Annotated in this window: 394 protein-coding genes, 12 pseudogenes and 2 riboswitches (1 of these 408 only partly in view); of the genes and pseudogenes, 196 read left to right on the top strand and 210 right to left on the bottom strand. The window is 64.2% G+C overall.

The annotated features are described in order from the left end of the window. Nucleotides 1-394 carry the 5' portion of a MerR family transcriptional regulator gene (locus ACXHGZ_RS12595; RefSeq protein ID WP_084858882.1) on the bottom strand. The gene continues 11 nt to the left of window position 1, outside the view, so only the first 394 of its 405 coding nucleotides appear in the window; it begins with the start codon at nucleotides 392-394; the stop codon falls past the left edge of the window. A gap of 73 nt (nucleotides 395-467) precedes the next feature. Between ACXHGZ_RS12595 and ACXHGZ_RS12590 the strand changes: the two genes are divergently transcribed. From ACXHGZ_RS12590 to tcuB, 4 genes are all read left to right on the top strand, one after another. Beyond that, nucleotides 468-1523, top strand: a complete 1056-nt coding sequence (locus tag ACXHGZ_RS12590) for an SDR family oxidoreductase (protein WP_480460131.1) — start codon at nucleotides 468-470, stop codon at nucleotides 1521-1523. Between the two features lie 258 nt (nucleotides 1524-1781). Beyond that, nucleotides 1782-2702, top strand: coding sequence for a LysR substrate-binding domain-containing protein (locus ACXHGZ_RS12585; RefSeq protein ID WP_480460130.1), 921 nt, complete (start codon nucleotides 1782-1784; stop codon nucleotides 2700-2702). A 148-nt stretch (nucleotides 2703-2850) separates the two neighbouring features. Further along, on the top strand, nucleotides 2851-4305 hold the full coding sequence (tcuA, locus tag ACXHGZ_RS12580) for an FAD-dependent tricarballylate dehydrogenase TcuA (protein WP_480460129.1): 1455 nt from the start codon (nucleotides 2851-2853) through the stop codon (nucleotides 4303-4305). Further along, entirely contained in the window at nucleotides 4286-5467 is a 1182-nt protein-coding gene (gene tcuB, locus ACXHGZ_RS12575; RefSeq protein WP_480460128.1) for a tricarballylate utilization 4Fe-4S protein TcuB, read from the top strand. The genes tcuA and tcuB overlap by 20 nt, the downstream gene beginning before the upstream one ends. A gap of 48 nt (nucleotides 5468-5515) precedes the next feature. On the opposite strand, the gene ACXHGZ_RS12570 is transcribed toward tcuB, so the two are convergent. After that, nucleotides 5516-6409, bottom strand: coding sequence for a LysR family transcriptional regulator (locus ACXHGZ_RS12570; RefSeq protein ID WP_084858877.1), 894 nt, complete (start codon nucleotides 6407-6409; stop codon nucleotides 5516-5518). Nucleotides 6410-6556: 147 nt separating this feature from the next. Here ACXHGZ_RS12570 and ACXHGZ_RS12565 point away from each other — a divergent pair, with 147 nt between their 5' ends. The 5 genes from ACXHGZ_RS12565 to ACXHGZ_RS12545 all read left to right on the top strand — a co-directional run bounded on the left by ACXHGZ_RS12565 (nucleotide 6557) and on the right by ACXHGZ_RS12545 (nucleotide 12522). Next, on the top strand, nucleotides 6557-7636 hold the full coding sequence (locus ACXHGZ_RS12565) for a 4-oxalomesaconate tautomerase (RefSeq protein ID WP_480460127.1): 1080 nt from the start codon (nucleotides 6557-6559) through the stop codon (nucleotides 7634-7636). A 63-nt stretch (nucleotides 7637-7699) separates the two neighbouring features. Next, nucleotides 7700-9013 (top strand): dicarboxylate/amino acid:cation symporter, encoded by a 1314-nt coding sequence (locus ACXHGZ_RS12560; RefSeq protein ID WP_480460126.1) that lies wholly within the window; start codon nucleotides 7700-7702, stop codon nucleotides 9011-9013. 122 nt (nucleotides 9014-9135) lie between these two features. Next, the gene (locus tag ACXHGZ_RS12555) at nucleotides 9136-10440 is read left to right on the top strand and encodes a CitMHS family transporter (protein WP_084858874.1); all 1305 of its coding nucleotides are present in this window, start codon (nucleotides 9136-9138) and stop codon (nucleotides 10438-10440) included. A 59-nt stretch (nucleotides 10441-10499) separates the two neighbouring features. Further along, nucleotides 10500-11753, top strand: coding sequence for an OprD family porin (locus ACXHGZ_RS12550; protein ID WP_480460125.1), 1254 nt, complete (start codon nucleotides 10500-10502; stop codon nucleotides 11751-11753). A 133-nt stretch (nucleotides 11754-11886) separates the two neighbouring features. Beyond that, nucleotides 11887-12522 carry a LysE family translocator gene (locus ACXHGZ_RS12545; protein ID WP_480460124.1) on the top strand — a complete coding sequence of 212 codons (636 nt, stop codon included), beginning with the start codon at nucleotides 11887-11889 and terminating at the stop codon, nucleotides 12520-12522. 60 nt (nucleotides 12523-12582) lie between these two features. On the opposite strand, the gene gstA is transcribed toward ACXHGZ_RS12545, so the two are convergent. The 5 genes from gstA to ACXHGZ_RS12520 form a co-directional block, all read right to left on the bottom strand. After that, entirely contained in the window at nucleotides 12583-13188 is a 606-nt protein-coding gene (gene gstA, locus ACXHGZ_RS12540; protein WP_480460123.1) for a glutathione transferase GstA, read from the bottom strand. A gap of 284 nt (nucleotides 13189-13472) precedes the next feature. After that, complete coding sequence (locus tag ACXHGZ_RS12535; protein ID WP_480460122.1) at nucleotides 13473-13931, bottom strand: GNAT family N-acetyltransferase; 459 nt, start codon at nucleotides 13929-13931, stop codon at nucleotides 13473-13475. A 231-nt stretch (nucleotides 13932-14162) separates the two neighbouring features. Further along, nucleotides 14163-14723: a dihydrofolate reductase family protein gene (locus tag ACXHGZ_RS12530; RefSeq protein ID WP_480460121.1), complete on the bottom strand. Its 561-nt coding sequence runs from the start codon at nucleotides 14721-14723 to the stop codon at nucleotides 14163-14165. Nucleotides 14724-14775: 52 nt separating this feature from the next. After that, on the bottom strand, nucleotides 14776-15282 hold the full coding sequence (locus ACXHGZ_RS12525; protein WP_480460120.1) for a GNAT family N-acetyltransferase: 507 nt from the start codon (nucleotides 15280-15282) through the stop codon (nucleotides 14776-14778). Between the two features lie 20 nt (nucleotides 15283-15302). Then, nucleotides 15303-15779: an Lrp/AsnC family transcriptional regulator gene (locus tag ACXHGZ_RS12520; RefSeq protein WP_480460119.1), complete on the bottom strand. Its 477-nt coding sequence runs from the start codon at nucleotides 15777-15779 to the stop codon at nucleotides 15303-15305. Nucleotides 15780-15886: 107 nt separating this feature from the next. On the opposite strand from ACXHGZ_RS12520, the gene ACXHGZ_RS12515 reads away from it, so the two are divergent. Then, nucleotides 15887-16732: an EamA family transporter gene (locus ACXHGZ_RS12515; protein WP_480460118.1), complete on the top strand. Its 846-nt coding sequence runs from the start codon at nucleotides 15887-15889 to the stop codon at nucleotides 16730-16732. A gap of 41 nt (nucleotides 16733-16773) precedes the next feature. On the opposite strand, the gene ACXHGZ_RS12510 is transcribed toward ACXHGZ_RS12515, so the two are convergent. Next, nucleotides 16774-17475, bottom strand: coding sequence for an EthD domain-containing protein (locus ACXHGZ_RS12510; protein WP_480460117.1), 702 nt, complete (start codon nucleotides 17473-17475; stop codon nucleotides 16774-16776). 267 nt (nucleotides 17476-17742) lie between these two features. Between ACXHGZ_RS12510 and ACXHGZ_RS12505 the strand changes: the two genes are divergently transcribed. Continuing rightward, entirely contained in the window at nucleotides 17743-19122 is a 1380-nt protein-coding gene (locus tag ACXHGZ_RS12505) for a purine-cytosine permease family protein (RefSeq protein WP_480460116.1), read from the top strand. Between the two features lie 202 nt (nucleotides 19123-19324). Here the strand turns inward: ACXHGZ_RS12505 and ACXHGZ_RS12500 are convergent, their stop codons facing one another. Further along, the gene (locus ACXHGZ_RS12500; protein ID WP_480460115.1) at nucleotides 19325-20155 is read right to left on the bottom strand and encodes an alpha/beta fold hydrolase; all 831 of its coding nucleotides are present in this window, start codon (nucleotides 20153-20155) and stop codon (nucleotides 19325-19327) included. A gap of 118 nt (nucleotides 20156-20273) precedes the next feature. Here ACXHGZ_RS12500 and ACXHGZ_RS12495 point away from each other — a divergent pair, with 118 nt between their 5' ends. From ACXHGZ_RS12495 to ACXHGZ_RS12445, 11 genes are all read left to right on the top strand, one after another. Then, entirely contained in the window at nucleotides 20274-20741 is a 468-nt protein-coding gene (locus tag ACXHGZ_RS12495) for a MerR family transcriptional regulator (RefSeq protein ID WP_480460114.1), read from the top strand. 137 nt (nucleotides 20742-20878) lie between these two features. Further along, nucleotides 20879-22105, top strand: coding sequence for an NADH:flavin oxidoreductase/NADH oxidase family protein (locus tag ACXHGZ_RS12490; protein WP_480460113.1), 1227 nt, complete (start codon nucleotides 20879-20881; stop codon nucleotides 22103-22105). Nucleotides 22106-22255: 150 nt separating this feature from the next. Beyond that, a complete protein-coding gene (locus tag ACXHGZ_RS12485) occupies nucleotides 22256-24010 on the top strand; it encodes a monovalent cation:proton antiporter-2 (CPA2) family protein (protein WP_480460112.1) in 1755 nt (584 codons plus the stop codon). 26 nt (nucleotides 24011-24036) lie between these two features. Then, nucleotides 24037-25134 (top strand): AI-2E family transporter, encoded by a 1098-nt coding sequence (locus ACXHGZ_RS12480; RefSeq protein WP_480460111.1) that lies wholly within the window; start codon nucleotides 24037-24039, stop codon nucleotides 25132-25134. Between the two features lie 13 nt (nucleotides 25135-25147). Beyond that, on the top strand, nucleotides 25148-26665 hold the full coding sequence (locus ACXHGZ_RS12475) for an efflux transporter outer membrane subunit (RefSeq protein ID WP_480460110.1): 1518 nt from the start codon (nucleotides 25148-25150) through the stop codon (nucleotides 26663-26665). Beyond that, entirely contained in the window at nucleotides 26662-27762 is a 1101-nt protein-coding gene (locus ACXHGZ_RS12470) for an HlyD family secretion protein (protein ID WP_480460109.1), read from the top strand. The genes ACXHGZ_RS12475 and ACXHGZ_RS12470 overlap by 4 nt, the downstream gene beginning before the upstream one ends. Next, nucleotides 27752-28768: a DUF2955 domain-containing protein gene (locus ACXHGZ_RS12465; RefSeq protein WP_480460108.1), complete on the top strand. Its 1017-nt coding sequence runs from the start codon at nucleotides 27752-27754 to the stop codon at nucleotides 28766-28768. Before ACXHGZ_RS12470 ends, ACXHGZ_RS12465 begins: the two co-directional genes overlap by 11 nt. A 54-nt stretch (nucleotides 28769-28822) precedes the next feature. Then, nucleotides 28823-29290, top strand: a complete 468-nt coding sequence (locus tag ACXHGZ_RS12460) for a hypothetical protein (protein ID WP_480460107.1) — start codon at nucleotides 28823-28825, stop codon at nucleotides 29288-29290. Nucleotides 29291-29444: 154 nt separating this feature from the next. Beyond that, the gene (locus tag ACXHGZ_RS12455; RefSeq protein WP_480460106.1) at nucleotides 29445-30164 is read left to right on the top strand and encodes a TorF family putative porin; all 720 of its coding nucleotides are present in this window, start codon (nucleotides 29445-29447) and stop codon (nucleotides 30162-30164) included. 348 nt (nucleotides 30165-30512) lie between these two features. Next, nucleotides 30513-31862: a hypothetical protein gene (locus tag ACXHGZ_RS12450; RefSeq protein ID WP_480460105.1), complete on the top strand. Its 1350-nt coding sequence runs from the start codon at nucleotides 30513-30515 to the stop codon at nucleotides 31860-31862. 114 nt (nucleotides 31863-31976) lie between these two features. Next, the gene (locus ACXHGZ_RS12445) at nucleotides 31977-34181 is read left to right on the top strand and encodes an OsmC domain/YcaO domain-containing protein (RefSeq protein WP_480460104.1); all 2205 of its coding nucleotides are present in this window, start codon (nucleotides 31977-31979) and stop codon (nucleotides 34179-34181) included. Between the two features lie 269 nt (nucleotides 34182-34450). Here ACXHGZ_RS12445 and ACXHGZ_RS12440 read toward each other — a convergent pair whose 3' ends face one another. After that, nucleotides 34451-35572 carry a sensor histidine kinase gene (locus ACXHGZ_RS12440; RefSeq protein WP_480460103.1) on the bottom strand — a complete coding sequence of 374 codons (1122 nt, stop codon included), beginning with the start codon at nucleotides 35570-35572 and terminating at the stop codon, nucleotides 34451-34453. Between the two features lie 365 nt (nucleotides 35573-35937). On the opposite strand from ACXHGZ_RS12440, the gene ACXHGZ_RS12435 reads away from it, so the two are divergent. Both ACXHGZ_RS12435 and ACXHGZ_RS12430 read left to right on the top strand, forming a co-directional pair. Beyond that, nucleotides 35938-36801, top strand: a complete 864-nt coding sequence (locus ACXHGZ_RS12435) for a diguanylate cyclase domain-containing protein (RefSeq protein ID WP_480460102.1) — start codon at nucleotides 35938-35940, stop codon at nucleotides 36799-36801. An 89-nt stretch (nucleotides 36802-36890) separates the two neighbouring features. After that, nucleotides 36891-38792, top strand: coding sequence for a potassium transporter Kup (locus ACXHGZ_RS12430; protein ID WP_480460101.1), 1902 nt, complete (start codon nucleotides 36891-36893; stop codon nucleotides 38790-38792). An 88-nt stretch (nucleotides 38793-38880) separates the two neighbouring features. On the opposite strand, the gene ACXHGZ_RS12425 is transcribed toward ACXHGZ_RS12430, so the two are convergent. Both ACXHGZ_RS12425 and ACXHGZ_RS12420 read right to left on the bottom strand, forming a co-directional pair. After that, on the bottom strand, nucleotides 38881-39417 hold the full coding sequence (locus ACXHGZ_RS12425; protein ID WP_480460100.1) for an AAA family ATPase: 537 nt from the start codon (nucleotides 39415-39417) through the stop codon (nucleotides 38881-38883). A gap of 125 nt (nucleotides 39418-39542) precedes the next feature. Beyond that, entirely contained in the window at nucleotides 39543-41516 is a 1974-nt protein-coding gene (locus tag ACXHGZ_RS12420; protein WP_480460099.1) for a BCCT family transporter, read from the bottom strand. A gap of 321 nt (nucleotides 41517-41837) precedes the next feature. Between ACXHGZ_RS12420 and ACXHGZ_RS12415 the strand changes: the two genes are divergently transcribed. The 7 genes and pseudogenes from ACXHGZ_RS12415 to ACXHGZ_RS12385 all read left to right on the top strand — a co-directional run. Continuing rightward, complete coding sequence (locus ACXHGZ_RS12415) at nucleotides 41838-42137, top strand: hypothetical protein (protein ID WP_480460098.1); 300 nt, start codon at nucleotides 41838-41840, stop codon at nucleotides 42135-42137. 218 nt (nucleotides 42138-42355) lie between these two features. Continuing rightward, a complete protein-coding gene (locus ACXHGZ_RS12410) occupies nucleotides 42356-45187 on the top strand; it encodes a xanthine dehydrogenase family protein molybdopterin-binding subunit (protein WP_224456159.1) in 2832 nt (943 codons plus the stop codon). Beyond that, on the top strand, nucleotides 45180-45719 hold the full coding sequence (locus ACXHGZ_RS12405; protein ID WP_084858839.1) for a (2Fe-2S)-binding protein: 540 nt from the start codon (nucleotides 45180-45182) through the stop codon (nucleotides 45717-45719). Before ACXHGZ_RS12410 ends, ACXHGZ_RS12405 begins: the two co-directional genes overlap by 8 nt. A gap of 2 nt (nucleotides 45720-45721) precedes the next feature. Next, a complete protein-coding gene (locus tag ACXHGZ_RS12400; RefSeq protein WP_324816634.1) occupies nucleotides 45722-46933 on the top strand; it encodes a cytochrome c in 1212 nt (403 codons plus the stop codon). A gap of 3 nt (nucleotides 46934-46936) precedes the next feature. Beyond that, the gene (locus ACXHGZ_RS12395) at nucleotides 46937-47908 is read left to right on the top strand and encodes an XdhC family protein (protein ID WP_480460096.1); all 972 of its coding nucleotides are present in this window, start codon (nucleotides 46937-46939) and stop codon (nucleotides 47906-47908) included. Beyond that, nucleotides 47905-48471, top strand: coding sequence for a nucleotidyltransferase family protein (locus ACXHGZ_RS12390; RefSeq protein ID WP_480460095.1), 567 nt, complete (start codon nucleotides 47905-47907; stop codon nucleotides 48469-48471). The genes ACXHGZ_RS12395 and ACXHGZ_RS12390 overlap by 4 nt, the downstream gene beginning before the upstream one ends. An 18-nt stretch (nucleotides 48472-48489) precedes the next feature. Then, nucleotides 48490-48675: pseudogene (locus ACXHGZ_RS12385) on the top strand (LysE family translocator); the annotation flags it as partial. Nucleotides 48676-48687: 12 nt separating this feature from the next. Here ACXHGZ_RS12385 and ACXHGZ_RS12380 read toward each other — a convergent pair. Both ACXHGZ_RS12380 and ACXHGZ_RS12375 read right to left on the bottom strand, forming a co-directional pair. Further along, complete coding sequence (locus ACXHGZ_RS12380) at nucleotides 48688-50022, bottom strand: ATP-binding protein (protein WP_480460094.1); 1335 nt, start codon at nucleotides 50020-50022, stop codon at nucleotides 48688-48690. Beyond that, nucleotides 50019-50771: a response regulator gene (locus ACXHGZ_RS12375; protein ID WP_480460093.1), complete on the bottom strand. Its 753-nt coding sequence runs from the start codon at nucleotides 50769-50771 to the stop codon at nucleotides 50019-50021. Before ACXHGZ_RS12375 ends, ACXHGZ_RS12380 begins: the two co-directional genes overlap by 4 nt. A gap of 120 nt (nucleotides 50772-50891) precedes the next feature. On the opposite strand from ACXHGZ_RS12375, the gene ACXHGZ_RS12370 reads away from it, so the two are divergent. After that, nucleotides 50892-51239, top strand: a complete 348-nt coding sequence (locus tag ACXHGZ_RS12370) for a hypothetical protein (protein ID WP_480460091.1) — start codon at nucleotides 50892-50894, stop codon at nucleotides 51237-51239. Next, nucleotides 51239-51907 carry a DUF3313 domain-containing protein gene (locus ACXHGZ_RS12365; RefSeq protein ID WP_480460090.1) on the top strand — a complete coding sequence of 223 codons (669 nt, stop codon included), beginning with the start codon at nucleotides 51239-51241 and terminating at the stop codon, nucleotides 51905-51907. The genes ACXHGZ_RS12370 and ACXHGZ_RS12365 overlap by 1 nt, the downstream gene beginning before the upstream one ends. 23 nt (nucleotides 51908-51930) lie before the next feature. On the opposite strand, the gene ACXHGZ_RS12360 is transcribed toward ACXHGZ_RS12365, so the two are convergent. From ACXHGZ_RS12360 to ACXHGZ_RS12335, 6 genes are all read right to left on the bottom strand, one after another. Further along, nucleotides 51931-53793: a type VI secretion system Vgr family protein gene (locus ACXHGZ_RS12360; protein ID WP_480460089.1), complete on the bottom strand. Its 1863-nt coding sequence runs from the start codon at nucleotides 53791-53793 to the stop codon at nucleotides 51931-51933. 45 nt (nucleotides 53794-53838) lie between these two features. Then, the gene (locus ACXHGZ_RS12355; protein WP_480460088.1) at nucleotides 53839-54543 is read right to left on the bottom strand and encodes a hypothetical protein; all 705 of its coding nucleotides are present in this window, start codon (nucleotides 54541-54543) and stop codon (nucleotides 53839-53841) included. A 1-nt stretch (nucleotide 54544) separates the two neighbouring features. Next, the gene (locus tag ACXHGZ_RS12350; protein ID WP_480460087.1) at nucleotides 54545-55567 is read right to left on the bottom strand and encodes a hypothetical protein; all 1023 of its coding nucleotides are present in this window, start codon (nucleotides 55565-55567) and stop codon (nucleotides 54545-54547) included. Nucleotides 55568-55917: 350 nt separating this feature from the next. After that, a complete protein-coding gene (dkgB, locus tag ACXHGZ_RS12345) occupies nucleotides 55918-56721 on the bottom strand; it encodes a 2,5-didehydrogluconate reductase DkgB (protein ID WP_480460086.1) in 804 nt (267 codons plus the stop codon). A gap of 337 nt (nucleotides 56722-57058) precedes the next feature. Further along, entirely contained in the window at nucleotides 57059-57553 is a 495-nt protein-coding gene (locus ACXHGZ_RS12340; RefSeq protein WP_480460085.1) for a DUF934 domain-containing protein, read from the bottom strand. Continuing rightward, nucleotides 57537-59189, bottom strand: coding sequence for a nitrite/sulfite reductase (locus ACXHGZ_RS12335; RefSeq protein ID WP_480460084.1), 1653 nt, complete (start codon nucleotides 59187-59189; stop codon nucleotides 57537-57539). Before ACXHGZ_RS12335 ends, ACXHGZ_RS12340 begins: the two co-directional genes overlap by 17 nt. 216 nt (nucleotides 59190-59405) lie before the next feature. Between ACXHGZ_RS12335 and ACXHGZ_RS12330 the strand changes: the two genes are divergently transcribed. After that, complete coding sequence (locus ACXHGZ_RS12330; protein ID WP_480460083.1) at nucleotides 59406-60485, top strand: ABC transporter substrate-binding protein; 1080 nt, start codon at nucleotides 59406-59408, stop codon at nucleotides 60483-60485. Nucleotides 60486-60750: 265 nt separating this feature from the next. Here ACXHGZ_RS12330 and ACXHGZ_RS12325 read toward each other — a convergent pair whose 3' ends face one another. Together ACXHGZ_RS12325 and metH are read right to left on the bottom strand one after the other, a co-directional pair. Beyond that, nucleotides 60751-60969 carry a DUF2970 domain-containing protein gene (locus tag ACXHGZ_RS12325; RefSeq protein WP_224456143.1) on the bottom strand — a complete coding sequence of 73 codons (219 nt, stop codon included), beginning with the start codon at nucleotides 60967-60969 and terminating at the stop codon, nucleotides 60751-60753. A 165-nt stretch (nucleotides 60970-61134) separates the two neighbouring features. After that, complete coding sequence (gene metH / locus ACXHGZ_RS12320) at nucleotides 61135-64842, bottom strand: methionine synthase (RefSeq protein ID WP_480460082.1); 3708 nt, start codon at nucleotides 64840-64842, stop codon at nucleotides 61135-61137. A gap of 175 nt (nucleotides 64843-65017) precedes the next feature. Here metH and ACXHGZ_RS12315 point away from each other — a divergent pair, with 175 nt between their 5' ends. From ACXHGZ_RS12315 to nfuA, 3 genes are all read left to right on the top strand, one after another. Continuing rightward, on the top strand, nucleotides 65018-67318 hold the full coding sequence (locus tag ACXHGZ_RS12315) for a fatty acid cis/trans isomerase (protein WP_480464048.1): 2301 nt from the start codon (nucleotides 65018-65020) through the stop codon (nucleotides 67316-67318). A 222-nt stretch (nucleotides 67319-67540) separates the two neighbouring features. Next, nucleotides 67541-68575 (top strand): acyltransferase family protein, encoded by a 1035-nt coding sequence (locus ACXHGZ_RS12310; RefSeq protein ID WP_324817711.1) that lies wholly within the window; start codon nucleotides 67541-67543, stop codon nucleotides 68573-68575. A 58-nt stretch (nucleotides 68576-68633) separates the two neighbouring features. Beyond that, nucleotides 68634-69218, top strand: a complete 585-nt coding sequence (gene nfuA, locus ACXHGZ_RS12305) for a Fe-S biogenesis protein NfuA (protein ID WP_043206916.1) — start codon at nucleotides 68634-68636, stop codon at nucleotides 69216-69218. A 151-nt stretch (nucleotides 69219-69369) separates the two neighbouring features. Here the strand turns inward: nfuA and nudE are convergent, their stop codons facing one another. The 3 genes from nudE to ACXHGZ_RS12290 all read right to left on the bottom strand — a co-directional run bounded on the left by nudE (nucleotide 69370) and on the right by ACXHGZ_RS12290 (nucleotide 72326). Further along, a complete protein-coding gene (nudE, locus tag ACXHGZ_RS12300; protein ID WP_480460081.1) occupies nucleotides 69370-69921 on the bottom strand; it encodes an ADP compounds hydrolase NudE in 552 nt (183 codons plus the stop codon). Between the two features lie 94 nt (nucleotides 69922-70015). Next, entirely contained in the window at nucleotides 70016-71143 is a 1128-nt protein-coding gene (locus tag ACXHGZ_RS12295; protein WP_480460080.1) for a helix-turn-helix transcriptional regulator, read from the bottom strand. A 139-nt stretch (nucleotides 71144-71282) separates the two neighbouring features. Then, nucleotides 71283-72326: a 3-ketosteroid-9-alpha-monooxygenase, oxygenase component gene (locus ACXHGZ_RS12290; RefSeq protein WP_480460079.1), complete on the bottom strand. Its 1044-nt coding sequence runs from the start codon at nucleotides 72324-72326 to the stop codon at nucleotides 71283-71285. A gap of 187 nt (nucleotides 72327-72513) precedes the next feature. On the opposite strand from ACXHGZ_RS12290, the gene ACXHGZ_RS12285 reads away from it, so the two are divergent. From ACXHGZ_RS12285 to ACXHGZ_RS12275, 3 genes are all read left to right on the top strand, one after another. Further along, on the top strand, nucleotides 72514-73344 hold the full coding sequence (locus tag ACXHGZ_RS12285) for an SDR family NAD(P)-dependent oxidoreductase (protein WP_480460078.1): 831 nt from the start codon (nucleotides 72514-72516) through the stop codon (nucleotides 73342-73344). Then, on the top strand, nucleotides 73331-74257 hold the full coding sequence (lipP1, locus tag ACXHGZ_RS12280; protein ID WP_480460077.1) for a LipP1 family hormone-sensitive lipase: 927 nt from the start codon (nucleotides 73331-73333) through the stop codon (nucleotides 74255-74257). Before ACXHGZ_RS12285 ends, lipP1 begins: the two co-directional genes overlap by 14 nt. Nucleotides 74258-74349: 92 nt before the next feature. Next, nucleotides 74350-74523, top strand: coding sequence for a hypothetical protein (locus tag ACXHGZ_RS12275; protein ID WP_172403065.1), 174 nt, complete (start codon nucleotides 74350-74352; stop codon nucleotides 74521-74523). Between the two features lie 5 nt (nucleotides 74524-74528). On the opposite strand, the gene ACXHGZ_RS12270 is transcribed toward ACXHGZ_RS12275, so the two are convergent. Next, complete coding sequence (locus tag ACXHGZ_RS12270) at nucleotides 74529-75119, bottom strand: TetR/AcrR family transcriptional regulator (protein WP_480460076.1); 591 nt, start codon at nucleotides 75117-75119, stop codon at nucleotides 74529-74531. 165 nt (nucleotides 75120-75284) lie between these two features. Here ACXHGZ_RS12270 and ACXHGZ_RS12265 point away from each other — a divergent pair, with 165 nt between their 5' ends. Continuing rightward, on the top strand, nucleotides 75285-77042 hold the full coding sequence (locus tag ACXHGZ_RS12265) for an FAD-dependent oxidoreductase (RefSeq protein WP_480460075.1): 1758 nt from the start codon (nucleotides 75285-75287) through the stop codon (nucleotides 77040-77042). Between the two features lie 122 nt (nucleotides 77043-77164). Here the strand turns inward: ACXHGZ_RS12265 and ACXHGZ_RS12260 are convergent, their stop codons facing one another. The 3 genes from ACXHGZ_RS12260 to ACXHGZ_RS12250 form a co-directional block, all read right to left on the bottom strand. Next, the gene (locus ACXHGZ_RS12260) at nucleotides 77165-77923 is read right to left on the bottom strand and encodes a glucose 1-dehydrogenase (RefSeq protein WP_480460074.1); all 759 of its coding nucleotides are present in this window, start codon (nucleotides 77921-77923) and stop codon (nucleotides 77165-77167) included. Nucleotides 77924-77983: 60 nt separating this feature from the next. Beyond that, nucleotides 77984-78490, bottom strand: coding sequence for a VOC family protein (locus ACXHGZ_RS12255; RefSeq protein WP_480460073.1), 507 nt, complete (start codon nucleotides 78488-78490; stop codon nucleotides 77984-77986). A 120-nt stretch (nucleotides 78491-78610) separates the two neighbouring features. Continuing rightward, nucleotides 78611-79537, bottom strand: a complete 927-nt coding sequence (locus ACXHGZ_RS12250; protein WP_480460072.1) for a LysR substrate-binding domain-containing protein — start codon at nucleotides 79535-79537, stop codon at nucleotides 78611-78613. A gap of 153 nt (nucleotides 79538-79690) precedes the next feature. On the opposite strand from ACXHGZ_RS12250, the gene ACXHGZ_RS12245 reads away from it, so the two are divergent. The 8 genes from ACXHGZ_RS12245 to ACXHGZ_RS12210 all read left to right on the top strand — a co-directional run bounded on the left by ACXHGZ_RS12245 (nucleotide 79691) and on the right by ACXHGZ_RS12210 (nucleotide 87745). Beyond that, on the top strand, nucleotides 79691-80755 hold the full coding sequence (locus ACXHGZ_RS12245) for an aromatic ring-hydroxylating dioxygenase subunit alpha (protein ID WP_480460071.1): 1065 nt from the start codon (nucleotides 79691-79693) through the stop codon (nucleotides 80753-80755). Then, complete coding sequence (locus tag ACXHGZ_RS12240; RefSeq protein WP_480460070.1) at nucleotides 80748-81860, top strand: 2Fe-2S iron-sulfur cluster-binding protein; 1113 nt, start codon at nucleotides 80748-80750, stop codon at nucleotides 81858-81860. The genes ACXHGZ_RS12245 and ACXHGZ_RS12240 overlap by 8 nt, the downstream gene beginning before the upstream one ends. Nucleotides 81861-81965: 105 nt before the next feature. Continuing rightward, complete coding sequence (locus tag ACXHGZ_RS12235; protein ID WP_480460069.1) at nucleotides 81966-82808, top strand: transporter substrate-binding domain-containing protein; 843 nt, start codon at nucleotides 81966-81968, stop codon at nucleotides 82806-82808. 36 nt (nucleotides 82809-82844) lie between these two features. After that, the gene (locus ACXHGZ_RS12230; protein ID WP_480460068.1) at nucleotides 82845-83612 is read left to right on the top strand and encodes an ABC transporter permease; all 768 of its coding nucleotides are present in this window, start codon (nucleotides 82845-82847) and stop codon (nucleotides 83610-83612) included. Nucleotides 83613-83625: 13 nt separating this feature from the next. Beyond that, nucleotides 83626-84366, top strand: coding sequence for an ABC transporter permease (locus ACXHGZ_RS12225; RefSeq protein WP_480460067.1), 741 nt, complete (start codon nucleotides 83626-83628; stop codon nucleotides 84364-84366). A 1-nt stretch (nucleotide 84367) separates the two neighbouring features. Continuing rightward, complete coding sequence (locus tag ACXHGZ_RS12220) at nucleotides 84368-85144, top strand: ABC transporter ATP-binding protein (RefSeq protein ID WP_480460066.1); 777 nt, start codon at nucleotides 84368-84370, stop codon at nucleotides 85142-85144. A 91-nt stretch (nucleotides 85145-85235) separates the two neighbouring features. Next, complete coding sequence (locus ACXHGZ_RS12215) at nucleotides 85236-86783, top strand: HAL/PAL/TAL family ammonia-lyase (RefSeq protein WP_480460065.1); 1548 nt, start codon at nucleotides 85236-85238, stop codon at nucleotides 86781-86783. A gap of 215 nt (nucleotides 86784-86998) precedes the next feature. Further along, entirely contained in the window at nucleotides 86999-87745 is a 747-nt protein-coding gene (locus ACXHGZ_RS12210) for a hypothetical protein (protein ID WP_480460064.1), read from the top strand. 36 nt (nucleotides 87746-87781) lie between these two features. On the opposite strand, the gene ACXHGZ_RS12205 is transcribed toward ACXHGZ_RS12210, so the two are convergent. Continuing rightward, entirely contained in the window at nucleotides 87782-88690 is a 909-nt protein-coding gene (locus ACXHGZ_RS12205) for a LysR family transcriptional regulator (RefSeq protein ID WP_084858816.1), read from the bottom strand. Between the two features lie 53 nt (nucleotides 88691-88743). Next, a complete protein-coding gene (locus tag ACXHGZ_RS12200; RefSeq protein ID WP_084858815.1) occupies nucleotides 88744-90195 on the bottom strand; it encodes an aminotransferase-like domain-containing protein in 1452 nt (483 codons plus the stop codon). Between the two features lie 485 nt (nucleotides 90196-90680). On the opposite strand from ACXHGZ_RS12200, the gene ACXHGZ_RS12195 reads away from it, so the two are divergent. Further along, entirely contained in the window at nucleotides 90681-92090 is a 1410-nt protein-coding gene (locus ACXHGZ_RS12195; protein ID WP_196143125.1) for an amino acid permease, read from the top strand. Between the two features lie 49 nt (nucleotides 92091-92139). Here the strand turns inward: ACXHGZ_RS12195 and ACXHGZ_RS12190 are convergent, their stop codons facing one another. Together ACXHGZ_RS12190 and ACXHGZ_RS12185 are read right to left on the bottom strand one after the other, a co-directional pair. After that, entirely contained in the window at nucleotides 92140-92880 is a 741-nt protein-coding gene (locus tag ACXHGZ_RS12190; protein WP_480460063.1) for a FecR family protein, read from the bottom strand. A gap of 85 nt (nucleotides 92881-92965) precedes the next feature. Beyond that, a complete protein-coding gene (locus ACXHGZ_RS12185) occupies nucleotides 92966-93652 on the bottom strand; it encodes a GNAT family N-acetyltransferase (RefSeq protein ID WP_480460062.1) in 687 nt (228 codons plus the stop codon). A gap of 191 nt (nucleotides 93653-93843) precedes the next feature. Here ACXHGZ_RS12185 and ACXHGZ_RS12180 point away from each other — a divergent pair, with 191 nt between their 5' ends. Then, the gene (locus ACXHGZ_RS12180) at nucleotides 93844-94113 is read left to right on the top strand and encodes a PA2433 domain-containing protein (RefSeq protein ID WP_084858811.1); all 270 of its coding nucleotides are present in this window, start codon (nucleotides 93844-93846) and stop codon (nucleotides 94111-94113) included. Nucleotides 94114-94335: 222 nt separating this feature from the next. Then, entirely contained in the window at nucleotides 94336-95271 is a 936-nt protein-coding gene (locus tag ACXHGZ_RS12175) for a 5'-nucleotidase (RefSeq protein WP_480460061.1), read from the top strand. Nucleotides 95272-95397: 126 nt separating this feature from the next. On the opposite strand, the gene ACXHGZ_RS12170 is transcribed toward ACXHGZ_RS12175, so the two are convergent. The 3 genes from ACXHGZ_RS12170 to ACXHGZ_RS12160 all read right to left on the bottom strand — a co-directional run bounded on the left by ACXHGZ_RS12170 (nucleotide 95398) and on the right by ACXHGZ_RS12160 (nucleotide 98864). Beyond that, nucleotides 95398-96039 (bottom strand): TIGR04211 family SH3 domain-containing protein, encoded by a 642-nt coding sequence (locus tag ACXHGZ_RS12170; protein ID WP_480460059.1) that lies wholly within the window; start codon nucleotides 96037-96039, stop codon nucleotides 95398-95400. 301 nt (nucleotides 96040-96340) lie between these two features. Beyond that, entirely contained in the window at nucleotides 96341-97714 is a 1374-nt protein-coding gene (ppnN, locus tag ACXHGZ_RS12165) for a nucleotide 5'-monophosphate nucleosidase PpnN (RefSeq protein ID WP_480460058.1), read from the bottom strand. An 88-nt stretch (nucleotides 97715-97802) separates the two neighbouring features. Beyond that, complete coding sequence (locus tag ACXHGZ_RS12160) at nucleotides 97803-98864, bottom strand: YeiH family protein (protein WP_480460057.1); 1062 nt, start codon at nucleotides 98862-98864, stop codon at nucleotides 97803-97805. Between the two features lie 111 nt (nucleotides 98865-98975). Between ACXHGZ_RS12160 and ACXHGZ_RS12155 the strand changes: the two genes are divergently transcribed. Together ACXHGZ_RS12155 and ACXHGZ_RS12150 are read left to right on the top strand one after the other, a co-directional pair. Next, a complete protein-coding gene (locus ACXHGZ_RS12155; protein ID WP_480460056.1) occupies nucleotides 98976-99854 on the top strand; it encodes a LysR family transcriptional regulator in 879 nt (292 codons plus the stop codon). A gap of 201 nt (nucleotides 99855-100055) precedes the next feature. Continuing rightward, nucleotides 100056-102830 carry an RHS repeat protein gene (locus ACXHGZ_RS12150; protein WP_480460055.1) on the top strand — a complete coding sequence of 925 codons (2775 nt, stop codon included), beginning with the start codon at nucleotides 100056-100058 and terminating at the stop codon, nucleotides 102828-102830. A 21-nt stretch (nucleotides 102831-102851) separates the two neighbouring features. Here ACXHGZ_RS12150 and ACXHGZ_RS12145 read toward each other — a convergent pair whose 3' ends face one another. The 5 genes from ACXHGZ_RS12145 to ACXHGZ_RS12125 all read right to left on the bottom strand — a co-directional run bounded on the left by ACXHGZ_RS12145 (nucleotide 102852) and on the right by ACXHGZ_RS12125 (nucleotide 107291). After that, on the bottom strand, nucleotides 102852-103445 hold the full coding sequence (locus ACXHGZ_RS12145; protein ID WP_480460054.1) for an eCIS core domain-containing protein: 594 nt from the start codon (nucleotides 103443-103445) through the stop codon (nucleotides 102852-102854). A gap of 381 nt (nucleotides 103446-103826) precedes the next feature. Beyond that, a complete protein-coding gene (locus ACXHGZ_RS12140) occupies nucleotides 103827-104372 on the bottom strand; it encodes a cupin domain-containing protein (RefSeq protein WP_196143115.1) in 546 nt (181 codons plus the stop codon). Nucleotides 104373-104454: 82 nt separating this feature from the next. Beyond that, nucleotides 104455-105660 carry an MFS transporter gene (locus tag ACXHGZ_RS12135; RefSeq protein ID WP_480460053.1) on the bottom strand — a complete coding sequence of 402 codons (1206 nt, stop codon included), beginning with the start codon at nucleotides 105658-105660 and terminating at the stop codon, nucleotides 104455-104457. A gap of 48 nt (nucleotides 105661-105708) precedes the next feature. Next, nucleotides 105709-106242: a cytochrome b gene (locus ACXHGZ_RS12130; RefSeq protein ID WP_480460052.1), complete on the bottom strand. Its 534-nt coding sequence runs from the start codon at nucleotides 106240-106242 to the stop codon at nucleotides 105709-105711. Then, nucleotides 106239-107291 (bottom strand): catalase family peroxidase, encoded by a 1053-nt coding sequence (locus ACXHGZ_RS12125; protein WP_480464047.1) that lies wholly within the window; start codon nucleotides 107289-107291, stop codon nucleotides 106239-106241. Before ACXHGZ_RS12125 ends, ACXHGZ_RS12130 begins: the two co-directional genes overlap by 4 nt. Before the next feature lie 123 nt (nucleotides 107292-107414). Between ACXHGZ_RS12125 and ACXHGZ_RS12120 the strand changes: the two genes are divergently transcribed. From ACXHGZ_RS12120 to ACXHGZ_RS12110, 3 genes are all read left to right on the top strand, one after another. Next, complete coding sequence (locus ACXHGZ_RS12120) at nucleotides 107415-107930, top strand: sigma-70 family RNA polymerase sigma factor (RefSeq protein WP_480460051.1); 516 nt, start codon at nucleotides 107415-107417, stop codon at nucleotides 107928-107930. After that, nucleotides 107927-108679, top strand: a complete 753-nt coding sequence (locus tag ACXHGZ_RS12115) for an anti-sigma factor family protein (RefSeq protein ID WP_480460050.1) — start codon at nucleotides 107927-107929, stop codon at nucleotides 108677-108679. The genes ACXHGZ_RS12120 and ACXHGZ_RS12115 overlap by 4 nt, the downstream gene beginning before the upstream one ends. Nucleotides 108680-108770: 91 nt before the next feature. After that, complete coding sequence (locus tag ACXHGZ_RS12110; RefSeq protein WP_480460049.1) at nucleotides 108771-113417, top strand: NEL-type E3 ubiquitin ligase domain-containing protein; 4647 nt, start codon at nucleotides 108771-108773, stop codon at nucleotides 113415-113417. A gap of 15 nt (nucleotides 113418-113432) precedes the next feature. On the opposite strand, the gene ACXHGZ_RS12105 is transcribed toward ACXHGZ_RS12110, so the two are convergent. From ACXHGZ_RS12105 to ACXHGZ_RS12095, 3 genes are read right to left on the bottom strand one after another with little or no spacing between them, the layout of a single operon-like run. Further along, complete coding sequence (locus tag ACXHGZ_RS12105; RefSeq protein ID WP_480460048.1) at nucleotides 113433-114017, bottom strand: TetR/AcrR family transcriptional regulator; 585 nt, start codon at nucleotides 114015-114017, stop codon at nucleotides 113433-113435. Between the two features lie 15 nt (nucleotides 114018-114032). After that, nucleotides 114033-114881 carry a 3-hydroxybutyryl-CoA dehydrogenase gene (locus ACXHGZ_RS12100; protein ID WP_480460047.1) on the bottom strand — a complete coding sequence of 283 codons (849 nt, stop codon included), beginning with the start codon at nucleotides 114879-114881 and terminating at the stop codon, nucleotides 114033-114035. Nucleotides 114882-114892: 11 nt separating this feature from the next. Then, on the bottom strand, nucleotides 114893-116077 hold the full coding sequence (locus ACXHGZ_RS12095; protein ID WP_480460046.1) for an acetyl-CoA C-acyltransferase family protein: 1185 nt from the start codon (nucleotides 116075-116077) through the stop codon (nucleotides 114893-114895). 169 nt (nucleotides 116078-116246) lie between these two features. On the opposite strand from ACXHGZ_RS12095, the gene ACXHGZ_RS12090 reads away from it, so the two are divergent. Then, nucleotides 116247-117257 carry an AraC family transcriptional regulator gene (locus ACXHGZ_RS12090; RefSeq protein ID WP_480460045.1) on the top strand — a complete coding sequence of 337 codons (1011 nt, stop codon included), beginning with the start codon at nucleotides 116247-116249 and terminating at the stop codon, nucleotides 117255-117257. Between the two features lie 106 nt (nucleotides 117258-117363). Here the strand turns inward: ACXHGZ_RS12090 and ACXHGZ_RS12085 are convergent, their stop codons facing one another. Next, nucleotides 117364-117801 (bottom strand): carboxymuconolactone decarboxylase family protein, encoded by a 438-nt coding sequence (locus tag ACXHGZ_RS12085; protein WP_480460044.1) that lies wholly within the window; start codon nucleotides 117799-117801, stop codon nucleotides 117364-117366. Nucleotides 117802-118047: 246 nt separating this feature from the next. Between ACXHGZ_RS12085 and ACXHGZ_RS12080 the strand changes: the two genes are divergently transcribed. Further along, entirely contained in the window at nucleotides 118048-118506 is a 459-nt protein-coding gene (locus tag ACXHGZ_RS12080; protein ID WP_480460043.1) for a nucleoside deaminase, read from the top strand. After that, nucleotides 118503-119699 (top strand): CynX/NimT family MFS transporter, encoded by a 1197-nt coding sequence (locus ACXHGZ_RS12075; protein WP_480460042.1) that lies wholly within the window; start codon nucleotides 118503-118505, stop codon nucleotides 119697-119699. Before ACXHGZ_RS12080 ends, ACXHGZ_RS12075 begins: the two co-directional genes overlap by 4 nt. Here the strand turns inward: ACXHGZ_RS12075 and pdxR are convergent. The 10 genes from pdxR to ACXHGZ_RS12025 form a co-directional block, all read right to left on the bottom strand. Then, nucleotides 119692-121125 (bottom strand): MocR-like pyridoxine biosynthesis transcription factor PdxR, encoded by a 1434-nt coding sequence (gene pdxR, locus ACXHGZ_RS12070; RefSeq protein ID WP_480460041.1) that lies wholly within the window; start codon nucleotides 121123-121125, stop codon nucleotides 119692-119694. The two genes, ACXHGZ_RS12075 and pdxR, sit on opposite strands and share 8 nt — an antisense overlap. Before the next feature lie 126 nt (nucleotides 121126-121251). Next, the gene (gene glcF / locus ACXHGZ_RS12065) at nucleotides 121252-122466 is read right to left on the bottom strand and encodes a glycolate oxidase subunit GlcF (RefSeq protein ID WP_480460040.1); all 1215 of its coding nucleotides are present in this window, start codon (nucleotides 122464-122466) and stop codon (nucleotides 121252-121254) included. A 9-nt stretch (nucleotides 122467-122475) separates the two neighbouring features. Next, nucleotides 122476-123528 (bottom strand): glycolate oxidase subunit GlcE, encoded by a 1053-nt coding sequence (glcE, locus tag ACXHGZ_RS12060; RefSeq protein ID WP_480460039.1) that lies wholly within the window; start codon nucleotides 123526-123528, stop codon nucleotides 122476-122478. Next, nucleotides 123528-125027: a glycolate oxidase subunit GlcD gene (gene glcD, locus ACXHGZ_RS12055; protein WP_480460038.1), complete on the bottom strand. Its 1500-nt coding sequence runs from the start codon at nucleotides 125025-125027 to the stop codon at nucleotides 123528-123530. The genes glcE and glcD overlap by 1 nt, the downstream gene beginning before the upstream one ends. 143 nt (nucleotides 125028-125170) lie before the next feature. Then, a complete protein-coding gene (locus ACXHGZ_RS12050; protein ID WP_480460037.1) occupies nucleotides 125171-126403 on the bottom strand; it encodes a M20/M25/M40 family metallo-hydrolase in 1233 nt (410 codons plus the stop codon). A 92-nt stretch (nucleotides 126404-126495) separates the two neighbouring features. After that, entirely contained in the window at nucleotides 126496-127470 is a 975-nt protein-coding gene (locus ACXHGZ_RS12045) for a PDR/VanB family oxidoreductase (protein ID WP_480460036.1), read from the bottom strand. A gap of 62 nt (nucleotides 127471-127532) precedes the next feature. Beyond that, entirely contained in the window at nucleotides 127533-128981 is a 1449-nt protein-coding gene (locus ACXHGZ_RS12040; protein WP_480460035.1) for an NAD-dependent succinate-semialdehyde dehydrogenase, read from the bottom strand. Between the two features lie 48 nt (nucleotides 128982-129029). Next, nucleotides 129030-130148: an aromatic ring-hydroxylating oxygenase subunit alpha gene (locus tag ACXHGZ_RS12035; protein ID WP_480460034.1), complete on the bottom strand. Its 1119-nt coding sequence runs from the start codon at nucleotides 130146-130148 to the stop codon at nucleotides 129030-129032. 224 nt (nucleotides 130149-130372) lie between these two features. Further along, nucleotides 130373-131971, bottom strand: coding sequence for a BCCT family transporter (locus ACXHGZ_RS12030; protein ID WP_480460033.1), 1599 nt, complete (start codon nucleotides 131969-131971; stop codon nucleotides 130373-130375). Between the two features lie 183 nt (nucleotides 131972-132154). Beyond that, entirely contained in the window at nucleotides 132155-133246 is a 1092-nt protein-coding gene (locus ACXHGZ_RS12025) for a tartrate dehydrogenase (RefSeq protein WP_480460032.1), read from the bottom strand. Between the two features lie 98 nt (nucleotides 133247-133344). Here ACXHGZ_RS12025 and ACXHGZ_RS12020 point away from each other — a divergent pair, with 98 nt between their 5' ends. Then, nucleotides 133345-134256: a LysR family transcriptional regulator gene (locus ACXHGZ_RS12020; RefSeq protein WP_480460031.1), complete on the top strand. Its 912-nt coding sequence runs from the start codon at nucleotides 133345-133347 to the stop codon at nucleotides 134254-134256. A 128-nt stretch (nucleotides 134257-134384) separates the two neighbouring features. Here the strand turns inward: ACXHGZ_RS12020 and ACXHGZ_RS12015 are convergent, their stop codons facing one another. From ACXHGZ_RS12015 to ribBA, 5 genes are all read right to left on the bottom strand, one after another. Beyond that, nucleotides 134385-135533 (bottom strand): ABC transporter ATP-binding protein, encoded by a 1149-nt coding sequence (locus ACXHGZ_RS12015; RefSeq protein ID WP_480460030.1) that lies wholly within the window; start codon nucleotides 135531-135533, stop codon nucleotides 134385-134387. A gap of 19 nt (nucleotides 135534-135552) precedes the next feature. Next, complete coding sequence (locus ACXHGZ_RS12010) at nucleotides 135553-136362, bottom strand: ABC transporter permease (RefSeq protein WP_196154367.1); 810 nt, start codon at nucleotides 136360-136362, stop codon at nucleotides 135553-135555. 5 nt (nucleotides 136363-136367) lie between these two features. Continuing rightward, complete coding sequence (locus tag ACXHGZ_RS12005; RefSeq protein ID WP_480460028.1) at nucleotides 136368-137285, bottom strand: ABC transporter permease; 918 nt, start codon at nucleotides 137283-137285, stop codon at nucleotides 136368-136370. Further along, nucleotides 137282-138307 (bottom strand): polyamine ABC transporter substrate-binding protein, encoded by a 1026-nt coding sequence (locus ACXHGZ_RS12000; protein ID WP_084853550.1) that lies wholly within the window; start codon nucleotides 138305-138307, stop codon nucleotides 137282-137284. Before ACXHGZ_RS12000 ends, ACXHGZ_RS12005 begins: the two co-directional genes overlap by 4 nt. A gap of 258 nt (nucleotides 138308-138565) precedes the next feature. Beyond that, nucleotides 138566-139687, bottom strand: coding sequence for a bifunctional 3,4-dihydroxy-2-butanone-4-phosphate synthase/GTP cyclohydrolase II (gene ribBA / locus ACXHGZ_RS11995; protein ID WP_480460026.1), 1122 nt, complete (start codon nucleotides 139685-139687; stop codon nucleotides 138566-138568). 76 nt (nucleotides 139688-139763) lie between these two features. On the opposite strand from ribBA, the gene ACXHGZ_RS11990 reads away from it, so the two are divergent. The 3 genes from ACXHGZ_RS11990 to ACXHGZ_RS11980 all read left to right on the top strand — a co-directional run bounded on the left by ACXHGZ_RS11990 (nucleotide 139764) and on the right by ACXHGZ_RS11980 (nucleotide 141163). Then, complete coding sequence (locus tag ACXHGZ_RS11990; RefSeq protein WP_084853547.1) at nucleotides 139764-140057, top strand: DUF1330 domain-containing protein; 294 nt, start codon at nucleotides 139764-139766, stop codon at nucleotides 140055-140057. Nucleotides 140058-140186: 129 nt separating this feature from the next. After that, nucleotides 140187-140693: an Xre family toxin-antitoxin system antitoxin gene (locus ACXHGZ_RS11985; protein WP_480460025.1), complete on the top strand. Its 507-nt coding sequence runs from the start codon at nucleotides 140187-140189 to the stop codon at nucleotides 140691-140693. After that, nucleotides 140675-141163, top strand: coding sequence for an RES family NAD+ phosphorylase (locus tag ACXHGZ_RS11980; RefSeq protein WP_480460024.1), 489 nt, complete (start codon nucleotides 140675-140677; stop codon nucleotides 141161-141163). Before ACXHGZ_RS11985 ends, ACXHGZ_RS11980 begins: the two co-directional genes overlap by 19 nt. 123 nt (nucleotides 141164-141286) lie before the next feature. On the opposite strand, the gene ACXHGZ_RS11975 is transcribed toward ACXHGZ_RS11980, so the two are convergent. From ACXHGZ_RS11975 to ACXHGZ_RS11935, 9 genes are all read right to left on the bottom strand, one after another. After that, nucleotides 141287-141850: an NUDIX hydrolase gene (locus tag ACXHGZ_RS11975; protein WP_480460023.1), complete on the bottom strand. Its 564-nt coding sequence runs from the start codon at nucleotides 141848-141850 to the stop codon at nucleotides 141287-141289. 2 nt (nucleotides 141851-141852) lie between these two features. Beyond that, nucleotides 141853-142605 (bottom strand): GntR family transcriptional regulator, encoded by a 753-nt coding sequence (locus ACXHGZ_RS11970; protein ID WP_084853540.1) that lies wholly within the window; start codon nucleotides 142603-142605, stop codon nucleotides 141853-141855. Nucleotides 142606-142696: 91 nt separating this feature from the next. Further along, complete coding sequence (locus tag ACXHGZ_RS11965; protein ID WP_012314144.1) at nucleotides 142697-143086, bottom strand: carboxymuconolactone decarboxylase family protein; 390 nt, start codon at nucleotides 143084-143086, stop codon at nucleotides 142697-142699. Between the two features lie 97 nt (nucleotides 143087-143183). After that, nucleotides 143184-143669 (bottom strand): flavin reductase family protein, encoded by a 486-nt coding sequence (locus ACXHGZ_RS11960; protein WP_480460021.1) that lies wholly within the window; start codon nucleotides 143667-143669, stop codon nucleotides 143184-143186. A gap of 14 nt (nucleotides 143670-143683) precedes the next feature. Then, nucleotides 143684-145165 (bottom strand): aldehyde dehydrogenase, encoded by a 1482-nt coding sequence (locus ACXHGZ_RS11955; RefSeq protein WP_480460020.1) that lies wholly within the window; start codon nucleotides 145163-145165, stop codon nucleotides 143684-143686. Then, a complete protein-coding gene (locus ACXHGZ_RS11950) occupies nucleotides 145162-145995 on the bottom strand; it encodes an alpha/beta fold hydrolase (RefSeq protein ID WP_480460019.1) in 834 nt (277 codons plus the stop codon). The genes ACXHGZ_RS11955 and ACXHGZ_RS11950 overlap by 4 nt, the downstream gene beginning before the upstream one ends. Before the next feature lie 71 nt (nucleotides 145996-146066). Beyond that, nucleotides 146067-146663: an amino acid synthesis family protein gene (locus ACXHGZ_RS11945; protein ID WP_084853534.1), complete on the bottom strand. Its 597-nt coding sequence runs from the start codon at nucleotides 146661-146663 to the stop codon at nucleotides 146067-146069. 187 nt (nucleotides 146664-146850) lie between these two features. Beyond that, the gene (locus tag ACXHGZ_RS11940) at nucleotides 146851-147894 is read right to left on the bottom strand and encodes an LLM class flavin-dependent oxidoreductase (protein WP_480460018.1); all 1044 of its coding nucleotides are present in this window, start codon (nucleotides 147892-147894) and stop codon (nucleotides 146851-146853) included. An 88-nt stretch (nucleotides 147895-147982) separates the two neighbouring features. Continuing rightward, nucleotides 147983-148468 carry a flavin reductase family protein gene (locus ACXHGZ_RS11935; RefSeq protein ID WP_196143078.1) on the bottom strand — a complete coding sequence of 162 codons (486 nt, stop codon included), beginning with the start codon at nucleotides 148466-148468 and terminating at the stop codon, nucleotides 147983-147985. A 315-nt stretch (nucleotides 148469-148783) separates the two neighbouring features. Between ACXHGZ_RS11935 and ACXHGZ_RS11930 the strand changes: the two genes are divergently transcribed. After that, nucleotides 148784-150190: a purine-cytosine permease family protein gene (locus ACXHGZ_RS11930; RefSeq protein WP_368830286.1), complete on the top strand. Its 1407-nt coding sequence runs from the start codon at nucleotides 148784-148786 to the stop codon at nucleotides 150188-150190. Nucleotides 150191-150307: 117 nt separating this feature from the next. Here ACXHGZ_RS11930 and ACXHGZ_RS11925 read toward each other — a convergent pair whose 3' ends face one another. Next, on the bottom strand, nucleotides 150308-151933 hold the full coding sequence (locus ACXHGZ_RS11925; RefSeq protein WP_480460017.1) for a methyl-accepting chemotaxis protein: 1626 nt from the start codon (nucleotides 151931-151933) through the stop codon (nucleotides 150308-150310). Nucleotides 151934-152231: 298 nt separating this feature from the next. Between ACXHGZ_RS11925 and tam the strand changes: the two genes are divergently transcribed. Further along, nucleotides 152232-153008 (top strand): trans-aconitate 2-methyltransferase, encoded by a 777-nt coding sequence (tam, locus tag ACXHGZ_RS11920; protein WP_480460016.1) that lies wholly within the window; start codon nucleotides 152232-152234, stop codon nucleotides 153006-153008. On the opposite strand, the gene ACXHGZ_RS11915 is transcribed toward tam, so the two are convergent. Then, nucleotides 152998-153369 (bottom strand): DUF2784 domain-containing protein, encoded by a 372-nt coding sequence (locus ACXHGZ_RS11915; RefSeq protein ID WP_480460015.1) that lies wholly within the window; start codon nucleotides 153367-153369, stop codon nucleotides 152998-153000. The two genes, tam and ACXHGZ_RS11915, sit on opposite strands and share 11 nt — an antisense overlap. Nucleotides 153370-153528: 159 nt before the next feature. Continuing rightward, nucleotides 153529-154398, bottom strand: a complete 870-nt coding sequence (locus ACXHGZ_RS11910) for a LysR substrate-binding domain-containing protein (RefSeq protein ID WP_368830285.1) — start codon at nucleotides 154396-154398, stop codon at nucleotides 153529-153531. 262 nt (nucleotides 154399-154660) lie between these two features. On the opposite strand from ACXHGZ_RS11910, the gene ACXHGZ_RS11905 reads away from it, so the two are divergent. The 5 genes from ACXHGZ_RS11905 (at nucleotide 154661) to ACXHGZ_RS11885 (ending at nucleotide 160886) form a co-directional block, all read left to right on the top strand. Next, complete coding sequence (locus ACXHGZ_RS11905; protein WP_480460014.1) at nucleotides 154661-155977, top strand: MFS transporter; 1317 nt, start codon at nucleotides 154661-154663, stop codon at nucleotides 155975-155977. A gap of 12 nt (nucleotides 155978-155989) precedes the next feature. Continuing rightward, nucleotides 155990-157381, top strand: coding sequence for an FAD-dependent oxidoreductase (locus ACXHGZ_RS11900; protein WP_480460013.1), 1392 nt, complete (start codon nucleotides 155990-155992; stop codon nucleotides 157379-157381). Nucleotides 157382-157508: 127 nt separating this feature from the next. After that, complete coding sequence (locus ACXHGZ_RS11895; protein ID WP_224456075.1) at nucleotides 157509-158219, top strand: YebC/PmpR family DNA-binding transcriptional regulator; 711 nt, start codon at nucleotides 157509-157511, stop codon at nucleotides 158217-158219. Nucleotides 158220-158330: 111 nt separating this feature from the next. Next, nucleotides 158331-159275: a LysR family transcriptional regulator gene (locus ACXHGZ_RS11890; protein ID WP_480460012.1), complete on the top strand. Its 945-nt coding sequence runs from the start codon at nucleotides 158331-158333 to the stop codon at nucleotides 159273-159275. A 198-nt stretch (nucleotides 159276-159473) separates the two neighbouring features. Then, the gene (locus ACXHGZ_RS11885) at nucleotides 159474-160886 is read left to right on the top strand and encodes a DOPA decarboxylase (RefSeq protein WP_480460011.1); all 1413 of its coding nucleotides are present in this window, start codon (nucleotides 159474-159476) and stop codon (nucleotides 160884-160886) included. Nucleotides 160887-161063: 177 nt separating this feature from the next. On the opposite strand, the gene ACXHGZ_RS11880 is transcribed toward ACXHGZ_RS11885, so the two are convergent. Then, the gene (locus ACXHGZ_RS11880; RefSeq protein WP_480460010.1) at nucleotides 161064-161558 is read right to left on the bottom strand and encodes a hypothetical protein; all 495 of its coding nucleotides are present in this window, start codon (nucleotides 161556-161558) and stop codon (nucleotides 161064-161066) included. A 39-nt stretch (nucleotides 161559-161597) separates the two neighbouring features. Between ACXHGZ_RS11880 and ACXHGZ_RS11875 the strand changes: the two genes are divergently transcribed. Continuing rightward, nucleotides 161598-168830 (top strand): Tc toxin subunit A-related protein, encoded by a 7233-nt coding sequence (locus ACXHGZ_RS11875; protein WP_480460009.1) that lies wholly within the window; start codon nucleotides 161598-161600, stop codon nucleotides 168828-168830. Between the two features lie 97 nt (nucleotides 168831-168927). After that, entirely contained in the window at nucleotides 168928-169599 is a 672-nt protein-coding gene (locus tag ACXHGZ_RS11870) for a TetR/AcrR family transcriptional regulator (protein ID WP_084859053.1), read from the top strand. A 17-nt stretch (nucleotides 169600-169616) separates the two neighbouring features. Here the strand turns inward: ACXHGZ_RS11870 and ACXHGZ_RS11865 are convergent, their stop codons facing one another. Beyond that, on the bottom strand, nucleotides 169617-170624 hold the full coding sequence (locus tag ACXHGZ_RS11865) for a GlxA family transcriptional regulator (RefSeq protein WP_480460008.1): 1008 nt from the start codon (nucleotides 170622-170624) through the stop codon (nucleotides 169617-169619). 145 nt (nucleotides 170625-170769) lie between these two features. Between ACXHGZ_RS11865 and ACXHGZ_RS11860 the strand changes: the two genes are divergently transcribed. From ACXHGZ_RS11860 to katG, 3 genes are all read left to right on the top strand, one after another. Further along, nucleotides 170770-170982: a PLD nuclease N-terminal domain-containing protein gene (locus ACXHGZ_RS11860; RefSeq protein ID WP_084859055.1), complete on the top strand. Its 213-nt coding sequence runs from the start codon at nucleotides 170770-170772 to the stop codon at nucleotides 170980-170982. A gap of 326 nt (nucleotides 170983-171308) precedes the next feature. Beyond that, a complete protein-coding gene (locus ACXHGZ_RS11855) occupies nucleotides 171309-172187 on the top strand; it encodes a DMT family transporter (protein WP_480460007.1) in 879 nt (292 codons plus the stop codon). A gap of 162 nt (nucleotides 172188-172349) precedes the next feature. Continuing rightward, nucleotides 172350-174602: a catalase/peroxidase HPI gene (katG, locus tag ACXHGZ_RS11850; RefSeq protein WP_480460005.1), complete on the top strand. Its 2253-nt coding sequence runs from the start codon at nucleotides 172350-172352 to the stop codon at nucleotides 174600-174602. Between the two features lie 72 nt (nucleotides 174603-174674). On the opposite strand, the gene ACXHGZ_RS11845 is transcribed toward katG, so the two are convergent. The 3 genes from ACXHGZ_RS11845 to ACXHGZ_RS11835 all read right to left on the bottom strand — a co-directional run bounded on the left by ACXHGZ_RS11845 (nucleotide 174675) and on the right by ACXHGZ_RS11835 (nucleotide 177343). Further along, on the bottom strand, nucleotides 174675-175202 hold the full coding sequence (locus tag ACXHGZ_RS11845; protein ID WP_368829565.1) for an HvfX family Cu-binding RiPP maturation protein: 528 nt from the start codon (nucleotides 175200-175202) through the stop codon (nucleotides 174675-174677). 117 nt (nucleotides 175203-175319) lie between these two features. Then, nucleotides 175320-176606, bottom strand: coding sequence for an ATP-binding protein (locus ACXHGZ_RS11840; RefSeq protein WP_480460004.1), 1287 nt, complete (start codon nucleotides 176604-176606; stop codon nucleotides 175320-175322). Continuing rightward, nucleotides 176603-177343 (bottom strand): response regulator, encoded by a 741-nt coding sequence (locus ACXHGZ_RS11835; protein WP_480460003.1) that lies wholly within the window; start codon nucleotides 177341-177343, stop codon nucleotides 176603-176605. Before ACXHGZ_RS11835 ends, ACXHGZ_RS11840 begins: the two co-directional genes overlap by 4 nt. Before the next feature lie 210 nt (nucleotides 177344-177553). On the opposite strand from ACXHGZ_RS11835, the gene ACXHGZ_RS11830 reads away from it, so the two are divergent. From ACXHGZ_RS11830 to ACXHGZ_RS11810, 5 genes are all read left to right on the top strand, one after another. Then, nucleotides 177554-177826, top strand: a complete 273-nt coding sequence (locus tag ACXHGZ_RS11830; protein ID WP_084859061.1) for a DUF2790 domain-containing protein — start codon at nucleotides 177554-177556, stop codon at nucleotides 177824-177826. Continuing rightward, nucleotides 177816-178346 carry a thioredoxin family protein gene (locus ACXHGZ_RS11825; RefSeq protein ID WP_480460002.1) on the top strand — a complete coding sequence of 177 codons (531 nt, stop codon included), beginning with the start codon at nucleotides 177816-177818 and terminating at the stop codon, nucleotides 178344-178346. The genes ACXHGZ_RS11830 and ACXHGZ_RS11825 overlap by 11 nt, the downstream gene beginning before the upstream one ends. Nucleotides 178347-178578: 232 nt before the next feature. Then, the gene (locus tag ACXHGZ_RS11820) at nucleotides 178579-179754 is read left to right on the top strand and encodes a TolC family protein (protein WP_480464046.1); all 1176 of its coding nucleotides are present in this window, start codon (nucleotides 178579-178581) and stop codon (nucleotides 179752-179754) included. Between the two features lie 57 nt (nucleotides 179755-179811). Beyond that, complete coding sequence (locus ACXHGZ_RS11815) at nucleotides 179812-181014, top strand: efflux RND transporter periplasmic adaptor subunit (protein WP_480460000.1); 1203 nt, start codon at nucleotides 179812-179814, stop codon at nucleotides 181012-181014. A gap of 15 nt (nucleotides 181015-181029) precedes the next feature. Continuing rightward, entirely contained in the window at nucleotides 181030-184176 is a 3147-nt protein-coding gene (locus tag ACXHGZ_RS11810; RefSeq protein WP_480459999.1) for an efflux RND transporter permease subunit, read from the top strand. A gap of 118 nt (nucleotides 184177-184294) precedes the next feature. Here the strand turns inward: ACXHGZ_RS11810 and ACXHGZ_RS11805 are convergent, their stop codons facing one another. The 10 genes from ACXHGZ_RS11805 to ACXHGZ_RS11760 form a co-directional block, all read right to left on the bottom strand. Continuing rightward, the gene (locus ACXHGZ_RS11805; RefSeq protein WP_480459998.1) at nucleotides 184295-185617 is read right to left on the bottom strand and encodes an MFS transporter; all 1323 of its coding nucleotides are present in this window, start codon (nucleotides 185615-185617) and stop codon (nucleotides 184295-184297) included. A gap of 271 nt (nucleotides 185618-185888) precedes the next feature. Then, nucleotides 185889-188039, bottom strand: a complete 2151-nt coding sequence (locus ACXHGZ_RS11800; RefSeq protein WP_480459997.1) for a TonB-dependent receptor — start codon at nucleotides 188037-188039, stop codon at nucleotides 185889-185891. Between the two features lie 56 nt (nucleotides 188040-188095). Further along, nucleotides 188096-188503, bottom strand: coding sequence for a DUF2946 family protein (locus ACXHGZ_RS11795; protein WP_480459996.1), 408 nt, complete (start codon nucleotides 188501-188503; stop codon nucleotides 188096-188098). A gap of 222 nt (nucleotides 188504-188725) precedes the next feature. Beyond that, complete coding sequence (locus ACXHGZ_RS11790; protein ID WP_480459995.1) at nucleotides 188726-189688, bottom strand: IS110 family transposase; 963 nt, start codon at nucleotides 189686-189688, stop codon at nucleotides 188726-188728. A 268-nt stretch (nucleotides 189689-189956) separates the two neighbouring features. Next, entirely contained in the window at nucleotides 189957-190295 is a 339-nt protein-coding gene (locus ACXHGZ_RS11785) for a hypothetical protein (protein WP_480459994.1), read from the bottom strand. Between the two features lie 90 nt (nucleotides 190296-190385). Beyond that, nucleotides 190386-190613, bottom strand: coding sequence for a diguanylate cyclase (locus ACXHGZ_RS11780; RefSeq protein ID WP_480459993.1), 228 nt, complete (start codon nucleotides 190611-190613; stop codon nucleotides 190386-190388). A 22-nt stretch (nucleotides 190614-190635) separates the two neighbouring features. After that, nucleotides 190636-191115, bottom strand: coding sequence for a hypothetical protein (locus ACXHGZ_RS11775; RefSeq protein ID WP_480459992.1), 480 nt, complete (start codon nucleotides 191113-191115; stop codon nucleotides 190636-190638). Nucleotides 191116-191159: 44 nt separating this feature from the next. Then, nucleotides 191160-192530 carry an OprD family porin gene (locus ACXHGZ_RS11770; RefSeq protein ID WP_480459991.1) on the bottom strand — a complete coding sequence of 457 codons (1371 nt, stop codon included), beginning with the start codon at nucleotides 192528-192530 and terminating at the stop codon, nucleotides 191160-191162. Nucleotides 192531-192550: 20 nt separating this feature from the next. Beyond that, complete coding sequence (locus ACXHGZ_RS11765; protein ID WP_480459989.1) at nucleotides 192551-193717, bottom strand: acetyltransferase domain-containing protein; 1167 nt, start codon at nucleotides 193715-193717, stop codon at nucleotides 192551-192553. A 132-nt stretch (nucleotides 193718-193849) separates the two neighbouring features. Continuing rightward, nucleotides 193850-194200, bottom strand: a complete 351-nt coding sequence (locus ACXHGZ_RS11760) for a response regulator (protein ID WP_480459987.1) — start codon at nucleotides 194198-194200, stop codon at nucleotides 193850-193852. A gap of 224 nt (nucleotides 194201-194424) precedes the next feature. Between ACXHGZ_RS11760 and ACXHGZ_RS11755 the strand changes: the two genes are divergently transcribed. From ACXHGZ_RS11755 to ACXHGZ_RS11735, 5 genes are read left to right on the top strand one after another with little or no spacing between them, the layout of a single operon-like run. Further along, nucleotides 194425-197874 carry a response regulator gene (locus ACXHGZ_RS11755; RefSeq protein WP_480459986.1) on the top strand — a complete coding sequence of 1150 codons (3450 nt, stop codon included), beginning with the start codon at nucleotides 194425-194427 and terminating at the stop codon, nucleotides 197872-197874. Continuing rightward, entirely contained in the window at nucleotides 197871-198692 is an 822-nt protein-coding gene (locus ACXHGZ_RS11750) for a CheR family methyltransferase (protein ID WP_480459985.1), read from the top strand. Before ACXHGZ_RS11755 ends, ACXHGZ_RS11750 begins: the two co-directional genes overlap by 4 nt. Beyond that, nucleotides 198689-199264 carry a chemotaxis protein CheB gene (locus ACXHGZ_RS11745; RefSeq protein ID WP_224456049.1) on the top strand — a complete coding sequence of 192 codons (576 nt, stop codon included), beginning with the start codon at nucleotides 198689-198691 and terminating at the stop codon, nucleotides 199262-199264. The genes ACXHGZ_RS11750 and ACXHGZ_RS11745 overlap by 4 nt, the downstream gene beginning before the upstream one ends. Then, a complete protein-coding gene (locus tag ACXHGZ_RS11740; protein WP_480459984.1) occupies nucleotides 199258-200484 on the top strand; it encodes a hybrid sensor histidine kinase/response regulator in 1227 nt (408 codons plus the stop codon). The genes ACXHGZ_RS11745 and ACXHGZ_RS11740 overlap by 7 nt, the downstream gene beginning before the upstream one ends. A 44-nt stretch (nucleotides 200485-200528) precedes the next feature. After that, nucleotides 200529-200906: a response regulator gene (locus tag ACXHGZ_RS11735; protein WP_084856871.1), complete on the top strand. Its 378-nt coding sequence runs from the start codon at nucleotides 200529-200531 to the stop codon at nucleotides 200904-200906. 47 nt (nucleotides 200907-200953) lie between these two features. Here ACXHGZ_RS11735 and xthA read toward each other — a convergent pair whose 3' ends face one another. Then, on the bottom strand, nucleotides 200954-201766 hold the full coding sequence (xthA, locus tag ACXHGZ_RS11730) for an exodeoxyribonuclease III (protein ID WP_084856873.1): 813 nt from the start codon (nucleotides 201764-201766) through the stop codon (nucleotides 200954-200956). Between the two features lie 156 nt (nucleotides 201767-201922). On the opposite strand from xthA, the gene ACXHGZ_RS11725 reads away from it, so the two are divergent. Genes ACXHGZ_RS11725 through ACXHGZ_RS11715 form a run of 3 tightly spaced genes read left to right on the top strand, consistent with a single transcriptional unit; the run spans nucleotide 201923 to nucleotide 208039 of the window. Continuing rightward, the gene (locus tag ACXHGZ_RS11725) at nucleotides 201923-202573 is read left to right on the top strand and encodes a GNAT family N-acetyltransferase (RefSeq protein WP_480459983.1); all 651 of its coding nucleotides are present in this window, start codon (nucleotides 201923-201925) and stop codon (nucleotides 202571-202573) included. Nucleotides 202574-202625: 52 nt separating this feature from the next. Further along, nucleotides 202626-204368, top strand: coding sequence for an autotransporter assembly complex protein TamA (locus ACXHGZ_RS11720; RefSeq protein ID WP_480459982.1), 1743 nt, complete (start codon nucleotides 202626-202628; stop codon nucleotides 204366-204368). Next, entirely contained in the window at nucleotides 204365-208039 is a 3675-nt protein-coding gene (locus ACXHGZ_RS11715; RefSeq protein ID WP_480459981.1) for a translocation/assembly module TamB domain-containing protein, read from the top strand. Before ACXHGZ_RS11720 ends, ACXHGZ_RS11715 begins: the two co-directional genes overlap by 4 nt. 3 nt (nucleotides 208040-208042) lie before the next feature. Here the strand turns inward: ACXHGZ_RS11715 and ACXHGZ_RS11710 are convergent, their stop codons facing one another. The 4 genes from ACXHGZ_RS11710 to ACXHGZ_RS11695 all read right to left on the bottom strand — a co-directional run bounded on the left by ACXHGZ_RS11710 (nucleotide 208043) and on the right by ACXHGZ_RS11695 (nucleotide 210571). After that, entirely contained in the window at nucleotides 208043-208579 is a 537-nt protein-coding gene (locus ACXHGZ_RS11710; protein ID WP_084856995.1) for a DUF2589 domain-containing protein, read from the bottom strand. Nucleotides 208580-208687: 108 nt separating this feature from the next. Then, on the bottom strand, nucleotides 208688-209419 hold the full coding sequence (locus ACXHGZ_RS11705; RefSeq protein WP_480459980.1) for a DUF2589 domain-containing protein: 732 nt from the start codon (nucleotides 209417-209419) through the stop codon (nucleotides 208688-208690). Nucleotides 209420-209446: 27 nt separating this feature from the next. After that, entirely contained in the window at nucleotides 209447-209827 is a 381-nt protein-coding gene (locus ACXHGZ_RS11700) for a transcriptional regulator (protein ID WP_480459979.1), read from the bottom strand. Between the two features lie 282 nt (nucleotides 209828-210109). Further along, a complete protein-coding gene (locus tag ACXHGZ_RS11695; RefSeq protein WP_480459978.1) occupies nucleotides 210110-210571 on the bottom strand; it encodes a hypothetical protein in 462 nt (153 codons plus the stop codon). A gap of 146 nt (nucleotides 210572-210717) precedes the next feature. On the opposite strand from ACXHGZ_RS11695, the gene ACXHGZ_RS11690 reads away from it, so the two are divergent. Next, on the top strand, nucleotides 210718-210912 hold the full coding sequence (locus tag ACXHGZ_RS11690; RefSeq protein WP_084856884.1) for a hypothetical protein: 195 nt from the start codon (nucleotides 210718-210720) through the stop codon (nucleotides 210910-210912). 36 nt (nucleotides 210913-210948) lie between these two features. Here ACXHGZ_RS11690 and ACXHGZ_RS11685 read toward each other — a convergent pair whose 3' ends face one another. Then, nucleotides 210949-211323: a fe2+ zn2+ uptake regulation protein gene (locus ACXHGZ_RS11685; RefSeq protein WP_480459977.1), complete on the bottom strand. Its 375-nt coding sequence runs from the start codon at nucleotides 211321-211323 to the stop codon at nucleotides 210949-210951. Nucleotides 211324-211793: 470 nt separating this feature from the next. Here ACXHGZ_RS11685 and pvdQ point away from each other — a divergent pair, with 470 nt between their 5' ends. Next, on the top strand, nucleotides 211794-214088 hold the full coding sequence (gene pvdQ, locus ACXHGZ_RS11680) for a bifunctional acylase PvdQ (protein WP_480464044.1): 2295 nt from the start codon (nucleotides 211794-211796) through the stop codon (nucleotides 214086-214088). A gap of 135 nt (nucleotides 214089-214223) precedes the next feature. On the opposite strand, the gene ACXHGZ_RS11675 is transcribed toward pvdQ, so the two are convergent. Both ACXHGZ_RS11675 and ACXHGZ_RS11670 read right to left on the bottom strand, forming a co-directional pair. Beyond that, nucleotides 214224-214946, bottom strand: a complete 723-nt coding sequence (locus ACXHGZ_RS11675; protein ID WP_480459976.1) for a UDP-2,3-diacylglucosamine diphosphatase — start codon at nucleotides 214944-214946, stop codon at nucleotides 214224-214226. Then, nucleotides 214943-215443 carry a peptidylprolyl isomerase gene (locus tag ACXHGZ_RS11670; protein WP_084856891.1) on the bottom strand — a complete coding sequence of 167 codons (501 nt, stop codon included), beginning with the start codon at nucleotides 215441-215443 and terminating at the stop codon, nucleotides 214943-214945. The genes ACXHGZ_RS11675 and ACXHGZ_RS11670 overlap by 4 nt, the downstream gene beginning before the upstream one ends. Nucleotides 215444-215691: 248 nt before the next feature. On the opposite strand from ACXHGZ_RS11670, the gene ACXHGZ_RS11665 reads away from it, so the two are divergent. Together ACXHGZ_RS11665 and cysS are read left to right on the top strand one after the other, a co-directional pair. Further along, nucleotides 215692-217395, top strand: a complete 1704-nt coding sequence (locus ACXHGZ_RS11665) for a glutamine--tRNA ligase/YqeY domain fusion protein (protein ID WP_480459975.1) — start codon at nucleotides 215692-215694, stop codon at nucleotides 217393-217395. A 9-nt stretch (nucleotides 217396-217404) separates the two neighbouring features. Then, nucleotides 217405-218787, top strand: coding sequence for a cysteine--tRNA ligase (cysS, locus tag ACXHGZ_RS11660; RefSeq protein WP_480459974.1), 1383 nt, complete (start codon nucleotides 217405-217407; stop codon nucleotides 218785-218787). 137 nt (nucleotides 218788-218924) lie between these two features. Here cysS and ACXHGZ_RS11655 read toward each other — a convergent pair whose 3' ends face one another. The 3 genes from ACXHGZ_RS11655 to ACXHGZ_RS11645 all read right to left on the bottom strand — a co-directional run bounded on the left by ACXHGZ_RS11655 (nucleotide 218925) and on the right by ACXHGZ_RS11645 (nucleotide 222150). After that, nucleotides 218925-220316, bottom strand: coding sequence for a sensor histidine kinase (locus ACXHGZ_RS11655; protein WP_084856896.1), 1392 nt, complete (start codon nucleotides 220314-220316; stop codon nucleotides 218925-218927). Further along, entirely contained in the window at nucleotides 220294-220974 is a 681-nt protein-coding gene (locus ACXHGZ_RS11650) for a response regulator transcription factor (RefSeq protein ID WP_084856898.1), read from the bottom strand. Before ACXHGZ_RS11650 ends, ACXHGZ_RS11655 begins: the two co-directional genes overlap by 23 nt. 156 nt (nucleotides 220975-221130) lie before the next feature. Next, nucleotides 221131-222150 carry a branched-chain amino acid aminotransferase gene (locus tag ACXHGZ_RS11645; RefSeq protein ID WP_084856899.1) on the bottom strand — a complete coding sequence of 340 codons (1020 nt, stop codon included), beginning with the start codon at nucleotides 222148-222150 and terminating at the stop codon, nucleotides 221131-221133. A gap of 312 nt (nucleotides 222151-222462) precedes the next feature. On the opposite strand from ACXHGZ_RS11645, the gene ACXHGZ_RS11640 reads away from it, so the two are divergent. Genes ACXHGZ_RS11640 through ureG form a run of 8 tightly spaced genes read left to right on the top strand, consistent with a single transcriptional unit; the run spans nucleotide 222463 to nucleotide 227992 of the window. Continuing rightward, entirely contained in the window at nucleotides 222463-223296 is an 834-nt protein-coding gene (locus tag ACXHGZ_RS11640; protein WP_480463976.1) for an urease accessory protein UreD, read from the top strand. Nucleotides 223297-223306: 10 nt separating this feature from the next. Then, the gene (locus ACXHGZ_RS11635; protein ID WP_084856901.1) at nucleotides 223307-223609 is read left to right on the top strand and encodes an urease subunit gamma; all 303 of its coding nucleotides are present in this window, start codon (nucleotides 223307-223309) and stop codon (nucleotides 223607-223609) included. 10 nt (nucleotides 223610-223619) lie between these two features. Further along, nucleotides 223620-223937 (top strand): urease subunit beta, encoded by a 318-nt coding sequence (locus ACXHGZ_RS11630; protein WP_480463974.1) that lies wholly within the window; start codon nucleotides 223620-223622, stop codon nucleotides 223935-223937. Further along, nucleotides 223934-225637 carry an urease subunit alpha gene (gene ureC / locus ACXHGZ_RS11625; protein ID WP_480463972.1) on the top strand — a complete coding sequence of 568 codons (1704 nt, stop codon included), beginning with the start codon at nucleotides 223934-223936 and terminating at the stop codon, nucleotides 225635-225637. The genes ACXHGZ_RS11630 and ureC overlap by 4 nt, the downstream gene beginning before the upstream one ends. A gap of 10 nt (nucleotides 225638-225647) precedes the next feature. Beyond that, nucleotides 225648-226121: an urease accessory protein UreE gene (gene ureE, locus ACXHGZ_RS11620; RefSeq protein ID WP_480463970.1), complete on the top strand. Its 474-nt coding sequence runs from the start codon at nucleotides 225648-225650 to the stop codon at nucleotides 226119-226121. Between the two features lie 16 nt (nucleotides 226122-226137). Then, the gene (locus ACXHGZ_RS11615; protein ID WP_368829575.1) at nucleotides 226138-226683 is read left to right on the top strand and encodes a HupE/UreJ family protein; all 546 of its coding nucleotides are present in this window, start codon (nucleotides 226138-226140) and stop codon (nucleotides 226681-226683) included. After that, complete coding sequence (locus tag ACXHGZ_RS11610) at nucleotides 226683-227357, top strand: urease accessory protein UreF (protein WP_480463968.1); 675 nt, start codon at nucleotides 226683-226685, stop codon at nucleotides 227355-227357. The genes ACXHGZ_RS11615 and ACXHGZ_RS11610 overlap by 1 nt, the downstream gene beginning before the upstream one ends. A gap of 11 nt (nucleotides 227358-227368) precedes the next feature. Further along, nucleotides 227369-227992: an urease accessory protein UreG gene (gene ureG, locus ACXHGZ_RS11605; RefSeq protein WP_368829577.1), complete on the top strand. Its 624-nt coding sequence runs from the start codon at nucleotides 227369-227371 to the stop codon at nucleotides 227990-227992. Between the two features lie 65 nt (nucleotides 227993-228057). Here the strand turns inward: ureG and ACXHGZ_RS11600 are convergent. Further along, nucleotides 228058-228321: pseudogene (locus ACXHGZ_RS11600) on the bottom strand (short chain dehydrogenase); the annotation flags it as partial. A 178-nt stretch (nucleotides 228322-228499) separates the two neighbouring features. On the opposite strand from ACXHGZ_RS11600, the gene sodC reads away from it, so the two are divergent. Then, nucleotides 228500-229015: a superoxide dismutase [Cu-Zn] SodC gene (gene sodC / locus ACXHGZ_RS11595; protein WP_480463966.1), complete on the top strand. Its 516-nt coding sequence runs from the start codon at nucleotides 228500-228502 to the stop codon at nucleotides 229013-229015. Between the two features lie 237 nt (nucleotides 229016-229252). Then, complete coding sequence (locus ACXHGZ_RS11590) at nucleotides 229253-230158, top strand: LysR family transcriptional regulator (protein WP_084856998.1); 906 nt, start codon at nucleotides 229253-229255, stop codon at nucleotides 230156-230158. A gap of 81 nt (nucleotides 230159-230239) precedes the next feature. Here ACXHGZ_RS11590 and ACXHGZ_RS11585 read toward each other — a convergent pair whose 3' ends face one another. Together ACXHGZ_RS11585 and ACXHGZ_RS11580 are read right to left on the bottom strand one after the other, a co-directional pair. After that, complete coding sequence (locus ACXHGZ_RS11585) at nucleotides 230240-230656, bottom strand: RidA family protein (RefSeq protein WP_480463964.1); 417 nt, start codon at nucleotides 230654-230656, stop codon at nucleotides 230240-230242. After that, nucleotides 230656-232012: pseudogene (locus ACXHGZ_RS11580) on the bottom strand (flavin-containing monooxygenase). Before ACXHGZ_RS11580 ends, ACXHGZ_RS11585 begins: the two are co-directional and overlap by 1 nt. A gap of 299 nt (nucleotides 232013-232311) precedes the next feature. Here ACXHGZ_RS11580 and ACXHGZ_RS11575 point away from each other — a divergent pair. Further along, nucleotides 232312-232986 (top strand): DUF1028 domain-containing protein, encoded by a 675-nt coding sequence (locus ACXHGZ_RS11575; RefSeq protein WP_480463962.1) that lies wholly within the window; start codon nucleotides 232312-232314, stop codon nucleotides 232984-232986. Further along, the gene (gene argE, locus ACXHGZ_RS11570) at nucleotides 232979-234139 is read left to right on the top strand and encodes an acetylornithine deacetylase (RefSeq protein ID WP_480463960.1); all 1161 of its coding nucleotides are present in this window, start codon (nucleotides 232979-232981) and stop codon (nucleotides 234137-234139) included. The genes ACXHGZ_RS11575 and argE overlap by 8 nt, the downstream gene beginning before the upstream one ends. A gap of 70 nt (nucleotides 234140-234209) precedes the next feature. Here argE and ACXHGZ_RS11565 read toward each other — a convergent pair whose 3' ends face one another. From ACXHGZ_RS11565 to ACXHGZ_RS11550, 4 genes are all read right to left on the bottom strand, one after another. After that, nucleotides 234210-235583: an APC family permease gene (locus tag ACXHGZ_RS11565; protein WP_480463959.1), complete on the bottom strand. Its 1374-nt coding sequence runs from the start codon at nucleotides 235581-235583 to the stop codon at nucleotides 234210-234212. 190 nt (nucleotides 235584-235773) lie between these two features. Further along, on the bottom strand, nucleotides 235774-237045 hold the full coding sequence (locus ACXHGZ_RS11560; protein WP_480463957.1) for a carbohydrate porin: 1272 nt from the start codon (nucleotides 237043-237045) through the stop codon (nucleotides 235774-235776). A gap of 122 nt (nucleotides 237046-237167) precedes the next feature. Beyond that, nucleotides 237168-239585 carry a glucose/quinate/shikimate family membrane-bound PQQ-dependent dehydrogenase gene (locus ACXHGZ_RS11555; protein ID WP_480463955.1) on the bottom strand — a complete coding sequence of 806 codons (2418 nt, stop codon included), beginning with the start codon at nucleotides 239583-239585 and terminating at the stop codon, nucleotides 237168-237170. A gap of 201 nt (nucleotides 239586-239786) precedes the next feature. Next, nucleotides 239787-240380 carry a TetR/AcrR family transcriptional regulator gene (locus ACXHGZ_RS11550; protein WP_480463954.1) on the bottom strand — a complete coding sequence of 198 codons (594 nt, stop codon included), beginning with the start codon at nucleotides 240378-240380 and terminating at the stop codon, nucleotides 239787-239789. A 102-nt stretch (nucleotides 240381-240482) separates the two neighbouring features. On the opposite strand from ACXHGZ_RS11550, the gene ACXHGZ_RS11545 reads away from it, so the two are divergent. Continuing rightward, nucleotides 240483-241886, top strand: coding sequence for an MATE family efflux transporter (locus ACXHGZ_RS11545; protein WP_480463952.1), 1404 nt, complete (start codon nucleotides 240483-240485; stop codon nucleotides 241884-241886). Here ACXHGZ_RS11545 and ACXHGZ_RS11540 read toward each other — a convergent pair. Beyond that, nucleotides 241825-242436, bottom strand: coding sequence for a LysE family translocator (locus ACXHGZ_RS11540; protein WP_084856932.1), 612 nt, complete (start codon nucleotides 242434-242436; stop codon nucleotides 241825-241827). The two genes, ACXHGZ_RS11545 and ACXHGZ_RS11540, sit on opposite strands and share 62 nt — an antisense overlap. 103 nt (nucleotides 242437-242539) lie before the next feature. On the opposite strand from ACXHGZ_RS11540, the gene ACXHGZ_RS11535 reads away from it, so the two are divergent. After that, nucleotides 242540-243529: a GlxA family transcriptional regulator gene (locus tag ACXHGZ_RS11535; RefSeq protein WP_480463950.1), complete on the top strand. Its 990-nt coding sequence runs from the start codon at nucleotides 242540-242542 to the stop codon at nucleotides 243527-243529. A 69-nt stretch (nucleotides 243530-243598) separates the two neighbouring features. Here the strand turns inward: ACXHGZ_RS11535 and ACXHGZ_RS11530 are convergent, their stop codons facing one another. Next, entirely contained in the window at nucleotides 243599-244459 is an 861-nt protein-coding gene (locus ACXHGZ_RS11530; RefSeq protein WP_480463948.1) for a CAP domain-containing protein, read from the bottom strand. Between the two features lie 231 nt (nucleotides 244460-244690). Here ACXHGZ_RS11530 and ACXHGZ_RS11525 point away from each other — a divergent pair, with 231 nt between their 5' ends. Further along, nucleotides 244691-245095, top strand: coding sequence for a hypothetical protein (locus ACXHGZ_RS11525; protein WP_084856938.1), 405 nt, complete (start codon nucleotides 244691-244693; stop codon nucleotides 245093-245095). A gap of 3 nt (nucleotides 245096-245098) precedes the next feature. Here the strand turns inward: ACXHGZ_RS11525 and ACXHGZ_RS11520 are convergent, their stop codons facing one another. After that, entirely contained in the window at nucleotides 245099-245716 is a 618-nt protein-coding gene (locus tag ACXHGZ_RS11520; RefSeq protein ID WP_084856940.1) for a LysE family transporter, read from the bottom strand. Between the two features lie 151 nt (nucleotides 245717-245867). On the opposite strand from ACXHGZ_RS11520, the gene ACXHGZ_RS11515 reads away from it, so the two are divergent. The 4 genes from ACXHGZ_RS11515 (at nucleotide 245868) to ACXHGZ_RS11500 (ending at nucleotide 248543) form a co-directional block, all read left to right on the top strand. Next, nucleotides 245868-246089 carry an MbtH family protein gene (locus ACXHGZ_RS11515; protein ID WP_084856942.1) on the top strand — a complete coding sequence of 74 codons (222 nt, stop codon included), beginning with the start codon at nucleotides 245868-245870 and terminating at the stop codon, nucleotides 246087-246089. 10 nt (nucleotides 246090-246099) lie between these two features. Next, on the top strand, nucleotides 246100-246819 hold the full coding sequence (locus tag ACXHGZ_RS11510; RefSeq protein WP_324812057.1) for a thioesterase II family protein: 720 nt from the start codon (nucleotides 246100-246102) through the stop codon (nucleotides 246817-246819). A gap of 84 nt (nucleotides 246820-246903) precedes the next feature. Further along, nucleotides 246904-247455, top strand: a complete 552-nt coding sequence (locus tag ACXHGZ_RS11505; RefSeq protein ID WP_480463945.1) for a hydrolase — start codon at nucleotides 246904-246906, stop codon at nucleotides 247453-247455. Nucleotides 247456-247460: 5 nt separating this feature from the next. After that, complete coding sequence (locus tag ACXHGZ_RS11500; protein ID WP_480464042.1) at nucleotides 247461-248543, top strand: DUF1615 domain-containing protein; 1083 nt, start codon at nucleotides 247461-247463, stop codon at nucleotides 248541-248543. 109 nt (nucleotides 248544-248652) lie between these two features. On the opposite strand, the gene ACXHGZ_RS11495 is transcribed toward ACXHGZ_RS11500, so the two are convergent. From ACXHGZ_RS11495 to ACXHGZ_RS11480, 4 genes and pseudogenes are all read right to left on the bottom strand, one after another. Then, nucleotides 248653-249504 (bottom strand): ABC transporter permease, encoded by an 852-nt coding sequence (locus tag ACXHGZ_RS11495; RefSeq protein ID WP_480463944.1) that lies wholly within the window; start codon nucleotides 249502-249504, stop codon nucleotides 248653-248655. Further along, a complete protein-coding gene (locus ACXHGZ_RS11490) occupies nucleotides 249501-250514 on the bottom strand; it encodes an ABC transporter substrate-binding protein (protein ID WP_480463943.1) in 1014 nt (337 codons plus the stop codon). Before ACXHGZ_RS11490 ends, ACXHGZ_RS11495 begins: the two co-directional genes overlap by 4 nt. 255 nt (nucleotides 250515-250769) lie before the next feature. Then, nucleotides 250770-251282, bottom strand: a pseudogene (locus ACXHGZ_RS11485) (methyl-accepting chemotaxis protein); the annotation flags it as partial. A gap of 393 nt (nucleotides 251283-251675) precedes the next feature. Further along, nucleotides 251676-252593: pseudogene (locus ACXHGZ_RS11480) on the bottom strand (methyl-accepting chemotaxis protein); the annotation flags it as partial. A 629-nt stretch (nucleotides 252594-253222) separates the two neighbouring features. Here ACXHGZ_RS11480 and ACXHGZ_RS11475 point away from each other — a divergent pair. Further along, a complete protein-coding gene (locus tag ACXHGZ_RS11475; protein WP_480463941.1) occupies nucleotides 253223-254542 on the top strand; it encodes a Na+/H+ antiporter family protein in 1320 nt (439 codons plus the stop codon). 103 nt (nucleotides 254543-254645) lie between these two features. Here the strand turns inward: ACXHGZ_RS11475 and ACXHGZ_RS11470 are convergent, their stop codons facing one another. Continuing rightward, the gene (locus tag ACXHGZ_RS11470) at nucleotides 254646-255653 is read right to left on the bottom strand and encodes a FecR family protein (RefSeq protein ID WP_480463939.1); all 1008 of its coding nucleotides are present in this window, start codon (nucleotides 255651-255653) and stop codon (nucleotides 254646-254648) included. 222 nt (nucleotides 255654-255875) lie between these two features. Here ACXHGZ_RS11470 and ACXHGZ_RS11465 point away from each other — a divergent pair, with 222 nt between their 5' ends. The 4 genes from ACXHGZ_RS11465 (at nucleotide 255876) to ACXHGZ_RS11450 (ending at nucleotide 259966) form a co-directional block, all read left to right on the top strand. Beyond that, entirely contained in the window at nucleotides 255876-256349 is a 474-nt protein-coding gene (locus tag ACXHGZ_RS11465) for a MarR family winged helix-turn-helix transcriptional regulator (protein ID WP_480463937.1), read from the top strand. 30 nt (nucleotides 256350-256379) lie between these two features. Then, on the top strand, nucleotides 256380-257573 hold the full coding sequence (locus ACXHGZ_RS11460; RefSeq protein WP_480463936.1) for an HlyD family secretion protein: 1194 nt from the start codon (nucleotides 256380-256382) through the stop codon (nucleotides 257571-257573). After that, complete coding sequence (locus tag ACXHGZ_RS11455) at nucleotides 257570-259105, top strand: DHA2 family efflux MFS transporter permease subunit (RefSeq protein ID WP_480463934.1); 1536 nt, start codon at nucleotides 257570-257572, stop codon at nucleotides 259103-259105. Before ACXHGZ_RS11460 ends, ACXHGZ_RS11455 begins: the two co-directional genes overlap by 4 nt. Before the next feature lie 114 nt (nucleotides 259106-259219). Continuing rightward, complete coding sequence (locus ACXHGZ_RS11450; protein WP_480463933.1) at nucleotides 259220-259966, top strand: SDR family oxidoreductase; 747 nt, start codon at nucleotides 259220-259222, stop codon at nucleotides 259964-259966. A gap of 30 nt (nucleotides 259967-259996) precedes the next feature. On the opposite strand, the gene mapR is transcribed toward ACXHGZ_RS11450, so the two are convergent. The 3 genes from mapR to ACXHGZ_RS11435 all read right to left on the bottom strand — a co-directional run bounded on the left by mapR (nucleotide 259997) and on the right by ACXHGZ_RS11435 (nucleotide 261974). Then, complete coding sequence (gene mapR, locus ACXHGZ_RS11445) at nucleotides 259997-261406, bottom strand: GntR family transcriptional regulator MpaR (RefSeq protein ID WP_480463931.1); 1410 nt, start codon at nucleotides 261404-261406, stop codon at nucleotides 259997-259999. A 38-nt stretch (nucleotides 261407-261444) separates the two neighbouring features. Then, the gene (locus tag ACXHGZ_RS11440) at nucleotides 261445-261651 is read right to left on the bottom strand and encodes a hypothetical protein (RefSeq protein ID WP_480463929.1); all 207 of its coding nucleotides are present in this window, start codon (nucleotides 261649-261651) and stop codon (nucleotides 261445-261447) included. Between the two features lie 83 nt (nucleotides 261652-261734). Then, on the bottom strand, nucleotides 261735-261974 hold the full coding sequence (locus ACXHGZ_RS11435) for a DUF3203 family protein (RefSeq protein ID WP_480463927.1): 240 nt from the start codon (nucleotides 261972-261974) through the stop codon (nucleotides 261735-261737). 161 nt (nucleotides 261975-262135) lie between these two features. On the opposite strand from ACXHGZ_RS11435, the gene ACXHGZ_RS11430 reads away from it, so the two are divergent. Beyond that, complete coding sequence (locus ACXHGZ_RS11430; RefSeq protein WP_480463925.1) at nucleotides 262136-262660, top strand: MgtC/SapB family protein; 525 nt, start codon at nucleotides 262136-262138, stop codon at nucleotides 262658-262660. Nucleotides 262661-263198: 538 nt separating this feature from the next. On the opposite strand, the gene ACXHGZ_RS11425 is transcribed toward ACXHGZ_RS11430, so the two are convergent. The 3 genes from ACXHGZ_RS11425 to ACXHGZ_RS11415 all read right to left on the bottom strand — a co-directional run bounded on the left by ACXHGZ_RS11425 (nucleotide 263199) and on the right by ACXHGZ_RS11415 (nucleotide 265326). Beyond that, nucleotides 263199-264098, bottom strand: coding sequence for a hydroxymethylglutaryl-CoA lyase (locus ACXHGZ_RS11425; RefSeq protein WP_480463923.1), 900 nt, complete (start codon nucleotides 264096-264098; stop codon nucleotides 263199-263201). Nucleotides 264099-264118: 20 nt separating this feature from the next. Next, entirely contained in the window at nucleotides 264119-264526 is a 408-nt protein-coding gene (locus ACXHGZ_RS11420; protein ID WP_224456003.1) for a MerR family transcriptional regulator, read from the bottom strand. A 149-nt stretch (nucleotides 264527-264675) separates the two neighbouring features. Beyond that, nucleotides 264676-265326, bottom strand: a complete 651-nt coding sequence (locus ACXHGZ_RS11415) for an ankyrin repeat domain-containing protein (protein WP_480463921.1) — start codon at nucleotides 265324-265326, stop codon at nucleotides 264676-264678. Between the two features lie 181 nt (nucleotides 265327-265507). Here ACXHGZ_RS11415 and ggt point away from each other — a divergent pair, with 181 nt between their 5' ends. From ggt to ACXHGZ_RS11365, 10 genes are all read left to right on the top strand, one after another. Then, nucleotides 265508-267316, top strand: a complete 1809-nt coding sequence (ggt, locus tag ACXHGZ_RS11410; RefSeq protein WP_480463919.1) for a gamma-glutamyltransferase — start codon at nucleotides 265508-265510, stop codon at nucleotides 267314-267316. Between the two features lie 75 nt (nucleotides 267317-267391). Continuing rightward, on the top strand, nucleotides 267392-268273 hold the full coding sequence (locus tag ACXHGZ_RS11405; RefSeq protein WP_480463917.1) for a LysR family transcriptional regulator: 882 nt from the start codon (nucleotides 267392-267394) through the stop codon (nucleotides 268271-268273). 204 nt (nucleotides 268274-268477) lie between these two features. After that, on the top strand, nucleotides 268478-269767 hold the full coding sequence (locus ACXHGZ_RS11400) for a serine/threonine transporter (protein ID WP_480463915.1): 1290 nt from the start codon (nucleotides 268478-268480) through the stop codon (nucleotides 269765-269767). A gap of 161 nt (nucleotides 269768-269928) precedes the next feature. Beyond that, the gene (gene tpx / locus ACXHGZ_RS11395; RefSeq protein WP_480463914.1) at nucleotides 269929-270429 is read left to right on the top strand and encodes a thiol peroxidase; all 501 of its coding nucleotides are present in this window, start codon (nucleotides 269929-269931) and stop codon (nucleotides 270427-270429) included. Between the two features lie 264 nt (nucleotides 270430-270693). Beyond that, complete coding sequence (locus ACXHGZ_RS11390; protein ID WP_480463912.1) at nucleotides 270694-271983, top strand: MdtA/MuxA family multidrug efflux RND transporter periplasmic adaptor subunit; 1290 nt, start codon at nucleotides 270694-270696, stop codon at nucleotides 271981-271983. Further along, nucleotides 271980-275078, top strand: a complete 3099-nt coding sequence (locus ACXHGZ_RS11385; protein ID WP_480463911.1) for an MdtB/MuxB family multidrug efflux RND transporter permease subunit — start codon at nucleotides 271980-271982, stop codon at nucleotides 275076-275078. Before ACXHGZ_RS11390 ends, ACXHGZ_RS11385 begins: the two co-directional genes overlap by 4 nt. Then, nucleotides 275075-278182, top strand: a complete 3108-nt coding sequence (locus tag ACXHGZ_RS11380) for an efflux RND transporter permease subunit (protein ID WP_480463909.1) — start codon at nucleotides 275075-275077, stop codon at nucleotides 278180-278182. The genes ACXHGZ_RS11385 and ACXHGZ_RS11380 overlap by 4 nt, the downstream gene beginning before the upstream one ends. After that, nucleotides 278179-279675: an efflux transporter outer membrane subunit gene (locus ACXHGZ_RS11375; protein WP_480463907.1), complete on the top strand. Its 1497-nt coding sequence runs from the start codon at nucleotides 278179-278181 to the stop codon at nucleotides 279673-279675. Before ACXHGZ_RS11380 ends, ACXHGZ_RS11375 begins: the two co-directional genes overlap by 4 nt. 410 nt (nucleotides 279676-280085) lie before the next feature. Beyond that, nucleotides 280086-287357, top strand: coding sequence for a Tc toxin subunit A-related protein (locus ACXHGZ_RS11370; protein ID WP_480463906.1), 7272 nt, complete (start codon nucleotides 280086-280088; stop codon nucleotides 287355-287357). A 198-nt stretch (nucleotides 287358-287555) separates the two neighbouring features. Beyond that, nucleotides 287556-289649, top strand: a complete 2094-nt coding sequence (locus tag ACXHGZ_RS11365; RefSeq protein ID WP_480463904.1) for a putative bifunctional diguanylate cyclase/phosphodiesterase — start codon at nucleotides 287556-287558, stop codon at nucleotides 289647-289649. Here ACXHGZ_RS11365 and ACXHGZ_RS11360 read toward each other — a convergent pair. Then, a complete protein-coding gene (locus tag ACXHGZ_RS11360; protein WP_084858090.1) occupies nucleotides 289646-289906 on the bottom strand; it encodes a DUF1652 domain-containing protein in 261 nt (86 codons plus the stop codon). The genes ACXHGZ_RS11365 and ACXHGZ_RS11360 overlap by 4 nt on opposite strands. A 517-nt stretch (nucleotides 289907-290423) precedes the next feature. Here ACXHGZ_RS11360 and ACXHGZ_RS11355 point away from each other — a divergent pair. After that, nucleotides 290424-291338 (top strand): site-specific integrase, encoded by a 915-nt coding sequence (locus ACXHGZ_RS11355; RefSeq protein ID WP_480463902.1) that lies wholly within the window; start codon nucleotides 290424-290426, stop codon nucleotides 291336-291338. Between the two features lie 87 nt (nucleotides 291339-291425). Here ACXHGZ_RS11355 and ACXHGZ_RS11350 read toward each other — a convergent pair whose 3' ends face one another. Both ACXHGZ_RS11350 and gspG read right to left on the bottom strand, forming a co-directional pair. Further along, nucleotides 291426-292616, bottom strand: coding sequence for a type II secretion system F family protein (locus ACXHGZ_RS11350; protein ID WP_480463901.1), 1191 nt, complete (start codon nucleotides 292614-292616; stop codon nucleotides 291426-291428). Between the two features lie 11 nt (nucleotides 292617-292627). Next, nucleotides 292628-293053, bottom strand: coding sequence for a type II secretion system major pseudopilin GspG (gspG, locus tag ACXHGZ_RS11345; RefSeq protein WP_084858087.1), 426 nt, complete (start codon nucleotides 293051-293053; stop codon nucleotides 292628-292630). A gap of 183 nt (nucleotides 293054-293236) precedes the next feature. On the opposite strand from gspG, the gene ACXHGZ_RS11340 reads away from it, so the two are divergent. The 4 genes from ACXHGZ_RS11340 (at nucleotide 293237) to ACXHGZ_RS11325 (ending at nucleotide 298584) form a co-directional block, all read left to right on the top strand. Then, nucleotides 293237-293845, top strand: a complete 609-nt coding sequence (locus ACXHGZ_RS11340) for a lytic transglycosylase domain-containing protein (protein WP_324815473.1) — start codon at nucleotides 293237-293239, stop codon at nucleotides 293843-293845. Between the two features lie 107 nt (nucleotides 293846-293952). After that, a complete protein-coding gene (locus ACXHGZ_RS11335; RefSeq protein ID WP_480463898.1) occupies nucleotides 293953-295407 on the top strand; it encodes a sensor histidine kinase in 1455 nt (484 codons plus the stop codon). A gap of 290 nt (nucleotides 295408-295697) precedes the next feature. Further along, nucleotides 295698-297191: a sensor histidine kinase gene (locus tag ACXHGZ_RS11330; protein WP_480463896.1), complete on the top strand. Its 1494-nt coding sequence runs from the start codon at nucleotides 295698-295700 to the stop codon at nucleotides 297189-297191. Continuing rightward, the gene (locus tag ACXHGZ_RS11325) at nucleotides 297160-298584 is read left to right on the top strand and encodes a sigma-54-dependent transcriptional regulator (protein ID WP_480463895.1); all 1425 of its coding nucleotides are present in this window, start codon (nucleotides 297160-297162) and stop codon (nucleotides 298582-298584) included. The genes ACXHGZ_RS11330 and ACXHGZ_RS11325 overlap by 32 nt, the downstream gene beginning before the upstream one ends. Nucleotides 298585-298646: 62 nt before the next feature. Here ACXHGZ_RS11325 and ACXHGZ_RS11320 read toward each other — a convergent pair whose 3' ends face one another. From ACXHGZ_RS11320 to ACXHGZ_RS11310, 3 genes are all read right to left on the bottom strand, one after another. After that, the gene (locus tag ACXHGZ_RS11320) at nucleotides 298647-298964 is read right to left on the bottom strand and encodes a hypothetical protein (RefSeq protein ID WP_480463894.1); all 318 of its coding nucleotides are present in this window, start codon (nucleotides 298962-298964) and stop codon (nucleotides 298647-298649) included. 76 nt (nucleotides 298965-299040) lie between these two features. After that, complete coding sequence (locus ACXHGZ_RS11315; protein ID WP_480463893.1) at nucleotides 299041-300393, bottom strand: GntP family permease; 1353 nt, start codon at nucleotides 300391-300393, stop codon at nucleotides 299041-299043. A gap of 100 nt (nucleotides 300394-300493) precedes the next feature. Next, the gene (locus ACXHGZ_RS11310) at nucleotides 300494-301033 is read right to left on the bottom strand and encodes a gluconokinase (RefSeq protein ID WP_480463892.1); all 540 of its coding nucleotides are present in this window, start codon (nucleotides 301031-301033) and stop codon (nucleotides 300494-300496) included. 208 nt (nucleotides 301034-301241) lie between these two features. Here ACXHGZ_RS11310 and gnuR point away from each other — a divergent pair, with 208 nt between their 5' ends. Beyond that, entirely contained in the window at nucleotides 301242-302261 is a 1020-nt protein-coding gene (gene gnuR / locus ACXHGZ_RS11305) for a transcriptional regulator GnuR (protein ID WP_480463890.1), read from the top strand. Nucleotides 302262-302280: 19 nt separating this feature from the next. Here the strand turns inward: gnuR and ACXHGZ_RS11300 are convergent, their stop codons facing one another. From ACXHGZ_RS11300 to ACXHGZ_RS11270, 7 genes are all read right to left on the bottom strand, one after another. Next, a complete protein-coding gene (locus ACXHGZ_RS11300; RefSeq protein ID WP_480464040.1) occupies nucleotides 302281-305595 on the bottom strand; it encodes a transporter substrate-binding domain-containing protein in 3315 nt (1104 codons plus the stop codon). Nucleotides 305596-305606: 11 nt separating this feature from the next. Then, a complete protein-coding gene (locus ACXHGZ_RS11295) occupies nucleotides 305607-306221 on the bottom strand; it encodes a response regulator (RefSeq protein WP_480463888.1) in 615 nt (204 codons plus the stop codon). Nucleotides 306222-306431: 210 nt separating this feature from the next. Next, nucleotides 306432-306686: a DUF1272 domain-containing protein gene (locus ACXHGZ_RS11290; RefSeq protein WP_480463887.1), complete on the bottom strand. Its 255-nt coding sequence runs from the start codon at nucleotides 306684-306686 to the stop codon at nucleotides 306432-306434. Nucleotides 306687-306729: 43 nt separating this feature from the next. Further along, nucleotides 306730-307482, bottom strand: coding sequence for a precorrin-4 C(11)-methyltransferase (gene cobM / locus ACXHGZ_RS11285; protein ID WP_480463885.1), 753 nt, complete (start codon nucleotides 307480-307482; stop codon nucleotides 306730-306732). A gap of 36 nt (nucleotides 307483-307518) precedes the next feature. Continuing rightward, nucleotides 307519-307911, bottom strand: a complete 393-nt coding sequence (locus ACXHGZ_RS11280) for a cobalamin biosynthesis protein (RefSeq protein ID WP_480464039.1) — start codon at nucleotides 307909-307911, stop codon at nucleotides 307519-307521. 17 nt (nucleotides 307912-307928) lie between these two features. Continuing rightward, complete coding sequence (locus tag ACXHGZ_RS11275) at nucleotides 307929-308618, bottom strand: CbtA family protein (protein ID WP_480463884.1); 690 nt, start codon at nucleotides 308616-308618, stop codon at nucleotides 307929-307931. A gap of 10 nt (nucleotides 308619-308628) precedes the next feature. Further along, entirely contained in the window at nucleotides 308629-308814 is a 186-nt protein-coding gene (locus ACXHGZ_RS11270) for a CbtB domain-containing protein (protein WP_084858074.1), read from the bottom strand. Between the two features lie 95 nt (nucleotides 308815-308909). Further along, nucleotides 308910-309130: riboswitch (cobalamin riboswitch) on the bottom strand. 141 nt (nucleotides 309131-309271) lie between these two features. Continuing rightward, nucleotides 309272-309469, top strand: a riboswitch (cobalamin riboswitch). Nucleotides 309470-309568: 99 nt separating this feature from the next. Between ACXHGZ_RS11270 and cobW the strand changes: the two genes are divergently transcribed. The 4 genes from cobW (at nucleotide 309569) to ACXHGZ_RS11250 (ending at nucleotide 316084) form a co-directional block, all read left to right on the top strand. Beyond that, nucleotides 309569-310636, top strand: coding sequence for a cobalamin biosynthesis protein CobW (gene cobW / locus ACXHGZ_RS11265; protein WP_480463883.1), 1068 nt, complete (start codon nucleotides 309569-309571; stop codon nucleotides 310634-310636). 3 nt (nucleotides 310637-310639) lie between these two features. Continuing rightward, nucleotides 310640-314401: a cobaltochelatase subunit CobN gene (gene cobN, locus ACXHGZ_RS11260; protein ID WP_480463881.1), complete on the top strand. Its 3762-nt coding sequence runs from the start codon at nucleotides 310640-310642 to the stop codon at nucleotides 314399-314401. A 1-nt stretch (nucleotide 314402) separates the two neighbouring features. After that, nucleotides 314403-315416 (top strand): magnesium chelatase ATPase subunit I, encoded by a 1014-nt coding sequence (locus ACXHGZ_RS11255; protein WP_084858071.1) that lies wholly within the window; start codon nucleotides 314403-314405, stop codon nucleotides 315414-315416. Between the two features lie 62 nt (nucleotides 315417-315478). Then, on the top strand, nucleotides 315479-316084 hold the full coding sequence (locus tag ACXHGZ_RS11250) for a vWA domain-containing protein (protein WP_084858070.1): 606 nt from the start codon (nucleotides 315479-315481) through the stop codon (nucleotides 316082-316084). Nucleotides 316085-316201: 117 nt separating this feature from the next. Here ACXHGZ_RS11250 and ACXHGZ_RS11245 read toward each other — a convergent pair whose 3' ends face one another. Then, on the bottom strand, nucleotides 316202-316468 hold the full coding sequence (locus ACXHGZ_RS11245; RefSeq protein ID WP_084858069.1) for a hypothetical protein: 267 nt from the start codon (nucleotides 316466-316468) through the stop codon (nucleotides 316202-316204). A 333-nt stretch (nucleotides 316469-316801) separates the two neighbouring features. Between ACXHGZ_RS11245 and ACXHGZ_RS11240 the strand changes: the two genes are divergently transcribed. Beyond that, entirely contained in the window at nucleotides 316802-318127 is a 1326-nt protein-coding gene (locus tag ACXHGZ_RS11240) for a sigma-54 dependent transcriptional regulator (RefSeq protein WP_084858068.1), read from the top strand. Between the two features lie 48 nt (nucleotides 318128-318175). On the opposite strand, the gene ACXHGZ_RS11235 is transcribed toward ACXHGZ_RS11240, so the two are convergent. From ACXHGZ_RS11235 to ACXHGZ_RS11215, 5 genes are read right to left on the bottom strand one after another with little or no spacing between them, the layout of a single operon-like run. After that, nucleotides 318176-319123, bottom strand: a complete 948-nt coding sequence (locus ACXHGZ_RS11235; protein WP_480463879.1) for an NAD-dependent epimerase/dehydratase family protein — start codon at nucleotides 319121-319123, stop codon at nucleotides 318176-318178. A 36-nt stretch (nucleotides 319124-319159) separates the two neighbouring features. Then, a complete protein-coding gene (locus tag ACXHGZ_RS11230) occupies nucleotides 319160-320200 on the bottom strand; it encodes an HlyD family secretion protein (protein WP_480463878.1) in 1041 nt (346 codons plus the stop codon). 7 nt (nucleotides 320201-320207) lie between these two features. Then, complete coding sequence (locus ACXHGZ_RS11225) at nucleotides 320208-322343, bottom strand: TolC family protein (protein ID WP_480463877.1); 2136 nt, start codon at nucleotides 322341-322343, stop codon at nucleotides 320208-320210. Further along, a complete protein-coding gene (locus tag ACXHGZ_RS11220) occupies nucleotides 322344-323672 on the bottom strand; it encodes a glycosyltransferase family 2 protein (RefSeq protein ID WP_480463875.1) in 1329 nt (442 codons plus the stop codon). A 10-nt stretch (nucleotides 323673-323682) separates the two neighbouring features. Next, a complete protein-coding gene (locus ACXHGZ_RS11215; RefSeq protein ID WP_480463873.1) occupies nucleotides 323683-325077 on the bottom strand; it encodes a TackOD1 domain-containing metal-binding protein in 1395 nt (464 codons plus the stop codon). A 437-nt stretch (nucleotides 325078-325514) separates the two neighbouring features. Between ACXHGZ_RS11215 and ACXHGZ_RS11210 the strand changes: the two genes are divergently transcribed. Beyond that, complete coding sequence (locus ACXHGZ_RS11210; protein WP_084858063.1) at nucleotides 325515-326102, top strand: GNAT family N-acetyltransferase; 588 nt, start codon at nucleotides 325515-325517, stop codon at nucleotides 326100-326102. A gap of 63 nt (nucleotides 326103-326165) precedes the next feature. Here the strand turns inward: ACXHGZ_RS11210 and ACXHGZ_RS11205 are convergent, their stop codons facing one another. The 3 genes from ACXHGZ_RS11205 to ACXHGZ_RS11195 form a co-directional block, all read right to left on the bottom strand. After that, on the bottom strand, nucleotides 326166-328541 hold the full coding sequence (locus ACXHGZ_RS11205; RefSeq protein ID WP_480464037.1) for a TonB-dependent receptor: 2376 nt from the start codon (nucleotides 328539-328541) through the stop codon (nucleotides 326166-326168). A 143-nt stretch (nucleotides 328542-328684) separates the two neighbouring features. Further along, nucleotides 328685-329533 carry a FecR family protein gene (locus tag ACXHGZ_RS11200; protein ID WP_480463870.1) on the bottom strand — a complete coding sequence of 283 codons (849 nt, stop codon included), beginning with the start codon at nucleotides 329531-329533 and terminating at the stop codon, nucleotides 328685-328687. After that, complete coding sequence (locus ACXHGZ_RS11195; RefSeq protein ID WP_480463868.1) at nucleotides 329530-330054, bottom strand: RNA polymerase sigma factor; 525 nt, start codon at nucleotides 330052-330054, stop codon at nucleotides 329530-329532. The genes ACXHGZ_RS11200 and ACXHGZ_RS11195 overlap by 4 nt, the downstream gene beginning before the upstream one ends. Nucleotides 330055-330796: 742 nt before the next feature. Here ACXHGZ_RS11195 and pgaA point away from each other — a divergent pair. The 5 genes from pgaA (at nucleotide 330797) to ACXHGZ_RS11170 (ending at nucleotide 337460) form a co-directional block, all read left to right on the top strand. Then, nucleotides 330797-333184 (top strand): poly-beta-1,6 N-acetyl-D-glucosamine export porin PgaA, encoded by a 2388-nt coding sequence (pgaA, locus tag ACXHGZ_RS11190; RefSeq protein ID WP_480463866.1) that lies wholly within the window; start codon nucleotides 330797-330799, stop codon nucleotides 333182-333184. 12 nt (nucleotides 333185-333196) lie between these two features. Continuing rightward, nucleotides 333197-335194, top strand: a complete 1998-nt coding sequence (gene pgaB / locus ACXHGZ_RS11185; RefSeq protein ID WP_480463864.1) for a poly-beta-1,6-N-acetyl-D-glucosamine N-deacetylase PgaB — start codon at nucleotides 333197-333199, stop codon at nucleotides 335192-335194. Further along, nucleotides 335191-336522 carry a poly-beta-1,6-N-acetyl-D-glucosamine synthase gene (gene pgaC, locus ACXHGZ_RS11180; protein ID WP_480463862.1) on the top strand — a complete coding sequence of 444 codons (1332 nt, stop codon included), beginning with the start codon at nucleotides 335191-335193 and terminating at the stop codon, nucleotides 336520-336522. Before pgaB ends, pgaC begins: the two co-directional genes overlap by 4 nt. Next, a complete protein-coding gene (gene pgaD, locus ACXHGZ_RS11175; RefSeq protein ID WP_480463860.1) occupies nucleotides 336519-336971 on the top strand; it encodes a poly-beta-1,6-N-acetyl-D-glucosamine biosynthesis protein PgaD in 453 nt (150 codons plus the stop codon). Before pgaC ends, pgaD begins: the two co-directional genes overlap by 4 nt. A 216-nt stretch (nucleotides 336972-337187) precedes the next feature. After that, entirely contained in the window at nucleotides 337188-337460 is a 273-nt protein-coding gene (locus ACXHGZ_RS11170; protein WP_480463858.1) for a PA2433 domain-containing protein, read from the top strand. Between the two features lie 104 nt (nucleotides 337461-337564). Here the strand turns inward: ACXHGZ_RS11170 and ACXHGZ_RS11165 are convergent, their stop codons facing one another. The 3 genes from ACXHGZ_RS11165 to ACXHGZ_RS11155 form a co-directional block, all read right to left on the bottom strand. Continuing rightward, a complete protein-coding gene (locus ACXHGZ_RS11165; RefSeq protein WP_480463856.1) occupies nucleotides 337565-338860 on the bottom strand; it encodes an OprD family outer membrane porin in 1296 nt (431 codons plus the stop codon). A 124-nt stretch (nucleotides 338861-338984) separates the two neighbouring features. Next, entirely contained in the window at nucleotides 338985-339551 is a 567-nt protein-coding gene (locus ACXHGZ_RS11160; protein ID WP_480463855.1) for an antibiotic biosynthesis monooxygenase, read from the bottom strand. A gap of 72 nt (nucleotides 339552-339623) precedes the next feature. Further along, the gene (locus ACXHGZ_RS11155) at nucleotides 339624-340535 is read right to left on the bottom strand and encodes a helix-turn-helix domain-containing protein (protein WP_480463853.1); all 912 of its coding nucleotides are present in this window, start codon (nucleotides 340533-340535) and stop codon (nucleotides 339624-339626) included. Nucleotides 340536-340667: 132 nt separating this feature from the next. On the opposite strand from ACXHGZ_RS11155, the gene ACXHGZ_RS11150 reads away from it, so the two are divergent. The 4 genes from ACXHGZ_RS11150 to ACXHGZ_RS11135 all read left to right on the top strand — a co-directional run bounded on the left by ACXHGZ_RS11150 (nucleotide 340668) and on the right by ACXHGZ_RS11135 (nucleotide 346196). Then, complete coding sequence (locus ACXHGZ_RS11150; RefSeq protein ID WP_480463852.1) at nucleotides 340668-341621, top strand: LysR family transcriptional regulator; 954 nt, start codon at nucleotides 340668-340670, stop codon at nucleotides 341619-341621. A 116-nt stretch (nucleotides 341622-341737) separates the two neighbouring features. Further along, a complete protein-coding gene (locus ACXHGZ_RS11145) occupies nucleotides 341738-342391 on the top strand; it encodes a hydrolase (RefSeq protein ID WP_480463850.1) in 654 nt (217 codons plus the stop codon). 166 nt (nucleotides 342392-342557) lie between these two features. Next, entirely contained in the window at nucleotides 342558-344537 is a 1980-nt protein-coding gene (locus ACXHGZ_RS11140) for an amidohydrolase (RefSeq protein WP_480463849.1), read from the top strand. 75 nt (nucleotides 344538-344612) lie between these two features. Continuing rightward, nucleotides 344613-346196 carry an MFS transporter gene (locus tag ACXHGZ_RS11135; protein WP_480463848.1) on the top strand — a complete coding sequence of 528 codons (1584 nt, stop codon included), beginning with the start codon at nucleotides 344613-344615 and terminating at the stop codon, nucleotides 346194-346196. Here ACXHGZ_RS11135 and ACXHGZ_RS11130 read toward each other — a convergent pair. The 4 genes from ACXHGZ_RS11130 to ACXHGZ_RS11115 all read right to left on the bottom strand — a co-directional run bounded on the left by ACXHGZ_RS11130 (nucleotide 346180) and on the right by ACXHGZ_RS11115 (nucleotide 351003). After that, nucleotides 346180-348510 (bottom strand): CHASE2 domain-containing protein, encoded by a 2331-nt coding sequence (locus ACXHGZ_RS11130; RefSeq protein ID WP_480463847.1) that lies wholly within the window; start codon nucleotides 348508-348510, stop codon nucleotides 346180-346182. The genes ACXHGZ_RS11135 and ACXHGZ_RS11130 overlap by 17 nt on opposite strands. An 18-nt stretch (nucleotides 348511-348528) precedes the next feature. Then, entirely contained in the window at nucleotides 348529-349548 is a 1020-nt protein-coding gene (locus ACXHGZ_RS11125) for a FecR family protein (protein ID WP_480463845.1), read from the bottom strand. A 162-nt stretch (nucleotides 349549-349710) separates the two neighbouring features. Then, entirely contained in the window at nucleotides 349711-350400 is a 690-nt protein-coding gene (aqpZ, locus tag ACXHGZ_RS11120; protein ID WP_480463843.1) for an aquaporin Z, read from the bottom strand. A gap of 339 nt (nucleotides 350401-350739) precedes the next feature. Further along, complete coding sequence (locus ACXHGZ_RS11115; protein ID WP_084858053.1) at nucleotides 350740-351003, bottom strand: hypothetical protein; 264 nt, start codon at nucleotides 351001-351003, stop codon at nucleotides 350740-350742. A gap of 178 nt (nucleotides 351004-351181) precedes the next feature. Between ACXHGZ_RS11115 and ACXHGZ_RS11110 the strand changes: the two genes are divergently transcribed. Then, nucleotides 351182-351898, top strand: a complete 717-nt coding sequence (locus tag ACXHGZ_RS11110; protein ID WP_084858052.1) for a response regulator transcription factor — start codon at nucleotides 351182-351184, stop codon at nucleotides 351896-351898. Nucleotides 351899-351901: 3 nt separating this feature from the next. Here the strand turns inward: ACXHGZ_RS11110 and ACXHGZ_RS11105 are convergent, their stop codons facing one another. The 3 genes and pseudogenes from ACXHGZ_RS11105 to ACXHGZ_RS11095 all read right to left on the bottom strand — a co-directional run. Beyond that, a complete protein-coding gene (locus ACXHGZ_RS11105) occupies nucleotides 351902-352132 on the bottom strand; it encodes a hypothetical protein (RefSeq protein WP_084858051.1) in 231 nt (76 codons plus the stop codon). Nucleotides 352133-352435: 303 nt separating this feature from the next. Then, the gene (locus tag ACXHGZ_RS11100; RefSeq protein WP_480463842.1) at nucleotides 352436-352810 is read right to left on the bottom strand and encodes a hypothetical protein; all 375 of its coding nucleotides are present in this window, start codon (nucleotides 352808-352810) and stop codon (nucleotides 352436-352438) included. A 393-nt stretch (nucleotides 352811-353203) separates the two neighbouring features. Then, nucleotides 353204-353572, bottom strand: a pseudogene (locus ACXHGZ_RS11095) (IS66 family transposase); the annotation flags it as partial. Nucleotides 353573-353869: 297 nt separating this feature from the next. Between ACXHGZ_RS11095 and ACXHGZ_RS11090 the strand changes: the two are divergent. Beyond that, a pseudogene (locus ACXHGZ_RS11090) lies at nucleotides 353870-354268 on the top strand (ADP-ribosylglycohydrolase family protein); the annotation flags it as partial. 46 nt (nucleotides 354269-354314) lie between these two features. Here the strand turns inward: ACXHGZ_RS11090 and ACXHGZ_RS11085 are convergent. The 5 genes and pseudogenes from ACXHGZ_RS11085 to ACXHGZ_RS11065 all read right to left on the bottom strand — a co-directional run bounded on the left by ACXHGZ_RS11085 (nucleotide 354315) and on the right by ACXHGZ_RS11065 (nucleotide 357298). Next, nucleotides 354315-354632 (bottom strand): hypothetical protein, encoded by a 318-nt coding sequence (locus ACXHGZ_RS11085; protein ID WP_480464035.1) that lies wholly within the window; start codon nucleotides 354630-354632, stop codon nucleotides 354315-354317. Between the two features lie 96 nt (nucleotides 354633-354728). Next, nucleotides 354729-355401, bottom strand: a pseudogene (locus tag ACXHGZ_RS11080) (DUF6861 domain-containing protein); the annotation flags it as partial. Nucleotides 355402-355451: 50 nt separating this feature from the next. Beyond that, nucleotides 355452-355913, bottom strand: a complete 462-nt coding sequence (locus ACXHGZ_RS11075; RefSeq protein ID WP_480463841.1) for a type II toxin-antitoxin system YhaV family toxin — start codon at nucleotides 355911-355913, stop codon at nucleotides 355452-355454. Further along, a complete protein-coding gene (locus ACXHGZ_RS11070; protein ID WP_480463839.1) occupies nucleotides 355913-356230 on the bottom strand; it encodes a type II toxin-antitoxin system PrlF family antitoxin in 318 nt (105 codons plus the stop codon). Before ACXHGZ_RS11070 ends, ACXHGZ_RS11075 begins: the two co-directional genes overlap by 1 nt. Nucleotides 356231-356383: 153 nt before the next feature. Beyond that, on the bottom strand, nucleotides 356384-357298 hold the full coding sequence (locus tag ACXHGZ_RS11065) for a LysR family transcriptional regulator (protein ID WP_368828888.1): 915 nt from the start codon (nucleotides 357296-357298) through the stop codon (nucleotides 356384-356386). 206 nt (nucleotides 357299-357504) lie between these two features. On the opposite strand from ACXHGZ_RS11065, the gene ACXHGZ_RS11060 reads away from it, so the two are divergent. The 6 genes from ACXHGZ_RS11060 (at nucleotide 357505) to pgm (ending at nucleotide 367535) form a co-directional block, all read left to right on the top strand. Next, nucleotides 357505-358521 (top strand): zinc-dependent alcohol dehydrogenase family protein, encoded by a 1017-nt coding sequence (locus ACXHGZ_RS11060; protein WP_196146494.1) that lies wholly within the window; start codon nucleotides 357505-357507, stop codon nucleotides 358519-358521. A 563-nt stretch (nucleotides 358522-359084) separates the two neighbouring features. After that, on the top strand, nucleotides 359085-360464 hold the full coding sequence (locus ACXHGZ_RS11055) for a hypothetical protein (RefSeq protein ID WP_480463837.1): 1380 nt from the start codon (nucleotides 359085-359087) through the stop codon (nucleotides 360462-360464). Further along, nucleotides 360464-361825 carry an aminotransferase class I/II-fold pyridoxal phosphate-dependent enzyme gene (locus ACXHGZ_RS11050; RefSeq protein WP_480463836.1) on the top strand — a complete coding sequence of 454 codons (1362 nt, stop codon included), beginning with the start codon at nucleotides 360464-360466 and terminating at the stop codon, nucleotides 361823-361825. The genes ACXHGZ_RS11055 and ACXHGZ_RS11050 overlap by 1 nt, the downstream gene beginning before the upstream one ends. Nucleotides 361826-361903: 78 nt before the next feature. After that, nucleotides 361904-363553, top strand: coding sequence for a VRR-NUC domain-containing protein (locus ACXHGZ_RS11045; RefSeq protein ID WP_480463834.1), 1650 nt, complete (start codon nucleotides 361904-361906; stop codon nucleotides 363551-363553). After that, a complete protein-coding gene (locus ACXHGZ_RS11040) occupies nucleotides 363550-365811 on the top strand; it encodes an ATP-dependent DNA helicase (protein ID WP_480463833.1) in 2262 nt (753 codons plus the stop codon). The genes ACXHGZ_RS11045 and ACXHGZ_RS11040 overlap by 4 nt, the downstream gene beginning before the upstream one ends. 86 nt (nucleotides 365812-365897) lie before the next feature. Continuing rightward, nucleotides 365898-367535 carry a phosphoglucomutase (alpha-D-glucose-1,6-bisphosphate-dependent) gene (gene pgm, locus ACXHGZ_RS11035; protein ID WP_480463831.1) on the top strand — a complete coding sequence of 546 codons (1638 nt, stop codon included), beginning with the start codon at nucleotides 365898-365900 and terminating at the stop codon, nucleotides 367533-367535. A gap of 130 nt (nucleotides 367536-367665) precedes the next feature. Here the strand turns inward: pgm and ACXHGZ_RS11030 are convergent, their stop codons facing one another. From ACXHGZ_RS11030 to ACXHGZ_RS10985, 10 genes are all read right to left on the bottom strand, one after another. After that, complete coding sequence (locus ACXHGZ_RS11030) at nucleotides 367666-369822, bottom strand: LTA synthase family protein (protein ID WP_480463830.1); 2157 nt, start codon at nucleotides 369820-369822, stop codon at nucleotides 367666-367668. Between the two features lie 187 nt (nucleotides 369823-370009). Next, nucleotides 370010-371302, bottom strand: a complete 1293-nt coding sequence (gene fapF, locus ACXHGZ_RS11025; RefSeq protein WP_480463828.1) for a fibril amyloid transporter FapF — start codon at nucleotides 371300-371302, stop codon at nucleotides 370010-370012. Nucleotides 371303-371349: 47 nt separating this feature from the next. Beyond that, entirely contained in the window at nucleotides 371350-372090 is a 741-nt protein-coding gene (gene fapE, locus ACXHGZ_RS11020; RefSeq protein ID WP_324811932.1) for a fibril amyloid subunit FapE, read from the bottom strand. A gap of 36 nt (nucleotides 372091-372126) precedes the next feature. Further along, a complete protein-coding gene (fapD, locus tag ACXHGZ_RS11015) occupies nucleotides 372127-372807 on the bottom strand; it encodes a fibril amyloid maturation endopeptidase FapD (RefSeq protein WP_084858028.1) in 681 nt (226 codons plus the stop codon). Between the two features lie 58 nt (nucleotides 372808-372865). Then, nucleotides 372866-373831 (bottom strand): amyloid-like fimbrin subunit FapC, encoded by a 966-nt coding sequence (gene fapC / locus ACXHGZ_RS11010; protein ID WP_480463825.1) that lies wholly within the window; start codon nucleotides 373829-373831, stop codon nucleotides 372866-372868. Between the two features lie 54 nt (nucleotides 373832-373885). Beyond that, nucleotides 373886-374464, bottom strand: coding sequence for a fibril amyloid subunit FapB (gene fapB, locus ACXHGZ_RS11005; protein WP_084858026.1), 579 nt, complete (start codon nucleotides 374462-374464; stop codon nucleotides 373886-373888). Between the two features lies 1 nt (nucleotide 374465). Further along, nucleotides 374466-374915, bottom strand: coding sequence for a functional amyloid chaperone FapA (gene fapA / locus ACXHGZ_RS11000; RefSeq protein ID WP_480463824.1), 450 nt, complete (start codon nucleotides 374913-374915; stop codon nucleotides 374466-374468). Nucleotides 374916-375209: 294 nt separating this feature from the next. Beyond that, nucleotides 375210-375761 carry an AAA family ATPase gene (locus ACXHGZ_RS10995; RefSeq protein ID WP_480464034.1) on the bottom strand — a complete coding sequence of 184 codons (552 nt, stop codon included), beginning with the start codon at nucleotides 375759-375761 and terminating at the stop codon, nucleotides 375210-375212. Beyond that, a complete protein-coding gene (gene pnuC / locus ACXHGZ_RS10990; protein ID WP_480463823.1) occupies nucleotides 375758-376324 on the bottom strand; it encodes a nicotinamide riboside transporter PnuC in 567 nt (188 codons plus the stop codon). Before pnuC ends, ACXHGZ_RS10995 begins: the two co-directional genes overlap by 4 nt. Before the next feature lie 168 nt (nucleotides 376325-376492). Continuing rightward, nucleotides 376493-378127 carry a methyl-accepting chemotaxis protein gene (locus ACXHGZ_RS10985; RefSeq protein WP_480463822.1) on the bottom strand — a complete coding sequence of 545 codons (1635 nt, stop codon included), beginning with the start codon at nucleotides 378125-378127 and terminating at the stop codon, nucleotides 376493-376495. 288 nt (nucleotides 378128-378415) lie between these two features. Here ACXHGZ_RS10985 and ACXHGZ_RS10980 point away from each other — a divergent pair, with 288 nt between their 5' ends. The 4 genes from ACXHGZ_RS10980 to ACXHGZ_RS10965 all read left to right on the top strand — a co-directional run bounded on the left by ACXHGZ_RS10980 (nucleotide 378416) and on the right by ACXHGZ_RS10965 (nucleotide 380817). Then, on the top strand, nucleotides 378416-379246 hold the full coding sequence (locus tag ACXHGZ_RS10980; RefSeq protein ID WP_084858021.1) for an undecaprenyl-diphosphate phosphatase: 831 nt from the start codon (nucleotides 378416-378418) through the stop codon (nucleotides 379244-379246). A 1-nt stretch (nucleotide 379247) separates the two neighbouring features. Then, nucleotides 379248-379691: a DUF1294 domain-containing protein gene (locus tag ACXHGZ_RS10975; RefSeq protein WP_480463821.1), complete on the top strand. Its 444-nt coding sequence runs from the start codon at nucleotides 379248-379250 to the stop codon at nucleotides 379689-379691. A 140-nt stretch (nucleotides 379692-379831) separates the two neighbouring features. Further along, complete coding sequence (locus tag ACXHGZ_RS10970) at nucleotides 379832-380014, top strand: hypothetical protein (RefSeq protein WP_480463819.1); 183 nt, start codon at nucleotides 379832-379834, stop codon at nucleotides 380012-380014. Beyond that, a complete protein-coding gene (locus ACXHGZ_RS10965) occupies nucleotides 380014-380817 on the top strand; it encodes a hypothetical protein (RefSeq protein ID WP_480463817.1) in 804 nt (267 codons plus the stop codon). Before ACXHGZ_RS10970 ends, ACXHGZ_RS10965 begins: the two co-directional genes overlap by 1 nt. Before the next feature lie 170 nt (nucleotides 380818-380987). Here ACXHGZ_RS10965 and ACXHGZ_RS10960 read toward each other — a convergent pair whose 3' ends face one another. After that, complete coding sequence (locus tag ACXHGZ_RS10960; protein ID WP_084858019.1) at nucleotides 380988-381890, bottom strand: LysR substrate-binding domain-containing protein; 903 nt, start codon at nucleotides 381888-381890, stop codon at nucleotides 380988-380990. 133 nt (nucleotides 381891-382023) lie between these two features. Here ACXHGZ_RS10960 and ACXHGZ_RS10955 point away from each other — a divergent pair, with 133 nt between their 5' ends. Beyond that, nucleotides 382024-382635, top strand: coding sequence for an FMN-dependent NADH-azoreductase (locus ACXHGZ_RS10955; RefSeq protein WP_084858018.1), 612 nt, complete (start codon nucleotides 382024-382026; stop codon nucleotides 382633-382635). A gap of 55 nt (nucleotides 382636-382690) precedes the next feature. Here ACXHGZ_RS10955 and ACXHGZ_RS10950 read toward each other — a convergent pair whose 3' ends face one another. The 4 genes and pseudogenes from ACXHGZ_RS10950 to ACXHGZ_RS10935 form a co-directional block, all read right to left on the bottom strand. Next, nucleotides 382691-383869 (bottom strand): MFS transporter, encoded by a 1179-nt coding sequence (locus tag ACXHGZ_RS10950; RefSeq protein ID WP_480463815.1) that lies wholly within the window; start codon nucleotides 383867-383869, stop codon nucleotides 382691-382693. Nucleotides 383870-384069: 200 nt separating this feature from the next. After that, on the bottom strand, nucleotides 384070-385656 hold the full coding sequence (locus ACXHGZ_RS10945; protein WP_084858016.1) for an ABC-F family ATPase: 1587 nt from the start codon (nucleotides 385654-385656) through the stop codon (nucleotides 384070-384072). A gap of 20 nt (nucleotides 385657-385676) precedes the next feature. Continuing rightward, nucleotides 385677-385866, bottom strand: a pseudogene (locus ACXHGZ_RS10940) (site-specific integrase); the annotation flags it as partial. Between the two features lie 91 nt (nucleotides 385867-385957). Then, the gene (locus ACXHGZ_RS10935; RefSeq protein WP_084857913.1) at nucleotides 385958-386215 is read right to left on the bottom strand and encodes a hypothetical protein; all 258 of its coding nucleotides are present in this window, start codon (nucleotides 386213-386215) and stop codon (nucleotides 385958-385960) included. A 231-nt stretch (nucleotides 386216-386446) separates the two neighbouring features. On the opposite strand from ACXHGZ_RS10935, the gene ACXHGZ_RS10930 reads away from it, so the two are divergent. The 6 genes from ACXHGZ_RS10930 to ACXHGZ_RS10905 all read left to right on the top strand — a co-directional run bounded on the left by ACXHGZ_RS10930 (nucleotide 386447) and on the right by ACXHGZ_RS10905 (nucleotide 389396). After that, nucleotides 386447-386941 (top strand): hypothetical protein, encoded by a 495-nt coding sequence (locus tag ACXHGZ_RS10930; protein ID WP_480463813.1) that lies wholly within the window; start codon nucleotides 386447-386449, stop codon nucleotides 386939-386941. A 115-nt stretch (nucleotides 386942-387056) separates the two neighbouring features. Next, a complete protein-coding gene (locus ACXHGZ_RS10925) occupies nucleotides 387057-387353 on the top strand; it encodes a hypothetical protein (RefSeq protein ID WP_480464032.1) in 297 nt (98 codons plus the stop codon). Between the two features lie 137 nt (nucleotides 387354-387490). Further along, a complete protein-coding gene (locus tag ACXHGZ_RS10920; protein WP_480463812.1) occupies nucleotides 387491-388006 on the top strand; it encodes an anti-virulence regulator CigR family protein in 516 nt (171 codons plus the stop codon). Between the two features lie 128 nt (nucleotides 388007-388134). Then, entirely contained in the window at nucleotides 388135-388347 is a 213-nt protein-coding gene (locus tag ACXHGZ_RS10915) for a hypothetical protein (RefSeq protein WP_084857719.1), read from the top strand. Between the two features lie 129 nt (nucleotides 388348-388476). Beyond that, entirely contained in the window at nucleotides 388477-388803 is a 327-nt protein-coding gene (locus ACXHGZ_RS10910) for a hypothetical protein (protein ID WP_084857721.1), read from the top strand. A gap of 92 nt (nucleotides 388804-388895) precedes the next feature. Beyond that, entirely contained in the window at nucleotides 388896-389396 is a 501-nt protein-coding gene (locus ACXHGZ_RS10905; RefSeq protein WP_480463810.1) for a methylated-DNA--[protein]-cysteine S-methyltransferase, read from the top strand. 11 nt (nucleotides 389397-389407) lie between these two features. Here ACXHGZ_RS10905 and ACXHGZ_RS10900 read toward each other — a convergent pair whose 3' ends face one another. Further along, nucleotides 389408-389650, bottom strand: a complete 243-nt coding sequence (locus tag ACXHGZ_RS10900) for a hypothetical protein (protein WP_480463809.1) — start codon at nucleotides 389648-389650, stop codon at nucleotides 389408-389410. 251 nt (nucleotides 389651-389901) lie between these two features. Between ACXHGZ_RS10900 and ACXHGZ_RS10895 the strand changes: the two genes are divergently transcribed. Continuing rightward, on the top strand, nucleotides 389902-390597 hold the full coding sequence (locus ACXHGZ_RS10895; protein ID WP_084857726.1) for a metallophosphoesterase: 696 nt from the start codon (nucleotides 389902-389904) through the stop codon (nucleotides 390595-390597). Here the strand turns inward: ACXHGZ_RS10895 and ACXHGZ_RS10890 are convergent. Both ACXHGZ_RS10890 and ACXHGZ_RS10885 read right to left on the bottom strand, forming a co-directional pair. Beyond that, nucleotides 390575-391195 (bottom strand): LysE family translocator, encoded by a 621-nt coding sequence (locus ACXHGZ_RS10890; RefSeq protein ID WP_480463808.1) that lies wholly within the window; start codon nucleotides 391193-391195, stop codon nucleotides 390575-390577. The two genes, ACXHGZ_RS10895 and ACXHGZ_RS10890, sit on opposite strands and share 23 nt — an antisense overlap. 212 nt (nucleotides 391196-391407) lie before the next feature. Beyond that, nucleotides 391408-392229 carry a helix-turn-helix domain-containing protein gene (locus ACXHGZ_RS10885; RefSeq protein WP_480463806.1) on the bottom strand — a complete coding sequence of 274 codons (822 nt, stop codon included), beginning with the start codon at nucleotides 392227-392229 and terminating at the stop codon, nucleotides 391408-391410. 134 nt (nucleotides 392230-392363) lie between these two features. Here ACXHGZ_RS10885 and ACXHGZ_RS10880 point away from each other — a divergent pair, with 134 nt between their 5' ends. Then, nucleotides 392364-392987 carry a LysE family translocator gene (locus ACXHGZ_RS10880; RefSeq protein WP_084857733.1) on the top strand — a complete coding sequence of 208 codons (624 nt, stop codon included), beginning with the start codon at nucleotides 392364-392366 and terminating at the stop codon, nucleotides 392985-392987. A gap of 3 nt (nucleotides 392988-392990) precedes the next feature. Here the strand turns inward: ACXHGZ_RS10880 and ACXHGZ_RS10875 are convergent, their stop codons facing one another. From ACXHGZ_RS10875 to ACXHGZ_RS10810, 14 genes are all read right to left on the bottom strand, one after another. Then, nucleotides 392991-393266, bottom strand: a complete 276-nt coding sequence (locus tag ACXHGZ_RS10875) for a peptidylprolyl isomerase (RefSeq protein ID WP_084857735.1) — start codon at nucleotides 393264-393266, stop codon at nucleotides 392991-392993. Between the two features lie 35 nt (nucleotides 393267-393301). Continuing rightward, nucleotides 393302-395260, bottom strand: a complete 1959-nt coding sequence (locus tag ACXHGZ_RS10870; protein ID WP_480463804.1) for an acetoacetate--CoA ligase — start codon at nucleotides 395258-395260, stop codon at nucleotides 393302-393304. Between the two features lie 145 nt (nucleotides 395261-395405). Next, nucleotides 395406-395885, bottom strand: a complete 480-nt coding sequence (gene eco / locus ACXHGZ_RS10865) for a serine protease inhibitor ecotin (protein WP_480463802.1) — start codon at nucleotides 395883-395885, stop codon at nucleotides 395406-395408. Between the two features lie 57 nt (nucleotides 395886-395942). Further along, a complete protein-coding gene (hbdH, locus tag ACXHGZ_RS10860; protein ID WP_480463800.1) occupies nucleotides 395943-396713 on the bottom strand; it encodes a 3-hydroxybutyrate dehydrogenase in 771 nt (256 codons plus the stop codon). A gap of 10 nt (nucleotides 396714-396723) precedes the next feature. Next, complete coding sequence (locus tag ACXHGZ_RS10855) at nucleotides 396724-398115, bottom strand: GntP family permease (protein WP_480463798.1); 1392 nt, start codon at nucleotides 398113-398115, stop codon at nucleotides 396724-396726. Between the two features lie 211 nt (nucleotides 398116-398326). After that, nucleotides 398327-399721 carry a sigma-54 interaction domain-containing protein gene (locus tag ACXHGZ_RS10850; RefSeq protein WP_480463797.1) on the bottom strand — a complete coding sequence of 465 codons (1395 nt, stop codon included), beginning with the start codon at nucleotides 399719-399721 and terminating at the stop codon, nucleotides 398327-398329. Nucleotides 399722-399888: 167 nt separating this feature from the next. Next, the gene (locus tag ACXHGZ_RS10845) at nucleotides 399889-400905 is read right to left on the bottom strand and encodes an ABC transporter permease (protein ID WP_480463795.1); all 1017 of its coding nucleotides are present in this window, start codon (nucleotides 400903-400905) and stop codon (nucleotides 399889-399891) included. Continuing rightward, a complete protein-coding gene (locus ACXHGZ_RS10840) occupies nucleotides 400905-401963 on the bottom strand; it encodes a microcin C ABC transporter permease YejB (protein WP_084857748.1) in 1059 nt (352 codons plus the stop codon). Before ACXHGZ_RS10840 ends, ACXHGZ_RS10845 begins: the two co-directional genes overlap by 1 nt. Beyond that, nucleotides 401960-403801 (bottom strand): extracellular solute-binding protein, encoded by a 1842-nt coding sequence (locus ACXHGZ_RS10835; protein WP_480463794.1) that lies wholly within the window; start codon nucleotides 403799-403801, stop codon nucleotides 401960-401962. The genes ACXHGZ_RS10840 and ACXHGZ_RS10835 overlap by 4 nt, the downstream gene beginning before the upstream one ends. 127 nt (nucleotides 403802-403928) lie before the next feature. Beyond that, on the bottom strand, nucleotides 403929-404210 hold the full coding sequence (locus ACXHGZ_RS10830; protein WP_084857752.1) for a peptidylprolyl isomerase: 282 nt from the start codon (nucleotides 404208-404210) through the stop codon (nucleotides 403929-403931). A 77-nt stretch (nucleotides 404211-404287) separates the two neighbouring features. Next, nucleotides 404288-405349 carry a 3-deoxy-7-phosphoheptulonate synthase gene (locus tag ACXHGZ_RS10825; protein ID WP_084857754.1) on the bottom strand — a complete coding sequence of 354 codons (1062 nt, stop codon included), beginning with the start codon at nucleotides 405347-405349 and terminating at the stop codon, nucleotides 404288-404290. Nucleotides 405350-405941: 592 nt separating this feature from the next. Beyond that, nucleotides 405942-407093 (bottom strand): acyl-CoA dehydrogenase family protein, encoded by a 1152-nt coding sequence (locus tag ACXHGZ_RS10820; protein ID WP_480463793.1) that lies wholly within the window; start codon nucleotides 407091-407093, stop codon nucleotides 405942-405944. Nucleotides 407094-407109: 16 nt separating this feature from the next. After that, nucleotides 407110-408174 carry an enoyl-CoA hydratase/isomerase family protein gene (locus ACXHGZ_RS10815; protein ID WP_480463792.1) on the bottom strand — a complete coding sequence of 355 codons (1065 nt, stop codon included), beginning with the start codon at nucleotides 408172-408174 and terminating at the stop codon, nucleotides 407110-407112. A gap of 187 nt (nucleotides 408175-408361) precedes the next feature. Further along, entirely contained in the window at nucleotides 408362-409264 is a 903-nt protein-coding gene (locus tag ACXHGZ_RS10810; RefSeq protein ID WP_480463791.1) for a bile acid:sodium symporter family protein, read from the bottom strand. 187 nt (nucleotides 409265-409451) lie between these two features. Here ACXHGZ_RS10810 and ACXHGZ_RS10805 point away from each other — a divergent pair, with 187 nt between their 5' ends. The 8 genes and pseudogenes from ACXHGZ_RS10805 (at nucleotide 409452) to ACXHGZ_RS10770 (ending at nucleotide 415185) form a co-directional block, all read left to right on the top strand. Beyond that, nucleotides 409452-410333 (top strand): Dyp-type peroxidase, encoded by an 882-nt coding sequence (locus ACXHGZ_RS10805; protein WP_480463789.1) that lies wholly within the window; start codon nucleotides 409452-409454, stop codon nucleotides 410331-410333. A 148-nt stretch (nucleotides 410334-410481) separates the two neighbouring features. Further along, nucleotides 410482-410895 (top strand): CBS domain-containing protein, encoded by a 414-nt coding sequence (locus ACXHGZ_RS10800; protein ID WP_480463787.1) that lies wholly within the window; start codon nucleotides 410482-410484, stop codon nucleotides 410893-410895. Nucleotides 410896-411094: 199 nt separating this feature from the next. Continuing rightward, nucleotides 411095-411214 (top strand): annotated as a pseudogene (locus tag ACXHGZ_RS10795) (KGG domain-containing protein); the annotation flags it as partial. 62 nt (nucleotides 411215-411276) lie between these two features. Then, complete coding sequence (locus ACXHGZ_RS10790) at nucleotides 411277-411465, top strand: hypothetical protein (RefSeq protein ID WP_084857767.1); 189 nt, start codon at nucleotides 411277-411279, stop codon at nucleotides 411463-411465. A gap of 18 nt (nucleotides 411466-411483) precedes the next feature. After that, complete coding sequence (locus ACXHGZ_RS10785) at nucleotides 411484-412812, top strand: iron-containing redox enzyme family protein (protein ID WP_324811870.1); 1329 nt, start codon at nucleotides 411484-411486, stop codon at nucleotides 412810-412812. Further along, nucleotides 412812-413765, top strand: a complete 954-nt coding sequence (locus ACXHGZ_RS10780) for a methyltransferase (RefSeq protein ID WP_084857770.1) — start codon at nucleotides 412812-412814, stop codon at nucleotides 413763-413765. The genes ACXHGZ_RS10785 and ACXHGZ_RS10780 overlap by 1 nt, the downstream gene beginning before the upstream one ends. A gap of 5 nt (nucleotides 413766-413770) precedes the next feature. After that, nucleotides 413771-414922 carry a carboxylate-amine ligase gene (locus tag ACXHGZ_RS10775; protein WP_480463786.1) on the top strand — a complete coding sequence of 384 codons (1152 nt, stop codon included), beginning with the start codon at nucleotides 413771-413773 and terminating at the stop codon, nucleotides 414920-414922. 29 nt (nucleotides 414923-414951) lie between these two features. Then, entirely contained in the window at nucleotides 414952-415185 is a 234-nt protein-coding gene (locus ACXHGZ_RS10770) for a PLD nuclease N-terminal domain-containing protein (protein ID WP_480463784.1), read from the top strand. A gap of 19 nt (nucleotides 415186-415204) precedes the next feature. Here ACXHGZ_RS10770 and ACXHGZ_RS10765 read toward each other — a convergent pair whose 3' ends face one another. From ACXHGZ_RS10765 to ACXHGZ_RS10755, 3 genes are read right to left on the bottom strand one after another with little or no spacing between them, the layout of a single operon-like run. After that, a complete protein-coding gene (locus tag ACXHGZ_RS10765; protein ID WP_480463782.1) occupies nucleotides 415205-415648 on the bottom strand; it encodes a DUF421 domain-containing protein in 444 nt (147 codons plus the stop codon). Between the two features lie 8 nt (nucleotides 415649-415656). Further along, the gene (locus ACXHGZ_RS10760) at nucleotides 415657-416163 is read right to left on the bottom strand and encodes a hypothetical protein (protein ID WP_480463780.1); all 507 of its coding nucleotides are present in this window, start codon (nucleotides 416161-416163) and stop codon (nucleotides 415657-415659) included. A 13-nt stretch (nucleotides 416164-416176) separates the two neighbouring features. After that, nucleotides 416177-416680, bottom strand: coding sequence for a CinA family protein (locus tag ACXHGZ_RS10755; RefSeq protein WP_480463779.1), 504 nt, complete (start codon nucleotides 416678-416680; stop codon nucleotides 416177-416179). A gap of 191 nt (nucleotides 416681-416871) precedes the next feature. Between ACXHGZ_RS10755 and ACXHGZ_RS10750 the strand changes: the two genes are divergently transcribed. Both ACXHGZ_RS10750 and ku read left to right on the top strand, forming a co-directional pair. Continuing rightward, complete coding sequence (locus ACXHGZ_RS10750; protein WP_480463777.1) at nucleotides 416872-417777, top strand: SDR family oxidoreductase; 906 nt, start codon at nucleotides 416872-416874, stop codon at nucleotides 417775-417777. 39 nt (nucleotides 417778-417816) lie between these two features. Continuing rightward, nucleotides 417817-418659, top strand: coding sequence for a non-homologous end joining protein Ku (ku, locus tag ACXHGZ_RS10745; RefSeq protein ID WP_480463775.1), 843 nt, complete (start codon nucleotides 417817-417819; stop codon nucleotides 418657-418659). A gap of 148 nt (nucleotides 418660-418807) precedes the next feature. On the opposite strand, the pseudogene ACXHGZ_RS10740 reads toward ku, so the two are convergent. Together ACXHGZ_RS10740 and ligD are read right to left on the bottom strand one after the other, a co-directional pair. After that, nucleotides 418808-419057, bottom strand: a pseudogene (locus ACXHGZ_RS10740) (hypothetical protein). Next, on the bottom strand, nucleotides 419057-421558 hold the full coding sequence (gene ligD / locus ACXHGZ_RS10735; RefSeq protein ID WP_480463773.1) for a DNA ligase D: 2502 nt from the start codon (nucleotides 421556-421558) through the stop codon (nucleotides 419057-419059). Before ligD ends, ACXHGZ_RS10740 begins: the two are co-directional and overlap by 1 nt. Nucleotides 421559-421716: 158 nt before the next feature. Between ligD and ACXHGZ_RS10730 the strand changes: the two genes are divergently transcribed. Further along, a complete protein-coding gene (locus tag ACXHGZ_RS10730) occupies nucleotides 421717-422193 on the top strand; it encodes a phosphotransferase system, HPr-related protein (protein WP_224455822.1) in 477 nt (158 codons plus the stop codon). Between the two features lie 2 nt (nucleotides 422194-422195). Next, nucleotides 422196-422426 carry a metallothionein gene (locus tag ACXHGZ_RS10725; protein WP_084857788.1) on the top strand — a complete coding sequence of 77 codons (231 nt, stop codon included), beginning with the start codon at nucleotides 422196-422198 and terminating at the stop codon, nucleotides 422424-422426. 325 nt (nucleotides 422427-422751) lie between these two features. Here ACXHGZ_RS10725 and ACXHGZ_RS10720 read toward each other — a convergent pair whose 3' ends face one another. The 6 genes from ACXHGZ_RS10720 to ACXHGZ_RS10695 form a co-directional block, all read right to left on the bottom strand. Then, the gene (locus ACXHGZ_RS10720; RefSeq protein WP_084857789.1) at nucleotides 422752-423129 is read right to left on the bottom strand and encodes a Rho termination factor N-terminal domain-containing protein; all 378 of its coding nucleotides are present in this window, start codon (nucleotides 423127-423129) and stop codon (nucleotides 422752-422754) included. Nucleotides 423130-423217: 88 nt separating this feature from the next. Next, complete coding sequence (locus tag ACXHGZ_RS10715; RefSeq protein WP_084857790.1) at nucleotides 423218-423646, bottom strand: hypothetical protein; 429 nt, start codon at nucleotides 423644-423646, stop codon at nucleotides 423218-423220. 29 nt (nucleotides 423647-423675) lie between these two features. Next, entirely contained in the window at nucleotides 423676-424635 is a 960-nt protein-coding gene (locus tag ACXHGZ_RS10710) for a lysylphosphatidylglycerol synthase domain-containing protein (protein ID WP_480463771.1), read from the bottom strand. Further along, entirely contained in the window at nucleotides 424635-425837 is a 1203-nt protein-coding gene (clsB, locus tag ACXHGZ_RS10705; RefSeq protein WP_480463769.1) for a cardiolipin synthase ClsB, read from the bottom strand. Before clsB ends, ACXHGZ_RS10710 begins: the two co-directional genes overlap by 1 nt. Then, on the bottom strand, nucleotides 425834-426619 hold the full coding sequence (locus ACXHGZ_RS10700) for an endonuclease/exonuclease/phosphatase family protein (RefSeq protein WP_084857793.1): 786 nt from the start codon (nucleotides 426617-426619) through the stop codon (nucleotides 425834-425836). Before ACXHGZ_RS10700 ends, clsB begins: the two co-directional genes overlap by 4 nt. Beyond that, nucleotides 426616-427533: a DUF72 domain-containing protein gene (locus tag ACXHGZ_RS10695; protein ID WP_480463767.1), complete on the bottom strand. Its 918-nt coding sequence runs from the start codon at nucleotides 427531-427533 to the stop codon at nucleotides 426616-426618. The genes ACXHGZ_RS10700 and ACXHGZ_RS10695 overlap by 4 nt, the downstream gene beginning before the upstream one ends. Before the next feature lie 187 nt (nucleotides 427534-427720). On the opposite strand from ACXHGZ_RS10695, the gene ACXHGZ_RS10690 reads away from it, so the two are divergent. The 4 genes from ACXHGZ_RS10690 to ACXHGZ_RS10675 all read left to right on the top strand — a co-directional run bounded on the left by ACXHGZ_RS10690 (nucleotide 427721) and on the right by ACXHGZ_RS10675 (nucleotide 429383). Next, complete coding sequence (locus tag ACXHGZ_RS10690; RefSeq protein ID WP_263498512.1) at nucleotides 427721-427855, top strand: hypothetical protein; 135 nt, start codon at nucleotides 427721-427723, stop codon at nucleotides 427853-427855. A 28-nt stretch (nucleotides 427856-427883) separates the two neighbouring features. Next, nucleotides 427884-428279 carry a low affinity iron permease family protein gene (locus ACXHGZ_RS10685; protein ID WP_368828917.1) on the top strand — a complete coding sequence of 132 codons (396 nt, stop codon included), beginning with the start codon at nucleotides 427884-427886 and terminating at the stop codon, nucleotides 428277-428279. Between the two features lie 40 nt (nucleotides 428280-428319). Next, on the top strand, nucleotides 428320-428871 hold the full coding sequence (locus ACXHGZ_RS10680; RefSeq protein WP_196146678.1) for an ATP-dependent Clp protease proteolytic subunit: 552 nt from the start codon (nucleotides 428320-428322) through the stop codon (nucleotides 428869-428871). Nucleotides 428872-429014: 143 nt separating this feature from the next. After that, nucleotides 429015-429383, top strand: coding sequence for a hypothetical protein (locus tag ACXHGZ_RS10675; RefSeq protein ID WP_480463765.1), 369 nt, complete (start codon nucleotides 429015-429017; stop codon nucleotides 429381-429383). 339 nt (nucleotides 429384-429722) lie between these two features. On the opposite strand, the gene ACXHGZ_RS10670 is transcribed toward ACXHGZ_RS10675, so the two are convergent. Next, nucleotides 429723-430121, bottom strand: coding sequence for an NUDIX hydrolase (locus ACXHGZ_RS10670; protein WP_084857797.1), 399 nt, complete (start codon nucleotides 430119-430121; stop codon nucleotides 429723-429725). Nucleotides 430122-430214: 93 nt separating this feature from the next. Further along, nucleotides 430215-434357: a CheR family methyltransferase gene (locus ACXHGZ_RS10665; protein WP_480463763.1), complete on the bottom strand. Its 4143-nt coding sequence runs from the start codon at nucleotides 434355-434357 to the stop codon at nucleotides 430215-430217. A gap of 383 nt (nucleotides 434358-434740) precedes the next feature. Here ACXHGZ_RS10665 and ACXHGZ_RS10660 point away from each other — a divergent pair. Together ACXHGZ_RS10660 and ACXHGZ_RS10655 are read left to right on the top strand one after the other, a co-directional pair. After that, nucleotides 434741-434896 (top strand): annotated as a pseudogene (locus tag ACXHGZ_RS10660) (con-10 family general stress protein); the annotation flags it as partial. A 293-nt stretch (nucleotides 434897-435189) separates the two neighbouring features. Then, nucleotides 435190-435507 (top strand): DUF6555 family protein, encoded by a 318-nt coding sequence (locus tag ACXHGZ_RS10655; protein ID WP_480463762.1) that lies wholly within the window; start codon nucleotides 435190-435192, stop codon nucleotides 435505-435507. 65 nt (nucleotides 435508-435572) lie between these two features. Here the strand turns inward: ACXHGZ_RS10655 and ACXHGZ_RS10650 are convergent, their stop codons facing one another. Together ACXHGZ_RS10650 and ACXHGZ_RS10645 are read right to left on the bottom strand one after the other, a co-directional pair. Further along, a complete protein-coding gene (locus ACXHGZ_RS10650) occupies nucleotides 435573-435752 on the bottom strand; it encodes a hypothetical protein (RefSeq protein WP_084857801.1) in 180 nt (59 codons plus the stop codon). Nucleotides 435753-435905: 153 nt separating this feature from the next. Beyond that, complete coding sequence (locus tag ACXHGZ_RS10645; protein ID WP_172403026.1) at nucleotides 435906-436061, bottom strand: hypothetical protein; 156 nt, start codon at nucleotides 436059-436061, stop codon at nucleotides 435906-435908. A 173-nt stretch (nucleotides 436062-436234) separates the two neighbouring features. On the opposite strand from ACXHGZ_RS10645, the gene ACXHGZ_RS10640 reads away from it, so the two are divergent. The 3 genes from ACXHGZ_RS10640 (at nucleotide 436235) to ACXHGZ_RS10630 (ending at nucleotide 440050) form a co-directional block, all read left to right on the top strand. After that, nucleotides 436235-437083, top strand: a complete 849-nt coding sequence (locus ACXHGZ_RS10640; RefSeq protein ID WP_480463760.1) for a helix-turn-helix transcriptional regulator — start codon at nucleotides 436235-436237, stop codon at nucleotides 437081-437083. 71 nt (nucleotides 437084-437154) lie between these two features. Further along, complete coding sequence (locus ACXHGZ_RS10635; protein ID WP_480463759.1) at nucleotides 437155-438645, top strand: aldehyde dehydrogenase; 1491 nt, start codon at nucleotides 437155-437157, stop codon at nucleotides 438643-438645. A gap of 22 nt (nucleotides 438646-438667) precedes the next feature. Then, complete coding sequence (locus ACXHGZ_RS10630) at nucleotides 438668-440050, top strand: aspartate aminotransferase family protein (RefSeq protein ID WP_084857804.1); 1383 nt, start codon at nucleotides 438668-438670, stop codon at nucleotides 440048-440050. 91 nt (nucleotides 440051-440141) lie between these two features. On the opposite strand, the gene ACXHGZ_RS10625 is transcribed toward ACXHGZ_RS10630, so the two are convergent. The 3 genes from ACXHGZ_RS10625 to ACXHGZ_RS10615 all read right to left on the bottom strand — a co-directional run bounded on the left by ACXHGZ_RS10625 (nucleotide 440142) and on the right by ACXHGZ_RS10615 (nucleotide 445010). Further along, complete coding sequence (locus ACXHGZ_RS10625; RefSeq protein WP_480463757.1) at nucleotides 440142-442262, bottom strand: TonB-dependent siderophore receptor; 2121 nt, start codon at nucleotides 442260-442262, stop codon at nucleotides 440142-440144. 191 nt (nucleotides 442263-442453) lie between these two features. Then, nucleotides 442454-444454, bottom strand: coding sequence for a peptidase U32 family protein (locus ACXHGZ_RS10620; protein WP_480463756.1), 2001 nt, complete (start codon nucleotides 444452-444454; stop codon nucleotides 442454-442456). 181 nt (nucleotides 444455-444635) lie between these two features. After that, nucleotides 444636-445010 (bottom strand): RidA family protein, encoded by a 375-nt coding sequence (locus ACXHGZ_RS10615; RefSeq protein WP_480463754.1) that lies wholly within the window; start codon nucleotides 445008-445010, stop codon nucleotides 444636-444638. 169 nt (nucleotides 445011-445179) lie between these two features. Here ACXHGZ_RS10615 and ACXHGZ_RS10610 point away from each other — a divergent pair, with 169 nt between their 5' ends. Then, nucleotides 445180-445875: a tRNA (adenine(22)-N(1))-methyltransferase gene (locus tag ACXHGZ_RS10610; protein WP_224455801.1), complete on the top strand. Its 696-nt coding sequence runs from the start codon at nucleotides 445180-445182 to the stop codon at nucleotides 445873-445875. Nucleotides 445876-445882: 7 nt separating this feature from the next. On the opposite strand, the gene ACXHGZ_RS10605 is transcribed toward ACXHGZ_RS10610, so the two are convergent. Continuing rightward, nucleotides 445883-446152 carry a DUF2790 domain-containing protein gene (locus tag ACXHGZ_RS10605; RefSeq protein WP_480463753.1) on the bottom strand — a complete coding sequence of 90 codons (270 nt, stop codon included), beginning with the start codon at nucleotides 446150-446152 and terminating at the stop codon, nucleotides 445883-445885. Nucleotides 446153-446273: 121 nt separating this feature from the next. Between ACXHGZ_RS10605 and ACXHGZ_RS10600 the strand changes: the two genes are divergently transcribed. Then, entirely contained in the window at nucleotides 446274-447203 is a 930-nt protein-coding gene (locus ACXHGZ_RS10600; RefSeq protein WP_084857810.1) for a LysR family transcriptional regulator, read from the top strand. A 71-nt stretch (nucleotides 447204-447274) separates the two neighbouring features. On the opposite strand, the gene ACXHGZ_RS10595 is transcribed toward ACXHGZ_RS10600, so the two are convergent. Both ACXHGZ_RS10595 and ACXHGZ_RS10590 read right to left on the bottom strand, forming a co-directional pair. Continuing rightward, nucleotides 447275-447595, bottom strand: a complete 321-nt coding sequence (locus ACXHGZ_RS10595) for a hypothetical protein (RefSeq protein WP_480463752.1) — start codon at nucleotides 447593-447595, stop codon at nucleotides 447275-447277. 105 nt (nucleotides 447596-447700) lie between these two features. Beyond that, nucleotides 447701-449002 carry an MFS transporter gene (locus ACXHGZ_RS10590; RefSeq protein WP_480463750.1) on the bottom strand — a complete coding sequence of 434 codons (1302 nt, stop codon included), beginning with the start codon at nucleotides 449000-449002 and terminating at the stop codon, nucleotides 447701-447703. A 520-nt stretch (nucleotides 449003-449522) separates the two neighbouring features. On the opposite strand from ACXHGZ_RS10590, the gene ACXHGZ_RS10585 reads away from it, so the two are divergent. From ACXHGZ_RS10585 to ACXHGZ_RS10575, 3 genes are all read left to right on the top strand, one after another. After that, nucleotides 449523-450398, top strand: a complete 876-nt coding sequence (locus ACXHGZ_RS10585) for an AEC family transporter (protein WP_324816766.1) — start codon at nucleotides 449523-449525, stop codon at nucleotides 450396-450398. A 118-nt stretch (nucleotides 450399-450516) separates the two neighbouring features. Next, nucleotides 450517-451332, top strand: a complete 816-nt coding sequence (ppk2, locus tag ACXHGZ_RS10580) for a polyphosphate kinase 2 (RefSeq protein WP_480463749.1) — start codon at nucleotides 450517-450519, stop codon at nucleotides 451330-451332. A gap of 12 nt (nucleotides 451333-451344) precedes the next feature. After that, the gene (locus tag ACXHGZ_RS10575; RefSeq protein WP_480463747.1) at nucleotides 451345-453111 is read left to right on the top strand and encodes a SulP family inorganic anion transporter; all 1767 of its coding nucleotides are present in this window, start codon (nucleotides 451345-451347) and stop codon (nucleotides 453109-453111) included. Nucleotides 453112-453260: 149 nt separating this feature from the next. Here ACXHGZ_RS10575 and ACXHGZ_RS10570 read toward each other — a convergent pair whose 3' ends face one another. Beyond that, a complete protein-coding gene (locus ACXHGZ_RS10570; protein WP_480464020.1) occupies nucleotides 453261-454202 on the bottom strand; it encodes an IS110 family transposase in 942 nt (313 codons plus the stop codon). Nucleotides 454203-454312 lie beyond the last annotated feature (110 nt).

Below are 454312 nucleotides of genomic sequence, written 5' to 3'. Positions count from 1 at the left end.
AAGCATGCCCAGGGACGGAAGGCTGGGGAATCGTCTGCCCATTGGCAATGGCACTGGCCTCGAGCTTCGCACGCTCCGCTTCAAGAAAAACATACGTGGCTTGCAGGGTGGCTATCTTCGTTTGAATGTCGGCCATCTTGCTGGCGACCAGGGCCGCGCCTTGCGCGCAATTGATCGTGTTACCCCGTTTGGCCGTGAGGATCTCGCCAATTTCGGCGAGTGAAAACCCAGCGCCCTGGGCACGCTGGATGAACACCAGGTCGACAACGGTCTGCTCGCTGTAGTTGCGGTAGTTGTTGGCCTGCCGATGGGCCACGATCAGCCCGAGCTGCTCGTAGTAGCGCAATGCGTGGCGACCGAGACCACTGCGGCGCTCCAGCTCTCCAATGTTCACGGAAAAAACGCCTTGACTGTAGAGTGAGCTCTATACCTTAGCCTGCGCCCATCATCCAGACAAGGAACCGAGCATGAGCGTGGAATGCTTCGTCACAGGCGGCAGTGGGTTCGTGGGGCAACATCTGCTGGCCCGTCTTACTGCGACAGGGCACAAGGCCTGGGTGCTGATGCGCAACCCTGGGAATATCGAGCGCCTCAGAGAGCAGGTAGGCCGCTTGGGCGGCAACCCTGCGCGTCTCCAGGCCGTTGAGGGCGATATCGGCAGGGAAGGGTTGGGGCTCAGCGAGGCGGACCATCAGCGCGTGTCTTCAGCCTCTGTGGCCTTCCATCTCGCCGCGGAGTTCTCCTGGGGCCTGACCATGGAGCGCGCCCGCGCAATCAATGTGCAAGGGGCGTTGAGGGTCGCCAGGCTTGCGGCGAGCCAGCGCATGCGATTGCTGATGGTCGGCGGCTTCATGCTGCAGAATCTGCCTTACCTTGCCCGCATCGGAATCGATAGCGAGCACCCTGAAAACACCGATTGGCCTGCAGTCTACGGCCGTGTGGGTGGCTACGAAGGCAGCAAGTTCGAGTCCCATTTCGAGGTTATCCGTTATATGCAGGCCGCGGGTGCGGATTACACGATCGTGCACCCCGCCACGGTATGCGGCCACAGCGAGAGTGGGCACATCGTGGAAGGGCAACCGCTGGCCGAACTCATCCGGAACCTGGCACAAGGCCGGTTCAAGGCGGTTCCCGGTTCCGCCAGGCACTGGTTGCCATTGGTCAGCGTCGATTACCTGGTGGCGATGATCACCTGCGTGGCGTTCGACCCTTCGATGGCCAACCGGCAGGTCCTGGCGCTCCATGAGCACACGCCGAACCTGAAGGAGATGCTCGAGCAGATGGCAGGCACGCTCGGGGTCAAGGCGCCTCGGCGCCATGTGCCGACGGGGGTACTCAGGTGGCTGTTGGCGATTCCCGGGCTGGCGGCGCGGCTGGCAGTCAGCGCCGAGTCGTTGAACTTCATCCAGACGCAGCGCTTCGACATGCGTCATAGCGAGCAACTGGAACGACAATATCGATTGGCACACCCCGATATGGCCCGAGCGTTGGAAAAGACGGTGCGCTACGTCATGGGCACTTGATCCATCGAGGCAACCCAGGCGATCTTCGATGATTCCCTGAGGGCAGATCGGCTAATGTCAGTCAGTTAAGCTTATCGGCTGCACTTGGGGCTGCTACGCAGCCCATCGCCGGCAAGCCGGCTCCCACAAGTAGCGCGTGAGCTTCGAGGACAGCACTGTCCCTGTGGGAGCCGGCTTGCCGGCGATGGGCGTGCAGTGCCCTGGGTCCTTAACTGACAGGCATTAGCAGATCGGCCCCTATCGCTGAAAGAGACTTGTATGGAGCTACGTCAACTTCGCTATTTCCTGAGTGTATTGGAGCACGGCAGCCTTGGCAGGGCTGCGCTCGAGCTTGGGGTCGGCGCCTCTGCATTGAGCCAGCAACTGTCGAAGCTGGAGAGCGAAGTGAGCACTCGGCTGCTGACCCGTTCCAGTACCGGCGTATCGCCGACGGCGGCGGGCCTGGCTTTCGAGTACCACGCGCGCCTGGCTCTTCGCCAGGCGGAGCATGCGGTCCTGGCGGCGCAAAGCGGTCGCATGAGCGGGTATGCCAGCGTTGGGCTGGCGCCTACCACCGCATCGATCCTTGGCCTGGCGTTGATCGACAGGATGCGTGAACGCTACCCGGACATCCGTCTGCACCTGGTGGAAATGCTGTCGGGTTACCTGATGAACCAACTCAACACCAGGCACCTTGACCTGGCGGTGCTGTTCCAGGCGGAGACGGGGCCGCGGCTGGATGTTCGTCCGCTTCTTAACGAGCGGCTGTTCGTGCTGGTCCCGGCCCCGCTGGTCCAGGGCGATTGGGGTGAGGCCCTTACCCTGGGGCAGATCGCGACGTTGCCGCTGGTGATGCCCAGCACGCAGCACGGTTTGCGCTCGACATTGCGCTCGATCTTCGAGCGGGCGGGGCTGGAGGCCCGCATCGTGATGGAGGTCGATGGCTTGTCGCTGTTGATGGATTGCGTCTGTGCAGGCCATGCCGCCACCATCCAGCCCGGTGCGACGGTGGCCAGGGCGCACCAGGCGGGCTTGCGCGTGTTTGCCATCGATCAGGCCCAGGCGCAGCGTCGCAATGTGATCGTCAGCCTGACCGAGGACGAACTTTCGCCGGCGGCGTTGGCGACCCGGATCGTGCTGCAGGATGTCGCTCGCGACCTGGTGGAGCAAGGCCGATGGCCGGGAGCCCGGTTGCTTTGAAGCTGGCCTGTGGTATCTCCAGGGTCGCGCTTTAGAAAAACTGAATGCCTCCCCCCGGCAATCGCGTTTCGCCCCCTTTGCCCGCTCATTAGAGTCCGTGGTCACGAGGAGCACCCGAACATTCGACTCCTCATGACCTGGAGGCGAAATGATCGATGTGCTAGTCATCGGAGGGGGCAATGCCGCTCTCTGTGCCGCGCTGATGGCGCGGGAGGCTGGGGCCAGCGTGATGCTGCTCGAAGCAGCCCCTCGCGCTTGGCGAGGCGGAAACTCCCAACACACCCGCAACCTGCGCTGCATGCATGACGCGCCGCAGGACGTGCTGGTCGGGTCCTACCCGGAAGAAGAGTTCTGGCAGGACCTGCTCAAGGTCACCGGTGGCCAGACCGACGAAACGCTCGCACGCCTGGTGATACGGGCGTCCTCGACCTGTCGCGGGTGGATGCGCCGCCATGGCGTGCACTTCCAGCCATCGTTGTCCGGCGCGCTGCACACTGCACGGACCAATGCCTTCTTCATGGGCGGTGGCAAGGCACTGGTCAATGCCTACTTTCGCAGCGCCGAGAACCTGGGTGTACAGGTACGCTACGACACCCCGGTTGCCGATATCGAACTGCAGGACGGACGCTTCGTTGCAGCACAGGTGCCGGCGCGGGAGGTTCGTGGGCAGCCATTGCCCGCCGAACGTATCGAGGCGCGCAGCTGCGTGCTCGCCGCCGGTGGTTTCGAGTCCAACCGCCAGTGGCTGCGCGAGGCCTGGGGGCAGAACGCGCGAGGGGAGTGGCCTTCGGACAATTTCCTGATCCGCGGTACGCGATTCAATGACGGGGTTCTGTTGCGCCGCATGATCGAACAGGGCGCCGACACGATCGGCGACCCGACCCAGGCGCACATGGTGGCGATCGACGCCCGTGCGCCGTTGTACGACGGCGGCATCTGCACGCGCATCGATTGTGTGTCGCTGGGCGTGGTGGTCAACCGCGACGGGCAGCGCTTCTATGACGAAGGCGAGGATTTCTGGCCCAAGCGCTACGCCATCTGGGGGCGTCTTGTGGCCCATCAGCCCGGGCAGGTGGGGTTCTCGATCATCGACCAGAAAGCCCTCGGTCGCTTCATGCCCCCGGTCTTCCCTGGCGCCACCGCCGACTCCCTGGAAGCGCTGGCCGGCCTGCTCGGCCTGCCCGTGCAGGCCTTCGTCGAGACCGTACGTGCCTACAACCGGGCCTGCCAGGTCGGCACCTTCGACCACACCCGGCTGGACGATTGCCATACCGTGGGCCTGGAGCCTGTGAAAAGCCATTGGGCGCAGCCGATCGATACGCCGCCTTACTACGGCTACCCACTGCGCCCTGGCGTGACCTTCACCTACCTGGGGCTGCGTACCGATGAAACCGCCGCTGTGCATTTCGGTGGCCGGCCCAGCCCGAACCTGTTCGTCGCTGGCGAGATGATGGCGGGCAATGTACTGGGCAAGGGCTACACCGCAGGTGTCGGCATGTCCATCGGCACCGCCTTCGGCCGCATCGCCGGCACCCGCGCTGCAGCGGTTGCAGGGCACGCATATCCAAAAGAAGAGAATCGCCATGACCGCGCAACTGCCTGACCCTCGCCAGCCTGCTCCCGCCCAGCCGGCCCTCGATCTGATTCCGGTGCTGAACCTGGAGGAGCAGGAAGTGGACCGGCAAATGCGCATCTGCAATGCCTGCCGTTATTGCGAGGGCTTCTGCGCCGTGTTCCCGGCGATGACCCGCAGGCTGCAGTTCGGCAAAGCCGATATCCATTACCTGGCCAACCTGTGCCACAACTGCGGCGCCTGCCTGCATGCCTGCCAGTATGCCCAACCTCACGCGTTCGCCGTCAACGTGCCCCAGGCGATGGCCAAGGTGCGCGGGCAGACCTATGCCGAGTATGCCTGGCCGAGCCCGTTCGGGCGCTTGTATCGGCGCAACGGCGTCTATGTCGCCAGTGCGCTGGCAGTGGCCTTGTCGCTGTTCCTGCTGCTGGCCTTGTTGGTCAACGGCACGCTGCTGCCTGGGCGGTTGGCAGGGAATTTCTATGCGGTCTTCCCGCACAACACCCTGGCGCTGATGTTCGGCAGCGTCTTCGCCGTAGCAACGTTGGCGCTGAGCGTGGCGGTGCGTCGTTTCTGGCGCTCGGTGTCGCCCGCCAACATGCAGGCGCAACCGGCCAAGGGGGCGGTGTTCGAGGCGTCACATGCCGCTCTGACGCTCAAGTACCTGGACGGCGGGCATGGCCAGGGCTGCAACAACGCCGACGATCGCTACACCCTCTGGCGTCGACGCTTCCATCACTTCACCTTCTATGGCTTTCTGTTGTGCTTCGCCGCGACGGTGGTCGCCACCGGGTATCACTACCTGCTGGGCTACCCGGCACCGTACCCGTTGCTGAGCGCACCGGTGCTGCTCGGAACCTTGGGCGGTGTTGGCCTGATCGTCGGGCCGGCCGGGCTGTTGCTGCTGAACCTGCGCAGGGCGCCGGAGCAGGGCGATGGTGCCCAGCGGCCCATGGACCGCGCGTTCATCCTGTTTCTGCTGTTGGTCAGTGCCACGGGCCTTGCGCTGCTGGGCCTGCGCGATACCGCCGCGATGGCGATCCTGCTGGCGATACACCTGGGCACGGTCATGGCGCTGTTCATCACGCTGCCCTACGGCAAGTTCGCCCATGGCCTGTTCCGCAGCGCGGCACTGCTCAAGTTCGCGATCGAGAAGCGCCGGCCCAATGACTTGGGTCTGGGAGGGAAGTGAGCTATGAATGCAGCTGGTTTCTCCCCTGTACCGTCCTGCGCGTTTCGTTCACCGGTTGGGCCATTTGTCCAACAGGATCGACACGAACTTCTCTGCCGCCGGCGACAGCGATGCCCCGCGTCGGTAGACCAGCCCCAGGGTGCGGGTGACCTGGGGTTCGATCAGCGGCACGCTGACCAGCGTCGGGTGGTCGGCGCTGGGCATGGCCAGGCTGGGCATTGCCGATACGCCCAGCCCAGCCTCGACCATGCCCAGTGAGGTGGACAGGTGCTGGACCTCATAGAACCACTTGGGCCGCAGGTTGAGCCCGGCCAGGGCATGGTCCAGCAGCATCCGGTTACCGCTCAGGCGACCCACGCCGATCAGGCGGTAGTCGGCCAGCTCGGTCCAAGTGACGGCCTCGCGGTTCGCCAGCTTGTGGTCACGACGGCAGGCCAGGACGAAATGCTCCTGCACCAGCGAGACGAACTCGATGTCAGGGTGCTGGCCGCTCATCATGTTGATGCCGAAATCGGCCTCGCCCCGCAGCACGGCCTCGAGCCCGTCGTTGGCACTGAGATCCAGAAGGCGGATGCGGATCTTGGGGTATTGCTCGTTGTAGTCGCGGATCACCGACGGCAGGAAATAGAACGCTGCAGTCGGGATGCAGGCCAGGGTGACCTGGCCGGTCTGTCGTTCGGCGAGCTCGCGAATGCTCAGGATCGAGTCTTCGAAGTCATCCAGCAGGCGCCTGGCCTTGGGCAGAAAGTCACGGCCGACGCTGGTCAGGCTGACGCGACGGGTCGTGCGCTCGAGCAGCGACGTACCCAACCCTTCTTCTAGCTTCTTGATCCGCCGGCTCAAGGCTGGCTGGGATAGGTGCAGCGCTTCTGCGGCCTCATGAAAGCTGCCGAGTTCGGCGATTTTCACGAAAGATCGTATGTCTTGTAGCTCATATTCCATCTCGAATCACTCTTTGACCCTGGTCGTCGATTGATTAACCAATCGCAATAATACCTACGATATTTGCATTGGATTGATTTATTCATCCCTGTCAGTCTTGTGTCTACAACATCAATGATCGTTATTGATCAACAAGAGTGCGAAATCATGCAACGAATTCCTTGCGTACTCATGCGCGGTGGCACCTCAAAAGGGCCTTTTTTCCACGCCTGGGATCTTCCTTCCAATGTGGTCGAACGCGACGAATTGCTGATCAACCTGATGGGGTCCGGGCATGAACTGGAAATCGACGGCATCGGCGGCGGTAGCCCGCAGACCAGCAAGGTGGCGATCATCAGCCCCTCGCTGCATGCCGACGCCGACGTCGACTACCTGTTCGTGCAGGTCATGGTCGCCCAACGCCGTGTCGATACCGCGCCCAACTGCGGCAACATGCTCTGCGCCGTAGGCCCCTTCGCTATCGAGCAAGGGTTGGTCAAGGCCCAGGATGGCAAGACCTTGGTACGCATCCGCAACCTCAACACCAACACCTTCGTCAATTCGCTGGTGGAAACACCCGGCGGCATCGTGCGCTACGAAGGCCGTACTGCAATCGACGGTGTTCCAGGCACCGCCGCCCCGGTGCACCTGACCTTCCTCGACGCGGTGGGCAGCAAGACCGGCAAGCTGTTCCCCACGGGCCGGGCCCAGGATGTGATCGACGGTGTGCCGGTGACCTGCATCGACATGGCCATGCCGATGATGATCGTCGAGGCCAGCCAGCTGGGCGTGACCGGTTCCGAGACCCCGGCACAGCTGGATGCCGACACGCGCTTGCTGAAGCGCCTGGAGGCCTTGCGCCTGAAGGCCGGCAAAGCCATGGGGCTGGGTGATGTCAGCGGCATGGTGATTCCCAAGCCGGTGCTGGTTTCTCCAGCTCGTCATGACGGCACGCTGCAGGTGCGCTACTTCATGCCTCACAATTGCCACCGCGCCTTGGCCATCACCGGTGCGATCGGCCTGGCAACGGCCTGCGTCAGCCCAGGCACGGTGATCATGGACATGCTGGGAGAACACGCGCAGCACCTGGAGGAAGTCCGCCTGGAGCACCCGAGTGGTGGCATCGACGTGGCGCTTTCGCGCAGCGGTGCCGATGGCAAGACGCTCCAGGCCTCTGTGGTACGAACCGCCCGCCGGCTGTTTTCAGGCTTCGTCTACGCCCCGACCATGCGCAGGCGGGCGGGGTAGGCAGGGCCTGCAGCACACCGGCACCTCGCACATCCGCACAATTTCAACAATGGGTGATGCCTCATGAAACTCGCGAAGTCACTGTATTTCCAGATCCTCTGCGCCGTCCTGCTGGGCGTGGTGGTCGGTCACTTCTGGGCGCAACAGGCCGTTGCGCTCAAGCCGCTGGGTGACGCGTTCATCAAGCTGATCAAGATGATGATCGCCCCGGTCGTCTTCTGCACCATCGTGACCGGCATCGCCGGCATGACCGACAAGCGCACGCTGGGTCGGTTGATGAGCAAGACCTTGCTGTTGTTCCTGGGGTTGACGATCGTCAGCCTGGTCATCGGCCTGGCAGCGGTGTACCTGTTCCGTCCGGGCGTTGGCATGAACATCGACCCGGCCACCCTCAGCACCGAGGGGCTCGGCCAGTACGCTGCCTCCGCGGCCAAGCTCAGCGTGGTCGACTTCTTCATGCACATCATCCCCGACACGTTCATCGGTGCGTTCAACAAGGGGGAAGTGTTGCCGGTACTGTTCATTGCAGTGCTCAGCGGTTTTGCCCTGTCGTCGATGGGCGAGAAAGGCAAGCCGGTACTCGACGTACTCGAGTCTACCTCGACCATGGTGTTCCGCATCTTCGGCTACCTGATGCGCTTTGCCCCGGTCGGTGCCTTTGGTGCGCTGGCCTTTACCGTCGGGCAGTACGGTGTGACCTCCCTCGGGGCATTGGCCAAGCTGGTGGGGACGCTGTACATCGCCTGCGCGTTCTTCGTACTGGTGGTGCTCGGCGGCATCTGCCGTGCCCATGGCTTCAGCCTGTGGAAGCTGCTGCGCTATTTCCGCGAGGAGTTTCTGGTGGTGCTCGGCACCTCGTCCACCGAGCCCGTGCTGCCGCGCATGCTGGAAAAACTGGAAAAGCTTGGCTGCAAGAAAGGTGTGGTCGGGCTGGTGCTGCCAACCGGCTATTCGTTCAACCTCGACGGTACCGCCATCTACCTGTCGTTGGCGGCGGTGTTCATCGCTCAGGCCTGCAACATCGACCTGAGCCTCGGCCAGACGGTGACGATGCTGGCGATCATGCTGCTGTCGTCCAAAGGCGCTGCGGGCGTGACCGGCAGTGGTTTCGTGGCGTTGGCCTCGACCTTGACGGTCATCCATGACATCCCGTTGGCGGGGCTTGCCTTGTTGATCGGCATCGATCGCTTCATGTCCGAGGCACGTGCCCTGACCAGCCTGGCCAGCAACGCCGTGGCCACCGTAGTCATTTCACTGTCGGAGAACGCCTGTGAACGGGAAACCTTGCTACGCCGCCTGAACCGCACCCCGGCTGCACCGGCTGAGGCGGGCACTGTGCAGGCCGATTGGTCTGCCGAGCCTCGGCATCACAGCTGAGAGCCTCTTCCACCTCCCATCGTTGACTTAGAATCCCGCCCGACATCCCGGCGATGTCGAGTGGGGTAGGGGGCCGTCTGCCTTGCCGATGGCCGCAAAGAATAAAAACAAGAGAGAAGACCATGCTTGCACTCCTGGGCCTGATGATGGTGGTGACCTTCACCTACCTGATCATGAGTAAACGCCTGTCGCCGATCGTTGCGCTCACCGTGGTACCCATCGTCTTCGCGGTGATCGGTGGTTTTGCCCCCGAGTTGGGCAAGATGATGCTCGATGGCTTGAAGATGGTGGCGCCTTCGGCGGCCCTGTTGCTGTTCGCCATTCTGTTCTTCGGCCTGATGATCGATGCCGGGCTGTTCGACCCGCTGATCCGCAAGATCCTCAAGCGCGTCAATGGTGACCCGATCAAGATCGCCATCGGCACAGCGCTGCTGTCGCTGCTGGTGGCGCTCGACGGTGACGGTACCACCACCTACATGATCACCTGCGCCGCGATGCTGCCGCTGTACAAGCGCATTGGCATGAACCCGATGATCCTGGCCACGGTGTCGATGCTGTCGCTGAGCATCATGAGCGGTATGAGTCCCTGGGGCGGGCCGGCCACCCGGGCCATTGCCGCGCTCGGGCTGGACGCGACCGAGTACTTCATCCCGATGCTGCCCACCGTGATCGGCGGTGCGGCGTGGGTGGTGTTCACCGCCTACCTGCTGGGCCGCGCCGAGCGTCGGCGCATCGGCAACATCGCCCTGGAGTCCGGTGGCGGCAATTGCTACATCAAGGAAATCCTCGGCGACAACCCGCACAAGCGCCCACGGCTGGCGTACGTGAACCTGGTGCTGGTGATCGCCGTCATGACGGCCTTGGTGATGGGCGTGATGCATTCCGCGCTGCTGTTCATGATCGGTTTCGTCGCGGCACTGATGATCAACTACCCGCAGCTGGACCTGCAGAAGGAGCGCATCCTCGCCCACTCGGGCAACGCCATGACCGTGGTGCTGCTGGTGTTCGCCGCAGGCATCTTCGCCGGGATCTTCTCCGGCACCAAGATGGTCGATGCCCTGGCGCAGACCCTGGTCGACTGGATCCCCGAGGCATGGAGCCACTGGTTCCCGCTGGTGGTGGCGCTGACCAGCATGCCGCTGACCTTCGTGCTGTCCAACGATGCCTACTACTTCGGCGTGGTGCCGATCCTTGCCAACGCCGCCGCGGCCTATGGCATCGACCCGGTGGAAATCGCCCGCGCGTCGGTGCTGGGGCAGCCGGTGCACCTGATGAGCCCATTGGTGGCCTCGACCTTGTTGCTGGTCGGTATGGTCGATCGCGATATCGGCGACTTCCAGAAGGCCACCGTCAAATGGGCGGTACTCACCTCGCTGGTGATCACGGCACTGGCGTTGCTCACGGGGGCGCTGTCCTTCTTCGTCTGAGTCGCATCGGGCGCAGCCGGCGCCCACTTCCACCCAATAACAACAACAGAGTACCGAACATGTCCCGAGCTGTTTTCCGTGGGGCCACTTGTGGCCTGCTCTGCGGCTGGCTGCCTGTGGCCGGCGCTGTCGGATTCATCGACGACAGCAAGCTCAAGCTGCAGCTGCGCAATGTCTATTTCAACGAAAACTTTCGCGACGAGCAGGGTATGAGCGCCCGCGCTGCCGCGACTGCCAAGAGCGAGCGGGTGGAGTGGGCGCAGGGTTTTCTGCTCGACTACCAGTCAGGCTTCACCCAGGGGCCGCTGGGCCTGGGGCTCGATGCCCTGGGGCTGGTGGGGGTCCGGCTCGATTCGGGCCGAAGCCGCAGCGGTACCGGCCTGCTGCCGGTTCACGACGATGGCCGCGCCGCGGATGAGTTCGCCAGTGCCGGCGTGACGGCCAAGGCGCGCCTGGGGCAGACCATGGTCAAGCATGGCACCTTGCTGCCCAAGACACCGGTGCTGGTCTACAACGATGCGCGGCTGCTGCCACAGACCTATCAAGGCACACAACTGACCAGCACCGATATCGAGGGCCTGACCCTGACCGCCGGCCACCTGGAGCGCTTCAAGCAGCGCGACTCCTCCGATAGCACCGGCCTCTACCTGGATGGCTATGGCGGCAGCGAGTCTGGCGATTTCAGCTTTGCCGGTGCCGACTACGCCGTCAGCAAGCAGCTGCGCCTGAGCTATTTCCATGGCCAGCTCGAACACTTCTACCGCCAGGACTATGCGGGCCTGGTACACGAACTGCCGTTGGCCGGCGGGGTGTTCACCACCGACCTGCGCTACTTCAAGAGCCGCGACAGCGGAGCCGCCTATGGCGGCCGGATCGACAACGACATGATCAGTGGCCAGGTGGCGTACAGCCACTCGGGGCACACCGTCGGAGCCGGTTACCAGGTGCTCGACGGCGAGGCGGGGCTGCCGTACATCAGTGGGGCGACGGTCTATTCGTTCAGTAACGTCGGCATCGGCAAGTTCATCGAGGAAGAAGAGAAGACCTGGATGGCGAGCTACGCCTACAACTTCGCCGCGGCCGGGATCCCTGGGCTCACCTTCATGACCCGCTACCTTAGCGGCGACAACGGCCGCTCTGCTGACGCCGGGCTCAGCGAATGGGAGCGTGACATGGAGCTTGCCTACGTTGTGCAATCCGGGCCGATGAAGGGCTTGGGCGTGAAACTGCGTAACTACGTCTACCGTTCTGATTTCTCCCGAGGGCGTGACAGCAACCGGATCTACCTGACCTACGACATTGCTTTGTGGTAGATGCGCCGGCATGAGCAGGCGCACCTCGGTATGCCTGCTCGTGTCGGGTGTATGGCGTTTTACCAGCCAATCTGTATCTAACGCCCCGCCCTGAAGCTGCGTACCATCGTCCGCTCCCTCCAGGAGTGACGCCATGCCCGAACTGTCCAATGTGCTTGCCTATGGCCTGGTCTCACTTGGCATGGTGCTGACCCCCGGCCCGAACATGGTCTATCTCATTTCGCGGTCGATCTGCCAGGGGCGCATGGCCGGGCTGGTTTCCCTGGGCGGGGTGGCGTTGGGTTTCGTTGTCTATATGGTGTGCGCCGCATTGGGTATCACCGCCTTGGTCCTGGCGGTCCCCTATGCGTACGACGCCCTGCGCCTCGGTGGCGCGCTGTACCTTCTCTACCTTGCCTGGCAGGCGGTAAAACCCGGAGGCCGCTCGGTGTTCCAGGTGCGTGAGCTGCCCAAGGACAGCCCGCGCAAGCTGTTCATGATGGGCTTTATCACCAACGTGCTGAACCCCAAGATCGCGGTCATGTACTTGTCGCTGCTGCCCCAGTTCATCACGCCTGCCGACAACGGCAGCGTGCTTGCGCAATCCATCGTGCTTGGCGTGACGCAGATCGTCATCAGCGTGAGCGTGAACGCGCTGATCGTCATCATGGCGGGTTCCATCGCGATATTTCTCGCCGGCAGGCCCGTATGGCAGATCGTGCAGCGTTGGCTGATGGGAGCGGTCCTCGCCGGCTTGGCCATGCGCATGGCCGTCGAAGGGCGACGCTGAATCGGGCGAGGGAGGTGGGGCTCAAGCCCGCAAGGGCTGACGGCTTGAGCCCGACGCAGGTCAGACCAGGCCTTCGGCCTGCAATGTCTTATGCACGGCGGGGCGGTTGGCGACCCGTTGCTGGAACTGCGCCACCGTTGGCCAGGGTGAGAGGTCAATCTTCAGCATCGGCGCCCAGTTCACGATGGTGAACAGGTAGGCATCGGCCACGCTGAAGATGTTGCCGGTCAGGTAGTCCTTACCTTGCAAGGCCTGCTCCACGAAGTCCAGGCGTTTACCGAAGGTATCGATGGTTTTGCTCCTGGCCTCCGGGGTAATGCTCGGGTTGAACAAGGCGGCGAGGGTCTTGTGCACCTCGGTGCCGATGAAGTGCAACCATTCCTGTACCCGCGCGCGCTCCAGCGAGCCTGCAGGGGGTAGCAGGTTGGCCTGGGGTTTCTGGTCGGCCAGGTATTGGACGATGGCCGGGCCCTCGGTGAGGACTTCACCGTTGTCCAGTTGCAAGGCTGGAACATAGCCCTTGGGATTGATCGTGTAGTAGTCCGCGCCGTCGGCGGTCGTGTGGCGCTTGAGGTCGACTTTTTCGACGGAGTAGGGCAGGCCCAGTTCGTTGAGTACGATGTGCGGCGAGAGTGAACAGGCACCTGGCGAGTAAAAGAGCTTCATTTCCTTCTCCCATTGTGTGGGTCAGCCGTGGGACGGCTGGCGAGGTGAGGCACTGTGCAGCTCGCTGGTTATGACACCAAAGCGGGATTTCATGCAAGTTGGCTTTTGATTGGGAACGGCAGCTATTGGTCGTTGGGCAGGGCAGGGTGCAGAGTCCGTTTTGGGACGACAAATAACGGTCATGGATGACCGCTTTCGACCCAAAGCGGCCGCTCATGAAAGTTTGGTGGCAATTCGAAGCCTAGGCTCCGCATTCCGTTAAATCTTAGAAGTACCAATATCGTTCATTTACTTAATTTTAGTTCGAGAATGTCATCTCCAGAGTCATCTCTTTCCCCTGTTGGGCTCCACCCCAGATGCCGATAGAATCCATAAGACCTAACATCCGGATCGCTGGAACAAGCCAAGAACACGCGAGGAAGCCCTTGGTTTTTGAGTTGATCCACCATCATCGCAAGCAGCGTTTTGCCGATTCCCAGGCCCTCGTACGATGGAAGAAGGGCTAGAACAACAATCTCGCCGGTATCCCGATCTCCAAAGCAGTAGCCAATCATCCGGCCATCTTCACACGCTACGAAGCCAGGGCAACTGCCGTCTCGGATGCCAGTGCTCCAAGATTCGGTGGTAATGCCTAGCGCATGCAGTTCCTCTGATGAGAATGCATTTTCTCGCGTCAACCCTCGGATTTTGATACACAGGGAGGCGTCATCCGGGTGGGCAGGCCGATAGGTTATATTAGTCATGAATTTATCACTGTATTGACGAATTTATAGTTCAACGGATATGAAATGCCTGCAATAGCTGATATCCAATTCAATCCCAACATTCGTCTAACCGTTTCGTAATGTCAAACGACTCGATGTTTTAAAATGTAATTCCGCTCAGACACTCCCAATGTCCGCTTTGGGTCGACAGCTGACGGACGTGAAATGACAGCTTTCAACCGAAGCTGGCTTTAGGGAACGCGAAACAAGTCAGTGGCGATCCTTCAGTACCCGGTAGGTCAACTCCGCGAACCCACTACCAACCATCGTTGCCGAAAGCAGGGTAAGGCCGGGGCTCAGGAGCCGTCGCGGAAACAGCGGTTTCCCGGCGCCAAGCGTTACGGAGCCGATTTGCACGATGATCTCGTCCAACAATCCGGCGTCATGGAACTGCGCGGCAAGGTCGCCGCCGCCCATGATCCATACATTCCTGCCATTGGCAGCCGCGATCATTTGAGCGTGAGCCGCACGCACGTCGCCGTTGGCAAACGTCACATTGGCACCTTCCATCGTGGGCAACCTGCGGCTGGTAAAGACCCAGGTCGGTTGGGTGTATGGCCACGCCGTGCCTGTTTGTTCGGAGACGGTACCTGCATTGCGCAGGATCCATTCGTAGGTCGACGACCCCATCGCGATCGCGCCTACAGCCTCGATGAAGGATGGGTAGCTGGTCTGGTTGATGTCGCCAAGCGGAAACAGCCATTCCAGTGAATCATCTTCAGTGGCAAGAAAGCCATCGAGGCTGGCTGAGGTGTAGTACTGCGTCTTCAACGTAGCATCCTCCTTGAGAGCAGATCTGGAAACCGACCTGAAACCACCTGTCCTACTCGGTTGCACCAAAGGCCTCGTGATACGCCACGACCCCTTCAGGCACCACGCCCGAAAAAGCCAGCGCCTGGAAGTATTCAGGCGCAACGTTGGGCAAGGTCAGCCCGGTGTTGGCCTGGAAGCCGAAACGCCCATAGTAGCCAGGGTCGCCCAAGACCACGCAGCCCGCGCCGCCCAGGTGCTGGAGCTGGGTGAGTGCAGCTTTCGTCAACGCCGCGCCGATACCTTGGCCTTGGCGGTCCGGCCGCACGGACACCGGGCCGATGCCATACCACCCGGTTGCGCCGGACGAAACCGTGACGGGGGAGGCGGCGATATGACCGACGATGGCGTCGTTCTCGACCGCGACCAGGGAAACGGTCAGCTGACCTGCCCGGCGCAGGGCATCGACAATGAACTGTTCGGTATGGCTGGTGTGGGGCGCCTGCTCGAACGCCGCTTGGGTCAGCCGGGCGATGGCATCGATGTCCTGGATGCGCTCGCTACGGATCGTCATGGTCATGCTGATGTTCTCCCTGGTGTTCATATCGGAACGGACAACCCCACTTTCACCTTGTCGAGCACGATGAGTGTCCGGTAGGTCAGGATATCTTCGTTGTCTGCGAAGTGCTTCCTGACCAGCTTTTCGAAGTGCGCCACGTCGCGGGCGACCATGACGATGATGAACGACACGCCGCCGTTGACGAAATAGCATTGCTGCACCTCGTCCACCCCTGCGAAGTAACGCTTGGCACGGTCCATCACGATCGAGCGGTCTTCGCGCAGGCGTGACTCGACGATGGCGGTCAGGTGCTGGCCCACCGCTTCCGGCGCGAGCACGGCAGTGTTGGCGAGGATGACCCCGCTGGCCTCCATCTGGGCGACGCGGCGTTGAACGGCCGGGGTGGACAGGCCGATGGCCTCTGCGATGACCCGTTGCGAGGTCTTGTTGTCCTGCTGGAGCATCTTGAGTATTGCGTGGTCGAAAGCGTCCAGCGGACGCTTGGTGAGGTCGCTCATGTGTCCTGCCCAAAAAAAGCAATTGGCTCGTCAAGCGGCTATTTTCACAGCAATTCGATCAAAGGCCGAGCACTAAAATGGCCCATCGAAACATGCTGGAGATTTGCGTGGACTCACCTGACGCTCGCGCTTTCGCGCCCATCGGCGCCGCCCTGGCGGCGCTCGTGTCCGTACAGACAGGCGCTGCCGTGGCCAAGACCCTGTTCCCCATGGTAGGCCCCGATGGTGTGGCGGCACTCCGGCTGGGGTTGTCGGCCGTCATCCTGCTGGCGGTGCTGCGGCCATGGCGCATCTGGCGGCAGGCGAGCATGCCGCGGCTTGTGGCCTATGGGCTGATGATGGGCCTGATGAACATCCTGATCTACCGGGCCTTCCTCTACATTCCGGTCGGGATCGCGGTGTCGATCGAAGTCATCGGTCCGCTGGGGGCTGCCTTGTTGTCTTCCCGGCGCAAGATCGATTTGCTCTGGATCGGCCTGTCGGCACTGGGCCTGACGTTGCTGCCGTGGGGGCTGGACAGCCACGGCCTGGACCTGCGCGGCGTGCTGTATGCGCTGGCGGCAGCCTTGGCGTGGGGGTTGTATGTGGTACTGGGCAGCAAGGTCGCTGTCCATGGCCGCCAGGCCGTTGCCTCCGGCATGCTGTTCGGGGCGTTGCTGGGGGTGCCGCTTGGCGTGAGCCAGGCCGGCAGCCAGTTGTTCGAGCCGTGGGTGTTGTTGATCGGCCTGTGCGTTGCCTTGCTGTCGAGCGCCGTGCCGTTCTTGCTCGACATGTACGCGATGCGGTATTTGCCGGCGAGCATCTTCGGCGTGTTGCTCAGCGCCTCGCCCGCGGCGGGGGCCATCGCGGGTTGGCTGATCCTCGATGAGGTCCTCACCTTGGTGCAATGGTCGGGTATCGTCGCCATTGCCCTGGCATGCGCCGGTGCGGCCCTGATTGGGCATAAACGGTAGCGCACCGAAGCGGCTGCGCAGGGCAATGCCCTGGCCTCCTTTTACAGTGGGTACTGGCTGGTAGGCAGCACGCCCAACTGATCGAAGTCGATGAACCGTTGGCAGCTGTCCATCATCACCGCGAGGTTGTGCTGGAACTTCGCCGCATCGCCCGGTGCATCGAAGAACGCCTGCGGGTCGCTCATGGCGGCGGGTGGGAAGCACTCCTCGACGATGGCCGCCAGCGGCGCGGCGGTGGGGGTGAGCACCTGCACCACCAGGTTCTGCACGTACTCGAAGTTATCCTGGGTATCGATGGCCACCCGGGTGTGGTGGTTCTGCCACACCTCGAGCCAGGCCTCGTGAGTCAGGCGTGCCGGCCGCTGAAGGAAGGCCAGTTGCGAGAACCCATGGGTGCGCTGGCCGGCGTGGGCGGGGAAGCGGGTGTTGCGGATAGGCACCGATTCGCAGACCAGGTACCCGGCGATGCGTGCACAATGGGCTTGCAGGAGGTCGTCAAACGGGCGACGGAATTCGGCGACGGCGGTGTCGAGCCAGAAGCTCAGCACGGCCTGGGGCAGGGGGCCAGCCTGTTCCTGGCGCAGGCCCTGGGCGGGGCTGACGTCGGCATCGGCGAGGTTCAGTTGTAGGTGTCGGGCGCCGAGGGTCTGCAGGCGGTCGGCGAGGGGGCCGGCCAGGGCGGCGGCGAACGACTCGAAGGTGTCTTGCTCAGGTTGCCAAAGCAGGTAGATGACTTTCTGCACGACGTTCTCCTTACACACGCGTGGTCGGGAATGACCTTGAGCGGGCCATGGTCGGCCTTCGATGTGGCGTGGGAATCCTCTGAACGGACTAGACGGTGAAGCTGCGTTCGGATCAGTAGCGGGGCCGGCACGATCCGCCGCATGGCGGTGAAGCCGACGAACTGCTCCGGTAAGTCGTTGATAGCTATGAAGTGTTCGTCGTCAGACTGAATGTCGTTCGGTTGCCCGGCTGATAATCCGCCGAATAACAACAATTAGGAAACGCCCGTGAAGCTGGAAACGCGAAGTATCGAGTTCGTCCCCCACGCCGAACGCTATGGTTCACCCAAACGGCTGTTCACGATCTGGTTCAGCTCCAATTTCCAGGTGACGGCGCTGATGGTCGGCACCTTGGGCATCGCCTCTGGCTTGAGCTTTGCCTGGACGTTGCTCGGCCTGCTGGTCGGCAACCTGGTGGGCACCATCTTCATGGCCGCGCACTCCGCCCAGGGGCCTCACCTGGGTGTGCCGCAGATGATCCAGAGCCGGGCGCAGTTCGGCGTGCATGGCGCGGCGATTCCATTATTGGTGATGGTCACTGCAGCGGTGCTGTTCCTGGCCGCCAGCGGCGTGCTCATGCGCGACGCCCTGAAGGCGCTGCTGCCGATCAGCGACGACCAGGCGATCATCCTGGTCGGTGTGCTGACCTTCGTCATCGGCTTCATCGGCTACGAGCTGATCCACCGCCTGGGCGCATGGATGAGCCTGCTGTCCACCCTGGTGTTTGGCGGTGCCCTGGTGCTGATCCTGCTGCACCCCGGCGAGGCCGCGGTGAATACCTCGCTCAGCAGCGGTTTCTCCTGGACGGCCTTCAACCTGGTGGTGGCGCAGGCGGCCTCCTGGACGCTCGGGTATGGCCCCTACGTAGCCGACTACTCGCGCTACCTGCCGGCCAACGTGAACACCCGCACCACGTTCTGGACAACCTATTGCGGCTGCGCGCTGGGCTCGTTCGCCATGATGGCCCTGGGCGCCTTGCTGGCCGTCGCCATCCCATCCGCGCTCGGCCACGACCCTGCCACCGCCATCGCCACCTTGTTCGGGCCCTGGGCACCGCTGGCGCTGGGCGTGATTGCGCTGGGCGTCATCCAGTACAACGTGCTCTGCCTGTACAGCGCCTACATGTCGACGGTGACGATCTTCGGTGCCTTCGGTGAGCTGCGCCGTGTCACGTCGTCGGCAAAGGCGCTGATCATGGCCGTGCTGACCGTCGCGGCGACGTTGATCGCCATCGCCACCCAGTACCGGTTCGACACCTTCTTCGCCGACATCCTGATCGGCCAGCTCTACCTGCTGATTCCATGGAGTGCGATCAACCTGGCCGACTACTACTGGGTTTGCCGCGGCCAGTATGAAGTCGGTGAGCTGTACAACGCCAAGGGGCGCTACGGGCGCTTCAATCGCCGCACGCTGGCGGTGTACGCCGTGTCGATCATCGGCACCATCCCGTTCATGAAACTGTCGTTCTACACCGGCTTCGTCGCCAACTGGCTGGGGGCGGACATCAGCTGGGCGGTGGGCCTGGTCCTGACGGGGGCGCTGTATTGCATGGTCAACAGCCAGCCTGCGGCCAAGTCTGCAGCGCTGCGGGCGTCCGTTCCGGACTGAGGGCCAACCTGGCGCCGCTGCCCCTCTGTGTGGCGGAGCCTGCGATGGGCCGCAAAGCGGCCCCTTGAGTTTAAGGCTCTACCGTTTGAGGGCTTGGGGCTGCTTTGCAGCCCATCGCAGGCTGCCGCCAGCTCCCACCGAGATTGCGCCGCTCTCAAGGCTTGCGAAAATCACTGTGGGCTTGGCCGATGGCTGCGAGCGCTTAGCTACGGATGAACGCCAGCAGGTCGGCGTTTATCACCTCGGCATGGGTTGTCGGCATGCCGTGGGGGAACCCTGCGTAGGTTTTCAATGTGCCATTGCGCAGCAGCTTGGCCGATAGCGGCCCCGAGTTCTCATAAGGCACGATCTGGTCGTCGTCACCGTGCATCACCAGCACCTGGGCGGTCACGCTTTTCAGGGCTTCGGTGAAGTCGGTCTGGGAGAAGGCGACAATGCCGTCGTAATGCGCCTTGGCGCTGCCCATCATGCCCTGGCGCCACCAGTTCAGGATCACGCCCTGGGACGGTTTCCCGCCCGGACGGTTGTAGCCGTAGAACGGGCCTGACGGAATGTCATGGTAGAACTGCGCCCGGTTGGCCTGAACCTGAGCCTGGAAGTCATCGAACACCGACTTGGGCAGCCCGCCGGGGTTGCTGGCAGTCTTCACCATCAAGGGTGGGACGGCTGCGATGATGACTGCCTTGGCCACCGGGTCCTCGGTATGCCGGGCCAGGTAATGGATGACTTCTCCACCTCCCGTGGAGTGCCCCACATGCACCGCGCCCCGCACGCCCAGGTGCTGGACCACCGCCGCCACGTCGTCGGCGTAATGGTCCATGTCGTGCCCGTCCCAGACCTGGCTGGAGCGCCCGTGGCCGCGCCGGTCATGGGCGACCACCCGGTAGCCGTGGGCGAGAAAGAACAGCATCTGGGCGTCCCAGTCATCGGCACTCAGTGGCCAGCCGTGATGGAAATGGATGACCTGGGCATCGCGCGGGCCCCAGTCCTTGTAGAAGATCTCTACACCGTCTTGCGTTGTGACGTATCCCATTTCGCGTCTCCTGTGATGAGGTGTGCAGGCTGCCGCCACGCCGGTCAAGAGGCTTGGCCGCCGAGTGACTGTAGGATTAAAGTGCACTTCAAGGTCAACCCACTTCCTAAGGTGCCTCATGAGAATAGGAGAGCTTGCCAAGATTACCGGTCTTGCACCTTCTCGCATCCGCTTCTATGAAGCCAGTGGCCTGATTCAGTCGGTCGCACGCAAGGCCAATGGTTATCGTGATTACGCGGCAGACGCCGTCTGGGTGCTGGAAATGATCACCTGCGCCCAGGCGGCGGGGTTCTCGCTGGAGGAAATTCGCCATCTGCTGCCTGACGATGGCAACGGTTGGCCGCACGACGAACTGCTCGCCGGTCTCAAGCGCAAGGTCGAGGAGATCGAGGTACTGCAACAGCGCCTGGCCCGTAACAAAGCGCAGCTGTTGCTGGTGATCGACGGTATAGAAAGCAAGCCTGACGGCATGGCCTGCGCAGACAACTCGCAACGGGTGCTGGGCCGGTTGCGTCAGGACATCGCGGCGGGCAAGACAGCCGACACCTGCGCCGACCATCGTAGGCGCGGTCCTGTGTTGCGTTAATGGCAGTCTCGTTACCCCTGCAATCGCAGTCAGGCTCGTGCTCACAGGGGCTTGGGCTGGGTTCGAAAAGCACCTGTTGACCTTGAAGTTGACTTTAAGGATATGGTCCGCAGCACCATCCCTTCGAGGTGCTTGCCATGAACCTGTTCGCCCCCCTGACGCTCCCCAACGGCTCCATCCTCGCCAACCGCATCGCCAAGGCGGCCATGGAAGAAAACATGGCCGATGCAGCCCATGCTCCATCCCCCCAGTTGATCCGCCTGTACCAGGCTTGGGCTGAGGGCGGGGCGGGTTTGCTGATTTCCGGCAATGTGATGGTGGACAACCACGCCATGACCGGGCCGGGTGGCGTGGTTCTGGAAGATGACCAGCACATCGAAGCATTCCGACAATGGGCCCAAGCCGGGCAGTCCCGGGGGGCGCAGTTCTGGTTGCAGATCAACCACCCGGGCCGGCAGATGCAGGCCAACCTCGGGCAACCGACTTGGGCGCCTTCGGCCGTACCGTTGACGCTGGGCTCGATGTCCAGGCTTTTCAATACCCCCCAGGCCATGACCCCGCAGGTCATCGAAGCCGTCATCGGCCGTTTCGCCAACACGGCGCGGCTGGCGGAACTGGCCGGGTTCGATGGCGTGCAGATCCATGCCGCCCACGGCTACCTGCTCAGCCAGTTTCTCTCGCCCCTGACCAACCGGCGCAACGACCAGTGGGGCGGGCCCCTGGAAAACCGTGCCCGGCTGCTGCTGGATATCGTCAAGGCCGTGCGTGCCGTGGTATCCCCCGGCTTTGCCGTAGCGGTCAAGCTCAACTCGGCCGACTTCCAGCGTGGCGGATTCACCGGTGACGACGCCCGGCAGGTGGTGCGCATGCTCAACGGGCTCGCGGTGGACCTGGTGGAGTTGTCCGGCGGCAGCTACGAAGCGCCTGCCATGCAGGGGCAAGCCCGGGACGGTCGTACGCTGGCCCGCGAGGCGTATTTCCTGGAGTTCGCCCGCGACATTCGTGCGGTGGCGACCCTGCCGGTGATGGTGACCGGTGGCATTCGGCGGCGGCCGGTGGCCGAGCAGGTGATCGCCAGCGGGGTGGACATGGTGGGCATCGGTACGGCATTGGCGATCGACCCCGCATTGCCCCGTGACTGGCTGGCAGGCAAGCCCAGCGCGCCCGAGCTTGCGCCGATCACCTGGAAGAACAAGACCCTGGCCTCCCTCGCCAACATGGCGGTCGTCAAGTTCCAGCTGAGCCGGCTGAGCCGAGGCAAGGCAAGCCATCCCCGGGTTTGGCCCTGGTGGGCGTTGTTGGTGCAGCAATGGGGCAACGCCCTGCGCACCCGCCAATACCGGCGGCGGATGACCGCCCGTTGAGCGAGCAGGTAGGCGAGGCATCGGCAGGAAAGGGGAAGCAGATTGCCATGAATCGCCCATACTCAATTTCACATTTTCCGGCGTGGTGCTGAGCGTGCCTGGTCCGGTGGTGCCCAGACGATATCTGACAGGGTCGCAGAGGGGGTGTGAATGCCTCATGACGGTAGCCTGTTGCAGGCGACGGTTGTGTTCTTGCTGGCCATTGTCATGCTCGTGCCGTTGCTGCAGCGGCTGAAGCTGGGCGCGGTGCCGGGTTACCTGCTTGCCGGCATGGTGATCGGGCCGGCGTTGCTCGGGCTGATCGACAACCCGCAGAACGTGGCGCGGCTCTCGGAGATGGGCGTGGTGATGCTGTTGTTCGTCATTGGCCTGGAGCTTTCGCCGCGCCGGCTATGGCGAATGCGCCGCTCCTTGTTCGGCGTGGGCTCGCTGCAGGTGGGGCTCACGGCGCTGGTGCTCGGCTTTCTAGCGTACCTGGTGTTCGGCCAGTCGCCGGGTGCAGCCCTGGTGCTGGGCGTGGGCCTGGCGCTATCGTCCACCGCCTTTGGCCTGCAGGTGCTGGCCGAGCGCAAGGAACTGGGTAAGCCGCACGGACGGGTAGCGGTGGGTATTCTGTTGTTTCAGGACATTGCGGCCATTCCGCTGATCGCCATGGTGCCGCTGCTGGCCGGAGGCGGCAGCGCACCGGCTGAGGGCGCGCGGCCATTGTTGGCGGTCGCGGTGGGCATCGGCATCGTGATCGTCGGGGGGCGTTACCTGCTGCAACCGGTATTTCTCTGGGTAACCCGCTCGGGGTTGCACGAGCTGTCCACCGCCACTGCACTGCTGGCCGTGCTGGGCACGGCCTGGGTGATGGAGCATGTGGGCGTGTCCATGGCGCTGGGGGCTTTTCTGGCGGGCGTGCTGATGGCCGAGTCTCCGTTCCGGCACGAACTCGAAGCGCAGATCGAACCGCTCAAAGGCCTGCTGCTCGGGCTGTTCTTCGTCGGCGTGGGCATGACCGCCGACTTGCGCCTGCTGCTCGGCATGCCATTGCAGGTGCTGGGGCTGACGGTGCTGCTGGTGGCGATCAAGTTGCCGCTGCTGTTCGGGGTGGGCCGCGCTGTCGGTGGCCTGGGCCGGGCCCAGGCATTGTGCCTGGCAGTGGTGCTGGCATCCGGCGGCGAATTCGCCTTCGTGGTGTTCAAGCTGGCGCTGGAGTACAGGTTGCTGGCACAGCAGGTACATGACGTGTTGGTGCTCGCCATCACCTTGTCGATGGCGGTGGTGCCCTTGGTGATGCTGCTGCTGGCGCGCCGGCTGCGTGACGAGCGCCCGGTGGCCGAAGCGCCCGGCACCCTGCCGGTGGTGGACGAGGCGCCACAGGTGGTGGTGGCAGGCCTTGGCCGCATGGGGGGCGCTATTGCTCGCATGTTGCATGCCGAAGGCGTGCGTCTGGTGGCCTTGGACACTTCCCTCGAAGCCCTTGGGCGCAACGCCGGAAAGCAAGGGCCGGCGGCGTTCTATGGCGACCCGTCGCGCGCGGAGATCCTGCGCGCGGCCAAGGTGGGCGAGGCGGGGTTGGTGATCGTGGCCACCGACGATGCCCAGGTCAACTTCAAGGCAGTCGAACTGCTGGCCCAGCACTATCCGCAGGTCCCCGTCATTGCCGCAGCACGCAACCATGAAGACGTGCTGCGCCTGCTCGACCTAGGTGCCAACCCGGTCCGCGAAACCTTCCACTCCAGCCTGGAGATGGCCCGCCGTGCCTTCATTGCCCTGGGCCAGGACGAGGACCAGGCCGCCGCCTGGGTACGGCGCTACCAGCGGCAGGAGGCGCAGTGGCTGCTCGCGTTGCATCGGCAGGCGCAGGCTGAAGGGAAGGATGACGACTTGCCGGCCAGCGACAGCCGACCCCAGGCCTAGCGATACGGCTCAACCGGAGGTGGACCATGCAGCCAAGTTTCAAGCTGGACAGCGCCCTGTCGCGGGGCCTGCTCGATGTGCTCATCAAGGCAGGGCTGGTGGCAGGCCTGGTGATGTTCGCCTTCCAAGTGTTCCAGCCGTTCATGGAGCTGATGCTCTGGGCGGTCATTCTCGCGGTCACTCTTTACCCACTGCATTGCCGGATCAAGCGGCGCATGGGGCTCAGGGACGGCCATGCCGCCACCTTGGTGGTGCTGCTGGTGCTGGTGGTATTGCTGGTGCCGATCTACCTGGTGGTGGTGTCCATCGGCGAGTCGGTGGACAGCCTGGTGACACTGCTCAAGAGTGGCGCCTGGAGCGTGCCGCCGCCGCCCGACTCGGTGGCTACCTGGCCCTTGGTCGGCGCCCGCGTCCATGGGCTGTGGCTGGCCGCCTCGGAAAGCCTGAGTGGGGTGTTGAACACCCTGATGCCCCATCTCAAGGAGGCTGGGCGCACGGTGCTGGGCGCGGTTGCCAGTGCCGGTGGTGCATTCTTGCTGTTCATCGCCGCCATCATCATCTCCGGCGTGATCATGGCCTTCGGCGAGCGTGGCGAGCGGGCGGCCCAGCGTATTGCCATTCGGGTCTCGGGCGAGGAGCGGGGCAGGCCGATCGTCAGGCTGTGTACCGCGACCATCCGCGCCGTCGCACAGGGCGTCATCGGCATCGCCTTCATCCAGATGCTGCTGATCGGTGTCGGTTTCGTGATCAAGGGCGTCCCCGGCGCCGGGATGCTGGCCATCGCCATCCTGATGCTGGGAATCGCCCAGGCGCCGGCGACGCTCATCACCCTGCCGGTCATCGTGTATATCTTCAGCACCGAAGGCTTCACCGTCGGGACCATCGTGTTCGCCATCTATACCTTCATCGCCGGGCTTGCCGACAACGTGCTCAAACCTTTGCTGCTGGGCAGGGGCGTGGATGTGCCAATGCCCGTGGTGCTGATCGGTGCCCTGGGTGGCATGGTGGTCAAGGGCATCATCGGCCTGTTCATTGGCCCGGTGATCCTGGCCGTGGCCTACAACCTGTTCTGGCAGTGGGTGGCGCAGCAGGTGCCGGAAGAACCCACCGGCTCGGCGACCTGAGCCTGGGCCGCCCATGCTGAGGCGCCTTCGCTGTCGTGCCCTGGGCCTGGCAGCCCTGCTGGGTGGCTGTACCCAGGTGGGCCCGGACTTCCAGCTCGTCCCGGCCCCCTGGCTGGAGCACTGGAGCACGCCCCAGCTGGAGCAGGCCAGCCGCTTGGCCGGCACCGATTCGCGCCAGTGGTGGGTGGTATTCGCCGACCCGACGCTCGATGCGCTGATCGCCGAGGCCGACGCCCATAATACCGACCTGCGCGTGGCCGGCCTGCGCGTCGCCGAAGCGCGCGCGCAATTGGCGATCGCCCAGACCGGGCGCTACCCCCAGGTGCAGCAGTTTCGGGGCGAGCATCTCTACCTCAAACAGGACCAGTTTGGCAGCGCCAATGCCCGTGACTCGGTGTTCTGGCAGTCGAGCCTGGGCTTCGACATTGCCTGGGAAATCGATTTCTGGGGGCGCTTCAGCCGCGCCGTCGAGGCAGCCGATGCGCTGTACTTCGCCTCCCAGGCCAACTACGCCGATGCCATGGTGTTGTTACGCGCCCAGGTGGCCGATACCTATTTCAGCCTACGCACCGTCGAGGCGCGCCTGGATATCGCCCACGAAAACGCCCAGCGCCAGGCACGTAGCCTGCAGATCACCGAGCGCTTGTTCCGTCATGGTGAGCATGACGAGCTCGACTGGCAGCAGGCACGCACCCAGTACCTGGCCACCCAGGCGACCATCCCTGAGCTGGAAAACCAGTTGAATGCCCTGCGTAATGTGCTGTGCGCGCTGTTGGGGCGGCCACCGGGGCCTATGCCGGAACTAGCAGCCCGCCATGCTCAGCTGCCCGTGCCGGACAAGGCCGTGCTCCGGGATGTGCCCGCCAGCCTGCTGCAGCGTCGCCCCGACATCCGCGCCGCCGAGCAGGCGGTGGTGGCGCAATCGGCCCTGGTGGGCGTGACCGAGGCCGACCTGTACCCGTCGTTGAGCCTGCTGGGCAGCATCGGCTGGACGTTCGTCTCGGCCAGCCAGTTGCCCGACAGCTTGCAGCTGGCCACTGGCCCCAGCCTGGTCTGGAACCCGTTCGACTATGGCCGGCGCAGGAACGCCGTGCGCGTGGAAGACGCCCGCCTGCAGCAACTGATCGAGCAGTACCAGCGCGGTGTACGTGAAGCGGCGCGTGAGGCCGATGACGCCGCTAGTGGCTTGGTGCGCTCGCTGCAGAGCGCCGAGATTCGCCAGCAGGCCGCGCAGGCTGCGCAGCGTTCGTTGGCGCTGGCCAGTTCGCAGTACCGCGAGGGCTTCGCCGATTTCCAGCGGGTGCTCGATGCCCAGCAATTGCTGTTACAGCAGCAGGACGGATATCTGGTCAGCCGTGGCAATGCGGTCGGCAGCCTGGTGGCCCTGTACAAGGCGCTCGGGGGGGGCTGGGACCCGCAACGTCCTGTCATCGCCCCCGATACCCGCCAACAGATGCAACAACGTACCGACTGGGGGGACCTGCTCGACAGCCGGGCCCCGGCAGGCCATGACACCGGTGAGACGAAATGAGCGAAGCCCCAGCCCCTGCGCCGACACCCGCCAAGCCCGACCAGAGCATGCGCTGGGTGCTGCTGGCGATCGCCGTGAGCTTGCTCTGGTACCTGCTCGCCGACCGCTTCACGCCCTATACCCAGCAAGCCCGCTTGCAAGCCTACGTGGTGCCGGTGAGCGCCGAGGTGGCCGGGCAAGTCAAGCGGGTGGCGGTGGGCAACAACCAGGAGGTGCGCAAGGGTCAGGTGTTGTTCGAACTGGACCAGGCCCAGTACCGCATTGCCCTGGCGCGGGTCGAGGCCGAGCTCGACACCGTGCGCCGGCAGATCGGCGCCCACACCGCCGGTATCGACGTGGCCCAGGCCTCGCTGGCTGCCGCCCAGGCGAACGCGCGCAAGGCGCACCAGGATGCCGAGCGCCTGCAGCGGTTGTATCAGGAAGACCCGGGTACGGTTTCTGTAAGGCGCCTGGAAGCCGCGCAGGCGACACGGGAACAGGCCGCCAGCCAGGTGGTCGCCGCCCGTGCCGAGGTCGAGCGGGCCCGTGAGCAGCAGGGCGGCGGCGAGGCGGACAACGCCCAGGTGCGCAGCGCCGTGGCCAATGTGGAAAAAGCCCGGTTGGATCTGGCCCGTACGGTCGTACGCGCCGACGTAGATGGCTTGATCACCGACTTGCGCACCGATGTCGGCCATTATGTCGGCGCCGGCAGCCCGGTGATGACCCTGATCACGATCCATGACGTGTGGATCAGCGCCGACATGACCGAGAACAACCTGGGCCACCTGCGCCCTGGCACGCCGGTGCTGGTGGTGCTCGATGCCTTGCCGGGCGAGTTGCTGCGTGGGCGGGTGCGCAGCATCGGCTATGGCGTGAGCACCGGCCAGAGCCCGCCGCCGGGCTCGCTGCCCCAGGTGCAGAACAGCCGCGAGTGGTTGCGTTCGGCGCAGCGCTTCCCAGTGATCGTCGAGCTCGACCGTGACCCGCGGGTGAACGTGGCCAGCCTGCGTGTCGGTGGGCAGGCCGAGGTCATGGCCCTGCCGCGCGAGGGCAACCCGTTGAACCTGCTGGGCCGGGCTTTCATGTGGCTGATGAGCTGGTTGTCCTATGCCTACTGACCTGCGTCGCCTGCGTGCCCTGCGCCTGGCCTGGGGGAGCGCGCTGGCGCTCGCCGCAAGCTTCGGCCTGGGCCTGCCGGTGCCGATCCTGGCACCGGTGTTCGCGGTGTTGCTGCTGGCCATGCGCAGCCAGCCGCTGCCCTTGCGTGCCGCGCCCTTGTTGGGCCTGTTGGTGCTGCTTGCCTGTGGCAGTGGTCTGCTGTTGATCCCACTGCTGCGCCACGCCCCGGTCAGTGGCGTACTGCTGGTCGGCGTCGGGCTGTTCCTGGTGTTCCGCTATGCCTTGCGTGGCGGCAACGGGCTGGTGGCGAACCTGCTGGTGATCGGCCTGACCATGATCGCCGCTGCCGGCACCCACGATTTCACTTTGGCGTTGTCGGTGGTCGAAGCCCTGGCCAAGGGCATGTTGCTGGCGGCCCTTGGCTGCGCGCTCGCCCATGCCTTGTTTCCGGAACCACCCAGCCAGGGCAGCGCTGCACGGGCCGCACAGCTGGACACCGAGGAGGTCGATTGGGTCGCTTTCCGCGCCACGCTCATCGTCATGCCGGCGTTCCTACTGGCGCTGGTGGCGCCGGACCGTTTCATGCCGCTGATCATGAAGGCGGTGAGCCTGGGCCAGCAGGCCGAGGAAACCGATGCCCGGCATGCCGCCCGGGAGCTGGTCGGCTCCACGCTGCTGGCTGGGGTGCTCGCGGTGTTGCTGTGGGGAGCGCTCAGCGTTTTCGTTCATGTGTGGATGTTCTTTCTCTGGGTGTTGCTGTTCGCCCTCTGGCAGGCGCGCCGCTTGTACGGGCAGGTGAAGAGCGGTCAACGGCCGGCGTTTTGGGTCGGCTGCCTGACCACCATGCTGATTCTGCTGGGGCAGTCGGTACAGGACAGCGCGGCCGGCCAGGATGTGTACCGTGCATTTGCCATACGGTTCGCGCTGTTCCTGGCGGTGTCGGTGTATGCAAGCGCCATGCTGGTGTGGTTCGACAGCCGCCGTGCCCGCCGGCGCACAGCGTAGGGGCAGGGGAGGCGCTACGCTGTGTGTTGGGACTTCCTTGCGCGGAGATACGCCATGGGTACGTTCACATGGGGTTACCTGGGCTTGCTGCTGTTCGCGCTGCCCGTTCAGGCACAGACCGTCGTGCCGTTGAACGGCCAGAGCAGCCAGCAGACCCAGCAGGATATGGATTATTGCAATAGCGTCGCCAGCAATTCGGCGAGCGCCAGCACGACCTCCACCCCGCATGTCGGTGGCCGCCTGCGTGGTGCGGCTGCCGGGGCCGCGGCCGGCGCGGTGGGGGCCGAGGTGCGCGGTCGGCAGCATGAAGAGCTCTACGACAGGGTGGGTGACGACGCCAAGCAGCAGTATCGGCAGAACCGCGCCGGCGAAGTAGCAGCGGCTGGCGCGGCAGTGGGCGGGATGCGCCAACGCCAGGAGCGCCGCCAGGACCGGCGCAGCCAGGGCCAGGCCCAGGATTCGGCCCAGGCCAGTGCCTACAGCAGTTGCCTGCAGGGGCGCGGGTACCAGGTCAATCCGTGACGTGATGATGTAATCGCGGGGGCGGCCTACCGCCGCTCCCGCGAGCCTTGCCGGGCCGCGGGACACAGGGCATGACCAAATGGCCACGGTTCCCCCAGGCAACCAACCCCGTTATCCTCTTGCACTTCAAAGCAGGCACTCCAGGACGGTGACCATGACCAGGCACTGGCTGGTGCCGAGCATGGCGCTGCTTTTCTGCCCCATGCTGTTGGCCCAGCAGATCCAGCGCGAACTGGGCGATTTCGACTTCAAACTGGGCACGACCGCTTCACGCAGCATGGCCCAGGGGCTGATTTCCCCCAGTGCCATTGGCGCCTTCCACGGTGGCCTGGACCTCAGTCACCCCAGCGGCTGGTACTTCGGCCAGTTCGCCCCCAGCATGGGCCTGACTCCCACCTCGACCCTGCGCCTGGACAGCTACCTGGGCTACAAGCGGCGCTTCGACGACAGCCTGGGCCTGGAGGCCGGGTTGATCCACTACAGCCAGCCGAACCTCGCCGACAGCGACAGCTATGCGCTGTACGGCGGCATTTCGGTATTGGGCAGCCGTTTCGGCGGCGCCCTGCGCGACAACCCCGGCAACCGCACCGGCACGTTGTTCGCCGATTTCGGCCGGTTGCCGCTGTTCGATGTCGACGTCTCCGTCAAGCTTGCCCATCACCGCCTCGGCACGCCTTTCACCATCGGCGATGGCAGCCATGTCGACACGTTCAACGATTGGTCCTTGGAACTCTCGCGCCCCTGGCTGGGCATTGACCTCAACCTGATCTACAGCAGCTCCGACCTGCGCGGTGGCGGCTGCGACGCCTATGCGGGCATCAACAGCTATTGCGAAGGTAGGGTGACACTCAAGGCGCAGCGCAGCTTCTTCTGAGGTAGCCACGGTCGGTTGCGGTCCTGCTCACAGTTTGATGTGAAAAGGATGGCACTTTTCCCAGGATGGCCTACACCTGTTAGCAAGGAAGACGGTCAATGCTCGACAGGAGTCGACATGCGCCATTTCTCGTCTCTTCATGTCCTTTCCCTTCTGGTCGCCCCCGTTCTCGTCGCGGGGGGCGGCCGCGTTCGTCCCGGCGGCACCGCCAAGGAGGCCCACGACCCAGCCCAGCCGTGAAGCCGGCCTTGGCCTACGCCAGGGCCCACCAACAACAATGATGGAAGCCCCGCATTGGTGGGCAAGGGCCCGAGCGATGCCCGGCTTGTGCGATCAAGGAGATCCGTGATGAACCCGTTCCAAGGAAAGCCAGCAGCCTTGGCCATGACGGCCGCCCTGTTCAGCCTCGCGGCCCAGGCCGGCACCTACCCGGATTATGGCTATGCACCGCCCGAGAGCTACAAGGGCCCCACCTTCACCCTCAGCCAGAGCTACCCCAGCACGCCACCCCAGGGCACCTTGCCAGCGTTCTTCAAGCTGCTGCCGGGCAAACCGGACAACAACTTCGAGACCTGGCGCGCCTACATGGACGCGGCGAAGGCCTATTGCCTGGAAGGCAACGTCGAGGCCGACTGGTACGTGCAGAACAACAAGGTGCGCAACTGGTACCACATGCCCTGGCAGCACTACGGGCCGCTGGGGCGCGAAGGAATCCACGGCCTGACCAAGGAAGCGCAGATCCAGGCCAGGCAACTGGCGGCGGGGCAGACCGCGACCGGGCAGACCTACGCGGTGGGTATCTACAACGACATCGGCGCCTACACCCTCGGCCAGGTCTGGAAGGACCCGCAGAATCCCGACCCAAGCTTCACCTCCAAGCCCAACAGCTTCGCCAACGGCACCGTGGTGTGCAAGGCGCTGTTCGCCGATATCGACCGCAGCACGGTGCCGTTCCTGGCCAACCCGGTGCTGTGGCAGGGCTATATCACCGAGACCTTTCAGTCCGCCAACCGCCAGGTGAAGGAGGTGGCGCTGATCCAGATGGACATCGCCGTGCGTGATACCCGCATGAGCGACACCGGCTGGCTGTTCGGCACCTTCCAGTACAACGGCGCCAAGACCGGCAAGGCCGGTTGGGACAACCTGGTGCCGGTGGGCATCATGTGGGGCAATGACCCGCAGGTCACCAGCAACGACTACACCAACCCGGAGCCGACCGTCACCAAGATCAACCCCGCGCTGCAGCAGACCGCGATCAACGCCGACACCCAAGAGTTGCCGCCGACCCACCTGGGCTGGAACGGCCGGCTCAACGGGCCGGTGGACAACCCCAACAGCTCCTGCCTGAGCTGCCACATGACCGCCGAGGCGCCCCAGGTGGCGATCATGAACCCGCTGTTCCAGGCGAACCCGCCAGCGGTAGGGTCGGATGAGTGGATGAAATGGTTCCAGAACATCCCGGCGGGGGTACCGTTCACGGCAGGCACCCAGAGCACCGACTACAGCCTGCAGATGTCGGGCGGCCTGGTGAACTTCTACCAATGGAAATGTGACATGAGCGGCATCTACGCCGACGGCGGCAACGCCTGTGCCAAGGTCGCGAGCATGAAGCTGAAGATGGCCAAGCCCGGCCATGCCGCGCCACAGCCGATGCAGCGGGTGATCCGCGACCCGAGCCTGGAACAGTTGCTGGAATGACCCAGGCATGCCTCCGGGCACGGGTTGCCCGGAGGCATGAAAAGTTAGCCGTTTCGCCGCAAAACCCGGATAATGGCAGCCATTTTGTTCTGCTTTTTATCACGGTATTCCCGCATGGAAATCAAGGTCAACTTTCTCGACAACCTTCGTCTTGAAGCCAAGTTCGATGACTTCACGGTCGTGGCCGACCAGCCCATCCGCTACAAGGGTGATGGTTCGGCCCCTGGCCCGTTCGACTACTTCCTGGCGTCGTCGGCCTTGTGTGCGGCGTACTTCGTGAAGGTGTACTGCAACGCGCGCAACATTCCCACCGATAACATCCGCCTGTCGCAGAACAACATCGTCGACCCGGAGAACCGCTACAACCAGATCTTCAAGATCCAGGTCGAGCTGCCGGCCGACATCAGCGAGAAAGACCGTCAGGGCATCCTGCGCTCCATCGACCGTTGCACGGTCAAGAAAGTGGTGCAGACCGGGCCGCAGTTCATCATCGAGGAAGTCGAGAACCTGGACGCCGACGCCCAGGCGCTGCTGATGGTGAACCCTGGCGACGACACCCGCACCTTCATCGCGGGCAAGGACCTGCCGCTGGAGCAGACCATCGCCAACATGTCGCAGATCCTTGCCGACCTGGGGATGAAGATCGAGATCGCCTCCTGGCGCAACATCGTGCCCAATGTGTGGTCGCTGCACATCCGTGACGCACAGTCGCCGCTGTGCTTCACCAACGGCAAGGGCGCCACCAAGGAAAGCGCCCTGGCGTCGGCCCTGGGTGAATTCATCGAGCGCCTGAATTGCAACTTCTTCTACAACGACCAGTTCTGGGGCGAGGAAATCGCCAACGCTGATTTCGTCCACTACCCGGACGAGCGCTGGTTCAAGCCGGGCCGCAAGGATGCGTTGCCGGCAGAGATCCTCGACCCGTACTGCCGGGAAATCTACGACCCGGAGGGCGAGCTGCGGGGTTCTCACCTGTATGACACCAACTCGGGCAACGTCGAGCGCGGTATCTGCTCGCTGCCGTACGTGCGCCAGTCCGATGGCGAGGTGGTGTACTTCCCCTCGAACCTGATCGAAAACCTGTTCCTGAGCAACGGCATGAGCGCCGGTAACACGCTGGCCGAGGCGCAGGTGCAGTGCCTGTCGGAGATCTTCGAGCGGGCGGTCAAGCGTGAGATCCTCGAGGGCGAGTTGGCCCTGCCGGATGTGCCGCAGGAGGTCCTGGCCAAGTATCCCGGCATCCTGGCCGGTATCCAGGGCCTGGAAGAGCAGGGCTTCCCGGTGCTGGTCAAGGATGCCTCGCTGGGCGGCGAATTCCCGGTGATGTGCGTCACCCTGATGAACCCGCGCACCGGTGGCGTGTTCGCCTCGTTCGGCGCCCACCCAAGCTTCGAGGTGGCGCTCGAGCGCAGCCTGACCGAGCTGCTGCAGGGGCGTAGTTTCGAAGGCCTGAACGACCTGCCGCAGCCTACCTTCGAAAGCCATGCGTTGACCGAGCCGAACAACTTCGTCGAACACTTCATCGATTCCAGCGGCGTGGTGTCGTGGCGCTTCTTCAGTGCCAAGGCCGACTTCGAGTTCGTCGAGTGGGACTTCTCCGGCCAGGGCGAGGACTCCAACGCCGAGGAAGCCGCGACCCTGTTCGGCATTCTCGAGTCGATGGGCAAGGAGGTGTACATGGCGGTATACGAACACCTCGGGGCAACCGCCTGTCGCATCCTGGTACCGGGCTATTCGGAAATCTACCCGGTGGAAGACCTGATCTGGGACAACACCAACAAGGCCCTGGCGTTCCGTGCCGACATCCTCAACCTGCACCGCCTCGACGACGAGGCCCTGCAAGCCCTGGTCGAGCGGCTGGAGGACAGCGAGCTGGACGACTACACCGATATCAAGACCCTGATCGGCGTCGAGTTCGATGACAACACCGCCTGGGGCCAGCTGACCATCCTCGAGCTCAAGCTGCTGATCTACCTGGCCTTGCAGGAGTTCGAAGCGGCCAAGGAGCTGGTCGAGGCGTTCTTGCAGTTCAACGACAACACCGTCGAGCGCGGGCTGTTCTACCAGGCCTTGAACGTGGTGCTGGAAGTGACCCTGGACGATGAGCTGGAGCTGGCCGATTACGAGGTCAACTTCCGCCGGATGTTCGGCGATGCGCGGATGGATGCGGTGCTGGGTTCGGTGCAGGGCAGTGTGCGCTTCCATGGGCTGACGCCGACCAGCCTGAAGCTCGAAGGGCTCGACCGGCATCTGCGTCTGGTCGAAAGCTACAAGAAGCTGCACCGTGCCCGGGCCAATGCGGTGGCGCAGGCTCGCTGACGGTGCACTGAGGCGCTTGCAGTCCAATCGCCGGCAAGCCGGCTCCCACAGGACTTCGCAAGTCTTGAGAGCGGTGCAATCTCGGTGGGAGCAGGCGACAGCCTGCGATGGGCTGCAAAGCAGCCCCAAGCCCTCAATTGCTGTTAAGAGGCCGCTTTGCGTCCAATCGCCGGCAAGCCGGCTCCCACAGGGATTTCGCAGGTCTTGAGAGCGGCGCAACCTCGGTGGGAGCCGGCTTGCCGGCGATTGGGCACAGGAAAGCGTCTGGCTCAGCCTGCCGGCAGGATCACCCGGAAGCAGGTGCCGTGGGCATGGCTGGACTCCACCTCGATACGCCCACCGTGGCCCTCGACGATCTCCGAGACGATGAACAGGCCCAAGCCCAGCCCGGTGGGCTTTTTCTGTTTGTCCGTGTACTGGGTGTAACGCGCCTTGGGGCTGAACAGTGAGGGCAGGGCGCTGGCGGGAATCGGTTCGCCGAAGTTGTGCACCTCGAGGATCACCCGGTCGACGTCGCCGCCAAGCAGGACCCTGATCGGCTTGCGCGCTTCGCCATGACGGACCGCATTACCGATCAGGTTCGAGAACACCTGGGACATCCGCGCGCCGTCGAATGCGCCGACGATGCTCCGCTCATCGACCTGCACGATGTCGAGCCCGGGGTTGCCGGCCTTGATTTCCTCGATGACAGCCTTGCAGACCCGGTTCAGCTCCGTGGGCGCGCGAACGATCGGGATGCCGGTACCCAGGTTGCAGTGCGCAAGGTCCAGCAGGTCCTTGACCATCTGGTTCGCCCGTTGTGCGCTAGCGGCGATCTGGGCCGCGATGTCTTTCTCGCGGCTACTCAATTGTGGGCTCTTGGTCAGCAGGGCCGAGCCCATGAGTACGGCGGTCAAGGGGGAGCGCAGGTCATGGCCGAGCACGCCAAGCACGGTTTTGCGTGTCGACTCGACTTCCTGCCCATAAGCACCGATCGATTCGACCAGCGCCTGGTCGATCGCCTCGTTGAAGCGGATCATGTCGTCGACCTGGTAGCTGTGCTGCGCCGGGTCTTGTGCCAACCACAGGCGCAAGACGCTCGATCTCAGGGCGCGGTACTCCGACACCATCTGGTCGAGGGTGAAGCCGTCGATGAGGCGAAGCACCGCATGGGTCTGGGCGGGGGTCTCATGGCGCGAAGATGGCCCCAGGCCATGGGACTTGGCGATCTGCTGCTGCTCTGTCTGCGGCGTGCGCATGTCCTGGGCCACCGTGCGCAGGATGTACTCGGCATGGTTGCGCAGGCCATTGGCGCTCAAGCTCCGGTTCGGTGTCTCTACGGACCGGGCGAACGCTTCCCACGTTTGCAGGATGCTTTCCATGTTGTCCAGGATGAACGTTGAAAGTCGCATGGCAGACCTTATGCATCAATGCGTCTGGTGATCGTGTGTCTTGCTCGGTGCATGAACAGTGCGCGATACCGCTCATGGGCACAGGCATGCTGGAGACAGGTTGTTAATGCTAGAACGGGTTTGGGCGCCGAGCCATATTATCAAAGTGATATCACGCTAGCCGTCCGCGCCCTCCTTCAGGCTGGCAACCATTGACCTATAGGGCCTCAAGAGGCACCGCCACGCCATCATCACCGAAATGCTCAAGGCGCCCGATTGCAGGCGTCAGCGCCGGCTTGACGCGGCCTTGGCACATGCACTAGAAACACACACACCCTCGCCGTCGGGCTATGCTCAAGCCCGTATGAACCGGACCCCGCCGACCTATGCCCGTTGACCTGCAAGCGCTGTACCCACGGCTTATCCACCTGATGCTGGATACGGTCTTCGTGGTCGATCGGGACAACCAGATCGTGTTCGTCAGCGATGCCTGCCAGGCGCTGCTGGGCTACCGGCCCGAGGAGCTGGTCGGCACGCCCATCACCCAATACATGCACCCGGACGACCTGGCGGCGACCCGCGCGTCGATCATTCGCATCATGAACGGCCACCCCCACATCGATTTTCGTAACCGTTACATTCGCAAGGATGGCGCTATCGTGCACATCCTGTGGGCGGCTTCCTGGTCGGAGGAGGTGGGTGCGCGGATCGGCGTTGCGCGCAACGTGACGGCCCTGACCCAGGCCGAGGAGGAGCTGCGGTTCCTGGCCCACCACGACCCGCTGACGAAGCTGACCAACCGCTCGGTGTTCAATGTGCGCCTGGACGCAGCCCTGCGCGCGGCGCGCCGCCACGGCAGCACCCTGGCGTTGCTGTTCCTCGATATCGATGACTTCAAGGGCATCAACGATGTTCACGGCCATGCCACCGGCGACCGGGTGCTGTGCGAGGTCGCCCGGCGCCTGGAGGGCTGCGTGCGCGAGACCGATACCGTGGCGCGGATGGGCGGCGACGAGTTCACCGTGTTGTTGACGGACCTTGATGCCCCAGGCGCCGTCTACGAGAAGGTCGAGCAGATCCTCGCCGCCATGGCCGAGCCGCCGGGCGGCGAGCTTGGCGGGTTGAAGATGCCGTCTTGCAGCATCGGTGTGGCCTGCTACCCGGGCGATGGCGAGGACGCCGATACCTTGCTCAGCCGTGCCGATGGCGAGATGTACCGGGTGAAGCGGTACCGTTCAGCAACGGGATGAACACGCGTTTTTTACGCTCTTTTTACGCCTAGGCTCATGGCGGGAAGCGATACTGGGCGCGGTTTACCGTCTGCCCAGAGAAGTCATCCGTGAGCGAAGCCGCGACTGCTGCGAATCATTCCCCTTCTTCGAAAACCACAGGCCTTGGCCTGCTCGTCGCCGCTGCTGGTGTGGTCTATGGCGACATCGGCACCAGCCCGTTGTACACGCTCAAGGAAGTGTTCGCCGGGCATTACGGCGTGCAGCCCACCCCGGAAGGCGTGCTCGGGGTCTTGTCGCTGGTGTTCTGGTCGCTGATCTGGGTCGTGTCGATCAAGTACGTCCTGTTCATCCTGCGCGCCAGCAACCAGGGCGAGGGCGGCATCATGGCCCTCACCGCGCTGGCGCGGCGGGCCGCGGCGCCCTATCCGCAGCTGAGCCGAGTGCTGGTGCTGCTGGGCCTGTTCGGTGCGGCGCTGTTCTATGGCGACAGCATGATCACCCCGGCCATTTCCGTGCTTTCGGCCGTGGAGGGGCTGGAGCTTGCCTTCGACGGGATCGGGCATTGGGTCGTGCCGCTTTCGTTGATCGTGTTGGTGGGGTTGTTCCTGATCCAGAAGCACGGGACCGCGCGCATCGGCATCCTGTTCGGGCCGGTGATGGTGCTGTGGTTCGTCGTGCTAGGGGCGTTGGGGGTGCATGGGATCGTGCAACGCCCCGAGGTGCTGCAGGCGCTCAACCCCGCCTGGGCGGTGCGTTTCTTCGTCCTGCACCCAGGCGTGGGCGTGGCCATCCTGGGGGCGGTGGTGCTGGCCCTGACCGGCGCCGAGGCACTGTATGCAGACATGGGACATTTCGGCCGCAAGCCCATCGCCCGAGCGTGGTTCATGCTGGTGCTGCCGGGGCTGGTGCTGAACTATTTCGGGCAGGGCGCGCTGATTCTCGGCAACCCCGAGGCGGTGCGCAACCCGTTCTACCTGCTGGCCCCCGGCTGGGCGTTGCTGCCGATGGTCGCTCTGGCCACGCTGGCCACCATCATTGCCTCCCAGGCGGTGATTTCCGGCGCCTTTTCGCTGACGCGCCAGGCCATTCAGCTGGGCTATGTGCCGCGTATGTTCATCCAGCACACCTCCAGCGAGGAGCAGGGGCAGATCTACATCGGAACGGTGAACTGGGCGTTGATGGTCGGCGTGGTACTGCTGGTGATCGGCTTCGAGTCCTCGGGCGCACTGGCGGCGGCCTACGGTGTGGCCGTAACGGGCACCATGCTGATCACCACGCTGCTGTCGTCCGCGGTGGTGCTGCTGGCCTGGAAAACCCCGCGCTGGCTGGCCATCCCTATGCTGCTGGGCTTCCTGCTGGTCGACAGCCTGTATTTCGCCGCCAATGCGCCGAAGATCCTGCAGGGCGGTGCATTTCCGGTGGTCGCCGGGGTGGCGCTGTTCATCCTGATGACCACCTGGAAGCGCGGGCGCAAGATCATCGTCGAGCGCCTGGACGAAGCGGCGTTGCCGCTGGATTTGTTCATCGCCAGCTTGCAGGCCCAGCCGCCCCATCGTGTGCAGGGCACGGCCGTGTTCCTGTGTGCCCGTACCGATGCCGTGCCGCATGCGTTGCTGCACAATCTGTTGCACAACCAGGTACTGCACGAGCAGGTGGTGGTGCTGACCGTGGTGTCGGAAGACGAGCCACGGGTCAGTGCCGACAAACGCTGTGAGGTCGAAGCCTTCGGCGAAGGGTTCTTCCGTGTCACCTTGCATTTCGGCTTCATCGAGGAGCCCGATGTACCACTGGCCTTGAGCCTGTGCCAGCGTGAAGGATTGGACTTCAGCCCAATGCGCACCACCTATTTCCTCAGCCGCGAGACGGTGATCGCCACCCGGCGCATGGGCATGGCGCGGTGGCGCGAGCAATTGTTCGCGTTCTTGTTGAAGAATGCCAACAGCAACCTGAAGTACTTCCAGTTGCCGCTCAACCGGGTGATCGAATTGGGTACCCAGGTCGAGATGTGACGTGAGTACCGCTTAGGTTGGTGCGCATGAAGGCGATGGCCCGTTGTACCCGGCCATGCTGGTGCAGGCTGTCGTTCGAGGCTGTGTTTCAGTGGCCAGCCAACGTGCGCAACAGGAAGTCGGCGCGTTCGGCGACAGGGGTTTTGGGCAGCAGCGATACCTGGTAGCCGAGGGCAGGATAGACGCCCTGCAACTGCTCGTACTCCTCCAGTGCAGCCTGCATGCCGTGGCGCCGCTCTGCATCCTGCACATAGATCTCCGGCCAAGGCGGCGTCAGGAATACCTGCCGGTGATAACGGCAGGACTCGGCCACGGCCGCCAGCACGGGCTCGCCCGTAAGGCGCTCCAGGGCCGCGGCGGCATCGATCACGCCACGGTCGAAGAACACCCACGGCGTAGTGTTCTGCGCAGCCGACCTGTAGTCGGCCAGGGCCATGTCCATGACCCTGCGCAGGAAGCCGACCAGGTCGAGCCAGGGCAGCGCCTGGCCCTGGTCGCGAACTTGCTGCTGCACCACGCGCCGTCCGGGTTCTTCGATCACAGCATGGCCGCGTCGCTTGAGCTGCGTCAGCAGCGTGGACTTGCCGCCACCTGAACAGCCGGAAATGATCACGAAATTGTCCATGGATCCTTTTCCTTCACTTCCTCGCCATGTCCAAGCGCGAGTTCGGGTTGCCGCCGCGGACCTTCCAGCAACCGCATCGGTAGGCCTGGGCCTGTGGCAACGCCGCAGGCTCGGCAGGGTAGGTATCACCTGACCACGTGCAGGTAATGCAGGTGACGCTCGTACTGGTCGAGAATATCGCCGATCACGTCGTCACGGCCCCAACCCATGATGTCGTAGTCCTGGCCGCCTTCGCGCAGGTGCACTTCGGCGCGGAAGTACTTGCGCGCATCGGTTGCGTCCTCGGTATCACGCATGACGAAGCTGGGTGTGTTGAAGGCACGCGGGCGTACTTCATACAAGAATCGCCCTTCGCCGGCGTGGGACAGTTCGAGGGTCACACGCCCGTCGTCGCGCTCGTTCACCGTTACCTCATAGCCTTGCTTGCGCAGCTCGACGGCCACCTCTTCGCAGGCGGGCTTGACCACCTCGGCGATGAAGCGGGTGACATGGGCCCGGCGCGGCATCATGGCGATATTGCGCAGGCGCCGCTGCCAGCCTCCGTGAGGCTGACGGGTGTGCCGAGGTGCGGGCAACGCTTGGTTGCGCAGGCCGCGGCGTGTCGCGTCCAGGTTCAAGGCCTTGAACAAGCCCCAGATCGCGGTCAGCAGGATGACTGCGAAGGGCAGCGCACTGGCGATGGTCGCTGTCTGCAGCGCCTTGAGCCCATTGGCCAACAGCAGCGCGATGGCGACCGCACCGATGCTTACCGACCAGAAGATGCGTTGCCACAGCGGCGAATGGCCTTGCCCGGAGGAGGCCAGCATGTCCACCACCAGCGCCCCGGAGTCGGCCGATGTGACGAAGAACACCACGACCATCAGTACGGCGATCAGTGAAACGATGCTGGAAAACGGGAACCGCTCGAGAAACACGAACAGTGCCAGGGAGCTGTCCTGGCCGACCACCGTCGCCAGCTCCTTCACGCCGTCGTTGAGGATCATGTGGATCGCCGAGTCGCCGAATACGGTCATCCATAGCAGAGTGAAACCTGCCGGCACGAACAACACGCCGCAGACGAACTCACGGATGGTCCGGCCGCGGGAAATGCGCGCGATGAACAGGCCGACGAAGGGCGACCAGGACAACCACCAGCCCCAATACAGCAAGGTCCAGCCGCCGATCCAGTCGGTGGGCTCGTAGGCGTAGAGGTTGAATGTCTTGTTGACGATATCCGAGAGGTAGGCCCCCGTGTTCTGGACATAGGTCTGCAGCAGGAACACGGTCGGCCCGAGCAGCAGCACGAACAGCATCAGCACCACGGCCAGGCCCAGGTTGAGCTCGGAGAGGATGCGGATGCCCTTGTCCAGCCCGCTGGCCACCGACAGCGTGGCCAGGGCGCAGGTGGCGGTGATCAGGATCACCTGGACCGTCGGGTTCACTGGCAGGCCGAACACATGGTGAAAACCGCTGTTGATCTGCAGCACACCATAGCCCAACGAGGTCGCCACGCCGAATACGGTGCCGAGGATGGCGAAGACATCCACGGCATGGCCGATCGGCCCGTGAATCCGCTCGCCGATCAATGGGTAGAGTGCCGAGCGCAAGGTCAGGGGCAGGCCGTTGCGAAAGCTGAAGTAGGCCAGGATCAGGGCGACGATGGCATAGATCGCCCAGGCGTGAAGCCCCCAGTGGAAGAAGGTGATCTTCATGGCTTCGCGCGCGGCGGCCACGGTACCGGGGTCACCTACCGGGGGGCTGGTGAAATGCATGACCGGTTCGGCCACGCCGAAGAACATGAGGCCGATGCCCATGCCGGCGGAAAAGAGCATGGCGAACCAGGTGCTCTTGCGGTAGTCCGGTTCGCTGTGGTCGGGGCCCAGCTTGATATCGCCATAGCGGCTGACGGCGAGGAACACCACGCTGATCAATACCAGCGCCACGGTGAGGATGTAGAACCAGCTGGCATTGGTGACGATCCAGGCCTGGACGTGTTCGAACAGTGTTTGGGCATGTTCCTGAAATGCGGTGGCATACAGGACGAGCAGAAAGATGAGTATGGCGCTGCTGTAGAAGACGGGAGGGTTGAGGGTGCTCCTGGGTTTGGCGGCTGCAGTCATTGCGGCAGTTTTCTCCTTTTAAAACAGTGAGCATCGCGCACCTGGGCACGTAGGCATTTTCCAAGGCTAGCACCTTGAATGAACGCCGTTGCCCAGACTGGCGAGCTCGAAGGAAGCAGAAACCGTACCTTCCATGGCGAAATTTCTCAAATGCCTTTCCCCTTCGGGGGACGAAAGACGCCCTGCCCTGGGGCCATTTTGGCGTTGCAGGGATGGCTATGCCTGCTTTACTTCAAACGGGCTTCGCTTGTAATCGAGGCTGCCGGAAGCCTTGTCCGGGGGCCCCGGCCTCGCCCTGTTTCTGAACGCTGGAGTAGCAGCATGTGGGCCAAGACACCTTCTGAAGTCGCCTCGTGGGGCCTGTGTGCCTTGCTCATCATCAGCCTGGCCAGCACCGCCGGCTGTACTCGAAAAGCGAGCACTACGCGTTATGTCGCCGCCACCCAAGGTTCGAACTGCTTCGCCAAGGCATTGCCGACGGCAGGCGAGGGCGGCCTGGCCTGGGGCGCGAGCCTTGGCATCGCCCGGCAGAAATCCCTCAACAATTGCATCCGCTACGCCGGCCGTTCCGGCGGTACGCCCAACACCTGCCAAGTGGTATTGGCGCGGTGCAAGCGCTAGCCGCTAGCCCCGCCGCGCCTCGGCGCGACAGCAAAGGCGCGACAAGTTGCCCGCTTGACTTTGCCAGGCGAGCGGTGAGTGCGTTAAACTTGACGCCGAGGTCAGTTTTTGTGGTCCCCACTCCGACCTTGCTTTCGGAACGTCAATGATTCCGCCCTCCGAGCTATCAAGTACCAGAATACGTCATGGGCAGGCGCGCTCTGCCCAGAGGATGAAGCATGACCAACCGTGATATTTCCCGGCGCGCCTTCCTGCAAGGCGGCGTGATCGCTGGCGTGGGGGTGACCCTCGCGCCGCTCGGCAGCCAGGCGTTCGCCGCCCTGATGGAAAACAGTGTCACCACTTCGCCGCAGAAGTGGATGAGCCATGATGGCAAGGCACGCTTTCGCAACGATGCGCTGTCTAAGGTGTGCGGCAACAAGGTGTTCGCCCGCGACATCCGCGCCAAGGACATGCCCGGCTGGCCCCAGCAGCAGGGCCACGCCTTGTTGCTCAAGACCACCAAGGCCGACCGCATCTATGCAGGCCATGACCTGGCGTGGCTGGGCGCCGACCTGCAGCCGGACCGTGTCGTCACCGCGGCCGACCTGGAAAAGGACGGCATCGCCTGGCCTGAGGCCCATTCGCCGGATCCTCTGTTGCCACCTGGCAAGGTGCCGATGTTCATCGGTCACCCCGTGGCGATCCTGATCTGGCACGACTTCGAGCGTTTCCGCCAGGCCAAGCTCAAGCTGCAGTTCAACGACAAGGCGATCCGCTATGGCGCCCAGGCGCCGCTGTACCAGCGTGACCCTTATGGCAGCTTCCGTTTCGTGCGGGTCGGCGGCCAGACGCCGTTCGACGAGGACACGTTCTCCAGCCTGAAGAACTCCATGCTGTTCCCCACCATCCTTGCGCGCAAGCCGGTGTGGACCGCCGAGCCCAAGCAGCACGGCACCCTGACCGAGCAAGGGATGTTCTATGCCCAGCGCATGGATGAGCAGCTCAAGCAGCCGCCGCAGGACTGGTTGCTGTTCGACGAGCGCTACAAGACTCCATCGATCGAGCCTGCAGCGCTGGAGCCGGACAACGGCAACGGCTGGTACGACCCGGCCACCGGCACCCTGCATTTCGTTGTGGCCACCCAATGCCCGTTCGAAGTGGCGCAGGAATGCGTGCACATGATCAAGCCGTCGCGCTTCGCGCTGAACAACTTGAACATGCACCCCGGCTACACCGTCGGCTACGGCTCCAAGGACAACAACATCTTCGTGTTCTACGCCGCCGTCGCCGCCTTGTATGGGGCCGGTGTGCCTATCCGCCTGGCCAACGATCGCTACGAGCAGTTCCAGAGCGGCATCAAGCGCCACCCGTTCGACATCCGCTACCAGCTGGCCGTGGACAAGAACGACATGAGCTTCAAGATCTTCCGCGCCGACATGAGTGTCGACGGAGGCGGGCGCATCAACTACAGCCCGTCGGTGGCTGCAGTGGGGGCCACTGCCGCGCAGTCGATCTACTACATGCCGCAGAGCGACCTGGCGGTGACCGTCTACCATTCCCGAGGTGTCGAAGCCGGCTCCATGCGTGGCTACGGGACGCTGCAGAGCATGGCGGCCACCGAGATGATGGTCGATGAGGTCGCCAACCGCCTCGGCGTCGACGCCATTGAGCTGCGCCGCAAGAATGCGCTCAAGTCGGGTATGAAGAACACCCAGGGCGCCGTGCCCGCCGGTGCCCTGCGCCTGCACGAGATCCTCGACAAGGCCAGCGCACACGAGGTGTGGAAAAACCGCGACGCGCACAAGAAAGCGATGGAAGCCAAGGACCCGCACAATTGGTACGGCGTCGGCTTCGCCATTTGCCAGAAAGACTTCGGCACCGGTGCCGAAGCGCCCATGGCCAGTATCGAGTTCACCGCCGATGGCCGTATCAGCCTGCGCCACATCGGCACTGAGCTGGGCACCGGCATGTCGACCTCCCAGGCTTTCGTGGTCAGCGACTTCCTGGGACGCCCGGCCGATGAGGTGACCACTGCCGAAACCGAATGGCCGGAGCTGAAACTGGCCACCAGCGGCAACCCTTACCTGATGAGCCAGGCCGAGCAGGATGCCGCGCTGCGCGATCCGCGCTGGGTCGGCAAGCTGGCCTCGCCATCCTCGGCGACCAACTCGGCCTTCTATTTCAGCCACGCCACCCGCGAAGCGGCGCGTGTGCTGTTCAACCATGGTCTGTGGCCAGCGGCGCTTTCGCTGTGGCGTCAGGGCCCGTATGGCGGCCAGGCCAACCCGCTGGTGGTGCGCCGCGAGAACGCGGTGTGGGTCAACGGCGAGCTCACCGGCAACGGCCTGTCGCCCATTCCGTTCGCGGAGCTGGCGAAAAAGGCCCATGAGATGGGCCTGGTCACTGGCGTCAGTGTGCACGCATTCAACCGCTGGAGCTGGGCTGAAGCCGACTTCGTCATCGACGGCGTGCGCGAGCGCCTGCCGCTCGATGCGCTGGCGGTCAAGTACGGCGACGGTGCCCCGAACGCGAAGAAGGCGCAGATGAACAGCGCCAACTACCACCTGTTGGACCGGCAGAACGCGGCCTACCCGGCCACCCAGCTGAACAACGCCATGGTGACCTACTACAGCCCGGTGGCGACGTTGGTGGAAGTGAAGGTGAACAAAGGCAGCGGCGAAGTCCAGGTGCTCAACCACCACAGTTGGGTGGAGTGCGGCCGGGTGCTGGTGCCGGAACTGGTCAAGGGCCAGCTCGAAGGCGGTATCGCCATGGGCATCGGCCATGCCTTGACCGAAGAGATGCCGCTGTACGAGGGCGGCCCGGGCGAGGGGAACTGGAACTTCAACCGCTATCGCCTGCCGATGGCCAAGGACGTGGCGGTGTGGAAGCAGACCAGCGAAATCCTGCCGCCGTTGTCACCCACCGACCCTTCCAAGGGCATCGCCGAAGTGGTGATGATCCCGGTGGTCGGTGCCATCGGCAATGCCGTGGCCCATGCCATCGGCAAGCGTGTTCGCGACCTGCCCATCACTCCAGCCCGCGTCAAGGAGGCCCTCAATGGCTAACCGTCCGCTCCAGATGACCCTCAACGGTCAACCCGTCGGTCCGGCCGAGGTCCCCGAGGACCTGGCGATGATCGACTACCTGCACGAATACCAGAACCTCACCGGCTCGCGCCTGGGCTGCGGCCAGGGCATCTGCCACGCTTGCGTGGTGATCGTCGACAACCCCGACGGCACCAGCGAGGAAGTGCGCACCTGCATCACCGGCGCGCACTACTTCGAAGGCAAGAAAGTGCGCACCATCGAAGGCCATGCCAAGCATGACGAGGCCGGCAACCTCAGCGAACTGAACCCGATCCAGCAGAAGTTCGTCGACCGCTTCGCCTTCCAGTGCAGCTATTGCGCGCCGGGCTTCGTCAACGCCGCCACCGTGCTGGTGGAGAAGGCCCAGCGTCAACCGCTGAAGAAAAGCGAGCTGGAGGGGGCCATCGAAGCCAGCCTCGGCCATCACATCTGCCGCTGCACCGGGTACGTGCGTTACTACGACGCCACCCGCGAGGTGCTCAGCGACCTCGGCCTGGTCAAGGAGGGTTGAGCATGCTGCGAGTTCTTTCCGGCCTCGCCCTGGCCGTGGGCGCGGTGTTGTCGCTCGGGGCCCAGGCGGCCGACCAGGCCCAGGTCAAGCGTGGCGAATACCTGGCCCGCGCCGCCGACTGCATGGCCTGCCACACTGCCGAAGGTGGGGCGCCGTTCGCCGGTGGCCTGCCGATCCATTCGCCGTTCGGCACCATCTACGGCACCAACATCACCTCGGACAAGCAGTACGGCATCGGTGACTACAGCAGCGACGAATTCTTCGCCGCCCTCACCGAGGGCAAGCGCAAGGACGGCGCCAACCTGTACCCGGCCATGCCCTATACCTCCTACCACTTGCTCAAGCGTGAAGACGCCGATGCCATCCATGCCTACTTGATGACGGTGCCGCCGATCAACCGGCCGGCGCCCGAAACCAGCCTGAGCTTCCCGTTCAACGTGCGCATGGGCCTTGCCGGGTGGAACATGCTGTATGGCAAGAGCGTCCAGCTGCAGCCTACCGAAGGCAAGAGCGAGGCCTGGCAGCGCGGGCAATACATGGTGGAAGTGCTTGGCCATTGCGGTGAGTGCCATACCCCACGCAACAGTATCGGGGCCCTGGAGCAGGACAAGCGCCTGACCGGTGGCCTGCTCGGTGGCTACCTGGCGCCCAGCCTGCTGGCCCAGGACCTGGCCGAGCGTGGCTGGACCCAGCCGGACCTGACCACCTTCCTCAAGCACGGCATCAGCGCCCAGGGCAGCATGTTCAACGAGATGTTCCCGGTGGTGCACCACAGCACCCAGCACCTGGAGGATGCCGACCTGGCCGCGATGGCCACCTACTTGCTGGGTGACCAGCCGCCCGCGGCCAAGGTGGTGCAGGCCGTGCCAGTGGACAAGCTCGGCGAAAGCGCCCTGCGCGGCCGCCAGCAGTACCTCAACGTCTGCGCCGGTTGTCATGGTGTCGAAGGCGAGGGCAAGCCGCACATCGCGGTGGCCATGCAGGGCAATACCGTGCTGCGCCAGGCCGACTCGCGCAACCTGGCCAAGGTGATTCTCGAAGGCATCCGTGAGCAGCAGTTCACCGGGTTCGAGCGCATGCAGCCGATGCCGGGCTTTGCCGACAAGCTCGACGACCAGCAGGTCGCCGACCTGGTCAACTACCTGCGCGAGGCCTGGGGTGGTTTGCCGGGCGACTTCAGTGCGCAGCAGCTTGCGCACCTGAACGCGGAGTGAGCCGTGCAGCATCTTGACCTGCAAGTGGTGCGCCAGGCCTTGCAATGGTCTGGCGCCGGCCAACGTGTATGGCTGTGCAGCGTGCTCTTCACCTACGGCTCGGCGCCTCGTGCGCCGGGCTCGCTGCTGGCGGTCAACGACCAAGGGCACTGGGTGGGATCGTTGTCCGGTGGTTGTGTCGAGGAGGATTTCCTCGCCCGGGTCGCCGAAGGCGAGTTCGCAGAGCCTGCCACCGTGGTGCGCTATGGCGATGGCAGTGACACACGTTCCAATATCCGCCTGCCCTGCGGTGGCGTGTTGGATGTACTGGTGGAGAACCTGCCAGCCGATTGCCAGGTACAGGCGCATTTACGTGAGTTGGAGTCGGCGCTGCTTGGACAGCGCCGGCTGCTTCGCGAAGTGGACCTGCACGATGGCCAGCGTCGGCTGAGCGACGACCACAGCCAGGGCCCAAGGGTGGCCTACGACACCGATACCGTTCGCCTGCGGGTAGGTGCGGCCCAGCGCCTGCTGCTGGCGGGGTATTCCAGCGTTGCGCATTTCTGCGCTGAGTTCGGCAAGGGGTTGGGGTTCGAGGTCATCCTCTGCGACCCCCGCGACGAGGTGCTCGAAGGCGTGGTGCTCGAGGGCATCGAGGTCCGCCGCGAGCTGCCTTCGGTGTTCATCGCCAATGGCGGTTGCCATGGCGACACGGCGGTGGTGGCGCTGACCCATGACCCGAAGATCGATGACCTGGCGATGCTCGAGGCCGTGCGCACCGAGGCGTTCTATATCGGCGTGATGGGCTCGCGCACCACCTCGGACAAACGCCGTGAGCGCCTGCAGCGCATCGGAGGCCTGGACGAGGGGCAGTTGGCCCGCATCCATGCGCCCATTGGGTTGAACCTGGGCAGCAAGACACCTGCGGAAATCGCCTTGGCGGTGCTCGCCGACATTCTGCGGACCCGTAGCGGCATCGCCCGCGAGGCGCTGTGACGGTCGTTGCGTTGGTCCTGGCGGCCGGGCGCAGCGCGCGCTTTGGCGGTGACAAGCGTCGTGCTGTCCTGGCGCAGGGTACCCGCGTGCTGGGGCAGAGTGTCGAACATGCTTTGGCGGTGTTCGGGGAGGTCAGGGTGGTGCTGCGGCCAGGTGAGGTGGCGCAAGACCTGGGGCTGCCAGCTGCCTGCCAGGTGGTGCACAGCCCTGATGCCGCCCTTGGCATGGGGCATAGCCTGGCGGCTGGGGTTGCCTCGCTCGGCGACAGCCCGGCAGAGGCGGTTGCCATCCTGCTGGGCGATATGCCTTGGATCGCTCCTTCGACGTTGCGCCAGTTGGCCGATGCCGCCTCGGCGGACAGCATCCTGTTGCCCCGTTACCAGGGCCAGCCAGGGCACCCGGTATTGTTTGGCCGTGCCTTCTGGCCACAGCTGATGCAGCTGACGGGCGACGAAGGCGCACGGTCGGTAGTCCGGGCGCATCGGGCGCATTGCGCTTGGGTGGATGTGGAGGATGCGGGCGTGCTGCGCGACGTGGACACGCCGCTAGGGCTGCTGGACTGACCTCGAGGGCACGGACCCTCCTGGACCTTCGGCCTGGTCGGCATCCATGTCCTGCTCGGCCTGCTCTGGGCGGTCGTCCTGATCGCCGCGACCCAGCCGCTGGCTGCTGCACTGCGTCGTGGGCCGGTGATCAAGTGGACGGACCGTGCCACCGGCCTGGTGTTCGTGGTATTTGCCGCCCACCTGGCCCTGAGTCGGCGTTAACCGGCTCCCACTTCAGCTGCGCAGGGGCAGCTCGACACGCGCCAATAACCCACCGCCGTCGCGATTGCTCAACGTCAGCTCGCCACCCTGTTCACGCACGATCGCCCTCGCCGCCGACAGCCCCAACCCGACGCCACCGGTATCGCGGTTGCGCGAGGCCTCGAGGCGGAAGAACGGGTCGAATACCCGCTGCAGGGCCTCCTGCGGGATGCCCGGCCCCTGGTCGCTGACGTCGATACGTACCCCGTGTCCGTTTTGCCTGAGCGAGATGCTGGGATGCTGCCCATACTTGACTGCATTTTCCAGAAGGTTCACCAGCACACGCTTGATGCCCAGCGGGCGACCATCGTAGACCAGGTGCGCAGGCCCATCGAAGCCGATGGCGATGTCCTGGTCGCGGTAATCGTCGACGATGGTCTGCAGCAACTCGGAAAGGTCGAACGCGGTGGGTTGCTCCCGGTGCGTGTCCTCGCGGAAGAAAGCGAGGGCGGCGTTGATCATCGATTGCATTTCATCCACGTCGCGAACTAGCTTGCGCTGATGGTCTTCGTCCTCCATGAACTCGCTGCGCAACCGCATGCGTGTCAACGGGGCGCGCAGGTCGTGGGAAATCGCCGCGAGCATGTGCGTGCGTTCGCCGACGAAATGCTGGATCTGCGCCTGCATGGTGTTGAAGGCAATAATGGCCTGGCGGATCTCCTCGGGGCCTTCGACATCGATGGGCGGCGCCTGCAGGTCGTCGCCGAAGCGCCGCGCGGCAGTGGTGAAGCGCTGCAGTGGGTTGGCCAGCTGGCGGGTGGCGAGCCAGGCGACCAGCAAGGTGGCGACCAGCCCCAAGGCGATGATCACGGCGATACGCGCGCCTGCGTCCAAGCCCCAGCTGCGCTCAGGGGGCGTGAAGGACAACCAGCTGCCATCGACGAGCTGCACCAGCGCCATGTAGTGCCCCTGGGCACTTGCGCGCGACCAGTCGTCGGGATTGAACGCATACATGATCCTGTCCGGTCCCAGCAGTCGGCGCAGCACCGGAACCTTGCCGGTATCGATATGCATGCCCAGGGTAGGCAGGTTGAACTGGCTGCGCTCGGCTTGCCAGGCCACCCCCAGGGTCGGGTTGCTCGCCGCGCTCGCCAACCGTGGGCGCAGATCGGCAGGCGCGGCTTCGATCACCCGCGCAGTCGCGGCGATCTGCTCAAGCAGGCCGGTACGTTCGATGGGCGGGCGTGCCCAGGTGCCGGCCACCTGGATGAACAAGGCATTGAGGGCCAGCGAGGCGAGCATCGCCGCAAGGATGGTCAGGGCAATCCGGCGCCTGAGGGTGTCGCGGCGCAAGAGTCGATGGATCATGCGCGCGTGACCTTGGCGGTGAACATGTAGCCGCCGTTGCGCACGGTACGGATCAGGTCCGGGCGCTTGCTGTCCGGTTCGATCTTGCGTCGCAGGCGGCTGACCTGGACATCGATGCTGCGGTCATACGCGTCATGGCCCTGGCCGTGGGCGAGGTCGATCAACTGCTCGCGGGTGAGGATGCGCTGGGGGTGCTCGAGAAACACCACCAGCAGGTCGAATTCGCCGCCGGACAGCGGAATCATCACGCCTTCGGGCGAACGCAGTTCGCGGCAAGTGATATCCAGGTGCCAGCCGGCGAACGCGATGATCGGGCGGGAGGGTTCCCTGGCCGGGCTGCCTTGTTCGCCGGCGCGGCGCTGCAGGGCGCGCACGCGAGCGAGCAGTTCCCGGGGCGCGAAAGGCTTGGTCAGGTAATCATCGGCCCCCAGTTCCAGGCCGACGATGCGATCGCTCAGCTCGGCCATGGCGGTGAGCATGATGATCGGGATCGCGCCCTGGGCCCGCACCTTCTGGCACAGGCTCAAGCCGCCTTCGCCGGGTAGCATCAGGTCGAGAATGATGGTGTCCGGCCGATTTCTCGCGATGGCCGCCCACATGGCTTCGCCATCGGGCGCCACGTCCACTTCGTAGGCGTGCTGAACGAAGAACTTCTTCAACAGCGCGAGGATTTCCACGTCATCGTCGACGATCAGCAGTCTGCTCACGTGCACAGGGTCCGGGTATAGAAAAGCGCTATCTAAAACCATTCCGGCGCCCAGGTCATATATTTCAGCCGAGCAACATTTCATCTGGCGTGACATGTGCCGGACATCCTCTGGCAAAGAACCTGCGGCACCCTGCGCGCATTCATTTCCGTAGGGGGTTGCATGAGCATTCTGGACAGCCGGTATAGCGACGAGACACGCGACGGCGAGCGCCCGTTGATCCTGGCCCAGCGCACCAGCGCGCAAGGGCCCGACACACCGATTCTTTTCCAGCAATCCTGCCTGGGCCTGGCCCAGGACCAGGAGCGGGTGGTCCTTCGGCGATACTTCGAACGCTATAGCCCAGACGGTGGGCATTGGGTCGAGTATGTGCATTCGGTTCCGACGGCCGATTTCATCCAGTGGATCATGACCCACGGGCAGCTGCAGGTGGCCTGTTCGGACGGTACGCCGGACATCGCGGCCAGGGTGGAAGCCATGGACGGTTGGCAGAAGAAGGAAGCCCATTGATGCGTCGTCATCGTTCATGGGCCTGGCTGCTGATGGCCGGCCTGGGCCTGTTTGGTTGCAGCAGCAAGCAGGTCTCGCCGCAGATGTACACCGGGTTCCTGCAGGACTACAGCATCTTGACCGAGCGCAAGACCCCGTCCGGGCAGACAGTGTTGGGCTGGGTCAGCCCTGGGTTGAAAGCGGGCGGCTACAAGCAGGTGTACCTGGAGCCCAGCCAGGTCTACCCGCGACCTGAGCCGAGCGAGCGTATTCCGCCCAGCACCTTGATCAACATGACCGGCTACTACGACGCTGCCCTGCGGCTGGAGTTGGGCAAGGTCGTGCCCCTGGCGGCCAAGCCTGGCCCGGGCACGCTGGTGGTGCGGCCTGCCATCACCCGGGTGGCCACCCGTACCCAGGGGCTGCGTTTCTATGAATGGCTGCCCGTCACCCTGGTCGCTGCGGGCGTGAGCACGGCGACGGGAATCCGCGACCAAGACAGCGAGATCGCCACCGAGGTGTCGTTCGAGGACGGCGAGACGGGCGCGGTGGTCGCCGAACTGGTGCGCATGGGCACCGGCGTGCCGCTGGAGGACGATAAGCAGGTAATGACCGCCTACAACGTCAAAGCCGTGCTCGATGGCTGGGCCGGTGATTTGCGTACGGCCTACATGGCGTATCGTCGATAGCGTACGCAAGGCGGTTCTGCGCGTCATTGGTTCAGCTTGATGGGTTCCCCTTCGATGCGGGTTTCCCCTGTGCTTTGGCTATGGATGGCGTCGGCCTTGAGCGTGATGGCCTGGGGTGTAAGGGTCAGGCTGCTGTTGCCGACGCGCAGGGTGATATGGGTGTTGGCCTGGATCTCGACATGCTTTTGCGTGACCGCCAGGGAATAAGCGCCTTGCGTGATGGTCACCTGCGCATCCTGCTGGACGGTCTGGTACTGGTTACCACCGACGACGATGCTGCGGTCGTTGCCGACGCTATGGGTCTCGTCCAGTTCCACCTCGGTGTCCAGGCAGCGTTCGGCGTGCACGAGCAGTTGCTCGGCGCCTTGTTTGTCGTCGAAACGGATGAAGTTGGCCGCGTCGGAGCCGCTCTTGGTGGAGCGGGTGAGGAACCCGCTTTGGGTCTTGTTCTGTGGCAATGACCATGGGGGCATGTTCTGGCTGTTGTAGAGGCTGCCGGTGACCAGGGGGCGGTCGGGATTGCCCTCGAGAAAGGAGACCACCACTTCGTCACCGACCCTGGGGATCTGGATGCTGCCGAAGCCGCCACTGGCCCAGGCCTGGGCGACACGCACCCAGCAGGAGCTGTTGTCGTCGTGCTGGCCGTAGCGGTCCCAGTGGAACTGCAGCTTCACCCGGCCGAGGCTGTCGGTGAAGATTTCCTCGCCGGGAGGGCCGACCACGATGGCGGTCTGTGGGCCATGCAGCAGTGGGCGCTCGGTAGTGGGCTGGGGGCGGTAGGGGATCTTGCTGCGGATGCAGGTGAAATGGTTGCGGTAGTAGGCCCCGGCACTCTTGGCATGGCGGTAGTTGTTGGCGCCTTCGTGGCGCAGCGCCAGGAGCAGGAAGCGCCGGTCATCGGGGCTGTCCTGGTCGTGGTCGTAATGGTGTTGCAGTTCGAAGGTATGGCCTGTGCGCATGGCGCGGCAGTTGCTGCTGCCTGCGAAGACCTTGGCCTGCACCTCGAGGGCTTCCAGGCGGTTGCGCACCAGGCGTTCGCCCGCGTCATAGTCGCCATGGGTGTACTGGCCAGGGAAGTCGAAGATCTCGAAAGGCGCCACATCGCCTTGCTGGTTGATGCTGTCCATGACTACCGGCAGCGCGTTACGCGGTTGCTTGTAGTCGAAGGTTTGTACGGCCATGCGACTGGGCAGCAATTGGCGTGACCCGCTCCAGTGGGTGATGGCGTCGGCGGTCTCGGTGACCGATGTGCTGTGGAAACGAATCCTGGGCTGTTCGGGCAGGGCGGTGAGCAAGGTGGAGTTGTCACCTATCACCAGCGTGTGCTGTTCATGGCTGTGTTCGAAATAGTAGAACAGGCCTTCCTGGTCCAGCAGACGCTGGACGAAGTTGAAGTCGCTCTCGCGGTACTGGGTGATGTAGCTGTGGGGCTTGAGCGGCCGGGTGAGGTTGAACTGGACGCTGGGCAGGGAGCCGTAGCCGGCGAACACCTGGGTAAGCACCTGCTCGACGGTCTGGTCCTGGAAGATACGTGAGTCGAAGCGCCGGCTGAGCATCCAGAGCCAGGGCACCAAGGTCGCCGAATAATAGGCCAGGCCCCCGTCGCTGCCGCCGCTGGCGAAATCGTTGACATAGCCATGGATCAACCGCGCGCCGCCCTCGGCCAGCTCGATCTCCAGCAGGGCCGGCTTGCCGATCAGTGACTTGAGTTCGATACGCGCGTCCTGGCTGATCAGCGACAGGTCGTAGTGGAACAGTGTGGAAAGGCCTTCATTGCCGACGAAGGTATCGACCAGCAGTTCCTGGTCGGCAGAGAGTGGCGTGGTCAGTTTGATCAGTCTTCGGTTCTGCGGAGCGAAGAGCGCAGCAATGTCTTCCATTAGCATGTGATTTCTCCTGAGTAGCGGCGCGGGCCGATTGAAGGCACTGACCTATCGTTGCCTGCTGACGAGGTTGTTGAAGGCGATGAACAGGCGTGCGGCCCAAGAACGGGCGCGTATGGCTTGGATTTCTTCGAGGTTGGAGAAGGTGTAGCGCACGCCCTTGCGGCGTTCTTCTGCGCGTAGGTGGGCTAGGCCGGCTACTGTGCGCCAGATGCTTATGATCACAATCGAAGGTAGGATTATGCACATCACAAGCGTCGCGGTGGGATATTCAGTCAACAATGGGCCAACAGCGCCACTGCTAAGAGTAGAAAGACCAGCCCAAACTGGAGAAACATAGTGGCTTCGGCGAGAAGTGACATGAACTCTTCCATCGCGTATCTCGTAAGGCAAAGTTTTCAATTTTAAACGGGAAGCTAGGACGTAAGTCATCCCGGTCAGAAGCTGTGCAGCGAAAAACAACAAAAAGCCTAGAAGCCATCCCCACCTTGCGGAGGCGAGAGTGTAGGTATACGTGCCAAATATGAAGACGAACATAGAGAACAAATAGATTATGAGCTGCACGCAAAAATAACTATAACTATCACTTACATAAGCACACTGGCTTCTCGTCCAAAGTATGAAAGCAGAAGCAATTAGAGCAGGTGCAAGCAGCCACTCGGACTCCATGCAGGCAAGGAGCAGACAAGCGACTGTAAACATCATGCCGTAGCGAGTAGCCTTGAAAACTTCATAGGCCTCCGAAAATGGCATTTCACATCCTGCCTCTTGTTAGCCAATCACCATATTTTTTGTCTAACCCGCGCTCGAGGAATATCTTTTGAGCTATTGTGCTAGCTATGAAAGACATGCCGATTACAATTACTAATGGGGCCCCAATTGAGCTAAGCGCTACCGTAGCCAACACGCCCCCAGCAAAGGCCGCTGCATTAGCGGATTGGCTATACGCAGACCGCTCCCAGAACTCACCTAATGACTGGGAAGCCCTGGCATCGATAACGGCTTGTGGGCCGAACGACAATAGAGCACCCACTGCATTGCTTGAAATAATCTTCGCGAATCCCTGCGAGCCATAGGTTCGTGGATCAAGCCCTACGCGACTGTTCAGTAATCGTTGAGCCTGGTGAACCGGCATATGGATATTGTTCCCCACCCGCAACGACCTGATGTTGTAATAGGCCGCCCCCTTCATCACCGGCACCTGGAACTTGAGTGCACCGCCCACGTGCACCAACGTGATCCGGCGCTGAAACGACTTGCGCGCTGAGCGGCTGCCTGCACGGCCGCGCTCCGCGGCCCAGGCCTTGAGGTCTTTCTTCAGAGGTTCGGGCAGGTCCAGCAGGTCGATCAAGCGCTTGGTGTTCGACGCCGCATACACCAGATGGATGACAGTGCCCAGCGTGCTGGGGAGGCTGGCGGGAGAGAACCAGAGCGGCCCTAGGGTCGGGATTGACTCGGCGCGTTCGCGCAGGGCTTCCAGCTCCTGGACAGTATTCTGGCCGGCGTTTTCCAGCCTGGCGAACAGGCTGAGCAGGAGTGTAAGCGACTCCTGGGCCTCGTCTGCCGACATCTCAGCGTCGGGCATCGCTAGCTCATTGGCCAGGAACATCGCTGCACTGTAGTCGTCGGTGTTATACCAGCCTTCGATATCGATCAATGACGGGAAGGCCCGAGCGGCGAGCAGTTCAGGCCAGGGCAATTCGCCTTTGCCGAGTAGGCCGCGGGGGTTTTCGCCCCAGGGGTTGGTGCGTGTGCAAAGCGGGGGGATGTAGTACATGGTCTGCATTCCTTACTGTGCATGTTGATTCATGCCCTGCGTCCTGCAGGAATGGGTAAGTGGTGTGCAGAGAAGTAGAAAATAGCAAGGAACTTCAGTCAATGAACTACACGTTGTTTTTGACTGGGTAAATTTTAATTGCGTATTTCGAAATGTAGGACGTTAATTGATTTGTTGTGGGAATGGTCTTTGTTGTAGGTTTTATTGCGCGTGGTGCTTGCCGTTTTTAAAAGGGTAGTGTTGGGGGATGGGGGTATAAGGGGCTGCTTTGCAGCCCATCGCGGCACAAGGCCGCTCCTACAGACCCATCGCGGCCTTGTGCCGCGATGGGGTGCCAAGCTGTGGGGTGGTCAGTCCCAGGTCGGCGCCAGGCCGTCGGGGCTGACTTCACGGCCATTGCGCTCGAGCGTGGCTATACGTGCCATGTCTTCGTCGTCCAGGCGCAGGTCGCGGGCGAGCAGGTTGCTGGCCAGGTTTTCCGGCTTGGTGGAGGATGGGATGACCGCGTAACCCAGTTGCAGGGCCCAGGCCAGAGCAACTTGTGCCACGGTGGCCTTGTGCTTGGCGGCGATCTCGGCGAGCAGCGGGTCCTTGAGCACCTTGCCGTAGGCCAGGGTCATGTAGGAGGTCACTGCAATGCCTTGCGCCTTCAGGAAGGCGGTCAGCTTGGTATTCTGCAGGTACGGGCTGAGCTCGATCTGGTTGGTCGCGATCTCGCCTTCGCCAACCACTTCGATGGCCTGACGGGTCAGCTCGATATTGAAGTTGGAGACGCCGATCTGGCGGGTCAGGCCTTGTTTCTTGGCTTCGGCCAGGGCAGTCATGTATTCGACCAGTTCGACGCCATTACCCGGCGCCGGCCAGTGGATCAGCAGCAGGTCGACATAGTCGGTGCGAAGCTTGGCCAGGCTTTCGCGCAGGCTGGGGATCAGCTTGTCGGCCGCGTAGTTGTCGACCCAGATCTTGGTGGTAATGAACAGCTCGCTACGGGGCACGCCGCTTTCGGCGATGGCCTGGCCGACGTCGGCTTCGTTGCCGTAGATCTGCGCGGTGTCGATGACGCGGTAGCCCAGCTCCAGTGCGGACTTGACCGAGTCGATGACGGCCTGGCCGGTAAGGCGGAAGGTGCCGAGGCCGAAGGATGGAATGCTCATGGATCTGCTCCTGGTGAGTGAGGGGGAACCGAACCGAGCTTGGTCGCTGGGGTTCGATCTCGCTTCGTGTGGGATGCAGTGTGCGGGTTTCGGGGGGATAGATTAAGGCAGGGCAGGGCCAAGGTCATTTGATTCACGATCAAGAATCAACAATCAAGTCGTGATTTTGTTGCGGGGAAATCGATTTATCCAGCGATGGCCTATTCGCGGGTAAACCCGCTCCCACACAGTAGCTGTTACCGCAAAAGGACCGACGACGCTGTACCCGCGTAAGAGCCGACACAGAAAACGAAACGGCCCGCCATAGAGGCGGGCCGTCTGGCATCGCAGGCGACGATCAGCGGCGACGGAACAGCGGCAGCGGCTCGTCGGTGGCGCCCTGGTAGGTCACCGAGAAGTCCTTCAGACCTTGCAGCGCGTCTTCCGGGTCCTTATCGGCGCGGATGGCGAAGGCGTCGAAGCCGCAGCGGGCCATGTAGAACAGTTGGTCGCGCAGCACGTCGCCGATGGCGCGCAGCTCACCCTTGAACTTGTAGCGGTCACGCAGCAGGCGCGCATTGGAATAGTTGCGCCCGTCTGTGAACGCCGGGAAGTTCAGGGCAATGACCTGGAAGTGCTGCACGTCGTCACCGATTTCCTCGGCTTCCTCGTCGCTGTCCAGCCACACACCCAGGCCGCCGTCGCGGGCCTTGAGGGCATGGGCATGGTCGCGCCACATCTGCAGGGGGACGATGTAGTCGTCGCAGTTGGTCAGCTCGTCGAACGAAGTGTCCTTGGGCAACAGGTGCCAGGTTTCGTCGACCAGTTGGTTGTTCTTAATGATTCGCTGCATAGACGCGTTCCTTGAAAGGGTCGATACCGATGCGCTGGTAGGTGTCGATGAAGCGTTCTTCCTCGGTACGTTGTTCCACGTACACGTCGATCAGCTTCTCGATCACGTCGGCCATTTCGTCCTGGGCGAAGGATGGGCCGAGGATCTTGCCCAGGCTGGCATCGCGCGCGGCATTGCCGCCCAGGGAAACCTGGTAGAACTCCTCGCCCTTCTTGTCCACGCCGAGGATGCCGATGTGGCCGACGTGGTGGTGACCGCAGGCGTTCATGCAACCAGAGATGTTCAGGTCGATCTCGCCGATATCGAACAGGTAGTCCAGGTCGTCGAAGCGGCGCTGGATGGACTCGGCGATCGGGATCGACTTGGCGTTGGCCAGGGAGCAGTAGTCGCCGCCCGGGCAGCAGATGATGTCGGTCAACAGGCCGACGTTCGGCGTGGCGAAGCCCAGCTCGCGCAGTTCCAGCCACAGGGCGTGCAGCTGGCGCTGCTCGACATCGGCGAGGATGATGTTCTGCTCGTGGGACGTACGCAGGAAGCCGAAGCTATAGCGCTCGGCGAGGTCGGCCACGGCGTCGAGCTGTTTGTCGCTGATGTCGCCCGGGGCGACGCCGGTGGGCTTGAGCGACAGGGTGACGGCCACATAGCCAGGTTTCTTGTGGGCGCGGGTGTTGCGCGCACGCCAGCGGGCGAAGCCTGGGTAGTCCTGGTCGAGCGAGGTGTAATCAACGTTGTCCAGGGCCAGGTAGGCCGGGTCGACGAAGTGGCGCGAGACGCGCTGCAGTTCCGCTTCGGTCAGGGTGGTCGGGCCGCCGCGCAGGTGGACCATCTCGGCCTCGACCTTCTCGGCGAACACTTCAGGCGTCAGGGCCTTGACCAGGATCTTGATCCGCGCCTTGTACTTGTTGTCACGGCGACCGTAACGGTTGTACACGCGCAGGATGGCATCCAGGTAGCTGATCAGGTCCTGCCAGGGCAGGAACTCATTGATGAACGAGCCCACCACTGGAGTACGGCCCAGGCCGCCGCCGACCAGGACGCGGAAGCCCAGCTCGCCGGCCTCGTTGTACACAGGCTCCAGGCCGATGTCGTGCACTTCGATGGCCGCGCGATCTTCCTTCGAGCCGTTGATGGCAATCTTGAACTTGCGCGGCAGGTAGGCGAATTCCGGGTGGAAGGTGGTCCACTGGCGGACGATCTCGCACCACGGGCGAGGGTCGATCACCTCGTCGGCGGCGACACCGGCGAACTGGTCGGTGGTGGTGTTGCGCAGGCAGTTGCCGCTGGTCTGGATCGCATGCATCTGCACGGTGGCCAGCTCGGCCAGGATATCCGGGATGTCTTCCAGCGCCGGCCAGTTGAACTGCACGTTCTGGCGGGTACTGATGTGGGCGTAGCCCTTGTCGTAGTCGCGGGCGATCTTGGCCAGCACGCGAACCTGACGGGCGTTGAGCTGGCCATACGGCACGGCGACCCGCAGCATCGGGGCGAAACGCTGGATATAAAGGCCGTTCTGCAGGCGCAGAGGGCGGAATTCTTCTTCGCTCAGCTCACCGGCCAGGTAGCGGCGGGTCTGATCCCGGAACTGCTTGACGCGGTCCTCGATGATCCGCTGGTCGTACTCGTCGTATACGTACATATAAGTCCTGTCTCAGGCTGCAGGCAGCAATTCGCGCGCACGGCCGCGCACTCCGCATCGGAGCCGAGGCACGATATCAGGTTGTGTTTATGCGCTAAAGTGATGTTTTTGCATATGAAAAGAACCAATTGGACTAAGTGAGACTGACTGCCATTTGCTCGCGCAAGCACAGGGTCTGTTTATAATCCCGGGTTTGCTTCGCAGGGATGTATTCGCATGCTCAAGGCCTTGTGCCGGGGCCTGTGCCTGAGCCTGCCCTTGGCAGCGGCGAGCGCACAGGCCGCCTCCGTGGTGTTCCTCAACCCGGGCTATTCCAACGAAACGTTCTGGGTGGGTTATTCACGCTTCATGCAGGCGGCGGCCGATGAGTTGGGCATGGACCTGCAGATCGAATACAGCGAGCGGCGTACGGACCTCGCCCTGACCCAGGCCAAGGCCGTGCTGGCAGGCCCCCGGCGGCCCGATTATCTGGTGCTGGTCAACGAACAGTATTTGGCCCCTGAAATCATTCGTCTGTCTCGAGGCCTTGGGGTCAAGTTGTTCCTGGTCAATAACGGCTTGACCCAGGCCCAGGCGCAGAGCGTCCAGGCCCAGCCGGACAAGTATGCGCCCTTGCTCGGTACCCTGACCGGCAACGATGAGCAGGCCGGGTACCAAATGTTGCGGGAGATGGTCGCGCTGTTACCGCCAGGTGCCGGCCCGGTGGACCTGGTGGCGTTCGCCGGGGTCAAGACCACGCCGGCGTCGCAGTTGCGCGAGCAGGGTATGCGCCGCGCCCTGGCCGACCTTCCCCAGGTGCGCCTGCGCCAGGTGGTCTACGGCGGCTGGAGCCGCCAGCGTGCCTACGAGCAGGCCCAGGTGCTGCAGGCGCGTTACCCGCGCACGCAACTGGTGTGGTCGGCCAACGACGAGATGGCCTTCGGGGCCATGCAGGCCTTCGAGGAGGCGGGGCGCAAGCCTGGCCGGGACGTGATCTTCAGTGCTATCAACAGCTCGCCCGAGGCCCTGCGCGCCCGTATCGAAGGGCGCCTGGGGGTGCTGATGGGCGGGCATTTCACCTTGGGCGGCTGGGCCATGGTGATGCTTCACGATGACGCCCAGGGGCTGGCGATCAACCGTGATGGGCTGGCCGAGCACCACATTCCGGTGCTGCAATTGATCGACCAGGCCAAGGCGCGGCGTTGGCTTGACCTGCTGCAGCAGGACGACCTGGGCGTCGATTTTCGCCGTTACAGCGCCCAGGGCCGCCCGGTCGACTTTCACTACCCTTTCCTGACGTCGCCCGTCGAGTATTGAAAACCCTGCTTGAGGGAAGGGCATTGCTGGTCTTAACTGCTGGTTGAAGTGCATTCCCATAACCACTACAAGAGGCAATGCAATGGGAAATTCGACCAAGTTGCGCAAAGCTGACAGCAGTGTCGACGCCTGGGCGATCCTCTGCCTGATCATCCTCGTCGTCGTGGCCGCCGTGTATTGGGTCAGCCACCAGTAACGCCGAACCTAAGACCATGAGCAAAACCAGAACCGCCCGCGGAAGGGATATCCGCGGGCGGCATGCGTTCTAGCGAGCGGTCAGGTGCAGGGCCAGTTGCACCAGGCCCACCAGCACGAGGATGAAAACCAGGGTGAACAAGGTGCCCAGCACGATGAAGTGGCTGGCCTTGCCGTGGGTGAAGTCGCGGGCGCGGTTCTTGCCGCTTTGCACGCCGAAGGCGGCGGCGAGGATGCTTTGCAGCATCTGCCAGAAAGTGGGGGCTTTGCCTGGGTCGTTGTCGTCCATGAAGGGCTCCTTGAAACAGAGGCAATCAGGGACAGTGTAGACAGGTGTATGGGGGGCTGCCTTGCAGCCCTTTCGCGGCACAAGGCCGCTCCTACAAGGCTGGCGCATCATCCTGTAGGAGCGGCCTTGTGCCGTGAAAGGGCCGCAAAGCGGCCCCATGCACGATCAGCTGTCGTAACCCAGGTTAGGCGCCAGCCAGCGCTCGCTCACGCTGACGTCCTGCCCCTTGCGCGCGCTGTAGCGCTCGATCTGGTCCTTGTCGACCTTGCCCACGGCGAAATACTGGGCCTGAGGATGGGCAAAGTACCAGCCGCTCACCGCTGCCGCCGGGAACATGGCGAAGTGCTCGGTCAGGTATACGCCGCTGGGGCCGGCCTCGCCGATGGCGGTGCCATCGAGCAGGCGGAACAGCGTGGCCTTCTCGGTATGGTCCGGGCAGGCCGGATACCCCGGGGCAGGGCGGATGCCGCTGTACTGCTCCTTGATCAGCGCCTCGTTGTCCAGCTGCTCGTCCTTGGCATAGCCCCAGTACTGCTTGCGCACTTGCTCGTGCAGCCATTCGGCGCAGGCCTCTGCGAGGCGGTCGGCCAGGGCCTTGACCATGATCGAGTTGTAGTCGTCGCCCTTGTCCTGGTAGGCCTTGGCCACCTCCTCGGCGCCGATGCCGGCGGTGGTGATGAAGCCGCCGACATAGTCGGTCAGGCCGCTGTCCTTGGGCGCGACGAAGTCGGCCAGGGAGAAGTTGGGCTTGCCATCCGGCTTGATGGTCTGCTGGCGCAGGTGGTGCAGGGTGGCCAGTTTCTCGCCGTTGTCGCCGTACACCTCGATGTCATCATGGGCGACTTGGTTGGCCGGCCAGAAGCCGAACACTGCCCGGGCACTGATCAGCTTCTCGTCGATCAGCTTGTCGAGCATCTCGCGGGCGTCCTTGTACAGCGCCGTGGCGGCCTCGCCGACCACCTCGTCGGTGAGGATGCGCGGGAACTTGCCGGCCAGGTCCCAGGAGATGAAGAACGGCGTCCAGTCGATGTATTCGGCCAGCACGCGCAGGTCGATGTCTTCCAGCACCTTGACGCCGGTGAAGGAGGGCACCGCCGGGGTGTAGCCAGCCCAGTCGTATTGCGGCTTGGCGGCGATGGCCTGGTCGTAGCCCAGGCGTTCGGTCCGGGCGCTGCGGTTGGCGGTGCGCTCGCGCACCTCCACGTATTCCTGGCGGGTCTTCTCGACGAAGGCCGGCTTGAGTTCCTTGGACAACAGCTGGGTAGCCACGCCCACCGCGCGCGAGGCGTCAGTGACGTAGACCACGGCGTCATTGCTGTACTTGGGCTCGATCTTGACGGCAGTGTGTGCCTTGGATGTGGTGGCGCCGCCGATCATCAGCGGCAGGTCGAAGCCTTGGCGCTGCATCTCGCGGGCGACATGGACCATCTCGTCCAGCGATGGGGTGATCAGGCCGGAGAGGCCGATGATGTCGCAGTTCTGCTCGCGGGCGGTCTGCAGGATCTTCTCGGCGGGCACCATCACGCCCAGGTCGACGATGTCGTAGCCGTTGCAACCGAGCACCACGCCGACGATGTTCTTGCCGATGTCGTGCACATCGCCCTTGACCGTGGCCATGAGGATCTTGCCCTTGGCCTCGGGGGTGTCGCCTTTCTCGGCCTCGATGAAGGGGATCAGGTGGGCCACGGCCTGCTTCATCACCCGGGCGGACTTGACCACCTGGGGCAGGAACATCTTGCCGGCGCCGAACAGGTCGCCGACCACGTTCATGCCGCTCATCAGCGGGCCCTCGATGACCTCGATGGGGCGCGCGCACTGCAGGCGGCACTCCTCGGTGTCCTCGACGATGAAGGCGGTGATGCCCTTGACCAACGCGTGCTCAAGACGCTTTTCCACCGGCAGCGTGCGCCATTCTTCGTTTTCCACTTCCTTGGCCGCGCCGCCGCCCTTGTAGTCGTCGGCAATGGCCAACAGGGCGTCGGTGCCGTGCGGGGTGCGGTTGAGCACCACGTCCTCGACCTTCTCGCGCAGCGCGGCGGGGATCTCGTCGTAGATCTCCAGCTGGCCGGCGTTGACGATGCCCATGGTCAGGCCGTTCTTGATAGCGTGGTAGAGGAATACCGAGTGGATCGCCTCGCGCACCGGGTTGTTGCCGCGGAAGGAGAACGACACGTTGGACACGCCGCCGCTCGACAAGGCGAATGGCAGATGGTCGCGGATGTAGGCGCAGGCCTCGATGAAGTCCACGGCATAGTTGTTGTGTTCCTCGATCCCGGTGGCCACGGCGAAGATGTTCGGATCGAAGATGATGTCTTCCGGTGGGAAGCCCACTTCATTGACCAGGATGTCGTAGCTGCGCTGGCAGATCTCCTTCTTGCGCGCGGCGGTGTCGGCCTGGCCGACTTCGTCGAACGCCATCACCACCACCGCGGCGCCATAGCGCTTGCACAGGCGGGCGTGATGCTTGAACTGCTCGACGCCTTCCTTCATCGAAATCGAGTTGACGATGCCCTTGCCCTGGATGCACTTGAGACCAGCCTCGATCACCTCCCACTTGGAGGAGTCGATCATGATCGGCACCCGGGAGATGTCCGGCTCGCCGGCGATCAGGTTGAGGAAACGGACCATGGCAGCCTTCGAATCGAGCATGCCTTCGTCCATGTTGATGTCGATCACCTGGGCACCGGCCTCGACCTGCTGCAGGGCCACTTCCAGGGCTTCGGTGTAGTTCTCCTCGCGGATCAGCCGGGCGAACTTGGCGGAGCCGGTGATGTTGGTGCGCTCGCCGACGTTGACGAACAGCGACTGGCGATCGATGGTGAACGGCTCCAGGCCCGACAAGCGGCAGGCCTTGGGGATGTCCGGGATATGACGGGGCTTGTACTTGGCCACGGCCTCGGCGATGGCCTGGATGTGCGGTGGGGTGGTGCCGCAGCAGCCGCCGATGATATTGAGGAAGCCGCTGGCGGCGAACTCCTCGACCACCGCGGCCATTTCCGCCGGGGTTTCGTCGTATTCGCCGAAGGCGTTGGGCAGGCCGGCGTTGGGGTGGGCCGAGACGTGGGTGTCGGCCTTGGTGGCCAGCTCTTCCAGGTACGGGCGCAGGTCCTTCGCGCCCAGGGCGCAGTTCAGGCCCACCGAGATCGGCTTGGCGTGGCGCACCGAGTTCCAGAACGCCTCGGTGGTCTGCCCGGACAGGGTGCGACCGGAGGCGTCGGTGATGGTGCCGGAGATCATGATCGGCAGCTCGACGCCGTCTTCCTCGAATACCTGCTGCACGGCGAAGATCGCCGCCTTGGCGTTGAGGGTATCGAAGATGGTCTCGATCAGCAGCAGGTCGGCGCCGCCCTCGATCAGGCCTCGGGTGGCCTCGGTGTAGTTCTTCACCAGCTCGTCGAAGGTGACGTTGCGGTAGCCTGGGTCATTGACGTCCGGCGAGATCGAGCAGGTGCGGCTGGTCGGGCCGAGCACGCCGGCGACGAAGCGGGGCTTGTCCGGGGTTTCCAGGGTCTTGGCGTCGGCGACCTGGCGGGCGATGCGCGCACCTTCGACGTTCAGTTCGTACACCAGCGCTTCCATGCCGTAGTCGGCCTGGGAAATTTGCGTGGCGTTGAAGGTGTTGGTCTCGAGGATATCGGCGCCGGCGTCGAGGTAGGCCTTCTCGATCGAGGCGATGACATCGGGCCGGGTGAGCAACAGCAAATCGTTGTTGCCCTTGACGTCGCTTGGCCAATCGGCGAAGCGCGTGCCACGATAGTCGTGTTCCTCCAGACGGTAGCTTTGGATCATAGTACCCATGCCGCCGTCGAGGATCAGTATGCGCTCCTTGAGTGCGTGCTGGAGTGCTTGGAAACGAGCGCTGCGGTCGGACATAGGAACTACCTGGTCGGGCAAATTTCGGAAGGTGCTGAATAATAACAAAGCTGCACGGATTTTAGACGTGTTGGCCATTTGCATGAATTTGCTTCATGTTGACGGGCACGTAGCAAGCACCCAGGGACCGGACAGGCAAATCGTGATGGCTTTCAAGAACCAGGACATTCGGCACATGGTGCATCGTTTACTTGCTGGCGCCTTCGCCCTGCTCATCAGCGGCGTGGCGGTCGGGCAAGCCCCCCAATCGAGCTCGGCGATTTCATACACCCGGGACATCCAACCCATCTTCACCGAGAAATGCGTGGCCTGCCATGCGTGCAACGACGCGGCCTGCCAGCTCAAGCTGGAAAGCCCCGAAGGCGCGGTGCGCGGCGCGTCCAAGACGCCGGTGTACCAGGGCGAGCGCAGCAAGGCCGTGCCGACCACGCGCCTGTTCTACGATGCCCACAGTGAAGAGGCCTGGCGCAAGAAGGGCTTCTATTCGGTGCTCGACAACCAGGGCAGCCAGGCGGCCTTGATGGCGCGCATGCTCGAGTTGGGCCACCGTACACCGCTCACGCCCAATGCCAAGCTGCCCGAGGAAATCGTCCTGGGGTTGAACCGCAACAACATGTGCCCCTTGCCCCACGAGTTCGATGCCTACGCCGGCGCCCATCCGAAAGAGGGCATGCCGTTGGCGGTCACCGGCCTGACCGATACCGAGTACCAGACGATGCAACGCTGGCTGGCTGCCGGTGCGCCGGTCGAATACCAGCCGATCCAGCCAAGCCCGGCCGAGGCCAGGCAGATCGCCGAATGGGAAGAGCTGTTCAACCGCCCCGGCTCCACCGAGGCGCTGGTCGGCCGTTGGCTGTACGAGCACCTGTTCCTGGCGCACATCCATTTCGTTGGCGGTGAGCCAGGCCACTTCTTCCAGTGGGTGCGTTCGCGCACGCCCAGCGGCCAGCCGGTCGACCTGATCGCCACGCGCCGCCCCAACGACCCGCCGGGCACCGATTTCTACTATCGCCTGGTTCCGGTGCAGGGCGTGATCGTGCACAAGACCCACATCACCTACCCGATGGGCCCGCAGAAGCTAAAGCGGGTCAAGCAGCTGTTCTACAGCGGCGATTGGCACGCCACCGCCTTGCCCGGCTACGGCCCGCGCCACCGCTCCAACCCGTTCGAGACCTTCGAAGCGATCCCGGCGGTGGCGCGCTACCAGTTCATGCTGGATAACGCCGAGTATTTCGTGCGCACCTTCATTCGCGGCCCGGTGTGCCGTGGTCAGATTGCCACCGATGTGATCCGCGACAACTTCTGGGCGCTGTTCCAGGAGCCGGCGCATGATCGCTATGTCACCGATGCCCAATACCGCGGCGAGGCCACGCCATTGCTGGCGATGCCCGGGCAGATCGACGACGTGGGCAGCGTGCTGAGCCTCTGGCACGCCTACCGCGACAAGCGCAACGAGTACGAGAAGCTGCGCCGCAAGGCCTATGCCGACATGCCGGCTCCAGGCTGGTCTACCTTGTGGGCCGGCAACGACAACGCGTTGCTGACCATCTTCCGCCACTTCGACAGCGCTGCAGTGAGCAAGGGCCTGATCGGTGACGTGCCGCTGACCATCTGGCTGTTCGACTACCCGTTGTTCGAGCGTACCTATTACCAGCTGGCGGTGAACTTCGACGTATTCGGCAACGTTTCGCACCAGTTGCAGACGCGCTTGTACTTCGACCTGATCCGCAACGGCGCCGAGGTCAACTTCCTGCGCCTGATGCCAGCCGACCAACGTGGCGCGATCCTCGGCGACTGGTACCAGAACAGTGGCAAGGTGAAGATGTGGCTGGACTACGAGGACATCGACACCAGCACCCCGAGCGGCCTGGTGCTCGATACCAAGAACCCCAAGCGTGACTTTGGCCTGAAGCTGCTGCAGCGTACCGGCAGCCTCAATGCCGCCCCTGACCCGATCAACCGCTGCCAGGGCGCCCACTGCTCGCGCGCGCAGATGAGCGCCGAGTTCCAGGACGCCGAGCAGAGCCTCAGCCGCCTGGTATCGCGCCCGGCCGCTGGCCTCAAGGTGATCGGCCAGTTGCCGGAGGCGACCATGCTGCGCATCGAAGGGCAGGGCGGCCAGCGTCAGGTCTACAGCCTGCTGCGCAACCGCGCCCACAGCAACGTGGCCTTCCTGCTGGGTGAGGCCTACCGCTACCAGCCAGGGCTGGACACCCTGACGTTGTACCCTGGCGTGCTCAGCAGCTACCCGAACTTCATCTTCAACATCCCTACCCGGGATGTGCCGGAGTTCGTCGAAGACATGGAGGCGGCGCGCGACGATACCGCCAAGTTCGAACGGATCGTCCAGCGCTGGGGCGTGCGCCGCAGCCACCCGCAGTTCTGGCGCTACTTCCACGACCTGAACGCCTTCATCAAGGAGACCGAGCCGGTGGAGGCGGGGGTGCTGGACATGAACCGCTACGAGAACCTTTGATCGATTGCCGGGGAGGGCGCCTGACCTTTCCCGGCTTTTTGCAGTCGGACCCCTGGGTGGTTCCGGATGCAAATGGGGCTGCGTTGCAGCCCATCGTGGGACAAGCCCGCTCCTACAGGGATCGCCACAAACCTTGTGGGAGCGGGCTTGTCCCGCGATCGAGCGCGAAGCGTTCGCCTACCTGCACTGGGCCTCAATGCACCGAAAACCGCAGGAACCGACATGCTGTATTCGCTTCAGGCTCTCCGGGCGTTCGCCGCCTGGGTGGTTGTGTGCCACCACTTCATGCAAATCTTCTTCGACTTCCACGCCACCGGCCCCATCGGCCAACTGCTTGCCGACCGGGGCGCTGTTGGCGTGGACATCTTCTTCGTCATCAGTGGCCTGGTGATCTATCTCTCGACCCGCGACAAACCCATGGCGCCCGGGCAGTTTCTGCTCAACCGGGTATTGCGCATCGTGCCAGCCTACTGGTTCTACACGCTGCTCATGGGCGCGCTGATGCTGGTGGCCAGCCGCTGGATGCCGCACCAGGTGTTCGATTGGCAGCACCTGCTGCTGTCATTGCTGTTCATACCGGCCGAGAACCCCGGCGGCTACGGCTTGTACCCGACCCTCAACGTCGGTTGGACACTGAATTTCGAGATGTTCTTCTACCTGCTGTTCGGCCTGGCTTTCCTGGTGCGGCGGCGCCACCACCTGTTGCTGGTCACTGGCGCACTGTTGTTGGTCAGCGAGGTGCTGGGGCGGGTCGGGGTGCTCAGTCGTTTCTACAATAACGGCATCATTTATGAATTCCTGCTGGGTATCGGCATCGGCGTGCTGTATCGCCGGGGCCTGGTGCGCGAAGGGCTGTGGCTGCCACTGCTGGTGCTTGGCCTGGCCGGCCTGGCCCTCTATCACCTGGATGCCTCGGTACGCTTGCTGCACTGGGGCCTGCCCAGCGCGCTGGTGGTGCTGGCCTTCGTCGCGCTCGAGCCGTACTTCCACGGCAACCGTGCACTCAAGGCCCTGGGCGACTGCTCCTATTCGGTGTACCTGATGCATGTGCTGGTGCTGTATGGTGGCTGGTTCGCCAGCCAACGCCTGGGCCTGGACCCCTACGGCGTGTTCGTCGCCTGTGTGCTGTCCATTGGACTAATGTCGTGGCTCAGCTACCAGTGGCTCGAACGTGGCCTGCACCGGCGCCTGCAGGCCTGGTTGCAGGCGCGCGGGGAGCAACGGCAGGCGTTCGCGCTTTCCCGAGTCAAATACTAGGACTTTGTTCGAAGGCCAGGTTGGCGTACACTTGGCCGCAAGTCTGTGAGGAACTTCCATGAGCGCTATAACCATTACCGACGCCGCCCATGATTACCTGGCCGATCTGCTCTCCAAGCAGAACACTCCGGGTATCGGCATTCGTATTTTCATCACCCAGCCGGGTACCCAGTACGCCGAAACCTGCATCGCCTACTGCAAGCCGGGCGAAGAGAAGCCCGATGATACCGCCGTCGGCCTGAAGAGCTTCACCGCCTACATCGACGCGGTCAGCGAACCATTCCTCGAGGACGCACTGGTCGACTACGCCACCGACCGCATGGGCGGCCAGCTGACCATCAAGGCGCCGAACGCCAAGGTGCCGATGGTCAACGAGGACAGCCCGCTCAACGAGCGCATCAACTACTACCTGCAGACCGAGATCAACCCGGGCCTGGCCAGCCACGGCGGTGCCGTGAGCCTGGTGGACGTGGTCGACGACGGCATCGCCGTGTTGCAGTTCGGTGGCGGGTGCCAGGGCTGCGGCCAGGCCGACGTCACCCTCAAGGACGGTATCGAGCGCACCCTGCTCGAGCGCATCCCGGAGCTCAAGGGCGTGCGCGACGTGACCGACCACAGCAACAAGGAAAACGCGTACTACTGATCCTGTTCGCAGGTCAACAGTCTGGGGCTGCTGTGCAGCCCTTTCGCGGCGCAAGGCCGCTCCTACAGAAGCTGCGCCGCGCCAGGGCTGGACAGGTTTTTTTTGATCTTGTGGGAGCGGGCTTGTCCCGCGATGGGGACTGGCGCCGATATCAGGTACGCTGCGCAAGCGCGCCCATGGCCATGAACAGCGCGGCGATGGCCCGGGCTTCATGCAGTTCGCCACGCGCCACCAAGGCAGGGACCTCGGCCCACGGCACCATCACGCATTCCAAGGGCTCAGGCTCGTCACCCCCATCATGGCTGCAGGGGCTGAGTTGTTCGGCCAGTACCACCCGGCAGCGGTGGCACAGATGCCCAGGCGCCAGGGTCAGCTCGCCCAGCTCGGTGAGGCGGCTGGCACGCAGGCCTACTTCTTCCCCCAGTTCCCGCTGCGCCGCCTCCAGGTAGCTTTCCCCCGTGTCGGCTCCGCCCTTGGGCAGGCCGAGGATGGTTCCTTCCACACCCACGGCGTATTCACGAACCATCAGCACATGCGCAGGATCAGGCATGACCACCAGCAGCACCGAGCGGTAGCCGGTGCCGCGCAAGCGCTCGTACACCCGGCGCTGCCCATTGCTGAACTGCAGGTGCAGGGCTTCGATCTGGAAATGGCTGCTTTCGGCCAGCAGTTCGGTCTTGAGAATGGTAGGGCTCTGGCGCATGGCGGGGCCTCTGCAAACGGTAGGCGTCAGCGCTACTGTGCGCCGCCTGCCGGCGCCTGCCATCGTCCGAGCGGACGATGGCAGCCACACGGCGTCAGCCGAGGGTGGCGACGCTGCGCAGGATCAAGCGCACGAGCATGGTCTGGCGGGTGACGCCGGTCTTGGAGAAGGTCGAGCGCAGGTGCGCCCGCGAGGTGTTGCGGCTGATGCCCAGCTCCTCGGAGGCTTCGTCCAGGGTCAGGCCGTTGGCCAACAGCATGGCCAGCTGGGTTTCGGCAGGGGTGAAGTCGAACAGCGCGCGGACGATTTCCTGGGGCGCCGAAGATTGCTGCTCCGGGTCGCTGATGAAGATCACCACCGTCGGGCACTGCTTGCCTTCGCTCCATGCGGCCAGGGGCACCGAACGCACGATGATGCCGAGGTCTGCGCGCCCGGATGGGCGCTTGACGCGCATGGCCTCGACCACCGAGGCCTGGTTGCCTTTCTGGGAGAGCATGGCTTGGCGCACCAGGCGGCGAAACTCCTGGGTGTCGCGAGCGCTGCCGACCTGTAGGCCGTCATTGACCTGTTTGATCCCGTCCTTCTCCTGCAGCAGCCGTTCGGCCACCTGGTTGGTCTGCAGGACCTTGCCGGTCTCGTCGAGGATGATGGTGCCCACGGCCATCTGGTCGACGGCACCGGCATACAGGTTGCGTTCGGTCTCGATGCGGTTGAGCTGCATGTGCACCTTGACCGAACGTTCCAGGTGCGGGATGAAACGCGCCAGCAAATGCTTCTCGGAGTCGACGAAGGCTGGGTCGTCGCGCCCGCGGCTGATGCGCAGGCGGCATTGGGCGCCGTCGCTGGTATTGATGTCCACGCCCAGGATATGGAACACGTCCACCGGCTCCAGGAAGTTGCGGAAGAACTCCGACTGCTTGAGCTCGGCATCCGGCAGGTAGTCGGCCAGGGCGACCACCTCGCGGTTGGGCAGGCCGACGAATGGGTCCAGAGCGTAGAAATGCTTGTTGTAGGAGGTGGTGGCTTCCGTGGACGTGCCGTTGGTGCTGACCATCAGGCCATCGACCTGGCTGCTGGGCGGGCGCAGGATGAACGTCACGTGCTTGCTGTGCAGAAGGCTGTTGAGCTGCGTAAGGAAGGTCACCCAGGGGATGTTCTCCAAGGGGCCCTGGTAGAGCTGGCCGACCAGCTCGCTGAAGTCTTCGAGCGTGAGACTCTGCATGGGTGGGTACCGATTTTCTTGTTATTAGCATTGGCGTCGGCGAGCATAAACGGCGTCCTTGTCCGCGCGCAATGTCATGTTGCAAGGCCCGGCCAACGGTCGGAACCGACCGTGCCGGGTTGTGCCAGGGGTGTCGCTGTCAGGCGCGCTCGCCGCTGCGTACGACGAACTGCTTGCTGTCACGGGTGTCATCGGCCAGCAGTTCGACATCGGTATAGAACTGCTCGTACCAGCGGCGCAGCTGGTACACCGGGCCGTCGCCGTCGCACAGCAGTGGGTTGTCGACGCGGGTCTTGGTGTGCCAGATGGCCACATCCTCATAGAACGCCGCCTGGGCCTGTTGCACATAAGCCTTGGCGATGGCCTGGTTCTCTTCCTCGCTCAGCCCCGGGATCTTCTTCACCAGCACGCCATAACGCAGGGTGAAGCTGTTCAGGTCGATCGGCACATGGCAGTTGAGGAGGATCGAATGGATCGGCTGGCCGCCCATGGCACCGGTCATCTCGGTGATCTGGTAGGCCGGGCCATAGTAGGTGGCCACGGTGTTCAGCTCGCTGTCGCCAGACAGGCGCTCGCTGCGTGCACGCATGATCTGGGACGCGGTGTGGCCCTCGAAGACGTTGCTGAATTCATCGACCGGCGCGCCATGCACAGTGCCGAAGTGCGCCATGTCGGCCACGTTGTCGATCAGCTCGCGGCAGTTGGTATCGATCTTCAGCTCGGCGATTTCCCAGTGCGCCCAGGCTTCGTCGTAGCAGGCATCGATGCGCGGGATGGCCTGTTCGGCGATCGGCGGGTTGCCTTGCGGGTCGTTCCAGACGAACAACAGGTGGTTCTGCTCCATGATCGGCCAGCGCTTGATCTTGGCCCGTGGCGGGATGCGCTTGGCGTAGGGAATGTCGTCGCACACGCCTTCGGCGTTCCAGCGCCAGCTGTGGAAGGGACAGCGGATGGCGTTGCCTTCGATGCAGCCGGTGCTCAGGTCGGCGCCCATGTGCGGGCAGTAGCCGTCGAGGATGTTCAGCTGGCCGTCTTCGCCCTGGAAGGCCACCAGGCGGGTGCCGAACACGTCCAGGCGATGGGCCTTGCCATCGCGGTACTGGGCGGCCAGGCCCAGGCAGTGCCAACCGCGCGCGTAGCGGTCCTCCAGCAGTTTGGCTTCGATACGGTGCAGCGTGCTCATGTTGTTGTTCTCCATGCTGTGTAGGGGCCGCCGACTGTTTCGCGCCATTGCGGTCACTGGCGACATGTCTGGCTGTACCAAGTCGATTCTGCCGCCCATGGCGTAGCGGTCATCGTCTGAACGGACGATGGCTGGCGTCGGCCGGGCCGATCTACTGGCAGCCATCAGCCACGGGCAGGAGAACAAGATGGCGGGACAGGTAGCAGTGATCACCGGTGCGGCCAGCGGTATCGGCCGGGGCCTGGCCGAGCATGCGGCGCAGCTGGGCCTGCGCCTGGTGCTGGCGGATGTCGATGAGCGCAGCCTCGTGGCCTTGGCCGCATCGCTGCAGGGGCAAGGGGCTGACGTGCTGGCCTGCGTCACTGACGTGGGCGATGCCGAACAGGTCGCGCGGTTGCGCGACGCGGCGGTGGCGCGCTTCGGCGGCGTCGACCTGTTGTTCAACAACGCCGGCGTGATGCAGACCGGCTACAGCTGGGAAATCGACGCTGCGCAGTGGCAGCGCATGCTCGACATCAACCTGCGCGGGGTGATCAACGGCGTGCGCTGTTTCGTGCCGCTGCTGCTGGCCCAGGGGCGCCCGGCCCATGTGATCAACACCGCCTCGCTGGCCGGCCTGATCAGCAGCCCGATGCTCGGCCCCTACAACGTGACCAAGCAAGCGGTGGTGGCGTTGTCCGAGACCCTGCACTACGAGCTGCTGCAACTGGGGGCGCCGGTGTCGGTCTCGGTGCTGTGTCCGGGGCCGGTGGCCAGCGCCATCATGGCCTCGGATTCGGCAGGCGAGGGCCCTGCGGCGTCGCTGAACGCCATGCTCGATTCCAGCATCCGCGCCGGCATGGCGCCGCGTGAGCTGGCCGCTCTGGTGTTCGAGGCGATCGCCCAGCAGCGTTTCTGGATTCTCCCACACAAGGATTTCAAGCCCGCCCTGGAACTGCGCCTGCGCAGCATCCTCGAGGAAACCAACCCACGTTTTGCCATGGTCGACGTACAAGGAGAGACCCATGCCGCTCGATAGCCAGCTTGCCGCCGTGCTCCAGGGCTTCACCGCCCAAGGCGAGCCCGACTACGCCAGCCTCGACGCCCGTCAGTATCGCCTGCATGCCGACAACCTGATGCCGCCGTTGCCGGGGGCCGACATGGCGGAGGTTCGCGAACTGCAGGTCGCAGGTGCCGCAGGCATGCTGGCGGCGCGCCTGTATCGGCCGGTGGCGCGGGACGACTTGCCGCTGCTGGTGTTTTTCCATGGCGGGGGCTTTGTCATCGGCAACCTGGACACCCATGACAATCTGTGTCGTACCCTGGCCCTGGAAACCAGCGCTGTGGTGGTGTCGGTGGCCTATCGCCTGGCGCCGGAGGCCCGTTTTCCGGCAGCTCCGGAGGACTGCTACGCCGCGACGTGCTGGCTGGTGGAACGTGCTCAGGACCTTGGCGTGGATGGCAGCCGCGTGGCGCTCGCCGGTGACAGCGCCGGGGGCAACCTGGCCATCGCGGTCAGCCGCCTTGCCCGTGAGCGACAAGGGCCGGCCATCCGTCATCAGTGCCTGTTCTACCCGGTCACGGACGCTGCCTGCGACAGCGCTTCCTATGCCGACTTCGCCGAAGGCTACCTGCTTTCCCGAGCCATGATGGGCTGGTTCTGGGCGCAGTACCTGGAGCATGCCGGGCAGGGCGATGACCCCCTGGCTTCGCCCCTGCGCGATGAGTACCTGCAAGGGCTGCCGCCCACCACCTTGCTGACCGCCGAGTACGACCCCTTGCGCGATGAAGGCGAGGCCTTCGCCGAGCGCCTGCAGGCCGCAGGTGTGGCGGTGCGCCTGGCGCGTTGCGAGGGCATGGTGCATGGGTTCGTCAGCATGGCGCCGTTCGTCGAGGCGGCGGCCCGTGCCTTGCAGGGCGCCTGCGCCGATATCCGCCGGGCATTGTACTGAGCGTTGCCGCCTCGTCCGTTTGGACGAGGCGGGCGGCGCGCGGCAATTCTAGTCTGGCTTCACACGTCCCCCTCCTGCGTAGAGGAATGGCCATGAAAACAACAACAAGATGCTGCCTGACCCTGATCGTGTGTGCCTTCGCTGCCATCTATGTGGCTGCGTTGACACGCCCCCTGCCCATGCCATTGAGTGTGGCCTATTACTGCCAGCCCAACTTCCAGCCCTGCTACATGCCGGTGCCCAGCGCCATGCGCCTGCTGCCGTGAACGTTTTACGCGGCGAGGTGGAGCAACAGGCGCACCTGGTTGCGGATCTGCGCTTCTTCGGCGGGTACCAGGCAATAGGCCAGGCATAGCCGGCTGACCAGGGCAACGCAGTCGGTCAAGTTGGCAGCACCGCCGTGGCGTGCGGCACAGGCCTCGAACGGGCCGGCCAGCACTTGCTGCCACAGCGGCGCGATGTCCTCGAGGATATAGGCGAATACCTCGGGGCTGGCCGCCTTGGCCAGGTAGCCCTGGTGAAAACCACCCCGATGCTGGTCGCGGTAGCGCACGGCGAAGCACAGGCATTCCTCCAGGTAGCGCTCGAAGTTGTCTTCGAAGGCGCTCAATTGCTGCTGCATGGCGCTGAAAAACGCGGCGTTCTCGCTGCTGATCACGGCCTGGACCAGCTCGTGCTTGGTTGCGAAGTAACGGTACAGCGTGCGCCGGGAAATATTCGCGCGGCGGGCCACGTCATCGATGGCGAAGCCGTCTGGGCCCAGTTCGATCATCGCAGCCAGTGCGCATTCCAGGATCTGCTGACGCCCTTGCTCGGCACTGTCCATGCGGCTGGCGTCACCCCAGCGCAGTTGTCGGGTCATGGCGACACACCTTCATCTGTTCTCGATCGACCGCGATTGTCGCAGCAAATGGCACGGCTGCAAATTTTTGTGACATGCAATGACTCAAATTGTAAATGATGTGACATAGTGGTTTTCCATGGAATGCCATGCGGCCCTGTGGCCGCCAACGGGGGAGGTGCATCGATGAACAATGACAACACCCATGCCGTGCACTGGGATGCCGTGTACGACGTGGTCGTGGTCGGCTCTGGGGCCGGAGCCATGACCGCAGCGCTACGGGCCCATGATCAGGGCCTGTCGGTACTGATGGTGGAAAAGGCGGCTGAGTACGGGGGCACCACGGCGATTTCCGGCGGGGGTATCTGGATCCCGTGCAACGACCAGATCGAAGGGCTCGGCGGCAGCGACTCACGGGAAGAAGCCCAAGCCTACTTGCGTGCGACTGTAGGTGAGGACTATGACCCTGCGCGCATGGAGGCCTACCTGGAACAGGGGCCGAGGATGGTCGGTTACCTGGCCGCCCAGGCCCAGACCTACTTCCGAGCAGTGCCGCGCTACCCTGATTACTACCCCGAGCTCGAGGGCGGTAAGCCTGGCTATCGCACCATGGAGCCGGCCAGCTTCGATGCGGCGCGCCTGGGCGAGGAATTCCAACGCCTGCGTGCGCCGTCGCCCGCGACCTTGATCGCCGGGCGCATTGCCATGACCCAGGTGGAGGCCCATACCATCCTGGCCAAGGAACCCGGCTGGCTCTGGCTCACCGCGCGCCTGGGCCTTGGCTACATGGCTGACCTGCGTTGGCGCCGACGCACGCCCCGGGATCGACGGCTGACCCTGGGCAACGCCTTGGTCGCCAGCCTGCGTGCGGCGATGCTGGCGCGGGGTATCGAGTTGTGGTTGCAGACGCCGATGCGCGCCTTGCACAGCCATGGCGGCAAGGTCAGCGGCGTGCTGGTCGAACGCCAGGGCAGGCCGCTGAATGTGCGGGCCGCATTCGGCGTCATCCTGGGGTGCGGTGGTTTCGAGGCCAACCAGTTGATGCGTGAGCAATACCTCCCCAGCCCGACCCGTGCCGAATGGACTGCGGCACCGCCGATCAACAATGGCGACGGGATCCGCGCGGGCTTGGAGCAGGGCGCCGGGCTGGCGTTGATGAGCCATACCTGGGGCGCGCCCACCGTGCATGTGCCGGGCGAGGAGAAGCAGCGCGCGTTGTTCGTCGAACGGGCATTCCCCCGCTGCATCATGGTCAACGTCAACGGCCGGCGGTTCGTCAACGAGGCCGCGCCCTATCCGGACATCATCTACGCGATGTACACCGACCAGCAGCTCAGCGGGGCCAACGTGCCGGCGTGGCTGATCTTCGATGCCGAATACCGCAAGCGCTACCCCTGCGGCGTGCTATTGCCTGGCTCGGTACAGCCGGACAGCAAGATCCCCGAGGGCTGGCTGGACAAAGTGATCTACCGCGCCGACAGCCTGGCGGCATTGGCGGGGAAGATCGGGGTGGATGCCGCGGGGTTGGAGCAGAGTGTACGCCGCCTCAACCAGCAGGCCGCCCAGGGTGTCGACGAGGACTTCGGCAAGGGCGCCAGCCTGTTCGACCGTTACTACGGCGACAGCAACTGCCGGCCTAATCCGTGCCTGGGGCCGCTGGAGCGGGCGCCTTACTATGCGCTGCGTATCGATGCCGGTGAACTGGGCACCAAGGGGGGGCTGTGCACCGATGCCGATGCTCGCGTGCTGCGCCCTGACGGCTCGGTGATCGAGGGCCTGTACGCTATCGGCAACACCAGTGCGGCACTGATGGGCAAGACCTACCCGGGCCCAGGCTCGACCATCGGCCCGGCCATGACCTTCGGCTACATCGCGGCGAACCACCTGGCGCGCCAGGTACCCATCGAACAGCCGGACATGCTGACCGAGGGCGCCGTGCGTTGACTCAATCGCGGGACAAGCCCGCTCCCACCGAGATTGCGCCGCTTTCAAGACTTGCGGAGTCCCTGTGGGAGCGGGCTTGTCCCGCGATCAAGGGCGCCGCCCTTGCCAGGCGACCCCGCAGGTCAACCGAACGTGGTCCCCGCCAGCATGCCGCCGTCGATGATGAACTCCGAACCCGTGCAATAGCTGGACTCGTCGCTGGCCAGGAACAGCACCAGGTTGGCGACTTCTTCCGGCTGGCCGATGCGCGGGATCGGCAAGCCCTTGTAGACCTGCGCCGGGTCGAAGTCGGCCATTTCCGGCGGTCGCGCCATCACGGTGTCGATCCCTCCCGGGTGCACCGAATTGACACGAATGCCGCTGGCACCGAGCTCCAGCGCTGCCGACTTGGTCATGCCGCGCACGGCGAACTTGCTCGCCGAATAGGCCGTGCCATAGGCCACACCCTCCATGCCGGCAGTCGACGACACATTGATGATCGAACCGCCGCCCGCCTGGCGCATGGCGGCCAGCACCGACTTCATGCCCAGCCAGCAGCCGACCTGGTTGACCTCGATGACCTGCCGATAGTCCGCCAGCGAACAATGGTCCAGCGGCGCCATGCGCAGGATCGCGGCATTGTTGACCAGCACATCGAGCTTGCCGAAGTGCGCAACCGTGACCTCCACGGCAGCCTGCCACTGCTCGGCACTCGTCACGTCCAATGGCTGGAAGCGCGCCGCGTCGCCCAGTTCGGCGGCCAGGGCCCGGCCTTCCTGCTCGAGCACATCGGCGATCACCACCTGCGCACCTTCGGCGACGAAGCGCCGGGCCTCCGCCGCGCCCTGGCCGCGTGCTGCGCCCGTGATCAGGGCAACTTTGCCTGCCAATCGACTCATCATGAAAGCTCCTTTCTTGTGGGGAAATGGCCCAGGCGCCCTGCACCTGGGCAGGGGGAACACTCAGGCGCCGATGACACGGATCGGCTGTTCGCCATCCCAGTCACGTGCCTGAGCGATGCCGTGGTCGATCATCTGGCGCAGGCCTGCGCCCTCGATGACTTCGAACAGCACGCCAGGCTCGGCGGGGTTTTCCAAATAGCACACGCGGGTGGCGGCATTGCCGGCTTCGAACACCGGCTGCAGTCCGCGCTCGCGCAGGCCGGTGATGGCGCTGTCAAGGTCGTCGACCAGCCAGGCCATGTGGTGCATGCCCTGGACGCCACGGTAAGGCGAAGGGCCCTGGCTGGTGGTCTGGATCAGTTCGATTTGCAGGTCACCGCGGTACGCGAGGCCTACGTTCATGCTCACCTGCACCGGTTGGCCGTAATAGGTGCCCTGCAGCTGGATGTCGCGGAACACTGTCCAGGGTCCGACGCCCAGATGTTGCAGCCAGTGGTGGATGCTCTGGTCGAGGTTGTCGACCACGAAGCCGATCTGGTCGAAGGCCTGTGTGGCGCAGTAGTGCATCGGGGCATCCTTTATGTGGCACATATTTATATTTGTGTGACTTGTATTGGCACAAAATATATAAAATGTGTCATTGTGGGTCGACCGAAGCGGTTACCGGGCACGCCGAAACGGCTTGACTCACCCGCCGAGCAACCGCAGGGTGACCTCCTGTTGGTCTCGCCCGCGCTCGATCAACCACCGCTGGAACGCACGGCAGTGGCTGCGGTGGATGCTTTCCTGGTTCCACGTCAAGTAATAGGAGGCTGGCATCGGCAATGCCCGCCGGCACGGCAACACCAGCCGGCCGCTGTCCACGTCCCGGCTGATCATCGAGTACTGCGCCAGGACGATGCCTTGCCCTTCGATGGCTGCCTGGATGGCCATCGAGGACAACGAGTAGATCCGGTAATTGGTGATCTGCACCCCATCGACGCCCGCGTCGGCGAACCATTGCTCCCAGGCGGGCGGTGAATCGAACTTCGGTCGCCAGTCGATGGTGAGCAGGGGCTGCCCGAGCAGGCGCCCGGCATCCACTGGTGTGGTCATCAGGGCCGGGCTGCAGGCTGGCACCACGCAATCGCGAAACAGTTCGATGGTGTGCTGCTCGTCATGCATGCCTTCGCCGTAGCTCAGGCGAAAGTCCACCCCATTGGCCTGGGCCTCGGACGGCTCGGTATGGGTACCGTCCAGGTAGACACTCAACTGCGGGAACGCCGCCTGCCACTCGGCCACCAGCGGTGCCAGCCATTTCGACAGCAGCGAGGGCAGGGCGCTGATATAGAGGCTGCTGGCGGTCTTGGAGCGTTCCAGCTCCGCATAGGCCGCACGCAAGCGCTCGAACGCCTGGCCGCAGCCTTCGTGAAAACGCTGGCCGGCCGCGTTCAGGCGCAGGCGCTGGCCCTCCTTGACCATCAGGCTCTGGCCGACGGCCTCCTCGAGGATCTTCATCTGTTGACTCACAGCGCCGGCGGAGATGCCCAGGCGCTTGGCCGCCTGGGTGATGCCCCCGCACAGGCCGACGGCTTCGAAGACTTCCAGTGCACGCAATGGGGGGAGTTGGCTCATGACGTTTCTCTCGGAGGGCGAGCAGTATTTTTAGTTTAGGAAAACTTAACAAATCAACAGAAAACGCCATCTATTCTTTTGTTCGACCCAGGCCTAGGCTGTGTTCCAGGAACTTGATGCAGCCCAAGAGAACAACAACAGGAGCCTCATGCCATGTTCTTGAAAAATGCCTGGTACGCCGCCGCCTGGGACACCGAGGTGAAGCAGGCCCTGCATGCCACCACCCTGCTCGGCGAACCCGTCGTGCTTTACCGCAAGGCCGACGGCGCGGTGGTTGCGCTGGAAGATGCCTGCCCGCACCGCAAGCTGCCGCTGTCGATGGGGCGCTTGCAAGGCGACGTGGTCGAATGTGGCTACCATGGGCTGACGTTCGATGGAGCCGGCACCTGCGTGAAGGCTTCGTGCGTATCACGCATCCCGCAGGCCGCGAAGGTTCGCAGCTACCCGGTGGAGGAGCGATACGGCCTGGTCTGGTTGTGGATGGGCGAGCCGGCCCTGGCCGACCGCGGCAAGCTGCTGGACATCCCCGAGTGGAACGACCCGGCCTGGGGCGTCAACCGTGGCGACTCGATGACCATCGACTGCCACTACCTGTACATGACCGACAACCTGCTCGACCCCTCTCACGTGGCCTGGGTGCACCAGAGCACGTTCGGTATCGCGGCTTGCGAGTCGGAGCCATTGCAGACCCAGGTGAACGATGACGGCGTGGTGGTTTCGCGCTGGCTGCGCGACATCGACGTGGCGCCGTTCTATCGTCAGTACCTGAAATTCGAAGGCCGTTGCGACCGCTTGCAGTACTACGAGGTGCGTTACCCGGCCCACGCAATTATCAAGGGCGTGCACACCCCGGCCGGCACTGGCGGTGACGGTGCTGCGCTGCCTGAGCAGGCGTTCTTGATGGATTCGTACAACTTCATGACGCCCGTCGACGAGAACCGCACCCGCTACTACTGGTTCCAACTGCGCAACTTCGATGCCGACGACCAGGATGTGTCTCGCCAGTTCGCCGCCGACGTGCGCCGGGCCTTCGAAGAGGACCGCGTGGTGCTGGCCGCCGTGCATGCTGGCATGAAACACCGCCAGACGCCCAACATCGACCTGGCCATCGACTCGGGCCCGCTGCGTTTTCGCCGTGGCATGGAACGCTTGATCCGCGAGGAGCGCCAGGCTGCCGAGGGCTTGATCGACGCCATCGAGGTGACCGCCCATGCTTGATGCCATTCCCGCCGCGAAGGGCTTCGCGCGCTTCCAGGTGACAGGGAAGGTGCGCGAGAGTGCAACCATCACCTCGCTGCTGCTCGAGCCGGCCGCGCGTCACGGCCGTGTGGCGTTTCGCCCGGGGCAGTTCATCGTGGTGCGTATCCCCCAGGCCAGCGGCAGCCAGTTACTGCGCGCCTACAGCCTGTCCAGCGACCCGGATGCGCCAGAGCAACTGCGTATCTCGGTGAAGCACGAATTGGCGCCGGCGCATCTGCCCGACGTGCCGGCCGGGGTGGGGTCGAGCTTTCTCCATGAGGCGTTGGAGGTGGGCGGGCAGTTGGACATCGCCGGCCCATCCGGCACCTTCGTGCTCGACGAGGACAGCTCCCGCCCGGTGCTGTTGTTCAGCGGCGGGGTCGGCCTGACGCCCATGGTGAGCATGCTGCATCGCCTGGCGACGCGCTCGACTCGGCCGGTGTACTTCCTCCATGCCTGCGAGAACGGCAGCGTGCATGCCCTGCGTGAGGAAGTGCTGGCGCTGGCGGCCAAGCGTGCCGGGATCCAGGTGCATTTCTGCTACCGGGCGCCCTCCGAGCAGGACCTCGAACACGGCCATCATCACAGCAGTGGCCTGGTCAGCCGTCACACCCTGCAGGCGCTGTTGCCACTGGACGACTACGACGTCTACTTGTGCGGGCCCAGGCCGTTCATGCAAGCCAACTGGCGGCTGCTGCGCGGCCTGGGTATCGCTCGGGAGCGGATCCGCTACGAGTTCTTCGGCCCGGCGACCATCCTCGACGAGGACGAAGCCCCTGTGCAGGCCCCCGTGGCCACGCCGCAGGCTCCGGCGGCAGGTGCGCTGATGGTGCGTTTCGAGCCGTCGGGCCCGGCCATCGCCTGGGACGCATCTTGCCCATCGTTGCTCGACTGTGCCGAACAGGCTGGTCTGTCGCCGCCTTTCAGCTGTCGTGCCGGCTTGTGCAGCGCCTGCATGACGCCCCTGCTCAGCGGCACTGTGGAATACCCCGAAGCCCCCTTGGCCGAACCTGAATCGGGCCAGGTACTGCTGTGCTGTGCTCGACCGACCTCGCCCGTGGTACTGGCCCTGAGCGGGCGCTAGGCCAATCGAAGGAGGCAACACCCCCGGCGAAACTCGCTTCGCTCTACACCCGCCTTGCCCTGTGTGCTCATTACGACCTTCGTGGTCTCGCATCGGAGAATAAGAATGAACAACAAGAAAATCGGATTCGCCGCCTGCTCGCTGATGATGGTACTGGCCAGCTTCAATGCCCCGGCCAAGGATTGGGACAGCATCCAGATCGCCACCGAAGGCGTCTACGAACCCTGGAACAGTACACGCCCGGACGGCACCTTCGACGGCTTCGAACCGGAGATGGCCAAGGTACTGTGCGAGCGCATGCAGGTACGCTGTACGCTCGTCGCCCAGGATTGGGACGGTTTGATCCCAGGTCTGAAGGCCGGCAAGTTCGACGTGGTCATGGATGCCTTGGCGATCAGCCCGCAGCGGCGCCAGGTGATCGACTTCTCCCGCCCCTACACCAAGGCCCCGGCCACCTTCATTGCCCTGCGCTCCAGTGGCATCGACCTCGGCAGTGGCGCCTTGCAGCTCAAGGGCGACCCCGCGCAGGACAAGCCAGTGGTCGATGCCTTGCGCAAACGGCTCGACGGCAAGCTGATCGGTATCGTCTCTGGCACTGTGTACAGCAAGTTCATCCATGACCAGTTCGGCCAGGTGGCGACCATCCGCGAATACAAGACCCCGCCGGAGCCGCTGATGGACCTGAAGAACGGCCGGGTGGACGTGGTCTTCGAGGACTTGGGTTTTCTCGCCGGGGAGATGCAGCGCGTCGACAGCCAGGTGGTGCTGGTAGGCCCGGCGATCAATGGGCCGATCTGGGGCGAGGGCGAGGCCTTTGGCATCCGCCAGGGCGAGCCGGAGCTCAAGGCCAAGCTGGATGCGGCAATCGCCTCGTTGATCGCCGACGGGACCATCAGCCAGCTGAGCCGCAAGTGGTTCAAGCACGACTTCACACCGCCCACGCACTGACCTGCGGGCCGTTCCGGGCGTCACCCTCGATGCCCGGTGACACTGCACGCGGCGGCCCAGGCCGACCGTTCCCTGACATGGCTATGGGTGGGTATGCACGTGATCGACTTGATCGGATTCGGCGCAAAGGGCTGGGGTGGCGTGCTGCTGCTGGCCGCGCTCATGACGCTGTTGGTGACCTTGGCGGCCTTGCTGGTGGGAGCGCTGCTCGGCGCACTGGTGGCGGCGGCAAAGCTCCAGGACAACGGCCTGCTGCGGGTGATGGGCGATGCCTACACCACGGTGTTCCGCGGTGTGCCTGAGCTGTTGGTGATCTACCTGTTCTTCTATGGCGGTTCGGCCCTGGTCAGCCAGGTCGGCCAGTTGTTCGGCGCTGACGGATTCATCGGCATGCCTGCCTTCCTGGTGGGGGCGCTGGCGGTGGGTGTGGTGTCAGGTGCCTACCAGGCGGAGGTCTACCGTGGCGCCTTCCAGGCCGTGTCGCGCAGCGAACTGGAGGCAGCCAAGGCGATCGGTATGCCACTGTTGATGCGCTTTCGCCGGATCATCGCGCCGCAGGTACTGCGATTTGCCCTGCCGGGGCTGGGCGGGGTGTGGCAGATCAGCCTGAAGGACTCGGCGCTGATCTCGGTAACCGGGCTGGTCGAGCTGATGCGCGCCAGCCGCGTGGCGGGGGCTTCCACGGGGCAGTTCGTGCTGTTTTTCATCACCGGGTGTGCGCTCTATCTGCTACTCACGGGGTGTTCCAACCTGGTGTTCTCGCGTGCCGAGCTGCGGCTTGGCAGAACCTTGCGACGCGGTTGAAAGGGAGCCGGACATGTCGATCGACTTTGCGTTTCTCTGCGACACCCTGCTGCAATTGCTGCGGGCACTGCCCACCACCCTGGTGTTGTTCGCCGCGTCGGTGGCCGTCGGCACGCTGCTGGCGTTGCTGGTGGTATGGGCGCGGGTGTGCCCGGTAGCGGTGCTGCGCCACCTGGCGCGTGGCTACATCTTCCTGTTCCGTGGCTCGCCGCTGCTGATCCAGCTGTTCCTGTTGTACTACGGCCTGAGCCAGTTCCCCGAGGTGCGCCAGAGCCCGCTGTGGCCGGTGCTGCGCGACCCGATGGCCTGTGCGGTCATCGCCTTGGCGCTGTGCACGGCCGGCTACATGGCGGAGATCTTCCGCGGCGGCCTGCTGGCGGTGCCGGCACAACAGGTGGAGGCGGGGCGTGCGGCAGGTATGTCGGGATGGCTGCTGGCACGACGGATCATCATCCCGATCGCCCTGCGCAGCTGCCTGCCGGCCTACTCGACGGAAATCATCCTGATGATGAAGGCCACGTCGCTGGCCAGCCTGGTGACCGTCTACGAGGTGTCCGGCGTGGCCCAGCGGATCATCTCGGAAACCTACCGCACGCTCGAGGTGTTCCTCTGCGCGGCGCTGATCTACCTGGTCCTGAACTTTTTGATCGTCCGCGTCTTGGCGTGGGTCGAGCGCAGGTTGTCTCCCCGACAGCCTGCAGCCAGGCGAACAACAACGAGAAAGTACGCATTGAGCGTGCGAGGGGGCAATTGAGATGACGACTGGCAATGACCCGGTGCTGCAGGTCAAGCACATCCGTAAATCGTTCGGCAACCTGGAGGTGCTCAAGGGCATCTCGCTGGAGGCGCATCAGGGCGACGTGGTATCCATCCTCGGTGCCAGCGGTTCGGGCAAGAGTACCTTCCTGCGTTGCATCAATTTGCTGGAGACGCCGGATGCCGGCGAGATTCACGTCGCGGGTGAGCAGATCGCCTTCAAGCGAGGCCGCCATCGGTTGCCGGTGCCCGCCGACCGACGCCAGGTGGACCGCCTGCGGCCGGAGCTGGGCATGGTGTTCCAGAGCTTTGGCCTGTGGTCGCACATGACCGTGTTGCAGAACGTCATCGAAGGGCCGCTGCATGTGCAGAAGCGCCCGCGCGCCGAGTGCATCGAACAGGCCGAGGCGCTGCTGGAGAAGGTCGGCATGGCGGACAAGCGCGACCACTACCCGGCGTTTCTCTCGGGCGGTCAGCAGCAGCGCGTGGCCATCGCCCGTACCTTGGCAATGCGGCCACGGGTCATCCTGTTCGACGAGCCCACCTCGGCGCTGGATCCGGAGCTGGTTGGCGAGGTGCTCAAGGTGATGCGTGCGCTCGCCGAGGAGGGCCGCACCATGCTGGTGGTGACCCATGAAATGGGCTTTGCCCGCAATGTCTCCAACCGAGTGGTGTTCATGCACCAGGGCCTGATCGAGGCCCAGGGCACGCCGGAGGAGATGTTCAAGGACCTGCGCTCGGAGCGCTTCGGCAGGTTCATTCTCAGCCAGGCGTGATGCGCCTTTGACCCGATATTTTTTCGCCTGTCCCGCACAGGACGGGCTCCCTGCGCCCTGAAAAAGGCCACTGAGTAGAGAGAGCAGAGCAATGCGTATTCACCCTAAAGATATTTCCACCGTCGTCCTGGATGATGCCAAGCCTTCCCTCGATGAGTTCATCGCGGTGGCCCGTTACTCGGCCAAGGTGCAGTTCTCCGCGGCCTATCGTGCCCGTGTCGACCGCTCTCGTGCCCTGGTCGAGCGGTTCCTGGCGGAGAACCGCCTGGTCTATGGCGTGACCACCGGCTTTGGCGACAACGTGCGCCATGTCATCTCACCGGAAGATGCCCAGACCCTGCAGGTGAACATCGTCCGCTCTCACGCAGTGTCGGTGGGCGAGCCGCTCGAGCGCGAGCAGGTGCGGGCGATCCAGCTGATGATCCTGGTCAGCCTGGGCAAAGGGTTCTCCGGTGTGCGCATGGCCTTGCTCGAGCAGATCGCCGGCCTGCTCAACCACGACGTCATGCCGTTCGCGCCCGGCGAGGGCTCGGTGGGTTACCTCGGCCCTGAAGGCCACCTGGCCCTGGTATTGATCGGCGAGGGCCAGGCCCGGGTCGCGGGCGGGGCGTGGGTCGATGGCGCGACGGCACTGCGCCAGGTGGGCCTGCAACCGATCGAGTTGCAGTGCAAGGAAGGCCTGGCGATGCTCAACGGCACCACCTCGGTCACCGCCATTGCCACCTTGGCCCAGTACAACGCCAACCAGGCCGCCCAGGCGGCAGACGTGGCTGCGGCGATTTCACTGCAGGTGCTCAAGGGCACCATCCGTGCCTTCGATCCACGCTACCACTCGGTCAAGGCCTACGCCGAGCAAGCCCAGACCGCCAACTACATCAAGCGGCTGCTGGGTGATAGCCGATTGATCGAGGAGAACATCGACTACCGCCTGCAGGACACCTACAGCCTGCGCGCGATCCCTCAAGTTCACGGTGCCTCCAAGCGTTTCATCGCCTATGCCCAGGCGTGCATCGACAACGAAATCGCCTCGTCCGGCGACAACCCGGTGATCTACCCGACGGTCGAGGGCAATGGCATCGCCATTTCCGGGGCGAACTTCGACGGCTCGTTCGTGGGCATGGCCGCCGACACGCTGTGCAACGCGATGACCAACCTGGCGAAGATCTCCGAGCGGCGCACCGACCGCATGGTCAATTCGCACTTCAGCGAAATGCCGGCGTTCCTGGTGCGCAACCCGGGCCTGAACAATGGCTACATGATCATTCAGTACACCGCGGCAGGGTTGCTGGGCGAGATGAAGGTGCTGTCGCACCCGGCGACGATCGACAGTGTTTCCACCTGCGGTAACCAGGAAGACCCGGTGAGCTTCGCTTTCAACGCGGCGATCAAGGCCTACCAGGTATCGCGCAAGCTGGAGTCGGTGTTGGCGATCGAATTGCTGGTCGGCTGCCAGGCGCTGGACTTCCATGAACCGGCCAAAGCCTCCAGCGCCACCCGTGCCCTGTACGAGCTGGTGCGCAGCCGGGTGCCAGTGGCGGACGAGGACCGGGCGTTCTACGCGGATATCGTGGCAGTGACCGAGCAGTTGCGTTCCGGGGAGGTGAGGGCTGTGGTCGAGAACGTGCTGGACAACCTGTAAGGAGTACCGGGTTCAGGGGGCTGCCTTGCAGCCCTCTTACAGGTACCGCATTGATTTCAGGGGCTGTGCGTACGTGTGGGAGTGGGCTGTCCGCGATTGCGCCGCACAGCAGCCTCCGGCATTCTCGGCCTCGACGCTTGCCCCCGCCCCGGAACCTTGGCACCCTTTGCCGGCCAATTCATGTCGCCAACACAGCGAAAGAAGGAACCGCCAAGGTGAGCTGGGAAAAAGTCGGGAAGGCCCTCGTGGGCGTGCTGGTCGTCGCGACCTCGGTCGCGGCGCTTTATGCGCTGCTCAAGGACGACGCCGGTCTGGAGGCGCGCCTGACCTACGCCTACCTGACCTACCCCAGCCAGTTCAGCGAACGCATCAGTACCACCAATGACCTGCTCAAGTACGAACGCCTGCACGAGCAGGTGAGTGCCATCGGCAAGGGGGCGCTCAGCCACCAACAGGTCGACAAGCTTGTCGAGCTGGCCCAGGCGCCTTACCTGCAGTTGTTCGCCAAGCCTTTCGAAGCAGGCTTGGTGGACCATCGCACCGGGCTGCTCATCGAATTGCGCAACAAGGGCCAGACCCCATTGAAGAAGGTGCAGATCCGCCTGCCGGCCAAGGGGCTGGTGCAGATTCGCGACGATGCCGGCAACGATACCATCGTCCAGGCACCGACCAGCATGATCGAGATCGACGCCATCAGGCGCGAGGGGGCGAGCAAGGTGTGGGTCTATTTCGACTCGGACTATTCACTGATCCGTCAGGGCGGGATCAGCATCCGCCATGACGGCGGCGCGGCCGATGTGCAGGTCTACCGGGAGTTCGTCGGCTTTCCGGCCTGGGCCGGGCGCTATGGCCGGGAACTGGTAGCAGCACTGGCCGTGCTGGTCGTGGCCGTGCTCGGGCTGGGGGCGGTGTGCTTCCGGCAGCGGCGCAGGGCCTGCGGCGATGGGCTTGCCCGCCGGTAGGCCGACGGTTCTCCTGCTGGCCTCGCAAGGCGGGCGTTACTGCAGGCTTGCCTGCAGCGCCTCGATGAAGGTTTCTTCTGCGCGGCTCATGCGCTGCTCACGGTTCCACAGCAGGTGGATGTCCACATCGGCGATGCCCTCCAGCGGCGGCAGCTTCCACAGCAGCCCCGCCTCCACATCCGGGGCTACCACATGCTCGGGCAGGCAGCCGATACCAAACCCTGCGATCACCAGGCGGCGCACTTCTTCGAGGCTTGGCGAGGAGGCGATGACGCGCCCGGCGAAGCCCTGTTGGTCACGGAAGATGGTCAGCGGCGAGAGCATGCCGCCGATCTGGTCGCTGCTGAAGCTGACGAAGCTTTCTTGCTGCAGATCGCCCTCCAGCTGGCCGAACAGCCGGTGGTGCTTGCCGCAGAAGAAGGCGTAGCGCTGGCGATGGAACAGCCGCTGCTCCAGGCGGGGCTGCGGGCGCCGGTTCAGGCTCAGGCCGGCGGTGGCGGTCTTCTCCTGCAGGGCCGCGACGATGTCGGCGCTGCGCATCACCTCGATCTCGAGCTCGACCCGGGGATATTGGTGGTGGAACCGAGCCAGGCATTCGTCGAAGCGGGCATCGACCACGCGGCTGACCATCAGCAGGCGCACCTTGCCCACCAGCTCGGTGGCCGGTTGTTCCAGCAGGCTGCCGATCTGCGCCATCTGGCCATATATCTCGCCGGCCAGCTGGAACAGTTGCTCGCCTACCTCAGTGAGCACGAAGCGCGGCCCGCGGCGGGCGATGAGCTGGCGCCCGAGCTGCTCCTCAAGGCGCTTGAGCGCCTGGCTCACGGCAGGTTGGGTCAGGTGCAGGCGCGCGGCGGCGCGGCTGATGGACAGCTCTTGCCCGATCACGCGGAAAGTGCGCAGCAGGTTCCAGTCGAGGCGGTCGGTGAGCAGGCGGTCGGGCATGGCGAAGGATAAGTAGGGCTAATGGTAGAAAGGGTAACCAGAAAGCGGGTCGATCATGGTTCAGGGCCGACAGTCGGCGCCTGGGCCCCGCCTCGGCGTACATGCTTGACCAACACCTTCTCCAGCAGCGCCCACATCGCAGGGTCGGTACTGAATGCCACATTGAAGCGCATCCAGCCCGTGGCCTGGGTATCGACCATGAACAACTGCCCGGGGCCCAGCATGATGCCTTGCTCCAGGGCATCGTCCAGCAGCGCGGCACTGTCAGGCAGGGCCGGGTGGCGGGTCCAGATGTACATGCCTTCGTCCGACTCGATGAACAACTCGAAGCCCAACCGGTGCAGATGGCGGCCCACGTCCTGGTGCGCCTGCGCCAGGCGCTGGCGCAGGCGCTTGAGGTGCTTGCGCCAGCGGCCATCGATGATGGCCGCATACACCACGCGCTCCATCACCTGCGAGGTGGTGAGCCCCGAACGCATCTTCAGGTGCAGCAATTGCTGCATCAGGTCGGCGTTGGCCAACAGGTAGCCGACCCGTACGTTGGGTGAAATGCTCTTGGAATAACTGCCGACGTAAACGACCTGTTGCAGTGGGTCGAGGCTGGCCAGGCACGGCTGTGGCTCGGCGATCATATCGGCGTAGAGGTTGTTTTCCACCAAGCGGAAGTTGTGCCGCGTGGCCAGTTGCAACAGGCGATGCAGTTGCGCCAGCGGTGTGCGCGAGCACGTCGGGCTGTGCAGGTGGGGCTGGGTGAAGAAGACCGTGGGCCGGTGATGGGCCAGCAGGCGCTCCAGCAGGTCCAGGTCGTACCCACTCGGGGTTCGTGGCACACCCATCAAGGTAGCGCCCTGGGTGCGCAGGATGCTCATCAGGTTGGGATAGCCGGGGTCATCCACCAGCACCACATCCCCGGGGCGTACCAGGGTGCGCACGGCCAGGTCCAAGGCCTGGCTGGCGCCATGGGTCAGCATCAACTGCGCCGGATTGGCGACGATCGACAGTTCCTGTTGCAGGTTCTGTGCGGTCAGGGCGCGCAGCTCCGGCAGGCCCATCGGGTCGCCGTAGCCGGAAAGCTCCAGCGGGCTGCCGGCCACCTGGCGCAGGCCGCGGCGCAGCCCGTCCTCGTACATCCAGTCGTTGGGCAGCCAGCCGCAGCCTGGCTTGAACGGCAGTTGGCGGGTTTCGAAGATTTGTTGCAGGTACCACTCGGAATTGAACGTCGGCCGGGTGGTGCCAAGCGCTTGGCCCTGGGTGTCCAGCAGCTCGCCCGCCGCACGATTGACGAAGAACCCCGCATTGCCGCGGCTGACCAGCAGGCCTTGGGCGACCAGGCGATCATAGGCCTCGACCACGGTGAAGGTGCTCACCGAATAGGTCGCGGCAAAGGCGCGGATCGATGGGACCTTGGCGCCGGGCTTGAGGGTCTGGTTGTCGATCAGCTCGCGCAACCCGTCGATGATCTGGTTGACCAGCGGGGTGGAGGAGTCCGGATGTAGCTGGAGCATTGGGGTGCCTTCAGGTGTGCGTATCGCAAGGTGGCGCGTGCGGTCGATTCGCGTGGCGAACCAACCGTTCAGCTCCCCGGCGTCGGCAAGGTGTCGCAGGTGTATTGCATTGGCGGCCTGTACAGTGCAGTGCGTTTTTCATGCCACTGTGCATGGCTCTGTGTGCCAGACATTTTTACATTACGTGTCAGATATCGCCACAGCATACCTGTCAGCGTCATGCACAATCATAAATTCGCTGCTTTACCGTCGAGGTCCGCCTCGCACCTTCATTGCGCCGCGCCGAGCCGCCGAAGCCCGGCCGGCATACCGTTCAGTTCGTCCGCAGGTTTGCCTCCGGACGCGTAAGCAGGCCGCCACGGAAGGCCTGCGTGTGCCTGGCGCACACCTCCTGCCCGCTTGAGTACTGATGTCAGGTGAGACCGATAGCCATCGGGGTTTCACAGTTTTTCCTTGGATAAAAAGAAGCACGGGGTACATAACTGATGGACGCAACATCCACATCCACCACTGCGAAAGGTGAGCACGAGAGCAAGCTCAGCGCCTCGCTCAAGTCGCGTCACCTGACGATGATGTCGATCGCCGGGGTCATCGGCGGCGCCTTGTTCGTCGGCTCCGGCAGCGTGATCCACAGCGCAGGCCCGGCCGCGGTCCTGGCGTACCTGGCCGGTGGCATCCTGGTGGTGCTGATCATGCGCATGCTGGGCGAGATGGCGACTTCCTCGCCGGATACCGGCTCGTTCTCCACCTACGCCGACCGCGCCATTGGGCGCTGGGCCGGTTTCACCATCGGCTGGCTGTACTGGTGGTACTGGGTCATCCTCATGGCCTGGGAAGCGTACGTGGCGGGCAAGATCCTGCATGGCTGGTTCCCGGGTGTCAGCGTCAACGTGTTCGTGCTGGCCACGACCCTGCTGCTGATCACGGTCAACTTCTTCAACGTCAAGCACTATGGCGAGTTCGAGTTCTGGTTCGCCTTGATCAAGGTGGTGGCCATCGTCTGCTTCCTGATCGTGTGCACCGCGGCGGTGTTCAATGTCTGGCAATTCGGTGAGGTGCGTGGCATCAGCCACCTGACGGCCGAAGGCTTCATGCCCAATGGCATCACCACGGTGGTCGGCGCGCTGCTGGGGGTGATGTTCGCCTTCCTCGGTGCCGAGATCGTCACCATCGCTGCCTCCGAATCCAAGGACCCGTCCACCCAGATCGTCAAGGCCACCAACTCGGTGGTGTGGCGTGTATGCCTGTTCTACGTAGGCTCGATCTTCCTGATCGTCTGCCTGGTGCCATGGAACGACCCGCACCTGGGCGAGTCCGGCTATGGCGCCTACCGTCGTACCCTGGAGCTGCTGGGCGTGCCATACGCCGAGCTGCTGATGAACTTCGTGGTGCTGACCTCGGTAAGCAGTTGCCTGATCTCCGGCCACTACACCGCGTCGCGCATGTTGTTCTCCCTGGGCCAGCGTGGCGACGCACCTTCGTTCTTCAAGATCACCCGGGCCGGCACCGGTGTGCCTGTGTACGCGATCATGGGGTCGTGCGCGGTAGCGATCTTCTGCGCCCTGATCAATTTCAGCGAAACCCTGCGCCCGAAGGATGTGCTGGAAACGCTGATGAACACCACCGGCATGATCGCCCTGTTGGTGTACCTGGTGATCGCCTTCTCGCAGTTGCGCATGCGTCGCAAGCTGCAGGCCGAAGGCAAGGAGATCCGCCTGCAGATGTGGCTGTTCCCTTGGCTGACCTACCTGGTGATCGCCTTCATCGTGGTCTGCCTGGTGGTGATGGCGTTCATGCCTGACTACCAGATCCTGGTGATCTCCACGGGTATCGCGGCTGCTATCGTGGTGGCCATGGGCGTGGTCCACCAGATCCGGACCAGCAAGCGCCACTGAGGCGTCCTGTAGCACAGCGCGGCCGGCTCCCTGGGGACCCGGCCGCGTTTCATTTCTGCCTGTCGACCTTGCTGACCACGGTGAGCCAGCGGGTAAAGCGATGCACGCTGATTGGCAGGTCGGCTTGCAGGTCGGCCAGGGCCTGGTCGCTGTCGTCCTGGGGGAGGTCGTAGGAAACGCGTAGGCCTTGCAGGGCCTCCCGGTCGAACAGCAGCACGCCCTGGCGATGGCGGGCCAGGCGTTCGAGGGTGGTGACCAGGGGCTGGCCAGCCGCAGGCAGGCGCTGCAGGTGCCAGGCCGCCTGCAGCATGCCGGTGTCCACCGCCTCCAGCGTGCCGGGCTCGCCCGCGCTGAAGCGCAGTTGCTGGCCCCGGGTCAGCGACAGGTGCCGCCCAGCTCCCAGCAGTTCGACCCTGCCATGCAGCACGCTGACCTGGGTGGCGTTGCCCAGATGCTCGATGATCAGACGGGCATCCAGCGGGCGCAAGGTACCTTCGGGTGTACCGACCCGGAAGGGGCGCTGGTCGCCTGGGGCCACCTCCAGCAGCACCTGGCCAGCGAGCAGTTGCAGGTGGCGCTGCCGGGCATCGAAGTCCACATCCACCGAGGAGCTGGCGTCCAGGGTCAACAGGCTGCCGTCTTCCAGCTGGCGGGTGAGGCGGTGCTGGCTGTCGGTGGACAGGTCAGCCAACTCGAAGCCTTGGCCCATCCAGGGCGAGGCAAGCAATGCACAGGCCGCGACCAGGGCGAGAATGGCCAGGGGCAGGGCGAGGCGGGGGAGCAGGTTCATAGGCGGTGGGGCGTATCTTCCTTGGAGGGTTACCTAAGGATAGACGCTGAGACCCATTTACCGGGGCTGTATGGCAAGTCGCGATTCAATGCACCGTTTGGCGTTGCTTCACACAGGCCTGTGCCTGCAAGGCCAGAGCATCCAGGCGTTCATCGCGCTGTTTTTCCGCGTCGAGCATGGCCTCGTCGCCGTGCTGCTTGACCAGGTAGGCGTGGATCTGCCGTACCTCGGTGGTGCGGTAGATCGGTGCGATGTCCAGGCGGCCGACCAAGGCACCGCTGGCCTGCCCGGTACTGCTCATCAATACCTGGGGGCCCGCGGCGGCGACGACCTGCAGGCCCATCGCCTCGAACCAGGGCACCTGGCCTGCGAAGGCATTGAGTTCGACACAGGCGTGGCGTGCCTGGATGTCGGCTACCAACGCACGGGCGATGCCTTGGCGGCGATGGCTGGGCTGCACGGCGAGGAAGGCCAGGACACACGCCTGGTCATTGTCCTGGGCGGGCAGGGCCAGGGCGAAACCGAGCAGCTGATCCGGCGCTTCGGCATCCAGGGCGAGGGTCAGCTCCACCGCCAGGCCGCGTGTGCCGTCGAGCGCTTGCAGGTATTGGTGCACTTCCAGGCCGACGCCGTACTGGTACAGCGGATACAACGGGTTGTCCGCGGTGATGGCCACGCTGCTCAACTCGCCGACATGATCGATCACCAGTTGACGGATCTGGTTCTGGAAGGATTCGGGGGGCACGCCGTCGAGACGGCTGAGGATGAACATCGGGCAAGCTCCAGCTAGGGTCGAATCGTGCCGCGCCGCACAGCGCGAGGTGCACAGTCTAACCCAGGCCGGCGTGCATCCGCGCGCGATCCTGGCGTCTGGCCGAATCCTCGTGGACGGCTATGCTTTTCGCTGCGTCGAGCCGTCCAGGCGCTTGCCAGAAGTCCGGTTTTTCCAAAGGAGAAGGCTCCATGAAATCCATGACACTGCTGATGATCGCGACCGTCTTGAGCGTTGCCGCCCACGCCGAATCCGGCCCCGAAACCAACTGCGCCGCGAAGATCAAGGAACTCGAGGACATCCACAGGACCGATGGCCAGGCCTTGCATGGCGGCATGGCCCAGGACTACCAGAAACTGCTCACCCAGGCCAAGGATGCCCAGGCCGCCGGCGACATGATCAAATGCCAGGCTTCGGCCGACCGCGCCAAGACCATCTACAACAAGGCGCGAGGCAGATAGCGCATCCCTCTGGTTTCGCCGCCCCTCATTCGTGCTGTGCACGTGCGGGGTGGGCGAAGCCGGGCGCCAGGGCGTTCCGGTATGGCCATGGTCTCGGGTAAGCTTTGCGCTACAGCGATAGCGCCAAGAGATTGCGCATGCCCCAGACTACCCTTGCCCTTGACTGCCTGCTCGAGCAACGCCAGGTCGAAGACTGGGCCCCACGCCTGGAAGGAGCCGCCCGTGGCCTATGATGTGGATGATCGGCTGGTGGTCGGCGTGGCGTCCAGCGCGGTTTTCGACCTCAGCGAGTCCGATGCCGTGTTCCGCCGTGAGGGCGAGGCGCAGTACCGCAAATACCAGGAACAGCACCTGCACACGCCCTTGGGCAAGGGCATCGCCTATCCCTTCATCAAGCGTCTGTTGGCGCTCAATGACTTGCGCGAAGACCCCAACGACCCGTTGGTCGAGGTGGTATTGCTGTCGCAGAACGACCCGGACACCGGCCTGCGGGTGATGAAGACCATCGAGCATTACGGTCTGAACATGACCCGGGCGATCTTCATGCAGGGGCGGTCGCCGTATGAATATATCCCGGCGCTGAATATCGCCCTGTTCCTCTCTGCCGACAAGAAACATGTGGATGCCGCGATCCAGGCTGGCTACCCGGCCGGCCAGGTGCTCGATTCGCAGTTCGACGATGACGAAAGCGACGACAGCCTGCGCATCGCCTTCGACTTCGATGGCGTGCTGGCCGGTGACGAGTCGGAAGCCGTGATGCAGCGCGATGGCCTGCTGGGCTTTCATGCCCACGAGGTGACCAATGTCACCCAGCCCCACAACCCAGGGCCGCTCAAGGAGTTCTTCGTGCGGATCGCGAGGATCCAGGCGATCGAAGAGCAGTACAAGCTCAAGCACGAAAGCTACGAGAACCGCCTGCGGGTCTCCATTGTCACCGCCCGCAACGCGCCATCCCACGAGCGCGCCCTCAATACGCTCAAGAGCTGGGGGGTGATGGCCAACGATGCGTTCTTCCTGGGCGGCATTGAAAAGCGCCGGGTGTTGCAGGTGCTCAAGCCGCACATCTTCTTCGACGACCAGTCCGGGCACCTGAAGGGTACCCGCACCGTGGTGCCCTCTGTGCACATCCCGTTCGGTGTCACCAACCAGACCGGGTAGGCGGCGGGCTGCACGCTGTGGGCGCAGGCTTGCCTTGCGAACACCGGCCGAGCCGGTGCTCCAGCGAGTCGAATGGTTCGCGGGTAAACCCGCTCCCACAGATGCGGGATGGCCCGCAAGAGGACCTTAGAACCAGCGGTCGTTGCGCTTGCGCCCGCGGGTCAGGGCCGGCAGGATCAGGCCGGCGAGCAGGCCGGCACCGGCGATGCTGCCGCCGTACACCATGTAGCGCATCATCACCTGCTTGTTCTCGTCACCCAGGCGTGCCTGGGTATCGCGCAGGGACGACTGGGCCTGGTCGAGCTGTTCGTTGAGCGACTTGTTGCGCGCTTCCAGCTCGTCGATCAGCGCCTTGCGCGAGTCGAGGGTTTCCTGCATGCCTTGCACGCGGTTCTTCCAGCTGTCGTCGATGGTCTTGAGCTGGTCGGACAGCTGCGCCACCTTGGCATCCAGTGCCGGCAGGCGCTCGGCCTGGCCGGGTACCGACTGCAGGTCGCTGGTGAGGATCCACACCAGGTCGCCGTTCTGGCCGCGCACCTGGCTGTAGTTGCCCTGGGTGTCGACCAGAGTGACCTTCTGCCCGGCCTTGACCGAGCCGACGATGCGGTGGCCGTTGGTCGGGCCGCTGCGCACATAGGTGCTCAGGCTGTCGCTGACCCAGCGCGCGTCGCTGGCCGGTTCTTCGGCATGTACGGGGCCGGCGAGGGCAACCAGGGCGGCGGCGAACAGGGTGGCAAGGGCAGGGGAGACTGGGCGGAAGTCGGGCATGGTGGTCTTCGCTGAAACAGGACAAAAGGAGGCCCGGTGACTGGGCCGATGAACCGGTCGGTGGTTTGACCGTCAGCGAAAGACCGTTTTTATCGAAGCAGGTTCACTGCTTTGTGTAGGAAATGTCTGCAGGATGTTGCGGCGGGGGACCGAAGGGTTGCCGGTTTCGCCCTATCGCCGGCAAGCCGGCTCCCACCTGTCCTGCGCTGCCTTCTCAAGCCGCGCTTGCCTGTGGGAGCCGGCTTGCCGGCGATGCAAGAGGGCAGTCAGGCCAGGCTGCCCCTATGAATGGCATAAGGCCTCAGGTCACGACCTGATAGCACGGCACATACGCCGCCCCACCCGGCAACTTCATCCGGTGCTGGTCGACGAACGCTTGCAGCAATCGGCCCAGCGGATCCAGCACGGCGCTGTCACCGCGGATCTGGTACGGCCCGTGTTCCTCGATCAGGCGAATGCCCTTGTCCTTGACGTTGCCCGCCACCACCCCGGAAAACGCCCGGCGCAGGTTGGCCGCCAGCTCATGGGGTGGCAGCTCCCGGCGCAGGTCCAGGTTGGCCATGTTTTCGTGGGTCGGGTCGAACGGGCGCTGGAAGCCTTCCTCGATCTTGAGCAGCCAGTTGAAGTGGAAGGCGTCATTGCGTTCGCGCCGGAACTGCTTGACCGCCGTGAGCCCCTCGACCATGTGCCGGGCGACCTCGGCCGGGTCGTCGATGATGATCGTGTAGTGGCGCTGGGCTGTTTCGCCCAAGGTGGCGCCGACGAAGGCGTGCAGCTGTTGCAGGTAGGCCTCGGCGCTGCGTGGGCCGGTGAGGATGACCGGGAAGGGCAGGTCCTGGTTGTCTGGGTGCATGAGGATACCCAGCAGGTACAGGAATTCCTCGGCGGTACCCGCGCCGCCGGGGAAGATGATGATGCCGTGGCCGACCCGCACGAAGGCCTCCAGGCGCTTCTCGATGTCCGGCAGGATCACCAGTTCGTTGACGATCGGGTTGGGCGCCTCGGCGGCGATGATGCCCGGCTCGGTCAGGCCCAGGTAGCGGCTACCATGCATGCGCTGCTTGGCGTGGGCGATGGTCGCACCCTTCATCGGGCCTTTCATCACGCCCGGGCCGCAACCGGTGCAGACGTCCAGCTTGCGCAGGCCCAGCTCGTGGCCGACCTTCTTGGTGTACTGGTATTCCTCGCTGCTGATCGAGTGGCCACCCCAGCACACCACCATCTTCGGCTCGACGCCTGGGCGCAGGGTGCGGGCGTTGCGCAGCAGGTGGAAGACATAGTCGGTGATGCCCTGGGAACTCTCCAGGTCGATACGCTGGCTGGCCAGCTCGCTTTCTGTGTAGACGATGTCGCGCAGGGCGCTGAAGAGCATCTCGCGGGTGCTGGCGATCATCTCGCCATCGACGAAGGCGTCGGCGGGGGCGTTGAGCAGCTCCAGGCGCACGCCACGGTCTTGCTGGTGGATGCGTACCTCGAAGTCCTGGTAGGCCTCGAGGATGGTCTTGGCATTGTCGACATGGGCGCCGGTGTTGAGAATGGCCAGGGCGCACTGGCGGAACAGGGTGTACAGACTGCCGGTACCGACTTCGCTCAGTTGCTGGACTTCACGTTGCGACAGCGTCTCCAGGCTGCCTTTGGGGCTGACGGATGCGTTGATGACATTGCGTTGGGGCATCTAAGTCTTTCCTGTGCGTGTAAAACTCCTACTTGGACACCACCATACCGACAAATGTGCGCGGCAACGAGGGGGGCACCGAAAAAGCCTAGCCAAGCAGACGTTGCACACCCAGGGTGATCGCCAGGCCGCCGCCGACCAGCCAGAGGTTCAGCAGCGCCCCGGTGAGCAAGGCGCGCGGGCCTGCCTGGCGGATCTGGCTGAAGCGGGTTTCCATGCCCAGGGCGGTCATGGCCATGGTCAGGGCGAAGGTGTCCAGGCTGTTGATCGAGGTGACCAGCGGCGCAGGCAGTACCTGCAACGAGTTGACCAGCACCAGCAGCAGGAAACCGAAGGCGAACCAGGGCACTGCGATACGACCGCCACCCTGGGCCTGGCCTGGTTTGCGCGAGCGGCTGATCCACACGCCGACCACCAGCAGCACCGGTACCAGCAGCAGGACCCGGGTCATCTTGACGATGGTGGCGATATGGGTAGCTTGCGGGCTCACGTTGCTAGCTGCACCTACGACCTGGGCCACCTCATGCAGGGTGCCGCCGAAGAACAGGCCCACGCCCAGGGTGTCGAGCGGTACCCAGCCGGCGCTCACCATCAGCGGATAGAGGAACATCGACAGCGTACCGAACAGCACCACGCTGCCCACGGCCATGGCGGCCTTGTGCGGTTGCGAGCGCAGCGCCGACTCGAACGCCAGCACTGCCGCCGCGCCGCAGATCGCGCTGCCGGCGGCTGTGAGCAGGGCGGTGTCGCGGTCCAGCTTCATCACCCCCATGCCGACCCACAGGCCGACCAGCAGCGTGCTGACGACCACCAACAACGAGACGGTGAGCCCCGACCAGCCCACCTGGACGATTTCCTGCAGGCTGACGCGCAGGCCGAAGAAGGCCACCGCCAGGCGCAGCAGGTTGCGCGCGGAAAAGTTCACGCCGGCCGCCCAGCTCGCCGGCAGGCCGTGGCGCAAGGCATTGCCATACACGGCACCCGTGACGATACCGACAATGAGTGGGCTGATGCCCAGCCCGGCGATGGCGGGCAAGGCTGCCAGCTGGGTGACCGCGAAGGCGAACAGCGCAACGAACAGGATGCCATTGAGCCGCCCACGGGTGGAGTGGGTGGGCTCAAGGGCCGGGGTGGCAGGGGCCGTGGTCATGGTAGGACCTCCGAACGGTGACGAGATAAGGTCTACGTTAATTCAGTTATAAGCTTATAAAAAATCGTACTTTGAGATGCAAAGTATCCGTTTAGCTGATATTTTTGCGAAATGACCCCTGAACAACTGATAACATTCGCCACGGTTGCCGAACACGGCAACATCAGCCATGCCGCGAACGCACTGCATTTGTCCCAGCCGGCCGTCTCGGGCCAGCTCAAGCTGTTGCAGGAAGCCTTCGGCGAGCCGTTGTACCAACGCGCGGGCCGTGGCGTACGCCTGACCGCAGCTGGTGAACAGTTGCTTGGGCATGCCGAGCGCCTGCGCGACACCTTCCGCCAGGCCCAGGCCCTGCGTGATGCCATGCGCGGCCTTGAGCGCGGCACGTTGCGCATTGGTGCGAGCACCACGCCGGCCAGCTACCTGCTGCCATACCTGCTCGCGGACTTCCATGGGCGCTACCCGGATGTGGTGGTCACCACCACCAATGGCAACACCTCGGAAATCGTTGCGGCGCTGGAAACCCTCGACATTGCCCTGATCGAAGGCCCCCCTGGCCAGGAGCTGGCGTTGGGCACCGAAGTCACGGCCTGGCGCGAAGATGAGATCGTCGCCATCGTCCCGAGCAACCACCCCTTGGCGAGCGCTGGCCAGACGCAACCGCTCGACGTGCTGGGGGCTTACCCAGTGGTGCTGCGCGAAATCGGTTCGGGTGTGCGGCAATTGGTGGAGCGCGCCTTCGCCCGCGAGGGCGTGGCGATGCGCGTGGCGCTGGAGATCGCCGGGGTGGAGGGGGTGAAGGAGGCGGTCAGGGCAGGGATGGGTATCGGCTTTGTGTCTGCAATGTCGATCCGTCATGAAGACAATGCCCTGCACCGCCTGGGCATTGCGCCGCAGCCCCTGACACGCCATTTCTCGATCCTGATGCCCCATGCCGCGACACCTTCGCGGGCGGCGGCGCGGTTCATGGCGCTGTGCCTGGGCCAATAGCTTCTCATCGCCGGCATGCGTGGGTCCTGCAGTGCGGGCTGGTTCTGGAACACAACGCTGCCTCAGGTGTCTTCTCTCTTTGCGGTGTCTATAGCCAAGCCTTGCACAATGCTTGGGTGGCCTCCTATCAGGAGTGCCTGTACGTGTGCAGTACGGGTGTGGGCGATGATCGAGGATTGGCATTCAGTCCTGGAGAACCTCATGGATACATCGCTTTTCAGTTGCACGCCTACGGTCAAGGTCTTCGATAACCGCGGCTTGACCGTTCGAGATATCGAGTTTCACCGCCATCCCGACTCACCGAGAACGACGGACAGGCGCCTCACCCATCATCAACACGATGCGCGCAGTTTCTTTGTTCAGAGCGCTGACCCACGACTGCATGCCCGTGGATTGGCGAATTTCACTTACTGGACGGATCTTGCCGGTACCGCATTGCGCACGCGCAGTGTCGATGCGGGTATTTCGCTGTTTCTGGCCGATGCCGCTGGCCGTCCTGTCATGGCTGTGAAGGAGGTCGGTATCGATGAGGCCGGCGGAGCGGATAAAAGCAGGGCGATCACGCGGACCTGGCAGTACGAAGCCCGAGCGCTGGCCGGCCGACCGCTGAGCGTGACGGAGCAGGTGGCCGACAGCGAGGTGCGGATTGCCGAGCGGTTCGTCTGGGCACAGGTTACGCAACAGGCACGGGACCATAATCTGCTCGGGCAGGTGACCCACCATTACGACCCGGCGGGTCTGGTGCAGGCGAACAGCGTTGCCCTGACGGGTGTGCCGATCTCAACGACCCGGCAACTGCTCAAGGATGCCGACCATCCGGATATCGTCGCCGACTGGCAGGGCGAAGAGGCGGCGGAATGGGACACCCGACTGGCCCCCGAGGCCTATACGGCCCAGACCACGGCAGACGCCACGGGCGCGATGCTGACGACCCTGGATGCCGCAGGCAACCTGCAACGGGTGGCCTACGACGTGGCCGGCCAGCTCAGTGGCAGCTGGCTGACGATCGCGGGCAAGGCCGAGCAGGTCATCGTCCAGTCCCTGAGCTACTCCGCCGCCGGGCAGAAACTGCGCGAGGTGCATGGCAACGGTGTGGTGACCACCTACACCTACGAGCCCGACACCCAGCGCCTGTCATCCATCAAGACCGAGCGCCAGGGCACTGGCGCGAAGGTGCTGCAGGACCTGCGCTATGCCTACGACCCGGTGGGTAACGTGCTGAAGATCCGCAACGACGCCGAGGCCACCCGGTTCTGGCGCAACCAGAAAGTGGTGCCGGAAAACACCTACCGCTACGACAGCCTCTACCAACTGGCCAGTGCCACGGGTCGCGAAATGGCCAACGCCGGCCAACCACGCCGCCACCTCCCGCACGTCACTCCCATCGACAGCGCCACTTACACCCCGTACACCCGCACGTACCGCTACGACACCGCAGGCAACCTGCTGCAGATCCGCCACAGCGCCCCTGCCAGCAACAACAGCTACACCACCGACCTCACCGTCAGCGACCGCAGCAACCGGGCTGTGCTGAGCACGCTGGCCCAGGAGCCGTCGGCGGTCGAGGCGCTGTTCACCCCAGGCGGCCAGCAGGCCGTGCTGTTGCCGGGGCAACCCTTGGCCTGGACTTCGAGAGCCGAACTCGAGCAGGTCGTGTCGGTGAAGCGCGAAGGTGCTACGGACGACCGTGAAAGCTACCGCTATGACAGCCATAGCCAGCGCGTGCTGAAAGCCAGCACCCAGCAAACGGCTAAAAGCACCCAGGCCCAGCGGGTGATCTACCTGCCGGGGCTGGAGCTGCGTACCCACACCAACGGCGACACACTCACGCAAAAGCTGCAGGTGATGACGGTCGGGCAGGCCGGTCGTGCGCAAGTGCGGGTACTGCACTGGGCGGCAGGAAAGCCCGACGACCTACCGAACGACCAACTGCGCTACAGCTACGACAATTTGCTGGGCAGCAGTGCGCTGGAAGTCGATGGTGCCGGCAACCTGATCAGCCAGGAAGAGTACTACCCCTTTGGCGGCACGGCGGTATGGGTGGCGCGTAATGAAATCGAAGCGAGCTACAAGACCGTGCGTTATTCAGGCAAAGAGCGTGATGCCACAGGGCTGTATTACTACGGCTATCGCTATTACCAGCCTTGGGCGGGGCGCTGGTTGAGCGCGGATCCGGCCGGTACGGTGGACGGGCTGAATCTGTTCAGAATGATAAGCAACAATCCTACGACATTGGTGGATAAACAGGGCTTGGTAGAAGAGCATGCCAACCCGTCGACAAAAACTTGGACGCCCGCCACCGGCTATCTGGCCCGGAGAGCTGACCCGGCCGAGCAAGCGGAACCTGTTTCGGTGCCCGCTTTCACCGAAGAGGGGTTAAAGGCCATTTTTGTGCAATTGAACCTACAGGAAGGAGCGGCCGCATCCCCACCGACGCGGGCAGGCAGGATCGACAACAATGCCATCACCCTCTGGGAGCAGGAAAAAGGTAGTCATGACGTGGTGTTCTACGCAGATTTTCTGGGGACGGGGCTCGCGGCGTTCGCGACGCATGGTGGCGACGATGGAAGCTTGATGAATGCCCAGGGGGAGTATCGGCCGGCACGTGAAGTTGCAGAAAAGGATATCAAGCCCTGGCTGGAGGGTATTGGTTATGAAGAGGGCAAGGAGTTCATTCTGTTGGCATGCCGTGCGGGACGTACCGGTGCCGCTCTTGAAGTTGCAAAAACATTGGGGAAATACCAGGTCCGAGGCTACCTGAAGACCATTTTCGTCAATGCACCTGAATACATGAAAAAGGAGAATATCAGCCCTCTTCATTCCAGCACTACATTGCCGACGGAAAAGAAATCTATTTATTCGAGATTCTTTGGTAAGAAGGGACCGTTCATGGACAAGCCGAAGAGACAGTTAGCGAGTTACAAAGTCTTCGATGGCACAGGACGTACGATCAAACCGCGCAACCAGAGTCATTGAGTTACGCTGCTCGTGATTCCACTATCGGGCTCGCCCGGCGCTGTTCTGCCGCAACGCCTTGGCCACCTGCGCTTCGATCTTGTAGGCCGGCGCCTCGAGGTCATCGTAGTTGCGCGTATACCGTCGGGCGAATTCCTCGACACCCAGTTCCTGGTACTGCTGTACGTGCTTGAGTTCATGGGCCCAGAGCGCGACATTGTCCTCGGCATCCCGCGCATGGCGGAAGATGATCGTGTCGATCAAGGTCACCGCGTTCACGTCCGGGTTTTGCAACACCGCATTGGCCGCGCTCATCTGCTGTTCGTTGCCCACGCGATAACGCGCCGCATCGAGCACGGCGAAGTCGTACCAGGGCTCGAGCTGGGCGCGGATGTGCAGGGGGATCGGCTGGGTGCCGGCTGCGGTCGCCTCGTCGCGGGCCTGGCGCAAGGCAAAGGCCAGGCTGCCGGAGGCCATGGTTTCCATGTCCTTGAGGATCTGGCCCGCCTGGCCGGGGTCGATCGGCGCGCAAAAGCAGCCCATCAGGCACACCTCGTATTGGCCGGGCGGGCAGGTGGTTTGCGCGAATACAGGAAGAGCGAGCAGGAGGCCGAACAGGAGACTAGCGTGCTTCATGCAAGGCCCTAACGATAAAAACCGCCACCATAACATAGCGTTCGTTTATTCATGATCGTCTCAACCCGAGGCCGCCATGACAGCACGACAGGACGTGTTCGTCGAGGTGACGTTGGGCTGAGGCGGCTTCGTGGAACCTGGAGGGCTGCCTGTCAGTTAAGGACGCGGGGCGCTGCACGCCTATCGCCGGCAAGCCGGCTCCCACCTGTCCTGCGCTGTTTTCAGAGACACCGCCCTACCTGTGGGGGATTCTATGGTGCTGGACAAGCTCAAATTGCCTTCGGTTGGTTTTCCCAGCCGTGCCAATACGGCCCAGGCTCCGCTTGCTTGGTGGGAGCTGGCGGAGCCTGCGATGGGCTGCGCAGCAGCCCCAGGCACCGATCAGAAGTTGGCCGGGGTGTTGGCGCTGATGATCTCGGCTTCGTCGGGGCCGATGTTCTTGAAACTGTGCGGCAAGGTGGTGGGGATGTAGTACCCGTCGCCGGAATTGAGAATGCTCACATGCCCATCGACCCATAATTCCACGGTACCGCGGGTGACCAGGCCGCATTCTTCACCTTCGGAGTGCACGATCGGCTCGCCGGAGTCGGCGCCCGGGGCATAGAGCTCGCGCAGCATGCGCATCTGACGACCTTCGACGCTGGCACCGACCAGCAGCATGCGCAGGCCGTTGCGGCCGAGGTCCGGTTGTTCGCCGGCACGGAACACGTAGCGCTCTTCGCGCACGGGCTCGTCGAAACTGAAGAACTCGGCCAGGGACATGGGGATCCCTTCGAGCAGCTTTTTCAGGGAACTGACCGAAGGACTGACACGGTTCTGTTCGATCTGCGAAATCGTCGAGTTGGTCAGGCCACTGCGGCGGGCCAGTTCCCGTTGGGAGAGGTTGTTGCGTTCACGCACCAGTTTGAGTCGTGTCCCCGTGTCCATAGCCGCCTTGTTAGATAGAGAGGTGTCAAAAATAATGGGCGACGCATTAAAGCACACTCTGGGCGGCAACGCGCTGTGCTTGTCAGTGGCGTTGGTCGGTGGGCGTTGGCCACACGCCGATCACCAGTAACAGCATGCCCACCGCCAGGAAGGGCAGACGTGGGTCCAGGGCATAGACCAAGGTGCCGGCCAGCGGCCCGATCACCGCGCCCATGCCCTGGGCGGCGCCAACGGAACCGGCGGTCGCGCCTTGTTCCGAGGCATGCATGGCATTGGCCGCCAAGGCCGAGAAGGCGGGGAAGACAAAGCCCATGCCACCAGCCGCGACGAAGAACGAAGCCCACAGCCAGGGTGCGCTGGCGGCCAGTGCGGCACAGGCGAAGCCCAGGGCCGAGACGCTGGCACCGATGCGGATCATCTTCAGCGGCGGCCACTCCAAACGCCGCAGCAGCACTTGCACCAGTATCAGCGCCACGCCGACCATGGTCAGGGCGATGCCGGCAGCCTGGGCGGCATCGGCCGGGCCCAGTTGCAGGCGATCGAGTGCGAAGAAGCCGACGGTGATCTGCGACACCGTCACGCTGAGCATGGCGCTGAAGGCGACCAACAAGGGGCGGCGCAGGCGTCGGTCACCCAGCCGTACCGGGCTAGGCCCATGGCTGTGCGCCAAGGGTGGCGGCTTGAGCTTGAACAGCAGCACGAGGAAGGCGCCCGCTGGCAGCAGCGACATCACATAGAAGGGCATGCTCAAACTGTGGCGCGCCAGCAGCGCCGCCAGTGCCGGGCCCAGCACCAGCCCCACGGCATTGGCAGCACCCAGCGAAGCCATGGCGCGCACCCGGCGTTGCGGCTCGACATGGTCGGCGATCAGGGCATTGGCGCTGACCGGCAAGGCAGCATAGAAGGCGCCGATCAGGCCGCGGGTGAGCATCAGGCCGACGAATGCCAGGGTCGCCCCCGGCATCCAGCGCAGCGCGCCGTCGATGAAAAGGCACAGCGACCAATAGGAAAGCGTGAACCCCGCGCTGCCCAGCAGCAGGATGCGCCTGCGCCCGTAGCGGTCGGCGGCGCGCCCCCAGGGCTGGGCCAACATTACCCAGACCACGCCCGCAACGGTGACCGCAGCGCCGGCCTGCCAGGTGGCCATGCCCAGCTGGCGGGCGATCGGGCCGATCAACGACACGAAGGCCATCATCGACAGGGTGCACGCACCGCTGATCAGCAGCAGTGGGCGCAGGTCCAGGGTCGCAGGAGGCGTTGGAGCAGCAGGGTCCTTTGCAACGGTCATGGGCAGTCCAGTCGGTTGGAGGTCGATGCCCAGTTTGCCCCGCAACGCTCATTCGCCGCGGCGCACAGGGCCAGGCCACATGCTACGCAATACGCCGTCCCGGCGCACCCAGGCATGCATCAAGGCCGCTCCCAGGTGCACGAGGATGGTGGCGAACAGCAGGTAGCCGGCCCAGCCGTGGGCCTGACGCAGCGCTGCGTACAGTTGCAGGTTATGCGGGGCGATGGCCGGCAGTTGCAGCGGGCGCGGGTAGTCACCGGCCGACAGCATGGCCCAGCCCAGCAGCGGCATGGCCAGCATCAGGGCATACAGCAGCAGGTGCGAGGCACCGGCGGCCAGGCGCTGGATCGCTGGCAGGTCACGTGGCAAGGGGGGATGGGGCAGCACCAGGCGCAGGGCGATGCGCAACACCACCAGCATCAGCAAGGCCAGGCCCGTGGCCTTGTGCAGCTCGACCATCAGTGGATGGCGGGGCGACAGGTCGCCGACCATGCTCACGCCGATGAACAGCATTGCCAGGATCAGCACGGCCATCAGCCAGTGCACCAGCCGGGCGAGGGGATGGAAGACAGTGACGGTCATGGACGGGCTCCGGTATCGAGGGACTCGCGGCTGCGGCGATTGAAGGACTCCGAATACGCGGCCGAGCGGGCCGCCAGGATCGGGTCGGCGGAAGGCGTGATGCCCGGGGGCAGGATCAGCGGGTCGAAGTTGATGTCGCGGCAGGCGCCTTGCTCGGGCGCGTCGACCTGTTCGATGACCAGGGTGCCAGCATCGACGCGGCGTCGTTCGGCGGGCCAGGGGCGCGAGGCGTCGTCCTGCGGGTCGCCCGGCTCGGCGAGTACCAGGATCAGGCTCCAGCGCAGCGGGCCCTGGCTCAGGCGCTGTTGCAGATCGTGTTGCAGGAACTGCTTGTCGTCGATCTGCGCTGGCAGCGGGGCGAAGGGGGTCTGGGGCTCCAGCTGCCAGCGCACCGGATGGGCTTTGTCGCCGCCGTCCCTGAGCACGAAGGCATTGATGCTGTGATACTGGGTGCTGGCGAAGCTGTCGCTGGGTTTGTAGCTGGCGGCCCACTGACGAAAGGCCGCACTCTCCGGATGCGCAGCGAAGAAGGCTTGCAACTTTGCCGGATTCGGTTTGCCAGTGGCCGGATCCGGCGCCATGGCCAGGACCTGTTCGTAGAACGCTTGCGGCGTGCCGATCGCGAGCACTGGCGGGTTGTTCATGCCGGTCCGCCAGATGTGTCCGTCATCGGTGCTGAACTGCAGGGCCAGGCTGCGTACCGGGATGCTGGTGTCCGGGGCGAACGGGTTGGCGCCACCGATGGCAAAGCGGCCAATGACCGGCACCCGGGACTGGCTGAACACCCTCGCGCTGGACAGCGGCTCGGCCAGCCCACTGCTCTGGAAATAGCCGCTCACGCACAGGCCTTTGGCGTGGTTCTTGCGATAGCCCGGGTAATGGCCGGCCTGGGCTTCGAAGGTATCGATGATGCGCTGAGGCGTCAGCGCCGGGGCGCCGATCCAGCCGGCGGCGTAGGCGAAGCCGGCGCCCAGGGCCAGCAGGGCCGCGCCGATGGCCGTCAGGCGCAAGGCCTTGGCCGGGCCGTGCAGAGGAGTGGTCATGGTCAGGTTCCACGCAGTGAATGAGCCGGTACGACGGGCTGGCCGGAGATTTATTCCCGCCGTGGGAATAAATGTCGTGCGGGCGCGTCTGCCCCTTTAGACTGACCCCCAAAGGCCCGGGACCTGACCATGCATGACCTGGATGAACAACAGTGGCGCGAACTGCTGCAACGGCTGCGCCGCTTCGCGTTGTGGCTGTGCCGTGAGTCGGGCAGCGCCGACGATCTGGTCCAGGCCACCGTCGAGCGCGCCCTGCGCCGCAGCGGGCAGCAGCGTGACGCCGACAGCCTGCGCGCCTGGCTGTTCACCATCCTTTATCGCCTGTTTCTCGACGGCAAGCGCCGCGAGCGCCTGCATGCCCGCTGGCTGGCCTGGTTCGGGCGTGGCCAGGAGGACGCGGTGGGTGGCGAAACCGAGCGCATCGTCCTGGCCCATGCCGATCTCGCGGCCTTCGCCCGACTGTCCACCGAACAGCGTGCGCTGCTGTTGCTGGTGAGTGTCGAAGGGTTGAGCTACAAGGAGGCCGCCCAAGCCTTGGGCATCCCCATCGGTACGGTCATGTCGCGTCTGTCGCGTGCCCGTGCCGCCCTGCGCGATCTGACCGAGGGTCAGCCCACGCCCCCGGCTTTGCGGAGACTGAAATGACCCTGTTGATTCCCACCGAACATGAGCTGCATGCCTACGTCGATGACCGGCTCGACCCGGTGCGCAGAGCCCAGGTTCAGGCCTGGCTGGCAGCCAATCCACAAGAGTCGGCGCGGGTGGACGCGTGGCGCAACGACGCCCGGCGCCTGCGCGCGGCCCTGGCCGGCTTCGAGCAGAACAGCACTGCTACCGACTTGGACCTGGGCCAGTTGAGACGGCGTTTGCGTCGGCGTCGCCAGCGGCAGTGGGCATCGGCTACGCTGCTGCTTCTGGCGCTGGGCGTGGGTGGGTTCGGTGGCTGGCAAGCCCGTGAAGCGATGCTGGTGGCCGATACCCTGCCGATGGCGGACGCCGTGCAGGCCCATCGTCTGTTTGCAGGGGCGGCCACACTGGATGTCCAGGCCGGTGACCCGCAGCACCTGCAGGCTTGGCTCGAACACCATTTCGACCACGTGGGGCAGTTGCCGGATCTTGCCGCATATGGGTTCCGGCCGGTCGGGGCACGGCTGCTGAGCAACGAACAGGGCCCGGCGGCCTTGTTGGTATTCCAGGACGATAAGGGGGAGCGGGTCAGCCTGTTCCTGCGCTCGCCCAGCGAACGGTTTGCACGCATGCCCAGCGGGCAGCGGACGGAGGGGCAGCTCGAAGCGCGCTATTGGTCCCATGGCGCTTACAACTTTGCCTTGGTCGGCGCCGCCGACGATGGACGTGCCGATCAATTGCGTCAGGCGTTGGGTGTGAGCCTGTAGTCGCTGGCTCGCCAGGCGTAACTATTTAACGCGTGTGCCTGGACCGTCCTCTCTAGCCTCACCGCTTCATTTATCGGTGGGGGTTCGCGGTATGGGTAACGTCAGTGTCAACGCGCAATCGACGGCCATGGACATGATGGCCATTGCGCAGCAGTTCCAGGATCAAATGATCGCCAAGCGCCTGCCCGGCTGGATGGGCAAGGTCCGGACTTCTGATTTCACGCTATTGAGGGATGCGCTGGCCGAAGGGCTGCAAAGCCGTCAGCGATTGGCCAAGTGCTGGAGCAAGATCGAAAGCCTCGACAGCTTCTGCATCACGCGCTTGAACACTGCGCTGCAAGAGAAGTTCGACACTGGTCTGGATGCAAAACAGCACTTCCTGCGCCAGTGGTATACCTACACGAGCCCTGAGCACAGTTACTACACCAGCCACTACCCGACGCCTGCGAGCGATTATTTCGACGTGTCACTGCTCAGCGCGGCAATGTCCAACTTCAGCAAGGCCCAGGCTGCCGAAGGCGGGCAGCATGCGCGTAACACGCTGGTCAATGGACCTGGTGTCACTGTCGAGACCCCCTCGGTATTGGAGTTTGCAGGGTTTTGCCGGGAACTGGACCTGGGAGGGCAGTACCAGAGCCACCTTGAAGCGGTACTCGAGGCCAAAGAGCAGCAGGAGGCCCAGGACTGCAAAGCTTTGCTGAAGATGCAATATCGCTCGAACCTGTTGGTGGATGCCTTCAAGGCTCACGCCGAAGGTGTGCTCAGGGACGCCGAGCTCGAACTGATCATCGGTCTGTATACCGACGGCAAGCTGGGGCGGCTCGAAGGCGCATCGGTGGTCGCCAAGCAGCTCAAGGCATTCAACTGTCACCTAGAGCAGATCGTGGTGTTGGACGTGATCGACGAAAGCCTGCTGCTCAACAGCAGCAAGCGGGTGCTGGTTTATATCCCAGGGGATCGACAAGGTGCCTGGTGCGTCGCCCAGGACCTGGAAAGCTTCGCCAGGAAGGTCTTGGGCAAGCGCCTGCGTGATGAGAACTACCGGCAGTTCTTCGAGCGTTTCGTCCCCCAGCGCGACCGCCCTACATTCTTTGCCAGTGTCAAACAGCGGGTGGGCGATGTGACCGACTGGGCCACGCGAGAGCTGGACCAGCACATGAAGGTCTACCCGACGCCCTTGTTCGAGCACCTGGCGACGATGCGCATCCAGCAAATCAAGGACGATGCGACAGTATTCGCCACACCCGTCGCGAGGATCGACGGTGATACTGCATTGGCCAAGAGCGAGCGCCGGCATGCGCAGGGGATGGCACTGTTGGCGCTTGCAGGGCTGTTCATCCCGGCCGTCGGTGCGGCCTTGCTGGCGGTGATGGCCTGGGAACTGCTCAGCGAGGTGTTCCAGTCGGTCAAGGACTGGCGGGAGGGGGACACCAACGCGGCCCTGGACCATCTGGTGAACGTAGGTAAGGACATAGCCCTGCTGGCTGCTACGACTGCCGGGATCGCGGCGGCGCGGACGCTGTGGACGCGCAGCATCATCGTGGATGGTCTAGTACCGGCGATGCTCGAAGATGGCAGCGAGAAACTCTGGAACCAGGACTTGGCGCCGTACGTCAGCGAACCGCCACCTGCGCAGGCGATTGCCGATCAACGCGGGGTCTACCGCCTGGGCGAGCAATCCTGGGTCGAAATGGAGGGGTATTACTATCCGGTGTACCAAACGGAAGAAAGCGAAGATTGGTACCTGGTACCTTACGAAAATCATGCTCCACTGCTCGAACACAATGGGGCCGGCGCCTGGCGGCTGTGGAGCGAACGGCCCGCGGAGTGGCGAGGTACCGAGCGCATGTTTCGCAGGCTTGGCGTCGTGTATGGAAGCCTGAGCGATAAACAGATTGAGCAGGCCCTGCTGGCCCACGGCCTCGAGGAAGACCACCTGCGGGCTGTGCATGTCTTTGCCAATGCGCCCGAGGCAGAGCTGACCGATACGGTGAACCGCTTCGTGCTGGCCAATCGCATCGTAGAACTCAGGGAACGCTTGCAGACAGGCGGGACTGTGACGGACGAGGCGCTGCTTCAGGAAGCATGGGCCCTGCGAGGGGCTACAGGGCTGAAAGACGAGGCCCTGGCCGAGTTGGTCTGGGACCAGCGACGGTTTTTGCTACAGAGCCTCTACGACAAGAGCAACGCAACCGAGGATGCTTCGGTGCAGGCGTTGCGCCGAGATTTTCCCAGCCTGCATCGGCTCGCTGCCGAGCAATTGTTGAGCGAGGCAAGCGATGGTGACCGCCAATTGCTCGCCGAAACCGGGCGCGTGCCCTTGTCCCTGGCCCAGGCCGCTCGACAACGGGCATTGCGTATCCGAGTGGCACGGGTTTTCGAAGGCCTGTTCATCGATACTCCGCAAACACTCGACTTTGCCCGTGGCGTCGTCAAACTTATCGATACACTACCGGGCGCGCCTCAGGGCCGGCATTGGATGCTGTTCGATGAAAACAACCTGCTGCTATCTCGCCCTGCAGACCCGGCAAGTGAGACGATCTACCTCAGTCACCAAGACGGCATATTCTTACTACGTGATGAGCGTGACAATGGGCTTGATCAGCCCGGCGAGTTGTTCGAGGTGTTGGCTGACGCGTTCACCGAGGCGCAGCGAAGGGCGATGAACATTGGTGAGCCGTTCGCCCAACAGCTTCGCCGGGCGTTGGCCGAACATGTGGCTTCCCGTCGTAAGGAGCTGGCCGGACTGATGGGGCGAGAACAGCCCACTCCGTCGTTTCTGGTCCCGCTGCGGCTGGACGATGGCCGGATCGGCTACCCCTTGAGCGGAGGCCGGCGGCTGTTTGGCTTTGGCAGCTCAAGGTCTGTAGTGGCCAAGCTTCGATACTTGTATCCCAGTTACAGCGACACCGAAATCGCCCAATGGCTAGACTCCATGGACCAGACGGCTCTGGGCGTGGAGCATGAGCTCAATGAATTGGAAATACAGTACGAGTTACTCCGATCCACCCTCACGACCTGGCAGCGAAAAGGCATCCTTCAATTGGAAGGGCGCTCACGGTATCACACACGCAAGGAACTGATTCGCTGCTGGCGGCTGCTGATACCCGAGCGGGCTAAATCCGTGGAGGAAAAAACACGATATCGGTTTTCCCTCAGGGGGCAGGATGTGACCCGATTGCCGGAGTTGCCCGACCCGATCGAGTTCTCGCATGTCACGGCAATCGATTTACGCGCCATGAAACTGACGACAATCCCCGATGGGTTCGTGCGGGCTTTCCCGAACCTGGTCACACTGGAAATCACTCACTGCAAGCTCAAGCGGTTCCCGTTGTTGACTGACGTTCGCGAACGTATGCGGATTATCGACCTGTCGGATAACGACATCCGCCTGGATGCCGAGCAGGTCGGATTAATCGATACGTGCAAAGCATTGGTGTATCTCAATCTTTCGCGTAACCCGCTAGACCTCCCGTTTTCGCTCACGCACCTGCCAAGATTGACGACGTTGGTGTTGCGTAACGCTCATCTGCATAGAATGCCTCTTGGCGTGGAGACGCACCCGCAGCTGAATGAGTTGGACATGCTCGGCAACAATCTGAGGACCCTGCCTGAGCACTTTACCGAGTCGAGGCTCTGGCGCCTGGGGCGGGTGCGTTTCGACAGCGAATCTCTGGGCCTGTCGACGATGGAAGTTTCACCTTGGTACAAACCAGAGGATGGCACCCTTCCGGCTCGGTTGCAGTGGCTGGACCGGATCGATGCTGACGATCGGGATGAGATGACACGGCTCTGGCAAATGATCGCTAGCTATCCAGAGTCGTCGGACTTCATCGATTTGCTTGGGCGTTTGACCCTGTCTAGAGAGTTTGCAAGCGACATCGCCGCTCGTAATCTGGCCTATCGCATCTTCTATCTGCTCGAAACCATGGAAGAAAACGAAGTGCTGCGGACGAATCTATTCCTGGCTTCGGAGATACGCACCTGCGGTGACAATGCCATCCTGCGCTTCAGCGATCTTGAAACCTGGGTACTGGCCTGGGCGGCGGAAAACGGCGAGTACGAGACGGACCCCGAAGCAGGGTTGCTGCGTCTAGGCGCTCAACTATGGCGACAAAGTGCGGTGGATGGCCATGCGAGGCAATTTATCAGAGCGCTGAATGAGAAAATGAAGGCCACTCGGGAAGAGGCTCGGTTGGCTGCAGCAGCGGGGCGGGAGGGGGCTGAGTCGGTCGCAGGAGAGGGGCCAGGGGAGGGCGCTGTCCGGAATGAGCCGAATCCGCAGGAGGCGCGGGAGGAGGACCTTTTCAAGGAGGAGGTTGAGGTCGTACTGCTCTTCCGTGGGCGATTGTTCACAGACTTGGACTTGCCTGGTGAACAGAGTCAGATGCGTTTCGAAAATACCATCGAGGAGCTGGAGGGAATAGACAAGGCGATAAATGATGCCCGTACGAGGATCCTGGCCGATCAGAGCGAAGATACCCTCGCATTGTGGATGGTCGAACAACCGTTTTGGACGAAGTACCTTCAGCATGCTTATGGCTCCAAGCTGAAATTACCGACCGGATTTCGCAAGGAGGAACAGGCGTTGAGCAAGAACAACGCACCTGCTGAGCAGTTCGAAGCGTTGCAGAACAGGGTCGATCAATGGCGGCTCAACCGTCAGCTTTCGTTGACCACGGCCGCGATGGCGCGGGTGACGCCTGGGTGGCGTCTGCCAGTACACCATGGAATGTAAGAGGGGCGTTCCGAGTTATCCCAAGGCCCGTCCCAGGCCCCCTACCAATAAGCTTTCCATCAAGCCCTGGGCCTGAGCGTCGTCTAGCCCGCGCTCACGCAAAAGCCCTGGCAGTTGTTTCAGCAAGGTGGCCACCACATGCCCGGTGGCGGCCAAGGCCTGGCCTTGCAGCCGGGCCTGTGGCGCGATCAGGTGCAGCAGGCCTTTCTCGTAGCGCGCCCGTACATTGGCCAGACGGGCCTGCTGGTCTTCGCTCAGGCAGCAGAAATCCCGTTCGGCCAGGCGGAACTGCAGGGGGCGCTCCTGATGCAGTTGCCAATGTGCGGCAACCAGGCAAGGCAGCACTGCCTGGCCGCGCGCGAGCGCCCTCCGGCCTTGATCGAGGGTTGCCTGCAGCTCTTCATAGAGCTCCTCGATCAAGTCGTACAACAGGTCCTGCTTGCTGGGGAAGTGGTGATACAGCGAACCTGGGGTCAGGCCGACATGCGCCGCCAGCTCGCGCATGCTGACCTGCCCAAAGCCCTTCTCCGCGAAGAGGGCCATGGCTTTGTCGCGGCGTTCTTCGAAATTCGCACAGTGCAGGGCGGCATTGACTGGCATGGCGCTCGCTCCCGATCAGTAGGTGAAGAAACCGCGACCGCTTTTACGCCCCAGGTAGCCGGCGGCGACCATCTCCTTGAGCAGCGGGGCAGGACGGTACTTGCTGTCGTTGAAACCCTCGTGGAAGGCCTCCATGATCGCCAGCAAGGTATCCAGGCCGATCAGGTCGGCCAGGGCCAGCGGGCCGATCGGCTGGTTGCAGCCCAGGCGCATGCCGGTGTCGATGTCCTCGGCGCTGGCCAGGCCTTCCTGGCGCACGAAGATCGCCTCGTTGATCATCGGCACCAGGATGCGGTTGACCACGAAGCCTGGGCGGTTGCCGGCGGTGATGGGTGTCTTGCCCAGTTTTTCGGTCACCACCAGCGCCTGGGCATAGGTGCCGTCGCTGGTCTGCAAGCCGCGGATGATCTCCACCAGGGCCATCATTGGCACCGGGTTGAAGAAGTGTACGCCGATGAAGCGCTCCGGGTGCTCGATGCTGGCGGCAAGGGCAGTGACCGACAGCGACGAGGTATTGGTGGCGATCAGGCAATCATCGGCCACATGGGCGGCGACCTGCTTGAGGATGCGTTGCTTGAGCTCGAGGTTCTCGGTGGCGGCCTCGATCACCAACTGCGCGCTGACCAGCTCGGCGTAGTCGGTGCTGGTGCGGATGCGCGTCCTGGCCGCCTGGGCCTTGTCGGCGTCCAGGGTACCTTTGTTGACCTGGCGTTCCAGGTTCTTGCCCAGGGTCGCCACGCCGCGCTCCAGCGCCGCCTCGGACACATCGATCAGCAGCACCTGGTAGCCCGCCACGGCACAGACCTGGGCGATGCCGTTACCCATGGTGCCAGCGCCGATCACGGCAATCTGTTGAATGCTCACGTCCAGACTCCTCAAACGCGCTCGAAGACCACGGCGATGCCTTGGCCGCCGCCGATGCACATGGTGGCCAGGGCATAGCGGCCCTGGGTGCGGTGCAGTTCATGGATGGCCTTGGTGGCGATGATCGCACCGGTGGCACCGACCGGGTGGCCGAGGGAGATGCCCGAGCCGTTCGGGTTGACCTTCTCCGGGTCGAAATCCAGCGCGCGGGCCACGGCACAGGCCTGGGCGGCGAAGGCTTCGTTGGACTCGATCACGTCCAGGTCATGAATGGCCAGGCCGGCCTTTTCCAGCACCTTACGCGTGGCCGGGATCGGGCCCAGGCCCATCAGCTCCGGCTCGACGCCAGCGTGGGCGTAGGCCACCAGCCGCGCCAGGGGCTTGAGGCCCAGGCGACGCACGGCGTCACCGCTGGCCAGGACCAGGCCGGCTGCACCGTCGTTGATACCGCTGGCATTACCGGCGGTGACGCTGCCGTCCTTCTTGAACACCGGCTTCATGCCGGCCAGTTGCTCGGCGGTCACCTCGGCGCGCACGTGCTCGTCGGTGCTGAACTGCACGCTGCCTTTGCGGGTTTTCAGCTCGATAGGGACGATCTGGCTGGTGAAACGGCCTTCGGCAATGGCGCGGGCGGCGCGGCGCTGGCTGGTCAGGGCCAGCTCATCCTGCATCTCCCGGGTGATGCCGTGCTTGGCCGCGACGTTCTCGGCGGTGATGCCCATATGGAAGTGCTCGAAGGGGTCCTGCAACACGCCCACGGTATAGTCGATGCCTTGCAGGTCGCCCATGCGTGCGCCCCAGCGGGCTTGCGGCAGCAGGTAGGGGCCACGGCTCATGGACTCGGCGCCAGCGGCCAGGGCCACGTCGGTATCCCCCAGCAGCAGGGTCTGCGCCGCCGAGACGATGGCCTGCAGGCCCGAGCCGCACAGGCGGTTGACGTTGAAGGCCGGGGTTTCCTTGGGCACGCCGGCATTCATCGAGGCGACACGGCTGAGGTAGGCATCGCGGGGCTCGGTGGGGATGACGGTCCCCATCACCACATGGCCAATGTCGGTGGCGGCCACCCCCGAACGCTCGATGGCGGCGCGGCTGATGGCGCTGGCCAAGTCTGCCAGCGGCAGGTCCTTGAGTGACCCACCGAAACCACCGATGGCCGAACGGACTGCGCTTACGACGTAGATCTCTGCGTTGCTCATGGAAGGCTCCGATTGCAAAGGCATGGCGGGACCGGCACAGGCTCTGCGAGAATGGCCGGCGTTCCCGGAATGGGTCGAGTCTAGGCAAACGCCTGGGCCCGGCCTATGCCGGATCTGTTCAGTAAACCTGGCATTTTTTGCCACCCAGCATAGACAGTGAAAACCAGCCATGCGCGATAGCGATTCGGTCGCGGTGTACTTTCTCAACGCCATGCTGCACAGCCTGCGCGAGCGCCCCGACGAGCGCGATGCCTACCTGCGCGCGGTGGGCATCGACCCGGCAGTGCTCGCCCAGCCCCAGGCACGGGTGCCGGCCAAGGCCTTCGCTCAGCTGTGGCTGGAGCTGATCCATGTGCTGGACGACGAGTTCTTCCACCTGGACAGCCATGGCATGCCCATCGGCAGCTTCGCGCTGATCTGCCGTGGCCTGATCCAGGAGCCCACCCTGGAAAAGGCCCTGCGCCAGTGTCTGGGCAATTTCGCCTTGTTCATGCGTGACCTGCGCGGCGGGTTCTCGGTGCGAGGTGGCCGGGTGGTGATCAGCGTGCAGTCGACCATCGCCGACCCGCTGACCCGGGTGTACGCCGAGGAGACCTTCCTGGTGCTGGTGGTCGGCTTGCTTTGCTGGCTCGCCGGGCGGCGCATCGCCATCGACCGTACCGAACTCGCGGTGGCCCGCCCGGCCCAGGAGGACGACAGCCTGCTATGGGGGCCTGACCTGCGTCTGGGCAGCGGGCGTACCGAGGTGGAGTTCGACAGCGCCTACTTGCGCCTGCCGGTGGTGCAAGACCTGGCCGCCCTGAAAACCTTCCTGCGCAGCGCCCCCCAAGGGCTGGTGATCCGCTTTCGCAACCAGAACGGCCTGGCGGCGGTGGTCTATCGCCACCTGCGTGCCCGGCGCTACGGCCAGTGGCCGACCCTGCAGGCCATGGCCGAGCAGCAAGGCATCAGTGCCAGCACGTTCCGCCGCCAGCTGGAGCGGGAAGGGCGCTCATACCAGCAGATCAAGGACGAGGTGCGCCGGGCCATGGCCTTCGAGCGCTTGCGCGAAGGGGTACTGAGCATCGCCGAGATCGCCGAGCAGGCCGGCTTCCAGGAGCCCAGCGCCTTTCATCGAGCCTTCAAGAAGTGGACCGGGTACAGCCCGGGCAGCTATCGGGCGCGATTGGCCGGGCGCTAGTGGGTTGGGGCCGCTAGGCGGCCCTTCGCGGCGCAAGGCCGCTCCGGGTAGCGCTGCATTCAATGGTAGGAGCGGGCTTGTCCCGCGATTGAGCCCGCTCGGTCCGTCAGGCCGGCACCATGGCAAAGCCCACGCCGAAACGGTTCCAGGCATTGATGGTGGCGATGGCCAGGGTCAGGTTGGCTACCTCTGCCGGTTCGAAGTGCGCCTGCAGGGCTTCGTACTCCGCCTGTGGCGCGCCCCGCTCGGGGAGGCGGGTGAGGCTTTCCACCCAGGCCAGGGCGGCGCGTTCGCGTGGGGTGAAGTACTGGGTCTCGCGCCAGGCGCAAAGGGTCTGCAGGCGGGCTTCGGTTTCCCCGGCCTTGCGCGCATCGTTGGCATGCATGTTGATGCAATAGGCGCAGCCGTTGATCTGCGAGGCGCGCAGACGGATCAGTTCGAGCAGCGAGTTTTCCAGGCCGCTGTTGGCCAGGGCCTGCTCCAGGCCGATCATGGCTTTGTAGGCTTGCGGGGCGTGCTTGGCCCATTCGATACGGTCGTGCATGGTGGACTCCGGTGTGAGGATGGATAGTGTTCTCGGCCGCGGTGCAACCGATCGCGGGACGCGCCCGCTCCCACTGGGACATACCTTAGCGCCGTGGCGATGGATCGCCCGATAGCCAATCTTCGGTTTTGCCAGGGGACCAATCGATCCATTCAGGTGGCCACTGACCTGCATCCAATCTCTTCATTTTGGCGCGCCTGGCCAAGGCGGGATAATGACCGGGTCTTGCACCCGGAGAGTCCAACGATGTCCGATGAACGTTTCATGCGCGAAGCCCTCGACCTGGCCCGCGCCAACATCCAGGCCGGCGGGCGCCCGTTCGGTGCCGTGCTGGTGTACCAAGGCAAGGTGCTGGCCCGTGCCGTCAATGAGATCCACAGCACCCAGGACCCGACCACCCACGCCGAAATGCAGGCGATCCGCAAGGCTGCCCAGGCCTTGGGGCAACCCCGCCTGGAGGGCGCCGAGATCTATGCCAGCGGCCATCCGTGCCCGATGTGCCTGGCCGCCATGCACCTATGCGGCATCGAACGGGCCTGGTTCGCCTATGACAACGACGAAGGCGAGCCCTATGGCCTGTCCACGGCGGCCGTATACGCACAGATGGCGCGCCCGCCTCAGCAGCAGAGCCTGCCCCTGAAGCCGCTCAAGCCTGCCGGCGAGACCGACCTGTACCTTCAATGGAAGCAGGCGCACCAGGCATGAGAGGCGCACTGAACCTGTTGTTGGTGCTGCTGTTGGCACTGAACCTGCGGCCGATCCTCACCAGTATCGGCCCGCTGCTGGAACCCATGCGCGCCAGTACCGGCCTTGGCTACCAGCAAGCTGCCCTGCTGACAGCGCTGCCGGTGCTGTGCATGGGCCTGATCCCCTTGCTGCAACCCTGGTTGCGCCGCTGGCTGAGCGAGCATGGCGGCATGCTCATGGGGCTGGCGGCGATCGCCCTGGCGTGCCTGTGGCGCCTGCAGCTCGACAGCGCCTGGGCGCTGATCGCCAGTGCGGTGTTGGCCGGGCTGGGGGTGGCTGTCGTCCAGGGCATGATGCCGGGCCTGGTCAACCGTTGGTTCCCCACGCGCTTGGCGACCACCATGGGCTTGTATTCGGCGGCCTTGATGAGCGGAGGCGGCCTGGCCGCGGTGCTCGGGCCTTCGATCAGCGAGGCCAGCGGCCGCTGGCAGGCCGGCCTGGGCGTCTGGGCACTGCCCGCTGTGCTGGCGGTGCTGGCCTGGCTGGTGCTCAGGCCACGGCACAACACGCCGAAGCTGGCCGGCGGCGGCGGTGGGCATTGGTTTGGCAACCGTCGGGCCTGGCTACTGGCCAGCTACTTCGGCCTGATCAACGGTGGCTACACCAGCATGGTGGCCTGGTTGCCGGCCTACCATATCGAGCATGGCGGCACCGCCCAAGGCGGTGGTGAGCTGGTGGGCCTGATGACCATCTTTCAGGTCACCGGCGCCTTGGGCCTGCCGCTGTTGCTGCGCAGCCTGGCGGACCGTCGGCCAGGCCTGTGGCTGGCGTTGTCGATCCAGTTGCTGGGCTTCCTTGGCCTGCTGCTGGCACCGACCCTGGCCATGGGCGTCTGGGTGGCGATGATCGGCCTTGGCCTGGGAGCGTGCTTCAGCCTGAGCCTGACCTTGACCCTCGAGCACCTGAAGAAGGACCCCGCGCAAGCGGGCAGCCTGGCTGCGTTCGTCCAGGGCATCGGTTTCATCATCACCGGTGTCGTGCCGTACATCACCGGTTGGCTGCGTGATGTGACCGGGGACTTCCAGGCCTCCTGGACATTACTGGCCATCACTGTGGTAGCGATGCTGCTGGTGACTGTGCGCTTCGTCCCACGGGGCTATGCCAGCGCCATTGCCCGCCCTGGGCAAACGGTGCAGGCGACGGTCAGCTGAGGCCCTGCAAGGTATCGCGGACCCGGTCCAGCGCCGGGTCGATGTCCAGCAGTTCGATGGCCCCGAAGCCGAACAGCAGCCCCGGGCGCACCGGGGCTTCGCTGAAGAACGGGGCCAGTGAATAGAGACCCACTTCGACCTTGCGCGCCAGGGTTACCAGCAGTTCCACATCTATCCCGGGCCTTGCCAGCGCACTGAGGTGAAAGCCTGCGTTGGCCGGCACCGCGGTCAGCCAGGGCGCGAGGTCGCTGCCCAGGCGTGCCAGGATCCGTTCGCGACGGGCGCTGTACACCTCATGGCAGCGGCGGATGTGTTTATTCAGGTGCCCCTCGCTGATGAAACGCGCCAATGCCCATTGCTGCAGCGGCGGGCTGTGCCAGTCGGTCAGGTGCTTGGCTGCACAGGCCGCTCGCAACACGCTTGGCGGCAGCACGGCATAGCCCAGGCGCAGCTCCGGTAGCAAGGTCTTGGAGAAGGTTCCGACATAGGCCACCAGGCCGTGTCGGTCGAGCCGCTGCAAGGCATCGCTGGCAGGCCCCTGGTAGCGGAATTCACAGTCGTAGTCGTCTTCGATGATCAGGGCCCCAAGCCCGGCCGCGCGGGCCAGCAAGGCGGTGCGGCGCCGCTCGCTCATGGGCATGCCCAAAGGGAACTGGTGCGAGGGCGTCACGTAGATCAGCCGCGTGCCATCGGCGATCTGTTCCACGCACATGCCTTCATCGTCCACCGGCACCGCTTGCACGTGCGCGCCCAAGGCCAGGAACAGCTGGCGCGCCGGGGGGTAGCCGGGGTCTTCCATGGCCACCTGGCAGCCCGGTTCGATCAGCACCCGGGCGATCAGGTCCAGGGCCTGTTGGGCGCCGTTGCACACCAGTACATCCGCTGCACTGCAGTGCACACCGCGGGCGAAGGCGATGTGGTGGGCGATGGCTTCGCGCAGTTCCGGCAGACCCTGGGCGGGGAAGTGCCGCTGGGGGTGACGTTGGCTGCGCCGCAGGGCGTATTGCAGGCAACTGCGCCATTGGTCGAAGGGAAACTGCGCCTTGCTCGAAGCGCCGCCGACGAAGTCATGGCGCGAGGGCGCCTCCTGGGCCTGCCCGGCCAGCACCGTGGCGCGCTGCTGCCAGCGTTGCAGCGTATCGGCGGCAGCCAGGGGGATGGGCTGGGCGTCGCTGGCCTGCAACGGCTTGCGCGGGGTGATGAAGGTACCGCGGCCGACCACGCCGCTGAGCAGGTTGTCGTAGGTCAGGCGCGAATAGGCTTCGGCCACGGTCTTGCGTGACACGCCCAGTTGTTCGGCGAGCAGGCGGGTGGGCGGCAACTGGGTGCCGGCGGCCAGGTGGCCGCTGTCGATGCCGGCCCGTAACTGTTGGTAGAGCTGGTCGGCCAGGCCTTTGCGGCCTTGCAGGCGGATGTGCAGTTCCATAGGGATGTCCGGAGTACAGGATGATCGAAGCTTCGGGTTTTGCGGGCCTGGGTGCAAGAGGCCGGTCTGCTCCGTTCTGTCCCCAAAGGACTGCCTCACGCTGACATGGCGGGACTGGGCGGTCGCTCAAAGGGCAGCCTCGACGATTTCGATCCAATGGCGCACCGGTGTGCGCCCGGCGCTGCCCAGGTGTGCCTGGCAGCCGATGTTGGCGGTGGCGATGACCTCGGGGTGGCCGCTTTCCAGGGCTGTGAGGCGCTCGTCCCGCAGCTGGCGCGCGAGGGTGGGTTGGGTCAGCGAATAGGTTCCTGCCGAGCCGCAACACAGGTGGCCGTCGGGAACCGGCGTCACGGTGAAGCCCAGGCGGGTTAGCAACTGCTCCACCGCGCCGCCAAGTTTCAGGGCATGCTGGAGCGTGCAGGGGCAATGGAAGGCCAGACGCTGTTCGGCGCACACGCCCAGGCGCTCGACCGGCTCGGCCTGTATCACTTCCACCAGGTCCCGGGCCAGGGCACTGACCCGGGCAGCCTTGGCGGCGTAGCGTGGGTCGTTTTCCAGCAAGTGGCCGTAATCGCGGACGAACGCCCCGCAGCCGCTGGCCGTCTGCACGATCGCCTCGACACCGGCTTCGATCGCCGGCCACCAGGCGTCGATGTTGCGGCGGGCACGTGCCAGCCCTTGTGCCTGGGCATTGAGGTGATAATCCACGGCGCCGCAGCAACCGGCGTCCCGGGCCGGCTCGACACTGATGCCCAGGCGGTCCAGCAGGCGTGCCGCGGCGGCATTGGTGTTGGGTGACAAGGTCGGCTGCACGCAGCCTTCGAGCAGCAATACGCGGCGGGCATGGCGCGGTGCCGGTCGTTCACCGGGGTGGGGCACCTGGCTCGGCAACTTTGCCTCGACCGTTGCCGGTAGCAGTGGGCGCAGAGCCTGCCCAGCGCGAACGAGCGCCGCGAACAGTGCAGGACGCGGTACCACGGCACGCAAGCCCTGGCGCAGCAGACGTTCGCCCAAGGGGCGCGGGGTCTGTTGCTCGACCACGGGGCGGCCGATGTCCAGCAGGTCGTGGTACCTCACGCCCGAAGGGCAGGTGGTTTCGCAGTTGCGACAGCTCAGGCAGCGGTCCAGGTGCAACCGTGTGCTGGCGCTGGCCGGCATGCCTTCGAGCACTTGCTTGATCAGGTAGATGCGCCCGCGTGGCCCGTCCAGCTCGTCGCCCAGCACCTGGTAGGTGGGGCAGGTCGCGGTGCAGAAGCCACAGTGCACGCAACTGCGCAGGATGCGCTCGGCTTCGTCGGCACGGGCCAGGCGCTTGGCGGCATCGCTCAGGTTGGTTTGCATGGTTTCGCCTCACAGGTCCGGGTACAGGCGCCCTGGGTTGAAGATCCCCTGGGGGTCGAGTTGGTGCTTGAGGGCGCGGTGGTAGCGCATCAATGCCTGGGGCAAGGGCGACATGCTGTCGTCGCCGGGGGCGTAGGCAGTGGCATGGCCGCCCACCTTGGCGACCTGCTCGCGGATCAATGTCGCAGGGGCTGAAGATTTCAACCAGCGCTGCGCGCCGCCCCAATCGATCAACTGCCGGCCAGGCAGGTCGAGTTCGCCGGTAATGGTCGGCAGCGATAACCGCCACAACGGCGCGGGGTCGTCGAAAAACGGCAGCCGCTGCTCGCGCAGGTCTGTCCAGAACTGGCTCGCAACCGTCTCGCCCCCCAAGCGCTGGCTTGCCGACAGCACCGACCCTTCACCGCCCTCCAGGCGCAGGTAGAGTGCCTGGCCGTCGTGGCAGGCGGCACTGATCGGCAGCGGCTGCTGGCCCCATTCGGCCAACTCGGCCAGGGCCTGGCGTACCGTCATCTGCAGGCGCAGGCTCAGGCACTGACGGGGGCGCGGCAGCACCTTCAACGACACCTCGGTCAGCAGGCCCAGGCAACCGAAGCTTCCCGCCAACAGCCGGGACACATCATAGCCAGCGACGTTCTTCATCACCTCGCCACCAAAGCGCAGCAGCTTGCCATGGCCGGTGATCACCCGGGTGCCCAGCACATAGTCCCGTACCGAACCGGCCCAGGGCCGACGTGGGCCCGACAAGCCTGCCGCGACCATCCCACCCAGGGTGGCGTTGGGGCCCAGGTGAGGGGGTTCGCACGGCAGCATCTGCCCAGCTTCGTGCAGCGCTGCTTCGATCTGACGCAATGGCGTGCCGGCGCGGGCGCTGATCACCAGTTCGGTGGGGTCGTAATGGACGATGCCGCGATGTCCGCGGGTGTCGAGTATCTCTCCGGCGACCGGGCGGCCGAGCATGGCCTTGCTGTTGCTTCCCTGGATGCGCAACGGAGTGTCCATCGCCAGGGCCTGGTTGACCTGTTCCAGCAGGCTTTCGCTGAGGTCACGATCCTGGTCCATCAGAAGCGCTCCAGGTCGGGGAAGGGCAGTTGCCCGTGATGCACGTGCATCGCACCGAATTCGGCGCAGCGCTGCAGGGTGGGGATGTTCTTGCCTGGGTTGAGCAAGCCGTTGGGGTCGAATGCCGCCTTCACCGCATGGAACAGGGTGATTTCGTCGTCATTGAATTGCACGCACATCTGGTTGATCTTCTCGCGTCCGACACCGTGCTCGCCGGTGATGCTGCCGCCCACCGCCACGCACAGCTCGAGGATCTTGCCACCGAGCGCTTCGGCGCGCTCCAGCTCGCCGGGCAGGTTGGCATCGAACAGGATCAACGGGTGCATGTTGCCGTCGCCGGCATGGAACACGTTGGCCACCCGCAGGCCATAGGCCTCGGACAACGCGGCGATGCCCTCGAGCACCCTGGGCAGTTCACGGCGGGGGATGGTGCCGTCCATGCAGTAATAGTCGGGCGAGATACGCCCTACCGCAGGGAAGGCGTTCTTGCGCCCGGCCCAGAAGCGTGCACGTTCGGCTTCGTCGCAGGCCAGGCGCACGTCACGGGCACCGGCCTGGCGCAGCACAGCATCGACCCGTTGGCAATCGTCCTGCACGTCGGCTTCGACGCCGTCCAGTTCGCATAACAGAATGGCCGCAGCTTCCACCGGGTAGCCTGCGTGGATGAAGTCCTCGGCGGCGCGGATCGCCAGGTTGTCCATCATTTCCAGGCCTGCGGGGACGATACCGGCGTCGAGGATGCCGGCCACTGCACGGCCGGCGTCCTCGACCTTGTCGAAGCTGGCCAGCAGCACCCGCGCCACCTGGGGCTTGGGCAACAGCTTGACGGTGACTTCGATGACGATGCCGAGCATGCCTTCTGAGCCGGTGAACAGGGCCAGCAGGTCGAAGCCGGGGCTGTCCAGCGCGTCGCTGCCCAGGGTCAGGTGTTCGCCTTCGAGGGTGAGGATATCGACCTTGAGCAGGTTATGGACGGTCAGGCCGTATTTCAGGCAATGCACGCCACCGGCATTTTCCGCGACGTTGCCGCCGATCGAGCAGGCGATCTGCGACGAGGGGTCTGGTGCGTAGTACAGGCCATGTGGGGCGGCGGCCTGGGAAATGGCCAGGTTGCGCACACCGGGCTGGATCCTGGCGTAGCGGCCTTGCGGGTTGACCTCGAGGATGCGATTGAAGCGCGCCATCACCAGCAGGATGCCTTGCGCCAAAGGTAGGGCGCCGCCGGACAGGCCGGTGCCGGCGCCGCGTGCCACCACGGGGACGCCGCGCCGGTGGCACAGGCGCAGCAGGGCCTGGACCTGCTCGATGCGTTCGGGCAGTACCACCAGCAACGGGACGGTGCGGTAGGCCGAGAGACCGTCGCACTCGTAGGGCTTGAGGTCTTCGGTGCGGTGGAGGACCTGAAGGTCCGGCAGGGTGCTGTGCAGTTCGGCCAGCAATTGGGCCTTGTCGACCGTGGGCAACGGGCCATCAAGGCGGTCATCGTAGAGGATGTTCATGTGTCGTTCGCCGAATGGTTCTTGTCATGGCTGTACCGGCCCAATCGCTGGCAAGCCAGCTTCCACAGGTGGCGGTGTCTCTGAAGCAGTGCTGGCCCGGTGGGAGCCGGCTTGCCGGCGATTGGGCGGCTAGGCAACGCCCCTCACTGCGCCAGGCGCCGGATCATCGCCACCGTCAGGTACAGCCGTGGGGCGATGCTGGCGAGCTCGATGTATTCGTCCTCGGCATGCAATCCGGCACCGACCACGCCCATGGTCTCCAGCACCGCCGGCTTGGCGCTGCCGGGCACATAGGCATAGCCAGCGTCGGTGCCGAAGCGCATGGCGATGGGTTCGAGGGTGTGGTCGATCTGGCTATACAGCTCCCGGGCCGTTTCGGCCAACTGGCGGGAGCCTTCGTTGCGGGCCAGGGGTGGGCGGCCTTTTTCCAGGGTCACGGTGGCCTGGGTGTCCTCGACCAGGTGTTTTTGTGCGATACGCTTGGCATCGGCCGCCACCCGCTCGGTTTCGCTGAGGTCCGAATAGCGCATGTCCGCTTCCGCGCTCGCCAGGGCCGGGATGATGTTGGCTTTCTCGCCAGCCTTGGCCAGGGTCCAGTTCACTGTGGTGCCTTTGCTGGCATCGCCCAGGTCCTTGAGTTGGAGGAGCTGGTGAGCCAGTTCGGTCAAGGCGTTGCGACCTTGCTCGGGGGCGGAGCCGGCATGCGAGGAGCGCCCTTTCACTTCGAGCTTGAGGCGGTTGATGCCGTTGGTGGCGACGGTCACCGCGTCTTTGTCTGGCGGCTCGTAGGAAAAGACATAGTCATGCTCGCGGGCGAGCTGTGCGATGAGCTGTTTCGAGCCTGCCGAGCCCATTTCCTCGTCCGGGTTGAACAGCACGGTGAGGGTGCGATAGCCCTTGAACTGCTGGTCCTGCAGCAGCTTGAGCGCATGCAGGATCATCGCCACGCCGCCCTTGGCATCGGCGACGCCCGGGCCATAGGCGCGCTCGCCTTCCACCCGGAACGGCCGCTTGGCCACGGTGCCTGGGCCGAACACCGTGTCGTAGTGCACCATCAGCAGAAAATCCTTGCTGCCGTTGCCTTTGAATGTCCCGACGATGTTGTCGCCCACCGACGGCTTGGCCGGGCTGGTGTGCACCTCGGCACCCAGGGCCTTCAGGCGCTTGGCCAGTTCGGCGCCGACCTGGGCCAGGCCGGCTTGCGTACCGGTACCGGTATCGACCGACACCAGGGTCTTGAGGGTGGCGAGGTAGGCCGGTTGCTCGGCCTGGGCCTGCGTGAGCAGGTCCTGGGGGGAGGATTCGGCGGCGAGCGCCGGGGAGCAGGCGATGCACAGCGCCAGGGCCATGGCATGGGGCGGGCGTGACAAAAGCATGGGCTTGGGCCTCTTTTCCTTGTGGTCAAGAGGTACAGCCTAGACCACTGCGCGCGGTGCCGGCCCGCAGGCGGGCACCGGCGCAGTCGGTGTTACAGGTCGAGCACCAGGCGGGCGCTGCGGGCGCGGGACACGCACAGCATCATGGTTTGCTGCGAGGCTTTTTCCTCATCGCTCAGATACTGGTCGAAATGCTCGGCCTCGCCTTCGAGAATGGCCGTCTCGCAGGTGCCGCACACGCCTTCACGGCACAGGCATTCGACCTTGGCAGCCTTGGACTTCTCGATGGCCTGGAGGATGGTCATGCCTTCCTCGACCTGGAGTTCCGTGCCGGACTTGGCCAGTACCACGGTGAACGCGGCACCGGCGGCAGGTGCTGCAGCGGCGAACTGTTCCCAGTGTACGCGCGATTCGTGGATGCCTGCGGCGGCGGCAGTGGCGATCACCGCATCGATCAGCGGCTTGGGCCCGCACACGTACAGGTGCGCATCATCGGCCAGGCCCGCACATAGGCCGGCCAGGTCCAGCTTGCGGTCCAGGCTGTCGATGTAGAAACGGGTGCTTGGCGCATGGGGGCCGTTTTCCAGGTCAGCCTGGAAGGCGCCATGTTCCGGCGCGCGGAAGGCGTAGTGCAGTTCGTAGGGAGTATCGCTGCCTTCGAGTTCATGCAGCTGCGCCAGGAACGGGGTGATGCCGATGCCGCCGGCGATCAGCACATGGCGGCCAGCCGACGGGTCGAGGGCGAACAGGTTGTTGGGGGTGGAGATGGTCAGTTCGCTGCCCACCTCGACCTGGTTGTGCATGAACGCCGAGCCGCCCTTGGACTGCTCTTCCAGGCGCACGCCGATCTGGTAGCGGGAGAGGTCGCGCGGGTCGCTCATCAGCGAATAGGCGTTGCTGAACTGGTTGCCGCAGGCCGACTGCATCTGCACGATCACGTGGCTGCCGCCGGTGAAGGCGGGCAGGGCGGCGCCGTCTTCGCGGGCCAGGGTGAAGCGCTTGATCAGCGGCGTGGCCTGTTCCACGTCGGTGACTCGCACCTTGAACATTTCGTATTGCTTGGCCATGGTTCACCTCGACTTGCAGCACACGCGGCAGGCCCTGCCGCGTGGCACGGATACTGGCCCGCTCAGACGGCGAGGCACAGGTACTTGATTTCCAGATAGTCCTCGATGCCGTACTTGGAGCCTTCGCGGCCCAGGCCCGATTGCTTGACGCCACCGAAGGGCGCGACCTCGTTGGAGATCAGCCCGGTGTTGATGCCGACCATGCCGTACTCCAGGCGCTCGGCCACGCGGAACACGCGGGCCAGGTCGCGGCTGTAGAAGTACGCCGCCAGGCCATATTGGGTGGCGTTGGCCAGCGCGATCACTTCGTCGTCGGTGGTGAAGCGCACCAGCGCGGCCACCGGGCCGAAGATCTCTTCCTGCAGCAGCTCCATGCCGGGGGCGATGTCGGCCAGCACGGTCGGCTCGAAGAACTGCCCGCCCAGCCCGTGGGCCTTGCCACCGAGCAGCACGCTGGCTCCTTTGCCAACGGCGTCGTCGATCAGGCTGCGCACCTTGGCCACGGCCTTGTCGCTGATCAGCGGGCCGATCTGCGTGCCTTCGGCATTGCCGTGGCCGACCGCCAGGGCGCGTACGCGCTCGACGAAGCGCTGGGCGAAACGCTCGTAGACGCTGTCGTGTACATAGAAACGGTTGACGCACACGCAGGTCTGCCCGGCGTTGCGGTACTTGGCGATCAGCGCGCCGTCGACCGCAGCGTCGATGTCGGCGTCATCGAAGACGATGAACGGCGCGTTGCCGCCCAGCTCCAGGCTGACCTTCTTGATGGTTTCTGCGCATTGGCCCATGAGCAGGCGGCCCACCGGCGTGGAGCCGGTGAAGCTGAGCTTGCGCACGCTCGGGTGGCCGGTGAACTGCGCGCCGATGGCCGGGGCATCGCCGGTGACCACGCTGAACACGCCGGCCGGGATGCCGGCGCGCTCGGCCAGCTCGACCAGGGCCAGGGCACTGAACGGGGTTTCGTTGGCCGGCTTGACCACGATGGTGCATCCGGCGGCCAGGGCCGGGGCGACCTTGCGGGTGATCATCGCCGCCGGGAAGTTCCATGGGGTGATCGCGGTGCACACGCCGATGCCTTGCTTGATCACCAGCAGGCGTTTGTCATTGGCAGGGCTTGGGATCACGTCGCCGTAGATGCGCTTGCCTTCTTCGGCGAACCACTCGACGAAGGAGGCGGCGTAGCGGATCTCGCCCAGGGCCTCATGCAACGGCTTGCCCTGTTCGCGGGTCATCAGCAGGGCGAGGTCCTGCTCGTGCTCGAGCAGCAATTCGAACCAGCGGCGCAGGATGTTCGCCCGTTCCTTGGCCGTACGGCCACGCCAGTCGGCCAGGGCCGCCTCGGCCGCTTCGATGGCGCGCACGGCTTCGGCGGCGCCCATCAGCGGTACATGGCCGAGCAGCTCGCCACTGGCCGGGTCGTTGACCGCTAGGGTCTGCTGGCCGTCGGCATCGCACCAGCGCCCGGCGATATAGGCCTGCTGGCGGAACAGCTTGTTGTCTTGAAGTTTCACGCAAGGCTCTCCGAAGGCCGCCGACCGTCGGGCCGGCGGCCGGGTGCATCAGTCCAGGTGGGCGACGGCGATCAGGTTGTGGAAGTGGGCTATACCGTGTTCGCTCACACCGCTGCGCTGCTGGTCGACCATGATCCGGCCCTGGCCGCGGTAGCCGCGGGACTTGAGGCCTTTCTGAACGCTTTCCACCAGGCGCAGGTCTTCCGGGCGGAAGACTTCGCGGTACCAGTCGATCAGCTTGAGCTGCTCTTCGGTGAGGTCCTTGTTCAGGAAGTAGATGTCATAGTGTTGCAGGGTGGTTTCGGCATCGACCGGGAATTCATAGATCACGGTCATGAAATTCGCCCCTGGCGGCACGTTGAACATGGTGCACGGCCAGGCCCAGAAGCCGGCGAAGGACGGGTCCTTGACCGATTCGTCGAACTTGAACGACTGCTCCGAAGGCTTGGCCAGGCCGTACTGCAGGGTCCAGTTGCCATGCAGGCTGTGGTTGTACTGGCCGACGTCCACCGAGTCGGAGAAGCCTGGGTGGGCCGGGGCGCAGTGGTAGCACTCCAGGTAGTTGTCGACGATCGACTTCCAGTTGGCCGGGGTGTCGCTGACGAAGCGCGCGGCCAGGTGCAGGTCGTCGATCACGGCGCAGGCTTCGCGCATGCGCTTCTGCAGGCCTGGCAGCTGGTCTTCGACGCTGCCGGCATCCATGTCCATGTTGATGAAGATGAAGCCTGCGTATTCTTCGACGCGCAGCTGCACCAGGGTGGAGTTCTCCTTGTCGAAGCTGGCGACGTTCTCGCAGTTGCGGGCGTGCGCCAGCTCGCCGTCGAGCTTGAAGGTCCAGGCGTGGTAGGGGCAGGTGATCACGTTCTTGGCCTTGCCGCTGCCTTCGAGCAGCTGGTGGCCACGGTGCGGGCAGACGTTGTAGAAGGCTCGCAGCACGTCATCGCGACCACGCACGACGATGATGCTTTCACCGATCACCTCGCGGGTGATGTAGGCGTTCTTTTCGGCGACTTCGCTGCGGTGACCGACGCAGATCCAGCTCTTGGCGAAGATCGCTTCCTTCTCGTGCTCGAACACCGCGGCCTGGGTGTAGAAATTGGCCGGAAGGGTGAAGGCTACTTCAGGGTTGGCGCAGAAATCGGCGGGCAGGCGTTTGAAATCGTTCATGGCTCTATCTCGGTTTTACTTATTGGTTAACGCGTATCTGTTGGTTAACAGTTCGGGCAAAAAAATTTGGAACTTGCAGGCTGCTTTATGGGCAACGACGTCTTGCCTGCACTGGCCCTACCGCTGGCGAGCCAGCTCCCACACGACGCCTGCTTCCCACAGGAGTGGCGGGTTGCCGAGGCCCTGTGGGAGCCGGCTTGCCGGCGATAGAGGCGTTACTTTCCTTAATGCACGGCAGCAGTGCTGCGTGGTGCTTGCTCGGCCGGCTCCTCACCAGCCAGGCGCGCGGCCTCTTCCTCGATCCGGTAGGCCGGAACCTGGCCGTAGTCGGCGGCCAGCCACTTGAAGAAGCCGTAGATCTTCACCAGCAGGATCAGCATGAAGGGGATGGCGGTGAGCACCACGGCGGTCTTCATGGTCGACAACGATGCCTTGGCGAACAGCATGGCCAGCGGCACCAGGGTCAGCACGATGCACCAGAACAGGCGCAGGGTCGGGCTCGGGTCCTCGCCTTCGCGCAGGTTGCGGGTGCTGGTGGCCGCTACGGCATAGGCCGCCGCGTCCATGTGCGAGGCGCAGAATACCGCCATGATGAACAGGTACACCGCCAGGAACAGCGTGCCCCATGGCAAGGCCAGCAACAGGTCGGTCACCGCCGCTTCGCCACCGACGCTGCTGAGCAACTTCGGTACATCGATCTGGCCGTTGATGAATTGGTGCATGCTGTAGCTTTCCAGGGCGCCGAAGAAGAACCAGCACCCGAAGCTGCCACCCATCAGCAGGGCGAACACCACTTCCTTGATCTGCCGGCCGCGCGACACCCGGGCGACGAACATGGCCACGCCCGGTGCATAGGACACCCACCACAGCCAGTAGAACACGGTCCAGTTACGGGTGAAGGCACCATCGCCGGCAGGGTCGGTGAACAGGCTCATGTGCACGTACTGCTGGATCATCAGGCCAATGGCATTGGCGGTGTTGTTGACCGTGAACTGGGTCGGGCCGACCAGCAGCACCACCACGGCGAACAGCAGGGCGCCCACGCAGACCATCTTCGACAGGCGTTGCAGGCCGCCGTCGATGCCGATGTAGGAGCTGAGCGAGAACAGCAGCGCCACCGCACCGATCACCATCAGTTGCACGGTGAAGGTGTTGGGGGTGCCGGCAAGGTCCGACAGGCCGCGGGTCAGGGTGGAGGCGGTCAGGGCCAGGGAAACGGTCAGCGCGCCCATCATGGTCAGCAGGAAGATCAGGTCCACGGTGCGGCCGATGGGGCCGGTGGCCTTGAAGCCGGTGACTGCCTCGATGATCGAGGCCAGGTTCAGGCCGCTCTTCTTGCGTACATGGAAGTGGTAGGCCATGGCCAGGGACGCCAGGGCATAGATCGACCAGGCGCTGATGCCCCAATGGAAGAAGGAGTAGCTGACGCTGTATTCCAGCGCCTGGGCCGACATCGGCGCGATGTTCAGGCCGGGCGTCTGGTAGTAGTAGGCCCATTCCATGACGCCCCAGTACAGGGTCGAGGAACCCATGCCGGCGCAGATGAACATGAACACCCAGGTCGCGGTGGAGTATTCGGGCTTGCCGGCGCCCAGGCGAATATTGCCGTACTTGCTGAACGCCAGGTACAGCACGGCCAGGGAGCTGCCGAAGACCAGCACCTGGACGCTGGTGCCGAAGGTACGGGTGGACAGTTCGAACAGCTGGTTGGCCATGCGTTCCGATTGCTCGGGGAAGGCAGCAAGGCCGATGACGGTGAGCAGTACGGCGATCAGGCTCACAGTGATCAGGAATACATCAATCTTTTTATTCTTGTGGGACATCAATTGTCTCCTGGAGCGTTTGGAATGCTAAGCGCTTGGGAAATCCTTGTCAGGTATAGCTTTTTCCTCGTTTTGTTAACCTAAAGTTTACGCATATCTTTTGGTTAACGAAGTGTGCATTGAATTGTCACGTACTGCAAGCCGACTGTCTGACAATCCTGACAGTCGGCCCAGGTTTATCGATTAAGCGCCCAGCAGTTCGGCGATGGCCTGACCTACTTCCTGCGTCGAACGGCTGCCGCCCATGTCGCGGGTGGTATCGCCGTTGGCGATGACCGTCTCGATGGCCTTGAGAATGTCGTCATGGGCGGCCTGGTAACGGGCATCGTCGCCGTCCTTGCCGAGGAACTCGAGCATCAGTGCGCCGGACCAGATCATGGCGATCGGGTTGGCGATGTTCTTGCCGTAGATGTCCGGTGCCGAACCGTGGACCGGTTCGAACAGCGACGGGAACTTGCGCTCGGGGTTGAGGTTGGCCGACGGCGCGATGCCGATGGTGCCGGCGCAGGCCGGGCCCAGGTCGGAGAGGATGTCGCCGAACAGGTTGGAAGCCACCACCACGTCGAAGCGCTCCGGTTGCAGCACGAAGCGGGCGCAGAGGATGTCGATGTGCTGCTTGTCCCAGCTGATCCCTGGGTAGTGTGCGGCCATCGCGGCGGTGCGTTCGTCCCAGTAAGGCATGCTCACGGCCATGCCGTTGGATTTGGTCGCCGAGGTCACGTGCTTGCGTTCGCGGGTCTGGGCCACGTCGAAAGCGTACTTGAGGATGCGGTCGACACCGCGGCGGGTGAACACCGACTCCTGCAGCACGAACTCGTTCTCGGTGTTCTCGAACATGCGACCGCCCAGGGACGAATACTCGCCCTCGGTGTTTTCGCGGATCACCACGAAGTCGATGTCGCCAGGGGCCTTGTTTGCCAGCGGGCAGGGTACGCCAGGGAACAGGCGCACCGGGCGGATGTTCACGTACTGGTCGAAGTCGCGGCGGAACTTGAGCAGCGAGCCCCACAGGGAGATATGGTCAGGTACCTTGTCCGGCCAGCCGACAGCGCCGAAGTACAGGGCGTCGAAGCCCTTGAGCTGCTCGAACCAGTCGTCGGGCATCATCTTGCCGTGGGCCAGGTAGTAGTCGCAGCTGGCCCACTCGAAGTATTCGATCTCAAGGCTCAAGCCGTGCTTGCGCGCGGCCGCTTCGACCACGCGGATGCCTTCGGGGAGGACTTCGTTGCCGATGCCGTCTCCGGGGATGGCGGCGATTTTGAAGGTCTTGCTCATGGGGCGCACTCGCTGTTCTGGGTAACGGATGCAGGCCATGCTATAAGGACGTGTTCCGGAGATAATCCGGTGATTCATCAATTCTTGGTGCACGAATCGTGAATAATCTGCCGAACCTGGACGACCTCGATATCTTCCTGCAGGTGGCGCGCCGCGCCAGCTTCGCCGCGGTGGCGGATGAGCGGGGAATGTCTGCGGCCTTCGTCAGCAAGCGCATCCGCCTGCTCGAGGAGAACCTCGGCGTGCGCCTGCTGCACCGCACCACTCGACGGGTGACCGTGAGCGAGGAGGGCGAGCGGGTGTACCAGTGGGCGCAGCAGATCTTCGAAGCCCTGCAGCGTATGGACGACGACCTCAATGCCGGCCAGCGCGAGCCTGCTGGGCAACTGCGTATCGCCAGTAGCCTGGGCCTGGGCCGGCGCTTCGTGGCGCCGGCGCTGTCGGAGCTGGCGGCGCGCTACCCGAAGCTGGACATCCGCCTGGATGTGCACGACCGCCTGGTGGACCTGATCGCCGAAGGGGTGGACCTGGACATCCGGGTCGGCAACGTCATCGCCCCGAACCTGATCGCCAAGCCGCTGGCACGCAACCGACGGGTGCTGTGCGCGGCCCCCCAGTACTTGGCACGGCGCGGTACGCCGAAAAGCCTGGCGGACCTGGCCAGCCATGATTGCCTGGTGATCAAGGAACGTGACCACCCCTTCGGTGTGTGGCACCTGGAGGGCCCCGATGGCGAAGAGAGCGTACGGGTGACCGGTGCGTTGTCGAGCAACCATGGCGAGGTGGCGCACCAATGGTGCCTGGATGGGCGGGGCATCCTGTTGCGTTCATGGTGGGACGTGCACGACAACATCGCCGACGGGCGCCTGGTGCAGGTGTTGGAGGATTACCAGCAGGCCGCGGATATCTGGGCGGTGTACACCACGCCCCTGGCTGGCTCCGCCAAGGTGCGGGTGGCGGTGGAATTCTTCCGGCAATACTTTGCCGAGCGGTATCGGTTGCCTGCGTAGGCAGTTGGTTTTTCCGTTGCTTTCACCGCTCCATCGCGGGACAAGCCGCTCCCACAAAATGCAGCACAAGCTTCAAGAAATGCGCTGCCCCTGTGGGAACGAGCTTGTCCCGCGATGGGGCGATGTGATCAATGGGCGCCCGCGGCCTTGTTCAAGTCGCTTTCGGCCCACTCGGTGTAGGTGCAGGCATCGGCCACTGCCCAACGCACCTTCACGCTGTCGCCAGGCTGCATCGCCATTCCTGCCGCCGACAGGGCCTTTACGGTCATTTCCGTGCCTCCTGCGGTCAGCACATGGCAGGTCTGGCTTTCGCCGAGGAACAGGACCTCCAGCACCTTGGCCGAAACCTCGTTCCAGCCTGCCGGCAATACCTCGCGCGTCGCCTGGTCGGCCGTCAGGGCCAGGGCCTTCTCCGGACGTACCATGATCAGCGCATCCTGGCCGACCGTCAGCCCGGCGGTCAGGCGGATCGCCAACGACTGCCCCTCGAAGCTGGCCGCGCCGTTGGCGGTGGCCTTGACCCGAAGGAAGTTGGAATTGCCCAGGAACGAGGCGACGAAGGCATTCGGTGGGTTCTGGTACAGATCGAAGCCGCTGCCCAGGCCGACGATCTTGCCATGGCTGAAGATCGCGATGCGCTGGGACAGGCGCATGGCTTCTTCCTGGTCGTGGGTCACGTAGACGATGGTGATGCCCAGGCGTCGGTGCAGCTGGCGCAGCTCGTCCTGCAGGTCTTCGCGCAGTTTCTTGTCCAAGGCGCCGAGGGGTTCGTCCATCAGCAGGATGCGTGGCTCGTACACCAGCGCCCGGGCAATGGCCACACGCTGCTGCTGGCCACCGGAAAGCTGCGCGGGGCGGCGATGGGCGAACTGCTCGAGCTGCACCAGCTTGAGCATGGCGTCGACCCGCTTGGCGGTCTCGGCGGCACTGTGCTTGCGGATCGCCAGGGGAAAGGCAATGTTGTCGCGCACCGACAGGTGCGGGAACAGCGAGTAGCGCTGGAACACCATGCCGATGTCGCGTTTGTGCGGCGGCACCTTCACCAGCGACTGGCCGTCGACCAGGATCTCGCCGCTGCTGGGTGTCTCGAAGCCGGCCAGCATCGACAAGGTGGTGGACTTGCCCGAACCGCTGGAGCCGAGGAAGGTCAGGAATTCGCCGTCCTGGATGTCCAGGCTGATGTTGTCCACGGCGGCGAAGTCACCGTAGTGCTTGTTCAGGTTGCGCAGGCTGACCAGGGTCTTGGCGGGCGCGGCATCTTTGATCACTGCACTCATTGTTATTGTCTCCGAGCGCTCAGGCGCTGACTTCGTTGCGCCGGCGCAAGGCGGCGGCGATGACCATGACCAGGACCGACAGGCCGATCAACAACGTCGAGGCGACGGCGATCACCGGGGTCAGGTCCTGGCGCAAGGTGGTCCACATCTTCACGGGCAGGGTCTGCAGGGTGGGGCTGGCCATCATCACGCTGAGCACCACCTCGTCCCAGGAGACCAGGAAGGCGAACAGACCACCGGCGATCATCCCCGGGCGGATCGCCGGGAAGGTCACCTTGAAGATCGCCTGCAAGCGCGAGGCGCCGCAGATCACCGCGGCGTCCTCGATCGATTGGTCGAACAGCTTCAGCGAGTTGATGATCGAGATGATGGTGAACGGCAGGGCGACGATCACGTGGCTGACCACGAAGGAAAACAGCGTGCCGGTGTAGCCGAGCTTGAGGAACAGGGCATACACCGCCACGGCGATGATCACCAGCGGCACGATCATCGGCAGGGTGAACAGGCCATAGAGCAACTCGCGGCCCGGGAAACGCCCGCGCACCAGGGCGAAAGCCGTAGGCAGGCCCAGCAGCACGGCGCACACGGTGGTGAGCACGGCGACCTTGAGGCTGGCCAGGGCGGCGTCCATCCACTCGGGGTTGGAGAAGAACTGTTCGTACCATTTGAAGGTCCAGCCCGGGGGCGGGAATACCAGCCACTGGGACGAGCCGAACGACAGCAGCACGATGAACAGGATCGGCAGCAACAGGAAGGCCGCGATCACCCCGGTGGTCAGGTACAGGCCCGTGCGCAGCGGCCGGCCCATGGCATTGGGAGTCAGGAGCATGGCGTTTACCTCGCGTTGCCGACCGGGGATTCCGGCTGCAGCTTCAGGTAGAAGTAGAAGAGCACCAGGGTGATCAGCACCAGCAACGCAGCGGCGGCGCTGGCCAGGCCCCAGTTGAGGAACGACTGCACCTGCTGGACGATGAATTCAGGCAACATCATGTTCTGCGCGCCGCCGAGCAGGGCGGGTGTCACGTAGTAACCGAGCGACATGACGAACACCATCAGCGCACCGGAGAACAGCCCCGAGCGGCACAGCGGGATGAACACCTTCCAGAAGTTGGTCCAGGGGCTGGCACCGCAGATGGAGCCGGCTTGCAGCACCATCGGGTCGATGGCCTGCATGGTCGCCTGCAGCGGCAGCACGATGAACGGGATCATGATGTAGCTCATGCCGATCACCACGCCGGTGAGGTTGTGCACCATCTCCAGCGGCGCATCGATGATGCCGAGGGCCATCAACACCTTGTTGATCACCCCCGAGGCCTGCAGCAGCACCAGCCAGGAGTAGGTGCGGGCCAGCAGGCTGGTCCACATCGACAACAGCACGATGTTCAGCAACCAGCGGCCCCAGCCTCGCGGCACCAGGGTGATCGCCCAGGCCAGTGGAAAGCCCAGTAGGACGCTGATCACGGTCACCAGGCCGGCCACGGAAAAGGTGTTGAGCAATACCCGCGTATAGGCTGAGTTGGCGAACAGCTGCTCGTAGTTGCCCAGCCCCGGTACCGGTTCCAGCACGCCGCGCAGCAACAGGCCGATCAACGGCGCGAAAAAGAACAGGCCAAGGAACGCCAGGGCCGGCAGCAGGTTGCGGCTGCCGCGCCAGCGTTGGCTCAAGGTCGGGCGGCGCACGGCCGCCCCCGGCGAGCCGGTGCCGCTGGGGGCACCTTGCGCGTTGTGCAGGGCATTGATGGCGACTTTCATTTGACCAACCACTCATTCCAGCGGGCCGCGATGGCCTGGCCGTTCTTCGCCCAGTAGGCGAAGTCGAGGGTCACCTGGTCCTGGGCATAGGCAGTCGGCAGGTTCGGGGCGAGCTCGGGCTTGAGCTGGGCGATGCTGTCAAGGTTGACCGGGGCGTAGGCGGTCAGGTTGGCGAAGTCGGCCTGGCCCTTGGCGCTGCTGGCGTTGGCCAGGAACTTCATGGCCGCGTCCTTGTTCTTGGCGCCCTTGGGGATGACCAGGAAATCGGCCATGACCAGGTTCTGCTTCCAGCTCACACCCACGGGTGCGCCATCCTGCTGCAGGGCGTAGACCCGGCCGTTCCAGAACTGGCCGAGGGAGGCTTCGCCGGAGGCCAGCAACTGTTGGGACTGGGCACCACCACCCCACCAGACGATGTCCTTCTTGATGGTGTCGAGCTTCTTGAAGGCGCGGTCCAGGTCCAGCGGGTAAAGCTTGTCGGCCGGGACACCATCGGCCAGCAAGGCCAGTTCGAGCACGCCTGGGCTTGGCCACTTGTACAGGGCGCGTTTGCCTGGGTAGGTCTTGGTGTCGAACAGTGCCGTCCAGTCGACCGGCTTGTTGGCGCCGAGCTTGCCCTCGTTGTAGCCGAGCACGAAGGAGAAGAAGAACGAGCCCACGCCATGGTCGGAGACGAAGCGCGGGTCGATGCGATCACGCTGGATGGCGGTGAAGTCCAAGGGCTCGAGCAGGCCTTCGCTGGCGGCGCGCAGGGCGAAATCGGCCTCGACGTCGACCACGTCCCATTGCACGTTGCCGCTCTCGACCATGGCCTTGAGCTTGCCGTAGTCGGTGGGGCCGTCCTGCACGACCTTGATCTTGGTGCTGTCGCTGAAGGGTTCGGCCCATGCCTGTTTCTGGGCGTCCTGGGTGGTGCCGCCCCAGCTGACGAAATTCAGGCTGTCGGCGGCCAGGGTGGCTTGGCAGGCCAGGGACAGCAGGCTGGCGGACAGCACAGCGGTGACTCGTTTGCTTAACAGCATGGTTGACGCCCTCATGATCTTGTTATTCGAGCGGGCTTCCTGTCGCCCGCCATGTAGTGGGGGAGCAGCTATCCAACGATGTCGCTTGGCCAGTTGTTGTCAGTGTAGGTGGCCAAGAATTCAAGGTCTACGGGATATCATATTATGGTATTCCAAACTTTTCGCAAGAGGTTGAGGGCGACCGGCCATCACCAAAACACCGTATGTCCAGACAGCAGAACGCCACGCTTCCCCTGTAGGAGCGTGGCGTCTTTGGGTTCAGATGGCCTCGGCAGGTTCGAACGGAATGCTTTGCACCACCTCCAGCTCATACCCGGCAAGCCCCGCGTACTTCAACGGCGGGCCGAGGTGGCGCAGCTTGCCCACGCCCAGGTCCTGGAGAATCTGCGCGCCGGTGCCGACTTCCGAATACACCTTCGACTGGCCACGTTGGAACGGCTTGGCCGGCTGGGTCAGGTGCGGCACGCGTTCGAGCAACGCCTGGGAGGATTCGTGGTTGGCCAGGATCACCACCACGCCCGCGCCTTCGGCGGCGATCTTCTGCAGTGCCGCCCACAACGTCCAGTTGGCGGGGCCCGCATATTCGGCGCCAACCAGGTCGCGCAGCGGGTCGATCACGTGCACCCGCACCAACGTCGGCTGGTCGCGGCGGATATCGCCCATCACCATGGCCATGTGTACGCCGCCCTCGATGCGGTCTTCGTAGGTCACCAGGCGGAAGGTGCCATGCACGGTGGGCAGTTCGCGCTCGCCGATGCGCTTGATGGTCTGCTCGGTGCTTAGGCGGTAGTGGATCAGGTCGGCGATGGTGCCGATCTTGATGCCGTGGTGTTCGGCGAACCGCTCCAGGTCCGGGCGCCGGGCCATGGTGCCGTCGTCGTTGAGCACCTCGACGATCACTGAGGCAGGGGCGAAGCCGGCCAGGCGGGCCAGGTCGCAACCGGCCTCGGTGTGCCCGGCACGGGTCAACACACCGCCTTCGCGGGCGCGCAGCGGGAAGATATGGCCAGGTTGCACCAGGTCTTCGGGGCGGGCGTCGGGGGCCATGGCTGCCGCCACGGTCCGGGCTCGGTCGGCGGCGGAGATGCCAGTGGTGACGCCTGTGGCGGCCTCGATGGACACGGTGAAGGCGGTGCTGAACACGCTGCCGTTGGCCGGCACCATCTGTTCCAGGCCCAGGCGCTGGCAATGCTCGTCAGTCAGGGTCAGGCAGATCAACCCGCGCGCGTGGCGGGCCATGAAGTTGATGGCCTGGGCGTCACAGCGTTCGGCGGCGATCAGCAGGTCGCCCTCGTTTTCACGGTCCTCATCGTCCACCAGCAAGACCATCTTGCCGTGCCGGTATTCCTCGAGGAGTTCTTCGATGCTGTTGAAAGCCATGTTGCACACTCGCTGTGGTAGGGTGATTTTTATGGTATACCATCATACACAAATATCCTTTTCAGGAGAGTGATGGATGAAGGCTTACTGGATCGCCCACGTAGATGTCACCGACCCCGAGCAGTACCAGCAGTACACCCAACGCGCCCCGGCGGCCTTCGCTGCGTTTGGCGGCCGCCTGCTGGCCCGTGGCGGGCGCAGCGAGGCGATGGAGGGAAGGCCTACCCCACAGCGTAGCGTGGTGATCGAGTTCGACTCGTACGAGCAGGCGTTGGCATGCTACCGGTCCGAGGCGTACCAGGAGGCGTGCGGGTATCGGCAAGGTGTGGCGAGGGCCGAGGTGATCATTGTCGAGGGCGTCGCGCCTTGAGAACGCCATGGGGCCAGGTTCGGTCCTTCCGCGACGCAAGGTCGCTCGCCGCACAGAAAGACCCGTGCAACGGCCTTTCAGTCGATGTATCCTTCATTTGATGTTTTTTTATCACCAAATGAGGTGAATATGATCGAGACGACCAAGAAGGCACCTGCTCGTCGTGCGCGTTACGCCACGATCGAGGGCGGGCGCAAGGCAGCGCTCGAGGTCCGCGAGGCGGGCGGTGTGTTCTGGGGCTATTCCAAGGCCCACGATCAGTTGACCGAGGCCCAGCGTCTGGTACAGATCCGCGACGGTTTGCCGGCCAAGCTTTATCAGGAGGTCAAGCGCCTGTTCAGCCTGCCGGAAAAACAGTTGGCGGCGCTGTTCAATGCATCGATCTCGACCCTCGAGCGTCGTGTGCGCGACAACCAGCCGCTCGATGCCGTGGCCTCCGAGCGCCTGGACCGCATCGCCGAAATCACCCATCAGGCGGTGGCGGTCTTCGAAGGCGAAGCGCCGGCCGTGGCGTGGATGTCCCGGCCCAACGATGCGCTTGGCGGTATGGCCCCGGTGATGCTGTGCGAGACCGAGCTCGGTGCCAAGCAGGTACGCCGGGCGCTGGTGGCCCTGGAATGGGGTGGCGTCGTCTGATGCTGGCCTGGCGCGTCGCCAAGGCTTCCCGGGCGGATGATCTCAGCGGTAGGGGCGCGGCGATCGTGGGCGGGCGCTGGAACCAGATCGACGTGCCGGCGCTGTACATGGGCTTGTCGCCGGCGATCTGTACGTTGGAGACCTTCGTCCATGCGGCCGGTCGCCCGCAGTTTCCCCTCAAGATCACCTGTTTCGAGCTGCCCGACGATCCGGCGCTGTACCTGGAACCTGCCGCCGATGAACTGCCTGCCGGCTGGGATGCGCTACCGGCCGACAACCCCAGCATGCTGTTCGGCACGCGCTGGCTCGAAGCGCGCAGCCACCTGGGGCTCATCGTGCCTTCGGTGGTGCTGCAACTGGAGCGCAACCTGGTGATCAACCCACTGCACCCGGCGGTACGCGAGGTCCGTGTGCGCGAGGTGTTCGATTTCGCCTATGACGAGCGGATGTTCAAGGTTCGCACGGGTTGACCCGGCCCAATCGCCGGCAAGCCGGCTCCCACAGGTACGACGGTGCCTCTGGAAATAGCGCAGGCAGGTGGGAGCCGGCTTGCCGGCGATCAGGCCGCAGCGCAGCCTACAATTGCCAACCTATCAGCGGATGAAGTGCACCTTGCCGGTATCGTCGTTGCCCATGTAGATGCCATACACCCCGGCCTGACGCTCGAGGATGTAGCGCTCGAGGATCTGGCGGATGGCAGGGTAGTAGATCTCGTCCCAGGGAATCTCGTCGGGCGCGAAGAAGCGGTAGGCGAGGGTCTCGGGACCGTACTGGCCGGTCTCTTCCGTGGCGATGGCGCGGAAGATGATGTACACCTCGCTGATCTTGGGCACGCTGAAGATCGAATAGGGCGAGACGATCTCGCCGCGCACGCCGCTTTCCTCCCAGACCTCGCGCAAGGCGGCCTGTTCGGTGGTTTCGCCGGCCTCCATGAAGCCGGCCGGCAAGGTCCAGGTGCCCGGGCGAGGAGGGATGGCGCGTTGGCACAACAGATACTTGCCATCGCGCTCTATGATGCAGCCAGCGATGATCTTGGGGTTGATGTAGTGGACATAGCCACACCCAGCGCAATGCAGACGCTCATGGGTGTCGCCGCTGGGAACGCCCCGGGCGAGCTCCGTTGTGCAGTGCGGGCAATAGCGCGGGGCGGGGGGCATGGTCAGCGGCCTATGCGGGGGTCTTTGAGGGGCAGGGGTTCGACGATGTCGCGGACCTTGGTGTTGTCTTCCTGCTTCTGGCGCAGGTAGTCCAGGGCCACCTTGGCGGCGGCGCGTACATGGTCGACCGAGGCTTGATGTGCGCGCTGCGGGTCGCCGCTCTTGATCGCCTCGACGATCTTTTCCATTTCCTGGTTGCTGGCGCCGCGACGGTTTTCCTGGGATACCGACGTGGCACGCAGGTAGCTGATGCGGGCCTGCAACTGGCGCAGCTGCTGGGCGGCGACCTGGTTGCCGGAGCCTTCCAGAAGGACGTCGTAGAACCCTTGCACCGACTCCAGCACCTGTTGCAGTTCGCCTTCCTCCAAGGCTTGGCGGTTGACCTCCAGGGCACGCTCCAGCGCGCGGATGTCCTTGGCCTTGGCATTGAGCGTGAACAGCTGGACGATCAGCCCTTCGAGCACGCAGCGCAGCTCATAGATGTCGCGGGCATCTTCCAGGGTGATGATCGCCACCCGTGGGCCCTTGGCGTCGGCGAACTCCACCAGGCCCTCGGATTCGAGGTGGCGCAGTGCTTCGCGGACCGAGGTGCGGCTGACCCCGAGGCGGTCGCAGAGGTCGCGTTCGACCAGGCGATCACCGGGCAGCAGGTGGAAGTTCATGATCGCCCCGCGCAGTTTGTCGAGCACGATTTCGCGCAGGGTAACGGGGTTGCGGTTGACCTTGAAGCTGTCGTCGAGGGGCTGGCGTTTCATCGAGTGCGCTCTGAATGAGGCTGCCCGGCCGCGATCAGGGGAGCACCACGAACCTGGGGCGCTCTCCTTGCGTGGTTCGAACAGCCCGCTGTTAACGGGTTGACTCCGCATCGGCTTCGGCGAACGCCTCGCGGGCCAGGCGGAAGCTGTCCACCGCCGCGGGTACGCCGCAATAAATGCCGACCTGGAGCAGGATCTCGCGAATTTGTTCACGGCTCAGGCCATTTCGCAAGGCGCCGCGGATGTGCAGCTTGAGCTCGTGGGGCCGGTTGAGCGCGGAAATCATGGCCAAGTTTATCATGCTGCGCTCTTTGAGCGACAAGCCATCGCGGCCCCAGACATGGCCCCAGCAATATTCGGTGACCAGCTCCTGCAGCGGCTTGGTGAAGTCGTCGGCGTTCTGGATCGAACGATTGACATAGTCCTCACCCAGCACCTGGGTGCGGATCTGCAGGCCTTTCTCGTATTTCTCGTTGCTCATGTGCCGTGCTCCTGCGTGAAAAAAGGGGGCCGCAACCGAAGGTGAGGGGGTATGCGCGGCCCCCGGAAACAGTGGGGCCGCGTCGCGGCCCCGTGATTCAGCCTAGCGTTGGCAGCGCGCCGAGCTTGCCCTTGTGATACACCATCGGGGTCACCGGCTCGGTGGGCAGGATCAGGTTCTTCACCTGGCCGACGATGATCGCATGGTCGCCACCGTCGTACTCGCGCCACAGTTCGCACTCGATGATCGCCGTGGCCTTGGCCAGCAGGGGGTTGCCCAGCTCGCTCAGGTGCCACTGCACACCTTTGGCCTTGTCCTTGCCCTTGCCGGCGAAGGCATAAGCCTCGGCGGTCTGGTCGGCAGACAACAGGTGGATGGCGAACTGCTTGCTGTCACGCAGGACGGGGTAGGTGTCGGAGGCGTAGTTGGGGCAGAACAGCACCAGCGCCGGGTCGATCGACAGCGCGCTGAAGGCACTGGCGGTGATGCCGACGATGGCGCCGTCGGCGTCCAGGGTGGTGACCACCGTGACGCCGGACGGGAAGGAGCCCATCACGTCTTTGTAGATGCCTGGTTCGATCATCTTCGTGCCCTCGGTCAACGCATCACGAACGGGTCGGGCATGGGCGCGGTGGAGAGGTTGATCCACACCGTCTTGAGCTCCGTATAGGCGAGCACCGAATCGATGCCGCTTTCGCGGCCGTAGCCGCTGTTCTTGAAGCCACCGATCGGAGCCATGGCCGAGACCGCGCGGTAGGTATTGACCCAGATGATGCCTGAGCGCACGTCGCGGGCCAGGCGGTGGGCACGGCCCAGGTCGCGGGTCCAGATACCGGCGGCGAGGCCGAACTGCGAGTCGTTGGCGATGGCCAGGGCCTCTTGTTCGGTCTTGAAGCGGATTACCGCCGCCACCGGGCCGAATACTTCCTCCTGCATGATCTTCATCGAATTGCTGTCGCACTCGAACAGGGTGGGCTCATAGAACCAGCCATCACCCTCGACCTCGGCGCGCTTGCCGCCCAGGTGCAGCTTGGCGCCCTCGGCCTTGGCCGCGGCGACCAAGCCTTCGACCACGGCCAGCTGTTGGGCGGTGGCCATCGGGCCCATCTCGCTGGCGTCATCCTGAGGGTTGCCGATGCGGATGCGCTTGGCACGCTCCAACAGGCGTGCGACGAACTCATCGAAGATCTCGTCCTGCACCAGCAGGCGCGAACCTGCCACGCAGCTTTGCCCGGAAGCGGCATAGATGCCGGCGACGGCGCCGTTGATGGCGCTGTCCAGGTCGGCGTCGGCGAAGATGATGTTCGGCGACTTGCCACCCAGTTCCAGCGACAGCTTGGCGAAGTTCTCGGCGCTGCTGCGCACCACGTGGCGGGCGGTTGCAGCGCCGCCGGTGAAGGCGATCTTGCGCACCAGTGGGTGGCGGGTCAACGCCGCACCAGTACTGGGGCCGAAGCCTGTGACCACGTTGACCACACCTGCCGGGAAGCCGGCTTCATGGGCCAGCCGCGCCAGCTCCAGGATGGTCGCAGAAGCATGCTCGGACGGCTTGAGGACGATGGTGTTACCGGCGGCGAGGGCCGGGGCAAGCTTGATCGCGGTCAGGTACAGCGGGCTGTTCCAAGGGATGATCCCGGCCACCACACCGATAGGTTCGTGCACGGTGTAGGCGAACAGGTCCGGCTTGTCCAGGGGCAGGGTGCCGCCTTCGAGCTTGTCGGCAAGGCCTGCGGTGTAATGGAAGAACTCGGGCAGGTAGCCGACTTGGCCGCGGGTTTCGCGGATCAGCTTGCCGTTGTCACGGCTCTCCAGCTGGGCCAGGTGCTCCTTGTTCTCGGCGATCAGGTCGCCCAGGCGGCGCAGCAGCTTGCCTCGCGCAGTGGCGGTCAGGCCACGCCAGGCCGGGTGTTCGAAGGCACGCTGGGCGGCCTGCACGGCCAGCTCGACATCGGCTTCATCGGCATCGGGCAGCTGCGCCCAAGGGCGCGCGGTCGCCGGGTCGAGGCTGTCGAAGGTCTTGGCGCTTTGCGCATCGCACCATTGGCCGTCGATGCACATCTGGAAACGTACGAGGGTCATGCCACTATCCCCTTGGCGGATTCGGTGAACGTGCGGGCTTGCTTGAGGAAGTCCAGCAGCATCTTGTTGACTTCGCGCGGCGCCTCCACCGGCATCATGTGCCGCTGCTCGGCCAGCACCACGCTGCGTGCCCCTGGGATACGCGCCGCCAGCTGGCGGGCCATGTCCGGGGTCGAGCCCAGGTCGTGCTCGCCGGTGGCGATCAGTGCCGGTACCTGGATGCTGCCCAGGTCCTCGGCGCGGTACATGTCCTGGGTGGCAAACAATTTATAGGTGGTCAGGTAGCCCTGCGGGTCGTTGCCGGCCAGGGTCTGACGAATGGCCGCGACCTGAGCTGGATTGGCGGCCTGGTATTCGCGGCTGAACCAACGCGCCAGCGCCGCTTCGGCATTGGCGTCGGGGCCGTGCTCGGCGGCCTGGGCGGCACGGGCGATGACACCGGCGCTCTGCTCGGGGCTGCGGTTGAACACGCTGTTGAGCACCACCAGCGCCGACAGGCGTGCAGGGTAGTGCAGGGCGAAGGCGCGGGCGACCAGGCCACCCATGGAGAAGCCGATGACCGTGGCCTGTGCAATCTGCAGGTGGTCGAGCAGTTCGGCCAGTTGCGCGGCGTAACCGGCAAGGTCGGTATCGGCGGCAGGGCGTGGGCTCTGGCCGTGGCCGAGCATGTCGTAGGCAATGACGCGATAGTCGCTGGACAGGCCGACGAACTGCCCGCCCCACATTTCCTTGTTAAGGCCCACGCCGTGGATCAGCACCACGGGCTGGCCCTGGCCGAGGTTCAGGTAACTGGTCCCGGCGGGTGTACGTTCAGCAACAGGCTGAATCATGGAGGGCGCTCCTCGAAGGTCGGGCGTGGCGCCAGTGCTTGCGCGCAACGCCCCGGCCCGTCTGGTTGTTGTTATTGAGCGTTGGCCTTCTCGGCGGCCAGTTCTTCCAGGTCGATGTAACGGTTGCCGATGCGTGGGTGCAGGCGGCCACCATCGGCCGCGCCCAGGACCACGACGATCTCGTCGGCGCGCGGGGCGTCTTCGATCTGCATCTCCAGGGTGATGTAGTGCGAACGCAGGCCTTCGTCGTCCTTCTGCATCATCGGGATCTGGATCGAGGTGCCCGGGCCGCCGCGCTTGTTGGTGAAGCTCAGGTAGCTCTTGGCCTGGACAGCTTCGCGGTAGTGGTTGCCGAAGCGCAGGGTGTGGATGACGGCCGACGCGTGCTCGATCTCACCGTCGGCACCGACCACGGCCGCCTTGCCATAGGCCTCGATCTTGTCGGCACCACCGATGGCCGCGCACAGGCGCTCGACCATCAGCGCACCGAGGTCGGAGCAGTTGGCGCGGATTTCCGGCTTGAGGTCCTCGACGAAACCGCGACCGGCCCATGGGTTCTTGATCACCACGGCCAGGCCGACCATGGTCACCGGCTTGTCGGTGGCCTTGCCGCCTTCGATACGGGTTTCTTCGGAGTAGGTGACGATCTTGCGGATTTCGAAACTCATGGAGGGCTCCAGGTGAGGGTTATCAGCTCTTGTTGTCTGATGGTATACCATAATATTGGTAGTGCAAGAGGTTGCCTGAAATTTATGTGGCGGGGCGGATGAAAGGCGGGTTGGGGGGATTTGCTGCGCCTGGAAAATCGAGCGCAGCCCGCGCGGCGCATCGCGAGCTGCGCACAACTGACAGAACTCAGGCGAACGCCGGCACCACTTCCTTGATGAACAGGTCCAGCGACTTCTTCTTCTCGGCATGGGGCAGGCTGTTGTCACACCAGAAGCTGAATTCGTCGACGCCCAGTTCCTGGTAGTACTTGATGCGCGCGATGATCTGCTCGGGCGTACCGATCATGGTGTTCTTGCGGATGTTCTCCAGCTCGAACGCTGGTACCTCGGCGAACTTCGACTCCGGGCTGGGCTCCAGGAAGCCGTTGACCGGGGTGGTCTTGTTGCCGAACCAGGCATCGAAGGTACGGTAGAAGCGCGAGATGGCCTGGGCGCCGACTTTCCAGCCCTCGGGTTCGTCCGGGCTGTGCACATGGGTGTGGCGCAGCACCATCAGTTGCGGGCGAGGCACCTCGGGGTTGTTGTCCAGGGCTGCCTGGAACTTGTTCTTCAGGTCCAGGACCTCCTCGTCACCCTTCATCAGCGGGGTGACCATGACGTTGCAGCCGTGCTTGACCGCGAAGTTGTGCGAGTCCGGGTCGCGGGCGGCGATCCACATCGGCGGCATGCCTGCCTGTACCGGCTTGGGCACGCTGGTGGAGGTCGGGAACTTGTATACCTCGCCTTCGTGGGCATAGTCGCCCTGCCACAGCTGGCGTACCGCCGGAACCATTTCGCGCAGGGCCTTGCCGCCGTCTGTGGCGGGCATGCCGTTGGCCATGCGGTCGAACTCGAACTGGTAGGCACCCCGGGCCAGGCCCACTTCCATGCGCCCGTTGCTGATCACATCGAGCAGGGCGCATTCGCCGGCCACGCGGATCGGGTTCCAGAACGGCGCGATGATGGTGCCGGCGCCCAGGCGGATGGTCTCGGTGCGCGCGGCCAGATAGGCCAGCAGCGGCATGGGGCTGGGCGAAATGGTGTATTCCATGGCGTGGTGTTCGCCGATCCATACGGTGCTGAAACCGCCGCGCTCGGCCATCAGGGTCAGTTCGGTCAGGTCTTCGAACAGCTGGCGGTGGCTGACCTGCTCATCCCAACGTTCCATGTGCACGAACAACGAAAATTTCATGGGGGGTTTCCTCGAAGCTTGTTGTTATCGCCTGCCGGGGCAGGCGGTCAGATCAGATGCACGACCAGCGGGCAATCCCGCGGGTGGTTCAGGCGAAGGCGGGCAGGCTGGCCATCTTGCCGCGGCAATACACCATTGGCCGTGGTGCTTCCTCGGGCACGATCAGGTTATGCACCTTGCCGACCATGATGGCGTGGTCGCCGCCTTCGTATTCACGCCACAGCTCGCACTCGATGATCGCGGTCGCGTTGGCCAGCAGCGGGTTGCCCAGCTCGCTCAGCGACCACTCGATGCCGGCGGCCTTGTCCTTGCCTTTCTTGGCGAAAGCGTAGGCTTCGGCCTGCTGTTCGCCGGAAAGCAGGTGGATGGCGAAGCGCTTCTGCTTGATCAGCACGGGGTAGGAGTCGGAGCTGTAGTTGGGGCAGAACAGCACCAGCGGCGGGTCCATGGACAGGGACGAGAAGGCACTGGCAGTGAGGCCGACGATCGAGCCGTCGTCGTCCAGGGTGGTGATGACCGTGACGCCGGACGGGAAGGAGCCCAGGACGTTCTTGTACACGGTTGCGTCGATCATGGCGTGTTCCTCGGGTAGGGCAGCGGTGGTCCGCATTTTTATCGTTGATGTGTCTGATGGTATACCGTAATACCTCGATTGCAAGCAGAATTTTTTCTGCAGGCTCAGAGGCGATAAACGGTCAAAGCCCCGAGTTCAGTGGGTTTGTCAGCCAGGCGGACACTTCGAGGCGGGGCGTGAAGCGGATCAGATGCGCTGAAAAAGCGCGGCGCAGTGTTGTCAAAAGCTTGGAATACCATAATATGGTGTGCAGCTGAGAGGCCGCCTCGAGCGGTTTCCTACAAAGATAAAAAACGACCTTTCGAGCTGAAAACCATGTCCCAACCGTCGTCGCAACACCAGTTTGTCGAAAATCACACGGTCGATTACGTTCCACCTGCCGAGCGCCACGGGAAGGCGCGTGACCTGTTCACCCTCTGGTTCAGCACCAACATCGCGCCGCTGCCTATCGTCACCGGTGCCATGGTGGTCCAAGTGTTCCACCTGAACCTGGTGTGGGGATTGGTGGCCATCGTGCTGGGGCATCTGCTGGGCGGCGTGGTCATCGCCCTGGCCTCTGCGCAGGGGCCGCAGTTGGGCATCCCGCAGATGGTGCAGAGCCGCGGGCAGTTCGGGCGTTACGGCGCCTTGCTGATCGTATTCTTCACCGCGTTGATCTATGTCGGGTTCTTCATTTCCAACATCGTGCTGGCGGGCAAGTCGATTCATGGCATCGCCCCCAGCGTGCCGATGCCCACGGCGATCGTCATCGGCGCTCTGAGTGCCACGGCCATCGGCGTGATCGGCTACCGCTTCATCCATACCCTCAACCGCATCGGTACCTGGGTGATGGGGTCGGCGCTGTTGGCAGGCTTCATCATGATGTTCAGCCAGGCGCTGCCGACGGACTTCTTCAGCCGCGGTGCGTTCAACCTGTCCGGCTTCGTCGCCACCGTGTCGTTGGGGGTGATCTGGCAGATCAGCTTCTCGCCCTATACCTCCGACTATTCGCGCTACTTGCCGCGTGAAGTGGGCATCGCCAAGCCGTTCTGGGCCACCTATTTCGGCGCCACCCTGGGGACCATCCTGTGCTTCACCTTCGGGGCAGTGGCGGTGCTGTGCGTGCCGGAGGGCACTGACGCCATGGCGGCGGTGGAGCAGGCGACGGGGTGGTTGGGGCCGGTGTTGATGGTGCTGTTCCTGTGCAACATCATCAGCCACAACGCGCTCAACCTGTACGGTGCGGTGCTGTCGATCGTCACCGCCATCCAGACCTTCGCGGCCCAGTGGACGCCAAGCGTCAAGGTGCGGGTGATGCTGGCCACGGTGATCCTGGCGGCGTGCGGGCTGGTGGCGCTCAACGCCTCGGCCGACTTCATCGGCCAGTTCATCGGGCTGATCCTGGCGCTGCTGCTGGTGCTGGTGCCCTGGGCGTCGATCAACCTGATCGACTTCTACTTGATCAAGAAGGGCGTGTACGACATTGCCTCGATCTTTCGCGCCGATGGCGGCATCTATGGGCGCTTCAACCACCACGCGATCATTGCCTATGCCTGCGGCATCCTGGTGCAGTTGCCGTTCGCCAACACGTCGTTGTATGTCGGGCCGTATTCGAACCTGGTGGAAGGGGCGGACCTGTCGTGGCTGTTCGGATTGCTGGTGACGTGCCCGCTGTATTACTGCCTGGCGACCCGGAGCAAGAAACCAAGCGGTGTGGTGCGGGCCGTGCGTGTGAATGACTGATACCAGGGGCTGCCATGCAGCCCAATCGCCGGCAAGCCGGCTCCCACAATGGGCTGGACTTCGCCTCTGTGGGAGTGGGCTTGCTCCGCGAGAGGGCCGCAGCGCGGCCCCACTGGCTCACAGCTTGAACTGAGCCACCATCGCGTTCAACTCCACCGCCAACCGCGACAGGTCCTGGGCTGCGGCGCTGGTCTGGTTGGCCCCCGCCGATGTCTGCATGGCCAGGTCGCGAATATTGACCAGGTTGCGGTCCACCTCTCGGGCCACCTGGGCCTGCTCTTCCGAGGCGCTGGCGATCACCAAGTTGCGTTGGTTGATCGAGGCGATGGCCTCGGCGATCACTTCCAATGCCTGGCCAGCCGACTGGGCCACCTCCAGCGTACCGTTGGCGCGGCCCTGGCTGGTGTGCATGGCGCTCACTGCGCGCTCCGTACCGGATTGGATGCCGCTGATCATCTGCTCGATTTCCGCCGTGGACTGCTGGGTACGGTGGGCAAGGGCGCGCACTTCATCGGCCACGACGGCGAACCCGCGGCCGGCCTCGCCGGCACGGGCCGCTTCGATGGCCGCGTTGAGCGCCAGCAGGTTGGTCTGCCCGGCGATGGCGCCGATCACATCCAGCACCCGGCTGATCTCGTTGGCATTGCTGGCCAGTTGTTCGATTTCCTCGGAGGTCCCGGTTACGTCGTTGACCAGATGTTGGATAGACGCCAGCGCCTGGTTGACCTGGTCACGGCCGTCGCGGGTGGTCTGGTCGGCGCCCTTGGACGCATCGGCGGTGCTCACCGCGTTGTTGGCCACTTCCTCGACGGCGGCGGTCATCTGGTTGACTGCCGTGGCGGCCTGGTCGATTTCGGCGCTTTGCTGGTGCAGCCCGCGGCTGGTGTCCTCGGTGACCGTGTGCAGTTCCTCGGAGGCAGAAGCCAGCTGGTCGGAGGAGGCGGCGATCTTGCGCAGGGTCTCGCGCAGGCTCTGTTGCATGCGGCCCAGGGCGCGCAGCAGTTGTGCCGGCTCGTCGCGGCCGACCACTTGGATATCGCGGGTCAGGTCGCCGGTGGCCACCCGTTCGGCGACCTGCACGGCGTCGGCCAGGGGCAGGACGATGCTGCGGGTGAGCAGCAGGGCGATGGCGACCAGGGCGAGCAGAATCACCACCAGGGTGCCCACGATCAGCGCGAAGGCTTCATCGGACGTCGTACTGCTGCGCAGCGATGACTGTTCGGCGTGATGGGCGTTGTACTGGATGACTGCACCCAGCGCCTTCATCATGCTGTCGGCGTATTCGGCCAGGGAACCGTTGATCAGCCGGCGCGCTTCATCGACCTGCCCGGCGGCGACGGCGTCGCGGATGGAACGCTGCAGGCCGTGGTAGCGTTCGCTCAATTGCATGAAGCTGTTGAACAGCGCACGATCGTCATCGGCGACGATGGTGCCCTCGTATACCTTGAGGTCTTTTTCAAGCTTCTGGTTGATCTCGGTGATTTTGTCCAGGGCAGCCTTGCGCGCGGCGGGTTGTTCTTCCAGGACGCTGCGCAAGGTCAAGGCCCGTGCTCGGCCCAGGCTGTTGCTGATGTCGCCCAGCGATATGATCGCGGGCATCCAGTTCACGCGGATCTCGTCCGTGGCGCTGTCCATCTTGCGGGTTTCGTACAGCGCGATCAGGCCCATGGTCAGGACCAGAAGACCCAACAAGGCGAACACGCCGGCTGCCCGTATGCCGATTTTCAGATTCCGTAGTTGCATGTGAGATTTCCTTGGCGGTAGCGGCATCACGAGCACGGACAAGACGGCACGGGTCGGGTGTTTGCGCTCATGATGCGCTGAGAATTGAAATTAAGTCCTTACCATCCTTATTGTTTTTAGCAGAATGATGACATATAGCCATCATTTATGGGTAGGCGCTTAACGACGCTTTGGCGCCCTCAAACGACCTCGACGAAAGTCCTTGGGCCATTGACCAGGCCCTGCACCAGGCGGGCAGGGCGACGCCTGGTCGATGCATGGCTTATGCTGACTATTCAGTTCGCCGAAGGAGCCTGTCATGACGTGGTCCGCTACCCAATATTCCCTGTTCGAGGACGAGCGTACCCGCGCCGTGCGCGACCTGCTGGCCGCAGTGCCGCCACGCCCGGTGCGTCATGCCACCGACCTTGGGTGCGGCCCGGGCAACTCCACCGAAGTGCTGCGTGGCCAACACCCCGATGCCATGGTGGTGGCCCTGGATAGCGATCCGGACATGATCGACAAAGCGCGTCAGCGGCGGCGTCTGTGCGTACCCCAGGTGCGCTGCGAAATCGGTGACATCGCCAGCTGGACGGCCAGCGAGCCGCAGGACCTGATCCTGGCCAACGCTTCGCTGCAATGGGTACCCGACCATGGCACCTTGTACCCACATCTGGTGCGGCAATTGACCGAAGGCGGCAGCCTGGCTGTGCAAACACCGGACAACATCGATGAACCGGCCCATCGGCAATTGCGCGAGATCGCCAGCCAAGGGCCATGGGCGGGCAAATTCGCCGACTTTTCGCTGCCGCCACGGCACAATGCGGCGTTCTACTACGACCTGCTCAGCCCTCTGTGTTCCCGGGTGGATGTGTGGCGCACGACCTACCATCACCCGATGGCCGGTGGTGCCGAAGCGGTCGTGGAGTGGTTCAAGGGCTCGGCCCTGCGCCCATACCTGGCACGGCTGGATGAACGGGAGCAGGCGGATTTCCTGCAGCTCTACCTGCAGGCGATGCAGCAGGACTACCCGCCTGCCAGCGATGGCAAGGTGCTGTTGCCGTTCCCTCGGCTGTTCGTGGTCGCTACCCGCTAGCGCGGCGCCAGCGCCAGGCCACGTAGCCATACACGGCCAGGTTCAGCAGCAGTACGAACATGCCCAGCAGGAGCTGGATTTGCGGCGTCAGCCCGGCGGGGTAGATCAACGGCCAGATGTAGTGCTCGATGAAGCCGCCCGGGTAGCCGGCCTGGCCTGCGGCGGCACGCAGGCGGTTTTCCCAGACGGTCAACGGGCAGCCCAGGTGCAGGCATTCCACAGCCAGGCCCCAGGCCATGGCCGGCAGGTGGATGAACAGGGCAGGGCGCCACTTGAGCACCAGCAGGCCGCCGAACAACACCAGCAGGATGAAGGCCAGGTGCAGGAGGACCAGGGCGTCGGCGGCGAGGCGGGGGAGCATGCTGGGAGTCCGCGAAGAAGCGTTACCTGAGCATAGGTCTCTTGCCAGTACGATGGAAATTGTCTCTGGCCCATCGCCGGCAAGCCGGCTCCCACCTGTCCTGCGCTGTTTCAGAGATTCCGCCAGACCTGTGGGAGCCGGCTTGCCGGCGATGAGGGCTCAGGGGTGTTCACGGACCATTTCCAGGAAGGTCGCCACCACCCGCCGGGTGCGCTGTTCGCTCAGGCATACCAGGGTCTCGGTCAGGTGCCGTTGGCAGTCGAGGATCGGCAGTGCGCATACCCGGGCATCGGCACCGAACTCGGCGGCCGACACCACGCCCACGCCAATGCCTACCACCACCGCTTCCCGTGCGGCCTCGCGGCCTTCGACCTGGATCGCCGGGCGGATGCGCAGGCCGGCACGCTGCATTTCTTCCTCGAGCGTCTGGCGGGTCACCGAACCCGGTTCGCGCAGCACCAGCGGAGTATCGTCCAGGTCGGCGAGGGTGATCGAGCTGCGGCTGGCCCAGGGGTGGTTGCGCGAGACGAACGCTACCATCGGGTCGCGGCGCATGGGTACGCAGAACAGCCGCTCGTCATCGACATCGCGCCCGAGCAAGGCCAGGTCGGCCTGGTAACTGAACAGGCGGGCCAGGGATTCGTCGGTGTTGCCCGTTTCGATCTTCACTTGGATACCTGGGTAGCGCTGGCAGAACCGGGCGATCTGCGGCAGTACATGGACCGGGGCATCCACGGCCAGCACCAGGCTGCCGGTGTGCAGGGCGCGGGAGTCCTGCAGCAGCTCCACCGCCTCGGTTTCGCAGGCGAACAGCCGCTGAGTGACGCCCAGCAGGCGCTCGCCCAGGTCGGTCAGTTGCACCGAACGTTTGTTGCGATGGAACAGCAGCACACCGAAACGTTCCTCGAGCTTGCGCACCTGGTCGGAGACTGCCGGCTGGGTGAGGAACAGTTTTTCCGCGGCACGGGTGAAGCTGCCTTGCTCGGCAACTGCGTGAAAGGCCTTGAGTTGAGCGTGGGAGACCGACATGACCACTCCGTAACAAGCTGAGCTTATGTGTGAAATACGATAAATCGATTTTATTTATCAGTCACCAACTGGTTCCATGTTCGACAGCCCAGCGGCGTTGCCAAAAGCAACCACCGGGGCCATGGCACTTCCCCGGTCACGCCCGACCGCCGGTGCCATCTGACCAATGACGGTCCTACTCGTCATGCAGTGCGCAACACAACAACAAAACAGGCGTTTTTTCACATTCTGCCGGCACACTCGAGCAAGAGGTCAGAGTCACATGAATCAATCCCTAGCGGCCATGAAGCGCTGGCGCGTCCAGATCTTCGCAATCACTTGGCTGGCATACGCCGCCTTCTATTTCACTCGCAAGGCCTTCTCGGTCGCCAAGCTCGGCATCGGCGAAGATCCCTCGTTCATGCTCGACAAGGCCGCCATGGCCAACCTCGATGCGATCTACCTGGCGGCCTACGCCGTGGGCCAATTCACCTGGGGCATGCTTGCCGACCGCTTCGGCCCGCGCGTGGTGGTGCTCGGCGGCCTGCTGATCTCTGCCGCCGCGGCAGTGGTGATGGGCAGCTACGCGACCTTCCCGATCTTCGCCACCTGCATGCTGGTCCAGGGCTTGGCCCAGTCCACCGGGTGGGCGGGGCTGTGCAAGAACATCGGCAGCTTCTTCCCGGCGGTGCAACGCGGGCGGGTGCTGGGCCTGTGGAGTTCGTGCTACGCCTTCGGTGGCCTGGTGGCTTCGCCGTTCGCCGGCTGGTGGGCCTATACCCTGGTCGGCACCTGGCACGCGGCGTTCTTCTCCAGCGCCGCAGTGGTGGCGGGCGTGGCGGTCTTGTTCTTCATCTTCCAGCGCAACAAGCCCGAAGACGTCGGCCTGCAGCCGGTGGAACCCGAGCCACAAAGCATGGCGCTGGGCTCGAACCTGTGCAGCGTCTGGGCGCCGTTGAAGGAGATCCTGCGCAACCGCACGGTGCTGACCTTGGGGCTTGCCTACTTCATGCTCAAGCCTGCGCGCTACGCCATTCTGCTGTGGGGCCCGGTGATCGTCTTCGAACACATGCCGTCGGTGGGCAAGGTGGGGGCGGCCATCATTCCGACTGCCTTCGAGCTGGCCGGCCTGCTCGGGCCGATCATCATCGGCGTTGCCTCCGACAAACTGTTCGGGGCACGGCGTGTGCCCGCCTGCGTGATCAGCCTGGTGCTGCTGACCCTGGTGCTGGCGGGCTTCATGGGCGCCATGCAAACCGGCAGCGTGGTCCTGGTCGTGGCCTTGCTGTTCGTGATGGGCCTGACCCTGTACGGGCCTGACTCGATGATCAGCGGCGCGGCCGCGATCGATTTCGGCACGGCCAAGGCAGGTGCTACCGCGGCAGGCTTCGTCAACGGTTGCGGCTCGGTGGGCGCGGTACTCGGCGGCCTGCTGCCTGGCTACTTCGACAGCGTCACGGTGTTCATCATCTTTGCCTGCACCGCGCTGTTCTCCGCCCTTGTGCTCCTGCCGCACTGGAACAGCCGCCCGGCCAGCCTGGTGGCGGCCAATGACGTGGCCCCGAACACTGCGATGGCGATCAAGCCCGCACGCACCTGAGGAATGCAATAGATGAGACCCTTCTGGCTGCAACAGGCCCTGGACATCGAAGACGAGGCACCATGCCCGCCGCTCGCCGGTGACGCACGCTGCGACGTGTGCATCGTCGGGGGCGGCTACACCGGCCTATGGACCGCCTTGATGATCAAGGAACAGGCACCCTCGCTGGATGTACTGCTGATCGAGGCGGATATCTGCGGTGCCGGGGCCAGCGGCCGGAACGGGGGGTGTGCATTGTCGTGGTCGGCCAAGTACTTCACCCTCGAGCGACTGTTCGGGGCGGCCGAGGCGGTGCGCCTGGTGCGCGAGTCGGAGCGCAGCATCACTGCCATCGGTGCGTTCTGCGCGGCCAATGGCATCCAGTGCGACTACCGCCTGGACGGCACCTTGTATACCGCGACCAACCAGGCCCAGGTCGGCAGCACCGATGCGGTGATCGCCGCCCTGGAGAACAAAGGGATCAATTCGTTCCAACGTCTGCCGCTGGAACAGGTGCAACGCCTCGCCGGGTCCACCCGGCATCTGGAAGGCTGGTATTCGCCCGCCGCTGCCACGGTGCAACCGGGCCGACTGGTGCGCGGCCTGCGGCGAGTGGCCTTGGCACGCGGGGTGCGCATCCATGAAGGCACGGCGATGACGGGCCTGGAGCATGGCGCACCGGTACAGGTGCGCACCCGCCAGGGGACCATTCGCGCCGACCGTGTGGTGCTGGGCCTCAACGCCTGGATGGCAAGGGCCTTCCCGCAGTTCGAGCGCAGCGTGGCGATCGTCTCCAGCGATATGGTGATCACCGAGCCGTGCCCGGAACTGCTGCGTGAAATTGGCCTGGTCAGCGGCGTGAGCGTTCTCGATTCACGGATTTTCGTGCACTACTACCACAACACCAGCGACGGGCGGCTGATGCTCGGCAAAGGGGGCAACACCTTCGCTTATGGCGGGCGTATGTTGCCGGTGTTCGACCAACCATCGCCTTACCGACCACTGCTGCGCGAAAGCCTTGGTGCGTTTTTCCCGGCGCTGGCCGACGTGCCGCTGGCGGCCAGTTGGAACGGCCCGTCTGACCGCTCGGTGACCGGCCTGCCATTCTTCGGCCGGCTGGATGGGCAGGGCAATGTGTTCTATGGCTTTGGCTATTCCGGCAGCGGCGTGGGGCCATGCCATATGGGTGGGCAGATCCTGTCGTCGCTGGCCCTGGGGCAGGACAACCCCTGGACCCGTTCACCGCTGGTCAAGGGGCCGCTGGGCCAGTTCCCGCCGGAGCCTATCCGCTATCTGGGATCATTGATGGTGCGCAATGCCATCCGTCGCAAGGAGCGCGCCGAGGACCGCGGTGTACGGCCACGGCACCTGGACGTGCGCCTGTCGCGGTTCGCGGCGGCGGCGGGCAAGGCCGACAAAGCCTGATTTTCTGCCCTGATCGCGGGGCCTGTGTCGAGATTTCTTGTCGATCCAACCGGCGAGGGCGTATAAACTGCTCCCACTTTTTGGCCGGTCGCTTCCTGAACCGGCCGCTGAAACAAAGAGAGTCGACATGGGCGCACAGTGGAAAGCCAAGCATAAAGAAGCCGCAGCCAACGCCAAGGGCAAGATCATGGGCAAGCTGGCCAAGGAAATTCAGATCGCTGCCAAGTCCGGCGCCGACCCGGACATGAACCCGCGCCTGCGCCTGGCCGTGGAACAGGCCAAGAAGGCCTCGATGACCCGTGAAACCCTCGAGCGCGCCATCCGCAAGGGCGCAGGCCTGGACGGCGACTCGGTGCAGTATCACGCAGTGACCTATGAAGGGTTCGCCCCGCACCAGGTGCCGCTGATCGTCGAATGCCTGACCGACAACATCAACCGTACCGTCGCCGAGATCCGCGTGGCCTTCCGCAAGGGCCAGCTCGGTGCCAGCGGCTCGGTCGCCTGGGACTTCAACCATGTCGGCTTGATCGAGGCGACACCCAACGGCGATGCCGACCCTGAACTTGCCGCCATCGAGGCCGGTGCCCAGGACTTCGAGGAAGGCGAGGAAGAGGGGGCGACCCTGTTCATCACCGACACCACCGACCTGGACGCCGTGCAGAAGGCCCTGCCGGAGCACGGCTTCACCGTAATCTCGGCGAAGATCGGCTACACCCCGAAGAACCCGGTCAGCGCAGCCAGCCTGAGCGCCGAGGCCCTGGCCGAGGTCGAGGCCTTCCTCGAGGCCATCGACAACCATGACGACGTACAGAACGTCTATGTCGGCCTGACGGACTGATCCACGGGCCCCCATCACGGGGCAAGCCCGCTCCCGCAGGTCTATTGCAGCCCTAGTGGGAGCGGGCTTGCCCCGCGATCGAGGGCGCCGTCCTCGCCGGACCCCTCATCGATGAATCCCACCTTCGCCTCCCTCAGCCTCGCGCACCTGCGCACCCTCGACTGCCTCTTGCAGCTGAAGAACCTCAGCCGCGCCGCTGAGCGTCTGGGCTGCAGCCAGTCGGCCTTGAGCCGGCAATTGGCCAATCTGCGCGACGCCTTCGACGATCCCTTGCTGGTACGCCAAGGCCGCGGCTACGTGCTCAGCGAGCATGCCGAGTCGTTGGTCGAGCCCCTGCGCCAAGTGCTGGAAGAATTGCAAGCCCTGCGCCAACCGGCGGTCTTCGACCCGGCGCGCTGCGAGCGACGATTCTGCCTGGCGGCCTCGGACTATGTGGCCGAGCACATGCTGCCATTGCTGGTAACGGCCCTGGAGCGCGAAGCGCCCGGCGTCACCCTGGAGTATCGCACCTGGCAGGCGGGGCAATACGCCTTGCTGGCCAGCGGCGAGATCGACCTGGCCACCACCTTGTTCGACGAGTCGCCGCCCAATCTGCACGGGCGCTTGCTGGGCGAGGACCGGGCAGTATGCCTGATGCGCCAGGATCACCCATTGACTGCCCATGCCAGCGTAAGCCAGGACGACTACCTGGCGTTCAAGCATGTGCGCATTTCAGGCGGTGGCGACAAGGACAGTTTCATCGACCGGCACCTGCGCGCTCAGGGCTTGCAGCGACGGATCGGCCTGCAGGTGCCGTTCTTCTGCGCCGCGGTGCAGGTGATCAGCAACGGCCAGGCCCTGGCCACGGTGCCCGAGCACATTGCCCGTCAGCTGTGCCGCTTGCACCCGCTGGCCTGGCGGCCACTGGGTTTCATTGCCCATACCCAGCGCTACTGGGTGGTCTGGCATCAGCGACTGCAGGCCTCGGCCGAGCACCGTTGGTTGCGCAATCGGGTATTCGAGTTGTGGCGCCAGTCGCAGTTCGGTGTGCACGGCGGGCATGCGCCTTCGCCATAGCAGCTATGCGCCAAGCGGGGTTCTTTGCGCAGGGAGAGGGCGCCTAGACTCTCGGTACGACGCAGGTCCAATCGCGGGACAAGCCCGCTCCTACAAACGAATCGCTGCCCCATGGGTCGGCCGCCGGTTTTTTTGTAGGAGCGGGCTTGCCCCGCGATTGGGCCTGCACTGACCACCAAGATGCCCAGGAGCGCGCCCATGACCCCAGAAGACTTCCGCAAATACGGCCACCAACTGATCGACCTGATTGCCGACTACCGCCAAGGCGTCGCCGAGCGTCCGGTCATGGCCCAGGTCGAGCCTGGCTACCTCAAGGCCGCGTTGCCCGCGGCGGCTCCGCAACAGGGCGAGCCGTTCGAGGCGATCCTCGCCGATGTCGACAAGCTGCTGATGCCTGGCCTGTCCCACTGGCAACATCCGGACTTCTACGGCTATTTCCCCTCCAACGGTACCTTGTCGTCGGTGCTGGGCGATTTTCTCAGCACCGGCCTGGGCGTGCTGGGCCTGTCGTGGCAGTCCAGCCCGGCGCTGAGCGAGCTGGAGGAAACCACCCTCGACTGGCTACGCCAGCTGCTGGGGCTATCCGCGCACTGGAGCGGGGTGATCCAGGACACCGCGTCCACCAGCACCTTGGTCGCGTTGATCTGTGCACGTGAGCGGGCCACCGACTACGCCCTGGTGCGTGGCGGGTTGCAGGCCCAGGAGAAACCCCTGGTGGTCTATGTCAGTGCTCATGCCCATAGCTCGGTGGACAAGGCCGCGCTGCTGGCCGGCTTCGGTCGCCAGAACATTCGCCTGATCCCCACCGACGAATGTTTCGCCATGCGTCCGGAGGCGCTGCAGGCCGCTATCGAGGAAGACCTGGCCGCTGGTAACCAACCCTGTGCCGTCGTCGCCACGACCGGTACCACGGCCACCACCGCGCTCGACCCATTGGCCGCGATCGGTGCCATTACCCAGGCGCACCAGCTGTGGTTGCATGTCGATTCGGCCATGGCGGGCTCGGCGATGATCCTGCCCGAATGCCGTTGGATGTGGGAAGGCATCGAGCTGGCCGACTCGGTGGTGGTCAATGCCCACAAGTGGTTGGGCGTGGCCTTCGATTGCTCGATCTACTACGTGCGCGACCCCCAGCACCTGATTCGGGTGATGAGCACCAACCCCAGCTACCTGCAGTCGACCGTGGACGGGGAGGTGAAGAACCTGCGTGATTGGGGTATCCCCTTGGGGCGCCGGTTCCGTGCCCTGAAGCTGTGGTTCATGCTGCGCAGTGAAGGCATCGAGGCCCTGCAGCAACGTTTGCGCCGCGACCTGGACAACGCCCGATGGCTGGCCGAGCAGATCGAAGCCACACCAGGGTGGGAGCTGCTGGCGCCCGTACAGCTGCAGACCCTGTGTATTCGCCATCGACCAACGGGGCTGGAAGGTGAAGCACTGGATGCACATACCCGCGCCTGGGCGGATCGGCTCAATGGCTCCGGCAATGCCTATGTGACGCCGGCGATGCTGGATGGGCGTTGGATGGTGCGGATATCGGTGGGCGCACTGCCGACCGAGCGGGCGCATGTGGAACGGTTATGGGCGAACCTGCAAGGTATCGTCAAGGCTTGAGCCCATGTTGGTTTGCCTGAACGCAGGCATAGGCACCAGCTGGCCTGGTGATCGGGTTGCCCAGCAGCCCGGTCACCCCGCAGCGATTACCCGTGCAGCAATGACGTTTATCTGCTGTGAAAGAGATTCTTCAATACACCTGTTACTTCTGCCAGTTAGTACCGGTGCCGTCCTTGGCTACCATCCGTATCGCTGGTTGAGAGGTTGAATGTAGCGGCTCAATACAGGGAAGAACGGGTGGTTCGATGCCCGGTTTAATTGTATGGACGAATGAGAGGATATGTGATCAGGATGAACTAACGCCCCGTGCACTTCACAGGGCAAACAGTCAAATGTTTTTACCGGCACCGTCAGCGGTGTTGTCCTTTCTTCGCCCCCGCCTTTTTTCCTCCGTTGTAATGTCTGGTGTGTGCGACGGAACTGCGCCTCCTTCAATAAAAAATTATTTGCTTCAGGCGAGCGCCTTGCCTGTACAGGGTCGACACATTGTTGGGCTTCGGCCGACGGCCGTGTCAGGGGGCGTGCCTGCTCATGATTAAATGAGGCTGGATTATGTCGCGGAAAGAATTTGATGTATCCGCTGCCGTCGATCTGACGGCGGCGGCTGGGTTGCGCGCTTGCGCGGAACTGCATGCCGAGCTGGGCACGGAACTCACCTTGTGCCAGTTGCACACGTTGCACCAGGCCGCCCGCAAGGCATGCAACGATGCTTTGATAAACGAGAAAAAGATCCTGACTAGAGCCTCGCCGCTATTGCCCCAGGCGATCAAGCTCGGCATCCAGCATCCGGATGTTTCGTTGCACGACTACAAAGAGTGGTTCGGCGGCCGCGCAGCGAAGTTCGCCGCCCCGGGCAGCGTCGCCTCGATGTTCTCGCCAGCGGCCTACCTGGTGACGCTGTACCGGGAAGCGAAAAAACTCTACCCCGAAGGCAGCGCCTGGCATATCGACACACGTCGCCCTGACCTGAAGCACCTGGTGCTCAGCCAGGTGAACCTGGATACACCGGTCAGTGCCCTGAGCCTGTCCAACGCCATCCTGCTGGAGCGGCTGGGTGAATACGGCGATACCCTCAAAGACTTGTCGAGCCACGTCGGCTTCGGGGCCACGCCCTATCACCACCAGCACACTCGCCTGCGCCAGGCCTACCGCCTGAAAGACCCGGATTCCAAGCACCTGTGGGCGGCGCCCGACGTTGCCAAGCACGTCGAGGCGCCCTCGCTGGCGGGGCTCGGCCATGATATCCCACCCGCCCTGTACCGGCTGTTGACCGATGAGATCACCGATGAAGACGTCGACGAGCAGTTCGCGACGTATTTCCCCGGCACCGTGCCGGAGGACATGCTGCGCCCAGCCCGCTTGCGCGACTGGTTCGGCTTGAGCGACCAGGCCCTGAAGGCCTTCATCGGCGGCGGCGCCCAGGTCGAGGACGAGCGCTGGGGGTCGCAGACCAACGTCTCGGAACTGCTCAATACCGAAGGCGTCATCTACCAGCTGGGCGTCGGTTCGGCCAGCCCGGCGATTCACTACGCCTACCTGTTCTTCCTGGGCGGCGACCGCTGGCAGCTGAGCTTCAGCCTCAAGGAGACCGGGGCGATCGAGTTCATTCTGGAGGAAGTGCACCACCTGAGGTTGTTCCCCGGGATGCTGAAGGTCGATGCCTTCGCGCCGGACAAAGACTACAGCTATGAATTCGACTGGAAGGGGCCGAACGAAGGCCGTTCCTATGCCACCTACAGGGTCAAGTTCACCGCCGAGGCCGATCAGGGCCATGTGCTGAGTGCCCGTTTCGTCACCCCGAAGCTGACGCCGGCACGGTTCCTGCTCAGGCTCAACAAGGTGATCAGGCTGCACAAGGCCACAGGCCTGGGGGCCGAGGCGCTGGAGGGCATCCTGCACAGCGTGGACCCGGTGGCCATCAGCGAGCGGTCGCTGGCGGTGCTGACGCAGACCGTGCGTTTGGCCAAGCGCTACGCCATCCCCCATGAGCAGGCGCTGGTCATGGGCCGGCAACTGATCGCGGCGAGTGCTCGCGCCGGCGAGCTGAGCCAGTACGACCGGCTGTTCAACGACCCGGCGCTGGTCGAAGGCGGGCTGGACCCGGAAAACTACGTCGTGATCGACCTGCGCCCCGGCAAGGCCTCGGAGCAGGCCGCTATCAAGGCCACGCTCAAGCGTGCCTGCCAGGTCGACGACGAAGGGCTGTACCAACTGGGCCGCTTCCTTGCGCTGGCGCCAAAAACGCAGGCCAGCGACGCGGACGGCGATGAGGTGCGCTTCGACACCACGCTCGACAAGTTGTCCGGCCTCTATACCCTGAGCCTGTGGGCCCGCCTGCACGGCCTGGCGCCTGGCGAGCTGGGACTGTTGCTGGAGACCTTCGGCGCACCACGGGACCTGAGCGCAGCTCCGGTCGAGGAATGGTTGCGTTTGCTGGGCTGTGTGGAGCGTTTGTCGAGCTGGCTGCAGGCCCAGGGCTGGACCGTGGCAGACCTGGTGCTGATGACCCGGGGCGTGGACGATATTCCACCGAGCCCCGAGATCAGCAACCTGATCAAGGAAATGCAAGCGGCGATCGCCAATGCACCGTTCCCCGAGGCGGCAGAGGGCGAAGCCCCCGTGGAGCCGGACACCGACGATTACCTGCGCGCGCTGAGCTCACTGATCGCCTCGACCTTTGGCCTGAGCGGTGAAACCGCGGCCCGGGCCCTGCTGATCTGGGCGGACCGTGGCAAGCCCGGTGGGCTTTCGCTGCAAGAGGTGGGCGAGCGTCTGGAGCCGGAAGAGCCAGAGGCGTCGGAAGAGCCGGAAGAGCCAGAAGAACCGGAAGAGCCAGAAGAACCTTACGACCCGGTAGCCGATCCTCAGATAATCGCCTTCACCTACGGCCTGGCGCAAATGGCGCTGATCGTGCACGCCAGCGGCGTGACCGCCGACGTGCTGGCCGTGCTGGTGGAACAGCCCCATTTGCTCGCCGGAACCGTGGACAACATCGAGCCCAGGCTGACCACCCTGCAGCGCAGCGTGGCCACGGTCGTGGCCCTGACGGACTTCAGCACCTGGCTGAAAGCACGACCGGAGTCGGCCAGCGCGCTGATGGCCGCGCTGACGGACACAGGCGTACCGCCCGCGCTGCTGGCCAAGGCCACCGGCCAGGCAGAAGGGCTGGTCGCCGAGGCCGCCAGGCAGGCCGCCTTGAAGAAGGATGTTGCAGACGCCTCGGCCCTGGCCAATTGGCAGGAGATCGCCGTGGTCCGGCAATGGGCCGACCTGGCGACAACGCTGGGTGTCCAGCCCGCAAACCTGGCGGAGTTGCTGGTGTTCCCGCAGGAGTGGGATGAATGGCAAGCCCTGGCGGACAGTTTCGAAGCGGGGCTGAGCCCGTCGCAGGTCAAGCGGGCGCAGGCAGCCAGCGAGGAGCCGTTGAGCAAGGCACTGGCCGGTGTGCTGGCGGCGCGGGCCAACCTGGGCGTGGAAACGCTGAACCAGCACCTGCTGCTCGACAGCCTGAACAGTGCCCAGGTGACCACCTCGCGCATCGCCGAGGCGATGGCGGCGCTGCAGCTGTTCATCCACCGCACCTTGTCGGAGCCTGAAGACAAGAACGCCCTGGTCACCGCCGTGCTGGACCGGCCCTTCTTCCGCGACTGGACCCGCTGGAACGCCCGCTACGCCACCTGGTCGGCCGGGCAGATGCTGATGTACTACCCGGAGAACTACATCGACCCGACCGTGCGCCTGGGCCAGACCAAGGCGATGGACGACATGCTGCAGGTGCTGGGGCAGGCACAGATCAACGGCGAAACGGTGGGCGATGCCTTCCACGGCTACCTCAGTGCTTTCGAGGAAGTGGCCAACCTGGAGACGATCAGCGGCTACTACAACGGCCGGGAGCCGCAGACCCATGATGAATCGTTGGGCAAGACCTGGTTCATCGGGCGCAGCCGCGGCGAGCCGCGGGAGTACTGGTGGCGGACGGTGGACGAGAGCAAGCGTGACAAAGACACCGGTGCGCTGCCGGCCAACGCCTGGCGCGGCTGGACGAAGATCGATCTGGCGCCCCAGGTGGTGGGCCGGCTGATCCGGCCGGTGATCTACCGTGAGCGGCTGTACCTGATGTGGGTGGAGCGGCAGGAGAATATCCTGACCCGCGACGAGGAGGGCAAGCCCGACAAGAAGGAACATGTGTGGTCGTACAAGCTGGCGTGGTTGCGCTATGACGGGACCTGGAGCGCACCGCTGGACTACCCGATGCCGGCCGAGGTGGTGGAACAGATTGAATGCGCAGAGGGCTCGAGTTGTAAAAAGATCGATATAGAAAAACTGTCGTTGTTCCTGGCCTATGCTCCGGCGCTGAATATACTCGTGGCAGGCCTTTATGAGCAGACCGGCGCCTTGCTCAGAGTCTTTGGCGGTATCGAGATCCAGGAAACACTAAGTTGCAAGCAAAGGGACCTAGGCGACTTCAGTGCTGACCTGGTGCAGAACAGGCATTGGTTGGATAGCGGTAGCCATGCCGGATTGTGCGCCATGCTGTATAGAACAGGGCAGGTTGTGGAGGACGGAATTGTTGTCAGCTCGGGCATACCGAAAAAATTCAAGTCGTTCGATATCGCCAATGCGAAAGTGAAGGCCATTGATACATCGGCTGACAAGGCGGATAGCTATAGCCTTTACCTCGACACGACCTTGTCGGTCGAAGCCCGGCGTCCGGCAATTGAAAATCCGTGGATGACGGCATTGGTCGGGGAATATGCGCAGCTCAAACAGGAAACCCGGAAACTGAGGGTATTGGTGCGAGGGCCGAAGGGGGCGTTCTTGTTACGTGAGGAACAAGGACAATACTGGGCGTACTTCTGTGTCGACGCTATACATTTATCAGAGTGTTTTCCTGCCCATAATCGGTACATCCACTCTGTTTGTGATGTGCCGCTGCCGGATGAAGCGCAAGAGCTCAACAATGGCGAGGCGCCTGAAGGACGTTATCGTTTTGCACGGTTTCGGATCAATATCGATTACTGGTTGCCCGGAATCAACATAAAATTCGGTTTGGCCACCGGTGGCGGTGGCTATACCGATGCAATCAATGTCGCGCAGTTGTTGCAACATCCGGGTGAGGCTGACACTGTCGTGCCGGCGGAGTACGCAGACCCATTAGGGAAAGTGCTAGGTCAGGATGTGAAGCGTGTCGTCAAGCGCGCCAATGGACAGGATGGCATCACTGAATCAGCGGAGAACGACTTCGATCTGGCGCAGGGCATGCAGCAGGTCAAGTTTACCAGTGTACTGGCCGTCGGCATGACGTCGGACTGGACAGATCAGAAACAGGCCTCGCATCTGCTACGTCTTCAATTTGGCGAGGGCTATACCCGAGACTGGCGAATCAATCTAATCCGCAAGAGCGATGGCTCGGAAGATGGCGATGAACGCTCTCAATGGCTGGCTCAGCTCGAAGAGGTTTCCGTAAATACCGCCTACATCGACGAGACCAGCGAGGGTGCCCAGTACTTCAAACGCGGCACCTGGGTTACCCGGCTCAATACGCTGTTCGCCCGCCAACTCACCGAGCGTGCGGTGCTGGGGATCGACAGCATCCTGAGCTACGAGACCCAACAGATCCGCGAGCCCGAAATCGAGGGCAGTGGCCCCCGTCCGATGATGGATTTTGGCGGTGCCAACGCGCTGTATTTCTGGGAACTGTTCTACTACACGCCGATGATGGTGATGCAGCGCTTCCTGCAGGAAGAGCGTTTCGACCTGGCCGAGCAATGGCTCAAGTACATTTTCAACCCGGCTGGCTACACGGTGAATGGCCATTACACGCCGCGCCTGTGGAACGTGCGCCCGCTGGAAGAGGACACCGCCTGGAACGACGAGCCACTGGAGGTGCTGGACCCGGACGCAGTAGCGCAGAACGATCCGATGCACTACAAGCTCAATGCCTTCATGCGCTTGTTGGACATCACCCTGGGCCGTGGCGATGCGGCGTATCGCAAGCTCGAGCGCGACACCCTGAGCGAAGCGAAGGTGTGGTACCAGCGCGCCTTGCGCCTGCTGGGCGACGAGCCCTGGATCGAGCCGAACACCGACTGGGACGACCCGCAGCTGGGCGAGGTGGCTGCGCAACAAGTGCTCGACGATCGGCTGGATGCCTTGGCGATGATGGCCGAAGGCATACGCGCCGAGGATGTGGCGCAGCTGCGCGCGATGGGGTCGGCCCGCGCCGTGGCGGGCAGGACGCTGTTCCTGCCCGAGGCCAACCGCATGCTGCTCGACTACTGGGAAGCGCTGCGCATCCGCCTGTACAACCTGCGGCACAACCTGACGCTGGACGGCCAGCCCTTGAACCTGCCGCTGTATGCCACGCCGGCCGACCCGAAGGCGCTATGGGCCGACGCGGTGGCCGCCGAGGCGGGCGGGGCCAATGCCTTGCCGACCATCGACAACGTGCCGGCGTTGCGCTTCATTCCGCTGATGGAAGGGGCACGGACCATGGCGTCCCACCTCATGCTGTTCGGCAATGCCATGCGGCTCATTCTCGAGCGCCAGGATGCCGAAGGGTTGCTGGAACTGCTCAGTACCCAAGGGGTGGAACTGGCGGCCAGAAGCGTGGAGCTGCAAGAGCAGGCCCTCAAGGAGCTGGATGTTGAACGCAAACGTATAACGGCGCTTATGGAGGTCGCCCGGACGCGCCGGGACCATTACCGCTCCCTGTATGACGAGAACATGAACACAGGTGAAAAACTGGCACTAGGTTTCGCCCAAACGAGAAAAGCCTTGACCGGCGTTTGGGGATCGCTCGCCGTGACGGCGGGACTGGTGAATACATTCCCGAATGTTTTCGGCACATCCAACGGTGGTGGACGTCCCAGCGGCCCACTGCAGGCGGCAGGGACGGTTGCTGGCCTGACGATGACCGGCTTGGAGATCGCCAGCGAGACGATCGATAAATGCGAGGCCTATCGACGTCGGCGCCAGGACTGGGAGATTCAGTACAAGAATGCCGCAGGATTCATGGCGGCATTCCAGGTGCAACTGGAAGCGCTGACGGTGCGTGAAACCTCTATCAACCTGCAGATCGCCCACGCGCGGTCCCAAGAGATGAATGCTCAGGTACAACTTGCTTACCATCAAGGCAAGGCGACCAGCAAAGCACTGTACAGTTGGTTGCGCGCGCGCCTGGCAAGTATCTTTTATACCTACTACGACCTGACGGTTACGCGCTGCCTGATGGCGCAGAAGGCGTTGCAATGGGAAATGGGTGACAACACCCGCTACCTGCGCACGGGCACTTGGAATGGCGCTTGGTCGGGGCTGTTGTGCGGAGAGGGGCTGATGTTGGCGTTGGGGCAGATGGAGGATGCCTGGGTGAGATGGCAAAAGCGTGAGTTGGAGGTGACCCGCGACGTGTCGCTGGCCAAGGTCTTCGATGGCAAGCTTCTCGTGGATGAGGAGGCAGTCAAGCTGCAGGATGCCATTCAGAGCGTGCAGGACGGAAAGGAGATCGGTTGCACGCTTCCGCTGGGCAGTTTGACGTTCGAGTCGAACAAGCTGTCTATACAGTTCGGCCTCAAGGATCTGGGCTTGGCGCAAGAGTTCGAAGACGGCATATGCCGCATTCGTCGCATAGCGGTGAGCCTTGACGGGCCGCATGTCGAATCTTCCGAGCAGGTCCGGGCGCGTTTGATGACCAACTACCTCGGCTTGCCGTCCGGTTGCCACCAAAGCGTCATATCCCATGCCCGCAAGGACGACGGTCTATTCTCTCAGGAGGGCGGCAACGCGGCCACCCGATGGTTGCCGTTCGAAGGGCTGCCTATCGCGTCGGCCAATGACGAGGATGACAAGACGTTACTGAGTCTGACCTTCGCCGATGCCAAGGATCAGCAGGTACTGAAAGAGCTAAGCGACATTACCTTGCACATCCAGTTCACCGTCCGCTGACACCTTAGGGAGGGCACACAGGTGCCCTCCCGCTTCCCTGTACGGCCCCGCTCGCGGATAATCCCACGTCATTGAAGACAACAGCCTGCGAGTGGGTATGAGTGATTCGGTAGTCAATCTCGGGCAATCCGGGATCGAAGGGGAGCGCAAGCCGCGCAAGCACAACCCCGAGAAAACGCGCGAGGACATCCTCCAGGCCGCCATCCATGAGTTCGTGCAGCAAGGCCTTGCCGGTGCGCGGGTCGATGCCATCGCCGAGCGCACCGCCACCTCCAAGCGCATGATCTACTACTACTTCGGCAGCAAGGAGCAGTTGTACATCGAGTGCCTGGTCAAGCTCTACGGCGACATCCGCAAGACCGAGCACAGCCTTGACCTGGAGTCGCTGCCGGCCGTACAGGCCATCGAACGTGTGGTGGACTTCACCTTCGACCACCATGACCATAATGTCGATTTCGTGCGCATCGTCTGCACCGAGAACATCCACTACGGCGAGTACATCAAGCAATCACCGGCGATTCGCGAAATGAGCAGCCTCGTGCTGCAAGGGCTGGCCCGCACCCTGCAACGAGGTGTGGAAGAGGGCGTGTTCCGGCCAGGCATCGACGTCATCGACCTGCACATGCTGATGAGCTCGTTCTGCTTCTACCGCGTGTCCAACCGGCATACCTTCGGCGAGCTCTTCCAGATCGACCTCTGCGAGCAGGAGGTCAAGCGGCGCCACAAGCAGATGATTCGCGAAGCGGTCTTGGGTTACATCCGTGCTTGAACGGGCTGCCAGCGGCCTCACTCGCCCAGGCGCTGCTCCCGTGATGGCGGGTAGCCGAAATAGGCCGCATAGCACTTGCTGAAGTGCGATACCGAGACGAAACCGCAGGCGACCGCGACTTCCATTACCGAGAGGTCGGAATATTGCAGCAACCGACGACTCTTGGTGATGCGCAGTTCCATGTAGTAGCGCCGCGGCGAGGTGCCGAGCTGGGCCTGGAACAGGCGGTCGATCTGGCGCCGTGAGCGGCCACTGTAGGCGGCGAGCTGGTCCAGGCTGAGGGTTTCCTCGAGGTTGTTCTCCATCAGCTCGACGATGGTACGCAAGTGCAGGCTCATGGACTTCTTCGCCCCAGGGCCAACCTGGCGATAGCGGGCCCCGGAGAACGACAGGATTTCCTCGACACCTTCGGCCAGTGCGTCGCCGTAGAGACGTCGAACCAGGCCGAGCATCAGCTCCATGGCGCCATTGGGGCTGGCGGCGGTGAGCCGGTCCCGGTCCAGGGTGAAGCTGGCCGGTGTGAGGCGGGTCTGTGGGCTGCGTTCAGCCAGGCTGGCACGCTGTTCAGGGTGAATGCTGCAGCCGTAGTCGTCCAGCACACCTGCGCGGCCAAGGAACCAGGCGCCGTTCCACAAGCCGCCCAGCGCCATGCCATGGGCTGCGCAGTCGCCCAGCATGCGGTCGAGTTCAGGGTATTTGAGTGGCGTGCGCAAGCCGCCGCAGATCACCAGCAGGTCCAGCTCCTTCAGGCTGGCTGCATCGAGTTCGCTGGCCACCAGCTCCAGGCCCAGGTCGCTGAGCACCCGGTCGCCCTTGGGTGAGAGCGGGTTGAAGCGGAAGCTATCGGCACGCAGCAGGTTGGCGGTGACCAGCACGTCCATCGCCACGGTAAAACTGGCCATGGAGAAGTGTTCGAGAAGGACGAAGTCGACTCGATAGGGCACCTGGCCGTTACCGGAGGCGGATTTTAGCCGCAGCATGTTGCTGGTGCTGGTCTTCTGGCTGAACTGACGTGGCGTGGACACTGCTGACTCCGACTCCTGGCTGGCCCGATGAGTTTGCTGGGAGCGTGAGGGAAAGACAACTGGATCGCACGCGCGGGCAGGATCGGACTGAACCCTGGCGGCTGGCTGGCACCCAAAGCACTACATGCCTATTGGGAGAGCGCTCATGGAAATCGGAACGATCTGGATCATTCTCGCAGCCATTCTGATCCTCTTGGAGATCTTCGCCATCTGGCACATCATCGGCAGCGACCGGCGCGCTGAACGGAAGATGCTATGGATCGTCTTCGTGGTCTACGTACCCTTGCCCGGCTTGATCGTCTGGGCCTGGATGGGGCCTCGGGCCGTGAAGGGGCGGGCGGTGCTCGAGGAAAAATAGAACACCAGGGGCTGATGCCTGTCAGTCAAGGACACGGAACGCTGCACGCCCTATCGCCGGCAAGCCGGCTCTCATAGAACAACGCATGACCATTTGATTTGCGGCACCCTGTGGGAGCGGGCTTGTCCCGCGATTAGGCCGGGCCCGATATCACCGCCGCCTGGCAAGGGCTTCGCCCTTGATCGCGGGACAAGCCCGCTCCCACAGGGGCAAGGCATTACAGGTTTCGCATCCTGGCACATCTCTTCTAGAATCCGCACAGTAAACCCGCCGACCGACCGGCCGTGCGGTTCCCGGCGCGAGTGTGCGCCACCGCCGAGAATGCCATGAGTGCCAGTACCCCGCTGTCCGGAGTCAACCAACCGCTGCGCGGCATCGCCCTGGTGGTGGTGGCGACTTTCCTGTTCGCCAGCCACGACGCCCTTTCCAAATTCCTGGGCGGCCTGTACCCGATCATCATGGTGGTCTGGGCACGCTACCTGGTACATACCCTGCTGATGGCCGGGATCTTCCTTCCCAAGGCCGGTATGGCTGTATTGCGCACGCGCCGCCCGGTCTTGCAGACGTTGCGTGCGCTGAGCCTGTTGAGCACGAGTTTGCTGTTCACCACAGGCCTGCAGTACCTGCCTTTGGCCGAAGCGACATCCGTCAACTTTCTCGCTCCGGTGCTGGTCACCGCGCTTTCGGTGCCGCTGCTCAAGGAGCGCGTCAGCGTCGGCCAGTGGGTAGCGGTGGTGATGGGCTTTATCGGCGTGCTGGTCGTGGTGCACCCTGGGGGGGCGATGTTCACGCCGGCGATCCTGTTCCCCTTTGGGTCGGCCCTGGGCTTTTGCTTCTACCAATTGCTGACCCGAAAGCTGGCCGTCTACGACAGCCCAACCACCAGCAACTTCTTCGCCGGGCTGTGCAATACCTTGATCCTGAGCGTGCTGGTGCCGTTCTTCTGGCACGCGCCGCAATGGAAGCACGTCGTCTTGATGCTGGCCCTCGGCGGCTGCGGCATGACCGCGCACCTGTTGCTGACCCAGGCCTTCCGGCTGGCCGCCCCGGCATTGCTGGCACCTTTCAGCTATTGCCAGATCGTCTTCGCCGGCTTGCTGGGGCTGCTGATCTTCGGCCAGGTGCCGGATATCGCCAGCCTGGTGGGCATCGCCATCATCTGCCTGAGTGGTTTGGGGGCGGCCTGGATGCAACGCGGCAAGTGACAATGCTGCTGACAGTTTTGGCCTATCGACCCTAGACAATTGCCCTATTAGAAACCTGGCTGCGCTCGGCTAGGCTTCACTCTGCCCCAAGAAAACGGCATGCAGGCATGGGCAGGGACACCCCTGATGCCTGTTCCACTTCCGTGCGAAAGGTACACGCAGATGTCGAACGAATCGAAATGCCCGTTTCATCAGACCGCCGGTGGCGGCACGAGCAACCGTGACTGGTGGCCCGATCAGCTGAACCTGCGGATCCTCCATCAACATTCGTCCAAGTCCGACCCGATGGACCCGGACTTCGACTATGCCAAGGCGTTCAAACAACTCGATTTCCAGGCCCTCAAGCAAGACCTGCGAGCCTTGATGACCGACTCCCAGGACTGGTGGCCCGCGGACTTCGGCCACTATGGCCCGCTGTTCATCCGCATGGCCTGGCACAGTGCTGGCACCTACCGTATCGGCGACGGCCGGGGTGGCGCAGGCTCCGGCCAGCAGCGTTTCGCCCCGCTCAACAGCTGGCCGGACAACGTCAGCCTGGACAAGGCCCGACGCTTGCTATGGCCGATCAAGCAGAAGTACGGGCGCAACATTTCCTGGGCCGACCTGATCGTGTTGACGGGCAATGTGGCCCTGGAATCCATGGGTTTCAAGACCTTCGGCTTCTCCGGTGGGCGCGCCGATGTGTGGGAGCCGGATGAAGATGTGTATTGGGGCTCGGAAAAGGTCTGGCTGGGCGGTGACACCCGTTACGGCAAGGCGCAACCCCCCGGCAAGGGCGACCTGGTGGCCGAACCGCAGAAGCACGAAGAAGAACAAGGGCGCGCCCTGGGCGGCGAGCGAAACCTGGAAAACCCCTTGGCCGCCGTGCAGATGGGGCTGATCTACGTCAACCCGGAAGGCCCCGAGGGTAACCCCGACCCGGTGGCTTCCGGCAAGGACATCCGTGAGACCTTCGGCCGCATGGCCATGAATGATGAGGAGACCGTGGCCCTGATCGCCGGCGGCCATGCATTCGGCAAGACCCACGGTGCAGGCCCTGCCGACAACGTCGGGCCCGAGCCAGAAGCGGCAGGCCTGGAGTTGCAGGGGCTGGGTTGGCAAAACAGCTACGGCACCGGCAAGGGCGGCGACACCATCACCAGCGGCCTGGAAGTGACCTGGACTTCGACCCCGACGAAGTGGAGCAACGAATACCTGGAGAACCTGTTCAACTACGACTGGGAACTGACCAAAAGCCCCGCCGGCGCCCACCAGTGGCGGCCGAAGAACGGTGCCGGAGCAGGGCGGATTCCCGACGCCCATGACCCTGGCAAACGCCATGCGCCATCGATGCTCACCTCCGACCTGGCCCTGCGTTTCGACCCGATCTACGAGCCCATCGCCCGTCGCTTCAAGGAACACCCCGAGCAGCTGGCCGATGCCTTCGCCCGTGCCTGGTACAAGCTCATCCACCGGGACATGGGCCCTTTGGCGCGTTATCTGGGGCCGGAGATGCCCAAAGAGGAGCTGCTCTGGCAGGACCCGATCCCGAAAGTCGACCACCCGCTGGTGAACGAGCAGGACATCGCCATCCTCAAGGCCAAGGTCCTGGCCTCGGGGCTCAGCGTGGCGGAACTGGTGTCCACCGCCTGGGCCGCAGCTTCGACCTTCCGTGGCTCGGACAAGCGCGGCGGCGCCAACGGCGGGCGACTGCGCCTGGCACCGCAGAGGTTCTGGGCGGCCAACCAACCTGAGCAATTGGACAAGGTGTTGCAGGCATTGGAGAGGATCCAGGGCGAATTCAATGCCTTGGGCAAGCGGATTTCCCTGGCCGATCTGATCGTGCTCGCAGGTAGCGCCGCAGTTGAAAAAGCCGCCAGGGACGCCGGGCATGACGTCAACGTGCCGTTCAGGCCCGGGCGCATGGATGCCTCCCAGGCGCAGACCGACGTTGAATCCTTCGGTGTACTCGAGCCGTTGGCCGATGGTTTCCGCAATTTCTCCAAGGCGCGCTACAGCGTCAAGGCCGAGAAACTGTTGTTGGACAAGGCCCAGTTGCTGACGCTCACCGCTCCTGAAATGACCGTGCTGGTCGGCGGCCTGCGGGTGCTGGGGGCCAATACCGGTGGCAGCGCGCATGGCGTGTTCACCCACAGGCCTGGCACGCTGAGCAACGACTTCTTCTGCAACCTGCTGGACATGGGGGTGGAGTGGAAACCCACCTCGGCGGACAACGAGACCTTCGAGGGCCGTGACCGCAAGACCGGCCAACTGAAATGGACGGGCACCCGGGTCGACCTGGTGTTCGGCTCCCATGCCCAGCTGCGCGCCCTGGCCGAGGTGTACGGCAGCAGCGATGGAGGGGGCAAGTTCGTCAAGGACTTCGTCGCGGCATGGGTCAAGGTCATGGAGCTCGATCGCTTCGACCTGAGGTGATCGCCGGCAAGTGCGCCAACGAGCGACGCGATCGCGGGGTTGCCCCGCGATCGCGCTGCGCGCAGAACAGCTCTAGCCCACCGTCGCGGTGCGGCCCGCCAGGCGCAGCCGACGCCACAGCCAGTGGTCCAGGCTCAGGCGGCCTGCGCCCTTGAGCAGCAGTGGCAGCAAGGCCACGAGGTAGATCAGCGGCAGCTTGAAGTTGCCGTAGCCCTGATCGGTGATCACATAGCCCCGGGCCAGCTCGGCGAGGGTCGACCAATGCTCCGGCCAATGCACGGCGGCTATCGCCACCACGGTGACCACCATCAGCACCGCCGAGGCCAGGCGAGTGCCCAGGCCAAGCAACAGCAACAGCGGGCAGATCAGCTCCGCCCACAGCGAGAGCTGCCAGTTCAAGCCCGCAGGCAGCTCGTTGAATGGAAACGGAAAGCTCGACTGCAGGTCGGTGAACCAGTTGGCGCCATTGAATTTCTCAAGGCCGGACTCGAAGAACTCCCAGGCCAGGAACAGGCGCAGGGGCAGGTCAGCGCCCCAGCTGGCGACGCGATCGAGCAGGGTGAGTGGTTTCCAGCCTGAGGGGTGGGCGAGGGTGTTCATCAGCAGGTCTCCCGAATATGCAGTGTGTACGCAAGTGTGCTGGAGTGGCGTATCTGCAATGTGTCGGGCGGGCAGTGGTTATGTATCTTCGTGTAGATCGGTGCCGCTCAGGGCGCCTCATGTCAACTCGATTTGCGCGCACAACCCACCTGCCGGGCGATTGGTCAAGGTCAGGCGCCCACCCATGGCCTGGGTCAGCTGATGGGCGATGGCCAACCCCAGGCCGGTCCCGCCAGTGCTGCGGTTGCGCGAGCCCTCGACGCGGTAGAAGGGCTTGAGTACCTCCTCGAGCTCTGCAGCCGGAATGCCGGGGCCTTCGTCCAGAACGCGAATGAAGGTACGGGTGCCTGCGTGCTCGACCTCAAGCTGTGCCGCCCCAGCGAACTTCAGGGCGTTGTCCACCAGGTTCACCAATACCCGGCGCAGGGCATGGGGGCGGGTCTGCAGGGTGACGTTGGTGGCACCGAGGCATTCGACCTTCGCGCCGCTGTCCTGGTAGTCGAACACCAGGCTGTCGAGAAAGGCGTCGAGCTTGACCCGGCAGGGCGCCTCGGTGCTGCTGTCCATGCTGCGGGCATAGGCGACGCCTTCGCGCACCAGGTGCTCCATGGCCGTCAGGTCGCTCCACAGCTTGTCCTTCTCCGTGCCATCGTCCATGACCTCGACACGCAGTTTCATGCGCGTGATCGGGGTTTGCAGGTCATGGGAAATGGCCGCCAGCAGCTGCATGCGTTCCTTGAGGTAGGCGGCGATGCGAGCCTGTAGCGCATTGAACGCCACGGCGGCATAGCGCACCTCCCGTGGGCCGCTTTCGTCCAGTTGCGGGCCTGGCTTGTCCGGGTCCAGGTCGTCCACTGCCCGGGCCAGGCGGGTCAGAGGGCGGATGGCCAGGCGCACCGCGAGCCAGGTGCAGACCAACAACACCGCCAGCTGGATCAACAGCACCACAGGCAACCACTTGGCCACTGGCACGCCGGAAGGCGTGACGTCGAGGGTCAGGGGGGCGCCGTCGGCCAGGCGCAGGTGTACCTGGAAATGTGGAGTAGGGCCTGGAATCTCGAGGAAGGTCAGGCGGTAGTCCCGGCCGATCGCCTTGACGATGGACTCGGCGGCCATGGGTGGGTCTTCGCTGGGCATGGCCTGGCCGCCGAGGCCTTGGCCCAACTGGTAGCGATAGCTGTGGCGCTGCAGGCGGGGCAGCCAGGCGGCACGTTCCTCGGCCGGTAGGCGGTCGAGGATGGCCACCGATGTGGCGACGTCCTGCTCCAGGTTGCTCAGCATCATCGAGCGGCTGCTGACATAGCGCTCGTAGAACTGCAGGCTGAACGACAGGCCATAGGCCAGCACCAGGCCGGTGAGGAAGATCAGGGCCAGGCGCGACGCCAGGGTACGCGGCCACCTCATGCGGGCGACTCGAGCAATTGCACGGGCAGGGAGAACACATAGCCTTCGCTGCGCACGGTCTTGATGCAGTTGGGCTCGCGGGCGTCGTCGCCCAGGCGCTGGCGCAGGCGGCTGACCAGCAGGTCGATGGAGCGGTCGAAGATGTCCGCTTCACGGCCCTGGGTGAGGTTGAGCAGTTGCTCGCGGCTGAGCACCCGCTGCGGGTGGTCGAGGAACACCCGCAGCAGGCGGTATTCGGCGCCGCTCAGGGCCACCAGCGTGCCGTCATTGTCGAGCAGGTGGCGGGCTGTGGTGTCCAGCCGCCATTGGCCGAAGCCGATCAGCCGGCTGCTTTCGCTGATGGTCAGATTCGGCGGCAGCATGCGGGTACGGCGCAGCACGGCGTTGATCCGGGCCAGCAGCTCACGGGCCGAGAAGGGTTTGGTCAGGTAGTCGTCGGCGCCCATCTCGAGGCCGATGATGCGGTCGGTCTCGTCGTTGCGGGCAGTCAACATCAGCACCGGGGTGTTGCGGTGCTTGCCGGCGCGCAGTTCGCGGCACAGCAGCAGGCCGTCATCGCCCGGCATCATGATGTCGAGCACCACCAGGTCGACGGTATTGTTCTCCAGGAAGGCTCGCATCTGTCGGCCATCGGCAACGATGCTGGTACGCAGGCCGTTCTTCTTCAGGTAGTTGCCGACCAGTTCGCGGATCTCGCGGTCGTCGTCGACGATCAGGATGTGATCGACGTGTTCCATCGCAGGGTTCCTGTACGAGTAAAGATGCAGGCAAGTGTACCGAGCGTCGCAGTGCTTGCCTGCCGGGGTTTGTATTGCAGTGTATCTGCCTATGGCAGGGATACAGGAAAATGCACACCTGGCCCTGTGCAGACACATCCGCGATACCCAGCAGGCCTGTAATGGCTCTCGACCGGGGAACCCACTCCCCATTTGCACAGGAGAGATGCCATGACCTTCAAGACTTTTGCCAATGCAGCCCTGTTCGCGTTGTTCGGCGTTGCCGCCATTTCCGCCCAGGCCAGCAGCGAACCGATGAGCGACAGCGTGATGCAGTATCGCTATGGCGACCGGCTGGACGTGCAGAAAGTGCTGTCGATCAAGGATGACCAGAGCAATGCCTGCGGCGTGGTGAATACGCGCATGGACTACCTCGATTCCCATGGCCGTAGACAAAGCCTGGAGTATCGTACTTACGCCACCGGGGGCTGCCATGACAACTGACCGACGCCGGTGGCTGAAGGTTGCTGGGTGGGGGCTGGGCCTGCTGGGGCTTGGCCTGGCGGGCTACCTGGCAGCCCAGGGCAGGGAGAAGCCCATGCCCTCGCTGGCCGGTGCCAGCCAATGGCTCAATTCGCCGCCGTTGGACGATGCCGCCCTCAAGGGCAAGGTGGTGCTGGTGGATTTCTGGACCTGGGACTGCGTGAACTGCCAGCGCAGCCTGCCTCACGTCGATGACTGGGCCCGGCGCTACGCCGACCAGGGCTTGGTGGTGGTAGGGGTGCACACCCCGGAGTACGACTATGAGCATGACCTGGGCACCCTGCGCGAGAAGGTGGCCAGGCTCGGCATCGGCTACCCGGTCGCCGTGGACAACGACTACCGGGTCTGGAACGCCTGGGGCAACCAGTTCTGGCCTGCGCACTATTTCGTCGATCGCCAGGGGCAGGTGCGCCATGTGCATTTCGGTGAGGGTGACTATGCCGGACAGGAGCGCGTGATCCAGGCACTGCTGGCGGAATGACCTCGTCGGGTAGGCGGCGGCCTTTTCGACTGCAATCGCGGGGCAGCCAACCGATCAGGCTGGTGCTTTCTTGCAAAATTGTAATGTTCATGCCACCGCGACGATAGGCGCCCCGCCCTAGAGTCCCTCGCCAAGCTTTCCGACGCTTGTCGACGAGGACCTCACCGTGCCGTGCAACCGTGCCACACCCCGCAATGCTGCCTTGTTTGGCCTGCTACTGGCCTTGCTTGCCATGCCGCAGCTACAGGCAGCGCAAGGCTTGAGCCTGCCCCAGGCGCTCGACGCCGCTTTCGCCCAGAACCCCGAACTGGCCGCCGCTGGCCGTGAAATCGGTATCGCCGAGGGCGAGCGGCGCCAGGCCGGGCTGATCCCCAACCCTGAATTGTCCTGGGAGGTCGAAGACACCCGCCGCGACACCAGCACCACCACCGTGACCCTCAGCCAGGCCCTGGAACTCGGCGGCAAACGTGGTGCACGGATCGAGCTGGCCAGCGCCGGCCAGAGCGTTGCGCAGCTCGAACTCGAGCGCCAGCGCAACGGCCTGCGCGCCGATGTGGTCCAGGCCTTCCATGCCGCGCTGCGGGCGCAGACCGCGCTGGAGCTGGCGCAGCAGTCCCAGGCCTTGACCGAGCGCGGCCTGCAGGTGGTGCAGGGGCGGGTCAAGGCCGGCCAGTCCTCACCGGTCGAGGTCACCCGTGCCCAGGTACAGTTGGCCCAGGCACGTGCCCAGGTGCGCCGTGCCGAGTCCCAGCGTACGGTCGCCTACCAGGCCTTGGCGCGCCTGACCGGCAGCCCGTTGGCCTCCTTCGACCGCCTCGATGCCAGCCACCTGTCGCCAGGGCCTGCGCCCCGTGCCGAGGCCTTGCTCGACAAGATTGCCCGAACCGCCGAATGGCGCCTGGCCGAGGCGCAGATCCAGCGGGGCGAGGCGGCTTTGGGCTCGGAGAAGGCCCAGCGCATCCCCGACCTCACGGTGAGCCTGGGCAGCCAGTACAGCCGCGAAGACCGCGAACGGGTGAACGTGGTTGGCCTGTCGATGCCGCTGCCTTTGTTCGATCGCAACCAGGGCAACGTGCTGGCTGCCGCCCGGCGTGCCGACCAGGCCCGCGACCTGCGCAACGCCGTCGAACTGCGCCTGCGCAGCGACACACGTAGCGCCGTCAGCCAGTGGGCCGCCGCCATGGAGGACGTGCAAGCCTACGACCGCACCATCCTGCCGTCGGCCCAGCAGGCGGTCGACACCGCCACGCGAGGGTTCGAAATGGGCAAGTTCGGCTTCCTCGATGTGCTCGACGCCCAGCGCACGCTGATCGAGGCGCGCGGGCTGTACCTGGATGCCCTGGCCTCGGCTACCGATGCCAGGGCGCAGGTGGAACGTATCTATGGCGATCTGGGTGAGGGGTTCTGATTGGCGCTGCGTTGCAGCCCCAGGTCCCCAGAACGGCCCATCTTTTCAGGAGTAACGATGAATAACACCCGCAAGATAGCCCTCCTGGCCGCCGCCATCGCCGTGTTCGGCCTTGGCGGCCTGGCCTGGACCAACACCGCTGGCAAGGTCCGCGATGACCGTGGCGAACACACCCATGCCCATGATGGCAAGCAGGATGACGGCCATGGCGAGGAGGATGGCGAGGCACACGCCGAGCAGACCGGTAGCCTGCACCTCAGCGCCGCCCAGATCGAAGCTGCCGGCGTGCAGTTGGTCGTTGCCGGGCCAATGACATTGGGCACGGCCATCAGCTTCCCAGGCGAAATTCGCTTTGACGAAGACCACACCGCCCATGTGGTGCCAAGGGTGCCTGGGGTGGTCGAAGCGGTACAAGCCGAACTGGGCCAAGCGGTCAAGCGCGGCCAGGTGCTGGCGGTGATCGCCAGCCAGCAGATCTCCGAGCTGCGCAGCGAACAACAGGCCGCCCAACGGCGCCTGGAGTTGGCGCGGTTGACCTTCAAGCGCGAACAACAGTTGTGGCAGGAGCGCATCAGCGCCGAGCAGGACTACCTGCAAGCTCGCCAGGCGTTGCAGGAAGCTGAGATCGCCCTGGCCAACGCCCGGCAGAAAGTCGCTGCCGTGGCGCCGGCAGGGGCCGGCAACCGCTATGAACTGCGCGCACCGTTCGATGCAGTGGTGGTGGAAAAGCACCTGACCGTAGGTGAGGTGGTCGATGAAACCAGCAATGCCTTCACCCTCTCGGACCTCAGCCGGGTATGGGCGACCTTCGCCGTCACGCCTGGCGACCTGGGCCGGGTGACCACCGGGCGGAACGTGACCGTCAGTGCACCGGACCTGGGAGCCGAAGTGCAAGGCAAGGTCAACTATGTCGGAAACCTGCTCGGCGAGCAGAACCGTGCCGCCACCGCCCGAGCCACTCTGGCCAACCCTGACGGCGCCTGGCGCCCAGGGCTGTTCGTGACGATCGCGGTGAACATCGAGCGCTTCGACGCCGCCGTGGTGGTGCCGGAAGCGGCCCTGCAGACCTGGGAAGAGAAGACGGTGGTCTTCGCCCGTACCGAGGAGGGCTTCGAGGCCCGCCCGGTCAAGATCGGCCGGCGCGATGCCGGCCAGGTGGAAATCACCGAAGGGCTGGCCGCCGGTACCCAGGTGGCGGCCGCCGGCAGCTTCGTCCTCAAGTCCGAGCTCGGCAAGGGCTCGGCCGAGCACAGCCACTGACCCAGGAACGTATCCATGTTCGAACGCCTGATCCAATTCGCCATCGAGCAGCGCCTGGTGGTCATGCTCGCGGTGGTGCTGATGGCCGCCGTGGGCATCAACAGCTATCAGAAGCTGCCCATCGACGCGGTACCGGACATCACCAACGTCCAGGTACAGATCAACACCGCCGCGCCCGGCTATTCGCCGCTGGAAACCGAGCAGCGCATCACCTTCGCCATCGAGACGGCCATGGCCGGCCTGCCTGGGCTCAAGCAGACCCGCTCGTTGTCGCGCTCGGGCTTGTCCCAGGTGACGGTCATCTTCGATGACGGCACCGATATCTTTTTCGCCCGGCAGCTGGTGAACGAGCGCCTGCAAGTGGCTCGCGAGCAACTGCCTGAGGGCATCGAGGCGGCCATGGGGCCGATTTCCACGGGCCTGGGCGAGATCTTCCTATGGACCGTCGAGGCCGAGCCGGGAGCACTCAAGGAGGACGGTACGCCCTACACCGCCACTGACTTGCGGGTGATCCAGGACTGGATCATCAAGCCGCAATTGCGCAACGTGCCCGGCGTGGCGGAGGTCAACACCATCGGTGGACATGCCAAGCAGTACCTGATTGCACCGGACCCCAAGCGCCTGGCGGCCTACAAGCTCACGCTCAATGACCTGATCGGCGCCCTGGAAAGCAACAACGCCAACGTGGGTGCCGGCTACATCGAGCGCAACGGCGAGCAGCTGCTGATTCGCGCTCCGGGCCAGGTGGCGTCGGCCCAGGATATCGCCAACATCGTCATCTCCAGTACCGATGGCGCGCCCATCCGGGTCAGCCATGTCGCCCGGGTCGGGTTGGGCCAGGAGCTGCGTTCGGGCGCGGCCACCGAAAATGGCCGCGAGGTGGTGCTGGGCACGGTGTTCATGCTGATCGGCGAAAACAGCCGCACAGTGTCCCAGGCCGTGGCGGCCAAGCTCGCCGAGGTCAACCGCAGCCTGCCCGAGGGGGTGGTAGCCGTGACGGTGTACGACCGCACCAACCTGGTTGAAAAGGCCATCGCCACGGTGAAGAAGAACCTGGTGGAAGGCGCGATCCTGGTGATTGCCGTGCTGTTCCTGTTCCTGGGCAATATCCGTGCGGCATTGATCACGGCCATGGTCATCCCGCTGTCGATGCTGTTCACCTTCACCGGCATGTTCAGCAACAAAGTCAGCGCCAACTTGATGAGCCTGGGGGCCCTGGACTTCGGCATCATCGTCGATGGCGCAGTGGTGATCGTCGAGAACGCCATCCGCCGGTTGGCCCATGCGCAGCAGCGCCATGGGCGCATGCTGACCCGCAGCGAGCGCTTCCACGAAGTGTTCGCCGCTGCTCGCGAGGCGCGCAGGCCCTTGGTCTATGGCCAGTTGATCATCATGGTCGTGTACCTGCCGATCTTTGCCCTGACCGGTGTCGAAGGCAAGATGTTCCACCCCATGGCCTTCACCGTGGTGATGGCCCTGCTGGGCGCGATGATCCTGTCGGTTACCTTCGTCCCGGCAGCCATCGCGTTGTTCGTCACCGGCAAGGTGAAGGAAGAAGAGGGCGTGGTGATGCGTACCGCACGCCAGCGCTACGCGCCGGTACTGGGCTGGGTGCTGGGCCATCGCAACCTGGCGTTCGCCGGGGCTGCAGCCCTGGTGCTGTTGTCGGGTGTGCTGGCCAACCGTATGGGCAGCGAGTTCATTCCCAGCCTCAGCGAAGGCGACTTCGCCCTGCAGGCCCTGCGCGTGCCGGGTACCAGCCTGAGCCAGTCGGTGCAGATGCAGCAACAGCTGGAAACGGTCATCATCGCCCAGGTGCCCGAGGTGGAGCGGGTATTCGCCCGCACGGGTACCGCTGAGATCGCTTCCGACCCGATGCCGCCGAACATCTCCGATGCCTATGTGATGCTCAAACCGCGCGAGCAATGGGCCGACCCGGGCAAGCCGCGCGAAGCGCTGATCGCCGAGGTGCAGCGCGCCGCGGCCAGCGTACCGGGCAGCAACTACGAGTTGTCCCAGCCGATCCAGCTGCGTTTCAACGAGCTGATTTCCGGCGTGCGCAGCGATGTGGCGGTGAAGGTGTTCGGCGACGACATGGCAACGCTCAACCGCACCGCCGCGCAGATCGCCGCCACCTTGCAACAGGTGCCGGGAGCTTCGGAGGTGAAGGTCGAACAGACTACCGGGCTGCCGGTGCTGACCATCGATATCGACCGCGACAAGGCCGCCCGCCATGGCTTGAACATCGGTGATGTGCAAGATGCCATCGCCATTGCCGTCGGCGGCCGAACGGCCGGTACCCTGTACGAAGGCGACCGGCGTTTCGACATGGTGGTGCGCCTGCCCGAGGCCCTGCGTACCGATGTCGACGGGCTTTCGAACCTGCTCATCCCGGTGCCGGCCAGCGCAGCGGCAGGGACAACGCAGATCGGTTTCATCCCACTGTCCCAGGTGGCCACGCTCAACCTGCAACTGGGCCCGAACCAGGTCAGCCGTGAGGATGGCAAGCGGGTGGTGGTGGTCAGTGCCAACGTGCGTGGTCGCGACCTGGGTTCGTTCGTCGAAGAGGCCGAGCAGACCTTGATCGACCAGGTGCAGGTGCCGCCGGGCTATTGGACACGTTGGGGCGGCCAGTTCGAGCAATTGCAATCGGCCGCCGAGCGCTTGCAGGTGGTGGTGCCGGTGGCGCTGCTGCTGGTGATGGCATTGCTGCTGATGATGTTCAACAACCTCAAGGATGGCCTGCTGGTGTTCACCGGCATTCCGTTCGCCCTCACCGGCGGGGTGCTGGCGCTGTGGCTGCGGGATATCCCGCTGTCGATCTCCGCCGGGGTCGGTTTCATCGCGTTGTCTGGGGTGGCGGTGCTCAATGGCTTGGTGATGATCGCCTTCATCCGCAACCTGCGCGAGGAGGGCCGGTCGCTGGGCACGGCCATCGAGGAGGGGGCGCTGACCCGGTTGCGGCCGGTGCTGATGACCGCGTTGGTGGCGTCGTTGGGGTTCATTCCGATGGCGCTGGCCACCGGTACCGGGGCGGAGGTGCAGCGGCCGCTGGCGACCGTGGTGATCGGGGGCATCCTTTCGTCCACCGCGTTGACCTTGTTGGTACTGCCGGCGCTGTACCAGTGGGCGCACCGGCGTGAGGAGGGAGAGCCTGGTTGAAGGGCTTGGGGCGCTGCACGCCCATCGCCGGCAAGCCGGCTCCCACACGTAACGCGTCAGTCTTGACGATAGCGCTGTTCCTGTGGGGGCCGGCTTGCCGGCGATAAGGCCCTTGAGTCTACGTCGCTTCAGCCTGACGCTCACCGATTTCATCATGCAACGAAATCCGCGAAGTCTCCGGCAGTGCCAAGCCACCGACCAACGCCACCAGGGCGATCGCCACCAGGTAGAACGCCGGCGCCAGGCTGCTGCCGGTCTGGCTGATCAGCCAGGTCGCCACCAGCGGTGCGGTGCCTCCGAACAGGGTATAGGCCACGTTGTAGGTGATCGCCGAGGCGGTGTAGCGGGTGCGGGTCGGGAAGCTTTCCGAGAGCAGCGCGGCGGTGACCACGCCGCTTAGCAGGGCGCCGATCGCCAGCAGGATCACCCCCAGCAAGGCGCCTGACATCGACCCCGAGCTGGCCAGCCAGTAGGCCGGAAACACCGCCACCATCACCCACAGGCAGGTAAAGCCAATGGTCTTGCGCCGCCCGACGCGGTCGGAGAACGCACCGGCCAGGGGGCAGCCGACGGCAGCCACCAGTAGCGCCACGGTAGACACCAGCAGCGACTGGGCACGGGTCAGGTTGCCGACCATCTGCAGGTAGGTGGAGAAATAGGTGGTGAACATGTAGAACGATAGTGCGGTCAGGGAAATGAATGCCCCGAGGTTGCGGATTGCCCGGCCGTGATGGCGCAGGGTGTCCTTGAGCGGCGAACGGCTGTGTTCCTTGCCCTCTGCCATGGCCTCGCGGAAGGCTGGGGTTTCCTCCATGCGCCAGCGCAGGTATAGGCCCACCAGCCCCAGCGGTGCCGCGATCAGGAAGGGAACCCGCCAACCCCAGCTGCTCATCGCCTCGGGCGTCAGGCTGGCTTCCAGGGCATAGGCGATCACCGCTGCGCAGGCGAAGGCCGAAAAGGTCGACACCGGCACGAAGCTGCCGTAGAAGGCACGTTTGTCCTGGGGCGCATGCTCCATCAGGTAGGCGCAGGCGCCGGCATATTCGCCACCGGCCGAAAAGCCCTGCAGGCACCGTGCCAGGGTCAGCAGCAAGGGCGCTGCCAGGCCGATGCTGGCGTAGGTCGGCAGCAGGCCGATCAGGGTCGTGGAGCCGGCCATGAGCAGGATCGTCAGCGACAGGATGCGCTTGCGCCCCAGGCGATCGCCCAGGGCGCCGAACACGATGCCGCCCAACGGGCGCAGGGCGAACGCCACGGCGAACACCGCGAAGGTCTTGAGCAGGGCGATACTCGAATCCTCGCCGGTGAAGAACAGGCTGGCGATCAGCGTGGCGAGGAAACCATAGACGGCGAAGTCGAACCATTCGACGAAGTTGCCAATGGCCGAGGCGGCGATCACCCGGCGCAGGGTGGCGGGGGATACCTCATGGGGTAGGGGCATGGGGGTGTTCTCCGGTCTTCATGGGCAGCTTGGACGAAAGTGCCGCGGTCGGGCCGCGGCATCGTTGTTATGAGGCCCAGTAGAGCGGCAGGTGGGGCGAGGCGCTTTTTCATGGACGACATCGGGATACCTGATCTGGCCCTGTCGCGGGGCAAGCCCGCCCCCATCTGTTCTGCGCTGTTTTCAGAAGCATCGCCGTACCGGTGGTTGCTGGCTTGCCAGCGATAGGGCCGGGGCAGTCCGCTGGCCAGGGCCGATTTTCGTACAGGCCCTAGAACCGCAGGTCCATCGCCACCTCGAACGTGCGCGGTGCGCCCATGTAGTACTGCGTGCCATACGCCTGCTTGGCATACAGCTCATCGGTCAGGTTACGTACTCGTGCGGTGATCGCGGTGTGTTCGTCCAGGCGATAGCGGGTGAACACACCGAACAGGGTATAGGCAGGAGCTTGGAGCGTATTGGCGTTGTCGGCGTACACCGAGTCGACATAGCGCATGTCCATCCCTGCGCTCCAGGCCGGGGTGAAGGCATAGGTGAGCCACAGGTTGGCGACGTTGGCCGGGACGTTGACCGGGGTGTTGCCCTTGCGCGATACCGACTTGCCGCCGACCGCTTCGTTGAATTCGTCATACCTGGCATCGACATAGGCATAGTTGGCCTCGGCCAACAGCCTAGGCGTGACCTGCAGCCGGCCGGACAGCTCGATACCGCGCGAAGTCTGCTGGCCCGCCTGGACGGTCACGTTGGGGTCGTTGGCGTCGCGTACCGCGAAGTCCTTGCGCACGATCTGGTACACCGCCAGTGTCGCTGCGCCGCGCCCGTCGAGGAAGTCGAACTTGCTGCCAGCTTCCCACTGCTCGCCCTTGGACAGGTCGAACAAACCCACGTTGGAGTAGGTGGCAGACGCCAAGGAGCCGGCCGGCAGGTCGGCGGCGGTACTGTATTGCAGGTACACGCTGGCCGACGGCGTCAAGGCGTAGGTCAGGCCGACACGCCCACTCAGGGGCTCCCAGCGGCGTTCGAAGTAGGCCGGGCTGGTGGCTGAGATCGGGCCATAGTTGTGCACCTGCATGTCCAGGTAGTCGTAGCGCAGGCCGCTCAGCAGGGCCAGGCGCTCAGTGAGCTGCAGGCGGTTTTCGGCGAACAAGGCGCGGTTGGTCACTTCGTGGTGGCGTTGCTTGGTCAGGCCATTGTTCACGCCAGGGATGTCCCCGAAGCTACCGGGGTCGAAGTGGTCCGGGTCGACCACATCGCTCCAATTGTTGGACGTCGGGTAGAGCGTCTGGCGCATGCGCGAATAGTCCAGGCCCAGCGCCCATTGGCTGGCCAGGCCGAACAGCACGTTGTCGTGGCGCAGTTCGATACGGTCGCCCAGCACCCGTTGTTCGTGACGCTGCAGGTAGGGCCCGGAGCGCACGACGTTGCCGGCGTCGTTGTAGGCGTAGCGCTCCAGGTTGCGATAGTCGCGCTGGGCTCGGTAGTGATACAGGGTGTTCTGCACGCGGGTGCTGTCGCTGAGCTGGTAGTCCAGGATCGAGCGCAGCCAGCGTACGCGCTGCTCGTAACGGCCATCGGCGACGTTGTAGTTCTCGAAGCGCCGCTGCCGGTCGATCTTCATGGTGCTGCGCCCCGGCAAGATCGGCGCGCCCCAGTAGGGGCTGTCTTCCTTGTCTTGTTGGTATTCCAGGGCCAGGGTATGGGTCAGGTTGGGTGACAGGTCGCTGAGCAGCGAGAATGCCAGGCTGTCGGTCCAGCGCTCGTTACGATCGACATAGCCATTGCCGTGGCTACGGCTGAAGTCCAGACGGGCGAAATGCCGGGCCTCGGCCGGGTTGCCGGCCAGGGCCTGGTTGATGCCGAAGGCGACTTCCGAGTCGTCGTAGCTGCCATAGCGCACCCGTGCATCGACGGTCTGCTCGTCGCGGCTGGCCAGCTTGGTGATGTAGTTGATCGACCCGCCCACGGCACCGGCGCCATGCAGGAACGATGAGGGCCCGCCAAGCAGCTCGACCCGGTCGATGGTCCAGGCGTCCACAGGGCGGGTGGCGCTGCTGTAGCCCAGGTTGATGCCATTGTAGAGTTGGGTGATCTGGTTCTGGGTAAAGCCGCGGTAGGACACGTAGCCGCCATAGCCGGGGTTGGCCGAGGCATTGACGCCGGTCATGGCGTTGATCACATCCTGGGTGTCCTTGGCGCCGCGCTCCTCGATCACGCGGCGGTCCGAGACACTCACCGAGGCCGGGGTTTCCCGGGCGCTGAGGCCGAGCCGGGAGCCGGTGCGAATCGGTTCGTCCAGCTGAACGCCGGTGGGTGCCTGGCGTTCGCCATCGACGGTGGTGGCGGTCAGTTCGATAGGGGCGGTACCCGCCCAGGCGTAGCTGCAGGTGCCCATCAGGAGCACCAGGGAGGTCTTGCGAATCATGTTGTCAGGGTTTCCACGCAAAGGTCATGGCTGACCACCAGCGCGCACGGCTGGCGTCAGGCGAAGGTCGCTGCTGCGGGGAAGGCGATGGGAGAGGCGCGGGGGTTGAGGGCGGGGCGCAGGTAGCGTGGCGGCGGTTGCGCCCAACTGCGTGCGACGATGGGTGAGGGCGTGTGGCCCCTGGCCCGGAAAAGGACCCAGCCGTGGCTGGCCAGTGGTACGGCCAGGGCGAAGGATGAGCACACCGGGCAATCGAGCTGGGCCATGTGCTGGTCGCTGCCGCTGTCGCCCAGATCGATGGCCGGGCCATGGTCGCTGGAGAGCGAGCAGAAACCACCCTCCAGCCCGGCCAGGCGCAGACCGCTCATCTGGCCATGGTGCAAGCCGCACAACAATAGGCTGAACAGGACGCTGGCATAGAGCGCCCAGGCAGTCAGCGAACGTGTCTGGCGGGAGGTGTTCATGGTTGGCGAATCTACCATTCGAGTGGATGAACGGTATAACGCGCAGGTGTGGTGGAATGTCGCAGCAATGCCGGTGGGCCGCAAAGCGGCCCCTTGAGTCTGAAGGGGGCCAGCGTTAAGGGCTTGGGGCGAATGCCTGTCAGTTAAGGCCCCATCGCCGGCAAGCCGGCTCCCACCTGTCCTGCGCTGCTGTTGTAGACACTGCGGAACCTGTGGGAGATTCTATGGTTGTGGGCAAGCATTTTTAGCTGTTCTGGTGACGTATTCGCCCTGGCTCTTCAGTAGGGCGAATGCGACTCTGGCGAGCTTTCTGGCCAAGATCACCAGGGCCTCAGTAGTGGCCTTACCCTTGCCCCTATGGTGTGCATAAACGTCTTTCCAGACCGCTGATCGACTAGCTGACATGGCCGCATTGTGCAAAAGGCGTCGTATCTCAGAACAACCCCGTTTGGTGAGCCGCCGACGGCCAGTTTTTTGCCCGGAGTCAGAGATTTGCAAGTCCATGCCCAAGAAAGCGATGAATGAATCACCATTCTTGAAATCCCCCCGGATAAACGCTGTCACCAACCCCACAGCGGTCAAAAATCCGATGCCTTCTATCTTTTGGCAACGGGCGACCTGCTCGCTTAATCCTGCTTCGCGTACCAACTCCTTGAGCTTTTTCTGAAGCAGTACATCGAGTTTCTCCATGCTCTTGGCAAAGGATTTGAACACGGTCTCAAGGCTTCTCTCATTGGACCAGCTTTGCGTCAAGGCGGTGCGTGCCGAGACCAGCGAGGCGCGGCGACGCAGAAGGCTCTGGAGCTTGCCGTAGACGGCTGGAGGTGGGCTCCAAGGACGTAGTCCACTGCCTTCGCGGGAAAGATAGCGAGAGAGTAGATAAGCGTCAGAGGCGTCCGTCTTCACCCGACCACCGACGCTCTTTCGATAGTTACTGAGCTGGAAGCCATCGACCACGTAGACTTCAAAGCCTTTTTCATAAGCCATCTCCACTAGGTCGAGATGGTAGGTATTCGTTGCTTCGACGCAGATAGCGGTATTGGCGGGTTGTTGTCCCAGCCATTTCTTGATTTCGGGTTTGGTATTTTTCAGCGAGGACTGTTCATCACGGTCTTCGAAATGGACAACCAATTCGACTTTGGCCACATCCACACCAATGATGAATTGGCTTACCTGCATTGCCATTGGCCACACTCCCACGTATGGTTTTTCTGCTTGGAGGGGTTTTCACCAAGAGGCGCTGGCTTGCTTCTATCGTCGCTTGCAAACGATGCATTCTTTATCGGCGCTTTGGTGAAGGGGTGGGGCGATGTCTCCCACGGTCTGTACTGCGGCTAACAGTCAGAATCGGCTTTTTCGTCCCACCACCCCTTCAAGTATCACCATACAAGCCGGCTTGCCGGCGATGGGCTTGTGCCGCGATCAAAGGCGAAGCCCTTCGATGCAGGGCCGCCTAGAGCGAATCGTCGTTGCGCGGGGCCCCGCCACCTGGGCTGCCGGAATCATCCAGGTCGCCACTGTTGCCGGTGCCGGGCCCTGCCTCTCCGGGCTTGCCCTGGGCGGTGCCGTCGCCGCCGGTGTTGTCGGTGTCGTTGGCATCGGTGCCGGTACCTATACCCAGGCCATCGCCCGGTGTGCCGGCGCCCATTGGCCCCCCGTCACGGTCGATGGTGCCGGTGCCGGGTACCTGTTCGGTCGGGGTGCGCTGGGTGTTCGGCTCGTTCGCTGCCAGGGCCTGGGAGGCGCCCAGGCAGAGGGCCAGGCCCAGGAAAAGGACGCGTGTATGTTTCATCGGGAATCTCCCATCCAGGTGTCTTCTGTGTTCGAGCGGGCCCAGGCTTGCGCAGTGCCGATGCCCTGACGGATGGAGCAGGCAGCACCTTCAGCGGGCGTGCTCGGCAACCACCCGGTTGCGGCCGGCCTGCTTGGCCGCATACAGCGCCCGATCGGCACGGTTGAGCACATCGGCCGGGGTTTCATCCCCTTGCGCGTCCCAGCGGGCGACCCCTAGCGAGAGGGTAATGACACCCAGCGCCTCGATCGGCGTGTCCTGCATCCCCTTGCGCAGGCGCTCGGCCACGGCCGTCGCCACTTCCAGGCCATGGGGCATCAGGAGCGGCAGCGCAGGGCGTTCACCGCTTGGTCTGTTCCAGTTCGAGCAGGTCCTGCTCGACCTGCTGCATGCGCTGTTCGGCCAGCGCCTGGGCTTTCTCATCGTTGGCACTTTCACGCATCAGGGCGGTGAGCTTTTCGCTCAACTGCCTGCCCTGTTCGGTTTCCTCCAGCGCCCTGGCCTTGGCGGGATCCTGGGTGGCGGTGACGATCAGGTCGAACTCGGCATCGCTGAAATGCGCCTCGCTGTAGAGTTTGAACAGGTCCTGGCGTTGGTCTTCGACGGTCAGGTGCTTGCGCACCACGGCCTGGATCTGTTCCTCGGACAGGCCGGGGTGCTTGGGTGCGAGCAGCGCGGCGATCTTGTCGATGTTGTGCACGTAGGCCTCCTGCAGGGGCAGGTTGGCCAGAATCTTTTCTTCGCGGCTGGGCGCCTGGTCGCAAGCGGCCAGGGCTGCGAGCAGGAGCATCGGGAACAGGCGTCTGGGAGGGCGGGGCATCGATCGGGCCTTGGGTTGGTCTGGCGGGCAGTTTACTGCAGATCTCAGCGCCCGCCACCCAACGGGTATTCCACGGCCAGGCGTATCTGGTCGGCATCCAGCTCCGCCTGGGCGGTATTGCCGCGGTGGACGTCGTACCGTACCGAGAACGCCATGCCCTTGGCTGCGCCGTCCTGCACCACGTACCGCGCTTCCAGGTCTCGCTCCCAATGCCTGCCGCCCTTGCCGTAGCCCAGGTAGGCGTAGCCGCCGGCCGGGTCGATGTGGCTGCCATCGATATCGAACCCGCGCACATACAAGGCCGTCAGGTTCAGGCCGGGGATGCCGAAGGTTGCCATGTTCAGGTCATAGCGCGCTTGCCACGACTTCTCGTTGGGTGCGTTGAAATCGGACAGCTGCACGGCATTGCCCAGGTAGATCGCGCCGCGGGTGACATAGTCGAACGGTGTATCGCCATCGACCTGCTGCCAACCGAGGCTGAACGTGTGCGGGCCGTGGGTATAGCGTGAGAGCAGGTTCCAGGTGGTGTTGTCGATACGCCCGGACAAGGCCTTGCCGGTATCGGTGGTGCGGTACAGGTTCAGTTCCAGGCTCAGGCTGCGGTGTTCATCCAGGGCATGGCTGAGGGTACTGCCCAGGTAATGTTGACGCCAGGTATCCGCGTAACGCGACGTATAGAGGCTGGCGTTAACGGCGCTGTTCGGGGTCCACACCATGCCTGCCAGGTCGAAGCTGTCGCCCTGGTGTGCGTTCGAGTAGTTCACCGCGAAACCCTGGTCATGGCTCGAGGCATTGCGGTCGGTGTTTTCGTTGAAATGGCCGGCCACCAGCTTGAGCGTGTCGATCTCGTTGCTGGTGACGAACAGGCCCGTAGCAGTCTCGGGCAGCAGGCGGCTGTCGGAGGAACTGAACACCGGTGTCTTCACCCGTTGCTCACCGATGGACAGCACGGTGTCGGCCAGCCGCAGCTTGAGCGCCGCGCCGCCACGGCTGTAGTTGCCCTTGGGGTGGCCGTCGTTGTCCAGGGCCAGCAGGCGCGCCTTGCCGGCACGGCCGCCACCGCTGTCCAGTTGTACACCGAGGTAGGCGTGGGCATCGACACCGACGCCCAGCAACCCTTGGGTGAACCCGGACTGGAAGGTGCCCATCAGGCCATAGGCCCATTCCTCGGCTTTGCCGCTGCGCTCGCTGCGTGGTTTGTAGGCATTGCGGGCTGCACCGTTACGGCCGCCATGACGATAGTCGCGCTGGTCGAACACGGTACGGTTGAGCAAGCTCCAGGTGCTGTCTTCGATAAAGCCGTCGGACCGCGCCTGGGCCGATTCCGACAAGGCCACGGGCGAGGCGCCGAGCAGTGGCAGCAGCAGGGCGACGCGCAACGACTGCCGAGGCCCGGAATTGATGCAGGCATGCATGGGGCTGGGCTCCTGCCGCCTTAGAAGTACTTGAGCCAGGCGATGTCGCGGCGGCGGGCCTTGAGCCGGGCGAATGCGCGCACTGGCAGGAACAACCCGAGGGCGAGCAGGAACGCACCAAGCCAGACCGCCCCGATGCCATCGAAGCCGAAATAGTCCCCCTGGTTCAGGCCCCACAGCGCGACGCTGGCCAGGTACAACAGCTTCAGCACGTAAAGGTGCAACAGGTAGAAGAACATGGGCGCTGCGCCAAACACTGCCAGCACCCCGATCCAGCGAGCCTGCCCGGCCCGTTCGAAGGCGCGCAGCAACAGCAGGCCCAGGCCCAGGGTCAGGGCCAGGAACAACAGCGACGGTGGGTACTTGGTGATGTTGAAGAAGCTCATCAGGGTCTGGGTCGCGGTCGGGTAGCCGCTCCATGGGGCCTCGCCATAGCCGTTGAACAGGCGCAGGGCGAAGAACCCCAGCAGCACGCCGATACCGAGCAGCAGCAGGCAATGCTGGCGGGCCCCGGCATCGCTGCCCCGGGCGAACCAGGGGCCCAGGCCATAGCCCAGGGCGATCACGCCGATCCATGGCAATACCGGGTAGGAGGTGCGCAGGCGCAGATGTTCGTTGAGCTCCAGCCAGCCTCGGTCATGCAGGATCGCCCAAGGAACGTGCAGGGCCGAACCAGGTTCGAAGTGCAACCCGTCGAGCAGGTTGTGCCCGGCGACAAGGGTGATACCGACGGCCAGCAGCGCCGGGCGGGGGAGCCAGACCAGCAGCGACAGGGCGATCATGCTGACACCGATGGCCCAGATCACCTGTAGGTAGATCACGGTCGGCGGCAGTTGGAAGGTCCAGGCGAAGTTCACAAGCGTAAATTCCAGCGCTACCAGGAACAGACCGCGCTTGAACAGGAAGGCCGATACATCGCCGCGGCCCTGGTGCTTTTCGCCATAGAGCCACGCCGAGAGGCCGGTCAGTAGAACGAAGACCGGTGCGCACAGGTGGGCCAGGGTACGGCTGATGAACAGGGTGGGTTCGGTGGAATCGATGGTCATCGGGTCGCTGACCTGGCGATGCAGGAAGAAGGTTTCACGGACGTGGTCCAGGAGCATGAACAGGATCACCAAGCCGCGCAGGGCATCGATGCTCTGCAGGCGCTGGGTGAGTTGGGCGGGGGTGGCGCAGGCGCTTGTCATAATTGAATGCGGACGGATCTGTCGTTGAATTGAAATGTTATCTTATAACCTTTTCAGCGCGACAGCACAGTGATTTTTCTTGGTTTGCGTGTGCAGAGGGGCGAGCAGGCGCCGACACTGTCGCGTCGAACCTCAGGGTGCCCCGAGTATTCCCACGACCTTGTCCCGAAGCTGGTCGATCCCGAACGGCTTGCCGATCATGTGCATCCCCTCTGGCACATTCAGCGTTTCGGCATAACCGCTGGCAAACAGCACCGGCAGCATCGGGCGCAGTTCACGGGCCTTGGCGGCCAGGTCCTCGCCGCGCATGTCCGGCAGGCCCACGTCGGTCATCAGCAATGCCAGGTCCCGGTCCCGATCCTCGAGCACTGCCAAGGCGGCAGCGGCACTGTCGGCCTCGATCGCGGTATAGCCCAAGTCGCCGAGCACTTCGACTATCAGCATGCGTACGATGTCGTCGTCTTCGACTACCAGTAGCTGCATTGTGTGGATCCTGTTCATGGGGTGGTCTTTATTGGGTGCCCCGGCGGGCAGCAGAAGTTCCCCAGCATAACGGGCCCTGCACATCGATGGAACGATTGGTGCAAGCAGCCTTCAAATACTGGCTAAGTGCCCTGCCAGAGCCGGTAAAGCTGGTTAGACTCGCTATGAACCGGTGGCGCAGCGGCCACCCACCCAATGGATACTTTTCGCGCGGGCGTTTTCAAATGATTCAAGCAGCCTCTATGGACCAGCAGAGCTTTCGCAAGCTCTTGCGCCGCAATGTCGGCTTGCCCCTTGGCGTAGGCCTGCTGGGGGCCGTGGCGTTTGTCGCGGTGATCAACTACCTGCTCTCGGCCATGCAATGGGTCGAGCACACCGATCGGGTGATCGGCAATGCCAACGAGACAGCCAAGCTTGCGATCGACATGGAAACAGGTATGCGCGGCTTCCTGATTTCCGGGGAGGAACGTTTCCTCGATCCCTACGAGGTGGCCAAGCCGCGGATCTTCAACAGCCTCCAGGCGCTGCGCTCGATGGTGATGGACAACCCGCAACAGGTTGAGCGCATCGACCGCTTGATCGCCTTGCAACGGGCCTGGAACGACTTCGGTGCCGAGATGATTGCCTTGCGCCGCAACCAGGGCGATTACCAGGTCGCCATTGCCGATGGCCGCGGCAAACGCCTGAGCGACGGGATCCGCAAGGAATACGACGACCTGATCGCCGCCGAACAGCAGCTGCGCATGACCCGCAACGAAACCGTGAGTACCGTGACGGTGCTGCTCAGCAGCGCGTTCGTGCTGTTCATCGTGGCCCTGACAGCCCTGTTGGCCTATCTCGGCCGCCGCGACCTGCTCGCGCTGTCGGAGAGCTACGTGGCGAACCTGCAGGCCCAGCGACAGGCCACCGAACGCCTGGAACACCAAGCCTGGTTGCGCAACGGCCAGACCCAACTGGCGGAGCAGGTGCTTGGGCAACTGACCCTGCCCATGCTCGGCGACAATATCCTGCGCTTCTTCGCCGGGTACCTGGGCAGTGTGGTCGGCGCCTTCTATGTGCGCGACGAACAAGGGCAGCTGGTGCGTGTGGCCAGCTACGGCCTGGGCGCCGAGCAGCAAGCCCGCGGCGAGCGAGTGGCCAGCCATGACGGGTTGCTGGCGGAAGTGGTACGCCAGGTCCGCCCGCTGCGCCTGGATGACCTGCCCGCCGATTACCTGCGCTTGAGTTCGGGCCTGGGCGATGGCCTGCCGCGCAGCGCGTTGCTGATGCCGACCAGTGATGACGGGCAGGTCAATGGCGTGCTCGAGCTGGGCTTTCTCAGGCCGCTGCAGGAGCGTGATGCGGAGCTGTTGCAGCAGGTCGGCGGTAACCTGGGGATCTCCATCGAAAGCGCACGCAACCGCCAACGCCTTCAGGAAGCGCTGGCCGAGACCCAGCAGCTCAACGAAGAACTGCAGGTACAGCAGGAGGAGCTCAAGACCGCCAATGAGGAGCTTGAGGAGCAATCGCGTATCCTCAAGGAGTCCCAGGCGCATCTGGAGACCCAACAAGCGGAGCTGGAACAGACCAACGAGCAGTTGGCCGAGCGCACCGACGCCCTGGACCGCAAGAACGGCGAACTGAACTTGGCGCAGTTGGAACTGCAGGCTCGCGCAGAAGACCTGCAGCGCACCAACCGCTACAAATCCGAGTTCCTGGCCAACATGTCCCATGAACTGCGTACGCCGCTCAATAGCTCGCTGATCCTGGCCAAGCTTTTGGCGGAAAACGGCGAGGGCAACCTCAGCGATGAACAGGTGAAGTTCGCCGAGTCCATCTATTCGGCCGGCAACGACCTGCTCAACCTGATCAACGACATCCTCGATATCGCCAAGGTAGAAGCCGGCAAGCTCGATGTGCGCGCCCAGGTCACCCAGGTCGAGGGGCTGGTGGAGGGGGTGCGAGCCATGTTCGAGCCCTTGGCCCGGGACAAGGGCCTGGACTTTGCGGTGCAGGTCGAGCCGCAGGTGCCGGCGACCCTGTTCACCGACCGCCAACGCCTGGAGCAGATCCTCAAGAACCTGTTGTCCAATGCGATCAAGTTCACCGAGCATGGCCAGGTCAGCCTGACCATCGGCCGCGAGGCCGGCCGGGGCGTGCGCTTCAGCGTACGCGACAGCGGCATCGGCATTGCGGCCGACCAGCAACAGGCGATCTTCGAGGCGTTCCACCAAGTCGATGGCACCAGCAATCGACGCTACGGTGGTACCGGTCTGGGCTTGTCGATTTCCCGAGACCTGGCCCGTCTGCTGGGCGGGCAGATCGCGGTGCAGAGCACGCCAGGGCAGGGCAGTACATTCAGCCTGACCCTGCCGGAACAGTACGAGGGCGCACCGGCCGAGGCCCAGGTGCCGCAAGTTGCCAAACCGGTGGCCCAGGTTGCTGCGCCGGTGCCGCCGGCACCCCGGGGGCCGGCCTTCGCCGACGACCGCGAGCACGCGCCCTTTGCCAGCCGCTGCATCCTGGTGGTGGAGGACGAGCCGAACTTCGCCCGCATCCTCTTTGATCTGGCCCACGAGCTGGGCTACAGCTGCCTGGTGGCGCAAAGTGCCGACGAGGGTTACGAACTGGCTGCCCAGTACACGCCGGATGCCATCCTGCTGGACATGCGCCTGCCGGACCATTCGGGCCTGACGGTGCTGCAGCGGCTCAAGGAGCAAGCCACTACCCGACACATCCCGGTGCATGTCATCTCGGTGGAGGATCGTGTAGAGGCCGCCATGCACCTAGGGGCAGTGGGGTACGCAGTCAAGCCTACCAGCCGAGAGGAGCTCAAGGCGGTATTCGGTCGGCTGGAGGCCAAGCTGACCCAGAAGCTCAAGCACATCCTGCTGGTGGAGGACGACGACCTGCAGCGAGAAAGCATCGCCCGGCTGATCGGCGACGACGACATCGAGATCACTGCCGTGGCCTTGGCCCAGGACGCCCTGACGCTGTTGCGCGAGAACATCTACGACTGCATGATCATCGACCTGAAGCTGCCGGACATGCTTGGCGACGAGCTGCTCAAGCGCATGACCTGCGAACAGATCCGGGCCTTCCCGCCGGTGATCGTCTACACCGGACGCAACCTCACACGCGAGGAAGAGGCCGAGCTTCGCAAGTACTCCCACTCGATCATCATCAAGGGTGCTCGCTCGCCGGAGCGCCTGCTCGACGAAGTCACGCTGTTCCTGCACAAAGTCGAAGCGCAGCTGTCCCATGAACGCCAGCGCATGCTCAAGACCGCACGCAGCCGCGACAAGGTGTTCGAAGGGCGCAAGATCCTCCTGGTCGATGACGATGTGCGCAACATCTTCGCCTTGACCAGTGCCCTCGAGCACAAAGGTGCCATTGTCGAGATCGGCCGTAACGGGCGCGAAGCCATCGAACGGCTGGAACAGCACGAGGATATCGACCTGGTGTTGATGGACGTGATGATGCCAGAGATGGATGGCTACGAGGCGACACGGCTGATTCGCCAGCAACCCCGCTGGCGCAAACTGCCGATCATCGCCGTGACCGCCAAGGCCATGAAGGACGACCAGCAGCGTTGCCTGCAGGCCGGTGCCAACGATTACCTGGCCAAGCCGATCGAGCTGGAACGGCTGTTCTCGCTGATCCGTGTCTGGCTGCCACAACTGGAGCGAATTTGACTAGCGAACGTAGTACCGACATCGAGATCCGGCTGCTGATCGAGGCGATCTACCTCAAGTACAGCTACGATTTCCGCGACTATTCCGGCGCTTCGATCAAGCGCCGGATCCTGCATGCCGTGCGGCAATTCGATTGCGCCACGATCTCGGCGTTGCAGGAGCGGGTGTTGCACGACCCGAGCATGTTCATGCAACTGCTGCAGTACCTGACGATCCCGGTCAGCGAGATGTTCCGCGACCCTGGGCACTTCCTCGCCTTGCGTAATGAAGTGGTGCCGCTGCTGCGCACTTGGCCGTCGCTCAAGGTGTGGATCGCCGGCTGCAGTACGGGCGAGGAGGTGTATTCGATGGCCATCCTGCTACGCGAGGAAGGGTTGCTCGAGCGCACCATCCTCTATGCCACCGATATCAACCCATACTCGCTGGAAAAGGCCAAGCAAGGCATCTATGCGATGCACGACATGCAGGCCTATGCCGAAAACTACCGCCAGGCCGGTGGCCGCCGGGATTTCGCCGAGTACTACACCGCAGCCTACGGCAACGCCATCATGGACAGCAGCCTGCGCGACAACGTGACCTTCGCCGACCATAGCCTGGCCACCGACAGCGTGTTCTCCGAGACGCAACTGGTGTCCTGCCGCAACGTGCTGATCTATTTCAACAAGCAGCTGCAGGATCGCGCCCTGGGTCTGTTCCATGAATCGTTGTGTCACCGTGGCTTTCTGGTCCTGGGCAGCAAGGAATCGGTGGATTTTTCCGTCTACAGCGACCGATTCGAGGCACTGATGCGGCCTGAACGGATCTACCGTAAGTCATGAACGGTGTACAGGCGGTGGTCATCGGCGCCTCGGCGGGTGGCGTCGCGGCGTTGTTCGCGGTGCTTGGCGCACTGCCGGAGCGCTTTGCCATCCCAGTGTTGTGTGTCCTGCACCTGCCTGACGACCGCCACAGCCAACTGGCCGAGGTGCTGCAGCGGCGGCTGCGTCGGCCGGTATGCGAGGCCTGCGACAAAGCGCGTATCGAGCCTGGGTGGATCTATGTGGCCGGGCCGGGCTACCACCTGTCGGTGGAGCGCGACCGCAGCCTGTCGTTGAGCCAGGAGGAGGCGGTGCATTTCTCTCGTCCGGCGATCGATTTCCTGTTCCAGTCGGCGGCCGACGCCTACGGCCCTGGCCTGCTCGGCGTGCTGCTCACGGGGGCCAACGAAGATGGCGCCCAGGGGCTGCTTCATATCAAGAACAGCGGAGGCCGGACCGTGGTCCAGGACCCTCGCGACGCACAGGTCGCACTGATGCCGGAGGCCGCATTGGCCCTGCACCAGCCCGACCATATCCTTTCCCTGAGTGGTATCGGGCAACTGCTCGCGACCCTGGAACCCAGCGCATGCTAAGCAATATCATCGCCAAACTGCTGATCGTCGACGACCTGCCGGAAAACCTGCTGGCCCTCCGTGCCTTGATCCAGGGTGACGACCGTGAAGTGCACCAGGCTCAGTCTGCCGAACAGGCGCTGTCGCTGTTGCTCGAGCATGAGTTCGCCCTGGCCATCCTCGATGTGCAGATGCCGGGCATGAACGGTTTCGAACTGGCCGAACTGATGCGTGGCACCGAGAAGACCAAGAACATCCCGATTGTGTTCGTCAGCGCCGCAGCCCGTGAAATGAACTATGCCTTCAAAGGGTATGAGAGCGGTGCGGTGGATTTTCTGCACAAGCCGCTGGATACCCTGGCGGTCAAGAGCAAGGTCTCGGTGTTCGTCGACCTGTTCCGCCAGCGCAAGGCCTTGGGGCGTCAATTGGAGGCCCTGGAGCACAGTCGCCAGGAGCAGGCGCAATTGCTGGCCGAGCTCGAGGTGGCGCGGGGCGAGCTCGAGCGCGCGGTACGCATGCGTGATGACTTCATGTCGATCGTCTCACACGAGGTGCGCACGCCGCTCAATGGCCTGATCCTCGAGACCCAGCTGCGCAAGATGCACCTGGCCAAGGGCAACCTCGACGCCTTTACCCCGAATCGCCTGCAGGCCATGGTCGAGCGTGACGAGCGCCAGATCAACAGCCTGATCCGCCTGATCGAGGACATGCTCGATGTTTCGCGCATCCGCACCGGCAAGTTGTCGATACGGCCCAAGGCTTTCGACCTCGGTCAGTTGGTGCGCGGGCTGGTGGAGAACTTCACCGCTCAGGCCGCAGCCTTCGACACCCATATCGAACTGGAGCGCTGCGAGGCGTTACCGGGCGAGTGGGATGAATTTCGTATCGAGCAGGTGGTGGCCAATCTGCTGTCCAATGCGCTGCGCTATGGTGAGCGGCGACCGGTGCGTGTTCGTGTGTTCGAGCAGGGCGGTAGGGCTTGGGTACAGGTCCAGGACCAGGGGATCGGTATCAGTGCCGCCAATCAGCAGCGGATCTTCCAGCAGTTCGAACGGGTCGCGGCGCAGCAGGCCAGTGGGGGGCTGGGGTTGGGGCTGTATATTTCCGAGCAGATCGTCCAGGCCCATGGTGGACATATCCGGGTCGACAGCGAGGAAGGCAAGGGTGCAACCTTCAGCCTGTGCCTGCCGTTGGCGGCTGCACGACTGCAAAGCGACCAGGCGCAGGCAACCTCTGCCTGAGCCTGGGGTCTGATGGCCAACCTATTGAATTCCAAGGCGAAGTCATGAGTGAAGATGCACAAGATGTGGTACTGGTCGTCGAGGATGAACCGGCGATTCGCATGATCCTGCGCGATTACCTCGCCGGGGAGGGCTACCACGTATTGGTGGCCGAGGACGGCGAGCAGGCGTTCGCCATCCTGGCGAGCAAGCCACACCTGGACTTGATGGTCACGGACTTTCGCCTGCCAGGTGGGATCTCGGGGGTGGACATCGCCGAGCCGGCCGTCAAGTTGCGGCCTGACCTGAAGGTGATCTTCATCAGCGGGTATCCAGCCGAGATCCTTGAAAGCCAGAGCCCGATTGCGCGCACGGCACCCATTTTGGCCAAGCCGTTCGACCTGGACAGCCTGCGCGAACAGATCCAGAGGCTTTTACAGTAAAGCCTGCTTGTTCGCTTAAGCCGCTGCGACGGACATCGTCTACAGGCTCAAGCGAGCTCCAGCCAGATCGGCGCGTGATCGGAAGGCTTCTCCATCGCGCGCAGTTCATAATCGACACCCGCCGCCTTGAGCCGTGGTACCAGCCCTTGGGACGCCATGATCAGGTCGATCCGCAGCCCCCGCTTGGGCTCATCCTCGAACCCACGGCTGCGATAGTCGAACCAGCTGAAGCGGTCGGCCACTTCAGGATGCAGGTGTCGGAAGCTGTCGACCAACCCCCAACCCTTGAGTCGCTCCAGCCATTCGCGCTCTTCCGGCAGGAAGCTGCATTTGCCGGTACGCAGCCAACGTTTGGCGTTGTCCGCGCCGATGCCGATGTCGCAGTCCTGGGGCGAGATGTTCATGTCGCCCATCACCAGCAGCGGTTGATCGCTGCGGAACTGAGCTTCCAGCAGACCTTGCAAGTCGCTGTAGAAGCGCTGCTTGGCCGGGAACTTGGTGGGGTGGTCGCGGCTTTCGCCCTGCGGGAAGTAGCCATTCATGACGGTGATGGGCGTGCCGTGCGCATCGGCGAAGGTGCCCCAGATGAAGCGCCGCTGGGCATCTTCCTCGTCGTTGGCGAAGCCCTTGAACAGGTCCAGCGGTTCGCGCCGCGACAACAGCGCCACGCCGTAGTGGCCCTTCTGGCCATGGTAGTGCACGTGATAACCCAGGGCCTGGACATCAGCCAACGGGAACTGATCGTCGCTGACCTTGGTTTCCTGCAGGCCAATCACGTCCGGCTGGTGCTTTTCGATCAGCGCCGCCAGTTGGTGCGGGCGCGCGCGCAGGCCGTTGATGTTGAACGAGACGATCTTCATGAAAAGACAATCCTGACAAAAATTGGGATGCTATCCGACATCCGCCCCAGCTGCCAGCATGGCACCTTCCGGCCTGCGCTGCTAATGTACCGAAGACACGATGTATGGCACGGCGCTTGCTCCGCTACATCACGGTAATTTCAAAAGGATCTCGCAATGCCCGACGCCAACGCCGAGCCAGTTCGCATCTGCCAGCTGGATGACGGTTATCGTGGCGAGGTCCGCTCAGTGCTCTACCATGCCTACCGCCATGACCCTACTTTCGCCTATGTGCTCGAAGCCCAGCGGCCGGGCTACGAGCGACGCCTGCGGGCAATGTTGCGGGCCTGGGTAGGCCAGCATTTTCACTTGCAGCTGCCTGCCATTGGCTTGCTGATCGATGACCGCTTGGTCGGGTTGGCGCTGATCGTGCCGCCGACTCGGCGCTTGGGTGTGGTCGACAGTTGGGCATGGCGGCTGCGCATGGTCCTGGGTACCGGCGTAGGCTGTACCCGCCGTTATCTGGATTTTCAGGCTGCCTTGGCGACCTGTCTGCCCCAGGGCAAGGTGCATGTACTGTCGTTGCTCGGGGTGCAGCCGCAATTTCAGGGGCAGCGCTACGGCGAACAATTGTTACAAGCTGTGCATCAATGGTGCGCCGAAACACCTGGTTGCGCAGGCGTGGTACTCAACACCGGAAATGCGCATTCCCTGGCGTTCTACCAGCGCCAGGGCTATCAGCAAGCGGGAGAAATCGCCGTCGGCCCTATTCGCGAACGGGTGTTTTTCCGCCCGCAGCCGGTCTCGCCAGGGCCGGACATTGCATGATCCGCTCGCCGAGCGGCACCCTGGAGGGCCCGCCTCTGGTAGCATGCGCCGCATGACGTATTCAGGAAGACTAAGCTGGGGCCTGATTCTTTGGGTCGCCAGTACCACCGTATGGGCGCAGAGCGAATTGCTGGTGCGGGTGAAACCGGCCAACAAGGCGCTCAAAAGCAATGTCGAAGGCTATATCGGCAGCCTCGGGAACCGTGACGAGGAGGCCTTGTTGCGGTTCAGCCGTGGGGCCCAGGAACAGGCGCGCAAGGCCGCCCAGGCCCTGGGCTTCTACCAGGCGCAGATCGACACCGAGGTCAAGCCGCCGAGCGCGCAGGGCAAGCCACCGCAACTGATCATCCACATCGAGCCGGGCGAGCCTGTGCACCTGCGCAATGTGACCGTGCGCATCGAAGGGCCGGCCAGCGAACTCGCGGCGTTTCGCGTGCCTGACAGCAAGGCCTTGCGCCCAGGCGAGCAGCTCAACCATGGCACCTACGAGGATGCCAAGCGGCTGATCCAGAACCAGGCCTCGCGCTATGGGTTCTTCAGTGGCCACTTCACCCGCCAGCGTCTGGCAATCGACCCCCAGGCCGGTATCGCCGACATCGAACTCATCTACCAGAGCGGCCCGCGTTATCGCATGGGCGCAGTGACCTTCGGTGGCGATACGCCGCTGGACAACGACCTGCTGCAGCGCATGGTCTCTTTCAAACCCGGCACCCCCTACGATTCCGAGCTGATCGCCGAGCTCAACAACGACCTGCAATCGAGCGGCTACTTCGAAGGCGTGCGGGTCGACGCGGCGCCGACCGCCGCTGTCAACGAAGAGATCCCGGTGGATGTCCACCTGCAAACCCGCAAGCCACGCACCATGGGCCTTGGCCTGGGTTTTTCGACGGACGTCGGCCCGCGCGGCAAGGCCAACTGGACCCGCCACTGGGTCAACCCCCAGGGGCACAGCTATGGCTGGGAGACCGAACTGTCGGCTCCTCGGCAGAACGTCGGCCTGTGGTACGACATTCCCCTGGACCCGCCGCTGACCGACAAGCTGCGCTTTGCCGGCGGGTACCAGAACGAAGAGATCGCCGGCACCGATACCTTGAGCAAGCTGCTGACGGTCGGCCCGGAGTGGCACAGCAAGTTGCCCAGTGGCTGGCAGCGGGTGATCTCGCTCAAATACCAGCGCGAGGAGTACCGGCTGGGCGACGATTCGGGGCTGAGCAATCTGTTGATGCCGGGCGTGAGTTTCTCCTACCTGCGCAGCGATAATCGCATCGACCCGCACAATGGCTATCGCTTGCAGTTCGACTTGCAAGGGGCCAAGGACGGGTTGGTGTCGGACACCAATCTATTGCATGGCAACGTGCTGCTCAAGGGCCTGACCACCCTGGGGCAGAACCATCGCGTGCTCGGCCGCGTACAGTTCGGCGGCAGTGCCACCAACGGCTACAAGCAGAACGTTCCGCCATCGTTGCGCTTCTTCGCCGGCGGCGACCAGAGCGTGCGCGGCTACGACTACCAGAGCCTGTCACCGAAGAACAGCGATGGCGACCGCATCGGCGGCCGCTACCTGGTGGCCGGGAGCGTCGAATACCAATATTCGGTGGCGGACAAGTGGCGTGTGGCGACATTCGTCGACCAGGGCAACTCGTTCAACTCGCTGGAACTGCCCAGCCTCAAGACCGGTGTCGGTATCGGCGTGCGTTGGGTTTCACCGGTCGGGCCACTGCGCCTGGACCTGGCCCATGCGTTGGACGACGACGGTGGTATCCGTTTGCACTTCTCCATGGGGCCTGAGCTGTGACGCGTGTGTTCAAACCCATTCTCCTGGCGTTGCTGGGGCTGCTGTTGCTGATCGCCCTGGTGTCGGGCCTGCTCCTGGGAAGCGAGGCAGGCAGCCGCTGGGCCCTCGGGCGCGTCCCTGGGCTTGAGGTCACCCACTTTCAGGGTCGCCTGGGTGGCAGCTGGCAGGCCGAGCGACTGGTATGGACCGACGGCGCGAGCCAGGTCGAGGTACAGGCCGTGCGGTTGGCGTGGTCGCCGCTGTGTCTGCTGCGCGCCACCTTGTGCCTGGAGCGGGTGCAGGCCGACCAGGTCGACATGGTGTTCGCCCAGGACGAGGCACAGGCGGACGGTGGGCCGCTGCAACTGCCCAGCTTGAAGCTGCCCATTGCCATCGAACTGGGTGAGGTCAAGCTCGGGCGGTTGCGCCTGGATGGCAACGACCTGTTGGGTGATATGCAACTGGCGGCTCATTGGGCGGCCAACGGCCTGCGCATCGATACCCTGCGGCTGCAGCGCGACGACCTGCGCCTGGAGCTGCAAGGTGATCTCAAACCCGAAGCCGATTGGCCCCTGCAGGTGACCGGCACGCTGCAGCTGCCCGAGGTGCAAGGCAAGCCCTGGCAACTGGCGTTGGCCATCGAGGGTGAGCTGCAGCAGTCGCTCGTCATCGATGCCACCAGCAGCGGTTATCTCGACGCCCGCCTGGAAGGCCGTCTGCAGGCCTTGGCCGAACATTTGCCGGCCACCCTGAGCATCCGCGCCGACGCCTTCAAGCCCGCGGCATCGTTGCCGGATACCGTGCAACTGAACCAGCTGCAGCTGGAGGCCAAGGGCGACCTGCTCAGCGGCTACCAACTGGCGGGTTCGGCCAGCCTGCCAGCCGAGCAAGGTCCCATCGGCCTGGCGCTGGGCGGCAGGGTTGATGCCAAGGGCGCTCGCCTCGATGCCCTGGACCTCAATGCCAGCGACACCAAGCGGGTCAAGCTGCAAGCCAGCGCTGACTGGCAGCAGGGGCTGGAGGCCGATGCCCAGGTCGACTGGCTGGACTTCCCCTGGTTGCGCCTGTACCCCATGGAGCCGGCACCGCAGGTCACCCTCAAGCGTTTCAACGCCCAGGTGCACTACCGTGATGACAGCTACACGGGCGCCTTCAAGGGTGACCTCGATGGACCGGCAGGTGCCTTCAGCGTAGCCAGCCCGTTCGACGGTGACCTGACCCAGGTACGTTTGCCTGCGCTGGCAGTGAGCGCCGGGCAGGGCAGGGCTGCCGGCAATGTGGCGATCCGCTTCGCCGATACCCTGGCCTGGGATGTCGACCTTCAATTGTCGGCGCTCGACCCGGCCTATTGGCTGGCGGAATTGCCAGGGTCCCTGGCCGGGCCGTTACGCAGCAAGGGCGAGCTGAAGAACGAGCGTCTGCAGCTGCAGGCGCAGCTCGACCTCAAGGGGCGCCTGCGCGGGCAACCGGCGGTGCTCAAGGTCGAGACCGAAGGGGCAGGGGAGAACTGGACCCTCGGCAGCCTGGCGGTGCAGTTGGGCGACAACCGTATCAACGGCAGTGCCAGCCTGCAGCAGCGCCTGGCCGGGCGAATCGACCTCGACCTGCCGCGTTTGGGGCAGCTCTGGCCCAGGTTACAAGGACAGGCCAAGGGGCGCCTGGACCTGGCCGGTACCTTGGCTGCTCCGCAAGGCACGCTGACGCTGCAAGGCCAACAGCTGGGCCAGGCCGAAAACCGTATCCAGCGCCTGGGTCTGGAGGCGCGCCTGGACAGTGCCCAACGCGGGCGGGTCACGCTCAAGGCCGGCAATATCCGCCTAGGCGAAACCGCATTGGGCAACCTGGACATCGACGGCAAGGGCGATATCCGCCAGCAAGCCGCCACCCTGGCCCTCGATGGGCCGCAGCTCAAGCTCGACCTGGCCTTGGACGGCCAGCTGGCCAAGGGCGATTGGCGGGGGCGCCTGGCCTCCGGGCGTATCCAGGCAGGCGGCCAGGACTGGCGCTTGCAGGCCCCGGCCAAGCTGCAGCGCCTGGCCAGCGGGCAACTGGACTTCGGCGCCCATTGCTGGCGCTCCGGTCAGGCGAGCCTGTGCGGCGAAGACCAACGCCTGGCGCCGGAGCCACGGCTGCGCTACCACCTCAAGCAGTTCCCGCTGGACAGCCTGGCGCAATGGTTGCCCAAGGACTTTGCCTGGCAGGGCCTGCTCAATGCCGACATCAACCTGGATATCCCCGCCGGCGGGCCCAAGGGCACCTTGCGGGTGGACGCCGGCGATGGGACGTTGCGTATTCGCGACAATGGCCGCTGGGTCGATTTCCCGTATCAGGTCCTGCGCCTGGACAGCACCCTTGCCCCGCGCCGCGTCGACACCCGCCTGGATTTTCGTGGCCAGCGCCTGGGCGAGCTGTCCCTGGTTACCCGGCTCGACCCGTTGGGCAAGGACAAACCGCTGAGCGGCGACTTCCGCCTGGCCGGCCTGGACCTGCCGATCGCCCGGCCATTCGTGCCGATGGTCGAGCGCCTGGCCGGCCAGCTCGATGGCAGCGGCCGGTTGTCTGGCACGCTGCTGAGCCCTCAGGTCACGGGCAACCTGGCGTTGAGCGGCGGCGAAGTGAGTGGGGCCGAGCTGCCGGTCAGTCTCGAAGACCTCTCGGTGCAGGCGCTGATCGCTGGCGAGCAGGTACAGTTGCAGGGGAGCTGGCAGAGTGGGCCGGCCGGCCGTGGCCGGCTCGAGGGCAACCTGACCTGGGGGCAGGCACTGGCAATGGACCTACGCTTGCGTGGCCAGCAATTGCCGGTGCATGTCGAACCTTACGCAGACCTGGAGGTTGCCCCTGACCTGAACATCCGCCTGGTCGATGAGCGACTGGCGATCGCCGGCAAGGTGCAGGTGCCCAAGGGCAAGATCACCGTGCGCGAACTGCCGCCCTCGACCGTCAAGGTCTCCGATGACACGGTGATCGTCGGTGAGCAGACCGAAGAAGGCAAGCCGCCGATGGCCATGGACATGGACATCGATGTCGAGGTGGGGCGTGACAAGCTGTCGTTCAAAGGCTTTGGCTTGACTGCCAACCTGCTCGGCCATGTGCATATCGGCAACAACATGGACACCCGCGGTGAGCTCAGCCTTGCCGAAGGACGTTATCGCAAATATGGCCAGAACCTGATCATCCGGCGGGCACGCTTGTTGTTTGCCGGGCCCATCGACCAGCCGTACCTGGATATCGAGGCGATCCGTCGGGTCGATGACGTGATCGCGGGTATTCGCCTGAGCGGAAGCGCCGAGCAGCCGACCACCAAGGTGTTTTCCGAACCTGCCATGGGCCAGGAGCAGGCGTTGTCCTACCTGGTGTTGGGCAGGCCTTTGGCGACCAGTGGCGAAGACAACAACATGTTGGCCCAGGCAGCCCTGGGGCTGGGGTTGCTAGGCGGCGAGGAGCTGACCGGTGGGCTGGCCTCGAGCCTTGGCATCGAGGACTTCCAGTTGGGTTCCGAAGGGACGGGCAACAGCACCAGTGTGGTCGCCAGCGGCAACATCACCGAGCGGCTGAGCTTGCGCTATGGCGTCGGCGTGTTCGAGCCCGCCAACACCATCGCCTTGCGTTACAAACTGAGCAAGAAGGTCTACCTGGAGGCGGCCAGCGGCTTGGCCAGTTCGCTGGACATCTTCTACAAACGGGACTTCTAGCGCTCAGCGAACGGTCGCTGCCTCAATGAACTCATTGGACGCCTCATCCCTCGTGGATGGGGCGTTCTGGCGCTGGGGCACGATGAGGTTGGTGTATTCCTCGATCAAGCGGTTGATCGCCTCGGGCGGTTCGCACGCCTGGAACTGCATGCGGATCTGCACTTCGTCCGGGTCGCGCTGGTCCCCGCGACGGCCATTGGCCCCGACGGTGACCTGGAAGCGGGCCGTGCCATTGTCATGGGTATCCTTGTGCGGGTCGCCCGCATCTATCCCGTTGACCCTGACCGAGAGGTCGACCTGCATGCGCTCCAGAGCCAGGCCTCGCGGCGACACCAGGGCGATCAATGGAATCTGCAAGGTATGCTGGCCGTCCATGGCGATCTCTACCATCTTGGCTTTCATAGGGGCCCCCAGTTGCTCGGGGTCGTAGTCGAAGAATTGGTCGAACAGCTTGATGTATTGTTGCGCGATCAACGTATTGGTGGCGGCTGCTGCTTCCTGCAGGCCACGGGTGATGTCGGATAGATCGCTCGATGTCATGGGGGCTTGGCAGGTGGGGCGGGTATCCACGCGAAAGGTTCCTCAGGCTGCACGGGCTCCCGCCGTTGGGCGGGAGCAGGTCAAGGGGCTAGGCGAAACCATCAGGTATTAAGGCGATGGGCTGGGTGCGGCACCCGATCCGTTGCCAGGGCCGGCAACGGGTGTCCCGCCTGGTGCAGGAGTGGCTGATGCGTTGGCGTTGGCAGGCGGGTTCGCGCCTGGTGCAGGAGTGGCTGATGCGTTGGTATTGGCAGGCGAGTTCGCGCCTTGGGCAGTCTCATCGACCAGTACTGGCTTGGTAGCGGCATCGGTCAGAAAGTCCATGACCCGCTGCAGTGCTTCAGGCGGTTCCTGGCGACGGATCGTGGTATTGAACGCATAGCGTGCGCGTGTGTCGGTCCGGCGGGTCTGCTCCGATTTGTGGCTTGCGCTGGCTCTTACGTTAAGCTTGAACGGCCCCCACCCCAGAGAGGCATTCCCGCTTCCGGAGACATTGGTGGCGGATTTGTCTTCGGCGAACTGATTGATGGTCAATTCGAAATCGACCCGGCCCTCTTCGATACAGATGTTGGGGTGGGAGAGGGCGGCCATCAGCGGGATCTGCATTTTCCGACTGACAGTGCCTTGTGATTGCCCCGCTTCATCGACCACGGTTTCGTCGTAGTTGAATTCGATGGCGACGGCCTTGCCCTCTTGGATACAGACCTGCATGAGGAAATCTGCATAGGACTTGCTGGCGGTGACCTGGGCATCGATCATCGCCTGCAGCGGCGCGGCGATCATGCGATCCATGGGCAAGGCGTTGATGATAGAACCAATGAGGCTGTTGTCGATTGGCATGGTAGGGATTCCTTTTGGTTGGGAGGATCAGCGTGCGTGGTTTTCCTGGCGACGGATATTGCCGATCTGGCGCAGGCTGAGGCCGTACTTGTCGGCTAGTAGGCTGCGCGATAGGCCGTTGGCGCTTTCCTGTTGGATCTGCAGGTTGCGCAGTTGGCGCAGGAAATGGTCCGGCTTAGGAATTTCCAGTGCCACGCCGGCGAAGCGCTTGATCAAAGCCTGCAGCGCGTTGGCCGGCAGCACGTCCGCGAGCTTGGTGCGTTCGCAGTGTTTGGGGATGTACTTGGGACGACCGCCATAGGCGCAGGTAAGGCGATAGGCGTTTTCGATGCCGATGCATTCGATCAGTGATTGCAAAGAGTGGGGCAATTGGGAAATGTCGATGCGATTGAGGTCTGGCAATTCCATATGGGGTTCCCTCGAAAATGAGCTGGCAGCGGGTGTGAAGTCCCTGGTGGCGCAGGCTGTCGGCGGTGTGCCGTTAGGGCGATCTGTCCGATCACTGAGTCGATTCTCAGACAGTGCCCAGTGGATCTGCTAGGCGCCAAGCGGATCGCAGGATGTAGCCTCAGGCCCCGAGTATTTGCAGGCAGCGGTGGTTGTCCATGTAGGAGATGCCTTCAGTTGCGGCCCACAAGCCTCGAATACTCGTTTCTTGCTGCGTCGCGGACTTCTAAGGGTGGTAGTACCTCATAGGCAAGGGTACCCCTGCAGCAAGCCGACCATGCCCAAGTAGCCCTTCGGTGCATGGGCCAGGGATTGCGGAACGGCTCGCCAGTCGACTTCCAGGCAAAGGGCACTGAAACGCTCGGTATCGAGTCGTCCGATGATCAGGGGGCTGAAGTCCTTGCGATATCGAACCCGGGCCTTGTCCAGGGGATCGGCTTGGTCGGCCTCGGCCAGCGTCTGGCGGGCCAGGGCAGGCAGTCGGGCTTGCGGTATGGCCAGGTGCAGTTGGCCGGGGCGGGAACTGAAGAAACCGGCTCGGCGCATGTTCTGCCAGAGCTGTTGCCATTGGCTGGAGCCGGCGCGAGGTTCCAGCTCACGGGCGAGCTGGCGCAGTTGGTCGTTGGATAACATCGTGGTGTCCAATGCCATGGCGGCAGGGGACATCAACAGAAGCATGCAGTAGATCAAGCGGGCAGTGCGCATCGGGTGGCCTCCGAACAAGGGATAGGGGAGACCGGATGCTTTCAGGTGGGGAAAGGCGTAGGCAGCAGGAAATGCGGCCGGTGACGTTGTATCATGGCCGCGGCTCGACGCGAGCCTCACGTCCCTGATGTCGCAAGGAACCTTCGATGACACATGTGCAACGCCTGAAATATTCCATCCTGATCATCTTGGTGGTGCTGGGCCTCATGCTGGGCCTGTCCTATCTGCAGAAACAGGGGACCATCAGCGAGCAGACCTTCCAGTACATCGCCATCGCCATCGCGGTGGTCGTGGTGGTGATCAACGGTATCCTGCGCCGCAAGGTCGGGCCGAAGCCCTGAGCCTGCCAGGCCGGCCAACCCTGGCCGGCCATGCCTTCAGCTCGACACGGGCTGTTCCAATACCGCTCGTGCTTCGGGGTTGAGGCTGTAGCATTTGTCGCTGCCCAGGCGAATCACGCCCTCGGCGCACAATCGCTTGAGCACCTCGCGTACGCTGAGGAACGACAACGGGATATCCAACTGCTCGAGTTGCGCATGAACGCCGCGCACGCCAATGCTGCGGCCGTCCCGATCAGCCGCATGCAAGGCATCGATGACCTTCAGGCGGATCAGGCTGGTGCGCAGCCCAAAGGCCCGCAGCAATTCGCGAATCTGTTCATTGCCGGCGCGTGCGGGAGTGCCGGGGATTGGCCCGGCACTGCTGGGGCCCGGGTTGCGGGCGCTCTGCAATGCAGGTTGTGGGTTATACATGTGAATGCTCCTTTTCGTGGACTGTCCCGAAAACAAGGGTGCCTCATTGGGTATGACGAATGAGACGGGCAAAACTGCAGCCCACGATGAAAAAATAATGTTCGGGTCCTGTTCATGACGATGCAGGGCCTTGGCCTAATGCCAGTCAGTTAAGCCTTATCGGCTGCATTTGGGGCTGCTTCGCAGCCCATCGCCGGCAAGTCGGCTCCCACAGGTTCCGCGGTGTGTACAACAGCAGCGCAGGACAGGTGGGAGCAACTGTCTTGAGTTGCTTGTCTGCTGGCAAGTCAGTTCCCCTGGTATGGCGGTGTCTTTGAAACAGCGCGGGACAGGTGGGAGCCGGCTTGCCGGCGATGGGGTCTTAACGGACAGGCGTTCCGCCTTGGCCTGCGTAAAATTTCCACTGAGCTGTTCGTCTGTACGGGATATCCCCAATTCCAGGAGTGCCCGTGCGTACATTTTCGCGTCCTATGACCCGTCTTGGCCTGGCAGCCGTATTGATTGCAGCTGGCTTGGCAGCCCAGGCGCGGGAAGCCGCTGGCGAGGTCTCGGCACAGATCCGCCGTACCAGTTTCGGTGTTCCGCACATCCTGGCTGAAGACGAACGAGGTCTGGGCTATGGCATCGGCTATGCCTACGCCCAGGACAACCTGTGCCTGTTGGCCAATGAGGTCGTGACCGTCAACGGCGAGCGTTCCCGTTACTTCGGCGCCCAGGGCAGAACCGTGGAGCAGCGTGCGAACCTGGACAGTGACTTCTTCTTCGCCTGGCTCAATGCAGACTCTGCGGTCAAGGGTTTCCTCGCAGCCCAGCCAGCGCCGGTGCGCGACTTGCTGGAGGGCTATGCCCAGGGCTACAACCGCGCGCTGGTCGAGCGTCGGGCAGAGGGCTTGCCTGCTGAGTGTGGCCAGGGGGACTGGTTGCGGCCGATCAGCAGCCTCGATCTGGTCAAGCTGACCCGTCGGCTCCTGGTTGAAGGCGGAGTTGGCCAATTCGCCGAGGCGCTGGTGGCGGCCGCTCCGCCTGAGCGGGTTGCGCGCCTGGGCAAGGAAGACTTCAGCCTGGCCCTGGGCCGTCAGGCGCAGTTCGCCATGGCCCGTGGCAGCAACGCGGTGGCGGTAGGGGCGCAACGATCGGCCAACGGTGGTGGCTTGTTGCTGGCCAATCCGCATTTCCCCTGGATGGGCGGCCTGCGGTTCTACCAGATGCAACTGACCATCCCAGGCCAGCTGGATGTCATGGGCGCCGCCTTGCCAGGCTTGCCGGTGGTCAATATCGGCTTCAACCGCCACCTGGCCTGGACCCATACGGTCGATACCTCGAAGCATTTCACGCTGTACAGGTTGCAGCTCGACCCGAAGGACCCGACACGCTACTTGCTCGATGGAAAATCCTTGCCACTGAGCCGCCAGACCTTGAGCGTCGCGGTCAAAGGCGAGGACGGCCAATTGCAGCAGGTCGAGCGACAGGTCTACGCCTCGACGTTCGGCCCTGTGGTGCGCTGGCCGGGCCGGCTGGATTGGGACAACCGGTTCGCCTACAGCCTGCGCGATGCCAACCTGGACAATACCCGGGTACTGCAGCAGTGGTACGCCATCAACCATGCCGACAGCCTGGATGGCCTGAAGCGTACGGTGGCGCAGTTGCAGGGCATCCCTTGGGTCAACACCCTGGCGGTCGATGCCGGTGGCCAGGCGACCTACCTGAACCAGTCCGTAGTGCCGCATGTGGACCAGGAGCTGCTCGCTCGCTGCAGCGACTCCTCGGCCGCCGGCCCGCTGGTGGTACTTGATGGCTCGCGCAGCGCATGTCAATGGAAGACCGACGCCCAGGCAGCCCAGCCGGGTATTTTCCCGGCGCGGCTACTGCCGAGCCTTGTGCGCGAAGACTTCGTGCAGAACTCCAACGACCCGGCCTGGATGGCCAACCCTGCGCAACCGCTGACCGGTTTTTCCCCGTTGGTCAGCCGTGAGGGCCAACCGCTGGGCCTGCGCAGCCGTTTTGCGCTGCAGCGGCTTCAGGGCAATGGCAAGCTGACGCTGGAAGACCTGCAGCGCATGGTGCTGGACGATGAGGTGTACGCAGCCAGCCTGGTGCTACCGGACCTGCTGGCCTGGTGCAAGACCGCGCCCGCCGACGTCCAGGCGGTATGTGCAAGCCTGGCAGCCTGGGACGGCAAGGCTGACATGGCCAGTGGCATCGGCCTGTTGCATTTCGCCAATATCTTCGACGCGCTGGTGGCCCAATCAAATATATGGCGGGTGGCCTTCGACCCAGTCGATCCCCTGCATACCCCGCGCGGGCTTGCGGTGGAGCAGGCAGCGGTGCGCCAACGCGTACACGAGGCCGCATTGGCTTCCCAGGAGCAGGTAGGCAAGGCCGGGATTGCGAGCGACAGCCGCTGGGGGCAGGTGCAGCAGTCGGCCGATGGCACTCCGGTGCCAGGTGGCCCCCAGGAACTGGGCGTGTACAACGCCATGTACAGCGTGCCCGATGGGGCAGGCAAGCGTCTGGTGGTCAGCGGTACCAGCTACTTACAGTTGGTCAGTTTCAACGAGCAGGGGCCGCAAGCGTTCGGATTGCTGGCGTTCTCCCAGTCCAGCGAGGCGGAATCGGCCCATGCAAACGATCAGACCCGGGCATTCGCGGCCAAGCAATTGGCTCCGATTCCCTTCACCGAGGCGCAGATCAAGGCCGACCCACAGTACCGTCGGTATGTGATCAGTGAGGCTGACAAGGGCATGGCAGTGGGCATCACCCGCTGACATAGGCTATGCCCTATCGCGGGACAAGCCCGCTCCCACACGATTCTGCCAAGCCTGGATCTTGATCGGCTAGGCACCTGTGGGGGCGGGCTCGCCCCGCACTGAAAGGGGTAGCAGCCTTGCCAGGGCGCCGAGTCAGCGCAAGCCGAACGGCGCCAGCTGGAAGCCTTGCTCGTCGACCTGCAACGCCCAGCCCTGACGATCCCAGTCACCCAACACGATACGCCGGGCAGGCTGGCCATCGACCGTCAGCTTGTGGATCGCTGGCCGGTGGGTATGGCCATGGATCAGAGTGCGAACACCATGGGCCGCCATCACCTTGGGCACTTCTTCAGGCGTGACATCCACGATTTCTGTTGATTTCATGCGTGTTTGCGAGCGGCTTTCGCTACGCAGCTTGCGCGCCAGCTTCTGCCGGGTGGACAGCGGCAGGTGCCGCAGGATCCACAGGCTCAGCGGGTTACGCAGGTAGCGGCGTAGTTTCATGTAGGCCAGGTCGCGGGTGCACAGGGTATCGCCGTGCATCAGCAACACAGCCTCGCCACCGAGCTGTACCACGCAGGGATCGTCCAGCAACGTGCAGCCCGCGGCTTCACAGAAGGCCTGGCCGATCAGGAAGTCGCGGTTGCCGTGCATCAGGTAAACCGCCGTACCGCTGTCGCTCAGCCGTCGCAGGGCCTGGCAGATCGACTGCTGGAAGGACGTCATGGCGTCGTCGCCGATCCAGGCCTCGAAGAAGTCACCGAGGATGTACAGCGCCTTGGCATGGCGGGCGCGGCCATCGAGCAGATCAAGAAACGCCCGGGTGATGTCCGGGCGTTCTTCTTGCAGGTGCAGATCGGAGATCAGCAGGATCACTCAATGATCTCGGCTTTCTCGATGATCACGTCGTCCTTCGGCACGTCCTGGTGGCCGGCCTTGGAACCGGTGGACACGCCTTTGATGGCATCGACCACTTCACGGCCTTCGATCACTTCGCCGAACACCGCGTAGCCCCAGCCCTGGACGTTCTTGCCGCTGTGGTTGAGGAAGTCGTTGTCGGCGACGTTGATGAAGAACTGTGCCGAAGCGGAGTGCGGCTCCATGGTGCGGGCCATGGCGATGCTGTACTTGGCATTCTTCAGGCCGTTGTCGGCTTCGTTCTGGATCGGCGCACGGGTCGGTTTCTGCTTCATGCCGGCTTCGAAACCACCGCCCTGGATCATGAAGTTATTGATCACGCGGTGGAAGACGGTGCCGTCGTAGTGGCCGTCCTTGACGTATTGAATGAAGTTCTCGGTGGTTTTCGGTGCCTTTTCGGCGTCCAGTTGCAGGACGATGTCGCCGTGGTTGGTGCTCAGTTTGACTTTGGACATGCTGGAATTCGCTCTTTCAAGGCATTCGGGAATAGGGTGCGCAGGGCGCGTACTTGTCACCTGACGCAGGATCGGGCGACCACGACACAAGGCGCGCGGCGGCCATTTTGCCAGCTTGCGACAAATAGCTGCGATAAATCGCGCCTGTTTGTCCGAGCCCGGCTGTCAGCAGCTTGACTGCTTCGGCTATGATAGGCCCTTTGATTCAATCGGCCTACCCAGGCCGAACACCAGCATTCAAGGATCCTATGAGCAAGCCCACTGCCGACAACGCGCCCAACGCCGCTGCCAAAGGCGCTCCCGCCGTCCCTGCGAACTTCCTGCGGCCGATCGTCCAGGCCGACCTGGACTCGGGCAAGCACAGCAGCATCGTCACCCGCTTCCCGCCGGAGCCCAACGGCTACCTGCACATCGGCCATGCCAAGTCGATCTGCGTGAACTTCGGCCTGGCCAAGGAGTTCGGTGGTGTCTGCCACCTGCGTTTCGATGACACCAACCCGGCCAAGGAAGACCAGGAGTACATCGATGCCATCCAGCGTGACGTCAAGTGGCTGGGCTTCGAGTGGGCCGGCCCGGTGCGCTTCGCCTCGGACTACTTCGACCAGCTGCACGACTGGGCGGTCGAGCTGATCAAGTCGGGCAATGCCTATGTCTGCGACCTGACCCCCGAGCAGGCCAAGGAATACCGCGGCAGCCTGACCGAGCCAGGCAAGAACAGCCCGTTCCGCGAGCGCAGTGTCGAGGAGAACCTGGACCTGTTCGCACGCATGAAGGCCGGCGAGTTCAAGGATGGCGAGCGCGTGCTGCGCGCCAAGATCGACATGGCCTCGCCGAACATGAACCTGCGCGACCCGATCCTGTACCGCATCCGCCATGCCCACCACCACCAGACCGGTGACAAGTGGTGCATCTACCCGAACTACGACTTCACCCATGGCCAGTCGGACGCCATCGAAGGCATCACCCACTCGATCTGCACCCTGGAGTTCGAAAGCCATCGTCCGTTGTACGACTGGTTCCTCGACAAGCTGCCGGTGCCGGCGCGCCCGCGCCAGTACGAGTTCAGCCGCCTGAACCTGAACTACACCATCACCTCCAAGCGCAAGCTCAAGCAACTGGTGGACGAGAAGCACGTCGATGCCTGGGACGACCCGCGTATGTCGACCCTGTCGGGCTTCCGTCGCCGCGGCTACACGCCGGCCTCGATCCGCAACTTCTGCGAAATGATCGGCACCAACCGTTCCGACGGCGTGGTCGACATGTCGATGCTCGAGTTCAGCATCCGTGACGACCTCGACCGCACCGCGCCGCGTGCCATGTGCGTGCTGCGCCCGCTGAAGGTGGTCATCACCAACTACCCAGAGGGCCAGGTGGAGCAGCTCGAGTTGCCGCGTCATCCCAAGGAAGACATGGGCGTGCGCGTGCTGCCATTTTCCCGCGAGCTGTACATCGACCGCGACGACTTCATGGAAGAGCCACCGAAAGGCTACAAGCGCCTGGAGCCGGCCGGCGAGGTGCGCCTGCGTGGCAGCTACGTGATCCGTGCCGACGAAGCCATCAAGGACGCCGAAGGCAACATCGTCGAGCTGCGCTGCTCGTACGACCCCGACACCCTGGGCAAGAACCCCGAGGGCCGCAAGGTCAAGGGCGTGATCCACTGGGTGCCGGCCGAAGGCAGCGTCGAATGCGAAGTGCGCCTGTACGACCGCCTGTTCCGCTCGCCGAACCCGGAGAAGACCGAGGAGGGCGGCAGCTTCCTGGACAACATCAACCCGAATTCGCTGCAAGTGCTGACCGGCTGCCGCGCCGAGCCGTCGCTGGCCCAGGCCGCGCCTGAGGACCGCTTCCAGTTCGAGCGCGAAGGCTACTTCTGCGCCGACCTCAAGGACAGCCAGCCGGGCCGTCCGGTGTTCAACCGCACCGTCACCCTGCGTGACTCCTGGGGCAGCTAAGGAATCGCCGTGCTTACCATCTACAACACCCTGAGCAAGACCAAGGAAGCCTTCAAGCCCCTGGACGGCAACAAGGTGCGCATGTACGTGTGCGGCATGACCGTATACGACTACTGCCACTTGGGCCATGGCCGCAGCATGGTGGCCTTCGACCTGATCACCCGTTGGCTGCGCAAGAGCGGCTACGAGCTGACCTATGTGCGCAACATCACCGACATCGACGACAAGATCATCAACCGCGCCAATGAAAACGGCGAGCGTTTCGATGAGCTGACCGCGCGCATGATCGATGCCATGCACGAGGACGAGCGCCGCCTGAACATCCTGCCACCAGACCAGGAGCCGCGTGCCACCGACCACATCCCCGGCATGCACGCGATGATCCAGACCCTGATCGACAAGGGCTACGCCTACGCGCCGGGTAATGGCGACGTGTACTACCGGGTCGGCAAGTTCGTCGGCTACGGCAAGCTGTCGCGGCGCAAGATCGAAGACCTGCGCATCGGTGCGCGGATCGAAGTCGGTGAGGCCAAGCAGGACCCGCTGGACTTCGTCCTGTGGAAGGCCGCCAAGCCGGGCGAGCCGAGCTGGGAGTCGCCGTGGGGGCCAGGCCGTCCGGGCTGGCACATCGAGTGCTCGGTGATGTCCACGTGCTGCCTGGGCGAGAGCTTCGACATCCATGGCGGCGGCAGCGACCTGGAGTTCCCGCACCATGAGAACGAGATCGCCCAGAGCGAGGCGGCTACCGGCAAACCGTACGCCAATGCCTGGATGCACTGCGGCATGATCCGGATCAACGGCGAGAAGATGTCCAAATCGTTGAACAACTTCTTCACCATCCGCGACGTGCTCGATAAGTACCACCCGGAGGTGGTGCGCTACCTGCTGGTGGCCAGCCACTACCGTAGCGCCATCAACTATTCCGAAGACAGCCTGCGCGAGTCCAAGGGCGCCCTGGAGCGCTTCTACCATGCGCTGCGTGGGCTGCCGCGGGTGGCGGCCAAGGGCGGCGAGGAATTCGTCGAGCGCTTCAGCGTTGCCATGAACGATGACTTCGGTACGCCCGAAGCCTGTGCGGTGCTGTTCGACCTGGTGCGCGAGATCAACCGCCTGCGCGATGTCGACCCGCAGGCCGCCGCAGGCCTGGCAGGCCGCCTGCGCGAACTGGGCGATGTGCTGGGTGTGCTGCAGCTGGAGGCCGATGACTTCCTGCGTGCCGGTGCCGAAGGCAAGGTCGATGCGGCCGAAGTAGAAGCGCTGATCCAGGCGCGCCTGCAGGCGCGTGCGGACAAGAACTGGGCCGAGTCCGATCGTATCCGCGACCAGCTGACCGGCATGGGCGTGGTGCTGGAGGATGGCAAGGGCGGGACCACCTGGCGCCTGGCCGACTGATCCATCGAGCGGGGCTGCTTTGCAGCCCAATCGCGGGGCAAGCCCGCTCCTACAGGTTGTTCACCGATCCCAAGGGTCATGGAGAATCTGTGGGAGCGGGCTTGCCCCGCGATTGGGCCGCAATGCGGCCCCATTCGTTATTTGGGTAGACCACCTGTAGGGCAATGCAGCACCAGCTTCGCCCCACCCAGCTCGCTGGCCCCTACCTCCAGTCGGAACCCATGCAGGTCGACGATCGCCGCGACGATCGACAAGCCCAACCCGAACCCTGGGTGACGATGACCTTCCTCGCTGCGATAGAAGCGCTTCAAAACTGCTGCGCGCTCATCCTCGGGAATGCCCGGCCCGCTGTCCTCGATGGCGATATGCACGCCAGTGGCATCATGGCTGGCGTGGATGCGTACCTGCCCGCCGTCGGGGGTGAACTTGATGCCATTGCCTACCAGGTTCGCCAGTGCCTCGAACAACAGTTCCCGGTCGCCATGCAGGGGCGGTAGCTGCTCCGGTTGCACGAGCGCCAGACGAATGCCGCCATCCTCGGCCAGGGGCAGGTAGAAGTCGTGCAGCTCCACCAGCAAGGCGTGCGGGTCCAGTTCGACGAAGCCCGCGCGTCGCTGGCGATCTTCCAGCTCGCTGATGCGCAGTAGGCCACGGAAGCGCGCCATCAACGTATCGGTTTCGCCGATGGCCTGGTCCAGGGCCTGCGCCTCGGGAGCGTGGTCGCCGCTTTGCTGGCGGATCCGATACAACTGGGCCCGCAGGCGGGTCAGCGGTGTGCGCAGATCGTGGGCGATGTTGTCGCAGACGCCCTTGACCTCGTGCATCAACCGTTCGATGCGATCGAGCATGGCATTGACGATGGCTGCCAGCATGTCCAGCTCGTCACGCCGGGCCGATAGGGGTAGGCGATGGGTGAGATCACCGGCGACGATCAGCTCGGCCTGGGCCTGGATCGCGCGGATGCGCTTGAGTGGCCTGCGGCGTAGCAGGTACCAGCCGGCGAAGCCGGGGATCAGGGTCAGGGAAATGCCCCAGAGCAGGGCATGGAGGATGATCCGGGTGACCACGAACAAGGAGCCGTTGTCACGCACCAGCACCAGCCAGCGTCCGTCCTTGACCTGGATCGCCACCGCATCGCAGCTGTCGCGGGGTACGTGTGGGTCGTCGGCGTCCAGGCAGCGCTTGAGCTCATGCACCTGGCCGTCCAGGCCGAGTTCTGGCGGAATGGCGCGGATCCGGCCGCTGATCGGGTTGAGCTGGGCGTCGAACAGGCCGTAGGCATCGAAGCTGCGCTCCTCGAAGGCCTGGCTTGCGATCAAGGCATCGTCCAGCTGCTTACCGGTCATATGGGCGAACAGATGCTGGCGTTGCAGCATGGAATGGCGGGTGAGCTTGTTCAGGTAGCTGGACACTTCGAAGTACAGCACTCCCATGAGGATGCTGCTCCAGGCCACGAACAGAAAGCTGTACAGTGCCAGCAGGCGGCTGGTCGAAGAACTCCAGCCCTTAGACGGGTTCGGCAATGGCATAGCCGGAGCCCCGCACGGTACGGATGAGCGGGCTCTGGCCGGGCGGGTCGATCTTCTTGCGCAGGCGGCCGATGTGCACATCGATCAGGTTGGTGCCCGGATCGAAGTGATAGCCCCAGACTTCCTCGAAGATCATCATCCGGGTGATCACCTGGCCGGCATGGCGCATCAGGTACTCCAGCAGCTTGTACTCGGTGGGCAGCAGGTTGAGGGTCTGCTCGCCACGGCGGGCCTCGTGGCTGATCAGGTCCAGCTCCAGGTCGGCTACCTGCAGCCGGGTCTGGGTCATGGGCACGCTGTTGCGACGCAGCAGCACCTCGACCCGGGCGGCCATCTCGTCGGAGGCGAAGGGCTTGGTCAGGTAGTCGTCACCCCCGGCACGCAGGCCCCGCACCCGCTCGTCGACATCGGACAGCGCGCTGATCATCAGGATCGGGGTGGCGATCTTCAGGTTGCGCAAGGTGGTGACGATGGTCAGGCCATCGACCTCCGGCAACATACGGTCCAGGGTGATCAGGTCATAGCCACCGCCGATGGCCTTGGACAGGCCCTCACGGCCATTGTCGGCCCAGTCCACCTCCAGGCCATGGCTGGACAGTTCGGCGACGATCTCCTGGGCGGTGACGGCGTCGTCTTCGATGGTCAGTACGCGGGGCATGCTAGTACCTGGGCAGCGATTGGAGACTCGATTGTGCCAAAGAATAGACAACGGCGGATTTAAGAAAAATTCATCTGGCGCCCAGAACGCGATCGCCAAACGGAAACGGGGCATGCCATTGCTGGCATGCCCCGTTTTCCAGGGGATGGCGAAGCCTCAGGCGACCTTGACGATCCAGCCTGCTGGCGCTTCGACGTCACCGCTCTGGATACCGGTCAGCTCGTTGTAGAGCTTCTGGGTAACCGGGCCGACTTTTTCCAGGTCGTGGAACACGTGCAGCTTGCCGTTGTACTCGATACCACCGATCGGCGTGATCACCGCAGCAGTACCGCAGGCACCGGCTTCGATGAAGCGGTCGAGCTTGTTGATCTCGACGTCGCCCTCGACCACTTTCAAGCCCAGGCGCGAGGCAGCCAGTTCCATCAGCGACAGGCGGGTGATACCTGGCAGCACGGAGGCCGACTTCGGCGTGACGAACTCGTTGTCTTTGGTGATGCCGAAGAAGTTGGCCGAGCCGACTTCCTCGATCTTGCTGTGGGTCAGCGGGTCCAGGTAGATGGCGTCGGCGAAGTTGTTCTTCTTGGCCTCGGCGCCTGGCATCAGGCTGGCTGCATAGTTACCACCGACCTTGGCTGCGCCGGTGCCTTGCGGGGCCGCGCGGTCGTAGCTGGAGATCACAAAGTTGTGCGGCTTCATGCCACCTTTGAAGTACGAGCCGACCGGGATGGCGAAGATCGAGAAGATGAACTCGGGGGCGGTGCGCACGCCGATGTTGTCGCCGGTGCCGATCACGAACGGGCGCAGGTACAGGGCACCCTTGCCGTGCGGCGGCACGAAGCGCTCGTTGGCCTTGACCACTTGCTTGCAGGCCTCGATGAACACGTCGGTCGGCACCTGCGGCATCAGCAGGCGGGCGCAGCTGCGCTGCATGCGGGCGGCGTTCTGGTCGGGGCGGAACAGGTTGATCGAACCGTCCTTGCAACGATAGGCCTTCAGGCCTTCGAAGCATTGCTGGCCATAGTGCAGGGCGGTAGAGCCTTCACTGATGTGCAGCACATTGTCTTCGGTCAGGGTGCCTTTGTCCCACTCGCCGTTGCGCCATACGGACAGGTAGCGCTTGTCGGTCTTGATATAGTCGAAGCCCAGCTTGTCCCAGTTAATGCTCTCGTTACTCATGACACCCTCTTGTATTGCCTAGGGCCTGATCGCTCAGGCTGCTTTTATATGCGCACCTCGCCACGATAATACATCCGCCGCGGATCGGAAACGTCCAGTCATGAATTGACGCCAGGTTGTATCGGCTTGGATCTGCAACGCGTTACGCAAAGGGCATGAAAGGTTTCATCAAGGTTCACCTGCAAAGTTGGCCCACTCCCTGCTATATCCCAGCCAGCGAATATTGATCGAATGGTCAGGCCAGCGTCGCTGCATGACGTTGTGCACGACCTTTCCGATGGCCGTGAGGCCCGGTACAGCAAGGGTTACAGGATGTCGTTGGCAGAGCAGGTCGAACAGAACGGGCAGGCGGCTGGCTGGCATGCGCAGTTGCAATTGCGCTTCATCCAGCGTCAGGGCATGACCTGCCTTGGTGCGCGGCGGCACGTCGGTCCTCTTTTGGTGCAGCGCCCGTTTCACCCCGAAGGCGCGCCGTGCCATGTCTATGTGTTGCATCCGCCTGGCGGCATCGTCGCCGGTGACCGGCTGGCACTGGATGTTCACCTCGAACCGGGCAGCCACGCGCTGTTGACCATGCCGGGGGCGAGCAAGTTCTACCGCAGCATCGGCCCGACCGCGCAGCTCGTGCAGCGTTTCCACCTGGCCGCCGGCAGCACCCTGGAATGGCTGCCTCAGGACAGCATCTTCTTCGACGGGGCCAGGGCCCGCCTCGATAGCCGCTTCACCCTCGAACCCGGCGCCCGCTTGCTGGCCTGGGAGACCCTGTGCCTGGGCCGACCGGTGATGGGCGAGCGCTTCGCGCAGGGGGCCCTGGACAGTCGCCTGCATATCGAAATGCCAGACGACATCGGCCTGCACGAGCGGCTGCGTATCGAAGACGGTCGGCTGGAGAAGCTGGGCGGTCATCCCTTGGTCGCCACTTTCTGCGCCGCGCCTGCAACTGGCGCTGTGCTGGAGAAGGCCAGGCAAGTGCTCGAAGGCCTGGGCAATCCGGCCGGCGCAACCTTGCTTGGGCAGCTACTGGTGATTCGTTTGCTCGACCATGACAACCAACACCTGCAACACACCCTGCAGCGCCTCTGGCACATGCTGCGTCCGGCCGTCCTTGGCCTGGCGCCGTGTCCGCCGCGCATCTGGGCCACCTGAGAGAGACGCCATGGAGCTGACCCCGAGAGAGAAAGACAAACTGCTGCTATTCACCGCCGCGCTGTTGGCCGAGCGGCGCCTGGCACGTGGTTTGAGGCTCAACTACCCCGAGGCGGTAGCGCTGATCAGCGCCGCAGTGCTGGAGGGTGCGCGCGATGGGCGCAGTGTGGCCGAGCTGATGAGCCTGGGCCGTGAGGTGCTGCAGCGAGAACAGGTCATGGAAGGCGTGCCTGAGATGCTGCATGACGTGCAGGTCGAGGCGACCTTTCCCGACGGCACCAAGCTGGTGACCGTGCATGACCCCATCGTCTAAGGAGCCGAGCATGATTCCCGGAGAAGTCCAGGTCGTAGAGGGCGACATCGAGCTCAATGTCGGCCGCGAAACCCTCCGCCTCAGCGTGGCCAACCATGGCGACCGGCCGGTGCAGGTCGGCTCGCATTACCACTTTCATGAAGTCAACCCATGCCTGGTCTTCGAGCGTGCGGCGGCATTCGGGTTTCGCCTCGACATCCCCGCTGGCACCGCGGTGCGCTTCGAGCCAGGGCAGGCGCGGACCGTGCAACTGGTGGCCTATGCCGGCAAGCGCGAGGTCTTCGGCTTCCAAGGCAAGGTGATGGGCGCATTGGAGGGCAGGGCATGAGCCGCATTTCCCGGCAAGCCTATGCCGACATGTTCGGCCCTACCGTGGGCGATCGCGTGCGCCTGGCCGATACCGCTTTGTGGGTCGAAGTGGAAAAGGACTTCACGATCTACGGCGAGGAGGTCAAGTTCGGCGGCGGCAAGGTCATCCGCGACGGCATGGGGCAAGGCCAGATGCGCGCCGCCGAAGCCATGGACCTGGTGCTCACCAATGCCCTGATCATCGACCATTGGGGCATCGTCAAGGCCGACATCGGCGTGCGCAGCGGGCGTATCGCCGCCATCGGCAAAGCGGGCAACCCCGACGTGCAGCCCGGTGTCACCGTGCCGATCGGCCCGGGCACGGAAGTGATCGCCGCCGAGGGCAAGATCGTCACCGCAGGCGGCATCGACTCGCATATCCATTTCATCTGCCCGCAGCAGGTGGAGGAAGCATTGACCAGCGGCGTCACCACCTTCATCGGCGGCGGTACCGGGCCGGCCACGGGCACCAATGCCACCACCTGCACCCCCGGGCCCTGGTACCTGGCGCGCATGCTCCAGGCCGCCGACAGCCTGCCGATCAACATCGGCCTGCTGGGCAAGGGCAACGCTTCACGCCCCGAAGCGCTGCGCGAACAGATCGCCGCCGGCGCGGTGGGCCTGAAGCTGCATGAGGACTGGGGCTCCACGCCCGCCGCCATCGATTGCTGCCTGGGCGTGGCCGAGGAGCTGGACATCCAGGTGGCGATCCATACCGACACCCTCAACGAGTCCGGCTGCATCGAAGACACCTTGGCGGCCATCGGCGATCGCACCATCCATACCTTCCACACCGAAGGCGCCGGCGGTGGCCATGCGCCGGACATCATCCGCGCGGCGGGGCAGGCCAACGTGCTGCCGTCGTCCACCAACCCGACCTTGCCCTATACGGTCAACACCGTGGACGAGCATCTGGACATGCTGATGGTCTGCCATCACCTGGACCCGAGCATCGCCGAAGACGTGGCCTTCGCCGAATCGCGCATTCGCCGCGAAACCATCGCCGCAGAGGACATCCTCCACGACCTGGGCGCCTTCGCCATGACCTCGTCCGACTCCCAGGCCATGGGCCGGGTCGGCGAGGTGGTGCTGCGCACCTGGCAGGTGGCCCACCAGATGAAGCTACGCCGCGGGCCTCTGGCACCGGACAGCGGCTACAGCGACAACTTCAGGGTCAAGCGCTACATCGCCAAGTACACCATCAACCCGGCTCGGACCCACGGCATCGCCCATGAAGTGGGCTCGGTGGAAGTGGGCAAGCTGGCGGACCTTGTGCTGTGGTCGCCAGCGTTCTTCGCGGTCAAGCCGGCCCTGGTCATCAAGGGCGGGATGATCGCCACGGCGCCGATGGGCGACATCAACGGTTCGATCCCGACCCCGCAGCCGGTGCATTACCGGCCCATGTTCGGTGCCCTGGGCGCGGCGCGGCATGCCACGCGCATGACCTTTCTGCCACAGCTGGCGATGGACCGTGGGCTGGCCGACGAGCTGGGCCTGCGCAGCCTGATCGGCGTGGCCCACGGCTGCCGGCGGGTGCGCAAGGCCGACATGATCCACAACAGCCTGCAGCCCCATATCGAGGTGGATGCCCAAACCTACCAGGTACGGGCCGATGGGGAGTTGCTGGTGTGCGAACCGGCCCGCGAGCTGCCGCTGGCCCAACGTTATTTCCTGTTCTGAAGGAGTGCCCATGATTGTCCTGACCCGCCGGATCGCCGAGGCCGACACGGTGACCGGTACCGTAACCCTGGATGTGGACCGGCGCATCAAGAGCCGTTTGCGCGTAACCCTGGACGATGGGCGCGAAGCCGGGCTGATGCTCGAGCGCGGCCACCTGCTGCGTGGCGGCGAACTGCTCGCCGATGCCCTAGGTTCGCAGGTGGTGAGGGTCGTGGCGGCCCCCGAGCAGGTGTCCACGGTGCGCTGTGTGGACCCGTTGCTGCTGGCCCGTGCTGCCTATCACCTGGGCAATCGCCACGTGCCGCTGCAGATCGAGCCGGGCCTGTTGCGCTACCAGCACGACCCGGTGCTGGACGACATGCTGTACGGCCTGGGCCTGGCCGTGATCACCGAAGAGGCGCCGTTCGAACCTGAAGCGGGCGCCTACCAAAGTACCCCCCACACCCACGGGCATCCGTTCGTGCGCTTGCCTGCCCATTCCTGACCTCAAGGCGTTTTCGATGAAAAAGATTTTCACCCTGGTTCTTCTGCTGGTGGCGCTACCGGCGGTCGCCCACCCAGGCCATGACGGCAATCCCCTGCAAGATGGCCTGCTGCATCCGCTGACCGGTCTCGATCACCTGCTCATGCTGCTGGGCACCGGCGTACTGGCGGCCTTGACCCGGCGCAGCCTGAGCTTGCCGCTGGCCACCCTGGCGGCGATGTTCACGGGCGCTGTGTGCGGGCATTTCTTCGGTGATGTGGTGGGCATGGAGACGATGATCGCCGTGTCCCTGTTGGTGGCCGCCGGCGCCGTGTTGCTGCCCAGCCGCCAGTTGATGTTGGCGCTCGCCATGCCGTTGTTCGCCCTGTTCCATGGCTGGGCCCATGGCGTGGAAGCGACGCCAAGCGCTTTCTGGCTGTTCAGTGCCGGCTTCGTCACGGTCAGCGGCTTGCTGTTGCTGGCTGGTTTCGCGGTGGGGTGCCTGTTGCGCCGCCATCAACGGCTGCAGAAAGCCTTCGGTGGCGGCCTGCTGGCTGGTGCGGCCTTGGTGCTGGCCGGCTGATGAAGAACGATATGGCGCTGTTGCGCCTGCTGCAACTGGCGAGCCCCGGCCTGCCGGTGGGCGGCTTCACCTATTCCCAAGGCCTGGAATGGGCTGTGGAGGCCGGCTGGGTGCACGATGTCGCGAGCTTCTACGCCTGGCAACGCGAGCAGTTGCACGACACCCTCGGTTTTCTCGATTGGCCGGTGCTGGCACGGCTCTACCAGGCTTGCCTGGACGATGATGCCGAATGCTTCGACCACTGGAGCCGCTTCCTGCTGGCCAATCGGGAAACCGCCGAGCTACGGCTGGAAGAGCAGCAGCGTGGCAGCGCGTTGGCGCGCATGCTCGACGGTTGGCAGCTGGGCCAGGCACCGGTCTGGCGTGCAAGCCTTGAGCGCTGTCAGTTGGGCGGCATGGCCTGGCTTGGCGCGCATTGGGCGATCCCACTGCGCCAGTTGGCCCTGGGCCATGGCTATGCCTGGCTGGAAGGGGCGGTGATGGCGGGCGTCAAGCTGGTGCCGTTCGGCCAGCAAGCCGCCCAGACGCTCCTGCGGGACCTGGGCGAGGCGCTACCTGCCGTACTCGAAGACGCCCTGGCCCTTGATGACGAGCAGCTCGGCGGCGGCCTGCCGCTGCTGGCGATCGCCTCGTCACGCCACGAAACCCAATACACCCGTTTGTTCCGATCCTGAGGACTGCCTTGATGCAACACTACCAGCAACCCCTGCGCGTCGGTGTCGGCGGCCCCGTCGGCTCCGGCAAGACTGCACTGCTCGAAGCCCTGTGCAAGGCCATGCGCGATCGCTACCAGATCGCCGTGGTGACCAACGACATCTACACCAAGGAGGACCAGCGCATCCTCACCGAGGCCGGCGCCCTGGAGCCCGAGCGCATCGTCGGTGTGGAGACCGGCGGCTGCCCGCATACCGCCATTCGCGAAGATGCCTCGATGAACCTCGCTGCCGTGGAAGCGCTGGCACGGAAGTTCGGCAACCTCGAGGTGATCTTCGTGGAGAGCGGCGGCGACAACCTGAGTGCGACATTCAGCCCGGAGCTGGCAGACCTGACCATCTATGTGATCGATGTGGCCGAGGGCGAGAAGATCCCGCGCAAGGGTGGGCCTGGCATCACCAAATCGGATTTCCTGGTGATCAACAAGACGGACCTGGCCCCCTATGTCGGCGCTTCGCTCGAGGTCATGGCCAGTGACACCCGACGTATGCGGCCGGAGCGGCCCTGGACCTTCAGCAACCTCAAGCAGGGCGAAGGGGTGCAGACGGTGATCGATTTCATCGTCGAACGTGGGATGCTGGGCGTCAGGCACTGAGTGCCCTCGGGTGCACGTCAAAGCCCTTTGCGTGCATCCGTCGGGTGGCCTTGTAGCGAGCCTTCGAGCTTGAGGGTCGTCCCGTCGGCCAGGGTCAGGACCAGATCCTCGATGGTCCCGGCCAGGCGATCCGGGAAGATCGGCTGACCGTCGGGGTCGACATCGTCGTAATAGAACCGCGTGCCCTCAAGCCAACCGAGGGCGGTCTGCAGGTCGGGGCCGAGGTAGTACTTGCCGTCGAGGAAGAAGCCGGTGAACTGCCAGGTACGCTCTTCGTTATCCACTGTATAGCGTTCGCCAGGTTGCATGCCGGTTTTGGGATCGAGCATTCGATGAGCCTCCGAGGGTGGTAGGTACTGGGTAGAAAACACCCCCTGCGCAGAGGTTCCTTACAAAAGACGGAAGTGTTTCTGACTGTGGCGCGATGGAATCGCTGGCAGCCTGCGCAGTCCCACCTGATAGGTGGGCATGTATGAAGCCCGATATCCCTCGCCATGGAGAAATGTCATGAAAGCAGTGGTAATGACCGCATTGCTGGCCACCGCCGGCCTCGCCCAGGCCGCCCAGACGGTGGAATTGAAACTGGCCGGCCCGGATGGCCCGGGCAAGCCGATCGGCACGGTCACCCTCGAACAGGGCAAGTACGGCACCTTGCTCACCCCGAACCTCAAGGACCTGCCACCCGGTGTGCACGGTTTCCATTTGCACCAGCGCCCCTCGTGCGACCCTGCCGAGGAAAACGGCAAGCCAGTGCCGGCCGGTGCCGCAGGCGGGCATTGGGACCCGGATGCGACCAATGCGCACAAGGGCCCCTATGACGACAGCGGCCACCGCGGCGACCTGCCGGCGCTGTATGTCGGCGCCGACGGCAAGGCCATGACGCCGGTATTGGCGCCCCGGCTCAAGGCCGAGGATTTCAAGGGCCATGCCCTGATGGTGCATGCCGGCGGCGACAACCACAGCGATCACCCCGAGAAGCTGGGCGGCGGTGGCGCCCGGGTTGCCTGCGGGGTCGTTCAGTAGGGGGGCTGCAGGGCCTGTAGGAGCGGGCTTGTCCCGCGATCAAGGGCGACGCCCTTGCCATGCAAGCGCGGTAACCGGGCCGGCCAATCGCGGGGCAAGCCCGCTCCTACAGGCTCCATGGAAAATATGCTCAAGCCATAGGCAAATCCTTGGCCACCGAAGCGCCGGCCAGCCCGGCGCTAAGGTATGGTGGCAGGAAAAATCCCGCGCGCCGCCCACGGCGCCAGAGAGGTGCCTGTGGCTTCCTATACCTTGCGTCAACTCAAGTACTTCGTCACCACCGTGGAAGCGGGCAGTGTCGCCGAGGCGTCACGCCAGCTGTACATCGCCCAGCCGTCCATCTCCACGGCCATCAAGAGCCTGGAAGAAAGCTTCGGTGTGCAATTGTTCATCCGTCACCATGCCCAGGGCGTGTCGTTGACACCCAGCGGCAAGCGCTTCTATGCCAAGACCAAGGCCCTGCTGCAGATGACCCATGAATTCGAGCAGAACGCCCTGGCCGACAACGACACCGTGGCCGGGCAGATCGACATCGGGTGTTTCGAGACCGTGGCGCCGTTGTACCTGCCCAGGTTGATCGCCGGCTTTCGCGAGCGCTACCCAGGCGTGGATATCCGTTTGCGCGATGGTGAGCAGCAGGACCTGATCCAAGGGTTGACTGCCGGTACCTTCGACCTGGCATTGCTCTACGACCATGACCTCGATGGCACCATCGAGGCCGAGCCACTGATGGCGCCGCAGAAGCCCTACGTATTGCTGCCGGAGAAACACCGCTTCGCCGGCCAGGCCCAGGTGTCCCTGCGTGACTTGTGTCCGGAGCCGATGATCTTGCTCGACGTGGCGCCGAGCCGAACCTATTTCGTCAGCCTGTTCAACGAGATGGGCCTGACACCGAACATCGTCTTCAGCTCGCCGTCGATCGAGATGGTGCGGGGGATGGTGGGGCAGGGGTTCGGTTTTTCGCTGTTGGTGACCCGGCCGCATTCGCCATACACCTACGATGGCCAGCGCTTGGTGACCGTGGATATCGCCGAGCCGGTGGCATTGTCGGGGCTCGCGGCGGCGCGGCTGAAGCGCGTGCAACTGACCAAGCCGGCGCAGTTGTTCGTGGAGTTCTGCCGGGAGCAGTTGGAGCAGCTATAAGAACATCGCGGGACAAGCCCGGGCCCACATCCTTGTACCGGGCTTGCCCCGCGATTGGGCCGCAGGGCGGCCCTTGTCGCATCACACCTGATCAGGCACCACGGCGATCACATCGATTTCCATCAACCATTCAGCCTGTGCCAACCCCGCCACCACCAACCCGGTGGAAATCGGGAACACGCCCTTGAGCCACTTGCCGACTTCCTGGTACACCGGCTCACGAAAGCGTGGGTCGGTGATGTAGGTGGTGGTCTTGACGATGTGCGACAAGTCCGAGCCTGCTTCTTCAAGCAACTGCTTGACGTTCTTCATCGCCTGTTCGGCCTGGGCCCGGGGGTCGCCCAGGCCTACCAGACGCCCTTCGAAATCGGTGCCGACCTGTCCCCGAACATAGACGGTGTTGCCGGCGCGTACCGCCTGGCAGAGGTCATTGTCCAGCGTCTGGTTGGGGTAGGTCGCCTTGGTGTTGAACATGCGGATACGGGTATGGGTAGGCATCAGAGTGCTCCGAAGGTGCTGACTTTCTTGATCGAGGAAGGCGTCTGTTCGGCATCCGCTTCGCGCTGCCGGCGATCGCGGTAGGCCTGGTAGGTCCGTTGGGTGGCGATGTGGCCGGCCACATGCTTGGCGTCGTGCCACACACCCCAGATGAACGATGAGCCGCGACGTGACAGCCAGGGCAGGCCGAGGAAGTACACGCCAGGTTCGCGGGATACCCCGCGTTGGTGCTGTGGCTTGCCGTTGGCGTCGAAGGTGTCGACCTGCAGCCAGCTGAAGTCCACGCCATAGCCGGTGGCCCAGATGACGGTGCTCACGCCTGCCTTGGCCAGGTCCAGGTCACGCAGCGGGTTGGTGATGCAGTCGGGGTCCGGCAGGCGCTTGCGGGCCTCGGGCTCCTCCGGCAGGTCCAGGCCGTTGCGCTCGACGTAGGCATCGGCCGCGTCCAACAAGGTCAGGTAGTTTTCGTCGCCACGACGGATGTTGTCGGCCAGATCGGCCTGGAAGCGCACCACGCCGTTGTCGAACGACTGGGTCAGGCCGACCAGGGTCATGCCCTGGTGGGCCAGGGCGCGGAAGTCCACGGTATGCCCGCCGCGGGCACCACTGACGGCAATGGTCACGTGTTCACGGCCGGGCTTGGCGATCTCGGCGTCCCATTCACCGAGCACACCCAGCCACCAGCAGAAATCGCGGTTGCGGTAGCTGCGCGGTGGCCGGTCATGGGCACCCACCGACAAATACACCTGGCGCCCGGCGCGCATCAGCTCTTCGGCGATCTGCACCCCGGAAGAGCCCGCGCCAACCACCAGCACGGCGCCCTCGGGCAGTTGCGCGGGGTTGTAGTAGGCGGCGGAGTGGATCTGGTGCAGGCGTTCGTCCTTCGGCGCGATGGCTGGGATCACCGGACGTTGGAACGGCCCGGTGGCGGCTACCACGCGGTTGGCGCGGACCACCCCTTCACTGGTTTCGATGGTGAAGCCCGGGCGATCGGTGTTGCGTACCACGCGCTTCACGTCGACGCCGGTGCGCACGGGCAGGTTGTACGTGCGGACATAGGTCTCGAAATAATCGGCGACCTGGTCCTTGCCGGCGAAGGCGTCCGGGTCCAGGTCGAATTCAAGGCCGGGGAAGCGGTCGTGCCAGACGGGGCCGTTGGCCACCAGCGAATCCCAGCGCCCGGTGCGCCAGGCTTCGGCGATGCGCTTGCGTTCGAGCACCAGGTGCGGCACGCCGAGTTTGCTCAGGTGTTCGCTCATGGCCACACCGGCCTGGCCGGCGCCGACCACGAGGGTGTCGATTTCAAGAGTGTTCAATGTCATGTCAAAGCCCTTCTTCGAAGGCGGTTTTATTCAGGTCGGTGGGGTACCGCCTTTGCCTGGGGCCAGACTAGGGACGCCGCTTGGATCGCGAAAATATTATTTAGCTAATGCTTGCCCATAAATTAACGAAGGCCTTGACCTGCGGGACTTTAAGGTGTGTTCAGAGGCTTTGGGGGTGCGCATTTCCTCTGTTTTATTGACGTAGTTTTTTGCTTGCCAAGTCCTAGGAAAAAGTTGGTTTCGTGGGCCGTTGGCTTTTGCCCAGAATGCATTTACCCGCGCGAAAAGCTGTTGTTTGGCGGGCATCGAACAGACCCTCAGGAGCCTTGGAACATGACCTTTTCCATCATCGGCCGCTGCCCGGAAACCGGACAGCTCGGTATCGCCATCAGCTCGTCGAGCATCGCCGTGGGGGCTCGTTGCCCCTGGGTGCGCGCAGGCGTGGGCGCGGTGGCCACGCAAAACATCACGTTGCCGGCCTTGGGCCCTCAAGTCCTGGACGCCCTGGAGCACGGGCAGGCGCCGAGCACAGCCCTGGAACAGGTGCTCAGGGCCAACGGCTGGAGCGAGTACCGCCAGGTGACGGTGATCGACAGCCAGGGCCAGGTGGCCCTGTTCACCGGCAGGGAGGCGCTGGGTGTGCACAACGCGGTGGCCGGCCTGCAATGTGCGGCAGCGGGTAACTTGTTGTCCTCCATCCATGTGATCGAGGCGATGGTCGAGGCGTTCGAACAGGCTGCGGGGCACCTGGGCGACCGATTGCTGGCGGCCATGCACGCCGCAATGGCGGCTGGTGGCGAAGCGGGGCCGGTGCATTCGGCGGCGATGAAGATTGCCGGGGACCTGACCTGGCCGCTGGTCGACCTGCGGGTCGACTGGGCCGACGACGACCCCATCGGCGCCTTGGGCAAACTGTGGCAAGCCTATCGTCCACAGATGCAGGCTTACGTGACCCGGGCGCTGGACCCTACCGCTGCGCCCAGCTATGGGGTGCCGGGCGATGAATGAGTCAAGCAGCCGCGACCTGCTGGCGCGGCTGGTGGGTTTTGCCACCGTCAGCCGCGACTCGAACCTGGAGCTGATCGATTTCATTGGCGATTACCTCGCCGGGTTGGGAGTGGCGTGCGAGCTGTTTCTCAACGACGAAGGCAGCAAGGCCAACCTGTTCGCCACCATCGGCCCTCAGGACTGCGGCGGTGTGGTGCTGTCCGGGCATACCGACGTGGTACCGGTGGACGGGCAGGCCTGGACAGTCGAACCCTTCACCTTGACCGAGCGAGATGGACGTCTCTACGGGCGTGGCACCGCCGACATGAAAGGCTTTATCGCATCGGTGCTCGCGGCGGTGCCGGCATTCCTCGCCCAGCCATTGAAACTGCCGGTGCACCTGGCGTTTTCCTACGACGAAGAGGTCGGCTGCCTGGGCGTGCGCTCCATGCTCGCCGCCCTCGAGCAACGTGCGCACAAGCCACGGCTGTGCCTGATCGGTGAGCCCACTGAACTCAGGCCGGTGCTCGGACACAAGGGCAAGCTGGCCATGCGCTGCCAGGTACAGGGCGCAGCCTGCCATTCGGCCTATGCACCCTATGGTGTAAATGCCATCGAATACGCTGCGCGGTTGATCGGTAAGCTGGGCCAGATCGGTGACAGCCTGGCTCGACCCGAGCACCATGATGAACGCTTCGATCCGCCGTTTTCGACTGTACAGACCGGTGTGATCAAAGGGGGCAGGGCGTTGAACATCGTCCCGGCCGACTGCGCGTTCGACTTCGAGGTGCGCGCCTTGCCCGGTTTCGAGGCCCAGACCGTGGTCGACCAGCTGCAGGCCTATGCCCATGCCGAGTTGTTGCCGCGTATGCGTGCGGTGAGCGCCGACAGCGACATCTACTGGCAACCGCTCAGTGCCTACCCAGGATTGGCGACGCCGGCCGACAGCGAGGCGGCGCAACTGGTGGCGCTGCTCAGTGGTACGGATGCGTTCGGCACCGTGGCATTCGGCACCGAAGGTGGGCTGTTCGACCAGGCGGGTATCCCGACCGTGGTATGCGGGCCGGGCAGCATGGACCAAGGGCACAAGCCAGATGAGTTCATCAGTCTCGAGCAGTTGCGTGGGTGCGATGCAATGTTGTTGCGGTTGGTGAAGCGCCTGAGCGTTGGCTGAGGTTTGTACTGACGCTATCGCGGGCTTGCCCCGCGACAGCGTCAGTTCAGCCAACAAAAGCCGGCCAGGTTCACATCGCCTCAGGCTTGAACAGCGGCTTCTTCATCACACCCTTGATCCACACCACCGCGATCAGCGAAACGACCGCCAGCACCACCCCGGCAACGCCAAAGATCCTGCCGCTCATCTCGGGGCTCGGCGAGGCATACCAGATCGCATACAGCATCCCGCCAATGCCGAACACTTGCGGCAGTGGATAGAACGGCGTGCGGAACGGACGCGCCAACTGCGGGTAGCGCTGGCGCAGGGCAATGACATCCAGGTGCACGATGATGTACGCCAGCAACCAGGCCAGAGCAGCGGAAAGCAGCAGCAGGTTGATGGCGGCGGCGTTCTGGCCCATCACCAGGATCGGCAGGCCGGTGATGGCCGCGACGAACAGTACCGCTACCCAGGGCGTATTGGCGCGGACGCTGAGCCGCTTGAACTGCGGGAACGCCTGGCCATTGCAGGCCATGCCGTAGAGCATCCGCGGAATGGCTGCCAGCGAGGTGTTGAGGGTACTGCAGGTGGCGGTGACCGCCGCGATCACCAGGAACACTTCGCCGGTCTTGCCGAACACGGTGGTGGCGAACAGGTAATGCGGCAGGGCATCGGTAGACAGTGCCTGGCGTGGCACCAGGAACAGCGCACCCAGGCCGTACAGGGCGATGGTGGCGAAAATCACGGTCAGGCCAATCATCATCGAACGTGGGATATTGCGCTCCGGCTTGCGGGTTTCCTCGACCAGCGAACAGACGAACTCGGCGCCGACGAAGCCCCACACGGCCATCGCCGTCAATGCCAGCACGCCAGCACCCATGGGGTTCCAATCGCCCTGCAGCAGCGCATGGGTAGCACCGGCGTCATGGCCTTCATGGATGGCCGCGATGCCAAGGATCAGCAGCACGATGACCATCACCACCGCCATGGCGTTCTGCAGCTTGGCGAAGATGTCGATGCCCATGAGGTTGAGCACGGTGAACAGGCCAAGCACGGCGAAGGCTACCGAGAATTGCGGGAAGACGCCCGGGTAGACCTTGCCGACGATCAGGTCGAGCAGCAGCAGTTCGGCCGACAGGGCGAACATGGCCACCACCACATAGCCGGAAAAGGTCGCCAGGATGGCCGGGAAGTGGCCCAGGGCGACTTCGGTGTAGCTGGAGAGGCTGCCGGCGCGGGGTATGAGCAAGGCCAGCTCGGAGAACGAACAGGCATAGCTCAGCGCCAGCAAATAGGCCAGGCCCAGCGGCACGATGAAGCCAAGGCCTGCGGCACCGACGCCTTGCAACATCATCACCATCACACCCTGTGACACCACCAGGCCGATGGCCACGGCCAACAACGAACCTAACCCCAATACCCGGCGAAAGCCGGCTTGATTCGCCTGCGCGGTGGCAGGCATGGACGCACTCGTACTCATCGTGTTCACCGCTCTTTGTTGTTGTAGTTGCGGCGAATACTGGAGCAGGGGACGGGAACGGAAAATTATTAAAAATATGTTCGGTAGGTAGGAAAAAGTTGGGTAGCCATGGCAACGCCCCTCTAGGTGCAACCTTGTGCCGCGATGCCCGCAAAGCGGCACAAGGCACGGTTCAGAACGTCGCCTTGATCTGCAGCCCCACGACCAGCGCATTGTCGATGTCTTGCCCGGAGAAGGCCCCCGGCTCGATGATGTACTGCACATCCGGCCGCAGGTTCAGCCACGGCGTGGCCTGGTAGCCATAGCTCAGCTCGATCAGTTGCTCGGCACTGTCGAGGTCGGGGAAGCCTTGCCCGGCAGCCAGCGCCGCATCCTGTAGCACATCGCGGCTACGCGGGTTGGGCACCGCGCGGCCATAACCCAGGGCCAGGGTGTCGCGTGGGCGACCCTCGAACGGCTTGTACAGCACCACGCCCGCGCCGTACCACTTGGTGAACGGTGACGCGGCCTTGCTCGAGGCTGAGTACTGGCCAAAGGCATGCAGGGTGCGCCCAGGCGATGTGGGGTCGTTCCACACAGCCTGGTCGACCAGCAGGTAATGGCCACCACGACCGGAGACTTCCTTGTCGCTGCCGATGCGCTTCACGTCGGAGCTGTCGTAGTAGTAGCCGAGCTTGTACTCGCCGGGCAATTCGCCCTGCAGCTTGTACACCAGCTCCACTGGTACCACGGTCCCGGTGGTGTGCCGCGGCCCCAGGTGCCAGGCGCGGCTGGAATCGCCGTTGCTTTCGGGGTCGACATTGAACGCCGCCACGCGCAATTGCCAGGCGGGCGACAGGTCGTACTTCACCCGCACGCCCAGGTGGGCGTTGGGGTAGTTGGTCCAACCGCTGCCACCGGACATGTTCAGCGGGTGGCCACAGAAGCCTGCGTTCATGAAGTTGCACAGGATGCCGCTGTCCAACCCGCCCAGGTCGTTGCCCATGGCCATGTAGCCGAGCTTGACGTTCAGGGCCGGGGTGAACAGCGTGCGCTCGTAGCTCAGTTCGGTCAGGCGGGTATACAGGCCGCCGTAGTTTTCCTGGATCGGCAGGCGGTTGCCCACGAGGTCTTCGGAGGCGCTGTTGCCGCGGCGATCGTTGAGGGTCAGCTGGACCTTGCCGCCGTTGTCCAGGCCGTAGAGCCTGGAGAGGTCGAACTGCACGCCGAGCTTGAGGTTCTGTGAGTAGCGCGCAGAACGGTGCAGGCCGCCATGGGCGTTGTAGGCGGTTTCGCCGCTGTAGTCGCCGGTGAACCTGATGCCGTCTTCTTCGAGCTGGTGGCGCAGGCCGCCCCAGTCACCGGTCAGGGTGTTGCGGGTCGTCAGGTCGCTGCTGGCCAGGGCGGTGGTACTGGCCAGGGTCAAGAACAGGGCAGTGGGGATGACGCGAAAAACGGGTGGCATTGCAAAATCTCGGGTTGTCAGTAAGAGGCTAATCGCCGGCAAGCCGGCTCCCACAGATTCCACTGTTACAGGTGGCGCACAGACGTTGTGGGAGCCGGCTTGCCGGCGATTGGGGCGGTGATCTATGGCAAGGCGTAGGCCATCACATAGTCGCCACGGTCGGTGGACTGCCGCGCACCGCCTGCCGTAACCACCACGTACTGCTTGCCGGTCTTGGGCGAGACGTAGGTCATCGGGCCGCCCTGGCTGCCCACGGGCAGGCGGGCCTTCCAGATCTCGTTGCCGTTGCTGCTGTCGTAGGCGCGCAGGTAGAAGTCCTGGGTGCCGGCGATGAACACCAGGCCGCCTTGGGTGGACAGGGTGCCGCCGAGGGTCGGCAGGCCGATCTTGATCGGCAGGTGCATGCGGATACCGAGGGGGCCGGTGTCTTCGACGGTGCCCACCGGTACTTGCCAGGCCACCTGGCGGGTCTTCATGTCGATGGCGGTAAGGGTGCCGAACGGCGGCGCCTGGCACGGGATACCAGCCACCGACAGGAAGCGGTTCTTGTTCACCGCGTAAGGGGTCCCCTTGAGCGGCACGGCGCCCATACCGGTGTTCAGCGCTTCACCCCCGGAGGCGGCCTGGCCTTTGTTCTGCGACGGGATCATCTGGATCCACAGGCCCAGGCGCATGTCATTGACGAAGATGAAACCATGCACCGGATCGGTGGAAATGCTGCCCCAGTTCATGCCGCCCAGCGAGCCGGGGAAGCTCAGCGACAGATCGGTACCCGGCGCGGTGTACAGGCCGTCGTAGCGCATCTGCTTGAAGTCGATGCGGCACAGCAGCTGGTCATAGGGGGTGGCACCCCACATATCCGACTCGGTGAGGGTCTGCGCGCCGATCTGTGGCATGCCGACAGACTTCGGTTGGGTCGGCGAGTACGGCTCGTTGGGGATGTTGCCTGGCTTGACCGGTACTTCATCGACCTGGGTCAGCGGTGCGCCGGTGGCGCGGTCCAGTACGTAGATCTGGCCGGCCTTGGTGCCGATTACCACGGCCGGAACGGTCTTGCCATCGTCCCGGGTGAAGTCGATCAGGCTCGGCTGCATCGGCAGGTCGAAGTCCCACAGGTCGTTGTGCACGGTCTGGAACACCCATTTCTGATCGCCTGTGCTGGCGTCCAGGGCCAGTACCGAAGCGCCGTAGGTGTGGTCCAACCGGCTGCGCTCGACACCATAGATGTCGGTGGAAGAACTGCCCATCGGCAGGAAGACGGTATTCATCGAGGGGTCGTAGGACATCGGCGCCCAGCTGTTGGGCGTGCTGCGCACGTAGGTGGCGTCGCCTTGCGGCGCGTTACGCTGCTGCGGGTTGCCGGGGTCGAAGGCCCAGCGCATTTGCCCGGTGATCACATCGAAACCACGGATGACACCGCCTGGCATATCGGTCTGGACGTTGTCGGCCACACGGCCGCGGACCACCACGGTGGTGCCCGCCATCAGCGGGGCGGAGGAGAGCTGGTAGTACGAGTCCGGGACATCGCCCAGGCCCGCCTTCAGGTCGACCTGGCCGTTGTCGCCGAAACCTTCGCAGAATGCGCCGCTGTCGGCGTCGACCGCGATCAACCGGCCGTCGATGGTATTGGTCAGCAGCCGGCGCTGGCAGTTCGCGCCGGCCGGTACATGAGCGGTGGCGATTGGCGAGCTGTCGGGTTGGGTGGGCTGGGCGATCGGTGCGGTGGCGTCGAAGTAGGCCATGCCGCGGCAACGCTGCCAGACTTTGGACTGGGCGTTGATCGCGTGCTTCCAGATTTCCTTGCCGGTGTCGGCATCCAATGCGATGAGGTTGTTGTGCGGGGTGCAGACGAACACCTTGTCACCCACTTGCAGCGGTGTCAGTTGGTCTTCGGCGCCGTTGCCGTCGCTCAGCGCCACATCGCCTGTGCGGTAGGTCCAGGCGACCTGCAGCTTGTCGACATTGTCGCGGTTGATCTGGTCCAGCGCGGCGAAACGGCTGCCGCCTTCGCTGTTGCCATAGTGGGCCCAGTCTTTCTGCGCCTTGGCCGGCTCGACGGGAGTCAGGCCCGGGCCCTTGCCGGTCGGGGCAACGCTTGGGTGGGCGACGAACATGTTGCCGGCAGCAACCGCCAACGCAACGGCCAGTACCGCCGCCACGCGGTATGCGCCTGGACCGGCCTTGCCACCATTGGCGCGTACCAGTACCGGGTACACCAGCGCGACCACCAGGCCGATGGCTGCGAACATGAACAGCCGCGAGAACAGCGGCCAGAACACCAGGCCCGCATCGAGCACGGCCCAGATGGCCGTGCCGATCAAGAATGCAGCGAACAGCCAGGCGCCTGCCGGCTTGCGCCGTGCGATTAGCACGCCGGAAATGGCCATGGCCAAGCCGCCGATCAGGAAGTACCAAGAGCTTCCCAACCCCGCCAGTTTGACGCCGCCAGCGGCCAGGAGAAGGCCGAGCAGGGCGATGACCACGCCCAGGCCGACCAGGAGGAAAGTTGAAGCGCCAAGGGCGCGAGGTGATTGTGACATTGCCAGTGTTCTCGCAGGTGGGACGGTGCGCAGTTTAGGCCTTTCAAAAGATAATTAACAAGTTAGTACATAATTTTTCGAGACGAATTGTCGCAGGGGGAGTGACCCGGTTTTGTCACGAACAGGCGATGAAAAAATAGATTTTCGCTGGAAAGCTGGCGCTAATTCATGCTTTTGAACAATGGTCGCATTGCCTGGAAATCAGCGGCGCAACCCCTCCATCAGGCACTTCAAAGCCCCCTTGACCTGTTCTGCCGCCGCTTGTGGGTCGTCCTGGGCGACCACCCACATGCCACTCTCACCCATGGCACCATTGATCAGGTGCGCCATGGCGACCGGGTCGAAGTCCCGCAGCACGCCGGCTCGTTGCAGCTGCGCCAGCCCTTCGACCATTGGCCCTATATAACTTTGCTCTTCCAGTTCGCGCAGGCGTGGGCCGAGCACTGCCGGGGCATCTTGCAGGAGGATGCGGCGCAGGGCGGGGTCGTGGAGCAGGTCGTAGTAATACAGACAGGTGTCGAGGTAACCGTCCCAGGGATCGCTGTGGGTGGCGAAGCGTTCATCCAGGGCCAGGTTGATCTCATCGAGCAACGCGGTCACCACCGCCGTGAACAGGCCGGCTTTGCCGCCGAAGTGGTGGTGCAGGGCGCCACGGGTCAGGTCGGCTTCGGCACACAAGTCGTCCATGACCACTGCTGCAAAGCCTTTCTCCGCGAACTGGCGGCGCGCGACGGCGATCAGGCGTTCTGTGGTCTCTGTGCTCATGGCAGCGCGGCTGCGGCGGGTAACAGGCATGGGTGGCGTCCGGCGGGATACGATGCGCTGAAATTAACATACGTTGCGTATGTAATTAACAGCTATTAGCATACGCAGCGTATGTAAATAGAGGTTCGTGCCATGTCTGCAACGCTTCAGCGCCGAAAAACCACTTGGCTGGATGAGCTCCCCGCCCTGTTGCGTCTGGCCCTGCCCTTGGTGCTTGGCCTTTCTGCCAGTGAGCTGATCAGCCTGACCGATACGCTGATGCTCGCTTCGCTCGGGACGGTGGTGCTGGCCTGTGTATCCCTCGCCGCCAGTACCGGCTTGATCTTCCATGCAGGCTTGTACGGCATGCTCGCCACCCTCAGCGTGCGTGTGGGGCATGCCTTCGGTGCTGGCGACACCGCTGCCGTGGCGCGAACGTTGCGCGCCGGCCTGGGCTACGGGTTGCTGGCAGGTATTCTGGGCTGCCTGGCCATGCTCGCCCTCCTGCCGGTGTTGCAATGGGCGGGCGTACCGTTGCCGGATGGGCAGTTGCTCACGCCTTATTGGCAGGCAATGGCTGTGTTCCTGATCCCGTTCTGCCTGGCGGTGGTGTTCAAGGACGTACTGGAAGCCATTGGCCGGCCCTGGGTGGCAGTGGTGATCGTGATGAGCGCCGTGGTGTTCAACGTTCCCCTGAGCTATGCCTTGATCCATGGCCATTTCGGCTTGCCGGCGCTGGGGTTGCTGGGCGCCGGCATTGCCAGCGTATTGGCCGAATCCCTGGCGGTGCTGCTGGCATTCACGTACTGGTGGCTGGCGCCGTCGTTGGCGATTTATCGGTGCTCGGCACGCGGACAGCAGTTGACCTGGCGCACATTGTTGAACGAGGGCTGGCCGCTGGGCCTGGGTTACCTGGCCGAAGCCGGTGCGGTGGTGATCGCCGCCTGGATGCTGGGATGGTTGGGCTCCGCGGCGTTGGCAGCCAACCAGATCGTGCAGTCGATCGGCTCGTTGTTGTACATGCTGCCGCTGGGCATGGCCGCTGCGGTGAGCATCCGTATCAGCCAGGCTCAGGGGCGCGGTGAGCATGCGCGGATCAACGCCATCGGCAGCGCCACCTTCACCAGCGTGACAGCCTGGATGGTTGGCAGCACCCTGCTGCTGGCGTTGTTCGGCCGGCGTATCGCCGAGGCCATGAGCGATGACCCTCAGGTCATCGCTATCGCCGTGCCGATGTTCGTGGTCGTGGCGGCCATGCAGGTGGCCGATGGTTTGCAATCCACCGCCTTGGGCGCCTTGCGCGGCTTGCAGGATTACCGCTGGCCGGTGGGGGTAACGCTGGTCAGCTATTGGTTGCTGGCGTTGCCGTTGAGCTTCGGCCTGGCGTTTCATTCGCCGTTGGGCGCTGTCGGCGTGTGGGTCGGCTTTGCCTGTGGCCTGGCGGTGGCTGCGGTTCTGCTGCCGTGGCGCTTCTACCGCTTACAGTCACATGGCTTCAACGCCCCAACGGCAAGGCCACGCCGATCAATGCGAACAATGTCCCGCAGCAGCGGTTGAAGCCGCGCCCGCCCTTGGTCAGCCAGGGGCGTACGCCCAGGGCCAGGCGCGCCAGCAGGTACTCGACGAGAAACTCCACGCTGACGAACGTTGCGGCCATGATCAAGAACTGAATCGCCAGCCCGCGTTGCGGGTCGATGAATTGCGGCAGGAAGGCGCCGTAGAACAGCAGTACCTTGGGGTTGGCCACGGCGCAGAGGAAACCCTGGCGGAACAAGCCACCATTGCCCACGCGTGGGCTGCCGACGGCCAGTTCCAGACGCATGGCCGGGCTGCGCCAGAGTTGGATGCCCAGCCATAGCAGATAGGCCCCGCCAACCCACTTGAGCACCTGCAGCAACGAGGCCGAGGTGTGCAGCAAGGCGCTCAGGCCGAACATGGCCAGGGCGATCAGGGCGCTGAAGCCGAACACGCCACCTACGATCGTGAACAACGTGCGGCGGGCGCCATAGAGCGCGCCATGGGTCAGGGCCAGCAGGCTGTTCGGACCGGGGGTCAACGACAGGCCTATGCTGGCCAGCAGGTAGAGAAGCCAGGTATCCAATGCCATGAGCAGCGCCTTAGGGTAGGGACGGGCGCCAGTCTAGAGCACGAAGCATCGTTTGAAGGGTAATATTCGGACATTCCATAGCGTTTTCTGGACGTGTTTTTCAATGACACCCGATATCCGACTGTTGATCCTTCCCCTGCCGGAATTCGCCTTGCTGCCGTTCGGCGCCTTCCTCGACAAGTTGCGTTTCAGCGCCGACGATGAGGATTACAGCCGCCAGCGTTATTGCAGTTGGGCATTGTTGGGCCTGGACGCGCAGCCCGTGTCCTCAAGCAGCGGTGCGGTGGTGCAGGTGGACGTGATCGCGCAGCAGATGGCGTTCAAGGGCTACGATTACCTGGTGCTGTTCGGCGGGCGCAGTGCCGCTGCAACGGCTGCCCTGGCGCCGTCTTACCGGGCACTGCTCAAACGTGCCGTGCGCGCTGGAGTGAAGCTGGTTTGCGTCGATAACGCAGCGTTTCTCCTGGCCGCTTGCGGCCTGCTCGATGGCCACAAAGTCGTGGTGCATTGGCGGCACGAAGCTGAATTTCGCGCAGCGTTCCCTCACCTGCAGGTGCAACGCGAGCAGCTGTACTGTTTCGATGGTGCACGTATCAGCTGTGCCGGCGGGACCGCAGCCATCGACCTGGCCGTGGAACTGCTGTCACGGGCCTGCGGGCGAGCCCGCGCACTCAAGGGCCTGGCTGACATGCTGGTGGACGAGACCCGAGACAGCCGTCATGCCTTGCGTTCGCTGGACGCCGGGGCAGGGCAGCAGGGGCGTCAGGTCCAGCGTGCCACTGCGCTGATGCGCCATCACTTGGGCGCCTCGCTGTCGATCGAGCAATTGGCGGCTGAGCTGGGCATCAGCCGCCGCCAGTTGGACCGCCAGTTCCAGGCCAGCCACGGGATGAGCGCCAAGGCCTGGTGGCAGGAGCTGCGCCTGCAGCAGGCGCGCTGGCGATTGATCAACACAAGCCACAGCCTGGCGCAGATTGCCGATGAGGTGGGGTTGGGAGATGCCAGCTACCTGGGCAAGTGCGTACGGCGACGGTTTGGTTGTACAGCGTTGGCGTTGCGGCAGGGTGTGCCGCGGCAGCCGCGGGGACGGTAAGGTCGAGCGCCGCTCTCGATGCGCCGCGCGGGCGGCGCGCGCTCACAGGCCTCATCATGCCCGCAAAGGTCATTGCGGCGAGGTGAACACGCCTGTCCAGTAGATCCCGGCGTCGCTCTTCGGGTCCACGGCATAGGCGGCGCCTAGCTCGCGAAACTCAGGGTTCATCAGGATGGCGCAATGGCCGGGGCTTGCCAGCCAGCCGTCCACGACCTTGCGTGGCGTGTCGCGCCCGGCGGCAATGGTTTCGCCGATTTGCTGGTACAGGTAGCCGGCAAGCTCTGCGCGATCACCTGGGGTGCGCCCGTCGCGGTCCAGGTGGTCGAAGAAGTTCTGGTTGGCCATCGCTCGGGTATGGTTGGCGGCAACCCCAGCCAAGGTGGCGTTCCAGCCCAACGCCGGCGCCGCTGCGAAGGGTTGGCCGCCACACTGGCGCGGTACCTTGCGTGCGGCATTGATTTCCTGCAACAGTTTCTGCCCTTCGGCCTGCCAGTCGCCCAGGCGCCCGCTGAGCAAAGGGCGGGCGAGGACGATACGCCAGTCACGACCCTCCTGGCTGACCCCGATATCGACGAACTGCGGGTCGAGCACCACCTGGCAGAAGCTTTCCTCGATGGCCCGCATCGCGGCCTGGGCATCGCGTGGGCCGGACAGGCTGATGGCTTGTACGTTGACCATCGGATAGGCGGCGCGGGTCATGGCCTGCTGCAGGTCGCGGGTGCCTTCGGGCGACAAGGCCAGGCGGGTGTCGCTGTTGAGCGGGGGCAACTCCAGCGAAGCCTCCCCGCCGCAACGCTGGGCCTGGCTGCGGTAGGCGTTGATCGACTCGATCAGCTGCCCCTCTTCGCCACTGAAGGCCAGGGCATTGGCGCACGCCACCAGGCCCAGCGACAGGACGGCAAGACGGGCAACGGATGACAGGACGCGCATGAAGATCTCCCTATGAACTGGCAGCGCCTAGGTTGCGCTGCTCATCCTACACAAGCGCAGGGCTTTTGGCCCTGCCTTGTGCACTGCGAATAACGGCCGGCAATCGATTGCAACTCGGCAAAAGAGGGGGTAGACCACCGCTTGCCGGAAAAGTGCGGCACGTCATTGGCGTTTTCATCCAGGCGATCCCTGCCTCATGAACTTGGACAGGGAAAGATCTATGCTTGCTCCATGACCAGCACCCAGTTACCCCTTCGCCAACCCTGCCCGCCGGGCGCCTGCAATTGTGGGCGCGAGCGGCTGCACGAAGGGCCGCCTCAGGCGCAACGTATCCTGTTGCTGACCCGCCAGGAGGAAAAGCGCCTGCTCGAGCGCCTGGAAAACCTCAAGGACCTGGAAGACCTGCAGCGCCTGCAGGTGCGCCTGTACGAGCAACTGGGCATTCGGGTGCGTATCGCGCCGGGCTACAACGAAGTGCGCACCATGCGCGGCATCGTCATCGAACTGGACGAACAACCGGGGCTGTGCCGCAAGACGCGCCAGTCGATCCCCGCCGCGATCCGTCGTGGGCTGGAGCGTAACCCGCAGGTTGCCTTCCGCCTGCTCGATGCCCACGACCTGTTGCGTGACGCCTGAACCTCAGCGCATCGCCGCCAGCTTGATGCCGAACCCCACCAGGCAGGCGCCTGCCAGGCGCTCGAGGAGGTTGCTGATGCGTGGGTTGGCACGCATGCGCTCGGCCAGGTGATGGGTCAGCACCACCGCAACCAAACCATAGAGAAAAGTCAGTGCCGCCACGGTGACCGCCATGAAAGCGAAGGTGACCACGCCCTGGTGATGCACCGGGTCCACGAACAACGGAAAGAACGCCATGTAGAACATGATCGCCTTGGGGTTGAGCAAGGTGATCATCATGGTCTGGCGCAGGTAATGCCCATTGGCCATGCGGCTTTCCCGTGGGGCTGCGCCAGGCTTGCTCAACACCATGCGCAGGCCGAGCCAGGCCAGGTAGGCCGCCCCCACCCACTGCACCACGTGGAAGGCGGCGGGGTAGGCGGCCAGCAGCGTGGCGACCCCGGCCACCGCCAGCCACATCAGCACCTGATCGCCCAGGATCACCCCACAGGTGGCGGCCAGGCCAGCCTTGATACCGCCTTTGCCGGTAGCCGTGATCAGGGCGAAGTTGCCGGGCCCCGGAATGGCCAGCAGGATGAGGAAAGCAACGACGAATGCGCCGTAGTCGGTTACGCCGAGCATGAGAAAACGCTCCATTAAGGGAAGCTCGATATATGCCACCATCGGCGCCGCTTGCAAAGGCAGGCGATTAATTTTTCCCGCTCGCCCTTCGTTTGATGGAGAGCCGCCCTGCGCACTGCGCATCGGCCTTCAACATTCAAGGAGACAGGCAATGACGTCCGTATTCGACCGCGACGATATCGTGTTCCAGGTAGTGGTCAACCACGAAGAGCAATATTCCATCTGGCCAGACTACAAGGCCATCCCCAACGGCTGGCGCGCGGTGGGCAAGAGCGGTTTCAAGCAGGAGTGCCTGGCCTATATCGATGAAGTCTGGACCGACATGCGCCCGCTGAGCCTGCGTCAGAAGATGGCGCAGGCCCAGGCGCAATGAGGCGTTGCCGGTGACCGAGGTGAACCTGTTGTGCCTGCCTTATTCCGGCGCCAGCGCCATGGTCTACAGCCGCTGGCGCCGCAAGGTGCCGGCCTGGTTGCGAGTATGCCCGGTGGAGCTGCCCGGGCGTGGTGCGCGCCTGGGCGAGCCGCTGCAGACCGACATGCAGGCCCTGGCCCGGCAACTGGCCACCGAACAGCGCCTGCAGGCCAATGCGCCTTATGCCTTGCTCGGCCATAGCCTGGGGGCGTTGCTGGCCTTCGAGCTCGCCCATGAACTGCAGGCCGTGGGTTGCCCGCCGCCGCTGGCGCTGTTCGCCTGTGGCACCGCGGCGCCGACTCGCCGGGAAGACTACGAGGCCGGCCACTGGCGCGAGCCCAGGCCTGATCACGCTCTGATCGCAGAACTGCGTGACTTGCAGGGTACCCCGGAGGAAGTGCTGGCCAACCAGGAGCTGATGAGCCTGACCTTGCCGGTCCTGCGCGCCGACTTCCTGCTATGTGGCCGATATACCTACCGCCACCGCCCCTTGCTACGCTGCCCGTTGCATGTGCTCGGCGGCGAGGACGACCGGGCCAGCCAGGAACAATTGCTGGCCTGGCGCCAGGAGACGGTGGGCGACTTTTCCCTGGAGGTATTCCCCGGCGGGCATTTCTTCATCCACGAGCACGAAGACCGTGTTCTGGCCGTGCTGGCCAACGCTCTCGGCGCCTATCGGCGTTGCGCATGATTGACGCCACCCCCTTGCCTCGGCCAGCCTAGTAGCCTTCGTGGCCTACGGCAGGCCGCTACGTTCCCAGGCAAGGGGCAGTCAATGCTGATCGATTCTCACAAGGCCACGCTGCTGGTCGTCGATATCCAGGAAAAACTCATAGGCGCCATGAGCGACCCGGAGGGCACGCGGGCGCGGGCGCGTTGGTTGCTGGCCGCGACCGCCGAACTGGAAGTGCCCACGGTGATTTCCGAGCAGTATCCCAAGGGCTTGGGGCATACCCTGGCCGAGCTGCTGGCAGCAGCGCCGGCCGCCGAAGTGGTGGAGAAACAGCATTTTTCCTGCGTGGCCGCGCAGTGCCTGCCGGCGAGCCTGATGGCGCGCGAGCAGGTGATTGTCTGTGGCATGGAAACGCACGTCTGTGTGTTGCAGACCGTGCTCGGCCTGTTGGCCCTGGGCAAGCAGGTGTTCGTGGTCGAGGATGCCTGCGACAGCCGCAGCCCGGCCAGCAAGGCGGCGGGCCTGGCACGCATGCGCGATGCCGGGGCCCAGGTGGTCACCCGTGAGATGGTGCTGTTCGAATGGATGGGCAGCGCCGCCCATCCATTGTTCCGCCATATCAGCAAGACCTATCTGGTGGGCGAGCAGCCTTGAAGAAAATGATCGACCGGCGGCTGGTGGCTTGCGGGCTGGCCATCCTCGTACTGATGCAAGGCTGTGCCACCCCACCGCGAGCGCCTGAGGCCGACCCGGCCAAGGTCCAGGCCCAGGTCAAGCGCCTGCTGCCGGCCTCGACCAGGGACCGGGACGGTTGGGCTCAGGACATCCAGGTCGCCTTCGCTGCCCAGCGTATCGCTCCCAGTAAGAGCAACCTATGCGCCGTGCTGGCCGTCACCGAGCAGGAGTCGACCTTCAATGCAGACCCGCAGGTGCCGAACCTGGGCCGCATCGCCCGGGAGGAAATCGACCGCCGTGCCGCGCGCCTGCACATCCCCAGGTTGCTGGTCGATGGCGCGCTGAAGACCCCATCGCCCAATGGCCAAACCTACCAGCAACGGTTGCTCGCGGTACGCAGCGAGAAGCAACTGAGCGGCCTGTTCGACGATTTCATCTCCGGCCTGCCCTTGGGAAGAACCCTGCTCGGTGGGCTTAACCCGGTGCGCACCGGAGGGCCGATGCAGGTGAGCATCGACTTCGCCGAGCGTAACGCAAGGGATTACCCCTACAGCCACTCGGGGACGATCCGCCAGGAAGTGTTCACCCGCCGTGGTGGGATGTACTTCGGTATTGCCCACCTGCTGGGCTACCCCAGCCATTACCAGCGTCAGCTGTATCGCTTCGCCGATTTCAACGCCGGCTGGTACGCCAGCCGCAATGCTGCGTTCCAGGCAGCCCTGAGCCGTGCGACCGGGGAGCGGTTGGCGCTCGACGGCGACCTGATCGCGCCGGGTTCGATCATGCCTGGCAGTACCGAACGGGCCGCCCGCAAGCTCGGGGTCAAGCTTGGTTTGCGCAATACGCAGATCCGCAGCCAGCTGGAGAAGGGCGATAGCCTCGCGTTCGAGGACACCGAGCTGTATGAGGGTGTGTTCGCCCTCGCTGATGCCGCGGCTGGTAAACCTATGCCGCGAGCGGTGTTGCCGGGGATCGAGCTCAAGAGCCCGAAGATCACCCGCAAGCTGACCACTGCATGGTTTGCCGGCAGGGTGGACGAGCGTTACCAGCGCTGCATGAAACGTTGATAAGGCTTTGCGGGAGCTGCGGTGGTATGGCAAGGGCTTCGCCCTTGATCGCGGGACAAGCCCGCTCCTACAGGTCAGTGTGATGCTGCCTTTGTGTGGCGACGAGGGTTCATGAACGCCCCGGCTGGCCATACGCCTGGCTGATCCGGTCGATGACCATCGCTAGCGCGACGATCGCCAGCCCGGCTTCGACCCCTTGGCCGACATTGAGCGTCTGGATGCCGGCCAGCACATCTTCGCCCAGCCCCCGTGCCCCGATCATCGAGGCCACCACCACCATCGACAACGCCATCATCACCGACTGGTTCAACCCGGCCATGATGCTCGGCAACGCCAGGGGTAGGGCGATGCGCCGCAACCGCTGCCAACGATTGGCGCCCAGGCCATGGGCGGCCTGCAGCAACGAGGGGTCGATCTGTGCCAGGCCCAATTGCGTCAGGCGTACCAAGGGCGGGAGGGCATACACCAGGGTGGCGAACACGGCGGGCACCTTGCCCAGGCCGAACAGCATCAGCACCGGGATCAGGTAGACGAATGCCGGCAAGGTCTGCATCACGTCCAGCACCGGTAACAGCAGGCGCCGGGCCAGCGGCCGGGTCGCCAGTACGATCCCCAGCGGCACGCCCACCAACACACACAGGCCCGTGCTGACCAGTACCAGGGCCAGTGTCTGCAGCAGTTTGTCCCAGAGCCCAAGCATACCGATCAGCGCCAGCAAGGCGCACAGCACCATCGCTCGCAGCAGGCTACGGCTGGCATGCCAGGCGAGCAGCCCTACTACCAGCAGCAACAGCCACCATGGCAGCAGGCGCAAGCCGTTTTCCAGGCTTACCAGGACCTGCAGCAGCTGGTCCGAGACATGACGCAGCTGGTTGCCGTAGTGCAGCACCAGCCAATCGACCAGGCGGTTGACCCATGCGGCGAAAGAGAATTGCAGTGCCTCGGGAAAGCCTGCGCTCACAACGCCCCCTCGACCTTGGCGGCGGCCTCGGCAGGCAACCAGGCCTTCCACACCGCCGGGTTGTCGCGCAGGAACGCCAGGGCCGCATCACGCGGTGGCTGTCGGGTTTCGCTCATTCGTGCCAGGGCCTTGTTCAGTCGGTCGATCGGCAGGTCGACCTTCTCGAATACCGCGACCAGGTCCGGGTATTGCTGGCGGAAGGGCGCCGACACGCCGATCGACAGCTTGGCCGGCAATGAGCGGCTGCCCTTGGGCGCCGGGTGCTTGGCATCGGTCAGGGTGGCCCAGGCAGCTGCGTCGAAAGGTGGCTCCTCCAGGCGCACCAGGTCGTAGCGCCCCATCAGCGGCGTCGGGCTCCAGTAATAGAAAAGCACCGGCTGGCCGCGCCGGATCGCCGAGCCGATCTCCGCATCCAGGGCTGCGCCCGAGCCGCTGCGGAAATTGTTGTAGAGGGTGTCGAGGCCATAGGCCTTGAGTTTCTGGCTGTTGACCGTCTCGGATGTCCAGCCGCTGGGGCTGTTGAGGAAGCGGCCTTTGTCCGGCGCCTCTGGGTCGCGAAATACCTGAGGGTAGCGCTTGAGATCATCGACGGTGCGCAGGTCGGGGGCCAGCGGCGCGAGCTTGCGTGCGGGGTCGCCCTTGATCACGTAGGCCGGCACCCACCAGCCTTCCTCGGCGTTCTTTACCGTGTCGCCGAGCGCGAATACCTGGCCGGCCTGCTCGGCCTTGACCCAGGCGGGGCTGCGCCCGGCCCATTCTTCGGCGATCACCTGCAGGTCGTTGCGTGCCAGGGCCACTTCCATGCTGACGGTGCTACCCGGCAAGGTGTCGGTGGGGTAGCCGTAACCGTGCTCGACGATCAGCCGCAGGATCTCGGTGGTCAATGCACCGCTTTCCCAGCCGATGGCGCCGAAGTGGATGGGCGCGCGTTCGTCGGCTGCGGCACTGTCGGTGCTGGCCAGGCCGACGGCAAGGACCAGGCCGGCCAGCAGCGTGGAAATCTTCTTCATCTGTGCCTCTCGGTCGCCAGTCTCGGGGTTCGGGCAAGTGTAGACGACACAGGTTCGTCACCCTGGTTGGGCGCGGCGGGAAGGGCTTCAGGCAGCGGCAATGCCTGCGCAGGTGAGAATAGATTGGCGAGCTCGCCTACTGGGAGGAGGGCAGTTCCACCCGGCGTGCGATGGGTTGTAAAAGGAGGGGGCGCTTTGCACCCCGATTGCAGGACAGGTCCGGCCGCCGCTTCTACAGGCGGCCGGTTATGGCACTCAGACGCGGAACTGGTCCATCAGCCCTTGCTGCTGGTTGGCCAGGGCGTTCAGCGACTGGCTGACCCGTGCCGACTCGTTGGCCTGCCCGGACAGCGACTCGGTGACATCGCGAATGGTCGCCACATTGTGGTTGATCTCCTCGGCCACTGCGCTCTGCTCTTCGGCGGCCGAGGCGATCTGCAGGTTCATGTCGGTGATCACCGTTACCGCCTGGCCGATGCGTTGCAGTGCGGTCACCGCTTGGCCGACCTGCTCGACGCCACCCTGGGCCTGGCGGTGGCTGTTGTCCATGGCGCCGACCACTTCCTGGGTGCCGGCCTGCAGCGTCTCGATCACTTGGCGGGTTTCTTCCACCGACTCCTGGGTACGCCGGGCCAGGTTGCGTACTTCGTCGGCGACCACTGCGAAGCCGCGCCCGGCCTCGCCGGCCCGGGCGGCCTCGATGGCGGCATTGAGGGCCAGCAGGTTGGTCTGTTCGGCAATCGAGCGAATCACCTCCAGCACCGAGCCGATCTTCTCGCTGTTCTGGGCCAGGCCTTCGACCTGGGCCATGGCGCCGCTCATGTCGGCCGCCAGCGCATCGATGCTGTGGGTGGTGCGGTCGATCACCGCCAGGCCTTCACGGGTGGCCTGGTCGGCCTCGCGAGCGGCCTGGGCGGCTTGCGCAGCGCTGCGGGCCACGTCCTGGGCAGTGGCACTCATCTCATGGGAGGCGGTGGCCACCTGGTCGACCTGACGGTACTGCTGCTCCATCCCGGCGCTGGTCTGGGCGGCAATGGCTGCCGACTGGTCTGCTGTGCCACGGGCGGCATGTACCGAACGTTTGACCTCGGCGATGGTTGGCTGCAGCTTGTCGAGGAAGCGGTTGAACCAGCCGGCCAGCTCACCCAGTTCGTCGCGCTTGTCGTAGGCCAGGCGACGGGTCAGGTCGCCTTCGCCGCTGGCGATGTCCTTGAGCATGGCCGCAACACCAAGAATCGGCCGGGTGACACCGCGGGCCATCAGCCACACCAGCAACAGCCCTGCGATCGCGACAGCCAGGCCAAGGCCGAGCTCGAGCAAGGTGCCGCTGGTATTGAGGGCGTCGAGCTCCTGCTTGAGCGCTTCGGCCGGGCCGGTCAGGGCGCTTTGCGGGACATCGAGCAGCACGCCCCAGGGCTTGCCGCCCGGGATCGGCTCGAAGGCGGCCAGCACCTTCAGGCGCTGTTCATGGCGCACGACCTGCAGCTTGCCGTCCGGCAGCTTGCGCACCAGTTCTGCGCCCTGGGCCGGGTCGACCTGGTCGAAGCGCTGGGCCAGCTTGCCAGCATCGGCGCTGTAGCCGGCCAGAAGGCCCGCGGGGCTGAGGATGCCGACCGTGGTACGGCCTTCGTAGAGGCTTCGGCTGGCGCGTTCGCTCAGGGCCTGGAGGCTGTTGAGGTTGATATCGATGGAGAGGGTGGCGATGACTTTGTCCGCCACGATCAATGGGAACACGATGCTGGTCATCAGCACCTGTTGGCCATCGATGGTATAGAAGTAGGGCTCGCTCACGCACACTTTGCGCGTGCTGCGCGGGCATACCCACCAAGTGTTGGCCGGCTCGCCGCTGGGGCCGATCTCGGTGTTGGCCATGTCCTGTTCCGGCAATGCCATGGCCGTCAGCTGGCCGGCGCGTGGCTGCGACCAGTACAAGGCAAAACGCCCGGTTTCGTTGCTGCCCAGCTCGGCCTGGCCGTTGAACAGGCTGTCCTTGCCATCCAGCGCATCAGGCTCGAAGACCAGCGACAGGCCGAGCAGCTCGGGGTTGGCCTGCAGAGCCGTGCGCACCTGCCGGGTCATGTCCTCGCGCAGGTCATAGGCATCGAGAAAACGCTTTTCGGCCTGCTCGCGCAGGAACAACACCTGGCGGGCGAAACCGGCGCCGTACTGGTACGCATCCATGAACTGGCGGCGGATATCCAGGGCCTGCACCTCGCCCTGGGACTCGATGCGAGCCTGGGCCGACTCGGTGAGCATCTGCATGCTGCTGGCCTTGACCAGGTCCGAACTGTGATCCATGCGGTACAACGAAAGACCGATCAGCACCGTGACGATGGTCGCCAGGCACAGGCCGGCCAACAGGGTGATCTTCCATTGGATGGAAAGTTGACGCAAAGGCATTTGGGGATCCCTTGTTAAGAGGTCTTGGCCAGTGCCAGTCGGTCTAGTCGCGGCTGATTGGCAGCAGAGCCTGGGGCTGCCCTTTATGTCGGCGAGCCGGTCCTTTTCTTTATCCATACGTTCAATAAAAAACCGTACTTTCAGGCACTTCTGACACGAGTCACGGTCTTGACGGCTTTGACAAGCGCCCAGGTGTGCTTCAGAGTGTGCGCCCTTCATAACAACATCCCCTGGCCCGGCCACTGCCCGCATGCAGCCTGTCGCCGGCGCACTCGCTTTTCGTCTGTCGTAACGAGGTAAACCACACCATGAATGCAGTCATTGCCGCGGTTGGCGTCATGCTGGTATTGAGCCTGTCCCGCGTGCATGTGGTCATCGCCCTGATCGTCGGCGCCCTGACCGGTGGCCTGGTCGGCGGCCTGGGCACCGAAGGCACGCTCAAGGCCTTCAACAGTGGCTTGGGCGGTGGTGCCACGGTGGCGCTGTCCTACGCGCTGCTCGGCGCTTTTGCCGTCGCCATTGCCAAATCCGGCCTGGCCCATGCCTTGGCCGACCGCGCCTTGGCGATGGTCGACCGGCAGGGGCATGCCAACAACGGTGCGCTCAAGTGGGTGCTGGTCGGGCTGATGCTGGTGGTGGCTGTCTGCTCGCAGAACATCCTGCCTATCCATATCGCCTTCATTCCGCTGTTGGTACCGCCGCTGCTGTACGTGCTGACCCGGCTGCGCATCGACCGGCGGCTGATCGCCTGCGTGATCACCTTCGGCTTGATCACCCCGTACATGTTCCTGCCGGTGGGCTTTGGCAACATCTTCCTCAACGAGATCCTGCTGGCCAACGTCGCCCGTGCCGGCGTGGATGTCAGTGGCGTCAACGTCACCCATGCCATGGCCATTCCGGCCGCGGGCATGCTCGCCGGGCTGTTGCTGGCCGTGTTCGTCAGCTACCGCAAGAAGCGTGACTACGACCTAGACCGCATCGAACAGGTCGAGCAGGTCAGCGTCCGCTACAACCCCCTGACCCTGCTGGTAGCCGGCGCCGCGATTGCCGCAGCGTTCATCATCCAGTTGTGGCTGGACTCGATGATCATCGGTGCCATGGTCGGCTTTTTGATCTTCTCGCTGTCGGGCATCGTGCGCTGGAAGGACACCGACGACCTGTTCACCGAAGGCATGAAGATGATGGCCATGATCGGCTTCATCATGATCGCCGCGTCCGGGTTTGCCGAGGTGATGAAGGCCACCGGTGAAGTGAACGGCCTGGTCGAGGCTTCGGCACAGTGGATCGACCACAGTAAGGGCGTCGGTGCCTTGCTCATGCTGCTGGTGGGGCTGCTGGTGACCATGGGCATCGGCTCGTCGTTCTCCACCGTGCCGATCCTGGCGGCGATCTTCGTGCCGCTGTGCGTGCAACTGGGCTTCGACCCGCTGGCCACTGTGTGCATCGTGGGTACCGCCGGGGCGCTGGGCGACGCCGGGTCGCCTGCATCGGATTCCACCCTCGGCCCGACTTCGGGGCTGAACGTGGATGGCCAGCATCACCATATCTGGGACACCGTGGTACCGACCTTCATTCACTACAACCTGCCGCTGCTGGCGTTTGGCTGGTTGGCGGCGATGGTGCTTTGAGCGGAGGCAGGGCTTGAGCGGGTTGGTAGCTGTGAAAGCGAGCGCCGCCCGCGCGGCGCTCGATTTCAAAGGCGCCGAAGCTGTTGCGGCGAACGCTTCAGGCTCACCCTCGGCTGGCCGGTGGGGAGATGCGATTGAGCACGGTGCTGCCGTCCTGGCTACGCGTCAAGTAGACCGGTAGCACCTTCGGCAGGTTATCCACCAGGCGCTCCACCTCGTCGATGCTGTACACCCCGCTGACGCGGATCTTGCCCGTGCTCTCGTCGGCCAGGCGCAAGGGCTTGTCCAGGTAGCGGTTGATCACTGGCAAGGCCTGGGCCAGGGTGAGGTTGTCCAGGATCAGCTTGCCGCTGCGCCAGGCCAGGCTGTTGCCGGAATCGTCGGTTTGCGCCAGTACCGGCTCGAAGTCACCGGTGCGGTAGCTGGCCTGCATGCCAGGGCCAAGGCGGTAGCCGTCATCGGCGCCATGGCTGGTGACCAGCACCGAGCCTTCCACCAGTGTCACCCTGACCTGGTCTTCATGCTTCCAGACATTGAACTGGGTCCCGGTGACCCGGGTCTGGCCGCTGCCTGCTCGGACGATGAACGGGTGGCGGCTGTCGTGCTTGACCTTGAAGAACGCCTCGCCCTTGACCAAGGTGACCTGGCGCCGGTCCTTGTAGTTCAGGTAGCGCAACTCGGTGTGCAGGTTGAGCTCGACCACGCTGCCGTCGCTCAGGGTCACCTGCTGCACCTGGCCGTCGCTTTCGACGTGCTGGTAGCGGTTGGGCAGCCAGCCTTGTTCCCAGCCGACCCAGCCAGCCAGGGGCAGGGCGAGCAGGAGCACTGCTGCAGCCGAAGCCAGCGGGCGCCAGGTGTGTTGGCGTGCTACAGGCCGTGCACGCGGGTTGAAGTCCACCATTGTGGCGGTAGGGGGCAAGTGTTCGGCGGTATGCCAGATCTCCAGCATCGCCTGATACTCCTCCTGGTGCCGTGGGTCGGCCGCCAGCCAGCGCTGGAATGCCTCGCGCTCGGCTGCCGTGCAGTCGTCGGCATGCAGCCGCATGCACCAGTGGGCGGCTGCGTCGGCGAGGGCATCGTCTGGGGTGGGGGTCAAGCGATCGTGGTTCATTGCGGCTCCCGGTTTTGCGCATTCTACCCTCGACCGGGGAGTGTCGAGAACCAAGATAATGGCGAACGACTATCAGATGCCCGTTTTTTCATCGCGATTCCGGCGGATCCAGGCGATCTGATAGAGCGTCTTGCCGAACTTTTAAATAGCAGGCTAATCAAGGCTTTGACATTCACTGCCTAGGCAGTAATATTTCTACACATATTGCCCCGGGCCTTCGTCATGTCTCATTTCTCGCCGGAAAACTTCCAGACCTGCGCCATCGGCATGCTCTTGGGGCGTGCCGCGTTGCTCAAGGACCGCATCCTCGATTGGCACCTGGAAGCAGACGGCGTCACTGCTGCGCAGTTCAAGGTGCTGATCATCGTCACCCAGTACGACGTGGATACCCCAGCCGAACTGTGCCGCTACCTCGGCCTGGACAGCGGCTCGATGACCCGCATGCTCGATCGCCTCGAGCAGAAGGGCCTCATCCTGCGCAACCGTTGCCCCGAGGATCGCCGCCAGGTTCGCCTGGCGTTGACCGAAGATGGCCAGCGCCTGGCCGATCGGCTGCCGGAGATCGGTGCCGCGGCAATGAATGAGCTGGTCGGTGCCTTGCAGCCCGAGGAGCTCAAGACCCTCGAGGGCCTGCTGGCCAAGGTGCTGCTGAGCGCCGGCGACCCCCTGACGATTCGCCGTTTCGGCAACGCTTGATCCTCCCACGACTCTTTCCAAGGTATTGTCATGGCCACTTCCGCTGACACTCCCACCCCAGCACCTGCGCCGGACAACACGCGCACGCGCAAGGCCTGGCTGCTGGGCTTGCTGCTGGTGCTGATCCTGGCAGGCGCCGCCACCTGGGCCTGGTATGCCCTGGTCGGGCGCTGGCACGAAAGCACCGATGACGCCTACGTCAACGGCAACGTGGTGGAAATCACACCGCTGGTGACCGGCACTGTCACCAGCATCGGTGCCGACGATGGCGATCTGGTGCACGAAGGCCAGGTGCTGTTGCGTTTCGACCCCGCTGACAGCGAGGTGGCCTTACAGGCCGCCGAAGCCAGACTGGCGCGCACCGTACGCCAGGTGCGCGGGCTGTACAGCAATGTCGATGCCCTCAAGGCCCAGTTGCAGACGCGCCAGGCCGAGTTGCAGAAGGCTCAGGACAACTACCGGCGGCGCAAGGTGCTGGCCGACAGCGGGGCGATCGCAGCCGAGGAAATATCCCATGCGCGCGATGATCTGAGCGTTGCGCAGAGCGCCCTGAACAGCGCGCGTCAACAGCTCAATACCAGCACTGCACTGGTCGACGACACCGTGGTGTCGTCGCACCCTGAAGTCTTGGCCGCCGCCGCCGACCTGCGCCAGGCCTACCTCGACCATGCCCGCACCACGCTGGTGGCGCCGGTGACCGGCTACGTGGCCAAACGTACCGTGCAATTGGGCCAGCGCCTGCAACCGGGTGTGGCGACCATGGCGGTGATTCCCTTGGACCAGGTCTGGATCGACGCCAACTTCAAGGAAACTCAGCTGCGCGATATGCGCATCGGCCAGCCGGTGGAGATTTCCGCCGACCTGTACGGCAGCGACGTGAAGTACAGTGGCACGGTCGATAGCCTTGGTGCCGGTACCGGCAGCGCCTTCGCGCTGTTGCCGGCACAGAATGCCACCGGTAACTGGATCAAGATCGTCCAGCGGGTACCGGTGCGTATCCACATCAACCCCGAGCAGCTCAAGCAACACCCGCTGCGTATCGGCCTGTCCACGGTGGTGGAGGTCGACCTGCACGATCAGAGCGGCCCGGCATTGGCCCAGCAGCCTCCGCAGCAGGCCAGCTATGCCACCCAGGTGTATGACCGCCAGCTGGCCGAAGCCGATGAGCTGATCGCCCGGCTGATCCACGAGAACAGCGCCAGCGGCAAGACGGCCCAGCGATGAGCAACGACGCGCCCGCGCAGTTCACCCCGCCGAGCCTGCTGCTGACCACTATCGGCCTGTCGTTGGCCACCTTCATGCAGGTGCTCGATACCACCATCGCCAACGTAGCCCTGCCGACCATCTCGGGCAACCTCGGCGTGAGCTATGAGCAGGGCACCTGGGTGATCACCTCGTTCGCCGTGAGCAACGCTATCGCCTTGCCGCTGACCGGCTGGTTGAGCCGGCGCTTCGGCGAAGTGAAGCTGTTCATCTGGGCCACCTTGTTGTTCGTGCTGGCTTCGTTCCTGTGCGGGATCGCCCAGTCGATGCCGGAGCTGGTGGCTTTTCGCGTGCTCCAGGGCGTGGTCGCGGGGCCGCTGTACCCCATGACCCAGACCTTGCTGATCGCCGTGTACCCACCCGCCAAGCGAGGCATGGCGCTGGCCTTGCTGGCCATGGTCACGGTAGTGGCGCCGATTGCCGGGCCGATTCTCGGCGGCTGGATCACCGACAGCTACAGCTGGCCGTGGATCTTCTTCATCAACGTGCCCATCGGCCTGTTCGCCGCCGCGGTGGTGCGCCAGCAGATGCGTTCGCGGCCGGTCACCACCAGCCGCCAGCCGATGGACTACATCGGCCTGCTGACCTTGATCATCGGTGTCGGGGCGTTGCAGGTGGTACTGGACAAGGGCAACGACCTGGACTGGTTCGAGTCGTCGTTCATCGTCGTGGGCAGCCTGGTCTCGGTGGTATTCCTGGCGATCTTCGTGATCTGGGAGCTGACCGACCGCCATCCGGTGGTCAACTTGCGGCTGTTCGTGCACCGCAACTTCCGCGTGGGCACCCTGGTGATGGTCGGTGGCTACGCCGGCTTCTTCGGCATCAACCTGATCCTGCCGCAATGGTTGCAGACGCAGATGGGCTATACCGCCACCTGGGCGGGCCTTGCGGTAGCGCCGATCGGCCTGTTGCCGGTGGTCCTGTCGCCCTTCGTGGGCAAGTACGCGCATCGGGTCGACCTGCGCCTGCTGGCGGGCCTGGCCTTCCTGGCGATCGGTGCCAGCTGCTACATGCGCGCAGGCTTCACCAACGAAGTGGACTTCCAGCACGTGGCGCTGGTGCAGCTATTCATGGGCATTGGCGTGGCGCTGTTCTTCATGCCGACCTTGAGCATCCTGCTGTCGGACCTGCCGCCGCACCAGATCGCCGACGGCTCGGGGCTCGCGACCTTCCTGCGCACCCTGGGCGGTAGCTTCGCCGCATCGCTGACCACCTGGATATGGATCCGCCGCGCCGAGCAACACCATGCCTACCTGAGCGAGCACATCAGCGAGTACGACCCGGCGACCCAGCATGCCCTGGGGCAGCTGGGCGGGGACAACCCACAGAGCTATGCGCAACTGGAGCGCATCCTCAACGGCCAGGCCTACATGATGTCCACGGTGGACTATTTCACCTTGATGACCTGGGTATTCGCCGGCCTGATCCTGCTGGTGTGGTTGGCGCGTCCGCCGTTCACCGCCAAGGCGGCGCCGGCTTCGGCCGGGCATTGATAGCTGTGTGAAGCCTGTGGGAGCCGCTTTCGCCCTGCGCCCTTCGAGGGCATTCACAAGCATCGCCTTTTCCCCTATTGTCGGGAATCCATTCCCAGAGCAATTGGCGGATTCATGGAGAAGGTCATCGTCATCACCGGTGCCAGCCGTGGCATCGGCGCTGCCACGGCGCTGCTGGCGGCACAACAGGGCTACCGCATCTGCATCAACTACCACGCTGACGACCAGGCCGCTGAACAGGTACTGGCCCAGGTGCGCGCGTTGGGCGCCACGGCCATCGCCGTGCGTGCCGATGCCAGTGTCGAGGATGAAGTGTCCCAGCTGTTCCATCGCGTCGACCAGGAGCTTGGCCCGGTTACCGCGCTGGTCAACAACGCCGGGACCATCGGCCAGCAGAGCCGGGTCGAGGAAATGTCCGAATTTCGCCTGCTCAAGGTGATGAAGACCAACGTGGTCGGGCCGATGCTGTGTGCCAAGCACGCCTTGCTGCGCATGGCCCGTCGCCATGGCGGGCAGGGCGGGGCGATCGTCAACGTGTCGTCGGTGGCGGCACGGCTTGGCTCGCCCAATGAGTACGTCGACTATGCCGCCTCCAAGGGAGCGCTGGATACCTTCACGCTGGGGCTGGCCAAGGAAGTGGCAGGCGAGGGCGTGCGGGTCAATGGCGTACGCCCCGGCTATATCCACACCGGCTTCCATGCCCTGAGCGGTGACTCGGACCGCGTGGCCAAGCTCGAGCCTGGCCTGCCGATGGGGCGGGGCGGGCGGCCTGAAGAGGTGGCCGAGGCGATCATATGGCTGCTGTCGGACAAGGCATCCTATTCGACAGGCAGCTTCATCGATCTGGGGGGCGGGCGCTAGGCCGCTTCCCGTAGCTGGCAGGCAGGTCTGTCAGAATGACCTGATGATCTTCCCCAAAGTCTCCATGGCCTGTTCCGCGGTGTCGTGCCAAGGGCTGCCGTAGTTCAGGCGAATGCAATTGCCAAAGCGTCGGGTCGGCGAGAAGATCGGCCCCGGTGCGATGCTGATGCCTTGGGCCAGGGCTAGGTGGAACAGCTTGAGGGCGTCCATCTGTTCGGGCAGTTCCAGCCACAGGAAATAACCACCGGTGGGGTGGCTGACCCGGGTCTGGGTCGGAAAGTGCCGGGCGATTGCGCCGAGCATGCTCAGTTGCTGGCCCTCCAAGGCGTAGCGCAGTTTGCGCAGATGCCGGTCGTAGCCGCCGTGCTGCAGATAGTCGGCAATGGCCGCCTGGGCCGGCATCGAGGCGCACAATGAGGTCATCAGCTTGAGCCGTTCGATCTTCTGGGCGAAACGTCCGGCCGCCACCCAGCCGATGCGGTAGCCGGGTGCCAGGCTCTTGGAGAACGAGCTGCAATGCATCACCAGCCCATCGGTATCGAATGCTTTGGCCGGCTTGGGCGATTGCTGCGAATAATAGAGTTCCGCGTAGACATCGTCTTCGATCAGCGGCACCTGGTGGTGGCGCAACAGTTCGACCAGTTCCTGTTTCTTCGCCTCCGGCATGCTGGCACCTACCGGGTTCTGGAAATTCGTCATGCACCACACGGCCTTGATCGGGTGTTTCTCCAGGGTCTGGGCCAACGCCCCCAGGTCCATGCCTTCGCGTGGATGGACCGGAACTTCCACGGCCTTTAGTTTGAGCCGTTCCAGTACCTGCAGGCAGGCATAGAAAGCCGGTGCCTCGATGGCCACCAGGTCGCCGGGCTGGGTGACCGCCTGCAGGCACAGGTTCAGGGCTTCCAGCGCGCCATTGGTGATCAGCAGCTCCTCCATCGGCAACATCAGGCCTGTGACCATGTAGCGCAGGGCGATTTGCCGCCGTAGCTGTGGATTGCCCGGCGACAGGTCGGTGACCACCATCTGCGGGTCCATGGCGCGGCTGGCACTGGCCAGTGAGCGCGACAGACGTTGCAGCGGAAACAGTTCCGGGCTGGGGAAGGCCGAGCCGAACGGCACGGTGTGCGGGTCCTTGATCGAGTCGAGGATGGAAAACACCAAGGCACTGACATCCACGTCGGTGGACTCACTGACCGGTGCCTGGGCTAGAGGTTCACTGAACTGGCGTGGCGCGTGGACATTGACGAAATAGCCCGAGCGCGGCCGGGCCCGGATCAGGCCGCGACGCTCGAGCAGGTAGTAGGCCTGGAACACCGTGGACGGGCTGACCCCATGGGTCTGGCTCGCGTAGCGCACCGAGGGCACGCGCTGGCCAGGGGCGAGCACCCCGGAGCGGATCAGTTCGGCAATGTCGTCGGCGAATCGTTCGTAGCGTTTCATCGTGGCTCGGCAGGCAGGTGACACATCAGTGTAAGGGATCAGCGGTGCAGTGGTGCGACGAAGCGGCTACGGGCCTGGCTGCAGGTCGATGGCGCGCCCATTGCGCAGACTTCGAAGATCAGTTCCTGGGTCAGGGCCCAGTGCACCGCCTGGCAACCGTTGCAGTTCCGCCAGGCGGTGCTGAGGAACCGTACGAACCACGCACCGGCAAGCCGGTGCTCAGGTTGCGTACAGGCTTTGTCCACTATGGATCGTGGCCCGTTTTCAATACAGGCCCAGGTGGCGCGATAAAAACCGTATCAGATGGTCGTGGATTGTCGCGCAGCCCTTAGATCACGGAGCCTGGCGCGCTGGCCTTCAGATGCCTGCGACTATCTAGCGCACCGGCCACGGTGAGCGCGTCGGCTTCGGCCTCGGTGATGGGGACGCGTTGGCCGGCAAGCAGCGCCACGGACATGCGCAGCTGTTCATCGGTCACGATCTCGATGTCCGGGCCTTCGGCCTCAAGGCGCAGGTTCTCGCCGATCAGGGTGCAGCGGCGGGTGGTTTCATCGATTTCAACGGGCATGGCGAATTCCTCCTGTGGCAGTCATCGGTTGTGACCGCACCAGGTTCGCGGTTGCTGCATCGTTCCGCTCGGCGGGGCCGATCGCACTCCGGGCAGGCACAACGGTCAACCTACAGGGGAACGGTGCATACAAGGGCGGTGCGCAACCTGGGAGGCACAGCATGGATCCTTGGTGGTACACGATATGGCAGGCGATACAGGCTGAATTCGCCGACATCACCGATGTGCGCGAGGTCACCCAGGTCCTCGTGCGCTTGATCATGGCGGCGCTTCTCGGCGCGGTGCTGGGTTTCGAGCGCGAGCACAAGGGCAAGTCGGCGGGCGTGCGCACGCATATGCTGGTATCCCTGGGCGCGGCGCTGTTCGTACTGGCGCCGAGCATGGCGGGTGCGGACGAACAGGCATTGAGCCGAGTGATCCAGGGCATTGTCGCGGGCATCGGCTTTCTCGGTGCCGGTACCATTCTCAAGGGAAACGGCACGGACACCAGCCATGTGAAAGGGCTGACCACCGCCGCAGGGCTGTGGATGACGGCTGCCATCGGTACTGCCGCCGGTATGGGCCGTGAGGCCACGGCAGTGATCAGCACGGTGTTGGCGCTGTTGGTGCTGGGCAGCATGCCGGTGCTGGTGGAGAAGATCGAGGGCGAGGAGGAGAAGCTGGAAGGGGATGACAGGAAGCACTGAGGGGAGCCGAAGCTCCCCTCATAAGCGTTGTTGCCTGCTCTTTTTTTATTATTGGAGGCTGGCCTGTTGTTGTTTTTGTCAGCCTTTTGCCTCTGTACCGCGGTTGGCCCCCACTCGGGGCACAAGAGCAAACGTATTTTTTTGAGCGCCGACCCGCTTCCATCATTGCTGATCCGAACCTGGCTGCCGCTACCTGAAGGTAGTTTTATTGTTCTGTGCCAGACCGCGGGGCGAACCCCTGAAAAGCGTGTTTACTCCAAAAAAATCTGCTTGCTACGCCTCTGCCGTGTTGTTCTTGTTATGTCAGAGCCGTTACCTATTGTTTTTATTGGGTATCGCGTTTTTGTTCTTGTTATGCCAGAGATAAAGCAGGTGCCGTGCCAACTTTTCAAAATCCTTTAAAATCAATGACTTGCATGCAATCTAAAAAATCTGAGCCCCTGAAAATCTGCCGATTTGTTTCCCTGTTACCCGATTTTCCGCTGGCAAACGTGGGGGAGGTAACACTCCACCCACACGAATGTGACACCTCGATGATTCATCGTGCGCTATAGGCCCGTGCGACCCGCGACCCATTGTCGCGGCCCAGCACCGTGCTGATGCGCTGGCCAGCGGCGATCAGTTGTGCAAGGTCGATGCCGGTCTCGATGCCCAGGCCTTGCATCAGGTAGACCACGTCCTCGGTCGCGATGTTGCCGGTAGCACCCTTGGCATAGGGGCAGCCGCCCAGGCCTGCGACTGAGCTGTCGAACACCTGGATGCCTTCGAGCAGGCTGGCATAGACATTGGCCAGGGCCTGGCCGTAGGTGTCATGGAAATGCCCGGCCAACCGCTCGCGCGGCACATGGGCCGAAACCACCTCGAACAACCGGCGGGTGTCGCCTGCGGTACCGGTGCCGATGGTGTCGCCCAGGGAAACTTCGTAGCAGCCCATCTCGTGCAATGCACGGGCCACTGGCGCGACCTGCTCGGCACTGACCTTGCCTTCATAGGGGCAGCCCAGCACGCAGGAGACATAGCCACGCACACGTACGCCGTGGTTGCGCGCTGCGTCCATGATCGGCTCGAAGCGCTTGAGGCTGTCACTGATCGAGCAGTTGATGTTGCGCTGGGAAAACGCCTCGGAGGCGGCCGCGAATACCGCCACCTCCTTCACGCCCGCCGCCAGGGCATCTTCGAAGCCGCGCAGGTTGGGCGCCAGTGCGGCATAGGTCACGCCTGCACGCTGCCTGATCGCCGCGAATACCTCGGCCGAGCCCGCCATCTGCGGTACCCACTTGGGCGAGACGAAACTGCCCACTTCGATATAGGACAGCCCAGCATCGGTCAAGTCGTCCACCAGCCGGACCTTGTCGGCGACGCTGATGGGCTGGGCTTCGTTCTGCAGGCCGTCGCGTGGGCCGACCTCGACCAGGCGGACATTCTGGGGCAATGACATGGCGGGATTCCTGTGGCGGATCAATGGCTGTTGTTGTGGTGCTGCTTGTTCAAGGTGGCGGCCAGGGCCTGTTCACAGCGCTCCTGGGCGGTGTCCAGCTCCAGGTGCATCTGCTGGATGTCGAGCATCTGCTGCTCCAGCTGCGCGCGACGTTCGGCGATCTTGGCGAGCATGCTGGTCAGCTGCTTGAGGTTGCCGCCGCTGGGGTCGTACAACTCGATCAGCTCACGGCACTCGGCCAATGAAAAACCAATGCGTTTGCCTCGCAGGATCAATTTCAGGGTGACCTTGTCACGCGCTGAATAGATGCGCTCCAGCCCCCGACGCTCAGGGCTGAGCAGGCCTTGTTCCTCATAGAAGCGGATCGCGCGCGTGGTGATGTCCAGCTCGCGGGACAGGTCGGAAATGCTGTAGGTCTGGGTGCTCATGCTCGGGCTCGGAAGAGTGGATAGCCGTAAGCTAAAGGCAGGTTGACGTATACGTCAAGCAAGCCGTTCCGGGCCATGTTCCGACAGGGAAGGCGGAACATCGTAAAGAGCAGCGGTTCGCACGAGCACTGTGGGAGCAGTGGGAGAACCTACTTTTCCAATAGCGACACCATCTCCCGATAACCACGCTGGCGCGCATGTTCCAAGGCCGTCACGCCATCCTTGTCGGTGATCATCCGGTCCGCACCGGCCGCCAGCAGACGACGCACGATCTCCACATGACGTGGGCCGCCGTCGCCGAGGATCACCGCTTCGAGCAGGGCGGTCCAGTGCAGCCGGTTGAGGTGGTCCACGTCGACGCCGGCATCGATCAGCAGCTGCACGGTCTCGACATGCCCGCGCTCGGCAGCGGGGATCAATGCCGTGCCGCCGTAGCGGTTGGTGCTCTTGAGGTCGGCCCCGTGATCCAGGGTCAGGCGCAGGATGTCGTTCAGGCCGCGGGCGCCGGCATACAGGTAGGGGCTGTCTTGGATATTGTCCTTGGCGTTGACGTCGGCGCCGGCCTCGATGAGCTCCTTGGCCGCTTCCACGCGGTTGGCGTGGGTGGCGACCAGCAGCGCCGTACGGTCCTGGCTGTCGCGGGCATCCACTGTGGCCCCCTGGTCGAGCAGGTGGCGTACGGCTGTGGCATCGCCACGTTGGGCGGCATCGAGCAACTGGGTATCCATGGCAGAGGTCTCGGCGTGGGCAGCGAAGCTTGTGAACAAGGCGAAGAGGGCAGTGGCGAACGGCAAGCGCATGGGCTGGGCTCCTGAGTGACCGGCTTTCATCCTAGGAAAACCACGGGCTGGCTTGGAAGTTAATTATCCGCATGGCATGCAGTGCATTTCTTGATACGAGTCGCTTTGCAGCTTTTCACGCAGGTTCGGCTAAAATCGCTGTTTTTGGCACGTGTTGCCCCTCGATTACAGGACGTCACGCTTGAAAAGGCCTTCGCACACACTGCCGCTTGCTCTCTGCTGCCTCCTGGCCCTGACCAGTTGCGGCTGGGGCGGGCGGGCAGGGCCGCCTTCCCTGCCACCTGCACCGGAACTTGCGTCCGGCTATCGTGCAGGCCTGGTACCCACTCAGGCCAGCCGCCATATGGCCGCTGCAGCCAACCCGCTGGCCAGCGAGGCGGGGCGAGCCATGTTGCGTGCCGGTGGCAGCGCCATCGATGCGGCAATCGCCATGCAGGCGGTGCTCACCTTGGTCGAGCCGCAGTCCAGCGGCATTGGCGGTGGGGCGTTCATTCTGTATTGGGACGGCCGGAGCGTGCAGGCCTTCGATGGTCGCGAAAGCGCCCCCAGCGGTGTCACTCCAGACCTGTTCCTCAAGCCGGACGGCACACCCATGGCCTTCAGGGATGCCCAGATCGGCGGTCGCTCGGTCGCGGTGCCTGGCGTGCTGCGGGCGCTGAAACTGGCCCATGAGCAGCATGGCAGGTTGCCGTGGCGCGACCTCTTCGCGCCTGCCATCGAATTGGCGCGCGAGGGCTTCCCGGTTTCCAGCCGCCTGCATACATTGCTGGCCTCCGACGCCTTCATTGCCGGTTCGCCGAGCATGGCTCGCTATTTCCTCGATGCCCAGGGCAAGCCTCTGGCGGTTGGCGCACTGCTGAAAAACCCCGAGCTTGCCCAGACCCTGGAACTGATCGCCGAACAGGGCCCGGATGGGTTCTACACCGGAGAGGTTGCCGAGGCGATGGTGGCCGCCGTGCGTGGTCACGCCAACCCGGGTGTCTTGTCACTCGAGGACCTGCGCCAGTACCGGGCCAAGCCCCGCACCGCCTTGTGTGGCCCCTACAAGGCCTGGCGTATCTGCGGCATGCCGCCGCCGTCTTCCGGTGCGGTTGCCGTGCTGCAGACACTGGGCATTCTCGAAGCGCTGCAAACGGCGACGCCCCGGCTGGACCTCGCACGCATGCCGCCCGTGCCGGTACCGTCCCTGGCGGGCCTGGAGCCGACGCCCACGGCGGTTCACCTGATTGCCGAGGCCGAACGTCTGGCCTATGCCGATCGCGCCCAGTACCTGGGCGACAGTGACTATGTCCCGGTCAATACCCAGGGCCTGCTCGACAAGGCCTACCTGGCCGAACGCGCCAGGCTGATCGGTGCGCTGAGCATGAAGCACGCGCAGGCCGGGTCCCCACCTGGCGCCGACCTGTCGCTGGCCCCGGACCGCTCGCCGTTGCGCGTCGCCACGTCCCATGTCTCGGCGGTCGACGAGCAGGGCGGGGCCGTCGCCATGACCACCTCGGTGGAAGCCGCGTTCGGCTCGCACCTGTTCGTCAAAGGGTTCGTCCTGAACAATCACCTCACCGATTTCTCCTTCGTGCCGAGCGAAGGTGGCCGGTTGGTCGCCAACCGCGTCGAGGCGGGCAAACGGCCGCTGTCGTCCATGTCGCCGATGTTGGTGTTTTCCCGCCAGAGCGGTGAGCTGGTGGCCAGCCTCGGCTCGCCCGGTGGCTCGCAGATCATCGGCTACGTGAACAAGGCGCTGATCGGGCTGCTGGATTGGCAGCTCGACCCTCAGCAGGCCATCAATCTGCCCAATTTCGGCAGCCGCAATGTCGGCACCGAAGTGGAGGCGGGCCTGGTCAGCCCGAAGTTGGTGCATGCGCTCCAGACGCTGGGCCATGAGGTAACGCCCATGACGATGACCAGCGGTACCCAGGTCATCCAACGCACGGCTGATGGCTGGTCGGCCGGCGCCGACCCGCGCCGCGAAGGGGTGGCGCTGGGCGACTGATTCCTTGGGTGCTGTTGCCCGCCATGGGCAGGCGTGCTAGAAGTCGAGCCTGCCATTCAAAAGTTGAATAGTTCCATGTCTATCAGCGTTAAATCGAATAGGGCTCTTTTCGACCTGGACTTGTTGCGTGCCATTGTCGTGGTGGCTGACTGCGGCAGTTTCACCACCGCCGCGACACGCCTGCACTCGACCCAGTCCACCATCAGCCAGAAGGTGCGCCGGCTGGAAGACATGGTCGGCCATCGTCTGCTGGTGCGAGGCAACCGCGACGTGCTGCCCACCGATGCGGGGCAGACGCTGCTCGGTTATGCCCGCCACATGCTCGCGCTCAATGACCAGATGCTCGAAGCCCTGGCCGGTGCCATGGTGGGCGTGACCGTACGCCTCGGGGTCCCCGAGGATTTCGTTGGCGGGCGCACCACCAATGCCTTGTCGGCGTTCAGCCGGCGCCACCCCGAGGTCAAGCTGGAAGTGACCAGCGGGCTGTGCCGCGACCTCAGCCAGGCCTACGACAATGGCGAGCTGGACCTGGTGCTGCTCAAGCAGCGCCGCAATGCGCGTGAGGGCGTGGCCTGCTGGCCGGAGCGCCTGCAATGGATCGACAGCGTGCGGACCCCGGCATTCGAGCTGGACCCCATTCCCTTGGTGACCTTTCCGCCCCGGGGGCTATACCGGGACGACATGATCACCGCCATCGAGGGGATGGGGCGGCGATGGCGCATCAGTTTCACCAGCTCCAGCCTGAGCGGGATACAGGCTGCGGTGGCCGACGGCATGGGCATCAGCCTGTTGCCGCCGCGCGCGGCGACTGTCGAGCACAGGGTACTGGGCGCAGGGCAAGGGCTGCCGGAGGTGGACAGCTACGAGATCGTGGTCGTGCACCGCCCCACTGCGGATGCCATGGTGCGGGCGCTGGCCGACGTACTCACGGAGCTTCTCGCTGCCCATGAAATCTGATGGGTGCAACTCTCTCTGTTTGCTCGGTGGTGATTTTTTAAGGTAATTCCTACATAAAAGGTGCAACCACTCCTCGGGCGGGGCTATGCAAGTGCAACCCGATCAGCGCACAATCGCGCCCCTCTTTTTCGGTTGAGGTGCGCGAGGCCCCGTGTTTCGCCACTCTCAGCCTGTTGCAGTCTTGCGAGTGGAGTTGCACCCGGAATGAATGAGCAGGCCCCAAGCGTCGAACAGCGCTTCGAAGAATCGACCCCCGCTACCCTTGGCAGCTGGTCGCGACAAGACACCACCTGGATGCTGGGCCTGTTTGGCACGGCGATCGGTGCCGGGACCTTGTTCCTGCCGATCAACGCCGGCCTTGGCGGTTTCTGGCCGCTGCTGATCCTGGCTGTGCTGGCCTTCCCGATGACCTACTACGCCCACCGTGGCCTGACCCGTTTCGTCCTTTCCGGGCGCAGTGGCGATATCACCGACGTAGTGGAAGAACACTTCGGGCTCAAGGCCGGTGCCTTGATCACCGTGCTGTACTTCTTCGCCATCTTCCCGATCCTGCTGATCTATAGCGTTGCCCTGACTAACACCGTCAGCAGCTTCATGGAGCACCAACTGCACATGACCCCGCCACCGCGAGCGATCCTGTCGTTCGTGCTGATCCTGGGCCTGTTGGCGATCGTGCGTTGCGGCGAGCAGGCCACGGTCAAGGTCATGAGCCTGCTGGTATATCCGTTCATCGTTGCCCTGGCCTTGCTGGCCCTGTACCTGGTGCCGCACTGGAACGGCGGCATCCTGGACAGCGCCACCACGCTGCCGACCGGTTCGGCCTTCCTGCATACCCTGTGGCTGGCGATTCCGGTGATGGTGTTCTCCTTCAACCACTCGCCGATCATTTCGGCCTTCGCGGTCGACCAGAAGCGCCGCTATGGTGAGCATGCCGACCAGCGCAGTGGCCAGATCCTGGCCCGTGCCCACCTGCTGATGGTGGCCATGGTGCTGTTCTTCGTCTTCAGTTGCGTGCTGACCCTCAGCAGCGCACAGCTGGCCGAGGCCAAGGCGCAGAACCTGTCGATCCTGTCTTACCTGGCCAACCACTTCAGCAACCCGGCCATTGCCTTTGCGGCGCCGCTGATTGCTTTCATCGCCATCGCCAAGTCGTTCCTGGGCCATTACATCGGTGCCAGCGAAGGCCTCAAGGGCATCATCGCCAAGGCTGGTCTGCGCCCCGGCGCCAAGGCCCTGGACCGCGTGGTCGCCGCGCTGATGCTGGTGGTGTGCTGGGTCGTCGCCACCCTGAACCCGAGCATCCTGGGCATGATCGAGTCCCTGGGCGGCCCGATCATCGCGGCGCTGCTGTTCCTGATGCCGATGTACGCCATCCGTCGCGTGCCGTCGATGCGCAAGTACAGCGGCGCGATGTCCAACGTCTTCGTCGTGGTGCTTGGCCTGATCGCCATGTCTTCGGTGCTCTACTCTGTGGTGGGCAGCCTGCTGGGCTGAGCCGCTGAACAAAGGTGCCCAGGCAGTTTTGTTGCTGCCTGGGTATTTTTTTGTCCACAAAAAAAGCCAGGAAATAGAACAATTTAACTTTTCCGATAGGCACCTGAGCGCCTTCATGCTTAACTCAGGCTCCTTTTCAAACCGCGTACAAGGATTTCGTCATGGCTCAAGTGACCCTCAAAGGCAACCCAGTCAAGGTCAACGGCAACCTGCCACAGGCGGGCGCTCAGGCACCGGCTTTCTCCCTGGTCGGTGAAGGCCTGGCCGACAAGTCGCTGAAGGACTACGCCGGCAAGCGCAAGGTGCTGAACATCTTCCCAAGCGTCGACACCCCGACCTGCGCGACGTCCGTGCGCAAGTTCAATGCCCAGGCCAACGACCTCGCCAACACCGTGGTGCTGTGCATCTCCGCCGACCTGCCGTTCGCCCAGGCCCGTTTCTGCGGTGCCGAAGGCCTGGAGAACGTGCAGAACCTGTCGACCCTGCGTGGTCGCGAGTTCCTGGAGAACTACGGCGTGGCCATCGCCGACGGCCCGCTGGCTGGCCTGGCTGCCCGCGCGGTGGTGGTGCTGGACGAGAACGACAAGGTCCTGCACAGCGAGCTGGTGGGCGAGATCGCCGACGAGCCGAACTACGACGCGGCGCTGGCTGTCCTGAAGTAAGCGTACCGGGGCGCTTCGCGCCCCATCGTTGACTCTGGGCTTTGCCCTTGATCGCGGGGCAGGTCGGGCCGCCGCTCCCACGGAGCCCTACGAGATCAACATGACGGCCTGGAACGATTTCCAGGCCGTTTTCATTTAAAGTTCAGCATCTTGGCAACGTAAGGCGAAGGTAAATGCCTGGTAAAGGTGCTTTGCTAACACCGAGTCAGTGCTTATCGTTCAATCTCCCCAAGTCGTTATCACCGAACAAGGTTCGTTCAACCCATGCAAGCTTCCGTCTCTCGTTCCCCTCGTCGCTGGCTCTTCGGCCTGCTGATCCTGCTGCTGGTGGCCTTGCTGGCCTGGTGGCTGTGGCCCGCGACGCCGCCCCACCAGGCCCAGCCCAGCGGCCGGCCGGGGAAGGGCATGGGCATGGGAATGGGCGGGCGCCCAGGCTTTGGCGCCTCCAGTGATCCGGTGCCGGTGCGTGTGGCGCCGGTGCATGTCGGTGACTTCCCGCTGTACTACAAGGCCTTGGGTACCGTTACCGCGACCAACACCGTCAACGTACGCAGCCGTGTGGCCGGTGAGCTGGTCAAGATCCACTTCAAGGAGGGGCAGCAGGTCAAGGCCGGTGATCTGCTGGCCGAGATCGACCCACGCCCGTACCGCATCGCCTTGCAACAGGCCGAAGGCACCCTGGCGCAGAACCAGGCCCAATTGAAGAATGCCCAGGTCGACCTGGCGCGCTACAAAGGCCTGTACGCCGAGGACAGCATCGCCAAGCAGACCCTCGACACCGCCGAGGCCCAGGTGGCGCAGTTCCAGGGGCTGGTCAAGACCAACCAGGCCGCGGTCGCCGACGCTCGCCTGAACCTGGACTTCACCCAGATCCGCGCCCCGATCAGCGGTCGCGTCGGCCTGCGCCAGCTCGACCTGGGCAACCTGGTGGCAGCCAACGACACCACTGCCCTGGTGGTCATCACCCAGACCGAGCCGATCAGTGTCGCCTTCACCCTGCCGGAAACCGAACTCTCCACGGTACTCGCGCGCTACCGCAGCGGTGCCAGCCTGCCGGTCGAGGCGTGGGACCGCGCAGACAGCAAACTGCAGTCCACCGGTGTGCTGGGCAGCCTCGACAACCAGATCGATACAACCACCGGTACCCTGAAGTTCAAGGCCCGGTTCGATAACCAGGACCAGGCGCTGTTCCCCAACCAGTTCGTCAATGTGCGCCTGCTGGCCGACACGCTCAAGCAGGTGGTGCTGGCTCCGGCCGCGACGATCCAGTTCGGCAATGACGGTACCTTCGCCTACGTGGTCAACGCCGAAAGCAAAGTCACTATCCGCAAGGTCAAGGTCGGCGCCAGCGATGGTGAGCAGAGCGTGATCCTGGAAGGCTTGGCCGCAGGCGATCGCCTGGTGCTCGAAGGCACCGACCGCCTGCGCGAAGGCAGCAAGGTCGAAGTGGTGGAAGACAGCTCGCAAGTACCGACCACCCCCGGCCAACACCTGCAGGGCCAGGATGCCAAGGGCTCGGCCCAGGCCGGTGAATCGGGCAAGGCCGGCGCATGAACCTCTCGCGCCTGTTCATCCTGCGGCCGGTCGCCACCACGCTGAGCATGCTGGCCATCGTCCTGGCCGGCCTGATCGCCTACAAGCTGCTGCCGGTCTCGGCGCTGCCCCAAGTCGACTACCCGACCATCCGCGTCATGACCCTGTACCCCGGCGCCAGCCCACAGGTCATGACCAGTGCGGTCACCGCTCCGCTGGAACGCCAGTTCGGCCAGATGCCCGGCCTGACCCAGATGGCCTCGACCAGCTCCGGTGGCGCCTCGGTACTGACCCTGCGCTTCAACCTCGACATGAACATGGACGTCGCCGAACAGCAGGTACAGGCTGCGATCAACGCCGCCACCAACCTGCTGCCCAGCGACCTGCCAGCGCCGCCGGTGTACAACAAGGTCAACCCGGCCGACACCCCGGTGCTGACCCTGGCCATTGCTTCCAAAACCATGCCGCTGCCCAAGCTCAACGACCTGGTCGATACCCGTGTGGCGCAGAAGCTGGCGCAGATCAGCGGCGTTGGCATGGTCAGCATCGCCGGTGGCCAGCGCCAGGCGGTGCGCATCAAGGTCAACGTCGACGCCCTGGCGGCCAACGGCCTGAACCTCGAGGATGTGCGCACCCTGATCGGGGCATCCAACGTCAACCAGCCCAAGGGCAACTTCGATGGCCCGACCCGTGTATCGATGCTCGACGCCAACGACCAGCTGCGCTCGCCTGAGGAATACGCCAACCTGATCCTGGCCTACAACAATGGGGCACCGCTGCGCCTGAAGGATGTCGCCGAGATCGTCGATGGCGCCGAGAACGAGCGCCTGGCGGCCTGGGCCAACGAGAACCAGGCGGTGCTGCTGAACATCCAGCGCCAGCCCGGGGCCAACGTCATTGAAGTGGTCGACCTGATCAAGGCCATGCTGCCGTCGATCACCGACAACCTGCCGGCCGGCCTGGACGTGATGGTCCTGACCGACCGTACCCAGACCATCCGTGCCGCGGTCAAGGATGTGCAGCACGAACTGCTGATCGCCATCGCCCTGGTGGTCATGGTCACCTTCGTCTTCCTGCGCCGCTTCAGCGCCACCATCATCCCGTCGATCGCCGTGCCGCTGTCGCTGATCGGTACCTTCGGCGTGATGTACCTGGCCGGCTTCTCGGTCAACAACCTGACCCTGATGGCCCTGACCATCGCCACCGGCTTCGTGGTGGATGACGCCATCGTCATGCTGGAGAACATCTCGCGGCACATCGAGGAGGGCGAGACGCCGATGCAGGCGGCGCTCAAGGGCGCTCGGCAGATCGGCTTCACCTTGGTTTCGCTGACCTTCTCGTTGATCGCGGTGCTGATCCCGCTGCTGTTCATGGCCGATGTGGTCGGCCGCCTGTTCCGCGAGTTCGCCATCACCCTGGCGGTGGCGATCCTGATCTCCCTGGTGGTGTCGCTGACCCTCACGCCGATGATGTGCGCACGCCTGCTCAAGCGCGAGCCCAAGGAAGAGGAACAGGGGCGCTTCTACCGTGCCAGCGGCGCCTGGATCGACTGGCTGATCGAGCGCTATGGCCGTGGCCTGCAGTGGGTCCTCAAGCACCAGCCGCTGACCTTGCTGGTCGCTGTCGCCAGCCTGGCGCTGACGGTGTTCCTCTACATCATCGTGCCCAAGGGTTTCTTCCCGGTGCAGGACACCGGGGTGATCCAGGGCATTTCCGAAGCACCGCAATCCACCTCGTTCGCCGCCATGAGCGAACGCCAGCAGGCCCTGAGCAAGGTGATCCTGCAGGACCCGGCTGTGCAGAGCCTGTCGTCCTATATCGGCGTGGACGGCGACAACGCCACCCTCAACAGCGGCCGCCTGCTGATCAACCTCAAGCCCCACGGCGAGCGCGATGTCACCGCCAGCGAGGTGATCGAGCGCCTGCAACCGCAGCTCGACACGCTGGTGGGCATTCGCCTGTTCATGCAGCCGGTGCAGGACCTGAGCATCGAGGACCGGGTCAGCCGTACCCAGTACCAGTTCAGCCTGTCGTCCCCGGACGCCGATCTGCTCGCCGAATGGAGCGGCAAGCTGGTCCAGGCTCTGCAGCAACGTCCCGAACTCCAGGACGTGGCCAGCGATCTGCAGGACAAGGGCCTGCAGGTATACCTGGTGATCGACCGTGACATGGCCAGCCGCCTGGGCATCAGCGTGTCGCAGATCACCAATGCCTTGTACGACGCGTTCGGCCAGCGGCAGATCTCCACCATCTACACCCAGGCCAGCCAGTACCGCGTGGTGCTGCAGTCGCAGACCGCCTCGAGCATCGGCCCGCAGGCGCTGGAGTCGATCCACGTCAAGGCCAGCGACGGGGGCCAGGTGCGTCTCTCGGCGCTCGCCCGCATCGAGCAGCGCCAGGCGCAGCTGGCGATTTCCCATATCGGCCAGTTCCCAGCGGTGATGATGTCGTTCAACCTGGCCCAAGGCGCCTCCCTGGGCGAGGCGGTCAAGGTCATCGAGCAGGTGCAGCAGCAGATCGGCATGCCGCTGGGCGTGCAGACGCGCTTCCAGGGCGCCGCCGAAGCGTTCCAGGCCTCGTTGTCGAGCACCTTGCTGCTGATCCTGGCGGCGGTGGTGACCATGTACATCGTGTTGGGCGTGCTCTACGAGAGCTACATTCATCCGGTGACCATCCTCTCGACATTGCCGTCGGCGGCGGTCGGTGCGTTGCTGGCCTTGCTGTTGAGCGGCAATGACCTGGGCATGATCGCCATCATCGGCATCATCCTGCTGATCGGCATCGTCAAGAAGAACGCCATCATGATGATCGACTTCGCCCTGGAGGCCGAGCGCCACCAGGGCATGTCCCCACGCGAGGCGATCTACCAGGCTGCGCTGCTGCGCTTCCGGCCGATCCTGATGACCACCCTGGCTGCATTGTTCGGTGCTGTGCCGCTGATGCTCGCCACCGGCTCCGGCGCCGAGCTGCGCCAGCCGCTGGGGCTGGTGATGGTCGGCGGCCTGCTGGTCAGCCAGGTGTTGACGCTGTTCACCACGCCGGTCATCTACCTGTACTTCGACCGCCTGGCTCGCCGCTGGCGCCCGGCCACCGACACGCAGCAGGCCGAGGCATGAATCTCTCCGGGCCTTTCATCCGCCGGCCGGTGGCGACCATGCTGCTGAGCCTGGCGATCATGCTGCTCGGTGGCGTGAGCTTCGGCCTGCTACCGGTGTCGCCTTTGCCGCAAATGGATTTCCCGGTGATCGTGGTGCAGGCCAACCTGCCGGGCGCCAGCCCCGAAGTCATGGCCGCGACGGTGGCCACGCCGCTGGAGCGCAAGCTGGGCAGTATCGCCGGCGTCACCACGCTGACCAGCAGCTCCAACCAGGGCTCGACCCGCGTGATCATCGGCTTCGAGATGGGCCGCGATATCGATGGTGCGGCGCGCGAGGTGCAGGCGGCGATCAATGCCACGCGCAACCTCTTGCCCAGCGGCATGCGCAGCATGCCTACCTACCGCAAGATCAACCCGTCGCAGGCGCCGATCATGGTGCTGTCGCTGACCTCCGATGTGCTGCAGAAAGGCCAGCTGTACGACCTGGCCGATACCATCCTGGCCCAGAGCCTGTCCCAGGTCAGTGGGGTGGGGGAAGTGCAGATCGGCGGCAGTTCGCTGCCGGCGGTGCGCATCGCCGTGGAGCCACAGTTGCTCAACCAGTACGGCCTGTCACTGGACGAGGTGCGCACGGCGGTGGCAAACGCCAACCAGCGCCGGCCCATGGGGTTCGTCGAGGACGCCGAGCGCAACTGGCAGGTGCGGGCCAACGACCAGCTGGAAAAAGCCGACGACTACAAGCCGGTGGTGATCCGTCAGCAGGACGGTTCGATCCTGCGCCTGTCCGATGTGGCCACCATCACCGATGGCGTGGAGAACCGCTACAACAGCGGCTTCTTCAATGACCAGAGCGCCGTGCTGCTGGTGGTCAACCGCCAGTCCGGCGCCAACATCATCCAGACGGTCGAGCAGATCAAGACCCAGCTGCCCGCCTTGCAGTCGCTGCTGCCGGCCAGCGTCAAGCTGGACGTGGCCATGGACCGCTCGCCGGTGATCAAGGCCACCCTCAAGGAAGCCGAGCACACCTTGCTGATCGCTGTGGTGCTGGTGATTCTGGTGGTCTACCTGTTCCTGGGTAACCTGCGTGCGTCGCTGATCCCCAGCCTGGCCGTGCCGGTGTCGCTGGTCGGCACCTTTGCGGTCATGTACCTGTGCGGCTTTTCCCTGAACAACTTGTCGCTGATGGCGCTGATTCTCGCCACGGGCCTGGTGGTCGACGATGCCATCGTCGTGCTGGAGAACATCTCCCGGCACATCGAAGAGGGCCAGCCGCCCATGCGTGCGGCGTTCCTGGGGGCCAAGGAGGTGGGGTTCACGCTGCTGTCGATGAACGTCTCGCTGGTGGCGGTGTTCGTCTCGATCCTGTTCATGGGGGGCATCGTCCGCGGCTTGTTCCTGGAGTTTTCCATCACCCTGGCAGCCGCCATCCTGGTTTCGCTGCTGGTGTCGTTGACGCTGACGCCAATGCTGTGCTCGCGCTGGCTCAAGCCCCACGCCCAGGAGCAGAACCGCCTGCAGCAGTGGAGCGACCGCGTGCACCAACGCATGGTTGTGGTCTATGACCGCAGCCTGGGCTGGGCCCTGCGGCACAAGCGCCTGACCCTGCTTAGCCTGCTGGTGACCATCGGCGTCAATATCGCCTTGTACGTGGTGGTGCCCAAGACCCTCATGCCGCAGCAGGACACCGGTCAACTGCAGGGCTTCATCCGGGGCGACGATGGCCTGTCGTTCAGCGTGATGCAGCCGAAGATGGAAATCTATCGCCGGGCCCTGCTGGCAGACCCTGCGGTGCAGAGCGTGGCCGGCTTCATCGGTGGCAACAGCGGCACCAACAATGCCTTCGTGCTGGTACGCCTCAAGCCGATCGCCGAGCGCAAGCTGTCGGCCCAGCAGGTGATCGAGCGCCTGCGCAAGGAAATGCCCAAGGTGCCCGGCGGGCGTTTGTTCCTGATGGCTGACCAGGACCTGCAGTTGGGCAGCGCCGGGCGCGACCAGTCCACTTCGCAGTACCTCTATACCCTGCAGAGCGGTGACCTGGCGGCACTGCGCGAATGGTTCCCGAAGGTGGTCGCTGCCTTGCGCGCCTTGCCGCAACTGACCGCCATCGATGCCCGTGATGGCGCCGGCACCCAGCAGGTGACGCTGGTGGTCGATCGCGACCAGGCCAAGCGCCTGGGTATCGACATGGACATGGTCACCACAGTGCTGAACAATGCCTACAGCCAGCGGCAGATTTCGACCATCTACGACAGCCTCAACCAGTACCAGGTGGTGCTGGAGATCAACCCCAGGTATGCCTGGGACCCCAAGACCCTGGAACAGGTGCAGGTGATCACTGCCGATGGTGCCCGCGTGCCGCTGTCCACCTTCGCCCATTACGAGAACAGCCTGGCCAATGACCGCGTCAGCCATGAGGGCCAGTTCGCCTCCGAGAACATTGCCTTCGACGTTGCCGAAGGCTACAGCCCGGACCAGGCGATGGCGGCGGTGGAGCGCGCGGTGGCCACGCTCGGCCTGCCGGAAGAAGTGATTGCCAAGCTCGGTGGTACGGCCGACGTGTTCGCCAAGACCACCCAGGGCCAGCCACTGATGATCCTCGGCGCCCTGGTGCTGGTGTACCTGGTGCTGGGAATCCTCTACGAGAGCTATATCCATCCACTGACCATCCTCTCCACCTTGCCGTCGGCCGGTGTCGGCGCCTTGCTCGCACTGTATGCCACGGGTGGCGAGTTCAGCTTGATCTCGCTGCTGGGGCTGTTCCTGCTGATCGGGGTGGTGAAGAAGAATGCCATTCTGATGATCGACCTGGCCTTGCAGCTGGAGCGCCATGATGGCCTGAGCCCGGAGGAGTCCATCCGTCGGGCGTGCCTGCTGCGCCTGCGCCCGATCCTGATGACCACCCTGGCGGCCATTCTCGGCGCGCTTCCGTTGCTGCTCAGCCGTGCCGAGGGTGCCGAAATGCGCCAGCCCTTGGGCCTGACCATCATCGGTGGCCTGGTATTCAGCCAGGTCCTGACCCTCTACACCACGCCGGTGGTCTATTTGTACCTCGACCGCCTGCGCCACCGTTTCAACCGTTGGCGCGGCGTGCGCACCGACGCTGCACTGGATACCCCGCTATGAATTTCGCCCAGACCCCACTTCACCGCGCCCTGCAGAGGCTGACCCGCGGGCGCGGCTCGCGCCTGGTCGGCGCTGGCCTGTGCGCAGCACTGCTCAGTGCCTGTACCTTGAGCCCGGACTATCACCGCCCAGCGCTTGCGACCCCGGCACAGTTCAAGCAGGCCGAAGGCTGGACCCAGGCCAACCCCTCCGACGCCATCGCCCGAGGGGCTTGGTGGGAAATCTACGGTGACAGCGGGCTGAACGCGCTGGTCGATGAGCTCAACCGCAGCAACCAGACCGTTGCCCAGTACGAAGCCCAGTACCGCCAAGCCCAGGCTCTGGTGCGCAGCAGCCGGGGCGCGCTGTTCCCCAGCCTCGACCTGTCGGTGGGCAAGACCCGTTCGGCCCAGGGCACCGGCAGCAGCAGCTCGAGCTTGTCCAACAACAGCAGCGGTATTCGCAACACCTACAATGCCCAGCTTGGCGTGAGTTGGGAGATCGACCTGTGGGGCAAGCTGCGCGAAACCTTGAATGCCAACGAGGCCAGTGCCGAGGCGAGCCTGGCGGACCTGGCTGGTATTCGCCTGAGCCTGCAATCGGAACTGGTGCAGAACTACCTGCAGTTGCGTGTCATCGATGAACACAAGCGCCTGCTGGAAGCCACCGTGGCGGCCTACGAGCGCTCGTTGCGGATGAACCAGAACCAGTACCGGGCAGGTGTCGTCGGGCCTGACGCCGTCGCCCAGGCGCGAACCCAGCTCAAGAGCACCCAGGCGGACCTCATCGACCTGGCCTGGCAGCGTGCCCAGTACGAGAATGCCATTGCCGTTTTGCTGGGCAAGGCGCCGGCGGACTTTGCCCTGGCCGACAGCAAGGCCATTCCGGCATTGCCGCAGATTCCACTGTCGCTGCCTTCGCAATTACTGGAACGCCGCCCCGACATCGCAGCGGCCGAGCGCAACGTGATGGCCGCCAACGCCAACATCGGCGTGGCCCGCGCGGCCTATTTCCCGGACCTGAGCCTGAGCATGAGCGGTGGCTATTCCAGCAGCAGTTTCAGCAATTGGATCGAGCTGCCCAACCGTTATTGGTCGGTGGGCCCCTCGCTGGCCATGACGCTGTTCGACGCCGGCAGGCGCAGTGCCGAGGTCGACCGCACCGTCGCGGTATACGACCAAACCGTGGCCCAGTACCGTCAAACCGTGCTCGATGGGTTCAAGGAAGTGGAAAACTACCTGGTACAGCTGAAGGTATACGGCGACGAAGCGGTGGTACGCCAGGAGGCGCTGGAGGCGGCCCGCGAATCGTTGCGCCTGACCGAGAACCAGTATCGCGCCGGCCTGATCAGCTACCTGGATGTGGTCAATGTGCAGACCACCGCGCTGAGCAATGAGCGCAGCGTGCTTAGCTTGCTGCAGGGCAGGTTGATTGCCAGCGTACAGCTGATCGCCGCGCTGGGGGGAGGCTGGGATGCCAAGCAGGCCCTGGCCGAGGCTGGTCAAGGGCGCTGATGGCGGTGGCAAGGCAGATACTTCAGCAGTTAATAAATGTCGTCTTCATTTCATACTGATTGAAATGAATAGGCAGGATACATGAATATAAATAATTAATGACCTCGTAGTGTTGCTGGTTATGGCAAGGGAGGTGTGGCTCTAAGCTTTTCCATATAAATGCATCCGCAGCGTACGGCGTTGTGTGGTTTTACAACCCGCAGACGTCCACGAAGGGGGTGCACATTTTAAATCAATCGATTTTCCGCATACCGACTGGGAGGCGTGAGGTTGCTTGGTTTGAACAAGTCGCAAGGCTATATATGGAAAGGATATAGATGATGCCGAAAACTACTCACTCGCCGGTTGCGATATGTGCAAAAGCCGGTGTTCGTTCATTGGCACCTGTTGGTCTTCTGAGTGGTGCGCAGTTGCGCAAGTTGGACGATACACTCACGTCGAGCGACGTGCAGGTATTGCACGCGGCCGCGACCAAGGCCAACCAGGATGCGGTACTGCTGGAAAAGAAAATCCTCACCCGCGCCTCGCCGCTGTTGCCCCAGGCGATCAAGCTCGGCATCCAGCATCCGGACGTTTCGTTGGATGACTACAAAGAATGGTTCGGCGGCCGCGCGGCGAAATTTGCCGCCCCAGGCAGCGTCGCCTCGATGTTCTCGCCGGCCGCCTACCTGGCAACCCTGTACCGGGAAGCGAAGAAGCTCTACAAGGAAGGTACATCCTGGCATATCGACACACGTCGCCCTGACCTGAAGCACCTGGTGCTCAGCCAGGTGAACCTGGATACACCGGTCAGTGCCCTGAGCCTGTCCAACGCCATCCTGATGGAGCGACTGGGCGAGCACGGCGACACCCTCGAAGGCTTGTCGAACCACGTTGGCTTCGGCGCCACGCCCTATCACCACCAGCACACGCGCCTGCGCCAGGCCTACCGCCTGAAAGACCCGGACTTCAAGCACCTGTGGGCGGCGCCCGACGTTGCCAAGCACGTCCAGGCGGCTTCGCTGGCGGGGCTCTGCCACGATATCCCGCCCGCCCTGTACCGGCTGCTGACCGATGAAATCACCGATGAAAACGTCGACGAGCAGTTCGCGAAGTATTTCCCCGGCACCGTGCCGGAGGACATGCTGCGCCCGGCCCGGTTGCGCGACTGGTTCGGCCTGAGCGACCAGGCCCTGAAGGCCTTCATCGGCGGCGGCGCCCAGGTCGAGGACGAGCGCTGGGGGTCGCAGACCAACGTCTCGGAACTGCTCAATACCGAAGGCGTCATCTACCAGCTGGGCGTCGGTTCGGCCAGCCCGGCGATTCACTACGCCTACCTGTTCTTCCTGGGCGGCGACCGCTGGCAGCTGAGCTTCAGCCTCAAGGAGACCGGGGCGATCGAGTTCATTCTGGAGGACGTGCACCAGCTGAAGTTGTTCCCCGGGATGCTGAAGGTCGATGCCTTCAAGCCGAACACCGACTATAGCTATGAATTCGACTGGAAGGGGCCGAACGAAGACCGTTCCTATGCCGCCTACAGGGTCAAGTTCACCGCCGAGGCCGACCAGGGCCGTGTGCTGAATGCCCGTTTCGTCACCCCGAAGCTGACGCCGGCACGGTTCCTGCTCAGGCTCAACAAGGTGATCAGGCTGCACAAGGCCACAGGCCTGGGGGCCGAGGCGCTGGAGGGCATCCTGCACAGCGTGGACCCGGTGGCCATCAGCGAGCGGTCGCTGGCGGTGCTGACGCAGACCGTGCGCCTGGCCAAGCGCTACGCCATCCCCCATGAGCAGGCGCTGGTCATGGGCCGGCAGTTGATCGCGGTAAGCGCCCGTGCCGGCGAGCTGAGCCAGTACGACCGGCTGTTCAACGACCCTGCGCTGGTCGAAGGCGGGCTGGACCCGGAAGACTACGTCGTGATCGACCTGCGCCCCGGCAAGGCCTCGGAGCAGGCCGCTATCAAGGCCACGCTCAAGCGTGCCTGCCAGGTAGACGACGAGGGGCTGTACCAGCTGGGCCGCTTCCTTGCGCTGCCACCAAAAGAGCAGGCCAGCGACGCGGACGGCGATGAGGTGCGCTTCGCCACCACGCTCGACAGGTTGTCCGGCCTCTACACCCTGAGCCTGTGGGCCCGCCTGCACGGCCTGGCGCCTGGCGAGCTGGGGCTGTTGCTGGAGACCTTCGGCGCGCCACGGGACCTGAGCGCAGCCTCGGCCGCGGAATGGTTGCGTTTGCTGGCCTGCATGGAGCGTTTGTCGAGCTGGCTGCAAGCGCAGGGCTGGAGCGTGCCGGACCTGGTGCTGATGACCCGGGGCGTGGAGGATATTCCACCGGGTCCCGAGATCACCAACCTGATCAAGGAAATGCAAGCGGCGATCGCCAATGCTGAACTGCCTGGCGAGCCCGTCACGGAAGACTACCTGCGCGCACTGACCCCGCTGATCGCCTCGACCTTTGGCCTGAGCGGTGAAACCGCGGCCCGGGCCCTGCTGACCTGGGCGGACCGTGGCAAGCCCGGTGAGCTTTCGCTGCAAGAGGTGGGCGAACGCCTCGAGCTAGAAGACCCGGTAGCCGACCTCCAGATGATCGCCTTCACCTACGGTTTGGCCCAGATGGCCCTGATCGTGCACGCCAGCGGTGTGACTGCCGATCTGCTGGCACTCTTGGTGGAGCGGCCCGATTTGTTGCTCGCCAAGACTGTGAACAGTATCGAGGCCAGCGATGCCCTGCAACGCAATGTGGCCATGGTCGTGGCCCTGACGGACTTCAGCACCTGGCTGAAAACACGACCGGAGTCGGCCAGCGCGCTGATGGCCGCGCTGGTGGCAGGGGGCGTACCGCCCGCGCTGCTGGCCAAGGCCACCGGCCAGGCAGCAGCGCTGATCGCCGAAGCCGCGGAGCAGGCAGCCCTGAAGAAGGATGTCGGAAACCCCTCGGCCCTGGCCAATTGGCAGGAGATCGCCGTGGTCCGGCAATGGGCCGACCTGGCGACAACGCTGGGCGTGCAGCCCACAAGCCTGGCGGCGTTGCTGGTGTTCCCGCCGGCATGGGATGAGTGGCAAGCCCTGGCGAACAGTTTCGAGGCGGGGCTGAGCCCGTCGCAGGTCAAGCGGGCGCAGGCGGCCAGCGAGGAGCCGCTGAGCAAGGCACTGGCCGGTGTATTGGCTGCGCGCATCAACCTGGGCGTGGAAGCGCTGAACCAGTACCTGCTGCTCGACAGCCTGAACAGTGCCCAGGTGACGACCACGCGCATCGCCGAGGCGATGGCGGCGCTGCAGCTGTTCGTCCACCGCACCTTGTCGGAGCCTGAAGACACGAACGCCCTACGAACCGGCGAGCTGGCCCAGCCCTTCTTCCGCGACTGGACCCGCTGGAACGCCCGCTACGCGACCTGGTCGGCCGGGCAGATGCTGATGTACTACCCGGAGAACTACATCGACCCGACCGTACGCCTGGGCCAGACCAAGGCGATGGACGACATGCTGCAGGTGCTGGGGCAGGCGCAGATCAACGGCGATACCGTGGGCGATGCCTTCCACGGCTACCTCAGTGCTTTCGAGGAGGTGGCCAACCTGGAGACGATCAGCGGCTACTACAACGGCCGGGAGCCGCAGACGACTGATGAATCGTTGGGCAAGACCTGGTTCATCGGGCGCAGCCGTGGCGAGCCGCGGGAGTACTGGTGGCGGACGGTGGACGAGAGCAAGCGTGACAAGGACACCGGCGCGTTGCCGGCCAACGCCTGGCGCGGCTGGACAAAGATCGACCTGGCGCCCCAGGTAGTGGGCCGGCTGATCCGGCCGGTGGTCTACCGTGAGCGGCTGTACCTGATGTGGGTGGAGCGCCAGGAGCATATCCTGACCCGCGACGAGCAGGGCCAGCCCGACAAGAAGGAGCAGGTGTGGTCGTACAAGCTGGCGTGGCTGCGCTATGACGGGACCTGGAGCGCACCGCAGGGCTACCCGATCGCTGATGCCTACGTGAACAAGCTGGAAAGGCTGGAAGGCTGGGACGAGAACAAAGGGAAAGAGGGTGAAACGTCACCAGCGGTCGATTACGAAAACTACTCGCTGTTCCTGGCCAGCCTGTCGGATCTGAACGGCCTGGTGGCCGGTATCTATGACCGGAGCGTCGGCGCCGGCGAACAGGCCACGGAGTACGGCGGCCTCGAGATCCATGACGACTTCACCAGCACGTCCATTGCGCTGTTGAATGACCTGCAACAGGTTCCGCATTGGCTGGACACGGCGGGTCATACAGGGCTGTGCAGCGTATTCGTTCGCCAAGACCGGCCCGTGGCGGAGGGGATCGAGCCGAAGACGGGCGTCCCGAACGGGTTCGTGTCGTTCGACCTGTCCGATGCGAGCGTGAGGCTCATCGACACCTCTACTCCCGAAGCGGACAGCTATAGCCTGCGGCTGGATACGACGTTGTCGGTGGAAGCTTTGCGTCCGGAGGTGGCTAACCCATGGATTACCAATCTAGTCAATGGCTTCGAGGGGCTTGCCAAGCAAACCACCCCAATCAGAGCACTGGCATGGGCAAGCTTCGGTGCCTTCCTGGTCCGTCATGAGGATGGGCATGATTGGGGCTATCTGTGTGCCAGTCACGGCATACTGCAAGTATTTAAAATCCATTATGAGGCAGCGACGGATGTCTATGATGTGCCTGTCGGTAGCGGCGGGGAGATCAAACATGGGGAGTCTTATATTCTTTGCCGATTCAAGATAGGCACGGCTAACTACCCGCTCCCCTCCATAAATATAAAGTTTCGTTACGGACAGTATTTGACGAGTGCTGAAATAAATGTCGCGAAGTTGATTGCGTATTTCGGGGTTGGCCAAGAGCATATAACGCCTAGCCGCTATCTGAGTCCGCCGGGCAAGGTCGGCAAGTCGGATATTCGCCGTATCGTCTATCGCGCCAATGGAGAAGACCCTGTCAGCGAGCCTGCTAATATCGATTTCGATCTGGCCTTGGGTCTGCAGCAGGCCAGGTTCTCCAGCGTTCTGAACGTTGGGCAGATGTCAGAGTGGCCTGATAAAAATCAAACTTCGCATACGATGATGCTGACGGTCGGCGAAGTGCAACGCCACTGGCGGATCAACCTGTATAAGCAACCCGGTACCGAGCCCAGTCCGCCCGAATGGGCGGTGACGCTCGAAGAGATCACTCCGGTGAAAAGCCCCATCATCGGTGAAACTGCCGAAGGGGCCCAGTACTTCCAGCGCGACGCCTGGGTCACCCGGCTCAATACCCTGTTCGCCCGCGATCTCACCGGTCTTGCGGCGAAGGGGATCGACCATATCCTGAGCTACGAGGCCCAGACTATGCCGGAACCGGTCATCGACAACGGCGATGACGAACCGAAGATGGACTTCAGTGGTGCCAACGCGCTGTATTTCTGGGAACTGTTCTACTACACGCCAATGATGGTGATGCAGCGCTTCCTGCAGGAAGAGCGTTTCGACCTGGCCGAGCACTGGCTCAAGTACATCTTCAACCCGGCCGGCTACACGGTGGAGGGGCAGTACACGACGCGCATGTGGAACGTACGCCCGTTGGAAGACGACACCTCCTGGAACGACGAGCCGCTGGCGGTGCTGGACCCGGACGCGGTGGCACAGAACGACCCGATGCACTACAAGCTCAACGCCTTCATGCGCTTGCTGGACATCACCCTGGGGCGTGGCGATGCGGCGTATCGCAAGCTCGAGCGCGACACCCTGAGCGAAGCGAAGGTGTGGTACCAGCGCGCCTTGCGTCTGCTGGGCGACGAGCCCTGGATCGAGCCGAACACCGACTGGGACGACCCGCAGCTGGGCGAGGTGGCTGCGCAACAGGTGCTCGAGGACCGGTTGGATGCCTTGGCGATGATGGCTGAAGGCATACGCGCTGCGGATGTGGCGCAGTTGCGCGCGATGGGGCCGGCACGCGCCGTGGCGGGCAGGACGCTGTTCCTGCCCGAGGCCAACCGCATGCTGCTCGACTACTGGGAAGCGCTGCGCATCCGCTTGTATAACCTGCGGCACAACCTGACGCTGGACGGCCAGCCCTTGAACCTGCCGCTGTATGCCGCGCCGGCCGACCCGAAGGCCCTGTGGGCCGACGCGGTGGCCGCCGAGGCGGGTGGGGCCAATGCCTTGCCGACCATCGACAACGTGCCGGCGTTGCGCTTCATTCCGCTGATGGAAGGGGCGCGGACCATGGCCTCCCAGCTCATTCAGTTCGGTAGCTCCATGCAGAACATCCTGGAGCGCCAGGATGCCGAAGCGTTGGCGGAACTGCTCAATACCCAAGGGGTGGAGTTGGCCGACAGCAGTGTGAAGCTGCAGCAGCAAACCCTGAATGAACTGGCCGCCGAGCGTGAAGTGCTAACGGCCTCCTATGCAACCGCCAGCTTGCGTTACAGCCATTACCATCGGCTCTACGAAGAGGACATCAACGGCCGTGAACAGCTGGTGTTGAATATGTCCACTTCATCCCAGACCATTCGGGCGGCTGCGAAGGGCCTGCATATGGTGGCCTCGCTCGCGGATGTGGCGCCGAACATTTTTGGTCTGGCCACTGGTGGTAGCCGCTGGAGTGCGCCCTTCAATGCTGCAGCCATTGGTGCAAGCCTGGCGTCCGATGCGCTTGATATCGCCTCGTGGCGTATCGGACAGGAGGAAATGTACCGTCGCCGTCGCCAGGACTGGGAGGTCCAGTACAAGGCGGCCGAACAGGAAATGAACGTCATCCAGGCCCAGCTCGACGCCCTGGCCGTGCGCGAGACCTCGGCCAACATGCAGATTGCCCATATGCAGACCCAGTCGACCCATGCCCAGGCACAGCTGGAACTGCTGCGCGGCAAGTTCACCGGCAAGAAGATGTACAGCTGGCTGCGCTCGCGCCTGGCCACGATTTTCTACACCTATTACGACCTGACGGCATCGCGCTGCATGATGGCGCAGAAGGCCTTGCAATGGGAAATGGGTGACGATACCCGCTACCTGCGCACCGGCACCTGGAATGGGGCCTGGGCCGGGTTGCTGTGTGGCGAGGGGCTGATGCTCGCCCTGGGGCAGATGGAAAACGCCTGGGTGAAATGGCAGAAGCGAGAGCTGGAAGTGACCCGCACAGTGTCGTTGGCACAGCTCTTCGAAGGCCGGCTCGGCAAGGATCAGGACGACCGGGCTCGGACGCTCAATGGTGCCCTGCGCGCGCTGATCGATGGCAAGGAGACGGAAATTCTGGTCGCCGACTTGCCATTGAGCAAACTGGAAATGGTAAGTACGGGTGACCTGGCAGTCCATTTCGGCTTGCCGGAGCTGGGCCTGGCAGGCGATTTCGACCGCAAGGTGCGCAGGGTGCGCAGCATCGCCGTCTCCCTGCCGGCATTGCTCGGCCCTTACCAGAATGTGCGTGCACGTTTGCGCACGGACGCCCAGGGGCTGCCGCATGGTTGCGAGGAGACGGTGATCTCCCATGGCATGCAGGACAAAGGGCTGTTCTCACCGGATGGCGGTGACTCCCATCCGCGTTGGGGCGCCCAGTGGCTGCCTTTCGAAGGGTTGCACATTGCAGAGGTTAACGCCGATGACCAGCAACCCGGTGCCAAAACCGTGATGACCCTCAGCTTTGCCGATGCCCAAGGCGACCAGAAAGCGTTGCTGGAGAGCTTGAGCGACATCATCGTGCACGTGCAATTTACCGTGCGCTGAACAGGGCGGGGAGGGGCAACCCCTCCCTTGCTCGCCTGCAACCACGGCGCGTTCGTGGTGCCATGCCGCGCAGTCCGATGGGCTGCGCGGCCTTTTCGTCCAGCTATCCCCCTCCTCGAAAGCCCGTGCGTTTCACCCGCGCTCCAGTACAATGAGCGGCTTTTTCCGGACTCATGTACAGCGCTGGCTGGGATTCGAATGCTGATCGGTAGCTACTCCTCTTCCCTTGTGTTGATTTCATTGTGCGTGGCCATCCTGGCGTCCTATACCGCCCTGGACCTGACTGGTCGCATCGCCACGGCCAAGGGCCGTTCGGCCTACCTGTGGATGGGAGGAGGTGCCTTCGCCCTGGGCGTGGGCATCTGGTCGATGCATTTCATCGGCATGCTCGCCTTCAGCCTGCCCATCGAGCTGGGCTATGACCTGACCCTGACCACGTTGTCGCTGCTGATCGCTGTGCTGTCCTCGGCCTTCGCCCTGTGGTTGGTGAGCCAGCCGAGCCTGCCCTGGCTGCAGCTGGGGCTGGGGGCATCGATCATGGGCGGCGGGATCGCCAGTATGCACTACACCGGCATGGCGGCCCTGCGCATGCTGCCGGGCATCGACTATGACCCGACGTTGTTCCGCGTGTCCCTGGGCATCGCCGTCGGGGCTTCGGCGGCGGCATTGTGGATCGCCTTCCGCCTGCGCCAGCATACGCCCTATGTGCGTCATATCCGGGGTGCGGCAGCGGTGGTGATGGGCATCGCCATCGTGGGCATGCACTATACCGGCATGGCGGCAGCCAATTTTCCGGAAGGCAGTTTCTGTGGCGCGCTGGCCGGTGGCCTGCGCGGCGACGGCCTGGCCTACCTGGTGTTGATCACCACCTTGGCGGTGCTGGCGGTGGCGCTGCTCACCTCGGTGCTGGATGCGCGCCTGGAGGCGCGTACCTCGGCACTGGCGCATTCGCTGACCCTGGCCAACCAGGAGCTGACCCAGCTGGCCCTGCACGACACCCTGACCGGCCTGCCCAACCGCACCCTGTTGGCCGAGCGCATCGAACAGGCGATCAGCAAGGTCGCGGAGCAGGGTGGCTGTTTCGCCCTGATGTTCATCGACCTGGATGGCTTCAAGCCGGTCAACGATGCCTTTGGCCACCATGTCGGCGACCAGCTGCTCAAGGCCGTGGCGGCGCGCCTGCGTGGTCATTTGCACAGCCAGGACACCCTGGCGCGTATCGGTGGCGACGAGTTCGTCCTGCTGGTGGCGCTGGACGAACCGGCCGATGCCATGGACGTGGCGGTCAAGCAGGTCGACCTGGTGGCCCGGCCCTACCGTGTGGCCGAGCATGACCTGCAGCTGTCGGCAAGCGTGGGCATCGTCCTGTACCCCGGCAACGGGCAGGACCAGCACGAACTGCTGCGCAATGCCGATGCTGCCATGTACCACGCCAAGAGCGCCGGCAAGAACGGCTACAGTTTCTTCGACGTTTCCATGAATACCAATGCACGCCAGCAACTGCAACTGTTGCAGGACCTGCGTGCGGCCCTGCAGCACGGCCAGTTCCGCCTGCACTACCAGCCCAAGTTCGACGCAGTTGCCCGCCAGCCGATCGGTGCCGAGGCGCTGCTGCGCTGGGAGCACCCGCAACATGGCCTGCTGTTGCCGGACCGTTTCATCGGCCTTGCGGAAAAGACCGGGTTGATCATCCCGATCGGTGACTGGGTGCTCGACGAAGCCTGTCGGCAGATGCGGGTGTGGCTTGACCAAGGGCGCAGCGACTGGCGCATTGCGGTGAACCTGTCGGCCATCCAGTTCTGTCACTCGGGGCTGGTCGACAGCGTGGCCCGCGCGCTGGAGGACAACAATCTGCCGGCCAATCGCCTGACCCTGGAAATCACCGAGACCACCGCCATGCGCGACGCCGATGCCAGCCTGGCGGTACTGCAGAAACTGTCCGGTATGGGGGTGGATCTATCTATCGATGACTTCGGCACGGGCTATTCCAGCCTGATGTACCTCAAGCGCCTGCCGGCCAACGAACTGAAGATCGACCGCGGGTTCGTCCGCGACCTGGAGCAGGACAGCGACGATGCGGCGATCGTCTCGGCCATCGTCGCCCTGGGCCAGGCCCTGGACCTGCGCATCGTCGCCGAAGGCGTGGAGACCAATCGCCAGCAGGAGTTCCTCACCCGGCTGGGTTGCGATTCGTTGCAGGGTTACCTGCTCGGCCAACCCGTGCCGGCCGAGCAGTTCATGGCACGGCTAGAAGCCATGGGCCAGCCTGGCGACGAGGTTCGGGCTGGCTAGACCGCGTCCCGCAAGACATAGGAAGGTTCGAACGCTTCCATCTCGGCCTCGACGGCCTCGATGATACGCTCCACGTCCGCTGCGGGCATGATCGCGGCGCAGGGGATGCCGGCGATGGCCAGCAGGGTCTCGCCGGTCGCGCGGTCGAACAGCCGTGCCACCATGCTGCGGGGGGCATCCATACTGGCCTCGAAGCCCAATGGGTGGAAATGCCAGCGCATCACCTGGCAGGCGTTGGGGAACGTCATCTTGTTCATGCCAGCCTCCTTGTTCTGATCCTGAACCCGGTGATCGGCCGCTCACTCGGCCGGTGGGAATCTAACCATAGCACCTGTATCGCCAGTGTCTCGCGCCGAACATGACAAAAATGCCATTGCTTGACGTACGTCACACGCGAGCGGTGGCTGGCCGTGCGGCGCAAGCCGCCGGGGCAAACGTTTTTCCGAGGCAGGACCGGTCGGTCTGAAGGTTCCGGCCATTGATCGAGAAACGCTGCACTTTCAGACCAGCGGGCCGCCGGGCAGGTCGCCACCCGCATCAGGTACAGCCATCCGACGGGAGGAGCTTGGGGCGATCCTGGGTTCGAACAGTGGGCGGCTAATGGGGTACCATCACCAACCGTGCCACCGGCAGCCCCCTGAATATCGAAGTGATGGCACGGGCTGGGGCTCGATGACCTGTCCATTTTTGTTGTCGCGCTGATTTATTAACCCAGTCGTAATGACTCGCTTCATGCCATACCCTGCTCGAAGCTCCCGCTACAGGATCCACGTTTTGTCCGATCACCTGCACAATCCCCTGCTGCAGTACTTGGCCCGCCTGGCCCCCTCCAGCCAGCTGACCATGCGCTATATCCTCCAGGACGCAGCCGACCGCCTGGGTTTCGTCGACTGCGATATCACCGAGGTGCCGTGGCATTTGCTCGAGCCTGGCCATGTGGTTGCCCTGGTGGCGGCGCTGCGCGCCGATGGCTACGCGCCCAATACCTCGTCGTTGTATGTGAACGCGGTACGTGGCGTGATGAACGAAGCGTGGCGCCAGGGGCTGATAGACCATGAAAAGCTGATGCACATCCGCGAGGTCAAACCGGCCAGCGGCAGCCGCCTGCCACCGGGGCGTAACCTGCGGCGCAGCCTGATCCGCGAGCTGATGGACGTGTGTGCGGCCGACCCGCGCCCACAGGGCGTGCGCGATGCCGCGATCATCGCGCTGTTGTATGGCACGGGCATGCGCAAGTCCGAATCGGTGGACATCGACCTGGCCCAGGTGGACTTCCAGGCACGCAGCCTGCAGGTAGTGGGCAAGGGCAACCGGCAGCTGATCAAGTACGCACCGGCCTGGGCCTTCGAGAAGCTGCAGGCCTGGCTGGACCTGCGCCGCGCGCACCTGCCGGCGGGCGAGGCCGACGATGCGTTCCTGTTCAACCGTATCCGGCGCGGCAGCCACATTACCCGGGCGCGCATCACCAAGCATGCGATCTACTACATCGCGCGCCAGCGTGGGTCGCAGGTGGGGGTGAAGATCATGCCCCACGACTTCCGCCGGGCATTCATTACCCGGGTGATCGAGGAGCATGACCTGTCGATTGCCCAGAAGCTGGCGCACCACGCCAATATCCAGACCACCGCCAGCTATGACCGGCGTGACGACAACGAGCGGCGTCGGGCGGTGGACCGCTTCGACTATTGACCTGATCCGCTCCTACAAAGGGCTCGCGATCGGTCGCGCAGCGGCCGCAAACCGGGCGCCCCCGGTCCTTCAGGGCCGGCGTGGGTTTCAATGAATACTTGAAGCCAGCTCGAAGATCGGCATGTACATGAGGATCACGATCAGGCCGATCAGCAGCCCGATGAAGGTCATCAGCAACGGCTCGAACAGGCGCACGAACCATTCCACCCAGCGGCCGATCTCCTGGTCATGGAAGTCGGCGCAGCGCTCGAGCATCTCGCCCAGGTTGCCTGAGCGCTCGCCCGCCCGCAGCAGACGTAGCGATACCGGCGTCACCAGCTGCCCCGCCTCCAGCGCATCGGACAGCGGCAGGCCTTCGCCCACACGTCGGCAGGCCTGTTCCAGGCCTTGCGCAGCGGCGCTGCCGAGCAGGCCTCGGGCCATGCCCATGGCGGTGAGGATAGGGATGCCGCCCTGCAAGAGAATGCCCAGCGAGCGATAGAAGCGGGCAAGCTCATACATCACCAGGCGCTGGTGCAAGGCCGGCAGGCGCCGCAACTGGCGGCTGGCCCAGCGGCGCACGGCAGGGTGGCGCCGCAGCAGCGCCAAGGCGCAAAGGCCACCCAGTGCCGCCGATGCCAGGGGCAACTGCTGCGCATGCAGGAACAGACCGACCTGCATCAAGACCCGCGACAGCCAAGGCAGCTCGTTGCCCATGCCCTCGAATACCAAGCTGAAGCGAGGCACCACGTAGCCGAGCAGGAACAGCACCACGCCGCCGCCCACCAGCAACAGCAGCAACGGATAGACCGAGGCACCGACCAGCTTCTGCCGAACCAGGTCCAGGCGTTGTCGGTAACCGATATAGCGTGCCAGCGCATCGCCCAGCGCGCCGGTGCGTTCGCTCGATTGCACCAATGCTACATACAGGGCGGGGAATATCTTCGCCTGCTGGCCGAGGGCCTGGGACAGCGAGTGGCCCTCGTAGAGCTGGCGTACCAAGGCTTCCAGGACCTGGCGCGCCGAAGGGGTAGGGGTCTTCTCGGCCAGGCTCTCCAAGGCTTCGATCAATGGCAGGCCGGCACTGAGCAAGGTGCCCAGTTCCTGGCTGAACAACACCAGGTCGAAACGTGCCGTGCGGCGCCAAGGCAGCGAGTGCAAGCTGCCGCCCTGGCTGCGCAGGCTGACCACCCGTAGGCCCTGTGCCTCGGCGTGACGCCGCGCCTGGCCGGCATCCTCGGCCTCGACCTGCAATTGGACGATGCCCTGCGGGCCCAGGGCCTTGAGGCTGTAGCGCATGGCGGCTCTCCTCATTGCCAACTGGTGATTTCGGCATTTTCTCCGTCTCCGCCGGGCTGGCCGTCCTTGCCCATCGAGAGCAGGTCGTATTCGCCGCCGTTTTCACCGGGTTGGCGGTAGATATAGGGGCGCCCCCAGGGGTCCTGAGGCACGGCCTTCTGCAAGTAGGGGCCCGACCAGCGTTGTTCGCCGCTCGGTGCAGTTACCAATGCCTGCAGGCCCTGCTCGCTGCTGGGGTAGTGGCCGACCTCCAGGCGGTACAGGTCCAGTGCCTTGCCCAGGCCTTCGATCTGCGCTCGGGCGACCTTGGCCTCCGAGCGGCCGAGCTGGCTGAAGTACTTGGGTGCGACGATGCCGGCCAGAAGGCCGAGTACCACCAGGACCACCAACAGTTCGAGCAGGGTGAAGCCGCGTTGGGTGATGGATCTGCGCTGCATGGTGAAACCCTCCAGTGCGTTCGGGCAGGTTCGCCTTCGCCATGCAACAGCCGTGCACGTCTGGCTCGGGGCCTTGCGCCATGGGCCATGGCAAGCGGCACAGTGCTTGCGTTCCAGCTGGAAACCCTGGGTTTTCCGGGGCATTTCCCCCACATCGGGGGCCACGACGGGGAGGCAGCCGACATGCGTGGAATCATCCTGGGACTGGTCTGGTTGGCGGCAGGTGCCGCCCAGGCCGACATGTACATCGCCATCGATGCCAAGGGCGGCTATGTGCTGTCCAACGTGCATCGGCCAGGGCGGCACTATGAAAGGGTCATCAGCGAGCCCCAAGCCCACGCCGGGCCGGTCGATGCGCAACTGATCACCGGGCGCCCCTACGCTGACCTGGTGGCCGCCGCCGCGCGTACCCATGGCGTGCCGCAAGCGCTGCTGCATGCGCTGATCAAGGCCGAATCCGGCTACAACCCCAAGGCACGCTCGCCCCAGGGCGCGGCTGGGCTCATGCAACTGATGCCCGGCACGGCGAAGGAAATGGGCGTCAAGGATGTGCTCGACCCCGCAGCCAACCTGCAAGGCGGTGCACGCTACCTCAAGCGCATGCTCACGTTGTTCGACAACGACATAACGCTGGCCGTGGCCGCCTACAATGCCGGCCCGGAAGCTGTGCTCAGCCGGGGGCGGGTGGTGCCGCCGTTCGCCGAGACGCAGAAGTACGTGCCCAATGTACTGCGTGACTACCGCCGCTTGCAGGGGCTGGCCGAAGATGCGCCGCTCTACAGCGGGTGGTGAAGCCGGAGCGTGTGGCGTTTTGCCAGGAACCTGTTCGGTGAGCAGCGGGCGAACCCCCAACTCTGGGCTATAACCTTCAGAAGGTGCCCCAGCCGTTGGAGTCCGTCATGGACCTCGCCCCACGTTCCGACACACTCGAAGTGCCCGCAGGTGGTGATGGCGGTACGGCCCATAAGCCGTTCGACCTGTTGCGCTGGTATGCCTGGGTCAGCCTGGCGATCATCGTCTCGGTGGCCGTGGGTCTGGGCCTGATTTCCAGCCGTTTCATCATCAACGAGAGCGTCGAACGCGATGCGCTGCTCTCTGCGCAGTTCATCCAAGCCATCGCCGACGCCGAAGTGCGCCACGTGTCCATCCCCAATGTGCGCACCATGGGCGACCTGCTCGATTCGCGCATGGACCTGGCCATGCCCGATGTCGACCCGGATGCACGGCGCCGCGCCCGTGGCGAGTTCCTTGACCATATCGCCCACTTGCCGGATGTGCTGCTGGCCAATATCTACGCGCCCGACCGTACGGTGATCTGGTCGAGCAACCCGGCATTGATCGGCAAGATGATCGAGTCCGACGACGACCTTGAGCGTGCCTTCGAATACAAGATGCAGGTGTCGGCCAGCTACCACGATTTCGACGATGCGCGCAGCGAGCAGAAATTCGTGACCCCACCCAAGCAGCTGTTCATCGAGAACTATATTCCGCTGTTCGACGCCGACGGCCAGCGGGTCGCGGCCATGGTCGAGATCTACAAGGAGCCCCATGACCTGATCGTGCGCATCGAACACGGCCTGCTGTTGATCTGGCTGGCCATCGCCATCGGGGCGAGCCTGGTCTACCTGGGCCTGTACGGCATCATGCGGCGTGCCGCCCGAGTGATGGCGGTGCAGCAGAAGCGGCTGATCAGCAACGAGACCTTCGTGGCGCTGGGTGAGATGTCCTCGGCGGTCGCCCACAGCCTGCGCAACCCGCTGGCCAGCATCCGTTCAAGCGCCGAACTGGCCCAGGCGTTCGACGAAGGGCCGGCGCAGAAGAACATCAACGACATCATCAGCCAGGTCGATCGAATGTCCCAGTGGGTGCGCCAACTGCTGCAATCGCTGCGCCCGCTCAATGACGATGCGGTCCCGGTGGACCTGTCGCAAACGCTGCAGGATAGCTTGCAGGCCTTCGCCGTGCCGCTGGGGCGCAGTGGTGTGAGCCTGGATCTCAAGCCCTTGCCGCCACACCAGGTGCTAGGGCATCCGGTGTTGCTGGGGCAGATCTTCAACAGCTTGATCGCCAATGCCCTGGAGTCAATGGAGCAGGGTGGCCAGTTGCGAGTGGAGGTGGTGCGCCAGGACCGTCGCAGCTTGACCTTGCGGCTTTCGGACACCGGCAGAGGTATGAGCGAACAGCAGCAGCGCATGGCCTTTCGGCCCTTCTTCACCACCAAGCAAGGTGGGCTTGGGGTTGGGCTGGTGTTGGTCAAGCGGATCATGGAGCGCTTCGGTGGCTCGGTCCGGCTAAGCAGCCGGGAAGGCGTGGGTACGAGCGTTTCCTTGAGCTTTCGGCTGATCAAGAGTTAAAGCAACGCAGCATATAGTTTTTATAACAAATTGTTTTGTAAGGTATTTTTGTTTTTGGGTGAAGAATACCCCAATTGTGGGTCCTTGATCTCGATTCAAGGTTATAAATGTTTCGTAACTTACTGTTTTATTTTGATATTTAATTTTCAGAACGGATTGGCCGGTTTCTTGCTGCGCCCTTTGACGACAGACGGCGGCGGCAGCGCAGCAGGCAAAGTGCTATCACCTTGCTACAGGCGGTAACGACGCCTTGCTTCCTTCGATGAGATCTCAGAGCGGGAACCCCACCCATGCAGACGCTGGATCATGATGTTCCCGACAAGACGTCGCCTGGCTCGAGCGGGCTGGCCGCGCCGCTGCGTGAATTCAACTTGCTACGCTGGTTTTCGGTGATCAGTCTGCTGGTGATCGCCGCCGTGGCCGGTGGGCTGGGTTACTTCTCCACCCGCTTCGTGGTGCGCGACAGCGTCGAGCGCGACGCGATGCTCACTGCCCAGTTCATCCAGGCCATGGCCCAGGCCGAGGTCCGTCATTCGCAATTGCCGCCCGGCACCACCATGGGCGAGTTGCTCGACCCGCGGCTGGACGAGCAGCACTTGCAGATCGCGCCGGCCCTGGTCAAGTCGACCCGGGTGGAATTCCTCGACCATGTCGAGCACCTGCCTGACACGTTGCTGGCCAATGTCTATGCCCACGACCGCACGATCGTCTGGTCGACCAACCCGGAATTGCTAGGCAAGCGCATCGCCGAGGACGACGACCTGGACCACGCCTTCCATTCGCGCAAGCCGGTGTCGGCCAGCTACCACAAGGCCGACGAGGACCGCGAGGAGCAGAAGTTCCAGCGTGAGCCGCAGTACCTGTTCATCGAGAACTACATCCCGTTGTTCGACAGCCAGGGCGAGCAGGTGTTGTCGATGGTCGAGATCTACAAAGAGCCCCAGGACCTGGTCCGGCGTATCCAGCGCGGCTACGTGCTGATCTGGGTGTCGACCTTGCTGGGCGGGGCGCTGGTCTATTTTGGCCTGTTCTGGATCGTACGCCGCGCCGCCGGCATGCTCCACCACCAGCAAGACCGCCTGGTGGCCAGCGAGACCTATGTCGCCCTTGGCGAGATGTCCTCGGCGGTGGCTCACAGCCTGCGCAACCCGCTGGCCAATATCCGCTCCAGTGCCGAACTGGCCCAGGAAATCGCCAGCGAGCCGGCACGCAAGAACATCGCCGACATCATCAGCCAGGTCGACCGCATGTCGCGCTGGGTGCGTGACCTGCTGGTGTCGTTGCGCCCGACCAGCGACGAGCCCGAGGCGGTGGACCTGGTAGCGGCGATCGATGACACCCGGCTGGCGTTCCTGCAGCAGATCGAACGCAACGGCGTGCAGTTCAGCTTCGAAGGGCCTACCCAGCTTTGGGTGGCCAGCCAGCCGTTGCAGTTGACCCAGATCCTCAACAGCCTGTTCGCCAATGCCCTGGAGGCCATGCCCAAGGGCGGCCTGTTGTGCGCCGAGGTCAGCAACCTGGAGGGGCAGCAGGTGAAGCTGGTGCTCAGCGATACCGGCAAAGGCATGAGCCAGCAACAGGAGCGGATGGTCTTCAAGCCGTTCTTCACCACCAAGCAGGGCGGCCTCGGTGTTGGCCTGGCCCTGGTCAAGCGCATCATGGAACGCTTTGGCGGCTCGGTCAGCTTGAGCAGCCGCGAAGAGGAAGGAACCCGCGTCAGCCTTGTCTTCAATATCGCAGCGGGAGGGGACCATGGGGCCCAGCATTCTGGTGGTCGAGGATGACGAGATCCTCGCTGACAACATACGTACATACCTGGGCCTGAAGGGCTTCGAGGTCACGGTCTGCCATAGCGCCGAGCAGGCATTGGAGCAGATTCGGCAGGGCCTGCCCGACGCAGTGTTGACCGACAACTCATTGCCGGGCATGAGCGGCCACGACTTGCTGCGCAATCTGGTGGCCCAGGCGCCGGATCTGAAAGTGATCATGATGACCGGCTACGGCAACGTGGAAGATGCCGTGCTGGCGATGAAGGAGGGCGCCTTCCACTACTTGACCAAGCCGGTGGTGCTCGCTGAGCTCAAGCTGATGCTGGACAAGGCGTTGGCCGCCGAGCGGATGGAGCGTACCTTGTCGTTCTACCAGGAGCGCGAGGCGCAGAAATCCGGGTTGCAGGCTTTGATCGGCGAGTCGCCGGTGATGCAGAGCCTCAAGCACACCTTGCGCCAGTTGCTCGATGCCGAGCGGCGCATGGCCAGCGACGACCTGCCGCCGGTGCTGGTCGAAGGCGAGACAGGCACTGGCAAGGAACTGGTAGCCCGTGCGCTGCATTTCGATGGCGCGCGCAGCAAGGGCCCGTTCATTGAGTTCAACTGCGCTTCGATCCCGGCCAACCTCCTGGAGGCCGAACTGTTCGGCCATGAAAAAGGCGCGTTCACCGACGCCAAGGAACGCCGGGTGGGCCTGGTCGAGGCGGCCGACGGTGGTACGTTGTTCCTCGATGAGATCGGCGAGATGGACCTGGTGCTTCAGGCCAAATTGCTCAAGCTTCTCGAAGACCGCAGCATTCGGCGCATTGGTGCGGTGAAGGAGCGCAAGGTCGACCTACGGGTGATCAGTGCCACCAACTGCAACCTCGAACAGATGGTGCAGCAGGGCAAGTTCCGTCGCGACCTGTTCTTCCGCTTGCGCATCATTGCCCTGAAGGTGCCGCGGCTGTATGCCCGAGGGCAGGATATCCTGCTGCTGGCCCGGCACTTCCTGGCCCATCACGGCCGCCGCTATGGCAAGCCCAACCTGCGCTTCAGCGCTGAGGCCGAGGCCTTGATGCTCGCCTACAGCTGGCCGGGCAACGTGCGCGAGCTGCGCAACATGCTCGAGCAAACCGTGCTGCTGGCGCCCAGCGACGTGATCGCCGCCCACCAGCTGAACCTGTGCATGACGCTTGTCGATGAACCCATGGCCCAGCCGATGCCCACAGCATTCGAGCTGCCGCGTCAGGAGCCGGAGCCTGGCACCAGCCTGCCGGACATGGAGCGCGACCTGGTGTGCAAGACCCTGGATCGGACCGATTGGAACGTCACCAAGTCGGCGCGCCTGCTGGGGTTATCGCGGGACATGCTGCGTTATCGGATCGAGAAGCTGGGGTTGACCCGGCCCGACAAGCGTCAGTGGTGAGGCTTGGCTCGTGATATAGGCGCCGCAAAACCAGTAGTTTTGCGTTGTTCCGTGCGCACGCCTCAGGGCTGGCCGCTATCGCCGCCGCGCGTCCCGCTGCCATCGCCATGCCCGCGCATCCCTTCCGATCCGCCACCATCCATCCCGGGCAGGTCGCGATTGTCGTTCTGTTCGGCGGGCGGGCTGTCCGGGTCATTGCCCTGGATCCGCGGGTCGGTGTCGCGCGGCATGGGTTTTTCGATCGGGTTGAGCGTGCTGTCGGCGCCGGGCTGGGGCGCGGGGTTGTGCGGGTCGTCCGGGTGGGTCGGCCCGGTACCCGCCGCCAGGGCCAGGGGAGAGGCCAGCAGGGCGGCGAGCAGGCAGGTACGGTGCAGTTTCATGGGGGGCTCCTTGCAAATGACCTGTACCGGGTTGGGCTACAGGCCTGCCGCAAGGTGCCACCACCACGATGAACGGTCAGACCACCGTCGAAAGCAGCATGATGAAGATGATGCCCACCACCGAAAGGATGGTTTCCATCATGCTCCAGGTCTTGAACGTTTCGGCCACGGTCATGTTGAAGTACTGCTTGACCAGCCAGAAACCCGCGTCGTTGACGTGGGACAGGATCAGCGACCCCGCACCGGTGGCGAGCACCAGCAGTTCGCGGTTCACCCCGGGAACCAAGTCCACCACTGGGGCGACGATGCCGGCGCCGGTGATGGTCGCCACGGTGGCCGAACCGGTGGCGATACGGATCACCGCCGCCACCAGCCACGCCAGGAGGATCGGCGAGATCTCGGCCTGTACCGCCATCTGCCCGATCACGTTGCCGACACCGGTGTCCACCAGCATCTGCTTGAAGCCGCCGCCGGCACCAACGATCAGTACGATGGCGGCGGTGGGCGCCAGGCTCTGGTCGAGCATCTTCATGATCTGCTGGCGGGAGAAGCCGCGGGCAGAGCCGAAGGTGTAGAACGCCAGCAGCAGGGCGGCGAGCAGGGCGGTGATCGGGTGGCCGATCAGGTCCATCCACTGGCGCACGATGTGTTCGGCCGGCAGCACCACGTCGGCAAAGGTCTTGAGCAACATCAGCGCCACCGGCAACAGCACGGTGAGCAGGGTGATGCCGAAGCTTGGCAGGTTCTGCTGGTGGGTTTCGCGGGCGATCTGGTCCATCAGCTCCTGGGACGGGTTGCCCGGGATGTAGCGGGAGATGAAATTACCGAACAGCGGGCCGGCGATCACGGCGGTCGGCAGCGCGACCAGCAGGCCGTAGAAGATGGTCTTGCCGATATCGGCATGGAAAATACCGATCGCCAACAGCGGGCCCGGGTGCGGCGGTACCAGGCCATGGACCACGGAAAGGCCGGCCAGCAGCGGGATGCCGATCTTCACCAGGGATACCCCGGAGCGGCGTGCGACGATGAACACCAGCGGGATGAGCAGCACGAAGCCGATCTCGAAGAACAGCGGGATCCCCACCAGGAAGGCGGCGAACATCATGGCCCAGTGCACCTTCTGCTTGCCGAAGGCGCGGATCAGGGTCTGGGCGATCTGGTCGGCGCCGCCGGAATCGGCCATCAGCTTGCCGAGCATGGTGCCCAGCGCCAGCACGATGCCGACGAAGCCAAGCACGCCGCCGAAGCCGTCCTGGAATGACTTCATGACCTTGGCCACCGGCATGCCGGAGGTCAGGCCGAGAAAACCCGCGGCCAGGGTCAGGGCGACGAAGGGGTGGACCTTGAAATGGGTAATCAGCAGGATGAGCCCGACGATGGTCACCAGGGCGTCGAGCAGCAGGAAGGTATCAGTAGCCAGTCCGAACATGGTTGAAGTGCCTCGATCTTATCGTTGTTTTGGCGAAACGTTCGACACGCTCAGGTGTCGAGACAGCGCTGTCTTTGGTGAGCCGGAAAAACCGCCGGCATCAGGCAGTTCGCGCCAGTCTCCGGTCACCGCAGGGCTTTAGCCAGGTATCTACGGCCTGGGCCATGGTCTCGATCGGCTGGGTGGCGTCCAGCGTCAGGGTCAGCGGTTCGCCATGGGGCGGCTCGAGGGCGGCGAACTGGCTGTCGATCAGGCTGGCCGGCATGAAGTGGCCAGGCCGGGCGAGCACGCGTTTCTCGGCTTCGGCCGGGGTCAGCTCCAGGAATACGAAACCAAGACCCGGCACGGCCTGACGTAGGGTTTCGCGATAGCGGCGCTTGAGCGCAGAGCAGGTGAGGATGGGGCGTTCGCCGGCCTGGAGCGTGGCTTGCAGTTCCTGGCCCAGGCGCACCAGCCAACCGGCACGGTCATCGTCGTCCAGGGGAATGCCGGCGCTCATCTTGCGAATGTTCTCGGCAGGGTGAAAGGCATCGCCTTCGATCAGGCGACCGCCGCTGGTGCTGGCAATGGCCGAACCGATGCAGCTCTTGCCGCAGCCAGCCACACCCATCACCACTATTGCAGACAGGGGAGAGTTCATCAGTACCTCCTGCGGGGTAAGATAGCGCTGTCTCGCTGACGACGAAACGAGGTTGCAAGCGCCACCCTCCCGGGTGTTATTGGTCTTGTCTTCACGCAGTATGGACGCTGGGCACATAGCCGCTAAAGTTTTACGTTGCCTGTGTCCTGAGACAGCGCTACCTTAGTGGCCGTTCCCCTTTCTGGCAAGTAGTAAAATTACAACTCCCATGTCCCGCACAGGCTCGCGTACCACCGGTCGCCCCACTCTGGCAGAAGTCGCCAGGCTCTCCGGTGTTTCCCCCATCACCGCCTCGCGCGCCTTGCGCGGCATCAGTACCGTCGCCCCGGAGCTGGTCGAGAAAGTCATGGTCGCCGCTGCCAGCCTTGGCTATGTGGCCAACCCGGCTGCGCGGGCGCTGGCGTCGGCGCGCAGCCAATCGGTGGTGGTGCTGATCCCATCGCTGTCCAACCAGCTGTTCATCGATACCCTCGAAGCGATCCACGAGGTGATGCGCCCGCGCGGGCTGGAAGTGCTGATCGGCAACTATCACTACGACACTGCCGAAGAAGAAAACCTTATCCGCAATTACTTGGCCTACCAGCCCTGCGGCATGTTGCTCACCGGCTTCGAGCGCAGCGACGCCGCGCGGCAGATGCTGATGGCCAGCGGGGTGCCCTGCGTGCACATGATGGAGCTGGGCGGCGAGGCGGGCCAGCTGTCGGTGGGGTTCTCCCAGCAGCAGGCCGGGCGTGCAGCGGCACGCCACTTGATCGATCGAGGCCGGCGGCGCCTGGCGTTCATCGCCGCCCAGCTCGACCCGCGGGTGATGCAGCGCGCCGAGGGCTTTCGCCAGGCCCTGGCCGAAGCCGGCCTGCACGCACCGGAGCTGGAGCTGCTGGCGCCGCAGCCTTCGTCCATCGCCCTTGGCAGCGAGTTGTTCAGCCGTTTGCTTGTGCAGTCGCCGGACGTGGATGGCATCTTCTTCTGTAACGACGACCTCGCCCAGGGCGCGGTGCTGCAGGCGTTGCGCCAAGGGATTCAGGTGCCGCATCAGGTGGCGATGGTTGGCTTCAACGACCTGCCGGCTTCGGCACACATGGTGCCGCGCCTGACCTCGATCCGCACGCCGAGGGCCGCTGTCGGCCGTGGTGCGGCCCAGGCGTTGCTGGCCCTGCTCGATGGCAAGCGGGTGGCGACCGAGCAGCAGGACCTGGGGTTCGAGCTGATGGTTCGCGAAAGCACCTGAGGTTCGGCAGGCCGAGGGGTCAAGCCGACGTATCGAGCCTGTCGAGACTTTCCCGCAACTCGCGCAGCAGGATTTCCAGGCTGGCTTCCAGGCGGTGCAACGCGGCCCCGCTTGGCTGGCCCTGGGCGATGGCGTGCTCGACCGCTTCGCAATCGCCTACCACGCCACGTACCTTGAGCATCTTGGCCCCTCCTTTGATACGGTGAGCCAGGGCGCGGGTCGCTTCGTCTTCGGGCGTGTCGCCCAGAGCCCGCAGCGCGGTGAGGTCTTCGCTGGCGCTATGGGCAAGCTGGTCCAGCAGGCGACGAATGAGTGTCTCGTCATCCTGGGTCAGGTGACGCAGCTCATTGAGGTTGAAGCCAGTGGCCGGGACGTCGACCGGGCTGGGTTCCTCAGGCGCTGGCGGTCCGGAGGTCGGCAACGGCTGCGGTCGCGCCTGGGGCAGGTGGGCCTTGAGTGCTTGCAGACCGATGGGCTTGAACAGGCAATCGTCCATCCCGCTGGCCAGGCACCGGGCCTTTTCCTCGGCCTGGGCATTGGCCGTGATGCCAAGCATCCGGCAAGGCGGTAAATTGCGCTCACGTTCCAGGGCGCGGATCCGCCGGGTCAGCTCATGGCCATCCATCACGGGCATGCTGCAGTCGGTCAACACCACATCGAAGCTGCCGGCTTCCCATAGCGCCAAGGCTGCCGCACCGTGTTCGGCCAGGGTGACCCGATGCCCCAGGGTCGCCAACTGCTTGTCCAGCAGCAGGAGGTTGGCCGGATAGTCGTCGACCACCAGGATATTCAATGGCCTGCTCGCCTGTGATGGGGGGGCTTCGGGGTGTTCTTGCCGGGGCAGTGGCGTGGCAGGCGGCAGGGAAAGCTCCACTTCGATCCGGGTGCCCATGCCTTCCACGCTTTGCAGGTGCAACTGGCCGCCCATGAGCTCGGCCAGGGTGCGGCTGATCACCAGCCCCAAGCCTGCGCCCTGGCGGGCCTGGGGCCCGTTTACCTGGGCGAAGGTATTGAATAGCCTCGCCTGGTTCTCAGGGCTTATGCCGATACCCGTGTCCTGTACGGCCAACGCAACGCGAACTGGTGCCCCGGGCGCATCCGGAGCAAGCCTCAGGCTGACCTTCACGCTGCCGTGGTCGGTGAACTTGATGGCATTGCTGATTAGGTTGGAGAGAATCTGCTTAAGGCGCACCGGGTCGGCTTGCAGCCAGGCCGGAGCCTGGGGCAGTTCGGCGTCCAGAAGCAGGCCTTTGATGCGGGCATTGCCTTCGAACACACGCAAGGTCGAGCGGACCAGCTCGACCAGGTCCGTGGGCGCCGGTTGCAGGGTCAGGTGGCCGGACTCGATGCGCGAAATGTCGAGGATGTCGCCGATCAACTCAAGCAGGCCTACCGCCGAGCCGTGTGCGGTTTGTAGCGCCTGTGTGTCGCTGCGGCCGTGACGGCTGTCTTCCAGCGCGAGCTCGAGCAGGCCGATCACGGCATTCATGGGCGTGCGGATTTCGTGGCTCATGATCGCCAGGAAGGTGCTCTTGGCCTGGCTGGCCTGCTCGGCTTCGTCCTTGGCTTGGCGCAATTGCTCCAGCAAGCTCCGGCTCAGGGCCAGCTGGGCCTGCAGGGCACGTTCGGCCTCGGTGCGCTGGTGAATGAGCTTGCGCAGGTAGGTGTTCCAGAACACCACGCCGGCCAGCAGCAGGACGGCCAGCGCGACGACTTGCAAGACCAGGTTGCGGTAGTTGCGCCACGGGCTGTCGCTGACCACGGTGGTGGTGCGCCAGCGATTGACCACCTGATCCAGCTCCTCGGGCGGTATGCTCAACAGTGTCTTGTTCAGGATCGATTGCAACAGTGGCTGGTTGGGCGCCACCGCGAAGGCCGCCACCGCCGGTTCGTCACTCTGCAGGCCGGCGATGCGCAAGGTGTTCTTGAACACATGGGCGATGTAATAGCTGGCATTGATGTGCGAACTGAGCGCGACATCCGCCTCGCCATTGGCCACTGCTTCCATCAGCTCCAGGTGAGTGTCCACCTCGACCAGGCGTGCACGAGGGTATTTCTGCCGCAGCGTCTCTCGCTGTGGGGCGCCGCGCAGCAGAGCGACCCGTCGCCCGTCCAAGGCGGTGGGGGCGCCGGCCCAGTAAGCATCGCTGCGGGTGACCAGGACCCTTGGGCTCACCAGGTAAGGACGGGTATAGCGCAGGCGTGCCGCCCGCTCGGGGCCATAGCCCAGGGCGCCGATCATCTCGGCTTTACCCTCGGCCACCTGGTCGACCATTTCCTGGATCGAGTCGCGTTCGACGATTTCGAAGCGCAGGCCGGTCAACAGGCGGATCTGCTTGAGCAGGTCGATCGTGATACCGCTGGGGTGATGCGCGGCGTCATTGAAGGTCAGGGGGGCGAGCGAACTGTTTACCAGTACGCGGATTTTCGGGGTTTGCTTGATCCAGTCCTGCTCTTCGGCGGTCAGGGCCCCGGTGTGGTTCTTCAGTAGCAGGCTGGTGTTGCCGGTGCTCCAGCGGCGCAATATGTCCAGCCGTTCACTGTCACTGATTCTGGCGAGGGCGCTATCGACCAGTCGCTGTAGGCGAGGGTTGTCGCGAGCCAGGGCAAAGGCGAAGACATCCGTCGCCAGCGGGCTGAAATGGTCGATCTTCACCAGGCCCTGCAGACTCTTGCCAACCAGGTAGTCGGTGCTGATGGCATCGCCCAGGTAGGCATCCACCTCGCCCAGCGCCACGGCGGAGAGCCCTGCCAGGGTCGAGCGATACAGGCGTAGCTGCGCCTGGGGATATTGCTTGCGGACCTCGGATTCCGGCAGGTAGTGATCGACCATCGCCAAGCGCAAGCCGGCCAGGTCCTTGGCGTGCCGGGCGAGCATCCGGTCTTGCCGGCTGACGATCACTGGCAGGTCATCGGCATAAGGTTGGCTGAGCACCAATTGGGCATCGGCGGCCTCGAACGCGTTCGAGCTGCCCAGCAGGTCGATGCTGCCTGCGCGGAGTGCCTCGATGGCTGCCTGGCGATCGGGGAAGCGTCGGACTTCGATCGCCACACCCAACTGTTCGGCGATCAGGCCGGCATAGTCGGCGCTGATTCCTTCGTAATCGGTGAGGCTGGTGTTGATCTCGAACGGTGGGTAGTCCGGCTTCGAACTCCCGAGCACCAGGGTCTTGCGCCGCTCCAGCCATTGCCGATCGACCGGGTCCATCGGCAAGGGCGGTGCGACGCTCAGGGACCGGGCCAGTAAGTGGCGGGCCTCGCTGTCCGCGCTTGCCGCAGGCGAGGTGGCTACCAGGCATAAGCCCAATAGAAGAACGCCCAGCGCCCTCCTCATAGAGAGTGCGCTCAAGCGACCTGGTTGCGCTTGGCCAAGTCAACCATCTCGACCAGCGACTCGGTCTTGAGCTTGTCCATGATCCGGCCCCGGTAGGTGCTGATGGTCTTGGCGCTGAGGTTCATGCATTCGCCGATGAATTTGTTGTTCTCCCCTCGGCTGAGGCGACGCAGCACTTCCATTTCGCGATTCGAAAGGCTCCCTAGACGTTCGCACTCGCTCTCCAGCGAACTGCTGTTGACCGACATCTGTGGAAAGGTCGAGTAACCCTTGACCAGCGCCTTCAAGGCGAACACCAGGGCATCGAGGTCTTCATCCTTGTTGACGAAGGCGGCAATCCCGGCATCCAGGCAGCGACGTACATAAAGGTCGGCAGGTTGGCCGGTGAGCACCATGATCTTCGGTGCAGGCTCAAGCAATTGCAGCCGCTTGATCACTTCCATGCCGTCGAGGCCCGGTAGGCCGATGTCGAGGATCACCACGTCGGGGCGAAGTGAGCGTGCTTTCTGCACGGCATCGATACCGTCTCCTGATTCACCGATGACGCGAAAACGTTCGCGTTCGAGCAACATGCGTACCGCGAGTCGAACGGTTGGATGGTCGTCAACCATCAGAACGGCTGTCATTGGATAACTCCTGTAGGAATGTGGTCCGTTTCCTGAAATCCCGCAGGAATACCCTCTGGGACCTGCGCGGAGCGCGCAAGATACGTTTATTCGGGTGGCATAGTAATAGGAAGCGTAGGGGCGTTGAATAAACGAAGCGTATTTGTTGAAAAGTCCTACAAGCGGTATGGCAATGATACAAGTCGGCCGGTCATCGTCAACCCGCGGTCCCTATCCGCCGGCCTGGGTGCATCGGCTATGGGGCTTGATGACGCGCTGGCCTGAGGCCGGGTTGTCCAGCAGGGCGGTTCCGACTCGTGTTGGCCGGGGGACCAGCTGACCACCACAATTCGGGCAACGTCCCTGGAAATGCTCCTCGTCGCAGGCCCGGCAAAAGGTGCATTCGAACGAGCAGATCCTTGCGTCCGGGCTGTCGCCTGGCAGGTCGATGTCGCAGCATTCGCAGTTGGGGCGCAGTTCGAGCATCTGTGTAACCTCATTGTGTTTTTTGTAGGAATGATCTTGGGCTTCAACCCAAGGGGCGATAGAGGTGAGCGTGCCCGGCCCGGTACAAGGCCGACTCGGCGAATGGGGTGTCGCCCAGTACATGACCCACCAGGATCAATGCCGTGCGCCGGAAGCCTTTGGCTGCCGTGAGCGCGACGATATCCTGCAAGGTCCCTCGCACCCAGTCCTGGTCCGGCCAGGTGGCGCGGTGCACCACGGCAGCCGGGCAATCCGGGCCGTAGTGGGGCAACAGCTCGGCGACGATGCGCTCAAGGTGCTTGACGCCCAGGTGGATCGCCAGGGTGCTGCGGTGCCGGGCCAGGTCGGCCAACTGCTCGCCCGCGGGCATGGGCGAGCTGTCCCCGTAGCGGGTGAGGATCACTGTCTGCGCCACTTGCGGCAAGGTCAGCTCGCAGCCGAGCAAGGCTGCGCTGGCGGCAGTGGCCGTGACGCCCGGGATCACCTGGTAGTCGATACCCAGCTCGCGCAGGTGGCGGATCTGCTCGCCGATCGCCCCGTACAGGCTCGGATCGCCACTGTGCACGCGGGCGACATCATGGCCTTGTTCATGGGCGTTGCGCATGGCTGCGATGATCTGGTCGAGGTGCAGTTCGGCGCTGTTGATCACCGTATGGGCATTATGGCCCTGCAGGACGGCTGCGGGCACCAGGGAGCCGGCATAGATGATCACCGGGCACTGACGGATCAGGCGCTGGCCCTTGATCGTGATCAGTTCCGGATCGCCGGGGCCGGCACCGATGAAGAAGACCGTCATGGAAAATCCTTGCAGTAGGGCAATAGAAAGCGGCGATTATCGGCTGCACGCCAAGGCAACGGTAGCCCGGTCGCCTACTTGGCGTGGCACCAGCAACCGGGGCGTCCCTTGTTTTTGTGCGGCCAACGCCAATGCTGCACTTTCGGCGACCCCCCAGCAGCCGCTGTGGTTGAATGCGGCGGCCGAGCGATGGCTGAGCAATGGTTCGAAGGTATGCAATTGTACGGACGGAAACAGCGTCAGGGCGAGCCCGAGGCGGCTGGCCAGTGCCTGCAACCCGGCTTCTTCGGCCTTGAGGTCGATGCTGGTGATGCCGCGCAATTGCGCCAGTTGCAGGCCATGGGCAGCCAGTGTGTCACGCAGGAGCCGCTCGAGGTGGTCGGCCGGGCATCCTCTGCGGCACCCAAAGCCGGCGTAGAACGCCGGCAACAGGGGAGGGCGAGTCATCAGGCCTGGCTGGAACGACGATAAAGCCAGGCGCTGAGCAGGCCGAGGGCGAGCCAGAAGGCCGCGTTGGTCAACCAGGAGGCAAGCTTGAATTGGGCTTCCAGGGCCTCGGGGGCCAGGCTCTCATGGACGGTTGGTTGTGGGGCGCCGACCAGGTGGGGAATCGCCAGCAAGGCCACGCCGAGCGTCTTGAACAGCCAGTGCCGAGCGAACACCGCCAGTGCCAGGCCTGCGGCGGTGGCAGCCGCTGTGCTGGCCCACCAGGCCTGACGTTGGCCCAGGTCGGCCGCGACAGTGCCTGGCAGTTCCGGGGGCAGCCCGAGGGTCGGCGCCAGGCAGAACACCGCAAAGCCGGCCAGCCCCCATAGCGCACCGGTGCTCAACGTGCGGGGCTCGCGCAGGCTGTACAGCGCAGCAAGGACCAGGGCGAAGCCGACGGCCACCACCAGGTTGCCACCGGTCGTGGACACTAGGCGTTGCCAGCCGTCTTCAGGGGCCCAGGCTTCGGCGTCGTGGGTGTGGGCGGCCACGCCATCGTCATGCGCGTGGTGCTCGGCGCTCGGGGCGTTGTTCTCGTAGGTTTCCGCCTGGAGAATCAGCGGCGTGACCCAGAGACTCTGCAACAAGGTCAGCAACAGGGCAGCGAGCAGCCCGCTGAAGCCGGCGGTTCGGGCAATGCGCTTGATCATGCAGGCGTACTCAGTGGCAAGGGAAGGCGGCGCTGTGGCGGGTATCGTGGGCGGCGTTGTGCACGGCCTCGATGTGCGAGAAGCCGGCGAAGTAGACCAGGCACAGGCCTAGCAGGCTGGCGCCGATGGCGAGGAGCACGCGCTGGCTGAGGCTGACGGGAGTGGCGATGCTGTGTTTGGCGCTGGTGACGGACATGACGCGTTCCTCTGCTTTTTTATGGGCGACGGGCACGGGCGTCACGCCTGGGCAGAGCTTGCCCAAGGCACACGACAGCACCCGCCCACCGCGGGGTGTTCATTCGTCGTCAGGCCGGTCTCCGGGCTGGCGAGGAGGAGGCAGGCTCCCTGGACAGCGTCACCTTCCCATGCCATACGACGCGGCACAGTGGTCAAGACGCGCACTCGCTTACCGTTGCGGGGGCAGCACCGGCCTTGCCCGGCCCCTTGGGGCCTGCGACGCACCGGTTTCCCGTTTCACCCCCCGAGGGGGCACCTGAACGCAAGGTGCAAGCAAAGCATGCGGCCGATGCTCCGTCAATTGGTGCCGTAGGAGCATCTCCTGTGGGTGCGGGTAAACCCGCTCCCACAAAATCCGTTCTCTATGGAGATGGAGGGAATACTGCGCTGATGGTTGACCGCCTACCCACCACTGCGTAGCCTTGCCGCTTCGAGGTTCTGCGGCGTCGGCCGCAGCTAAGACGGGAACGCGGTCCAAGCCGCGGCTGCCCCCGCAACTGTAGGCACTGAACAGGATCGACACAGCCACTGCGCTCCGCGTGGGAAGGCGTCGCTCCACCGGCTACGGCCGGTACGGTGCAAGCCAGGAGACCTGCCTCGTGACGTTTTCGACTTTCAACCGGGCGGGGTGATCCGGTGGCGAACGAGCCCGGCCGACAAGCCCGAGGCTTTCGTCCTGCATGCCCGCGCCATCCTGCCAAGGGCATCGCGACATGAAAACACTGGCCAAGCTCCCCGTCACCATCGTCACCGGCTTCCTCGGCTCGGGCAAGACCACCCTGCTTCGGCACATGCTCGACAACGCCCAGGGCCGGCGCATCGCGGTCATCGTCAACGAGTTCGGCGAACTGGGCATCGATGGCGAAATCCTCAAGCAATGCAGCATCGGTTGCACCGAGGAGGAAGCCAGTGGCCGTGTCTACGAACTGGCCAACGGTTGCCTGTGCTGCACCGTGCAGGAAGAGTTCTTCCCGGTCATGCGTGAACTGGTGGCACGCCGCGCTGACCTGGACCACATTCTCATCGAAACCAGCGGCCTGGCCTTGCCCAAGCCACTGGTACAGGCCTTCCAGTGGCCGGAAATCCGCAACGCCTGCACCGTCGACGCAGTGATCACCGTGGTCGACAGCCCGGCGGTGGCCGCCGGTACCTTCGCGGCCTATCCCGACCAGGTGGATGCCCAGCGCAAGCTCGACCCCAACCTGGACCATGAGTCGCCTCTGCACGAGCTGTTCGCCGACCAGTTGGCCAGCGCCGACCTGGTGGTGCTCAACAAGGCTGACCTGATCGATGCTACAGGCCTGGCCAAGGTCCGTGCCGAGGTGCTGGAGGAGCTGCCGCCGGCGGTCAAGGTCATCGAGGCCAGCAGCGGCCGCCTGCCGCTTGAGGTGCTGCTTGGTGTAGGGGCCGAAGCCGAGGCGCACATCGACGGTCGCCGTACCCACCATGATGCCCATCACGACGGCGATGACCATGACGATCACGACCACGATGCCTTCGACTCCATTTCCATCGACCTGCCGGAGGCGGACGAGAGCCTGCTGCTCGACGCCCTGACCCAACTGGTGGTGGAGTTCGGCATCCTGCGCGCCAAGGGCTTCGCCGCCATCCCCGGCAAGCCCATGCGCTTGCTGATCCAGGGCGTCGGCACCCGCTTCGACAAGCACTTCGACCGTGCCTGGCGCGCCGAAGAGCCGCGCATCACGCGCCTGGTGCTGATCGGCCAGGACCTGGACGCCGCGCAGCTGGAAGCGCGCCTGCGCCAAGCCCTGGGCGCCTGACCCATGCACCTGCTGCGGACCCAGCCCGGCGGCTTCGTGCCGGACGACAGCATCGCCGACCTCGGCCAGACGCCGGCCGAACTGGTGATTCTCTGCAGCGGTGACTCGCACCTGGCGCTGCTCGCCGAAACCGCCGAGCAGCTGCCGGAGGGCTTCCCCAGCCTGCGCCTGGCCAACCCCATGCAGGTGCAGAACCACGCCTCGGTCGACCTTTATGTGGACCAGGTGCTGCGCCATGCGAAGGTGATTCTGGTGTCGTTGCACGGTGGGGTCGGCTATTGGCGCTATGGTGTCGAGCAGCTGGTGGCCCTGGCCGCCCGTGGCGTCCAGCTGATCCTGGTGCCTGGGGACGACCGCCCGGACCCTGAACTGACCGGCCTGGGCACGGTGACCGGTGCACAGGCCGAACGCCTGTGGCATTACCTGCGCCAGGGTGGCAAGGCCAATGCCCTGAACCTGTTCAACTGCCTGGCCAGCCTGTGGCTGGAGCGCGACTACGCCTGGGAAGAACCGCAACCCTTGCCGCGTACCAGCGTGTACCACCCCAGCAAGCCCAGCGCGACCCTCCAGGATTGGTACGCCCAATGGCACCCCGACCAACCTGTAGCGCCGGTGCTGTTCTATCGATCGCACCTGCAGGCGGCCAACACCTCGTTCGTCGATGTGTTCTGCCAGCGCCTGCAGGCCGCAGGGCTCAACCCGCTGCCGATCGCCGTGGCCAGCCTCAAGGAGGCCGCCTGCCTCGCGCAGGTCGAGGCCTGGCTGGACGAGGCCGGCGCCGAAGTGGTGATCAATACCACCGGTTTTGCCCTGTCCAGCCCGGAGCAGCCCAACCTGCGCCCGCTGCGGCGCGACATCCCGGTGCTCCAGGCGATCTGCGCCCAGGACAACCAGCCGGCCTGGGAGGCCAGCGAACAGGGCCTGGGCGCTCGTGACTTGGCCATGCACATCGTCTTGCCGGAGCTGGATGGGCGTATCATCACTCGGCCGGTCAGCTTCAAGGACCTGGCCTGGCGCAGCGAGCGCAGCCAGTCGGACGTGGTCTGCTACCGCGCCCACCCCGAGCGCATGGACTTCATCGCCGAACTGGCACGTCGCTGGGTGACGCTGGCGCGCCTGCCCAACGCGCAGAAGCGTGTGGCCCTGGTGCTGGCCAATTACCCGACCCGCGACGGGCGCATCGGCAACGGCGTTGGCCTGGATACCCCAGGCGCCGCGCTGAATATCCTCCTGGCCCTGCAGGGGCAGGGCTACCCGGTAGAGGGCCTGCCGCCGAGCGGCACTGCGTTGATCCACCAATTGCTGGGCGGTGTGACCAACGACCTGGACCACCTCGACCAGCGCCCCTGTGCCCAGAGCCTGAGCATGGCCGACTACCAGCAGGCCTTCGCCTCGCTGCCACAGGCCAACCAGCAGGCCGTGCTGGAGCGTTGGGGGCCGCCGGAGCAGGACCCGATGTTCCGCAGCGGCCGGATGATGATCGCCGGCCTGCGCTATGGCCTGACCTTTGTCGGCATCCAGCCCGCCCGGGGCTATCAGGCGGACCCCAGCGCGGTCTACCACGACCCGGACCTGGTGCCGCCGCATGGCTACCTGGCGTTCCATTTCTGGCTGCGCAACGGCTATGCCGCCGACGCCGTGGTTCATGTCGGCAAGCACGGCAACCTCGAATGGCTACCCGGCAAGGGCGTCGGGTTGTCGGCCGAGTGCTGGCCGGACGCATTGCTCGGCCCGCTGCCGAATATCTATCCGTTCATCGTCAACGACCCGGGCGAGGGTGCCCAGGCCAAGCGCCGAACCCAGGCGGTGATCATCGACCACCTCATGCCGCCGCTGACCCGTGCCGAAACCTACGGCCCGCTGCGCCACCTGGAGCGCCTGGCCGACGAATACTACGATGCGCAACTGCTCGACCCGCGTCGGGCCCGCGAACTGCAGCGCGATATTCTCGAACTGCTCAAGGCCAACCATATCGACCGCGAACTTCAGCTCGAGGGGCAATTGGACGATGCTTCACTGTGGCTGCCACGGTTGGATACCTACCTGTGCGACCTCAAGGAGTCACAGATCCGCGATGGCCTGCATGTGTTCGGGCAGTCGCCGCAAGGGCGTTTGCGCCGCGACACCTTGCTGGCGCTGCTGCGTGTCGAGCGCGGCGATGGCAAAGGCGCCAACGCCAGCCTTGTCCGCGCCCTGGCCAAAGCCATGGCCCTGGGCTTCGACCCGCTGGACTGTGACCTCGGCCAACCGTGGCATGGGCCGCGCCCGCAACATTTGCTGGCGCTCGACGACGCGATCTGGCGCACTTGCGGCGATACCCGCGAACGCCTCGAGCTCCTGGCGCTGTTGCTGATCGAGCAGGCCTTGGCGGGGCACCTGCAATTGCCCGGCGAGCCCGCCTGGCAACCGGTCGCGACAGTCCTCCAAACGTTGGTCGACACGCTGGCGCCGACCCTGGATGGCTGTGGTGCAGCGGAAATCGACGGCCTGCTGGCGGCCCTGAGCGGGCGCTTCGTTCCGGCAGGCCCGAGCGGCGCGCCCAGTCGTGGCCGCCTGGACGTGCTGCCCACGGGCCGCAACTTCTATACCGTGGACGTACGCAACTTGCCCACGACCACTGCCTGGCGCCTGGGCTTCGCCTCGGCCAACCTGATTCTCGAGCGCCATCTGCAGGATCATGGTGACCATTTGCGGCAGCTCGGCCTGTCGGTGTGGGGCACCGCGACCATGCGCACCGGAGGCGACGACATCGCCCAAGCCATGGCCTTGATGGGCGTGCGCCCGGTGTGGGCCACCGGCAGCCAGCGGGTCGACGATTTCGAGATCCTGCCCCTTAGCCTCCTCGACCGCCCACGGGTCGACGTGACCCTGCGCGTATCGGGCTTTTTCCGCGATGCCTTCGGCAACCTGATCCGCCTGTTCGACGCCGCGGTACAGGCGGTGGCAGCCTTGGACGAGCCCGAGGACCTCAACCCCCTGGCCGCCCGCGTGCGACGCGAACGCGAGGCGTTGCTGGCCGAAGGCTTGCAGCCCGAGCAAGCCGCGCGCCAGGCCGGCTGGCGGGTCTTCGGCGCCAAGCCCGGCAGCTATGGCGCCGGTGTGCAGAACGCCATCGATGGTCGGCTCTGGCAGACCCGCGACGACTTGGCCGAGGTCTACCTCAACCATGGCGGCTACGCCTATGGCGGCGCTGACGAAGGCACCCCGGCCCGAGCCGCGTTCGCCCGGCGCCTGGGCCAGGTGCAAGCGGTGCTGCACAACCAGGACAATCACGAGCACGACCTGCTCGATTCCAACGACTACTACCAGTTCCAGGGCGGCATGCTCGCAGCCTCCGAAACCCTGGCCGGCAGAACGCTGGCCAGCTACCACGGCGACCACAGCCAGGCCGACCGCCCACGCATCCGGACTCTCAAGGAAGAACTGAACCGGGTGATCCGCGCCCGGGTCCTGAACCCCAAGTGGATCGACGGTGCCAAGCGCCACGGCTACAAGGGTGCTTTCGAGCTGGCGGCGACGGTCGACAACCTGTTCGCCTTCGACGCCACCACGCACCTGATCGACGACCACCATTACCAGTCCCTGGCCGATGCCTATGTGCTCGACCCCGCGACCCGTGACTTCATGCGCCAGCACAATCCCGAGGCCCTGCGCGACCTCACCGAGCGCTTGCTCGAAGCCCAGCAGCGCGGCTTGTGGGAGACGCCGGGTGACTACCGCCAAGCGCTCGAAGAGCAATTGCTCGATGGCGAGGAACAAGCCTGAAATGAATGACCCCTTGCAATTCCCGCTGGCCGCCGTAGTGGGGGCCGACGAACTCAAGCTGGCCCTGTGCCTGACCGCCATCGACCCCAAGATCGGGGGTGTGCTGATCGAAGGCCCCCGGGGCATGGCCAAGAGCACGCTGGCCCGCGGTCTGGCCGACCTGCTGCAAGCGCCTGGGCACACACCGCCGTTCGTGACCCTGCCACTGGGTGCCACCGAGGAACGCTTGGTCGGCACCCTGGACCTGGATGCCGCGCTGGGGCAGGGCAAGGCGCAGTTTTCTCCCGGCGTGTTGGCCCAGGCCGATGGCGGCGTGCTCTACGTCGATGAGGTCAACCTGTTGCCCGACCCATTGGTGGACCTGCTGCTGGACGTAGCCGCCAGCGGCACCAACCGCATTGAGCGCGATGGTATCTCGCACCGTCACGACGCCCGCTTCGTGCTCATCGGCACCATGAACCCTGAGGAAGGCGAGCTGCGCCCGCAGCTGCTCGACCGTTTCGGCCTGAACGTCGCCCTCGAAGGCCTGCCGCCGCCAGAGGCCCGGCAGCAGATCATTCGCCGCCGGTTGGCCTTCGACAGCGACCCGCAGGCGTTCTGCACGCAGTGGGCCGATGCCCAGGCGCAGCTGCGCGAGCGCTGCCAGGCTGCACGTCAGCGCCTGGCGCAGATTCCGCTGGATGACCAGGCCCTGGCCTGGATCACCGAAGGCTGCTTCAGTGCAGGGGTCGACGGCCTGCGTGCCGACCTGGTCTGGTTACGCGCGGCTCGGGCCCACGCAGCCTGGCGAGGGGGGGAGACGATCGAGCAGGGCGACGTGCAGGCCGTGGCGGAATTCGCCTTGCGCCATCGGCGCCGCGAGCTGCCGACGGCCGATGCCCCGACCACAGCGCCGGCCCCGAGCGGTGGCCATGCAGGCCCTCAGGGCGGTGAGGGCGACTGGGGCGCGTTGGCACCGCAGGCGGTCGGCAGCGGCGTCCGGCGCGAGGTGCCGAACTGGGCAAAAAAGCCCTGAGCATCCGCCCGCCCGCTGCACAGGCGGCGGATGCCAGGCCCCAGGCAGGAGCGCTCGCCGGTGTGACCCGGGGCCGGGCCCGTAATGGTGGTTCGGCGCGGGTCGCCTGGCTGCCCACCTTGCTCAAGGGGCGACCGCGGCAACGCCAGGACCTGTGCTGGCAACAGCGCCAGGCCAAGGCGCCGGAGCTGTGGCTGGTGATCGTCGACGCCTCGGCGTCCACCCGGCGCAACCAGGCGCTGGCCCAGGCCAAGGGCCTGCTGGCCGAGCTGTTCGACCAGGCCTACCGTCAGCGTGCCCGCCTGGCCCTGCTGACGGCCAGCGGTGGTGCGCCGCGCTGGCAGCGTCATGGGCTCAAGGCATCGGCGGCGCTGCAGCCGTGGTTGCAGGCACTCGGTGCAGGCGGCGGTACGCCATTGATCGCTGCATTGGAAGAAGCGCGCCGCTGGTTGCTGGCGCGTGAAAAGCGACACCCTCAGGAAACCCGGCGCTGCCTGGTCGTCACCGATGGTCGCCTGCAGCGTTGGAGCCCGCTGCACCCGATGCCGTGCGCGACGGTGCTGGTGGACATCGAACGGGCGGCGGTGCGTGTGGGGCGGGGGCAGCAACTGGCGGCGCAACTGCAGGCCGATTATCGGCACATCGAGCAGTTCAAGCCGTTGGCTTGAACGTGCTGAAGACGTGCGGGCTGCGACAATAAGCCGCAAATAAAAAGTTGCCGACAGGGCAGAGGGAAAGTTGCACAAGTGCGTGAGCGGGCCACGCACATGTGTGGGGCGTCGATATTATTCAGGCATCGACCAGGGTTGCAGATCATAACCTTTTTCGCAAAGTTCGGCACGCACTTCCTCGATCAAGCTGGCCCATTGCGCAGGGTCGGAATAGATACGCGAAGATACTTGCTTGCTGCCGATACGCGTGCTGGTCCGGTCGATCACTGCCAGGCTCAGCTCACCAGTACCATTGGGTGCATCCCAGGCTACGCACTGGAAGGGTTCGAAGGCGTGGTCGGCGATCAGCAGTGCTTCGTTGACACGGAGCGGGGCGTTCATGGTTCGGTCTCTCTATGGTCCCAAACAGCGAAGTGATGTCCGCGTTGCTTGATATCCAGAGATGCGCAGCGCGGGGTTATTCGTACTGATGCTCCAAGTTGGGGTTGAAGTCACACAGCCATTAAAAAATTTTTCAAAGGGTGCGCGATAAGTAGCGCAACCTGTGCGCCTGTGACGCCCGAAACTTCCAAAGATTCCCAGATGACCGGTAGGTGACCACCATTGGCGGACAAACGGTCGTGGGGTGGTCGAGGTTCATTGCTACTGTTAATTCGGACGTTGCAACTTACTGTTTCTACTTAAAAAACCACTTTCTGGCGCCAAGGAACAGTCATGCCCGAACCGACCGCTCAACGCCGCCTGCTGATCGTCGACCCGTGCGACGATTGCCACCGTCTACTACCGGGCCTGCGCAGCGTCGGTTGGGATGTCCACAGCTGTACCCTGGCCTCGGCCCTGGAACAGCCGTGCGATGTCGGCCTGCTGCGCCTGCAGCCTTCGCACCTGCGCCATCCCGAGGCGGTCAAGGACCTCATCACCCGCAGCAACACCGAATGGATCGCTGTGCTCAGCGCCGAAGAGCTGCGTACGCAGAACATCGGTGATTTCGTTTGCGAGTGGTTTTTCGATTTTCATACCTTGCCGTTCGACGTATCGCGGGTCCAGGTCACCCTCGGACGGGCCTTTGGCATGGCGCGTCTGCGTGGCAAGGGTTCGGTGCGGGTCGACGAGCCTGAGCACGAACTGCTCGGCGACAGCCGGCCTATCCGCGAACTGCGCCGGCTGCTTGGCAAACTGGCGCCCACCGAGTCGCCAGTGCTGATCCGGGGAGAGAGTGGTACGGGCAAGGAGCTGGTGGCCCGTACTCTGCATCGCCAGTCGCAACGTAGCGACAAACCGTTCATTGCCATCAATTGCGGCGCCATCCCCGAGCACCTGATCCAGTCGGAACTGTTCGGCCATGAAAAAGGCGCCTTTACCGGTGCCCACCAGCGCAAGGTAGGGCGTATCGAGGCGGCCAACGGCGGTACGCTGTTTCTCGACGAGATCGGCGACCTGCCTTTGGAGCTGCAGGCCAACCTGCTGCGGTTCCTGCAGGAAAAACACATCGAGCGGGTCGGCGGGGACCAACCTATCCCCGTGGACGTCCGGGTACTGGCCGCAACCCATGTGGACCTGGAGAAGGCGATCCTCCAGGGGCGCTTTCGAGAAGACCTCTACTACCGGCTGAATGTGTTGCAGGTGGTCACCGCGCCACTGCGTGACCGGCATGGCGACCTGTCGATGCTGGCCAGCCATTTCGCCCAGTTCTACAGCGTGGAGACCGGCAGGCGCCCACGCTCGTTCAGTGACCATGCCTTGGCGGTCATGGGTCGCCACGACTGGCCCGGAAACGTTCGCGAGCTGGCCAACCGGGTACGGCGCGGCCTGGTGCTGGCCGAAGGGCGGCAGATCGAGGCGCAGGACCTGGGGCTACAGGGTACCGAGCAGGAAGATCAGCCCCTGGGCACCCTGGAGGACTACAAGCACCGCGCTGAACGCCAGGCGCTGTGCGATGTGCTCGACCGGCACAGTGACAACCTCAGTATTGCCGCCAAGGTACTCGGCGTGTCCCGGCCCACCTTCTACCGGCTGCTGCACAAGCACCAGATCCGCTGAGGTCAAGAAAACAGCGTGGCCTACATGGCAGCGTTGGGGCTGTCACGGTCAGCGCCCCTGGCACTTGAGGCTGGCCAACAGGCGCGTCAAACCTTGTTCCAGGCCCGTTACCGTCGGTAGGGTGAACTGGCCCAGCAGGCGGCTGTTGTCGGCACGGGAATGACGGATATCGCCCGGGCGCTCGGCATCGTAGCGCAGTTCTGGAGACTTGCCGGTGGCCTGGCTCAAGGCCGCGACCAGGTCGTTGAGGCTGGTGGCGCGGTTGAGCCCTACATTCACAGGCTCCGGGCAGGGCGCCGGGCTTTCCAGGGCCTGGATCAGGACCTGCACCAAGTCGGCGACATAGACGAAGTCGCGGGTCTGCTCGCCATCGCCGAAGATGGTGATCGGGCTGTCGGCGTTCACCCGCTCGCTGAAGATGCTGATGACCCCGGAATAGGGCGAACTTGGGTCCTGGCGTGGGCCGAAGATGTTGAAAAAGCGCAGGATCACCGGCTCCAGCCCGTGCTGGCGCTGGTAGAACCCTAGGCAATGCTCGCTGGCGAGCTTGTCGAAGGCGTAGGGGGTCAACGGCATCTTGGGGGTGTCTTCATGGATGGCACTGCCCTGGCCGTTGCTGCCGTAGATGGCCGCGCTGGAGGCGAACACCACCCGCTTGATCGCTCGCTCACGCATTGCCTCGCACAGGTTCAAGGTACCGATGAAATTGCTTTGGTGGGTGCGCAGTGGGTCGTCCACCGACGCCTGCACCGATGCCACGGCGGCCAAGTGGACCACCGCCGTGCAGTTCTTCAGGGTCTGGGCCACCGTCTCGGCATCGGCGACATCGCCGATGATCACGCTCAGGCGTGGATTGTCGACGGGCAGGTTGCTCAGCTTGCCCGTCGACAGGTCGTCCAGTACCCGCACGCAGTAACCCTTTTCCAACAGGGCTTCGACCAGGTGCGAGCCGATGAAGCCGGCGCCGCCGGTAACCAGGATTTTCTCGGAAGGCATTGATGCGTACTCCACGATTGGATGAGACCCGCCGGGTCAATCGAAGCCCAGGGCGCGCTTCCAGTTGGTGGGGAAGCGTACATGCAAGGGCAACTGGTCGATGCGCCAGCGCGCCGACAGTGGCTGGTCGAAGCGCGCCGCCACCTGCAGGCCCATCTCGCTGGCGGCGAACGGGCCGCGCAGCACCACTGGCGTGCGGCCGGCGCTGTCCACGGCCTGCACCACATGGGCATCGAGCCAGTTGCCGTCCGGCATACGGACCTGCAGCGGCTGGCCGACGCCGGCGTAGCTGATGTTGTGAGGCTCCAGGTAGATCCACAGCAGCGGATCGCCGACGCGCTCCAGGCGCATCAGCAACGTGCCCGGGCCGACATTTTCACCCGGCGTAACCAGTACCTCGGCAATACGCCCAGGCTCGGGGGCGACCAGCGACAGCGCCTGCAAACGGGTCTGCAGCCATTGCCGTTCGGCGTTCTGCTCGATCAGCTGGCGATCGAATTCGCGCGGTTGGCGGGTCAGCTGTTCGCGGCGCTCGAAGGCTGCCAGCTCGGCCTGGCGCCGGTCCTGTTCCGCCTGCGCGGCCATCAGTTCGCCGCGGGTGGCCGCGCCTTGGGCGAGCAGGGCAGACAGTTCTTGTACCCGCTGGCCGGCACGCCCGGCGCTGGCACGCAGCGACTGCCTTTCGCGGCTCACCCATTCGGAGTCGGTGGCAGTCGGCATCTCGGTGGGCATGGCGGCCAGTTGTTGCAGGCGTACGCGCCATTCCGGGTTGTCCAGGTTCACCAGCAACTGGCCGGGCTGGACCTGCTCGCCGGCCGTTACATGCAACCGCTCGACCCTGCCGGCATCACGGGCGCGCACTTCCTCGATGGGCAGGCGCAATTGCGCCGGAGCATCGATCAGCACCAGGCTGAACAAGAGCTTGCCCAGCAACCACAGCAGCGGGCTGGCGACCAGGAACAGGATCAGGTACCAACGCAGGCGAAACGCCATGCGCTTGCCCGGTGCGTAGAGCACCTTCAAGCCATGGTCATGGGTCGGGTTCAGTTCCTTGGGGCTGTCAAAGCGAATGTTCATGGGCCGTTCACCGTTTGGGATAGTCAGCCCAGGCTTGCCAGTCGATCCCGGCGATGCCCTGGGGGGATAAGTGTTTGCGCCACGTAGCGACCTGTTGTTGCAAATGCGCCGGCGGCTGCCCGGCCCAGCTCTCGCTCTTGAGCAACTGCGGTTCGACGCTCTGGGCCAGGCGGAAGCGCAGGTCGGGCCAACGCTTGGCGATGGCGTTGGCCCGCTGGATGCCACGCTCGCTGTTGCTGGTGTAGATCATCACGCTCACCTGGCGTACGCCGAGGCCGGGCAACGCACAGGGCACGCAGGTCTTGGCGGGCGGGTCGGGTTCGAACCAGCGTGGGTGGCTGGCGATTTCCACCGGCCATGGGCTGGCCTGTACGGCGGCCTTGAGCGTGTCCAACCAATCGCGCAGGCGCTGCTCGGGCACCGGCCAGCCGAGCTGTTCGACTTCAAGGTCCAGGTGCAGGCTGTCGAAGGCCAGGCCGTCGAGTTTCTTGACCAGTTCGATCAGTTCATGACGCTGGGCCGGTTCAATCCAACTGGGGTCGCCGAGCAGCAGGCTCACCTGAAGACCTTGGCGCGAGGCTTGCGCGAGCAGTTGCTCCAGGGCCTGGCGGGTGGCAGACAGGTTGCGCACCTGCGCTGCATCCAGGCCCAGGTAGATCTTCTGCATGCCGGCCTGCTGCAAGGCTTGCAGTTCGGCAGGGCGACGGCGTGGGTCGAGCAGCGCAGCACTGTTCCAGACATAGGTGCCCTGGTTCCAGCCGTCAGTGCGTGTGGGCGTGTCGCGCACGGCGGAGATGGGCAGCAGCGGCGGTGCAGCGGCCAGGGTCAGCGGGGCCGCGGTATCATTCAAGGCGGTCCATTGCTGCCGATCGCGCCCCAGCAGTTGATCGGCCTGGGGCGCATCTTCGAGCAACAGGTCGAGGTTGGCCTGGCGCAACCAGGCGGCGTGCCAGGCCGCGATCAGGTCCAGGCCGCTCTGGTAGTAGAGTCGCTGGGCCATCATCTGGCCGTCGAAGCCATCATCGCCACCGCCGATGTTGCGCCGTTTTTCCTCTTCCAGGGCCTGGGCGACGACGCTGCGCTGCTGGCGCCGCTGCTCGAGGGTGAGCTGCCCGGCGCGCTGTGCACGCAGTGCCTTGTTGAGCTCAAGGCCCAGGGTCTGGCGTTCTGCCTCGAGGCGTTCGCTGGCCGCATCATAACGGGCCTGGGCCAGTTGCTTGCGCGCACGGCTGTTGCCAACCACGTCGAAGGGCATGGAGAAGTTCAACGCCACCAACAGGCCGCTGCCGGACTTGTCCGAGCCGCTGCGGTACTCCTTGCTGCCGGCGAGGATCACATCCGAGTCGATGGCGTTGTACCAAGGGCTGTCACGCTGGGCGTCGGCCTGGGCGAGCAGGTTCTGCTTCTCGCTGATACGGGGATGGCGGCCCAGCACGGCTTGCCAGCGATCGAGCGGCTCCGGTGCCAGGGCCAGGGGTTCGGCCGCCGCCTGGGCGCCCTCGGGTACCGGTTGGCCGCTGAGCAGGGCAAGGTCGGCGCGTATGTCCGCCTCCAGCTGGGGTAACCCATCGCAACGCTGGGTCATGGCCTGCCATTCACTCAGGCGCAGTTGTGCCTGGGAGTCGCGCAGCCAGCCTTTTTCACGGCGCATACGGATCTTGCCCGCGGCATCCGAGGCACCGGCCTTGAGCGATCGGCACAGCGCAAGCTCCTGTTGCGCCCGCCACCAGTCGGCATAGGCGCTGCGCAATGCCAGACGCCGGCTGGAACGCTCAAGGGCCTGGCGCATCTGCTGGCGTTGTTGCTCGTACTGGTTGTTCTCCAGCAGCTCGAGCTGACGGTTGAGGCTGCCAAGCAGGGGGTGGCGCACCCCCAGGTTGAGGTTACGCCCATAGTAGTCGTCGCGGATGTCTTCGGTGACCAGCTCTTCGAAGCGGCCGACGCTGGCGCCGGCGAACACCTGCCAGCCGGCGCGGTCTTCGTGCAGCTTGGCTTCGGCCTGCAAGGCGCGTAGGTCGGCCGCGCCTGCCCGGGTCAGGGGGTTGTCCTGCTGCCTGTCGAGCAGTTCCTGCAGGGTCAAGAGCTGCCCTTGGGCCAGACCGCTGGTCATGGACAACGTCAATACCAGGAGAAATGAACGCATCTAGAACCTCGTGGCTTTCTTGAGGACCCACCAAGGCGCCATGCTGCTTTCCTCATGGCCGCGACGGAAAATTTCATTGAGCATGGCCACCGCACTCCAGCAGCGCATGACCAGCATGAACAACGGGAATACCGGCACCAGCACGGCCAGGCGTGCATCCTGGCGTGTCCGGTCGGACACCATCAGCAGCATCACCAGGAACAGCACCAAGGTGATCGACAGGTACAGCAGGTAGATCAATGCCGCGAGCACGCACAGGGTGGTGGCCGGCAGCACGAACACGGCCAGCAGCAGGTAGCCGAGGATGATGAACGGCAGTACCAGCTGGAAGAAGAAGCCGCTGAGCAGGATCATGATGAAGGTCGGCCAGCCCAGCAGCGACGGGTTGATGTTGTGGTTGTGCTTGCGCACATAGAGGAAGAACAGGTCGCCGTCCCAGCGCAGGCGCTGCATGAGGAATTGGCGGAAGGTCACGGGCGCGTCGGTATGTCCGATGGCCTGAGGCTCGAAGGGAATGCGCAGGTCGTGGCGGGCGAAGTAGCTCTTGATTCGCAGGGTCAGGTCCAGGTCTTCTGCGGTGTGGGTGTTCCAGCCGCCGATCTTGACCAGGAAGCTGCGCCTGAACGCGCCGAAGGCACCGGACACGTTGTTGACCAGGTTCCATTCTGCCAGGCCGATCTTGGACATGTGAATCGACAGCAAGTATTCCAGCGCCTGCATCGCCGTCGACACCGACGCCCAGGTGTTGCGTACTCGCAGGCTGCCGGCCACCGCCGGTACCGAAGGGTCGGCGAAATGACGGACGATCGAGCTGACCATGTTGTTGTCGAACGAGGTGTCGCCATCGAGGGCCATGACGATTTCGCCACTGGCCAGCGACAGCCCCGCATTGAGCGACGATACGCGCCCGCCGCGCTGCCATTTGGCGATCGGCCGCAGGTGGCGCTTGGGATACAGGTGCGAATCGAGGCGGAAGCTGCGCACGGCCTGCAGCGTCGGCTGGTTGACGGTGGCGCCATCGACCACGGGTATCAACTCGATGTGCCCCGGGTAGGTCTGTTCGCACAAACTGAGCAGGGTCTTCTGTACATCCATCCCTTCGCTGTAGCAGGTGATGATGCACGAGACCCGTGGGCGGTACAGGGACGCCTGGGGCGTGGAGGCGTGGCGGCGCACGAACCAGCGCAGTACGCCCAGCAACACCAGCAGGGTCAGGGGCAGTTCCAGCATCAGGAAGTAGGGAAACAGCATCAGGAACACGCGGCTCAGGCCATCGGGCCCGGTCAGCGGGTACAACGCGTTGTACAGCTGCTCGAAAAACGGCGGCATGGCGCTCTCCTCATGCCAGCCCGCTGGCCACGCGGGCCAGCAGCAGTTCGGCATTCTCGTCGCCATGAAGGTCCTGGGGAGCGGTCAGGCTGGAGATGCGCAGGCTGATGCTGCTCACCTCGGGGTCGCTGAACAGCTCCGCGACTTGACCCAGGCGCCGCTTGACCGTCTCCAGCCCATCTGCACCGGTATGGGGCAGCAAGACCCAGAGAATTTCCTCCGTGCCACGCGAGCAGCGGTCGGTTTCGCGCAGCGCTTCCTGCAGGCGTGCCACCAGGCTGTCGATGAAGGCGTGCCCGCGGTGTTCGCCCAGGCGCAGGAGCGTCTGGCCGAGGTTGATGAAGCGCAAGCCCAGTACCGAGAAGGTCGAAGTGTCATAGCGCCGCACGATCTGCAATTGCCAGCTCAGCAGGTCGTGGAAGGCGTGTCCGCCCAGCAGGTTCAGCCGGTTGAAGTGGCTGATGTCGCCGCTCACGCTGTCCAGCCCCTGGCGGCAGCGCAGGCGACCGGCCTCGGTCAGCCTGTAGTGGCGTATCTCACGGACGCGCAAGCGCTCCGGTGCATGGGCCTGGCCACAATCCATGCAGCGTGCTTGCACGGTGGCGTCGACGAAGAACGCCTTGCAGCTGCGGCAGCAGTAGTTTTCCAGGGGGCGATCGTAATCGCTGCCAATGTGGCGCAGCTGCTTGAGGCAGTTGGGGCACAGCAGCATCGCGTTCTTCAGAAACGCATCCTGGGGCGCCACGTGGCCGCAGGTGAAGCAGTGCAGCGCCGGTTGCCGGGAAATGTCCAGGTCCTGGCATTCGGGGCAGACGTCGACGAAATTCAAACGCCCGCTGCCGCATTCGCCACACAGGCGGATGCGGTCGAGCATGTCGCCTTCCTCGAGCCAGTCTTGCTGCGCCATCAGGCTCAGCCAGGCAAAGCTGTTGACATGCTCTTCACCGGCCAGGGCCTCGAGCAGCGGGTAGCGGTAGTGCTGGGCGACATGCGGGTCGCGCACGGCGAGGATCTGCGCACTGGCGCGCATCCACAGCCAGGCCAGTATACGGCCCTCGAAGCGATCGGCAGCCAGCGATGACTCGAAGCGGGCAAAGCGCGACTGCCACAATTGCCAGCGCATGGACAATTCGTTCTGGTCCGCAGGCACCGGCCCATCGCTCAGCGCGTGGCAGCCATCGTCCAGGTCGCGGCAACAGTAGATCAGGTGGAAACGGTAGGGGCTGTCGTTGCGTAAAGCATGCAGGGAGCGGTTGGCAACCGCGGCGGGCTGGTCGATCAACAGCACATCGAATAAAGGCGCGGCCAGCAGGTTGTCCAGGTCGGCGAAGCAGTCCAGTGTCGCGCCCCCATGGCTCGACACCAGCCCGCCCAGTACCGCGATACGAGGAGTCGGGTTCGGCATGTCGTATTTCCTTGTAGGTCCAAAGAACAACGTGCAGCCAGAAACCCGGCGACTATAGAGTGAGCGTCAAAAACCTGCTAATAATTTTTAGTGCTTAGCAAATATGACGTTAATTTGACTTTCCTGGCGAGCAGTAGGCTCACGGCTGAGACACGGTGGTTCAGCGATTTAGCGTGAATACTTAGGAAACGTGGTGAGAAAAGCCCTTTTTCGCTAGAAAAATGACGGCATCAAAACACACCCTTGTGCGCACACCTGGGCAGGTTTCTTTCTTTCTGCAACGGCACAGGGCATCGCGAGGCAGAGGCCTTGCGTTGCCTGGGTACGTCACGCCAGTGCCTCGGTACGACGTGTTGGGGTTGCAACCGGCAAACGGATTGAAATGGCCCTGATCAGACCGTTATAAGGACGCTTCCATCCCTTTTGGAACCCTACCCATGACCGTTGAATTTCGTCCGGCGCGCCGCTCGGATGCCCGTGATATCGCTCGGCTGTTCCAGATCACTTCCGAAGGGGTGGCCGATTACATCTGGAGCCAGCTGGCCGAGCCAGGGCAGGCGTTACTGGATGTCGGTGCCATCCGTTATGCCCGGGACGATGTGGATTTTTCGTACCAGAACTGCCTGATCGCCGAAGCACAAGGGCGGGTGATCGGCATGATGCACAGCTATGCGATGTATCACGACCCGGAAGCCGAGCCTGTGACCGACCCAGTGCTGGCACCCTACGCCGACATGGAAGTACCGGACACGCTTTACATTTCCAGCTTGGCGCTGCATGACGGTTGGCGTAACCAGGGCCTGGGCGCGCGCTTTCTCGAACTCGCCCAGGCACGTGCTGACCAACTGGGGCTCAAAGGCCTGAGCCTGATCGACTATGCCGAGAACACCGGGGCACGGCGCTTCTATGAGCGCAAGGGCTTCGGCATCGTCAAGACCTGCCGGATCGCGCCACATCCGATGGTTCGAGTGTCGGGGGACGCCTACCTGATGTATCGGCCCAGCGCCGGTGCCGTGCAGGCCTGACATCGACCCTGGTATTCGATGCCGGCCACCGGGTTCGCAACGGGCCCGGCGGCCGGAACGGTATCACCAGTTGTGCGTATAGCTGGCCGTCAGCACGGTCCCGGGTGCCGGCAGGTGGCTGGTGTTGTTGTTATTGCGCAGCAATTGGCTGTAGAGCGGGTAGTAGTCACGATTGAACAGGTTCTGGATGCCGATGCTCACCTGGTCATCGGGGGTTAGCCGATACTGGCTCACCAGGTCCACTGTCGTGTAGGTGCTGACCTGATGGCGGCCGAAGCTGTCGACACCATCGAGGCGATAGTCCTTGGAATCGAAGAACGTGGCCTGGAGCCGGTTGTTCCATTCGAAGGTCGGCTTGTACTGGATGTAGGCGGTCAGCTTCAACGGCGGCACGCGATAACCGGTCATGTCCTGCCAGCCCTTGCCGTCCGGCTTCTCGCGCCCTTGCATCCAGGTCGCGCTACCGCCTGCGCCCCACACTTCGTCATCGGCGAGCCAGTCTGCACTGGCTTCGACGCCGTACACACGCTCTTTGGTCCGGGTGAGAATCAGGCCGTTGTTGAAGCTTTGTACATCGCCCAGCTTGGAGGTGGTGTAGAACAGCGCCAGGGTACCCAGGGTGTTGCTGCCCAGCTCGCCGCGCCAGCCAAGCTCGTAGTTGTTGGTCTTGACCGGCTCCAGGTTCGAAGCGCCGAGGTCGAAACCACGGCGCGCATTGCGCAGCTGGATACCGATGTCAGGCAACTGGAAGCCCTGGCTGAAGGAGGCGTAGAGCTCCTGGCCGGCGACCGGCGAATAGACGATGCCGATGTTCGACAGCAGCGCATCGTAGTCGATGTCGCCGCCCTTGACCGTGGCCGGCGAAGCCGCCTTGGATTCGGACAATGGCACGAAGTCATCGAACTTGGCCGTGGAATACTCGTAGCGCAGGCCGCCGTCGATCGACCAATGTTCGTTGAAACGGTGTTGCAGCTGGGCGAACGCGCCAGCGCTTCGGGTTTTGAGCGGCGGCATGTAGGTAAGCTTGCCGGTCTTGTCGAACACCAGGCCGCCACTGGCGTCGTAGGCGTCCGGGTCGAACACGTCCAGCGGCATGTCGCTGCGTTCCTGGTTGTAATCGCCGCCCCACACCAGTTCGGTGTTGCCGCTCTCGCCAAGCGGGGTGCGCAGGGTCAGGCGGCTGCCGAACACTTCGCTGTTCTGCATCACCTGGTCGACATTGCCGCCACGGGTTGCGACGGCGCGGGCGTCGAAGGGGGTGAAGCGGGTGAAGTAGTCCCGGTAGTACAGCTGGGCGGAGAGCCGGCTGCCGAGAATGTCCAGGTTCTCGTACTCAAGGTTCACCAAGGTGTTGCGAATGCGGTTCTGCTCGTCCAGGTCCAGGCCTTTGATCGCATTGGCCGGGACCGAACCTGGCGGGAGCTTGGCAACGCTCGGGTCGGTGGCGTAGTCGGTGTCCTGGCGTGCGTCGTAGTGGCTGACTGCGAGCTGGACCCGTTGGTCCTCGTCGATGTGCAGCCCGAGTTTGCCCCCTATGTTGTAGATGTTCGAGTCGAACAGGTCGCCCTGGCTGGGTTCGGGCGCGATGCGGTCGCCGTTCGCATCGTACGAGGCGCCGACGTGGCGGGTACCGAAATCGAACGCGTAGTCCACCGCCCCCTGGGAGCCTGCAACGTACTGCTGGAACTGGCCGCCCAGCCCGTCGCTGCCCAGGCGGGTCAAGGGCGAGGTGGCGCTCAGGCTGGTTTCGGCCCGGAACTCGCCACCAGCGGGGCGGGTGGTGATGGAAATGATGCCGCCGGTGGCGCCGCTGCCATAGATGGCGCTGCTGCCGCGAATGACTTCGACCCGCTCGATCAGGGCAGGGTCGATATTGGCCAGGTTGCGCGAGGAGTCGCGGTTGGTATTGAGGGGCACGCCATCGACCATGATCAGCATGCTGCGCCCGCGCAGGGTCTGGCCGTATTCGGTGATCGTGCGGCTGGAGTCGGACATGCCCGGGACCACCTTGGCCAGCACCGTGGCCAGGCTGTCGGAACCCTGGCGCAGCTCCTGCAACTGGGCGTGGTCGATGACGGTGGACTGGCGGGTGGCCGAGACCAGGTCGCTGCTGGTGCGTGAGGCGGTGATTTCCATTTGCGCCATTTCCAGGGGTTGGCTCGGCGCGGTCGCGGCGGCTTCCTGGGGCGCGCTGGACGGAAGGATGATGAAGGTATGTTCGTCTTTGGCTTGCGCTTGCAGGCCGCTGTCCTGAAGCAACTTCTGCAGGGCTTCCTCCGGCGTGAACCGGCCTTTGATCGCAGGGGCCTGGCGGCCTGCACCCAGGTCGCCGGCAAAGATGATCTGCACCGAGGACTGGTGGGCGAGGGTGTTGATGGCCTGGCCGAGCGGGGCGGCGGGCAAGTCCACATCAACCTTTTCCCGACCCTGGGCCGACATCGCGATGAGCAGGCTGCTGGCCAGCAACGACAGGCGTAGGGAGCGATTCTTGAAAGAAGAATGCACGTCTGGAATTCCTTTGTAGGTTGGCTTTTTCCAAATAGCCGCCCTGGGAATCGCGAAACCCTACCTGCTTCTGAGAATTATTTTCTTGTCGTTTTGCGTTGGACCTGGACGGTGCCATCCGTTTGGCGCAGGACGGCAACGGGGAGGATGCTCGGCAGCAGGTCGAGCAGTCGATCGACCTTGTGCGCGTCGAAGACGCCCGTCACCTTGAGCGCGGCCAGGCTTGGGTCACCCATCTCGATGGGCGCCTTGCGATAGTGGCGCAACACCGCGATTGCCTCGTCCAGGGGCGTCTGCTCGAACACGATGCGGTCATCCTTCCAGGCCATGGCGGTGGCGGCATCGACCTTGGCGACCGGCGTCAACTGCCCGGCGATCGAATCGACCTGTTGTCCCGGCATCAAGAGGGCCGGAGCGTGCGCTGCGTTTGCCGGCACGACTTCGACGCGCCCGCGGGCCAAGGTCACTCGCACGTTGTCGTTATCCAGGCGCCGGACATTGAACAAGGTGCCGAGCACTTCGATCCGCGTGGCGCCGGCTGATACCACGAAAGGGCGGTACACGGCTGCAGCGACATCGAACAGCGCCTGGCCAGCCTGCAGGTCGACCTGGCGGCTGAGCATGCGCCAACGCACCTCGACATCGCTGGCGCTGTCGAGCAGCAGCGTGCTGCCATCGTCCAGGACCACGGTGCGTCGCTCGCCGATGGCGGTAGCGAAGCGCTCGGTCTTGTACGCTGGGTTCAGCCAGGCCAGGGCTCCACTGGCGATCACGATCGCCAGGGCGATGCCGGCAACCTTGGCCGACCTGCGCCGCCTGGGTTCGCAAGCCGGCAGTGGAAACAGGGTTTTCAACGTTTCCCGATGACGCCCCAGGGCTTCGTCTACAGGCGCTTGCCCGGTCTTGTGCGAAGGGGGGCGGGTCATGGTCGAGCCTCGCCACGGCCAAGCCGCGCCCTGCAGGCCACCATCCCCAGGCGCAGGTGCTTTTCGACGGTCTTGATGGAGACCCCAAGGCGGGTGGCAACTTCCGCCTGGGGAATTTCGTGGATCTTGTGCATGACGAATACGGCCTGGCAACGCGGGGGAAGGGCGGCGATGGCGTCGACGAGCTGTTGAAACTCGTGCTCGGCCTCATGGCGGCCCACGGGTGTCGCGGCCATGCAGGCGACCTCGGGAAGCTCCGCAACAGCCTCCACCCACACGGCCCGGCGACGTTCGCTTCGATAGCGATTGATCGCCGTATCGTGGGAAATTTTTCGCAACAGGGCAAGAGGCGTGCGTACGTCCTCCTTGTCATCGCGCTCGAGCAATTGCACGCACACATCATGCACCACGTCGCGCGCCGTGTTTCGGTCGCCGAAGCGACGGCGAACGTGGTCCACAAGCTCGTCGTAGTGGCGTACCAGGGTGGACAACAGCGTTGGTTTGGCGGGATCGAGCGACACGAATGCACCCAGGAAAGGAGCTTGGCTTCGGGGAGGTGGCTGAGTGTAAATGAGAAATAATTGCGAATAAACACCCGCTATCCGCGGATGCATGTCAGGCCGAGACCGCCGGTAGGAGGGAACCGGAGGTGCAAGGGTGTGTCAATACAATGACTATATTTGATTGTTGTATATTATTTGTTCGTTTTTGTGGCGGAAAATTGACCTTGCAGGTATAGTCACCCGGCTTCTGCCGACAGGATCGTTTGTTTGACTGACAGGGATTTATCAGTATGCCGAACTCCACCCCTCGCATTGCGGTGTCCACTGGACTGATATCAAGCCATGGTGGCACGACATCGAACCGCCTTGCCGCCGTCGTTGCTACCGCAACTCCCTCCTTGTATGCCTCGCGCAGCGCAGGACGCTGCCACCAAGGTTCGCCCGGTGTCTTGACCGGTGCGGGCGCTGCGTTGCGCCCGTCGACGGGCCGATGCCGGCCGGCATGGGCAAGCTGAAGACCAAGCCCTGAAACAAAGGCAACGCTTACGCCAACACGCCCGAGCGTGACCGACGGCGGCGCTTGCCTGCGATTCATGCCTTGATATCCGACCCGGTCGGCCTTGCCGCAGAGGTCTTCATCTATACGTTGACCCGAACATTTCTTATGCGAAGTTTTGATGATGTTCCAACTGTGCCGGCTTTCTGGCGGGCACGTTCGCGGGCCCTTTCAGGCGGTGCGTGCGCTACCTGGGTCGCCGGGTTGCTGTTGTGCACCCCCTGGGCCCAGGCACAGGACGGCTATGACGCCCTGGTGATCAAAGCGCGGGCCGGCGATCATGCGCCGGCCCTGGATTACCTGGCGCGCCAGCCGGTGACGCCGCGCTATCTCAATGACCATGTCGCCATCGCCAGCTGGGCCGGTCGCGATCAGGAAGTGGTGCAGGTCTACGAGGCCAACCGGGGCAAAGGCATGTTGAGCGTCGACTCGCAGGCCCTTGTGGCCCGCGCCTACCGCAACCTGAAACGCTGGAACGAGGCCTTGGCGGTGTACCGCCAAGGATTGGCCCAGGCGCCACGACACAGTGGCTTGCGGGTGGGGGAGGTGATGACCCTGGCCGATGCCGGGCAGAACGACCAGGCCCTGCGCCGCGGGCAGGCGCTGGTGCGCGCGCTGCCTGGGGAGGCCGACGCGCACATTGCCCTGGCTTACGCCCATACCCGTGCGGGCCAGCCCTATGCGGCGCTGTCCGAGCTGGACAAGGCGAACAGCCTGGCCCCGGGGAAGGGGTACGTACGCAGTGAGTACATGCGTGGCCTGGAGGGGGCCAACCTGCCCGAGGCGGCGCTGCGCGAGGGCATGGCGCAGCCTGGGCTGGTCGACGACGCCCAAGCCCGACGCCTGCAAGCCGATGCCTTGGCGCGCCAGGTGCGCTTTGCCCTGCTTCCGGTACGTCGCGAGGCCGATCGGTTCGTGATCGCCGATCGTGCCATCGCGCGCTCGGACACCTTGCTGGAAGCATGGAAGGCGTTGCCGGGCGCCGAGCAGGAGCGCAACCGCGTGCGCATCGACCGCCTGGGCGCGTTGTACGCACGCATGCGGATGCAACAGGTGGTGCAGGAACACCAGCAACTGCGCCAGGCGCAGGTCGAGCTGCCGGCCTACGCCGAACGCTGGGTCGCCGGCGCCTACCTGTACCTGCGTCAGCCCGCCGCTGCGGCTGAGCTGTACCGCAAGGTACTGACCGGCGAGTCGCCGAAGGACCTGGAATGGACGGAAGACAACCAAGGGTTGTTCTATGCCCTGGTGGAAAGCGAGCAGCTCGAGCCTGTCCAGCCGATGACCGAACACTTGGTCGCGCAGCAGCCGGTGCTGACCTACCCGCAGGGCGCCGCCGTCGGCGTGCCCAACCCGGACCGCCTGGACGCGAAGGTGATGCAGGCCAATGCCTACCTGTACCGTGACCAGCTGGAGCAGGCGCAGCAGGCCTTCGAGGCGCTGACCCATGCGGCGCCGGCGAATGGCGGGCTCAATACCGGGCTGGCCAGTGTCTACTTGGCGCGTGGTTGGCCGCGCCGGGCCGAGGATGTGCTCAAGAGCGCCGAATCCCTCGGCCCGCGAGAAGCCGCGCTGGAGGTGCAGCAGGGGCTTACCGCCTTGGCGCTTCAGGAGTGGCGACAGGCCGACCTGCTGGCCGATGACGTCATCCAGCGTTTCCCCGAACAACTGCCAGCGCAGCGCCTGGACAAGCTGCGCAAGGTGCACCACATGTTCGAGCTGCAGGTGAGCGCCTATGCCGGGCGCAGCAACGGTGGCGGTGACGCGGTCGGCAACCGCGACTTCGGCATCGACAGCGTGCTCTACAGTCCACCGATGGACGACAACTGGCGCGTCTTCGCTGGTGTCGGCTACGCCACCGGTGACTTTCTCGAGGGCACCGGCCATTACCGCTACCAGCGCGCGGGGCTGGAGTGGCGTGACCGTGGCAACACGGTCGAAGGCGAGCTCTCGCACAACGCCTATGGCGATGGCGACAAGCCTGGCGCGCGCCTTTCCGGCAGCCACGAGATCGACGATCACTGGCAGTACGGCTGGAGTGCCGAATACCTGTCGCGCGAAACCCCTTTGCGCGCGCTCAACAGTGGCATCCGCTCCAACGCCGGCAGTGCCTGGCTGGCCTGGCGTCAGGATGAGACCCGCGAGGCGAGGCTCGCCTTCACCCCACAGCGCTTCAGCGACGGCAACCAGCGCATAGGCCTGGTACTGACCGGCCGGCAGCAGGTCTACAACCAGCCCTACCTGAAAGCCGATATCGGCCTGGAAGTGGGCGCCAGCCACAACAGCAAGTCGGACGACGTTCCGTACTACAACCCCAAGCGCGACCTCAGCGTGCTGCCGACCCTGGATATCGACCACATCCTCTATCGGCATTACCAGACCGTCTGGAGCCAGCAGGCGCAGGTCGGCGTCGGCACCTACAGCCAGCAGGGGCATGGCACCAAGCCGATTGCCCTGGTCGGCTATGGGCAGCGCCTGAAGTTCGACGACCGCTTCGATGGCGGCGTGAACCTCACGGCCATGAGCCGCCCCTACGACGGCGATCGCGAAATGGACTACCGCCTGATGCTCGACATCAACTACCGCTTCTGAGGATCTTTGGACATGAATGTCTTGTTTCGCATTCTCTGCCTGGCCGCGCTGTTGACCGGCTGCGCCGCCGAAGCGCCGCCCTTCGTTGCACCCAAGGAGCGCCCGGTGGCCATCAGCGAGTCGCCTTGGCCGTCCGGTCGCCTGTTGACCCTGGCCTACCACGATGTGGATGACATCGACAGCAACCAGGCCTACATCACCACCCGTACCGCTCACCTGATCGACCAGTTGGCATGGCTGCGCGAGCAAGGTTTCCAGGCCGTCTCCGTCGATCAGATCATCGCCGCTCGTGAAGGCCGCGCGCCATTGCCGGACAAGCCGCTGTTGCTCAGTTTCGATGATGGCTACAGCAGCTTCCATAGCCGCGTGCTGCCGATACTCAAGGCCTATGGATGGCCGGCGATCATGGCGCCGGTGGGTGTCTGGCTCAAGACTGCGCCGAACCGGGCGGTGGACTTTGGCGGCTTGCCCACCCCGCGCGAGCGTTTCCTGACGGTGGAGCAGGTGCGTGAGTTGGCGCAGTCGAACCTGGTGGAGATCGGCGCACACACCTACGCGTCGCACCTTGGCCTGCTGGCCAACCCCCAGGGCAATACGCTTCCGGCGGTGGCCAACCGCCTGTACCTGGCCAAGGAGCAGCGCTACGAGACCGACGCCGAGCTACACCAGCGCCTGGACACGGACGTCGCTGCCATCAGCGCCACGCTCAAGGCCATCACTGGCAAGGCCCCGCGCGTGTGGGTCTGGCCCTACGGTGCCGCCGGCGGCACTACCCTGCAGATCGTGGGCGAGCATGGCTATGGCCTGGCGCTGACGCTCGACGACGGCCTTGGTAGCGTGGACGACCTGATGAGCGTGCCGCGCTACCTGGTCAATGGCGACCCGGAGATGCGCACCTTCGCCGCCGACATCAACAGCGTGCAGGAGCAAGGCCCGCTGCGCGTTGCCCATGTCGACCTGGACTATGTCTACGACCCTGACCCTGCGCGCACCGACGCCAATGTCGGCACACTGGTGCAGCGGATCGCCGACCTGGGCGTCAACACCGTGTTCCTGCAGGCCTTCGCCGACCCGAAGGGCGACGGTAACATCCACGCCCTGTACTTCCCCAACCGGCACCTGCCGATGCGTGCGGACCTGTTCAACCGTGTCGCCTGGCAACTGCGCACCCGGGCAGGTGCCAGCGTCTATGCATGGATGCCGGTCCTGGCCTTCGAACTGGACGACGCCTTGCCGCGGGTGCAGGCCTGGGACCCGCAGACCGGCAGCGTGGCGGTCGCCCCGGATCAATACCGGCGTTTGTCGCCGTTCGATCCGCGGGTGCGCCAGCAGATCGGCGAGATCTACGAAGACCTGGCCAAGCACGCCAGCTTCCAGGGCATCCTGTTCCATGACGATGCGGTGCTGTCGGACTTCGAGGATGCCAGCCCCGGCGCCCTGGCGGCCTATCGCCAGGCCGGCTTGCCGGGCGACCTGCATGCATTGCGCGGCGACGAACAGACCCTGCAGCGCTGGACACGCTACAAGAGCCGCTACCTGATCGACCTGACCCGCGAGCTGGCGGCCAAGGTCCGGGCGATCCGTGGGCCACAGGTGCTGACGGCGCGCAACATCTTCGCCCAGCCGATTCTCGACCCGCAGGCCGAAACCTGGTTCGCGCAGAACCTCGACGACTTCCTCGCCACCTACGACTGGACGGCGCCGATGGCCATGCCACTGATGGAAGGGGAGACGCTGGAAGCATCGAACGCCTGGCTTGACCGGTTGGTGCAGCAGGTGGCCAAGCGCCCGGGTGCGCTGGAGCGCAGTGTATTCGAACTGCAAGCGCGTGACTGGCGCCCGGGCCATGAGGCACCGATCGAGGCACGGCAATTGGCCGAGTGGGCGAAGCGCCTGCGTTGGAACGGCGTGCGCCACTACGGCTACTACCCGGACGACTTCTTCAACGACCAGCCCGGCCTTGAAACCACACGTGCTGCCTTCTCCTCTTCCTGGTATCCGAAACTATGACCGATCGAATCGTAGCCCTGCTGATCCTGGTGGTGATACTGGGCGCCCCCGTTGGAATGGCGCTGGTCGTCACGGGTGAACTGTTGCTTAACTTCGTGTTTTTCTACCCGCTGTTCATGTCGGCGTTGTGGATGGCCGGCGGCACCTATTTCTGGCTGCACTGGGAGCGCCATTGGCCGTGGCGCCAGGGCGTGCCTGGGCTCAGTGGCAACCCGCTGGTGAGCATTCTCATCCCTTGCTACAACGAAGGCCCGAACGCGCGGGAAACCATCGGCGCGGCCTTGGCGCAGCGCTATGAACATGTAGAGGTGATCGCCATCAATGATGGCTCCAAGGACGATACCCGCGAGGTGCTCGACGCCCTGGCCGTGCAGCATCCGCGCCTGCGGGTGCTGCACCTGGCGCAGAACCAGGGCAAGGCGGTGGCGCTGCGCATGGGCGCCTTGGCGGCGCACAGCGAATACCTGGTGTGCATCGACGGCGACGCACTGCTCGACCCTGACGCCGTCTCCTACCTGGTGGCGCCGCTGATCGACAACCCGCGCGTCGGGGCAGTCACCGGCAACCCCCGCATCCGCACGCGCTCGACGTTGGTCGGGCGCGTCCAGGTCGGCGAGTTTTCCTCGATCATCGGGCTGATCAAGCGCACCCAGCGCGTCTACGGCCGGGTCTTCACCGTTTCCGGCGTGGTCGCGGCGTTCCGTCGTAGCGCGCTCGATCGGGTCGGCTTCTGGAGCCCGGACATGATCACCGAGGACATCGACATCAGCTGGAAGCTGCAGCTCGATCATTGGTCGATCTTCTACGAGCCGCGTGCGCTGTGCTGGATCCTCATGCCCGAGACGCTGCGTGGGCTGTGGAAGCAGCGTTTGCGCTGGGCCCAGGGCGGTGCCGAGGTGCTGCTCAAGAACATCCGGACGATCTGGCGCTGGCGCCTGCGCTACATGTGGCCGCTGCTGATCGAGTTCTGCCTGTCGGCGACCTGGGCCTTCACCTTCGCCCTGACGCTTCTGCTGTGGGGCGTCGGCTATCTGGTCGAGCTGCCGCCAGAATTGCGCGTGGCCGGCATCGTACCGCCAGCCTTCACCGGCATGCTGCTGGCGGTGGTCTGCCTGCTGCAGTTCGCCTTGAGCCTGCTGATCGAGCGACGTTACGAAAAACGCCTGGGCAGGAACCTGTTCTGGGTCATCTGGTACCCCTTCGCCTTCTGGTTGGTGACCCTCATGACCACCTTGGTCAGCTTCCCCAAGGTCATGCTCAAGGTGCGCCAGCAGCGCGCACGCTGGACCAGCCCGGACCGTGGAATCAAAAGGAACCCTACTGCATGACGCTGATCAAGACTTCGCAGCATTGGCTGCATCGGATGATCGACCTGGTGCTCACCCTGGCGGCGTGGGCAGCATTCACCTTTCTGCTGGTGCGTGGCCTGAAGGCCATGGCTGAAGCATCGCGCAGTGGCGCGCAGCAGGACCTGACGGAACAAATGGTACATACCTTCGGCACCCTGATGGTCTATACGCTGTGCGCCGTATTGATCGGCTTGGCGCTGTTCGCCTGGGCCAAGTACAACGAAATGCGCGCCCGGCGTTTCGACCGACGCACACGCGTGTCGGACATCGGCGAGCGGACGCTGATGAGAAGCTTTGGCGTCACCTCTGAAACCTACCGGCGCCTGAGGGCGCAGCAGGTGGTCGTCCTGCACAACGATGAGATCGGCGATCTGGTATGGGTAGAAGACCCTGTTTTCGAGGTGAGCGAGAGATCGAGCATGGTCTGAGAAGGGCGCGGCTCTTCCCGGAACTCGCTGTGCCTGGTCCGCTCCGCGATGGCTGGCTCCGGCCAGCCATTGCCGCAAGCTGCTTTGCAAGGGCACGCGGTAGGCTGTTGCCACACCAGGCACCAAGCAAAGCGGTATTTGTAGCCTACGCTATGCTTTCTCCAGAACTTGCTAGACGAGTTCACTTTCCAGTTTCTTCCATAGAGGATTCAATGCATGAAAGCCCTCACAGCGCTTCTGATTGCTTCATTTCTAAGCTTTGGAGCACAGGCCGACGACACGGCAATGATCAATTGCAACGCCAAGGTCAAGAAGTTGGAAGATACCCATAAGACGGACGGTGCAGCCATTGGCGGAGGGAAGGTCGAGGAGTTCCGGGCATTGCTGAAACAGGCCAAGGACGCCCAGAGTGCAGGTGATATCAAGGGGTGTAATGCCGCGGCTGATCGAGCGCAGACCATCTACAACACAGCCCGAGGAAAGAAGTAGAAGCGCAGGCAGCCTGGGCGACGATGTGTACTGCGTCGCCGCCTTGGTGGCTGCATCCGTCTCAAGCCATCTTGGGCTGACGTTCGGCCCGGTGGGGTTGTCTGTCAGAACGTACCTTCAAGCGGCCATTCGATCACCACATACACCCGATCAAGATCAGGCCCCGCCTGGCTTTCATTGGCTCGATGGCTTACATGCGACAGCGCCACTGACAGGCCTTTGGCAGGTCCGCCCTGCACGATGTAGCGCAGGTCGATATCTCGCTCCCAGTGCTTGCCTCCATCGCCTTGTGCAGGCACGAAGCCTCCAGTATCTGGATCGAACAGGTTGTATGCACCACCACCAGGTGCATGCGTGCCGTCAATACCTTTACCGGTGACGTAGCGCGTCGAGAAGGTCAGGCCCGGTATGCCCGCGGCTGCTGCGTCCCACTGATACCGTGCTTGCCACGATTGCTCCCCCGGGCCGTTGAAGTCGGCAAACTTGATGGAGTTGGCCAGGTAGATGGAGTCGCCGCCGACAAAGTCAAAAGGTGTGCTGCCTTCAATTTTCTGATAACCCAGGCTCAGCGTGTGGCTCGTTATTCTGAGAGATGCCAGGATGCTGTAGGCCAAGGTGTCGATCTTTCCCGCCTTGGCTTGCCCTAGGTCGCGCACTTTGTAGAGGTTGCCATCCACCGAAAGGACATCAGTGCTGGCATTCAGATTCAGGTAGCTCTGTTGCCAGACGTCTTCCAGCTGCCCGCCGAACACGGAGGCGCCCCAGTTGAAGTCCTCGCGCCTGGTCTTGTAGAGCAGGCCCGCCAGGCTGATCGCATTATGTTCAGTCGTAGCGCCGTAGCCTTCGAAGTCCTCATGCGATGAGCTGCCGGCCTGGTTCTTGAATGCGGTGAATCGTCCTGCCTGCAGCTTCCAGTCCGACGACAGTGCACTGTCCAGGAACCAGCCCGTGGCATGTTCCGGTTGCAGGCGCTTGTCGCCCGTATCGAAGACCGGCGTCTCTACCTGCATTTCGCCGTAGCGCACAATGGTACTTCCGACTTTCAGTTTCAGCGCCCCGCCAGCGTCTGAATATTCCGATTCTGCCCGACCATCGCTATCCACCGGCAGTAGACCAACCCCTGCGTGTCCTCGGCCGCCATCCAGCTTTATACCCACGAAGCCGTGAAGGTCGACACCCAGCCCTAGGGTCCCTGGGGTGTAGGCCGAGCTCAGGGAAGCAATGAATCCTTGAGCCCATTCTCGGCGCCTGCCGGGTGCTCCGGGTTGGGTGTTGCGAAGGTCACTGTCGAGCATGAAGTTTCGTGATAGCAATGACCACTCGCCCAAGGGCTCGTTCGCGTGGGTGGGAGCCGCGAACAGGCACAGCCAGGTGCAGGCGAACGTGCGTACGCTGATCATGATGTAGGCCTATATGTCCGCCGAGTAACCGCAACCAAGAGCATGCCAGCGGAGGATCCCGGGTCGCCCATGAAACGGTAGGGCGCGCAGCTTGCTCTGGTTCGTGGTGTTTTCATGCAGGTGACTATCGGCCCTTCAGCCAAGTGGCGAACAGGCGTGTTGCCCACGGCATGAAGATATAGACCACCAACAAGACAATAGTCAGCGTGATCAGCACGTTGCTGGCGACATATCCTCCCAGCCAGGGCCATCGAGTGAATAAAGGCTGCCATAGCAAAGGCACCCCCAAGCTTAGCGGCAGGATGACCAGGAAGGTGACGCATGCCTGTTTCCAACGCGCAGGCACGGTACTTTCTTCAGAGGGGGTGAACCAGAACTCACGGTTGGCATTGGCCTCGGTTCGATCACCATCGATCAGCAGTGGGGTCACTTCGGCAACAAGCGCTCGGCGTTCGTCGGAGTCCAGCCACGCCTGCAGTTGTACGGTCGTGGCGAAACGGATCACCGATGTGAACTGGTGCTGATCACCGTCCCGGTTGCGCATGACGTCGACGCCCAAATGGCCGGGGTATCGCTTCGCTGCGGTGACGGTACGGCGCAGCCATTGCTCGTACGCCTGTTCGGCATCGCGTTTCACGCAATGGCGTACAAGCAAGGTTGCGATGTCGTGTTGAGGAAGGTCGTCGCTCATCGGTCTGCCGCCTACGTAGGGTGTTGTTGGATACGGTAGCTCTGGGGTTGCCGAGTTTCTTGAAGGAATGTGTCAGTTTTGGATGTATGTGCGCTCGGTGTGGAGGCCCTGACGTTGCAAGCGTCGCCAGCCAGCCGGTGGTATGCCGACCTGTTTGAAAAATACACGCGAAAAATGTGCCTGGTCGGTGAAGCCACACTCCAGTCCGATCTGGGCGAGTTTCAAATCAGAATTCGCAATCAGGGCCTTTGCCTTTTCGATACGTAGGTTCATGAGCCATTCGTGGGGCGATTGCCCAGTGCTTTGTTTGAAGGCACGGGTAAAGTAGCTGCGCGACAGCGAGCATTCCTTTGCCAACAACGCTACCGATAGCCCTTCGCAGAGATGGTGGGCCATCAGTTCTTTGGCTCGGCGTAACTGCCAGGGGGAAAGGCCTTTGGTCTTTTCCGTGGCAAGGATGGATTTGCCGTAGCGCTCGTCGAGGTGGGTCAGCAGGGCGAGCATGACGTGGTCGATGAACAGTTCGTTCTTTTCGCTCGGTGTCGTCAATGTCGGCAGCAACGCCTGGGCCAGATGGTAGGCAACGGGGTCGATGGTGCTCTGTACCAAATCAAGCCCTTGAGTCGCTGAACCTCCAGCTTCATAGAATATCGACTGGATCGTAGCGCGCGGCAGTATGAACTTGAGGTTGTCGTAGGCGGCCCGATGCTGGCAGCGGATTTCGTCTCCGAGATCTACCACCGAGATACTCTGGCGGGTGTGCCCGCCGACATAGGCGAGCTCCTGGCCGCGCCACAAGCGATGCGCGGCGAAGTCCTTGAGTTGGACAATGACCGAATATGCGTCGGCGCATGGAATATTGACCTGGAGGTCGGGATCAGGATGGTCTTCGCGGCTTCGGATGATGGAATAGTTTCCCGTCCTGGCGCTTTTGGGTGTGCCGCCGGCAAAAACGGGGTGCTTGGGGGGCAGGGTAAAGCGCATCAAGGTGCTCCTTCATGGTGTACACGCTGGCCAGGCAGTGCTAGGGCGCTTTGTATCTTTTGGCTTCGTCTTCGAGTGCTTTCGAATACACCAGAATAGTATTGAGATCGGTCAAGGCGATGAATAGAATGAATGGCATTTCATCTATTCTATTTTTTAATGAAGAATCTTCCTGACCTGGAGGCCTGGGCGATATTTGCCCAGGTGGCCAAAAGCGGTTCATTTGCTGGCGCAGCGCAGGCGCTAGGTATCTCGCAGCCCACAGTGTCCAAGGCCATCGGGCGATTGGAACAGCGTTTGGGCATTGCCCTCTTGCACCGCACGTCTCGTTCTCTGGGGTTGACAGGGGCTGGCATGCAGATGTGGGAACGGGCTCAGTATCTGCTCGAGGAGGGGCGAGCGATCGAGGCCGAGGCGACGCTTCAAGCCAGCACTCCCAGCGGCACGATACGGTTGGCGGCGCCCATGTCGTTTGGTCTTAAGTACCTCGCTCCGCTGCTGCCTGTCTTTCGCCACCAGTACCCACAGATCGAACTCGAGCTGTCTCTGGACGATCGTGTCGTCGATCTGTTGGCTGGCCGGTATGACATGGCATTGCGCATTGCGGAATTGCCAGACTCCTCATTGCGGTCACGCAGGCTCTTTGCCGTGCGTCGTCTGCTGGTGGCAAGCCCACAGTACTTGGCGCGTCACGGTCGTCCGGCTCATCCCAAGGAGCTGGAGCAGCACCAGTGCCTCATCTATACCAACCTGCCCACACCTGAGCGTTGGCGGTTCTGGCATTCGACGCTTGGCGAAGTCACTGTGCCGGTGCATGGGGGCGTACGTGCCAATAGCGCTGACGTTTTGCAGCCTGCCTTGTTGGCTGGGCAAGGGTTGGCACTGCAACCAGAATTCCTGGTGTGGGAGGCCTTGCAAAAGGGGGAGCTGGTAGCGGTGCTGGATGATTGGCATTTTGCGGACATCGCCATTCAGCTGGTCACGCCGCCGAGTGGTCTTCGCCCTGCGCGTGTGAGCCTGCTGCTGGAGTTCCTGGCATCCAACCTGACTCGGGCACCTTGGTTGAAAGAGGACGCTTTGCACTGAGCCTGCGTTGATTTGTTCAGAGCACAAACGTGCAAATTGGGACCATCCATGCAAGACGCTCCTGGTCCGGCTGACACACAGTTGGTGCTCGACAACACAACCAGAGGCTATCTCTCATGGCTATTGCAAAAGCTGCGCCTGGCAAAACCCTGCTCGATCCTAGCAACCATACCTTGATCATGATCGACCATCAGTCGCAGATGTCCTTCGCCACCAAGTCGATCGACGCGGTGTCGTTGCGCAACAACGCGGCTCTGGTATCCAAGGCGGCCAAAGAGTTCCAGGTTTCCACCATCCTCACCACCGTGGCGGAAAAAAGCTTCTCTGGCCCCATTTTCGACGAAATCCGCTCGGTCTTCCCGGATCATCAGGTGATCGACCGTACCACCATGAACACCTGGGAGGACGAGCGCATTGCCGTTGAGGTCAACAAGATCGGCAAGCAGAAGATCGTCCTGGCTGGTCTGTGGACGTCGGTGTGTATCGTTGGCCCGGCACTTTCGGCACTGGATCAGGGCTTCGAAGTCTATGTCATCGCCGACGCCTGCGGTGATGTATCCCACGAAGCCCACCAGCACGCCATGGAGCGCATGATCCAGCTCGGTGCCCGCCCCATGACGTCGTTGCAATACCTGCTCGAGCTGCAGCGTGACTGGGCACGTGGCGAGACCTACAACGAGACCGTGCAAACCTCCATTGCCCACGGTGGTGCTTATGGTCTGGGGCTGATCTACGCGAAGACGATGTTCAACGCCTCCGAAGGTCATTGATCCCAAGGCCCACCGAGGGTCCCGCAAGCCTTGGTGGGCTGCTTTTGCGCGAGGGCAGACTCTGCCAGTTCCTTGTACGGCGTGTCGGACAAAATGAGCGTTCACACAAGGGCGGCTAATCTGCATTGTTGACGCCGACTTATGTCGGCTTTGCGAGTAGGACGCCATGAAACAGGATCCACCCAGCAACAGCCGCCGTCATTTCCTTGCCGCTACCACTGTGCTCGGTGCCGCGGGCGCGCTCTGGTCGTCGCTCCCGTTCGCCGCTGCCAGCGACCCGACACATACCAGTCACCCAGGAGGTTCCATGACTGCCGACCTGATACTGTTCAATGGCCGTTTTCACACCGTCGACCCAGACAAACCCAGTGCCACTGCTGTTGCCATCAAGGATGGTCGATTCCTGGCGGTAGGCAGCGATGCCGAGGTCATGGCCCTGCGCAGCGACACCACGCGCGCCATCGACCTCAACAGGCGCACGGTCGTGCCTGGCCTGAACGACTCCCACCTGCACCTTATCCGTGGGGGCCTGAACTACAACCTGGAGTTGCGCTGGGAGGGTGTGCCATCCCTGGCCGATGCGCTACGGATGCTCAAGGATCAAGCTGACCGCACCCCGGCTCCGCAGTGGGTGAGGGTGGTCGGAGGCTGGACAGAGTTTCAGTTCGCTGAAAAGCGCATGCCAACCCTCGAGGAATTGAACAAAGCCGCACCCGATACGCCGGTATTCGTCTTGCACTTGTATGACCGTGCGCTGCTCAACCGTGCGGCGTTGAAGGTTGTGGGCTATGACCGTAATACGCCCAACCCGCCTGGTGGCGAGATACAGCGTGATGCCAACGGTGAGCCGACCGGTATGCTGATCGCTCGGCCGAATGCAATGATTCTCTACGCGACCTTGGCCAAGGGGCCGAAGTTGCCGTTGGAATACCAGGTCAACTCCACCCGACAGTTCATGCGCGAACTGAATCGCCTGGGCGTGACCAGTGCCATCGACGCCGGAGGCGGTTTCCAGAACTACCCCGATGACTACCAGGTGATCCAGGAGCTGGCCAACAAAGGCCAGTTGACGGTGCGCATCGCCTACAACCTGTTCACCCAGAAGCCCAAGGAAGAGCTGGGCGATTTCCAGAACTGGAGCAAGATCGTCAAGCCGGGTGACGGCTCGGACTTCTTCCGTCACAACGGTGCTGGCGAGATGCTGGTGTTCTCCGCGGCCGATTTCGAAGACTTCCTCGAGCCGCGTCCGGATCTGCCGGCAACCATGGAGCAGGAACTGGAGCCGGTGGTGCGCCATCTGGTGGAGCAGCGTTGGCCGTTCCGCCTGCATGCGACCTATGACGAATCCATTTCTCGCATGCTCGATGTGTTCGAGAAGGTCAACCGCGATATCCCGTTCAATGGGCTGCCGTGGTTCTTCGACCACGCCGAGACGGTCACCCCGCAGAACATCGAGCGTATCAGGGCGCTGGGCGGTGGTATTGCCATCCAGCACCGCATGGCATTCCAGGGCGAATACTTCGTCGACCGCTACGGCGCCAAGGCTGCGCAGCACACTCCGCCGATCCAGCGCATGCTGGCAGAAGGCGTACCGGTAGGGGCCGGTACCGATGCCACGCGGGTCGCCAGCTACAACCCATGGACAGCCTTGTACTGGCTGGTCAGTGGCAAGACGGTGGGCGGGCTGGAACTGTACCCTCAAGGCCTTTCCCGCGAAACGGCGCTGCAGCTCTTCACCCATGGCAGTGCCTGGTTCTCCAGCGAGCAAGGGAAGAAAGGGCAGATCAAGGTCGGCCAGTTCGCTGACCTGATCGCGCTGTCGGCTGATTTCTTCAGTGTCGATGAAGAGGCGATCAAATGGCTCGAGTCGGTGCTCACAGTGGTGGATGGCAAAGTCGTCCATGCAGCGGCCGAGTTCGACAAGCTTTCGCCGCCTGCGCTGCCGGTCATGCCGGATTGGTCGCCAGTGAACAAAGTCCCCGGGCATTGGAAACCGGCCGCGCCGCTGACGGCCCAGGTGCACCAATGTGTGGGGCCCTGCGCGGTTCATTCGCATCAACATGACCGGGCGCGTCGGTCGAATGTGCCGGTCAGTGATTTTCAGGGCTTCTGGGGCGCTTTCGGCTGTTCGTGCTTTGCGTTTTGAGGCCCTGACAGCGAGCCAGGTTGCTGGCTCGCGGTTCTTGTCGTCGAGCATTCTATGAAAGGTTGGCCCTGACTTATGAATACGCCTGTCTCGTCTGCCTGGAGCCCGTTGCGTCAGAAGACGTTCCGCTGGCTGTGGTTGGCCAGCATCGCATCGAACATCGGTACATGGATGCATGAAGTCGGTGCCGGTTGGTTGATGACATCCCTGTCTGCCAACCCATTGCATGTGGCCCTGGTCCAGGTCGCAGGTTCGCTACCCATGTTCTTCCTGGCTCTCCCCGCAGGGGCGTTGGCCGATATCGTCGACAAGCGCAGGTACCTGCTTGGGGTGCAGTTGTGGATGGCGACGGTGGCGGTACTGCTGGCGGGCCTGAGCCTGACCGGTGCGATTGGGGTCTGGCTGCTGCTGACGTTGACCCTGTGCATGGGCATTGGCACCGCACTGATGATGCCTGCCTGGAGCGCGACGACACCGGAACTGGTGGACAAGGCTGACCTGCCCGCGGCCATCGCGCTGTCCAGCGTGGGTGTGAACCTGGCACGGGCGACCGGTCCGGCCATTGCCGGTGTCTTGGTCAGCATGGTGGGCCCCTGGCTGACATTCGCGCTCAATGGCCTTTCGTTTTTTGCAGTGATCATCGTTCTGATGACCTGGAAGCGCGAAACGGTGGCGAGCGTGCTGCCCGCAGAGCGGCTGTTCGGGGCTTTGCGCGCAGGCTGGCGCTACAGCCGTAGTTCGCGTCCGTTGCAAGCGGTACTGGTGCGGGCCTTCGCGTTCTTCATCGGTGCCAGTGCGGGTACCTCCTTGCTGCCCGTTGTGGTACGCAGCCAGCTTCAAGGCGATGCCACGGTCTTTGGCCTTTTGCTCGCCAGCGTGGGCGTCGGTGCGGTACTGGGCGCAATGAAGCTGCCGGCCCTGCGCGAGCGCTTGGGTACCGAGCGCCTGGTGCTGTCGGCGACGATCCTCTATGTCTTGGTACTGCTGGCGCTGGCATCGTTCGACAACCTGTATGTGTTGGTCCCCGTCATGTTCCTGAGCGGGGTGGCATGGATCGCCGTGCTGTCGAGCTTCCAGGTCGCGGCGCAAACATCGGTACCGGCCTGGGTTCGAGCCAGGGGCCTGGCGGTGTATATCCTGGTGTTCTTTGGCAGCATGGCTGCTGGCGGGACGCTTTGGGGGACAGTCGCGACTCATGTCGGCATCTCGCTGGCCCTGATCTGTGCGAGTGGCGTGCTGCTGCTGGGGACGCTGGCGTCCGTGTTCTACAAGTTGCCAAGTACCGAGGCAGATGATGTGGCGCCTTCATTGCACTGGCCCGCTCCCATTCTCGCGCAGGAGATGGACCGGGAGCGTGGCCCGGTGATGGTCACCGTCGAATATGACATCGAGCCGAGGCATGCTGCCGACTTCCAGAGCGCGATGGTGCATGTCCGTGGGATGCGCTTGCGCAATGGAGCGATTTCATGGGGGTTGGTGCAAAACAGCGAAAACCCGAATCAGTGGCTGGAGTTCTTCTTCGATGAATCCTGGTTGGAACATCTGAGGCATCATCAGCGGGTCACGCGAGCCGAATTGAAGCTCGAAGCTGCGGCCCGTCGATACCAGACCCCCGGAGTGGAGGTCCGTATACAGCACTTCATCAACGGCGTCGCGTGAGTCCGGAAACGTCTGTGGCATGTTGCTGTAGCAGGGGCAGGCGGATGACGAATGTCGTACCCTGGCCGACCTGGCTCTGGCAGCCGATCTCGCCGCCATGGCGGTCGACCACGGTCTTCACCATCGCCAGGCCCAGGCCGAGGCCGGTGCTGCCCTCGGCTGACGTCAAGCGCTGGTAGGGGGCGAACAGGCGCGGCAGTTCCTGCGCCGCGATACCTTTGCCCTGGTCAGTGATCCGGCAGGCCAGCCAGTCGCCTTGCAAATGGATAGCCAGGGTGATGCGTGTGCCTGCCGGGCTGTATTTGACGGCGTTTTCCAGCAGGTTGAACAGTGCCCGGGTAAGCAGGCCGGGGTCGGCCCAGACCATCGGCTCCTGTGTATCGTCCCAGTCGCGCTGCAGGTCGATGTGTTTGTGCTGCGCCAGCGGCCAGAGCTGGTCGGCGGCATCCATCGCCAGCATGGTGAACATGCACGGTTCGAAGTGGTAGGCGTCGGACTCGGCCTTGGACAGTTGCACGAAGGCGTCGGTCAAGCCCAAGGCACGCTGGACCTGCTGCGCAATCTGCCGGTAGACCTGCCGCTCGTTCTGGTCCCTGGCGGAATGGACATCGAGCAGGGCGAGGATCGCCGAGTGGGGGGCGCGCAGGTCGTGGGAGAGAAAACGCAGCAGGGTGGCGCGTTGGCGTTCGGCGTCACGTTCGGCGCTCAGGTCGATCAGGCTGACCAACCAACCGATGGCGGTTTCGCTATGCACTGGCAGCAGGCGTGCCAGGTGGACCTGCAGGTCGCGCTCGCGGTGGTCATGGAATTCGACCGCTTCCAGGGTTTCCAGGGCCGGGCGCGCACCGCCCGCGAGGCTCGGGTGGCCGAGCTCGGCCAGGCGTTCGCGCAGTTCATCGCCGCGCAGTGGCTGCCCGAACAGCTCGCGCGCCTTGCGGTTGGCCAGCAGGATCTGGCCTTCTGGGGCGCAGATCAGCGTCGCCACCGGCAGGCCTTCCAGGCCGTCGGCCATGAACCGGCGGGCGTCGCGGGTGCGGCTGATCGCCTGTTCCAAGGCGGCGATGCGGTTTTGCAGCGGGTCGTTGCCCGGCATCGGCGGGGCGGCCCGCTCGGGAAGTACCTTGGGCTCTTGGTCCAGGCGCGCCAGCTCCCAGCCGAAATAGGCGACCACTGCGTTCAGCCGGCGCCAGCTCCAGACCAGGTAGGCCAGCAGCAGGCCGACCAAGGTGGCCAGCGGCGACCACCACCACCCATTGAGCAGCAAGGCCCAAGAGCCCCCCAGGGCGAGCGCCGCGCAGGCCAACGCCAGGGCCAGCGCATGGCGCGAGCGGAACAGCATCAGGCCCAGGAGCAGGGCGACGCCAGCGGCGCTGAGCAGGGCGCCCAGCCAGGGTGGCAGGTCGATACTGGTGCGCTGTTGCAGGAGGCCGTTGAGGATGTTCGCCTGGATCTCCACGCCCGGCGTGGTGCCCAGGCTGGCTGAGAGCGGGGTGACGTAGCGGTCGCCGAGACCCGGCGCGGAGGCACCGATCAGCACCAGGCGGTCGCGCAGCAGTTCGTTGGGCACCTCGCCGCGCAACACACTGACGTACGACACGCTGGGGAAGCCCGCGTCGGCGTCGATGAAGGGAATACGGATGGCGTGGTCGCGCTGCCAGCCGGGCAGGTTGCGCATGGTGTCCAGCCCCGGCATGGCGGCTTCGTGGTTGCCGGCGAAGGCCTGCCAGGCGAGCAGGGGGCGCGGCGCCCCAAGCGGCCCTTCGCGCAGGTAGACGCTGCGCAGGGTGCCATCGCTGTCGGCTTCGACATTGATATGTCCGATACCCGCCGCGCACTGCGTCAGTGTCTGGGTGGGCGGTATTTCCCGCGGCGGCTCGCCATGACGCGGGATGCTTTCGCGCAGCAGCGGCAGCAGCACGTTGCCTGCCCGGCACAGCGATTGCGCCAGTTGACGGTCCTCGTCCGGGTTGCTGGAAGGTTCGCTGAAGATCACATCGAACAGCACGCTGCGCGCGCCAGCGGTGGTCAGGCGGTCCAGCAGTTCGGCGTGCACGCTGCGTGGCCAGGGCCAGCGGCCGAGGCTCTGCAGGCTGCGGTCGTCGATGTTGACGATGAGGATACGGGGGTCGACCGCCAATGGTGTGAGGCTGCGCAGGCGATCATAGAGCAGGTTGTTCAGCGACAGGTGGGTGGCGAGCGAGAGCAGTGCGGTGAGCGGCACCAGCAACAGGCTGACCAGCAACCATTCACGCACCAGGCTGTGGAACAGGCGCTGCGCCTGGCTGGGCTCGTCCTGGCGGGCGAACGGTTTCATCGGCGCAGCTCCGATCCTTTATTGCGCATCGCTGCGCCGCGGGTAGTAGAGAATATCGTAGACGCTGGTTTGGCCTTCCAGGCCCTCACTGTCGAAGGCCGAAAGGCGCACATGGTAGAACGCAGCCTCGAGGTCGCTGAAGCTGACCTGCGGTGTGCTCGAGAAGCGCTCCTGCTGGATATGCAGGAAGTCCGGGTCGCTGGCCACCTGGGCGCGGTAGCGCTTGGCGCCCTGGACCGGTGCCAGGTACAGCGTCCACTGGCGCGACTGGCCGTGTTCACCGCCTTGGCCGCGCAACTGCGGGGCGGGCAGCAGGTCGACCGGGGTCAGCTTGCCGTGTGCCTTGATCTTCAAGCCGCGGCGGGCGTCGAGCAGCACGTCGTCGTCGGGCTCGGCGCGGGCCTGCGGCAGCTTGCGGGGCGGGCGCTTGCCGGCGACCGGCAGGTCGTCGTTGGTCAAGTCGCGGTTGACCGCGACGCGCCCGTCGAGCACTTCGGCCAAGGCCTGCCGGTCTTCGATGCGTGCGCGGAAATGGGTACCGCGCACGCCCAGCACGCCGACCGGCGTCAGCACTTGGAAGCGGTCGTGGTCGCTGATTCTTTTCAGGACATAGGATTCGACCTGACCCGCGCGCAGGGCGACTTGCGCGATTCCTTTCTGTTCATCGAGGTGCAGGGTGACGTGCGAGCTCGAGGGCAGGACGATGCGGCTGCCATCGCCGAGCAGCAGGCTGACGAAGGCGGTAGGGGAGGTTTTCACGCCTTCCTGCTCGTCGATGGCCATGCCTTCTTCGAGCGGGGTCTGGTTACCTTTGGCGTCGACCTTCCAGGCATCGCCTGCAAGGTACAGCACGCTCGCGGGCAGCGGCTGGGGCAGGCACGCCTGGCCCAGTTCGATGTACGGCGGCCGTTCGGTCTTGGCCGGGGCGGCCGGTGCAGGGCCGGCAAGCAGCGTCAGCAGGCCGCCGAACGCCAGGGCGAGGCCGGCAGGGCGCAGCGGCAGGGAAACAAGGTTCGAAGCAAAGAGGAGGGCAGTCATGGGCTTCACTGGGCAGCGGGTCAGGTATCGCTGGCGATCCGGTCAGGTTGCAATCTGCCTGATCGAGCGCCGGTTTCGCAATCCTTGCAGCACCATCGGGCGCACGAAGCGCCCTCAGCCTTCTCTGGCAATTGCGCCTGGCGCAGTGCCAGGCGCATCGGCTCAATCGTTCTTGTCGCCGCCTAGGCGGTAGGCCAGGGCACCGAGCACGGCCCCCAGGATCGGCGCGACCCAGAACAGCCACAGCTGGGCGATGGCCCAGTCACCGACGTACAGCGCCACCGCGGTGCTGCGTGCCGGGTTCACCGAGGTGTTGGTGACCGGGATGCTGATCAGGTGGATCAGGGTCAGGGTCAGGCCGATGGCGATCGGTGCAAAGCCCTGGGGCGCACGCTTGGAGGTGGCGCCAAGGATGATCAGCAGGAACAGTGCAGTCAGTACTACCTCGCTGATCAGCGCCGCCTGCAGCGCATAACCACCTGGGGAGTGCTCGCCGTAGCCGTTGGAGGCGAAGCCGGCAGCCAGGTCGAAGCCGGCCTTGCCGCTGGCGATCAGGTACAGCACGCCCCCGGCGGCGAGGCCGCCGAGCACCTGGGCGACGATGTAGGGCAGCAGTTGGCTGGCGGGGAAGCGTCCGCCGACCCACAGGCCAATGGACACGGCCGGGTTCAGGTGCGCGCCGGAGATCGAGCCGATGGCATAGGCCATGGTCAGTACGCTGAGGCCGAAGGCCAGGGCGACGCCGAGGTAGCCGATACCCAGTTCCGGTACACCGGCGGCGAGGACGGCGCTGCCGCAACCGCCCAGTACCAGCCAGAAAGTGCCGAAGAACTCGGCTCCGTATGCTTTCATGATGAGGTCCTTGTCAGATCCAGAGGTGAAACGCGCAACGCGTCATCCAGTGGTTGGAATGGCTCGGGAGGGGAAGAGGAGATGACACGTCCTTGTGTCGGAGCCGGCCCAGGGAGGAAGCGGCTCGGTTGCCTGGGGCGATCATCCTTTATCGGCCCTGACCCGGGTTCGAGTTGCCTCGTCCCGTTGGTGAAGTAGGTTTACACATCCGTGTGTCGGGGCCGTCCATTTGCCCCTCGTCCTGCTCAACGGTTGGCAATCTACCAAGCGGGCTTCAGCTGCTGCGGGATTTGCCATATTTCTTCAGATTCTTTCGCTGATATTTCAGATTCGGCCGATTCAAAATACCCAGCGCGGGTCATCCTGCACGCTGACAGCGCCGCTGACTTCCCATAGGTCGCCACGCACATGGGGGCGCGAGTCGAGACCCAGCGGGGCGGCGAAGGCGGGGCTGGCAGTGCCTTGGCCGACCACCGACGCCAAGGCGGGCGCCTGCGTATGGCTGCTCGAGCCGATGCCCAGGAGCAAGGCCATGCAGGAAACCGCGGCGAGGGCTCGCAGGTTGATGTCACGCATACGTTGACGAATTGGCCGAGAACCCATGGCTGTTGCTCCTTGAACGGTCAGGCCGGTGCTGTATCTGGCCCGATGGCGATTTGAGATCAGGCTATCAAGGGCTGGTTGCGACCCGCCTGATCCGCCACAATTCTTCAGATTCGTGATCCACCGTTCATGGAGCGAAAACAGGGCGCTGGCCCATTGGAACAGGACAAGTTTTTTCATGCGTATCGCGATACTGGACGATGAGCCGGCCGAACTGGATCGGGTCGAGCACACCCTGCAGCAGATACCCGCGCACGGCGAACAAGCCTGGGTCGTGCATCGCTTCATGCGTGGCGAGGACCTGCTCAGGCAACTGAAGCGGGAAACCTTCGACCTCTTGGTGCTCGACTGGCAGTTGCCAGATGTGAGCGGCCTGCAAGTACTGCGCTGGAGCCGCGAGCACCTCGACGCACCGCCGCCGGTGATCATGCTGACCAGCCGTGACACCGAGCAGGACATCGTGCAGGCGCTGAACTGCGGGGCCGACGACTACGTCAGCAAGCCGTTCCGGCCCAACGAACTGAAAGCACGGGTGGGGGCCGTGCTGCGCCGCCATGCGCCGACACGTCCGGCGCAAAATGAAGTACAGACCTTCAACGATCTGCGTTTCGATGATGCCGAGCTGACCGTGACCCGCGCCGGCGCACCGATCAACCTGACCGAACGGGAGTACCGCCTGGCCCGCTGCCTGTTCGCCAACCTGGGCCGCCCATTGTCGCGTGAGTACCTCTACGAGCGTTTCTGGCCCCACGAAGAAGTGCTCTCCTCACGGCCACTGGATACGCATATCTATCGCCTGCGCAACAAGCTCGGGTTGAGTGCCGAGCGCGGTTGGCAATTGCTGACCATCTACGGATACGGCTATCGGCTGGAGCGCGTGGCGGCGGGCGAGTGAGCGTCAGGCACGAAGCGTCAGGAAGATCGTCGAGGGCTCCTGCCCATCGTCTGGTGGCCGGCCACCGGCATTGGCTTTCTGCGCCCGCTGTAGCGTGATGGCGTTGGCGATTTCCGTGCGAGATTCGATGCCCCGTGCCACGGCGCCTACCGAACGATCTCCGCAGCCCAGCAGCGAGCAGCCGTTGTTGATGAACACGAAGAACGCAATCACCCAGAATGACCCGGCGCTCACGATGCCAGCCCCTGGGTATTGGCGGCCAACGCGACGAGGACGAGCAGGGTGTAGCCTAGGATCGCCAGGTAGGCGCCTTGCTTGAGTGAGTGGAGAAGGGTCGTGCCCATGGTGGTGGCTCCGGGTTTCGCTTGTGGAGCCAAGGGTGATGCAAAGGCAGGTCGATAAAAAACAATCTGGAGCGATTCAGATTATCGACTCGCTTGATTATTGAGCGGGATTATCGGGGCGATAGATAGTGCCTGCGCTTGGGTCATCGAAGTGCTGGCTTCGATGAAGAACTAATGGCTGGCCGATTGAGCCTCAGGGCCTACTTGGCTTTTTCTCGAACGCAGCCTCCAGAGCCTGCTCGATCTCGGCGAGCGTGCATGCGGTGCCAGCCCCCACGACCGCCGTACGCTTGGCGCAGTCGACCACAAGCTCCAGCGCAGCAGGACGATGGTCGCCCGGAAACTTGCGAAGCACGAAGTGCGCGACTGCATCGCCGTGCCAAGTGACGCGGTCCATGGACCAACGAGGGTCGGCGAATGTGAAGATGACAGCCTGGGTGTGCACGTCGAGGAGCGTTGGCACATACACCCACTGGGTATTGCGCGCTTCCCAGGCCTCGACCCTGACCGCGAACATGCCGCCTGGGGCGGTGATCGTTTCTATTTCTTCCATGTCGACTCTTTCCATTCAATAGGCACCTTCAACCCGTTGCACTGAGCGCCTTCAATCGATCAGGTCGTAGATCCGCGGGGCCGATGAGTCTCAGAGACTGTCGGGATCGCCGAAGAACATTACTACCATGTTCCCGGTAACACAAAACGGCTCGATGCTTTTCGCCGTGAAGTTATCGGAGCATGGAGGCAGGCCCTCAAACGACGGAGTCAACGACACCGGTTGAATTGGGAGCGTATGACTGCGCTGGCAAGGTTGATCATTCCTTACCCGCGTGAGCTAAGAATGCATCCTTATCCCATAACGCGCTTAGGCGTCAAAACCCAAGGCAGGAGCCGTATGCGGTAATTCTGCACGTACGGATCTGCGCGGGGGGGGGGCAGGCGACTGCCATTCCTACCGCGACCTCTGCATCGGCACGATGTCGAGTTGTTCGCTGGTTTGCTCGCCAATCACGTGTTTGCGGCAACCGCAGGCGCAAGTCAGTTCGTGCTCGGGCAAGTCATGAATGACTTCAATGCGTGGCAGGTCAGCCGACAGTGGTTTGCGTTTGCCGCGCTGCATGGTCGGCGCAACAACTTCTTCGTCGGCCTCATCCGCGGCAGGTACCCACTGGCTTTCGGGTTCGTTGAACAACGCCAGTTGGGGCGTGTTGGATTCGACGGTTTGCTCGGACTTGCGATTGAACAATCGGTCGCGCAGCAGCTTGACCTGTTCTTTAAGATCGACGATCTGGCCTTTGTCGACCGTGCGCTCGGCCAACAACTGCGCAAGCAGTTATTTGAGCGCGGCAGGGTCGTCAGGAAGGTCATCGGGCGAGGTTTTGAAACGCTCGGCTTCGAGGCGCTTGAGCCAAAGGCAGAAGCCGTTGCGCTCCCAGAACAACACCTTGATACGGTTGCGAGCTTTATTGAGGAACACGAAAAGTACGGGGTCGAATACCGCGACTTTGATATCCAACTCAACCAGAACAGTGAGACCATCAATGGATTTTCGAAAGTCCACGGGCTTAGGGTAGAGGAAGACTTTTTCGACTTTGCTGTCGGGGCGCATCATGGCGGGCTGGCTCCAGAAAGAAATCGGGAGCGCAGCACCGGGAATCAGATGGACACTTGGAATGTGGGGATGATGGATCCCTTACGTTGTATCTTGGAAGCAGCGCTCTGGGCGGCGTGGAATACGGACAATTTCAGGGATGCGATTCTGTTGGCGGCCAATCTTGCCGATGAAGCCGACAGTGTGGCGGCGACGGCGGGGCAGATTGCCGGAGCCTTGTATGGCGTGTCGGGCATGCCGCCTGACTGGGTGGCCAAGGCGGCCTGGTCACAGCATATTTGTGATTTGGCGAGCCGGCTATTTGAGCGTGCGCCACCAGGTGATGAGCTAGACGAGCTCACGTACGACCAGCTCAGAGAACTTCTCAGTGAGGTAGGTCGGCCCACTGATGTCGGGCCGAAGTACCAGCGTCATTGATCACTGAGACTCCAGGATGACAGGATCATGCGCGCAAGCATTTCCTTCATCCCTGCGGAGGCTTCTCCCCCATGTGCGCCTTGAGCTTGCGCAGGGTAGGGGATTCGCCTCCCGTCAGCTCGATACGGAGCTCGGCGAAGGCGTGCTCGAGATCGGCGTACTGCTGCAGCCCTTCTTCGGTGAACAGGTAGCGCCCGGGGATGTCGCGCCATTCCATCGGAGTGCGGATGCGTTCCTGATCTGCCGCCTTCAGTAGTGGCTCCAGTTCGACGCTAAGCTTCATCGCGGCAGGGTCTTGCGCCTTCAGGCTGTCGATGATCAAGCGAAGCTTGAGTGACTTCTGTTTGAGTGTTTCGGTGTTCATGGTCAGCCCTAGTTGGAGATGGTGCCCATTAGTTTCGGAGTGCCCCATTCGCCGCGATTGGGCGTGAGGTACTGCATCGCTTCGCCGCTGCGTGAGTTTGTTGGACATTTCGGCCTGCAATCGGGCGCTACGTATGGCAATGTTTTCCATGCTGCTCATGATGCCGGCCTTCATCTGCCCCCGGGTCAGATACGTGACGATGGCCGTCAGTAACAGCAGCACCGACTGCTCCTGCCTGCGAGCAAGCTGGCGTGCCGCGCGTTCGACACGCTCCTGAGCCTGCGCCGCGGAACCTCCGCTTGGGTCCAGGCCAGCAGGCTTGAGGCCATCTTCGGCAAACCAGGCCGTGGCCATGCCTTGCTGCAAGGTCGACAGGCGCGCTGGCAAGCCTTGATAGAAATACTCGGCGATGGCGGACAACCCCAGGCCCATGAGGATTCAGGTTGCCGACCTGCAGGCCGATACCGGCACCGGCCACCGCGCCTGGCGCCGCGCCGACACCAAAGGCGAACGCCCCGGCCACGCCGCCAGCGAGCGAGCCCACCGCCACGCTGCCGCCGAGGATCATCGACACCTCTTTGACCAGTTGCAGCAGTACCGGCAGGATCTGGTCAATGCCGATCGAGGACCACTTGCGCTTGAGGTTGTCCTGGATGATCGGATAGGACAGCGCCATGGCCTGGCGCACGTTGTCGATGCGCTGCCCGCCGAGGTAGCCATGAGCCTGGTTGGCGCCATTGCTCACCCGCCGGCTGAATCCGTCCCAGGCGGACGCCTCGAGGAGAAGTAGTAGGTGTCCCCCTCATTAAGGCGCGCAGCTTATGGCTTGGACTCGCGCCAGTCGCTACGCGCAGCTGCAATCAGCGTATCCCAGTCATCAGGAGGGTGGCCACGGCCCAACATCTTCTCGAATACGGCGTAGGGATCGGATTTGCTGCCTGCAGACCGTAGGGTGTTTTCGTCGTTTACCCATGCATAGACGATAACCTTGGATCTTGAGTCATAGCGAAAGAACAGCCGAAAGCGCCTACCGATTTTTACCCGCCGCCAATGTCGGTAGGCGGTGCCCAGCGTGTTGCCTTGGCGGAACTCATCACGGCCCGGGTCGGCAGGCACAGCCTCCATGATCAGATGGCTCAATGCCCGAAACAGTTTGACGTTGGCGTTGCTCTCAAAACCTTGCGGGTCGTTCTGCTCGGCCCGGGCGGCGGCTTCTTGCAATTTGCGTAGCTGTAAAGTCACACCTTCATGGAACAGCAGCGTCCAGCCATGTCGCAGCATCAGATCGCGACCTCACCATCGATATCTTCGTCCAGGTTTACGGAGTGGTTTGCGTTGGCGAGCATGGTTTGCGCCAGGTCCTCCGGCAGAGCGGTGATGTTGCGTCCGCTTCGGATATCAGCCTCCAGCAAACCCAGGAAAGCACCGATAGCAGGGTCTTCATGGATGGTATCTACGCGGCTGACCACGATTTCACCCCCGCGTACGTCGAATGCAATCTTGCCACCTGTGTCAATGCCCAGTAGCTGGCGAACGGATTTGGGCAGTGTGACCTGCCCCTTCGAGGTCAATGTGGCGATTTCGTGGATGGCAGGCATGAGTATTCTCCCGGATGTATTGATTGGATGGTAAGGAATAATCCTTACTTGGTCAATCTTGGTTTTCTGCTGATCAAGCATGGGCGGGGAGGACGCTCAATAGCGCCGCAAGATGAGTTACACACTTCCAGGGACAGGATCGGCGCGAAGCCCCTAAAGACTGTCAGGATCGCCAAAGAACATCTGTATCCGGGACCGCAACCACCGCTCCGCCGGGTCGTTGTCCTGGGCGCCGCGCCAGGCCATGTGCAGCTCGAAGCTGCGCACCTCCAGGGGCAGCTCTTCGGCGCGCAGGCCGCCGGCGGCAGTCAGGGCGTCGGCGGTGTAGTCGGGGACGGTGGCGACGATGTCGGTGCCGGCCAGCAGGCTGCCCAGGCCGTTGAACTGCGGCACGGCCAGGACCACGTGGCGCTTACGGCCGATTTCGTCCAGGGCTTCGTCGATGAAGCCGGAAAGGTCGCCCGCGAACGACACCAACGCATGGGGGCGGGCGCAGAAGTCATCCAGGCTGATGGCGCCGGGCATGCTGTCGGCGCGCAGCAGTTTGGGCTTGCTGCGGCGCAACACTTTGCGCTTGGCGTTGGCCGGCAACTCGTTGGTGTAGCTCACGCCGACCGAAATCTCGCCCGACGCCAGCAGCGTGGGCATCAGCAGGTAGTTGACCCGGCGCACCACCAGCACGATGCCCGGCGCCTCGGCGCGGATGCGCTTGAGCAACTGTGGCAGCAAGGCGAATTCGGCATCGTCGGACAAGCCGATGCGAAACACCGAGGTACTGGTGGCAGGGTCGAACTCGGCGGCGCGGCTGACGGCGGTGGAGATCGAGTCCAGCGCCGGGGAGAGCAGGGCGAAGATCTCGTGGGCCCGGGCCGAGGGTTCCATGCTGCGCCCGGTGCGCACGAACAGCGGGTCGTCGAACAGGTTGCGCAGGCGCGACAAGGCCGCGCTGATGGCCGGCTGGCCGAGGAACAGCTTCTCGGCTGCACGGGTCACGCTGCGCTCGTGCATGAGCGTCTCGAACACGATCAGCAGGTTCAGGTCTACGCGACGCAGGTCGTTACGGTTCATCGATACGCTTCGCCTTGAAGGGGGCAGGGGTGAATCTTAAGGCCAAAGGCTGTTACCCTGCACCGATTTCCGGGTGCCAATGCAGGGAAATGCCAGGGGCCCAATCGATGACAGGCATGTCGACTATTAATAGCCACTGATGGTCTAACGGCAAAAGCCCGGATAAAGTCCGTGGTAATACGAGATTCACACAGGCGAGGTATGCGATGTCCCGCATGATCCGTTTCCACAAGTTCGGCGCGGCCGATGTGCTCCGTTGCGAGGAGCAGGCCGAGCCGTCCCCAGCGGCGGGCGAGGTGCAGATCCGCGTCGAGGCGATCGGCGTCAGCTGGTACGACGTGCTGTGGCGGCAGAACCTGGCGCCGTCCCAGGCGCGCCTGCCGGCGGGTATCGGCCATGAGATGGCCGGTGTGGTGATGGCGGTCGGCGAGGGCGTCGAAGACATTGCGGTCGGTGACCGTGTGGCCAGTTTCCCGGCTACCAGCGCCAACGACCACCCCGTCTACGGCGATGTCATCGTCCTGCCGCGCACGGCCATCACCCGCTATCCTGACGTGCTCACGCCCATCGAGGCCAGCGTCCATTACACCCCGCTGCTGATCGCCTATTTCGCCTATGTCGACCTGGCCCGGGCCAAAGCCGGCCAGACGGCCTTGGTTACCGATGCCAGCCACTGTGCGGGCCCTGCGTTCGTGCAACTGGGCAAGGCGCTGGGCCTTAGGGTATTCGCCGCCACCAAGGACCCGGAGCAGCGCGACTACCTGCTGGGCCTGGGCGCCGAAAAGGTGATCGTCACCGAGGAGCAGGACCTGCTCATGCAGGTCGGCAAATACACCGATGGCCGGGGTGTGGACATGGTCCTCGACGGTATGGGCGGGCCGCAGATGTCGCTGCTGGGGGACGTCCTGGCGCCGCGCGGCAGCCTGGTACTGTATGGCCTGCAAGGCGGCAACCAGACGCCGTTCCCGGCGTGTGCCGCGTTCCAGAAGAACATCCAGTTCTACGTGCATTGCATCAGCAACTTCACCGGCAAGCCGGAGCTGGGAATCTGCCAGGACCAGGTGGCGCTGCAGCGCGCGCTACGCGATATCAACCAGTTCACGGCCGACCAACTGCTGACGCCACAGATCGTCAAGGTGTATCCGTTCGACCAGGTGGTCGAGGCCCATCGCTACATGGATGGTTGCCCTTGTGGTGGGCGGATCGTACTGACGATGGAGTGATCCGTCCGTAGCGCCGTGTGCGTCCAGGGCCATTGGCGTCACCTCCCGACTGCCTATGAAGCCGCCCCGCAGTGCGACGATACTGCGGGAGCGGCTTTTTAGCTGAGACATGATGCACTTCTCCTGAGTATCAGAATATTCCTACGCAACTAAAGCTAATATCTGACAACTTTTGTTTAAGTTGAAATTTATGGCGTAAAGTTTTGCCAGGCAGCGAAGGGGTATTTCGATGAGATCCGCGCTGGTCGTTATTAAAGTCCGACGTCGCTGAATGGTTTTTTTACCAGGATCTGTATCTTTTATTCGTACCGCAACTTTCGATAATGAAGCCGTGTCAGTGATTGCAAGGAGCAGAACATGCGCTTGGGACGGCTTGTGTACAGGGGTGGGAAGGTTCGGGGCTGGTCGGTGTGGCCAACAGGGCCCAATGGAATGGTGTTTTTCGATAGGTCTTGCGTTATTTCCCAAGTGTCTGTGGGAAAAGTCTGCAAAGTAAAAAGTGTACGCGCTTGCAGTCAATACTTGTCGTGGATGCGACGCACTGAAGGACAAGGAGTTATTCAATGAGCAGACTACATGACCAAGCCATGCACTCAATCTACCAACAGGTGGTGGAGCGCGTTAACGCGCATATGCCACGGGCGCAGCAAGCCTCGTTGCAACTGCTGGTCCACCGGCTGGAAATGGCCGCCGGCGGGCGGGAATACCTCGACCGGCTCCGGTTGTTGATGGTGCTGGGCGGCGACCGGCGTAGTGCCCAACTGCTGGCCTGCGTGCGTGCGGCCCAGTTGAACCTGGCCTTGCGCTACGGCAGCACGTTCCGCCTGCGCGTGGTGGTGGCGTGCCTGCCGGGCATGGACGCCAAGACGCTGCAGCGGCACGATCAGCGCTTCAGTGCACTGGTCATGCAGGACGATCCGCGGGTGGAACTGCTCATGGTCGAGGACGACCAGTTGGTGCCGTTCAGTTGCCGTCAACCGGAGATCGCGGCGCAGTGGTCGGGAGCGCGTGAAGCCATGCTGCTGTTCGGCCACCTTGCCGAGGCGGCGCCTGCCGCGCTGTTGGGCGCCCGCCTGCATCTGCAGTTGGCCGATGCCCTGCGCCTGGCGCTCGCCTGCAGCGATGGCGCCGACACCCTGGTGACGGCGTGGTCGGGCCACCAGCGTCGCCGATTCCTGGCGTGGGGGCGTCGGATCCTACGTCTTGCGAAGCAGCCGGGCCTGGACACTGCCGATCGCTGCGCGGCTGCGCTGCTGGAGGGGCTGGGGCGGTTGCAGATGGTGCTCGGGGCGCCCACAGGGCGCTTCGTCAGCGCCCCGGCTGCGCTGGCGTGTGAACATAGAGTCAACGTCCTGACGCTCGACGACCTGCTGCCCCTCTCGGCCGGCATGGGTGGCCTGGATGGCATGCTGGGTCTTGCGGACGGTCCGGGCAATGCCAAGGAGAACACGCTCGAACCTCACCTTGTGCGGAACTTATGCACGCTCAAGGCCCGGCTACGCGCGGATGAAGGCCAGGACGCACGCTTGTCGCTCAAAGGCCCGCGACTGACCTGGTGGCTGCGGGCGCAGCAACAGGTACGGGCGCCGTTTCTGCAGGCCCATGGGTTGAACGAGGCACAACTGGCTTGCCTGCTGTTCGCGCCTTTTGCCGATCATGGCCGCGACCTTGCGTATTTCTTGCAACGTTGTCATCCCTGCATGCAGGTTGCCTTGCCGTATCTGCACAAAGCACTGCAGGGCAAGGCATGCCCCGAGGCAGTCAAGCGCTGGCTGGTGGATACCAGCGGCCTCAGCCTGACGCAGCTCCAGGCGATCTACGCCGGGCGGCTTGGCGCGCCTGTTCGGCGGGTGTTGGCCAACCTGGCGCGGCGCGACATCGACCTGCGACTGGTGCCACGCGCCTCACCCCCCGCTGCGACGGTGCGCCAGGCGGCGCTCTGATGGGGCGCTGCGGGCGAGGCGAGTTCGCCTACCAGGCCGTGTGTCGCTACATTGAAGCGCTCATCAACCAGGCCGACCCCACCGAGGAGGGGCGCTTGCCCTCGTTGCGAGACCTGGCGGTACGTCTGAAGGTATCGCTGGCCACCGTGCAGAATGCCTACAGCCTGCTGGAGCATCAGGGGCGGGTACGGTCGGTTCCCAAGTCTGGCTATTTCGTGGCGTTCGACGCCAGGGAACGCGAACAATCGGCCTGGCCACGGTCGCGGCCGGTGTTCGCGTTACCGATGGCAACCCCCATGGCGCTCGAGCGAGCCTTGTTCGCCCAGGAACGGCGGCTATCCCGTCAATCAGGGCCCTCGAGCTGGCGTTCAGGCAAGGGCGCATTGCTGCGCCACGTGCTCGCTGCCCGTTACACGCGTTCCTCCGGGCACAGCTGGAGTGCCGAGCATGTTCATTTGGCAACGGATGTACAGGCGTTGTTGGTGACGTTGTTGCGGGCCTTGCGCTTGCAGGGGGCGACCGCCGTGGTGGCCACGCCATGCTGCCGGCGCCTGCTCGAGGCATTGCGCTGGGCCGGGATGCGGGTCCTTGAAGTGCCGGCGGGCGATGACGGCGCGTTGGACCTGGACCGTCTGGCGCAGTTGCTCGCCTGTGAGCTCGTGCGCCTGGTGGTGCTGCCGTCCTGCCTTGCCGTGCCCTTGGGGCGCAGGGTCTCGCTTTCCGACCAGCAGGCTGTGGCCCAGCTGCTCGCCGACCACCCGGCCTGGTTGCTCGAAAACGACCTGGACAGCGAGCATTGTTTTGGCGAGCCGCCAGCCATGCGTCTTCGCGATGGGGTCGACATCGGCCGGCTGTTGGTGCTGGGGTCGCTGGAAGCCACGGTAGGTGCTGAAGGGCCTTACGCCTACCTACTCTGCCGTCAGACGGATGTGGAAGAGGCCATCGCCCGTCGTGGCTTCCTGATTCCGCCATTGCGCCAGCAGGCTATCGCCCAGATCTATGCCAAAGGGGAGGTGGAGGCGTGGTTGCCGCGCATGCGTAGCGAGCTGCAGGCCTCCATGGACCATTTGTTTCTACAGGTCGAGTCATGCCTGGGGGGCAAGCTGGTGGTTACCAGGCCCGAGGGTGGCCGGGTGCTATGGGGCCGCTTGAGGCAACCGGTGAATCATGGCCATGCGCAGGTGGCCGTGGCCGGCACGGGATTGACGATCACACCCGGGGAACGGTTCAGCCTGCAGGGAAACCATAGGGGGTATGTGGCCCTGACGTGGCAGGGCGCTCCCTGGGAGGGATTGGAGCAGGCGCTGCACCGGCTGGACCGGGCCTTGGCGCGACCGCCGGCTGATGACGTAGCTGAGTGACCGCCGATCCGGAGCGCTTGTCAGCGGGGTGGGTCTGTATGTATAACCAGTGCCTGTCCCGCTATGTGCCCGTTCACCGTGATTGCCCATTCTGTCGATGACCCCTTCTATTACCTGTGCAACTTCAGGCAGGTCTTGGCATGGGTCCAGCAGCGCTATGCCGATGTGCTCGATGAGGCCGAGCAGGGTTTCCTGCGCGCTTTCGCCGGGCTGCCCGAGCCTGCCCAGGCCATGCTGGTGCGCATGGTCATGCGCAAAGGGGAGCTGTTTCGCAGTGACCGGCTCGACTATGCCGAAATCGGCCCATGGCAGGTGGCGCTCGAGCCGCTGCTGCAGCTTGGGTGGGTGTGTGACCGTTCGATGCTGGCCTTGGAGCAACTGTTCGGTGTGCTGCGCAAGGAAGAACTCGTTCAATGTTTCGCCGCGCAACTGAGTCGGCCCCGGGCGGCAAAGGCGGAATTGTTGGCGCAATTATTGCCACTGGCGCTTGCGCCCCGGCCATTGGCGCAATGGTTCCCGGCGTGCCCTGTGCGTATTTTTCATTGGCGCCTGCAACCGTTGTGCGATCGCCTGCGTCTGTTGTTCTTCGGCAACTTGTACCAGGACTGGTCGGAGTTCGTGCTTGCCGACCTGGGTGTGCTGCGCTATGAACAGGTACCGTTCAGCGCCGACTCCCGCGCATTGCGCCAACGCGCCGAGGTCGACCTGGCCATGGCCTTGCACCAGTGCGCCGAACGTCTCGAGCAGGGCGAGGCGCCAGGCGTCGTGCTGGCTGCTTTGGAAGGGCTGCACAGCGACAACCCCTGGCTTGCCCGGCGCCATTCCCGGGTCTTGTATGGCATAGGCCAACGGTGCGAGCGGCTAGGCGACTGGGACCAAGCCTTCGAAGTGTACGGCCAGAGCAACCACCCCGAGGCGCGCATCCGTCAGGTACGCACCCTGGAGCGTAGCGAGCGCTGGGCGCAGGCCCATGCACTGGCGTCGAAAATGGCCGCCGCTCCGGCCAATGCCCTTGAGTCCCAGGCAGTGGCCCGCATGCTGCCGCGCCTTGGGCGCAAACTGGGCGGGCCGCCGCGGGCGCGCCGCCGTGCGGCGGACCTCGAGCTGATCGAGCTGCAGCTGCCAGCGGCGCTCGCGCACCTCGGCGTCGAGGAGGCGGTTCGCCTGCACCTGGAGCAGGGCGGGGGTACTTGTCATTACGTGGAGAACACGCTGTTCAACAGCCTGTTCGGCCTGTTGTGCTGGGAGGCGATCTTCGCCCCGGTACCCGGCGCTTTCTTCCACCCGTTCCAGGCCGGCCCCCAGGACCTGCATGACGACGATTTCCGACAACGCCGCGCCACCCTGTTCGACGCCTGCCTCGGTCGGCTCGACGATGGCAGCTATAGGCAGGCCATCGGCCAGTGCTTTGTGGCCAAGCACGGCTTGCAATCGCCCTTCGTGTTCTGGTCGATGCTCACGCCCGAGCTGCTCGACCAGGCCTTGGCCTGCGTGCCGGCGACGCACCTGAAGCAGTGTTTCCTGCGCCTGTTGCAGGATATCCGCAACAACCGCGCCGGCATGCCTGACCTGGTCCAGTTCTGGCCCGAGGAAGGCCGATACCGCATGGTCGAGGTCAAGGGGCCCGGAGACCGCTTGCAGGACAACCAGCTGCGCTGGCTGGAGTTCTGCCGTGAGCACGGTTTGCCGGTCGTGGTCTGCCATGTCCGCTGGAGCGACACGGCATGACCTACACCGTGGCGGTGCGCGCGCTGTGCGAATTCAGCGCCAAGGTCGCAGACCTGGACCTGCGCTTCACGCCTTCGCCCACGGCCCAGGAAGGTATTGCCGGCCACCGCCGGGTGGTGGCAAGACGCGGGCCAGGGTACGAGTCCGAGGTGGCGCTGCAAGGCCGATACCAAGGGCTCGAAGTGCGAGGCCGGGCCGATGGCTATGACCCGGCGGCCAACCGCCTGGAGGAAATCAAGACGCACCGTGGCGACCTGTCACGTCAGCCGGCCAACCATCGACAGCTGCATTGGGCCCAGGCCAAGGTCTACGGCTGGTTGCTGTGCCAGGCACGCCGATTGGACTCGATCGAGGTCGCGCTGGTGTACCTGGACGTGGACAGCGACCACCAGACTGTATTCAGCGAGCAGCATGCCGCGACCGACCTGCAACGTTTCTTCGAACGCCAATGCCGCTGCTTCCTGGCCTGGGCCCAGGCCCAGGAGCGGCGCCTGGCCGAGCGCGACTGCGACCTCGAGGCACTGGGCTTTCCCTACCCACAGTTTCGCCAGGGCCAGCGCCAGTTGGCCGAGACTTTGTACAAAGCGGTCAGCACCGGCCGCTGCCTGATGGCCCAGGCCAGTACCGGGATCGGCAAGACCCTCGGCACCTTGTTCCCGTTGCTCAAGGCCATGGTGCCGCAGCGACTGGACAAACTGTTCTTCCTCACCGCCAAGACCCCAGGCCGGGCCCTGGCCCTCGACGCCCTGCGCCAGATCACCGAAGCCACGCCGCAACCGGCTCTGCGTACCCTGGAACTGATCGCCCGGGACAAAGCCTGCGAGCATCCGGGAAGCGCCTGCCATGGCGAGTCCTGCCCGCTGGCACGCGGCTTCTATGATCGCCTGCCTGCTGCACGTGAGGCCGCGGCGCAACGGCCACTGCTCGACCGTGCCGGCCTGCGCGAAGTGGCCCTGGCGCACCAGGTCTGCCCGTACTACCTGGGGCAGGAAATGGCGCGTTGGGTCGATGTGTTGGTCGCCGACTACAACTACTACTTCGATGCCCACGCCCTGCTGCATGCCCTGACCCAGGCCAATCAGTGGCGGGTCGCGGTATTGGTGGACGAGGCCCACAACCTGGTGGAGCGGGGCCGGGGGATGTACAGCGCAAGCCTCGACCAGGGCCAGCTGCAGGCCTTGCGCCAAGGCAAGCCGGCGGGTCTTGGCAGCGCCCTGGAGCGGCTCAATCGCCAGTGGAACGCGTTGTACAAGACGCAACGAGCGCCCTACGAGGCCAGCGATCAGTTGCCCGGGGCATTCCTTGGCGCGTTGCAGCATTGCACCGGGCAGATCCAGGCGCGTCTTGAACAGGCCCCGGGCGAGGTGGAACCGGCCGTCTTGCAGTTCTACTTCCAGGCCTTGCAGTTCAGCCGGGTCGCGGAATTGTTCGACGAGCATTTCATCTTCGATGTAAGCGTGCGCAACGGCCCGCGCAAGCGTCGGCTGGCCACCCTGTGCCTGCGCAACGTGGTTCCGGCGCGCCTGTTGGGCCCGCGCATGAGCGCGGCACGTAGCGTCACGTTGTTCTCCGCCACCCTCAATCCCCGGCATTTCTATACCGACCTGCTGGGCATGCCGGCTGACACCGCCTGGCTGGAGGTGGCGGCGCCGTTTCGGGCCGAGCAACTGCAGGTGCGCGTCGTCAGCCAGATTTGCACCCGTTACCGCGAGCGGCACGCCTCCTTGGCCCCGATCGTGGAATTGATCGCCGATCAGTACCGGCGTGCACCAGGCAACTACCTGGCCTTCTTCAGCAGCTTCGAGTACCTCGGGCAGGTGGCCACGCTGCTGGCCGAGCGTTACCCGGCCATCCCGCGCTGGGAACAGGCCCCAGGCATGGACGAAGGGGCGCGGGAGGCGTTTCTCGCCCGCTTCGTGCCCGATGGCCAGGGTGTCGGGTTCGCGGTTTTGGGCGGCGCCTTTGGCGAAGGCGTCGACCTGCCCGGCAGCCGGCTGATCGGTGCCTTCGTCGCCACCTTGGGGCTGCCCCAGGTCAACCCGGTCAACGAGCAGTTCAAGCAGCGCCTGGGGCGACAGTTCGGTGCGGGCTTCGATTACGCCTACCTGTACCCGGGCGTGCGCAAGGTCATCCAGGCCGCTGGCCGGGTGATCCGTGGCGACCAGGACCAGGGCGTGCTGCTGCTGATCGACGAACGCTTCGCCGAGCCGCGGGTGCGGCAGATGTTCCCCGGTTGGTGGCAGGTGGTGAGCGAATAATCGCCGCGGGCCCCATCGCATGGCGTTGCAACTCCCAGTACACTGCGCGTTCCAACACCTACATCCGTTGAACTCGAGGTTCTTGCATGACGCTCAGTCCTTTGGCAGGCAAGCCGGCTCCGGCCAGCGTGCTGGTCGATATTCCCCGCCTGCTCACCGCTTACTACACCGGCCGCCCCGACGCTGCCGTGGCGGCCCAGCGCGTGGCCTTCGGCACCTCCGGGCACCGGGGCACCTCGCTCGAGCTGAGCTTCAACGAAGATCATGTGCTGGCGATCACCCAGGCCATCTGCCTGTACCGCCAGGAAAAAGGCATCGATGGCCCGCTGTTCGTCGGTGCCGACACCCATGCGCTGTCCGCGCCGGCTGCCGCCAGCGCGTTGGAGGTGCTGGCCGCCAATGGCGTGCAGGTGATGTTGTCCAAGGACGATGAATACACCCCGACCCCGGCGGTGTCCCATGCCATCCTCTGCCACAACCGTGGCCGTCAGCAGGGCCTTGCCGATGGCGTGGTCATCACGCCGTCGCACAACCCGCCCCAGAGCGGTGGTTTCAAGTACAACCCGCCCAACGGCGGCCCGGCCGACAGCGATGTCACCAAGTGGATCGAAGCCAAAGCCAACGAGCTGCTGGCCGCCGGCCTTGCCGGCGTCAAGCGCATGGACCATGCCCAGGCCCTGCAGGCGGCGACCACCCAGCGTTACGACTATGTGGGCCGCTACGTGGCGGACCTGGAGAATGTCATCGACTTCGACGTCATCCGCAACGCCAAGCTGCGCCTGGGCGTCGACCCCCTGGGCGGTGCCGGGGTACGTTACTGGCAGGCCATCGCCGAGCACTACCGTCTGGACCTGGAAGTGGTCAATACCGAAGTGGACCCCACGTTCCGCTTCATGACCGTCGACTGGGACGGGCAGATCCGCATGGACCCATCCTCGCCCCATGCCATGCAGGGCCTGATCGGCCTGCGCGAACGCTTCGACGTGGCGTTCGCCTGCGACCCGGACCACGACCGCCACGGCATCGTCACCCCGGACGGCCTGCTGCAGCCGAACAATTACCTGGCCGTGGCCATCGACTACCTGTTCCGCCATCGTCCGCAGTGGCGCAGCGACGCCGCCGTGGGCAAGACGGTGGTCAGCAGCGCACTGATCGACCGCGTCACCGCGCGCCTGGGCCGTGAGCTGTACGAAGTGCCGGTGGGCTTCAAGTTCTTCGCTCAGGGGCTGTTCGACGGTTCGCTGGGCTTTGGTGGCGAGGAGAGTGCCGGCGCGTCGTTCCTGCGCAAGGATGGTAGCGTCTGGGCCACCGACAAGGACGGTTTGATCCCGGCGCTGCTCGCTGCAGAGATGACCGCCCGCACCGGGCGCAACCCGAGCCAGGCCTACGCCGACCTGACCGCCGAACTGGGCAAGCCGTTCGCCACCCGTGTCGAGGCCAAGGCCGATGCCCGGCAGAAGGCTCTGTTGAGCAAACTGGCTGCTGAGCAGGTGACGTCCACGGAGCTGGCCGGCGAGTCGATCGAGCAAATCCTCAGCCATGCGCCGGGCAACGGCCAGGCCATCGGTGGTTTGAAAGTGATGACCGCCAACGGCTGGTTCGCCGCGCGGCCATCGGGCACCGAGGATATCTACAAGATCTACGCCGAGAGCTTCGTCAGCGAAGAGCACCTGCAGCGCCTGGTGCGCGAGGCCCAAGTACTGGTGGACGCGGCGATCGCCTGATCGCCGGTGGTGTAGGATCGGTCTGTGGGAGCGGGTTTACCCGCGAAGCGTGCGACGGGGTGCTTGGCACCGGCTCTGCCGGTGATCGCGGGACAAGCCCGCTCCTACAGGGGCCGTGCGACGGGGCGTATCAGCCGCCCCCGGCAACACCGGTGATCACGCTGAAATCACTGACCTGCACTTCCCCGCCGCCATACCCCAGCAGGTGGAAGGAGAACGCCTTGCGTGCCGAGGGGTTGTCGAAGCCGAACTCAAGTTCCAGCGGCCGGTCGGCCGTCACGATGATTTCTTCCGGTAGTCCCAACGGTACATCCTGTTCGTACTCCTTGGCCTTGAGCTGGATATAGGCATCATGCTTGGGGTCCAGGGAGCGTACGATCACCCGTACGCGGGTATGGGAGCCTTCGGGCATTTCCAGGTATTGCGCACCGATCAGGTTGTCGGCCCACTCGTCACGGATGCGCTTGCGCAGCTGGATCGCCGCCGGCCCGCCAAACTGGTAGCGCAGGTTCAACGGTGTGTGCAGCAATGATTGGTCCAGGGTACTGGCCAGGGCGGTGAGCTGTTGGCCGGTGGTGTCCGTGGCACGGTCCATGTACTCGGCCTGGTCGGCGATGAAGCCGTCGCTGGCGTAGCGCCGGCAACGTTGCTGGAAGTCACATTCGGTGAAGGTGCCGTGGCCATCGTGGTAGCGCAGCATGCCGTTGGTGTAGGCAATCATCTCGCGGCCGGTGTCGTAGTCACGGAACAGCGAGCGCCCGCTCAAGGCGGCCGGGATCGGCAGGGCATAGTAGTCGAGCAGCGACGTGGCCATGTCCACATGGCCGTAAGTTCCGCGCTTGAGCCGCGGCAACTGGGCCTGTTCGGGAGCCAGGACCAGGCTGAAGCCCCAGGAGGAGGCCAGGCGAACCCCGTCGATACCGTGGGACTCATCCGACGTGATGATCACCAGGGTGTCCTTGAGCACACCCTGGCGTTCCAGGTTCATCAGGAAGGCATCGAGGGCATCGTCCAGGTAGGCCACCGCTGCCTGCTTGGTCGTGTCGTAGCGCTGCAGGTAGCGCTGCGGTGCGGAATACGGTTGGTGGGTGCCGACGGTCAGCAGGGTCAGCATCCAGGGCTGTTTCTGCTTGCGCAACTGCTTCACGTACTTCTGTGCGCCTTCGAAGAAGGCCCGGTCGTCCTTGCCCCAGCGAAAAGGCAGGTAGTTCTTGTTGCTGAACCACTCCTGGCCGTGCACCGCGTCGAAGCCGATGTGCGGCATGATCCGATCCTTGGCCATGAAGCGCAGGCCCGCACCTTGCAGGTAATGGGTACTGAACCCCGCCTGGCGCAGCTGTGCCGGCAGGCAGGCCTGGTTGCGCACCTCCTGGGTCAGCATCTCCATGCCTTTTGGTGTGCCGTTGGCCAGCTTGTCGTAGTCACCGCACAGCAGCGCGTACAGGCCGCGGATGGTTTGGTGGGTGTGCAGCACGTAGTCGGGCGTGTTCATGCCGCGCTCGGCCCAGCGGCTGAGCTTGGGCATCAGGTCTTCGTCGAAGCTGCTGTGCAAGGCCTGGCGGTTGGCGCGGATATAGGCACCGGGGATGCCTTCCAGGACGATCACCAGGACGTTATGCGCCTGCCCAGGCGCTTTGAGCAGCTTTTGACCGTTGAGGTCGGACTGGGTCAGGCCCGTGGAGGGCAGGGGGGCGAAGGTGGGTTTTTCGCCGAAACGCTCAACGGCCTGGCGTTGGAGGTCACCCACCCCGGCCGAGAGCAACTGGTGCGAGAGGTTGTACTGACGCCATTGGTCGGCATCGGACGGCGCCAGGTGCTGGCTGCCCCAATGCACGCCGAACAATAGCAGGGGGATCGCCCAGGCCTTGCGTGGCAGGGTGGCACTGGGGCTGCCACGGCTGTACCAGACGCTGCCCAGCCAGGCCACCAAGCCGGCACCGAGCACCCAGGGCAGCCAGGGGTGGGCGAGGCCGCCGCCGGTGGAGTTTTCCATGAACTGCGCATCGAACAGGTAGTTCAGGTCAGCACTGGTGGGCAGACGGCCCACGGCGCTGACCAGCTCGGCGCTGGCGACGATCAGGCTGGCCCAGGCCAGCAGCAAGGGCAACGCCAGCCACCAGGCGCGGCGCTGCAGCAAGAGCACCAATACGCTGCCGATGGCCAGGTCGGAGACATAGCCCAGGGGGGTGGACCAGCCGAGCGCGGCCCGGATGCCCAGTGGGATCGCCAACACCAGCGTGGCCAATGCCACGAGCCGGGTGCTGGAGCGACCGAGCAGTTTTTTCACAAAGACTTCCTTCTTGTCATGAAACAGTCACTCAAGTGTGCTTCATGATAACAGGCACTTGGCGGCAGGCGCGGATTGCAGACGGGATGCAGGCATGATCAGGGGGCCCTGCACCTGCCTGCACCTGTAGGTGCGGCCGTGCAGCGCGGGGCTGCGAAGCAGCCCCAGGAAGTGGAAGAGTGGTCGCTCAGAAGTAGTACGGGAATTTCAGGCTGAAGGTGAAGTCCGGCGCATCGTCGGTCAGGCCAATCGACAGGTTGGGCACGATGGTCAGGTTGTCGGTCGCAGCCAGGGTCATGCCGATGTTGAAGTAGCCGGCGTTGGCGTCGCTGCTCTTGACGTCGGCCCACTCGTCGCCGGTCTCGGCGGACTTGATCCGTGAACGGCGGGCGATCAGTTCGGACACCGAGAATGACATCGACATCTTCTCGTTCAGGGCAAAGGCCACGCCTGCACCGATCTGGAAGCTGTCGCCGATCTTCACCTTGCCCGGGATCTTCTGGTTGACCGTGGAACTGACGTCGCTGAACTTCTCCTCGAAGGTATGGGTGTAAGACAGGCTGCCGAACAGCACCGCCGGGTCGTAGGTCTTGACCAGCGAGATACCCGGGGTGATCGACCAGACGCCGTTGCCGGTAGGCAGGTCTTCGGGGTAGGTGAGGTTGTCGTTGAGCGGGTCGCGGATCAGCTTGATGCCGAAGGGGTCCTTGCCGGTGGGGGCCTTGACTCTCACGCTGAACACCGCATCGGGGGTGTTCTCCGACTCGTCGAGGAACTTGTAGGCCACACCGAAGTTGACGTCGCCCAGCGCAGGGTCGCGGGTGACGGTATGTTCGGAGACATCGTTGGAGGCACCACCGACGCCGCCGGACTGGTAGGTAGACTCGCGGTAGACGATCGGCACGTTGACGTCAAACTGCCAGCGCTGGTCGTAGTTGTAGCGGGCGGTCAGGTCCAGGGTCCAGTTGTCGGCCTTGATCCGGTCGAGGTTGATATTGCCCAGGAAGATCGAGTCCAGTGCCAGGAACCCGTTGAGGATCAACTGGCGGGTGTCGTAGCGGGCGTAGGTGATGCCGGTCTCGAGGCTGAACTTGCCACCGCCGAAGAAGCCGCTGGCCTCGTCATACAGGTTGGACACGCTCTGGGCCGGCTCCGAGTCATCCTTGAGCGATTCACCGTAGGAGGACCCCGTTGCCCCTGCAGCCCCGCCGGAGGCGGCGATGGCCTGGTTGTTGCGTGGCTGAGAGGCAGGGGAGCGGGTCAGGCGCTTGGGTGGGGGGGCGACGGGTTGTTCTTCGACCTGGCGGACCCGTTGCTCCAGCACCATGAGGGCTTGCTGCTGGGCTTCGTAACGTTCCTTCAATGCTGCCAGTTCGGCCTTCAGGACTTCGACCTGCGGATCGGCGGCGGCATAGAGCAGGGTGGAAGGCACCAGGGTGCCCAGACAGACAAGTGCTTTCAACGACATGAATCGATGCATAAGTTAGCCGTCCCTACGAATACTACGATGGTGAGACGAAGCGTAGATCAATAGCCGGTGATTCGAAGGCCCTTGAGTTGATCGAGATTGCAGTTCAGTGCGCCGGCTGACGGTAGGTTGTCGCGCAGCACCACATTGAGCTGGGTCATGTTGCTGACCGCGTTGTTGCCGCCAAGCAGCGTCGTGGCTTGCAGCAGGCCGCCGTCGGACAGGCGCTGCAGGCTCGAGCCTTGGTTGTTGTTGGCCTGGATGGCCATCTGGATGCCTTTGCCGGTATTCGACACGCTCAGGGTGCCGGCATTGTTGCTGCTGGTCAGGGTCTTGCCCGATGCCAGTACCTGGCCTTGTGGCGTGGTAGCAGGCCCCTTGCCGCCTTCACTGACATTGATCGCGACATCGTTGTAGGCGCTGTTGTTGTCGCCGGCCGCGCGGACCGATTGGGTCACGCCCTGGGTATTGCCCAGGCCGCTGCCGCCTGTGACCACGCCATGGCCTTGGCCTGGGGCGACGCCGCCACCGTTCTTGCCGGTCATGGAGACGTAGAACTGCGGCTTGAAGCTGTTGTGCTGCACCTGCATCGTCGTGGTCGCGCCGATGCGGTCGCCGGCAGCGTTCTGCCAGGTGCTGCTCATGACCACGCCGAAGCTGATGATCCGCCCCGGCATCACGTAGCGCCCACGCAACTGGGCCAGCTCCTGGTCCTTGACTTCGATGGGCTTGAACGTCTGCGCCTGGGTCGGGAGGCTGGCAGCCAGGCATGCCGCTACCAGCCAGTTGATTGTCTTCATCGCTGCTCCCCGGAGCTCCGTGCCCCTTTGTAATCACTAGAAGAAGTCGCTCTGGATGAACCCGAATTCCATCAATTGGGCATCGTCCACCGGGTAGAACCCATTGATGCGGTTCCTGGCGGTGACCGGAGCCGGTGGGTCGAGCAGGGCGTTGGCCTTGTCGTAGCCGGGGCCGATGACGGCGAAGATGATGCCGTTCCAGCCTTTGACGAAATCGTCGAACTTGTAGCGCTTGTGGCCCAGCACCGGGTCGCCGATGTACACCCAGCCCCGGTTGATGCGTTGGAGCACGACGAAGTGCTTGTAGCCACGAATGTCCATCAGCACCACCACCGGAATGCTCACCCGGTGCAGGCTGTCGGCTTCGACCCGGTAGCCCCGGGCGCGCATGCCGATGCTTTCCACGTAGCGCTTCATATCCAGCATGGAAAAGCCCTGGACCTTGACCAGGTCCGGATCGGCGTGGGCGAGCATGCCTTCGATGACCTGGCTTTCATCGACATCGAGCCAATACGCTTGCTTGAGGATGGTGGCCAGGGCGGCGGCGCCGCAGCTGAAATCGGTCTTCTGTTGCACCAGGTCGGCGAAGCGACGCTCGCGGATGCTCTGTACCGGCTTGTACACCAAGGTCCCGCCTGGCATCGCCGCGATCGGCATCTGCGTGGCCTCGACCAGGCCGGCCAGGAACATGAGTGCGGCAAGCAGAACTGCGCGCATGGCCTTCTCCCCCGACGCGAAACAGGAAAGGGGCCCCGAAGGGCCCCGATTGGCTGTGTTACAGGCCGGTGCAGGCTTTGCAACCTGCGGCGATGGACAGCGAGTTGCTCTGCTGGTTGCCCGAACCTGCCGAGACGTTGGCGCCCACGTTACCCGACACGCCGTTGAGCGAGTTGCTCATGGTGGCGGTGTTGGTCACAGGGTTTTTCCAGCCGTTGGGGGTCAGCACCTGGTAGGTGGCGACACCGGCCAGGCCGAAGGTGCCTTCTTCGTGGAACTTCAGAGGGTCCTTGTCGGTTTTGCCCTTGTCATGGCCGTGGCCCCAGCCTTTTTCGTCTTCAACATAGCCCCAGCCGTCACCCTTGTACTGGCCATAGGCTTTGAAGCTGGCCTGCAGGGTTTCCTTGTCCATCTTGCGGTCAGCGTTGTTTTCGACGTTCAAGCCCGTAGTGGCCTGGGTGGCGGTGGAGGCGGCCATCGCTACACGGCCACCGGACACGGCGATCGCCAGGTTGTTTTTCTGCTGGTTGAAGTCACCGGCGGTGACGTTGACGCCGATATTGCCCGAGCTGCCATTGGCCGAGTCGACCAGGTTGGCGGTGTTGCTGGTGGAGAAGTTCTTGACGTTGTTGCCGGCGTTGACCTGGGTGGCGGTGGAGATAGCCATGGCGCTGCCGAAGATGAAACGCTCATCGGCAGTGGCGATGGCGGCCACGTTGTCCTGCTGGTTGCCGTCACCGGCAGCCACGTTGGCGCCCAGGTTGCCGTTGGAGCGGTTGGCGGAGTCTTCCATCGCCGCGTCGTTCTCGGTCGCCTCGTTACGCACGGTGTTGCCGGTGTTGACCTGGGTATCGGTCACCGTGGCGGCCGCACCCGCGCTGACCAACAGCTGCAGAAGGACATTGTCATGGTTGTTGTGATGGCCATGGTGGCCGTTGTTATGCCGGTTATCGGCTTGTGCAGCAACTGCCATGACCGCTGCGAGGGCGAATACCAGAGGCTTGAGTGCCATTTTAGGTTTCATGGTGTTTCTCCACTTGTTTCTCGTTGTTAAGTGTTGTGTTGAAGCCACTTTGGGTCAGTCAGCGACCCGTACGCTCAGGGTGTTGCCCATTCGGTTGCCCACCCCGGCGCTCTGATTCAACTGGATCACGCCACGGCTGCCGGTGAAGGCCTGGTCACTGGTAGTGACCTGGCGACTGCCGGGAGCGCGATCCGTTGCCTCGGAGCCATTGGCCAGCGAGACGTTCTGCTGGCTGAGAATGCTGTCGTCGATGCTTTGCGGGACGGCACTGATGCCGATCCGTACTGCGTTGGCCTGCTGCGTGGCGGCGCCGGCGGACTGGTTGATACCGAGCAGGCCGTTGCCGTTGCTGAAGGCGTTGCCGTGGATGCTGGCGCGACTGTCCCGGGCCGGGTCGGCAAGAAAGTCAGTGCGCTGGCGAACCTCGGTGGTGGCCTTGGCATTGGTGCCGATAGCCATGGCCCGGACGTTGGCCTGCTGCTGGGCATCGCCCGCCGCCTGGTTGATGCCGAGGTTGCCCTGGTAGGTGCGGCCGCTGGCGCCAAGGGTGGCGTTGTCCACCACTGGCGAGCCGGCCAGCGCCAGGCTGGGGCCCAGCGCCAGGCACAGCAGGGAGAGCTTGAGTGCGCGCATGTCATTGGCCCCGGGTGAGGATCTGCAGCGGCGCCAGGCCGCGCTGGACGTTCTGGTTGACCGTGTTGGAGATGGTGTTGCCACCGCCGGCCCCGGCACCCGATCCGCCGGCCATGCCAGGTAGCCGGGACTGGACGGTGTCCAGGCCGCGCAAGCTGCCCGAGTGGTCGGTGGTGAGCAGGCGATTGACTGTCGAGCCGCTGGCGATGCGGGCGAAGTCACCGTCGGTCAACTCGTTGGTCTGGGCTTTCACCCGGGCCGATTCGTTGGTATTGACGGTAGTGGGGTAGGGGTCGGGGGTACCGGTCTTCCGAGCGGCTTGGCGAGCCTGGACATCACGGGTCAGGACGATGATCCCGTTGCCCTCGGCGCTGGCGGGAAGGGGGAAGGCTGCGGCGGTCAGGCAACCCAGGACGAGCAGTGCAGGCAGTGTCTTGTTCTTGGTCCCCACGGCGATGCTCCCTTCTCTGTGCGCTGGCCTTTGAGCGTTGACAGAGGTAGAGCGAAAGTCGTGCCGCTTTCATTTTTTATAGTTAAATCAAGGTGTTGGGTGGTTCAGGGGGCCGTTCGGTGTTTTTCTGTTTCACGGCTGATACAGAAAAACCGTCCATCGCCCTACAGGCCTTGAAAACCCACGCGGCCCGGGGTAACGGCAGTAGCTGTATCACGTTTGAAACAGTTTCCCCAGGTCTGTGGCAAAGCCCCCAACAATGGGGGGCCTAGCTGGCTGTACAGTTACAAAAAATTAACACTCGGTGGCGCAGGCGGGCGCTTGGCCGTCAAGTAGACGCGCCACCGCTGCCAGGGCCTGGGCCTGGCGGGTGGGCCAGTCGCCTTCGAGTACTTGAAAGGGTTTCTGGTGAGTGCGCAGCCAGTGCAGGCTATCCTCGAAGAATCTTTGCCGCTCTTCCAGGCGGGGTTGGCAGCGCTGGCCGTCGCCGACCCAATCGACACCTTGCGGGCTGAGTAGCAGGTGCAGGTCATAGTGGCGTTCGAGCAGGGCCTGCTCGAGCCAGGCGGGGCAGTCTGCGAACAGTACCCGGCTCCAAAGGATGTTGCTGAGTAGGTGGGTGTCGAGGATCAACAGGTCGGGCGCGTGTCGGCGGCTCTGGTCCTCCCAGGCAAGCTGGCCGCGGGCGATGGCGGGAATATCGGCATAGCAGGTTTCGCGCTGTTCCCGCTCGATGAAGTGGCGGACGTATTCACCGACCACCACACCGCCGAAATGCGCCTGGATTTCGCCACTCAGCCAGCTCTTGCCGCTGGACTCCGGCCCGCATAGCACCAGGACCTTCATGCGGGTGCCAATGCCGGGTCGCGGCGCCATTGCACCCAGCCGCGCACGGCGATGAGGGTGAACAGTGCGTAGAGCGCTGCGGTGAGGTAAAGGCCCTTGTAGAGGAACAGCCCCACGAAGACCACGTCCAGCACCATCCACAGCGCCCAGCATTGCACACGCTTCTGCGCCATCCACACCTGCGCCACCAGGCTGAAGCCAGTCAGGGCCGCATCGAGCCAGGGCTGTGCTGCGTCGGTCCAGTGCGCCATGGCGGCGCCCAGGCACAGGCTCGCCAGCAGGCCTGCGCCAAGGCCGATGAATACCTGCCCGGCCCCCAGGCTGGAAACCTGGCGTGCGTCTTCCACATGGTCAGGCCGGGTCCATTGCCACCAGCCGTACAGTTGCAACACGGCGTAGACCAGTTGCAGGAGCATGTCGGAATACAGCTTCACTTCGTAGAAGATCCAGCTGTAGAGCAGCACCATCACCAGGCCGATCGGCCAGCACCACGGGTTCTGCTTGACCGTGAGCCACACGGCGATGACGCCGAGCACGGCGGCGAAGAGTTCGAGGCCGGACATCGGCGATCCTTGGGCAGGGGTAGAGGGCGCGATTGTAGCCTGTAGGGCGGGGAAGCTGTAGGGGCGCGCCGCGATGGCATCGGCTGGGCAGCGGCAGTGCCTGGGCTGACGCCATCGCGGGGCAAGCCCGCTCCTACAGGAGGCGCGTGGGTTTGACGAAGGGCAGTATCAAACCCGGAACTGGCGCAGCAACTGTTCAAGCTCCTCGCTCAACCGCGCCAGGGCTGCGCCGGCATCACTGGATTGGCGCGCCGCGTCGGCGGTTTGTTGGGACAGCCCGGCGGTATCCAGCACATTGCGGTTGATTTCCTCCACCACATGGGCCTGCTGCAGCGTAGCGCTGGCGATCGAGGCGTTGAGGGCGGTGAGGTTGTGCAGCGCCTGGCTGATGGCATCCAGGCTGGAGCCCGCCTCACGGGCCTGCTCGACGGTCTGGCGCGAGGCTTCGCTGCTGGTGCCGATCGCCCTGACAGCCGCTTCCGACTGGCCTTGCAGGTGCTCGATCATGGTCTGGATCTCGGCGGTCGACTGGGCGGTGCGCTGGGCCAACAGCCGGACCTCGTCGGCAACCACGGCAAACCCCCGGCCCTGCTCGCCGGCGCGGGCCGCCTCGATGGCGGCGTTGAGCGCGAGCAAATTGGTCTGCTCGGCAATCGAGCGGATCACTTCCAGTACACCGCCGATCCGCGTGCTGTGCCCGGCCAGCTCGCCGATCACCTGCACGGCCTGGTCGATGGTGCTGGAGAGTCGGTCGATCTGCTGCAGGCTGCCATGGATCGCCTGCTGGCCATGGTCCACCTGGCGCTGCGCCGCCTGCATCTCGCTGGCGGCCTGCTCGGCGGTCTTGGCCACGTCCTGCACGGCATAGGTGACTTCATTGACCGCCGTGGCCACCTGGTCCATCTGCAGCGATTGCTGGGCACTGTGCGCCTGGGCCTGGCCTGCGTTGTCGCCCACGTGTTCGGCCGATTGGGCAAGAGCATGGGCGGCGCCCTGCAGTTGGCCGACCACACCCTGCAGCTTGCCGTTGAAGCGGTTGAAATGCTCACCGAGGCGGGTGACTTCGTCGCGCCCATGGGTATCCAGGCGGCGGGTGAGATCGCTTTCGCCGCTGGCGATATTACCCATGGCCTGCACCGCCTCCTGCAACGGGCGGGCGATGCTGCGGGCGATCAGCATGACCAACAGCGCCATCAACACGGCGATACCCAGGCCCGCCAGGGAGGCGTCCCGTACCTGGCGGGCGAACTCGGCCTGCACGTCATCGACATACACGCCCGACCCGATGATCCAGCCCCAGGGTTTGAACAGCTGGATGTATGACGTCTTGGCGGCCGGCTCACTGGCACCGGGCTTGGGCCAGCGGTAGTCCACCGGGCCTGCGCCCTGGCTGCGTGCCAGGCTGGCCATCTCGTTGAACACGGCGAAACCGTCGGGGTCACGAATGCCGGAAAGGTCCTGGCCGTCGAGCTTGGGGTTGGTCGGGTGCATGACCATCCTGGGCGCCAGGTCATTGATCCAGAAGTAGTCGTCCTTGTCGTAGCGCAGGCTGCGCACGGCCTGCAGGGCCTGCTGCTGGGCCGCTTCGCGGGTGAGCGTGCCGGCTGCCTCCAACCCCTGGTAGTAGGCCAGCACGCCGGCGGCAGTCTGCACCACGTGCCGGGTCTTCTCGGCCTTGGCCTGGTACAGGTCGCCATGCAGCTGGCGCAGCATCAGCAGGGCGAAGGCCACCAGCATGCCCACCGCGACCAGCAGGATCAGCGACAGGCGCCGGCTGATCGACATCGACCTCAAGGTCTTCATCAAAGGTACTCCCGTTGTTCTTGTTATCAGGTGTATCCAAGCATGCCGGGGCCGGTGCGGCACACTCGACCAAGGGCTAGGCCAGGCGTTTGCTGTCGCATGCCGCGCGAGCCATCGACAGGCTGCTCTGATAGGATCTCGGCCGCGCAAGATGAAACCTTTAGGTATCTAGGCCTTTTCCGCTGGCATTGGCCCCGTAGGGGCTGTAAAACGGCCGGGCCTTCGCGGCAACCAAATGCAAATCAAGAACAAGGGGCCTGCATGCAGCAGCGCCTCATCGGGGGAACAATGGATTTTTGGAGTGCCTTTCAGGCAATCATCTTAGGGATCGTCGAAGGTTTGACGGAGTTTCTGCCCATCTCCAGCACCGGGCACCAGATCATCGTCGCCGACCTGATCGACTTCGGTGGCGAGCGGGCCATGGCCTTCAACATCATCATCCAGCTCGGCGCGATCCTCGCCGTGGTCTGGGAGTTCCGGCGCAAGATCTTCGACGTGGTGCTGGGGCTGTCCAGCCAGCCCACAGCGCGTCGCTTCACGGCCAACCTGCTGATCGCGTTCTTTCCGGCGGTGATCCTGGGCGTGCTGTTCGCCGACCTGATCCACGAATACCTGTTCAATCCGGTCACCGTGGCGGCGGCGCTGGTGGTGGGCGGGGTGATCATGCTGTGGGCCGAGCGTCGCGACCACCGCATCGAGGTCGATCACGTCGATGACATGCGCTGGAGCCATGCCCTGAAGATCGGCTTCGTGCAGTGCCTGGCAATGATCCCCGGCACCTCGCGCTCCGGCTCGACCATCATCGGTGGCCTGCTGTTCGGCCTGTCGCGCAAGGCGGCGACCGAATTCTCGTTCTTCCTGGCCATGCCGACCATGGTGGGGGCGGCGGTGTACTCGGGCTACAAGTACCGTGACCTGTTCCAGCCGGGTGACCTGCCGGTGTTCGCCATCGGGTTCGTGGTCTCGTTCATCTTCGCCATGATCGCTGTACGCGGCCTGCTCAAGTTCATCGCCAACCACAGCTATGCAGCCTTTGCCTGGTACCGCATCGTCTTCGGCCTACTGATCCTGGCGACCTGGCAGTTCGGCTGGGTCAACTGGGCCACGGCGCACGGTTGATATGGCACGCACCCAGCGCGCGCCACGCCGTGGCGTCGAACGCACCCAGGATGCCGTTCACAACCTGCGCCTGAAACTGCTGGTGCTCGTGGGTCTGTGCCTGCTGCCGCTGGTGGGCGCTGCGCAGATGGCCTGGAGCGGGCAGTCCTGGCTGCCCCTGGCGTTGTACCCGGCGGTGAGCCTGGTCAGCCTGATGCTGTATTGGCAAGACAAGCACCAAGCGCGTACCGGGGCCTGGCGCACACCCGAAAAGGTCCTGCATGCCAGTGAGCTGTGTGGCGGCTGGCCAGGGGCATTGCTCGCCCAGCAGCTGTTCCGGCACAAGACGCGCAAGGTGTCCTACCAAATGACGTTCTGGGGCATCGTGGCGGTGCATCAGGTGTTCTGGGTCGACCACTTGCTGTTGGGCGGGCGCTGGTTGGGTGGGGTATTGGAAGGCTTCTGAGGGGGCAGGGATGGGCTCGAAATCTGATGTATCACTACCTCGGTCAGTGGGTTGGTGTCTCTGTGTTAAAATCTGCCCGAGGTTGAGCGAGAAAGGGCCGTGTGCCTAAGGCTGAACGCTAGCCATTCTGGAGAATACGTATGCTTGGACTGCTCTTCAAAGCGAGTAAACGAGAGAGGGAGATCCTTGACTCACTGCGCGAGCTGCGCACTTTGCGCATCAGTGATCGTGGTGGCATGTCGATAGATTCTCGGGAAATCCTGATGAGTGAGCGCTTCATCGAGGCGAGTAAAAAAGCGAAGAAAATCGTGGCCAATGGCTGATGGGACTGCTTCTTATCCTGCCAATCCTAGTTAGTGGTTATCTCTATTGCAACGGAAGCACCTATCGACAAGCGACGATGAGCCGCTACGATGGGCAACTTCTGTACATGCTCATCGCAAAGACAGGCATCTTTATTTTCTCCATGGCATGCCTTGCGAGCTTCGGATTGATGTATGCGAGCAAGCACAGTGTCCTCGCCCCCTATCTTGGCGAATACCGCGACCACGCGGACTACATCAAGTACGTCAAGGGATTCCTGACGCGCAACGAAATCACTGACACCAAGGGCGCACCCGTATGGGCATTCTTGGCACAAGCTTCGGTGTTATCGTTCCTATTGGCGTGGCTGTTTCCTCGTCTGTTTACACTGATGCTCATGGTGAGATATCGGGCGTCGGCGAGGGCGATTAAGGGGTTGATACTGACATCCAAAGTGCCCACCCGACCTTTGACACGACAACTCATGGAGTCGATGCGGGACACAAACAATCTCTACATGTTCTCCATGGATGACCGTAAAGTTTACGTTGGGCGTGTATCCGACATCGGTGATCTGCATGAAGCGGGGGGGATGGACGAAGATTTCGAGATTGTCCCTACTATGAGTGGTTATCGAGACAAGGACACATTGAAGGTCACGTACACCACCGACTACTCTGCGGTCGTAGAGGAAATGATGCTCAAGGGGCGAGAAATCGGCTTTGAAATCGTTCTCTCACAAAAAAATATTGTGTCGGTGAGCCGATTTGAGGATGAGATCTGGAGCAAATTCAAAGCACGCCAGGAGCTATCCGAAAAATAAAATCTCATGCCTAAGCAACGATGAGAAATCCCAAAGCCTAAAATGCAGGCTGGACAACACCGTTTCACCGTTTTTCGGACAAGAGGGGCGCTAGGCCCTTTGAATGGGCTCCATCGCGGGGCCAGTCGGACCTCGATTATTGTCATCAATGTGCGTGGGACGCCTGCGCCTCACACATAGCGCTCCCCACAGGCCTCGAACGAAGCCGCCAGATGGTCGATCCACACACGCACGGCCGGCAGCAGGCCACGTCGGTGCGGGTATACCGCCTGCAGCCAACCGCCAGGCAGGGACCAGTCCGGCAGCAGGCGCACCAGTTCGCCGCGCGCCAATTCCTCTTCGCAGTACATGCTCGGCAGGGCAGTGAAGCCGAGCCCCGCACCTACGGCAGCCTTTCGCACCACGAAGTCGTCAATGGCCAGGCGCGGTTCCAGGGCGACTTCCTGCTGTTCGCCCCCCGGTCCGATCAGGCGAAAATGCACCAGGCGATCCGCCTCAGTAGCACCCAGCACCGGCAGGCCGGCGAGCTGTGATGGGTGATGCAGGTGGTCGGCAAAGCCCGGTGCAGCCACCAGTTGCATCTGCGCCTGGCGCAGACGGCGGGTGACCAGGGCCGGGTCCTCGTCGCCCAGGTCGCGCACGCGCAAAGCCACGTCGATGCCCTCGGAAATCAGGTCGACCCGTCGGTTGAGCAGCACCATATCCAGTTGTACCAGCGGATACTGCTCCAGAAAGCGGCTGACCACTTGCGGCAGGAAGGCGTGGGCCAAGGCGACGGGGCAGGACACTCGCAAACGCCCCCGCGGCTCGCTGCTCATGCTGGCCACCGCTTCGTCGGCCGCCTCTGCCTCCAGTAGCATGGCCTGGCAATGGTGCAGGTAGCGTTCCCCCACGGCGGTGAGCTTCAGTTGCCGGGTGGTGCGCTGCAGCAGGCGTGTGCCCAGGCGCTCCTCCAGCTCGGCGATGCGCCGGGAAAGCCGGGACTTGGGAATGCCCAACTGGCGGCCAGCGGCGGCGAAACCACCGGCCTCGACCACGCGGGCGAAGTAGAAGAGGTCGTTGAGGTCTTGCATCGGGGTATCCCATTGTCCTACTGGTAGGACAAACTAACGCATTTTTACGGGCTTATCAGCTATTCGTTGGCCCTATAGGATTCTCTCCATCGTGATCGCCCACCGTCGCGGTCTTCATTCACAGGAGAATCCCATGAAACTGTTGCATATCGATTCGAGCATCCTGGGCGACAATTCCGCCTCCCGCCAGCTGAGCCGCGAAGTCGTCGAAGCCTGGAAAGCCGCCGACCCGAGCATCGAAGTGGTCTACCGTGACCTGGCGGCCGACGCCATCAGCCACTTCTCCGCCGCCACCCTGGTTGCCGCAGGTACCCCGGAAGAGGTGCGCGATGCCGCCCAGGCCCACGAAGCCAAGCTGAGCGCCGAGACCCTGGAAGAATTCCTCGCCGCCGACGCCGTGGTGATCGGTGCGCCGATGTACAACTTCAGCGTGCCGACCCAGCTCAAGGCCTGGATCGACCGCGTCGCCGTCGCCGGCAAGACCTTCCGCTACACCGAGGCAGGCCCGGAAGGCCTGTGCGGTGACAAGAAAGTGATCCTGGTGTCCACCGCCGGTGGCCTGCACCATGGCCAGCCGACCGGCGTGGGCCACGAGGACTTCCTCAAGGTCTTCCTTGGCTTCATCGGTGTCACCGACCTTGAGATCGTCCGCGCCCACGGCTTGGCCTATGGCCCGGAACACCGCAGCCAGGCCATCGATGCCGCCCAGGCACAGATTGCCAACGAGCTGTTCGCTGCCGCCTGATCGCGTTGAATGAAAAACCGGCTGTGGCCCTGGGCTGCAGCCGGTTTTTTCGTTTTCAATGGCCCTGGCCGCGACGGGCCAGCAGCAACACCAGGCCCACGCCCGCCAAGGCAAGCAGGGCCGCCACGGAAAAGATCGAGGTATACCCCAGGCGTACAGCTACCGCGCCCATCACCGGGCCGGCGATGGCCAAGGCCAGGTCGAAGAACACCGCGTAGGCGCCCAGCCCGGCCCCCCGACTGCTGCTGGGGACCTGCTTGATGGCCTCGACGCCGAGGGCCGGATATACCAGTGACAAGCCGAACCCCGTCAGCCCTGCGCCCACCAGGGCCGCGGCCGGAGAAGGCGCCAGCCACAGCAGGGTCAGCCCCACGACCTCGGTAGCCATGCAGGCCATGGCGACGCTGTAGCCGCCGAAGCGGTTGACGGCATTGACGAACAGCAGCCGCGAGACGATGAAGCACAGGCCGAATGCGCTCAGGCACCAGGCCGCACCGACCCAGCCGCGTTCCAGGTAATAGAGGGTGACGAAGGTGGTCAGGGTACCGTAGCCGATCGATGCCAGGGTGAGCCCCAGGCCAAAGGGCGCCACCCGGCTGAAGGCCGACCAGAACGGCAACCGTTCGCCGCGCAGCACCACCGCGTCCGGGCGCGTGCGCAGCATCAGCAGGGTCATCACGGCCAATACCACCAGGGCGACGCCGAGCACGCTGAAGCCCAGCGCGTTCACCAGCAGCACGCCGGCCGGTGCGCCGATGGCGATGGCGCCGTAGGAGGCGATACCGTTCCAGGAAATCACCCGTGCCGTGTGTTCGCTGCCCACCTGGCCGATACCCCAGCTCAAGGTGGCGACACCGATCAAGCCCTGGGCGATGCCAAGGCACAGGCGCCCGGCCAGCAACAGCAGCAGGCTCAGCCAGGGCAGGGCGACCGTCCAGGCCGACAGCAGGGTCAGCCCGCCACAGCCTGCGATGCCGTATAGCCCGTAGCGAATCGCCCGCTTGCCACCCAGGCCATCGGCTACCCGCCCGGCAAAGGGGCGGCTGAGCAACGTGGCGAGGTACTGCAGGCCGATGGTCAGCCCCGCGACCACCGCGCCGAAGCCGAGCTGGTCGTGGACATAGCTGGGCAGCACTGCGATCGGCAGGCCGATGCACAGGAAGGCGATGAAGGTATAGAAGACGATCGAGAGGATCTGCAGGGTGATGCCGGAGGCAGGTGGTTGGGCGGTCATGGGGGCGTTCGCGGATAGGCGGTGGAATGCCAGTCAGTCAAGCCTTATCGGCTGCACTTGGGGCTGCTACGCAGCCCATCGCCGGCAAGCCGGCTCCCACAGCGACAGTGCTGTCCTCGAGGCTGACGCATGACCTGTGGGAGCCGGCTTGCCGGCGATGGGCGCGCAGCGCCCCGCGTAGGAGCGGCGAAAGGCAGGGGTTAGACCACTACGCCCTGGCTGCGCAGGTAATCGTCGTAGGTGCCGCTGAAGTCCACCACACCGTCGGGCGTCAGCTCGATGATGCGGGTGGCCAGCGACGACACGAACTCGCGGTCATGGCTGACGAAAACCAGGGTCCCGGGGTAGTTCTCCAGCGCCAGGTTCAGCGCCTCGATCGATTCCATGTCCAGGTGGTTGGTCGGCTCGTCCATGACCAGCACGTTGGGCTTTTGCAGGATCAGCTTGCCGAACAGCATGCGGCCTTGCTCGCCACCGGAGATCACCTTCACCGACTTGAGGATTTCGTCGTTGGAGAACAGCATGCGGCCCAGGGTGCCACGAATCAGCTGCTCGCCCTGGGTCCACTGGCCCATCCAGTCGAACAGGCTCACGTCGTCTTCGAAGTCGTGGGCGTGGTCCTGGGCGTAGTAGCCCACTTCTGCGCTGTCGGTCCACTTCACCGCGCCGGCATCGGGTTTCATCTCACCGACCAGGGTACGCAGCAGGGTGGTCTTGCCGATACCGTTGGGGCCGATGATCGCCACACGCTCGCCGGCTTCGACGGTGAAGCTGAAGTCCTTGAACAGGACCTTGCCCTCGAAGCCCTTGGAAACCTTCTCCACGGTGACCGCCTGGCGATGCAGCTTCTTGGTCTGCTCGAACCGGATGAACGGGCTGACCCGGCTCGACGGCTTGACCTCGGCCAGCTGGATCTTGTCGATCTGCTTGGCGCGCGAGGTAGCCTGCTTGGCCTTGGAGGCGTTGGCCGAGAAGCGGCTGACGAAGGTCTGCAGCTCGGCGATCTGGGCCTTCTTCTTGGCGTTGTCGGCCAGCAGCTGCTCGCGCGCCTGGGTGGCGGCGGTCATGTACTCGTCGTAGTTGCCCGGGAACAGGCGCAGCTCGCCGTAGTCCAGGTCCGCCATGTGGGTGCAGACGCTGTTGAGGAAGTGCCGGTCGTGGGAAATGATCACCATGGTGCTGTTACGCGCCGTGAGGATGCTTTCCAGCCAGCGGATGGTGTTGATGTCCAGGTGGTTGGTCGGTTCGTCCAGCAGCAGCACGTCCGGGTCCGAGAACAACGCCTGGGCCAGCAGCACACGCAGCTTCCAGCCTGGCGCCACTTCGCTCATCGGGCCGAAGTGCTGCTCCAGCGGAATGCCCAGGCCCAGCAGCAGTTCACCGGCACGGGACTCGGCGGTATAGCCGTCCATCTCGGCGAACTCGGTCTCGAGCTCGGCGACGGCCATGCCGTCTTCCTCGGTCATTTCCGGCAGGGAATAGATACGGTCACGCTCGGCCTTGACCTTCCACAGCTGCTCGTGGCCCATGATCACCGTGTCGATGACGGTGAATTCCTCATAGGCGAACTGGTCCTGGCGCAGTTTGCCCAGGCGGGTGTTCTGCTCGAGCATCACCTGGCCGGCGGACGGCTCCAGGTCACCGCCGAGGATCTTCATGAAGGTCGACTTGCCGCAGCCGTTGGCGCCGATCAGGCCGTAGCGGTTGCCGTTGTTGAATTTGACCGAGACGTTTTCGAAGAGCGGCTTGGCGCCGAATTGCATGGTGATGTTAGCGGTGGAGATCAAAGCGCTTACCTATCAGTAACTTACGCGGCTGGAGGGTCAGCGATCCTGAGCGTTTCCAGCGCGCTCCAGTCGGAGCTTGAGTTGAGCCAACAGGCGTGCGTCGACAGCAGCATGTGCATGCTGTGACCCAGCTGTTGGGCGATGAATGCGGGGGTTGAGGCCGGACATTGCGCGTATTGTCGCATAGGTGCGACGGCAGTTGTACGGGGGCGCTAAATCCGATGCCAAGGCCCCTGATGAGCGGGGCCGGCATCCAGCACCGCGAGTCGCCACGGTGCTGGGTTCGGGCTGGCGGGCGGTTCTAGCCGCGAAGGTGCTCCAGCCGAGCACGTCCAGCCTCTGTGATCGAATGTTCTCCCTGGTCGCTGATCCGATAACGCCCAGATGCCATTTGCGTTATCGAGAACCTTACCAGGCCACTTTGAGCCAGGGCCTGGCCCACTTCGAAGCTCATTGCGCGCTCCAGGTCGAACACTTTTATCTCGCCGATCTTGAAGCGGTAGAACGCAATCAAAGCCAGATCCAGAGCTTCCTGACTTGTTGCTTGAACACGTTGCATTTGACCTCCCAGGTCGTGAATGGCCGGGTCCGTGGGCTTGCAGGCAAGGCACCAGGCAGTACGTTCGAGGCGCACCGTACTATGGCCTGCCGCGGATCGGTACTGGCTTTGCATCCAAGCTGGATAGGCGGACAGGAGTCATGGCCAAGGTGCACACACAAACACGTTGACAGGGCATTAGCCAGCGCTACGTCCTGTGGTAGATTCCGCCCATCAACGAGGAGGACAGGCATGAAGCGTTTTGCAGTGTTGGCCCTGGCGACGGCGATGATCTACGGCTGCTCCGACGAAGGCCCATGGGAAGGCCCCGCAGGCACGAAAATGGGCCTCAAGCGCGAGCAGATCGAGCGGCATGCCATCTTGCAGAAGGTCGGCACCAACAATGTAGGGGCCTTGATCTACACGTCCAAACAGGCGCCGAAGCTCGACGCCCAGGCCGATGGCTACAACTACGTGTTCAGCAAGGATGACGAGCTGTGCCTGGTACAGATGCGCTTCGACCGGTCGAATCGTGCCAGTGGGGCGCTGCTGGACGAATTGAAGACCAGGTATGGCATGCCGGACCAGGATGAGCGGGTCGCCCGAGGTGTGGTCTGGTCGTCCAGTGCGTTCAAGTTGAGCGACGACATTGCCGAGATCAGCAGCGAATTCACCGGACGAGAGCCGCGTGCCGCCTTGGTCAGTTTCTCGTTCGCCAACTTCGACACCTGCAAGGCCACCGAGTGACGCCTCGCCCATGCCGATGATGCCAGGGTAGTCAGTACCCTGGCGGGCCATGGATAATCCCGGCCTTCATCGGCAAGGTATTGCAATTGTGGAAACGAAAAGCGTGATGGCTGAGGTGTTCTTCAGCCTGCCCCTGCACATCTGGGTATTACCGTTGGCGGCGGTGATCGCCTTCTTTGGCTTGAAGATGGCGGACGCGTCGCGCGAACGGCAAAACGTGCTGCGCATGGCCACCTATGGCGCACTGCTGGTGTTGGCGCTGGTGCCCAACGGCGTCTACGCGATCTTCCCGCCAAGCCCTGATCCGGTCGCGCCCGGACAGGCACTGCCCAACTACCAAGGCCTGTTCTACCTCGATGCCTTTTTCGTATTCGCAGGTTGGGCGATCAGTGCAGTGATCCGCAGTCGGTAATGGGCGTTTTCTGAGAACTCGCTCCAACGTTTACAACGGATCTTTTCAAGTTGCAGATAACCAGGCCAAGCCAGGGAACTTTTCCCATGACCATCGTCTACAGTGCAGGGGATCCACCCTCACGGAAGGAAGCAGTTATGGCCAAGTCTCGCGCTATCGTGATTGCAGTGACTTCGTTTGCGTTGGCTGTCGGCCCATGCCTGGGCTTTGCCGATCCGGGCAACGGGAAGGGGCAAGGCCAAGGGCATGGCAAGAACCAGGTCCAGCACGCCCCGGGCAACAGCCACTCCGGCGGTGGCAACAAGGGGGGCGGCAACCCAGGCGGCGGTCACAAAGGGGGGGGCGGCTACGACAATGATTACCGCGGCGATCATTACCGCGGCCCCTCCATCGACCATGGCGATGTGTTGGGCATATTGAGCGGCTACCGGAACTACTGGAGCCCTGGGCCAGCCCTGCCGCCGGGCATCCAGAAGAACCTGGCACGTGGCAAGCCGCTCCCTCCGGGCATCGCCAAGAAGCTCGACGGCAGGTTGCTCGGCCATCTCCCCCACTACGACGGCTACGAATGGATGCAGGCCGGCGCGGACCTGCTCCTGGTCGCGGTAGCGACCGGCATCATCTACGAGGTGCTCGACGGCGCGTTCCACTAAGCCAAGACGCAGTCTCCAGAGGCGACGGACCTTTTGCAGCTATCGCAGGTCCAGAAGCAGGAAGCCCAGAACAGTGAACCCAAAAGGCTTCCTGCTGCCCTTGTTGTGCAACATTGGAAGACAAGCCAATGCCTGAAAGAGAAAAGCGTTACCGTGCCTACCACCTGTTGAGGGAGCTCGACGCGTTGACCTCCTCGACCATGAACCAGATCGCCTACGGCCGCGTTGGCGGCCCCGAATGGAAAGGGATGTGCCAGGCCCATCGCAAGGCATTCGAAGAGTGGATGACGTTCGCCGAATCGCTACTTGAGCCAGGCTGCGAGAAAACCCCCGACACCTGATTCCCCATAATTGGGTCACGCCGGTTGTCTGATTGTGCCCGCCATTGCGCGCAATGCGGTTGCGTGCCGGTGTGCTTCCGCTATGGTGCCTCTACCAACACATATAAGACTAAAGTCGTAGGAGGCGGCATGAAAATTCGTGGAGACGTGTTCTGGTCATGGGCAGACCCTACCCTTCATCATCGCGGGCACGACGAGACCCTCGATTGTGGTACTTGCATCGACGTGCAGGTGAGGTTGTCCCGTACCGGTGCCACGCAGATGTTCATTGGTGTCTACGCACCCTCGGGCATGGCCTTGCATGAAGAAGCATTCGACTCCCGCCCTGGCGAGTCGATGACCCGGGCACTGGCCTGGGGCGTCGGGCGCGCCAGGAAGGTGGCTGGCGAGCCGGCCCTGCAATCGTGCCGCCGTACTGCCAGGCCCAGCGTCGTGGCGGCTTGCGCGGGGCGTTGAGCGTCGATGGCTGCGCGGGCAAGAAAGCGGATGCGCAGAAGGGCTACCGGGCGTAGAGTGCCGGCATCCGTTTTCTCGTTCGAGGCCCATCGATGTCCAGTGCCTTCACCCTCATGCAATCACCTGTAGGCACCTTGACGCTGGTCGCGCGCGGCGACTGCCTGGCGGCGGTGCTGTGGGAGCAGGAGCGGGAGAACCGCGTGCGCCTGGGCGAGCTGCACCGCAGCGACACCCACCCGACCTTGACGGAAACGGCTCGCCAACTGGGTGAGTACTTCGCCGGCCAACGCCAGCGTTTCGAATTGCCATTGGATTTTCTCGGCACCGAGTTCCAGCGCCAAGTCTGGGCGGCGCTGCTGACCATTCCCTTCGGTGAAACCCGCAGCTACAGCGAAATCGCCCGGCAGATCGGCAACCCCAGTGCCGTACGGGCAGTAGGGGCCGCCAATGGACGCAACCCGATATCGATCATCGCCCCTTGCCACAGGGTGATCGGTGCTTCGGGCAGCCTGACCGGCTTTGCCGGTGGTCTGCAGGCCAAGCAATACCTGCTCGCCCTCGAGGGCCGCCAGAGCTTGGCGCTTGGTTTTTGACGCCAGGCCTCTCAGCCCAGCCAATACAGCAACAGGCAACCCACCGCCGCCAGCACCGAGCCCACCGCAAGGCTGTATTGGCGGCGTGAGCGCCGGGCGTATCGCTCTACCTTGCGCAGGTATTCCCCCGGTCGCGGGGCATCGGGCCGGTGCCGCAGGCCTTCGGCGATATCCGCCAGGCGGCCCTGGATCAACAGGCCGGTGAGGTAATAGGTGCAGGCGTAGCTGACCAGGGCCGCGAGCAAGTACTTCATTGCCTCAGGCCTCGCAGTTGCGGGGGGAAGGGGTCATGTCGTCCATCCATGGGAATAGAAAGCCCGAGCATACCCCGCGGGAGCGGCGTTGTGTCGCGAATGTTCGAAGCGTACCGCGACCTGCATGGTCAGGGCGGCGTGTGCCATGCTGTCGAGTACCCGCATCATCGTGACGGCACAGGCGAGGGCGGTACGCATGACGCACTTCCATTCCAAGCCTGCCGTCGGCACCGCAATAGAGGATCGATGCAATGAGCCGTTTTCGGCGGGTAGCCGCCAATACCCGGGGACGCGACCTGGCCGTGGGCGATATCCATGGGCATTTCGCGCGTCTACAGCAATGCCTGGACACCGTGGGTTTCGATCCGTCGGTCGACCGGCTGTTCAGTGTCGGCGATCTGGTCGACCGAGGCCCGGACAGCACCCAGGCGCTGGAATGGCTGGCACAGCCTTGGTTTCACGCTGTGCAGGGCAACCATGAGGCGCTGGCCATCGCCCACCTGCGCGGTGGGCGGGTCGAGCTGGACATGTACCGTGCCGCGGGCGGGGCCTGGTTTCTCGACCTGCCCGAGGCCGACCAGCAGCGCTACGTGGAAGGATTCGCCCGGATGCCGCTGGGCATGGAAGTACAGACCCCCGCTGGTTTGGTGGGGTTGCTGCATGCCGACAGCCCGTTTCCTGACTGGCCGACCTTGCGGGAGAGACTGGAGGCAGCGGACGACCCGGATGTACGGGAGGTTTGCCAATGGTCGCGGCGTCGCCTGCGCGAAGGCGATACGGCGCCGGTCGCCGGCCTGCGTGCCTTGCTGGTGGGGCATACACCGGTGGTGCAGGCCAAGTGCTTGGGCAACGTCTGGCACTTGGATACCGGCGGCTGGGCCAGGGGCTTCTTCAGCGTCATGGACCTGCATACCCTGGCATTGGTCAGCCCCATGCCAGGTGCATGAGCACAACGCTGGCCAGGAGTATCAGCATGGCGCCCGAGGCACGCTCCAGCCAGGGCAACACGCGGGCGAACCGGCGCAGCACACGGCGGTTGCCGATGGCCATGGCCACCAGCAAGTCCCAGACTGCCACGACGGTGAACATCCACGCGGCATAGGCGATCTTCCAGACAACGCTGGTCGTGGCGACCATGCTCGCCAGGCTGGCATAGAACAGGGCGTTCTTCGGGTTGAGCATGCCTGAGAGGAAACCTTGAGCAAGGCTGTGCAGCCAGCCGCGCGAGGGTTGGACGAGGCCGTTGTCGCTGGCCGCCAGGCTGCTGTGCCCGGCGTGACGCAGGAACAGAGCGCCGATGTACAACAGATAGGCACAGCCGGCCAGTTGCAGGGCGACGAACAGCGTGCTGCCCTCGCGCAAGATCGAGACGCCAGCGAACGCGGTAACGATGAACAGTCCGTTGGCTAGGGCGATACCCAGGCAGGCGCCGCTGGCCACCCGCCAACCGGCATTGGCCGAGGTGCGGGCCACCAGGAAGAAATCGGGGCCTGGGGAGAGCAGGGCGAGGAAGTGGGCGGCGGCGACCATCAAGAATTGCTCCATGGGGCTGGGCTTCTGCAGTGGGGAAAGCCGCAGTCTGTTCGCCGGGTGCTCGTCTGTATTGAAGAAAATTGCAGGCTGCACGGCCCAACCGCGGGACGAGCCCTACAGAGCACCCCATAACCACTTGATTTTGCGGCCCATTGTGGGAGCGGGCTTGTCCCGCGATTGGGCCCGACGTGATATCGCCTTCGCCCGGGCCAGTGCACCACCCGTTAGGCGGCCCCGCTGCGATAACGCCCTGGCGTCACGCCTGCATGGGCCTTGAACACCCGCTGGAAATGGGCTTGGTCGGCGAACCCCAGCTCATGGGCGACCTCCGCCAGCGCCTTGCCTTGGCCGAGCAGGTGACGAGCGCGATTGACGCGGGCGTTGAGCAGGTAGGCATGGGGCGTGAGCCCGGTGGCGGCGCGCAATGTCCGGATCAGCTGGTAACGGCCGAGGCCCGCCTGGGCGGCCAGCTGGCTCAAGCTCATCCCAGCCGAACCCTGCGCCTCGATCATCTCAAGCAGCTCACGCAACGCCGGTTCCCCTAGGGTCGGTACCGGCGCCGCATCGAGGGTGTCATGGGCGGCAAGATCAAGGTCACCGATGAATGCCACCAGTGCCGCTTCCTTCTCCGCCGCCCCTGCTTCGGAAAACAACAGTTCATTGAGGTGGCAGAACCGGCGGTACACCGAAGCTGACCGGCTGATTCGCGCCGGTGCCCCGGGTTCACTGGCCGCTACCCCAGCCTCCAACCGCAGCTGCTGCAGCCATTGAGCATCCAGGTGCAGCATCTGATAGCTCCAGGCCTGCCCCGGCAATGGGTTACAGGCATGTACACGCTGCGCCGGAACCAGCACCAGGGTGCCAGGCGTCAGCCGTTCATGGCCTTCGCCGGCGCCGGTGAAATCGCTCAGGCCGGTATCTACCGCCCCGATGGAAAACGTTGGGTGACTGTGGGCTTTGTAGCAGGCCCGGCTATGGCAGGCGCGGCGGCTTTCCACGAACGGCAGCGCCGGGTCACGCCAGATTTCGCTGTGTGGACGGGTCATGCAAAGCCTGCCTTGCCGGATACCAAGGTCCGCATTCTAAACGCTGGGCACTGTTACGGCCATTTCCCTTGTGACTGTGCTTGACGCCACCCGCTCGGCGGCGCGAGGCTTTCGCGTCCTGATGGAGAAGAATAATGGACCTGTCGAGCCTGCTGCTGTTCATCCCCGCCTGCTTCGCCCTGAACATGGCGCCGGGCCCCAACAACCTGTTGTCGCTGCACAACGCCAGCCGCTATGGCCTGCGCACCGCCTGCGTGGCCGGTGGCGGGCGCATCCTGGCTTTCAGCGGCATGATCGCCTTGGCTGCCATGGGCCTGGCGGTGGTGCTGCACACCAGCGAATACCTGTTCCTGGCGATCAAAGTGGTGGGCGCCGCGTACCTGTTCTACATCGCCTGGCAGTTGTGGCGTGCGCCGGTGGGCGAAGCCGTGGTGAGCGCCGATCACCCGCGGGGTACCTGGCGGTTGGCGCGACAAGAGTTCTGGGTGGCCGCGGGCAACCCTAAAGCGATTCTCATCTTCACAGCCTTCCTGCCGCAGTTCGTCTCGGTGGGCAGCCCTACGCCCGTGGCCGAGCAGTTCCTCTGGCTGGGCGTGCTGTTCCTGCTCCTGGAGTGGGCGGCGATCGCCATCTATGCGGGCCTTGGCGCCTATCTGCAGCGCTGGTTCAGCCGCCCTGGGCCGCGCCGGTTGTTCAACCGCGTCAGTGCCTCGCTGCTCGGTTGCGCCGGGTTGGGTCTGCTGGCGGCGCGGCGCTGAGGGTCAGTCGCGGTAGAACGTCTGCACCAGGTGGTAGCCGAACTTGGTCTTGATCGGCCCGTGCACCACGCGCAAGGCCTTTTTGAAGATCACCTGGTCGATGGCGCCCACCAGTTGGCCGGGGCGTACTTCGCCCAGGTCTCCGCCGCGCTTGCCCGAGGGGCAGGTCGAGAATTTCTTTGCCAGTACATCGAAGGCTTCGCCCTTGGCGAGGCGTTGCTTGAGCTGTTCGGCTTCGGCAGCGGTCTTGACCAGGATGTGACGGGCTTGGGCTTTCATGGGACCACCTGTGCTTCTGGCAAAAAAGGGCGCCATTATGCCTGATCGCGCAGCTCCGCGCGGTCCCGGAATTGCGCCAGGGCCTCCGGGTTGGCCAGGGCATCGGTGTTCTTCACCGGCAGGCCGTGCACCACGTTGCGGATGGCCAGTTCCACCAGCTTGCCGCTGATGGTGCGCGGAATGTCCGTGACCTGGGCGATGACGGCGGGTACGTGGCGCGGTGTGGTGTACTGGCGGATCACCTGGCGGATACGCTGGCGCAAGGCATCGTCCAGCTGCAGGCCATCGCGCAGGCGCACGAACAGCACCACCCGCACGTCGTTGTGCCAGTCCTGGCCGATGGCGACGCTTTCCACGACCTCCGCGACCTTTTCCACCTGGCGGTAGATCTCCGCCGTACCGATGCGTACCCCTCCGGGGTTGAGCACCGCATCGGAACGGCCGTGGATGACCAGGCCGCCTTCGGCGTGCTCCTCGGCGTAGTCGCCTTGGGCCCAGACGCCGGGGTACTGGCTGAAATAGGCGTCGTGGTAGCGGCTGCCATCATCGTCGCCCCAGAAGCCCACCGGCATGCAGGGAAAGTTGCGGGTACATACCAGCTCGCCTTTTTCGCCGATCACCGGTCGGCCGGCCTCGTTCCAGACCTCCACGGCCATGCCCAGGCCCTTGCACTGGATCTGGCCGCGGCGCACCGGCAATACCGGGTTGCCGAGCACGAAGCAGGAGACGATATCGGTGCCGCCGGACATCGAGGCCAGGCACAGGTCCGGTTTGATCTTGCGATAGACGTAGTCATAGCTGTGGGGCGAGAGCGGCGAGCCGGTGGACATGATCAGGCGCAGGTGGTCGAGGCGATGGCTGTCGGCGGGCACGATGCCTTCCTGCTCAAGGGCTGCCAGGTACTTGGCGCTGGTCCCGAAGGCGTGGATACCTTCGGCGTCGATCAGATCGAGCAGGCGCTCGGGCCCGGGGTAGAACGGTGAGCCATCGTACAACACCAAGGTGGCGCCGACGGCCAGGCCGCTGGCGAGCCAGTTCCACATCATCCAGCCGCAGGTGGTGTAGTAGAACAGGACGTCGTTGGCCTTCAGGTCGTTGTGCAGGCCATGTTCCTTCATATGCTGCAGCAGGACACCACCGGCGCGATGGACGATGCACTTGGGCACGCCCGTGGTGCCGCTGGAGTAGAGGATGTACAGCGGGTGGTCGAAGGGCAGCCCTGCGAAGTGCGGCTCCCCCCCCGGCTGATAGAAGTCGTCCCACAGGCTGACCCGTTGCGCGGCGAATTCGTCGGCGCGTGTATGCGGGCGGGTGTAGGGTACGATCAACAGGTGCTCCAGGTTGGGTAGCTGGGCCGTGACCTGGTTGATCTTCTCCACTTGGTCGATGGCCTTGCCGGCGTACTGGTAGCCTGCGCAGGCGATCAGCAGCTTGGGCGTGATCTGGCCGAAACGGTCGATGATGCCGTGCAGGCCGAACTCGGGCGACGAGCTGGACCAGATCGCGCCGAGGCTGGCGCAGGCCAGCATGGTCACCAGGGTTTCCCAGGTGTTGGGCATGACCGAGGCGACCCGGTCACCTGCCTGGATACCGAGACCTTGCAGAGCCTTCTGCATGCCAGCGACATGGGCCGCCAGTTGCGCATGGGTCAAGGCCTGGCGCTGGCCATCCTCGCGCACGGCGATCACGGCCGGACGGTCGTCGCGGCGCTGCAGCAGGTGTTCGGCGTAGTTCAGGGTGGCCCCGGGGAACCAGTGCGCATCGGGCATGTGCGGGCCCTCGTCGAGTACCTGGGAGGGCGGGGTGTGCCATTGGACCTGAAAATATTCGGCAAGGGCCTGCCAGAAGGCCGGGCGTTGTTCGACGCTCCAGCGGTGCAGGGCAGCGTAGTCGTCGAGCTGGAGGTTGAACCTCAGGTTGACCCGGCGGCGGAAGGCGTCCATACGGCTGGCCTGGACCTGCGCCGTGGAGGGGCGCCAGAGCACATCGTTCATGCCGAAACCTCCCATTCCCGTTCAAGGGGGCCGTGTGGGAGCGGGCTTGCCCCGCGATTGTGCCTGCCAGGCAGCAATGGCACTGACAGGTCCGGCTCGATCGCGGGGCAAGCCCGCTCCCACAGGGGTATCGCTAAATCACTGTTTACTCCACTTTAGCCTTTTGTACGTCGTCGGATGCCGACCAGACGCGATAGCGCACCTCGATGCCTTCCGGCACGTACACCACCACTGGCAGCTTGCTGTTGTAGCGCAGCATGAAGCCTTCGCCGACCACTGGCACGAAGGCCTCGGTCTTCTTGCCATCCGGGCAGGCCATCAGGGTGCTCATGGGCCCGGCGACCTTCTCCAGGCGGTAGTAGCTGTAGCCCCAGCCTTCGAGGTTGTGCGCTTCGAGCTTGCCGCCCAGGCGCTGCTTGTTGCAGTCGACCGTGAGGGTCTTGCCGGCGAGGATCTCCAGTTGGTGGGCCGACTCGTCGGTTTGTGCCGGCAGGTGGATGACCTGCCGGGTGAAGCCTTTTTCCGCCTCGGGGTAGGGCGCGACATCCTTGAGCCCGGCGGCCATCGCAGGTGCTGCGCAGGCCATGGTCAGGGAAAGGATCGCGGTCAATGGGAATGGGCGCATGAGGCCTCCTTGCTGATTAAAGACAAACACAAAGCCGCGCCAGATCCCGGCGGGCCCTCACTGGGCCAGCCAACCGCCATCGACGTTCCAGGCGGCACCACGGACCTGGCTACCGGCTTCGCTGCACAGGAACAATACCAGCTCTCCGAGGTGCTGAGGTGTTACAAATGTCACGGAAGGCTGCTTTTCAGCCAACAGATCGTGTTGCGCCTGCTGTGGGTCAATGCCTGAGGCGGCGCGGTCGTCGATCTGTTTCTGCACCAGCGGCGTGAGCACCCACCCTGGGCAGATGGCGTTGCAGGTGATGTTGCTGGTAGCGGTTTCCAGGCCCACGACCTTGGTCAACCCCACCACGCCATGCTTGGCTGCCACATAGGCGGCCTTGCCGGTGGAGCCCACCAGGCCATGTACCGATGCGATGTTGACGATTCGCCCCCAGCTGCGCGCGCGCATGCCGGGCAGCGCCAGGCGGGTGCCATGGAACACGGCGCTGAGGTTAAGGGCGATGATCTTGTCCCAGGTCTCGATGGGGAACTGCTCCACCGGCGCCACGTGCTGGATGCCCGCGTTATTGACCAGGATGTCGACACCACCGAATTCGCGCTCGGCCAGGGCGAACAGCGCCTCGATCTGGGCCACATCGGACAGGTCGGCCGGGTGATGAATGGCCGGCACGCCCAGCCGGGCGATCTCGGCCAGTGCCGGTGCCGGGTCGCCGAAGCCGTTCAACACGATATTCGCGCCTGCGCCGGCCAGCACCTGGGCTATCCCCAGGCCGATGCCGCTGGTGGAACCTGTGACCAGTGCGGTCTTGCCGTTGAGTGTCATGCCAGTCTCCTTAGACGATGCCGGTGGCGTAGAACGTGGCGATGACCACGAAAACCGCCAGGGTCTTGATCAGGGTAATACCGAAAATGTCCTTGTAGGCTTCGCGATGGGTCAGCCCGGTGACGGCCAACAAGGTGATCACCGCACCGTTGTGCGGCAGGGTATCCATTCCGCCGCTGGCCATGGCGGCCACCCGGTGCAGCACATCGAGGGGAATGTCGGCGGCGTGGGCGGCGGCGATGAAACTCTCGCTCATGGCTGCAAGAGCAATGCTCATGCCGCCGGACGCCGAGCCGGTGATGCCTGCCAGCAGCGTGACGGTGATCGCTTCGTTGACCAGTGGGTTGGGGATGGCGCGCAGAGCGTCGGCCAGTACCAGAAAGCCTGGCAGCGAGGCGATCACCGCGCCGAAGCCATACTCCGAGGCGGTATTCATGGCTGCCAACAGAGCGCCGCCGACCGCGCTCTTGGTGCCCTCGGCCAGGCGCTGGCGGATGGCGCCGAAGGCGCACACCAGCACCATCAGGATGCCGACCAACAAGGCGGCCTGCACTGCCCAGATGGCGGTCAGCTTGGCTACGTCGCTTTGCACCGGCGCGCTCATGCCCGGCAGTTGCAGGGTATGGGTCGCGCCGTACCACTGGGGGATCCAGTGGGTGAACAGCAGGTTCATCACGCCCACCAGCACCAGCGGCGAAAGGGCCAGCCATGGGTTGGGCAAAGCCAGGTCGTCTGCGGTTTCCGGCTCGTTGCGCAGGTCATTGCCGTAGCCTTCGCCCGCGCGCTGGGCCTTGTTGCGCTGGCGACGCAGGTAGAGCATGCCGGCGCTGAACACGAACAGGGTGCCGATCAGCCCGAGCCAGGGCGCGGCCCAGGCGGTGGTGTTGAAGAAGGTGCTGGGGATGATGTTCTGGATCTGCGGGGTACCGGGCAGGGCGTCCATGGTGAAGGAGAACGCGCCCAGGGCGATGGTCGCCGGAATCAGCCGCTTGGGGATGTCGCTCTGGCGGAACATTTCGGCTGCGAACGGGTACACCGCGAATACCACGACGAACAACGACACGCCGCCGTAGGTGAGCAGCGCGCACACCAGAACGATCACCAACATGGCCTGGCGCGTGCCCAGCAAGCGAATGGCGGCTGCGACGATCGAGCGCGAGAAGCCGGAGAGCTCGATCAGCTTGCCGAACACGGCGCCGAGCAAGAACACCGGGAAGTACAACTTGATGAAGCCGACCATCTTCTCCATGAACACGCCCGTGAAGGTCGGGGCCACGGCCGCAGGGTCGGTGAGCAGGACGGCGCCGAGGGCGGCGATGGGGGCGAAGAGGATGACGCTGTAGCCGCGATAGGCGGCCAACATCAATAGGGCCAAGGCAGCGAGGGCGATGAGCACAGTCATCGAGGGAGTCTCCAGGTCGTTGTTTTTATGGTTGAACGAGGAGATAGCGGGATCCGTGCCAGATTTATAACTTATTGATTTATATGGAGTTTAAATAACATTTGCGTGCATGCGTCTCGCTTTTGAGACTGCTGGGGCTGCTGCGCAGCCCATCGCAGGCTTCGCCAGCTCCCACTCAAAAGGCCGTCTCCAGTTTGAGAGTAAAGTCTCTTTATTGAGACTGGATCCCCAAAGCGATCATCTTCTTGTACAGCGTCGACCGCCCCAACCCCAGCGCCTTCGCGGCTTGCGGCACATTCCCAGCGCAACTGGCCAGGGCATCGGCGATCAATCTGCGCTCGAATGCCTCGCACGCCTGACGGTACCCCTGAGGTACTGCACCCATCGGCGCGAGAGGGGTCAACGGCCCAAGCGCCGAGCGTACATCGTCCACCCCCAGGCGCGGCTGATCCGCCAGCAGCGTCGCACGCTCCAGCACATTGCGCAGTTCACGGATATTGCCAGGCCAGGCGTGGCGTGCCAGCAACGCCTGGGCGTCGGGTTCGAGCTCGTACTGGCTGCCCAGCTCGGCCAGGATTGCCTCGCACAGCGCCGGCAGATCGCCCAGGCGTTCGCGCAGGGGCGGTACTTCGATGGGCAGCACGTTGAGCCGGTAATACAGGTCGGCGCGAAACGCGCCGCTGGCCATGGCCGCCTGCAGGTCGATCGACGTGGCTGCAATGACGCGTACGTCGCTGCGCAGCATCTGGTTGGAGCCGACCGGCTCGTACTCCTTCTCCTGCAGTACCCGCAGCAACTTGCTTTGCAGGGCCAGCGGCATATCGCCGATTTCATCGAGGAACAGGGTGCCGCCTTCAGCCAGTTGCAGCTTGCCGCTGCGCCCTTTGCGGTCGGCACCGGTGAAGGCGCCCGGGGCGGTGCCGAAGAACTCGGCTTCCAGCAAGGTCTCCGGAATGGCTGCGCTGTTGATGCTGACGAATGCCTTGTGCGCCCGTGGCGAGGCGGCATGGATCGCGTGGGCCAAGAGTTCCTTGCCGGTACCGGTCTCGCCCAGCAGCAGAACCGGGGAATCGCTGCCCGCGCCGCGGCGTGCCCGGCGCTTGGCCTCCAGGCTTGCGGCACTGGTGCCGACGAACTGGGCGAAGCTGTACTTGGCCTGGCGTGCCTTCAGTTGCGAACGTGTCGACGCCAGTTCCTGCTGCATGCTCGAATAGCGCTTGAGCAACGGCGAGAGACTGCGCAGCTCGTCGAACAGGGCGAAGCCGATGGCGCCGATCAGCTCGCCGCGCTCATCGTGGATCGGCAGGCGCATCACCACCAACGGCTCGTTGGGCGTGTCGAGCATGTCCAGCAGGATCGGTCGCCCGTTGCTGACCACCTCGCGCATCAGGCTACCGGGGATCACCGCCTCGCAGGGCTGGCCGATGGCGCTGGCCGCATCCACCAGGCCAAAGCGCCGGGCGTAGCGCTCGTTCATCCAGACGATGCGTGCCTGGCGATCGACGATCACCGTGCCCTCGCTGGATTGCTCGATGATCTCGAACAACGAGCGGATCGCCAGTTGGCGAACCTTGGGATAGTCCTTGAGGCTGTCGCTTTGTTGCATGGGGCCGGGCCTTTGGAATGCGGTGGCAAGGATTATGGCTATAAGTGCCGCCCTTGTGGGAGCGGGCTTGTCCCGCGATCAAGGGCGAAGCCCTTGCCATGCAGCCTCGATACTGTGTCGCTCCTATCGCGGGGCAAGCCCGCTCCCACAGAGGTTTGTGTGGGCGGCTATGCCCGTGGGTCGAATGCCTCGCGCAGGGCATCGCCGATGAACACCAGCAGCGAGAGAATCAGCGCCAAGGCAAAGAATGCCGTGAAGCCCAGCCAGGGCGCCTCCAGGTGCTGCTTGCCCTGGGTCACCAGCTCGCCCAGCGAGGCACTGCCCGCCGGCATGCCGAAGCCGAGGAAGTCCAGGGCTGTCAGGGTGGTGATGGCCCCGGTGAGCATGAACGGTACGTAGGTCAGGGTGGCGTTCATGGCGTTGGGCAGGATGTGCCGCAGCATCACCTGCCCATCCGGCAAGCCCAGGGCCCGTGCAGCTTTCACGTACTCCAGGTTGCGCCCACGGAGGAACTCGGCGCGCACCACGTCCACCAGGGTCAGCCAGGAGAACAACGCCATGATTCCCAGCAACCACCAGAAATCCGGTTCGACGAAACCGCTGAGGATGATCAGTAGATAGAGCACCGGCAACCCTGACCAGACCTCCAGCAAACGCTGGCCGAGCAGGTCCACCCAGCCGCCGTGGTAGCCCTGCAGCGCCCCCGCGGTGACGCCGATCAGCACGCTGACCAGCGTCAAGGCGAAGGCGAACAGTAGCGACACACGCGTGCCGTACAACACCCGCGCCAGCACATCACGGCCCTGGTCATCGGTGCCCAGCCAATTGCTGGCACTCGGCGGGCTGGGCGTGGGCACTTGCAGGTCGTAGTTGGGGGTATCGGCGCTGAACGGAATCGGTGCGAACAGCATCCAGCCACCCTTGCCTTCGATCAGCTGGCGCACATAGGTGCTGCGGTAGTCCGGCTGGAAGGGCAGTTGGCCACCGAACTGCTGCTCGGTGTAGCGCTTGAGTGCCGGGGTGTAGAGCTCGCCCTTGTAGGAGAGCAGCAGCGGCTTGTCGTTGGCCACCAACTCCGCCCCCAGGCTCAGCAGCAGGATGCCGGTGAACAGCCACAACGAGACCCAACCCAGACGGTTGCGCCGGAAACACCGCAAGCGCCGACGGGCGACCGGGGAGAGCATCAGTGCGCCCTCGTGTCGAAATCGATGCGTGGGTCGAGCAGGGTATAGCCAAGGTCGCCCGCCAGGCGGATCAACAGCCCGGCCAAGGTGAAGATGAACAGGGTGCCGAACACCACCGGGTAGTCCCGCGACACGGCGGCTTCATAGCTCATGCGGCCCAGGCCGTCGAGGGAGAAGATCACCTCGATCAGCAGCGAGCCTGCGAAGAACACCGTGATCAGCGCCTGGGGCAGCCCGGCCAGAACCAGCAGCATGGCGTTGCGCAGCACATGGCCATAGAGTACCCGCCTCTCGCTCAGGCCCTTGGCCCGGGCGGTGACCACATACTGGCGGGAGATCTCGTCGAGGAAGGCGTTCTTGGTCAGCAGCGTCAGGGTGGCGAAGCCGCCGATCACCAGGGCCCCGACCGGCAGCACCAGGTGCCAGAAATAGTCGGCGACCTTGCCCAGCACACTGAGCTGGTCGAAGTCCTCCGAGACCAGCCCGCGCACCGGGAACCAGTTCAGCGACGTGCCCCCGGCGAACAGCACGATCAACAGCAGGGCGAACAGGAACGAGGGCAGGGCATAGCCGACGATGATCAAGGCACTGCTCCAGGCATCGAAGCGGCTGCCATGGCGTACGGCCTTGCGGATGCCCAGGGGGATCGACACCAGGTAAGTGATCAGCGTGGCCCAGAAGCCCAGCGACAGGGTTACTGGGAGCTTTTCCAAAATCAGGTCGGTGACTTTCGCCCCTCGGAAGAAACTCTGGCCGAAGTCCAGGCGGGCATATTGGCCAAGCATCAACCACAGGCGCTCGGGGGCGGACTTGTCGAAGCCATACTGACGTTTGATCGCCTCGATCAGCTTGGGGTCCAACCCACGGCTCGCGCGGGACTCGCCCTGCACCGTCTCGGCCCGCGCACCCGGTGCGCCTCCGCCGATACCCTGCAGGCGCGCCACCGCCTGCTCCACTGGCCCGCCGGGGGCCGCCTGGACGATGGCGAAGTTGACCAGCAGGATCGCCAGCAACGTGGGGATGATCAACAGCAGCCGGCGCAGGATGTAGGCCGTCATGGGGTGGCCTTCAAGCGTTCGGCCATCTGGGCATCGGTCAGCGGCGTCGGGCTGATTTCCCACCAGGTATCCAGGCCCTCGTCATAGGCTGCCTGCACCTTGGGCAGGCCGAAGCGGTTCCACCAGACCGTGGAGCTGCCCGGCGGGTAGTAATTGGGGATCCAGTAGTAGTTCCACTGCAGCACCCGGTCCAAGGCGCGGGCATGGTGCAGCATGTCGGCCTGGGTGTCGGCGCGCACCAGGCCATCGAGCAGCGTGTCCACGGCCAGGTCGCGCAGCACCATGAGGTTGTTCGAGCCAGGGTCCTTGGCGGCGGCCGAGCCGAAATAGTTGTACAGCTCGGCACCGGGTGAGAGGGTGACCGGGTAGCCGGTGACGATCATGTCGTAGTCGCGCGCCATCAGGCGGTTGACGTACTGGGCCGAGTCGACGTTGCGGATGTTCAGGGTGATGCCGATCTGCGCCAGGTTACGCTTCCACGGCAACAACAGGCGCTCCAGGCCCGACTGGCCATTGAGGAAGGTGAAGCTCAGGGGCTCGCCCATGGCATTCACCAGGCGGTCCTCGTGTGGCCGCCAGCCGGCCGCTTGCAGCAAAGCCAGGGCCTGCAACTGCTGGGGGCGGATGATGCCCGAGCCATCGGTCACCGGCGCCTGGAAGACCTGGGTGAAGACTTCGTCCGGCACCCGGCCGCGCAGCGGCTCGAGCAGCTTCAGCTCGGCGGCATCAGGCAATTGGCGTGCGGCCAGCGGGGTATTGGAGAACACGCTCTGCTGGCGGATGTACAGGTTGCGCATCATCTGCCGGTTGCTCCATTCGAAGTCCCAGAGCATGGCCAGGGCCTGGCGCACGCGGCGGTCCTGAAACATCGGTCGTTCCAGGTTGAACACGAAACCCTGGGCGGTCTGCGGCTTGGCCGGGCCCAGGTGCGCCCGCTGCAGGCGGCCGTCATCCAGGGCCTCGCCGTTGTAGCCGAGGGTGAACGCGGTGGCGGAGAATTCACGGTTGTAGTCGTAGCCACCGCCACGCAGGACCTGGCGGGCGACCTCGGTATCGCCGAAGTACTCGATGCGGATGCGCTCGAAATTGTAGCGCCCGCGGCTTGCGGGCAGGTCCCGGGCCCACCAGGTCGGGTCGCGCTCGAAGGTGATGCTGCGGCCGTTGTCGATCCGCCCGATGCGGTAGGGGCCACTGCCCACCGGTTTGTCGAAGCCTGCGCCATTGGCGAAGTCGCGCTGCTGCCAGTCATGTTCGGGCAGCACTGGCAGACTGGCCAAGTCCAGGGGCAGGGTGCGGCCGTGGGGTTGCCTGAAGTCGAAACGCACCGTGCGTGGGCCTTCGACCACCACGGCGGCGACATCGGCGAACTGGGTGCGGTAGCGCAGGCTACCCTTGCTCATCAACAGCTCGAAGGTAAAGCGCACGTCTTCGGCGCGTACCGGCTTGCCATCGGCGAAGCGCGCGCGCGGGTCGATCTCCAGACGCAGCCAGGCATCGTCGGGGCCGCGCTCCATGTGTCGGGCGATCAAGCCATAGACGGTATAGGGCTCGTCGAACGAGCGCACCGCCAGCGGAGCATAGAGCCAACCATCGACTTCGCTGACGCCGATGCCCTTGTCGATGTACGGCAGGATATGGTCGAACTGGCCGATTTCCAGCGCCGAGCGACGCAAAGTGCCGCCCTTGGGGGCGTCGGGGTTGACGTAATCGAAGTGGCCGAAGGAGGCGGAATAGCGCGGGGTTTGGCCGTAGACGGTGAGGGCGTGGGTAGGCGCGGCGTGGCCTGTCGAGGGCAGGCCGAGGAACCAGACGATGCACCACGCTATCGAGCGACGCATGCCCCTGTGGGAGCGGGCTTGCCCCGCGACTGCGCCAGCAGGGGCGACACCGTTGCCGCCGCTGGCGCAATCGCGGGGCAAGCCCGCTCCCACAGAGGGGAGGCGGGCAGGCAGGGCCAAGTCTGGCTCAGTCCTGGCGGCTGGTCACTTCCAACAGGTGGTAGCCGAACTGGGTCTTGACCGGGCCTTGCACGGTGTTGACCGGGGCGCTGAACACCACGGTGTCGAATTCCTTGACCATCTGGCCCGGGCCGAACGAGCCCAGGTCGCCGCCCTGGCGGCTGGATGGGCAAGTGGAGTTGGCCTTGGCGACTTCGGCGAAGTCGGCACCGGCTTCGATCTGCGCCTTGAGTTCGTTGCACTTCTCTTCGGTGCTGACCAGGATGTGGCGGGCAGTGGCACGTGCCATGGGAAGGTACTCCTTGGGTGAAAAAGGCAAGCCTAGCGCACTTATCCGGGGTATGTCTCGCCAGGCTTGCCCTTGCCTCACAAACGCTCGGCCGCGCGTCGCAGCAATGCCTCGGTGGCGTCCCAGCCCAGGCAGCCGTCGGTGATCGACACGCCGTATTGCAACGGGCCCTTGCCCAGCGTCTGACAGCCGTCGAACAAATGGCCCTCGAGCATCATGCCGATGATCGAGCGGTCACCTTGTACACGCTGCTCCAGCACATCCTCGAACACCGCTGGCTGGCGAGCCGGGTCCTTGCCGCTGTTGGCGTGGCTGCAATCGACCATGATGCGTGCGGTCAAGCCGGCCTTGGCCAGCCCCTGGCGGGCCTGGGCGATGCTGGCGGCATCATAGTTGGGGCCCTGGTGCCCGCCCCGCAGGACCAGGTGGGTATCGGCGTTGCCCAGGGTCTCGATGATCGCCGGGTGGCCTTGGGCATCCATGCCGAAATGGCGGTGCGGGTGGGCGGCGCTGCGCATGGCGTCGCAGGCGATGCCGACGCCACCGTCGGTGCCGTTCTTGAAGCCCACCGGGAGTTCCAGGCCACTGACCATCTCGCGGTGGATCTGCGACTCGGTGGTACGTGCGCCAATGGCGGCCCAGCCCAGCAGGTCGTCGAAGTAGCCGGCGGCCATCGGTTGCAGCAACTCGGTGGCGACCGGCAGGCCGCGCTCGATCATGCCCAGCATCAACCCGCGGGACAGGGCGATACCGCCATGCATGTCGTCGCTGCCGTCCAGGTGCGGGTCGTAGGCCAGGCCTTTCCAGCCCACCGTGGTACGCGGCTTCTCGACGTAGGCACGCATCACCAGCAGCAGCTTGTCGTCCACTTCGCGGCTGAGGGCCGCCAGGCGGTCGGCGTATTCGAGTGCCGAGCGTGGATCGTGCAGCGAGCATGGGCCGACCACCACCAGCAGGCGTGGGTCGAGGCCTTCGAGAATGGCGCGTATGGCCTGGCGATGTTGCTGGACTTGCTGGGCGAGGGCGCTGCCCAGTGGCATCTGCTGCTTGAGCAGGTGCGGGCTTGGCAGGCGTTGGCTGACGGCGGTGTTGGCAGCCTGGGGCTGGGTCAGGGGCAGTGCGAGGTTCGACGAGTGCATGGCTTGTTTCCCTGGGCGGACGGCGGGTTCAGGCCCGCGCGGTCGGCCCTATCGAGGTGTTCGACAGATATTCGGTGTGGTACTGCGTACGGCGTTGCCACCCAGGAGCGACCGAACGGAGGCGGCAGGCTGGCCCGAACGGGATTGGCTAAATCGCCAGGCGTAGGTGTCTGCGTAGTGATAGGTGATGGCGTTCATGAATCTGTCCTCAATGTGAATCGGTGTTTTTCAAAAGCCTGGAAAAGCAAAACCCCCGGGGCGGGGAGCCGACCGGGGGTTTGAGTATTCTCGTGTTCGGCGGCCCCTCGAAGGTGGGCGCCGTGTGGGTATCAGCGGCGCCTAGTGGCTAAACCAATACCCAAAATAGAAGCTGGCAACGGCCTGGCAGCGAGCAACGGCCAGCACTGGGCGCGCGGTGCGACCGGTGTGGTTGGCGTGGTTGCGGATGCTGTGGGTCATGTTGCTCTCCAGTGAATGAGCCCGAGCTTACTGCACCTTCGGCAGTGTGTTCAATGGATAAATGCTATGGCGCCGATCATCGTTGTACCGTGCACGCCCCATTTCCCCAGGAGGGGCGTGCATCGCCTGTCGCTCAGAGGGCGTATTGCTTGAGCTCCCGCGCGATCAACATGCGCTGGATTTCGCTGGAACCCTCGTAGATCTGCGTGATGCGCGCATCGCGGTAGTAGCGCTCCACCGGGTAGTCCTCCAGGTAGCCGTAGCCACCATGCACCTGGATCGCCATCGAGCACACCCGTTCGGCCATCTCCGAGGCGAACAGCTTGGCCTGTGACGCTTCGGACAGGCACGGCTTGCCGGCGCTGCGCAGGCGCGCGGCGTGGAGGATCAACAGGCGTGCGGCATTGACCTGCACCTGCATGTCGGCCAGCAGGTTGGCGATGCTCTGGTGTTCATTGATCGGCTTGCCGAACTGCACGCGATCGCGGGAATAGGCCAATGCCGCCTCGAACGCGGCGCGGGCGATACCCAGGGCCTGCGCGGCGATGCCGATACGCCCGCCCTCGAGGTTGGACAGGGCGATGGCCAGGCCCTTGCCACGCTCGCCCAGTAGGTTGGCGGCCGGGATGCGGCAGTTGTCCAGGGTCACCGCGCAGGTGTCGGAGGCACGGATACCCATCTTGTGCTCGCTGCGGTCGACCTTGAAACCGGGGGTATCGGTGGGCACCAGAAACGCCGAGAGGCCTTTCTTGCCAAGCTCAGGGTCGGTCACCGCGAAGACGATGGCCAGCCCTGCGCGGCGGGCGTTGCTGACGAACTGCTTGGCGCCGTTGATCACCCAGTGGCCGTCCACCAGCTCGGCGCGGGTGCGCAGGTTGTGGGCTTCGGAGCCGGCCTGGGGTTCGGTCAGGCAGAAGCAGCCGATCACCTCGCCGCTGGCCAGGCGCGGCAGCCAGGCCTGTTGCTGCTCAGGCGTGCCATAGGCCAGCAGCGGGCCGCAGCCAACCGAGTTGTGGATGCTCATCAAGGCACCGGTGGCGCCGTCACCGGCGGCGATTTCCTCGACCGCCAGGGCATAGGCCACGTAGTCGGTGTAGCTGCCGCCGAAGTCTTCCGGCACCACCATGCCGAGCAGGCCCAGCTCGCCCATCTTGCGGACCACGCCGTCGTCGATCCAGGCGGCTTTTTCCCACGCCTGGGCGTTGGGTGCGATCTCGCCACGGGCGAAGTCCCGGGCCATGTCGCGGATCATGATCTGTTCTTCGCTCAGTTCCAGGTCTTGCATCTGTGTACTCCCCGGCTCACAGGCCTTCGAAGAATTGGTCCACGCGCTGGCGGTCGAGGCCGGCGAGGGTCGGCGGGTTCCAGCGTGGCTGCTTGTCCTTGTCGATGATCAGCGCGCGCACGCCCTCGATGATGTCGCCGTATTCGAACCACTGGCGGTCCAGGTGCAGCTCCATGGCGAAGCATGCCTCCAGGTCCAGATGGCGCCCGCGACGCAGCATCTCCAATGTAACCGCCATGGCCAGGGGCGAGCGGCTTTCCAGCTGGTCGGCGGTAGCCAGGGCCCATTGGTGACTGTCGCCGATGCTCACGGCGCGCAATTGTTCGATGATGCTGGGCAGGTCGGGCAGGGCGAAGAAGTGGTCGATCACCGGGCGCAGCTTGGCCAAGGGGGCATCGTCCAGCACCTGGGTGCCGAGCTTGGCCAACAGGCCTTGCAGGTCCTTGAGTGGGTGGTCGCCGAAGCCCAGGCGGTCGAGGCCGGCATCCAGGGCGGCGAGCTTGTCGCTCTCCAGGTACCAGTCGGCCAGGCCGCAATACAGTGCATCGGCGGCCTGGATCTGTGTGCCGCTGACGCCCAGGTAGGTGCCCAGCTCACCGGGAACGCGTGACAGGAAGTAGCTGCCGCCGACATCCGGGAAATAACCGATGGCCACTTCCGGCATGCCCAGGCGACTGCGCTCGGTGACCACGCGCAGGTCGGCCCCCTGGGCCAGGCCCATGCCACCCCCGAGGGTGAAGCCGTCCATCAGGACCATCACCGGTTTGCGGTAGTGATGGATGCACAGGTCCAGGGCGTACTCTTCGACGAAGAAATCCCGGTGCAGGCTCGTGCCGGCCTTGAAGCTGTCGTGCAGCGACCGGATGTCACCGCCGGCGCAGAAGCCCTTGGGGCCTTCGCCACGCAGGACCACCGCGTATACCTGCGGGTCTTTGGCCCACTGGTCGAGGTGACGTTGCAGGCTGCGCACCATGTCGAGGGTCAGGGCATTGAGGCCGGCGGGGCGGTTGAGGGTCAGGTGGCCGATATGGTTGCGGATTTCGGCCAGCACATGGGCCTCGGAATGAGCGTGCGCGTTCATCGCGGTCTCCCTGCTTTGTTATTGATTTTCCAAGTGAAGTTTGGCGTGCGCTGGAGGATCGCAGGATCCTGGCATGCGAATATGCCATGCACAATCGACAAATCTGCAGTGCCTGTCTGCATTTTTGCTTGGTACGGTTCTCCAGGCCCGTTCTGTCACTTTAGCCCGTGGGGCGCAGCTGCCCGTTTCAGTCACCCGCAGCGGGGCTTCGGGCCTGGGTGGCGTCCAACGTATGGCCGCGGCTGACCCACCAGCCGAATGCCGCAGCGGTGAAGAACATGATCAGGCTGTAGAGTGCTGCGGGCACCGCCATGGTGGCGTTGTTCAGCAGGGAAGGGCTCAGGGCCAGGGCAATGGCCAGGGTGCCGTTGTGAATGCCGATCTCCATGCCGATGGCGATCGCCTGCCGGCGCGGAATGTCGAGCATTCGTGGCACCCAATAGCCCACGCCCAGGCTAAGCAGGTTGAACAACAGCGCTGCGCCACCCACCACCGGTGCGTACTCGACCACGGTCTGCCAGTCCTTGGCCAGCGCCAGGATGATGGTGAAGGCCAGGAACAACGCCGCCAGCAGCTTCATGGGTTTCTCCATGCGGTTGGCGAAGGCGGGCGCCCAGCGGCGGACCAGCATGCCCAGGGCCACCGGCAGCAGGACGATGGCGAACACCTGCATGACCTTGGCAAATTGCAGGGGGATGGCCTGGTCCGAGGCCATGAACCACATCAGCGACAGGTTCACCAGCAGCGGCATGGTCAGGATGGCGATCAGCGAATTGACCGCAGTGAGGGTGATGTTCAGCGCCACGTCGCCATGGGCCAGGTGGCTGAACAGGTTGGCCGTGGTGCCGCCCGGGGACGCGGCCAGCAGCATCAGGCCCACTGCCAGGGCCGACTCCAGGCCCAGGCCGTTGGCGATCAGGAAGCACACCAGCGGCAGCAGCAGGATCTGGCATGCCAGGCCCACCACCACCGGCTTGGGGTATTTCACCACCCGGGCGAAATCGGCCAGGGTGAGCGAGAGCCCCAGCCCAAGCATGATGATGCCCAGGGCGATGGGCAGGACAGCGGTGAGCAGCGGTGACGCGGTCATGGTGGCGTTCCTTTGGCGAGATGAAAGCAGTCTAGCCACTCCCTGACATGCGGCACGTTGCAGTCGTGCGAACGCTGAAGCGGATCGCTGCGCCTGCCCCGAGTCGATTTGCCGCTTGAAGGCTGCGCCGCACGGCTCTAGCATTCCCGCTTTTGCATTACGCGCCTACCCCGAGGATTAGCCATATATGCCGTTCCAGCAAGGTCTGCTTGCCACGCCCGTTCCCGCCCACGCCCGCCACCTGTTCTTCGCCGTGCAGTCGGTCGAGGCGCTGCCTGCGGCCCTCGATGCCTTGTTGCCCCAGGTCGATGGGCAGAGCCTGATCCTCTGTGTCGGCGCGCCCTTGGTCAAGGCCCTGGGCCGAGAGGTTCCGGGCCTGCGCGCCTTCCCTCAGCTGGATGCAGCGGTCGAGAACCCCAGCACCCAGCACGCCCTGTGGCTGTGGCTACGCGGCGAGCAACGGGGCGACCTGTTCCTGCGCGCCCAGGCCCTGGAGCAGGCGCTGGCCCCGGCGTTGCGTTTGGTGGACAGCGTCGACGGCTTCCTGCACCGCGGCGGCCACGACCTGAGCGGCTACGAGGATGGCACGGAAAACCCAGTGGACGAAGCGGCCGTCGAAGCGGCCATTGTCGCCGGTGACCAGGCCGGCCTGGCCGGCTCCAGCTTCGCCGCCTTCCAGCTGTGGAAGCACGACCTGAACTACTTCAAGTCGCTGCCCCAGGCAGAGCAGGACAACATCATCGGCCGCCGCCTCAGCGACAACGAAGAGCTGGACGACGCCCCCGCATCGGCCCACGTCAAGCGGACCGCCCAGGAAAGCTTCGCCCCGGAGGCGTTCGTCGTGCGTCGCTCCGTGGCCTGGGCCGACGAGCGTGGTGCAGGCCTGGCGTTCGTGGCCCTGGGCCATTCGCTGGACGCCTTCGAGGTGCAGCTGCGGCGCATGAGCGGCCTGGAAGATGGCATCATCGATGGCTTGTACCGCTTCAGCCGCCCGCTGACCGGTGGCTACTACTGGTGCCCGCCCATGGGCCAGGCCGGTGTCGACCTGAGCCTGTTGCTGCAGGCCTGACCTTCAAACGCCGCCGGTCACATGCCGGCGGCTGCCTGCCCCCACCATCCATCGGCTAACCCGCGCCACCCTTCAAACCCGCGCTCGACCCTGTCCTCTACCGTTGTGCAACCGACGGAACTTTTCCCAGAACAGAGGAGGACACCCCATGAAAGTTTCCGAAATCATGAGCCGTGACGTCCAGGTCGTGAGCCCCGACACCAGCCTGCGCGAGGCCGCCCAGCTGATGCGTGAGCAGGATATCGGCTCGCTGGTGGTCGGCGACAACGACCGGATGATTGGCGTCATCACCGACCGCGACATCGTCATCCGCGGTGTGGCTGACGGCCGCTCGCTGGACAGCGCCGTGCAATCGTTGATGAGCGACAAGGTCTGCTACTGCTTCGACAGCGACGACGTGGAGTCGGTGGCGGCGAACATGGCCGACATCGAGAAGCGCCGCCTGCCGGTGGTCGACAGCGAAAAACGCCTGGTCGGCATCGTTTCGCTGGGCAACCTGGCCAGTGCGCGGCAGAACCACGTCTGCGGCGAAGTGCTCCAGGGTGTGGCCAAGGCCCATTGAGCACAAAGCTTGCGCGCCAAATAAACCGTGACCGCTTATTTAATGCCACCGGTCCGGCGGGTACCGGAATAAAGCGAATCCCGTTTTATCGCCGTACTCCCAAGCTATGTACGGCAGCTGCCGTGCATCCCGAAGCCACACGAGGTAACAGACCATGGCCAACAAAGAAAACAGCAGGACCGGCAGCCAGGGTGGATCGAAGAACCCAGGCAATTTCGCCAACGACCGCGAGAAGGCCTCTGAAGCCGGCCGTAAAGGCGGGCAGCACTCCGGTGGCGGCCGTTCCAGCGAGTCGAGCCGCAAGGGCGGCCGCTCGTAAGTGAGGCAACGCAGTGCCAGGCTCCCTGGCACTGCGATCACTTCCTGCCAGGAGGATTTCCCATGCGCATGGCCCCATTGATCTGCCTGCTCGGCAGCCTGTCGCTGCTGGGCGGCTGTTTCGACCGTGACGACGACCACCCGGCGAAGGACGCCGACCCCAGCAAACCCTCGCTGCAGATGCAAAAGCCCGACGCGCCGGCCACAGCGCCTGCCCCTGATTCGCAACCGGTGCCGTCCGAAGACAACTGATCGCGCAAGGAGTGAGGCATGACGGTCATGACCCGCAAGGCCGCCCCCGTGGCGCCGGCCTTGGCTGCGAACGACAGCCTGGAGCGACGCTACCAGGCCCTGCTGCAAGGCCGCTGCGAAGACAGCGCCCGATGGCTCGCCGAACAACTGGACCGGGCTGACACGCTGCCCGATGACCTGCCCACTTCACCCGCGCAACTGGACGATTGGTCCGCGCGGCATGCCGCCAAGGTCGCCCGTGACCATGCGGCCTATCTGCAGGCGCGGCGCAAAGGGGCGCCGCGCCGCTATTTCGCCAACCGCGCCCAGGCCCTGTGGTTCCTGCAGCAGGTGGCACCGACCAAGGCGGTGGATGGCGCTTGGCTGCAGGGCTTGTTGCCCCAATGGCCCGACCCGCGCTACCACGGGCTGATCCGCACCTACCTGGAAGAACTGGGCGATGGCGACCCGCGCTGCAACCATGTGCTGATCTACCAGCGCCTGCTCAGCCGCCTGGGCTGCCTGGAACCCTTGCCCCTGGCGCCGGAGCGCTACCTGCAAGGGGCCGTGCAGCTGGCCCTCGGGCAGAACACCGAGGCGTTCCTGCCCGAGGTGATCGGTTACAACCTAGGCTACGAGCAACCGCCGTTGCACTTGTTGATCACCACCTATGAACTGGCCGAGCTGGGCATCGATGGCCACTACTTCCAGCTGCATGTGACCATCGACAACGCCGCCAGTGGCCATGCCCACAAGGCTATCCAAGCGCTGCGCCAGCTTTGGCCGGCAGACGATGGCGAAGGGTTCTACCAGCGGGTACGGCGCGGCTACCGGCTAAACGACCTGGGCACCGACACCCCACGCCTGATCGCCAGCTTCGACCTCGAGGGCGAACTCCTCGCGGCCTTGGAGCGCAAGCGTGCCTTCGGCCAGATGATGCATTCGGACCACTGCCGCCTGCAGGGGCGCACCGTCAACGACTGGTTGTCCGAGACGGACGCCATGCCGGGCTTTCTCAAGGCCCTGCAGAGCCAGGGCTGGGTGCGCCGGGGCGAAGATCCGGCGCGCAGTCGTCTGTGGAAGCTGATCGAGGGCCCGGCCGCCGCCATGTTCGGCGTATTCAGCGCCTACGAGAAGCAGCTCTGGCACGACTGGATCGCCAATGGCTGGGAGGCACCCAGGCAACCGCGGGTGGCGCCTGGTAGCTGGCAATTGGATGTCGAGCCGGACCACACAGACGGCGAGCGCGCACCGGTGCCCGTGCTGATCGAACGCATGGCCGGCAACGGCCACGCCCTGCCGGAAGGCCTGCGCGCAACCCGCGCCTATATCCAGGCCACCGGGCTTGCCCAGGAGGAACCCCGCTGATGCTGCTCGACGAAGAACAGATCCAGGCCGACGAGGCCCTGCTGCAACTGGGCCGGCGCCTGCACGCCGATGGTTATCGTTTCACCTGCGTGACGCCGGCGACCCATGCCCGCAACAACGCCCGCGAGGGCACCGACCGGGCGCGTACGCTGCGTGATGTGTTCGGCTGGAGCCGGCCGTTCGTACCTTCGCTGATCTCGGCCGACGAGCTTGCGCAGCTGGCCGCGGCGCAGGTGTTGGTCGAGGAGGGCGACTTGCTGCGCAGCACGGTGCGCTGGTCGAGCCTGGACGACCTGTTGCTGGTGCATTCGGCGTTTCCCACCGATGCCAGCGACGCCGTGTTCTTCGGCCCGGACAGCTACCGTTTCGCCCAGGTGATCCATGACCACCTGCAGCGCAGCCCTAACCGCGTCCAGCATGCCGTGGACATCGGGTGCGGCAGCGGTGTCGGCGCACTGCTGATCGCCCGTGCCGCCCAGCATGCCCAGGTCAGTGCGGTGGACATCAACCCGCTGGCCTTGCGCTACACCGCCATCAACGCCGCCCTGGCCGGGGTGGGCAATCTGTCGGTGGAGCCGAGCGATCTGCTCGATGGCATCACCGGCACCTTCGACCTGATCGTCGCCAACCCGCCATACATGCTCGATGCCAGCGAGCGGGTCTACCGTCATGGAGGTGGAGCGCTGGGTGCCGAACTGTCCTTGCGCATCATCGAGCAGGCGCGCGAACGCCTGAGCCCAGGCGGCTCGCTGCTGTTGTACACGGGCGTCGCGATCGTCGAGGGCCGGGACGCGCTGCTCGAGGCCATTCGCCTGCGCCTGGCCGGGCCGCAGTGGAGCTGGGTGTACCGCGAAGTGGACCCGGACGTGTTCGGCGAACAGCTGCTCGAGCCGGGCTATGAGCGGGTCGAGCGCATCGCTGCGGTGGCGTTGACCGTCACCCGTAACGCGTGACGGCCATGTACCGGCCCTGCACCTTCGGCATCGAGGAAGAATACTTGCTGGTGGACCTTGCCAGTGGGCGGGTGTTGGCCACGCCTTCCCTGGGGGTAGCCCGACGTTGCCGGGAGATCATGGGCCCGTATTTCGCCGAGGAGATGTTTCGCAGCCAGATCGAAGTCGCTTCGCCGGTGTTCGGCAACCTGCACGAGGCGCGCCAGTTCCTGGCGGGCAGCCGCCAGCGCCTGGGCGAAGCGCTGGCCCAGGAAGGCGTCGGCCTGTATTGCGCCGCCAGCCACCCCAGCGCCCAATGGCTGCGCCAACGGGCCAGGACCACGCCGCACTACCGCCAGGTGTTCGACGACTACCAGCACGTGGCCCGGCGCAGCCTGTTGTCCGGCTTGCATGTCCATGTCGGTGTACCGCCGGGGTGCGATCGCATCCAATTGATCAACCAGGTGCTGTACTGGCTGCCGTTGTTCCTGCTGCTGAGCACCTCGTCACCGTTCTGGGGCGGGCACTGCACCGGCTACATGAGCTACCGGCGGGTGATCTGTGCCGAGTGGCCGCACATGGAACTGCCTGAGCCCTTGGCTGACTGGGGGGCTTATGAGCGCTACCGGGCATTGCTGGAGCGTACAGGGGCGCTGGCCAAGGAGGGCGACTTCTGGTGGGCGATCCGCCCGTCCCGACGCTTCCCTACCGTGGAACTGCGCATCTGCGATGCCTGCCCGCGCCTGGAGGACGTGCTGTGCATCGCCGGGCTGTTCCGCCACCTGGTGGAAAGCTGCCTGGCCCAGCGCCATGCCCCGGACCCGCTCACCCGGGAGATGCGCTGGATCACCCAGGAGAACTACTGGCGCGCCAAGCGCCATGGCCGGCATGGGCAATACATCGGTGTTCACGAACAGGCGCCGGTCACCGCCGAAGGCTGGCTGGCGCAGCTGCAGGGCCGGTACCCGGCCACCACGGTGGATGCCGAACGCGCCTTCATCCAGGCCCAGCGCATCCTGCGCGAGGGCACCAGCGCCGACCACCAGCTCGACTGCCTGGCGCAGGCCCGCGGCGCCGGACTCGACGCACGCCAGGCGTTGCGCGCGGTAATCGAGCAGGTGCTGACCCAAGGGCGCGGCAGCGAGCCGTTGCCTGCCCTGGCCCAAGGGCAAGCCTGAACCCATTCGTATTCGAGGAGGTACCCGCCATGGCCGACTTGATGATCTACTTCTGGATAGCGGTCGCGGCAATCATCCTGTTGCTGGACCTATGGGCCATCGTCAGTGTGTTCCGCAGTGACAAACGTGACAGCACCAAGATCCTCTGGGCCTTGCTGCTGGTGATCTTCCCGGTGGTCGGGCTGGTCATCTGGGGCCTGTTCGGCCCCCGTGGCATCAAGCCCGGCACCGGGCCTACATCGTCGGAGCACAGCAAGGGTTGAGTCGCCCCCCATCGCGGGGTCACGCTTCCTTGATGATCGAGATCTTGCCGTTGCGTTCCACGATCGCATAGCGGATCTGCTCCACCGACTCGACCCCCTGGCTGTCGCGCGCCGACTCGAGGATATCGTCCTCGGTCAGGCGCGCCTTGCGCATGCGCCCATGCAGGAATCGCCCATGTTCCACCACCAGCGTTGCATGGCCGTCCAGCAGTCGCGCCAGGCGCTGGGACTTCAGCTTGGCCAGCGACAGCCCCACGTCCAGCACGATCAGCGTGGCGATCACCAGCATGGCGTTGACGAACGAGAAGTCCTCGCCTAGCAAGGCTTGCTGGGTCGCTTCGCCGATGATCATCAGCAACACGAAGTCGAAGGTGGTCAGATCGCCCAGCGAGCGCCGGCCAGCGATGCGGAACAACAGCATCAGGGCGAGGTACATGGCAGCGGCGCGAAGGATCGAATCCATGTCGGCTCCTAGGGGTAGACGAAGCTGGAAAAACGCACTGCGCTGTTCGGGCCTGCGCGTACCACGCCTTCGAGCGGGCCGGGCGCATCGGCTCGCAGTGTCAGGTAGAGCGTGGCCTGGCCATCGCCGCCGGTGCCCAGCTGCAGCTGCAAGGCCCGGCCCTGGGACAGCGATGCCAGCGGCTGGGGCTGCATCGTCTCGATGCTGGTCTCGCTGAACAGCGAGCCGCCGAGCATCACTGTCACCGGCCCATCGCCGCTGCCACGCACGCTGATGCGCATGCTGTCCATGGCGCCGGCACGGTTGAAGCGCTGGTACTCGACCTTGACCCGGCCGTCGGCGCTGGTCACCTCGCTACGGCTGAGCGGGCCATTGCCGAACAGCCCTGCCAGGGCCAGCAATACCAGCAGCACGAGCATGTACCAGCCCACCCGCTCGAAACGCCAGACCCGACGTTGCATGGGCATGTCTTCCTGCACCGGCTGGTTTCGCGACAGCTGTTCATCGTCGGTCATGGGTAGCGCTCCTTCAGGCCCGCTCACCACGCAGCCAGCGCTCGTGGTAGTGACGCAGGCGGGTCAGTCCGTACAGCGCGGCCTGGCGCAATACCTCGGCGCGATCGCCGAAGAAGCGCTGGCTGCGGGTGAAGACCGCGATCGGTTCGCCATCGAAGGCCCAGGCGAAGCACAAGGTGCCCGGGGCGACGCCGTCGGTGCCGTCCGGGCCGGCCACGCCGGTGGTGGCGATGGCCACATTGGCGGTGCTGTCCTTGAGCGCGCCGAGGGCCATCTCCCAGGCGACTGCTTCGCTGGTCAGCCCATAGCGCTCGATGGTCGCCGGGCTGACCCCCAGCAGGCGCTGCTTGGCCTTGGGCGAGTACACCACGTAACCACTCTCCAGCGTCTCGCCAAGCCCTGGGTGCTCGGCCAGCAGGGCGACCATGCGCCCGGCGGTGCAGGACTCGGCCGTGGTCAGGACCAGGTCATGGGCTTTGAGGTAGTCCAGTACATCGTGGACAGGATCGTCGTGCATCGGGTGCGCCTCGTTCGGGCCTTTTGCGATGGACGCCCGGCCAAGGCCAATGGTTCAGCCGGCCTTCACCGACCACCCGTCGGCAAGCCTGGCGGGCCGGGCAAACCTTCGTTTGCCAGGCGGTCTCGAACGCTTAGGTGCCCCTCGTGGGCCGAGCCGTTCGTAGAAATGCCAAGTCAAGGAGGCACGCCATGCCCAACAAACCCCGTGACCAGTTCAGCATGCAGAACCCGCTGACCCAGTATCCACACCCGCCGTTTCCCGACCAGACCCAGGCGCCACCGGGCCTCGATGCGAACATGCAGCCCAAGCCTGACCATGGCGAAGACACCTACAAGGGCTTTGGCCGCCTGGCCGGGCGCAAGGCGCTGATCACCGGCGCCGACTCGGGAATAGGCCGTGCCGTGGCCATCGCCTTCGCCCGCGAGGGGGCCGACATTGCCCTCAACTACATGCCCATGGAGCAGGCCGATGCCCGTGAAGTGATCAAGTTGATCGAGGCAGAAGGGCGCCAGGCGATCGCCATTCCCGGGGACCTGAAGGACGAAGTATTTTGCAAGGAACTGGTCGACCAGGCCCATGAGCAACTCGGCGGCCTGGACATCCTGGTCAACGTGGCCGGCAAGCAAGAGGCGCGCAAGGACATCGGTCAGATCAGCCACGAGCAGTTCGACCATACCCTCAAGACCAACGTCTATGCACTGTTCTGGCTGTGCCAGGCGGCCGTGCCGCTGATGCCGGCCGGTGCGACCATCATCAACACCGCGTCCATCCAGTCCTACCAGCCTTCGGCGACGCTGCTCGACTACGCCACCACCAAGGCCGCCATCGTCGCCTTCACCAAGGCACTGGCCAAGCAGGTGGTCGAGCGCGGCATCCGCGTCAATGCCGTGGCCCCGGGACCGATCTGGACGGTGCTGCAGCCCAGTGGCGGCCAGCCGCCGGAAAAAATTCCCGAGTTCGGCTCGCAGTCGCCGATGAAGCGCCCGGGACAGCCGGCCGAGTGTGCGCCGCTGTACGTGCTGCTGGCGTCCCAGGAGTCCAGCTACATCACCGGCGAAGTGTTCGGTGTCACCGGTGGCAATCCGCTGCCTTAGGGCAGAGGGCCTTCAATGTACGAATGGTAGGAGCAAGCCATGGCCCGGGCAATCTGGAAAGGCGCGATCAGTTTCGGTCTGGTGCACATCCCCGTGAGCCTCAACACGGCCGTGCGCACCGAGCGTGTAGATTTCGACTGGCTCGACAAGCGCAGCATGGAGCCGGTGGGCTACAAGCGGGTGAACAAGGTCACCGGCAAGGAAATCGACAAGGAAAACATCGTCAAGGGCGTGGAATACGAGAAAGGGCACTACGTGATCATCAGCGAGGAGGAGATCCGCAACGCCCGCCCGGAGGCGACCCAGACCATCGATATCTTCTCCTTCGTCGAGGCCACCGACATCCCTTTGCAGCATTTCGACACCCCGTACTACCTGAGCCCGGATCGGCGCGGCGGCAAGGTCTATGCGTTGCTGCGCGAGACGCTGCAGAGCACCGGCAAGGTGGCCCTGGCGACGGTGGTATTGCATACCCGCCAGCACCTGGCGCTGCTGCGCCCGTTGGACGACGCCCTGGTGATGATCACCCTGCGCTGGCCCGAGGAAGTGCGTGGGCTCGAAACCCTGGAGCTGGACAAGAGCGTGACCGACGCCAAGGTGGAAAAGCGCGAGCTGGACATGGCCAAGCGCCTGGTCGAGGACATGAGCGGGCCCTGGACGCCAGAGGACTACCACGACGCCTTCCGCCAGACGATTCTCGACCTGGTCGAGGAAAAGGCCAGCAAGGGCAAGATCAGTGTGGTCGAGAAAGGCGAAGGTGCCACGGAGAAAGGCGCCGATATCATCGACCTCACCGAACTGCTCAAGCGCAGCCTAGGCGGCAAGAAAGCGGCACCGCAGAAGAAGCCGACCAAACGTCCGCGCAAGGCATCGGGCGGTTAGCGCGGGCTCGGTAGGAGCGGCCTCGCGCCGCGAAAGGGCCGCAAAGCGGCCCCAGGGTTCGAGTGAAGGAGCAAGATCACTGGGGCTGCTCTGCAGCCGTTAGCGGCACAAGGCCGCTCCTACACGGATATTGCAACCAAGCCATCGCTCATGGGCTCGGTTGCGCCGGGGTGTTCTTCCTGAAACCACGCAGGTTCATCGCACACAGGCAGAAACTGCAGGATGATCAAGGCCCAGGCCTGCACCTGCCAGCCCCAGATCACCCACAGCACATTGCTGCTGATGAAGCAGCAGAAGCCGGCGCGGCGTCTTCGTGGCTGGCGTGAGCCGATGCACCAGGCCGCCAGCACCGTCAGCACCATGGCCGGCCATTGCAACAGGTCGATCACGCTCCCCATCAGCCCATCCCCATCTGCTTGCGCATGCGTGCGGTGATCGACTGGCGGGTCTTGGGTAGGTCGGCCCATGGGTCTTCCACCTCGGCCAGCCGCTCGGCCAGGTTGCCGATATGCCATTGGTTGGCGCCCTTGAGCTGGGTCAGTTCCTCGCGCCAGATCGGTACCGAGACCGGCAGCCCTTCGCGGGCGCGCAACGAATAGGCGCTGACCGTGGTGGCACCCTTGCCGTTGCGCAGGTAGTCGATGAAGATCCGCCCGATCCGGTTCTTCGGGCCGGACACTGCGCTCAGGCGGTCGGGGAACAACCCGGCCAGGTAGTTGACGATGGCATGGCTGAAGTCCTTGACCTCGTCCCACCCGGCCCGCCGGGTCAGCGGCACCACCAGGTGGATGCCCTTGCCGCCGCTGGTCTTGAGGAATACCTTCAGGCCCAGCTCGTCGAGCAGGGTGAGGGTCAACTGGGTGGCCTCGAGCATGGCTTTCCACGGCAGAGCCGGGTCTGGGTCCAGGTCCAGGACGAAGCGGTCGGGCTTGTCGAAGTCCTTGTCGGTGCCGTTCCAGGTGTGCAGCTCGAGCATGTTCATCTGCACCGCGCCCAGCAGACTTTCGGCGTTGTTGAGCACCATCGCCGCCTGGCCGGCCTCGGCCTTGCTGTAGCTGACCACCTTGGGGATGTGCAGTTGCCCGGCGTTCTTCTGGAAGAACAGCTCGCCGCCCAGGCCGTCCGGCGCGCGCACCAGGGCGACCGGGCGGTCCTTGAGTTGCGGCAGGATCCAGCGGGCGACCTGGGCGTAGTACTCGGCCACCTGGCGCTTGGTCACGCCGCTGGTGGCGTCGATCACCCGATCGGGGTGGGTCAGGCGCAGCTCGCCGAGCTCGGCGGCCTGGGCCTTGGTGCCAGGCGTGGACAAGCGGGTCTTGGGCATGGCGCGCTCCAGGTCGATGGCGGTGGCCGGTTTGTCGTCACGCAGGCCATGGAACACCGAATGGCGTACCACGCCGTCGCGGGTCATCTGGGCATAGGCGACCTCGGCCAGCAGTTGCGGCTTGAGCCAGTGCACGCCACGGGCTTCGGCCCCGGTCGGCGGCTTGGCCAGGGCTGGCTCGGGCACCTCCAGGGGTTTCAACCGTGCATGGATGCTGTCCAGGGTGGTGGCACTGAAACCCGTGCCGACCTTGCCGGCATAGCGCAATTGGCCGCTGTCGTTGTCGTGCAGGGCCAACAGCAGGGCGCCGAAGCCATTGCGGCTGCCCTTGGGGTCGGTGTAGCCGACGATCACGAACTCCTGGCGCTGCTTGCACTTGAGCTTGACCCAATCGCTGCTGCGCCGGCCTACGTAGGGGCTGTCGGCGCGCTTGCCGATCAGGCCTTCGAGCTCCAGCTGGCAGGCGCTGTCGAGCAGCGAATCGACGGGTTGGTCGAAGTCGGCGGAAAACCGCACCTGTTCCGACTCGCGCCCCTCGAGCAGCTGGCGCAATGTCTCGCGGCGGTCTTGCAGCGGCACCTGGCGCAGGTCCTGCCCGCCGAGGAAGGGCAGGTCGAACAGGTAGTAGACGATGTGCTCGTCATGGGCGGTGTCGAAGGCGTTCTGCAGGGCCTGGAAGTCGGCCATGCCGTTTTCGCCGGCGACCACCACCTCGCCATCGAGCCAGGCGGACCCGAGCTTGAGCGCGCGCAGGGCCTGGACCTGGTGAGGCATCTTCTCGCTCCAGTCATGGCCGTTGCGGGTGAACAGGCGTACGTCTTCGCCGTCGATACGGGCGAGGATGCGGTAGCCGTCGAACTTGACCTCATAGCGCCAGTCCCCGGCCGGGGGCGAGTCGACCAGCGTGGCCAGCTGCGGCTGCAGGTGTTCGGGCAGTTCGGCTTTCTTCCCGGCGCTGGCACGTGGACGGGCGGCGGGGCGCTTGGTCGGCTTGGCGCTGGCCTTGGCCCGGCGTGGCACCAGGGTTCGCTCGCTGAGCACGCTGTCGGGTTGGGCCTGGACGATGCTGTACTCGGCCTCGCTGCGCGCCTCACTGTCCTGGGACTTGACCAGCATCCACTGCTCCTTCTTGCCGGCCAGGTGGGTGCGGAACAGGTTCCAGGTTCCGGAGAGCTTTTCGCCCTGCAGGCGAAAGCGCAGCTTGCCCTTGGCGTAGCCGGCATGGGGGTCGCCTTCGGGCTCCCAGATACCACGGTCCCAGACGATCACATCGCCTGCACCGTAATGCCCTTCGGGGATGTGGCCTTCGAAGTCGGCGTAGTCCAGCGGGTGGTCCTCGACGTGCACGGCCAGGCGCCGGACCTTCGGGTCCAGGGAAGGGCCCTTGGGAATCGCCCAGCTCTTGAGGGTGCCATCGAGCTCCAGGCGGAAATCGTAATGCAGGTGGCTGGCGTCGTGTTTCTGGATGCAGTACTGCAGCGCATGGGCGGCCTGGCCACGCCGGCGCGTGCCGGACGGTTCGGGCGTGGCGTTGAAGTCGCGCTTGCGCTGGTACTCCTGCAGGGGCTTGGCCATGTCGGGCTCCGGGACGGTACGCGGGTCTCTAGAGGTGGGAGGGAGCTGCGCTGGGCAGAGTTCAAAATTTCCGCCTGCGCGCGCCACCGGGCAGAAACTCTGAATCATTGCCCGGCCCTGGGAGTCGACCGCATGAACCCACCTGACGGAGAGCCGTGATGCCCCAGCCAGACGACCCGAAAACCAGGCCCCAGGTCGACATCGACGATACCGAGGACCGTATGGGCAGCGTGCATGAATTGGACTTCAGCGAGCGTCAAGACGAGCGCGAGGGCCGCGCCGGTGATGAACGCCCAGCCCAGGAAGTGGCCCAGGAGTACCCCCCTCGGCGGGTGGCAGAAAGTGGCATGAGTGGCGGCGAAGCCTTGAGCGACAGCCTGCACGAAGACAACGTCACCCTCGATGACCTGAGCCCGGACACCCTCTATGACCAGACCGGTGCCCGCGACCCCCATGAACCCGGTGGCGCGGGCGGCCCGGCGGACAAGACACTGCGCCGTGTCGAGGAGCACGAGATCGGCGGTGGCATCGGCCTCGATGAAGCCGAGCTGGCCCGCTCCGCGCCGCTCGATGGCGAGCCGTGGACCGACGAGGTATCGCCGGTCGACCCCGATGACGATGAACGAAGGAGCTGACCATGACCGAGCAACGTTGTGCCTGTAACCACTGTGCCTGCACTGTCGACGCCAATGCCGTGCTGCAGGATGACAAGGCCTACTGCTGCGAAGCCTGCGCCACTGGCCACCGCAACGGCGAGCCGTGCCGCATGGCCGGCTGCAATTGCGCCGAGATGGTGCAGCCCAAGGAGAGTAATGTGGACAATGCGCTGGACGAAACCTTCCCGGCGAGCGATCCGATTTCGCCTTGAGGCGCTGTCGCACAGAGAGCAAGAGGCCAGTGCTGCCTGTAGGATCGAGCGCCGCCCGCGCGGCGCATCGCGAGCTGCGCTCGCTCCTACGTTTGTTTACGGCCAGTAACGCCTGTGACAGGCGCGCGCGACCGCCTGGTGCGTACGTCACAATATCGCGTCATGCTCCAAGGCGTCCGCGCGAAAATCCCACAGGCATAATTGGCCCGAAACAAACGTAGGAGCGAGCGCAGCTCGCGATGCGCCGCGCGGGCGGCGCTCGATCTGACAGGCACCGAAGCGCTTTAAGTGAACGCATTACGCTCCACAGGGGTTTACACCGATATCAAGCCGCCTTGCGCAGCGCCTCGATCAGCTCGCCTTTGCGCATGGTCGAGCGTCCGGAGATATTGCGCTTGCGCGCGCGGTCCAGCAGTTCGGTCTTGGTCATGTCCTCCAGCCGTTGCCCTGGCCGGGGCACGCCGCGGCGGGTGGCGGCGGCGCGCTTGGCCGAAGATTCGCGAGCCTTTTCCTTGGCCTGGGGGCTCTTCTTCTGCCCCGAGCCACCTTTGCGCTCGCCACCGCCGGACTGTTTGTTGACCGTGGCCCAGGCGCGGGACTCGGCTTCGTCCTTGGACACGCCCTTGGCCTCGTAGCTCTCCTCGATGTGCTCGGCCTTGCGTTTCTGCTTGTCGGTGTACTTGTCTTTGTCTCCACGTGGCATGGCGCTTCTCTCCTTTGCAGTGAAAATCAACGCGTCTACTACGGGGGAGCCCAGCCGGATGCCGACGTTCCGAAGCTGCGACCGGCGGTCAGTGCGTCTGCCAGATGCCATCCTTGCGTTCGCAGTCGGCACGTGCCTGGGCCAGGCTTGGGGTGTCGTAGTAGTACGTGATCACCCGCGCATCCTTGGGCACGGCGGGCTTGGTCGAAGGCTCGTCGCGGCCGGCGGCATTGGGGTTGGCCAGCGACTCCTGGGTCAGCGGCGCGATGCAACTGCCGACGCTGCCATCGGCGCAGCGGGCTACCTTGTGTTTCTGCGTGCTGATCATGTCCTTGCTTTCGTTGCTGCACGACCAGGCGATGGCCTCGGCGGGCATGTTGCCGTAGCTGTAGCAGGTCCGCCGCTCCACGGGCTTGACCGCGTCGCTGGAGGAGCGGGTGAGCACTTCGCAGGCCTCGGCCAGCGCCTGGGTACTGGCCAGGCTGCCGAGCAACAACAGCAGGATGGAAAAACGCATCGGACACCTCCCGGCCGTGGCGGCCTTCGTCAGGTCTTGCGCATTGCGGCCTTGCCACGCCGGCGCATGGCCCTGGCACGTTTCTCCAGGACCAGGTACACCAGCAGCGCCAGCAGCAAGGGAATCAGGTAGTACAGGGTACGGTAGCCCAACAGCGCGGCCACCAGGCTGCCCTGGCCGATCTGGCCGTGGAGCAGGGCGAGGAACACCGCCTCGAGCACGCCGAGCCCGGCGGGAATATGCGCCACCACACCGGCCACGCAACTGATCAGGAGAATGCCGAGGATGGACGGGTAGAACAGTTCATGGGGCAGCAGCCAGTGGATCAGTGCCGCCATCAATGCCCAGTTGGCCGCGCCCAGGGCCACCTGGCACAGCGCCAGGCGCAGCGAAGGCAGGGTGAGCTCATGTCCCCGCAGGCTCCAGGTGCGACGCTTGGCGAAGGCGCAGGCCAGCAGGTAGCCCAGGGCGAGCGCCAGCAGCAGCACACCGATCAAGCGCAGGCCAGTGGCGCCCACCGCCCAGCTGTTGGGCATCTCGACCAGGCCCAGGGCGAACACCGTTCCCGCCAGCAGCATATAGCCCACCCAGTTGGTCAGAAGGCCCAGGGTGAGGATACGGGTGATGGTCGGTGTATCCAGGCCCAGGCGTCCGTACAGCCGGTAACGCAAGGCCACACCGCCCACCCAGGTGGTGAAATTGAGGTTGAACGCATAGCACACGAACGCAACCGGCAGTACCTGGCGAGCCGGCAGGTGGTGGCCGGTATAGGCGCGGCCGAGCAGGTCGTAGCTGGCGAAGGTCAGGTAGCTCGTGAACGCCAGCACCAGGCCGATGGCCAGGGTGCCGGGCTTGTAGGCCAGCAACGACTGGCGCACCTCGTTCCAGTCCAGGTTGCGCGCCAGCAGGTACAGCAAGGTCGGGATCAGCACCAGGAACAATAGGGTCATCAGGCGTTTGCCCCAGGTGCGCCAAGGCGTGTGCTCCATCAGGTCTTGCCCTCGTGATAGGCCTGGGTTTCCTGTTCGCCGGGGCACAGCGACTGCAGGACCTGGCGGTGGGCGGGGAACCAGCCGGCGATCTGCGGGAAGTGGCGGATCACGTGGAAGCACAGGAAGATCAACGGCGCTCGCCACCAATAGCCCCGCACCATGCGCTCCAGGGTGACGGCCTTGCAGTGTTCGTTGGCCAGTTCGTTCAGGTGCTGGTACAGCGTCTGGTTGAAAGTGCGGTCGCGGATCAGCAGGTTGGCTTCCAGGTTGAACGACAGGCTCAAGGGGTCGAGGTTGCTCGAGCCGACCGTGGCCCATTGGTCGTCCACCAATGCGACCTTGCCGTGCAGCGGGCGTTGGCAGTACTCATGGATGCGCACGCCATCGCGCAGCAGGTAGTTGTACAGCAGCCGCGACAGAGCCCGGACCCAGCGCATGTCCGGCTGCCCCTGGAGGATCAGCACCACCTCCACGCCCCGGCGCGCGGCGTTGCGCAGTTCGCGCATCAGGCGGTAACCGGGGAAGAAGTAGGCGTTGGCCACCAAGATGCGCTGACGGGCCAGGCGAAAACCTTCCAGGTAGTAGGCTTCGATGTCGTTGCGGTGGCGGCCGTTGTCACGCTCCACCAGCACCGCGCAGGCCGAGCCGCTGGGCTCGGTCACCGGGCGCACCTGGCTGGGCGGCTCCAGCACCGGCGCCAGCAGCCGGCGGCTGGTGGCGTGCACCTGGGCCACCACCGGGCCGCGTACCTCCACGGCATAGTCCTGCTTGGCCATGGGGCCGAAGTCGCCCAGGTGGTCGGCGCTGTAGTTGATGCCGCCAATGAACGCAAGCTCGCCGTCGATCACCACGATCTTGCGGTGCAAGCGCCGGAACAGGTTGGTGCGCATGCCCACCAGGCGCGGCTGTGGATCGAAGGCGTGGAAGCGGATACCGGCTTCGGTCATGGCCGAAATGAAGGCATCCGGCAGGTCGGCAGTACCATAGCCGTCGGCGGCCACTTCGACCCGCACGCCACGCCGGGCGGCATCGATCAGTACCTGTTGCAGCTGCTGGCCGACCTTGTCGTCGTAGATGATGAAGGTCTCGAGCAGGATCTCTTCACGTGCCCGGGCCATGGCCTCGAACACGCGTGGGTAATACTGCTCGCCGTTGATCAGCAACTGCACATGGTTGCCTTCCACCCAAGGCCGGTTCATAGGCTGATCTCCGCCGCCAGCGGCGCATGGTCGGACAGGTGCGACCAGGGGTATTTGGACAGCACCTGGACCCTGCCGGGCATGGCGTTGCGCAGGTAGATGCGGTCCAGGCGCAGCAAGGGCAGGCGCGCCGGAAAGCTGCGCGCCGGTGTGCCCAGGCGTTCGCCGAAGGCCTCGACCAGGCGCTCGGACAGCACCGCGTCGGCCTTGAGCCGCCAGTCATTGAAATCGCCGGCGACAATGACCGGAGCATCGGTCGGCAGGCTGTCGAGCAGTTCCAGCAGCAAGCGGACCTGGGCCTGGCGGTGCGCTTCACGTAGGCCCAGGTGCACGCACACCGCATGCAACTGGTCGTGGCCTGGCACTTCCAGGCGGCAATGCAGCAGGCCGCGTTGTTCGTTGCCGGCAATCGAGACATCGAGGTTGTGGTATTCGGCGATAGGGAATTTCGAGAGCAGGGCATTGCCATGGTCGCCGTGGGGGTAGACCGCGTTGCGACCGTAGGCGAACTGTGGCCACATGGTGTCGGCGAGGAACTCGTACTGCGGCGTCTGTGGCCAGGCCGGATGACGCTGCGCGTGCATCTGGTGGCTGCCATGAACCTCCTGGAGGAACACCAGGTCCGCGCCGGTGGCCCGAACCGCCTCGCGCAGCTCGGGCAGGATGAAGCGCCGGTTGAACAGGGTGAAGCCCTTGTGCACGTTGATCGTCAGCACATTCAGACGGTGCACCGCAGTGATCTTGTCGATGATGCATCGGGGAGCTGGCATGGTCTTGTTCACAATTCGACCTCCGGTTCCACCCCAGGCTCGGTGACCAGCTCGCCGGCGAGGTTCAGTTTTTCCAGCAGGCGACGGGCATCGTAGGGTGCGTGGACTTTCTGGTCATTGTCGAAGTAGCAGTAGACGTCCCGCGAGGCGCGCTCGTGCGGCGCACGCTGGACGATCAGTTCGGCGTCGTCGGGTTGGCCGCCCTGGCTCCAGACCAGGATGCGTTCCTTCCAGCGGCGCAGGGCGCGGGCGGTGTAGCCGCTGCTGTAGAGCTCGACGTCGCCATGCAGGCGCATGTAGATGAAGTCGGCGGTGACATCCTCCACATAGGGCCACTTGCCGGCGCTGTCGGCCACCACCAGCGCGACCTTGTGCTTGCGCAGCAGCTCGACGAATTCGGCACACCGGAAGCTCTCGTGGCGGATCTCCACGGCATGGCGCAAAGGCGCGTTGCCGTCGATATCGGTGCCGCCGTTGCCCCGTAGGCGTTCGGCACAGTGCTCGGCCAAGGCTCGGGCAGCGGCACGGTCATGGGGTAGGCGTTCGAGGAAGTCGGCGAAACGTGCCGCGTCGAACTTCATGCTGGGCGGGAACTGCCAGAGCACCGGGCCCAGCTTGTGGCCCAGCTGCAACGGGCCGGAGGCGAAGAAGTTGGCCAGGGGCTCCTCGATGTCCTTGAGCCTTCTCACATGGGTGATGTAGCGCGGCGCCTTGACCGAGAACACGAAGTCTTCCGGCGTTGCGTCGCGCCACTGGCCATAGCGCTGCGGCGTCTGCAGGGCATAGAACGAGCCATTGATCTCGATGCTGTTGACCGCCCGCGAGGCGAACGCCAGTTCGTCGTCCTGGCGCAGCCCCTTGGGGTAGAAATCCTTGCGCCAGGGGCCGTAGCGCCAACCGGAAATGCCTATACGGATATCACTCACGTTGCCGTCCTTCGTTCGTGATGGGTTGCAGGTCTGTCCTTGAATTGCGACTCGACGCAGGCGGTGAGGGTTCAGGAAGTTTGACGAGTGGAGCGGGGCATCGTTTTTGAACTTTGCCGCCGCCGGCGATTCCACCGCATGCCAGGGGAGGATTTGGCCCGCCTGGCATTGGCAGAGGAACCGAACCATGAACACCGACACCGATTTCGAAGAACTGAACGCGCAACCGCAGGCCAGTGAGAAGCCCGAGGATGACCCAGAGGTCCTGCCCGACGACCCTGACCTGCAAGGCTTGCCTGGCGAGGACAAGCTGCCGGGCTGATGCCGGGTGGCTGAGGAGGACTGCCGGCATGAAATTCGACCGTTTCGCCCACTGGCTGGCCAAATGGGCTGGCCGACCGCTGACCTTCGCCATCGCCCTGTTGCTGATCGTGGCCTGGGCCGTGAGCGGGCCGTTGTTCGACTTCAACGACACCTGGCAACTGGTGATCAACACCTCGACCACCATCATCACCTTCCTGATGGTGTTCCTGATCCAGAACACCCAGAACCGCGACAACGACGTGCTGCACATCAAGATCGACGAGCTGCTGCGCACCACGCGCAAGGCACACAAAGCACTGTTGGCCCTGGAGGACATGGATTCGGCCCAGCTGCATGCCTTGCGCAAGCAGTACCAGCGCATGGGCGAAAAGGACAAGAACGGCAACGGCGCGCCACCGGACGCCGTCGAGCAATCCGATTGACGTTTCACTGGAATGATTTCCGCCAACCTTGGAGGCAAGCATGGCCAGACACATCATTCACTTCACCGGGCCGATCAACTCGTCCACCTGCGGCAACCTGATCAGCACCAGCGCCCGGGCCCTGCAACAGGGCGCCGAGGTTTTGCAGATCAATATCGCTACCATGGGCGGGGAGTGCAGCTACGGGTTCACCCTGTACAACTTCCTGCGCTCGCTGCCGGTACAGGTGCATACCCACAACCTGGGCACGGTGGAGTCCATGGGCAATATCCTGTTCCTGGCGGGCGAGCACCGTACGGCCTGCGCGTTGAGCAAATTCTTGTTCCACCCGTTCCACTGGACCTTGCACGGCTCGGTGGACCATTCGCGCATGGCCGAATATGCGATGAGCCTGGACTACGACCTGCGCCTGTATGCACAGATAGTGGCCGAGCGCACCGAAGGGGCCACCGAGGTGTTGGACGTGCCGCGCTATCTGATGGCCTACCCGCGCATCCTCGGTGCCAAGGAAGCGCTGGAGAGCGGGATGATCCATGCCATCGACGAGATGCCCATCGAGGCGGATGCCTGCCAGCACAGTGTGCATGCGTGAGGTAAGGGGCGGCGAGACTTGCAGCTTTTCCTACAGACCATGCGATACGGATCCTTAACATGGAGAGGACATTTCAAGGAGATGTCCCTATGTATCGCAAAAGTCTGTGTGTGTTGTTTGCCCTGGTTGCTCCGGCCGTAGCAATGGCTTCCAGCTGTGACGTGCCTTTGGACTTGAACCAGCGACAGATGATCAACCTGAGCGACCCGCTTTATCAGCCCAGCAATCCCAATGCCGGTCGTATGGTGAAGGTCGATTTCGGGCATGAACGCTATACGCTGGAGGTGTTGGGTACCGATATCAAAATGGAAGGCAAGTACGAATACAGGAACATCCAGCGTGGTCTGGGTGAAATCGACATGACCGAACGGCATCCAGACGGTAGTGCCACCTATACCCTGACGCTCAAGTGCCTCACGGACCAGTCGGGGATGTTCCTCTACACCCAGCACGATGGCCCGGTGGAGCCAGCCCAGCGTCAGAACAGCGGCCGCTGGACCCTGCTGCCCTGATCGGCAAGCTGTAGGTGTGGGCTTGCCCCGCGATCAAGGGCCAAGCCCTTGCATGGCACCGCGCTACCAGGGCCGGCCAATCGCGGGTCAAGCCTGCCACAGGGATTTCGCAGGTCTTCGGTGGGAGCTGGCGACAGCCTGCGATGGGCTGCAAAGCAGCCCCAAGCCCTCGAACGGTGGAGCCCCTCCAGACTTAAGGGGCCGCTTTGCGGCCCATTGCAGGCTGTCGCCAGCTCCCACGAAGCGAGCGGCGCCTGAGCCATATTTGTACGGCTGAGAAGTATTAAACCAACCTAGGGCACTTTGAGCTTGTCCAGCACCATAGCACCTCCCAAAAAGTCACCGCACCGACGCGGCCAGGGTCTGGTCGCAGGCGAGCAATGACCGGATCAGCAGCTTGATCTCATCCTTGATCGCCGGCACCCGGTCGAGGTGTTCGAAACAGCAGTCGGCGATCTCGTGGCTGGCGGCGGGCTGGGGCTCATCGGCGAACAGGGCCTCGAACACGTAATGCACGCGCTGGGGCGATTCGTAGCGCATCAGGAAGGTGAGGTCCTGGGCCTTGAGCCCGGTTTCCTCGAGCAACTCACGTTCGGCAGCCTGGGCCGGCGTCTCACCGGGCTCGATCTTGCCGCCCGGCAGGGTCCATGGTGCCTTGGGCTTTCTCACCCACAGCCATTTGCGGGTCTTCCTGCCGTGACGACAGATCACGGTGGCGCGGTGCTTGACGGACTTCATGCAGGCTCCAGGCAAAATCCAGTGGTCCTGCTGGATTTGGCCCGGAAAAGCGCCTGGAGGTTGAGTCGGACGCGCCAACACCCGGATGAGCGGTCAGTAGGGCTGGGAGCCGCTCAATGCCTCGATGGCCTCGACCAGTTCGTCGTAGGCGACGGGCTTGTTCAAATGGCGATCGAAGCCCGATTGCCGTGACTTGTACTGGTCGGCACTGGCGCCGTAGCCGGTCAGGGCGATGGCGGGGATGGTGCTCAGGTGCGGGCTTTCCCGCAGCGCCTTGATCAGGGCATGGCCGTCCATGACCGGCATGCCGATATCCGAGAGGATGATGTCGTACTCGCTGCCTGCAGCGGCCTGCAGGGCTGCGCGCGGGTCGCTGAAAGCGTGTACCTGGGCACCTTCCATTTCCAGCAACTGCTGCATGATCTCCAGCACGTCGGGAGCGTCATCGACCAGCAGCACCCGGATGCCCTCGAGCCGCCCCTCGCTGCCCTGGTCGCCGGCGTCGCATTGCAGCTGCTGGCTGGGGTCGCACAGCGGCAGGCGAACGATGAAGGTGCAGCCCTTGCCGAGCCCAGGCGAGCTGGCCTGGACAGTACCGCCATGGGCCTGGACCAGTTGGCGCACCAGCGACAGCCCGATCCCCAGCCCTTCACGGCTGTGGCTGGCCAGTTGCGGGGCGGCCTGGGTGAACAGGTCGAAGATGTTTTCCAGGCTTTCCTCGCTCAGGCCCACGCCCTGGTCGATCACGTGCAGCAGGGCCTGTTCGCCCTGACGGCCCAGCACCAGGCGGATCTGGCTGCCGGCGGGGCTGAACTTCAGTGCATTGTTGAGCAGGTTCCAGATGATCTGTTCCAGGCGGGTGATATCGCCCTCGATGTACAGCGGCTGGCCGTCGGCAGACAGCTCCAGTACCACATCGCACGGGTGCTGCTCGCTGCGCACCACGGCGTGGATGTCGCGCAGGATCGCGCACAAGTCTACGGGCTCGGTCTTGAGCTTGAGCTTGCCGGTACGGATGCGCGCCACATCGAGCAGGTCGTCGATGATCCGTGCCTGGCTGGCCACGGCCTCGCAGATGGTGCCGACCGCCTTGCTGGCGGCGGTGGCGTTCTTCACCACCGGCAGGCGCCGGAGGATCTCGGCGTTGAGCTGGATCAGGTTCAGCGGGTGCTTGAGCTCATGGGACATGATGGCGAAGAACTCGTCCTTCATGTGGCTGCTGCTCTGGGACTCGGCCAGTTGCTTGGATTGTTCGTCATGCAGGCGCTTGTGCCCGGTCAGGTCACGGGCGATCTTCACGTAGCCGCGCAGGCTGCTGCCCTTGAGCAACGACACCTCGCCGCTGCAATAGAACCGGCTGCCATCCTTGCGCACGTGCCAGCGCTCGTCCTGGCCCCGGCCGTTGAGGCGGGCACCGCGCAGCTCGCGAGCGGGCACGCCGTCCTTGCGGTCTTGCTCGGTGAAGATCAGCTCGTAGTTGCGCCCGATTACCTCGGCCTTGGTGTAGCCGAAGATCAGTGTTGCGCCGGTGTTCCAGTCGGTCACCAGGCCTTGTTCGTCGAGCAGGATGATGGCGAACTCGTGGGTGCTCTCGGCCACCAGGCGCATGCGCTCCTCGCCCAGGCGCAGGCGCTCCTCTACAGCGCGGCCCTTGCTGATGTCGATGAAGGTCAGCACGGTGCCGTCGATCTTCTGCTCGCTGGCACGGTATGGCAGCAGGCGGGCCAGGTACCAGCGCTGGTTCTCGCCACCGACCTCGCGCTCGATGGTGGTCTCGCCCTGGGCCACCGCGCGGGCATCGTCGGCCAGCTCCGGGTAGTCCAGGCGGTGGGTGATGTCGAGCAGGGAGCGGCCGGTATCGACCGGCAGCATGTTGAAGATGTCGGTGGCGCGTGGGGTGAACCAGCGGATATGCAGGTTGCGGTCGACGAACACTGTGGCGATGGCAGTGGAGGCGATCAGGTTGCTCAGGTAGTCGTTGACCTTGTCGGTTTCCTCCACTTTGTTCTTGAGCTCGTAGTTGACCGTGAGCAGTTCCTCGTTGATCGACTGCAGCTCTTCCTTGCTGGTTTCCAGCTCTTCGCTGGCCGAGCGCAGCTCCTCGTTGATCGCCTGCATCTCCTCGTTGGAGGCGGTCAGTTCTTCGCTGGAGATCTCTGATTGCTCGATGGTTTCCTGCAGTTGCAGGCGGGTGCGCTGCAATTCGCGTTCGAGGTTGGCCAGCACCATGCTGTCGGTTTGGCGGATACCGCCGGTAGGCACCAGGGAAGGGTCAGGTATGCGCTCCTCGAACACCACCAGCAGGCATTCGCTGCCACTGGGTTCGTCTTTGTGCGGCTGGACCACGATTTCGACCTGCACCTTATGCTCGCCTTCGCCGAGGTCGACCGGGCGCGAGGTGACCGCCTGGGCGCCCTGGCGTGCCTGGAACAGAGTGCTGCGCAGCGACAGACGCAGGGCGGGCAGCACCAGGTTGATCAGGTTGCGGCTCGGCTCGCCGCCCACCAGGTGCAGGAAGCGCCCGACGCCTTCGCTCATGTGCAGGATGTTGCCATCGCCATCGACGATCAGGCTCGGTGGCGTACGACGGGCCAGGGCGCGGTGGTGCACCTCGGCGTAGGAGGGCTTGCGGCCGGGGCGGGCCTTGGTGCGGTTGTCGGGCTGGGTGGCGAGCAGCTCCGTGCCCGGCAGTTGGCGCCCCGGCATGCGGTTGGCGGGGCTCGCCGGGCGGGCACGGAAGATACGGTTGCGCTTGTCGACCGGGGCGAACAGCTCGTTGCCGAGGTCGGCCGATTCGGACGACCCCAGGAACAGGTGGCCGCCCGGGCGCAGGGCGAAATGGAACATCTGCAGGATGTCCTGCTGCACCTCGCGATCGAGGTAGATCAGCAGGTTGCGGCAGACGATCAGGTCGATCTGGGAGAACGGCGGGTCGGAGAGCAGGTTGTGCCGGGCGAACAGCACCTTCTCGCGGATTTCCTTGCGCACCCGGTAGTGCTGGTCTTCCTTGACGAAGAACTGGCGCAGACGCGCCGGCGGCACGTCGGTGACGATGGCCTCCGAATAGCTGCCGGTGCGGGCGGTGGCGATGGCCCGTTCGTCCAGGTCGGTGGCAAATACTTGCACCTTGGCCTCGCGTCGCTCCACGGCCAGTTGCTCGCACACCAGCATGGCCAGGCTGTAGGCCTCTTCGCCGGTGGAGCAGCCCGCCGACCAGATACGGATCTCGCCCGGCCCGTCGCCGCTTTCGCCGTCGCTGACCAGCTCCGGCAGTACATGGCGTTCCAGTGCCTCGAACGCCTCCCGGTCGCGGAAGAAGTTGGTCACGCCGATGAGCATGTCGGCCAGCAGCGCCGCGGACTCCTCGCGGTGCTGCTCCAGGTAGCGGTAATAGGCGGCGAGGTCTGCCTGGCCCGTGACATGCAGGCGCCGCTCGATGCGGCGCAACACGGTGGCGCGCTTGTAGTGCTGGAAATCATGGCCGGTGTTGGTGCGCAGCAGCAGGAGGATTTCCTCCAGCAAGGGTTCGGCATGGCGCGGGTCGCCCCTGCGGGTACCGAGTGCTGGCGGCAGGCTGTCGTCCTCGATCTGCGGCAGCTTGACCTGGCGGGCGTTGTGCCAGAGCTCCAGCAGTTTCTGCGGCATCTCGGCGGCCGGCAGCACCATGTCGACCATGCCGGTCTCCAGGGCCGCGCGTGGCATGCTGTCGTACAACGCATCGTCCGGCGACTGCACCAGGGTCACGCCGCCTTGCTCCTTGATCCGCGAAAGGCCCACGGCGCCATCGGCCCCGGTGCCGGACAGCACCACGCAGAAGGCATGATCCTTGTGCACGTCGGCCAGGTCGCGGAAGAACAGGTCGATGGCCACATGGTCGCCCCGGCGGCGGTTGGCCGGGCTGACCCGCAGGTAGCCGTCGTTGGTGGACAAGCGGTTGGCCGGGGAAATCACGTAGACGTGGTTGCGCTCGATCGGCACCGGTTCGCTGACTTGTTGCACCGGCATGGCGGTGGTTTCCTGGATGATCCGGTCGGCCACGCTCTGGTGGTCGGGCGACAGGTGCAGGACCACCACGAAGGCCATGTCGCAATCGGCAGGCATCTGCCGGAAAAAGGTGCAGATGGCTTCCAGCCCGCCGGCCGATGCGCCGATGCCCACCACCGGAAATGCCAGGTGGCTCGGGCTCAGCGCCGGGTTGTGTGGCGAGGCGAGGGTAGGCTTGGAGGACGACTTCATGGGACGCAGCCTTGTGCAGACCTAAAGGTGGCCCATCGAAGCATCGCCGGGCATCTGTGATGCCCGATTATAGGCAGGCGATGTGCCTGGCGGCGAGCGATGACGAGCCTGTCGAGCTATGACCTCGACAGCCTGCGACAGTGCCAAAAACTTGCGCGGGCGGCTGTGGTACGCCAGCCGCTGGCGCGCAATCTTTTACCTGCCGGAGTGTTTCGCGCCACTCGTCAGCGGTGGCCCAGATCGATTGAGCAGTTGGCGCTGCGACCTGTTCGGAACTACTGCACGGTGCAATTGCGTGCAAAGCCAATCCACTCGCAAGGAGAAATGACATGGCTCGTGACCAAGAGCAATCCGGACAACGTGGCGGCACCAAGGAAACCAACCCAGGCAATTTCGCCAACGACCGCGAAAAAGCCTCCCGCGCCGGCCACAAGGGCGGCCAGAATTCCGGGGGTAACTTCGCCAACGACCGTGAACGCGCTTCCGAGGCAGGCCGCAAGGGCGGCCAGCACAGCCACGGCGGCGGGCGCAACCAGTGAATGCGCGCATTCGCTGAAGCCCGGTGCTGACGCTGCCGGGCGCCGACCCCAGGCAGGTGGCCAGCGGCCGCCTGTCTGGGGTCGTTCGTGTTTCGCCACAGTAATCGAAGCATGCACGCATGGACCTTGCGCACCAGACCTATGTGCAGCGCTACCTGCCCGAGCTGTTCGAGCCTAGGCAGATTGCCCAGGGGCATCAGGCCATTCATTCAAATTGTTCGACAATCTTTTGAATCTTCACGGAAAACCCCAATCAATCAGAAAGTCATCCCTGGCGAAAAGGAGGCCCCAAGATGCCAACCCCACAGTTGTACATCATCGACTACCGGCTGCACGGCCAGCCGCGCAGTTTCATCATTCGTTTGGAACGCATGGACAATGCCGAGGCCTGGCATTGGGCCAGCTGTGATGCTGGGGTCGGGATCATTCCGAAGTTCGGACGGGAGAAGATCAGGAAGGTCAGCCGGCCCATGGCGGAGCGCTATGGTGTGACCGACGTCAGTTGGCGGCTCTCCGGCAGCGGGCCGGCCTTCGTGCCGACCACCGGTGAGGGCGTGACGCAGGCTGCCGTGCCGGGTGACCCGCCCGGCAGCGAAGCGGTCACGGCCTGACGCGGGCCTTTGCGGGGCAAGCGGTTTCTCCTGGCTGAAGGGGAAGCCGCTTGCCCCGCGGCTGTTCAGGCGCCGGACTCCGGGTCGCTGGCCGGTACGCCCGGGCGATTGCCGTCATCTTCGATGCTGGGGTCGGTGTCCGGGTCATCGGCGCGGTCGTTGCGTTGGTCTGGTTGCACGTTCGGGTCGAGCTCCGGCCAGTCGTCCTGGACGTTGCCGCCGCCCATCTGCAGGAAGTCGTACATGATGTGGCCTCCACGGGTTCGGAAAAAGGGCCCGCCGGCGGCGGGCCGAACACAGGAGTGAGAGCAGGGCCATCGGCCACGTCTCATGAATTCAGATCCAGCTCCGGTGATGGGAAATCCATCGGCGCGGGGGCAGGGGCGACCAACGGTCGCTCAGCCGTCCGACTGCTCTTCTGGCGGCACCTGGCCTTCGGGCCAGTCGGGCGCCTGTTTCTCCGGCTGTGGTACCTGCTCTCCAGGGTCATGGGGGATTTCGTCCACGTAGGGGTCGGGGTGCACGGGGTTCACGGGCTGCTTGGGGTCGGCCATGGCCAGTCTCCTCCAGGGTTGGCTTGCCTGGCATTAGGCTGGTGAGGGTGACCGGTCGTTCATTCCCGTTCGGGCCACGGCCTCACCCCGAAGGGTGATGGTCGCCCTGGCGATCGCATGAAACAATCCTGCCCAGCGACACCATAAGAACAACCCTGGCGGGGACCCACGACATGAGCAAAGACCGGCTGAAATCGCTCGACTGGTACGCGCAGATGGCCCGAGTCATCGAGGCCATCGGCACACCGGGCTTCGTCGAGGCACTGTTCGCCGCGCTCAACTGCCTGGCCCGGAGCCAGGCCATCACGGTGTTCCTGTACCCACGCAAGGGCCTGCCCTCGGCACTGTTCGCAAACGACGAAGAGGGGCCCTGGCTGCCCGAGGGCAACGTGCAGAAGTACCTCGAAGGCTACTACCTGCTGTGCCCGTTCTACCGTGCCTGCATGGAGGGCATCACCCCTGGCTGCTACCGGTTGAGCGACGTCGCCCCCGACCATTTCAAGCGCAGCGAGTACTACCTGTCGTTCTACCAGCACGCGCACCTCGAAGACGAACTCAACTACATCGTCCCGCTCGATACCCAGCTGACCATCGCCGTGGCCCTGGGCAGCACCCGCAGGCTGAATCCTACGCAGGTCGCCGACCTCAAGCGCGTCGCGCCCTGGGTGGTGGCGGTGGTCCGCCGGCATTGGGGGCAGCTGGATGCCGACAGCCTCGGCGGGCGCTTCGAAAGTGCCCTGGGGCGGCAGATCAATGCTGCGTTGAACAATTTCGGCTCGTCGCTGTTGACCGAGCGCGAATGCCGTATCGCCCAGGACCTGTTGCGCGGCCACTCGACCCGCTCCCTGGCCGAACGCCTGGGCATCAGCGAGGACACGGTCAAGACCCACCGCAAGAACCTCTACACCAAGCTGGACATTGCCAAGCAGTCCGAGCTGTTCTCCTTGTTCATCGACTCCCTGGCCCAGGCCCAGGAAGGCCTGAGCAAGGACCCGCTGGAAAGCTACCTGCGAAGGCGCTGACCCAGCTACCCGCGCCACCCCATTGCCAACCATAACCATCGGCCGCCGCAGCGGCCGTGAGGGAGTCCTGCGTGCATACATTGAGCGATTGGCAGCAGCGTGCTGCACAGCAACGCTTCATCGACACCGCCCTGATCGACGGCCGCCCGCTGGCGGCCCGCTCGGGCGCGACCTTCGAGGCGATCAACCCGGCGACCAACCAGTTGCTGGCCCAGGTCGCAGCGTGCGGCGAGACGGAGGTCGACCTGGCCGTGCGTTCGGCGCGCCGTGCCTTCGAGCAGGGCCCTTGGGCACGCATGGCGCCCAGCGCACGCAAGCGCGTGCTGCTGCGCCTGGCCGAGTTGATGCTGGCCCACCGTGAGGAGCTGGCCCTGCTCGACTCGCTGAACATGGGCAAGCCGGTAATGGATGCCTATGCCATCGATGTGCCCGGGGCCGCGCAGGTGTTCGCCTGGTATGGCGAAGCCCTGGACAAGCTCTACGACCAGGTCGCGCCCACTGCCGGCAATGCCCTGGCCACCGTCACCCGCGAGGCTCTGGGTGTGGTCGGTGCGGTGGTGCCGTGGAACTTCCCGCTGGACATGGCCGCGTGGAAGGTCGCCCCGGCCCTGGCCGCCGGCAACAGCGTGGTGCTCAAGCCTGCCGAGCAGTCGCCGTTCTCGGCCCTGCGCCTGGCTGAACTGGCCTTGGAAGCCGGCTTGCCGGAAGGCGTGCTGAACGTGGTGCCGGGCCTTGGCGAACAGGCCGGCCGGGCCCTGGGCCTGCACCCGGACGTGGACTGCCTGGTGTTCACCGGCTCCACCCAGGTGGGCAAGTACTTCATGCAGTACTCGGCGCAGTCCAACCTCAAGCAGGTATGGCTGGAGTGCGGCGGCAAGAGCCCGAACCTGGTGTTCGACGACTGCCAGGACCTGGACCTGGCTGCCGAGAAGGCCGCCTTCGGCATCTTCTTCAACCAGGGCGAGGTGTGCTCGGCCAATTCGCGCCTCTACGTGCAACGTACGATCCACGATGAGTTCGTCGAGCGCCTGCTGCTCAAGGCCCGCGACTGGCTCCCCGGCGACCCGCTGGACCCAGCCAGCCGCGCCGGCGCCATCGTCGATGTCAGCCAGAGCGCGCGCATCAGCGCTGCCATCGAACAGGCCCGGGCCGACGGGGCGCGCCTGCTGTGTGGCGGCCAGCGCCTGACCATCAACGGCTCGGACAATTTCATCGCCCCCACCGTGTTCACCGACGTGCGTGCCGACATGGCCCTGGCCCGTGAGGAAATCTTCGGCCCGGTGCTGGCGGTGAGCGCCTTCGATGACGAAGAACACGCCCTGCGCCTGGCCAACGACAGCGTCTACGGCCTGGCTGCCTCGGTGTGGAGCGATGACCTCAACCGCGCCCACCGTGTGGCCCGGCGCCTGAAGGCTGGCACCGTGTCGGTCAACACGGTCGATGCCCTGGACGTGGTGGTGCCCTTCGGCGGTGGCCGCCAGTCCGGCTTTGGCCGCGACCTCTCGCTGCATTCGTTCGACAAGTACACCCAACTGAAGACCACCTGGTTCCAGCTGCGCTGATCCCCACCCACGGAGAACAACCATGAACGCACCGTTCCAGCCCCAACGCGAAACCCGCGACTACCAGAGCGCCGATGCCGCGCACCACATCCATGCCTTCCTCGACCAGAAGGCGCTCAACGCCGAAGGCCCAAGGGTGATCGTGCGCGGTGAGGGCCTGCACCTGTGGGACAACGATGGCAAGCGCTACCTCGACGGTATGTCGGGCCTGTGGTGCACCCAGCTGGGGTACGGCCGCAGGGACCTGACCGCCGCCGCCGCCACCCAGATGGATCAGCTGGCGTACTACAACATGTTCTTCCACACCACCCACCCGGCGGTGATCGAGCTGTCCGAGCTGTTGTTCAGCCTGTTGCCGGGGCACTACAGCCATGCGATCTACACCAACTCCGGTTCCGAAGCCAACGAGGTACTGATCCGCACCGTGCGTCGCTACTGGCAGGTGATGGGCAAGCCGGGCAAGAAGATCATGATCGGCCGCTGGAACGGCTATCACGGCTCGACCCTGGCGGCCACGGCCTTGGGCGGCATGAAGTTCATGCACGAGATGGGCGGATTGATCCCGGATGTCGCCCATATCGACGAGCCCTACTGGTACGCCGCGGGCGGCGACCTGACGCCCGAGGCGTTCGGCCGACGCTGCGCCCTGCAGCTGGAAGAGAAGATCCTCGAGCTGGGGGCCGAGAACGTCGCCGGTTTCATCGCCGAGCCGTTCCAGGGCGCGGGCGGCATGATCTTCCCGCCAGAGAGCTACTGGCCAGAGATCCAGCGCATCTGCCGCCAGTACGACGTGCTGCTGTGCGCCGACGAAGTGATCGGCGGCTTTGGCCGTACCGGCGAATGGTTCGCCCATCAGCACTTCGGTTTCGAGCCGGACACCTTGTCCATCGCCAAGGGCCTGACCTCCGGCTATGTGCCCATGGGTGGCCTGGTGCTTTCCAAGCGCATCGCCGAGGCGCTGGTGGAGCGGGGCGGGGTGTTCGCCCACGGCCTGACCTATTCCGGCCACCCGGTGGCCGCGGCGGTGGCGATCGCCAACCTCAAGGCCTTGCGTGACGAAGGCATTGTGCGCCAGGTCAAGGACGACACCGGCCCCTACCTGCAGCGCTGCCTGCGCGAGGTGTTCGGCGAGCACCCGCTGATCGGTGAGATCCAGGGAGCCGGCCTGGTGGCGGCGCTGCAGTTCGCCGAAGACAAGGCCACGCGCAAGCGCTACGCCAACGAGAACGACCTGGCCTGGCAATGCCGGACCTATGGGTTCGAGGAAGGGGTGATCATTCGTTCGACCCTGGGCCGGATGATCATGGCGCCGGCGCTGGTGGCCAGCCGGGGAGATATCGACGAGTTGGTGGCCAAGACCAAGGTGGCCGTGGATCGCACGGCGCGAGGGTTGGGCTTGCTGTAGGTTTTGCGAAAAGGGGCCGCTTTGCGGCCCTTTCGCGGCACAAGGCCGCTCCTACAGGTTTTGCGCAACGCAGCAGCCCCTTGACGATGGATCAGAAGGTGTAGCTCACACCCGCCTGCACCGTGCGCGGCGCGCCGGGGTAGACGTAGTTGTTGAAGGCACCTTCGTCGTATTCCTTGTTGAACAGGTTCTTCAGGTCCAGGTTCAGGCGCACATGCTCGTTGACCTGGTAGAACGCCAACAGGTCGACCACGGTGTACTGCTGCATGGTATAGGTGCTCGCTGCGGTCTGCCCGGCGCGGTCGTCGATGTACTTCACGCCCATGCCCAGGCCAAGGCCCTTGGCCAGCCCGTCCTGGAACTCGTAGGTGTTGAGCAGGCTGAAGCTGTTGCGCGGAATGTTGGCCAGGCGGGTGCCGGTCGGCAGGCTGGTGTCCTTGGTCACTTCGGCGTCGACGTAGGCGTAGCCACCGATCATCCGCCATTCGGGGGTGATGTTGCCGGCCACGGTGATGTCCAGGCCGCGGCTGCGCACTTCGCCGGCGGCCACCTTGTAGGTGCCGGTGGGGTCCTGCGGGTCGTTGGCCAGGACGTTTTCCTTGACGATGTGGTAGACGGCTGCATCGACGCTCAGCTGGCGATCCAGCGCTTCCCATTTCACGCCCAGCTCGTAGGATTTGCCTTTCTCCGGGTCGAAGCCCTGGCCTTGGCGGCTGGCACCGCTGTTGGGCTTGAACGAACGGGCAGTATTGGCATACACGGCAACGGTGTCGGTCAGGTCGTAGATCAGGCCCAGGCGCGGGGTGACGGCGTTGTCGGCGGCGGTCCAGTCAGCGGCGCCTGGCAGGTAGTTGTCATACCGGTGCTCGAAGCGTTCGAAGCGCAGGCCCCCAAGGACCTTCAGCCGTTCTGTAAGGGCAACCTGGTCCTGGATGAACGCGGCCCAGGTCTTGAGGTTTTCCTTGTCGTGGGTGGTGGTGCGCACCAGGGCCGGCCGTGGCTGGCCCAGGACCGGGTCGAACAGGTCGATGGGGTAGGCCGCGCTGCCTTTGGCCGAGCGATGGATGATGGACTGGTAGTCGTAATCCTCGTATTCGATGCCGGTCAGCAGGGTATGGGCATAACCTGCGGTGTCAAAGTGCCCGGTCAGGTTGAGCTGGTAGTCCCGGTCGGTCCATTCCAGTTTGCGGTAGTTGAAGTTGCGCCCGAGGGTATGGCCATCGGCTTGCAGCTCGTTGGCTTCCACCGCATTGCCCTTGAGGGTGCCGTCGAGCCACTGCATGCCGCCGCCCAGGGTCCAGTCGTCGTTGAGTTGGTGCTCGAAACGCAGCTGGGCCATGTCGTTGTCGTTGTGCAGCAGGTTGTCGCTGCCTTTTTCCCAGATATTGGTATCGCGCGAGGCGGTGCCACGTTGGGTCGGGTAGCGGGTCAGGCCACGGTCCAGGGGGTGGTTGTTGCGCATGAAATCGCCTTCGAAGACGATGCGCGTGGTGTCATTGACCTGCCAGCTGAGCACCGGCGCGACGTTGTAGCGCTCAGTCTCCACGTTATCGCGGAAGGTTTCGCCGCCTTCGCCGAGCAGGTTCAGACGGTAGGCCAGGCGGCCGTCTTCGCTGAGCGGGCCGGTGGCGTCGAGGGTGGCGCGGTGCATGCCCTGGTCATCGAACTGGCTGCCCAAGGTGACCTTGGGCTCGGCCAGGGGCTGCTTGCTGACTGCGTTGAAGGTCCCGCCGGGGTCGCCGCGGCCATACAGGCTGGTGGCCGGGCCGCGCAGCACTTCCAGGCGTTCGACGGTGTTGGCGTCGGGCGCGTTCGGATAGCCACGGTTGATGGGGAAGCCGTTGCGGTAGAACTCGCCGGTGGTGAAGCCGCGCACGGTGAAGGTGGTCAGGCCCTGGCCGCCGAAGTTGTTGGCGCGGCCTACACCGCCGGCGTAGTCCAGGCCGTCCTGCAGGCGGGTGGCAGCGGTATCCTCGAGGACGTCCTTGGGCACCACGCTGACCGACTGCGGCGTTTCGTGCAGGGCCGTGTCGGTGCGCGTGGCGCTGGCCGAGCGGGTGGCCCTGTAGCCGATCACAGGGCCGTCGGCACGCTCCAGATCGCTGGCGGCGTCGATATTGACGGCTTGCAGTTCCAGGGGCGCTGCGGGATCAGCCAGGGCAACGGGGGCAACGGCATTGATGAGACAGAATGAAACGAACGCACGACGCATTGCAGTACGATCCTACGAGGGGCGGGAAGGCGCGGATCATAACTGATAGAGATTATCGTTTACAGTGGTATTTGGTGTACCAGAGTACCAATTGATGAACGTCGGAAATGGGGCCGCTTTGCGGCCCGATCGCGGGGCAAGCCCGCTCCTACAGGTTTTGTGCGAATCGACTGTGGGAGCGGGTTGCGCACTCAGTGCGGCGCGCGGGGGATGGTCTTGAGCAGGTCTTCCGGGCTGATGTGGCCGACCACCTGGGCCACGGCGCTGCCTGGGGTGGGCAGGTCGAGGATGTGATCCTTGATCTTGCCGACCACGTGCATTTCGCACGGCTTGCAGTCGAACTTCAGGGTCAGCACTTCATCGCCATGCACCAGCTGCATCGGTGCCACCTTGGTGCGTACGCCGGTGACGCCCTTGGCCTGCTTGGGGCACAGGTTGAAGGAGAAGCGCAGGCAGTGCTTGGTGATCATCACCGGCACTTCGCCGTGTTCCTCGTGGGCTTCGAAGGCGGCGTCGATCAGCTGCACCCCGTGGCGGTGATAGAAGTCGCGGGCTTTCTGGTTGTAGACGTTGGCCAGGAACGACAGGTGCGCTTCGGGGTAGACCGGTGGCGGGTTGCTCTCGGCCTTGCGCCCGCCACGCGGGTGCGCCTTGACCCGCGCTTCGGTCAGCGCCTCGATGGCCTCGCGGCGCAGGGCCTTGAGCTGCGAGTTGGGGATGAAGTACGCCTGCGGCGCGTCCAGCTCGATGGCATCGGCGTGGTACTGGGTGGTGCCCAGCTGGCCGAGCAGGTCGTGCAGCTGGTCCAGGGCCTGCTGCGGCTTGTTGGCGGCGCCGAACGGGCCGTCGAGGGCCACCTGCACGCTGACGCCTTCCTCGCTGGTGACGGTCAGGGCCAGGCGCTGCTCGCGCAGCACGGCATGCCAGTGCACGCCTACGCGGCGCTCGGCGGAGGTGCGCTGCAGGGCCTGCTGCCAGTTGTGGTCCAGGTTGCGCGACAGCGGGTGGTTGGGGCGCAGCTTGTACAACCCTTCGGGCATTTCGTTGGGCTCGACGCGGTAGCGGTAGCGCGTCTGGCCGTCTTCCTCGAACTCGCCCTTGGGCTCGGCGATGTTGGCACGGAAACCCACCACTTCGCGTTTGACCAGTACGTTGAGGCCGTCGCCGTTGGTCAGCGGCACGTCGGTGACCACCAGCAGGTCGCGCTTGCCGACCTTCTCCACCACGCCCACCGGCAGGCCGGTGAAGGTCGGGGAGTCGAAGGCGCCGATGTCGATCTTGCGGTCGCTGACGAAGTAATCGGTGCTGCCGCGGTGGAAGGTCTTGTCCGGGTCGGGCACGAAGAAGTGCTCGGTGCGCCCGCTGGAGGCCCGCGCCAGGTCCGGGCGGCCTTCGAGGATGGCGTCCAGTTCCTTGCGGTAGTGGGCGGTGATGTTCTTCACATAGCCCATGTCCTTGTAGCGGCCCTCGATCTTGAACGAGCGCACGCCGGCGTCCACCAGGTCGCTGAGGTTGGCGGTCTGGTTGTTGTCCTTCATCGACAGCAGGTGCTTTTCGAACGCCACCACGCGACCCTGATCGTCCTTCAGGGTGTAGGGCAGGCGGCAGGCCTGAGAACAGTCGCCACGGTTGGCGCTGCGGCCGGTCTGGGCGTGGGAGATGTTGCACTGGCCGGAGAAGGCCACGCACAGGGCGCCATGGATGAAGAATTCGATCGCGGCATCAGTCTCGGCGGCGATGGCGCGGATCTGCTGCAGGTTCAGTTCGCGGGCCAGCACCAGCTGGGAGAAGCCGGCCTGGTCGAGGAACTTGGCCCGGGCCAGGGTGCGGATGTCGGTCTGGGTACTGGCGTGCAGCTCGATCGGTGGGATGTCCAGCTCCATCACCCCCAGGTCCTGGACGATCAAGGCATCGACGCCGGCGTCGTACAGCTGGTGGATCAGCTGGCGGGCGGGTTCGAGCTCGTTGTCGTGGAGGATGGTATTGAGGGTGGTGAAGACCCGCGCGTGGTAGCGGTGGGCGAATTCCACCAGCCCGGCGATGTCGCTGACTTCGTTGCAGGCATTGTGGCGTGCGCCGAAGCTGGGGCCGCCGATGTAGATGGCGTCGGCGCCATGCAGGATCGCTTCGCGGGCAATGGCCACGTCACGGGCGGGGCTGAGCAGTTCCAGGTGATTCTTTGGGAGGGACATATCGTTATGGTCGGGCTGTCACGGGCAAGGCGCGCATTGTACCGGTGAAATGGCCCGGGGGCATCCATTGGCTGCCCAAAGGGGGCTGCAGGCTCCCACAGGGGGATGACTCAGCTCTGGGGGAGCAGGCTTGCCCCGCGATTGGGCTGCGAAGCAGCCGCAACCACGGGGCGGCGTAGGATCAGGCCTTGGCAGCCATCGCGGTCACTTCCACACGCATGCCGTCGAAGGCCAGCGACGCCACGCCCACTGCGGCACGCACCGGCCACGGCTTGCTGAAGAAGCGCTGGTAGACCTCGTTGAACGCCGGGCGGTCGGCCATGTCGGTCAGGTAGATGGTCAGGTGCACGACGCGGTCCATCGAGCTGCCGGCGCGCTCCAGGGCGTCCTTGAGCGCCTGCAGGGTGCATTCGCTCTGCTCGACGATGTCGCCCAGCGCCAGGCTGCCGTCGGCGCGGGTCGGGATCTGGGTGGTGACCAGCAGGCCATTGAACTCGGCCACGTCGGAGGAGATGGATTCCGAGTCGCTGTCGGGGGTGAAGATGATATCTGCCATGGTGGTTTCGCCTTGCAACGGAAGGAAACCCGCAAGCCTACGCGAGCGGCTTGGCCGGGTCGAGCCATGGCCCTGGTCGCGTGCATTTGAAAAGCGCGGCGTGGGCGTTCAGAATCGCCGCCCGATCCGGCCGAGGGCGCCGGGCAAGGGTTGCAAGAAGGGGCAAGGGTTGAACGAACAGACATTGTCGATGCGCCTGGAGCGGGTGGCGGCGCATGTGCCGGCCGGCGCGCGCCTGGCCGATATCGGCTCGGACCACGGCTACCTGCCGGTGGCGCTGATGCTGCGCGGCTGCATCGAGGCGGCCGTGGCCGGCGAGGCCGCGCCGACGCCGTATCGCTCGGCCCAGCGTAAGGTGCGCAAGAACGGCCTGGAGGCGCGCATCGCCGTGCGCCTGGCCGATGGCCTGGACGCCATCGAGCCGCAGGACGGCATCACCACCATCAGCCTGTGCGGCATGGGCGGCGAGAAGATCCGCGAGATCCTCGAGCGTGGCAAGCACCGCCTGAGCGGCAAGGAACGCCTGGTGCTGCAGCCCAACGTGCGCGAGGGCACCCTGCGTGAGTGGCTGATGGAAAACGACTACCGCATCCTGTGCGAGGAGTTGCTGGAGGAAAACGCGTTCACCTACGAGATCATCGTCGCCGAACGCTGCCAGGCGGTGGCCTATTCGCCCCAGCAGCTGTACTTCGGCCCCTTGCTGATGGAGGAACGCAGCCCGGCTTTCCTGGCCAAGTGGCACTTGAACCTCAAGCGCAAGCGTCGGGTCATGGCGCACTTCGTGCGGGCCCGCCAGGGTGTACCGGAGCAGAAGGTGCAGGAGGTGGCGACACAGGTGCAATGGATCGAACAGCTGTTGGCCTGACCTGGCGCTACAGCTGCGAGCAGTTGCCCATTTCCTGGTATTTCACTTTGTGGACCTGGCCGTCGTGGTCGACATACACCATGTGCGCGGTGCCCACTGCACAGTCGGCCGCATTGCTGGCGGGGGTGATGGAAATCACCTTGGCCACGTCCAGGGGCATGCCGTATTCGTACGTCTGGCTGGTGGTACTGACCGGTTGCGGGGTAGCTGAGTCGGCGAAGGCGGTGAACGAGGCGAGGGAGGTGAACAGGGCAAGAAACGCGATCGAGCCTTTCATGGCGGTCTCCTTTGATCGGTGATGATCCATGATGTAGTGCTGAGGGATCAGCGATAAATGGGCTGTTTCGTGATAGATTCCTGCCTTTGATGCACGAATGCCATCACCGGAGCGCGTTGATATGGACATGCTGCACGCCATGCGAACCTTCGCCCGGGTAGTGGAGTGCGGCAGTTTCGCTGCCGCGGCCAATGCCCTGGACATTTCCGCCGCGCAGGTGTCGCGGATTGTCGCGGAACTGGAGAACCAACTGCAGACCCGCCTGCTGCACCGCACCACCCGCAGGTTGCGCATGAGCGAGGCGGGCGAGCGTTTCCTGGAGCGTTCGCGGCAGATCCTGCTGCTCACCGACGAAGCCATGGACGAAGCCCGCGGCGCCCACCTCACACCCCGCGGCCGCCTGCGCTTTCATTGCACCCATGGCCTGGGCCTTTTGATGATGCCGCTGGTGGCCCGCTACAACGCCGCCTGCCCGGACGTGGTGATGGAGATGACCCTGTCCCAGCGCAACCCGGATGCGGTCGCCGACGGCCAGGACGTGGTGATCACCATCGGCCAGGGCCTGCCGGACTCACAGCTGATCGCCATCCCCCTGGGCAGCATCTACAGCATTCTCTGCGCCTCTCCCGAGTACCTGGCCCGCCACGGCGTGCCCCGGCGCCCGGAAGATCTGCACGCGCATGTGTGCCTGCGTACGGTCGACCCGTTGTTCGAGGAGGATTGGTCGTTCGAAGGGCCGGACAGCTGCGTGATCGTGCCCCAGGACACCTTCCTCACCAATGTCGCCGACGCCATGCTCAAGGCCACCGAACTGGGCATGGGAATCGGCCTGTTGCCGTACTACTCGGCGACCCAGGCGATCGAGGAAGGGCGCCTGTGCCGGTTGTTGGCGCCCCATCGGTTGCGCCAACGGGAGATCTACGCGATCTACCCGTCGCGCCATTTCCTCGATGCCAAGGTGCGCACCTGGCTGGACTTTCTCAAGGAGCAGCTGCCGGTGTTGTTCCAGGCCCATGAACGCGTGGCGGATGACCCGCGCTATTGGCGCTGACTGCACGGGACATGGCACCGGCTGCGCCGGTGTTCGCGGGACAAGCCCGCTCCTACAGGTTGTGCCGGCGCTCAGCGGCTGTCCTGGTCCTCGGCGGTCCCGCCGGAGCTGCCCGCACCGGTGCCGGTCGCTTCGCCGGTATTGTTCGAGCCGCCGGTAGTGCCGTCGGCGGCATCGGAGTTGGTGCCGGTGTCGCTGCTGTCGTTGTCCTGGGTGCCGCCGGGGTTGTTGGTGCTGCTGCCTTCGCCGGCCGTGCTGCCGCGAGGGTGCTCGCCCGAAGTGTGGTCGTCGTGGGGAGGGCTGCCGGCGCCGTTCATCTCGGTGGCGGCAATGGCGGCGGCGCTGGAAAGGCCCAGGCACAGGGCCAGGAGCAGGGGCTGTAGGCGAACCATGGCGAATCTCCTGTCGGGATGATTGTCCTAGGTTCGTCTGCCCAAGGCCGGGCAGGGTGCCCGGCAGGCGACCAGTGGTAGGGGCTGCGCTGCAGCCCCGGGCGGTCAGTTGGCCTCGGCCCGGTGTGCCGGGTGTTCGCCATTGACCGCGTCGGCCATGGTCGGGTGTTCCTGGGCGGCGTGCATCAGCTCCTCGGTGACCCGCAGCTCCGCACCGGTCGGCGAGAAGGTGGCCGCGGGGGCGAACGGTGCCGGGTGCTCCGGTGCCGGGCGCTTGCCGCGGCGCCACAGGAAGAAGCCGACCATAGCCAGGTTGATCACCGCGAAGGCCCAGAACAGCCCGGCCTCGCCATAGGCGCTCATCACCGGCGAAATGGCCAGCGGGGCCATGGACGAGCCCAGCGAGTTGATCAGCAGCAGGCCCTGGATCATCGGCACCAGAGCATCGGACGGGGCGCGGTCGGCGGCGCTGCTGACCGCCACCGGGTACAGCGCGAACACACCGCCACCGAGCAGGAACAGCATGGCTGGCAACAGCGCCGAATCGGACGGCAGCAGCACGATCAGCACCGACAGCACGGTGCACATCGCCGCCAGGGCGATCAGCACCAGTTGACGGTCCTTGCGGTCGGACCAGCGTCCGACCGGGTACTGCAACAGCATCGCGCCGAGGATCACCCAGGCCATCATTTCGCCGACTTCCCCCACGTCCATGCCGATGCGCTGCAGGTACAGCGGCAGCAGGGCATAGATGCCGGCGATGGCCACGCCCGAGCCGAAGCAGCCGACCAGGCCGGTGGGCGCGATGCCGAGCAGCTGGCGCGGCTTGAGCGGTTCGACCTGGTCGAGCAGCGGCGACACCCGTGGCAGTACCACGATCGGCACCACCGACAGGGTGGCCAGCATGCCTGCGACCATGAACGGCGCGGTGGCGCCCCAGCCGGTGATTTCGCCGAGGGTGGCCTGGGCCAGCACGCCGGCACCGTAGAAGGCGATCATGTACAACGCCAGCAGGCGGCCGCGGATCTTCGGGTCGCCGGCCAGCAGCAGCCAGCTTTCGATCACCAGGAACACGCCCACCGCGGCCCAGCCGTTGATCAGGCGCAGGGCGAACCACCAGGTGGTGTCGTAGAACAGCCCTTGCAGCAGGATGGTCGCTGCGATCAGCGAGGCGAAGCTGGTGTAGGCGCGGATATGGCCGATGCGCAGGATCAGCCGGTCGTTGAAGATCGCGCCGAGGGTCAGGCCGATGAAATAGGCCGACGAGACGATACCGATCATGGTCGCCGATTCGCCGGCATCGCCCAGGCGCAAGGTGGTGAGGGAAGACAGGAAGCCGTTGCCCAGGGCAATGATGAACAGCCCAAGCAGGGGTGCCAGCGCCATGGCCAGCAAACGCGCAGACATAGTTACCTCTAGTTGAGAAAAGCCACGAGTGTGCCTTTTCGACGGCGCAAGGGCTGCGCGGACGTGCCTGGCAAGGGATGCGACCCAGGCGCCGCTTACCGCCTCGGCGGGCAGTTGGGGCTTGGGATTGGGCAACGGGGCGAAAAGGAGGCGCGATTCTAAGGCCTTGGCGCGTTTTACCCAAGGGGCTGCCCCCTGCGACCGGAGGCCGCAGGCCGAAGTATGAACTCTGCGGACCCTGGGGCTGCTACGCATTCCTTTCGCGGCACAAGGCCGCTCAGTAAACCGCGATCTCCTGTAGGAGCGGGCTTGTCCCGCGATCAAGGGCGAAGCCCTTGCCAGGCGACGGTGATATCGAGGCGGGCCTGATCGCGGGACAAGCCCGCTCCCACAAGGGCAGCACCAGCCACGTGTTCTGTGCTCGACAGCGCAGCCCAAAGGGCGAGGTTATCTCCCACAGGCTCGGCGCTACCCGCATAATACGCGGGCTTTTTTCATTCCCGGATTCAGGAACCCCTCCATGCTGGCTTCGCTGTTCGCCGTCCTGGCCCCCGTGTTCATCGTCGCCGGCATCGGCTATGCCTGGGCCCGTCGTGGCCAGGACTACCCCACCGAATTCATCGCCCGCATCGTCATGGTGGTCGGCACGCCGTCCCTGGTCCTCTCCACCCTGAGCCGCACCCAGCTGGACCCTGCCGCCTTCACCAGCATGGCCCTGGCCTGTGTGCTGTGCCTGTTGGGCATGGCCCTGGCCGGCTTCATCGTCAGCCGTGCCAGCGGCCAGCATTGGCGGGTGCTGATGCCGGCCTTCATGTTCCCCAACACCGGCAACATGGGGCTGCCGATCAGCCTGTATGCCTTCGGCGAGCATGGCCTGGCCCTGGCCGTGGCGTTCTTCCTGACCTTGTCGATCTTCCAGTTCACCCTGGGCATCGCCATGTCCGGCGCCAGTGCGTCGTTCAAGGCGCTGTTGCGCAACCCTATCGTGATCAGCCTGGCCGGGGCTTTGCCCATCATCTTCCTGGACCTTGAGTTGCCACGCTGGCTGGCCAATACCGCCGACCTGCTGGGCGGCATGACCATCCCGCTGATGCTGCTGACCCTCGGCGTCTCCCTAGCCAGCATCCGCCTGCACCACGTAGGCAGTGGCCTGCTGCTGGGCGGCCTGCGCATCGTGCTGGGCGCAGCGGTGGGCTGGGGGGTGGGCACGGTGCTGGGCTTGGAGCCGCTGGAGCGGGCGGTGCTGGTGGTGCAGTCGTCGATGCCGGTGGCGGTGTTCAACTACCTGCTCGCGGTGCGTGCCAACCGCCAACCGGAGCAGGTGGCGAACCTGGTGATGTGCTCGACGGTATTGTCGTTCGCCTGGTTGCCGGCTGTGCTGGCCTGGTGGCTGTAGGCCAACGGGGCGGCAAACGGCCAGCGCTCATCCATACTCCATTGACCTGTCGCGCCACTGCGACGGGCAGGTGCCTCCGGCGCGCCGGGGCAAGGTGGGTTGTGATGGGGAGCGAGCGATGGCCAAGGCTGTGAAGAAACGCAAGGACGAGGTGTCGGAGAAGCTGGGCCGCAAGGCCTATGAGGAGCAGCTCAAGCGCCTGCACGTGGAGCTGGTGAAGCTCCAGCAGTGGGTGGTGGAGAAGGGGCTCAAGGTGTGCATCGTCTTCGAGGGGCGCGACGGAGCCGGCAAGGGCGGCACGATCAAGGCCCTCACCGAGCGGGTCAGCCCACGGGTGTTCCGTGTGGTGGCACTGCCGGCACCCACCGAGCGGGAAAAGAGCCAGATCTACGCCCAGCGCTACCTGACACACCTGCCGGCGGCAGGCGAGGTGGTGATCTTCGACCGCAGCTGGTACAACCGTGCCGGCGTCGAGCGGGTGATGGGCTTTTGCAGCGAAGCGCAGGCGCGCAAGTTCCTCACTGTGGTGCCGCTGCTCGAGCGGATGATGGTCGACTCGGGGATCATCCTGATCAAATACTGGCTCGAGGTCAGTGCCGAGGAGCAGACCCGGCGGCTGCAGGACCGCATCAACGATGGCCGCAAGCTGTGGAAGCTGTCCCCCATGGACATCAAGTCCTATACCCGCTGGGACGACTATACCCGCGCCCGCGACGAGATGTTCGCCGCCTCCGACTCCTCCTGGGCACCGTGGTACATGGCGCGTTCGGAAGACAAGCGCAAGGCGCGGCTGAACATCATCAGCCACCTGCTGCAGCAGATCCCGTACAAGGATATCAGCCAGCAGAGCAAGGTGGCCCTGCCCAAGCGCGGCAAGATCGGCAAGTACAAGGCTGCATCCTATCCCTTCAAGATGGTTGCCGAGCGGTTCTGAGCCGAGGCGCCCATGGACACCCCCCGCCAACCCGAGCCGCAGCCCCCGAAGCCCCTGGCATATGCAGCAGAGCCGACCCTGACGGGCTGGCAGCGCTGGGTACCGGGCTGGCGCGTGCTGCGTCACTACCCACCGGGCTGGCTGCCCAGGGACCTGGTCGCCGGCCTGGTGCTCACGGCCATGCTGGTACCGGTCGGCATCGCCTACGCGCAGGCCTCGGGCGTACCGGGTATCCATGGCCTGTATGCCACCATCGTCCCGCTGCTGGCCTATGCGGTGTTCGGGCCCAGCCGGATCCTCGTGCTGGGCCCCGATTCGGCCCTGGTGCCGATCATCCTGGCCGTGGTGCTGCCGTTGGCGGCGGGCGACCTCGGGCGCGCCGTTACCCTGGCCGCCGCCATGGCCCTGGTATCGGGGTTGATCTGCGTGGGGGCGGGGCTGTTGCGGCTGGGGTTCATCACCGAGCTGCTGTCCAAGCCCATCCGCTATGGCTACATGAATGGCATCGCCTTGGCGGTACTGGTCAGCCAGGCGCCCAAGCTGTTCGGGATCTCCGGCCAGAGCACCGGGCCGTTGCGCGACACGGTGCAATTGGCGCGTGCGCTGCTCGAGGGCAAGGCCAACTGGCACGCCTTCGCCCTGGGGGCGGGCACCCTGGCGATTATCCTGCTGCTCAAGCGTTGGGAGCGCTTGCCGGGCATTCTCATCGCGGTGGTGGTCGCCACGCTGGTGTCCGGGTTACTGGGCCTTGAAGCGGCACACGAGGTGAAGGTGGTCGGCTCGCTGCCCCAGGGCTTGCCGGGCTTCGAGTTCCCGTTGATCGGCTTTGGCGACCTGGCCACGGTGGTGATCGGCGGCGCGGCGGTGGCGCTGGTGTCGTTCGCCGACACCAGCGTGTTGTCGCGTACCTATGCCGCCAAGACGCGCACCCAGGTCGACCCCAACCAGGAAATGCTCGGCCTGGGCCTTGCCAACCTGGCGACCGGGTTGTTCCAGGGCATCGCGGTGAGCAGCAGTTCCTCGCGGACCCCGGTCGCCGAGGCGGCAGGGGCCCGCAGCCAACTGGCCGGGGTGTTCGGTGCGCTGGGCGTGGCACTGTTGCTCCTGTTGGCGCCTGACCTGTTGCGCCACCTGCCGCAAAGCGCCTTGGCGGCGGTGGTGATCGCCGCGGCGCTGGGGTTGTTCGAGTTCAAGGACCTGGGCCGGATCTACCGTATCCAGCGTTGGGAGTTCTGGCTGTCGATCACTTGTTTCGTGGGCGTGGCGGTGTTCGGCGCCGTGCCGGGCATCGGCCTGGCGGTGGTGATCGCTGTGATTGAATTTCTCTGGGACGGTTGGCGCCCTCACTATGCCGTGCTGGGCCGGGCCGATGGCGTGCGCGGCTATCACGATGTGGCGCGCTACCCCCATGCCCGGCGTGTGCCGGGGCTGGTGCTGTTCCGCTGGGACGCGCCGTTGTTCTTTGCCAACGCCGAGTTGTTCCAGCGCTGCGTGCTGGAGGCCGTTGCCCGGTCGGGCGACACCATACGGCGGGTGATCGTGGCCGCGGAGCCGGTGACCAGCGTGGATGTCACCTCTGCCGACATGCTGGTGGAACTGCAGCAGGCCTTGCGCGAGGCGGGGGTGGAGCTGCATTTCGCGGAAGTGAAGGACCCGGTGCGGGACAAGCTGCTGCGCCTGGAGGTGCTCCGCCATATCGGCAACGACATCTTCCACCCCACGGTGGGAGCGGCGGTGGAAGCCTACCTGGAGGACCATGGCGTGGACTGGACGCCCTGAGTTATTGCAAACAGTCTGCTTATCCTGTGGGAGATTCTATGGTGCTGGACAAGCTCAAATGGCCTTAGGTTGGTTTAAAACTTCTCAGCTGTATAAATACGGCCCAAGCTCCGCTTGCTTCGTGGGAGATTCTATGGTTTTGGGCAAGCTCAAACTGCCTTCGACTGGTATTCACTACCGCTTTTCAGCAGAGCGAATGCCAGCCGTGCCAGTTTGCGGGCAAGCATGACCAACGCTTGAGTCGTGCTAAAACCACGCGCTCGTTGAGCCTCATAAAACGCTTTCCAAGCAGAGGTGCGACGAGCCGACATCGCCGCATTGTGAAGTAACCGACGCGCCTCGGGATCGCCTCGTTTAGTGAGCTTGGAGAGCCCTTTCTTTTGTCCTGATTGGGCCACTCTTAAATCCATCCCGAGAAAGGCGATAAAGGCATCGCTATTCTTGAATTCTCCACGCTGATAAGACGTGACCAACCGGGCTGCGGTCAGAAAACCAATGCCCTCGATCTTCATGCACCGTTTGACTAGTGACATCAGCCCTGCCTCTTCGAGCAAATCCTTGATTAACTTCTCGAGCAGCAGCTCAAGCCTTTGCATTGATGCCAGGTGATTGTTAAACGCGGTCTTCAGCATGGGCTCATTGGCCCAGCTCTGGGTAAGTGCAGTACGAGCCTGCACCACGCCTGCGCGCCGTCTAAAGAGACTCAAAAGCCGACGATAGAGCGGTGGTGGGGGTGTCCATGGATGCAAGTCTTCGCATTCATTGCGCAGGTAGCGAGCCAACAGACGGGCATCGATAGCATCTGTTTTGGCTCTAACGTTAATGCCTTTGCGGTAATGGCTGAGTGCGTAACCATCGACCAAGTACACGGTGCACCCCGCCTCGTAGGCCAAATCCGCAAACAGTACGTGGTAAATATTGGTGGCCTCGATGGCTATGCGCACCCGAGCCGGCAGTGCCTTCAGCCATTTCTTGATCTCCGGCTTGGTATTAGGAATCGTGATCAGTTGATCGCGCTCCTCGTTGAAGATCACCAACTCACTCTTGGCGACATCAACACCGATAATCGCTTCGGCATTAGGTTCCGACATTGCCATTGGGCATGCTCCCCGATAAGGTTTGAGTACTTGAAGGGACCCACCCAGCGGCGCAGGCTTGTTACTTTCGTCGGTCGAGCCGGAAGTATTCTTTATCGGCGCTT

The organism is Pseudomonas shiyinii, from assembly GCF_056725765.1.
The sequence above is the reverse complement of the archived record's forward strand: the minus strand, read 5'-3'. Positions and strand labels throughout refer to the sequence as shown.

Excerpts from the sequence above, each read along its gene's own strand:
- ACXHGZ_RS10650 (WP_084857801.1), bottom strand. The coding sequence starts at position 435,752 with ATGTACGACTTCCTGCAGATGGGCGGCGGCAACGTCCAGGACGACTGG.
- ACXHGZ_RS10640 (WP_480463760.1), top strand. The coding sequence starts at position 436,235 with ATGAGCAAAGACCGGCTGAAATCGCTCGACTGGTACGCGCAGATGGCC.
- gnuR (WP_480463890.1), top strand. The coding sequence starts at position 301,242 with ATGTCCCGCACAGGCTCGCGTACCACCGGTCGCCCCACTCTGGCAGAA.
- ACXHGZ_RS11980 (WP_480460024.1), top strand. The coding sequence starts at position 140,675 with ATGGGGTGGCGTCGTCTGATGCTGGCCTGGCGCGTCGCCAAGGCTTCC.
- ACXHGZ_RS12585 (WP_480460130.1), top strand. The coding sequence starts at position 1,782 with ATGGAGCTACGTCAACTTCGCTATTTCCTGAGTGTATTGGAGCACGGC.
- ACXHGZ_RS12325 (WP_224456143.1), bottom strand. The coding sequence starts at position 60,969 with ATGGACGACAACGACCCAGGCAAAGCCCCCACTTTCTGGCAGATGCTG.
- ACXHGZ_RS11705 (WP_480459980.1), bottom strand. The coding sequence starts at position 209,419 with ATGCCAATCGACAACAGCCTCATTGGTTCTATCATCAACGCCTTGCCC.
- ACXHGZ_RS11795 (WP_480459996.1), bottom strand. The coding sequence starts at position 188,503 with ATGAACACCTCCCGCCAGACACGTTCGCTGACTGCCTGGGCGCTCTAT.
- ACXHGZ_RS11150 (WP_480463852.1), top strand. The coding sequence starts at position 340,668 with ATGGCATTTCATCTATTCTATTTTTTAATGAAGAATCTTCCTGACCTG.
- ACXHGZ_RS10775 (WP_480463786.1), top strand. The coding sequence starts at position 413,771 with ATGTACCGGCCCTGCACCTTCGGCATCGAGGAAGAATACTTGCTGGTG.
- ACXHGZ_RS12085 (WP_480460044.1), bottom strand. The coding sequence starts at position 117,801 with ATGCACGACCGTATCGAATGGGCCAAGCACGCCCCGCAAGCCTACAAA.
- ACXHGZ_RS11820 (WP_480464046.1), top strand. The coding sequence starts at position 178,579 with ATGCCGCAGCTACAGGCAGCGCAAGGCTTGAGCCTGCCCCAGGCGCTC.
- ACXHGZ_RS12190 (WP_480460063.1), bottom strand. The coding sequence starts at position 92,880 with ATGAACCTGCTCCCCCGCCTCGCCCTGCCCCTGGCCATTCTCGCCCTG.
- ACXHGZ_RS10825 (WP_084857754.1), bottom strand. The coding sequence starts at position 405,349 with ATGCACTCGTCGAACCTCGCACTGCCCCTGACCCAGCCCCAGGCTGCC.
- ACXHGZ_RS11655 (WP_084856896.1), bottom strand. The coding sequence starts at position 220,316 with ATGCCATTGCCGAACCCGTCTAAGGGCTGGAGTTCTTCGACCAGCCGC.
- ACXHGZ_RS12545 (WP_480460124.1), top strand. The coding sequence starts at position 11,887 with ATGCCCGAACTGTCCAATGTGCTTGCCTATGGCCTGGTCTCACTTGGC.
- ACXHGZ_RS11295 (WP_480463888.1), bottom strand. The coding sequence starts at position 306,221 with ATGACAGCCGTTCTGATGGTTGACGACCATCCAACCGTTCGACTCGCG.
- ACXHGZ_RS11695 (WP_480459978.1), bottom strand. The coding sequence starts at position 210,571 with ATGCGCACTGCCCGCTTGATCTACTGCATGCTTCTGTTGATGTCCCCT.
- ACXHGZ_RS11125 (WP_480463845.1), bottom strand. The coding sequence starts at position 349,548 with ATGACTGCCCTCCTCTTTGCTTCGAACCTTGTTTCCCTGCCGCTGCGC.
- tam (WP_480460016.1), top strand. The coding sequence starts at position 152,232 with ATGACGTGGTCCGCTACCCAATATTCCCTGTTCGAGGACGAGCGTACC.
- ACXHGZ_RS12235 (WP_480460069.1), top strand. The coding sequence starts at position 81,966 with ATGAACAACAAGAAAATCGGATTCGCCGCCTGCTCGCTGATGATGGTA.
- ACXHGZ_RS11210 (WP_084858063.1), top strand. The coding sequence starts at position 325,515 with ATGACCGTTGAATTTCGTCCGGCGCGCCGCTCGGATGCCCGTGATATC.
- nudE (WP_480460081.1), bottom strand. The coding sequence starts at position 69,921 with ATGCGCCAGAGCCCTACCATTCTCAAGACCGAACTGCTGGCCGAAAGC.
- xthA (WP_084856873.1), bottom strand. The coding sequence starts at position 201,766 with ATGAAGATCGTCTCGTTCAACATCAACGGCCTGCGCGCGCGCCCGCAC.
- ACXHGZ_RS12135 (WP_480460053.1), bottom strand. The coding sequence starts at position 105,660 with ATGACCGTTGCAAAGGACCCTGCTGCTCCAACGCCTCCTGCGACCCTG.
- ACXHGZ_RS11645 (WP_084856899.1), bottom strand. The coding sequence starts at position 222,150 with ATGAGTAACGAGAGCATTAACTGGGACAAGCTGGGCTTCGACTATATC.
- ACXHGZ_RS10890 (WP_480463808.1), bottom strand. The coding sequence starts at position 391,195 with ATGGAGCAATTCTTGATGGTCGCCGCCGCCCACTTCCTCGCCCTGCTC.
- ACXHGZ_RS12335 (WP_480460084.1), bottom strand. The coding sequence starts at position 59,189 with ATGTACGTATACGACGAGTACGACCAGCGGATCATCGAGGACCGCGTC.
- ACXHGZ_RS11170 (WP_480463858.1), top strand. The coding sequence starts at position 337,188 with ATGAAAGCCCTCACAGCGCTTCTGATTGCTTCATTTCTAAGCTTTGGA.
- ACXHGZ_RS11765 (WP_480459989.1), bottom strand. The coding sequence starts at position 193,717 with ATGACAAGCGCCTGCGCCACCCCCGCCCAACTCACCCAGCGCCTGCAG.
- ACXHGZ_RS11310 (WP_480463892.1), bottom strand. The coding sequence starts at position 301,033 with ATGAACTCTCCCCTGTCTGCAATAGTGGTGATGGGTGTGGCTGGCTGC.
- ACXHGZ_RS12010 (WP_196154367.1), bottom strand. The coding sequence starts at position 136,362 with ATGCTCCTGACTCCCAATGCCATGGGCCGGCCGCTGCGCACGGGCCTG.
- ACXHGZ_RS10810 (WP_480463791.1), bottom strand. The coding sequence starts at position 409,264 with ATGACCGCGTCACCGCTGCTCACCGCTGTCCTGCCCATCGCCCTGGGC.
- gstA (WP_480460123.1), bottom strand. The coding sequence starts at position 13,188 with ATGAAGCTCTTTTACTCGCCAGGTGCCTGTTCACTCTCGCCGCACATC.
- ACXHGZ_RS11710 (WP_084856995.1), bottom strand. The coding sequence starts at position 208,579 with ATGACATCGAGCGATCTATCCGACATCACCCGTGGCCTGCAGGAAGCA.
- ACXHGZ_RS11415 (WP_480463921.1), bottom strand. The coding sequence starts at position 265,326 with ATGCGCTTGCCGTTCGCCACTGCCCTCTTCGCCTTGTTCACAAGCTTC.
- ACXHGZ_RS11895 (WP_224456075.1), top strand. The coding sequence starts at position 157,509 with ATGGGCGCACAGTGGAAAGCCAAGCATAAAGAAGCCGCAGCCAACGCC.
- ACXHGZ_RS10875 (WP_084857735.1), bottom strand. The coding sequence starts at position 393,266 with ATGAAAGCCCAAGCCCGTCACATCCTGGTCAAGACCGCTGCCGAAGCC.
- ACXHGZ_RS11700 (WP_480459979.1), bottom strand. The coding sequence starts at position 209,827 with ATGGAATTGCCAGACCTCAATCGCATCGACATTTCCCAATTGCCCCAC.
- ACXHGZ_RS11810 (WP_480459999.1), top strand. The coding sequence starts at position 181,030 with ATGTTCGAACGCCTGATCCAATTCGCCATCGAGCAGCGCCTGGTGGTC.
- ppnN (WP_480460058.1), bottom strand. The coding sequence starts at position 97,714 with ATGCCCCAACGCAATGTCATCAACGCATCCGTCAGCCCCAAAGGCAGC.
- ACXHGZ_RS10840 (WP_084857748.1), bottom strand. The coding sequence starts at position 401,963 with ATGACGGCCTACATCCTGCGCCGGCTGCTGTTGATCATCCCCACGTTG.
- ACXHGZ_RS10725 (WP_084857788.1), top strand. The coding sequence starts at position 422,196 with ATGACCGAGCAACGTTGTGCCTGTAACCACTGTGCCTGCACTGTCGAC.
- ACXHGZ_RS12075 (WP_480460042.1), top strand. The coding sequence starts at position 118,503 with ATGAGAGGCGCACTGAACCTGTTGTTGGTGCTGCTGTTGGCACTGAAC.
- ACXHGZ_RS10870 (WP_480463804.1), bottom strand. The coding sequence starts at position 395,260 with ATGAACGATGTGCTCTGGCGCCCCTCCACGGCGCAGGTCCAGGCCAGC.
- ACXHGZ_RS12275 (WP_172403065.1), top strand. The coding sequence starts at position 74,350 with ATGAAAACAACAACAAGATGCTGCCTGACCCTGATCGTGTGTGCCTTC.
- lipP1 (WP_480460077.1), top strand. The coding sequence starts at position 73,331 with ATGCCGCTCGATAGCCAGCTTGCCGCCGTGCTCCAGGGCTTCACCGCC.
- tcuB (WP_480460128.1), top strand. The coding sequence starts at position 4,286 with ATGACCGCGCAACTGCCTGACCCTCGCCAGCCTGCTCCCGCCCAGCCG.
- ACXHGZ_RS11360 (WP_084858090.1), bottom strand. The coding sequence starts at position 289,906 with ATGAACAAGATGACGTTCCCCAACGCCTGCCAGGTGATGCGCTGGCAT.
- ACXHGZ_RS12355 (WP_480460088.1), bottom strand. The coding sequence starts at position 54,543 with ATGCCATTTTCGGAGGCCTATGAAGTTTTCAAGGCTACTCGCTACGGC.
- ACXHGZ_RS11965 (WP_012314144.1), bottom strand. The coding sequence starts at position 143,086 with ATGAGCAACGAGAAATACGAGAAAGGCCTGCAGATCCGCACCCAGGTG.
- ACXHGZ_RS12285 (WP_480460078.1), top strand. The coding sequence starts at position 72,514 with ATGGCGGGACAGGTAGCAGTGATCACCGGTGCGGCCAGCGGTATCGGC.
- ACXHGZ_RS10750 (WP_480463777.1), top strand. The coding sequence starts at position 416,872 with ATGCCCAACAAACCCCGTGACCAGTTCAGCATGCAGAACCCGCTGACC.
- ACXHGZ_RS12170 (WP_480460059.1), bottom strand. The coding sequence starts at position 96,039 with ATGCCCGACTTCCGCCCAGTCTCCCCTGCCCTTGCCACCCTGTTCGCC.
- ACXHGZ_RS11900 (WP_480460013.1), top strand. The coding sequence starts at position 155,990 with ATGAGACCCTTCTGGCTGCAACAGGCCCTGGACATCGAAGACGAGGCA.
- ACXHGZ_RS11390 (WP_480463912.1), top strand. The coding sequence starts at position 270,694 with ATGCAAGCTTCCGTCTCTCGTTCCCCTCGTCGCTGGCTCTTCGGCCTG.
- ACXHGZ_RS11380 (WP_480463909.1), top strand. The coding sequence starts at position 275,075 with ATGAATCTCTCCGGGCCTTTCATCCGCCGGCCGGTGGCGACCATGCTG.
- ACXHGZ_RS11335 (WP_480463898.1), top strand. The coding sequence starts at position 293,953 with ATGGACCTCGCCCCACGTTCCGACACACTCGAAGTGCCCGCAGGTGGT.
- ACXHGZ_RS11830 (WP_084859061.1), top strand. The coding sequence starts at position 177,554 with ATGACCTTCAAGACTTTTGCCAATGCAGCCCTGTTCGCGTTGTTCGGC.
- ACXHGZ_RS12525 (WP_480460120.1), bottom strand. The coding sequence starts at position 15,282 with ATGACCATGACGATCCGTAGCGAGCGCATCCAGGACATCGATGCCATC.
- ACXHGZ_RS11845 (WP_368829565.1), bottom strand. The coding sequence starts at position 175,202 with ATGAACACCCTCGCCCACCCCTCAGGCTGGAAACCACTCACCCTGCTC.
- ACXHGZ_RS11890 (WP_480460012.1), top strand. The coding sequence starts at position 158,331 with ATGAATCCCACCTTCGCCTCCCTCAGCCTCGCGCACCTGCGCACCCTC.
- ACXHGZ_RS12045 (WP_480460036.1), bottom strand. The coding sequence starts at position 127,470 with ATGGCCAAGCAATACGAAATGTTCAAGGTGCGAGTCACCGACGTGGAA.
- ACXHGZ_RS12090 (WP_480460045.1), top strand. The coding sequence starts at position 116,247 with ATGCGCGATAGCGATTCGGTCGCGGTGTACTTTCTCAACGCCATGCTG.
- pnuC (WP_480463823.1), bottom strand. The coding sequence starts at position 376,324 with ATGTCCGGCCTCGAACTCTTCGCCGCCGTGCTCGGCGTCATCGCCGTG.
- fapC (WP_480463825.1), bottom strand. The coding sequence starts at position 373,831 with ATGAAACCTAAAATGGCACTCAAGCCTCTGGTATTCGCCCTCGCAGCG.
- ACXHGZ_RS10600 (WP_084857810.1), top strand. The coding sequence starts at position 446,274 with ATGGACATGCTGCACGCCATGCGAACCTTCGCCCGGGTAGTGGAGTGC.
- aqpZ (WP_480463843.1), bottom strand. The coding sequence starts at position 350,400 with ATGAAAGCATACGGAGCCGAGTTCTTCGGCACTTTCTGGCTGGTACTG.
- ACXHGZ_RS11375 (WP_480463907.1), top strand. The coding sequence starts at position 278,179 with ATGAATTTCGCCCAGACCCCACTTCACCGCGCCCTGCAGAGGCTGACC.
- ACXHGZ_RS11785 (WP_480459994.1), bottom strand. The coding sequence starts at position 190,295 with ATGAAACATACACGCGTCCTTTTCCTGGGCCTGGCCCTCTGCCTGGGC.
- ACXHGZ_RS10670 (WP_084857797.1), bottom strand. The coding sequence starts at position 430,121 with ATGAAGTCCGTCAAGCACCGCGCCACCGTGATCTGTCGTCACGGCAGG.
- ACXHGZ_RS11735 (WP_084856871.1), top strand. The coding sequence starts at position 200,529 with ATGAGTGAAGATGCACAAGATGTGGTACTGGTCGTCGAGGATGAACCG.
- ACXHGZ_RS12310 (WP_324817711.1), top strand. The coding sequence starts at position 67,541 with ATGCTGTATTCGCTTCAGGCTCTCCGGGCGTTCGCCGCCTGGGTGGTT.
- ACXHGZ_RS12105 (WP_480460048.1), bottom strand. The coding sequence starts at position 114,017 with ATGCCAGTCAATGCCGCCCTGCACTGTGCGAATTTCGAAGAACGCCGC.
- ACXHGZ_RS12120 (WP_480460051.1), top strand. The coding sequence starts at position 107,415 with ATGCATGACCTGGATGAACAACAGTGGCGCGAACTGCTGCAACGGCTG.
- ACXHGZ_RS11815 (WP_480460000.1), top strand. The coding sequence starts at position 179,812 with ATGAATAACACCCGCAAGATAGCCCTCCTGGCCGCCGCCATCGCCGTG.
- ACXHGZ_RS11550 (WP_480463954.1), bottom strand. The coding sequence starts at position 240,380 with ATGCCTGTTACCCGCCGCAGCCGCGCTGCCATGAGCACAGAGACCACA.
- ACXHGZ_RS12110 (WP_480460049.1), top strand. The coding sequence starts at position 108,771 with ATGGGTAACGTCAGTGTCAACGCGCAATCGACGGCCATGGACATGATG.
- ACXHGZ_RS11425 (WP_480463923.1), bottom strand. The coding sequence starts at position 264,098 with ATGTCATTGCCCCAGAATGTCCGCCTGGTCGAGGTCGGCCCACGCGAC.
- ACXHGZ_RS12095 (WP_480460046.1), bottom strand. The coding sequence starts at position 116,077 with ATGAGCAACGCAGAGATCTACGTCGTAAGCGCAGTCCGTTCGGCCATC.
- ACXHGZ_RS12220 (WP_480460066.1), top strand. The coding sequence starts at position 84,368 with ATGACGACTGGCAATGACCCGGTGCTGCAGGTCAAGCACATCCGTAAA.
- ACXHGZ_RS12445 (WP_480460104.1), top strand. The coding sequence starts at position 31,977 with ATGGAAATCAAGGTCAACTTTCTCGACAACCTTCGTCTTGAAGCCAAG.
- ACXHGZ_RS11790 (WP_480459995.1), bottom strand. The coding sequence starts at position 189,688 with ATGGCAATGCAGGTAAGCCAATTCATCATTGGTGTGGATGTGGCCAAA.
- ACXHGZ_RS10665 (WP_480463763.1), bottom strand. The coding sequence starts at position 434,357 with ATGAAGTCGTCCTCCAAGCCTACCCTCGCCTCGCCACACAACCCGGCG.
- ACXHGZ_RS12295 (WP_480460080.1), bottom strand. The coding sequence starts at position 71,143 with ATGCAGAGTCTCACGCTCGAAGACTTCAGCGAGCTGGTCGGCCAGCTC.
- ACXHGZ_RS11465 (WP_480463937.1), top strand. The coding sequence starts at position 255,876 with ATGTCTCATTTCTCGCCGGAAAACTTCCAGACCTGCGCCATCGGCATG.
- ACXHGZ_RS10615 (WP_480463754.1), bottom strand. The coding sequence starts at position 445,010 with ATGGCAGATATCATCTTCACCCCCGACAGCGACTCGGAATCCATCTCC.
- glcD (WP_480460038.1), bottom strand. The coding sequence starts at position 125,027 with ATGAACATCCTCTACGATGACCGCCTTGATGGCCCGTTGCCCACGGTC.
- ACXHGZ_RS12475 (WP_480460110.1), top strand. The coding sequence starts at position 25,148 with ATGCTGAGGCGCCTTCGCTGTCGTGCCCTGGGCCTGGCAGCCCTGCTG.
- ACXHGZ_RS10625 (WP_480463757.1), bottom strand. The coding sequence starts at position 442,262 with ATGCGTCGTGCGTTCGTTTCATTCTGTCTCATCAATGCCGTTGCCCCC.
- ACXHGZ_RS12425 (WP_480460100.1), bottom strand. The coding sequence starts at position 39,417 with ATGGACAATTTCGTGATCATTTCCGGCTGTTCAGGTGGCGGCAAGTCC.
- ACXHGZ_RS10950 (WP_480463815.1), bottom strand. The coding sequence starts at position 383,869 with ATGACCGCCCAACCACCTGCCTCCGGCATCACCCTGCAGATCCTCTCG.
- ACXHGZ_RS11405 (WP_480463917.1), top strand. The coding sequence starts at position 267,392 with ATGTCTATCAGCGTTAAATCGAATAGGGCTCTTTTCGACCTGGACTTG.
- ACXHGZ_RS10645 (WP_172403026.1), bottom strand. The coding sequence starts at position 436,061 with ATGGCCGACCCCAAGCAGCCCGTGAACCCCGTGCACCCCGACCCCTAC.
- ACXHGZ_RS10785 (WP_324811870.1), top strand. The coding sequence starts at position 411,484 with ATGACGGTCATGACCCGCAAGGCCGCCCCCGTGGCGCCGGCCTTGGCT.
- ACXHGZ_RS10655 (WP_480463762.1), top strand. The coding sequence starts at position 435,190 with ATGCCAACCCCACAGTTGTACATCATCGACTACCGGCTGCACGGCCAG.
- ACXHGZ_RS11470 (WP_480463939.1), bottom strand. The coding sequence starts at position 255,653 with ATGAACCACGATCGCTTGACCCCCACCCCAGACGATGCCCTCGCCGAC.
- ACXHGZ_RS11075 (WP_480463841.1), bottom strand. The coding sequence starts at position 355,913 with ATGCTGCGACATGGCTGGACGCTGCTGTTCCATGAAGGTGTGACTTTA.
- ACXHGZ_RS10905 (WP_480463810.1), top strand. The coding sequence starts at position 388,896 with ATGTCCAGTGCCTTCACCCTCATGCAATCACCTGTAGGCACCTTGACG.
- ACXHGZ_RS10720 (WP_084857789.1), bottom strand. The coding sequence starts at position 423,129 with ATGCCACGTGGAGACAAAGACAAGTACACCGACAAGCAGAAACGCAAG.
- ACXHGZ_RS11670 (WP_084856891.1), bottom strand. The coding sequence starts at position 215,443 with ATGTCCAAAGTCAAACTGAGCACCAACCACGGCGACATCGTCCTGCAA.
- ACXHGZ_RS11165 (WP_480463856.1), bottom strand. The coding sequence starts at position 338,860 with ATGATCAGCGTACGCACGTTCGCCTGCACCTGGCTGTGCCTGTTCGCG.
- ACXHGZ_RS12000 (WP_084853550.1), bottom strand. The coding sequence starts at position 138,307 with ATGCTGTTAAGCAAACGAGTCACCGCTGTGCTGTCCGCCAGCCTGCTG.
- ACXHGZ_RS11100 (WP_480463842.1), bottom strand. The coding sequence starts at position 352,810 with ATGGAAAGAGTCGACATGGAAGAAATAGAAACGATCACCGCCCCAGGC.
- ACXHGZ_RS11855 (WP_480460007.1), top strand. The coding sequence starts at position 171,309 with ATGAGTGCCAGTACCCCGCTGTCCGGAGTCAACCAACCGCTGCGCGGC.
- fapD (WP_084858028.1), bottom strand. The coding sequence starts at position 372,807 with ATGCGCGCAGTTCTGCTTGCCGCACTCATGTTCCTGGCCGGCCTGGTC.
- ACXHGZ_RS10815 (WP_480463792.1), bottom strand. The coding sequence starts at position 408,174 with ATGAACGCGCACGCTCATTCCGAGGCCCATGTGCTGGCCGAAATCCGC.
- ACXHGZ_RS12015 (WP_480460030.1), bottom strand. The coding sequence starts at position 135,533 with ATGAGTGCAGTGATCAAAGATGCCGCGCCCGCCAAGACCCTGGTCAGC.
- ACXHGZ_RS11290 (WP_480463887.1), bottom strand. The coding sequence starts at position 306,686 with ATGCTCGAACTGCGCCCCAACTGCGAATGCTGCGACATCGACCTGCCA.
- ACXHGZ_RS11110 (WP_084858052.1), top strand. The coding sequence starts at position 351,182 with ATGCGTATCGCGATACTGGACGATGAGCCGGCCGAACTGGATCGGGTC.
- ACXHGZ_RS12115 (WP_480460050.1), top strand. The coding sequence starts at position 107,927 with ATGACCCTGTTGATTCCCACCGAACATGAGCTGCATGCCTACGTCGAT.
- fapF (WP_480463828.1), bottom strand. The coding sequence starts at position 371,302 with ATGCATCGATTCATGTCGTTGAAAGCACTTGTCTGTCTGGGCACCCTG.
- ACXHGZ_RS11350 (WP_480463901.1), bottom strand. The coding sequence starts at position 292,616 with ATGCGCTACAGCCTCAAGGCCCTGGGCCCGCAGGGCATCGTCCAATTG.
- ACXHGZ_RS11775 (WP_480459992.1), bottom strand. The coding sequence starts at position 191,115 with ATGCCCCGCCCTCCCAGACGCCTGTTCCCGATGCTCCTGCTCGCAGCC.
- ACXHGZ_RS11975 (WP_480460023.1), bottom strand. The coding sequence starts at position 141,850 with ATGCCCCCCGCCCCGCGCTATTGCCCGCACTGCACAACGGAGCTCGCC.
- ACXHGZ_RS11160 (WP_480463855.1), bottom strand. The coding sequence starts at position 339,551 with ATGAGCGACGACCTTCCTCAACACGACATCGCAACCTTGCTTGTACGC.
- ACXHGZ_RS11560 (WP_480463957.1), bottom strand. The coding sequence starts at position 237,045 with ATGCCACCCGTTTTTCGCGTCATCCCCACTGCCCTGTTCTTGACCCTG.
- ACXHGZ_RS10935 (WP_084857913.1), bottom strand. The coding sequence starts at position 386,215 with ATGCAACGTGTTCAAGCAACAAGTCAGGAAGCTCTGGATCTGGCTTTG.
- ACXHGZ_RS11135 (WP_480463848.1), top strand. The coding sequence starts at position 344,613 with ATGAATACGCCTGTCTCGTCTGCCTGGAGCCCGTTGCGTCAGAAGACG.
- glcF (WP_480460040.1), bottom strand. The coding sequence starts at position 122,466 with ATGCAAACCAACCTGAGCGATGCCGCCAAGCGCCTGGCCCGTGCCGAC.
- ACXHGZ_RS10835 (WP_480463794.1), bottom strand. The coding sequence starts at position 403,801 with ATGCGTCGCTCGATAGCGTGGTGCATCGTCTGGTTCCTCGGCCTGCCC.
- ACXHGZ_RS12435 (WP_480460102.1), top strand. The coding sequence starts at position 35,938 with ATGCCCGTTGACCTGCAAGCGCTGTACCCACGGCTTATCCACCTGATG.
- ACXHGZ_RS11825 (WP_480460002.1), top strand. The coding sequence starts at position 177,816 with ATGACAACTGACCGACGCCGGTGGCTGAAGGTTGCTGGGTGGGGGCTG.
- ACXHGZ_RS10845 (WP_480463795.1), bottom strand. The coding sequence starts at position 400,905 with ATGCTCTCCCCGGTCGCCCGTCGGCGCTTGCGGTGTTTCCGGCGCAAC.
- ACXHGZ_RS11630 (WP_480463974.1), top strand. The coding sequence starts at position 223,620 with ATGATTCCCGGAGAAGTCCAGGTCGTAGAGGGCGACATCGAGCTCAAT.
- ACXHGZ_RS11340 (WP_324815473.1), top strand. The coding sequence starts at position 293,237 with ATGCGTGGAATCATCCTGGGACTGGTCTGGTTGGCGGCAGGTGCCGCC.
- ACXHGZ_RS11455 (WP_480463934.1), top strand. The coding sequence starts at position 257,570 with ATGAGCAACGACGCGCCCGCGCAGTTCACCCCGCCGAGCCTGCTGCTG.
- ACXHGZ_RS11745 (WP_224456049.1), top strand. The coding sequence starts at position 198,689 with ATGAACGGTGTACAGGCGGTGGTCATCGGCGCCTCGGCGGGTGGCGTC.
- ACXHGZ_RS10675 (WP_480463765.1), top strand. The coding sequence starts at position 429,015 with ATGGCTTCCAGCTGTGACGTGCCTTTGGACTTGAACCAGCGACAGATG.
- ACXHGZ_RS11935 (WP_196143078.1), bottom strand. The coding sequence starts at position 148,468 with ATGATCGACGCAACCGTGTACAAGAACGTCCTGGGCTCCTTCCCGTCC.
- ACXHGZ_RS12195 (WP_196143125.1), top strand. The coding sequence starts at position 90,681 with ATGGACGCAACATCCACATCCACCACTGCGAAAGGTGAGCACGAGAGC.
- ACXHGZ_RS12145 (WP_480460054.1), bottom strand. The coding sequence starts at position 103,445 with ATGAAGCACGCTAGTCTCCTGTTCGGCCTCCTGCTCGCTCTTCCTGTA.
- ACXHGZ_RS11515 (WP_084856942.1), top strand. The coding sequence starts at position 245,868 with ATGACGTCCGTATTCGACCGCGACGATATCGTGTTCCAGGTAGTGGTC.
- pgaC (WP_480463862.1), top strand. The coding sequence starts at position 335,191 with ATGACCGATCGAATCGTAGCCCTGCTGATCCTGGTGGTGATACTGGGC.
- ACXHGZ_RS11450 (WP_480463933.1), top strand. The coding sequence starts at position 259,220 with ATGGAGAAGGTCATCGTCATCACCGGTGCCAGCCGTGGCATCGGCGCT.
- ACXHGZ_RS11435 (WP_480463927.1), bottom strand. The coding sequence starts at position 261,974 with ATGCCCGTTGAAATCGATGAAACCACCCGCCGCTGCACCCTGATCGGC.
- ACXHGZ_RS10960 (WP_084858019.1), bottom strand. The coding sequence starts at position 381,890 with ATGCAAGACCTCAACGACCTCTTCTACTTCGCCCGCGTGGTCGAGGCC.
- ACXHGZ_RS12255 (WP_480460073.1), bottom strand. The coding sequence starts at position 78,490 with ATGCACTACTGCGCCACACAGGCCTTCGACCAGATCGGCTTCGTGGTC.
- pgm (WP_480463831.1), top strand. The coding sequence starts at position 365,898 with ATGACGCTCAGTCCTTTGGCAGGCAAGCCGGCTCCGGCCAGCGTGCTG.
- ACXHGZ_RS12450 (WP_480460105.1), top strand. The coding sequence starts at position 30,513 with ATGAACCCGTTCCAAGGAAAGCCAGCAGCCTTGGCCATGACGGCCGCC.
- ppk2 (WP_480463749.1), top strand. The coding sequence starts at position 450,517 with ATGGCCAAGGCTGTGAAGAAACGCAAGGACGAGGTGTCGGAGAAGCTG.
- ACXHGZ_RS11970 (WP_084853540.1), bottom strand. The coding sequence starts at position 142,605 with ATGAAACGCCAGCCCCTCGACGACAGCTTCAAGGTCAACCGCAACCCC.
- ACXHGZ_RS11915 (WP_480460015.1), bottom strand. The coding sequence starts at position 153,369 with ATGCTCCCCCGCCTCGCCGCCGACGCCCTGGTCCTCCTGCACCTGGCC.
- ACXHGZ_RS12560 (WP_480460126.1), top strand. The coding sequence starts at position 7,700 with ATGAAACTCGCGAAGTCACTGTATTTCCAGATCCTCTGCGCCGTCCTG.
- fapB (WP_084858026.1), bottom strand. The coding sequence starts at position 374,464 with ATGCGCGCACTCAAGCTCTCCCTGCTGTGCCTGGCGCTGGGCCCCAGC.
- ACXHGZ_RS12550 (WP_480460125.1), top strand. The coding sequence starts at position 10,500 with ATGTCCCGAGCTGTTTTCCGTGGGGCCACTTGTGGCCTGCTCTGCGGC.
- hbdH (WP_480463800.1), bottom strand. The coding sequence starts at position 396,713 with ATGACACTCAACGGCAAGACCGCACTGGTCACAGGTTCCACCAGCGGC.
- ACXHGZ_RS10715 (WP_084857790.1), bottom strand. The coding sequence starts at position 423,646 with ATGCGTTTTTCCATCCTGCTGTTGTTGCTCGGCAGCCTGGCCAGTACC.
- ACXHGZ_RS12495 (WP_480460114.1), top strand. The coding sequence starts at position 20,274 with ATGAGAATAGGAGAGCTTGCCAAGATTACCGGTCTTGCACCTTCTCGC.
- ACXHGZ_RS10575 (WP_480463747.1), top strand. The coding sequence starts at position 451,345 with ATGGACACCCCCCGCCAACCCGAGCCGCAGCCCCCGAAGCCCCTGGCA.
- ACXHGZ_RS10690 (WP_263498512.1), top strand. The coding sequence starts at position 427,721 with ATGAACACCGACACCGATTTCGAAGAACTGAACGCGCAACCGCAGGCC.
- ACXHGZ_RS12485 (WP_480460112.1), top strand. The coding sequence starts at position 22,256 with ATGCCTCATGACGGTAGCCTGTTGCAGGCGACGGTTGTGTTCTTGCTG.
- ACXHGZ_RS11800 (WP_480459997.1), bottom strand. The coding sequence starts at position 188,039 with ATGATTCGCAAGACCTCCCTGGTGCTCCTGATGGGCACCTGCAGCTAC.
- ACXHGZ_RS11780 (WP_480459993.1), bottom strand. The coding sequence starts at position 190,613 with ATGCCCCATGGCCTGGAAGTGGCGACGGCCGTGGCCGAGCGCCTGCGC.
- ACXHGZ_RS10590 (WP_480463750.1), bottom strand. The coding sequence starts at position 449,002 with ATGTCTGCGCGTTTGCTGGCCATGGCGCTGGCACCCCTGCTTGGGCTG.
- ACXHGZ_RS11990 (WP_084853547.1), top strand. The coding sequence starts at position 139,764 with ATGAAGGCTTACTGGATCGCCCACGTAGATGTCACCGACCCCGAGCAG.
- ACXHGZ_RS11535 (WP_480463950.1), top strand. The coding sequence starts at position 242,540 with ATGACACCCGATATCCGACTGTTGATCCTTCCCCTGCCGGAATTCGCC.
- ACXHGZ_RS11205 (WP_480464037.1), bottom strand. The coding sequence starts at position 328,541 with ATGTCGGCCCAGGGTCGGGAAAAGGTTGATGTGGACTTGCCCGCCGCC.
- ACXHGZ_RS12360 (WP_480460089.1), bottom strand. The coding sequence starts at position 53,793 with ATGCTAATGGAAGACATTGCTGCGCTCTTCGCTCCGCAGAACCGAAGA.
- ACXHGZ_RS11530 (WP_480463948.1), bottom strand. The coding sequence starts at position 244,459 with ATGCGCGTCCTGTCATCCGTTGCCCGTCTTGCCGTCCTGTCGCTGGGC.
- ACXHGZ_RS11330 (WP_480463896.1), top strand. The coding sequence starts at position 295,698 with ATGCAGACGCTGGATCATGATGTTCCCGACAAGACGTCGCCTGGCTCG.
- ACXHGZ_RS10730 (WP_224455822.1), top strand. The coding sequence starts at position 421,717 with ATGCCCCAGCCAGACGACCCGAAAACCAGGCCCCAGGTCGACATCGAC.
- ACXHGZ_RS11740 (WP_480459984.1), top strand. The coding sequence starts at position 199,258 with ATGCTAAGCAATATCATCGCCAAACTGCTGATCGTCGACGACCTGCCG.
- ACXHGZ_RS11490 (WP_480463943.1), bottom strand. The coding sequence starts at position 250,514 with ATGAAGAAGATTTCCACGCTGCTGGCCGGCCTGGTCCTTGCCGTCGGC.
- ACXHGZ_RS11145 (WP_480463850.1), top strand. The coding sequence starts at position 341,738 with ATGGCTATTGCAAAAGCTGCGCCTGGCAAAACCCTGCTCGATCCTAGC.
- ACXHGZ_RS12340 (WP_480460085.1), bottom strand. The coding sequence starts at position 57,553 with ATGCAGCGAATCATTAAGAACAACCAACTGGTCGACGAAACCTGGCAC.
- ACXHGZ_RS11220 (WP_480463875.1), bottom strand. The coding sequence starts at position 323,672 with ATGCCGCCGTTTTTCGAGCAGCTGTACAACGCGTTGTACCCGCTGACC.
- ACXHGZ_RS10965 (WP_480463817.1), top strand. The coding sequence starts at position 380,014 with ATGGGACTGCTTCTTATCCTGCCAATCCTAGTTAGTGGTTATCTCTAT.
- ACXHGZ_RS12365 (WP_480460090.1), top strand. The coding sequence starts at position 51,239 with ATGCGTCGTCATCGTTCATGGGCCTGGCTGCTGATGGCCGGCCTGGGC.
- tpx (WP_480463914.1), top strand. The coding sequence starts at position 269,929 with ATGGCTCAAGTGACCCTCAAAGGCAACCCAGTCAAGGTCAACGGCAAC.
- ACXHGZ_RS12155 (WP_480460056.1), top strand. The coding sequence starts at position 98,976 with ATGACCCCTGAACAACTGATAACATTCGCCACGGTTGCCGAACACGGC.
- ACXHGZ_RS10605 (WP_480463753.1), bottom strand. The coding sequence starts at position 446,152 with ATGAAAGGCTCGATCGCGTTTCTTGCCCTGTTCACCTCCCTCGCCTCG.
- nfuA (WP_043206916.1), top strand. The coding sequence starts at position 68,634 with ATGAGCGCTATAACCATTACCGACGCCGCCCATGATTACCTGGCCGAT.
- metH (WP_480460082.1), bottom strand. The coding sequence starts at position 64,842 with ATGTCCGACCGCAGCGCTCGTTTCCAAGCACTCCAGCACGCACTCAAG.
- ACXHGZ_RS11565 (WP_480463959.1), bottom strand. The coding sequence starts at position 235,583 with ATGCCTGCCACCGCGCAGGCGAATCAAGCCGGCTTTCGCCGGGTATTG.
- ACXHGZ_RS10955 (WP_084858018.1), top strand. The coding sequence starts at position 382,024 with ATGAAACTGTTGCATATCGATTCGAGCATCCTGGGCGACAATTCCGCC.
- ACXHGZ_RS11065 (WP_368828888.1), bottom strand. The coding sequence starts at position 357,298 with ATGAACCGTAACGACCTGCGTCGCGTAGACCTGAACCTGCTGATCGTG.
- ACXHGZ_RS10910 (WP_084857721.1), top strand. The coding sequence starts at position 388,477 with ATGAAAATTCGTGGAGACGTGTTCTGGTCATGGGCAGACCCTACCCTT.
- ACXHGZ_RS12080 (WP_480460043.1), top strand. The coding sequence starts at position 118,048 with ATGTCCGATGAACGTTTCATGCGCGAAGCCCTCGACCTGGCCCGCGCC.
- ureC (WP_480463972.1), top strand. The coding sequence starts at position 223,934 with ATGAGCCGCATTTCCCGGCAAGCCTATGCCGACATGTTCGGCCCTACC.
- ACXHGZ_RS11270 (WP_084858074.1), bottom strand. The coding sequence starts at position 308,814 with ATGTCCGTCACCAGCGCCAAACACAGCATCGCCACTCCCGTCAGCCTC.
- ACXHGZ_RS12240 (WP_480460070.1), top strand. The coding sequence starts at position 80,748 with ATGCTTGATGCCATTCCCGCCGCGAAGGGCTTCGCGCGCTTCCAGGTG.
- clsB (WP_480463769.1), bottom strand. The coding sequence starts at position 425,837 with ATGAACCGGCCTTGGGTGGAAGGCAACCATGTGCAGTTGCTGATCAAC.
- ACXHGZ_RS10900 (WP_480463809.1), bottom strand. The coding sequence starts at position 389,650 with ATGAAGTACTTGCTCGCGGCCCTGGTCAGCTACGCCTGCACCTATTAC.
- ACXHGZ_RS11475 (WP_480463941.1), top strand. The coding sequence starts at position 253,223 with ATGAATGCAGTCATTGCCGCGGTTGGCGTCATGCTGGTATTGAGCCTG.
- ACXHGZ_RS11155 (WP_480463853.1), bottom strand. The coding sequence starts at position 340,535 with ATGCGCTTTACCCTGCCCCCCAAGCACCCCGTTTTTGCCGGCGGCACA.
- ACXHGZ_RS12245 (WP_480460071.1), top strand. The coding sequence starts at position 79,691 with ATGTTCTTGAAAAATGCCTGGTACGCCGCCGCCTGGGACACCGAGGTG.
- ACXHGZ_RS12420 (WP_480460099.1), bottom strand. The coding sequence starts at position 41,516 with ATGACTGCAGCCGCCAAACCCAGGAGCACCCTCAACCCTCCCGTCTTC.
- ACXHGZ_RS10970 (WP_480463819.1), top strand. The coding sequence starts at position 379,832 with ATGCTTGGACTGCTCTTCAAAGCGAGTAAACGAGAGAGGGAGATCCTT.
- ACXHGZ_RS12400 (WP_324816634.1), top strand. The coding sequence starts at position 45,722 with ATGCTGCGAGTTCTTTCCGGCCTCGCCCTGGCCGTGGGCGCGGTGTTG.
- ACXHGZ_RS12035 (WP_480460034.1), bottom strand. The coding sequence starts at position 130,148 with ATGAACGATTTCAAACGCCTGCCCGCCGATTTCTGCGCCAACCCTGAA.
- eco (WP_480463802.1), bottom strand. The coding sequence starts at position 395,885 with ATGCGCCCATTCCCATTGACCGCGATCCTTTCCCTGACCATGGCCTGC.
- ACXHGZ_RS10680 (WP_196146678.1), top strand. The coding sequence starts at position 428,320 with ATGGCCAGACACATCATTCACTTCACCGGGCCGATCAACTCGTCCACC.
- ACXHGZ_RS11085 (WP_480464035.1), bottom strand. The coding sequence starts at position 354,632 with ATGAACACCGAAACACTCAAACAGAAGTCACTCAAGCTTCGCTTGATC.
- ACXHGZ_RS11985 (WP_480460025.1), top strand. The coding sequence starts at position 140,187 with ATGATCGAGACGACCAAGAAGGCACCTGCTCGTCGTGCGCGTTACGCC.
- pgaB (WP_480463864.1), top strand. The coding sequence starts at position 333,197 with ATGAATGTCTTGTTTCGCATTCTCTGCCTGGCCGCGCTGTTGACCGGC.
- ACXHGZ_RS10975 (WP_480463821.1), top strand. The coding sequence starts at position 379,248 with ATGGCACGCACCCAGCGCGCGCCACGCCGTGGCGTCGAACGCACCCAG.
- ACXHGZ_RS11840 (WP_480460004.1), bottom strand. The coding sequence starts at position 176,606 with ATGAGGTGGCCGCGTACCCTGGCGTCGCGCCTGGCCCTGATCTTCCTC.
- ACXHGZ_RS11140 (WP_480463849.1), top strand. The coding sequence starts at position 342,558 with ATGAAACAGGATCCACCCAGCAACAGCCGCCGTCATTTCCTTGCCGCT.
- ACXHGZ_RS11540 (WP_084856932.1), bottom strand. The coding sequence starts at position 242,436 with ATGGCATTGGATACCTGGCTTCTCTACCTGCTGGCCAGCATAGGCCTG.
- ACXHGZ_RS12490 (WP_480460113.1), top strand. The coding sequence starts at position 20,879 with ATGAACCTGTTCGCCCCCCTGACGCTCCCCAACGGCTCCATCCTCGCC.
- ACXHGZ_RS10755 (WP_480463779.1), bottom strand. The coding sequence starts at position 416,680 with ATGCACGACGATCCTGTCCACGATGTACTGGACTACCTCAAAGCCCAT.
- ACXHGZ_RS12370 (WP_480460091.1), top strand. The coding sequence starts at position 50,892 with ATGAGCATTCTGGACAGCCGGTATAGCGACGAGACACGCGACGGCGAG.
- ACXHGZ_RS11930 (WP_368830286.1), top strand. The coding sequence starts at position 148,784 with ATGTCCCAACCGTCGTCGCAACACCAGTTTGTCGAAAATCACACGGTC.
- ACXHGZ_RS11400 (WP_480463915.1), top strand. The coding sequence starts at position 268,478 with ATGAATGAGCAGGCCCCAAGCGTCGAACAGCGCTTCGAAGAATCGACC.
- ACXHGZ_RS11960 (WP_480460021.1), bottom strand. The coding sequence starts at position 143,669 with ATGATCGAACCAGGCATCTACAAAGACGTGATGGGCTCCTTCCCGTCC.
- ACXHGZ_RS11615 (WP_368829575.1), top strand. The coding sequence starts at position 226,138 with ATGAAAAAGATTTTCACCCTGGTTCTTCTGCTGGTGGCGCTACCGGCG.
- ribBA (WP_480460026.1), bottom strand. The coding sequence starts at position 139,687 with ATGGCTTTCAACAGCATCGAAGAACTCCTCGAGGAATACCGGCACGGC.
- ACXHGZ_RS10930 (WP_480463813.1), top strand. The coding sequence starts at position 386,447 with ATGAAGCGTTTTGCAGTGTTGGCCCTGGCGACGGCGATGATCTACGGC.
- ACXHGZ_RS11525 (WP_084856938.1), top strand. The coding sequence starts at position 244,691 with ATGACCAGCACCCAGTTACCCCTTCGCCAACCCTGCCCGCCGGGCGCC.
- ACXHGZ_RS11610 (WP_480463968.1), top strand. The coding sequence starts at position 226,683 with ATGAAGAACGATATGGCGCTGTTGCGCCTGCTGCAACTGGCGAGCCCC.
- ACXHGZ_RS12330 (WP_480460083.1), top strand. The coding sequence starts at position 59,406 with ATGCTCAAGGCCTTGTGCCGGGGCCTGTGCCTGAGCCTGCCCTTGGCA.
- ACXHGZ_RS10800 (WP_480463787.1), top strand. The coding sequence starts at position 410,482 with ATGAAAGTTTCCGAAATCATGAGCCGTGACGTCCAGGTCGTGAGCCCC.
- ACXHGZ_RS11720 (WP_480459982.1), top strand. The coding sequence starts at position 202,626 with ATGACGTATTCAGGAAGACTAAGCTGGGGCCTGATTCTTTGGGTCGCC.
- ACXHGZ_RS11235 (WP_480463879.1), bottom strand. The coding sequence starts at position 319,123 with ATGCCTTCCGAGAAAATCCTGGTTACCGGCGGCGCCGGCTTCATCGGC.
- ACXHGZ_RS10570 (WP_480464020.1), bottom strand. The coding sequence starts at position 454,202 with ATGTCGGAACCTAATGCCGAAGCGATTATCGGTGTTGATGTCGCCAAG.
- ACXHGZ_RS11950 (WP_480460019.1), bottom strand. The coding sequence starts at position 145,995 with ATGATTCAGCCTGTTGCTGAACGTACACCCGCCGGGACCAGTTACCTG.
- ACXHGZ_RS12415 (WP_480460098.1), top strand. The coding sequence starts at position 41,838 with ATGTGGGCCAAGACACCTTCTGAAGTCGCCTCGTGGGGCCTGTGTGCC.
- ACXHGZ_RS11430 (WP_480463925.1), top strand. The coding sequence starts at position 262,136 with ATGGATCCTTGGTGGTACACGATATGGCAGGCGATACAGGCTGAATTC.
- ACXHGZ_RS10915 (WP_084857719.1), top strand. The coding sequence starts at position 388,135 with ATGCCTGAAAGAGAAAAGCGTTACCGTGCCTACCACCTGTTGAGGGAG.
- ACXHGZ_RS12565 (WP_480460127.1), top strand. The coding sequence starts at position 6,557 with ATGCAACGAATTCCTTGCGTACTCATGCGCGGTGGCACCTCAAAAGGG.
- ACXHGZ_RS10805 (WP_480463789.1), top strand. The coding sequence starts at position 409,452 with ATGCCGTTCCAGCAAGGTCTGCTTGCCACGCCCGTTCCCGCCCACGCC.
- ACXHGZ_RS11055 (WP_480463837.1), top strand. The coding sequence starts at position 359,085 with ATGAGCAGACTACATGACCAAGCCATGCACTCAATCTACCAACAGGTG.
- ACXHGZ_RS11910 (WP_368830285.1), bottom strand. The coding sequence starts at position 154,398 with ATGTCGGTCTCCCACGCTCAACTCAAGGCCTTTCACGCAGTTGCCGAG.
- ACXHGZ_RS12260 (WP_480460074.1), bottom strand. The coding sequence starts at position 77,923 with ATGATGAGTCGATTGGCAGGCAAAGTTGCCCTGATCACGGGCGCAGCA.
- ACXHGZ_RS10685 (WP_368828917.1), top strand. The coding sequence starts at position 427,884 with ATGAAATTCGACCGTTTCGCCCACTGGCTGGCCAAATGGGCTGGCCGA.
- ACXHGZ_RS11520 (WP_084856940.1), bottom strand. The coding sequence starts at position 245,716 with ATGCTCGGCGTAACCGACTACGGCGCATTCGTCGTTGCTTTCCTCATC.
- ACXHGZ_RS12050 (WP_480460037.1), bottom strand. The coding sequence starts at position 126,403 with ATGCTTTTGTCACGCCCGCCCCATGCCATGGCCCTGGCGCTGTGCATC.
- ACXHGZ_RS12350 (WP_480460087.1), bottom strand. The coding sequence starts at position 55,567 with ATGTACTACATCCCCCCGCTTTGCACACGCACCAACCCCTGGGGCGAA.
- ACXHGZ_RS11460 (WP_480463936.1), top strand. The coding sequence starts at position 256,380 with ATGGCCACTTCCGCTGACACTCCCACCCCAGCACCTGCGCCGGACAAC.
- ACXHGZ_RS11685 (WP_480459977.1), bottom strand. The coding sequence starts at position 211,323 with ATGTATAACCCACAACCTGCATTGCAGAGCGCCCGCAACCCGGGCCCC.
- cobM (WP_480463885.1), bottom strand. The coding sequence starts at position 307,482 with ATGACGGTCTTCTTCATCGGTGCCGGCCCCGGCGATCCGGAACTGATC.
- ACXHGZ_RS12185 (WP_480460062.1), bottom strand. The coding sequence starts at position 93,652 with ATGTTCATCCTCAGCCGTCTCGACGGCGTGCCCCCCGAATCCTTCCAG.
- ACXHGZ_RS11690 (WP_084856884.1), top strand. The coding sequence starts at position 210,718 with ATGACACATGTGCAACGCCTGAAATATTCCATCCTGATCATCTTGGTG.
- ACXHGZ_RS12535 (WP_480460122.1), bottom strand. The coding sequence starts at position 13,931 with ATGACTAATATAACCTATCGGCCTGCCCACCCGGATGACGCCTCCCTG.
- ACXHGZ_RS10765 (WP_480463782.1), bottom strand. The coding sequence starts at position 415,648 with ATGGATTCGATCCTTCGCGCCGCTGCCATGTACCTCGCCCTGATGCTG.
- fapE (WP_324811932.1), bottom strand. The coding sequence starts at position 372,090 with ATGAAGACAATCAACTGGCTGGTAGCGGCATGCCTGGCTGCCAGCCTC.
- ACXHGZ_RS12315 (WP_480464048.1), top strand. The coding sequence starts at position 65,018 with ATGGTGCATCGTTTACTTGCTGGCGCCTTCGCCCTGCTCATCAGCGGC.
- ACXHGZ_RS11365 (WP_480463904.1), top strand. The coding sequence starts at position 287,556 with ATGCTGATCGGTAGCTACTCCTCTTCCCTTGTGTTGATTTCATTGTGC.
- ureG (WP_368829577.1), top strand. The coding sequence starts at position 227,369 with ATGCAACACTACCAGCAACCCCTGCGCGTCGGTGTCGGCGGCCCCGTC.
- ACXHGZ_RS12500 (WP_480460115.1), bottom strand. The coding sequence starts at position 20,155 with ATGGGATACGTCACAACGCAAGACGGTGTAGAGATCTTCTACAAGGAC.
- ACXHGZ_RS12030 (WP_480460033.1), bottom strand. The coding sequence starts at position 131,971 with ATGTCCCACAAGAATAAAAAGATTGATGTATTCCTGATCACTGTGAGC.
- ACXHGZ_RS12200 (WP_084858815.1), bottom strand. The coding sequence starts at position 90,195 with ATGCTCCAGCTACATCCGGACTCCTCCACCCCGCTGGTCAACCAGATC.
- ACXHGZ_RS10780 (WP_084857770.1), top strand. The coding sequence starts at position 412,812 with ATGCTGCTCGACGAAGAACAGATCCAGGCCGACGAGGCCCTGCTGCAA.
- ACXHGZ_RS11650 (WP_084856898.1), bottom strand. The coding sequence starts at position 220,974 with ATGCCCCGCGTACTGACCATCGAAGACGACGCCGTCACCGCCCAGGAG.
- ACXHGZ_RS10620 (WP_480463756.1), bottom strand. The coding sequence starts at position 444,454 with ATGTCCCTCCCAAAGAATCACCTGGAACTGCTCAGCCCCGCCCGTGAC.
- ACXHGZ_RS11115 (WP_084858053.1), bottom strand. The coding sequence starts at position 351,003 with ATGGGTTCTCGGCCAATTCGTCAACGTATGCGTGACATCAACCTGCGA.
- ACXHGZ_RS10830 (WP_084857752.1), bottom strand. The coding sequence starts at position 404,210 with ATGGCACGTGCCACTGCCCGCCACATCCTGGTCAGCACCGAAGAGAAG.
- ACXHGZ_RS11665 (WP_480459975.1), top strand. The coding sequence starts at position 215,692 with ATGAGCAAGCCCACTGCCGACAACGCGCCCAACGCCGCTGCCAAAGGC.
- ACXHGZ_RS11240 (WP_084858068.1), top strand. The coding sequence starts at position 316,802 with ATGCCCGAACCGACCGCTCAACGCCGCCTGCTGATCGTCGACCCGTGC.
- ACXHGZ_RS11275 (WP_480463884.1), bottom strand. The coding sequence starts at position 308,618 with ATGATCAAGCGCATTGCCCGAACCGCCGGCTTCAGCGGGCTGCTCGCT.
- ACXHGZ_RS11575 (WP_480463962.1), top strand. The coding sequence starts at position 232,312 with ATGACCTTTTCCATCATCGGCCGCTGCCCGGAAACCGGACAGCTCGGT.
- ACXHGZ_RS11945 (WP_084853534.1), bottom strand. The coding sequence starts at position 146,663 with ATGAGTTTCGAAATCCGCAAGATCGTCACCTACTCCGAAGAAACCCGT.
- ACXHGZ_RS11255 (WP_084858071.1), top strand. The coding sequence starts at position 314,403 with ATGAATGACCCCTTGCAATTCCCGCTGGCCGCCGTAGTGGGGGCCGAC.
- ACXHGZ_RS11320 (WP_480463894.1), bottom strand. The coding sequence starts at position 298,964 with ATGAAACTGCACCGTACCTGCCTGCTCGCCGCCCTGCTGGCCTCTCCC.
- ACXHGZ_RS11770 (WP_480459991.1), bottom strand. The coding sequence starts at position 192,530 with ATGCATGCCTGCATCAATTCCGGGCCTCGGCAGTCGTTGCGCGTCGCC.
- ACXHGZ_RS11500 (WP_480464042.1), top strand. The coding sequence starts at position 247,461 with ATGATCGACCGGCGGCTGGTGGCTTGCGGGCTGGCCATCCTCGTACTG.
- pvdQ (WP_480464044.1), top strand. The coding sequence starts at position 211,794 with ATGACCCGTCTTGGCCTGGCAGCCGTATTGATTGCAGCTGGCTTGGCA.
- ACXHGZ_RS11130 (WP_480463847.1), bottom strand. The coding sequence starts at position 348,510 with ATGAAACCGTTCGCCCGCCAGGACGAGCCCAGCCAGGCGCAGCGCCTG.
- ACXHGZ_RS10595 (WP_480463752.1), bottom strand. The coding sequence starts at position 447,595 with ATGGTTCGCCTACAGCCCCTGCTCCTGGCCCTGTGCCTGGGCCTTTCC.
- ACXHGZ_RS11215 (WP_480463873.1), bottom strand. The coding sequence starts at position 325,077 with ATGCCGAACCCGACTCCTCGTATCGCGGTACTGGGCGGGCTGGTGTCG.
- ACXHGZ_RS11315 (WP_480463893.1), bottom strand. The coding sequence starts at position 300,393 with ATGTTCGGACTGGCTACTGATACCTTCCTGCTGCTCGACGCCCTGGTG.
- ACXHGZ_RS11940 (WP_480460018.1), bottom strand. The coding sequence starts at position 147,894 with ATGAAATTTTCGTTGTTCGTGCACATGGAACGTTGGGATGAGCAGGTC.
- ACXHGZ_RS11040 (WP_480463833.1), top strand. The coding sequence starts at position 363,550 with ATGACCTACACCGTGGCGGTGCGCGCGCTGTGCGAATTCAGCGCCAAG.
- ACXHGZ_RS10630 (WP_084857804.1), top strand. The coding sequence starts at position 438,668 with ATGAACGCACCGTTCCAGCCCCAACGCGAAACCCGCGACTACCAGAGC.
- ACXHGZ_RS12130 (WP_480460052.1), bottom strand. The coding sequence starts at position 106,242 with ATGACCGTCACTGTCTTCCATCCCCTCGCCCGGCTGGTGCACTGGCTG.
- ACXHGZ_RS12205 (WP_084858816.1), bottom strand. The coding sequence starts at position 88,690 with ATGCCCGACCGCCTGCTCACCGACCGCCTCGACTGGAACCTGCTGCGC.
- ACXHGZ_RS12250 (WP_480460072.1), bottom strand. The coding sequence starts at position 79,537 with ATGAGCCAACTCCCCCCATTGCGTGCACTGGAAGTCTTCGAAGCCGTC.
- pgaD (WP_480463860.1), top strand. The coding sequence starts at position 336,519 with ATGACGCTGATCAAGACTTCGCAGCATTGGCTGCATCGGATGATCGAC.
- ureE (WP_480463970.1), top strand. The coding sequence starts at position 225,648 with ATGATTGTCCTGACCCGCCGGATCGCCGAGGCCGACACGGTGACCGGT.
- ACXHGZ_RS10710 (WP_480463771.1), bottom strand. The coding sequence starts at position 424,635 with ATGGAGCACACGCCTTGGCGCACCTGGGGCAAACGCCTGATGACCCTA.
- ACXHGZ_RS11225 (WP_480463877.1), bottom strand. The coding sequence starts at position 322,343 with ATGCGTTCATTTCTCCTGGTATTGACGTTGTCCATGACCAGCGGTCTG.
- ACXHGZ_RS12215 (WP_480460065.1), top strand. The coding sequence starts at position 85,236 with ATGCGTATTCACCCTAAAGATATTTCCACCGTCGTCCTGGATGATGCC.
- ACXHGZ_RS11325 (WP_480463895.1), top strand. The coding sequence starts at position 297,160 with ATGGGGCCCAGCATTCTGGTGGTCGAGGATGACGAGATCCTCGCTGAC.
- ACXHGZ_RS10995 (WP_480464034.1), bottom strand. The coding sequence starts at position 375,761 with ATGAAGGTCCTGGTGCTATGCGGGCCGGAGTCCAGCGGCAAGAGCTGG.
- ACXHGZ_RS11245 (WP_084858069.1), bottom strand. The coding sequence starts at position 316,468 with ATGAACGCCCCGCTCCGTGTCAACGAAGCACTGCTGATCGCCGACCAC.
- ACXHGZ_RS11870 (WP_084859053.1), top strand. The coding sequence starts at position 168,928 with ATGAGTGATTCGGTAGTCAATCTCGGGCAATCCGGGATCGAAGGGGAG.
- ACXHGZ_RS10855 (WP_480463798.1), bottom strand. The coding sequence starts at position 398,115 with ATGACTGTGCTCATCGCCCTCGCTGCCTTGGCCCTATTGATGTTGGCC.
- ACXHGZ_RS12470 (WP_480460109.1), top strand. The coding sequence starts at position 26,662 with ATGAGCGAAGCCCCAGCCCCTGCGCCGACACCCGCCAAGCCCGACCAG.
- ACXHGZ_RS11635 (WP_084856901.1), top strand. The coding sequence starts at position 223,307 with ATGGAGCTGACCCCGAGAGAGAAAGACAAACTGCTGCTATTCACCGCC.
- ACXHGZ_RS11200 (WP_480463870.1), bottom strand. The coding sequence starts at position 329,533 with ATGACCCGCCCCCCTTCGCACAAGACCGGGCAAGCGCCTGTAGACGAA.
- ACXHGZ_RS11805 (WP_480459998.1), bottom strand. The coding sequence starts at position 185,617 with ATGCCCCTACCCCATGAGGTATCCCCCGCCACCCTGCGCCGGGTGATC.
- ACXHGZ_RS12460 (WP_480460107.1), top strand. The coding sequence starts at position 28,823 with ATGGGTACGTTCACATGGGGTTACCTGGGCTTGCTGCTGTTCGCGCTG.
- ACXHGZ_RS11050 (WP_480463836.1), top strand. The coding sequence starts at position 360,464 with ATGGGGCGCTGCGGGCGAGGCGAGTTCGCCTACCAGGCCGTGTGTCGC.
- ACXHGZ_RS12005 (WP_480460028.1), bottom strand. The coding sequence starts at position 137,285 with ATGAAAGTCGCCATCAATGCCCTGCACAACGCGCAAGGTGCCCCCAGC.
- ACXHGZ_RS11885 (WP_480460011.1), top strand. The coding sequence starts at position 159,474 with ATGACCCCAGAAGACTTCCGCAAATACGGCCACCAACTGATCGACCTG.
- ACXHGZ_RS10585 (WP_324816766.1), top strand. The coding sequence starts at position 449,523 with ATGCTGGCTTCGCTGTTCGCCGTCCTGGCCCCCGTGTTCATCGTCGCC.
- ACXHGZ_RS10980 (WP_084858021.1), top strand. The coding sequence starts at position 378,416 with ATGGATTTTTGGAGTGCCTTTCAGGCAATCATCTTAGGGATCGTCGAA.
- ACXHGZ_RS12140 (WP_196143115.1), bottom strand. The coding sequence starts at position 104,372 with ATGGACACGGGGACACGACTCAAACTGGTGCGTGAACGCAACAACCTC.
- ACXHGZ_RS10850 (WP_480463797.1), bottom strand. The coding sequence starts at position 399,721 with ATGCAACAAAGCGACAGCCTCAAGGACTATCCCAAGGTTCGCCAACTG.
- cobW (WP_480463883.1), top strand. The coding sequence starts at position 309,569 with ATGAAAACACTGGCCAAGCTCCCCGTCACCATCGTCACCGGCTTCCTC.
- ACXHGZ_RS11420 (WP_224456003.1), bottom strand. The coding sequence starts at position 264,526 with ATGAGCACCCAGACCTACAGCATTTCCGACCTGTCCCGCGAGCTGGAC.
- ACXHGZ_RS12455 (WP_480460106.1), top strand. The coding sequence starts at position 29,445 with ATGACCAGGCACTGGCTGGTGCCGAGCATGGCGCTGCTTTTCTGCCCC.
- dkgB (WP_480460086.1), bottom strand. The coding sequence starts at position 56,721 with ATGAGCATTCCATCCTTCGGCCTCGGCACCTTCCGCCTTACCGGCCAG.
- sodC (WP_480463966.1), top strand. The coding sequence starts at position 228,500 with ATGAAAGCAGTGGTAATGACCGCATTGCTGGCCACCGCCGGCCTCGCC.
- ACXHGZ_RS10760 (WP_480463780.1), bottom strand. The coding sequence starts at position 416,163 with ATGACCGACGATGAACAGCTGTCGCGAAACCAGCCGGTGCAGGAAGAC.
- ACXHGZ_RS11505 (WP_480463945.1), top strand. The coding sequence starts at position 246,904 with ATGCTGATCGATTCTCACAAGGCCACGCTGCTGGTCGTCGATATCCAG.
- ACXHGZ_RS12410 (WP_224456159.1), top strand. The coding sequence starts at position 42,356 with ATGACCAACCGTGATATTTCCCGGCGCGCCTTCCTGCAAGGCGGCGTG.
- ligD (WP_480463773.1), bottom strand. The coding sequence starts at position 421,558 with ATGGCCAAGCCCCTGCAGGAGTACCAGCGCAAGCGCGACTTCAACGCC.
- ACXHGZ_RS10895 (WP_084857726.1), top strand. The coding sequence starts at position 389,902 with ATGAGCCGTTTTCGGCGGGTAGCCGCCAATACCCGGGGACGCGACCTG.
- ACXHGZ_RS10770 (WP_480463784.1), top strand. The coding sequence starts at position 414,952 with ATGGCCGACTTGATGATCTACTTCTGGATAGCGGTCGCGGCAATCATC.
- ACXHGZ_RS11755 (WP_480459986.1), top strand. The coding sequence starts at position 194,425 with ATGATTCAAGCAGCCTCTATGGACCAGCAGAGCTTTCGCAAGCTCTTG.
- ACXHGZ_RS11385 (WP_480463911.1), top strand. The coding sequence starts at position 271,980 with ATGAACCTCTCGCGCCTGTTCATCCTGCGGCCGGTCGCCACCACGCTG.
- ACXHGZ_RS10880 (WP_084857733.1), top strand. The coding sequence starts at position 392,364 with ATGGACCTGTCGAGCCTGCTGCTGTTCATCCCCGCCTGCTTCGCCCTG.
- ACXHGZ_RS10985 (WP_480463822.1), bottom strand. The coding sequence starts at position 378,127 with ATGAAGACCTTGAGGTCGATGTCGATCAGCCGGCGCCTGTCGCTGATC.
- ACXHGZ_RS11300 (WP_480464040.1), bottom strand. The coding sequence starts at position 305,595 with ATGAGGAGGGCGCTGGGCGTTCTTCTATTGGGCTTATGCCTGGTAGCC.
- ACXHGZ_RS12480 (WP_480460111.1), top strand. The coding sequence starts at position 24,037 with ATGCAGCCAAGTTTCAAGCTGGACAGCGCCCTGTCGCGGGGCCTGCTC.
- ACXHGZ_RS11555 (WP_480463955.1), bottom strand. The coding sequence starts at position 239,585 with ATGTCACAATCACCTCGCGCCCTTGGCGCTTCAACTTTCCTCCTGGTC.
- ACXHGZ_RS11925 (WP_480460017.1), bottom strand. The coding sequence starts at position 151,933 with ATGCAACTACGGAATCTGAAAATCGGCATACGGGCAGCCGGCGTGTTC.
- argE (WP_480463960.1), top strand. The coding sequence starts at position 232,979 with ATGAATGAGTCAAGCAGCCGCGACCTGCTGGCGCGGCTGGTGGGTTTT.
- ACXHGZ_RS12225 (WP_480460067.1), top strand. The coding sequence starts at position 83,626 with ATGTCGATCGACTTTGCGTTTCTCTGCGACACCCTGCTGCAATTGCTG.
- ACXHGZ_RS11230 (WP_480463878.1), bottom strand. The coding sequence starts at position 320,200 with ATGAACATTCGCTTTGACAGCCCCAAGGAACTGAACCCGACCCATGAC.
- ACXHGZ_RS12590 (WP_480460131.1), top strand. The coding sequence starts at position 468 with ATGAGCGTGGAATGCTTCGTCACAGGCGGCAGTGGGTTCGTGGGGCAA.
- ACXHGZ_RS12380 (WP_480460094.1), bottom strand. The coding sequence starts at position 50,022 with ATGATCCATCGACTCTTGCGCCGCGACACCCTCAGGCGCCGGATTGCC.
- ACXHGZ_RS12265 (WP_480460075.1), top strand. The coding sequence starts at position 75,285 with ATGAACAATGACAACACCCATGCCGTGCACTGGGATGCCGTGTACGAC.
- ACXHGZ_RS10820 (WP_480463793.1), bottom strand. The coding sequence starts at position 407,093 with ATGCAAGACCTGGAACTGAGCGAAGAACAGATCATGATCCGCGACATG.
- ACXHGZ_RS12180 (WP_084858811.1), top strand. The coding sequence starts at position 93,844 with ATGAAATCCATGACACTGCTGATGATCGCGACCGTCTTGAGCGTTGCC.
- ACXHGZ_RS11835 (WP_480460003.1), bottom strand. The coding sequence starts at position 177,343 with ATGGAACACGTCGATCACATCCTGATCGTCGACGACGACCGCGAGATC.
- ACXHGZ_RS12150 (WP_480460055.1), top strand. The coding sequence starts at position 100,056 with ATGGATACATCGCTTTTCAGTTGCACGCCTACGGTCAAGGTCTTCGAT.
- ACXHGZ_RS11725 (WP_480459983.1), top strand. The coding sequence starts at position 201,923 with ATGCCCGACGCCAACGCCGAGCCAGTTCGCATCTGCCAGCTGGATGAC.
- ACXHGZ_RS12555 (WP_084858874.1), top strand. The coding sequence starts at position 9,136 with ATGCTTGCACTCCTGGGCCTGATGATGGTGGTGACCTTCACCTACCTG.
- glcE (WP_480460039.1), bottom strand. The coding sequence starts at position 123,528 with ATGGACCAGGATCGTGACCTCAGCGAAAGCCTGCTGGAACAGGTCAAC.
- ACXHGZ_RS12440 (WP_480460103.1), bottom strand. The coding sequence starts at position 35,572 with ATGCGACTTTCAACGTTCATCCTGGACAACATGGAAAGCATCCTGCAA.
- ACXHGZ_RS11070 (WP_480463839.1), bottom strand. The coding sequence starts at position 356,230 with ATGCCTGCCATCCACGAAATCGCCACATTGACCTCGAAGGGGCAGGTC.
- ACXHGZ_RS11955 (WP_480460020.1), bottom strand. The coding sequence starts at position 145,165 with ATGACCCTCGTACGTTTCCAGATGTGCATCGACGGCCAATGGTGCGAT.
- ACXHGZ_RS10790 (WP_084857767.1), top strand. The coding sequence starts at position 411,277 with ATGCGCATGGCCCCATTGATCTGCCTGCTCGGCAGCCTGTCGCTGCTG.
- ku (WP_480463775.1), top strand. The coding sequence starts at position 417,817 with ATGGCCCGGGCAATCTGGAAAGGCGCGATCAGTTTCGGTCTGGTGCAC.
- mapR (WP_480463931.1), bottom strand. The coding sequence starts at position 261,406 with ATGAAACGCTACGAACGATTCGCCGACGACATTGCCGAACTGATCCGC.
- gspG (WP_084858087.1), bottom strand. The coding sequence starts at position 293,053 with ATGCAGCGCAGATCCATCACCCAACGCGGCTTCACCCTGCTCGAACTG.
- ACXHGZ_RS12270 (WP_480460076.1), bottom strand. The coding sequence starts at position 75,119 with ATGACCCGACAACTGCGCTGGGGTGACGCCAGCCGCATGGACAGTGCC.
- ACXHGZ_RS11060 (WP_196146494.1), top strand. The coding sequence starts at position 357,505 with ATGTCCCGCATGATCCGTTTCCACAAGTTCGGCGCGGCCGATGTGCTC.
- ACXHGZ_RS12405 (WP_084858839.1), top strand. The coding sequence starts at position 45,180 with ATGGCTAACCGTCCGCTCCAGATGACCCTCAACGGTCAACCCGTCGGT.
- ACXHGZ_RS11545 (WP_480463952.1), top strand. The coding sequence starts at position 240,483 with ATGTCTGCAACGCTTCAGCGCCGAAAAACCACTTGGCTGGATGAGCTC.
- ACXHGZ_RS12290 (WP_480460079.1), bottom strand. The coding sequence starts at position 72,326 with ATGAGCACGCTGCACCGTATCGAAGCCAAACTGCTGGAGGACCGCTAC.
- ACXHGZ_RS11905 (WP_480460014.1), top strand. The coding sequence starts at position 154,661 with ATGAATCAATCCCTAGCGGCCATGAAGCGCTGGCGCGTCCAGATCTTC.
- ACXHGZ_RS11860 (WP_084859055.1), top strand. The coding sequence starts at position 170,770 with ATGGAAATCGGAACGATCTGGATCATTCTCGCAGCCATTCTGATCCTC.
- cobN (WP_480463881.1), top strand. The coding sequence starts at position 310,640 with ATGCACCTGCTGCGGACCCAGCCCGGCGGCTTCGTGCCGGACGACAGC.
- ACXHGZ_RS12570 (WP_084858877.1), bottom strand. The coding sequence starts at position 6,409 with ATGGAATATGAGCTACAAGACATACGATCTTTCGTGAAAATCGCCGAA.
- ACXHGZ_RS12520 (WP_480460119.1), bottom strand. The coding sequence starts at position 15,779 with ATGAGCGACCTCACCAAGCGTCCGCTGGACGCTTTCGACCACGCAATA.
- ACXHGZ_RS12025 (WP_480460032.1), bottom strand. The coding sequence starts at position 133,246 with ATGAGCAAGACCTTCAAAATCGCCGCCATCCCCGGAGACGGCATCGGC.
- katG (WP_480460005.1), top strand. The coding sequence starts at position 172,350 with ATGTCGAACGAATCGAAATGCCCGTTTCATCAGACCGCCGGTGGCGGC.
- ACXHGZ_RS12375 (WP_480460093.1), bottom strand. The coding sequence starts at position 50,771 with ATGGTTTTAGATAGCGCTTTTCTATACCCGGACCCTGTGCACGTGAGC.
- ACXHGZ_RS10885 (WP_480463806.1), bottom strand. The coding sequence starts at position 392,229 with ATGACCCGTCCACACAGCGAAATCTGGCGTGACCCGGCGCTGCCGTTC.
- pdxR (WP_480460041.1), bottom strand. The coding sequence starts at position 121,125 with ATGGAACTGCACATCCGCCTGCAAGGCCGCAAAGGCCTGGCCGACCAG.
- ACXHGZ_RS12465 (WP_480460108.1), top strand. The coding sequence starts at position 27,752 with ATGCCTACTGACCTGCGTCGCCTGCGTGCCCTGCGCCTGGCCTGGGGG.
- ACXHGZ_RS12160 (WP_480460057.1), bottom strand. The coding sequence starts at position 98,864 with ATGACCACGGCCCCTGCCACCCCGGCCCTTGAGCCCACCCACTCCACC.
- ACXHGZ_RS11640 (WP_480463976.1), top strand. The coding sequence starts at position 222,463 with ATGTCGTTGGCAGAGCAGGTCGAACAGAACGGGCAGGCGGCTGGCTGG.
- ACXHGZ_RS11585 (WP_480463964.1), bottom strand. The coding sequence starts at position 230,656 with ATGCCTACCCATACCCGTATCCGCATGTTCAACACCAAGGCGACCTAC.
- ACXHGZ_RS10920 (WP_480463812.1), top strand. The coding sequence starts at position 387,491 with ATGGCCAAGTCTCGCGCTATCGTGATTGCAGTGACTTCGTTTGCGTTG.
- ACXHGZ_RS11760 (WP_480459987.1), bottom strand. The coding sequence starts at position 194,200 with ATGCAGCTACTGGTAGTCGAAGACGACGACATCGTACGCATGCTGATA.
- tcuA (WP_480460129.1), top strand. The coding sequence starts at position 2,851 with ATGATCGATGTGCTAGTCATCGGAGGGGGCAATGCCGCTCTCTGTGCC.